Raw genomic sequence first — 455,915 nt, 5'->3', positions numbered from 1 at the left:
ACGCGGAACGGCCGACGCTCGCCGTGCCCGGCCGGTCCGGGTACGCCAGCCGCCAGGATTGTGCCGACGACCTGCCCGCCTGGTACCGCGTCGCGACCTTCCGGCGCATCGGCACGCCGTTCTGGATCTCGGTGTACCCGCGCGCCGACGAGGCCAGCCGGCTCGTCGGCGAACTCGACCGCGCCCCGGACTTCCGCTACGTGTCCTGCCCCTGAAGTGTGGCGGAGCCGACCCGCGCGACCTACCGGCGAGAAACCTACGGTCCCGTAGCCTTGGTGCATGGCTGATTTCGTGTACCCGCCCGTCCTGGTCGCCGCGCGGCTGATGTTCCGGCTGCTCGACAACCGGCTCCGGGTGACCGGCGCCGAACACGTTCCCGCCCGCGGCGGCGCGGTGCTCGCCTGCACGCACGTCAGCTACCTGGACTTCATCTACTGCGGCCTCGGCGCCCGCCCGGCGAAGCGGCTGGTGCGGTTCATGGCCAAGCAGGAGATCTTCCGCAACCCGGTCGCCGGCCCGCTGATGCGCGGCATGCACCACATCCCGGTGGACCGCGCCGCCGGGCAGGCGTCCTACGACGAGGCCGTGGCACGGCTGCGCGCGGGCGAGGTCGTCGGCGTCTTCCCGGAGGCCACGATCAGCCAGTCGTTCACCGTGAAGGACATCAAGACCGGCGCGGTCCGGATGGCCGCCGAGGCGGGCGTGCCGGTGGTCCCGATGGCGCTGTGGGGCACGCAGCGGCTGTGGACGAAGGGCCGTCCGAGGGACCTCACCCGCAGGCACGTGCCGATTTCCGTGGTCATCGGCGAGCCGATGCGTCCCGGCCCGGAGGACTCGTGCGAAGCGCTGACCACGGACCTGCGCGCCCGGATGTCGGAGCTGCTCGAGAAGGCCCAGGCGGAGTACCCGGAGGCCCCGGAGAGCGACGCCGAACGCTGGTGGCTGCCCGCGCATCTCGGCGGCAGCGCGCCGACGCCCGAGGAAGCCGCCGCGCTCGACCGCCGCGAGTGAAAAGCGCCTAGAACCAGCGTTCCAGCACCTGCGCCACTCCGTCTTCCGCGGCCGGGCCGGTGACCTCGTCCGCCACCGCCAGCACCGTCGGGTGCCCGTTGGCCATCGCGACGCCGTGCCCGGCCCACTGCAGCATCTCGACGTCGTTCGGCATGTCGCCGAAGGCGATCACCGACGACTGAGGCACGTCGAAGCGCTCGGCGATGTCCGCGAGCCCGGTCGCCTTCGTCACGCCGTGCGCGGACAGTTCGATCAGCCCGCCCGAGGACGAGTACGTGACGTCCACCGCGCCGTCGAGCACCGCGCTCACCGCTTCGGCCATTTCCTCCGACGTCATCCCCCGGCGGCTGACCAGCAGCTTGATCGCGGTTTTCCCGAGCACCTCGGCGCGCGGCGCGGTCCGGCTCTCCTCGTCGCCCCACGGATTGTGGTACTCCGGCTCGATCACGAAATTGCGCAACTCGTGGTCCACCGATCCGGTGCTGATCCGTTCCGCCGCCAGCCGGCAGCCGGGCAGCGCCTTGTCGAGCGCCGAGGCCAGCTCGTGCAGCAGTTTCGGCTTGAGTTCGCCGTGCACCGCGACCACCGAATCGGTGCCGATGTCGAGCAGCACGGCTCCGTTGGCGCACACCGCGTAGCCGGTCAGCCCGAGCGGCCCGGCGATCGGCGCGATCCAGCGCGGCGGGCGGCCGGTGCACAGCACGAACGGCACGTCGTCGTCCAGCACCCGGCGCACGACCGACACCGTGCGCGGCGTCACTTGTTCGCTGGGGCCGAGCAGGGTTCCGTCGACATCGGACGCGATCAACCGGGGTTTCTCCACCCGTCCCATTCTCCCGGTCGCCGCCCGTTCGAGCGAATGTCAGTGCCGGACGTTACGGTCGGCGTCGTGCGAGCAGGCATCGTAATTCTTCCCGAGGACCGCTGGTGGGCGGCCGAGCCGAAGTGGCGCGCGGCCGAGGAGTACGGCTTCGACCACGCGTGGACCTACGACCATCTCGGCTGGCGATCGCTGGTCGACGGGCCGTGGTTCTCCGCCGTGCCCACCCTCACCGCGGCCGCCATGGTCACCTCCACGATCCGGCTGGGCACCTTCGTCGCCTCCCCGGTCGCGCGGCACCCGGTGCCGTTCGCGCGCGAGCTGATCACCCTGGACGACGTGTCCGACGGACGGTTCGTGCTGGGTGTCGGCGCGGGCGTGGACAGCGCGCGCTACGACGCGCGGGTGCTCGCCGCGCCGGAGCTGACCGCGCGGCAGCGGGCCGACCGCTTCACCGAGTTCGTCGAGGCTCTCGACGGGCTGCTGATGACCGACAACTTCGATTTCTCCGGCGAGTACTACACCGCGCGCGGCGCGCGGAACCTGCCCGGCACGGTGCAGCGCCCGCGGCTGCCGTTCCTGGTCGCGGCGAACGGTCCGCGCACCATGACGCTGGCCGCGCGGTTCGGGGCGGGCTGGGTCACCACCGGCCGCGGCGGGGACACCCTCGACGAATGGTGGACCGGCATCGAGGAGCTGGTGCGCACGTTCGACCAGCGGCTCGAAGCGGCCGGCCGCGAACCGGCGGGCATCCAGCGGCACCTGAGCCTGGACGCGGCCCCGGTGTTCTCGCTCAGCAGCGTCGCGGCGTTCCGGGAGGCCACCGAACGGGCCCGGGAGCTGGGCTTCACCGACGTCATCGCGCACTGGCCGCGTTCGAGCGGGCCGTACGAGGGGCACGAATCGGTGCTGGAGAAGGTCGTCGAAGAAGTGCTGCCGGGCCTCAAGGCCGAATAAGACCTCGGGACCGCGGCCGGGGAGGCCGCGGTCCCGAGGGTCACTTGACGATCGTGTAGATCTGCGCGCCGGGATTGCGGTAGACCAGCCGCAGGAAATCGCGGCCCGCCAGGTCGCGCAGGCCGGGGGAGAGCGGCGCGTCCTTGGCGATCGAACCGCTGCCCACCAGCACGTGGTGCACCTTCAGCCGCCGCACCGCCTCGCGGACGCGCAGGTCCAGGTCGTAATCGCGGAAGTGCAGGGCCAGGTACGCGGCGTCCGGCGAGATCGGGCCGCCGCCGTCGTAGTGGCCGGCCACCGGGTGCACGCCGGTCAGCGCGTACATCCACGCGGTGCCGTCCAGCCGGTCGTTGAGCACCTTCTCCTCGGCCGGGATGTTCATCCGGCCGAGGAAGTCCATCGCCGCGATCTCGTCCGGGCTGACCGGCGGCGTGACCTCGCCCTCCGGGCCGTTGTAGTACAGGAACGACACCGCGGTGGCGTTCGCGGTGCGGTAGAAGCCGCCGGTCAGGACCGCGGTCACGGCCACGACGACCGCCGCCGCCGCGACCCCGAGCCGCGACACCACCTTCGGCCGCGCCTGTGCCCAGCTGATCGAGCGGATCAGCTGCGCGGTCCAGCGCTGCAGTTCCGCCATGCCGTGCCCGGCGAGCAGGCACAGCGGGATCGCGGCCAGCGCCATCAGCCGGAACCGGTCGTTCCACCACGGCCGCGACAGCGAGATCACCAGCGGCGAGGCGCCGTAGGACGTGACCAGCACGAACAGCCCGGACAGCCCGATCGCGGAGATGATCAGCCAGCGCAGCCTGCCGAGCGCGCGGAAGCTCAGCACGCCGACCACGAGCAGCACGGTGAGCCAGAGCTGCGGTTTGTGCAGCACCTGCTGGAAGGTGGCGAGCATGTTCAGCGCCGACAGGACCGGCAGGTCCGAATTCCACGGCTGATACGGGTACGCGCCGTTGGTGAAGCCGATCGCGCCCAGGATCTGCAGCGCGGCGAGCGCGAGCGCGAACACCATGACCGGCACTGTGCGCACGATGTCGCCGCCGATCACGCGCAGCCCGCTGCGTCCCTCGGGCACACCGTCCACCCGAAGCCCGCGAAGCGAGCGGTACCAGCGCTGCAGCACCAGCGGAGCCGCGAAGAGCGTGCCGCCGAACAGTGCGCTCGAATGCGCGACGAGCAGGCCGTCCACCGTGAGCGCCAGCACCAGGCCGGTGTCGATGGCCGGGCGTACGAGGAAGCGCTGCAGCGAGACCACCATGAGCGGGGTCAGGACGACGCCCAGCGCGTACGGCAGCAGGCCACTCGACACCGACTCGTACGCACCCGTGGTGGCCGCAGCGGCGATGAGAGCGGCGCAGCCGGCGAAGACCGCACGGCCGCCCATCTGGCGGACCACCGCGACCATCGACAGCGCGAAGATGCCCGCGACCGGCATGGTGACGGCGTTGAGCGTGACTGGGATGGTCGTTCCGGAGATCTGGTACACCAGCGCGGCGACCAGGTGATAGCCGTTCGGGTAGAACGAGCCGTCCGGGTACCAGTTGATCTTGCTCATGCCGATGAGCGAGCCGTCGCCGGTGTCGGCGATGTAGCGGATGCCGTTCGCGTGGTAGACGGTGTCCCAGCGCTGGAAGACCGCCGTCGTCCCGCCGCGCGCGGACAGCACCACGGCGATCGACAGCGCGGTGGCCACCACGACGCACGCGGCGACCGACCAGTGCGCCCGCGTGCTCCAGACGACCGGGGGCTCCTCCGCGCCGGGGCTGATCCAGCCGCGGACGAGGCAGAGCCTGCGGACGCCCCACGCGACCCCCGCCAGCAGCACGGTGCAGGCCGCGGCGGTGAGCACGTTGTACGGGAGGCCGACGGCCGCCAGCCAGGGCCCGCCCAGACCGGTGACGGCGTAGCTGAGCAGCGGCGCCAGCCCGGCGAGGGCCCAGCCGCGCAGTCCCGCGGCCCTCCCGATGATGCCGCCCGGGACCACCAGCACGGCCAGGTAAGTGGCGACCGCGCCGAAATAAGTCCAGAAGGTGTCTGGTGCAGGCATGCTTCTCACTTGTGTAGTGCGGGTAAAACCCGGCGGGATGCCGAGGTCGGTTCGGGAGGCGGTCGCGCGACTGCGTACCCTGAGCGCCCGTGAGCGAGCACACGAACTCCGCCAAGATTACTGAAGACGACTTTCGCGGTTACGACCTCGTCGTCGTCGGGTCCGGTTTCTTCGGCCTGACCATCGCCGAACGGGCCGCGGCCGAGCTGGGCAAGAAGGTCCTGGTCCTCGAGCGCCGCCACCACCTCGGGGGCAACGCCTACTCCGAGATCGAGCCCGAAACGGGCATCGAGGTGCACCGCTACGGCGCGCACCTGTTCCACACGTCCAACAAGCGGGTGTGGGACTACGTCAACCGCTTCACCGAGTTCACCGGCTACCAGCACCGGGTCTTCGCGCGGGTGAAGGACCAGGTCTACTCGTTCCCGATGAACCTCGGCCTGATCAACCAGTTCTTCGGCAAGTCGCACACGCCGGACGAGGCGCGCGAACTGATCGCGAAGCAGGCCGCGGAGTTCCGGACCGAGGACGCGCAGAACCTCGAGGAGAAGGCGATCTCGCTGATCGGCCGCCCCCTCTACGAGGCGTTCATCCGCGGGTACACCGCGAAGCAGTGGGAGAACGACCCCAAGAACCTCGGCACGAACATCATCAACCGGCTGCCGGTCCGCTACACCTTCGACAACCGGTACTTCAACGACACCTACGAGGGTCTGCCGGTCAACGGCTACACCGCGTGGCTCGAGAAGATGGCCGAGCACGAGAACATCGAGATCCGGCTGAACGTCGACTACTTCGACGTCCGCGAGCACATCCCGGCGGGCACCCCGACGGTCTACACCGGGCCGCTCGACCGCTACTTCGACTACTCGGCGGGCCGGTTCACCTGGCGCACCGTCGACTTCGAGTCCGAGGTCGCGCAGACCGGCGACTTCCAGGGCACCTCGGTCGTGAACTACAACGACGAAGAGGTCCCCTACACCCGGATCATCGAGTTCCGCCACTTCCACCCGGAGCGGGACTACCCGAAGGACAAGACGGTCATCTTCCGCGAGTACTCGCGCTTCGCGAAGGAAGACGACGAGCCGTACTACCCGATCAACACCGCCGAGAACCGCGAGAAGCTGGAAAGCTACCGCGAGCTGGCGAAGGCCGAGGCGCGCGAGAAGAACGTGCTGTTCGGCGGGCGGCTCGGCACGTACAAGTACCTCGACATGCACATGGCGATCGGGTCGGCGCTCTCGATGTTCGACAACAAGATCGCACCGCATTTCACCGACGGTGCGCCCCTCGACGGGACGATCGATGCTTGAGAAAGACACCCCGCGCGGTGAAGTGGCCGTGCTCTCCAGCACGCAGAAGGTGCTGAAGAAGCCCGGCACGGTGCGGATCGCCCGGGGAATGTCGCTGTTCGGGGAGCACAGCGCGGGATGGTTCGCGCTGGGCTTGCTCGGAGCGGCGGTGGACCGCGACCGGCGCAAGGACTGGCTGGTCGCGGCGGCCGGAGTGGTGGGCGCGCACGCCGCGTCGATCGCCGTGAAGCGCGTCGTGCGGCGGCGCCGTCCGGACCATCCCAGCGTGGAGGTTCTGGTCGGCACGCCGAGCAAGCTGAGCTTCCCGTCGTCGCACGCGACGTCGACGACAGCGGCGGCGGTGCTCTACTCCGGATTGACCGGGCGTAACCTGGTCCCCGCCCTGGTACCGCCGATGCTCGCCTCGAGGCTGCTGCTCGGCGTTCACTATCCGACAGACGTTCTGGCCGGAGCTGCCCTGGGAGGCGCAGTCGGCGGTCTGATCCGACGGAAGCTGACCAAGAAGCGATGAGCGAAACGACCGACGAGCGAACCGAAAACGCGTCCGGTACGGCCGAATCCGCGGAAGCGAAGGAATCGGCTGCCGAGAAGACCGAGGTCGCCGAGGAAACCGAAAAGGCCGGGAAGACCGAACCCTCGGCCTCGGCCCCGGCGGCGGCCGCCAGCCCGAGTCCGGTGAGGCTCGTGCTCGGGGTGGTCAAGACCGCGCGGCCGAAGCAGTGGGTGAAGAACGTCCTCGTCTTCGCGGCGCCGTTCTTCGCGTTCTCGAAGGCGACGAACCGGACCGAGCTGGTCATCGACGCGCTGATCGCGTTCGTGGCCTTCTCGCTCACCGCCTCGTCGGTCTACCTGATCAACGACGCCGTCGACGTCGAGGCCGACCGGGCCCACCCGACGAAGCGCAACCGCCCGATCGCGGCGGGCATCGTCCCGGTCCCGGTGGCCTACGCCTCGGCGGTGGTGTTCTTCCTGGCCGGGCTCGCCGTGTCGTTCGCGGCGGACTGGCGGCTGGCGATCGTGCTGGCGGTCTACGAGGCCGTGCAGCTCGGCTACTGCTTCGGCCTGAAGCACCAGCCGGTGGTGGACCTGGCGATCGTCGGCTCGGGCTTCCTGATGCGCTCGGTGGCGGGCGGCGTCGCCGGCGGCATCGCGATGTCGCAGTGGTTCCTGCTGGTCACGGCGTTCGGCTCGCTGTTCATGGTGGCGGGCAAGCGGTACGCGGAGATCATGCTGTTCGAGCGGACCGGCGCGAAGATCCGGTCCTCGCTGAAGAAGTACTCGGCGAGCTACCTGCGCTTCGTGTGGGCGACGTCCGCGGCGATCCTGATCATGTCCTACTGCCTGTGGGCGTTCGAGATCCGCCAGGCGGAGCACAACTCGGTGTGGGCGGTCGTGTCGATGGTCCCGTTCGTGATCGCGGTGCTCCGCTACGCGGTCGACGTGGACGGCGGCAACGCCGGCGCGCCTGACGAGATCGCGCTGAAGGACCGCGTGCTGCAGGTGCTCGGCGCGACCTGGGTCGTGACCCTGTTCCTGTCGTTCTACCTGTGAACGGCACGCGGATTTAAACAGCTGGGATTCAGCTTCTCCACAGCATCGACGGTCACCCTCGGGGGTGGGAGCCGGGACACTCCGCCTCCCGCCCCGCTCAGCCCGGAGGACCGACGATGAACGACGACAAGAACCCCTCGCCTGGCGAGCCCGCCGGGCCGGAGCCTGCTGAGCAGTCCGGGGCCGCTTCCGGCGAGGGTGCGGCCGGCCCGCCGGGAGCCGAGGAGGCCACGCGGCCGAGCCAGCCGGTGCCGCCTGCCGAGCAGACCAGTCAGCTGGGCCAGTCCGCTTCGGCCGCGGAACAGCCTGGTCAGTCCGCTTCAGCCGCGGAACAGGGGGGTCAGTCAACTCCGGCCGCGGAACAGCCTGGTCAGCCCACTCCGGCTGCGGAGCAGGCGGGTCAGCAGCCGATTGGCCACTACGCTCACCCCGGCCCGTGGGGCATGCCCCTGAAACCGAAGCAGAGCGGCTTCCGCCGATTCGTCGCCCACCGGGCAACCCAGCTGGTCGCGGTGGGAGTACTGGGCTTGGTCGTGGGCGGAGGCATCGTCGGCGGCGTCATGGCCGCGACGCACCACCCCGGACGCCCCGGGATGAGCCAGCACCACGGCGGCCACCGCTTCGACGACGGCGGCCCCGGCCCGCGCCACCGCGTCCCGGACGGCGGCAACGAGCACAACGGCCCCGGTTTCGGCAACGGCGGCTGAGCGAGCAGCACGTTCGCCGGTCTCGAGCGCGACACCCAATCCGCAGTCCCCGGTCGCGGTGGGCTAAAGGGCGGCGAAGGTGTCGTTCAGGATTTTCACGATCGCGCGCGGGGTGCCGGAGATGAGTTCGGTTCGGCCCTCGGTCGTCTGGTAGGTGAGGATCCGGCCTGATTTCACGTCGGCGGCGAGGACGGGGCCGCCGGTGAGATGGCGGCCCTCGGTGCGGCGTGCCACGTACAGCTGGTGAGTGGCGTCGGCGGGCTGGTTCAGGGTCGCGGTGAGGTATTCGTGGCTGTTGGTCTCGTCGAATGGGTCCGGGGCCGCGTCGGACGCGGGCGTTACCGAGACTGAGCGCACGGGCGCGCCGGGGATTTGCGGGAGAGTATCGAAAAGCGTCGTGGCCAGGCGGGTCGGTGCGGCTGGCCGGATTTCGACCAGGCCGTCCTGTGCGGAGACCAGAATCGCGGTTTGTTCCCGCTGCGCGACGATAGCCGTTCGCTGGATTCCGCCGCGCAATGCGGACCAGGCGAAATACTCGCGTTCGGCAAAGGCGAGGACTTGCAGCGTGGCACGCAAGTGTGCGGACGGAGCGGCGTTTTCGGCAAGCCCGAGCTGGGCGAGCAGATTAATGGTGGCGTCGTGGAGTTCGCGGTGTGCGCCGGATTTGACCCAGACTCGTCCGGCGCGCAGCAGCGGATGCTGTTCGCCGAGGTCAAGCATGTCCCAGACGGCCGAAAGCGCTTCGACGGGCAGGGTTACGGTCTGCTCGACGTCCTCTCGCACCTGCGCCCCCCTCGGCCCTGGCTTTCGGCTGCCGTGAGCACGGTATCCGATTGATCACTCGCGTGGGGTTGGTGTCTGCAATTGAGAACAGGTAGCAGTGAGGAGAAAAGCAAACTCCGATAAGACGTAAAGACTATAGGCATCAATGCTCTGATCATTCCTGCTCTGGCCTTGGCGGCGGTAGACGTGTGTGATTAACCGACGATGGCCAAGCCTCCGCTCTCCGCCGCGACTCGCACCATTGGCGAGCGCGTGCGCGCGTTTCGCAACGACGCGGGGCTGAGCCAGGAACAGCTGGCCGAACTGGCCGGGGTGCACTGGACGTTCGTGAGCCAGGTCGAACGCGGCCTGCGCAACATCAATCTGCACAATCTGCTCAAATTCGCCGACGGTCTCGGCGTGAACCCGGCCCGGCTGGTGGACGGGCTGCGGCCGCCGTCCGGCGACTAGTCCACTGTGGACGGACGAAGGACCTGGCGCAGCGTGCCTTCCCGCAGCAAGAGAATCTGCGTGAGCACCTGCAGTCCGACGAAGAACGCGATCGACAGCCCGGCGTCGAGCGCGGGAACGTCGTCGACCGGCAGCCGGTAGGCCATCCCGATGCTCAGTCCACTGTGGACCAGACTGCCGACGCCCCACGCCACGGTGAGCCTGCGCCACACCCGGCGGAACGACGGCCGCTCCTCCCATGCCGCGTCCAGCCGGGAGCCGCGGCCGGGCAGCAGCGCGCGGGCCGCCTGATAGGTGGTCGGATACCGGCCGATGACCAGGCTGGCGAGCAGCCAGCCACCCGCCAGCGTGCTGAACCAGGCTCCGCGCACCAGCAGCAGCCGGGCATCGCCGGTCATCAGCGTGGTGGCCGAACCGACGGCCAGGAACATCAGGACGAGCAAGCCGATCCCGTCCACGCGACGCCGCGTGACCAGCTGGTACAGCACGCGCAAGGCGGGCGGCAGACCGCTCAGCAGCAGCGCCCACACCGGCGGGACCTCGAAGGCCCGGAGCAGGTAATAGCCGCCGACTGGCGCGCCGAGATCGAGCAGCAGCGCGGCCAGCGACGAGCGGAATTCGTTCCCCATGCCCCGAGTTTCGGCGCGGCGGCCGGCTCAGGGCATCGGCGAGCCGGTCAGCCCGGCATCCACCGAACGGTGGAGGCCGGGCCGGAAAACCTCAGACCGGCAGCTTGCGGAAGATCGGCCGCGGCACGTGCCGCAGGATCGACATCACCAGCCGGAACTCCGACGGCGACCACACGAGGTCCTTGCCCTTGCGCGCGGCCTCGACCGCGACGTCGGCGACCTGCTCGGCGGTCCGGGTCAGCGGGGCGTCCTTCATCCCGGCGGTCATCTTGGTCTTGACCTGGCCGGACCGGACGACGGTCACCTGCACGCCGTGCGGCGCGAGGGCCTCGCCGAGACCGAGGTAGAAGCCGTCGAAACCGGCCTTGCTCGAGCCGTACACGAAGTTCGACCGGCGGACCCGCTCGCCCGCGACCGACGACAGCGCGATGACCTTGCCGTGGCCCTGCGTCTTGAGCTTCTCCGACAGCGCCACGCCGGCCGACACCGCGGCGGTGTAGTTGACCGTCGCCAGCTCGACCGCCTTGCCGTGGTCCTGCCACAGCTCCTCGGCCTCGCCGAGCAGGCCGAACGCGACCACCGTGACGTCGATGTCGCCACCGGCGAACGCCTCGTCCAGCACCTTCGGGTGGGACGCGAGGTCCTTGGCGTCAAACGCCACAGTGGACACTTCGGCACCGCGATCCTTCAGGCGCTGCGCGGCTTCCTCCAGCCGCGGCGAAGGACGAGCGGCCAGCACGACCCGCAGCGGCTTCTCCGCGAGGTACTTCTCCGCGATCGCCAGCGCGATGTCGGACGTGCCGCCGAGCAGCAGCAGGGACTGGGGGTTACCGACCGCGTCGATCACAGTGCGAGCCTCCGGCTCATGTCAGAGGCGAAAACGCCTTCGGGGTCAACGGAAGCGCGCACCTTGCGCCACTCCTCCAGCCGCGGGTACATCTTCGCGAACGTCTCGGGCGAGGTGCGCGAGTCCTTCGCGGTGTAGAGGCGGCCGTTCGCGTCCAGGACCATCTCGTCCATTTCCTCGCAGAACCGGCTGAGCCCGTTCTTGATCGGGAAATCGACGCTCAGCATCCAGCCCGGCGCCGGCCAGGACATCGGAGCCGGGTTCGAGTCGCCCATCCGCTTGAACACGTTCAGGAACGAGTAGTGCCCGGACCGCGAGATGGCCCGGCAGATGCCCTTGAGCTGGTCTTCCGCGCCGAACGGCACGGAGAACTGGTACTGCAGGAAACCCTTGCTGCCGTACGCGCGGTTCCACTCGCTCAGCATGTCGAGGGGGTGGTAGAACTGCGTCAGGTTCTGGATCTTGCCGCGCGCGCCCTTCTTGGGCACCGTCTTCTGCCACAGCTCGTTGATCAAGCCGAAGGTGAGCTTGTTGCCGAGCCCGTTGGGGAACACGTCCGGCAGCGTCAGCAGCTGCGGCGCGTCGAACTTCAGCGGGTTGCTGCGCAGCTTCGGCGGCAGCTGGTCGAGCTTCGCGAGCGAACCGCGCGAGAACGTGGCGCGGCCGAGGCGGCTGTCGGACGAGATCAGGTCCGGCACCGACATCGAGTAGTCGTAGTTGAGGTCTGAACCATCGGTGAAGAGCCCGAGGGTCTCGTCGAGGTTCGAGGTGCGGTCGGCGTCCACGTAGAAGTACGCCGTTTCCGTCTTCTTCATCCGGATCGTCGCGCGGAGGATGATCCCGGTGAGCCCGATCCCGGCCACGGTCGCCCAGAACAGCTCCGAATCCGGGCCCTCCGGGGTGAGCGTGCGCACGTTCCCGTCGGCGGTGAGCAGGTCCATCGACACCACGTGGTTGCCGAAGCTGCCCGCCGAGTGGTGGTTCTTGCCGTGGATGTCGTTGGCGATCGCGCCGCCGATGGTCACCTGGCGGGTGCCCGGCAGGACCGGGACCCACAGGCCGTACGGCAGCGCCTCGCGCATCAGCTTGTCGAGGCTGACGCCCGCGTCGAGGTCGACGAGGCCGGAGTCCGGGTCGATCGAGTGGATGCGATCGAGCACGGTCATGTCGACGACCAGGCCGCCCGCGTTCTGCGCCGGGTCGCCGTAGGACCGGCCGAGCCCTCGGGCGATGACCCCGCGCGGGCCCGCGGCGGCGACGGCTCGGGCGATCGTGTCGACGTCGCGCGTGCTCAGCACGTCGGCGACGGTCCCGGCGGTGCGGCCCCAGCCGGTGAGCGTGCGGCGCTGTGTCTCGGGTGCTTGGGTCACACGACCAGGGTAGCCACGCCGAACACCGCCCGGAACGTGACCCTGAAGTGCTCGCTTCTACACTTTGCGCATCAAGGCACAAGCGTCCGAGCGTCGAAGTGGGTAATACGGACACTGACGCAATAGGCCGAGAAGGTAATCCAAGTGGTGGCTACAGAACCGCAGAGTGACCAAGCGCAGCCGGCTCCCGCGGGCCCCGGTCTGCTGGGCCAGCTGATCCGGTTCGGCGTGATCGGCGGCTTCTGCGCCCTGCTCGACCTGGGCACGTACTCGCTGCTGCGCGCGATCGGGATGGACGCCACCCCCTGGGTGGACCTCGCGCGCGCGATCAGTTTCATCGTGGGCACGACCACGGCGTTCTTCCTGAACCGGCGCTTCACGTTCGCCGACGGGCGGCGCGACGGGAACGCCCAGGTCGGCAGCTTCGTTCTGCTGTATGCCGTCACCTTCTTCGTCGCCGTCGGCGTGAACCAGCTCATGCTGCACGTGCTGCCGGAGTCGGGGTGGAAGGCCACGCTGGCCTGGGTGGTGTCCCAGGCAACGGCGACTGTGATCAATTTCGTGATGCTCAAGTGGGTCGTGTTCCGTGTACGGCCGGTAAAGGAGAACTGAGTTCGATGCCCGGTAAAGCAGCCCCGGTCGCGGAGGCGGCCCCCGCAGGCCAGACGCGGTTCGCCGAACACGCCCCCGAAGGCAGGCTCACGGCCCAGCGCGGGCTGTACGCCGGGCCGGCTCCGATCGTCAGCAAGGACATGTACGCCGAGGTCGAGCAGGGCAACGCCCAGCGCGAGCGCGGCAGCGTCACGCTCGAGCCGTCCGCGAAGGTCACCGGCAACACCTACTTCGGCCGCTTCCCGGCGAGCTACTGGCAGCGCTGGACCACCGCGACCGAGGTGAAGCTGGAAGCCGTCGTCACCGGCGACGGGCTGCTGTCGCTCGGCGCGTCCGACATGCTCGGCGACCCGCGCGTGGTCGACGCCCAGCAGGTGTCCGGCGCGAAGGGAGCCAAGGTCGAGCTGACCGGCAAGCTGGACAAGTTCCACGACGGCGGCGCGCTGTGGCTCGACCTCGAGACCGAGGGCGGCCAGACGCTGCGGGTCGAGCAGGTCCGCTGGACCGTCGACGCGCCGGAGTCGATCCGCCCGACCGCGGTCACCATCTGCACGATGAACCGCGCCGACGACTGCCTGAAGAACCTCCAGGCGCTCGCCGCGGACGTGTCCTCGCTCGACACGCTCGACGCCATCTACGTCGCCGACCAGGGCACCGACCTGGTCGAATCGCGCGAGGGCTTCGAGCAGGTCGCGAAGGACCTCGGCGAGAAGCTGCACTACATCAAGCAGCCGAACCTCGGCGGGGCGGGCGGCTTCACCCGCGGCCTGTACGAGGTGGCCGGGCACACCGAGACCGAGCACGCGAACGTGCTGTTCATGGACGACGACGTGCTGCTCGAGCCGGACCTCGTCGTGCGCATGACGGCGTTCTCCAACCGCGCGGCCAACCCGATCATCGTCGGCGGCCAGATGCTCAACCTGCTGCACCCGAACCAGCTGCACGTCGGAGCCGAGTACGCCCGGCTGAACACGCTGGAGCCGGGGCAGCCGGTGCAGCACTCGCTGTCGACGGCCGACCTGCTCGGCGTCGACGAGGACGGCAACCCGAACCGCCAGGAACGCCGCCTCGACGCCGGGTACAACGGCTGGTGGTCGTGCCTGATCCCGTACGAGGTCGTCAAGGCCATCGGCTACCCGCTGCCGTTCTTCTTCCAGTGGGACGACGCGGAGTACTCCTACCGGGCCCGCGAATACGGTTTCCCCACGGTGACCCTGCCGGGCGCGGGCGTGTGGCACGCGGACTTCCACTGGAAGGACTGGGACGAGTGGCACCGGTACTTCAACCTGCGCAACTCGATCATCACCGCCGCGCTGCACTCGCCGTTCAACCTGAACCTGCTCTCGCGCGTGCTGATGGCGCAGCTGGTTCGCTACCTGCTGGGCATGCAGTACGGCCTGTCCGCGACGCTGATCAAGGCGGTCGAGGACTTCCTGGAGGGCCCGGAGATCCTGCGCGACGGCGGCGTCGAGGCGATGAAGGAGATCCGCCGGATCCGCGACGCGTACCCGGAGACCAAGCGGCACAAGGCCACTGACGTGCCGGGCATCGCGTCCAACGACATCGGCATCATCAACAGCGCGCCGCGGCCGAGCATGCAGCGGCTCGTGCTGATCAAGCGGATCCTCGACAAGGTGCTCGGCCGCAGCCGGTTCGGGCTGGGCGCGGTGCCGGTCGACGAGGCGCACTGGTGGCACATCGCGCTGTTCGACACCGCCGTGGTCACCGACGCGTCGCAGGAAGGCGTGCGCGTCCGCAGCTACGACAAGGTCAAGATGTTCGACCTGGCCAAGCGCGGCGCGAAGGTGATCAACCGGCTGCGCAAGGAAGGCGCGAGCGTGCAGGAGCAGTACAAGCGCGCGATGCCGGAACTCACCTCGCGGGAGAACTGGAAGCGGCTGTACGAGCTGTGATTGCCTGAGCTGTCCGGGAAGGGCGTCTCGCGTTTCGGCGCGGGCGCCCTTTCTGTCTTTTTCGGTAGCTTTGAATTCATGGCCGACCTGGTTTCCCGCGCGCGAGCTCTTGCCGACGACCTGTTGTTTCCCGCGGCGGCCGAGGTGGACCGGCTGGGCGTGGTGCCGCGCTCGCATTTCGACGCGCTCGCCGAGGAGGGGTTCTACGGTCTCGCCGCACCGGATTCCGGGGTCGAACTGCCGCAGCTGGTCGGCGTGCTCGAAGCGCTGGCCGGCGGGTGCCTGAGCACCGCGTTCACCTGGCTGCAGCACCACGGGCTCGTCGCCGGGCTGGCCGCGACGGACCGGGAAGACCTGCGCGAGCGGTATCTGGCGGACCTGATCAGCGGGCGGCTGCGCGCGGGCGTCGCGTACGCGGGCGTGATCCCGACCCCGCCGCGGGTGCGGGTCCAGCGGGTGGACGGCGGTTACCGGTTCGACGGGGAAGCGCCGTTCGTGAGCGGCTGGGACGCGATCGACCTGCTCCAGCTGTCCGGGCGCGACGGCGACACGGTGGTCAACGCCCTGGTCTCGCCGATCGTCGGGCACAGCCTGGTCGCCGAGCCGTTGACGCTCATGGCCGCGCAGGGCACCGCGACCGTGCGGTTGAAGCTCGACAACCACTTCATTCCTGACGAATCGGTTTTCGCCAAGGTCAGCCACGACAAATTCGTGGCGGGCAATACGTTCGCGGCGCGGCTCAACGGATGCGCGCCGCTCGGTCTCGCCGAGCGCTGCGCTCGCTTGATCGAGGCGGCTGGCGAAGCGGAAACGGCAGCGGCGTTGCGGTCCGAACAGGACGAAATCCGCCGTCGCCTCGACGCCGGACTCGCTGATCCGGCGACGCTTCCGGCTGCCCGCGCCGCGGGTGCCGACCTGGCGTACCGGTCGGCGGGCGCGCTCGTCGCGGCGACGGGCAGCCGCGCGGTGCTGGCCGGGGCGCACGCTGGTCGGCTGGTGCGCGAGGCGACGTTCCTGTTGGTAGCCGCGAGCAGACCGGAGATCCGCGCCGGACTGCTGGCACTCGCCCGTCGTTAAACGGACAGGCCGAATTTGCCCTTTCGACTCAGATCGTCCACATAAGCGGCGGCCACGTGGACGAAATTCACCGAAACAGTGTTGCCGTCCCGGGTTTCCAGCGAGTGGACGCCGCCGTGTTTCAGAAGGTCCGGAAGCTTCTCCTCGACGGCTTCGGAACTGTCGGCGGTGAGCGGGAAGATCAGCGGTTCGCCGCCGGTAGCGAGGTGCAGGACGAGGGCTGGTTTGGGAGCTGTCATGAAGCCATGGCAGCAGCGGGTGATCAACGGGGGCAAGGGCGGTTCGCCGACAGCGGATCCGCTCACAGCGGATTCGCTCAGCCCGGAGCCGATAGCCTCGACGGTGCGCAGTGGACTACGGTTTCGCCGGGGAGAGACCGGATTTAGGGGTGGGTCGTGCCGTACACGTTGACGCTGTCACCGGCAGCGGTGGATCTCCTGCTGGCCGAACTCGGGCTCGGCCGCGCGCCAGTGCCGTTCGTGGTGCCGCACATCGGCATTACCGGCGAGGAACGCGCCGCGGTGCGCGACGCCGTTTTCCGCGATCTCGACAGCCGCGGCCTGCTGCGGCGGGGGACCATCGACGACGACGTCCAGATCGCGCTCGCCACGTTCGCCCAGCCCGGCCTCGCGATTTCCGCGGCGGCGAAGCTCGGCGACGAGCAGCTGTTCGCGCGCGTGGCGTCCAACGGCCAGTTCGCGGTGCTCGTCTGCCAGCGGGACGGGATGTTCGCCTTCGAGGAGGTCCGCCCGACCGGCATCGTCCCGGCGATCGTCGACCTGCTGCCGCTCACGCCGGCCGCACCGGGACAGTCGGTGACGGTCGCGCGGCCGTCGAAGCAGCCGGTGCGGGGCGACGCGTACGACCCGTTCGCCGGGGTCAGCGGGCCGCGGACGCACAATCCGCAGCTCCGGGCCGTCCAGCGGATCTTCGAGAAGCCGCGGCTGGCGGTCGGCCAGTTCACGCCGTACGTCCGCGACGGCGCTGGCCACGAGCGGGCTCTGCCGTCGCTCGCGTGGTTCGACACCGAACTCGGCCGCTACCTGCTGAGCACGCGCGATTCCAGCGACGGCAACCGCTGGCTCACCTACGCCCCGGCGGACAATGCCCGGCTGGCCCAACAACTGTTCACCCAGCTCGAAGGCTATTCGGCAAACGCCTGACCGGAGCGGCTCGCGTCGGTAAACTCCGGCGCATGAGCACTGATCCGCTGGCGGCAGGCGGGCTGAACGCCAAGGGCATCGCCGAAGCCGCGGCCGAAACGCACAAGCTGGCCGGCACCGCGAAAGCCGGCGGGTTCAGCATCGACGGCGACGCACTCGGTGACCTGCGCAAAGCGCTCACCGACATGGTCACCCGCCTCGAACGGCTCAAGCCGCAGACACAGGCGCTGACGACCGCGCCGAAGCTCGGCAGCCATCCGTACGGGCAGACCGTGGCCGAACACGACCGCAAGAGCGGAGCCGACGCACCCGGGTCGGCTCTCGACGTGCTGGACCAGTTCGGCCGGATCCTGCGGGAGGCCGACGAGGCCCTCGCGCGCGCCGGCGGGGTCTACACCGAGAACGAGAACCAGGCCATCGATTCCCATCGCACCGTGAAGGGCACCGAATGAGCACGCCGCAGCCGGGGCTCGCGCCGTCGGACGCCGACTACCTCGGGCACCCGCACCAGCAGCTGAAGTCGTTTGTCGAGGCGAATCTCGACGTGGAGCAGGTTTCCTCGGTGGCGCACGCGTACACCGAGGTGCAGAAAGCGTTCGAGGAGTTCGCCACGCAGCTGGGCGAGGCCGTGAAGAAGGCTTCGCACGCGTGGAGCGGCGAGGCGGCGGCCGGTGCGCAGGCGTATTTCGTGAGCCTCGCCGAATGGGCCGAGGCGAATAGCCAGAACGCGAAACTGGCCGCGCAGATCGTCGAGGAACAGGCGTCCGCCGCGCAGGTCGCGAAGCATTCGATGCCGGAAGCGGTGCCGTTCGACTGGTCCGAGGAATTCGACAAATGGTCGCACGCGAGCCCGCTCGAAATGGGCGACGCGATCGACGCGACGTTGAAGAAGCAGCAGGAGAGCCGTTCCGCGCACGAGCAGGCCGCGGAGACGATGTCGAAGTACGACGCTTCGCTGTACTCGTCGGGCTCGAAGCAGCCGACTTTCGCGCATCCGCCGAAGTTCGGGGTCGCCGCTGGCGGCGGTGCCGCGGTGGCGATGCCGACGGGTCCGGAGCATCACGACGCCGCTCCGGCTAACCCTGCTCCCGCTCCCACCCCAGCGCCTGCGGTGGCGGACGCCGGCTCGGCCTCGGCGGGCGCTGCCGCCGGTGGCGGGGGTGCGGTGGCTGGCCACGTGAGCGCCCCGACCGTCAGCGGCCCGAGCCAGTTCACCGGCGCCGTGCACCCCCCGATGCCGGACGCCGCGACCACCGCGGCGGGGTACGCCCCGCCAGCCGCCCCAGCCACCCCGAGCGGCGGCAACGCCGGGGCAGGCGGAATGGGCATGGGCGCGATGCCGATGGGCGGCATGATGGGCGGCGGCGGAGGCTTCGGCAGCGACGAGGAACACGAAAACAAGGTCGGCCGAGGCGGCAGCGGTTCGTTCGGCCCCGGCGACGGAGCCATGTCCCCCGGCGCGGCGGACGTAGCCGCGGGCGGAATGGGCGGCGCTCCCGCCCGCCCCGGCATGGGCTTCGGAGCCCGCCCGTACGACGACGGCAACGACCAGCCCGCGTTCGTGATGGAGATCGACGAAAACGAGGAATACGGCGGACACCGATCCGCGCCGCCGGTGATCGGGGAGTAGCTGCTGAATCCGTTGTGGACAGTGGGTTGTGCACTGTCCACAACGGACTCGTGCGGTTCAGTCCGCTATCGTGCCCCACCCGCGCATCATCCTGATCGCGCTGCTCACTGCCTTGACACCGTCTCGGAACCCGCGGATCGAGTTACGCAACGGTGCGCTCATGGCTTCCAGCGGCTTCATCTGAGTCAGAAACGTGCTCAGGACGGTTTCGGCTTCGGCCAACGGCGCGGTGACTTCCTCCACCGGCCCGATCGCCTGGCGTTCTTTTTCGAGCTGCTCCCGCAGGTCGTTCTCTTTGAGGAACGTGACGTAGGACCGCATGATCTGATCGGTTTCGAGAACCGTCGTCTCGAACTTCCGGGCCCGATTCTGGAAGTCGATCCCGAGCGGCTGCAGCTCGGCGGCGATTTCCAGCAGCAGCCGACGAGCCTCCGGCGGCGAGGCCTCGGTCACCGGCCGGGTAGACCGGTGTTCGTCCCTGGTCGGTGAACGCCATGTGTTTGAGCGACTGCGTAAACGGCTCGATGAAATCGAGCACGACATCGTCCGCTTGCGCGTAGCTGAGAAAGATCCGGATGGGAGGTTTGGGCGAAACCCGGCTCAATACCGGTAAAACTTCTCCGCCCGCCCCTGCCGAACCAGCTTCAGCCACTGCGCGAATGCCTTCGGATCCCGCTTCACGCCCACGAAATACAAGCCGAACCGCAGCACCTCGAGTGCCCCGATCTTCCGCATTCCCGGCTGCGACAGCAAATACCCGCGGTTGCGGTACGTGTAATACCGCTTGACCTCGTTCTCCGGGTCCTGCGCGTGGAATTTCCCGCCCAGCATCGGTTTAAACTCGTCCGAGCCGTCCGGGTGCAGGTAGGTCGTGCGCAGCGACGTGCCGAACGGCAGGCCGGACCGGACCAGGCGGCGGTGGAGTTCCACCTCGTCGCCGCGGAAGAACAGGCGCAGGTCCGGTACGCCGGTGACGTCCAAAGTGGACGCGCGGAACAGCGCGCCGTTCATCAAGGACGCGATGCCCGGCAGGAAATCCGTGCCCAGTTCGGCCGGCGAGCGTTTCCAGGTGAGGCCGCGGCGCAGCGGGAACGCGAGTTTCGCCGGGGCGTCGATGTTCGCCACCACTGGCGAGATCTCGGCGAGGCCGCGTTTTTCGGCTTCCTCCAGCAGGATCTCGAGCACGTGCTCGTCCGCGGGACGGCCGTCGTCGTCGGCGAGCCAGACCCAGTCCGCGCCGAGCGACAGCGCGTGCAGCATGCCGAGCGCGAAACCGCCCGCGCCGCCGAGGTTTCGGTGCGACGGGAGGTACGTGTACGGCAGCGGGAAGGACTCCACGACGTCCCGCGCGGATTTGTCCGGGCCGTTGTCGACCACGACGAGGTGGTCGACCGGCCGGGTCTGGGCGGCGATGATCTTCAGCGAGTCCGCGAGCAGCTCGCGCCGGTGCCGCGTGACCACCACGCCGACGACGGCGCCCTCGGGCAGCTCTCGCGTCTCGCCGGTCATCATTCCCCGCCGTTCGTCGTGGTCGCGGGCTCGATGCCGAGGCGCTCGAGACCTTCCTGGCTCATGTTCTCGAACGGGTCGCGGCCCTTGTACTCGGTGAGCACGTCGCGCAGCGAACCCTGCTTCTTGACGTGCCCCTCGTCCATCCAGATCGCGGTGTCGCACAGCTCCATCAGGAACTCGTCGGAGTGGTTCGCGAACACCAGGATGCCGGAGCGTTTGACCAGGTCCTTGAGCCGGTCGCGGGCCTTGTTGAGGAACGCCGCGTCGACCGCGCCGATGCCCTCGTCGAGGATCAGGATCTCCGGGTCGATCGAGGTCACCACGCCGAGCGCGAGCCGCACCCGCATGCCGGTGGAGTACGTCCGCAGCGGCATCTGCAGGTAGTCGCCGAGTTCGGTGAACTCCGCGATGTCGTCGACGCGCTTTTCCATCTCCTTGGCGCTCATGCCGAGGAACAGGCCGCGGATCAGGATGTTCTCCACGCCGGAGATCTCCGGGTCCATGCCGATGCCGAGGTCGAACACCGGCGCGATCCGGCCGACGATCCGCGACGAGCCGCGGGTCGGCTCGTAGATCCCGGCGAGCAGCCGCAGCAGCGTGGACTTGCCCGCGCCGTTGTGCCCGACGAGACCGACCCGGTCGCCCTCGCGGAGGCTGATCGACACGTCGTGCAGCGCCTCGATGATCGGCACCTTCTGGTCGGAGCTGATCTTGCCGCCGACCTTGCCGAGCACGCGCTTTTTCATCGAACGCGTTTTCGCGTCGAAAATCGGGAAGTCCACGTACGCGTTGTGGACGTCAATGCTGACCATCTGTCACACCCAATACGAGACGCGAGACCGGTAATTGCGCATGGCGACGAGCGCGAGCCCCCACCCGACGATGGTGATGCCGCCGACCACGACCCAGCTGGTCCAGGTCACCGCCTGTCCGATGAGCGGCGACCGCACCACCTGCATGTAGTGGTAGAGCGGGTTCAGCTTGATGATCGGCAGCGCCCACGACGCGCCGTCCCGCGCGCCGCCGGACAGCAGCTGGTCGACCGGCCACACGATCGGGGTGCCGTAGAACATCAGCTGGATCAGCGAATTGATCAGCTGCGGAATGTCGCGGAACCGGGTCGAGATGATGCCGAGCAGCAGCGCCGCCCAGCCCGCGGTGAGCGCGAGCAGCACGAAACCGGGAATGGCGAGGAAAATGTTCCAGCTCAACCCCGGGTGGCAGTACTTCTCGGGCAGGCACGCGCCGTCCGGCGACCCCAGCGAATACGGGGAATCGAGCGCCGAGAAGAAAATGATCAGCAGCACGACGTAGACGATCATGTTGTGCGCCAGCAGCAGCGTCTGCCGCCAGATCGTGCGCAGCACGTACACGCTGATCGGCGCGGGGACCTGTTTGATCAGGCCCTCGTTCGCGATGAACGTCTCCATGCCTTCGGTGAGGCAGCCCTGGATGAAGCCCCAGATGATGAAGCCGGTGGAGAGATAGGGCAGGAACACCTCGATCGGCGTCCGGAACAGCTGCGAGTACAGCAGGCCGAGACCGAGCGCGATGACACCCTGGCTGATGGTGATCCAGAACGGCCCGATGATGGACCTGCGGTAGCGCTGCTTGATGTCCTGCCAGCCGAGATGGGTCCAAAGCTCGCGGGCGGCGAAACCGGTCTTGATGTCGTCGATGGCACGCGCGAACGTCTTGCTGTCCGACGCCGGTGGAACCGGAGTCGAGACATCGGGTTCGGCTGCGTGAACCGTGCTGGTGGCATGCACGTGGACGAGGGTACCGATGGGACGAGGCGGGCTAGGCCCGACCCGTCGCGCGGCCGCCCCGATCGTTCTCACCCGTGCTGACCGGCGCAGTGTGCGCAACGTTACGATAAGCCAATGCCGGTCCCCGAAATCAGCACTTCGCACCCGGAGTCTGTTTCTTCCCGTGCGCAGTATCACCTGGTCGCACCTGTGGGCCACCCCAACTACGGCGACGAGCTCATCACCGCCGGCTGGCTGGGCTATCTCGCGGAGACCGCCCCGGACGCCGACGTGTGGGTCGACACGCACTCGCCGGGGCCGGCGAGCGTCCTGCTCGACGGCATTCATCCGCGGGCGAAGTTCACCGACACGTTGTGGCGGCTGTGCTGGGAGGCTCCGGACGAGGACCCGTGGCGCTCCGCCGCGTGGGTGCGCGACGCGGTGCACAACCCGGGCATGATGCCGCGGCTGCACCACAGCGTCGAGCTGCTGGCGAAGGCCGACGTGGTGCACGTCGTCGGCGGCGGGTACATCAACAAGCTGTGGCCCAAGCAGATCGGCTTGCTGGCGGGCGCGGTCGCCGCGGTCGAGCGTTCCGGCGGCCGGGCGGCGATGACCGGACAGGGCTTGCTGCCCGCCTGCGAAGGCTCGGTGCCGCTGGTGAAAGCGCTCGCGGACCGGTTCGAGGTGGTCGAGGTCCGCGACAGCGCGTCAGCGGATCTGCTGGGCCGCCCGATCGGCCTCGACGACGCCTTCCTCACCATCGGGCCGGACCGGTACGACCATTCCGAAGACCTGCCCGAAGTGATGCTGTGCCTGCAATCCGACCTGGTGGAGGTCGGCATCGGCGCGGTGGCGGGCGCGGTGCTTTCCATGCTGCGCGCCTGGAAGATCGATCCGGCGAAGATCGGCATTGTCGAGGGAGTGCCCCGAGTCGACCGCGAAGTCTTCGCGTTGCTCGAGCGCGAATTGCCGGGTGCTCGGTTTTATCCGTTTTCGCACATTTGGACGCACGGTCTTCCCGCCGGACCGGAACAAACCTGGATTTCCACCCGGTTCCACGTCCACATGCTCGCGGCCGCGGCCGGGGCCTCCGGCGTCGCGGTGAGCATCCACCCGGACTATTACGCCACGAAGCATCGTTCCCTGGCCGACCTCGGCTCGAACTGGACGCTGCTCGAAGACCTCTCGCAGGTTCCGGACCGCCCGAACGCGGGCGGCTACGCGGACCAGACGCTGGCGGACTTCAAGGAAAGCAAGCGGAAGATCGCCGAACAGGTTTACGCGCCCGTGATCCGCCCGGTCGAGGAGGAGCCGCAGCCGCAGCCGGAGCCGCCGGCGCCCGTGGAGCCGCCCGCCCAGCGGCGACGGTGGTCCCGGCGGATCCGGAACTGAACGGGACGGACGCCGTTACCGGGACGCGCCACTGAGCGATCCCGATTGAGGACTCGAACGGTCCGCAATCGCGCATAGCTTTCCGGCATGACCGACGATGTCACCCCGTTCCGCGTCCACGTCCCGCAGTCCGACCTGGACGACCTCAACCGCCGGCTCGCCAGCACCCGCTGGCCGGACCCCTTCGACGACCCGGCGTGGGAGCTGGGCATTCCGGTCCCCGAAGTCCAAGACCTCGCCGACTACTGGCGGCTGGGCTTCGACTGGCGGGCGCAGGAAGAACGCCTCAACGGCTTCCCCCAGTTCACCACCACCGTCGACGGCGCCAACATTCACTTCCTGCACCTGAAATCCCCTGAACCCGACGCTGTCCCGCTGCTGCTCACGCACGGCTGGCCCGGCTCGATCGTCGAATTCCTCGACCTCATCGGCCCCCTCGCCGACCCCCGGGCCTATGGCGGCGACCCGGACGTCGCGTTTCACGTGGTCGTTCCGTCCGTTCCCGGGTTCGCCTTTTCCGGGCCGACGCCGGACCGCGGGTGGGGTCCGGCGCGCACGGCGCGGGCGTGGGCGGAGTTGATGACCCGGCTCGGCTACCCGGAATTCGGCACGCACGGCGGCGACTGGGGCGCGTTGATCTCGCGCGAACTCGGCGTCCAGTTCCCCGACCGGATCATCGGGGCGCACGTGACGATGCTGCCGTCCGCGGTCGCGCGCAGCGAGGCCGACCTCGCCGGGCTCAGCGGCGCGGAGCTGGCGCAGGGACAGCGGTCGCTGGCGAAGTCACGGGCCTTCCAGCAGACCGGCCTCGGCTACGCGATGATCCAGTCCACCAAGCCGCACACGCTTGCCTACGGGCTCACCGACTCCCCGGCCGGCCAGCTGGCCTGGATCGCCGAGAAGTTCCGGGCCTTCTCGAACGCCGATCACGACCTGATCGACCGGGACGATCTGCTCGCCAATGTCTCGCTCTACTGGTTTACCCGCACCGCCGCGTCGTCCGCGCGGATCTACGCCGACCAGGACGGCCAGTGGGGCGCGCCGCCGCCGTCGTCGACCGTGCCGACGGCGGTCGCGGTGTTCCCGGACGACATCGGGCTCCCGCTGCGGCACCTGGCCGAGCGCACCGACCGGATCGTCCGGTGGACGGAATTCCCGCGCGGCGGGCACTTTCCGGCGCTCGAAGAACCCGATCTGCTGATCGGGGATCTCCGAGCGTTCTTCTCCGCGAAAAGCCAGAGGTAGCTAGAGGTACTGTCCGGTTCCGGTGATGCCGTGCCCGTGCCCCTCCCCGGGATGGCCGCCGGAGCCGGACGACCCCGCGGGCAGGCCGCGGCGCATCTGCTCCAGCTGCACCCGCGCGGCCATCTGCTGCGCGAACAGCGCGGTCTGGATGCCGTGGAACAACCCCTCCAGCCAGCCGACGAGCTGGGCCTGCGCGATCCGCAGCTCGGCGTCGGAGGGGGTCTCGTCCTCGGTGAACGGCCGCACCAGGCGTTCGAGTTCCTCGCGCAGTTCGGGTGCGAGAGCCTCTTCCAGCTCGCGCACCGACGTCTGGTGGATCTCCCGCACGCGGTTGCGGCTGGCGTCGTCCAGCGGCGCGGCGCGGACCTCCTCCAGCAGCTGCTTGATCATGGTCCCGATGCGCATCACCTTGGCCGGTTCCTCGACCAGGTCGCCGACGGACTCGTTCTCCTCGCCCTCGGATGCCGCCTGCGCGGTGCCGACCGGGACGCCGTCCGGCCCGACCACGACCACGCGCGGCGCCTCCGCGTCCCTGGCTGCGCCCGTTCCCCCGAAGTTCGGCTCGCTCATATGCTCCATCCCCGTCGGTCAGCGGTCCTGACCCGAGCCTAGCGGCCGTTCTGCCCAACCCCGCGGCAACCGCGAAACCGCACGTCCGTACGGTGTCCCCATGGCGTTCGACGTCGCTCGTATCCGTGGGCTCTTCCCCGCGCTTGGCGACGGCTGGATTCACTTCGACGGCGCCGCCGGAATGCTCGTGCCCGAACAGGTCGCTTCGGCCGTTTCGACAGCTATGCGGGCGCCGGTGTCCGGGCCGGGCGGAGCGTTTCCGGCCTCCCAGCGGGCGGAAAGCATCGTCACCGCGGCCCGCCGGGCCGTGGCTGATCTGGTCGGGGCGGACCCGGCTGCCGTCGTGCTCGGCCCGAGCGCGCCGGTCCTGTTGCGCCGTCTCGTCGACGCGCTCGCCGAACGCTGGACGATCGGCGACGAGATCGTCGTTTCGCGCCTCGACGAAGAGGCCAACATCGCGCCGTGGCGGCGCGCCGCGAAACGCGTCGGCGCGGTCGTGCGGTGGAGCGAGATCGACATCGAGACCTGCGAGCTGCCCGCGTGGCAGTACGAGAACCTCGTGTCCGCGCGGACGAAAGCGGTGTCGGTGACGCTGGCGTCCGGGTCCGTCGGGACCCGGCCGGACGTGCCGACGGTGATCGAATTCGCCAAGCGCGTCGGGGCGCTCGTCGTGGTCGACGCGACCTACGCGGCCCCGTTCGTACCGCTTGACCTGCAGGAACTCGGGGCCGACGTGATGGTCGTGTCCGCTCCCTCGTGGGGCGGCCCGTCGGTCGGCGCGCTCGTGTTCCGCGAGCCGGAGCTGCTGGAACGCATCGCGTCGGCGTCGCTCGACCCGGCCGCCACCGGTCCCGCGCGGCTCGAACTCGGCCCGCACGCGTACCCGCTGCTGGCCGGCCTCGTCGCGTCGATCGACTACCTCGCCGGACTCGACGACGCTGCCACCGGATCCCGGCGCGAACGCCTCGTGACGTCGCTCGGCTCGGCCAAGTCGTACCACGCGGGCCTGCTCGCGCAGCTGTCCACGGAACTGCGTTCGCTGCGGCACGTGATGGTGATCGGCGACGCGATGCGCCGGATCCCCGCGCTCGCGTTCGCCGTGGCCGGGGCGAAAGCGTCGCAGGTCGCCGAATACCTGGCGTCGCAGGGCTTGTGCGCGTTCGCCGACGACGGCACCAGCGGCGTGTTCGCGTCGCTGGGCGTCGGCGAGGTCGGCGGGGCGGTGCGGATCGGGCTCGCGCACTACTCCAACGTGTTCGAGATCAACCAGCTGGTGCGGGTGCTCGAAGAACTGCGCTGAGGCCCGCGTCAGGACTTCGCGGCGAGCAGGACCTTCCCGAAAATGCTGCCCTCCTCGAGCATCCGGTGCGCGGACGCGGCCTCGGCCATCGGCACCACGTCGCCGACGATCGGCCGCACCGAACCCTGTTCCACGAACGGCCACAACCGGTTCCGGACGTCCGCGACGATCGCCGCTTTCTGGTCGAGCGGACGGGACCGCAGCCCGGCCGCGAACACGCTCGCGCGTTTGCCCAGCAGCTTGCCGATGTTCAGCTCGCCCTTGACCCCGCCCTGCATGCCGATGATGACCAGACGGCCGTCCGCGGCGAGCGCGTCGATGTTGCGGTCCAGGTACTTCGCGCCCATGTTGTCGAGGATGACGTCGGCGCCGTTGGTCTCGGCGCGCAGCACCTCGACGAAATCCTGGTCCTTGTAGTTGATCGTGAGGTCCGCGCCGAGCTGGCGGCAGCGTTCGAGCCGCTCGGGCGAACCCGCGGTGACCGCGACGGTCGCGCCGAGCGCCTTGCCCACCTGGATCGCGTGCGTGCCGATGCCGCCCGCGCCGCCGTGCACCAGCAGGACCTCGCCCTCGGCGAGACCGGCGTGCATCACGACGTTCGCCCACACCGTGCAGGCCACCTCGGGCAGCCCGGCCGCGGCGACCGTTTCGACCTCGGCGGGCACCGGCAGCAGCTGCCCGGCCGGGACCGCGACGCGCTCGGCGTAACCGCCGCCGGCAAGCAGCGCGCACACCTCGTCGCCGACCTGCCAGCCCTCGACGCCCTCGCCGAGTTCGGCGATCGTGCCGGAGCATTCCAGGCCGAGGATGTCGCTCGCCCCGGGCGGCGGCGGATAGTTGCCTTGGCGCTGCAGCAGGTCCGCGCGGTTGACCGCGCTGGCCGTGACGTCCACCAGCACCTCGCCCGGACCGGGCTCCGGATCGGGCACCTCGGTCCATTCGAGCACGTCAGGGGCACCGGGTTCGCGGATCGTGATCGCGTGCATGCGCCCGACTGTATCCCGGGTCAGCCGAGGTCGTTGGTGCTGAAGGTGTTGCAGCTCGCGGGCTGTCCGGTGCGGTAGCCGGTGGTGAACCATTTCTCGCGCTGCGCCGAGGTGCCGTGCGAGAAGCTCGACTTGTCGACGTGGCCGTTGCCGAGGTTCTTCTGGATGTAGTCGTCGCCGATCCGGGACGCGGTGTCCAGCGCGCGCGAGATGTCGTCCTGCGTGACGTCCTGGACCAGCGGTTTGCCGGAGCTGGTCGGGGTTGTGCTGGCGTGGTTGGCCCAAACGCCCGCGTAGCAGTCGGCCTGCAGTTCCAGCCGGACCGAACCGGACGTCGGCCCGGTGCCGGTGCCGCGTTTGGACGTGCCGGTGAGGTTCTGCACGTGGTGGCCGTATTCGTGGGCCAGCACGTACGCCTCGGTGAACAGGCCGCCCTTCGCGCCGAAGCGGGTCTTCAGCTCGTTGAAGAACGACAGGTCGATGTACACGTACGAATCGGCCGGGCAGTAGAACGGGCCGGTGTCCGAGGTCGCGCCGCCGCAGCCGGTGCGCACGCCGCCGGTGAAGAACCGGGTGGTCGCCTTGCGGTAGGTCTGGCCGGAGCGGGAGAACTCCTGCGTCCAGTAGTCCTGGATGGAGTTGACGACCGCGACGATCGCGCAGTCGTGGTCGCGGTTCGCGTCCGCTCCGGTCTTGCACTTCTTCGCGAGCGTGCCGGCGTCCAGCTGCTGCCCGGACTGGACGTCGCTGAGCCCGAGCCCGCCGGCCGCGGGCGAGGTCCCGGTGCTGGGGACGCCGCCGAACTGGGAAAACAGGAAGTAGATGACCAGGCCGACGAGGCCAAGTCCGCCGCCGCCGAGGGCTACGCGGCCGCCGATGCCGCCGCCTCCGCCGCTGCCGCGCATGTCCTGGATTTCGGATGCGTCCAGATCCGCGTTGTCGTCGAATCGCACGCGGAAAGGGTAGCCGCAAACCCGGGAACAAGGCTGGGTGCGGCCCCTGCGCTGGGGCCGCACCCAGGTACTACCGAGGTTTCGTTGTCAGCGGTTGGCCACCGGCGGGCTCGACGTCCGGCGCTGCCTTCGCGGTGCCGAGGCCGCGAAGAGAAGCAGCGGCATAACGACGCCGGGTGCGCGTGGCCGATGCCGGAGCGCACGGGGTGCTCGTGCTGTTCGCAATCGCGACCGAACCGGAACGGGGCCGTGCCGATCGCGGGGACACAGCGGGCGGTCAACCGCGGGAACTACCTGCCATGCCACCACCTGGCCTTTCCCGGGGGGGAAACGCGGCCCGGCGTGCCCTTCGGCGCGCTCCGCGGATCCTCGTCGTCCCTCCGCTGCCTCCCGAGGATGCGCTTCTTCGCGCCGAGTCTCAACCTTTTCGTAACCCTCCATTGGGGGAAGTTCGGCCGGAAATTTCACGGCGGGCCGAAACGCCGGCGGCGAAACGGGCCTTCTACGCTTCCGGACATGAGCGATGACCAGGACGTGCGCTGGCTCGACCCGGCCGAACAGCACGCCTGGCGGGCCTACATCGTCGCGTCGCTGCGGCTGCGCCAGCGGCTGCACCGCGAACTGACCGAAACCCACGGCATCTCGCTCGCGGACTACGAGGTCCTGGTGTGCCTGAACCTCGCGCCGGACCGGTGCACGCGGATGACGGAACTGGCGGCGCAGCTGGGCTCGACGAAGAGCAGGCTGTCGCATCAGATCGGCAAACTGGAGGTCGCCGGGCTGGTCACGCGCCGTCCGGACCCGGAGGACAAACGCGGCGTGCTGACCGCGCTGACCGACGCGGGCCAGCGCGTATTGGACGAAGCCGCGCCGACGCACGTGCGCGGTGCCCGCGAGCACCTGATCGACCTGCTGACGCCGGACGAGCAGACCGCGGTGGCCACGGCGTTCACCCGGGTCCTCGAACACCTGGACGACGTCGAAGGACGGCGCGATACCCTGACCTAGAAGGAAGCGTGGCAGAGCGGCCGAATGCAGACGCCTTGAAAGCGTCCGTAGGGAAACCTACCGGGGGTTCAAATCCCTCCGCTTCCGCTTGACGCCTCGAGTGTCCGGCCCCGGATTCCGCGCCTGCCGCGGGAGACCGGGGCCGTTGTGCTTCGGGGCCGCGCGGTGACCGGTCGGTTCGATCGACTGGGTGAACGCTGAGGCGGCATTGGTCGCCCTTCCGCGGTGCCGGACCCGACGGCTGCGCGGGTACCCTGGCTGTGCTGTGCGCCGGGTTCCCGTGGAGTCTTCCGTCATTCGCGACGTCGGCTACGACGCCGCGAAGTCGGTGCTGGAAATCGGCTTCCGCGACGGCGGCGTGTACCGCTACCACCTCGTGCCCGAGCGGGTGCATCGCGAGCTGATGGCCGCCGACAGCATGGGGCGCTACCTCAACCAGGAGATCAAGCCGCGGTTCCCGGGACAGGCCGTGGAGTGATTGCGGGGTCAGGCTTTCTTGGCCTCGCGCTGCGCGATCCGCGCCTGGACTTCCGGGCGGCGCAGCGGCGGCACGGTCGCCGGCGGCTGGCGGCGCTGCGGGAGTTCTTCCAGCAGCCGAGCGGTGATCTGGGCGATTTCGGCGACCGCCGCCTCGAACGGTTCGCGCGTCGCGTCCGAAAGGGACTGCACCCCGGTCACCTTGCGCACGTACTGGCGCGCCGCGGCTTCGATCTCTTCGGTGGTGGCGGCGGGCTGCAGGCCGCGGAGCGTCGTGATGTTTCGGCACATGCGGTTCAGGGTACGTCTCTGCGGCTGACCGCATCACACTCTAGGGCCAACCTCGTTGACGGGGTCCGAGACAGCCCGGCAACCTTGATGAAGTGCCCCTCAGACCACGTTCTCCCCGGCTCAGCCGCCCCGTCCCGGAAGTTCCCGCCGACACCCCGATTCCCGAGCAGGCCTGGCTCCGCGTTCCCGTCGACGAACTGGTCACGCTCGTCTCCGTTGTCCTGATGGCACAAGGCTTTCCCGAAGAACGCGCGCGGCCCGCCGCGGAAGCGTTGTGCCACGGCGATCTCACCGGCGCGCCCGAAACCGGCGTCGGCGAATTGACGCGCGTGCATCTGCCCGCGATCGAGAACGGATTGGTCAGTCCGGCCGCGCAGCCACTGCTGATCGCGGACCGCGGGGCCGCGGCGCTTGTCGATTACCGCCGTGCGTCCGGGCTGTGGGCGGTGGGGGACGCGATGGATCGGGCGGTGCAGCGGGCTGGGCGGTTCGGGGTGGGGCTGCTGTCGGTGCGCGGGGTCGGGCCGTTCGGGCGGGTCGGGCATCACGCGGCGCGGGCCTTGCCGCACGGGATGATCGGGATGGTGATGGCGGCTGGAGGGTATGCCGATCAGCCGGTGCATCCGTTGGGGATGGCCGCTCCGGCTGGGGCTTATCCGGAGTTCGTGTTCGATGTCGATCTTGCTGATGCGGCTCGGGATCCTCGGTTCGCTGGGTTCGCGTTGATGGTGGACGTGCTGGCTGGGGTGTTGTCCGGGGTTGCCGATCATGAGCACGACACCGGGTTGCTGGTGTTGGCGATCGCGCCTACTACGTTGCGTAGTGCGGATGGGTTTTATCGGGCTGCCAGTGCGGTGTTCGGGAGCATGCTCGGGTGGGAGGGCGGGGCGCCCGTTCGGTATCCCGGGTGGCGGGAGGCTCAGTATCTGGAGCAGTGCCGGGCGTTGGGGGTGCCGTTGCCTGGGGCGGTGCGGAGGCAGTTGGATTCTTTGGCGTTGAAGGTTGGGTTGGCGCCGTTGACTACTGTGGGGTGAGTCGGCTCGTCGCCCTGGCGGGCGACATTGCGCCTCGTTGGTTGCGTGGGGCACCCCGAAGCCCCATTGTGCTGACGGTTCGGGGGTGCTTGTCAAGGCGGGAAAGATGCCTTGACAAGCACCCCCGAACCGCAGGGCGGCTTTGTATCGGGGTTGGGGGAGGGGCTGGGTGCCTCGCTCTTTGGGTGCACTGGCTGCGGTTTTGGGGCTGGGTGCCTCGCTGTTTGGGTGCACCGGTGCCTGTTTTTAGGGCTGTGAGGGGGCTCTGAGAGAATCTGAGGCTGTGAAGGTGGCCTCACGGGCCTGCTGGCGCAGGGGGGTCAGTGTTCTAGGGCGACGCGGGCCTTCTCGTTGCCTACCGCTACTACGTCGCCGTTTGCTAGTTGGCGGCCTCTGCGGGTTTCTACCTCGCCGTTTACGGTGACCTCTTCTGCGTCGATCAGGTCTTTCGCGTGTGAGCCGTTGTCCGCGAGGTCGGCCAGTTTCAGGAATTGGCCCAGCCGGATCGGTTCGCCGGTGATCGGGACGTCGCGCGTGCTCATCGCCGCATCATGTCACGGCATCGTGGTTGCTCGGTTGTACAGCTCGGCTACCTGGTCGTCGAAGTAGCTCGAGTACGAGACGTCGTCGGTGTAGCCGCCGCCCTCGTAGCCGCCGATCACGCCTACTACTGTGCCCGTTTTCGTGTCCGGCGACGGGTCCGCTACCAGCGGGCTGCCGCTCGTGCCGGTCGCGAAGCCGGGGCAGTCGACTCTTATCTGGTGTTCGTCTTGCTGCTGGGTGTGCGTTTCGCAGGTGGCCACCTCGTCCACGCCGTCCGGGTAGCCGGCCACGGTCACCGGGCGCGCGAAGGGGCCGTTCGTGCCCAGTTGGTTGGCTCCGGTCACCGCTTCCAGCGGTTCGGGCGAGCCGTCTTGGCGGGCGGTCGCGAAGCCGACATCCAGGTTGGGATCGGACGAATCTATCCAACCTTGGGCGACCAGTTCGTTCCCGACCTGCCAGTATCCGTAGGGCGCGACGCCGTCGTGGAAACCCGGGGCGAACGTGACATTGGCCAGGTAGCCGCCGCCTTCGCCGTCGTGGATGCAGTGTGCTGCGGTGAGCAGTTCGTCCCCGCGCGGGCTGTGCACGACGCTCGCGGTGCAGTAATGCGAGCCGTCGACGAACAGTGCGCCGATGGACGCGTGGATCGGCTTCGCCGGGGGCGACGTCGTGACCGTCGGTTCGTCCGCCGCGCGCTCAGCGCATGCCACGATGGTGCCGCTCGCACTCATTAGTGCGAACAGCCCGATCACCGTGCGCCGCATGCCACCTCCTGTACTGGTCCTCGTCACTAGTATCAGAGAACACGGTGAGACCAGGGTGGGGAGACGATGAAGGACTTCTCGAACAAAGTCGCAGTGATCACCGGAGCGGGCTCAGGCATCGGCCGGGCGCTGGCGCTCGAACTCGCGTTGCACGGTGCGCTCCTCGAACTGTCCGATGTCGACGCCGAAGGACTCGACGGCACCGTGCGCGAAGCCCGCGAACGCGGAGCCGAAGTGCGGGGCCATTCCCTCGACGTGGCGGACCGCGCCGCGGTTCTCGCCCACGCCGAGGACGTCGTTCAGGAGCACGGCCGGGTCAACCTCGTCGTCAACAACGCCGGGGTGGCGCTGGGCGCGACGGTCGAGGACATGACGTTTGAGGATTTCGACTGGCTGCTCGGCGTCAACCTCGGCGGGGTCGTCAACGGCACGAAGGCATTCCTGCCGCATCTCATCGCCTCCGGCGACGGCTACGTCGTCAATATCTCCAGCGTGTTCGGATTCGTCGGAGTGCCTACGCAGAGTGCCTACAACGCGGCGAAGTTCGCCGTTCGCGGATTCACCGAGTCGCTGCGCGAAGAAATGCTCGCGGCGCGGCATCCGGTCGGCGTCAGCTGCGTGCATCCGGGCGGGATCAAGACCAACATCGCCCGCAACGCCCGCGGCGGAGCGGGCGGCGACCAAGCCAAGGCAGCGGCCGGATTCGAGAAGATCGCCCTTACCACACCGAAGAAAGCGGCCGAGACGATCCTGCGCGGCGTGCGCAGGCGGTCCGCGCGGATCCTCATCGGACCGGACGCGTACGTGATCGACGCGATCCCCCGCGTGCTCGGTTCGGCCTACCAGCGTCCGCTCGCGGTTTTGGCGCGCCAGGGACTCAAACGCGTCGAGCGGAACGGATAACGCTTCGCGACTGTCCGCATTCTTGATCACTCGATAGAGTTGCATTTTCGCCGACGCGTGCGGAAATGCCGCAGAATGCTGCCAGTCCACTCGTGTGTCCGCACCCCGGAGGTAGCCCTCGATGCTGCGCCTTGCCGAGCGCCGATTGGCCGCGCCCGCTCACCGCGCCTCCGGGGAACTGGTCGACCGCACCGGCATCATCGCCGCGAGCCTGCCGCGCGAACCGCGCCCGCAGGACGAGGCCGCGCCGGAGACGAGCTGCGAATCGACCCAGCAGATCCCGGTCATCGCCGGATGCGCGCCGACCGAGGAACGCCCGCGCGCGGTGGCGTCCCGGCGGCGAGCCCGCGTGTGGGTGGGTGCCGGACTCGCGGTGCTCCTGGTCGGCCTCGGCTGGCTCGCCGGCGGTTTCTTCACCGGAACGCTTCCCGGCCAGCCCGCGGACGACGCCGTCGTGCAGGCCGAACAGCGCGTCCCGATCGCGGAGCAGCAGCTCCCGGCCCCGTCGTCGAGCACGCCCCCGGCGCCGCAGACCGCGCCGCCGGTCACGGTGTACGTCCCGGTGCCCTCGCGCCAAACCCCGGCGAAGCGACACAACCCGGCCCGCTCGACCGCCCCGCGCGCGACGGCCCCGGAACCCGCGGACCAGGCCGCCCCGCGCGCGGACCTCGAGACGCCCGCCCCGAGCAAGACCCCGGCGCGAACGGGCATCAGCGAGTTCCTCGACTGGAAACCCTGGCTCGACGCGGCACAGCGGATGGCTGGCGGACGCTGAGAAATCCTCCGGCGGGTGGCGGGCTGACTGCGGTTGGCTTGCTGGGGGTTCGCGGGGAGTTGGCCGGGTTTGGTCGGTGGTGGGTGGGTTGCGCTGACGGCTGGCGGACGCAGACAAATCCTCCGGCGGCTGGTGAGCTGACTGCGGTTAGCTCGCTGGGGAGTTGGCGGGGTTTGGTCGGTGGTGGGCGGGTTGTGGCTGTGGTGGGTGGGGTTCGCTGGTGGCTGGTGAGCGCTGCGAAATCCTTCGGCGGCTGGCGGGCTGACCGCTGTTGACTCGCTGGGGGTTCGCGGGAAGCTGGCCGAGTTCGGTCGGTGGCGAGCGAGTTATGGCTGTGGTGGGTGGAGTTCGCTGACGGCTGGCGGGTTCGCGGGCAACTAGCCGAATTCGGTCGGTGACGAGCGATTGCGGAGTTGCTGGGGCGCGGGAGTTTCGCCGGATCTATCCGGCAGCGAGCGGACTTTGGCTGTGATCGGCGAACTCGTGCATCCTGACGTCGGCCGAGCAGGACTGGGCTGGCCAACGCATCGCCGCCCGTCGGGGTCAGCCGATCCAGGCGTATTCGTGTTCTGGGCGTCCTGTCGCGCCGTAGCGGAGGCGCATTTCCACTGCTCCCGACTCTGCCAGCGCGGTCAGATAACGCTGCGCCGTGGCGCGGGCCATGCCGAGTTCGCGGGCTACTTCGGCGGCCGACAGCGGGGTCGGCGAATCTCGCAGTCGCTCCGAAACCAGGCGTGCCGTCGCGCTGGACTGGCCCTTTGGCGACGCCGCGCGGTCCTGGTCGTGCAGGGCGCGGAAGGCTCGGTCCACGTCGTCCTGGGACAGCGGGCGTTCGGTGCTGACCAGGCCGCGGTAGCGGGCGTACGACGTGAGCCGTTCCGACAACTGGCGCGTCGTGAACGGCTTGATCAAGTAGTTCAGCGCGCCCGCGCGGATCGCGGCGGAGATCGACGCGGCGTCGGTGGCGGCGGACAGCACGATGGTGTCCGTTTTCAGGTCGGGCAACACCGAAAGGCCGGGCTCGTCCGGCAGGTAGACGTCCAGCAGCACCAGGTCCGGGGCCAGTTCACGCACCCGGGCGCGGGCTTCGGCGGCGGTGTGCGCGACCCCGGCGACGGTGAATCCCGGTACTTCCGACACGAATCCCGCGTGCACGCCGGCGACGCGGAAGTCGTCGTCCACGATCAGGGTGCGGATCATGCGTCGGTCTCCTCGGGTCGGTCCAGCAGGCCGGGAAGTTTGGCGACGAACAACGCGCCGGTCGTCGTGCCGCCGGGGTCGGCGAGCCAGACGTCGCCGTCGCGGGCTCGGGCGGCTTGGCGGGCCAAGGCCAGTCCGAGGCCGTGGCCGGGACTGAGCTTTGTGGACACTCCCTCGTCGAAAAGCTTGTCCCGTAAGGCAGTGTCGACGCCTGGTCCACTGTCTACAACGGACACGTGCAAAGTGGACCCATCGGCCAGCAGCCCGACCTCGACCCACGCGGGTCGGCGCGGGCCCATGCGCGCGGCGTGCAATGCGTTGTCGACCAGGTTGCCGATCACGGTGCCCGCGGCGATCGGGTCGGTCACCGAGGCGGGGACCCAGGCGTCGTCGGCCAGCCGCAGTTCCATGCCTTTTTCTTGTGCCTGCTCGGTTTTCGCGACGAGAAGGGCTTGCAGGTACGGATCGGTGATCCGGTCGTCGAGCGGTTCTGCCCTCGAGGCGGTGGTTTCGGTGAGGGTTTGCAGGTATTCCTCGGCTTCGGCGTGGTGGCCGAGCTGCAGCAGGCCGGACAGCGTGTGCAGGCGGTTCGCGAACTCGTGCCGTTGCGCGCGCAGGCCGTCCGACAGCGAGCGGATGCCGTCGAGTTCCCGGGTGAGGGTGTCGAGGTCGGTGCGGTCGCGGAAGGTCAGCACGGTGCCCAGCGCGCGTTCCTCCCGTTGCACGGCACGGGAATTGATCACCAGGACCCGGTTCCCGGCTACCGCCAGGAGGTTGTCCACGGGACGTCCTTCGGCGACGGCTTTGTGCACTCGCGGGGACAGGTCCAGGTCCTCCAGCGGGGTGCCGACCGGGAGCGGGGTGCCGAGGAGACGTTCGGCTTCGTCGTTGCGGACGGTCACCCGGTGCTCCGCGTCGACGGCCAGGACGCCCTCGCCGATGCCGTGCAGGACAGCTTCGTGTTCGTACAGCAGCTCGGTCAGTTCGTGGGGTTCGAGGCCGTGCGTGACCCGGCGGAGACGGCGGTTGAGCAGGGCGGACGCACCCGCGCCGAGTGCCAGTGCCCCGCCGCCGAAGATCATCGTCAGGATCAGCAGCCGGTTGAACTCGCTGGTCAGCTCGCTGATCTCGTAGCCGACGCTCACCTCGCCGACGACGCGCGAGCCCTGCCGGATCGGGGTTTTGCTGCGGACCGACGGACCCAACGTGCCGGACCGGAACTCGCTCACCACATCGTTGCCCGCGATCACCTGTTCCCAGGGCGTGCTCACTTCCTGACCGACCAGATCCGGCTTCGGGTGCGCGAGTCGGATGCCGTGATCGTCGGTGATGACGACGAACAGCGCGTTGTTCTCCTTGGTCACTGCCTGCACCCGCTGCTGAAGCGTGGCACTGGGGTTGCGCGCGGCGGCGTCGGCGACGACCACCGGCTCGGTCGCCACCGACTTCGCGACCGCCAGCGCGCGTTCCCCGTACTGCTTCGACAGCGTCGAGCGCAGGAGCGAGCTGACCAGCGCGACGCCGAGGCCCACGACGAGGACCACCACGCCGATCTGCAACAGCAGCACCTGACGGGTGAACCGCATCCGCGGAAAGAGCGCCCACTTCGGCATGCCAGGGAACATACCCCCAGCTCAGCGCTGTGCGCTAAACGAGCAAAACGTGGAGAACGCGCAGAGCGCACGCAGAACGTCGACAAGCTTCTCCGTCACGACACCCGCTCTTAACCTGCCTCGAGCGAGTCCCCACCGTGACGAAGGAGTCACCTCGATGGCCCCACTCATCGAACTGATCGGCGCCACCAAAAGGTTCCCGAGCGGATCAGGTTCTGTCCACACCGCTGTCCGCGAGCTGACCATGACCGTCGAACCGGGGGAGTTCGTCGCCGTGGTCGGGCCGACCGGGTGCGGCAAATCCACCACGTTGTCCCTGGTCTCCGGGTTGCAGCCGCCGTCGGCGGGCCGGGTCGTCGTGCACGGCTCAGACGTGAAGTCCATTCCGGACGGCGTCGGCTACATGTTCCAGACCGACGCGGTGATGCCGTGGCGTTCGGTGCTGGACAACGTCGCGTCCGGGCCGCGGTTCCGCGGTGCGTCCAAAGAGGACGCCCGGAAGAAGGCGGCCGACTGGATCGCCCGCGTCGGTCTCGCCGGGTTCGAGAAGTACTATCCGCACCAGCTTTCCGGCGGCATGCGCAAGCGCGTCGCGCTGGCGCAGACGCTGGTCACCGAGCCGAAAATCCTGCTGATGGACGAGCCGTTCTCCGCGCTCGACGTCCAGACCCGCGCGCTGATGCAGGACGAGCTGCTCCGGCTGTGGTCCGGCACCGGCGCCGCGGTCATCTTCGTGACGCACGACCTCGACGAGGCGATCGCGCTGGCGGACAAGGTCGTCGTGCTGACCACGAGCCCGGCGACGGTCAAGGACGTCTTCGAGATCCCGCTGGAACGACCGCGCAAGGTGGAAGACCTGCGGCTCACCGAGGAATTCCGCAAGCTCTACTCCGACATCTGGGAATCGCTGCGCGGCGAGGTCGACAAGGCCCGCCAGAAGGGAGCGACCGGTGTCGCTTGAAATTCAGACCGCGCCGACGCCGGTCTTCGAAACCGAACAAGACATTCTTTCCCGCGCGAAGCGCTCCGCCGGACGGCACAAGCGCAACGTCTGGCTGCTGCGGCTGGCGATTCTCGTGGCCTGGCTGGGATTGTGGGAGCTGGCGGGCCGGTTCTGGATCGACCCGTTCTTCTATTCGATGCCGTCGAAGATCTGGCAACGGCTCACCGAATGGTTCACTACCGGAACCGACTTCGGGACCATTTGGTACCAGATCCTGGTCACCGTCGAGGAGGCCGTGATCGGCTTCGTGCTCGGCGCGGTCGCCGGCGTGATCTGCGGGGTCATCCTCGGCCGCAGCGCGTATCTCGCCGAGGTGCTGGCTCCGTTCATCAAGGCAGCCAACGCGATGCCGCGGATCGTGCTCGCCGCGTTGTTCGTGATCTGGTTCGGTCTCGGACTGTCCTCAAAGGTCGCGACGGTCTTCGTACTCGTGTTCTTCGCGGTGTTCTTCAACGCGTTCACCGGCGCTCGCGAAGTGGATCGCAACCTGATCGACAACGCTCGCATTCTCGGTGCGACGCGGTGGCAGGTGCTGCAGTCGATCGTTTTGCCCAGCGCGACTTCGTGGATTCTTTCGTCGCTGCACGTGGCGTTCGGCTTCGCGCTGATCGGTGCGGTCGTCGGCGAGTACACCGGCGCCAAGGCGGGCATGGGCTTCCTGATCGCCAACGCGCAGGGCACCTTCGACACCGCCGGGGTCTACGCCGGGATGCTGGTCATCATGGTCGTGGCGCTGTTCGCGGAATGGCTGATCGGTTCGGCCGAGCGCAAGCTGCTGCGCTGGCGTCCGCAGATGTCGGCCGACGACGGACGGCGGGACATCTGACATGCGGCTCAAAAGGACACTCGCGGTCGCGGCGGCCGCGCTGGTGACCGTGGCCGGGGTGAGTGCCTGCCGGGATTCCCGGGAGATCGACCTCGGCAACGGCGGGCGGCCGCACATCAAGATCATGGTCGGCGGACTGTCCAAAGTGATCTACCTGCCGGGGCAGCTCGCGAAGCAGCTGGGCGAGTACCAGAAGCAAGGACTGGACGTCGAACTGTTCGACCAGCCGTCCGGGGCCAACGCGGAAACCTCGCTGCTGGCCGGGGAAGTGCAGGGCGTGATCGGGTTCTACGACCACACGATCGACCTGCAGGCCAAGGACCAGTGCATCACCAGCGTGGTGCAGTTCGCGAATGTTCCCGGGGAAGCGGAAATGGTCGCGACCCCGAAGGCCGGGCACATCAAGTCCGGCGCGGATTTCCGCGGCAAGAATCTCGGCGTCACGTCGCTGGGTTCGTCGACGGATTTCCTCACCAAGGCGCTCGCCAGCCGCGGCGGGGTCGGCAGCAAGGATTACACGCCGGTGAAGGTCGGGGCCGGGCAGACGTTTATCTCCGCCCTGCAACAAGGTTCGATCGACGCGGGCATGACGACCGACCCGACGATCGCGCAGCTGACCAACACCGGACAGGCCAAGGTGCTCTACGACATGCGCACGCCGGAGGGCACGCGCGCGGCGCTGGGCGGACTGTATCCGGCGAGTTCGCTGTACATGAGCTGCGAAATCGTGAAACGTTATCCGGACGTCGTGCAGAAACTCGCCAATGCGTACGTGAATTCGCTGCAGTGGCTTTCCACGCACACCGCGGAAGAGGTGGCCGATCTGATGCCGCCGTCATTCGCGGGCGGGGACAAGGCGTTGTACGTCAAGTCGCTCAAGGACAGTCTGCCGATGTTCACCAAGGACGGCCGGATGGACCCGTCCGGCGCGCAGAACGTGCTGAAGGTGCTGGGCGCGTCGTCCAGCAACGTGAAGCCCAAAAAGGACAAGATCGATTTGTCCAAGACGTACACCACCCAGTTCGTGGACGCCGCGCACGCCCGTACGGCGCGGTAGTCCACTTCGGAAGGAGTCCGTGCCGGCCCGCCGCCTCCCCTGGCGGGCGGGCACGGACTTCCGGGTACGCAGAGGAGAATCAGGACATTTGGTGAAGATTTCCCGGGATGTGAATACCCTTCGAAAGTAGCTACCAGCCCGGGCGGGCGAAATTCAACACTGGTACGCGCAGGCACTCCCGTGACCAGATTGGACGCCCATGAGTTCACGATCTTTCCGTCGTCCCCTCGGATTGCTGGCGGCCGGCGCGTTCGCGGCCGCGACCCTCGTCGCCGGCGCGGGAGCCGGGCCCGTCGCCTTCGGCAAGCACTTCCACGGGAACCACTACTCCGGCGGAAACTGGGGCGGCTACGTCAGTTTCGGCAGTTTCACCACCGCGACCGCGGGCTGGACCGAACCGGCGGCGACCTGAAATTCCAGCAACGACCTGTTCGCGCCGTGGGTCGGCATCGACGGCGACGGATCGTCCACTGTGGAGCAGACCGGCGTCGCGACCGATTGTTCCAGCGGCAGCCCGCAATACCAGGCGTGGTACGAAATGTACCCGGCCGCGCCGGTGTACTACTCGGCGAGCGAGGCGCCGGTGAAGGCGGGCGACCACATCACCGCGACCGTCACGCGCAGCAGCAACAGCTACAAACTCGACCTGCGGAACGACACTCAGGGCTGGACCAAAACGACCACGCAGTCGTTGAACGCCAAGCACTCTTCGGCGGAGGCGATCATCGAATCGCCGACCGATTCGTACCCGGCGATCAACGGCGGCGTGAAATTCGACGGGGTCAAGTTCGACGGCAAGAACCTCGTCGACACGAGCCCGCAGGGCCTCAACGCGGACGACGGCGGCAGCGCGACCTGGGTCCCCGGTCCGATCGGCTCGGACGGTCAGAGCTTCTCGATGAACCGGCAGTAGCGGCGGAGCCCTGAGGGAAGTCCCTCAGGGCTCCCCTCACGGACGTTCGAACCGGTAAGCGCGTTCGACCCGGGAGACCTGGACGTCGAACGAGCGGTACCACTCGGCACGGCCCTGCTCGCGGGTTTCGGCGTGTTCCAAGTTGGTGCGCCATCCGGCGATGGAGTCTTCGTCCTGCCAGTACGACACGGTGATGCCGAGCCCGGACTCGTCGCGGACGGAGTTCATGCCGAGGTAGCCCGGCTGCTTCGCGGCGAGTTCGGCCAGATAGGCGGCGCGTTCGGCGTAGCCGCGGTCGCTGTCGGTGCGCCGGGACGTGAAGATCACCGCGTAGTAGGGCGGTTCGGGAAGCTCCATGCCCGGAGATATACCGGGCGGGCGCGGGCCGGGCCAGCGGGTTTCACCCCTGGAGTCCGTTGACTGCCCAGGCGAACACCATCAGCGCGAGCAGCAGCGAGATTCCGGCCTGGACCATCATGGTCATCTTCGCCCAGATCCGCAGCGGCATGACGTCGGTCGGGCTGAACGCGGTGGCGTTGGTGAACGACGTGTAGAGGTAGTCCAGGTACCGCGGTTCCCATTCGGCCTTGGCCATCGACGGGTCGCTCATCTGCGGGAACTGCAGGTCGGGGAAGTCCGCGTGGCCGGCCGCGCGCCGGGCCGGGCCGCCGCGGTCGAACTCCCAGTACCAGAGCGAGAAGACGACGATGTTGGTCCAGTAGATGACCACGCCGCTGATCAGCACTTGCACCGCGTGCCCGCGTTGCGCGCCCTGCGCGATCCCGATCACCAGCTGCACCGCGGAGGCGCCGTTGAGCACGCTGACGACGGCGAGCGCGGTCAGCGCCACCATGCGCTCGACGATGTTGAACTCGGTGACCCGGCCCGGATTCAGCAGCAGCAGCGCGACGATCAACACGGCGGTCAGCGACGGCAGCAGCCACCACGGGTGGAGCACCATCTCGTCGGGCAACGCGAGCTGCAGGGCGAGGGTTCCGATGACGACAGCCGCCGCGGGCCATCGGGTCTCGCCTTTGGTCGCCCGCCGCCAGGCAGGCACTGGTTCGTCAGCCACGTGGATACGGTAGGACGCGCTGCTGGTTATTGCGCGCTTTCAGCTGACGGCAGCTTCCTCGCGACGTCCGTGCGGCTTCGCGCGCCTAGCTTGCGAAGCACCTTCGCCACGTGCTGCTCCACCGTGCGCGGGGAGAGGAACAGACCGTCGGCAATCTGCCGGTTTGTCCGACCTTCCGCTAGCATCTCGGCGACTTCGCGCTCTCGCGGCGACAGTTCGCGACCGTAGCCGCGACGGCCGCGCTGTGACGGTGCCCAGGCACCGTGTTCGCGAAGCACGTGATGGCAGCGGCCAGCGTCGCGCGTGGCACCTAGCTGTACGTACGCAGCTGCGGCCTGGCGAAGCGCAGCGGTCGCGTCGTCTTGGCCGGCATCGAGCCGACAGCGCGCCGCGCGTTCACGCATACCGGCGGCCAGGTACGGCATCGGCAGTGCTGCGTACGCGTCGGCGGCGGTGTCGAAGAGCGTCGCAGCGGCTAGGTGTTTTGCGCGGGCGTTCGTCAGGACGGCGCGGCCAGCGTGCAGGGCTGCGCTGGCGAGAGGTGCGTCGCGGTCTTCGATGCCGCGCGCGAACTCTTCGACAAACGCGTCTGCGTCATGCCAACGGTCTGCGCGCGTGTACGCCTCCGCGGCGGCTGGGACGAGCGACGCTGCCCAAACCCACACGCCTTTACGACGTGCGGCGTCGACAGCTACATCGGCGGCTTCGCACGCTGCGGCGACGTCGTCGGTCGAGAGGTGGACACCGATCAACACCGAAGCCGCACACAACACAACGGGGATAGGGCCTTCGCCCGGACGGTGCGCCGAGGCGTCGGCCAAGTGTCTTCGTGCCGCGGCGAACTCACCGCGCACCGCAGCCAGCCCGCCCAGCACCAGCGACGTCTCCATCACGATCGCGCCCAGCGCCGGGTGCCGGGTACGGACGTCTTCGGTCGCTTCGGCCAGGCCGTCCCAGTTGCCGCGGAACCACGCGAGCCGGACTTCGGTGCCCTCGATCAGGCCCTTCGGGTACAGCGCACCGGCTTCGGAAGCCCGGCGGAGCCCCTCGGCGACCAGCTTTTCGGTCCGGTCGAGGTGACCGGCCCACGACTGCGCGTCCGCGAGGTTGCACCACAGCCGGGCCAGCTGCACGCGTTCGGCGACGCTCGGCGCGGTGTCCGGCATCGCCTGGAACTCCGCCCACGCCGAACCGTCGCCGATGTGCGAGGCGGTCGCGATCCGGTCGCCGGTGAGGGCCAGCCGCAGCTCGGGATCGGCCAGTCCGGAGTGGACTTCCCGGGCCCGGCGCATCCACTGCTCGTGCCAGGACAGCGGGGTGAGCCCGTCGAACGGCAGCGCGAGCAGGTTGATCCCGCGCGCGGCCAGCTCCGGCCGGTCCGACAGCTCGGCGACGGCGCGTTCCACCGCCGCGCGGCCCTGCTCCAGCCGGCCGGCGACCCGGACCAGCAGCATGCCCAGCGCGAGCCGGATCGTCCCGTGCACGGCCGGCGGCAGCGGCCGGTCCTCGAGCACCTTCTCCAGCGTCAGATGGACATCCGGCCGGAAGACGCGCAGCGCGACATCGCTGAGCTTCTTCGCCAGCCGGCCGACCGCGTCCTCGTCGGCCTTCGCGACAATCGCTTGCAGCAAGTCGATCGCGCGCGCGGTATCGCCGTGGGCAATCGCCTCGTCGGCCGCTTCTTCCGCGTAGCGCCGCCATTCTTCGACGCATCCGGCGGCATGGGCGTGTGCGGCGAGCAGGGACAGCGGTTGGCCGGGCAGGTGCATTGCCTTGGTATGAAACAGCTTTCGCTCGGACGCGCTGAGGCCATCGTACACCGCCTTGCGCGCGAACGGATGCCGGAAGCCGTAGCGATTGTCGTCGACCTCGTCCAGCAGACCGTCCGGTACCACGAATTCGTCCGCGGCCAACCCGGCCAGTTTGTTGAGCACCGACGGTTCGGCGGGAAGGCCCAGCACCGCGGCGGCTTTGGTGAGCTGCACTGCGCTCTCCGGCAGCGAGGACAGTTGCCTGGACACCGATTCGCGCAGCGCGGGCGGAACTTCCAGCCGGTCCAGCGCCGACTCGGTCAGTTCGACCCCCCGCAACGCGCGGAGAGTTTCCTCGGCGGCAAAAGGAATTCCGGCGGTGTACTCGTGCAGTTTCGCGGCGAACTCGGCGTTGATCCGGGCCAGTCCCAGCAGGTCGCGAGCCATCGCGGTGACCGCCGCGGCGTCCAGCGGCCCCAGCGTGACCTGTGCGCTGTGTACCTCAGGAGCCGTGCGGACGCTGGAGTTCCCGGTGCAGCAGGTGGCGACCACGCCCAGGCCCGGCGGCCAGTCGACGGCGAGAAAGCGCAGCAGGTCGCCGGTTCCCGGGTCGGCGCGATGCAGATCGTCGATGAGCAGGACGGTCGGACCGCAGGCGATCAGCAGTTCCCGGAACGCGCGGAACACGCGATGTCGTTGCGCACCGGCGTCCGGAAGCGGGTCCGGCGCGGGCGGCAGCACGTCGGCCAGCTCCGGCAGAAGCGGGCGCAGCGCACCGGCGACCGGGCTCAACGGCCCGAGCCGGTCCCCGGCCGAGCGCAACGCTTCCAGTATCGGACCGTAGGGAAAGGGTTCGGCCAGCTGCGGGCACGCGCCGCGCAGCACGCGGAGCCGGGAAAACTCCGGCCGCGCGGCGAGTTCGGAAAGCAGCCGGGTTTTGCCCATTCCGAGCGCGCCCTCGACCAGCACCGCGGCGGGCCGGTGCCCGAGAACCTCAGCGACGGCGGCGAGTTCGCGGTCCCGTCCGGCGAATGCCGCCGGGCGCGGACGCACGGATACCAACGTCGGAACGGCCGGCCACATCACGACCTCCCCAGCGAGCATCTTGTCCGTTTCGCCCGGAGCTTAAGCAGTGCGCGGGGCGGGGTAAACCGACTCCCGGCGGGGCGGCGGGCACGCTGCTCACACGTCTGCCTCCGTACGGTGACCAAATGGCAGAAGAAATCCCGGCGCACGGTCACGAAGAGTGCGAAACCTCGTGGAGTTCGCCGGTTCAGCGGAACAACCCGCGGACGACCGTTCCGGCGGCCAACGCTCGGTAGTCGCGCAAGTCCCTACTTAAGGACTGCTCCGCTACCTATTCTCGGACCCCCTTATTGCAGTGGATTGGACCACCGCCGCACGCTTCGAGGCCGGGGGGAACCGAACGCGAGGGAGAAGCATGAAAGCCATCAGATTCCTCGGTGCCGCAACCGCCGCCGCGGCGGTGACGGCGATCTTCGCCGGAGTCCCGGCCGCGAGCGCCGCCCCGCTCAACCCCGACATGGTCCCGGCGATGCAGCGCGACCTCGGCCTCACCCACAGCCAGGCACTCGCCCGGCTCGCGAACGAAGAGGCCGCGAGCAAGGTCGGCGCGGCACTGGAGAAGTCTCTCGGCGAACGCTTCAGCGGCACGAGCTTCAACGCGGCGACCGGCAAGGCCGTCGTCTCGGTGACCGACGCGGCGCTCGTCGACCAGGTGCGCGCGGCCGGCGCCGAGGCCCAGGTCGTCCGGTTCAGCGCCCGGCAGCTCGACTCGACCGTGCAGGCACTGAACGCGCACGAGAAGGCCGCGCCGAAGTCGGTCACCGGCTGGGGCATCGACACCGCGAGCAACCGGATCAGCCTGACTGTCCTCAAGGGACAGCGCGGCGCGGCCGAGCAGTTCGTCCGGCAGTCCGGTGTGGACAGTTCGGCGGTGACCGTGACGGAGACCTCGGCGGTGCCCAAGACGCACTACAACGTGCTCGGCGGGGACGCGTACTACATCGGCAGCTCGTCCCGCTGCTCCGTCGGATTCTCGGTGAGCGGCGGCTTCCTGACCGCGGGCCACTGCGCGGCACTCACCGGCGGCGGCGCGCTGTCCGGCTACAACCGGGTCGCGATGGGCCAGTTCTCCACCTACCGGTTCCCGGGCGCGGACTACGCGGCCGCGCGGGTCAACAGCAACTGGACCCCGGTCGGCCAGATCAACAACGGCACTCGGGTCGCCGGTTCCACCGAGGCGGCGGTCGGCGCTTCGGTGTGCAAGTCCGGCTCCACCACCGGCTGGACCTGCGGCACGATCCGCGCCAAGAACCAGACCGTGCGCTACCAGGAAGGCACTGTGACCGGCATGGTGCTCACCAACGCCCGGTCCGACCACGGCGACTCCGGCGGTTCGTTCATCAGCGGCAACCAGGCGCAGGGCATGGTTTCCGGCGGCGACACCGTCAACAGCTACTACTACCCGGTGAACGTCGCGCTGTCGGCGACGGGCACCACGCTCGTTCGCGGCTGAGCTCGGCCCCGAGGGAGTGCCCGCGCCGGTGCGGGCACTCCCTCGCGGGGTGTCCACAAGCGACAAAGGCGGCTCGAGTGCCTCCAGCGCACTCGAACCGCCCCTGTCGCATTCGCCGCGGGATCGGCAGGTCTTCTCACACGTTGCTGATCTCCTCGATCAGCCCGTCGATGTCGAAGTGCTCGCTCTCGGCTCCGAGCGGCACCAGCTCGTAGGAAGATTCGAGGAACGCCTCGAGGTCGGCGCGCTCCAGCTCGAACGACGCGTAGCCGTCGGGCGATTCGATTTCCAGCGTCAGCAAGGCCTCGTCCTGCGACAGGTCCGGCCGGATCCGCACGTCGCCGATCCCGGACGGTTCGTCCAGCCCGGTCACGAGCAGGTCGCGGGCGAACGTCCACTCGATCCACCGGCCGCGTTCGGTCCGGAACGCCACGGTGACCGCGTATGGCTCCGACACGTGGAAGGAGAGACGGGACAGCACCGGCGTAGTGCTCTCGTTCAGCAGTACGAACTGGGTCTGGTGTACGGCGTCGGTGGTGTGCACGGCTGCTCCTGGAGTCCTCCGGTCGTTCGCGCCTCGCGAACTGGTCGGCAGGGAGATGATCGGCCCGGGAGCACATGACGGCGTTCTGCCGACGTTCACGCGATCGGTTGCATCGGGCCGGAGGTGCGTAACGCCGGACACAGAACCCTTGCGGTTTCGGCCGGGTCAGGAAAGCGGCAGCGTGAGGCCCACTTTGACCCGGTCCATCGCCACGCTCGTGGTGAAGTGCCGGACGTTCGGGTTGTCGAAGAACATCCGCCGCGCGAAAGTCTCGAACGCCGCCATGTCCGGGCAGGTGACCACGAGCACGAAGTCCGCGGTGCCGGTGACGTAGTAGCACTGCTGCACGCAGTCGTCGGCCAGCACCTGGGCGCGGAAGCCGTCGAGCACCGCCAGGCTCTCGCGCTCCATCTCGACCATGACGACGAACGTCATGTCCAGCCCGAGCGCGGCCGGGGACAGCACCGCGACCTCCTTCTCGATCACTCCGGCTTCGCGCAGCCGCTTGATCCGCCGCTGCACGGCCGCGGCGGACAGGCCGACTTTGGACCCGATGACCTCGGCGATCGTGCGGGCGTCGGTCTGCAGGCAGGAGAGGATGGCGAGGTCGAGCTGGTCGAGGTCGGGAGTGCGCACACTTCAGGCTAACCGGGCGGACCGACAAAAAGCCTCGGGTTTACCACGCCGCCTGGCCGCCGAACGCAATACCTCCTATTGAGCGAATGTGGAAGAGGTCTCTTAGTGACGTGGAACACAACTGACCGGTCTACCCAGGGGTAGGCCATACAAGGGAGGCAACCGGCGACGTCCGCCAACCAGCCGGTCTGGGAGGTCCCGCCATGAGTGCTGTCCGGTCGCGCCACCGCGCCGCCGTCGTCGCCGGAATCGGCGGCGCGCTGCCCGAGCACGTGGTGACGAACCACGAGATCGCGGCCCGCCTGGACACCAGCGACGAGTGGATCCGCACCCGCACCGGGATCCGGGAGCGCCGCCGCGTCGCGCCCGGCCAGTCCACTGTGGACCTCGCAGAGGAAGCCGGCCGGGCGGCGCTCGGCCCGGACGGGCGCGCGGACGCGGTCGTGCTCGCCACCTCCACCGCCGACCAGCTGTGCCCGGCCACCGCGCCGCAGGTGGCGGCCCGGCTCGGCCTGGGCACCGCGCTGGCGTTCGACGTCAACGCGGTGTGCAGCGGCTTCATCTACGCGCTCGCGACCGCCGCCGGGTTCATCGCGGGCGGGATGGCCGAGCGGGTGCTGGTGATCGGCGCGGACGTCTTCACCTCTCTGGTCGACCCGGACGACCGCACCACGGTGCCGATCTTCGGCGATGGCGGCGGCGCGGTGCTGCTGCGCGCCGGCGAGCCCGGCGAACGCGGCGCGCTCGGCCCGTTCGACCTGCACAGCGAGGGCGAACTGGCCAAGCTGCTGTGGGTCGAGGCGGGCGGCGCGGCGCAGCGGGTGCCGCAGAACCCGAAGGACCGGTTCATGGTCATGCAGGGCACGGCCGTGTTCCGGCAGGCGTGCGCGCGGATGGCGGAATCCTCGCGCGCGGTGCTGGAGCAGGCCGGCTGGATGGTCGGCGACGTCGACCGGTTCGTCGGGCACCAGGCGAACATCCGGATCCTGCAGGCGACCGCGAAACAGCTCGGCATGCCCGCGGACGCGGTGGTCTCGAACATCGACCGGGTCGGCAACACGAGCGCGGCGTCGATCCCTCTGGCGCTCGCGGACGCGGTCGCCGACGGGACGCTGACGCCCGGGCACCGAGTGCTGCTGACGGCGTTCGGGGCCGGGCTGACCTGGGGTTCCACGGTGCTGACCTGGCCTGAGCTGCCCTGATCGAGCGCGGGCCCTAGGTCGTCCAGGTCCGCGTCTCGCGGTGGCGGCCGCGGAGGTGGAGTTCGCCGTGCAGCCGCCAGTGCTCCCGTTCGCCGCCGAGTGCGGCCTTCACCGTCGTTTCGCTGGCGAGCACCCGCGAAGGGACGGCTTTCGCGTGTTCGGTGAGCCGCGCGGCCTCGTTCACCGCGTCGCCGATCACCGTGTACTCCAGCCGGCTCGACGCGCCGAGCTGTCCGGCGAATACCTGCCCGGTCGCGACGCCGATCCCCAGGTCCAGCTCGCCTTCCGACAGCACCGCGTCGCGGATCGCGCGGGCCGCGGCGAGCGCCATCGTCGGGCCGTCGGACAGCCGGGTCGGTGCGCCGAAAACGCACAGCGCGGCGTCGCCCTGGAACTTGTTGACCAGCCCGCCCCGAGCGTCCACCGCGGACACCACGCTCGCGAAAAACCGGTTCAGCTTCTCGACCAGCTCCTGCGGCGGAGTGCGCGACGCGAGCGCTGTCGAGTCCACGACGTCCACGAACAGCGCGGTGACCTCGCGGACGTCGCCGGAGAGGGACGCACCGTATTCGAGCGCGTGCCGGGCGACGTCGGTGCCGACGTGGCGGCCGAAGAGATCGCGCATCCGGTCCTGTTCGCGCAGGCCGGCGGCGAGGTCGTTGACCGACGTCTGCAGCATCCCGATCTCGCTGGAATCGTCCACGTCGACGTGCACGTCCTTGCGTCCGCGCGCGATCGCGTCCAGTGCGATCCGCAGCCGGTGCAGCGGCGCAGCGACGGCGCGGGACAGGAGCGCGGTGCCGATCGCGCCCGTCGTCAGGCCGGTCACGGACAGCACGATCAGGCTCGCCGTCGGGTTCCCGTGGCGGCCGAGATCGGGCGGCGTGGTGACCAGCAGCACGCCGATCAGCGGCACGCCGCTCGCCAGCACCCAGGTGACGACCAGCCGGGTCAGCACGGTGACCGGAAGCGAACCGCGCGGCGGCAGGACGTCGAGCGCCATCGTCATCACCGGCCGCGCGACCCATTCCGCGGCCAGATAGGTGAGGCCGACCGTGGTCAGCCCGCCGAGGCCGATGGTGAGCGCGATGCCCGCCGCGTCGCCGATCGAGCCGAGCACGCCGGCCAGAATGCCCAGCGCGAGCGCGCCGATCAGCCAGAGAGTGCCGCTCACCACCGCCATGTCGAACGGCAGCCGCAACGCGCGTTTCGCCTCGTCCGCGGACGGCGGGCGGCCGATCGTGAACCACACCACGGTGCGGCGCTGCAGGTAAGCGGTCCAGAGCGTGCCGACGACGAGGGCCACCGCGACCACCCCGGCCGCGGTGACGCCGAGCACCCAGCCGCGATCGTCGACGTCCTCCGGCAATCCCTGCAGGAGCAGCAGCAACGCGACGACGCCAGCCCCGGCGACACTCGACCCGACGCCGAGCGCGGCGAAGCCCAGACTGGTGCGCAGAACCAGCCGGAACCTCCCCGCGATCATCGTGCGCACCAGCAGATCGTATGGGGTGGCGGGTCCGGGAGCGAAAAAGCTGTCGCTGTCCGGGTTCGCCGATGGTTAGCGTGGTCGCATGCAACCGCTCGACCCCGCCGAAATCCGCGCCTCGTTCGTCAACTGTTCCCGCGGGGAAGCCAAGTCCGTCACGCTGCCGGCGGACATCCCGTGGGAAAAGCGCGACTTCCTCGGCTGGCGCGACGTGAAGGCGCCCGGCCGGGCATACCTCGTCGTGCCGCACGGCGACGAGCTGATCGGCCTGTCCCTGCGCGCCGCGCCGCCGCCGAAATCGCGGCTGCGCAGCAACATCTGCGCGTTCTGCACCACGACGCATCCGCTCGCCGACATCGCGCTGTTCACCGCCCGCCTTGCCGGAAAACCCGGTCGCGACGGCAACACGGTGGGCACGTATTTGTGCGCTGACCTGGCGTGCAGCGCATACCTGCGTGGCGAGCTCAAGCCAGCGGTGCCACAGCCGAAGGAGTCGCTCTCGGAGGAGGAACGGGTCGAGCGGATGAACGAGAAGATCGGCCGGTTCGTGGCACGGGTGCTGGAAACCCGGTAACCGCGGTGCGGGTGCTGGTGACCGGGATGTCCGGAGCGGGCAAGACCAGCCTGCTCGCCGAACTTTCCCGGCGCGGGTACCGCACGGTCGACACCGATTACGGCGGCTACACCCGCGACGGGCTCTGGCGGGAAGACCGGATCGCCGCGCTGTTGTCGACGCCGGGTCCGTTGTTCGTCTCCGGCACGGTCTCGAACCAGGTGCGGTTCTATCCGCGCTTCACCGACATCGTGTTGCTCAGCGCGCCGCGCGAGGTGCTGATCGAGCGGCTGGCGACGCGAACCGGCAATCCGTACGGCAAGCATCCGGACGAACTGGCCGAGACGTTGCGCTATCTGGACGAGGTGGAGCCGCTGCTGCGCTCGTCGGCGACGTTCGAGGTGGCGACCACGGTGCCGGTGGCAGAGGTCGCCGACGCGGTGCTGCGCCGGGTCGGTTAGGGATTCAGAAATCCCACTCGCCGATCCGGCCCATCTTGCGGATCGCCGGGAACAGCGCTGAGGCCCGCAACGCCAGCCGCGAGGCGACGGGGATTTTCTCCAGTGTCTCGTCGCTCGCCCAGTCGGTCGCGTCCAAACAGGACACCAGGCGGAGGCCGTAGCGTTCGAGTTCGTGCGGATCGTCGATGCCCCAATGCAAAGTCGCGCCCGCACGGCGGACCACCGGGTTGATCGTCTGCGCCTTGATGCCGAGCGAGCTGAAGAAGTCGGCCACGATCCGGCCGGACGGGAACTTGCCGACGAGCCTGCGGACCAGTTCGGTGCCGGACTCCGCGGTGAGGTACATGGTGAGCCCCTCGGCCACGATCAGCGCCTCGCGGTCGCCGGGGACCTGGTCGAGCCAGCCGAAATCGGTGACCGACGAGCCGATCGCCGAATATCCGGGCCGCTCCGGGTAAATCCGGCCGCGGACGTCGACGACCTCGGGATAGTCCACGTCGAACCAGGCGACCGACGGCGGCGGGTCGAGCCGGTACACGCGGGTGTCCATGCCGCAGCCGAGGTGCACGACGATCGCGTCCGGGTGCCCGGCCAGCCACTTGGCGGCCATCTCGTCGATCGCGCGCGCCCGGATCGCGACGGAGACGGCGGAGTTCTCGTTCACGCCGAGCCTGCGGAAGTCGTAGTCGATCTTCTTGACCGCCTCGTCGGCGGCGGTGTCGCCGAGGATCGGGTCTTTCCGGCGGGCGTCGAGCGCGCGGCCGTACAGCGTGCCGAGGTTGGTCGCTTTTTCCTCGGTGAAGTGCACTTTCTCCACGACGGGACCCCCTGGTTGTCAAAGTTTTCACAAACTTGTGAAGACTGTAGCGCTGATTGCCGGGGGAGGCATCCCTCGTTGTTCAGGAAGACGCGTAGTCGTGGGCGTAGGTTTTCGCGTCCAGCAGGTGTTTGAGGGTGATCTCGCGGGCCGCCGCCGCGTCCGAACGGCTGATGGCGTCGAGGATCGCGCGATGCTCGGCCACCGCCTTCCGGATCTGCCCCGGCAGCCGCAGCGCGGCCCGGCGTTCTTCGCCGACCAGGGCGAGGACCGAACGGAGCAGGTCGGCGACGTCGTCATTGCCCGCGTTGCTCGCGATCACCCGATGGAATTCGGCGTCGGTCGCGATCACGCGCAGCATGTCCCCGGCCGCGGCGGCCTCCTCCATCTCCGCGACGTTGTCCGCGAGCCGTTGCACGACGCGGGGCGTGTGTTGCCGCGCGAGCCGCTCGGCGAGAGTCGGCTCGACGGTCGCGCGCAGGTCGAACAGCTTCTCGACCAGCTGCTCGTGCTCGGAAAACCAGCTGCTCAGCGGGCTGTCGGTGGTGCCTTGCTCGCGGACGTAGGTGCCCGACCCGGCGCGGATCTGGACGTACCCGATCGAATCCAGGACCCGCAACGCCTGCCGCAACGACCCGCGGCTGATGCCGAGCTGCTCGCACAGCGCGCGTTCCGCGGGCAGGCGCGAGCCCGGCGGAAGCTCGCCCGAGTCGATCATCGTGCGCAGATGGTCGACCGTGGCGCTCCAGACCTGCTCGGATTCGTGGGCCACGCCGCCCATCCTGGCAGCTGCCGCCCCGAGCCGCCGGAAATTGTCGGTGGCGGGTGTCACCATCTTCGGCAGCGGCTTCGGCAGCGGCTTCGGCAGGGAAAGGGAGGGAGCATGCCCGCGAAGTTCAAGGACCTGGCGTTGGACGCGCTCGATCATCAGGCACAGGCCGACTGGTGGTGCTCGGCACTCGGCTACGTCCGGCGCGGCCCGCCGGGGGAGCGCCCGCCGGACTGGCCGGTCGCGATCGTCGACCCGGCTGGCGAGGGTCCGCTGCTCTGGCTGAACCTGGTGCCGGAGAGGAAGACGGTGAAGAACCGGATGCACCTGGACGTATGGGGCGACCCAGCGGAACTCGCCGCGGCCGGGGCACGGATGGTGACCGAGCGAGGAGAGGACCGGGAGTGGCACGTGATGGCGGATCCGGAGGGGAATGAGTTTTGCGTCTTTGAGCGGTGAGGTGCCCGGCGGCGGTTGAGGCGTGGGTGAGGCGTGCGGATCGCTGACGCGGTGTTGCGGGTGGCGGCGGTTGAGGCGTGGGCGAGGCGTCGGTGAGCGGCGCGGGCGGATCGCCGACGCGGGTGTTGCGGGTAGTGGGCGGACGGAGTGAGGACGGAGGGAGCGGTTATCGGAAGGAGCTGCTGGCGGAATAGCGGGTATGGGAGGCGGTGCGGTCGGAGCGCGGGCGTCACTGCCGAGCTGATGCGCGTCGGCGCGTGCAGGAGGCGCAGACGGACGGAAGGAGCGGTTATTGGAAGGAACGTTGGCGGAGGGAGCAGCTGGCGAGGAGCGGTGAGGGTGTAGCGGTTGCGGGAGAGCAGTGCGGCCGAAGTGCGGGTGCCGCTGTCGAACCGGAGCGCGCTGGCGGACAGGTCAGTTCGCGGAGGATCCGTCGGGGGCGCACGACGGCCCGCCGGTGAGCTGAAGCCGCGACCGTCGGCAGGCAGGCAGGCAGGCAGGCAAGCAAGCTCAGCCGTGCCCGGGTCGATGCCGTCAAGTGTCTGACCGGACACATCGCGTCGCCGAGAGTCGGGGGTCCTGCTTAGGGTCAGCGGGTGAGTGCTTTATGACCTGGTGGCATGCCGTCGTCATCTTCATCGCCGGGGTGTGGGCCGGGACGATCAACACCGTCGTCGGTTCCGGGACGCTCGTGACCTTCCCGGTGCTGGTCGCGCTGGGGTATCCGCCGGTGACTGCCACGACGTCGAACGCGGTCGGGCTCGCGCCGGGCACGATCAGCGGCGCGTATGGCTACCGGCACGAGCTTGCCGGGTACTGGCCGCAGGTGGTGCGGTTCGCGGTCGCCTCGTTCTTCGGGGCGATCGGCGGCACCATTCTTCTCCTGACGCTGCCCAAGGACGCCTTCGAGAAGATCGTGCCGGTGCTCGTCGGGCTCGCCGTCGTGCTGGTGATCGTTCAGCCCAAGGTGTCGAAGTGGGTGCAGAAACGCCGCGAGGCCAACGGGCGCGAGCACCGCGCCGGGCCGTTGCTGTTCGGGCTGCTCTTCGTCATCGGCATCTACGGCGGTTACTTCACCGCCGCTCAGGGCGTGATGTTGATGGCCGTCATGGGCATGCTGCTGTCCGAACCGCTGCAGCGGCTCAACGGCGTCAAAAACGTGCTGTCCGCGGTCGTGAACATCGTCGCCGGCGCGATTTACGCGTTCGTCGCGCCGGTGAGCTGGCCGGTGATCGGGCTGCTCGCGCTCGGGTCCACGATCGGCGGACAGCTCGGGGCCAAGATCGGCCGCAAGCTGCCGCCTGCCGTGCTGCGCGGCGTGATCGTCGTGATCGGGCTCGCCGCGGTCGTGCAGCTGGTGCTCAAATAGCCTGGAATTCCTTGGCCGCGGCCAGCATCAGGTCGTTCTCCTCCGGCGTCCCGATCGTCACGCGCGCGCCCTCGCCGGGGAACGGGCGCACGATCAGCTTCCGGTCCAGCATGTGCTCAGCGAAAGCCGCAGTGCGTTCGCCGAGCGGGAACCACACGAAGTTCGCCTGGGTCGACGGGATCTCGTAGCCCATCGCCAGCAGCGCGTCCCGCACGCGGGTGCGCTCGGAGATGATTTCCTGGCACCGGGCGAGCAGTTCGTCCTCCGCGTCGAGCGACGCGATCGCGGCCACCTGCGCGATGCTGTTCACCGAGAACGCCACGTACACCTGCTGCAGCGCCTGCGCGATCGGCTCCGGAGCCACTGCGTACCCGACCCGCAGCCCGGCGAGCCCGTACGCCTTCGAGAACGTGCGCAGCACCGCGACGTTGCCGTGCGTCCGCGTGAAGTCGACGCCGTCCGGCACCTCGGGGTCGGTGACGAACTCCTTGTACGCCTCGTCCAGCACCACGAGCACGTGCGGCGGGACCGCTTCGAGGAACCGCTCGATCTCGTCCCGGTGCAGCACGGTGCCGGTCGGGTTGTTGGGGTTGCAGAGGAACACCAGCTTGGTGCGGTCGGTGATCCGCGCCAGCATCGCGTCGAGGTCCAGCCCGTGCTCCGGCGTCAGCGGCACCTTCACGCCCGTCGCGAGCGCCACCTGGACCACGATCGGGTAGGCCTCGAACGACCGCCAGCCGAACAGCACCTCGTCGCCGGGACCGCACAGCGCCTGGATCATCTGCTGGCACAGCGAGACCGAGCCGCAGCCGATCGCGAGCTGCTGCGCGGGCACGTCCAGCCGCCGCGAAAGCCGCTCGCGCAAGGCCTGGGATCCGTTGTCCGGGTACCGGTTCACTCCGGTTACCGCAGCCGTGATCGCCGCCTGCACGCTCGGCAGCGGACCGCCGGGCACCTCATTGCTCGCGAGCTTGACGGCCCCTTCGATCGTTCGGCCAGGAACGTACTTCGGCAACGAATCGAGGTCAGGGCGGGGGGCGAGGGACGGCATCGTCGGAACTCCTCGGTTTTCACGGGACGACGGGGTCACCGTATCTCGCCCCGGCGGATCCGGAAAGGTTCCCAATGTTCACCCAGAGGTGATTGCATGAGGCGATGACGTCGACGACCACCGTGGACCACCAGCGTACCGACGGCAGCACCCTGCGCCTCACCTTCGCCGAACCCGACGGCGCGCTTCGGGGCGGCCTGGTGGTCCTGCACGAGGGCAATGGAGTCACCGACGGCGTTTTGCTGCTGGTCAAAAGCCTTGCCGGCGAAGGCTGGCTCACCGTCACCCCGCACATCGAATCCGGCGAGCAGCTCACTCAGCGCGACTTGCTCGACGCCACCGACCGCACGCTCGAATGGCTCACCGACCGCGGCGTCGACGCCGATCTGCGCGGTGTCGTCGGCTTCGATCTCGGAGGCACGGCGGCGCTGGTGGTCGCGTCGCACCGCAAGCTCGGCGCGGCGGTGAGCGTCGGCGGCCAAGGGGTCGCGGAGCTGCCGAAACTGCTGGAAATCGCCGGTCGCCTGACCAGCCCGTGGCTCGGCATGTACGGCGACTCCGGGGACGAGGCGGGCGAGGCCGCGGTGGAGCGCCTGCGCGAGGCGGCGGCCTCGGCGAAAGTCGCGACGAACGTCGTGCGCTATCCGGGCGCGAACCACCGCTTCGACGCCGACCCCAGCGCGGCCGAAGAGGCCTGGCACCGCACCCTCGACTGGTTCGACGCGCACCTCCGCTGATCTCGCGGAAGCGACGGCGGGCGCCGCTCTTGTGTCCTTTGTGGAGGGAGGCCGGGCCCGGATGGGACGAGGTCGAAACGGACTTCCGGGGTTAGCATCGGCGAGTGACCGAGAACGCCGCTGTTCCCGAGGTGCTTTGGCGACCCGACCCGAACCGGGTCGCTGACTCGAAGATCGAAGCCTTCCGCCGCTGGCTGCGCGAGCAACGCGGCGTCGACCTCGCCGATTACGCCGACCTGTGGCAGTACTCGGTCGAGCACGTTCCGGAGTTCTGGACCGCGGTCGCGGAGTTCTTCGGCGTGCGCTGGCACGAGAAGCCGCGGGAAGTCCTGTCCGGCGCGATGCCGGACGCGAAATGGTTCGACGGCGGCACGCTCAACTACGCCGAACATTCACTGCGTCCGGGCACCGGCGGTGCCCCGAAGGCCGACGACGAACTCGCGGTGATTTTCCACCGCGAGGACGGGCTCGCCGAGCAACTCACCTACGGCGACCTCCGCGCGCACGTCGCCGCCGCGCGCGCCGCGTTGCGTGCTTTCGGGGTCGGCAAAGGCGATCGCGTCGTCGCGCTCGCGCCGAACTGCCCGCAGACGCTCATCGCCTTCCTCGCCGCCGCCAGCCTCGGCGCGATCTGGTCGTCGTGTTCCCCGGACTTCGGGATCCGCGCGATCGCCGACCGGTTCGCCCAGATCGAGCCGAAGGTGCTCATCGCGGTGAACGGATACGCTTACCACGGCCGGAAATTCGACATCCGCGACAACGTCCAGCGGCTGCGGGAACAGATTCCGTCGCTGGAAGCCACTGTTTTGGTGAAATACCTGGGAAACGAGACCCTCGACGGCGTCCTCGACTGGAACGCGGTGCTCGCCGAACACGCCGGCGGCGAGCTGGCGTACGAGCCGGTGGACTTCGCGCATCCGTTGTGGATCCTGTATTCCTCGGGCACGACCGGGCTCCCGAAGGGCATCGTGCAGGGCCACGGCGGCATCGTCGTCGAACACTTCAAAGCGCTGGGGCTGCAGAGCGACCTCGGACCGGGCGACCGGTTCTTCTGGTTCACCACCACCGGCTGGATGATGTGGAACTTCATCTCCTCCGCGCTCCTCGTCGGCGCCACGATCGTGCTGTACGACGGCAGTCCCGGCCATCCGGACCTGAACGCGCTGTGGCATCTGGCCGAGCAGCACCGCGTCACCTACTTCGGCACCTCCGCGCCGTTCATCCAAAGCTGCCTGAAAGCGGGCCTCGCCCCGGCCGAGCGCTACGACCTCAGCGCGCTGCGCGTGGTCGGCTCGACCGGTGCGCCGCTGTCTTCCGAGGGCTTCCGCTGGATCGCCGACGCGATCGGCCGGGACGTGCAGATCTGCGCGGTCTCCGGCGGCACCGACCTGTGCGCGGCGATCGTCACGTCCGCGCCGGACGTGCCGGTGTGGCTCGGCGAACTGTCCTGCCGCGTGCTCGGGGTGGCCGCGGCGGCGTTCGACGACCGCGGCGAGCCGGTGGTCGAGGAGGTCGGCGAACTGGTGATCACCGAGCCGATGCCGTCGATGCCGGTCTCGTTCTGGAACGACCCGGACGGTTCCCGGCTGCGCGAGGCGTACTTCGAGATGTTCCCGGGTATCTGGAGGCATGGCGACTGGGTCAAGATCACCCGCCGCGGCTCGGCGGTGGTCTACGGCCGCAGCGATTCGACGCTCAACCGCGGCGGCGTCCGGATGGGCACCGCCGAGTTCTACCGGGTCGCGGAAGGCTTCGCCGAGGTCGCCGACTCGCTGGTCATCGACACGTCGGCGGCGGGCAACGAGAACGGGCAGCTGCTGTGTTTTCTCGTACTCACGGCGGGCGCGAAACTCGAGGAAGTCGAGCCTGACCTGCGAAAAGAGCTTCGCGTCGCGCTGTCGCCACGACACGTACCCGATCGGTTCATCGTCGTTTCCGAGATACCCCGTACGTTGAACGGTAAGAAGTGCGAAGTACCAGTGAAGCGGATCCTCTCCGGAGTCGCGCCGGAGAGGGCGGTGAGCAGGGACGCGCTGGCCAATCCGGCCGCGCTGGCCCCCTTCGTGGAGCTCGCCGCGGACTGAACGCGCAAGCGGGGGGAAGCATGGCAGGGCCGTGCGTGTTGCACGCGTGGTGACGGGGACACGCGCGCAGCACACTTGGCAGGCGGCCGGCGTCACGTCGGTCGTCGCGATCACGTGGGTGACCAGGCTGGCCGGGCTGCTGGCGATCGTGTCCACGGTCGTCCCGGTGGGCCGCGACGTGCGCGGGCACGTGGCGAAATGGCTGGAGCTGCCGAGCGAAGCGACCACCGCGGCGGCCGCTGTGGCGCTGGTCACCGGTGTGTTGCTGATCATGCTCGCCGCCGGGCTCCGCCGCCGCAAACGCCGTGCTTGGCAGCTGGCGGTCGGTTTCGCGGCGCTGCTGGCGTTGTCGCACCTCGGGCTGCGGCACGTGTTCGGCGCGGGCGTGGTGTCGATGGTGCTGCTCGCCGGGCTCATCGGCACCCGGAGGTACTTCATCGCCCGGCCGGACCCGACCGTCGGCCGCTGGCGGGCCCTGCGGGTGCTGCTGCAGCTGGTGCTGGCCGGGTTCGTGCTCAACTTCGCGCTGCTGTCGGTCGCCCCCGCCCGGATGCTCGACCCGCTGAGCTTCGCCGACCGCCTGTCCCAGTCCGCGCTCGCGCTCACCGGGGTCAGCGGGCCCGCGGTGTTCCACGAGATGTGGTTCGAGGACCTGTCCGCGTCGATCGGGCTGCTCTTCAGCATCACCGGGGTGCTGGTGTCGGCGTACTTCCTGCTGCGCTCGGCCGAACCCGCGCCGGAGCTGTCCGACGACGAACTCGCGCGGCTGCACGAGTTGCTGAAGCAGCACGGGGAACGGGACTCGCTGGGCTACTTCGCGCTGCGCCGCGACAAGTTCGCGGTGTTCTCCAAGACCGGCAAGGCGGCCGTCACGTTCCGGGTGATCGCGGGGGTCGCGCTGACGTCCGCCGACCCGCTCGGCGACCACGAGGCCTGGCCGGGCGCGATCGAGGAGTACCTGGACATCTGCCAGCGCAACGCCTGGGTGCCCGCCGCGATGGGCGCGTCCGAACTGGGCGCGACGGTGTGGGCCAGGTTCGGCCTGGAGGTGCTGGAAATCGGCGACGAGGCGGTCGTCGACACCAAGACGTTCACGCTGGAAGGCCGCGTGATGCGCGGCGTGCGGCAGGCGGCGTCGCGGACGAAGCGGGCCGGCTACAAGGTCCTGGTGCGCCGGGCGGAGGACTTGCGTCCCGGGGAGCTGCCCGAGCTGGTGCACCTGGCCGCCACCTGGCGCGGCACCGAAACCGAACGCGGCTTCTCGATGGCGCTGGGCCGCATGGGCGACCCCGGTTCGGTGCTCGTCACCGCCGAACAGGGAGGCCGCGTCCGAGGCGTGCTGCAATTCGTGCCGTGGGGCGAGCGGGGACTGTCGCTGGACGTGATGCGGCGGGACCGCACCGCCGACAACGGCGTGAACGAGCTGATGATCTCGGAACTGCTGCTGTATTCGCGCGAACACGGCATCGACCACGTGTCGCTGAACTTCGCCGCCTTCCGTGCCCTGATGGAACAAGGCCAACGCATCGGCGCGGGCCCGGTCGCCCGGCTTTCGGCGAAGGTCCTGCACTTCTTCTCGCGCTGGATCCAGATCGAAAGCCTCTACCGGTTCAACGCCAAGTTCCAGCCCCGCTGGGTCCCGCGGTACCTCGTCTATCCGGGCGTCGGGTCGCTCCCGCGCGTCGGCATCGCGACCTTCGAAGCCGAGGGACTAGGCGGCCGTTCCCCCTGGTTGCGGCGGTTGCTGCAGCGTTGAGGGGGGTGCCTTCCGGAGGGGCTGGAGGGGTGTGTAACCTATCTGAGCAGTGGTCGTTAGGACCCAGGAGGCTTCGCCTAGTCTGGTCTATGGCGCCGCACTGCTAATGCGGTTGGGGGTAACCCCCCCTCCCGGGTTCAAATCCCGGAGCCTCCGCTGGTGCCTGTTTCGGCAGGTGCTAGGTTAACAACTGAACACGCGCCCGTAGCTCAGCTGGATAGAGCATCTGACTACGGATCAGAAGGTCAGGGGTTCGAATCCCTTCGGGCGCACTGTCTGGTCGAGACAGTAAGTCCAGGTCAGGGGCCTTGTTTCCAGTTATGGGAGCGAGGCCTCTGCCTGCGTCTAGAAGCAGAACGTCTCACAATTTATCACAGGCTGCTTGATCAGGCGGCTGCTTGCATGTCCTCGTAGACCTCGGTGCCTTGGCGAAGGTCTTCTGGGCGTGCCTCGACGTACCGCTTGTAGGTGAAGCTGGAGTCGTGGTGCCCGGCCCACTTCGACATGATGCTCACTGGGACTCCCGCGTGTTCCCCGGCAGTTCGCGAAAAGCGTTGTCCGACTTCGGATCCTTCTCGACCACCCTGTTGTTGGCGAGGACGCGTGCGACGGTGATGGAGATGGTCGTCAACTCGTAGTCGTCGCCGACCCCGTAGCAAGGCCCGCACCACCGGTGGCCGTGCTGGTCGCACGGCGTCGAGCAGTGGAACGGCATCACCTTCGGGCAGTTGTGGCGCGGCCTGCGCACCCAGCCCCACTGGCCCGACAGCGCCGTACCTGAGGTCGACGGTGCCGTGGAGGCTCGCAACCATCTCGCACACCACTTCCTGCGCGAGTACTTTCTGGTCGCGCCATCAGAAGCGCACCGTGAGGACGCCATCGATATGCTCGCCAGGATCGCTAACCGGCTCGACGAGTACAGCCGCACCCTCGGCGTGCCCCACGTCGAGGATCTGGACGATCAGATCCGCCAGGAGATAGAAACCCTGCGGCCGACGACCTGGTTCACGGACGCCACCGATCAGTACTGAATCGGTTGCTCCTGGCCGCCGTCGAATACGCGTCGTTCGAATACGAGACCCTGCCAGTAGCCCCGGATGCAACGCTGTCGAGGCGACCGGGGACAGGGGGTTGTGACGACAGTTTCGGATCAGGGGCGGGGGTGGGGGATGCCGGCCGAGCACGGTGCCGCCGTCCCGGACGTCCCCGGCGGCGACCAGGAGCTGTGGGCGCGAGCCGCGGCGGGCGACGTCGCGGCGTTCGGGGAGTTGTTCGACCGGCATGCCGGCGCGGTGTGGAACTACGCCTACCGGTTGACGGGTTCCTGGGCCACCGCCGAGGACCTGGCCTCGCTGACCTTCCTGACCGCGTGGCGGCGGCTCGGCGAGGTGACCCTGGTGAACGACAGCGCCCGGCCGTGGCTGTACACCGTGACCGCCAATCTGGCCCGTCGGGAGCAGCGTCGGCTCGGGCGGTTCGCGGCGGTGCTGACCCGGTTGCCGCGCACCAACGTCGTGCGCGATCACGCGGAGGACGTGGCCGGGCAGATCGACGCGGACCGGCGGCTGGAGGTCGTGCTGGGCGCGGTCGCGAAGCTGCCTCGGGCCGAACGGCGGGCTGTCGAGCTTTGTCTGCTGGGCGGTTTGTCGACCGCGGAGGCGTCCGCGGTGCTCGGGATCGCGGAACCGAGCGTGCGGGCGCGGATTTCCCGGGCCCGCGGCCGGTTGCGCGAGCTGCTGCGAGACACCGACGCACGTGTTGGAGAGGAGTTCTGATGTCCGACGAGCTCAACCTGCCTCCCGACCGGCCGATGCCTGATCTGCTGAAGGAAGCCATGTGGAACCGGCTCGTTCCGGAACTGCGCGGCCAGCGGCACCGGAAGCCGGGCCTGCCGCTGGCGGTCGCCGCGGGAGTCGGCGCGCTGGCCTTGGGCGCGACGCTGGTGTTCTCGCCGGTGCACGACACCAGTCCGGACGTGACCCGGTTTCCGGCCGGTGCCAAGCCGGACGCCGGGGACGCGCGACTGTTCAAGTCCTGTCTCGACAGCGCTCCTTCTTTCGGAGTCGAGTTGCCTGATCGGGAGAGTTGGCGCGCGACGTTCAAGGTCGATCAGGACGCGCGGCGCGGTTACCTCGTCCTCCGCAACGCCTCGCTCGCGGCGGTCTGCGTTCTCTATCGCAGCCAGGATTCCGGCGATTACGACCGCAATTACGGCCTGATGGTCACCGACGCCAGGAACTGGACCCACGGGCGAGAGAGCTACGCCTACCTCAGCGCCACCCGCCCGATCTGTGGTTTCACCAGCAGCGTCAATCCCGGCCAACCGAGCGTCGTGTTCGGGGTCGCCAGCCCCGACGTGGCGAAAGTCGAGCTGCACGGGCCGGGCGGTTCGATGACTCCCGCTTCGCTGAACGACGGCACTTTCGTCGTGAAATTCGTGGCGGGCACTTTTCCGCAGGACGATTACAGCCGAACATTCCGGGTGACCATGCGCGACGGGCAAGTTCACGACTTTCCGGGGAGATAGTACCGGACCGATCTGCTGCTGGGGGAAAGGCAATAATGACACTGGGTTTGACGACGCCTCGAGCAGGCCGGGAACACCTCGTTTCCGGCCGAAGACGGGTGGATTGGCTGTTGCTCGGAGCGGCGGCCGCGTCGGCATTGTTCTTTGTGCTGGCGCATGGACATCTGATCGACGATACTTACATCACGTTGAGCTACGCGCGCAATCTCGCGTTCCATGGAAATTGGGGATTGCTAGCCGACAGCACCTCGAATACGGCGACCTCGCCGTTGAACGTGCTTTCCCTGGCGGCGCTGACATTCGTGCTGCGGGACGCGGTACTCGCCGCGGGCGTGTTGTACGTGGTCTGCCAGGCGCTGCTGGTATTGGCGCTGCGGAGGGTGGGCGCGGCCGCCGGGCTTCCTCGCTGGTTCCCGGTTCTCGCGATCGCCGCGTTGACGGTGAACCCGCTGCTGGTGTCGTCGATCGGCATGGAAGTCGAACTCGGCGCGGCCGGACTTGCCTGGCTGCTGGTGTTTTCGGTGGAACGGCGGCCGTTCGCGTTCGGGTTGGCAGCCGGTGCGCTGACCTTGGTCCGGGTCGATCTGGCGCTCTTCGCGGCAGTGATTTTCCTTGTGCGCCGGCGGTTCTGGGTCGACGGCCTGCGCAGTGTGCAAGGCGCGGCGCTGGTCGCGGTGCCGTGGTTCGCGTTCAGCTGGGTCGTCTTGGGAGCCGCGGTTCCGGACACTCTCGTCATCAAAACTTTGCAGGGCGCGCGACAGGCTTGGGGGAAGTGGGAATTCGGCAACGGCGTCGGACTGTATTGGCAAAACATGCCAGGGCAAACGGTGCTCGCGTTCTTGTGCGTCGGTTTGGCGGCATTGGCCGGATTGCGCTGGCTGGTCCTGGTGTTGCGCGGCAACGCGGCCTGCCGCAGGCTGCTCCCGTTCGCGGCACTCGCGGTGGCCGGAGCAGTGCACAGCCTGGCGTACGTTCAGCTGAAAGTGCCGCCGTACCACTGGTATTACGGCCCCGGAATCGTCGCGGCGACGCTGTTCGTCTGCGCGGCAGCGGCCGGTTCCGCCCGCCGGGTCGAGCGCGCGGCTGGGACGGTTGTCGTGGTGGCTTTGGTCGGTGCCAGCGTGCTCGGCTACGCCGGGGACGGTTTGCCGCGCGCTTTCGCCCCGTTCACGTCGAACTACACCACGAGCGCGCAGTACGCCGAAATCGGCCGGGAAGCAGGCAGGCTGGCGGCCGGAAGAACGGTGGCCAGCGCCGACGAGATCGGCGTGCTGGCCTACACCTGCGACTGCGCGATCATCGACGTCTTCTCCGACCGCGGCCGCATGCCCGAGGCGATCGACGAACTGGAGGCACGGGCGGGACATCTGCCACGTGGCTTGCTCCGGGTGAACTTCGCGTTCTTCGACGACACCGTGCGGCCGCGCAAACTTGACCTCGCGTTGCGCCGGGTGTGGGGACCGCCGCCGCCGGATTACCTTGCCCACTGGACGATTTCCGCGCCGCTCTCCGGGCGGGCGGAGTTGTACCTGGTCGAGGCGCGGTAAACTCCGGCCGTGGCTTCCTTGCGCGGTGAACGGCTCGACGGGTCCGCGCTGGAAGCCGGCGCGGTGCGAGGCGAGGTTTTCGACCTCGAATGGCCGGAACCGCACCGGAAATGGATCGCGTCGGCCGAGGACACCTCGGCGGGCGGGTGTTATTGGCTGGGGCACCGGACGGACGCGGGCGATCGCGCAGTGCTCCTCGGGAGGACCGCGGGCGATCTCGACGGCCCGCTCGGAAAGTTGATGAACATCGTCGAGCCGGTCGGCACGATGCCGGACCGCGGCCGGGTCGGGGCGGCGGTGCGGCGGTACCTCGGGGAACAAGCCAAGCGGACGCGGGACTGGCCGCGAGTGCGGTGGACGGTGCGGGAGGCCGCGGTTGACGCGGCGGTCCTGCACTTCGCCGGGGCGTGGCTCGCGGTGAGCGAGCAAGCGCGGCTCGTCGCGGTCGGGAGCGGGTTTTCCCCGGCGGGATTGCGGTTCACCGAAATCAGCGGCGAAGAGTACGGAGTGGACTTCACCGCACCGCTGACGGTCGCGCAGTTGCGTCGGTTGCCGGTGTGGCAGATGCCGCAGCCTGAGACAGTGCACGAGGACCTGCTGAGGTTGCTGGGTTAATGATGCTGTTCAACTGCGTGGGCTGGGAACCGTAGCGAAGTTCGATGAGGCGCGTTGGTCAGCCGCCGCCTGTTTCCGTACTAAGTCGGCATGCCCAGGCCCTTTCCACGCCGTTCCCGCAAGCTGTTCCCGGGTGACTCCCAGGTCGCGGGACGGCAGGTACAAACCGTTGCGAAGCAGCTTCCGCGCATGGCCGAGTTCAATATCCTCCACCAGAATGTGGGCACCGATGTGCTCGGCCGAGTTTTCCAGCCAGCCGAAACTGCGGCGATCCGGCCGCGGCTGCGACCACCAGGTAGAACACCGGGTGGGCTCCTTCCACAAGGGACCGGGGCGGGCCGGGCGGCCAACCCATCTCCTGGTAGACGCGGGAACTCGCGGAAGCGCGGGGAAACATCACACGGTTGTGTGGTGTGTCTTCCGTTGCCAGTTGTGGACGGGCATGCTGGCAGTTAGCGGTCGCGCTCTTGACGCTTCGCCAAGATTTCGCTCGTACCGGCTGGCCACCCCGGAGATCGGCCGTCGCTGAGACACCTCCCGTTCACCTGCCCTGCTTAAGGTCGGCCGCATGTTGCGCGACGTGCGGGAGTACATCGATCGGCTCGAGATCGACGGGCATTCGGTCGGCGAGGACCACGATGACGATCCCGTGCTGATCGACGCGTTCGGCAAGGCGGTCGACACCTGGCGGGAGAACTATCCCTATGCCGAGCGGATGCCGCGCGAGGAGTACGACGAGACCAAGTATCTGCTGCAGGTCGAACTGCTCAAGCTGCAGAACTGGATCACCGAGACCGGCAGCCGGCACGTCATTCTGTTCGAGGGGCGGGACGCCGCGGGCAAGGGCGGGACCATCAAGCGGTTCATGGAACACCTCAACCCGCGGCACGCCCGGACGGTCGCGCTGGCCAAGCCCAGCGACCGGGAAGCGCATCAGTGGTATTTCCAGCGCTACGTCCAGCATCTGCCGACCGCCGGCGAAATGGTGTTGTTCGACCGGTCCTGGTACAACCGCGCCGGGGTCGAGCAGGTGATGGGGTTTTGCTCGCCGGAGCAGTACGAGCAGTTCATGCGCCAGGTGCCGCTGTTCGAGGAAATGCTGGTGGAGAGCGGGATCACGGTCACGAAGTTCTGGTTCTCGGTGACCCAGGCCGAACAGCGCACCCGGTTCATCATCCGGCAGGTCGACCCGGTGCGGCAGTGGAAACTGTCCCCGATGGACCTGCGGTCGCTCGGCAAATGGGACGACTACACCGCGGCCAAGGAGGCGATGTTCCTCCGCACGGACAACGATCTCGCGCCGTGGATCACGATCAAGAGCAACGACAAGAAACGCGCCCGGATCAACGCGATGCGCTATTTCCTGTCGCGCTTCGCTTACGAGGGCAAGGACGAAAAGATCGTCGGGCGACCGGATCCGCTGATCGTGAAGCGCGGGCGGGACGCGGTCGGCGACTGACCCTCCACAAAGGACGGTCAGCCCTCGAGGAACTCCAGCCGGTTGCCGACCGGGTCGAAGGTGTGGAACCGCCGCCTGCCCGGGATTTCCGCGGGATCGGCCCACGTCACCGACCGGCCGGAGGCTTCGATCGCGGCGGCGACGGCGTCTACGTCGACCACGAACGCCGGGTGCGCCTTGCGTGCCGGACGGAAATCCGCCTCGACGCCGACGTGCAGTTCGCCGTCCGGGCCGCCGACGCCGGGCACCTGGAACCAGCAGCCGCCGCGGGCCGCCAGCAGGGGCGGTTTCGGCAGTTCGGGCCAGCCGAGCACGCCGGTGTAGAAGGCGCGTTCGTCGTCCTCGGCACCCGCTGGGCAGGCGACCTGCACGTGATGAAGCATGCCTCGAAACCTACGCCAGCTCGGCCGGTTCCGGCTCCGGGAAGGCGTAAAACCGCACGGCCAGATCACGCGCCTCCTCGGCCGGACCGGGTTTGCGGGCGGCGTAGCGGTGCACCAGTTCCAGGTACTCCGCTTCGAACTCCTTCAAGTCCTGGTAGCGCAGCCGGATTCCGGCGCGGCTCCCCGCGGTCCAGCCGTCGAAGGTGTCGCGGCGCTCGGCGGCCCAGGCCATCAAGCGCACCTCGTGGTCGTACTTCGCGTCCAGGTAGGCGGCCAGCTTCGGCCGGTCCTCCTCGGGGAAGTCCTCCGGCCTCGCCTCGTTGGTGCTCTGCGGGAGGGAGTGCCAGCGGCCGTCGCGGGTGCGGCGCGTGTATCCCGCGTGGGTCAGCGTCAGCAGCGCGGCCGGGACGTCGATCGGGACCTGCGCGCGCAGTTCGGCCGAGGTGGCGGGCATCAGCCGCAGCAACCGCTGGTAGTTCGGGTTCGTGCGCACGGCGATGTCGCTCATGGTCAGCGGCCGCGGCCGCGCGTTCCCGGCGAGCAGGGCGCGGGCCCGCCACAGCAGGAACAGCGCGATCGGCACTTCCGCGACCAGCGCGGTGCCGAGGCTGGCCCACTGGTCGGGACCGCCCCAGTCGAGGACGACGTCGAACCAGGCGTCGCAGCACAGCAGCGCGGCGGTCGCGGCCAGCATCGGCACCGAGGCGCGGCTGCGGCGCATCCCGAGCAGCACCGACGCGGCGAAACACAGCAGCAGGACGATGTCGAACCCGACCCAGGCGACTCGCCACTGGCTCGTGTCGAAGTGCTCGGGCAGGGTCAGCCCGAGGTAGACGGTCCACGGCACCAGGAACACCGCGATCCCGGCGAGGAGGGCGAGAAGCACGCGTCGGAACAACACTCGGCCGACGCTAGCCGCGCCGGCGCCGGGGAACATCCGGGATGATCCCGGAGATCGACCCCGAGACCCGGCCTAGAGTGTCTACTGTGGACGGTTGGTGGCGAGGGCCTGCCAGTGGTCGGCTTCGGCGGTCGCGCCGCGGGCGCGCAGCATCCGGGTCAGGCTCAGCATGCCCTGCACGTCGCCGGTTTCCGCGGCGATCCGGAAGCAGCGTTCGGCCTGGGCAAGGTCGCTGCGGGCTTCGGCGAGATGGCCCAGGTTGGTGAGCGCGGGAATGCTGCCGTGCTCGGCGGCCTTGCGGTACCAGGCCGCGGCCTCGCCGTCGTCGCGGCGATTGCGGGCGAGGACGCCGAGGTTGGTCATCGCGGCCGCGTCGCCCGCCTCGGCTGCTTCGAGGTACCAGTTCTCCGCCTCTTCGAGGTCGCCCCGGCGATGCAGCAGCAGCCCCAGCCGCACCTTCGCCTCGACGTGCCCGCCCTTCGCACCGCGCCGGAACCACCGCTCGGCGTCGCCTTCCCGGTTCGCCCGTTCCGCTTCCCGGCCCAGCAGGCAGGTCGCGGAGAGTTCGCCCGCGTCCACCGCGGCTCGCCACCAGTGCGCCATCTCGTCCGGCGCGCCGAGTTCGCGCAGGACCACGCCGAGGTCCAGCATCGCCGTCGCGCTGCCCTCCTCCGCGGCGGCGCGGCACCAACCCTCGGCTTCGGCGTACCGGCCGTCTTCGACGAGGAGGTGGCCCAGCAGTCCGGCGGCTTCGGTCGCGTCGGCTTGGTACGCGGCGGCGTACCAATGCTCCGCGTCGCCGAGGCGACCTTGGTTTTCGCAGGTGCGGGCGTATCCGAGCATGCCGTGCGGTTCGCCGGCCTGTGCGGCTTCGTGGTACCAGCGGGCGGCCTCGTCGTCGGCGCCGCGTTCGGCCAGCAGGTGGGCCAGCGCGGTCATGGCGATCCGGTCCCCGCCGGAGGCGGCCCGGCGGTACCACTCCTCGGCTTCTGCCGACTCGCCGCGTTCGCGCAGGTCAGCGGCGACGCGCGTCATCGCGACGATGTTGCCGCCCTCCGCCGCCTTCCGGCGCAGGTAGTCATCGACGCGTGTGTTCCACTTCCGCAGCCGCCCGGGCATCTCGCACCCGCTCCTTTCCGGCTCCCCACTGAAGACAGTCGTTTCAAGCGGCGCGGACGTGACACCTTCGCGAGCGTTATCCACCCCCGCTGAACTGGGCTTTTTCGTTGGCAGCCCACAACTGGCCCAACGTGGTCCTTGCCACGGCCGCGGTGCTGCCGAGAGTGTCTGCGCGATTACCGGCCCGTTGACAGGCATACTCCGGCTCCCCGAACTCCCCGCCCGAGAGGATCACGCGCACCATGGCCCGGCCGTTCCCCACCAAGCGCACCGTGCTGCTCGCGGTCGTGCTGCTCATCGCTGTCGTCGGGTTTTGGTACGGCCAGCGCGAAGTCGGCGACTCCCAGTCCGAGGCGGCTCCGGCGTCCGCCGCGGACGCGACGAAGCAGCTGTCCGAGCTGAAGATCGGCGCGCGCGGCACCATGACCGGCTATTCCCGCGACAAGTTCAAGCACTGGGACAGCCAAGGCGACAACTGCGACACCCGCGAGGCCGTCCTCAAGCGCGCGGGCAAGGACGTCAAAACGGGCAGCGACTGCAAGCCGACGTCGGGCACTTGGCTGAGCGTGTACGACGGCCAGACCTGGACCAAGCCGACCCAGCTCGACATCGACCACATGGTCCCGCTCGGCCAGGCTTGGGTCAGCGGCGCGCGCGACTGGACGCAGGAGAAGCGCGAGCAGTTCGCGAACGACCTCACGCGCCCGCAGCTGTTCGCCGTGACGGCGAGCGTGAACCGGCAGAAGAGCGACAAGGCTCCGGACGAGTGGAAGCCGCCGCTGGTTTCGTTCTGGTGCACCTACGCGACCGACTGGGTCACGGTGAAGCACTACTACGGGCTGACGATCACCGATATGGAGAAGAACGCCCTGCAGGACATGCTGAAGCGCTGCCCAGCGTCGTGAGTGTTTATCCCGGTTCTAACCGGCATGAACACTCACGAGCCATGACAAGCTAGGCGGCATGGCGACCTTCGCACTCATCCACGGGGGCGGCGGCAGCGGCTGGGACTGGCACCTGGTCGCCGCGCGGCTCGAAGCATCCGGCCACGAAGTCGTGGCCCCGGACCTGCCCAGCGAGGACCCGCGGGCCACGCTGGCCGACTTCACCGACACCGTCGTCGCGGCGATCGGCGATGCGCAGGACGTCGTCGTGGTCGGTCATTCCTACGGCGGATTCACCGCGCCGCTCGTCGCGGAGCGGGTCGGCGCGCGGCTGCTCGTGTTCGTCGCCGGGATGGTGCCGGCGCCGGGCGAGGCTCCAGGGGAGTGGTGGGGCAACGTCGGCTTCTCCTCGAACGAGGGGCTGAGCACCGTCGAAGAGTTCATGGCGGACGTTCCGGCGGAGCTGGCCGAGGAGAACGAGCGGCGCGGCCGGGGCCAGAACAGCGCCGAGTACAGCGTGCCGTGGCCGGGCGAGCGGCTGCCGGACGTGCCCACGAAGGTGTTGATCTTCCGCGACGACCGGTTCTTCTCCGCGGACCTGATGCGCCGGGTCGCGCGCGAGCGGCTCGGACTGGAAGCCGACGAGATGGCCGGTTCGCATCTTGCGTTGCTGAGCCGACCGGACGAACTGGCGGACCGCCTAATGGCCTATTACGCGACAGTGGCTGGCTAACCAGGCGCTGTCCCAGTTGCGACATGTCACAACCGCGACAGCGCGAGCTAGTGACGTGAACCCCGGCTCGCCCCGAATCTTGTGCGATGACGTGGAGATCACGAGCCATCACTCTCGGCTGCACGGGCGCACTGGTCGCGGCACTCGGCCACGCGGTGCCCGCGGCGGCCGAGCCCGCGAGCGGTTCCCCGGCGCCTGGTCCCGGTGAGCGGCACACGGTCACCTTGCTCACCGGTGACGTCGTGCGAGTCGAAAGCGTCCAGGGCGGCAGGCAGATCGCGACGGTCCAGCCGGGCAAGGGGCGGGAGAACATCCGCTTCAGCCAGTCCGAAGTGGACGGAAAACTGCTGGTCGTCCCTGCCGACGCGATGCCGCTCGTGACGAGCCGCCGCCTCGACAAAGCCCTGTTCAACGTCACCGACCTGATCGCGCAGGGGTATGCCGACGAGTCGAGCCCGACGGTGCCGATGATCGCGCACTACGCCAAGGGCGTCTCGATCGCGTCCGCGCCGGCGCTCGCCGCCACCACGCAGGGCGCTGAACTGCCCAGCGTGAACGGCCGCGCGGTGCGCGAGGACAAGAAGCGCGCCGGCGAGTTCTGGCAGTCCTTCACCGGTCCGCACGCGGCTTCCGGCGCGGTGGAACGGATTACGCTGGACCGCAAGGTGCACGCGTCGCTCGACCGCAGTGTCCCGCAGATCGGGGCACCGGAGGCATGGGCGGCCGGGTTCGACGGATCCGGCGTCGCGGTGGCCGTGCTCGACACCGGCTACGACCCCAACCACCCGGACCTCGCGGGCAAGGTCGCCAAGTCGGCCAACTTCTCGACCAGCCCGGATGTCGTCGACCGGTTCGGCCACGGCACGCACGTCGCGGCGACCATCGCGGGCACCGGCGCGGCGGCGGGCGGCACGCGCAAGGGCGCTGCTCCCGGCGCGAAGCTGTACGTCGGCAAGGTGCTCGGCGACGACGGCACGGCCTCGTCTTCCGAAGTCCTGCAAGGGATGGAGTGGGCCGCGGCGTCTGGAGCCAAGGTGATCAACATGAGCCTCGGCGGCGGCGCGACCGACGGCACCGATGATCTCAGCGTCGGCCTCAACGAACTCACCGCCCGCACTGGCGCGCTGTTCGTGGTCGCTGCGGGCAACGACGGCCAGAACGGCGCGTCGACCGTCGGCACGCCCGGAACCGCGGACGCCGCGCTGACCGTCGGCGCGGTGGACCGCAAGGACGAGCTGGCCCCGTTCTCCAGCATGGGTCCGCGGCAGGGCGACCAGGCCGTGAAGCCGGACATCACCGCGCCTGGCGTGGGAATTGTCGCGGCACGCGCGGCGGGCACCTCGCTCGGCGAAGTGGTGGACCAGTACTACACCGCCGCGTCCGGCACGTCGATGGCGACGCCGCATGTCGCTGGTGCGGCAGCGATTCTGGCGCAGCGGTATCCACAATGGACCGCGCAGCAGCTCAAGGACGGGTTGGCCAGTACGTCGAAGCCTTCGGCGGAGCTTAACGCCTTCCAGCAGGGCGGCGGCCGAGTGGACGTCGCCGCCGCGGCAGTGCGTCCCGGTGTCTTCGCGACCGGCACGCTCAACCTCGGCCCGGTCACCAACGACAGCGGTCCGGTGCGCAAGGAAATCACTTACACCAACACGACTTCCGCGCCGGTCACCCTCACTCCGAAGCTCGACTTGCGGCGCGGTGACGGGGCCACGCCGGGTGAAGCGGTGAAGCTCGATAAGTCCACTGTGGAGGTTCCGGCCAACGGGACCGCGACGGTGGCGATCAGCGTCGACTCGGCCGCTTTGGTACCCGGCAACTACACCGGCAGCGTGCTCGTCGGCGCGGTGCACACGACGGTCGGCTTGGTGAAGGAACCGCCGAAGCACAAGGTGACCGTCACCGGCGTCGGGCGCGACGGCAAGGCGCATCCGATGGATATCCAGATCTTCGGCGACGACATGCGCTACGACATCGTCGGCGACGTCGTGAGCGACCATCCGTTCGTCACCGAACTGCCGGAGGGCACCTACTACGCCCGCGCGATGTTCCACACCGGATGGGCTCCGGACGAGGAACTCGCAATCGTGCTCAAGCCCGAGTTCTCCCTCACCGGCGACCTGAACCTGGTGATGGACGCGCGGAACGCGGTGCCGGTCGAGATCAAAACGCCGCGGCCGGCCACGCTGGAAAACATCATCAGCAGCTACGCGCACCGCGAATTCGGCTCGCGCAAGATCACAAACTACGTGATGGAATTCCCCGGCGTCCGGCACATCTACGTGACGCCGACGCAGAAGGTCAAGAACGGGACGTTCGAATTCGGCACCCGGTGGCAGCTCACCGCGCCGATGCTGACCGCGACCACGTTGCCGTGGGTCGGAATCAAGACCGAACTGTTCTACTACGCGGCGTCCCCGGCGATTTCCGGGTTCAAGTGGCTCAGCGTCGTCCCGGTCGCCGCCGACAAGCCGGAGCAATACGCCAGGGCACGCGGGAAAATCGCGTTGGTGACGCCCGCGAAGGACGGCACCGATCCGGATGCCGCGGCGAAACAGGCCGCTGCCGCGGGCGCCGCGATGGTGATGGTCGTCAGCCTGCCCGAAGAACACACGTACGGGCACTGGCAGCCACGCGGCGATCGGCTGCCGATTCCCGCCGTGCTGATCACGAACGACCAAGGCATGAAGCTGGCCGACCGCGCCAAATTCGGCTTCACGAGCCTGTTCCTGCAGGGCACGCCGGTGAGCCCGTACCTGTACGACATCATGCAGGTGACGCACGACCAGATTCCGCAGAAGATCGTCCACCAGGTCAGCGAACGCAACAGCGCGACGGTCACCGCGAATTACCACGCGACCGGCAAGGACGAGTGGCTTTCCGAACAGCGGTTCGGCTGGCGGCCGTGGGAAAAGACCGCGATCAACCAGTATCAGCGGTACGCGCACACCGGAACGGCCCGCGAGGAAATCGTTTCGACCGACGAGACGATCTGGCAGCACCGGGTGAACAACAAGCTCAGCTGGGACACTTTCCAGCCGCTGGCGGTCGGCATGCTCGAACGGCCGCGCACGTTCAGCCCCGGGCAGCGGGCGACGGAAAACTGGTACGCGCCAGTGGTCCGCCCGGCGATCCCGCGCGGAGCCGGACTGGAAACCTCGCGCACCGGCGACACGTTCGCCTTCCGCATCCCCGAATTCGCCGATCCGGAAACCTCGCACTACGCGTTCTCCGAGTCGGCCTGGGAAGAGGTGCCGGACCAGGTGAGCGCGAAGCTGTACCAGGACGGAAAACTCGTCAAGGAAGGCCCGGCGGCGTGGGGCAAGTTCCCCGCGTCGGCGGACCCGGCGAAGTACCGGCTCGACCTGTCGCTGACCAAGTCCACTCCGGACTGGGCGTACGGCACGCACACCGAAACGTCGTGGACCTTCGGGTCGAAGCGGCCCGCCGAAGGCAAAACGGAGCTGCTTCCGTTGCTGCAGGTGGATTACGGCGTGCAGACCGACCTCGCGCAGAAGGCCCGCGCCGGGCGTTCGCTGCCGGTCGAGTTCACCGTCCGCAACCAGGACGGCCTTGCCGCGCCGAAGAATCCGCGGCTGACCGTCGAAGTGTCCTATGACGACGGTCGCACGTGGACGAACGTCAAGCGGGTGGACGGCATCGGCGACGGCCGGTTCCGTGCCGTGGTCGACCATCCGCGGCTGGACCGCACCAACGGATTCGTCGCGCTGCGCGTGCACGGCTCCGACGCGGACGGGAACGCAGTGCGGCAGACCGTGCTCCGCGCCTACGGGCTCTCCTGAGGAAGAGGCAGCCGGATAACCCCTCGCGGTTATCCGGCTGCCGCGGGCTCGTCGAGCCAGCCCTGCCTGCTGACCTCCCACGCCAGCTGCATCCGGGTCTGCACGTTCATCCGGGACATCAGGTCGTGGATCCGCCGCTGCACGGTCCGCTGGCTCACCGCGAGCCGCGTCGCGATCGCCTTGTCAGTCACTCCCGCGACCAGCAACGACAACAGGTGCCGCTCGTCCCGGTCCGGCCCGGCGGTGCCGGGAGTGTCCTGCGGAGTCCCGTCCGCGCGCAGCGGCCAAGCGCGTTCCCAATAGCTTTCGAACAACGCGATCAGCGCGGCCAGCAGGCTGCTCTCGCGGATCAACGCGGCGGTCGGTTCGCCGGAGCCGTCGAGATTCTGCACCAGCGGGCACAACGCGATGGTCCCGTCGGCGATCGCCAGCCGCACCGGAACCACGGTCGACGACCGCGCCTGTTCGCCGTGCCGGATCCCGTGCGCGACGTTCTCGATCATCCCGGGCTCTTCCAGCATCGCCCGCTCGTAGACGACCCGGTACCGCACGCCGCGGGCGAGCGCGTCGTACTCGTCGGCGTTCTCGCCGGACGCCATCGCGATGTGCCCGGCCCGGCAGAACCACAGCAACTCGTGCCGCGCGCCGACCTGGATGTTCGTCAGCTGCTGCCGGATCGCCGCGCTGCCGGTGATCACCTCGACCAGCTGCGTCGCGTCCCGCCGCCGCGCACCCCCTCGATACTCCTCGGCCATCCGGCTCACCGCCGCGCGCGCCCACTCCAGCGATTCCTGCCCGCGCATCAGCAACGGCCCGAACGCGACATCCGGCGGCGACGGCGCGTACCGCGGCTCGTCCCCGGCGACCAGGCTGACCAGCCCCTTGGCGTGCAGCGAACGCAGGATCGCCGACACCTGCGCCGCGCTCAGCCCCAGCTGCTCGGCCACCTGACGCGGTCCGGCGTCGAACATCCCGACGAGGAGCCGGTAGACCCGCTCCTCGTCCCCAGTCACCCCGATTGCGTCCAGCATTCGGCGAGCGTAAGGCACCGGCAACGGGAGCGAACGAGACAAAACCGGACAGCGCGCGGCGGGGACCAGTCCCGGGGAACCGGACTAGAACCGGGCCTCACATCCCGATCAGGAGGCCCGACGATGCCCGGCTATTCCCACGACGAGACGTCTCCCGGCCCGGATGACCAGGCCTTCCCGAGAAGATCAAGCACCCGGCGTCCGGCGTTGTGGACCGGGCTGGCGGCCGCGGCGGCGTTCGTCACCGGGATCGTGTTCTTCCTGCTTCCGGTGACAGCCATCTACTACCTCGACGACGCCGGAAACCCCACCCACGTCCGGACGATCTACGGAACGCGCAACGACCAGATGCTGGGACTACCCGCGAATATCCTCGGTCCGGGCGATCCGCCGGAGGGCACCTGGAGCGTCCGGATCGGCTGCGGCACCGCACTCGACACCCCGGCCAGCCGACTGGGTGCCGAGCAGCACGGAGCGGAAGGCTGTGCGGAGGCGGAACGGCCGCGCATGATCGTGGGCTGGCTCGGAGTCGGTGCGGGATTGCTCGGCGCGGTCGGCGTCCTGGTGCTTCGCCGCCGTCAGCTGAGGCCGAACGCCGCCCAAACGCACTTCCCGCCCTCGGCCGGGTCGTAACCCCAGCGGCGGGACAGCGCGCGCACCAGCTGAAGCCCCCGGCTGCGCGCCGCGGACGGGGCCACCGGTTCCTTCAGCTGCGGAATGGAGGCAGACGTGTCGAAGACCCGCACCATCAGCTCGCCGTGCTCGAGCCGGAGTTCGAGCCGGTCCGGGCGGTCGCCGTGCTCGAAGGCGTTGGTGACCAGTTCCGAGGTCGCCAGCAGCACGTCGTCGCGCACCTGGGCGGGAACGTCGAGCTGGGCGAGCGCGGCGCGGACCTGGGCCCGCGCGACGGCCGGCGCGGTGACGTCGTCCGGAAGCTCCAGGCGCACGGTGGCGGCGGCCGCCCCGGTGCTCCTGGTCGGCATCCTCGACGTCGTCATGGCTTCTGCACCTCCCGGCCGCTGTGCTCGCATATGGTGTTTACCCAACCGGGCCGAAAGCGAATCAGGTGCCCTCGGTGAGGTCGGTCTCGGCCAGTCCGGTACGGAGCTTTTTCAGCGTCGCCGCGAGCAGCCGCGACACCTGCATCTGCGAAACACCGACCCGGCGCGCGATGTCCGACTGGCTCATCCCGGACCCGAACCGCAACGCCACGATCTTGCGCTCCCGCTCGGGCAGACTGTCCAGCATCGGCCGCAGCGCCTCGCGCAGTTCGGCCTGGCCGAGGTTCGCGTCCGGCGCGCCGAAGCGCGTGTGCGCGGAGTTCTCCAGCAGATTGTCCAGCGAGGCCCCGTAACGGCCCTGTCCCGCCCGCAAGCCCTCGTAGACGTCCTCGATCGGCACGCCGAGATGACGGGCGATCTCACTCGGCTTCGGCGCGCGCGAAAGCCGGACGGTCAGTTCCTCGCGCGCGGCCGAGATCGTCGCGTTGAGTTCCTTGAGCCGCCTCGGCACCCGGACCGACCAGCTGTTGTCGCGGAAGTGGTGGCGCAGCTCGCCGGAGATCGTCGGCACCGCGAAGGCCAGGAAGTCAGTTCCCTGCGTCGGGTCGTACCGGTCCACCGCGTGGATCAGGCCGACCGTCGCGATCTGCACCAGGTCGTCCATCGCCTCGTCGCGGTTGCGGAACTTCCGGGCGAGGTTGCGCGCCAGCTCGAGGTGCTCGCGCACCAAGGTGTCCCGGATCTCCTCGCGGCGAGGCGAATGCTCGGGCAGCTGCGTCAGCTCGTGGAACAGTGCTGCCACGTCGGTGGGCTTGTCGCCGCCGGCGGGGTTCGTCACGAGCTGGCCGCCTCACTCTCCCGGACCAGCTGCACCCGGGAGAGGTACCGGCCGTCGGCCGGGGTCACAGTGCGCCGCGCCGACGTCGCGAGCGCGGTCAGCAGCTGCCAGGACAGACCAGTCTCGTCGCCGTGGTCGGCGCGGTCGGAGACCACCGACACGGTGACCTCGATCCGGCCGTCCAGCCAGGAGAACACGCAGGTCAGCTTGCCGTCGGCGGCCGAGGGCAGCAGCATCGAACAAGCCTCGTCCACGGCCATCCGCAGGTCCTCGACCGCGTCCAGGTCGAAGTCCTGGCGCATCGCGATGTCGGCCACGATGGTGCGCAGGGTGGGCACCACGTGCGGGATAGCCGCCGTCCGCACCTCGATGAGCTGTGCGTCCTCGCGCTCGAGCGGGGCGTTCTCCTCCACGTGCTGTTCCTCTCTCCGGCGTGCTTCGCCAGTCTTTCGTGCCCGGTCTGCCACATGCCCGGGGGGTGAGCAAACCAAACCCGCGTTTGACCGCCGCGACCGGCGGGCATGTAGCGGTCGAGTGCTGATCCCGGGAAAGGTGGGGACGACATGGCTGACGTGAGCCGACTGCCGAACGTGGTGGCCGAGGAGTGGGAGTGGCAGCTTCAAGGCTCGTGCCGCGGAGCGGACAGCAGCCTGTTCTTCCATACCGACAACGAGCGCGGCTCCGCGCGCGAGCGCCGCGAGTCCCGTGCCAAGGCGATTTGTCACACCTGCCCGGTGCTGGCCCAGTGCCGCAAGCACGCGATGACCGTCGAAGAGCCGTACGGCATCTGGGGCGGGCTCGGCGAGATCGAGCGCCGCGAGCTGTTCATGCGCGAACGGCGGGCCAAGCGCAAGGCCGTGTCCGCCTGAGCTGACCGCCCTCCCTGCCCGCGCGCCCACCTGCGGTGCGCGGGTGCTGTGCGTCGTCCGGCCGCCCGCGCGCCGAGGGGTAGCCGTGTGCCGACGCGGCGGCAGTCACCCGCTGGGTTAGGGTTGGGTCTCCAGATGCTTTGGGACCGTGACACGGTTGCCGCTTGAGACTACAGGCGCGTACCGGCGCAGGAGCAGCGCCTGACGAGGAGAAACTGCATGCCCGCAGCCGACCAGAACGCCACTCCGCCCGGATTCGGCATCACGCTGGACACCGCGGCCGCCGAGCCGAGGGTGGTGGTCACGGGTGAGCTCGATCTGCTCACCAGCCCGCAGCTGCAGGAAGCTCTTGCCGGGTTGATCGCGGACAAGAATTCCCGTCGCGTGGTGGCCGACCTCACCGGGGTGACCTTCTTCGACTCATCGGCGCTGAACGTCGTCCTGCACGCCCAGCGGCAGGCCGGGGAACAGAACGTCGAACTCGAGGTCGTGCCGAGCCCGGCGGTCAGCCGGGTGATCGAGCTCACCGGCGTGGCCGAACACCTGAGCGTGTCGGAGGAACCTCCGGCCTGATCTCCCGATACGGTCGCGCGGTCCGAATCTGGCCCGCGACCTGGGGGATAACCAAGATGATGGGGCGCACGCACGCCCTGACCGGCTGGTGTGCGGGGCTCGCCCTCGCGCCCGCGGTCGGCGTCGGCTCGGTGCATCAGGCGGTGGTCTTCGCGGCCACCACGGCCGGGTTCGCGCTGCTGCCGGACCTGGACCATCCCAGCGCCAGCGCGACCCGCCTGTTCGGCTGGCTGACCGGCGCGCTTTCGTGGCTGCTGCGCCGGGTGTCTGCAGCTGTATACGCCCTGACGAAGGGGCCGCGCGACGAAAAGGTGACCGGCACGCACCGGCACCTCTCGCACACCCTCTTGTTCGCTATCGCCCTCGGCGTGGCCACCTCCGCTGGCTGTACCGCGGGTGGGGCTTGGGCCGTGCTGGGCGTGCTGTTGTTCGGTCTGCTGCTCGCGGTCGCCGCGCTAGGCGACTGGCTGCTGCTGCCGTATGGCGGCGCGGTGGCCTGGTGGTACTTCACCGCGCCGGACGACCGGGTGGCCCAGCTGGCGGACATCTCCGGCTGGCTCGGCGTAGCGGTCGCGGCCGGGTGTTTCGTGCACTGCCTCGGGGATTCGCTGACCGAGTCCGGCTGCCCGTTCCTGTTCCCGCTGCCGATCGCGGGGGAGACCTGGTACGAACTCCGCCCGCCGAAGCCGCTGCGGCTGCACACCGGCAAGAAGGTCGAGACGCGGCTGGTCTTCCCGGTGTTCCTCCTGGTGGGAGTGCTGCTGATCCCGGGCGTGTGGGACTGGACGGTGGCCACGGTGGAGCATCTGTTCGCGCCCCCGGCTTCGCAGACCGCGACTCAGTAAGCCCAGCTCACCCCCGCAGGACCTCCTCCGCGACAGCCGACCCGGAGCGCACCGCGCCCTCCATGTAGCCGTTCCACTCCACCGCGTACTCCGCTCCGGCCCAGTGGATCCGGCCGACCGGGGAGCGCAGCACGTCGCCGTAGCTGGTCCACACTCCAGGGGCGAAATGCGCGCCGTAACAGCCGCGGGTGAATTCCTCGGCACTCCAGTCCTTCTCCACGTACGCCTGCGGCTCGGCGGCCTGCGGACCGAAGTACCGGACGAAGGAGTCGAGCACGGCTCGGCGCCGCCGGTCGCCGGGAAGCCGCTGCCAGCGCCGGGCCTCCCCGCCTTCGACAAAGCCAAGAAGGATGCCGATTTCGCCGCCTGGCGGGGAAACGTCGAAGGTCACCTTGACCGGTCCGGTGTCGGAGGCGACCTGACCGTTCAGCCCCTGCTCGCGCCAGAACGGCGTCGGGTACGCGGCGAAAGTCTTGGCGACAGTGCCCGCGGGCAGTTTCTGGGTGAGCTGATCGCGCCAGGCGGGCAGCACCGGGTCGTATCGCAGGCGTCCGGCGAGCGTCGGAGGGAGGGCGACGACAACCCGGTCGGCGGGAAAGGTCTGGCCGGTGCGGGTGGTGACGGTGACGCCGGTCTCGTCGTGGGCGACCGACGCGACCGGGGTGGACAGCCGGACGTCGAGGCCGTCGGCAAGTCGTTGCGCCACCAGCACGGAGCCGCCGACGACTCGGTCCTGCTGCGCACCGCGGTCGACGGCGAGGAGGGTTTCCAGGTCCGCGTTGCTGACCGCGTAGAAGAGTGCGTGCAGCAGGGAAAGGTCGCTCGCGTCGGCGGCGAAGACGGCCTCGGCCGCGACTCGGAAGTACGCCCGGCCGCTCGGGGTGCGCAGGTTGCGCCTGACCCAAGTCTCGAAGGTCTGGCTGTCGAGCGTGCGAGCCTTCGGGTGCGTCCACGGCTGGGCGGGGTCGACGCGGCGAGCGAGCCTGCCGAAGCGGGCCATGCCTTGCGCGAGGTCGGCGAGCGCGACCGGGTTGAGCCGCGGGACGGAGCCCTTCGCTCCGGCGACGAGGGCGCGCTTGCCGCCGAGCTGGACGAGCATCTTGCCTTCGTCGTTCCAGGTGCGGAACGTCGCCAGGCCGAGTTCCTCGACGAGCCCGAGCATCCGGGTGTGGCCCTCGCCGATCCAGGTGCCGCCGAGTTCGATCGGACAGCCCTCGATCTCGCCGCCTTCAGTGCGTCCGCCGACCCGGTCGCGGGCCTCGAGGACGACCGTCTCGGCTCCGGCCTTGCTGAGTTCGCGCGCGGCGGAAAGCCCCGCCAGTCCCGCGCCGACGACCACGATCCGCACGGCTTGCTCCTTCGCGTTCGGCAGATTCGGTCAAGTGACCGAGTTGGTGCAGCGTAAGGAGTGCCGTGCGGGTCTGGCAAGGGGTCGTGGCACTATTTCGGTCAACTGACCGAAGGGGGGGCGACATGCCGTACGTGGAGGCTGCGGTGCGCCGGTCGCAGTTCATCGCGGCCGCGCGCACCGCGCTGGCTGCTCACGGCGTCGCCAAGACGTCCCTGCGCGTCGTCGCCGCGCAGGCGGACGTTCCGCTGGCCACCATGCAGTATGTCTTCCCCTCCAAGGAGAAACTGCTGCGTGCGGTGATCGAGGACGTCGTCGACGAAATCGCCGGCGTTCTCCAGGACTCGGCCGTCACCGGTCAAGGCCTGGAGAACGCGATCCGCCAGGGGCTCGAGACGTTTTGGACCCGGCTCGTCCGAGGCGGGCGCGAGCTGCAGTTGCTGCAGTACGAACTCACCATGTACGCCCTGCGCACCCCGGGCAACGAAGACCTCGCCCGGCTGCAGTACCAGCGCTACGCCGACGTCGTTGCCCAGTGGTGCCGGCAGGCCGCGGAGCGAGCGGGCGAGACTGCCGCCGTTTCTTTCGAGCACCTCGCCCGCATGATCGTCGCCGGGGTGGACGGCTTGATCCTGCAGTACGTCTGCGACCCCGACGACGCGCGGGCTCGCGAGGGCCGCGAGGCATTGGCGAACATGACGATCGGGCTGGCAAGGGGCGGTCAGGCCGATTCCGCGAACACCGGCGGCCCGGAGTAGTCCCGGGAGTGCACGATCCGCCCGTCGCGCACCGTCAGCACCATCGCGTACGTCGACACATACGGCTTGCCCTCGTACTCCCCGTGCAGGTCGTACTCCGCCACCAGCACCTCCGGGTCGCCGGTTTCGTGCACCACCACCCGGTCCGCCTTGGTGCTCCGCCGCCGCTCCCCGGCCTGGTGGAAGCGTTTGCGCAACTCCTCGCGGTCGCGCGTCACCTTCGGCACCCCGGCCGGCGCGAACGGGATTTCGACCACGACGTCGTCGGAGTACAGGTCGGCGAGGTCGTCCCAGCGGTTGCCGACGGCCGCGTCGAGGAAGCGCTGGAAGACCTCCTTCGTCCCGTACAGCGTGGTCGCCGCGCCGTGGTTCGGGTAGTCGCGGTACCGGGTGACCTCGCCGTCCCGCACGGTCAGCAGTCCGGCCGACGACGGGAGCCGGTAGCTGTGCCCGGTGTGCGGATTGCGGCCCTCCGCGACGAGTTCGACGGCGAATCCGTCCGCGGTTTCCGTAGTGGTGACCTCGACTTTCTCCAGGCCGATCCGGGCCGCGACGGCGCTGCCCGCGCCGAGAGTGGCCAGTACGGCGTCCCGCCCGACCGAGCGGTGGCCGGTGAACGGGATTTCGTAGACGGCGTCCTCGGCGAGAACGTCCGCGAGCGGTGCGGCGTCGATCGCGCTCAGCGCGTTAGCGACGATCTCGGCTACTTCGGACCTGGTGCGGGGCATCGGAAACCTCATTCGGGAAGACGGGCGGATAATCGGAACGGGGCACCCGCTTACGACGATACGGAGTTTGCACTCCGTTTGTCAACGAAGACCTGGAGATCTGAGACACGGTCAGAAGCGGCGGGTCTCGTTCCAAGGAAGAATCGGACGACCGCACCACTTTTGAGAGCAGAGGAGAGAGCCGGTGGAGAAGCCTGCGCTCCGCGCGGACGCGCGCCGGAACCGCGCCCGCGTGCTGGCTGCCGCCGAAGCAGCGTTCGCCGTCGACGGGCTTTCGGTGCCCCTGGACGACATCGCCCGGCTGGCTGGCGTCGGCGCGGGCACGGTCTACCGGCATTTCCCCAGCAAGGAAGCGCTGTTCCAGGCGGTTGTCGTGGAACGGCTGGAGCAGTACGGCGTCGAGGCGCAGGAGTTGATCGACTCCGACGCGCCGGGCGAAGCGTTCTACGACTACTTCACGCGCGTCATCGAGCAGGCGTCGCGTAACCGTGCGATCTGCGAAGCGCTCGGCGAGACAAGCGGTTCTGCGTACAAGGCCGAAGCAGCGGAGCGGTTTCGCGTGAACCTCACCGCGCTTCTGGAACGCGCGCAGGCCGCGGGCGCTGTACGCACCGACATCGACGGTGAAGACCTGCGCGCGCTCATCGTCGGCGCGCTCGCGGTGGAGCGGTTTACGCCGGACAGTCGGCACCTCGTGCGCGTACTGCTCGACGGCCTGCGCAAGGTCTAGCGGCGGCCGGTACGCAGGTGGATGCGTTCGCCGGATTTGCTGAAGAGGCTGAGTATTTCGACGTCGCCCTTGCCCGCGGCGCCGAACCAGTGCGGGATGTGGCAGTCGAACTCGGCCGCTTCGCCGTGTCCCATGATGAAGTCGTGTTCGCTCAGGCGGACGCGTAGCCGCCCGCGAAGCACGTAGAGCCATTCGTACCCGTCGTGGCTGCGAAGGTGGGGCTCCTCGTCGTGCGCCGGGATGATCTGTTTGTAGGCGCGGGGTTCTCCCTGTTGCCGGGACAACGCGATCAGCACGCGCCCGTCCTTCTTCGCGGGCTGCTGGGGCACGCGCGGGTCGACGATCCGGGGCGCGGCGACGATCTCGTCGAACGGGATGCCCAGCGCGGCGGTGATCGGCAACAGCAGCTCGAGGCTCGGCTTGCGCTGCCCGGATTCCAGCCGGGACAGCGTGCTGGTCGAGATGCCGGTGGCCCGCGCGAGTTCGGCGAGGCTGACGCCCTGCTTGTCCCGCGCCCGCCGCAACCGGGGCGCGATCTGCTCGAGCACGCTGTCGACGGTGGGGTGGTCGCTCATGCGGCGCAGTCAACCAACGTGTCCCGGAAACGGCAACGTTTTTTGCCGCTTCCGGTCGAGGCTTCCGATCCTGGTGGGGAAGGTGCTGACCCAGGCGACGCGGATTGAGGGCGCTCGCCGACCACGGAGGTTGACCGTTCATGACCAGCGAGACCGTCGAAAAGCCCCGCCGCTCCACGCGCCTGCCCATCGGCGTGTACCTGCTCGCCTTCAGCCTGTTCGCGATGGGCAGCGCGGAATTCCTTCTCGCCGGTGTGCTGCCCGCCGTGGCCGACGACCTTCAGGTTTCGCTGTCCTCGGCCGGGTTTCTCATCACTGCGTTCGCGCTCGGTGTCGTCGTCGGCGGGCCGCCGTTCGCCGTGTTCAGCCTGCGCTGGCCCCGCCGCACCGCGTTGCTGGTCACGCAGGGAGTGTTCGCGGTCAGCGTCGCCGCCGGGCTGCTGGGCACCTACCCGGTCTTGCTGGTGAGCCGGGTCGTCGCGGGGGTCGCCTACGCCGGGTTCTTCGCCGTCGCGTCCGTGACCGCGATCAGCCTGGTCACTCCGGATCGCAACGCCCGCGCCTCCGGAGTCGTGGTCAGCGGCCTGAGCGTGGCCATGGTCGCGGGAGGACCGGCGGGCACCCTGCTCAGTCATTTCACCCAGTGGCGCGGCGGATTCTGGGCGGTGGTCGCGCTGACGCTCGCCGGGGTCGTCGCCTGCTCGCTCGGGATCCCCGCGACGACCCGGCCGATGGCCCGGCCGAGCGGGGCGCGGGAGTTCGCCACGATCCGCACCCCGCGGCTCTGGGGCATTTACGGCATCACGATCCTGACCACGGCGGCGTACATGATCACGTTCAACTACCTCTCCGCGATGCTCGCCGAAATCACCGGCGTCCCCACGGTATGGATTCCCGCGGTTCTCGCGCTGTTCGGAATCGGCGCTTTCGTCGGCCTGTCCATCGGCGGCCGCATTTCCGACCGGCGGCCCCACACCGCGCTCCTCACCGGGGCCGGCGCGATCGTGGTCCTTTCGGTCGTCCTGGTCCTGGCGATCCACAGTTCGTGGGCGGTGCTTCCGACGGTGTTCCTGCTCGGAATCGCCGCTTTCGTGCTGAACCCCGCGATCTACGGCCGGGTCTTCGCCATCGCCGCCGACGCCCCGACGCTCGCCGGGGCCACCACGGTTTCGGCTTTCCAGCTGGGAATCAGCGCTACTCCCGTGCTGGCGGCAGCCGTGCTCACCCAAGCCCTCACCTGGGTCAGCCTCGTCGGAGCTGTCCTAGCCGCGCTCGCGATTCCGCTAATCGTTCGCGACCGCACCCTCGGCTAGCGGCAGATCACGCATCTTGCGAAGCGGTGAAGCAACGAGAATCGCCGACGCCGCAAGGATTCCGACGCCGCACACGTACAGCGTGACCCGGGTTGTGGTGAGTTCGGCGATGAAGCCGCCGAGCAGACTGCCGAGCGGAGCGATGCCGAAAACGACCGTCTGCGACACCGAAGAGACCCGTCCCAGCAGTTCGTGCGGGGTGATGGCCTGCTGGAAGCTGACGGTGAACACGCCGAGCACGATGATCCCGAAGCTCGACGCGATCCCGCCCGCGACGTACCAGGCAAGGCCCCACCCCGGCGTCGCGAAAGCGTTGGGCAGGAACGAAACGCTGTACACGGCACCGCCGATGAACAGCGCCCGCGCCGCGCCGAAGCGGGCGCCGAGCCGCCGGGCGACCGCGCTGGCCAGCAAGGCCCCGGTCAGCGAAACCGTGTTGACCAGGCCGATCATGAACGGTTCGAGGTGCAGGTCGCGGACCGAGAACACCACCGCGACCGCCATGAACATCGACTGGAACAGGCTGGAAACGGCGCTGTGGAGGGTGATCGCCCGCAGGATCGGATGGCGCAGCACGGTCTGCAGGCCTTCGCCGATTTCGCGGCGGAGATTCCGCTCGGCGGGTTCGGGCCGCGCATCCGGCGTGCGAATGCGGTGCAGCCAGGCGGCGGACCACAGGTAGGTCAGCGCGTCGACGGCCATCGCGCCCGCACCGCCGATGAACTGCACGATCAGCCCGCCGAGGCCCGGTCCGGCGATCGCGGCGACGGACAGGTTCGTCTGCAGCCGGGCGTTCGCGTCGGGCAGTTCGCCGCGTTCGACGAGGTTCGGCAGGTAGGTCTGGTGCGCGACGTTGAAGAAGACCGTGAACACGCCGGCCAGCAACACCACGGCGTACAGGTGGCCCAGCGACAGCGACCCGAACAGCGCGGCGAGCGGCACCGAGCCGATCAGCACCGCGCGGGCGAGGTCGGCGGTGATCAGCACCGGCCGGTTGCGCATCCGGTCGCACCACGCGCCGACCTGCAGCCCGAGCAGCAGGTACGGGAGCGTGCTGAGCGTCCGCAGCAGCGAAACCTCGGCCACGGACGCGGCGAGCGCCGTGGTGGCCAGCAGCGGGATCACCAGGAAGTCGATGCGGTTGCCGACCTGGCTGAGGCCGTCGGCGAGCCAGAGCCGCCGGAAATCCGGCGAGCGAAGATCCCCCTCATAGGGGTAGTGTTATATAAGTTGAGTCGGTAGATATCAAGTTGCACACTGCGTAACGACGCCTATGATCAACGCGACGAAACCCTCGTAGCCGAGTGACCGCGCGGCGAGGAGGTGCCGGATGACGGACACCGCTCCCACCTGGGGTTATGTCGTCGTGACCGGTCTCGCCGGGCTTGCCGGCGGGCTGCTCGTCGCCGCGCTGCTGGTCGCCGGTCGCACTCCGCGTCCGGCCGGAGAGTCGGTGCCGTCCACCCCGCCGCCCGTGCAGCAGGTGACGGTCACGGTGACCGGCCTCCCTCTGCCGCCGATCACCGTGACCCAGCGCCCGCCCGCGCCCCCGGCCCCGCCGCCGCGGACCACCACGGCCACGGTGTCGGTCACCCCGACCGGGTCGAGCCCGCCGGCGCCCCCGCCGACCACGCTGCGCCCGACCAGCGGGTTCGTCCGCGACGAACGCTGACGTCAGCCGACGTCGCGCCGCCGCCAGCCGGCCATCCCCGCGGCCAGCACGACCGCCGAAACGGCCAGCAGCACCACCAGCGGCACCGCGGTGAACACCTCGCCGGGCACCTTCGGCGGATGCTGGAACGGCGAGACGTCCAGCAGCGCCTGCGGCGCGTTGACGACCGGCCCGAACATGCTGATCAGCAACGCCAGCGCCGCCACGCCCCAAGCGGCGGTCGCCAGCTTCGGCAGCAGTCCGAAGATCAGCGCGGCCACCGCGACGATCACCCACGCCGCGGGCACCTGCACCGCCACGGCCGCGACCATGTTCCCGACCGAACGGCCGACGTCGCCGCCGCGCAGCCCGTTCGACAGACCGAGCAGCACGCCCCCGACGAGCACGAGCAACGCGCTGCCGAGGAACGCGAACACGAGGTGGCTCGCGGCCCAGCGCAACCGTCCCACCCGGGTGGCCAGCAGCGGTTCGAGCCGGAGCGAGGTCTCCTCGGTGCGCATCCGCAGCGTCGCCTGCACCCCGTAGAGGGAAGCGAGCATCGCGAACAGGCTCACCATGGTCGCGAGGAACGCGTCGACCAGTCCGTGCGAACCGCCGAGCCGTTCGAAGATCTGCCTGCTCTGCTCGGTGCCGCCGACCAGTCCGGAAATGCCCTGCGCGATCGTCCCGAACAACGCGCCGCCGACCGCGAGCCCGATCAGCCAGCCGAGCAGCGGACCTCGTTGCAGCCGCCACGCCAGCGAGAACGGCGACCGCAGCGACGGAGCCGCTTCGCTCGGGCCGAGCCGCGGCGGAAGCAGGCCGACACCGACGTCACGGCGCGGCAGCAGCGCGTAGGCCACGGCAACCAGCACGAGCGTGGTCGCGATGGGCAGAATCAGTACCCACCAACGTTCTTCGGCGAACGGCCGAATCTGCTGCGCCCACCCGAGCGGCGACAACCACGACAGCCAGTGCGCGTCGGTGGTCGAATCACCCGCGCCACGCAATAGAAACGCGACGCCAAGCACGGCCGTACCGATGCCGTTCGCGGTGCGCGAGTACTCGCCGAGCTGCACGGCCACTGCGGCGACGCCGGTGAAGACCAGGCCAGTGAGCGCGGTGCTCGCGCCGAGCGCGACAGAACCCGCCGCGGGAACCTTGGCCGCCAGCGTGACCGCTTGCAGCAGACCGATCAGCACGCTCGCCCCGCCGGTCACCGCGAGCGCGGCGGTGAGCGGTGCGTACCGACCGACCACAGTGGACGCCAGCAGTTCCGCGCGACCGGTGTCCTCCTCCGCGCGGGTGTGCCGGGTGAGCGTGAAGACCGCCATCAGACCGGTCAGCAGCGCCAGGAACCCGCCCATCCGCCAGGCGATGAAGCCGCCCGCCGTGCCGAGGTTGAACGCCGGGCCGTAGAGCAGCGCGAACGACGGGTTCGCGGCGGCCGACGCGATGAGCCCGGCCCGGCTTTCGGCGGTCGGATAGAACTGGTCGTAGCTGCTGATCGTGCCTACCGGGACGACGCTGAGCAGGACGATCCAGATCGGCAGGATGACCCGGTCGCGGCGCAGCGCCAGGCGGATCAGCGGCCCGGTGCCGGTGAGCGCGGTCATTTCCCGGCCTCGAGTTCGTCCGCGTAGTGGCGCAGGAAAAGCTCCTCGAGCGTCGGCGGACGGCTCTCCAGGCTGCGCACGCCGATCTGGGTCAGCTGGCGCAGCGCGTCCTCGAGCGAACGGGTTTCCACGTCGAAGCGGACGCGGTTGCCGTCCGTCTTGAGGTCGTGCACGTCGGCGAGCCTGGCGAGGCCGTTCGGCGGTCCGGCCAGCTCCGCGGTGATCGACGTGCGGGTGAGGTGGCGCAGTTCGGCGAGCGTGCCGGACTCGACGGTGCGGCCGTTCCGGATGATGCTCACCTTGTCGCACAAGGCTTCCACCTCGGCGAGGATGTGACTGGACAGCAGCACGGTGCGGCCCTGCGCGCGTTCTTCCTGGATGACCTCCTGGAAAGTGGCCTCCATCAACGGATCGAGGCCCGAGGTCGGCTCGTCGAGCAGCAGCAGGTCCACAGTGGACGCGAGCGCGGCGACGATGGCGACCTTCTGCCGGTTGCCCTTCGAGTACGTGCGGCCCTTCTTGCGCGGGTCGAGGTCGAAGCGCTCGACGAGTTCCGCGCGGCGCTTCTGGTCGAGGCCGCCGCGCAGCCTGCCGAGGAGGTCGATGACCTCGCCGCCGGAAAGGTTGGGCCAGAGGTTGACGTCGCCGGGCACGTAGGCGAGCCGGTGGTGCAGGCTCGCCGCGTCGCGCCACGGATCGCCGCCGAGCAGCCGGACCTCGCCGGCGTCGGCGCGCAGCAGTCCGAGCAGGACCCGGATCGTGGTGGATTTCCCGGCGCCGTTCGGACCGAGGAATCCGTGTACTTCCCCCGCGGGAACCTGAAGATCAAGGCCGTCGAGGGCCTTCACCCGGCCGAATGCCTTGCGCAGGCCGGAGATCGCGATGGCGTTTCCCATGATTCGGAAGCTACACTCTTTTCATGAAGTTGTGAAGTTAAGAAAACATCAGGACCGAGTGATCCCCTGGACGCTCGTGGGAGAGGATGGACGGATGACGACGCCTGAGACGAAGAGAGACGAGGACGCCGTCCGCCGATACGTCGAAAGCCTGGGCCTCGTGATGGCTCAGATCGGCATGCAGCGCATGTCAGCGCGGGTCTTCGCGGCGCTGATGACGACCGACTCGGGACGGCTGACTGCCGCCGAACTGGCGGAGCAGCTGTCGGTGAGCCCGGCCGCGATCTCCGGCGCGGTGCGGTACCTGGACCAGGTCGGCCTCGTGCGCAAGGTGCGCGAACCCGGCGAGCGCCGCGACCACTACCAGCTCTACGACGACCTCTGGTACGCCACCTTCCTCAAACGCGACCGTTTCCTGATCATGTGGCGCGACGCGGCCACCGACGGCATCGAGGCGCTCGGCGCGGACACCCCCGCCGGGAAACGGCTGGCGGAGATGCGGGACTTCCTGGCGTTCATGCTGGTCGAGGTCAACAACCTGTACGACCGCTGGCACGAGCTGCGGAAAAACCGGGACTAGCCGAGGTTTTCCAGTGTCGCGGCCAGCCGGAGGGCGAGGTCCGGCCGCGGCGGGCGTTCCTCGAAGGATGCGAGGAACGCCTCCTGGAAACACGCGCCGAGCAGCAGCCGGGCCGCGGCGTCGACGTCGAGATCGCCGCGCAGCCTGCCCAGTTCGACCTCGGCGGCGAGGTAGCCGGCGACGTGCTGGATCGGCAGGTCGGGGCCGTTTTCGAGAGTGTCCCGATGGGTGCGGAGCAGGTCTCGCGAGGAGAAGATCGAGACGGAGATCGGGAAGCTCGCGCAGTAAAAGGCCAGTGCCGTGGTGGTCAGCTCGGCGAGATTGTCGCCGAGTGCTGCCTTCTCGGGCTGCTCGGTGAGCCTCGCCGCCGTGGCGACGAGGTCGGGCAGTTCTTCTTTCAGCACTGCCAGGAAGAGTGCGGTCTTGTCGCGGAAGTGCTTGTACAGCAAGGCTTCCGAGTAACCCGCGGCCTGCGCGATCGCCTTGGTCGTGGCGTGCGCGTATCCCTGCTCCCGCATGACCGTCGCGGCTGCGGCGACGATCTCTTCGCGGCTTCCCATGCGTGCTCCCTGAGGGCCTTCTCAGTGTGGTGAGTGTTCACTTACCCTAGCTGGTAAGTGAACACTCACCCCTGCATGGAGGCCTCTCATGAAGATCACCGTCCTGGGCGCGAGCGGCCGGATCGGCGGCCTGGCGGTGCGGGAAGCGCTGGCGCGCGGATGGCACGTAACCGCCGTGGTTCGCGACCCCGCGCGGTTGACCGTCCCCGCGCACCCCCGATTGGATGTCGCGGTTCACTCGTTGACCGATCCCGGCTTGGCCGATGCGGTGACCGGCCGTGACGCGGTCGTCCTGGCCCTCGGCCCCACGGATCTCAAGCCGACGACGGTCAACTCCGACGGCACTCGCTCGGTGGTTGCCGCGCTGCGCGGTTCCCGGACGCGATTCGTGGTGGTGAGCGCGTCCGGCCTGCCCGCCGAGGGAGACAGCCTGTTCGCGCGACTGTTGTTGAAGCCGGTGCTGGGTGCGGTGCTCCGGAACGGATACGCCGACCTGCGGCGGATGGAGTCGATCCTGCACGAGGCTCCCGAGGTGCGGTGGACGATCGTGCGGCCGACGCGGCTGACCGACAAGCCCGCGCGGGACCGGGTGCTCAGCGAGGTCGGGCGGGATGTGCGGGGGAGTTTCCAGATCCCGCGGGCGAACGTGGCGCGGTACCTGCTGGACGCGGTGGAGGACGAGGCGCTGGTGGGCAAGACGGTGTCTATCGCTCAGGGGTGAGGCTGTCTGCGGTTGCGGACACCTCGCGGCTGGATTCCCTGTAGGTACTGAGATCGAGGGGGGAATCTGTCGGCCGTCGAAGACAGGTTTCCCCAACTTGTCCCCAGGGTTGTCCACAACTCGCATCGCCTGTGGACAACTCCCTCCGCGAGGCCGGATTTGTCGGAGCCCCTCGTTACTGTCGGAGGCATGGCAGTTCTTCGGCTGTTCCTCCTTTTCCTGATCGCACCCGTACTGGTCGCGCAGGCGGTTCGGGTGCGTCGGGCGACTCCGCGGCTTCCCGGCGCCACGGGGCCGATCGAGGGCACTCTCGGCGCCGGGCGACCGCTGCGGCTCACCGTCCTCGGCGAATCGACGGTGGACGGCGTCGGCGCGCTCACCCACGCCGACGCGCTCACCGGGCAGCTCGCGATGGGGCTCGCCCGCGCGTACCCGGACCGGGCGGTGCGGTGGCATGCGCTGGGCCGCACCGGCGCGTCGGCGAGGGTGGTCCTGGAGGAGCTGGTTCCGCGCGTGCGGGAGGCGGACGTCGTGGTGGTCGTCCTGGGCGTGAACGACACGCTGGAGCTGCATTCGGCCGCGCGGTACCGGCGGGATCTACTGGCGATCATCGTCGAGGTGCGGCGGCGGGTCGGCGACGTCCCGGTCGTTCTCGCCGGCGTGCCGCCGCTGGCGAGCTTCCCGTCCCTGCCCCGGCCGCTCCGGGACGTGCTCGGCGCGCGGTCCGTCGCGCTCGACCGGGCGGCGCGCACGCTGACCCGGCTGCCCGGGGTCACGCACCTCCCGTTGGCGCCGGGTCTGCTCCGTCCGGGAATGTTCGCCGCCGACCGCTTTCATCCCGGCCCGGAGGGTTACCGCGCCTGGGCCGCCGCGCTCTCGAAGGGGTTACCGATCGTCACTGACGGTTGGCATTCGGGGGAGGTGACGCCTCCGTCCTGACCGGCAGGTTCACAAAAACCTCAAAAACTTTGGCGCTCCGTGTATCTAGGCGCACCCTGGATGCGTCTTATGGGGCGAACCAAGGAAATGGAGGGCCACATGCCTGCGGATCAGAAGGACGAGCGGCAGCCGGGAACCACCGTTCCGCCCGTCAAGACGAGCCCCGCGCCTGGGGCGAACCGGGGAGTGCAGCCGGACGGCAACCACGAGCCGCTCGACGACACCGGTACTGCCAAGTAGCCAGACGGGCGGCGGCCGGGAGCCGAGGGGGCTGCCGGACGTCGTCAGCCGGAGAGAGTTCGGGGAGGAACTCTCCTCCGGCGGAGCCCGAAAGGGGAGCGGGCTCCCCTGGGGGCGGGGAGCACCGGTCGGCGAGGCTGAACAGCTCACGCCGACCGGTGCGCACCCGCACGAACGCACCGCGCCGACGCCCTGCTCGGCACAAGGGGGCGAGCAGGCCGCCGGCTGGTGCGAAGCGAGAGACGAAGGTGCCGACAGGACTGGCCATCCCGCCATTCCCGCCAACCCCGCCGGCCCGCCTCCGCTCGGCCCGGGTCTGGGGGACCTGGTCCCGGCCGGACGGGTTCGGAGGGGACCCGCCTGGCCGCTGAGCGGTTGGACGGCGGGGACGGCCAGACCTCGCGGATCAGCCCGCAGGCTGGCGCGGTTGGACAGGTTCGGGGAGGGGCCTGTTCGGTTGGCGGGTTGCGCGGGCTGGTTCGGCGGGACTGGCGGGTCGGCTTGCGGGCTGGCGCGGTTGGACAGGTTCGGGGAGGGGCCTGTTCGGTTGGTGGGTTGCGCGGGCTGGTTCGGCGGGACTGTCGGGTTGGCTTGCGGGCTGGCGCGGTTGGACGGATCCGGGGGAGGGATCGGTTCGGCTGGCGGGTTTCGCAGGCCGGTTTCGGCGGACCGAGGGTCGGCTTCGGAGCTGGCGCGGTTGGACCGATCCGGGGGGATCTGTCCGGCTGGCTGGCTTCGCGCGCTGGTTCGGCGGGACTGGCGGGCTGGCGCGGTTGGACAGCTTCGGGGAGGGGTCTGTTCGGCTGGCGGGTTCGCGGGCTGGTCGGCACGCGGGTCCGCTTGCGGACCGGCGCGGCTGAGCGGACCTCGGGGAGGGATTCGCGGAGCCGCGGGTTGCGCGGGCTGGTCCCGCGGGACTGGCGGGTCGGCTTCGGAGCTGGCGCGGTTGGACCGATCCGGGGGAGGGATCGGTCCGGCTGGCGGGCTTCGCGAGTCGAGCCGCGGGACTCGCGGGTCAGCTGGCCAGCCGGTCCGGCTGAGTGGACTTCGGGGAGGAGTCCGCGAAGTCGGCAGGTGCGCGCTAGCCGGGCTGAAAGGGTCGGCTTCCGGTCCGGTTCGGCGAGGCGGGTTCGGGGAGGAATCCGCCTGGCCAGACCGGGCCGGTGAGCTGCCCTGACGTGGTCGGCCGGGTGGTGCGCAAAGGCAGGCGAAGCCGGTCAGCCGGGAAGGGGCGGCGAACCCGGCTCGCAGCTTCCGGCCAGGCAAGGGCGGGCGGATTCGGGGGAGGGATCCGTCCGGCCGAGCCGGGTCGGCGGGGTGCGATGGGTCGTTGGGGGACTCATCGCGTCCGACGGAGCTGCCGGGACACGGCCGTGCTGGAGGGGGAGCCCAGCCGGTCGTGTCCCGGCAACCCCACCCGAAAGGGGCACGAACTGCCCAAACACCGGAAAACCACCGCAGCCAAGCCGCCCAGCCGGCTCCCAGGAAAAAACTCACCCGAAAAAAGTCAGAGATTGATGTATCCCAGAGCCAGTTGTTCGCTCCTCAACCAAGAGCCCACCCACCGGGCACACACCGTGCCCCTGGACACCATCCGCATCACCGGCACCACTGAAAGAGCGCGCACAATTCACGATCGATCCGTTACCCGACCGGAGAGGCGACCCGCGACGGGCCCGGCCGTGCCGACACGACCGGAGGCTTGCTCGCCCAGGGCGGCCCACCTCCGGAGTGAGGCAGCTACGGTGACCGACGTGCACACCACCGAGGTAGACCCGCCCTGGGAAGGCCTGACCGGCGCCGACTTGCACGCTGCTTGCATGGAAGCGGCGCGGGGCGGGGACCGGCGCGCCATGGCGAAACTCGTCGACGAGCTGACGCCGCTCGTGTGGCACGTCGCGCGCGCCAACGGGCTCGACCGGCAAGTGGCCGAGGACGTGGTGCAGACCGTGTGGCTCGCTCTGTTCAGCCAGCTGGAGAAGCTGCGCGACCCCCGCGCGCTCGCCGCCTGGCTGATCACCACGACTCGCCGGGAGGCGACCCGGCCCTACGGCAGGCGGGCACAGCCCGTGCCGCTGTCGGACGAGGTCGCCGCGACGCTCGAAAGCGATCATCCCGCGCCTGAGGAGGAAGCCGTCCGCGCCGACCGGGACCGCCGGGTCTGGCGCGCCTTCCTCCGGCTGCCCGCACGCTGCCAGGAGCTGCTGCGGCTGACCGTTCTCGCCGGCCGCGCCGAGTACCGGGCGGTGGCCGAGGCTATGCAGATGCCGCGCGGCAGCGTCGGGCCCACCAGGGGCCGCTGCCTCGACTCGATGCGCGATCTGCTCGCAGGAGAAGGGGGTGCCCGGTGAGCGACAACATCGGCAGGCCGGGACACGGCCACGCGGTTCCGGACGACGAGGCCATCCTGGCCGACATCGGCCGGTTTCTCGACGAGATAGACCCGCCGCCGGACGATCTGGTGCAGCGGGTCCAGTTCGCGCTCGAACTCGAGAACCTCGACGTCGAGGTCGCGCGCTGGGAACGGCTCGACGAACTGGCCGGCGTGCGCAGCACGGCGACCGGCACCATCACGTTCACCGTCAGCGACCTCACCGTGATGATCAACCTGACCAAAATCGGGAAGGTGCACCGGATCGACGGCTGGCTCGCGCCCGCGGGCGAGTACGACGTGGAGGTCCGGGTCGCCGATCACGGCACGTTCGCGACGGCGACCGACGAGGGCGGCCGGTTCGTGCTCGAAGGCGTCCCCTGCGGAACCACGCAGATCCTCGTGCACCTCGGCGCCGGCCCGCACCGCCGCACCGTCGTCACGCCGACCGTCGTGCTCTGAGAAACCCGGACGGGCGTTATGGAGAGTGGCGGAGGTGTGCTCCCATAGAGTCCGTGTCCGCGCCCGTCCATGATCGAACGATCGCGGCGGCGTCCGATCTGTACGCGCGCGGCCGGGCCGCCGCGTCCGACCAGCGGCCCGGCGTCGCGGTGCGGTTGTTCCGCAGCGCGCTCACGCGGCTGGCGCGCGTTGCCGAACCGCTGCCCGAGCACCGGGAACTGCAGGTCCGCGTCCTGGTGAGCCTCGGCGCGGCCGAGGCCGAGGTCTCCTCCACCGACGCCGGTCTCGTGCACCTGGAGACCGCGCGGCAGCTGCGCGACCAGCTCCCGGAGAGCAAGGTCGCGCGCGAACTGGGCTTGCTGGTCACCGGCCAACGAGCGGTGGTGCTGATGCGCGGCGGCCGGTTCAGCGAATCGCTCGCGGTCTACGACGCCGTCCTGCCCGGGATCGAGGCCGAATTCGACGACGGCCGCCGCACCCTGGTGATCATGCTGATGAACCGCGCCCTCGTGCAGATGGCGCTGAACCAGCCGAACGCCGCGCAAGCCGACCTGCAGCGCGCGCTCGAGTTCGCCCGCGAAAACGGGCACACCCGGCTCGAGGGCAAAATCCGGCAAAACCTCGGCGACCACGCGCAGCTCGTCGGCGACGTCCCGCAGGCGCTGTCCAGTTACGAACAGGCCGCGCGGATCCTGGTCACCGAATCGCCCGGTTCGATCCCGCTGATCCGGCTCGACCAGGCCCGCGCGCTGCTCACGGCGGGCCTCGCCGACGAGGCGGCCAGGCACCTCGACGAAGCGCTGCCGGAGTTGCGCGCCAACGGATCCGGCCAGCACATCGCCGAAGCCGAGGTCGCCCGGGCCGCGGCCGCGTTGCTGGAGGGTGATTTCGCGTTGGCGCGAAAGTCCGCCTCGGACGCACGCCGCCGATTTCTTCGCCGGGGCAACCGGACGTGGGCCGAGATCGCCGGTCTGGCGCGGTATCGGGCGGAGGCGCAGCAGGTGCTGTCGGACCGGGAGGCACGCTCGACCTCGCGATTGCCCGCCGAACTCGTCTCGATCGCCGAACGGCTGGCCGCGCTCGGACTGCGCGACGAGGCGGCGGTCGCGCGGCTCTTCGCGGTGCGCTTGCTGATCCGCCGCAGGGAAATCGCCGAAGCGTCGCTCGTGCTGAAACACGTGCCCGCCCCGCGCGCGACGTCGCCGGTCGACCACCGGATGCTGTTCCGGTTGTGCCGCGCGGAGCTGGCCGTCGCGGAGAACCGGCCGCGCGCGGCGCTCGCGCAGGCCCGTGCCGGACTGCGCGAACTCGGCACGATCCGCGATCGGATGGGCGGGCTCGATCTGCTGTGCGGCACGGCCGTGCACGGCGAGGAACTGGGCAGGCTGGCGATGCGGCTCGTGCTGCGGCGCGCCCGGCGGAACGCGGCGGGCGCCCGGCGGATGTTCGCCTGGCTCGAACGCACCCGGGCGCAGGTGTACCGGTACGAACCGCTGCCGGTGATCGAGGATCCGGTGCTGGCCAAGCACATCAACGAAATGCGGCACGTCCAGCGCACCATCCAGCGCGCCCGGCTGGCGGGCGAGCCGGTGAAGGCGCTGGAGCAGCGGTACGCCGAACTGCAGCGCGAGGCGAGCAGGCTCGGCTGGTACACGAGCCAGTGGGGCCGGCCGCGGCCGGTCGCGACGCCGGACGAGGTCGTCGCCGCGCTCGGCGACCGGGTGCTGGTGAGTTTGGTGCCCTACAACAACCAGCTGTACTCGGTGGTCGTCGACCGCGGGACGTTCCGGCTGCTCAAACTGGGTCCGCTGGACGACATCGTGGAGACCGCGACCCAGCTGCACGCCGACCTCGACGCGCTCGCGCCGGACCACCTGTCGCCGCTGATGGCCGAGACGGTGTCCGCGTCCGCGCGCCGCCGGGCGGAGAAGCTCGACGCGCTGATTTCCGCGTCGCTGGTCAAAACTCTCGACGATCGCGAGCTGGTGATCGTCCCGATCGGACAGTTGTACGCGATGCCGTGGGGCGCGTTGCCGTCGCTGCGCGGGCATCCGGTGTCGATCGCGCCGTCGGCGACCGCGTGGATCACCGCGAAACGCCCGGCCGAGGACGGTCCAGTGCTGCTGGCGGGCGGTCCCGGCGTGCCGGGCGCGGTCGGCGAGGTGAGCAAACTGCGCTCGGTGTACCCGGACGCGCACCTGGTCGAGGGCGACGACGCGACGAGTTCCACGGTGCTGACCGCCTTGGACGGAACCCGCTTGGCGCACCTGGTCGCCCACGGCGCGCACGAGCCGGCGAACGCGCTGTTCTCCCGCGTCGAACTCGTGGACGGCCCGCTGTTCGCCCACGAGACGACCCGGCTCGCCAACCCGCCGGAACGGGTGGTGCTGGCCGCGTGCGAGCTGGCGATGAGCCACATCCGGCCGGGCGAGGAAGCGCTGGGCTTCGCCGGAACCCTGCTGGCGAGCGGTTCGCGAACGGTCATCGGCGCGGTAGCCCGCGTCGGCGACCGAGCGGCGGCGGACACGATGGCCGACCTGCACCGGCGGCTCGCGGAGGGGACTTCCCCCGCGCTCGCCCTGGCCGAGGCTGTGGCGGTGGACCCGATGCGGCGGCCGTTCGTGTGTCTTGGGGCTGGCTGAGCACATCCGGCGGCTGCAGTCGGGCTTGTGCGCACGCACGGCGGATGGCGAAGCAGTTGCGGCGGCCGTTCGTGTGCCTTGGGGGCTGGCTGAGCGCACCGGCGGCTGCAGTCGGGCTTGTGCGCGCATCCAAGGCGGATGGCGGATGGCGAAGCAGCAAGTTCGCGGTGCGCGGCGATGTCGGGGAGCGGCTGGCCTGGCCTCGCCGATCGCGCGAGGGGAGGTGCGGTGGGGCTCGTGAGTGTTGGTGTCGATGAGAACTGGGTTTGCCGCGCACGAATGGGGCGGGCTTCGTGGGTGATTGGGCTCGGCCTCGCCGTTCGCGCGGGGTGGTTGTGCGGTGAGGCTCGTGAGCGGTCCCGCCGCTGAGAACCGGCACAGCCGCGCACGAGGATCGCCGCGGAGGTCAGCCCAGGAAGTCGGCCAGCGGGACCGGCGTCAAGCCGTCCTTTTTGGCCTGTGCCAGGAAGGCTTCGTAGTCTTCCTTGAAGGTCTTGCGGAAGTGCATCAGCACGATGTCGCCCGGCCGGAGTTTGTCGCCGGACTGGAACTGGACGACTCCGTCGTTGACCGAGGCGGTCCACAGGACCGTCGCGCGCATGCCGCACATCGCGGCGGCCTTCAGGGTGTTCTGGTCGTAGATGCCGAACGGCGGGCGGAACAGCGTCGGGCGCACGCCGAGGGACTTCTGGAAGTCGTCGGCGTCGTCGCAGATTTCCTTTTTCTGGAAGTCCAGCGGTTTGCCCTTGAGGTTCGGGTGGTTGACCGTGTGGTCGCCGAGCACCGCGCCGGTCGAGTCCAAAATGGCCTTGAAGTACGCCTCGTGGCCCTTCACGTACCGGTTGTTCAGGAACAGCACCGGATGCCCGCCGGACTGCTGGATCAGGCTTTGCGCCGCCGGGTCTTTCACCGCGCCGTCGTCCATGGTGATGAAGACGTACGGTTTGTCCGTCTGAATGCGGCGGACCACGGCGGCCTTGCCGTCCTGAATGGCCGGTGCCTTCTGCTGCACGGTGCCGAACGGGTACGGACCGGGCGGCGGACCCGGGGTCTGGGCGCCCGGCGCGGGGTTCGCCTGTTCCGGGGATTGCCCCGAGTCCGGGCTCGAGCATGCCGAAAGCATCAGCACACCGGCCAATGCCGCTGCCAGCCACCGCTTCGCCATGCCGCTTCCTTTCCCTCGGGGTCACCCGAGGGGATGACGTCTGTGCTCCAGCGTTCGTTGATCGTTGTGGTGCAACGCACCCCGGTCAGGCAGCACGATTGCCCGCTTTCGCCAGCCGGGTGGCCAGAAATACGATCACGCCGCGCAACGCTGCCCGGGCTGCCGGCCCCGTTCCGGGGATGCGTTCGGTAAACGACCCCGACCACCTGAGGTCCGTGCCGCCGCTGGCGTTGGGAGTGAAGGCCACTTCCGCACGATAGTCGCGGACCGGGCTGAAACCGTCGAACGTGTAGATGTGCCGCCGATCCGGTACGTATTCGAGAGTCCGTTCGCGCGCCAGAACCGGCCACAAGCCGACTTCCCGGACAGCGCCGACCCGGCCGTCGTCGCCGAGCGCCGCCCAGCGGGACTGCCATACGAGCGGGCGCGCCCAGGACGACCACAGCGTCCCGTCGCTTTCCAGCCGGAACAGCACGGACGGCGGCGCGGCGCTCACCCGGTTCACCTCGTACGAGTACCTGCGACCCGGCATGGAAGCTCCCTGAACACGTTGTTGACCGAGCGACAAATCAATCCCGGACGGCCCCGGTAGGTCAAGATGGACCGGTGAGCCGCCCCGACTTCGCCGCGCCGCACTGGCTGACGCAGCTTTTGCGTTCCAAACCGGTTCCCATCCCGTGGAACATGGTCGCTCGCGCGGTGGTTGCGCTGGCGACTCCGCTGGCGGTCGCGTACGCGGCGGGCGACATCGCGGTGGGCGCGCTGATCTCCACCGGCGCGCTGCCGACCGTGCTGTCCGAGGCGGCCGGGGCCTACCGCTACCGCGCCCGGCGGCTGGGCGGGGCGACGTTCGCGGCCGGGATGGGGTACCTCGTCGGGCTGCTAACCGGCGGCATGCCCGCCTGGTCGATTCCGGCGATCGTGGTCGTCGCGGCGATTTCCGCGCTCATCAGTGCAGCGGGCAGCAACGCTTCGGTGGCCGGGCTGCAGATGTTCGTCTTCTGCGTGCTCGGCACTGCACAGCACGCGACCGGCGTACGCACCGAAGTGCTCTTCGGCTACTTCTGCGCGGGCGCTGGCTGGGGGCTGCTGGTCGCGCTCGGCACCTGGACGCTCCGCGCGACGAGCCCGGAACGCACCGCCGTCGCGCAGGTCTACATCGAACTCGCGGCGATGCTCTCCGCTGAGGACGAACCGACGTCGCGGGTCGCGCGCCATCAGCTGACCACCGCGATGAGCACCGCGTACGACCGATTGCTGGTAGCGCGCTCGTGGCTATCCGGCCGGGACGCGGCGTATCGGCGTCTGCTGAACCGGCTGTCCGCGACGACGCCCGCGGTCGAGGCATCAGTGGCGATGGTCAACGCCGGACAGCGTGCGCCGGACGAGGTCATCGACTACCTGACCCGCGTCGCTGCCTCAGTGCTGGCGAACCAGCCGCTGCCGCCCGCGCCCGAACTGCGGGACGAGAACGCCGACGCACTGGTCAGCGCGCTTTACGCCGGGCTGGCGCGAATCGGGAAGCTCGACGACCGCAAGCGCCGCAAGAAGGTCTCGCTGCTGCGTCGCTTGCGGCAGTGGGCGAGCGGCCTCTCCGGACCGCTGACCTGGCTGGCGACGCTGCGGCTCACGGTGTGTGTCGCGGTGGCCGAAGTGGTGGCGCTGCTGGTGCCGTTCGAGCGGTCGTACTGGATCACGCTCACCGTCGGTGTGGTGCTGAAACCGGACTTCGGCTCGGTCTTCGGCCGCGCGGTGCTGCGCGGGATGGGCACTGTCGCGGGCGTCGGGATCGGTGCGGTGGTGCTCGCGTTCGGCGCGCGCGGCTGGGTGCTCGTGGCGCTGATCGCGGTGTTCGCCGGCGGGGCCGCGGTGGGGAAGGTGCGCAACTACGGGATGCTCGGCACGTTCGTGACGCCGCTGATCATCCTGCAGATGGACCTCGCCAACACCGGCAGCTGGACCGTGGTGCTGGCGCGGCTGGTCGACACCGTGATCGGCTGCGTGATCGTGCTCGTCTTCGGCTACCTGCTGTGGCCGGGTTCGCGGCGGCCGACCGTCGGCGGACGGCTGGCGGACAGCTTCGACACGGTCGCCGAGTACGTCCGCGCCGCGATGGTGCTGAACTCGACCGCCGAATCGCGGCTCGCCCGGTCGCGGGCCCGGCGCGCGGCGTACCGCGCGCTCGCGGACCTGCGGACGGCGTTTCAGCAGGTGATCGTGGAACCGTCGCCAGCGGGGCGGCAGGCGGTGGCGTGGTGGCCGGTGATCGCGGGGCTGGAGCGGGTGACCGACGCGGTGACCGAGGTCGGCGTGACCATCGGCGAGGGCGCGCCGGCTCCGTCGCCGGCGGACATCGAGCTGCTCACGGACGCGCTGGCGGAGCTGGCTTCCGCGGTCCGCGAGCAGCGGGACCCGGATTCGGTGCCGATGCCGGACAACCCGCGCCTCGCCGGGGTGGTGGACCAGCTCGGCTCGACGTTCGACGCGGTGCGCGGCCCGGACCTGGTGGAACGGTCGCCGCTGCGGCTGGTGCGCCGGTTCCTGCCGTACCACCGGCGCACCTGAGCCGCGTCCCGCGCCGAGAGCGGCGGTGCGCGGCGGATTCGCTGGAGCGGAAGTCCGTGAGGGGAACCCCGAGGGAATCAGATTCGCTCAGGGCGGCCCTCACGGACCTCGGCGGGTGCGGATGCGACCCGGGCCCAACCTGGAGGCGGAGGGTTACTGCTGTCCGCCGGGCTGGCCGCCCTCGGGCTTCTCGCCGCCTTCATCGCGGTTGCCGGTGACCTTGCCGAGCAGGTCCTTTGCCTTGTCGACGCCGCCGTCGATCTGCGAATCGTGGCCGCTGACCTTGGACTTCGCGAATTCGGCCGCCTTCTCGAGACCCTGCTCGAGCTTGCCGCTGTTCTCGCGCAGCGCCTCGGCCGCCTTGTTCTTGAGCTCGTCGAAGTTGATGCCCATCGAATGCCTCCCCGGGGTTGGGATTGAGAGGCTTCAATCGTCACACACCAGGCGTTCCAGGCAAGTCAAGACACTTCGCCGAGCGCGACGGACCCGTCCAGTCCGGTGATCCGGCCGCCGCGTTCGCCGAGTGCGACGAGTCCTTCGCGGGCGTCGGGGGCGGTGAGGTCGATGCGGACGCCGGACAGCGCCGCGTCACGGGCCGCTTCCAGGGCGAGTGCGCCTTCGTGACCTGCGTTGATGGTCGCGGCGAGGCCGCCGGTGGACGCGAGCGAACCGCGGGCCGCGCCGAGCCGGCCGAGTGCGTCGTCGACGATCGGGAGCAGGGCGTCGCGGTTGCCTTCGGTCATCGCGCGCACCAGGTCCGGCGACGAGCCGGCGACGCGGGTGCCGTCGCGGAACGACCCGGCGGCCAGCGACATCGCGAGCGGGCCGCCCTGTGCGCCGACCGAGGCGAGGATCGCGGCGAACAGATGCGGCAGGTGCGAGATCCGGGCGACCGTCTCGTCGTGCGAATCGGCGGGCAGCGGCACGGCGTGCGCGCCGACGTCCAGGACGAGCCGGGTGACCTCGGCCCACGCCGTGAGGTCGGTTTCCTCCTCGACGCCGACGACCCAGGCCGCGTCGCGGAAGAGCATGGTGTCGCCGGCGAGCCAGCCCGAGCGCGACGTGCCCGCCATTGGGTGGCCGCCGACGTAGCGCGTGTACGGCGTGCGGCGGCGGACTGCGTCGAGCATCGGGCCCTTCACGCTGACCACGTCGGTGAGGATGCAGTGCGACGCGTGTTGCGCGACTTGGCGCAGCAGGTTCTCGATCGCGGGCAGCGGCACCGCGAGGACCACGATCGCGTCCGCGGCCGCGGCTCGCTGCAGTGCGGCTTCGGCGTCGGTGGTGACGTCGTAGCCGCCGCGGCTCGCCGCGTCAGCGTCCACTTCGGACACTGTGGTTCCCCAGACCGTCCTGCCGCTCGCCGCGGCCGCTCGCAGCAGGGAACCGCCGATGAGCCCGAGCCCGATTACGCATACGTCTCGCACGGGGCCATCCTGCCAGTGCGCGCAAGCGGCTACAGGACGGCGGCCAGCCGGGTGCCCTGGTCGATCGCCCGTTTGGCGTCCAGTTCCCGTGCTTCGTCCGCCCCGCCGACGAGATGCACCGGCACGTCGCCGAGCGCGCCGGCGAGTTCCCGGACAGATTCCTGGCCAGCGCAGACCACCACGGTGTCGACCTCCAGCAGCCGCGGTTTCCCGTCGACGGTGAGGTGCAGACCGGCGTCGTCGATCCGTTCGTAGGAGACGCCGCTGATCTTTTCCACGCCCTTCGCGCGCAGGGCCGCGCGGTGCACCCAGCCGGACGTCTTGCCGAGCCCGGCCCCGATCGGCGACTTCTTGCGCTGCAGCAGGTAGACCTGCCGCGGCGACGGTTCCGGCTTCGGCTTCGTCAGTCCGCCGGGCGCGAGCGCGGGGTCGGTGACGCCCCATTCGGCCATCCAGGCGGCGCGATCCAACGCGGGCGACGAGCTGTGCGTGAGGAATTCGCTGACGTCCACGCCGATCCCGCCCGCGCCGATCACCGCCACGCGCTCGCCGACCGGTTTGCCGTGCCGTACGACGTCGACGTACGAGAGCACCTTCGGATGGTCGATCCCGGGCAGCGCCGGGACCCGCGGCGTGACGCCGGTGGCCAGCACGACCTCGTCGAAACCGGTCAGGTCCGCGGCGGTCGCCCGGGTGCCGAGGTGCACCTTCACGCCGGTGACCTCCAGCCGGCGGGTGTAGTACCGGATGGTCTCGGCGAATTCCTCCTTGCCCGGAATCCGCCGCGCGATCCCGAACTGGCCGCCGATTTCGTCGTCGGCCTCGAACAGTTCGACGTCGTGGCCGCGTTCGCCGAGCGCGGTCGCGGTGGCGAGCCCGGCCGGTCCGGCCCCGACGACGGCGATCCGCTTGGCCCGCCGGGCGGGCAGCAGGTTCAGCGTCGTTTCGTGCCCGGCCCGCGGATTCACCAGGCAGGACACCGGTTTCCGGCTGAACGCGTGGTCGAGGCAGGCCTGGTTGCAGGCGATGCAGGTGTTGATCTCGTCCGTGCGGCCGGTTTCGGCCTTGCGGATCCAGTCCGGGTCGGCGAGCAGCGGCCGGGCCATCGAGACCAGGTCCGCGTCGCCGTCGGCGAGGGCTTGTTCCGCGACGTGCGGCAGGTTGATCCGGTTGGAGGTCACCACCGGCACCGAAACGTGCGGCTTCAGCTTGCCGGTGACCCAGGTGAACGCGCCGCGCGGCACCGACGTGACGATCGTCGGCACGCGGGCCTCGTGCCAGCCGATGCCGGTGTTGATGATCGTCGCCCCGGCGGCTTCGACTTCGCGGGCCAACGCGACGACGTCGTCCCAGCTCTGTCCGCCTTCGACGAGGTCGAGCATGGACAGCCGGTAGATGATGATGAAGTCCGGCCCGACCTTTTCCCTGGTGCGCCGGACGATCTCGACGGCGAACCGGCGGCGCTTCTCCGCGGTGCCGCCCCACGCGTCGGTGCGCCGGTTGGTGCGCTCGGCGAGGAACTGGTTGATCAGGTAGCCCTCGGAACCCATGATCTCGACGCCGTCGTACCCGGCGTCGCGGGCCAGCGCGGCGCAATCGGCGAACGCGCGAATGGTGCGGTGCACGCCGTACGAGGTGAGCGCGCGCGGGCGGAACGGGTTGATCGGCGCTTTGCGGCTCGACGCGGAAACGCTCAGCGGGTGGTAGGCGTAGCGGCCGGCGTGCAGGATCTGCAGCGCGATCTTGCCGCCCTCGGCGTGCACCGCTCCGGTGAGCAACTGGTGCTGCTTCGCCTCGGCGGGCGTCGACAGCTTCGAGGCCAACGGCAACAGCCAGCCGGTGCGGTTCGGCGCGAACCCGCCGGTGACGATCAGGCCGACGCCGCCGCGTGCGCGTTCGGCGTAGTACTCGGCCAGCCGCGGGAAGCGGGACGCGCGGTCCTCCAGGCCGGTGTGCATCGAGCCCATCAGGACGCGGTTGCGCAGCGTCGTGAAGCCGAGATCGAGCGGGGACAGCAGGTTCGGGTACTCGGTCATGTCAGTCCTTCTCGTCGGCCTTGTCGGCCCGCAATGCGGTCAGGATTTCTTCCAGCCACTCGACCTGGCCCTCTTCGACCCGGATCCCGCCGCGCAGCACGAGGTACTGGTGCAGCGGACGGCCGCGGAGCCGGTCCGGGGCGGGGAAGTCGCGCTTCTCGATCTGCCGGTAAAGGTCGAGCCGTTCGGCGTGCGCGTCGCGGTGCCGGGCGATCTCGGCCGCGACCGCTTCCGGGTCGCCGAACGACGCCCCGCGCACCTTCACCGCCAGCTCCTGCGGCCCGGCCTGCGGTGCCGGTTCGGCGAGCCACCGGCGCAGCTCGGCCCGGCCCGGTTCGGCGACGGTGTAGACCTTCTTGTCCGGCCGCCCGTCCTGGGCCACCACGTCGACGGCGACCTGGCCGGCCTCCTCCATCCGCTTCAGCACGCGGTAAATCTGCTGGTGAGAGGCGCTCCAGAACAGCCCGATGGACTTCTCGAACCGGCGTGCCAGCTCGTAGCCCGAGCCGGAGCGTTCCGAGAGCGAGACGAGGATCGCGTGCTCCAGTGCCATGCCGGACAGTGTCATATGCAACTAGGTGCAGTGCAACTGGGTGCAACCCACGTCACCCGCGGAGGGGGCAAAACGGGTCGATCGGTGCGCCGGAAAGGATCAAGATGGAGAGGTGCACCCGGTTCTGGAACTGCTCGCCGCGCGGATCGCCGAAGGAAGCGTGCCGGGGCGGCGGACGGACGGGCGCCGGCTCGCGCTCGCGGTCGAGGGCGGCAGCAGCCGCGGCACGTATTCGAGCGGGATGGTGCTCGCGCTCGACGAACTCGGGGCCACGCAGGCGTTCGACGACGTCTACGGCGCCTCCGCCGGCGCGCTCAACGCGGCGTGGCTGCTGTGCGGGCGCTCGCGCACCGGCGTGCGGACCTGGTGGAATCCGGCGGTCATGCGGCGGATCATCAACCCGCTGCACACCCTGCGCGGCCGGGCGGTGATCGATCTCGAGTACCTCGTGCACCAGGTCTACTCGGTGCTCGAACCGATGGATTTCCCGGCCATCCTGGCGAATCCGGTCGGCTTCCACCCGCTCGCGACCGACGCCGACACCGGCGAGTCGACCGATCTGCGCCCGTTCGTCGAGGACGTCGACGGGATCAAAACGGCGCTCGCCGCGTCGTCGTGCATGCCGGTGCTGGCCGGGCCGCCGATCGCGATGGGCGGGCGGAGGTTCGTGGACGCGGGGATCGCGGAGCCGTTGCCGTTCCGTACCGCGCTCAGCCAGGGCGCGACGGACGTGCTCGTGCTGCGGACCCGGCGCGAGGACGAACCTCCGGTGCCGCCGCCGCGCGTGCAGGACGTGGTCGTGCCGCGGTTTCTCCGCCGTCACGCGCCGGGCACCATCGACGCCTGGCGGACGCAGTACCGCCGGGATCTGGAGGACGAACGCCAATTGCGGGAAGATCCGCGGCTGGCGAGCGTTCGGCCGCCAGCCGGTGCTCCGGATGTCGTGGTGCTGGAACGGGATCCGGCCGTGCTGCGGCGTGCGGTGGAGCTGGGCCGGGAGGCGGTTTACGCGGCGTTGGACGGGCTGCGCAGGGCGTCGTGAGCGCGGCCTCGCACCGTGAGCCGTTGGGCGGCAAGGGAAACCGCGAGATACGGCAGGATTGCCGCACCGCCGACGCTGCGCACCGCGTCGATGGCGTAGTCAAGTCCTAAGTGGACGGAGGGCCCAGTGTCCGGACCGTCCCGCGTCTCCACCCGAGCCGGGTGGGAAACCCGCCTCAGGCCTCGGGTTTGCGGGCGACGCCGCCGATCACGCGCGACTCCGAGGGCGCCTTCGCGAACACCGTGTCGGCGTCCGGATGCCACGCCGGCGCGTACACCAGGCCCGGTTCGAGCAGCGGCCAGCCGCCGAAGAAGCGCTCGAACTCCGCTTTCGTGCGCAGGATGCCCGGGTTGGTGGTGGACTCGTAGTACTTGATGATGTCGACCAGCGCCTGGCGTTCGTTTTCGTCGACCGGGTTTTCGTTGGTCATCTGGGAAAGGATGAGCAGCGAGCCCGGCGCGAGCTGCTTGCGATAGAACTCGAGGATGCCGTCCGGGTCCTGTTCGTCCTTGATGAAGTGCAGCACCGCGTTGACGATCAGCGCCACCGGCTTCCGGACGTCGATCACGTCCGAATCGGCGACCCGGTCCCACAATTCGGCGGGCTGCAGGAGGTCGGCGGCCATCGCCTGGTGCCGCTCCTCGTCCGCGGTGTCGGCGAGCAGCACCTGCGAATGCGCGAGCGCCACCGGCTCGTTGTCCAGGTACAGCACGGAAGTGTCGTGCTCCGGGCGTTCGTCGTCGGCCACCTCGTGCACGTTGCCCGCGGTGGGAAGGCCGGAGCCGATGTCGACGAACTGCCGGATGCCCTCGCGCACGCTCTGGCGCACCGCTCGGCCGAGGAACTGCCTGCTGGTGCGGCAGTACTCGCCCATCAGCGGCAGCCGTTCGCGCACCTTCTCGGCGAAAACGCGGTCGATCGCGTAGTTGGTGGTGCCGCCGATGAAGTAGTCGTAGACGCGGGCCGCCGACGGCCGGTCCAGGCTGGCTTCCACCGCGCGCAGTGCTTCGTCCTGTGTGCTCATCGCCGTCCTCACGCTCGCCCTCGCGCTCATGCTAACCATGGCGCCGCGGTCAGCTCGGCCGGTAGGACTCGCGGTAGGCGTTGACCGAAGCCGTCAGCTGATCCATCGCGGCCCGCATCCGGGCCAGTTCGGCGTTGTCCAGGTTCATCGCGGCCCCGACGTGCGGCGGAATCCGTTCCGCCTTGGCGCGCAAGGCGGTTCCCTCGTCGGTCAGCCGGATGCGGACCGAACGCTCGTCGTCGGATTGGCGTTCGCGCTTGATCAGCCCGGCCTTCTCCAGCCGCTTCAGCAGCGGCGACAGGGTGCCGGAGTCGAGGTTCAGCGCGGCGCCGAGTTCCTTGACCTGCTGCTCGTCCTGCTGCCACAGCGCGAGCATCACCAGGTACTGCGGATACGTCAGGTCGAGCGGTTCGAGCAGGGCGCGGTAGAGCGCGGTGACTGCCCGGGACGCCGAGTACAAGCCGAAGCACAGCTGGTCGTCGAGCAGCAGCGAGCCGGTTTCTCCGGTGTCTGGGCTGGTCATCGGTGGCCTCCCGGATGGTTCTTCCGCCAGCTCTCCATCTTCTCTCGGCTGGGCGGGAAGGGCAACTCAAGTGCTCTATATCTCATTGAGGACACTTTAATTGTGCACAACTAAGTTGCGAGCTATGTTCATCAGGTCCGATCCGCTACCGGAGGAAGCCATGACCGCGAACCCGCAGAACCTCGTCCTCGAACCGGCCGCCCAGACGTTCGCTGAGGCCACCGACCAGCCTCCGTACCTTTTCCAGCTCCCGCCCGCCGAGGGCCGCAAGGCGGTCGACGGCGTCCAGGACGGCGCCGTCGAGCTCGCTCCCGCCGACATCGAGACGCTGACCGTCCCGGGTGGACCGAACGGCGACGTCGAGGTCCGGATCGTGAAGCCGGAGGGCGTTGCCGGGCCGCTGCCGGTGCTCGTCTATATCCACGGCGCCGGCTGGGTCTTCGGCGATTTCCACACCCACGAGCGGCTCGTCCGCGAACTCGCCGCCGGAGCCGGTGCGGCAGTGGTGTTCCCGGAATACAGCCGTTCGCCGGAGGCTCGTTACCCCGTCGCGATCGAAGAGAACTACGCCGCCGTGAAGTGGGTTGTCCAGCACGGTGCGGAGAAGGGGCTCGACACCACGCGAATCGCGATCGCGGGCGACTCCGTCGGCGGAAACATGACTGCGGCGCTGACGCTGCTGGCGAAGGAGCGCGGGGACGTGAAGTTCCTGCAGCAGGTGCTGTTCTACCCGGTCACCGACGCTTCCTTCGACACCGAGTCGTACACGAAGTTCGCCGAGGGCTACTTCCTCAGCCGCGAAGGCATGAAGTGGTTCTGGGACCAGTACACGACTGATGAGGCACAGCGCGCCGAGATCACCGCTTCGCCGCTTCGCGCCACTGTGGAGCAGCTCGCCGGACTGCCGCCGGCGCTCGTGATCACCGGCGAGGCGGACGTGCTTCGCGACGAAGGCGAGGCGTACGCCGCGAAGCTGCGTCAGGCGGGCGTGCCGGTGACGGCGGTCCGGTACCAGGGCGTGATCCACGACTTCGTGATGGTGAACGCGCTCCGGGAAACGCATGCGGCCGAAGCGGCGATTACCCAAGCGATCACGGTGTTGCGGGGCGCATTCGGCAACTGATCAGGAACGAACGGGCAATCCTGAGATTCCGCTGAGTTCGCCGGGGCCATTCCGGCGTGATCGACGTCACGTGATCACAACGAGGATGGCCCCTCGAACGTATCTAGAGCAGCGGGTCCCGCCTTCCGGGCGCGCGATCGGTCCTGGAGGTTCCCGTGCACCTGAGCGAAATCAGGCTGGATTCACCCGTCACGCTCACGGTGGTCGGCGTGCTCGCGTTCCTCGCCGTCGTCTCGGTTCCGTGGTTCTGGGACAAATGGCGCAAGCGCAAGCAGATTGGCCGCAGTGCCACCGTGCTGGTCGCGCTGTGTCTCGTGATCGTCACCCTTGGCTTGACCGGCAACATGATCGGCGGATTCTTCCCCACGCTCGGCTCGCTGCTCGGGACCGGCGCGTTCGCCGCCGAGGGGATCGACGTGGAGGGCGGCGACAACGGCGTCGACCTCGGCCGGGCGCGCGACCTCGGGGTGGCGCACGCGCGGGTCGGCAAGGGGACCATCGCGCACGTGACGGTGACCGGACGGCGCACCGGCCTGACCCGCGACGTCACGGTTTACCTTCCGCCGCAATACTTCCAGCATCCGTACAAGGCGATGCGGTTCCCGGCGATCGTCTGGATCCCGAACTACCCGTCCGGCCCGGAGGTCACCACCGCCCCGGTCGGGTACCACCTTCCCGAACAGCTCGACTCGGCGATCTCGAAGCACCTGCTGCCGCCGGTGATCGTGCTGATCCCGGACCCGACCGGAACGCCGAAGATCGGCCACGACACCGAATGCGTCGACGAGGTCAACGGAAGCCCCAACGACACCTACCTCTCCGCGGACGTCCGCGAATGGGGAATCCAGCGCCTCGGCCTCAATCCGGACCGGCGCGCGTGGACGATCGCGGGCTGGTCGTCCGGCGGCTACTGCGCGCTGAATCTCGTGACGCGGCATCCGCAGTGGTATGCGCAGGCGGCGAGCGTGAGCGGCTACGAAAAGGCACAGGTGGACGGCGAAACCGAGAACCTTTTCCGCGGCCGCAAGGACATCGAGGACGCGAACAACGTCAAGCTCAACGTCCGGCTGCACCCGGCCCCGCTGGAACTCCTCGCGATCTCCGGGGAGAAGGAACAGAACGAAAGCCGTGCGGTCGACCAGATGCGGGCCGCCGCGCAGCCGCCGGTGCAGTTCACGACGTGGCGGATTCCGGACGCGGGGCACAACATGAACACGTTCAAGGCGCAGCTGCCGGACGTCCTGACGTGGATCGGGCAGCGGATCCCGGGTCCGTCGGCTCCCGGGCCGCGGGCCGACGTGACCGGCGGGGTGAAGCCGTGGCCGCTGCCGAGCACGGGCGCGCGGGGCGGGCTGACCGCGGCGGAGCAGTGACGCTCAGCGGATCCCGGGCAGGTGCTTGACCACCTCGGTGACCTGGGCTTTGGCGGTGTCGTAGCTGACCGAGCGGGGATTCTCGGTGAGGACGGTGACGAGGTACCGGTTGTCCTTGACCAGGCCCGACGTGTGCAGGATGCGTCCGGGGTTGCAGCAGGACCAACCCTGTTTGACCGCCCAGGAAACGTCGCCGAGCGCGTCCGGGATGCCGAAGTACTGACGGAATCCGTCGGCACCGTTTTCGGTGGTGTCGCCCAGTGCCTGGAGAATCGTCGCGCGGTGCTGGGCCGGGGCCTGGTCCATCAGGTAGCGGTAGACGCGCGTGATGTCGGCGGCGGTGATTTCCGTGTCGCCCCACCGTCCCGGGTTGTCCGGCGGGGTGGTTTCGGCGAGGCCCAGTTCGGTCACCGCGTCCCGGACGATCTTCGTTCCGCCGCCCGCGACCCACAACCGGCTGGCGGTGTCGTCGTCGCTGCGGGACAGCATTTCCCGCACGGTGGCCGGATTCGTGCCGCGATCGAGGGCGTCGAAGGCGATGAGGAGCTTCACGAGCGACGCCGAGGTGTAGTGCCGGTGCGCGTCGACGGAAACCGGAGTCGTCCCTTTGGTGCGGTCGTAAACGACCACGCTGACGTGTCCTTGCGGGACGAGCGCGGGAAGTTCGGTGCTGAGTTCGATGCCCCGCTGGGGTGCCGAACTGCTCGGGCTGGGGGCACTCGAGTCGGTGGCCGGGGAGAGGCCGCCCGCCCCGGACGTCGGCGCGGCCGCGGTGACCACCTGCCGGTACGGCTCCGCCTCGGTGGCCAGGAACGCGAGAACCGCACCGAGAACGAGGCCGAGCAAAAGGAACGTGTTCGCCCTGCGCATGCCCCGACTTCCCCGATCACCTGATCAGGGTTCGCCGGATGGGGCGGGTTTGTGGGATGGCTCTCGGTACCGGCCAGTACGCGTGACGCTCGGGAGGGCTGCGGGCAAGCAGCGGCGGATCAGACCACGACGAGGCGTTCCACGAGCAGTTCGATCCGCTGCTCGGCGAGCTCGCGCGGCAGCCGTCCCGCCCGGGTCAGGGTCGCGATCCCGTGCAGGGACGCCCAGAACAACTCGGTGAACAGGCCCGGTTCGACCCCGTCCCCGGCGACCTCGCCGAGGGTTTCCAGCAGGGCGGCGAAGGCGTCCTTCAGCGGTTCGGGCGTGTCGTCCTGGGCGAACGCGAGGCCGCCGTCGAGCTGGAAAATGGCGTCGTAGACCGCTGGGTGGCTCTCGGCGAAGTCGAGATACGCGCGGGCGAGTGCGGTGACCCGGGCGCGCGCTCCGTCGACGTCGCGGGTCGCGGCGCGCACCGCCGCCGCCAATTCGGCGGCTCCGTCGAGAGCGACCGCGCCGATGATCTCGCGCTTGCCGCGGAAATGGCTGTAGAGAACGGGTTGGCTGTACTCGATGCGCTCAGCCAGCCGGCGCGTGGTGACCGCGTCCCAGCCCTGTTGTTCGGCGAGTTCGCGGGCGGTGGCCACGATGAGGCGCTCGCGCTCCGCCTGTTCGCGCTGCTTGCGGGCAAGTACCGACATGAGCCAAGCCTAGCACTGCTAGACAACCGAGCGGCAGCAATGTTAGCGTCGCTCCATCAGCTAGCACTGCTAGATTTTGGGAAGGTCATCATGCTCAGCGCACTCGCGGTCTGCACCATCGTGGTGGTCGGCGTGATGGTGGGGGTCGAGTTCTCGGTCGCCTTCGTCATCAACCCGATCCTCAACGGGCTCCCCGACGACAGCAATCAGCAGGGCCGCGCGCACGGCGGCCGGATGCTCGGCGCGCTCATGCCGTTCTGGTACTTCGGCTCGCTCGCGTTGAGCGCGCTCTGGGCGATCCTCGCGTGGGACCGGCCCGGCTCCGGCCTGGTGGTGCTCGGCGCCGGGCTGCTGGTGGCGAGCGTGGTGATGTCGATTCTGCTGCTCGTCCCGATCAACAACCGCGGCAAGACGTGGACGCCGGAGAACCGGCCCGCGGACTGGAAGGAGCAGATGAGCCGCTGGGACCGCTACCACTACGCGCGGGTCGCGGTGATCGTCGCCGCTTTCGCGTTGCTGGTCGCCGCGCTGGTCTGAGCCCGGGCGCGCGGTGCCTCACTCGGCCCTCGTCCGGCTCAGCAGCCTCAGCAGCCCCAGCCGGCGTTCGCCGGACGGCCGGATTCGGGTTTCGGCCCGGTTTGACCGGGGGTATTCCGTCAGGGTTGACCCACCGTCATGTCGGTACGGGAAGGACTGGAGTCATGGTTCGTGCGCATCGAGCCCGCGTTCGGGTGGAAGGGGTGCAGCCTGCTCAGGTGCTCGCCGTTCTGCTCGGGGTCTTGTTTCTCGCTTACGGCATCATCGGGCTCGTGAAGTCCGGGTTCGGGGATTTCACCGGACACGGTGTCACTTTGTGGCGGTTTTCCGCCAATCCGCTGAACAACGTCGTCCACGTGGTGACCGGCGTGATCGGCCTGCTGCTGGCGCTGGGTTCCGGCCGCGCGCGGACGTTCGGCTGGCTGCTCTTCATCGGGTACGGCGCGCTGTTCGTCTGGGGCCTGATGCTCGCCGGGACGATCTCGGTCAATCCGGTGTCCGGCCTCGGCAACCCGCTCAACCTCGCCGACGCGGACAACTGGCTGCACCTCGGCATCGCGGTTCTCGGCCTGCTGACCGCGGTTCTGCCGGCCCGGCACGGGGTTCTGCTTCCGGAGGACGAGGAACCCGTCGAGGTCGATCCGGCGGTTCCGCCGCGTCGTCCCGAAACCGGCGGGCACGGCTTGGCCCACTAACTGGTCCACAATGGAGTGATCGCGCAGCGGGATCGCTTGCCGGAGCCCCGGCAGCGGTCCCGCTCGTGCTTATTCCGCGGTGTCTTCCAATGCCCGGTCCACCAATTGTGCGGCCGCGCCGACGTACTGCGCAGAGTCGAGGAGTTCGGCCAGCGTGGCGGCGTCGACCGGGAGTTCCGGGGTGTCCGCCAAGATTTCCGCCAGCGGACGGTTTTCCTCGATCGCGCGCCGAGAAACGGTGCTGAGCAATTCTTTCGCGCGGGCCTTGCCGACCATCGGCGCCAACGCCGCCGACAGCCGTTCCGAGACAATCAACCCGTTGGTCAGCGCGAGATTCTCCCGCATGCGATTCGCGTGAACGTCCAGTCCCTTTGCCAAATCCACCGCCGTGTGCGTGGCACCGCCGGTCAGCCGCAGACATTCGCGCAACAGCTGCCACTCGGCCTGCCAGACCCCAGCCGAGCGTTCGTCTTCCGCCAACCCGGACTGCGTAACCCCCGCCGCCAGCACCGGCACCTGCAACGCCGCCGAGCGAATCAACGCGGACCGCACCGGATTTTGCTTGTGCGGCATCGCCGAAGACCCGCCGCCGCTCGCTTCGGTTGCTTCGCCGATCTCCGTGCGAGCCAGGACCTGAACGTCGACCGCGATTTTGCCCAACGCGGTCGTCACCCCAGCCAACGCGGAAACCAATTCGGCGACCGGCGCGCGATCCGCGTGCCACGGCAGAATCGGCGCGGTCAAACCGGTTTCCTCGGCGAAGGCGGCGACTAACCGTTCCGCGTAGTCGTCGGTGCCGTCGCCGTACTGGACGTACGCGGCCAATGTCCCGGCCGCACCGCCGAGCGACACCGGCAGCCGCAGCCGAGCGATCCGGCGGGCCGACTCCAGTACCCCTTGCCGCCAGACTGCTGCCTTCAGGCCGAAAGTCGTCGGAACCGCATGCGCGGTAAGGGTCCGCCCAGGCATGACCGTGCCGCGATGGGCACGCGCCAACGCGGCAAGGGCGTGCGCGATCGCCGTGAGGTCCGCGCTGACGAGCCGCAGCACGTCCCGCGCGACGAGCATCATCGCCGTGTCGACAATGTCCTGACTGGTCGAGCCACGGTGCACGTAATCAGCGACGTCCGGCACCTTGGCGGACAGCGCGCGCACCAAGCTGACCACCGGATTCCCGGTCGCACGCGCGTCGCGGGCCAGCTCGACGACGTCGAGTTCGCCCTCACCCAGCGACCGCGCCGCAGCGGTGATGCGCCCGGCCGCCTCGGCGGGGACCGTGCCAAGCCGCGCCTGCGCCCGCGCGAGTGCACCCTCCGCTTCCAGCATCGCGGCGACGAACGCCCGGTCCCCGGTTACCGCTTCGGCCGGGGTCCCGGCACGTACCGGGGAGAGCAAGCCGGAGTCAGGATCGGCGATCATGCCGTCCAGCATCGCACGCCGGGTGCTCGGCGAGGGGGTCGCTGAGCGCTCGGTGCCGTGAGCGGGGTGGTCTGGCTGGGGCACGGGCTACGCTGACCGGCTGCGACGGGCAGGATGGTGCCTCGCACCGCTGCCGGGGTGCGCTTGGCTGCCGACGCACGCATGGCTGGCGAGGCGCGCTTGGCTGCCGACGCACGCATGGTTGCCGAGGCGCGCTTGGCTGCCGGGGTGCGTGGCTGCCGAGTGCGCGTGGCCGGTGAGAGGTGCGTATGGCCGGTGCGGCGTGCGCTCGGCTGGACCCGACTGGACCCGGCTCATGGAAGCAATCGTCGCGCGCCGATCGCTTCAGCTGAACCGTGGCCGAACGCCGAACGCCGAGCGCCGAGCGTCGAGCACCGAGCACCGAGCACCGAGCACCGGGCGCCGGGCACCGAGGACCGGGCACCGGGCGCCGGGCACCGAGGACCGGGCACCGGGCGCCGGGCACCGAGGACCGGGCGCCGGGCACCGGGCACCGGGCACCGGGCGCCGAACGCCGAGCACCGAACGCTGAGCGAGTAGCCGCGCGCCGAGCATCCTCATCCCAGCCCAGGATTCACCGGCACCACGTCGCCTGACCCCGGATTCTCCACCGCATCACCTCGCCTCCACTTCCTCCGCTTCCCGCCAGCAGCTGCCCGTCCGCAGCCAAGCCCGTCACTCAAGCCCCGCCACCGAGCCCCACCACTCAAGCCCCACCACCGAGGCCGCCGCTCGTCTCACCGTCCGGTAGCCCCGTCCGTCACCTCCCTCAGCAGGTCTGCGTGTCCGTTGTGCCGGGCGTACTCCGTGGTCATCGACAGCAGCATCCACCGCAGCGAGAACGGCTCTCCCGTGGTCTTTCCGACCCCCTGTGCGTCCAGCGACGAAGCCGCCGCCACGATCTCCCGGCTTCGGGCGCACTCCGAGCGCCACAAAGCCAGTGCCTCGCCGAAATCTCCGTCCAGGCGGTCGAAGTCCTGGTCCGGGTCGTCGTCCGAATAGTGCAGCAGCGGGACGTCCTCGCCGGCGAACTGGATGCGGAACCACCATCGTTCGACGCCCGCCAAGTGCCGGACCAGGCCGTGCAGCGACATTGTGGACGGCGGGATCACCCGCGCCGACGCGGCTTCCTGGCTCAAGTCCGCGCACTTCAGCGCGAGGGTTTCCCGGTGCCACTCGAGGTAGGCGAGGAGCGTCTCGCGTTCGTCGGCGACGCGGGGGATCGGCGGGCGGTCGCTCTCGGCGACTTTGGACAGATGCTTCGGGATCTGGGTCATGAGACGAGCGTCTCACCCGCCACCGACAATTTTCGGCGCCGAGCCGTCGCATCGGGTGCACGGGACACCGGCCGCGCGCAGCAGTGGGCTAGACCACATGGCGGGGCCGGGTAGCCGCAGAATCCGTTTCTGTCGATGCGGAATTCAGGTGAATTCCGGTGTTGATCAGCACACTCAGGCACGGTTCCCGCAGCGTGTTGTCGCTCCGTCAGAGGTATCGTGATCGGCATTCCGGGGATTAATCTTCTCGGCGGCCCGGGAGCGCCCGCTCCGCCGAACGGCGGATGCTTCCCGGGGCCGGACGCACGAATGAAACGGTGAATACAGCGCCATGGTCGGAGCGAGTGTGCCGATGGTCGAGTTGTCGATGTACAGCCACGCCGGTGGGCAACTCGACCGGCTGTGCCGGGCAGTGGGATTCGATCCGGAAGAACGCCGGCACCTGGAACTTCTCCGGTTGTTGCTCGGCGAGTCCGGGGAATTGACCGTCGACGCTCCGGCGCAGTTCCCGTGCAATGTGGCGGACGACACCACGCCGGTGGAATTCTCGGTCGCATTCGACGCCAATGGCGATTGTGTGGTACGGGTTCTCGGCGAGACCGTCGGGGCCCCGGACCCGCGCTCGTTCCTCGCTCAGGTGGCCGAGGAGTACGGCCTGGTCACCGACCGGCTCGACGCGGTGGCCGACCTCTTCCTCCCGCACGAGGAGCGCCGCGGGCCGTTCACGCTGTGGTACTCGCTGATCTTCCGCAACGGCTCCGCACCGAAGATCAAGGTGTACCTGAACCCCCAGATCGGCGGCCCGACCATGGCGGATTCGCTGGTCAGCGAGGGGTTCCGGCGGCTGAACCTCAGCGAGGCGTTCGACCCGGTGGTCGAGCACGCGCTGCGCCGCGGCGAGCGCGACAACTTCACCTTCTTCGCGCTCGACCTCGACGACGATCCGCTGTCCCGGGTCAAGGTGTACGTCTCGCACGACGCCGCCGAGGCCGAGGACGCGGTGCGCGCGGCCGAGCTGGTGCCGGGGGCCGACCCGATGCTGATCCGCGAGTTCCTCGCCGTGCTGGGCGGCGGAAAAGGCCCCTTCGAAGGCCGTCCGCTGATTTCCAGTTATTCGTTCGTCGAAGGGATGGGCGGCACTCCCGGAAACTACAGTATTTATCTCCCGATCCGCAGTTATGTGCCGGACGACGAAGTGGCCCGGGCTCGCGTGCACGCCATTCTCGCGCAGTACGACTTCGACCCGACAAAACTGGACAAAGCGCTGGCAGCGGTTTCGAACCGGCCGCTGCGCGACGGTGTCGGACTGATCGCGCACGTGTCGTTGCGCATGGGCGAATTCGGTTCCGGAATCACGGTGTATCTGTCCTCCGAGGCTTATGCGGTAGCGCCGCCGAGAAAGCGGCCGGTGCTCGGCCGAATGACCTGACGCGGTAGTTTTCGGCTGTCACCCACAACTGGAGGAAACACCCTGATGCGGACCTTCCCGCCGTACCGTTCCCAAGTCGTCGCCGAAATCCCGGTCACCACTCGTGCCGAGCGGGAACAAGCACTCGCCGCGGCGGGCTACAACGCCTTCAACCTGCCCGCGAACAAGGTCAGCATCGACCTGCTCACCGACTCCGGCACCGGCGCGGTCTCCACCGCACAGGAGGCCGCCGCGGCCGCCGCGGACCGTTCCTACGCCGGGTCGGATTCGTTCTACCGCTTCCGGGACGCACTGGCCGACCTCACCGGATACCCGCACCTCCTGCCGGTGCACCAGGGCCGCGCGGCCGAGCGCGTGCTGTTCTCCAGCGTGCTCGAAAGCGGCCGGATCTCGGTCAGCAACACGCATTTCGACACCACCCGCGCGAACGTCGAACTGCTCGGCGCCCAGGCGATCGACCTGCCCTGCGCGGAGTTCGGCGACCTCGACAGCCTCGAACCGTTCAAGGGCAACATCGACCTCGACGCGCTCGAACGCCTGCTGTCCGGACCGGACGGTGCTCGCGTCGGCCAGGTGCTGCTCACCATCACCAACAACGGCGGCGGCGGACAGCCGGTCTCGATGGCCAACCTGGCCGCGGCGGCGAAGCTCGCGCGGGCGCACGGCGTGCCGGTTTTCCTTGACGCCGCGAGGTTCGCGGAAAACGCGTGGCTGGTCATCCAGCGTGAGCCGGGCTACGCGGACAAGACGCCGCGCGAGGTCGCGCGAGAGGCGTTCAGCCTGGTCGACGGCTGTGTCGCGAGCCTGAAGAAGGACGGCATCTCGCCGATGGGCGCGTTCATCGGCCTGACCGACCCGGAACTCGCCCAGGCCTGCGAAACCAACCTGATCGCCACCGAGGGCTTCCGCACCTACGGCGGCCTCGCCGCGCACGACCTCGACCGCGTCGCGAAGGGACTGCAGGAAGTTGTCGATCCGCACTACCTCGCCGCGCGCGCGGGCGAGGCGGCCCGGCTCGCGAAGCAGGCCAACGACGCCGGGGTGGACATCGTGCAGCCGCCGGGCATCCACGCGCTCTACCTCAACGCGGGTCGCCTGCTGCCGCATCTGTCGGCATCCCGGTTCCCCGGCCATTCGCTGGCCTGCGAGCTGTACCTGGAGGGCGGAATCCGTTGCGTGGAACTGGGTTCGCTCTACCTCGGCACCCTCGACGACCAGAACGAGCTGATCACCCCGGCCCCGTTCGAGCTGGTCCGGATGGCGCTGCCGCGGCGCGTGTACACCCAGGGCCACTACGACTACGTGGCCGAAATCCTGCGCGACATCGCGAAAAACCCGGAGCGGGTGCCCGGCTACCGGATCGTGGAAGCGCCGAAGATCCTGCGGCACTTCAATCTCCGGATGGCCCCGGTCCACTGAGGAAAGCGAACGAGGGGGCTCCCCGCGCCGGGAACCCCCTCGCTGGTCCGAAATCCCCGGCTCAGGCGGGCTGCGGGACCACCGTCATCGCGTGCTTCACCAGCCGGATCAGCGCGATCTTGCTCGAATCCCGCTGCCGCGCGTCGCACATCACGATCGGCACGCCGTCGGGCACCACGAGCGCCTCGCGGATCTCGTCGGGGGTGTAGCGGGGCGCGTTGTCGAAGCAGTTCACCGCGACGACGAACGGGATCTTCCGCCGCTCGAAGAAGTCGACGGCCGCGAAGCTGGTCTCCAGCCGGCGCGTGTCGACCAGCACGACGGTGCCGATCGCGCCGCGCGCCAGGTCGTCCCACATGAACCAGAACCGCTCCTGGCCCGGGGTGCCGAACAGGTACAGCACGTGCCGCGGCGAGATGGTGATCCGGCCGAAGTCGAGCGCGACCGTGGTGGTCTTCTTGTGCTCCACGCCGGAAAGGTCGTCGACGCCGGTGCTCGCCTCGGTGAGCACCTCCTCGGTGGACAGCGGCGGGATTTCGCTGACCGAGGCGACCATCGTGGTCTTCCCGGCGCCGAACCCGCCGGCGACGATGATCTTGACCGGGGTCGGCACCGACGCCGCGGCGTCTTCAGAGCTTGATGAGGCCATCGAGAACCGCCTGGAGAGTTTCGTGGTCCGGCACCTGGGCCGGCTGACGGGACGGGGCGCGGGTGATGACGAGGCCGCGGTCGATCAGGTCCCCGCACAGCACGCGCACGACGCCGAGCGGCAGCTTGACGTAGACCGCGATCTCGGCCACCGACAAGGGTCTGCGGCACAGCTGCGTGATCGCCAAGTGCTCCGGGCCGAGCCCGACCGGGTCCGATCCCTGCTGCAGCGTCATCACCTGGGTGGAGAGGTCGAGCTGGTGTTCGGACGGCGTCCGCCCGCTGGTGATGGTGTAGGGCCGGACCAGCGGCCCGGCGGCCTCGTCGTACCAGCCGTCGTCGCTCATGTCGCCTCCCGCAGCAGGTTCGCGGCCTCGCGCGGGGCCGACGCCAGGTAGTCGCCGACGCGCTTGACCAATCGGTTCATCTCGTACGCGATCATTTCGACGTCGATGTCCGCGCCGGCGAGCACGGCGAGGCACGCGCCCTGCCCGGCCGCCGAGACGAAGAGGTACCCGCGTTCCATCTCGATCATGTTCTGCAGCACCGGCCCGCGGTTGAACTGCCTGCTCACCCCTTTGGCGAGGCTCTGCAGGCTCGAGGCGATGGCCGAGAGCTGGTCCGAGTCGTCCTTGCTCATCCCGGACGACTTGCCGAGCAGCAGGCCGTCGGCGGACAGCACGATGGCGTTCTGCGCGCCGACGACACGGTTGACGACGTCGTCGAGCAGCCAGTTGAGATCAGGGGTGGAGTTCCCGTACTCGTTCATGCGGACAGACCCTGACTTTCGGTGTGGTGAGGTGTTCGGTCGTTATGAGTCATTTTGCCCGCCTCGCGCCCGGCGGGTGCCCTTGTGGAACGCCATCAGCGTCCGTGCGGTCGTCTCGCCCGCGTTGGTCACGTCGATGTCCTCGGCGGTCGGATCGTCCTGCAGCTGAGCGACCAGGTTCTGCTGCGGCTGGCGGCGCGGGAGCCGCGGCCGGTCGTCGCCCTGCAGCCCGCTGAGGTCGGGCTCCTCGGCGACCGGTACGCGCGGTGCCGCCGGGACGTCCGGGATCTGGCCCGCGGACGGCGGATACGGCTCCGGGGTGCGCGGGTTCGGCGTCGGAAGCGGACGGGCGGGGTACGGCCGCGGCGCCGGCTGCGCTGCCTCCGGGGCCGGTCGCTGCGCGGCGCTTTCCTGCGCGGGCGCGCCGACCTGGGCGAGCGCCGGGGCCTCGTCCGCGGTTTCGGGCGCGTTCGCGTCGGCCAGGTGGTTCGACGGGATCAGCACGGTCGCCCGGGTGCCGCCGTAACGCGACGGGTCGAAGGTGACCGTGATGCCCAGCCGGGAAGCCAGCCGCGCGACCACGAACAGGCCGAGGCTGGAGTCCGCGCGCAGGGCCATCGCGTCGAATTCGGGCGCGTCGGCCATCATCGCGTTGGCCCACTCGCGCACGCCCTCCTTCATGCCCAGCCCCTGGTCGGACACGTCGACCACGACGCCGCGCGCGACCATCCGGCTGGTCACCTCGACCTGCGAACCGGGCGGGGAGAACGACGTCGCGTTGTCGACCAGCTCGGCGATGAGGTGAATGGTGTCCGCGACCGCGGTGCCGACGATCGCGACGTCCGGCACCTGCTCGACCTGCACCCGCGAGTACTGCTCGGTTTCCGAGACGGCCGCGCGCAGCACCTCCATCAGCGAAACCGGTTTGCGCCAGCGCCGGCCCGGCTGCTTGCCGCCGAGGATGATCAGGTTCTCGGTGGTCCGCCGGGCGCGCGCGGCGAGGTGGTCGAGCTGGAACAGCGACGCCAGCTGGGTCGAGTTCTCTTCGCGGCTTTCCATTTCGTCCAGGATCTGCAGCTGCCGGTGCACCAGCACCTGGTTGCGGTGGGCGATGCCGAGGAACACGTTGTGCACGCCGCTGCGCGCCTTCGCCTCGCTCGCCGCCGCGTTGACCGCGGTCAGCTGCGCGGTGTTGAACGCTTCGGCCACCTGGCCGATCTCGTCCCGGCCGTGGTCCAGCTTCGGCAGCTCGGCCTCGATGTCCACCGGATCGCCGCTCTTGAGCCTGCGGACGATGTTCGGCAGCCGGTTGCGCGCCAGGTCGAGCGAGTCGTTGCGCAGCCGCTCGAGGCGCGTCATCAGGGTCCGGTCGACGAGCGAACGGGACACCCGCACCGCGACGATGATCGCGGCCAGCGAGGCGAGCAGGGCCACGATGCTGCCGATGATGGCGTTGCGCAGCTGCGCGTTACCGGAGTCGATCGCGGCGGCGGAAACCTGGTCGGCCTGTTCGATGGTGAGCTGGTTCAGACCTTGCGCGACCTGCGCGGTCAGCGCGTGCCAGTCGCCCGCCGAAACCGGGACGCTGTTCTGGTCGCTGCTGGTCCACGGACCGTGCTTGATCAGCGAGTCCTCGGCCGCGTTGAGCCGCTTCCACGCGTCGCTCGTCGAGAGCTGCTGATAGTGCTGGCGCACCGCCGGTTCGAGGAACGGCGAGATCTGCGCCAGCTGCGTGCGGTAGTAGCCGACCAGCTGGGAGAACTGGACGAAGTCGTCGGGGGCGAAGGCGCCGCCGGAGAACGCGGCCGACACCAGCGACGTCTCGCGCGACATCAGGTCGCCCGCCCGGAACAGCGAGGTCGCCGAGATCGCGCCCTGCACCGCGGTCGCGTCGGGGACGATGCGCGCCTGGGTGTCGAACAGCGTCGCCGCGGAGTCGAGGACGCCGTTGTAGTAGGCGTTGACCTGTGCGCGGTTGATGCTGCGGAAGTTGACCTGCGAGCGCAGCACCGGCAGCTGGTCGAGCTGCGCCTTGAGCGCGGTGACCTTGCCGGCGATCTCGTCCGGCGCGCTGGAAATGGTGGCCGCGAAGGCGTCCTGCAGCCCCTTCAGCTTGCCGTCGCTGTCCTGCTCCTGCTGCTGCAGCTGCTGCGGGCCGGAGCTGGGGCTGTCGAGGTACTGCAGGGCGAGCTGGCGTTCCTGCTGCAGCGACGACAGCGCGGTGAGCGCGGGGATCGAAACGTCCCGCACCGAGCCCGCGACGAGCCGCACGTACAAGCCGTTGATGAAGAAGGCCGTCGCCAGCACCGCCCACAGCACGAGCAGGGTGATGCTCGGGATCAGGACCGTCCGGGTCAGCCTCTTCCGGATCGACTTGTCGTACGCCTTGCCGGGATCGTCCTTGTTCTCCACGATGATTCACGAACTCCTGGGTCACCCTCGGCGAGAGTGCGGACACGGCCGGGGAAGCGGACACGCCAGTGGGTGCGAGTGGTCCTCGTCACGGAAATCTCGGATACACCCTTCGTAGGCCCACCGAACGGAACAGCCCCGGTTTCTATCACGAACGAGGGCCTCGTGGTTCCGCTGAACGAGCAGCCGAACGCCGTCTTGACGGCGGCTACCGACCGTAGCGGCGAGTTACCCCGGCGTTTTTCGAGGCCCCGGGCCTGGTTGCGGTTTTCGGACCAGCGGGCTGGGCTGAATGAGTGATTCAAAAAGTGTCCGGACACTCAGCCGAGGTTCCGCGTGGTGGAACTGTCGGCGAATTGACATGTCGACAACTACCGTCCACAGTGGACTAGTGCGGGATCCGCGGCGTGGGGCCGAGGAATGGGAGCAATTCGGTGCCGTCCTGAAGCGCGGCGAGAGTGCGCAGGACTCCGGCGCCGCCGGTGGCGACGTCGGCGGACAGTCGTAGCAGGCGGGTGCCGGGGAAGGCAAGGCCGCCGCGGAACGGGACCGCGTACCAGGAAAGCCGCGTCAGGTGCCGTTCGATCGCGTCCTGGGTGCGCCGGTCCGGGGCGCTGCTGAAGGCCAGTCCGGCGGCGAGCCCGCAGCGGCCGTTCAACAAGCCCGGATGGAGTGCGAACTCCCCGCGGCACGCGACGCGAAGCGCGGGCAGGCTGCGCGCGGCCTTCGCGTCGAAGCGGTAGCGCGCCAGTTGTTCGGTGACGATCAGGATCCCGGCGCTGCCGATTCCCGCCCCGCGCCGCGAACCCCGGTTGCCGTCGCGGACCGGCAGCGAGCCGTCCAGCGCCGGGACGCATTCCTCCAGATCGCGTTCGAGCGCCTGGTCGGCGAACGACAGCCAGGCCGGTTCGCCGGTGCGTTCGTAGAGGCGCAGGAACAGCAGCGCCGGGCCGGACCAGCCGTACAGCAGCCCGGCCTGCGCGGAAGCGCCCGGCGGTTCCGCGGTGTCGAGCGCCTCGGCGAGCCGGATGCCGATGTTCAGCGCCTGCCTGCCGAATTCGTTGTCGCCGCGGGTCGCGGCGAAGTGCAGCCGGGTCAGGCCGATGCCGGCCAGCCCGCTCGCGAGGTCGTGGCCGACGGTCTGGTCGACCAGCGCGCGCGAGGCGGCGAGGAGGGCGGCCGCGGCCTTGCGGTAGCCGAATTCCTCCAGCACGTAAGCGATTCCGTGGCTGCCGTCGTAGAAACCCGCGCGGCTGGGCTGGTGTCCTTCGACCGCGTCGAGGAGCCACTGCTCGTGCTCGGGGAAGCGGCCGGCTCCCGCGACGTGCAGCGAGTGCAGCACGCCCGCCGCACCGGTGCCGAAGGTCGCGCCGCCGACGCGGAACTGCTCGATGTCGCCGGGGAACAGGCGATCCGCGCGCTCCGGGGTCGCGCACGCCAGCAGGGCTTCGGCGATCTGCTTGCGCACCAGGCTCCAATCGGGACGGGGTTCGTCGAGTTCGGTGTGCGGGGGTTCGGTGCGCGGCGCGATGCGGTCGGCGTATCCGGCGGGCAGCGAAAACCGGCGTTCGGTGAGCTCGGCGGCCCAGCGGAGGCGGTCCGGCACCAGGTGGTAGAGCGGGGCCAGCGGAAGGAAGAGACGCAGCCGGAGGGCGGTTTCGTCGCGGTCGAAGCCGGTCAGCGACACCGTGCCGGAGCTGTCGACCAGGATGCTGTGCGGGTTTTCGAGGACGACACCGCGTTCGGCGGCTTCGGCGACAATGCGGTCGACCTGCGCCAGCACGGACAGCGCCTGTTTGCGGTAGGCGGCGAGGTCGGTTTCGGGGCAGTCGCGGCGGGTGAGCGGGTAATGCCGGGTGAGCCAGACGTCCAGCGGCAGGCCGGGGCGGTATTCCCGGACCAGGTAGTGGCGCTGCCCGGCGAGGTACGCGTGGGTTTTCGGGATGCCGGGGATGCCGGCGAGCCGCTTGAAGAGGTCGTGCTTGCGTTCCAGCCGCGCGACCGCGTCGACGCCGTCCGCGTCCAGTCCGGTGTAGGGCCAGGCTTCCTCCACGAGCACCCGCTCGCCGCCGCGTTCGGCCAGGTAGACGGCCGTGCCGTGGGCTCGGCGGAGCACCTCGACGACCGGGTGCGGCGGCACTGGAGCCTCGGTGTACTCGGCGACGCAGTCGGGAATCCGGACCCAGCTGGGCACGGAGAAGTCCGGGCCCTGGGGCGCCGGTTCGAGCGCGCTGCTCGGCCTGCGCAGAGCGGGCACGCGGGCGCCGCCGTGCTCGGTCCACAGGTGCACGAATCCGGCGTAATGCACGTGAACCGGGCATTCTCCGCAGCGGAGCGCGCCGTCGATATCCGGGCCGGGCTCGCCGGCGAGGAGTTCGGAAAGATCGTCGAGGATCCGTTCCAGCGCGTTATTGTCGGGAGGATAAATAGTGGCCAGCGCACCGGTTCCGCCGGTCGTCGGATATTCGGCATTGCGGTCGAGGAAAATCGAGCGGGAACGCAGGTGCCGGTGATGCAGGCGACGGTCCCGGCAGTACTCGCGGACGCGGTCCAGTACCCGGTCGACGTTGCCCGGTGCGGCGGAAATCTCCACGGCCCAGCCCTGTTCGGGCAATCCGGCGCCGACGGGGCGGAGGTAGCGCCAGTGCTCGCACTGCTCTACCGTCCATTGTGGACTGTACGGGGCGGCTGCCAGGTCATCGGCGGATACTTCCCGTCGGCGGTCGAAGAACCACGGATCGGCGAGGCAGAATGCCTCGTGCCGGACGTTCATAAAAGTGGATCCTTCCACGTGTGCGCTTCTCCGGTGCTCCGGCGACGGAAACCATTCCCGCACAGCTTCGCCGTCGCGCCAATCCGCCATTTCAGCGTTCGGCGGACCCAGGCGGGGCGAGGATAATTGCGGCGGTGGCGAACCGAGGGTGATTCCTTGTCGCCCGGTCGGGCGGGATTTCCGTGGCATTCGGGAATTGACGGAATGCCAGCGACCCGTTCCGGTGAAAGTGGCGCCGGCCACGCCGTCGGCCCCTCGCCCGTCCGGGCCCGCGGGCGAGGCGGGTACGTTGAGGCCGGCGGGCAAAAGGAGGAACGGGTGATCGTCGGGTTCGCGATAGCGGTCGCTGGATGCGCGGCGCTCGTCGCGCTGTGGAGTTTCGTCCAGGCCGCGCGCAAGAAGCTCCCGGACACCCCGCTGCTCGTCGCGCTCGCGGTGATCGAGGTGCTGCTGGTCGTCCAACTGGTGATCGGGATCGTGCTGCTCGCCGGCGGGCACCATCCGGGCAGCCTCGCGACCTACCTGGCTTACCTGATCGGCTGCCTCGTCGTGCTGCCGGTCGGCGCGGCGTGGGCGCTGGCCGAGCAGAGCCGGTCGAGCACGGTCGTGCTCGGCATCGCCTGCCTGGCCATTCCGGTGATGGTGCTGCGACTGAACGAGGTGTGGAGTGGAGCAAGCGCGTAAGACGGCTACCGGCCCCGGCCGGATCCTGGTCGCGGTGTACGCCATCTTCGCGCTCGCCGCGACGTCGCGGGCGGGCGTCCAGATCGGCACGAAGTTCCACGAGGCACCGCTGGCGTACGTGCTGTCGGCCTTCGCCGCGGTCGTCTACATCCTGGCCACGATCGCGCTCGCCCGCGGCGGCCGGACGTGGTGGCGGATCGCGCTCGCCGCGTGCACGGTCGAACTGCTGGGCGTGCTGACGGTCGGCACCCTGAGCATCTTCGACCGGCAGGCGTTCCCGGACGCCACGGTGTGGTCGGTGTACGGGCAGGGGTACCTGTTCATCCCGCTGGTGCTTCCGGTGATCGGCCTGTACTGGCTGCGCCGGACCCGCGTAACCGGCTGAGGAACAGTACGCGGAACTGTCCGTAGCGGCGGTCGCGGCAGAAGAACAGGTGGTCCCCGGCTACTTTCGCCGGTTCTGGTTCCTGGGCGCGGCCTCGATGATCGAGGCCCCGTCCCCACCGGAACCGCGGCGACGAAGCCGCAGAAACGAGAGACCATGCGTTTGCGCACCTGTTTGCTCGTGCTCGCTACCGCGCTTGGCCTAGCCGGATTCGCCGGTCAAGCCGCTGCGTCCAGCGGGCCGTCCTCGACCCCGGCGATCATCGGCGGCGGTTACGCCTCGAACGCACCGTGGGCCGCGCGGCTGTTCGTGAACGGGCAGCAGAACTGCACCGCCACGATCATCGCGCCGCAGTACATCCTCACCGCGAAGCACTGCGTCGCCTCCAGCGGGACCTACACCTTCCGCATCGGCAGCCTCGACCAGAGCAGCGGCGGCACGATGGCTACCGGGGCCGCGATCACGCGCTACCCCGGTGCCGCTGACCTGGCGATCGTCCGGTTGTCCACCTCGGTGAACGCGACGTACTCGCCGCTCGGCACGTCGACCGACGTCCGCGCCGGGCAGACCGTGCAGGTGTACGGCTGGGGCGCGACGAGCCGCTGCGGTTCGGAGATCAACTGCCAGTCGCGGTACCTGAAGGTGGCCAACGTGCGGGTCACGACGCCGTCGTGCAGCGACTACGAAGGCGGCGTCGCGGTGTGCGCGACCCGGATCGACGGCATCACCGCGGGCGGCGACTCGGGCGGCCCGATGTTCGCGTCCGGACGGCAGGTCGGCGTCGCCTCGACCAGTGACCGGCAGAGCAGCACCGCCTACACCAACATCACGCGGTACCGGAGCTGGATTTCGCAGGTCGCGGGCGTCTGAGCTGGTTGCCGTCTGAATTTGTCGGTGGTCCGGCCTAGGGTTGGCAGTGCGCACCGCTTCCGTTGCGCGGAGGAGGAGAACCATGCCCGACAAGCTGATCCCGGGGCCGGACCACCCGATCACCGTTGAGCCCAACCCCGCGCGGGTGGTGGTCAAGGCAGGCGAGAGGACCGTCGCCGACACCACCCGCGCGCAGGTGCTGCGAGAGGCGAACTACCCGCCGGTGCAGTACATCCCGCTGGAGGACGTCGACCTGGCGATGCTGGCGCCCACCGAGCACCGCACCCACTGCCCGTACAAGGGCGACGCTTCGTACTACAGCCTCACCGCGGTGCCGGACGGCGAGAACGCGGTGTGGGTGTACGAGGCCCCGTACGACGCGGTGGCTCCGATCAAGGGGCACGTCGCGTTCTATCCGGACCGGGTGGAGATCGAGGAGGTCGGCTGAGGGGTTCTTGGCGGGCTTTCGGGCGGTTGCTGGGCGCGGTTTTGGTCTGCCGGGTGGATCGGCGGGTTGGAGCTGCGGGTTAGGGCTGCGGGGTGGAGCTGCGGGGTGGAGCTGCGGGGTTGGAGCTGCGGATTGGCTGGGCTGACGGCAGGGTTTGGGTGAGTGCCGTTCGCTTTTGCCGCTCTGGTTCCGGTCGTCTCCGTCGCGGTGGCTTGCGGTTGGTGTCGCCGCCGTGGCTTCCGGTCGTTGTCGCCGCCGCCGTCGTCGCCCTCGGTTGCCGGGCGGGAATCGGGAGCGGTTCTTCGGTTGGCCCATGGCTGATCCGGGTTCGGTGCCGATCTAGTTCGCCGCTGCTTCGGGTTGTCGCTGCTCGGGGTCGGATGGTGGTCCGCTCTGTTGCCGTTACGGATTCGGTGGTGACCTAGTTCGCTGCCGCTGCGGGTTGCTGCTGCGCCGGGGTTGGGTGGCGCTCCGCTTTGCTGTTGTTGCAGGTCGGGTGCTGTCCCGGTTCGCTGCCGCTGCGGGTTGTTGCCGCGCCGGGGTTGGGTGGCGCTTAGCCCTGCTGCTGTTGCAGGTTCGGTGGTGACCTAGTTCGTTGCTGCTGTGGGGTGTTGCTGCGGCGGGGTTGGGTGGTGCTCTGCTCTGCTGCTGTTGCAAATTCGGTGCTGACCCGGTTCGCTGCCGCTGCGGGTTGCTGCCGCGCCGGGTTCGATGGTGCTCAGCTCTGCCGCCGTTCCGGGGTCGGTGCTGTTCCGTCTTCGGTGGTGCTGCGGTTCGCGCTGTTCCGGCTTTGCGGCGGTTCCGGGTTGCCACTGCTCCGGGTTCGGTAGTGCTCCGGTTCGCCGCGGTTCCAGATTTGTCGCTGCGTCGGGTGCGGAGGCGATCGCGGTGTGGTGCTGAGCAGTGCTGCGGTGCGGTTCAGCGATCGTCCTCGAGCCAGGACGCCTCCCCGGCCTGTTGCAGCGCGTTCCACAGCAGGTTGAGCGGATGGCTGTCCGGGTACGAGGACCGTTCGCCGCGCCGGGCGAACACGCCGACGAGCAGTTCGAGTTTCGGCTCGATGTCGTCGACGAGCCCGATGGTGCGCAATCCGGAGGCGGCGTGCAGACGGTTTTCGCCCGCGGCCTCGCCGAGCCCTTGGGTGACGAGCATGCAGCCGCGGATCAAACCCGAACGGAGCAGTTCGAATCCGTATTGTGCGGAGTCGATCTCGGCTACGATGTCGAGCCGGTTGCGGTAGTCCGAGCCGAACCAGCCGCGCATAAAGTCGTTGATCACACCGCCGCTGGGCACGACGAGCGGAAGCGTCGGCAATTGGCTGGTGGCAACGGTCTCGCCGGGTTTCGGAGTGTCCATATTGGTCACGATGCCGAGCCCGCTGCGCCGCCATTCGAGCACGTCGACGGAGTCGAGCGCGCTGGTCGTGACGACGCTGCCGCAGACCAGGTCCACGTCCTTGGCCAGCAGCCGGTCGATCAGGTCTTTGGTGCGCACGTGCACCACGTTCAGCTCGATGTCGCGGGCGCGGAACTGCTCGGCCACGAGATCGCCGGCGTGGGCCAGGCTGCCGAGGGTGTAGCGAGTCGCGCCGACGGTGAGCGTTCCGCCGAGTTCGCGACGGCATTCGTGAATAGTGTCCAGCCATTCGGTGAGAGTACGGCGAGCTTGTTGTGCGACGGCGCGTCCGGTGTCGGTAAAAAGAACGTCGCGACCGCGCCCTTGGCGGTGCAACAATGGTTCTCCGCACAATTCGGAAAAATTGCGGTTGAGAGTGTCGAGTTGTTTTTGCACACTGGACTGGTCGCGGCCGAGCGTGCGGGCGGCGGCGAGGGCGGTTCCGGTTTCCGCGACCGTGATCAGCGTGCGCAACTGGTCGAACGTCGTGTCGAGCAGTGCAGGCGAGGAGCGAAGGAGCCTGCTGAGCACGTTGAACGACGGCGACCGGAACGGGCTGGGTGCGGACATCTGGCAGGACTCGCCTTCTGCGTTCGCTTCTCGGACGACGGAGAGCCTAACCTGGCCTTCCTGATCTCGCGGCCAGTTAAAAAAATCTGCAGATAATATCGGCGAACCAGTGGACGGCGCAAGCAGTCGGCGGGAAACTCCGTGACGCTTGATTCGATTGCTGATCCAAGGAGTTCGACAGAAGTGAGTTCGTTCAGTTCCCCCGGCGCGCGGCGCTCCCGCACCCTGACCATCGGCGGGGGGCTGGGATTGGTCGGCGCGCTCAGCGGACTGCTGTGGGGTGCGATGGTGCTGGTGCGAGGCGAGGGCTTGATCCGCCCAGCCGTGCAGGAATACCTGCAGGCCGAAGGAAGGGACCTGGCCAAGAGCGGCCTGCTGACGGTCGACGATCTGACCGGAATCGCCATGCCGTCGTTCAACAGCCGCGCGGCGATCTGGCTGGTCATCGGCCTGGTGACCCTGGTGTCGGCGGCGATGGTGCTCGCCGCGCACAACTGGGCCAGGGTGGTGCTGACGGTATTCGCGGTCTTCGGCATCGGCCTGGGCCTGCGTGATCTCATCGACCTGAACCCGGCGCTGTTGAACGCCTTCGACACCCTCGCAGTGCTGACCTTGCTCGCGGTACTGGTGGTGCAGTGGCTGCCCGGAGCCAACCGAGCGGTACGGGCACGAAAGAACGCGGCTTTCGCCCGGAAAGCCGCAGCGCTCGCGGTCTGATGTTCTCTTTCAGGGGACGCGGTGTTTTGCGGGCGGCACGTCTGAGGGGTCGTGCCGCTCGGAAGCCCGCATGCCGAACCGCGCCGGAGGACGACTGTGTTGGGGCAGTCCCGGAGGGCGGCGCGGCAGTGTGGTGAGGGGTGTTTGTCTGCGAGGCGTTGCGGGAGGGGCGGCGTCTCGGAGGTGATCAGTTCGACGGACGGCTGCCTTGGCCGACGTTCTTCCGGGGACGTCCGCGGGTGCTTGATCTGGGCTTGCTGCATGGCGGATGACGGCTGATGTCCTTGAGGGATGGCTGCCTTGAGTGAGGGTGTCCGGGGGAGGGTCGGGTTGGCCGAGGTTCTTGCCGGGACGCGCGTGCGTGAATCGGCCCGTTCGAGGGGGGCGGGTGGGTGAAGCCGTGGAGGGGCGGCTGCCTTGGGCGAGGGTGTTCGTGTGTGGGTGGGGTTGGCCGAGGTTCTTGCTGGGACGTGCGTGGGTGGATCGGCCCGTTCGAGGGGCGCGGGTTGGTGATGGCCGAGGCCCTTGAGGGGCGCTTGCCGTGAGCGATGGTGCTTGAGGGGGGGCGAGCGTGGGGTGTTAGCCGACGTTCCTTCAGGGACGCCCGCGCGTGCGGAACCGGCCGTTCGAGGAGCGGGGGGGATGGCCGGTGGCGTTGAGGGTGGCTGCCTTGGGCGGTAGTGCTTGAGGGGGGGCGAGGGTGGGGTGTTGGCCAACGTTCCTCCGGGGACGCCCGTGCGTGCGGGAACCGGTCGTTCGAGGAGCGGGGATGGCCGGTGGCTGCCTTGGGCGATGGTGCTTGAGGTGGGGTGCTGGTCAACGCTGCGTCAGGGGCGTGCTTGGGCCGGGTTCGGTTGAGGGGAGCGGGTCTCAGTGATGGCCAACGTCCTTGCGGCGACGGTCGATCGAGCGATGGCGTCTTGCTCCAGATCCGTTTGAGGGGACGGATGCTGACAAGCGCTAACGCTCCTGAGCGGTCGGTCGCATGATTCGACCGGGCTTGTCGGGGAATGTCGCCGGAGGGGCGGCGTTCGAGGGGGCAGGCCGTGAAGGCAGCGCTTGAGGGGAGCGTTGCCGCAGGGGTGTTTCCACGCGAGGGGGAGTTCCGCCTCGCCGCTTGATCGGCGGCGAGGCGGGACCGGGACACCGGGTCACGGAGTCCCCGGGGGCGCGCGGCAGCCGACCAGGCACCATGCGCGTCGCACGCCGGTGAGCGCTGAGAGAGGTGGTCCGGCCGCAGATTCGGAGTTACGCTCCGAGCGTCGGCGGCGTCGGACGCATGCCGGTTTCCGGGTCGACGGCGGTGCCATCATCGGCGAAGAGATCTACATCTAAAACGTACTTCCGTTCATGCTCTTCGTCTTCTTCATTCTTGCCACGTTGCCCTCCGGGCGCTGCGGCTCCGGGCAAGCCCTTCCCGCCGGGGGCACCACGTTCCGCGGTGGTTCGGGAAGCCGGGCCTTCGCTGGTGCCTGCTCCGGAGCGAGGGCCTGCCTCGCCGCCGAGTCGGCCGGAACTGCCGCCGGGTTTGCCGGAGCCGGAGCCGGAGCCGGAGCGTCCGGAACCGCCTTCGGTGCCTGAGCGTCCGCTGCCTGGTTGTCCGGTGCTGATGCGTCCGGGACCGCCGCCGAGGCGTTCTGAGATGCTGCCTGGGCGTCCGTCGAGGGGGCTCGTGATCGGTGTGATGCCGAATTCGTTCAGCGGGCCGGGCGCGGAGGGGGTCCTCGTTCCACCGTGCCACGGAGGGGCCACGTTTGGTCCCGGGGCGGGTGGAGTGTAGCCGGAGGTGCTCGTGTGGTCGCTTCCGTTGCCAGGCAGGGTGTTCGGGGTTGAGGACGGGGTGCCAGGCGGGGTGTTCGGGGCCGATGCGGGGGTGTTCTGGTGGACAGTGCCCGGAGTGAAGGTCGAGCCGGTCCCGTCCGGTGAATGGTGCTGGTCGCTGGGAGCGGCCGGTCCGGGGTCGGCGGAGGGATGCTGCTGAATGGTCACGTCGCCGCCGTCGTAAGCGCCGATTTTGCCGTAGTCGACCTTCAGCTGTTGCGTGTTACCCTGACTGTCTGAGGTAAACTTTTCGTACGTATCAAGGTTTTTCTGCTGCGCGCTGTCGTGCTCGATGAGCTGGGACATGACGTCCGCGTTCATCAGGCCGATCGCCGGCGTCGGGCTGCCCGTGGGCGCGGGTGGGATCGGCGTGAGCTGATTCCGCAGGTTCTCGTGCAGGGCGATGCCGGTGGCGTGGGTGTTTTCGTTGGCCGCGAAGGCTTGGTGTGCGTCGATCGCCGAAGCGCGCACCGTGCGCAGCCGTTCGGCGACGAGGTCTGCGCCTTGGCCGGTCCAGGAAGACTCGAGTTTCGTCAGCGTTCCGGAGAGGTCCTGGCTCAGTGCTTCTTGCTCGGTGGCCAGTTCGCGGGCCATGGTCGCGCCTTCGCGCCAGCCGCTGGGTTCCGCGGCCTGCACCTGCTTGACGATGTCCTCGATCGGCACCGTCAGTTCCTGATGCTGGTCCAGGTACTGCTTGATCGGCTCCCAGAACTTCATGTCACCGCCCGGCCTTCTGCTTCAGCGTGGTGAGGACGTCGTTGGCGACGTCGGCCGCGAGCGGGCACGGGTCGACGGTCCCGAATTTGCTGGAGCCCGGGGTGACCTCGACGGCGAAGGACAGCCGATCGGTGACACCGACGTTGACGTCGCAGGTTTGGGAATTCGGGCCGGGCTGCGTGCTGTAGGCGACGGCGGGGAAGCCTTGGATCGGCTTGAGCACTTCGAAGCGCTTCATCTGCGGGCGGACGTTCACGTAGACATTGCTGAGGCCGTCGTTGTTCTTGTCGAAGAACGACAGGCCGATGAATCCGTGGGTGCCGGGGCTGGTCCAGTCGCAGGCGCGGACGGGGGAGGTGTCGGGCTTCCCGGGCACCGCGGAACCGAGCTGGCTGGTCAGTTGCTGCGGGGTGAGCGCCTGGCACGGATCGCCGGACAGCACGTCGTCCGGCAGCGGGTTTTCGACCTTCGGCGCGCCGCCGTAGGGCAGGCTCTGGGTCGACGGCGCGGAAGGCGTCGGGGTGCCGTCCTTGGGGGTGGAACAGCCGACGGCGAGGACAGCGACGCCGAGCACCGCGACTGTCGTGCGCAGTTTCATCCGATTTTTCCTGCAGAGTGAGCGCCGGGGTCGACGTTCTGGACGGTCTTGGTCTGGTCCTGTTCGTTCTGGTTGATCGCGGCGAGTGCTTTCTGGATCCGGTCGGCGAGCTCCTTGACGTAGCGCAATTGCAAGTCGATATGCCCGCCTCCGTAGGAGAACGCGCCTTCCTTCCCGTTGCCGTCGCCGACCATCGCGACGTGCATCGCCGTGGTCGACGGGTCCTTCGACGGCGGCTTCATCGCGCACAGTGCGGTGACTTTGCGCTTCATGGAAAGGAGCCGGTCCTGGTACTCCAGCAGATCCCGGAGGATCTCCTTGGCCGCACCGGCATCCAGGGAGAATCCGCTCTGGCGGGGCTGGGATTCCCAAGGGTGCAAGATCGAGAACTCGACGTCCTCCCACACGCGAAGCCCTCCCCATGTTCGGTGTCGGCAAATGCAGACAGCTAACAAAGTAGCTGATCACTCACTGCCTGTGTGACGTTCTCTAAAATGCGGAAGCCGACTAGACATTAATGCTCTAGTCGCAATTTCTATGCCAATCCGAAAATGCGCAGTTCAGGCCGACAAATGCCGGACCGCGGCCCGGTGGAGGTCGGGCAGCAGGGGGACGGAGCTGGCGGTCAACGGCACCGCGTCACAGCTCTAGGAAAGCGCCCGCTTCCACACTTCGGCAGCACAACGGCACAGCTCGGCCGGCTCCACTGCCGCTGGATCGAGCAGGCACTGCAGGGCGATGCCGCGGAGTTGTCCGACGATGGCCACGGCGATTTGCTCCGGGTCGACGTCGGCGCGGATGGTGCCCTCGGTGATGCCCGCGCGGATCTCCTCGCGCAAGTCGTCTCGGAAGGACTGGTCGCGTTCGCGGAAGATCGGGGCCAGTTCCGGGGCTGTCATCGATTCCGCCCACAGCACCAGGAAAGCCCGGCTTCGCACGTCCGGTTCGCTGAGCTGGGCGAGGTAGCCGTCGATCAGCCGCAGCAGCCGGTCCAGGCCGGGTGGCAGGTCGGCCAGGCCGGGGACAAAACCGGTCTGCGTAGTGCGGGCGAGTTGTTCCAGCAGTGCCTTTTTCCCGCCGAAGTGGTGGGTGACCAGGCCGCGGCTGTACCCGGCCCGCTCGCCGACGCGCGCCAGGGTCACGGCGCGCACGCCTTCCTCGACGACCAGCTCGGCGGCGGCTTCGAGCAGCGCGGCCGACGCCTGGTCGCGGCGTTCCTGTTGCGTGCGGCGGGGACTGGTCACGGGCAGAAACCCTACAACATACTTGCCAGCCGACAAGCAAGTATGCGTAGAGTTGGGTGCGACGAGAGGGAGGAAGCCCGATGACCGCAGTGTTCGTCCACGGCAATCCGGAAACCGCTGCCGTGTGGGAGCGGCTGCTCGCCGAGCTGGGCGACCGGTCGGCCAGCTGCCTGTCGCCGCCCGGATTCGGGGCGCCGCTGCCGGAGGGGTTCGGCGCGACGGCGCTCGAGTACCGCGACTGGCTGATCGCCGAGCTGGAGAAGTTCCCCGAACCGGTCGACCTGGTCGGCCACGACTGGGGCGGCGCGCACGTGCTCAACGCCGTCATGGCCCGCCCGGAGCTGGTGCGCAGCTGGGTCAGCGACACCGCGGGCGCGTTCCACCCGGATTACGTCTGGCACGACCTCGCGCAGGGATGGCAGAAACCGGGCGTCGGCGAGGAATCCGTCGCGGCGATGTTCGGCGCGCCGGTGGAAAAACGGGCTGAACGCCTGGTGCTCGGCGGAATGCACGAGTCGGTGGCCGCCAAGGTCGCCGAGGGGATGAACGACGACATGGCCCGCGCGGTGCTCCCGCTCTACCGGTCCGCGGCGCAGCCGGCGATCGCGGAGTTCGGCCGGGATCTCGAACGCGCGGCGGAGCGGCCAGGGCTCGTCGTGCTGGCGACCGAGGACCATTTCGTCGGAACGGACGAGCAGCGCCGCCGTTCGGCGGAGCGGGCCGGCGCGAAGGTCGCGGTGCTGGAGGGCCTCGGGCACTGGTGGATGACGCAGGATCCGGTCCAGGGCGCGCGGATCCTCACGGAATTCTGGTCCGAATAGGACAGTTCAGGCCCGCGCGACGAGACGGAACACCCGGCTGAGCCGCCGGTACGGATCTCGTCGCGCGGCCTCCGTCAGCGCGTCGATCATCGGCACACGTACATCAGCACCGCGTCGAATTTCGGTCTCCATGCCGTTCATGGTGCGCCCGAACCGATAGTGACGCGCGTCACATAACCCCCATGTCCAGAACCCGCCCGCTCCTCCGACCACTCCCCGAAAGACCCGAAACTGCGAGGAGCAAGACGATGAAGTTCCTGATCAGCCTGCACATCAACCAGTCCGTCCTCGACGCGCTCACCGGCGAGGAGAAGGAAGCCCTCGGCAACGGCGTCAGCGCGTTCATGGAGTCGACGAAGAAGTCCGGCGAGCTGGTCGCCGCGCAGGCGCTCGCCGATCCGTCGCAGGCCGCGGTGGTGTCGGTGCGCAATGGGCAGCCGGTGGTGACCGACGGGCCGTTCCTCGAGGCCAAGGAGTTCCTCGGCGGCTACTACCTGCTCGACGTCGAGAGCAAGGAGCGTGCGATCGAGCTGGCCGCGCAGGTCCCGGACGCCGCGATCGAGGGGCTCGGCGTCGAGGTGCGCCAGGTGATGTTCTCGGAAGGGCAACTGGACGCGTGACCGCCCGCTCCGTCGAGGACCTGCTGCGCGAACTCGTGCCGCAGGTTCTCGGCGTGCTGGTGCGCCGGTACGGCCAGTTCGAGGGCTGCGAGGACGCGGTGCAGGAAGCAGTCCTCGCGGCTTCTCAGCAATGGCCGATCGAAGGCGTGCCGGACAATCCGCGCGGCTGGCTGTCGACGGTCGCGTCCCGCCGCTATGTCGACCAGGTGCGCAGCGATCAGGCGCGCCGCGAGCGGGAGCTGGCGAACGCCACCGAGTCCGCGCCCGACGTGCCGGACACCGACGACACGCTGCTCCTGCTCTTCCTGTGCTGCCATCCGGCCTTGACCCCGGCGTCGCAGACCGCGTTGACCCTGCGTGCGGTCGGCGGTCTGACCACGGCGGAGATCGCGCGCGCGTTTTTGGTGCCGGAGGGCACGATGGTTGCCCGCATCAGCCGGGCCAAGCAGCGGATCAAGGCGGCGGGCAGTTCGTTCCCGGGTTCGGCCGGACCGGAGCGGCTGGGTGTCGTGCTGCAGGTGCTGTACCTGATTTTCAACGAGGGCTACACCGCGTCGTCCGGCAGCGATTTGCATCGCGCCGACCTCGCGTACGAGGCGATTCGCCTGGCCAGAATGGTGCACGCGCGGCTGCCGGACGACAGCGAGGTGACCGGCCTGCTCGCCTTGATGCTGCTGACGCACGCTCGCCGAACGGCCCGCACGACACCGTCTGGTGACCTGGTTCCGCTGGCGGATCAGGACCGTTCGACGTGGGACCGCGCGATGCTCGACGAGGGCACTGAGCTGGCGAAAGCCTCGCTGGGCGGTTCGAAGCTGGGTCCGTATCAGCTGCAGGCCGCGATCGCCGCGACGCACGCCGACGCGGCGACCGCGGACGAGACCAACTGGCGGCAGGTGCACGCGCTTTACTTGATCCTGGAACGGATCGCGCCCAATCCGATGGTCACGCTGAACCGCGCGATCGCGCTCGCCGAGACCGACGGGCCGCGCGCCGGGCTCGCGCTGTTGTCCACATTGGACAGCGAGGAGCGGATGGCGCGGCATCACCGGTTGCTGTCGGTGCGGGCGCATTTGCTGGAGAAAGCCGGGGATTTGGCTGGCGCGTACGAGAACTACCGGCTCGCCGCCAAGGCGACGGCGAGTATCGCGGAGCGGCGTTTCCTGACGGCCCGGGCCAGCCGGGTGAGGCCGCGTCCGTAACGGCTTCCTTGGCGCCCCGCGGAAAGTCAGAGTTCGGTGAGCTGATCTGTCGCGTGCTGATAGGCATCGGCGGCCCGGGCGAAGTAGTCGAACAGGACCGCCACCTCCTCCGGCCGGTAACCGCGCAGGATCTCGCCGATGCTGTCGCGAGCCGGGGCGAGCGCCTTGTCCAAGCCTTCGGGCTGGTGAAGCGGCTGGACGACGACCTTGCGCCGGTCGCCGGGGTCCGGAGCGCGGCGGACGTAGCCGCCCTCTTCGAGGCGGTCGACCAGGCGGGTGGTCGGGCCGGTGGTCAGACCGGCCAGGCGGCCCAGCTCGCTCGGGGTCATCGCGCCGTGCAGCTCCAGGATGTTCAGTGCGTACAGGTCGGTCGCTCCCAGTCCCACGGCCCGCGCGCTGGCCTGGGCATGCAGCAGCACCGCGCTCAGGTAGCGCCGGTAGACCGCCGACGGATCCTCGGCTGTTGACATCCCGCCTCCCTTCCCATAATCTCTTCCTCAACGAAGAGAAATCTCCAGAGCAGTTACTTCTCTGGAGAAGATACCATGGGGAGACATCATGAACGCACTGGACACCGACGTCGCTGCCATCACCGCCGTGCTGGATCGGCTGGTCGCCGCCTGGGATAGCGGGGACGGCGCCGCGTACGCCGCGGAGTTCACGTCCGACGCCACCTACATCACCTATGTCGGCACCCTCTACCAGGGCGCGGACGAGATCGGCCGCGCGCACCAAGCGCTCTTCGACAGCTTCCTCAAGGGCACGCGGCTGTTTCACGAGGTGCAGAGCATTCGCCACGTCGGATCCGATTCGGCGCTCGTCGTCACCCGGGGCGCGACCGGCAAGGGATCGAAGCCCGCTCAGCTGGACAAGGTCCAGACCTACAGCCTGGTCCGCACCGAGGCCGGGTGGAAGGTCGCTGCCTTCCAGAACACGAAGCGCAAGCCGTTGCTGGAGGCGGTGTCTTTCAAGTTCCAGCCGGCGAGCAAGCCGGCCGCCGGCTGATCTGCGGGAGTGTCATGTCTTCGCTTGCTGTCGTCGCCGCGACCGGGCGCACCGGCCGGCTCGTGGTCGAACGCGCGTTGGCCGCCGGGCACGAGGTGACCGCCATCGCCCGCGAGCCGGGGAACCTCGGCCTCGAGCATCCGCGGCTCACCCGCCGCGCCGCCGACGCACTCGATCCGGAGTCGCTGCGCGGGGCACTGGCCGGGCACGAGGCGGTGGTTTCCGCGCTCGGCTCGACCGGCCGCGGTCCCACCACCGTCTACTCCGCCGGGACCGCCAGCATCGTCTCGGCGTTGCCGCCAGGCGCGGCTGGTGGCGATCTCCTCCGCCGGTCTCGCGACGCCGCCGGACGCCGGGCCGGGCGCGCGGGCGGTCAGCCGGATTCTGCGCTGGGTGCTGCGGCATCCGTACGCGGACATGGCGCGGATGGAGAAGTTGCTGGCTCACTCCGGGCTCGCGTGGACCGCGGTGCGGCCGAGCGGATTGACCGATCGGCCGGGAACGGGCCGTCCCCGTGTTTCCGTCGGCTCCGCCGAACGCCTCGGCCCGCGCACGGCTCGGGCCGATTTGGCCGCCTACGTGGTGGATCGCCTCGCCGATCCGCGGATTTTCGGCCGGGTGGTCGCGATCTCGTCGTAGCGGGTAGCTTCGCGGGGTGTCCCGTACGGTGCCTGCCGAGGTCATGCGCGTCTCGATCGTGGACCGGCTCTTCGCCCGCGCCGGCGACGAACGGCCGTTGTTCACCCAGCAAGACCACCAGCGCGGCGTCGAGCACACCCTCACGTGGGCGGAGTTCGCCGCCAAAGTCCGGACCGTGGCCGGGCAATTGCGCCGGATCGCCGAGCCAGGCGAGCGTGTCGCGATCCTCGCGGGACAGGAACTTGCTTACCCGCTGGCGTTTTTCGGCGCCCTCGCCGCCGGGATGATCGCCGTTCCGCTGATGCTGCCGGGCAACCGCGCGCAGGCCGACCGGCTCGATGGGGTCCTCGCCGACTCCGGCGCGCGGGTGTGGGCGACGTCGTCCGCTGTCGCGGCGAAGGTGCGCGAGTTCGGCGATCCCGGCGACCTCGTGGTGGTCGACGAGTTGTCCGGACCAGGCATCGATCCGATTCGCGTGGATCCGGAAAGCCCGGCTTACCTGCAGTACACGTCGGGGTCGACGCGCGAACCGGCGGGCGCGGTGATCCCGCACCGGGCGATCGTCGCGTCCTGCTGGCAGGCCAGCCAGGCCTACGCCTCCGACGAGCAGACCACCTGCGCGGGCTGGATTCCGTTCTTCCACGACATGGGCCTGATCCAGCTGCTGTGCCTGCCGGTTTACGTCGGCGGCCGGTCGGTGTTCATGTCGCCGGCGGAGTTCGTGCACCGGCCGCGGCGCTGGCTGCGCCAGCTCTCGGACTATCCGGCCGTCTTCACCGCGGCCCCGAATTTCGCCTACGACCTCGCCGCCGACGTCGGCGGCGAGGAGGGCCTCGACCTCTCGGACGTCCGGGTCGCGCTCAACGGAGCCGAGCCCGTCCGGCCACGCACGGTCGAGCGGTTCCACGAGGTGTTCGGCCGGTACGGATTTCGCGCGGAGGCGCATCGGCCGTCGTACGGGCTGGCCGAGGCCACCGTGTACGTCGCGAGCGCCGGAGAAGAAGGGCCGCGCGGCGCGGTGCTCGACCGGGAAGCCCTTGCCCAGGGCCGTGCCGTCGAAACGCCGGACGGACAGCCGGTCATGTCGGTGGGACGGCCGGTCGGGCAGCTCGTCCGGATCGTCCACGACGGACGCGAGCAGCCCGAGGGTGAGGTCGGCGAGATCTGGGTGCACGGGCCGAACGTCGCGTCCGGCTACTGGGGACGCGGCGACGCGGAAGCGTTCGGCGGAGTCCTCGACGGGCTCGAAGGCTGGCTGCGCACCGGCGACCTCGGGGTTTTCCACCGCGGCGACCTTTACGTCACCGGCAGGCTCAAGGACCTGATCGTCGTCGACGGCCGCAACTTCCATCCGCAGGACCTCGAGGCGGCGGCGGGCGAGGCGCATCCGGCGATCCGCCGCGACCGGGTCGCCGCGTTCGGCGTCGCCGACGAACGGGGCGAGGGCGCGATGGTGGTCGCGGAATGGGCCCGCGGCGCGGAAGCCGAGGTCAAGGACGTGACCCGGGCGGTCCTGCGAGCGGTGTCGAGGGAGCACGACCTCACGCTGCGCGCGGTACACCTGGTCCCTTCTGGCGGACTTCCGCGCACTTCCAGCGGAAAGGTCGCCCGGTCGGCCGCCAAGGCGCGTTACGGTGGCGTGCGTGGGTGATCACTGCGCCGAGGTCACGAAGGTCGTCAGCGACACCTTCCGGCTCGACCCGGCCCTCGTCGTGCCCGACGCTCCGCTGGAGGAGCTCGGCATCGACTCGAAGGGCCGGATCCGGCTTCTCGCGGCGCTGGAGATCTACTACGACGTGTCGATCGATCTGGACGAGCTCGATCGGTTCACCGACGTGGAATCCGTGGCGGACGTGCTCGCGGAGGCCCTGGCAACAAGCCGAGCTGAGGAGAAGCACTGAAATGAGCGGTGGGGGCGGGTACACCGCGACAACCCAGGCGTTGTCGAACGCGGCGAAGAACATCGGTGACCTGGCGGAGAAACTGCTTGACGACAATCCCGACCTGGAGAACTCCGAGCTGACCAAGGAGAAATTCGGCCGGGTGCACCAGGCGCACGCCGACAAGTACCTCGAGGGAACCAAACAGCTCTGGGGCGCGCTTTCCGGCTACAGCAAGGCCCTCGAAGCGTTCGGCACGAACATCGGCACCGCCGGATCGGCCTACGGCACGAACGAGGACAACCAGGCCGGCACCATCACCAAGACCGGCAACGGCGTCGACGGGATTCTCTGATGGCGGACGAAAACCAGCCGAAGACGTGGCCGGATGTCAAGAAACTGCTCGACGACTCGGCGGTGCCGCCGGCGTTGAAGGACGGCCTGCTTCGGGCGTGGGTCAACGAGCATCCGAACCCGGGCGGCGAAGAGGGCGACGAAGTCGCCAAGTACATCAAGTCCTACGGGCGGACGTTCATCCTGATTCCGAACGACCCGTTCGCGGCGCCGGGCGGGGCCCCGAAGCTCGAGGAGATCTACGAGGAAGCCCGGCGGAAGGGCCAGCAGAACAGCTACAACCAGGACGCGAAGCGCAAAGAGGTCGACAAGGGCAAGGACGAGCTCGGCAAGAAGCAGCCGCCCGCTCCCGGCGAGGGCAAGGACGCCGGGGCCACCGGCACGAAGACGTCCGACGAAATCTTCGACACCGCGGCCCCCGCGCTGCGAGTGTTCGAGACCTTCGGCGGGCTGCTCGAGAAGATCCCGGACGACTGCAAGGGGTCCACTCGCAAGCTCGACCTCGACAAGGACATCCGCGGCCCGTTCGACGAGCAGCGCGGGATCAGCTTCGAGGGCTTCGTCAACGACGCCATGCATTTCAAGCACGGCTCGGAAACCGTGAAGTCGACGCTGACCGAGACCGGAACCGAACTGGGCACCCTGTTCGGGACCTGGACCGGAGCCGGCGCCGACGCGGCCGCGGACCGGTACAACGAAAGCATCCAGAAGAAGGCCGCGAAGCTGGGGGACGACCTCAGCCACGCCAGCGAAGCGGTGCTGCACACCACGAAAACGCTGTTCGACCTGTGCAAGGGGAAGGCCGACCAGGTCATCGCGCTGTACCGCGACCAGGTCGGCAAGGCGGACTACACGATGGCGCAGAAGGTCATCGCGGTCGCCAACGGCGAGCACGGCAGCATCGAGGACCTGGCCCAGATCGCCGGCTGGATGGACTACAACTTCGGCACCAACCTGGTCGACACCCTCAACGACCAGGGCTGCTGCAACGACGACGAGATCCAGAGCCACGGCAAGGACCTCGCCAAGCAGTGGATCATGAACCAGTTCAACCCCGACATGTGGGACACCATCTACCAGGGGTTCGAGAAGGCCTGCAAGGACGCGAAGGACCTCGTCGACAAGGCCTACGACGCCCTCGACAAGGAGATGGGCAAGCTCAAGAACAAGTTCGAGGGCGCCGAGGACGGCGGGGCTGGCGGCGCTGGCGGTTCCGGCGGTCCTGGCGGCGGTGGGCAGGGGCCTGGCGGTGGCGGTCCCGGCGGAGGCGGCCAGAGCGGCGGGCAGGGGTCCGGCGGTCCGGGGTCTGGCGGTCAGGGCGGCTACGGAGGCGGTCCGGGTGGCGGCTTCGGCGGTGGATCCGGCGGTCCGGGGTCTGGCGGTCAGGGCGGCTACGGAGGCGGTCCGGGTGGCGGCTTCGGCGGTGGATCCGGCGGTGGAACTGGCGGCGGGTCCGGTTCGGACATTCCGCAGGGTGACCATTCCGGCGGGACCGGGGGCGGTTTCGGCGGCGGCACGGGAGGCGGCACCGGCGGCGGATCCGGTTCGGGAGGCGGGTCTGGCAGCGGCTCCGGCGGGGGCGGCGCGAAGGTTCCCGAACTCGATGTTCCGTCCGATGCGCCGGGCGGCGGTCCCCTCGGTGGGGGTCCGGGTGGCGGGACTGGCGGTGGCGGTCCGGTGGACGGTCCGCCGATCAAGACCGACTCCGGCGGCGGGTCCGGTTCCGGAGGGCCCGGCTCGGGCGGTTCCGGCGGCGGGCAGGACCACGGCCAGTCCGAGGAAGAGGCCCGGCAGCGGGCCGAGCAAGAGGCGAAGCAGAAGGCTCAGGCCGAGGCGAAGCAAAAGGCCGAGGCCGCGATGGAGTCGTTGAAGAAGGACGCGCTGGGCAGCCACGGCGGCGCTCCCCTCGGCGGGCCGGGCGGCGGCGAGCCCGGTTCGACTGGCGGGGACGGCAAGGGCCCCGACGGCAAAGGCCCGGACGGAAAGGGCCCTGACGACAAGGTTCCCGGCGACGACAAGGCTCCCGGCGAAAAGGGCGGCGGCGGTTCCCCCGGCGGTGGTCCGGTGGACGGTCCGCCGATCAAGACCGACCCCGCCGACGGCGGGGTCGGCGGCGAGGACGGAAAGCCCGGCGACGACAAGGACCACGACGGCAAACCGGACGACGGCAAGCCGGATGCCGACAAGAACCACGACGGCAAGCCCGACGAAGACGGCCGCGATGTCCTGAAGGTCAAGCAGGGCGACAAAACCTTCGAGATGTCCGAGCCGGACGCGGACGGCAAGATGGACATCAAGATCGGCGAGGGTTCCGGGCCGGTCAAGGACTTCAAGATCGACTGGTCCGACGACAAGTCCGCGTCCGACGGCGGCCAGCCCGACGTCCACCACCCCGGTCCGGACGGCAAGATCCACCTCCGCGACGGCGACACGAAGATCACCGCCGAGCGGCCGGACGGGCCGAACGGGCCGACCGTCGTCACGGTCGACGACGGCAAGGGCAACCCGACGACGTACACGCTCGGCGAGGAGGACAAGCGTCCGGTCGACCACGGTCCGGAGACACCCGGCGACAGCACCGGCCGCCACCACGCGGGCGACGATCCCGGCCAGCATCCCGGCGACCACAAGGGACCCGAGGCCAACGGGCACGGCGGCGCCTCGCCCAGCAGCAGCCACCCGGTGCCTCCGATGGGCGGTCCGGGTCCGGAAATCTCGCACATCGGCGACCCGTCCGGCGGGCACCCGGTGTACCCGGCGGGAGACGGTCCCGCCCAGGGGGCCTCGCACACCGGCGACCCGTCCGGCGGGCACGCGGTGCATCCGGCGGGAGACGGTCCCGCCCAGGGGACCTCGCACGGCGGCGGCCACCTCGCGGGAGCACCCGTCCAGCCGCTGCACCACGGGGTTCCGAGCGGAGCGCCGGGGCATCCGATCGAGGGCGGGCCGGGTCCGGAGGTCTCGCACACCGGCGGTCCGGGCGTGCCCGCTGGCGCGCCGAGCGCTCCGCTGCACGGCGGGCCGGTGGTCGGGGTCGACCACACTCCGGTGTCCGGCACCCACTCCGGCGGCGGTTTCCCGGCCCCGGCGAGCGACCATTCCGGCCAGCCGGGTCAGTCCGGCGGCGCCGGGATGCCCGGCATGGGTCCGATGGGCGGCGGGCACGGCGGCGGTGGCGGCGGTGGCGAGACCGAGCGGCGCGCGGCGTACCGCGTGGAGGGCGCGGTCTTCGACAACCTCGCCGAACCCGCCAGCCGGATCACTGGTTCACTCGACGATGACGACGACGCGCCGATCATCCGGACCAGGTAGGGGAGGGACGCATGAGCGAAACCGCCGCGATGAAGGCCGAACTGGACGCGCTGGTCCGGGAGCAGGCCGACCGGAGGGCGCTGCGCGAGCAGAAGGCCGAGGAGATCAAGGCGCGGTCCCAGGAGTACATGACCAAACAGGTGCAGGCGGCCGAACGGTACGTCCAGCACCGGCGGGAGCTGGGGAAGCGCAAGACCAAGTCCGGGTGGAGCACGGACCGGCCGAGCACCGATCCGCCCTCGGCGTTCGATTCCGACGAGTTCGGCAACGAGCCCGGTTCGGCGTCCCCGTTCGCGGTGACCCCGAATCAGCCCGCCCTGCGGAGCGAGCCGCCGCGGCGTCCGGCGCGTCGCCCGCGTCCAGTGGAAGACGATGAGGACGACGACGCCTTCCTCAACAACCGTTGGCGCGATTGAGGTTCTGCCTCGGGAGGGGGCTCGCCTGCCCCCTCCCGGAGGTCAGATCCGCACCAGCATTTTCCCGACGTTCTCCCCGCGCAGCATCCCGATGAACGCGTCCACGATGCTGGAAAACCCTTCTGCCATGGTCTCGTCGACCAGCACCTTGCCGCTGCGGACGTGCGGGATCAGGAATTCCTCGAACTCCTCGCGCGCGTCGAGGTGATTGCGCACCAGAAACCCTTCGATGCGAAGGCTTTTCCCGACCACGTCGTACAGATTGTGCGGCGCGCTCGGCGGCGTGCGCAGGCTGTTGTACTGCGCGACTGAACCGCACCAGGCGACGCGGCCGTAGTCGCGCAGGGCGTCGATCGCGGCGGCCAGGTGGTCCCCGCCGACGTTGTCGAAGTACACGTCGATGCCGTCCGGAGCCGCTTTCGCGAGCAGGTCGGTGACCGGGCCGTCGTGGTAGTTGAAGGCGGCGTCGAAACCGAGGTCGCGGGTCAGGTGCTCGACCTTCGCCGCGGATCCGGCGCTGCCGACGATGCGTCCCGCGCCGAGCAACCGCGCGAGCTGCCCGGCCGCGCTGCCGACCGCACCGGCAGCGGCGGAGATGAATACGTCATCGCCGGGGCGGACCTGTGCGACCCGGGTCAGGCCGACGTACGCGGTGAGCCCGGTCCCGCCGAGAACGCCGAGGTAAGCGCTCAGCGGAACGCCGTCCGCCGGGACGATCGTCCGGACGTCGGCGCTGGTGAGGACCGCGTGGGTCGCCCAGCCGTGCCGGTGGAACACCGTCGTGCCGACCGGCAGCGCCGGCTCCTTCGACTCGACCACCTCGCCGATCGAACGGCCCTCCAGCCCCGCGCCGAGTTCCCAGCCGCCCCATTCCATGAACTCGCGCATGTACGGATCGACGGACAGGTAACGGTTTTCGACCAGCACCTGTCCGGCAGCGAGGTCCGGCAGCGGCTGGGTGACGAACTCGAAGTCGGCGGCACTCGGCGCGCCCTCGGGGCGGCGGACCTGGCGGACGGCGGTCAGGGACACGGGATCTCCTTAAGGAAGGGCTCTGACCAGCAAACTTAGGCAGCTCGGCGGCGTCCCGGCAGAGGTCCGGATCGATGGACCGGGCCAATCCATGAATCCTGTTCATGGCTGCGGCTAGGCTGGTCGCATGGATGCTGTCGACCTCACGCCGGGCGAGCTGCGCCTGCTGCTCGCGGTGGAGCGCACCGGCAGCTTCACCGCCGCGGCCGCCGAGCTGAGCCTCACCCAGTCCGCGGTCTCGCACGCCGTACGGACCTGCGAACGCAAGGTCGGCGCCATCCTCTTCGACCGCGGCCGAACGGGCGCCCGCCCGACCGCCGCCGGGGCCCGCGCACTCGTGCACGCCCGGCTGATCCTGCGCCAACTCGACGTTCTCCGCGCCGAAGCCCGCGGCGCGGCAGCGGGAACCCTCACCGGACCCCTGCGGATCGCCGCTTTCCGCAGCGCTGCCGCACACCTCCTGCCCGCAGCCCTGGAACGCTTGACCGCCAAGCATTCCGGCCTGCACCCGCAGGTCCTGATCGTCCCCGAAATAGGCCGCGGCACCGCGGGCGAGGTCGCCGACGGCCGCGCGGACGTCGCCATCGCCACCCTCAGCGAAGAAGAAGCCCCGCCGGCCGGATTGGTCGCCGGAGAACTGTTCCGCGAGCCGTACTTCCTGGTCAACCCGGCCAGCCGCGCCGAATCGCGCAGCCTGCCGTTGCTCGACTGGCCGGAAAACTGCTCCTCGTACACGCGGTCCTGGTGGGCCCGGCAAGACTGGCTGCCCTCGGCGAAAATGGAGGTCGCCGACGACGGAGTGGTCCTTTCCATGGTGGCGCAAGGAATCGGCATGGCGATCCTGCCGAAACTCACCCTCGCCGCCATCCCGCCGGGAGTCGCGGTCACGCCGATCGCCGACCCGCCCACCCGGAGAATCGGGTACGTGGCCACCTACGCGGGCGCGCAATCCCTTGCGGTGCGCGAATTGGTCCGGGAATTGCGCGCGGTCGCCGAAGCGGAGTTCCCCGGCGCGGCTTGATCCTCGACAAAGACCATCGTCCCCGGGAATTTGACCCCTCCCGCGCGCCCGAACGGAGGTTGTGCCTCCCCTCGCGGCGGTCAGACTTGAGGCACGCGGGCAATGGCCCGCAGCCGGGCATTGGCCGAGCCCATGCCGGTAACCGCCTGTTCGGTGCGTGCTGCTCGTCGTTCGTTCGGCCTCCCCGGCCAGGCGGGAGCGAAGGAGGACGGATGAGATTCGCCGGAAAGGCACCCGCGGTCTTGGCCGCTGTCGTGGGGGTGGTGCTGTCGCTGGCCGGATCGGCGGCGGTGGCCACCAAAGCGGGCGCGCCAGCTTGTTCGCCCGGCACCACCGTGACTACCGACGACGGACCGGTGTGCGGTATCGCGGGTGCGGAGATCAAGTCGTGGCAAGGGATTCGGTATGCCGCACCGCCAGTGGGCGAGTTGCGTTGGGCGGCACCGCAGCGGCCCGCGCACTGGACTGAGCCGTTCGCTGCTACCGAGGAGGGCACCGAGTGTCCGCAGCCGCCCGGTACCGGTCCCGGGTCGGCCAACGAGGATTGCCTCAACCTGACCGTGCGCGTCCCGGCCAACGCGGGTCCCGGTCCGCTTCCGGTGATGGTGCAGATCCACGGCGGCGGATTCCTGCTGTGGAAGCCGACGGACGCGAGTCGTCTCGTGACCGCGGGGCACGTCATCAGCGTGGAGTTCAATTACCGGCTTGGGATTTTCGGTTTCCTGGCGCACGAATCGTTCGGTGCGCACGCGGGCAACTACGGCCTTCAGGATCAGCAGGCCGCGCTTCGCTGGGTGCAACGCAACATCGCGAAGTTCGGTGGCGATCCGCACAATGTCACGATCTACGGCGATTCCGCGGGCGGTTCGAGCGTCTGCGCCCACACCGCTTCGCCGGCCTCGGCCGGGCTGTTCAAGCGCGGGATCAGCCAAAGCGGGGAGTACAACTCGCTGCTCGGCGTCGACATCATCTGGCAAACACAGGACTGCAAAGCACAATTGCCCACTGAGAAACAAGCGCGGGAAAAGGGTGCCCGGTTCGCCGCGGCGCTGGGCTGTTCCACCGCCGCCTGCCTGCGTGCGCTGCCCGCGGAGACGGTGCTCAAACAGGCCGACCACGGAAGAAATCCCGACAATGGAACGGTCGCGCCGATCGTCGACGGCAAGACTCTGCCGATGTCACCCGCCGAGGCTTTCGCCACCGGGCGAGTCAATCACGTAGCGCTGATGCACGGCGTCGACCGCGACGAAACTCAACTCCCATACGCCGCCACCGAAGCCGATTACGAGAAATTCATCAAGGAACAGTACGGAAAGCACGCCGATGAGGTCCGCGAGACGTATCCGCTCAAGCGGTATCCCGCGCCAGCCCCGTATCTCGCCTACCGGACCGCCGTCGCCGACTCCAACTCGGTGTGTCCCGCGCTGCTCAACGACGAGCGGCTCTCGCGGCACCTCCCGGTCTTCGCCTACCAGGTCGACGACACCGATATCCCGCCGCAGTTCTTCGTCGACCCCGCCAAACCGAACGGTGCCTACCACGTCGCCGAATGGCTGCTGATGTTCCCGAACGGCGTCCAGCTCACCCCCAACCAGCAGGTGCTCGCCGACCAGATTCTGACGCAGTGGGCCGGTTTCGCCCGCACCGGAAACCCCACTGTGGACGGTGCGCCGCAGTGGGATCCTTACACCAAGGACAATCCCGTGGTCCTGGCGCTCAACGCCGCGGGAGACAGTCAGCTCACCACGGAGATCCCGAGGCAGCATCACTGCGCGGAACTCTGGAACCCGTTGACTCCCTTCGCACACCACCGATAGGGCTCCGATAACCAGCTGTGCGGGAAGGCAAAAGCTGCCCGCACAGTCGCGATCCCGGCTTCTCGCAACGTTTTCCGAACTCGGCTGACAGCGTGGACCCCGCCGACTACCGTGGAAGGTCCGTCGGGGGGACACGCTGGCCAGTCAGGGTGGAGGGGACGGCATGGGGCAGCGCATTGGGCACGGCTGAAACCGATCTCGCGGACAGATCGGCGCGTTCTTTCCGTGGAGCGGTCTCGCTGTCGCGGTGGAATCTGTGGAACCAGCGGCCCAGTTTGATCGCCTACTGTCTCCTGATCGAAGCCGTCGCGGCAGTAGCGACCGTGACCGCTGCCCGCGCAGAACACTTCTCCGGCCGGGACCTGCTCGTCTTCGGCCTGCTGAGCGGATGCGGTCTGCTGCAGGCCGAACTGGGCCGCGAGGTCGAACGGCTCCGGCTCAGATCCGGCACCCCGCACATCAACTTGACCTCGGTGTGGAGCTTCGCCGGCGTGCTCTTGCTTCCGTCGGCCCTGGTCACTGGACTCGTCGCGATCCTCTACCTCTATCTGGCCACCCGAAGCCCGTACCGCGTCCGCCGCGTCTCGGCCTTTCGCGTCGTGTTCAACGCCGCCTTGGTCGTCGTCACCTGCCAGGCCGCCGCGGCCGTCCTCTCCTGGACCGCGACTCCGAGCCTCAAGTCCGTTCTGCACGCGGGCTGGTCTGGTTTCGGCGACCTCTTTCTCGCGACCGCCGCCTACTTCGTCGTCGCCGCCCTGATCACCGTCCCCGGGCTCAACGCGCCGGACCGGTCGCTGCGCACCCTCTTCGGCGGCTGGGGAGACAACCTGCTCGAAGCCGCGACCCTCTGCCTCGGCATTCTGACCGCGCTCGCCGTGACGACCATGGCTGAGCTGGCCCTGTGCGTCCTGCCGCCGCTGCTCGTCATCCACCGCGCGGTTCTCGTGAAGCAGCTGGAAATCGCCGCGACCACCGACGAGAAGACCGGCCTGCTCAACACCACTGGCTGGCACGCCCTCGCCGCCCGCGAACTCGGCCGGGCGCAGCGAACCGACTCCAGTTTCGGCGTGCTGATGGTGGATCTCGACCGCTTCAAACGGATCAACGACGAACACGGCCACCTCAGCGGCGACGCCGTCTTGCGTGCCGTCGCCGCCGCGATCACCGGCGCGGTGCGCGAGTACGACTCGGTCGGCCGGTTCGGCGGCGAGGAATTCGTGGTTCTGCTGCCCGGCCTCCGCCAACCCGGCATCCGGGTGGTCGCCGAACGGGTCCGCGAAGCCATCGCGCGGCTCGTCGTCGAGGTGCCCGCCGCGAACGGCCCGAAGACGATCGACGGGCTCTCCGCGTCGATCGGCCTCGCGACCTATCCGGAGTCCGGAACTGCGCTCGAACGCCTGGTCCACGCGGCCGACCAGGCGCTCTACCGGGCGAAGAACACCGGCCGCAACAAGGTCGTCAGCAGCGCCGACCTCGGCTGAGCGGTATTGCCCCGGCCCTCGAAATGACATACGGTTCCGCCACTGACACGCGATTCCGCAGAGGTGGTCGATGACCCGACGCGCACTGGTCCTCGGTTGTGGCGGCACGCTCGGCTTCGCCTGGACCGCCGCCGCCCTCGCCGCGGTCGAGGACCAGCTGGGATGGGACGCGCGCGACGCGGACGTCCTGGTGGGCACCTCGGCGGGCGCGGAGATGGCAGCGTTTCTCGGCTCCGGAATCGGGGTCGGCGAGATCATGGCCGCGCTCGGCGGAGAACCCGCCGACGAACGCCTCCGGCGGCATCTCGCACAGCATCCGGGCAAACTGCCGCCGTGGCCGGCACCGGTTTGGCCTGGCCTCGGCCTCACCGCCGCGGCGCTGCGCGGCCGGGCCGACCTGCTGGCCGGACTGGCCGGTGTGCTGCCCAAGGGCCGCGGCGACGCTGGGTGGCTGCGTGCCCTCGGGACCGCGCTGGCCACTGCCGACGGCTGGGTCGAGCACCCGCGGACCTGGCTCGTCGCGGCCGATCTCCGCACCGGCGAGCGGGTCGCGTTCGGGAATGCGCAGCGGACCGAGCTCGGCACCGCGATCGCCGCGTCCTGGGCCATTCCGGGATGGTTCCCGCCGGTCGCCGTCGACGGCCGCGAGTACGTCGACGGCGGCACCGTCTCGCCGACCTCGGCGGATCTCGTTCTGGAGACCGGCGTCGAGGAGGTCGTGCTCATCCCGCCGATGTCCACCTCCGGCGGCGCGCCCGGCCGCGGTTTCGCCCGCGTCGAACGGCTCGCCCGGCACGCGATGACCCGGCGCGTCGATGCCGAGGTCACGCAACTCCGCGCCGCCGGTATCCGCGTGCTCCGCATCGAGCCGGGTCCGGCCGAACTGGACGTCATGGGCCCGAATTTCATGGACCTCCGCCGCCGCGCCGACGTGCTTCGCGCCTGCCGCGCCCTGACCCCGCCGCGCGTGCGCGCCGCCATCGAGCAAGGAGCGACCCCGTGACCTACCCCAAGATCGACCTCGCCGGCGCGTCCGTCGCGATCACCGGCGGAGGCGCCGGAATCGGCCGGGCAGTCGCGAAGTTGTTCGCCGGCAAGGGAGCCCGCGTCGCGATCGGCGACCTGAACCAGGCGGCCGCCGGGGAAACCGCCGAACGGGCCGGCGGCACCGCCCACCACCTCGACGTCGCCGACCGCGACTCGTTCGCGTCCTTCCTCGCCGCGGCCGAGAAGGCTCACGGACCGCTGCGGGTGCTGGTGAACAACGCCGGGCTCATGCCGAACGGCGGATTCCTCGAACTCGCCGACGCCACCGACCGGCTGCAGATCGACGTCAACCTCGGCGGGGTCCTCAATGGACTGAAGCTGGCGCTGCCCGGCATGGTCGAACGCGGTTCCGGCCACGTCGTGAACGTCGCCTCGCTGGCGGGCAAATTCCCGGTCAAGGGGCTGGCCGTCTACAACGCGACCAAATTCGCCGTGGTGGGGCTGACCGCCGCGACCCGCCTGGAGTTCGCGGACGCGGGCGTCAGCATCAGCGCCGTGCTGCCCTCGGCGGTGGACACCGCGCTCGCCTCCGGCCTGGACATGCGGCCGATCCCGAAGGTGCGGCCGGAAGACGTCGCCAAGGCGGTCGTCGATTCGGTGCGCCACCGCCGCGGCGAAATCGCCGTCCCCGGCTACGTCGGCCTGCTCGCCGCGGCTGCCGGAGTCACTCCCGAGCCGGTCCTCAACCGCATCCGGCGGCTGGTTCGCGACGATCGCGCACTGCACGCCGACCGCCCGGAACGAGCGGAGTACCGGGCGGGTCTCGAAGCGCAGCAAGGAACCCGCCGGTAGCCGGTTCGTTTTCCGGATAGCCCGGGAGTTCGGTTACGCGGCTAGACCGTTTCCGCCACACGCTGCACGGTGGAGTAAAGCCCACCTTCCGGCGCGGAGAGGCCGGGAACCGAGCAGTGAGATTCAGCGGTGTCTTCGGGAGCAGATTCCCCTTGCGGCGTTGGCCACAGACGACAGGGAGAACTCCGCTGATGTCCGAGACAACCGAACGGGCGCTGCGCCCTGGCGACCTGGCGATCCGATGCGGGGCCGTCGGCTCCCTGGTACTGGTGAGACTGCGCGGCGCGCTGGACCTGGCCACCGCGGGCGAACTGGCCGAAGTGCTGGCCACGCAGCTGCGGACCGGCCGCGACATCGTGCTCGACTGCACCGGCCTGGACTTCATGGCCGTCGTCGGGATGTCGCTGATGATCGACACCCACCGCGCCGCTCACGTCCGCAAGCAGAAGCTGATCGTGGTCACCGGCGGCAACCGGGCCGTGCTGCGCCCGCTGCGCGTCGCCCGGGTCGATGTCATGCTCCGTCTCGCCGGCACCATCGACGACGCGTGCGCCCAGCTGGGGTACGCCGGGGGTGGTTTGGCGCTCGGCGCAAGCGGGTAACCGGGGGGTCCTTGTACGGTGCCGGCCGTTGGGAGCCGGCGTGGACGAAGGGCCGCCGACGTATGTCCGCTCCTGGGCGCGTGGTGTTCGACAGCGACGACCTGGAGCGCACCGAAGCTTTCCTCAGCAGCTCCTACGCCCCGATGCGAATCGGCAGCGGCAGCCGCGACGCAGGCGCCCACATCACCCGCGTGGCCTCGGACACCGTGAGCGCCGACAAGCTCGACCTGCACTTCGACATGAGCTACGACGTCGACCCGCTAGGCCGGATCTGCCTCTGCGACATCGAAGCCGGCACCATCGAGGACCACCAGGTCGCCGGATGGGCCGAACCCGCCGATTTCGCCCCCGGCGACCTGTTCTCCTTCGCCCCGCCCGACCGCCCGTACTCCGGCCGGATCTGCCGGGCGCGCTACACCATCACCATGCTCGACCCGGACCTGCTGACCCGCGTCGCCGGGACTCAGCAGCCAGTACGATTGCTGGACCACAAACCGATTTCCCCCGCGGGCGCCCAGCACCTCCGGGCCGCCACCACCTACCTGCGGGACCAGGTCCTGGCCGCCCCGGACATTGCCGAGCACCCGCTGCTGGCCAGCACCGCGAGCCAGCACCTCGCGGCCGCCGTGCTCGCGGCTTTCCCCACCACCGCACTGGACGAACGCGCCGGCACCGACCTCGACGCCCACCCGCAGGCCTTGCGCCGCGCCATCGCGTACCTCGAAGCCAACCCGGACCGCGACCTCACGGCGACCGAACTGGCCCAAGCAGCGGGAGTCTCGGCACGTGCGGTGCAGCTGGCGTTTAGACGGCACCTCGACACGACGCCGATGGCTTACCTGCGACGCGTGCGTCTCGACCATGCGCGGGCTGAACTGCGCGCGGCCGCGCCCGGTTCAACGACGGTGACTCAAGTCGCGGCGCGATGGGGGTATACGCGGCCCAGTGCGTTTACGGCGCATTACCGGGCTGCTTATGGGGAGCTTCCTTCGCAGGCTCTGCAAGGGGATGCGTGACCGCGAGGGATAGTCGGTCCGGCAGCTGGCCGGGCGAATCCGGGGACAACAAGCTCCGGTAAATGCCGGAGAGTGTCCGCCGGGATCAGTTGACGCAGAGGGCGGGCACATTTGCGGTTATTCCGGGCACCTCGGCCGTGTCGTCCCGCGATGGAGAAGGCGCTGCGGGACGTCGTGAAGTGCCGCTGGCAGCCCTGTGCCGGGTTCGCGGATTAGTTCAGGCTGGACGCGAGGGGGCTGCTTTGTCGCGCCCGTCGGTCGCGGCCCGTGCCGCACGCCCCGCGCGCGGCCTCATCTTCCCGAGACTCTCGCTATCCGCCCTGCGAGGGGAAGGGCCTGACGTCGGGGCCGGGACTCGCCGTCGGGCGGTGGGTTCGCATTGTTTCACTCAGGTGTGTTCCGAGAATCCGCTATTTCTTCCTTGCTGGTAACTAGGTCGGGTGAATTGCTGACAGGTGGCGCTATTTGTGCATGGCAGCGGCAGTGCGCGTGGCACCGTGGTGTCGGGGAATATTCCTTCGACCGGTTTTGCCTGGTCAGCGCGGAAAACGCGGGTATTGCCAGGGTCGAATCGGTCCGCGCAATAGCGATAAAGCGCAAGGAGTGTGCGCGGCGGTAAGCGCCAGGTGTGGTTATATGTTGCCGCATCAGCAGGGTTCCGGTGCGGGTATTGCACCGGCCGAGCGGGAACGTTCGTCGGCTGGACAAAGGATCGGCGAGATCCGGGGCGGTGAAGAGAGTGCGGAAGCAAGCACGGCACACCACGGGTGTCAGTCGCTTCTTGCTGCGCGCGCTCGTCGTCGTCGGTGGCGCGGTCGCGGCCACGGCGGTGGCATGGGCGGTCGCCGGCGGCACGGCCGGTGCGGACACCCTGCTGCCGCCTGGCCTGATCGGGCCGGATACTGCCGGTGCGCCGGCGGCCGCGGTGCTGTCCGCGGTCGACCCGGGTCCGGTTGAGGGCGAGCTCGGTCGGCTCGACGAGGTGGTCCACGACGTCGCCCGGCCGGTGCGCCGCTTGCTCACCGCCGCGGCGCGGGTTCAGCGTTCCCAGGCCGCACACGATGTTCCCGGCCAGGCTCTTTCCGTCACCAGCGGCGTGCTGAAGGCGACCGCCAAGGGTTTGCTGGGCGACGAAACCGAGTCGATGCCCCGGCGTGCCGCGCAAACCATGTCGGCTCCGGTCGAACCGGTGTCCACTGTGGACCGTCCTGCGGTGCGCGGCGACGGTGCAGCGGTCGCGGCACCGGACATTGTCGAGGGCGCCACCATGGTCGGCACGGCCATTCCTGAGCGCTCCGCGTCCGAGGTCAGCCCTGTCGACCGGGGTGACGTTCGGTCACCCGCGGAAGTCGAGCGCGAAACCGGCGCGCGGCACGGACAGCTGCCCCTGCCGCTGCCTCTGCCGCCGTCTCCGAGCGCCGGTTCGACCGCCACGGTGACGGCTGCGCACGGCGGTAATGACGGTTGCGGCGCGACTCTGTCGGGCAACCCGGCGCGCCACCAGTCTCGAGCTGAAATCCGCCGCCCCGCGGCCCATCGCTCGGTGGCGAATACTGCCTGCCAGCCTGGCGTAACGCCAGACTGAAGCGCGCTTTCCGCACCGGGACGGCGATTCGGCGGATCAGCCCGTGCTCTCCTGGTTTGCCGGCCAGATGCCCCTTGATTCCCTTTTCGCGCCGCGTGGACTCTTGCCGCGCGTTGTGCAAGTGCCTTTTTACTGAAGATTCCACTGATTTCTAAGGAGTATTTCTCATGCGTAATTGGACGAAGCTCGGTCTGCGGGCGGCCCTCGTCGCCGGCGGCCTGCTGATGCTCGGGACCGGGATCGCGTCGGCGGACGAAAACGTCAACCCCGACCTCCCCGCCTCGCCGCTGGATCTGCACGCCGACCCGGCCGCGGTCGCCAGCCTGGCCGAGCGGCTTCAGCAGCTGGCTCCCGCGCACCTCGACAAGGCCGCCTCGGTGCCTTCCGCGGTGCGCGAGGTGGTGCCGAAGGTCCAGGCCATGTCCAACGGGGTGCTGACCCCGCAGTCCGCCTCGTCGGTGTTCACCGTGCCGGCGCAGCTGCTGCGGTCCTCGCCGGCGGCCAGCGCGAGTTTCGACGAGCCGGAAATCAACGCCCCGGTCGGGAACGAACTGAAGGTCACCGATCTGCCCACCCTTCCGCTGCTCACCGAACTGCAGAACTCGGTGCCGCGGCCGGCGGGCGGCACGATCACCCCCGTCAACGGTGATCTCCCGGCCCTGCCGCTGCCCCTGCACGGAGGGGTGAGCACCACGCCCGACGCTCCCGGCGAGGGGCACCTGGCGAATGTCCCCAACGTCCCCAACGTACCCGTCGCTTCGGCTGCTCCGGTCGCGCCGGTGCGGCCAGTGACCCCCCAGACGCCGCAGCTGCCCCGGACCCCGGTGATGTCCCCGATGCCGGGCATCCCCTCGGCCGCGGTTCCCGGCCGCGGGGACCGGGCGGACGTTCCGAACCAGGGTTCGCCGCTGGCCGGTATTCCGTTGCTGGGACAACTGCCGCTCACTGACTCGGTGCTGCCCACGCGGCTGCTGAACCGGCCGGACAGCGTGAAGCTGCCGCTGGTGCCGCAGCTGCAGCGAATGCCGCTCGACGGGGGCACTTCCCCCTTTTCCGGCGACGAGGTGACCCCTCAGTCGGCAGTGCAGAAACTCGCGGCTCGGCTGAGTGGGCTCGTCCGCAAATGACCGCCCGTTGACGCCCGGGAAGGGGTCGGAGAACCGTTGCTTCCGACCCCTTCCCGAGCGGTGCGATTACCTCGGAATTCGAACCGCCCTGACCCACAGGGCTTTTTGGCATGGGCTTCTTCCCGTGCGGCCGGGGAATCCCGATTTCCAAATTTCAGTTAACACGATAGTGGAACCAAGTGGAAATTGCTGCCGGGCAACGATAAATTACTTATTGCGCGCAGCGTTCCGGAACGCTCTGGTGAGAAAGAATCACCATTCCTTGCCAATCTCTCAGTCTCCAGGAGTAACCTCATGTTGAAGAAAATCGGTTTCCTGACCACCGCGATGGCCGCCGGCGCCCTGCTCTTCGGCGGGATCGCCTCGGCCGGCACCCCGGACGAGCACCACCACCACCACGGCCGGGACGGCCAGGTCGGCTTGGTGAACCTGAGCAACACCGACGTGCTGCACAACGTCAACGGCACCCTCGGCGTCTGCGGCAACGACGTCAACGTTCTCGGCGTGCAGGTCCCGATCCGCGACTCGCTGGACGGCATCGGCGTGCCGGTCCTTTCGCCGGGCGAGAACTCCGCGCAGGGCATCTCTCCGTACAACTGCGCGTCGGGCAGCACGGTCGACGGCGGCAGCATCCAGCACGGCTGAGCCCGCGCGCCCGGCCGGGCCGTGGTGGGCGGACCGGCCGGAGCCTGGGATTCAGCGGTGCAGGTGCTTCGGCGGCTCGGAACCGGGCCAAGGCTCGGCTGCCCGAGCCGTCCGAGCCTGCCGGACAGTCACGACCGCGTCGACGCGGGTGGGGTTGGTGCGCCAGTGTTGGGTGCGCCAACCCCGCCCGGCGCGACCGGGCACGCGGCCGGAGCCCCCGTCCGTGCCGTGCGTTCGCTTGTGCCGATGGCCGCGTCGAACGCAAAGACAATCCACTGTGGACAAAGCTTGCGCGGTGCGGCAATCGCCAAGGAGCGGGTCGGGGGACTGGATTCCGCGCGGTTGCCGTTTTCCGTGCTTGAGCGAAGCAGCATCCTGATCTGGTGTGCACAGTCTCGCGAAGGCAGTCCGGTTCTCAACGCACGACCAGAAACCTTCGCTCGAGCGTGACACCCGTTTCCTCTTCCCGGAATGTGCTTCTCGGCATCGCGGCGACCGGTCACCTCCGGTCAGGCGGTATGCGGATAAGGAGTCATGCGTAGTGGGTTATCAGATACTGGTGGCCGCTGCCGTGCTGTACGCGGTGGGAATCGTCGCGCAAAGCGTCGCGGCCCGCCGTGCCGGCGGTTCGTCCGGAGCCGGTGTCGGACTGCTCGCCCGGTTGGCGACCGATCCGCTCTACCTCGCAGGCTTCGCCGGTCAGGCCGGCGGCTTCGCGCTCGCTTTCTTCGCCCGCGCCTCGCTGCCGCTCTACCTGGTGCAGACCGCTTCGTCCTCGGCGATCGGCCTGGCCACCGTCTTCGGGGTGCTGGTTCTCGGATGGCGGATCCGGACCGCGGAAGTGCTGACGCTGGTGCTGCTCGCCGCGGGATTGGTTCTGCTGGCCGGGGTTTCGGCGCCCTCGACAGCCGGGGACCTCGGTCTGGGCGGGATCATCGTCGTGGCCGGGACTGTCGTGGGCATCGGGTTGGCGATGATCCCGGCGGGCCGGACCGCGACGTTCACGGCGCCGGCGGTCCTGTCCGGATTGTCGTTCGCTGTCGTGGCGGTGGCGAGCCGCACGCTGGCCCATCGGGATCTGTTGTCGTTGCCCACGAATCCGCTCACCTGGCTGGTGCTCGCGGGGGCGGTCCTCGGCCAGGCGTCGATGGCCGTCGCGCTTCAACGCGGCCCGGCCGCGGCGGTGGTGGCCACGGCGGACGCGACCACGATCGTGCTGTCCGCCGTCACCGGCATCGCCGTGCTGGGCGATCGGGTGGTCGACGGCGGCGGTCCCTGGGTCGCTCTCGGTCTCGTCGTCGTGGTGGCCGGGGTGCTGCTGCTGGGTTCGCAAAGCCGGGCCGCCGCGCGGACCGGGCGCGTCGCCGGGGAAACCGCATGACCGGCCGGCCGCTGGCGACCGTTTCGGTGGATCTGGACAACCTGTGGGCGTACCTCAAGACCCACGGTGATCCTGGTTGGCGGGACTACCCCAGTTTTCTTCCGGCGGCTGTGCCCCGGCTGCTCGACGTCCTCGGCGAGCAGCACCTGAAGGCGACGGTGTTCGTGGTGGGCGCCGACGCCGTCCGCGAAGACGGGGCCAAGGCGGTCAACGAGTTCGCCGCGGCCGGACATGAGATCGCCAACCATTCCTTCGGCCACGAGCCCTGGCTGCACCGGTACTCCCGCGACCGGCTCGCCGACGAGCTGAGCCGGGCCGAGGACGCGATCGTGTCGGCAGGCGCGCCGAAACCCTCCGGCTTCCGCGGGCCCGGTTACAGCGTCACCCGCGACCTCGTCGAGCTGCTGATCGAGCGCGGCTATTCCTACGACGCCAGCACGCTGCCGACCTGGATCGGCCCGCTGGCCCGCGCTTACCACAACCGCGGCGTGCCCGCGGCGGCCCGGGACGACGGCCGCGGCGAGCTGTTCGGCGGGTTCTCGCGGGTGCTCGCGCCGGTGCACCCGTATCGCTGGCGAACGGCCGAAGGCAACGCGCTGGTCGAGCTTCCGGTGACGACCATGCCCTTGCTGCGCACCCCGATCCACGGTTCCTATCTCGTCCAGCTCCACGAGGTCTCCCCGCGGCTGGCTCGCGGGTATTTCCGCACCGCGCTGCGGCTCTGTCTCGCCCGTGGGGTCACCCCGTCCCTGCTGCTGCATCCGACGGATGTCCTCGAGGGCAAAGAGGCACCCGGGATGGAGTTCTTTCCCGGAATGGCGGGGGGAAGCCGGAAGACCGCCCTGGTGCGCTGGGCGCTGCGTACGATGCGCGAACAGTTCGAGGTCGTCGGCACCGGTGCGTACGTCCGCCGAAGCGTGGTGCGGCGCGAGCGTTCGACCGCCCGGCTGGACCGGGGAAGATGAACGCGTTCACCGTCGTCCTGCCTGCCGAGCGCGACCCGCTCGCAGCAGCGCTTCGGGTGGTCGCGTACGCGACCATGGCGCTGGCGCCGGTCGAGGGTTACCTGGCGGCCGTGCATCCGCAGGTGGGCAAGGTCGCTCCCGCGTTGCTGATCGTCGGGTGGCTGGTGTTCCGGATCCGGCACCGGACGCTTCCCCGGCTGACGCCGCTGCAGGTGGTGCTCGCCCTGCTCGGTGCGGTCGTGGCGACCACCGCGGCGGTCCACTCGGCGGAGGTGTTCACCGTCGAGTACGCCGTGCGCTGGTTTCCGTTCCTCCTGGTCACCGCGGTGCTGGCGGATATCGGCGGGCGCGAGGTCCCCATTCGCGGGCTGCTGCTCGCGATGGCCGCGGGGGCGACCGTGGCGGGTGCCGGCGCGTTGTACAGCCTGATCGTGGAGGGGAATACGCGAGCCAGCGGCCCGCAACCCGACCCGAACGATCTGGCCTATTTCCTCGTGGCCGCGGTTCCTCTGCTCTTTCTGACCCCGCGCGTTTCGCGTTCCCGCTTTTTCGTGAGCACGCTCGCCGGGACCGTTCTGGTGGGCGGTGCGGTCGCGACTTTCTCCCGGGGCGGCGCCCTTGCCTTGGCTGCCGCGCTGGCCTGGTTGCTGGTGCGCCGCGTGCTTCCGTGGCGAGTGCTCGCCGCGGCCGCCGGTTCGGTCGTCGTGCTGGGCCTGGGCGCACTGCTGCTCGCCGGCCCGCAGCTGGAGCGGGCCGTGCAGGAGAAGACGTTCATCGCCGCGACCAATGTGGACACTCGGGAGCTGCGCTGGCAGGCCGCGGCCCGGATGGTGGCGGCGCATCCGGTGCTGGGCGTCGGCCCGGGTTCCTTCCGCACGCAGTACGCCGCCGCCTCGCACAACGCCGAGATCGACGAGCAGACCCCGGTGGCGCACAACATGTATCTCGAGGTGGCGGCCGAACTCGGCCTGCCCGGGTTCGCGTTGTTCGCCGGGGTGATCGGCGTCGCCGTGCTTGGCAGCGAGCGGGCGGTCCGGTGCGCCGAGCGCCCGAGCCCCGCGCGGACGGAGGCGATCGTGCTCCAGGCCGCCCTGCTCGCCGTGCTGGTGGCTTCCGCGTTTCTGTCCGAGCAGTACTACCTGCCGTTGTGGTCGCTCGCCGCGCTCGGCGTCGCGGCCGGAATCCGAACCGGAAAGGCTGGTGCCGATGCGTGTCCTGCACGTGATCAGTGAGATGGGAGCCGGCGGGGCCGAGACACTCGTCGCGGGCATGGCGGTCCGCGGCCAGGAGTACGGCTGGGTGTCGGCGGTCGCCAGCGGCGGCGGCTTCCGGGCCGACGGCCTGGCCGTGGCCGGTGTGGAGACGTTCCCGGTTCCGCTCGCGCGCCGCAGCAAGCTCGGTGTGCTGCGGGCTGCCGCCGCGGTGCGCACGGCGTCGGCCCGGTTCCGGCCGGACCTCGTGCTGGCCCACAACGTCGGGGCGAGCCTGGTTTCCCGCTTGGCACTGCTGCCCAAGCGAGCGCCGTTGCTGACCGTGTTCCACGGCGTCGCCGACAAGGATTTCCCTGCGGCCGCCCGTATTCTGCGGTACACCTCCGACCGGGTAGTCGCCGTTTCCCCGGCCACGGCTGCCCGGCTCGCCGAAGCAGGCGTGGACACCCCGGTGGAAATCCGCAACGCGGTCTTCGCGCAGCCTCCGGTCTTCGGGCGGGCGGAGACGCGGGCGGCGCTGGGGGTCGCCGACGACGTGCCGGTCGCGCTCTGCCTCGCCCGGCTGGAACCGCAGAAACGCCATGACGTGCTGCTCGATTCCTGGGCGCGACTCGACGGCGACGCGGTTCTGTGGCTGGCCGGCGACGGGAGCCTGCGCGCCGAACTCGAGCGCCGCGCCGAGGCGTTCGACGGCCGGGTCCGGTTTCTCGGCACTCGCCAAGACGTGGCCGATCTGCTCGCGGCCGCCGATCTCACGGTGCTGACCAGCGACTGGGAAGGCCTGCCGCTGGCCGTCCTCGAATCGATGGCCGCCGCGCGACCGGTCGTCGCGACCGACGTCGGCGGCGTCCGCGGCGTGCTTTCCGGCGGAGGCGGGCGGGTGGTCCCGCCCGACGACCCGGTTGCTGTCGCCGAGGCGCTCAACGAGCTGTTGTTCGATCCCGCCGCCCGGGCGCTCGCCGCCGCCGAGGCACTGCGCACCATCGAGCGCGAGTACGACCCGCACCCGTTCATGAAAGCCTACGACGAACTGCTGCGCACCTCCCTCGGAGGCACGCGGTGACGAAGTTTTCCCGCTCGACGGCGGTGGCGGTCGCGGGCGCGCTCATCGTGGGGTTGGCAGTCTTGCTTGTCGGCCTGCTGCGCGGCGGCACCTATCAGGGCCGGGTAAGCCTGCTGGCCGAACCAGTGGACCAGACCAGCGGGCAGTACGGCGAAGTCGTTTCCCTGGCGATGCCCGCGGTGGTCGAACTCGCGCGAAGTCCTTCGGTGCTGCGGTCGGTCGCGCCGGGTTCCGGGTACTCCCCGGACGAGCTCGGTCCCCGGATCTCGGTCGAGCTGGTGCCGGCGTCCGGATTGGCGCGGGTGTCGGTCCGGGCGCCCTTGGCGGAGCAAGCGAGCACCATCGCGGAGGCGCTGGGCAAAGCGATGGTCGACGCCAACCTGCTCGCGCCCGTGGCCCGCTTGCGCATGCTGGATCCGCGGCCCGAGGTGCTCGCGGTGGACGCGGACGTGCCGCTGGTGACCGGGCTGGCCTTGGTCGCCGCCGTCGCGACAGGGGTCGCGATCGTCGTCGCCGGTCGGCTGAGAGCGGCGCAGCCGCGCGGCGGCCCGGCTTCCGTGCGCCGCGCGCTCGCCGCGGCCGGTGTCCATCGCCCGGTCGCGGTGCTGCGCGGCAGCGATCCGGCCACGCCTGATCAGCTGGCCATGCTCGGTCGCGCGGCCGGACTGCCGCTGCGCGTGGTTCCGGTCGCGCCGGAACTCGCCGAAACGGCGGCCAAGCTCGCGGCCGCGCTCCCGGAGGACCAGACGGACGAAGGCAGCGCTGCGGTGGTGGCGGTCGCGGACAGCCAGCGGCACACGGAACTCACGGCGACGCTCGGCGTCCTGCCGGCCGGCGCGGTCCTCGTAGCGGTGGTGGTGGCATGCAACTGAGGCGCAGCACCGAACTCGCGGACGGCGCGGCGGAGGGGAAGCCGCGGTTCGGCCTTCCCGGCCGCGACCGGGCCGCCACCCTGAGCGTGGCGCACCGAGCCATCCTGATCGTCGCCGTCGCGGTCGGCTCGGTCAGTGCCTGGCACGCCCTCGCGCCGTCGTGGCGGGTTCCGCTGCCGACCTCGGCGAACCGGGCCGAGGAACGGCTCCAGGATTTCCGCGACGCGCTCTACTTCCCCATCCGCGAGTTCCTCGCCGGTGGCAATCCCTACGACCCCGCCACGATGTTCGCGCACTGGCCAGTACGCCAGGACTTCAACCTCTACCAGCCATACCACCTTCTGCTGCACGCGCCGTTCGCGCTGGCCGGGTACCGGACCGGCGCGGTGGCCTTCACCGTGCTCAACTTGCTGCTGCTGTGCGCGCTCGCGGCCGTGGCCGCGCACGCCGTCCGGCGGTTCGTCCCCGTTCCGTTCGCGACCACGGCGATCGTCGTCGCCGCCTTGCTGGTGACCAGCCAGGTCGGCAAAGCACAGCTCTATGTCGGCCAGATCAATCCGCTCGTCGCGCTCGGTGCGGCAGGCGCGCTCGTGGCACGGAAAGACTCCCCGGGCTGGGCGAGCGCCGCCCTCGCGTTCGCGTGGCTGAAACCGCAGTACGGCTTCCCGCTGGCGGTTCTGCTGTTCGCGCGAGGCTCTCGGCGGGTGGCTGTAGCCGGCACCGCGGCGGCAGCGCTGGCGAGCCTGCCGGTGGTGCTCCTGCTGGTCGTCCGCGGCGGGGGCATCGGCCCGTTTCTCGATGTCGTCCTGCGAAATCTCACCCATGCACAGGCGACCGACTACGGCGCGGTGGATTCCCTTACCTCGCAACGGATCGACGTGGCCGCTGTGGTGTTCCGTCTCACCGGCTGGGCGCCGTCCGGCGGAGAACTGGTCGTGCTGGCCGGGGTGCTGGTGCTCAGCGCGGTGCTCGTGCGCCGGCTCGACCGCGCCGGTGCGGTCCCCGTGGCCGACCTGCTCACCTGCCTCGCGGTCGTGGTATGTGTGGTGCATCAGCCCGGCGACGTCCTGATCGCCGTGCCCGCGATGGTGGCCGTGGCCGCGCGGCGACGGCCGCATCGGGACGCTGTTCTGCTCGGGGTCCTGGCGCTGGCGGTGCCGTTCGCGCATCTGCATTTCGTGGATTCGGCAGTGGCGGCCGCGCTCGGTGCCCGGGCCGCGGTCACCCTCGACGGCGTCGCCGTGGTCGCGGCCTGGTGCCTGGTGGCCTTCGCCGCTGTCCGCCTGACGCGCGCGCGGGTTCCAGCCGGAGGCACCGGATGAGCAGTGGGCTCGGAACCCGGGCGGTGCGGGGTTCGCTGTGGCTCGGCGCGGCGAACCTGGTCAGCAAGAGCAGCCAGATGCTGGTCACCCTGGTGCTGGCCGCGGTGCTGGCCGAAGCGCAGCTCGGTGCGATCGCCTTGGCGGTGTCGCTGGTCAACCTCGGTCAGGTGGTGCAGTCGATCGGCGTCTACGACGTGATCAGCCGGACCGGGCGGGATCCCCGGCGGATGGCCGGGACCATGCTGACGATGAGCGCGGCGGCCGGGGTGCTGCTGGCCGCCGCGCTCGTGGCCGCCGCGGGACCGATCACCGCGTTGCTCGGGACCCCGGGGGCCGCCGGGCTGGTCCGGCTGGCCGCGGTCGGGCTGCCGTTCTCGGCCGTCGGCGGTGTCCAAATGGGACTGATGCACCGCGAGCTGGACTTCCGCCGGCGGCTGCTGCCCGACGGCGGCAGCGCGGTGCTGGGCGCGGTGGTCACGATCGCCCTCGCCCTCAGCGGCGTCGGTCCGGCCGCGCTGGTGATCGGCCTGGTGTGCACGGCGGTGGCGCAACCGCTGCTGGGCGCGCTGGCCGGCGGTGCCGTACGGCCGCGCTGGGACGCTGCGGCGGCCGCGGAAGCCGTGCGCTGGATCGCGGTCGTGGGACCCGCGGCCGTCGTCGGGGCGTTGCTCGTCAACCTGGACTACCTGGCGGTCGGGCACGTGCTCGGCCCGGCCGCCGTGGGGGTCTACTCACTCGCTTACCGGCTGGCTTGGGTGCCCTACATCATGGTGGCGGTCGTGCTGGGGGCGGTGGCCTTTCCGCTGCTGGCCAGGTTGTGGCGGGAAGGTGCTCCGCTGGCCGAAACCGTCACGCGGTTCACCCGCGCGGTGCTCGTGGTCACCGGCGGCCTGTATCTCGCGCTGGCCGTCCTTTCCGACCGGATCGTGCTGCTGGGCGCGCGCTGGAGCGATTCGGCCGGCCCGCTTCTGCTGCTGGCCGGCTACGGAATGGGCTTGTGCCTGCTGCAGATCTGGTACCAAGCGGTGAAAGCCACGGGAAACGCCCGGCGGTACCTGGCACTGGAAAGCACCCACCTGGCACTGCTCACGGTGGGCCTGGCGCTGTTTGTCCACAAGGGAATCGACGCCGTTGCGGCGGTCCAGTTCGGCGCGGTCTGGCTGGTCGTCCCGCTTGCCTGGGCCGCAATGCGGAACCACGGGGTCGCGCCGTCCTCGGCCGAACTGGCGGGAATGGTCCTCCGGGTGCTGGCCGCGGGGGCGGTCAGCGCGGTGCCCATGCTGGCGCTGGACCACGCCGGGGTCTTCGGAGCTGGGGACTCGCTGACCGGTGCCGTCGCCGAAGCCGTGCTGCTGGTCGCTGGCTACGCCGGGGCGACGCTGCTCCTCCAGCGCGGTGAACTGGCCGCACTGCGCCGAGGCGGGTACCGGTGAAGGTGGTACACGTTTCCCAGCCGGTATCCGCCGGGGTCGCCGTGGTCGTGCTGGAACTCGCTGTGGCGCAACGGGATCGCGGCTGGTCGGTGACGGTGGTATGTCCCTCTTCGGGCTGGCTCGCCGAGCGCGCTCGCGACCTCGGGATCGAAGTCTGTGCCTGGACCGCGACTCGTTCTCCCGGGCCGGGCGTGCTCGCCGAAACGCTGCGGTTGCACCGGCTCCTGGCCGGCCTGGCACCCGACGTGGTGCACCTGCACAGCTCGAAAGCCGGGCTGGCGGGCCGGCTCGCCCTGCGCGGCAGCCGTCCGACGGTGTTCCAGCCGCATCTGTGGTCTTTCGAGACCGCCCGGGGACCGCTTCGGCGGATGTCCGCGGCGTGGGAGCGGCTCTCCTCCCGCTGGACCGATCTCGTCGTGTGCGTCAGCGACGACGAACTCGCGGCCGGACAGCGCGCGGGCATCACCGCCAACGCCGAAGTCGTCTGCAACGGCGTCGACACGGTCTGGTTCGCCCCCGGCGATCGCGTCGCCGCCCGGCGCGAGCTCAACCTGCCCCAGCACACCCCGATCGCCGTCTGTCTCGGCAGGCTCGCCGAGCTGAAAGGGCAGGACCAGCTGCTGTCGGCCTGGCCGGAGGTGCTCCGGCGGGTGCCGGACGCGAAGCTCGTCCTCGTCGGCGACGGACCGATGGGTCCGGTCTGGCGGGAACAGCACCCGGTCGCCGCCCACGAATCAGTGCGGTGGATGGGCCACACCGACGACCCGGCGGCGTTCTACACGGCCGGCGACGTGGTCGTTCTTCCCTCTCGCGCCGAAGGCATGGCCCTGGTGCCGTTGGAAGCGATGGCGTGCGCCCGGCCGGTGGTCGCCTTCGACGTCGGCGGAATGCGCCAGAGCATCGCCGACGCGGGAGCCGTGCTGCCGCCCGGCGACCTCGCCCTGCTGGCCGATGCCGTGGCCACCCGGCTCGCCGATCCGGAACTGGCCCGGCGGGAAGGCCGGCGCGCACGGCGGCGCGCGGAGCTTTCCTTCGACCGCCACCGGATGACCGACCAGATCACCGCGCTCGTCGACAAACTCACCCCCGCGGAGCGAACCCGATGACCCGCATCGCCTATCTGCTGACCCAGGACCGGGGCGGCCCGGTCGACCTCACCGTCCGGCTCGCCGCGGCCTTGCTCGCCCAGAATGCCGACGTGCGGGTATTCGGCCCGGTTCCGGCCCGCGGAGCCGAGTCGCTCGGAGCGCACCACGAGCCGATTGTCGTGGCGGACAAGGAAAATCTCGCCGCCGCGGCGCGGGCACGTAGGGCGGTCCGGGAGTGGGAGCCCGACATCGTGCACGCGCAGGACCGGCGCGCGGGACTCGTGCTCGCCGGTCTGCGCCGGGCTCGCCGGCGGCCGATTCTCCTGCAGACCTACCACGGCGTCCCCGACGACGTGACCGAACCGTGGTTCCGTGGTGTGCGGGGTGCGGCTGGACCCTCCGCGTACACCCGAGCGGTGCTCGCCGGCGACGCGGCTGTCGCCCGAATGCTCGATCGCACGATCGTGCCCGCCGAGACGATGGGACAGTTCCTGCGCCGCCGGTTGCGGGTGCCGGCCGGACGCCTGGCCCGGATCGGCAACTGCGTCGAACCAGCCGAGCCGAGCCCGCCGGCCGGGCCGGTGCGGCAGCTGATTTTCGTGGGCCTGCTCGTGCCTCGCAAGGGAATCCTCGACCTGCTCGCCGCGCTCGCTGTGCCCGGAGTGCTGCCCGCGGGAGCGCGGCTGACCGTCGTGGGCGACGGCCCGCAGCGCACGGAGGCCGAACGAGCCGCGCAGGCGCCTCCGTTGCGCGGCCGGGTCGCCTTTCTGGGCTTTCGCCCGGACGTCCCGACGTTGCTGGCGAACGCGGACGCGCTGGTGCTTCCGTCCACTATGGAGCAACAGCCGCTGGTGGTGGCGGAGGCGATGGCTGCCGGGAAGCCCGTGGTGGCCACCGACACCGGCGGTGTCGCCGACCTGCTCGGGCCGGACGGCTGCCGCTATCTCGTCCCGCCGGGCAACGTATCCGCTCTCGCGGAACGCCTCCGCGCGCTGTTCGCCGATCCGGCACCGGGCCGGATCGGCGCTGCGCTCGCGGCTCGAGCCCAGGAACGGCACACCCCGGACGCGTGCGCGCGCCGCCACCTGGAGCTGTACGCGGGGCTGGCCGCCCGATCGGGCGTTATTTCGGTTTGACCAACACCAATCCGTCGGCGGCCGCGAGCCGCACCGGAGCGGGCGGAGCCGATGAGGTCGGCGAAGCGGACGGCGTCGCTTGCCGCTGCTCGCCCGCGGCGACGAGCCCGGGGGGAGGAGTGACGGTCTGGGTGGCCGAGGTCGGGTTCACCGCGACCCAGCCGTTGGTGAACGTCCGGGTCCAGACTCCGTTGGCCAATCGCCCGGCGGCGTCCACGGCTTCGCCGAGACCGCTGTTTTGCAGAGGGGACCACTCGGGGTTGCGGTAGTCGTCGGTCGTGGCCGGCGTCCAGCACGTCCGGGGACCCGCGAGCAAGGCCGCGCTGGCGTATCCCGCGCGGTCCTGTTGCTCGGATCGCGTCCGGGTGACCAGGAGCAGCCGCGACTCGCCGAGCGCGGCCTGTGCTCGCATCTCCTGGAACTCGTTGCCCCGGAAGGTGAGCAGGCCGCCGCTCCCGGCGTCCTCGCGGAAACCGAAGTTCTCTTCCATCGCACCGCCGAACCGGGAGTGCGCGGTCCACCGGCCCGGGGTCAGGTGTGTCTCCGACACGTTCGGGACGAACTCCTTGCCCGCTTTTTGGAAGGCGTCTCCCACCAGGGAGAGAAAAGCGTCGAGGCCGTCGCGCAGCTTCCGGTCGGTTTCGCTCGCGCTCGAAGTTCCGGCGAGGACCGCGGCGGAGTAGTGGCTCAGCGAGTTGAAGTCGTTGTCCGCCAGCACTCCGTCCCATCCCTGCTGCTGCACCTCGGAGACGACCGCGGAACTCCAGGCCTGCTGATAAGCCGGGTCCCAGACGGTCATCTGCCAGTGCCGGGGATAGCCCTGCCATTCGATCCGGTTGCCGTGGTTGTCGGTCGCGAACCATTCGGGATGCTGCTGTTGTGCTGCGACGTAACCGATGCCGGTCGGCAGGAACTGCGCGTCCTTCCCGTCGACCACCGCTCCGGGGTAGTTGCGGGTGCTGGAAAGATCCTTGTACACGAGGACCTTGATCTGAGGGTTGAGTTCGTGCAGCTTGCGCATCGCCGCGCCCTGGTCCGCGTTGAGCACCACCACTTCGTAGCGTTGCGCGGCCAGCTTCAGCGCGTTTTGCGAGGGCGGCTGGCCGATGCCGTACCACCACGCGCAGGGCGCCAGCGGCTCCGGCGGGGGCGCCGAGGTCACCTGCGCCGCGCTTTCGGCGCATCCGGCCAGACCTCCCGCGGCCAGCACGAGCACGGCCGCCAAGATCGCCCTCCGGCGATGCGCACGGGTCAGCATTGCCTTCGGCACAACAGTTCTCCTACGGTGAGGACGACGATCTTGAGGTCCAGCCAGAGGGACCAGTTGGCGATGTAGTAGTTGTCGTAGCGGGCTCGTTCCGCGATCGACGTGTCCCCGCGCAGGCCGTGGACCTGCGCGAGACCGGTCAGCCCGGTCGGTACCCGGTGCCGCGCCCAGTATAGGTCGTAAATCGTGGAAAACTCGTCCACGAACACCGGCCGCTCCGGGCGCGGCCCGATCAGCGCCATATCGCCGCGCACGACGTTCCACAGCTGCGGCAGTTCGTCCAGCGAGGTCCGGCGCAGCAGCCTGCCGACCGGACCGACCCGCCGATCGCCGGCCACCGACCAGCGCGTCGCCGAATCGTCGACGTCGGCCGTGCGTACGCTGCGGAGCTTGTAGAGCACGAAGGTCCGGCCGTCGACCCCGACCCTGGTCTGCCGGAAAACGACCGGGAATCCGCTCTCCAGCGCGACGGCGAGCCCGCACAGGGCGATGACCGGAGCCAGGACGACGAGCGCGAGGGCGGCCACCGCGGTTTCGAGCACCCGCTTGATCCGCCAGCTGAACCGACGGGTCGGGGCGCCCGCCAGCCACACCAGCGGATAGCCGCGGAGCCGGTCCGTGCCGGTGCCGTCCGGCACGAGCGGGAACAGCCGGGGCAGCACCAGGATGACGCATCCGAGCCGCTGCGCGGTGATGGCCGCTTCGACGACGGCGTTGTCGCTGGCAGGGGAGTGCGCGAGCACGACGGTGCCGACGCCCAGCCGGGTGATGGCCTCGGCGAGATCGTCGCCGATCCGTTCGACCGGAATCTCCCCGTGGCCGGTTTCCGGATCAGAGGAGGCGAATCCGACCGGCAGCAGGCCGAACTCCGGATGCCGGAGCATGGTGCTGATGAGGTCGCTGCTGCAATGGGGCGCGCCCACCACGATGGCCCGGTCGCAGCGCCGCAACCGGCGGCGGCCCCACCGCCCGAATGCGAACACCCAGGGCCGCGCGCATTCGCTGACAACGGCGAAGACCAGCACCAGCGACGGCGCCGCGGCCATCTCCGGCCCGCGGTGGCCCGCCACCAGCGTGATCCCGGTGAGAAGTGCGAACGCCGCCCCCGAGGCGGCCGCTGACCGCGGAAAATCCTGCAGCCAGGACAGCCACAGGCGACGGCGGTGCACCCGCGCCGCGGTCCGCGCTCCCCACAGCGTCAGGCCGGCCGCCACTACATCCAGGACACCGGCATCGGTGAGCATGATCGCCAGCAAAAGCGCGCCGAGATCAACCGCGACCAGCAACACCGCGACGGCGTTGACGCGGGACAGCAACGGACGGCTCCCGGCCGCGCCGGACGTCCGGCCCGCCGGTCTGCCGCGGCGCTGGAACGGGATGCGCGCCAGCACCGGCGTCTTCAGTTCCGTCACCAGCGTCGCCCTTCTTCGCGTTCGCGAAATTGTTTCATCGCCATCGCGTTTCCCTCTCTGCTAAACCCGTCAGTCAGGGGTGCATTCGGTTCCATCGAGTGGATCTTGCGGGGAAAACCCGCTAAACCACTCGATTGAGGGGTACGGTAAACCCCATTCCGGTGAGGGCCTGAAACAGCGTGTACATCGATCGGTGGCTCCTTTCCCGGCGCATTTCGCGGGCCCCTCAAGAAAGCAACCAAGATAGCCGAATATGAGCTGGCGGCCGAACGAAGGCGGACGGCCGGTATCGCGCCGAGAACCGGATAGGGGTTTTGTGAGAGCGGAAGACACGAGCCTGGTCACGAGGACGAAGACGGAACAGGCCACGGGACGGACAGCGGGGCGGGCACACGTCGTTCTGCCCGCCTTCAACGAAGAAGCATCCTTGCCGCCGCTGCTGCGCCGGCTTTCCGACGTGGCGCTCGCCGAGCAGCTCACTGTCTGGGTCGTCGACGACGGTTCGGCGGACAACACGGCAGCCGCGGCCGAGGCCGGTTTCGGCGAGTTGGACGTGCGGATCGTGCGGCACCTGGTCAATCTCGGGCTGGGCCGCGCGGTGCTGTCCGGTCTCCGCGCTGCGCTGGAGGTGGCGGGCCCGGACGACATCGTCGTCGTGATGGACGCCGACGACACGCACGATCCGGGACTGATCCGCCTGCTGTGGAACGAAATCGCCGCCGGCTCGGACGTCGCTATCTGCTCCCGGTTCGTGCCCGGCGGCGACGACCGGACCGCCCCGCTCGGACGGCGCCTGCTTTCCCGCGGCGCGGCTCAGCTTTTCCACCGGGCTCTCGCCGTCGAGGGGGTCCGGGATTTCACCAGCGGATACCGTGCCTACCGGGCCAGCCTGCTCGCGCGGGCGTCGGCGCACTGGGGGGAGCGGCTCATCGAAGAGCAGGGTTTCGCCTGCATGGTCGAGCTCTTGCTCAAGCTGCGCCATTGCCGGCCGGTGATCACCGAAGTTCCGCTGGCCCTGCGGTACGACCGCAAACAGGGACCGAGCAAACTGAAGCTCCGACGGACGATCGCGCAATACCTGAAGCTGCTGGCCCGCGACCGGCTCAGCCCGGCGCCGTACCGAAAGTTGTGACCCGCCGGTGACGACCACCCCCGCTCTGTCCCACGTCGCGGTGATCGGCGGCGGAATCTGCGGCCTCACCGCCGCCCACCGCCTCGCCCGCCGGGGCGTCCGCGTGACCCTGATCGAGGGGAGCGCCCAGCTCGGCGGCCTCGGCACCTTCTTCCGGCACGGGAACCGCTGGGTCGAACGCTTCTACCACTGCGTCATGCCCTCCGACGCCGCGCTGCTCCAGCTGCTGGACGAGCTGGGCCTGAAGGACTCGGTGCGGTGGCGGAAAACGACGATGGGGATGCTCGTCGACGGGGAACGGCACCGGTTCAACTCGGCCCTCGACCTCCTGCGGTTCACCCCGCTCCGGTTTTTCGACCGGTTGCGCTTCGGCGTCGTCTCGCTTCTGCTGCGGCGGCTCGGGCGCGGGCGGGACCTCGACACGCTTCGGACCGAGGACTGGCTTCGCGGTCTCTACGGCCGGCGCGTGTGGGAGGACCTGTTCGCCCCGATGTTCGGCTCGAAGTTCGGTCCGGCCTTCGGCGACGTTCCCGCGCTGTACCTGTGGCAGCGTCTGGGCCGGGAACGCAACGTCGCCACGCGCGGTTACCCCGACGGCGGCTACAAGACGATCATCGACGCGTTGCGCGAGTCGATCGAGAGCGCGGGCGGGACAATTCGCTTGTCCAGCCCCGTTCACCGGCTGTGCCACACCGCGGAAGGCTGCTCGCTGACTTTCACCGACGGCGAATCGCTCGCCGTCGACCGGGTCGTCTCGACCGTACCGCTGCCGCTGCTGCGCCGGCTTGCCGACAACGACCTCGCGACCCGGCTGCCCGGGACCACGCTGGCATACCAGGGGGTCGTCACCGCGGCGTTGTTCCTTCGCCGCCCGCTCACCGGCCACTACTGGACCCCGGTGCTGCGCTCCGGCACCGATTTCGACGGCGTGGTCGAGATGTCCGCGCTCGCGGGCAGCTACGAGAGCGCACACCTCGTTTATCTCATGCACTACACCGACCGCGAGTCGAATCTCTACCGCGAGCCCGACGATGCCATCGCGGCACGGTGGACGGCTCAGCTTCTCCGGGTGCACCCCGGTTTGCGGGCGGCCGACATCGAGGACGTGCGGGTGTTCAAGGCACCGTTCGTCGAACCGGTGTACCCGCGGGGATACCTCGCCCAGCGGCCGCCCGTAGTGGTCGACGGCACGAACGTGCTGCTGGCGACCACCGCGCACGTCTACCCGGACGTGACGAGCTGGAATTCCAGCGTCGCGCTCGCGAACGAAGTGACGGACCTGATCGCTGGCCTCGAACGGCAGAAGGTCGGGGAACCGGCCTGAGGAAGGGCGGGCTCACCCCGCTTGGATCAGCTTCTCGATCGCCTCGGCGGTCCGCCGGCTGGCCGCGCCGTCCCCGTACGGCGAGGGCAGATCGCGAAGGCGCTCACGATGGCCGGCGACATCGTCGAGCCACGCCGCGGCTTCCGTGCTGATCCGCGGCCCCGGGACGACCAGCGCGCCGAAGGTGCCGAAAATCTCCGGCCGCTCGGTACTCCGGCGGACCACCACCACCGGTCGCTTGAGCACACTCGCTTCTTCCTGGATGCCACCGGAATCCGAAATGATCAGCGCGGCGGCGGCGGCCAGCGCGAGGAACGTCGGATACGGCTCGGGTTCGAGCACGCGAAGCGGCCGCAGGAGCGGGGTCAGGCCGAACCGTTCGAGGCTCCGTTTTGTTCGCGGGTGCAGCGGCAGCACGACCGGCAACGGCAGCCGGGCGAGTTCCCGCAGGACCGTGGTCAGCCGGTGTGGATCGTCGACGTTTTCCGGCCGGTGAATGGTGGCGAGCACGTACTTGTCCTCGGCAAGTCCCCGGGCAGCCAGGATCGCGGCCCGGTCCGCCGCGCACGGCAGTGCGGCCCGAAGTGCTTCCACCACCGTGTTTCCGGTGACGGCGATCCGTTGCGGGGCAACGTTTTCCTTCAGCAGGTTCTGCCGGTTGAGGCCGGTCGGCGCACAGCAGAGGTCGGCGAGGTGGTCGATCAGGACGCGGTTGTGCTCCTCGGGCATCGTCCGGTCGTGGCTGCGCAGCCCGGCCTCGACGTGAACCAGCGGCAGGCCCTGCGCGTTCGCCGCCAGAGCGCCGGCAAGAGCGGAGGTGGTGTCACCCTGCACCAGCACCACCCGATCAGGGTGTGCGGCAAGTGCTTCGTCCACCGCGCTGATCGCCCGACCGAGTTGAATTCCGCGCCGCGCACTGCCGATTTCCAGTTCGTGAAACCGGTGTGAAGCCGGAAAACCCGCGTCCAAAAGCGTGCAGAGAGATGGATCGTAGTGCTGTCCGGTGTAGACGACCGCGCAGTTCTCGCCGTACCACCGCACCAACGGCGCCAGCTTGATGAGTTCCGGCCGGGTCCCGCACACCAGCACGACTCCGAAACCGGTTCGCTCCGGCGAGGAGACGGCCAGGCGCGTACTTTCTCCTCTGGCAGAGCGTGTTTGCGCGTCGGTCGACATACGGCGAGTTCCCCTTTCCCCGGCAAGTCGCCCGCACGCTACCGCGAAAGCTCGCGGGGGAGCGGCCAATCAGCCCATCGAGTACATCTTCCGCGTGGCTGCCCAACGGGTCCGCTGGGTCCATTTAGGATTCCAGTTGGATAGCGGCCGACAGAAACGAGTACCGCTTTGTTCACGAAATCTGCGATCCTGGCGGCGGTGTTGCTGCTCACCGCGGCCACCACGGCTGCCCCGCGCGTGGACGCGGCGCAGGGCGTGCTCCTTCCGGACCTCCGCCAAGCACCTCCAGGGTGTCCAGGCGGATACGCGGGCGATCCCGTGCAGTGCGGTGATTGGGACGTGTGCCCAGTCGTCGATCCCAGCGCTCCCAACGGCCGTTGTGTCGGCGAGACCGCCGCCAAGGCAGTGCGGCTCCGGTTCACCAGCTCGGAGGAAAACATCGGTGACGGGCCACTGCTGCTGTACGGCAACCGAAGCAGTACCGAAAACAGCAGAATGTCCGTCCGCCAAGCACTCCGCGCGGCTGACGGCTCGATCCCGCCCGACTACGCCTCGGCTCAGCAGGCCACCCGCGGGTACACCTACTACGAACCGGCGATGGCACACCAGCACTGGCACCTGATGAACTTCGAACACTTCGCCCTGATCTCGAAAACCGGTGCGACGATCGTCACCGACCGCAAGAACGGCTTCTGCCTCGGCGATCGCTATGCCTTGCCGGACGTCAGCGATCTCGAGCACGTACCCGGCGAAACCGGAGCGGACGCCGAACTGGCCGAACGGTTGCGGGCCAACAACTGCCGCCACCAAGAACCAAACGCGCTCGACGTGGTCGAAGGCATCTCCGTCGGCTCCGGAGACGACTACACCTACCAAGTCGACTTCCAGTGGCTCGACATCACGCACGTGCCCTCGGGAACCTACGACCTGGTGAACACCGTGAACGACGACCGGACCCTGGCCGAGAAGAACTACGACAACAACTCGTCGTCGGTAAGCCTGTCCATCGAATGGCCGCGGGGAATGTCGGCGGAAGGCCAATCGATCCGGCAGGCACCGGTGGTCCGGTTTCTTCGCAGCTGTCCGGGACAGGCCCGCTGCTCCTGACCAGTTCTGTGCCCGGGTCGATTGGGCACTCCGCCGGGCAGTCCGCGGAAGCGGCCGCGACGACGTTCAAGCCTTGAAGGAAAGGTACCCGCCAGCGGATTCCACGTGGCGACCCGGTGGGCCCGCTGCGGTGGCGGGTGTGCGGTCGATCTTGCAAGCAGTAGCAGCGGGTGTTGGCTTGGCGTTCGGTCGAGGGCTGCCCAGCAGATCGGACAGCTCTTGTGGGTCGCGTTGTAGGTCCGGCTGGCAACAACACTTCCATCGCCGACACTTCCCAAGACGCCCAGTCCGACACCCGGTGCTTCAGCTGCGACTACCTGCAGCGCCTGAACGAGGCATTTGCCCCCGATTCCGGCAGTTGTGCTAATACCCCCAGCGCCACGGGACTGGGCGGAGCGGCGCACTACTGGACCTACGACACCACTGGCAACCGGCTTACCCAGACCTCACGCGATCCAGGCACTGGACACCACCGGCCCCAATGGCAGCAGCCACTCCGCCTACACCTACGACCCCTCCGGCCGCACCCTCACCCAAGGACCCGCGGGCGCAGGACAGACCTTCACTTACGACGCCGACGGCAACCTCCTGCTCACCAAGGGCCCGACCGGCACCACCCTGAAACTCAACGACCTGGAACTGTTCCGCGGCACCGGAACTTCCACCACCGTCGGAACCCGGTTCTACACGTTCAACGGCGCACCCATCGCCGAACGCGACGCCAACGCCGGCCTGACGTGGTCGATGACCGACACCCAGAACACCGCCTACGCCACCGTCAAAGCCGACACCCTCGCCGTCACCCAACGCTGGCAAGACCCCTACGGCGTCCCCCGCGGCCCGGCCCCCTCCCTCTGGCCGGACAAACACGGCTACCTGGGCGGATACCGCAACACCACCGGCCTGACCCACCTCGGCGCCCGCGAGTACGACCCGGCGCTCGGCCGCTTCACCACCGTCGACCCGGTGCTCAAGACCGACGACCCGCAGCAGATGAACGGCTACTCCTACGCCAACGACAACCCGATCGGACTGACCGACCCGTCCGGCCTGTGCCCCGGCGTCCCCGACGGCGCGTGCCGCCGACCCGACGGCTCGATCGGCGGCGGCGACGCCTGCCGAAACGGCGGCTGGAGCTGCGACAGGCCAGACAACCCCAGCTGCGGTTGCCGGGCGGCCCAGCAGCACCCTGCCAACCACGGCGCTCCCGCGTCGTCCGGCGGGCACGGCCAGGCAGCGCCGAAGAAGCACGCGGCATCCGGCGGCGGTGGGTCCGACGGCGGTGGTGAGAAGAAGAGCAGCGGGAACTGGTTCCTGAATGCATTGAGTGACATCGGGGAGGGCCTTTACGAGGTCTCCGGGTTGCAAGACGTCGTGGACGGCTGTTTCCGCGATCCCGCAGTCGTCGGGTGCATTAAGGGCGTGCTCGAGGTCGGGGTGTGGTTCGTCCCCGGCGGCGCCGCGGCCAGAGGCACTGAACTCGCCGTCTCCGGCGGTGCTCACCTCATCGAAGGCGAGGTCGGCGCGGAAGGACGTGCCGTTGCCGAAGATCTCGCGGCAAGTTGCAAGCTCAACAGCTTCGCCGGCGACACGCCGGTACTCATGGCCGACGGGACGATGAAACCGATCGAGCAGGTCAAGGTCGGCGACAAGGTCCGCAACGCCGAGCCCGACAACACCAGCACCGAGATCCACACCGTCACGGCTCTGCACATCACCGACACCGACCGAGATTTCGTCGACGTCACCATCGCCACTCCCAACGGCCCCAAGAAGATCACCAGCACCGCCCACCACCGCTGGTGGGACGTCACCACCCACAGTTGGACCGACGCCGCCGATCTCCGGCCCAGCGATCTTCTCGACACACCCGGCGACGGCCACGCTGCTGTCCAGACCCTAAGCCGTTACGCCACTAGCATCCGTACCTACAACCTCACTGTCGACACCACCCACACGTACTATGTGGCGGCGGGCGCGACCCCCGTACTCGTTCACAACTGCAATGAAAGGGATCCTGTCCATGGTGGTCTTGAGGACGCCGCCTATGACCGAATAGATAATGCGTACGGCCCAGACATAGCCGATGGTGTCGATTACCAGGTAAAGAGGATGCATGACGGCTCCGCCGCTTCTGCGGATCATGATCTTCCTGGCATCGGGCATGACCCCGATGCGTTGGCCGCTTACTTTGCGTCGTGGCGAGGCAAGATGACGCATAAGGATACTAAGACCGGATCGAGCGTGGCATACGACTCCAGGCTAGGCGTACTAATTGTGACGACTGGCCGTAATATTCACGGCTACAGGTACGCTCAGGGTGCTTTTGAAAGTGGGAGGTATGTGACCCCATGAGGACAAAAGTCGCTGCCACGGCGACTCACGGCGGATTTCTTCTGCGGTTGACGGAGGTGCAAAAAGAGTTGATCTGCGAGGCGCTCAGATTCCACGCAGATCGCCCTGACGGGGACCGCCTATCGGTTGTGCGCATCGGTGCCGATCGCGCGAGCACTGTTCGGATAATGAAAAAAGTAGCCGACTCGAATTCGAAGCTCCAGATAGATGAAATTCATGTGCTGTTTGCGGCATTGGTCTCCGCTCCGGTCTTGATTCCTTCCGAGGAAGCGTTCTATGAGAGAATCGGGTTCTTTAGAGAGCAGGCATTTGAATTGGCTGGCGGGTTGGCAAGTGCCTTTGGGTGACGCTTGACCGGACCGAAGATTCTTCCGGCCGCGCTTGACGAGGCGACACGTGTCCAGTTGGTGGTGCATACACGCCGTATTTCTCAGCCATTGCCTCGACTTCGACGTTCTCCGGGACCGCGTCGTGAGCGCTCGGCGAGTACGCTTCGATAAGAGTCGGCTTGCTCTCGCATTAGGTCGAGAGGGGACGTTGCCCGCGTGGACGAGCAACGGGTTCACATGCGGGACGACGGTTGCGCTCGACACGATGTTCTCGAGGTCCTCCCGCGGGTGCGCCAGGCACTGCGGTTGTCTTCGGCGTAGCCGCCACGGAAGTCGGGTGCGTGTCGGCCGCGCTGCGGAGCGAGAGGGCTGCGTCCCAGGCGCGCTGAGGCGCAATCGCTCTCCTTTCGGTGGCTGGCCTATCGCAGAGCAGGCGAGAGTCGCTCGGCATCCAGGTCCGGATACTCAGCATCCAGCGGCCGGAAGCAGGGCCGCATTGGGTATAAGGGAGATCTGCGGCCTGTCGTAGTTCGTGTAACCGGACGGCAGGTTCGGCAGCCGAGACAGGAGTGTGCAGCGAGGTGCCCGGATGTCGTTCGCGATGCCGGGTTACCGCTATGGAGCAGCTGCACATATTGCGCCGACGCACTAGCAGCCGTACCTCTTGAGGGCGGTCTGTGCGTTGACGTCGTAGTCGCCGACGCACAGGTCGACCGCGTTGTACTCCTTCTCCATCGCGTCAGCGGTCTGCTGCAGGTTGAATCCTTGTTCGCGGAACTTGAAGTAGCCGGTGAACCCTGCGGAGATGCTGACGCTCGCGGCGAGGGCGACGCCGGACCACTGGAACGCCGGATTGCCCAGTCCGGCGCTGGTGAGACTGGTGCCGCTGACCTGGAAGTTTGAGTGGGCCGCCTGGGGCTCGAACCCAGAACCTACGGAGACAAAGGCCAGGTCAGTGGCTATTTCTCGTCATCTGCTGATCTTGGCCCTCACCTGCGTGGGGGCGCTCCGAGGGTGATCATGCTCGGTCGCCGGTTCTCGTCGTTTTCGATCGTTTTCCGGGGGAAAACCGGGGAGTTGATCATGCTCTCTGACGGTGCCTGACGCTCGCCCGCTTAGCCCGCAGCTTACCCATCCACACTTCCCCCTCACCCCGATACGAAGCTCACACGCGGTCGGTAGGGCCGGGTCAAGGCACGCTTTCCAGCCTTGACGCGGTGCTACCGACCGTTGTCACGATCAGGCTTCGGGGTGGCTCTAGGCGATGCTTCTGCGTAACAGGTCGAGGATCATCGGCGACTGTTTCCGCATGGGTGGGATGTCCGGTTCTGGCGCGAGGGCCATACGTGCTGTTGGCGGGCGGCGTTGGGGTCCGGCACCGCTGGCGGCCGCGCGGCCCGGCCGGTGGGCGGAGCGGAGCGGGAGCCCGCCGTGCCGGGATCGCGGCGGCTGCCCAGGCGAGGGGCTACGGACCGCAGCAGGCGCGCCGCCCGGCGGCGGGCCCTTGATCCCGTAGAGCCAAGTTCGGCAACGTCTCACAACTTTGCAGAAGGCCGTCTTCGACGGTTACCACGTCTCGTATAGAAGCTGTTTCTAGTCATACAGACCTAGGGAGTAAGAGTGCGATTAGTATCGTTGGATATTGTCAACCTGCGCAGCATCGAAGCTCAACGCCTGGATGAGTGCGGCAATTTCAATGTGCTAATCGGAAAGAATAATTCCGGCAAATCAAATCTCTTGTCCGCGGTAGCGTCATTCTTTTCATTCCTTTCCGGCGGGAATCTCGCGGAGAAGGATCCCATCTTCGGAAAGAGCGCAGACTTTTTCAATAAGGACGATGCAAGGCCTATCGGATTACGAGGCAAAATTCAAGTTGGTTCCGAAGTTCTTTCCGGCGTGTATGAGCGGATTGCCGAAGAGTTTCCGCAGGTAAAGCAAGCCATTCCCGCGGTCGGCGAGTGTGATGTGCTGTGTATTGATATTGAGTATCTAACCAAGCCTTTCCGTACCGGATACATCAAAACCATATCTCATCAGCCTTGCGAAAAGGACGGGAGCCCATCCGGCGAGCCGATAAGTCTTGTGAGTGTCCCTTTTGTCACAGCGAAGGATTTGGCATCCAGAATAATCCAAATCAAAACGATGTCTGACGACGCTAGCGTGCTCGAAAACCGTCCTATGGACAACGACGAGTGGGTCATGTTTAAGAGAGGGCGTTCCTTACCCTCGTACTCGTATGGAAACCTAAGCAAGGAGACTCTTGATGAGGTAACTTCGATGGCGCTTCGATCTGATGACCTTATTGAATTTTCTAGGCAGGTCCAATCATATGTTATTCAGCTGCGTGCTCGAGTTAGCGATCTCGAATCGAAAAAGTTAGAAAACGCCGTCGATGCATTCGCGGGAGAAATTGACTCCGTTCCTAACTATGTAAAATATCTGGTCGCCAAGCTTGCCGAGATCCGTGTTCTTCACCTTGCGGATCGCAGAGAACCGATTGGATCAATTGAAGCGGGTCAACTCCTGCGACTCAAGATGAGTAGGGGAGGGGGGCAAACGCTACGAAATATTCAGGAGACGGTTTCGAGTCTGCTCGGTGTGGAAATAGACGCATTTGCGAGCGATACACCACGGCGGCCGCGTCCCATGGGATCGCGAAGGATAGCTAATTTGCCAGATGCGGAGTTGGACGTTGACGACTTTCTTGTGCAGGCAAATGGTTCCGGGATTCGAGAGGCGTTGCGGCTTGTTCTAGACCTGGAATTCCAGCAGCCAGACTTGTTGCTAGTTGAGGAGCCTGAAGTTCATCTACATCCGGCCCTCGAAGTTGCTATGATGCGTTACCTCAAGGGCGTGAGCTATTCAACGCAAGTGTTCTTGACTACACACTCGACTAACTTTCTTGATACAGGGGATTTACGCAATATCTACATGGTCCAAAAAGGCGTCAATACGCAGGTTAAACGTTTGAATGTGGACGATGTTGACATCGAGGTGTCAAAAGAGCTTGGAATCCGCCTTAGCTCAGTTTTTATGTTTGATCGTCTCATCTTTGTTGAGGGTGTATCGGACGAACTTGTGCTGCGAGCTTTTGCTCATACGCTTGGCATCAACCTGGGGCAAGCTAACGTTGGCTTTGTGGTTATGGGAGGAGCGAGGAACTTCACTCACTACGCTGCCCAGGCAACCTTGTCTTTCCTCGGTAAGCGACAGGTCAAATCATTCTTTGTTATTGATCGCGATGAGAAGCAAGAGGTGCAGATTGATAGATTGGTGGCGCAACTAGAAGGACAAGCAGAATTGCACGTGTTGACTAGGCGGGAAATTGAGAACTACCTGCTTGTGCCGGGTTCTATTGCATCTTTCATAAAGGAAAAATCTTGGCGGTCCGCAAAGCGTGAAATTTTGGTCGACCCAAGCACGGTATTGCAAAGGCTGCCCGAAGTGGCGGACGGCCTCCAGAGTACTAGTATTTTGAAGCGCCTCGCATCGCAGCTATGTCAAGTTTATAGAATAGATCGAAACAGGCTGTTCGAAGAATCAAGTGAATCAAGCTTGGCTGACGCGGCGCAATTAGTAGTCAAGGATCTCGAAGCGGCGATCTCTGATCTTCGCCGGGAAATCCCTGAACTTGTGTCTCGGGCGCAAGATGAGGTGACCTCAAATTGGGACGGTTTGAAGTTGGAAATGGCACCAGGGCACGAAATACTCGACGAGCTTATGAAGGATCACGGCTTACGGTTTAATAAAGATCGAGACTCTGGTCACTTGGCGGCACTTGTGCCAGTCGAAGAAGTTGCGAGCGAGATTGAGTCGCTTCTGCGTAAGGTTACTCAGTAGCTGTTCAGCTGCCGATTCCTATGGTTTCGTAGAGTTAAAAGCTTTCGGAAATCTAGGTAAAGTATGGAGGCCGGTGCAGGTTCAGTGCATGCTGGAGGCGCAAGCTGATCGATTCGTGAATTCTTAGTTCCTTCAGGTCGCGAGGTTTTACCCAGCAGACTTCTTTGCTCTCACTGCTGGTTTTTAAGTCGCCACCTAGCATCGTTGCTCTGAAGCAAATTGAGAATTCCTGTCTAATCTCACCGTTCTCATATGAAATAATGTGGTTCGGATTGGAGTATATGCCGACGAGGTTGGTTACCTCGCACTCGATACCAGTTTCTTCGCGGACCTCGCGGACGGCAGCTTGGGTGAGGGTTTCTCCTAGCTCCAGCTGTCCGCCGGGGATTGCGTAGAGGTCGTTGTCCGTCCGTCGGATCATCAAAAATCCGTCTCGCGTCGTCCTGGATGAACACGGAAACCGCGACGGCGATGCTGTTGGCTTTGGGGGCGTTCGGGTCGTTGTAGTAGTCGACGCGTGCCATGTGGTGCCTCCTAGATGGTGGCGGGCTTGGCGAGGTTCCAGACGGTCTCGAAGGACGGTCGGCCACTGGCAAGTCCGGTGTTCGCCAGCACGGTCGGCGGACTGCGCGACCCGAACAACGTCCTGCGGGTGATCCGGGAGATCCGCGGTGGCGACGACTTCATCTGGCTGACGTCGCACAACTTCCGGAAGACGACGGCGACCGCGCTGGACGACGCGGGCATCCCGACCCGGCTGATCGCGGACCACCTCGGCCACTCACGGGTGTCGATGACGCAGGACAACTACCTGGAGCGGAAGGCCGTCAACCCGGTCACGGCGTTGGCCCTGGAAGGCCTGCTGGATAATCCGTCCCAGCCCAAAACCGGGGATAAACCGGGGAGCCGATCTTGAGCGCAGGTCCGAAACAAGCCGCTGACCTGGAAGTTTGAGTGGGCCGCCTGGGGCTCGAACCCAGAACCTACGGATTAAAAGTCCGCAGCTCTACCAATTGAGCTAACGGCCCGCGCGCTCAGTCTAGCGGGCTGTGCCCGGCCCCTTGCCGGGGCCCGGCACCTCCTGTGGCTACCGGAGCTTCGCCACGAACCGGGCGAGGTCTGCTGCGTACGCCTCTGGCTGGTCCATCGCGATGAAGTGGTGCCCCGCCGGATTGTCGACCGGCCAGTGGACGATGTCCGACTCTCGCTCAGCCAGCCGGCGGATCCCCGGCACTCCGCTGTACACCCCGGTCGGTGCGGTCTTCTGTCCCCGCGGCCAGGCGAACCCGGTGCTTGAGTAGAACGACCACGACGACGTCCCGAACGTCTCCGTGAACCAGTACACGCTCAGGTTCGTCAGGAACGCGTCCAGCATCTCGTCCAGTCCTCGCCCGCCGGCGTTGAACTCGTGGAACTTCTGCGCCATCCACGCCAACGCGGCCGCGGGCGAGTCGTTCCAGCCGTACGCGAACGTTTGCGGGGCGGTCCGCAGCAGGGCGTGGTGGTCGACGCCGTTCATCCAGTCCTGGGACATCATCTCGGTGAACGCCAGGCGCTCCGCCGAGTCCAGATCGGGCAGGTCGGCGTCAGTGGGAATTCCCAGGCCAGCGGTGAGGTAGACGCCGAGCACCGGACCGACCTGGGCGACTTCCGGGGCCACGTATGCGCCGTAGTCGCCGCCTTGGACGACGTAGTCGCGGTATCCCAGGCGGTCCATCAACGCGGCCCACGCGCGGCCTACCCGGGCGGCATCCCAGCCGGGGCCGGGGGCGGAGGAGAAGCCGAAGCCGGGCAGGGACGGGACGACGACGTGGAAGTCCGACAGGTGCTCGAGCAAGGCCGCGAACTCGACGAACGAGTTCGGCCAGCCGTGCGTCAGCAGGACCGGCGTGGCGTCCGGTGCGGCCGACGGGACGTGCAGGAAGTGCAGGTCGACGCTGTCGATTTCGGTGTGGAACTGGGGGAATTCGTTCAACCGGGCCTCGTGCGCGCGCCAGTCGTAGCCGGTGGCCCAGTAGGCCGCGACCTCGCGCAGCCAGTCGACGGGGACGCCGCGGTCCCAGCCATCGCCGGGCAGCTGGGCCGGCCAGCGGGTTTGGGTGAGCCGGGCGCGCAGGTCGGCGAGGGCGGCGTCGGAGATGTCGATGCGGAACGGGCGAATGGTCATGGCCAAGACGCTAGAGGCCATGTAGGTCAGCTATGGTCCTAGATCATGAGTGCGGCGCGGTTGTTGCAGTTGCTGTCGTTGCTGCAGACCCCGCGGCAGTGGCCGGGCAGCGAGCTGGCGCAGCGGCTGAACGTCGAGGGGCGCACGGTTCGCCGGGACATCGAGCGGCTGCGGGAGCTGGGGTATCCGGTCGAGGCGACGATGGGCGCGGAAGGCGGATATCGCCTGGTCGCGGGCAGTGCGATGCCGCCGTTGCTGCTTGACGACGAGGAGGCGGTGGCGATCGCGGTCGGGTTGCGGATGGCGTCCGGACACGCGGTGACCGGGATTGACGAGGCCTCGGTGCGTGCGCTGACGAAGCTGGAGCGGGTCTTGCCGTCCCGGCTGCGGCGCCGGGTGAGCGTGGTGAGCGGCGCGACCGTGCCGCTGCCGCTGAACGACGGGCCGCGGGTGGATCCGGAAGCGCTCACGGCCTTGGCCACCGTGATCGCCAACCGCGAGCGGCTGCGGTTCGGCTATCTCGCCAACGACGGCAAGGCGACGAAACGGCTGGTCGAACCGCATCATCTGGTGTCGTCCGGCCGGCGCTGGTACCTGCTGGCCTTCGACCTCGACCGGGACGACTGGCGGGTCTTCCGCGTCGATCGGATCGAAAACCCGCAGGCCATCGGGATCCGGTTCACCGCCCGAGACCTGCCCGCCAAGGACCCGGCGGAGTACGTGACCAGGAAATTGCACACCTCCCGCCCGACGCATCGTGCGGTCGTCACCGTGCACGCGCCGGCCGACGAGGTGGCGCGGAGGTGGGGCGCGGCAAGCGAAGTGACCGCGGTGGACGCGCGCACCTGCCGGGTCGTCAGCCCGGCCGACACGCTCGAGTGGCTGGCGTTCCGGCTGACCAGCCTCGGCCGCGAGTTCGAGGTGCACGAACCCCCGGAGCTGGCGGAGCACCTGCGCGAACTCGGCGGCAGGGCGCTGCGGGCGGCCGGGACCGCGTGATCACACCGCCAGTTCCGCCAGCGATTCCCGCAGCTTCCCGGTCACTTCCACCGGCCGCCGCGATTCGCGGTCCACGAATACGTGCACGAAATTCCCCTCCGCCACCAAGGTTTCCGAGGCGGTGTACATCCCGATCTCGTACCGCACGCTCGACCGGCCGAGATGCGCCACTCGCAACCCGATCCGCAGCGTGTCCGGGAAAGAAACCGAGGCGTGGTAAGCACAACGCGATTCCACGCACAGCCCGATCACCGGTCCGGACTCGATGTCGAGACCGCCGCGTTCGATCAGCCAGGTGTTGATGACGGTGTCCATCAGCGAGTAATGCACGACGTTGTTCACATGGCCGTAGACGTCGTTGTCCTTCCAGCGCAACGGAACCGTCTGCCAGTACGGGTAGCTCACCACAGCTCCACCGAATCCCGCAGAATCCCCGCCAGGTCCTCTTCGGACGGAGTGCGCGGCGCGGTGGCCAGCAACCGTTGCTGCTTCAGCGTTCCCGCCACCAGAGAGTCCACATCGGACTCCGTATAGCCGACCGCGCCGATCCCGGCGGGCAGGCCGATCTCGTTCATCAGCGAGGTCAGCACGGCGGGCAGGTGGTCGGCGAAGTCGCCGGACCATTCGAAGTCCGGGGCCAGCAGCCGGGCGACGCGCTGGTGCCGTTCCGGGTTCGCGGCGTAGGTGAACCGGAACGCGGCGGGCGCGGTGAGCGAGACGGCCATGCCGTGCGGCACCATCGCTTCGTCGCCGGGGTAGCCGTCGGGGTGGAAATCCCGGACCTGCCCGGCGATCGGGTAGGCGTTGGCGTGCGGGATGTGCACGCCGGCGTTGCCGAAGCCGAGCCCGGCGAACGTCGCGGCCAGCGCCATCGCCTCGCGCGCGGCCAGGTTCTCGCCGTCGCGGACCGCGGCGGGCAGCGCCCACGACAGCAGCTGCAGCGACTTCTCCGCGAACATGTCCGCCAGCGGGTTCGCCCCGCAGTACGGCACCCGCTCCTCCGGCCGTTTCCGGTCGAACTCGGTGTAGGGCTTGGCGGTGTAGCTCTCCGCGGCGTGGCACAGGATGTCCATCCCGCTCGCCGCGGTGACCCCGGCCGGCTGGCTGACCGTGAGCCGCGGGTCCACGACCGCCAGCGCCGGGCGCAGCCGCAGGTGACTGATCCCGCTCTTCACCCGCAGCGACAGCACGTCCAGCACGCACACCGTGGTGCTTTCCGACCCGGTTCCGGTCGTCGTCGGCACCGCGACCAGCGGCTTCAGCGGGTTCGCCGGCGCTCGGCCGCCGCCGACCGGCGCGTTGACGTAATCCATCAGCTCGCCGTCGTTGCTGGTCAGGAGGTTGGCGGCCTTCGCGGTGTCGATGCTGGAGCCGCCGCCGACCGCCACGAACGCGTCGTACGGGCCGGTGCCGCGGGCGAAATCGACGGCCTTCTGCATGCTGACGTCGGTGGGCTCGACGTGCACGCCGTCGAAAGTCTCGGCCGCGATCCCGTAGCCGCGGATGCCCTCGGCGATCCGCTCCGGCCAGCCGGTCGCCGCGACGACCGGGTCGGTCACCACCAGCACGCGGCGCGCGCCGAACTGGCTCAGATCGTATCCGATCTCGTCGCTCGACCCGCTTCCGTATTTGAGCGCCGGAGCCCCATAAGTGAAAACAGTCTCATGTTCGGCGGGTGTCACGACGGCGTCCTCCCAACTGGTGGGCGGCCCGATCCGGCAATCGGCACAATCCGGCGGCGAGTTGCTCAAGATCACTTGACGCCGGTTCACGGTGCCGCCCTAAGCTCTCCTCATTAGATACCAAGTGGGAACCACCGTCGCGCAAACGGCCGTACGCGTCTTGAACGAGGCCCGGGTCCGCCGGGTGTACGCGGTCGTCGGTGAGTCGTTCCTGGAATTGCTCGACGCGCTTCGCCGCGAGCGCGACGTCACGCTCGTTTCGGCCCGCCATGATTCGGGCGCGGCCTTCATGGCGGAGGCCGAGGGCAAGCTCACCGAACGTCCCGCCGTGCTGCTCGCCAGCCGCGGTCCGAGTGCTGCCGCGCTGGTCATGGGCGTGCAGACGGCGTACCAGGACGAGACGCCGATGGTGGTGCTGCTCGAAACCCCCGCGCTCGACCCGGTGCTCACCGGCGAGGTCCCGGCGTCCGATTCGACCGGGATGTTCGAATCGATCGCCAAATGGTGCGTCCGCGCGGACGATCCCGACGACGTGCCGCATCTGCTCGCCGAAGGCCTCGCCCGGTGTCGCGAGGGTCGGCCGGGCCCGGTCGTGATCGGGGTGCCGAGCGACGCGTGGGGCGTCCCGTACGACTCGGCCAAACCGGTGGCGAAGGTTCGCCCGCCGGCCACCGGAACGCTGGGCCGTTCGGCGGAAGCGGTGGCCGGGCTGGTGGACGAAGCGCGCTACCCGGTGGTCATCGTCGGCGGGCGCGCGCGGTCGGCGCGCGACGAGCTGATCGCGGTGGCGGACGAACTGGCGCTCCCGGTCTACAACGCTTTCCGCCGCCAGGACGCGTTCCCGGAGAACCATGCGCGCTACGCCGGACACCTCGGCCTCGGCATCCCGGCGCGTCAGCTTGACGCGCTCGAACGGGCCGACCTCGTGCTCGCGCTCGGCACACAGCTCGACGAAGTCACGACGCAGGGCTTCCGCTACCCGACTCCACAGCAGACGCTTGTCCTTGTCGGCACTGGCATCGACGAACAGCGCCGTCGCGGCCTCACGTTCCGCGTGGACACTGAGGTCGAGCCGTTCCTGAAGGAGCTGCGCGCGATCGCTTCGCCGCGTACGCGCAGAGCGTCGGCCGCGAACGCTGCCGTGCACACCTTCATGACACCGCCGAACACAAGCAACAACACGCGCGTACATCCGGTCGATGTCGTGCGCGCGCTGCGAAAGCTCGCGCCCGAGGACACCATCGTCACGAGCGACGCTGGCAACTTCGCGCAGTTCATGCACCGCTACTGGTGCTTCACCGCTCCGCGTAGCCAGCTCGGTCCGAGCAACGCCGCGATGGGGTACGCGGTGCCTGCGGCGGTAGCGGCCAAGCTCGCCGAACCGCGGCGCGCTGTGGTCGCGATGGTCGGCGACGCGGGCACTCTGATGACAGGGCAAGAGATCGAGACCGCTGTGCGTTACCGCGCGCCGGTGATGGTGGTGGTGTTCCAGAACGGCTTGCACGGTCCACTCGCGATGCATCAGGCGCGTACGCATGGACGGCTGTCCGGAGTAACAATCCCGCTGACGGACTTCGCGTCGTGGGCGCGCGGGCTCGGCGCGGCGGGGTACACGGTGGACGATCGCGAGCGGCTCGAACCGATCATCGCGAGCGCGCTCGTCCGGCAGCGGCCGTGTGTGATCGATGTCCGGACCGACCCGGATGTGGTGACCCCCGACGTGCGGCTGAGCACGCTTCTCGGAGCCCCGCGTCCTTCCGGGACCTGAAATCTTCCTGAGAACACAAGGAAACGCCGGGAATGTTCGGTAGCTGGCGGGGGTTGGCTCAGGTAACCTGAGGGCGTTCCCGGGGTTCGGCATCCGGACCCGGTTCGCCCGGCGAGGTTCGCCGGCGTTCGGTTGGGGAAATTCCCGGGTGGACACGTTTCCCGGCTCGGTTCGCGGCCGTTCGGCGCGTTTCAGGGGTGGGGACAACCGGTTTCGGCCGGATTTTGTCGGTGCCGGATGGCACCATCGCGGTCATCCCCCGCTCGGGGCGGGGAAGGAACGAGGGGAGTTCGTCATGGCCGACGAAAAGGACGGGAAATCCCGTACCGCGGGGACCGCTGCTCGCGGCCGCGCCCGGTCCGGCGCGCTGGTGTCGGTAGTGCGCGAGGAGCCGGAACAGGGCCAATCCGTCGAGGTGCCCGCGCAGACCCGGTCCGGAGTGGTCCCGGTGCTGTTCAGCGCCAGCGCGGAGGCCCACGACGTAGCCGTGGTCGCGCCCGACCAGGGCGCTGACTGGCGTTCGCCGTTCGGCGCGCCGCTCCGCCACGCCAGCGGGGAGTGACCCGGTCTCGCGAACTGGGGTGAGTCGGCTTGTCCGCGCCCGCTCCGCTGTGCTTTACTTTAGTTGGTCTCGATTTTTGTGTTCGTGGTTTAGCACGCTCGCAGAACTCAGCGGGCGTGGGCTTCCTCTCCGGAGAACGCATCTCGCCCGTGTCTGGGCCCAGGACGTCGGTCGGCTTCCTGTTTTGGTGTTATGTATGGAGATTGTTTAGATGACTGAGGGCACCGTGAAGTGGTTCAACTCCGAGAAGGGGTTCGGCTTCATCACTCCCGACAACGGCGGCGGCGACGTCTTCGTGCACTACAGCGAGATCCAGGGCAACGGTTTCCGTACCCTTGAGGAGAACGCTCGCGTGCAGTTCGAGATCGGCCAGGGCCAGAAGGGCCCGCAGGCCACGTCGGTCAGCCTGATCTGACCTGCGTCTCATCGCTAAGTCGCCACCACTCCCGGTCGCGGGGGTGGTGGCTTCTTTCGTCTCTGCCGCCGGAGCGCCGCCGATGCCGTCTCACGATGCGGATTGTGTTGCGCGGCAAGGCTTTCTGTGCCTGACCGGCCATTGTGGATCACCCGATCGTGGCGCGCCCGGGTGGTCGTACGCTCCGCGGACATGAGCGAAAACACTTATCTCGTCACCGGGATGTCCTGCGGCCACTGCGCACAGTCGGTCACCGAAGAACTGACCGAGCTGCCCGGGGTCGAGAACGTCTCCGTCGACGTCGAGACCGGACACGTGACGGTCCGCAGCGCCGAAACCCTCGACGAGACCGCTGTCCGCGCCGCGGTCGAAGAAGCCGGCTACACCTACGAAGGGCTTGCTTCCCTCGTTTGAACGATAGGTAGCCACGCCGGAACCCAGGGTAGGCTCTGGCCGGCGTGGAGGCACGGCCGATGCAACGTCCGTGCAACCCTTTCCTCCGCGCGGCCGGACGCGTGTGCTGGTCCCCTGGCGGCAGCGGACTTGGGGGGATGCTCGATGGGGGAAGTCGTTGCGGGAATCGTGGCGAACCCGGCGTCCGGACAGGACATCCGAAGACTCGTCACGCAGGCGTCGGCCGTGCCCGTCGAGGAGAAGGCCAACCTGGTGCGCCGGCTGCTGTCGGCGTTCGCGGTGACCGGCGTCGACCGCGCGCTGCTGTCCTCCGACCTCGGCGGCATCTCCGCCGCGGTGCTGCGCGACCTCGGCCGCGATCCGTTGCCCGAGGTCGACTTCTGCGACGAGGACACCCTCACCGGCACCGCGCAGGACACCATCAACGCGGTGCGCCAGATGGTCGACGCGGGAGCCGGCGTGATCGTGTGCCTCGGGGGCGACGGCACGGCCCGGGTCGCCGCCAAGGCCTGCGGTGACGTGCCGCTGCTCGCGCTGCCGACTGGTACCAACAACGCGTTCCCGCAGGCCGGGGAGGCCACCGTGGCCGGGCTCGCCGCCGGGATGGTCGCGAGCGGCCAGGTCGACGCCGACCTCGTGACTCAGCGGGTCAGCATGCTTGAAGTCGTCACCAAGAACCGCCGTGAGATCGCGCTGGTGGACGTCGCGGTGTCGATGAACAAACACGTCGGCGCGAAGGCGCTCTGGGATCCGACCGCGCTCACTGAGCTGTATTGCACCTTCGCCGAGCCGGACGGCATTGGCTTGTCGAGCATCGCCGGACAGCTGTGTCCCAGCTCTCGCTCCAGCGCGGACGGTGTGGCGCTTCAGCTCGGTCCGGTCGACAGTTCCGCGTACGTGGTGCACGCCGCGATCGCGCCCGGTGTCGTGCGTCCAGTCGGCGTACGCGGTTGGGGAGTGCTGCGTCCCGGCGTACGCGTGGACCTTGCCGCAGGTGGCGGCGTTATCGCGGTTGACGGAGAACGCGAACTGGAGCTGAAGAACGGCGAAGGTGCGTACGTGGAACTGCGCGCCGACGGCCCGTGGTGCGTCGACGTACGCGCGGCAATGGCCGAAGCGGCAACCCAGGGGTTGCTACGCAGTGCTGCTACGAGCAGAACCGGCGAGAAAGGCCGAAGCCACGGTCGGTGCGCTGGCTGAGATCACGTGCAGGTGACACCTTCCGGGTGTCGTGTGCTGCGGCTTGCCCGACCGGCTACCTTCTGCGAGTGGCACACGGGGAGGATCGGGGATGAGCAGCACTGCGACGCGGCCGGAAACGACTGCCGAGCCCCCACCGGAGGAATTTCGGGGCCGCAGCGGAATCGCCGGCCTGCTGGACCTGCCCGGCCAGGCGGTGCGCGCGGTCGTCAGATCCACGACGACCACGCCCGGCAAGCTTTCGCTGATCGCGGTCGCGCTGGTGCTGCTTTCGCTGGTGGCCGGACTCGTCGGCGTGTTGTCCGTGAAAGACAAGGACAACACGATCAACGGCCTGATCGAGCACCGGGAACCTCTCGCCTCGGCCGCGCAACAGGTGTTCCGCTCGCTGTCGGACGCGGACGCGACCGCGGCCAGCGCCTTCCTTTCCGTCGGCACCGAACCGCCCGCGCTGCGGAAGCGGTACGAGCAGGACATCGCCGAAGCGGGATCCGCGCTCGCCCGCGCGGCGTCCGACACCGCCGAGGTCGGCGACGCCGCCCACCAGGTGGACATCCTGAACCAGAAGGTCCCGGTCTACACCGGGATCGTCGAGACCGCGCGCGCGAACAACCGGCAGGGTTTCCCGTCCGGCGCTTCGTATCTGCGCGAGGCTTCGCAGCTGATGCGCACGACGATCCTGCCCGCCGCGGACGCGCTCTACCACGCGCACACCCAGAAGCTTTCCGACGAGCAGGACAGCAGCAGCGACGTGCCGTGGGCGGCGGTCGCGCTGGTCGTCGCGCTCCTCGCGGCGCTGGTGGCCGCGCAGATCTACTTGACCCGGCGGACGAACCGGGTGCTGAACATCGGGCTGCTCGTGGCCACCGGCTGCATCGTGCTGTCGCTGCTGTGGGGCGCGGTCGCGCTCGTCGTGCAGGGCAGTCTCGTCGCGACCGGGCGCACCGACGGCACGTCGCAGGTCGACATCCTGGTGCGGGCCCGCATCTACGCGCTGCAGGCCCGTGCGGACGAAACCCTGACGCTGGTCGCGCGCGGCGACGGCGGCGCGTACGAGCAGCAGTTCATCAAGCTGGCCGAGAAGCTCGTCGGCGCCGACGGCAAGGGCGGTCTGCTCGGCGAGGCGCGCGGCCTCGCGTCCGGCACCACGGGGGAGCAGAAGATCGAAGCGGCGGAGCAGGCCGCGCGCGAATGGTCCCTTGCCCACCTTCAGGTCCGCCGCCTCGACGACGGCGGCCAGTACCAGGAGGCGGTCGACTTCGCGACGAGCGTCAGCCCGAACAGCGCCGCCGCCGCGTTCGCCCGGCTCGACACGAACCTGCAGGCCGCGATCGACGTCTGCCGCCAGGAATTCCTCGACAGCACCAGATCCGGCGACAACGCGCTCACCGCACTCGCGGCGGGGGTCGGCGTGCTGGCGGTGCTCGCGGCGGGCGGTGTCACAGTCGGCGTGCGAGAGAGACTGAGGGAGTACCGGTGATCCGGTCGCGGCACTTCATCCGGACTGCCGTGCTCGCGGTGGTCGCGATTCTCGCCGCCGCCTGCGGGACGGCGGCCCAGCCGATGGAGGCCGCGCCAGTCACCGACGCGGCCTGGCCCACCCCGGCGGGCGTCGGCGGGCCGGACGCCGCGGCCGGAGGCGATTCCGACACCAGCTGCAATCCGCTGGCCAGCCTCGCGCCGAATGGCCTGGACACCTCCGGACCGAGCCTGCAGAAGATCAAGCAACGCGGGAAGCTCATCGCCGGCGTCGACCAGACGACCTACCTGTTCGGCTTCCGGAATCCGAAGACCGGCCAGCTCGAGGGCTTCGACATCGACCTGGTCAACGAGATCGCCAAGCAGATCTTCGGGTCCGACGGGCACGTGCAGTACCGGGCGATCACGTCGTCGCAGCGGGAAACCGTGCTGAAGGAACACCAGGTCGACGTGGTGGTCCGGACCTACAGCATCACCTGCGCCCGCCGCAAGCAGGTGCAGTTCTCGTCGGTGTACTACGTGGCCGGGCAGAAGATCCTGGTGCCGAAGTCGTCGAACGCGCAGTCGCTGACCGACCTGGCCGGGAAACGCGTGTGCGCGGCGGCGAAGTCGACCTCGCTCGCGAAGATCGCCACCGACCCGGCCAAACCGGTCGCGGTGTCGGTGCCGAACTGGTCGGATTGCCTGGTGATGCTGCAGCAGGGCCAGGTCGACGCGGTGTCCACGGACGACACGATCCTGGCCGGCATGGCCGCGCAGGACCCGACGGTGAAGGTCGCGGGCGAGAAGATGACGCAGGAGAATTACGGCGTCGGGATCCCGAAGGACGAGGAGGACCTGGTCCGCTTCGTGAACGCGGTGCTCGAGAAGATCCGCGGCGACGGCACCTGGGCGAACAGTTACCAGAACTGGGTCGGCGCGCGGCTGGGACCGGCGAGCCCGCCGTCCCCGCAATACGGGTGACCAGGCCGGTCTCGCGGCGCGAGTTGTACGTTTTGAGCGGCAGGTTTGCCGCGGGGAGCTCGGGAGGTAGTTGTGTCGGAGGAGGCGCGCCGTCCTCGGCACGCAGCACCGGAGGGGGACGGCGACGAGGCGAAGGCCGCGGACCAGCCGTCCGGGCGGGGCGAGGCCGAGTGGACCCCGCCGCCGCCGGTGCGCTGGGACACCCCGGAACCGTCGGTGTCCGGACGGCTGAACCCGCAGGCGGATCCCGACGCGGAGACGTTGATCAGCGCTCCGGTTCAGCGTCCGCAGGGTGCTCCGGCCGGGCAACCCGGGCAGCAGGCTCAGCGGGGCGCTCAGCCAGGTGCTCAACCGGGCCAGGCCCAGCAGCCGAACCAGCCCGGACAGCCAGGCGCGGCCGGACAGCCCGGTCAGCCCGGACCGGCCGGTCAGCAGCCGCGGACGCAGGGCCGTCCGGCTCCGCGCGCTGGCCAGCCGATGCCGCAAGGCCGTCCGCAGGGCCAGCCGCCGTCGCAGAGCCAGCCGTATCCCGGTCAGCCCGCGCCGCCGTCGCAGGGCCAGCCGTACCCGCCGCAGTCGCGCACCGGGCAACGGCCAGTGCCGCCGAACCGCCCGCAGCAGACGCAGGGCAACCGGCCGTCCCGGCCGCCGGAGAACCGCGCCACCGGCCCGAACTCCGGTCCGATCCCGATGGGCGCCGCGGCTCAGGGCAAGCCGCCGGCTGACGGCGGGGACGCCCCGACGCGTCCGCCGGGCGACCTCGCGCCGGTGATCCTGCCGCAGTCGAACCAGCCAGTCGCTCCGGTCGACCCGGCCGCGCCGATGCCGACCAGCGTGCTGGCCAGCCCGACGCCGCACACCCAGAGCATCATGCCGCCGACCCCGCGGGTGGCCCCCGCCGACGGCGGCCCGCTGCCCGACCACGGCACGGACAGCGTCCTGCCCTCCGGAGGCAGTGAGGGCCACGGCACCGGCACGCACGGTTCTCAGGGCTCGCAAGGCACCGGCACGGGCACCGGGACCGGTTCGTTCCCCGGCACCTCGCGGCGCACCGGCTCTCGCGGCACCCGCCGCTCCCGGCGCGGACGGCTCGGCGCGGGTCTCATCGACGTGCCTCCGGTGCCGTACCGCGATCCGTCGACCGCGGTGCTGGCGAACCCGGTCGTAGCCGAGGACAAGCGGTTCTGCGGCAACTGCAGCGCGAAGGTCGGCCGCGGCAAGGACGGGCAGCCGGGCGAACCCGAGGGCACCTGCGAAAAGTGCGGCACGCCGTTCTCGTTCGTCGCGAAGCTGAAGCCGCACGAGCTGGTCGGCGGCCAGTACGAGGTGCTCGGCGCGCTCGCCTACGGCGGTCTCGGCTGGATTTACCTGGCCAAGGACCACAACGTGTCCGACCGCTGGGTCGTGCTGAAGGGCTTGATCGACACCGGCGACTCCACCGCGATGGCCGCCGCGGCGAACGAGCAGCGGTTCCTCGCCGAGGTCGAGCACCCGAACATCGTCAAGATCCACAACTTCGTGCAGCATCCGGACCCGCAGACCGGCAACACCGTCGGCTACATCGTGATGGAGTACGTCGGCGGCCAGTCGCTGCGCCAGCTCGCGCTGCAGCACCACCGGGAGAGCAACCGGCCGGAGCCGCTGCCGATCGGCCAGGTCATCGCATACGGCCTGGAGATCCTGCCCGCGCTCGGCTACCTGCACAGCCAGGGCCTGCTGTACTGCGACCTCAAGCCGGACAACGTCATCCAGACCCGCGAGCAGCTCAAGCTGATCGACCTCGGCGCGGTGCGGCGGATCGACGACTACGAGAGCCCGCTGTTCTTCACCACCGGCTACAGCGCGCCCGAGCTGGCCTCGCAGGGCGCGTCGGTGTCCTCGGACCTGTACACGGTCGGCCGGACGCTGGCCGTGCTGAGCTTCGAGTTCGCCGGGTACACCCGCGAGTACAAGAACACGCTGCCCGGGCCGGACCAGGTGCCGTTGTTCGCGCTTTTCGGGTCGTACTACCGGTTCCTGAAGCGGGCCACGCACGCTGATCCGGATCGGCGGTTCATCGCCGCGGACGACATGGCGGACCAGCTGACCGGGGTCTTGCGCGAGATCATGGCGCTCGGGACCGGGCAGCCTCGGCCTGCCGCGTCGACGGTGTTCGGGCCGGAGAGCCGGACGTTCGGCGTTCATCTGGTGGTGCCCGAGCAGGGGGAGCGGGTCCCGTTGCCGGATGCGGCCGAGGTGGTTGCCGGGCTGCCGATTCCGCAGGTCGACACGGACGACCCGGCCGCTGGTGTGCTCGCGACGACGACCGCGCTGGATCCGCATGAGGCGATCGAGGCGTTGGCCACCGCGCCGCGGGAGTCGATTGAGGTGCGGTTGCGGATCGTGCGGGCTCGGATCGAGCTGGGCGAGTTCGTAGAGGCTCAGCGGCAGCTGCAGGCTGCGCAGTATTTGGCGATCCGGCATGGGTTTCCGCATGACTGGCGGATCGACTGGTATCGCGGGCTGATCGAGCTTGCCGGTGGGCGGCCGCGGGTGGCGCACGTGGCGTTCGACGCGGTTTACGACGACCTGCCCGGCGAGATCGCGCCCAAGCTGGCGTTGGCGGTCAGTGCTGAAGGGGTGGGGGATTACTTTGGCGCGGCTCGGTTTTACGAGCTGGTGTGGCGGACTGACCGGACTTATGTGAGTGCGGCGTTCGGGCTTGCGCGGGTGTATCTGGCGCAGGGGGCGCGGGAGAGTGCGGTGGAGGTGCTGGAGGGGGTTCCGGCTACTTCTACGCATTACGTGGATGCGCAGGTCGCTGCGATCAAGATCAAGACTCGGGCTCAGGGAGTCGGTACCGGCGAGCATCCGACTGTCACGGAGGGCGACCTGGTCGACGCTTCGGGGCGGTTGCAGCGGCTCAACCTCGACGCCGAGCGGCACACGCGGCTCAGCGCGGAGGTGCTTGAGGCGGCTTACGACTGGTTGAAGGTGCCTGGGCAGGTTAAGTCCGGGGCTTCGAAGGTGCTGGGGTGCGAGTTGGAGGAGCGGGACGTTCGGTTCGGGCTGGAGCGGTGTTACCGGTCGTTGGCTCGGTTGACGGACAACGCTAGTGATCGGATTGCGTTGGTGGATCGGGCTAATGCGATTCGGCCTCGGACGTTGACCTGAGTTGGCTCGTCGCCTGGCGGCGACATTGCGCCCGGGTGGTTGCGTGGGGCACCCCGAAGCCCAATTGTGCTGACGGTTCGGGGGTGCTTGTCAAGGCGGGAAAGATGCCTTGACAAGCACCCCCGAACCGCAGGGAGGCTTCGTATCGGGGTGCGGGGGAGGGGCTGGGTGCCTCGCTCTTTGGGTGCATCGGCTGCGGCTTTAGGGCTGGGTGCCTGTTGTCTGGGTGCACCGGCTGCGGGTTACGGGTTGATGTCCCACTCGCGTTTGTTGCGGCGGTGCTGTTCCGCCAGCTTTTCCAGTGCTTGCGGGTCGCCGTGGGTGCTGAAGTGTTCGAAGCCCACCGCGATGAACACCGCCCTGGCGTTGACCGCCACTGGGCCGTCGGGTGCGTCTAGGTGGCCGTCTGCGCTCACGTAGATCTTTCGGCCTGCGATGCCGTCCAGGCGGGCTTCGATGTACAGCGTCGACCCGACCGGCACCGGGCGGCGGAAGTCTGTCTCCAGCTTTCCCGTCACCGCGGGGCGGTGCAGCAGGTTGCCTACCGTGGAGCCGAGCGCCTCGTCGAAGGCGCAGGCCAGCAGGCCGCCGTGGGCTAGGCCGGGGGCGCCCTGGTGGGCGGAGGTCACGGTGAACTTCGAGTGCACCGTGTAGCCCTCGCCGATGGCTGAGCGCAGGTGCAGGCCGTCGTCCACCTCGTCGCCGCAGCCGAAGCATTCGGCGAAGTGGGCGCCTAGTTCGGTGCCGGGCGCGGGGGCTTTCGGGTGGATCTCCGGCGGCTCCACCGGCACCGGCGGCCACGGGCCGGAAACAGGACTCATGCGACGACGTTAACCCGGCGGAAGGACCCGCCGGCACCCGCCCTGACCGGCTCGTCTGTCTTTCTTCAGCGCAGGGTAGTCGGAAAATTCCGCACGGTAGAAATTTCGCGACTCATCCTGCCAGCTTGGTTCAACGGGTCAAGACTGGGGAAATGTGCTCCTACGGATGGACCGGGACGTGTGCAGGAGGAGGTCACCGCCGGGATGAGTGAGCCAAAGACGGGGAAACCCGAGGTCGATCAGAGAACAGTCAAACGCGCGGTGATCGCGTCCGCGATGGGTAACGCGACCGAGTGGTACGACTACGGCGTCTTCACCTCAGGGGCGATCGCGACCAGTATCGGAACACTGTTCTTCCCCGGCGAGGGCAACGCGGTGCTGAAATCGCTCGCCCTGCTGGCCGTCGGCTTCATCGTGCGACCGTTCGGCGGAGCGTTCTTCGGCCCGTTGGGGGACAAGCTCGGCAGGCAGAAGGTCCTCGCGCTCACCATCCTGCTGATGTCCGGCTGCACCTTCCTGGTCGGCGTGCTGCCGACGTATTCGGGCGGATACAGCATGGGCATCGCGGCCCCGATCGCGATCTTGCTGCTGCGGCTCGTCCAGGGTTTCTCGACCGGCGGCGAGTACGGCGGCGCGGCGACGTTCATCGCCGAATACGCGCCCACCAAACGGCGCGGTTTCTTCGGTTCGTTCCTGGAGATGGGCACGCTGGCCGGCTACGTGCTCGGCAACTCGGTCGTGCTGATCACCTACCTGTCGCTGTCGACCGAGCAGTTCGACTCGTGGGGCTGGCGGATCCCGTTCTTCATCGCGCTTCCGATCGGCGCCATCGGGCTCTACCTGCGGTCGAAGCTCGAGGACACGCCGGAGTTCCGCCGGCTCGAGGCGGCGGGCGAGAAGGCGAAGAAGGCTCCGCTCAAGGAGACCATCCAGCGCAACTGGCGGATGATCCTGAACCTGATCGGGATCGTGCTGCTGCTGAACATCGCCGACTACATGCTGCTGACGACCATGCCGACGTACTTCACGTCGACCCTGCACATCGGCGACACCGAATCCAGCCTGATCATCATCGGCGTGGAAATCGTGCAGTTCGCGCTGCTGATCCCGCTCGGCGCGCTGTCCGACCGGATCGGCCGGAAACCCTTGCTGCTCACCGCGGCCATCGGGTTCATCGTGCTGAGCTGGCCGAGCATCAAGCTGATGCAGAGCGGCAGCCTGCTGTGGCTGATCGTCGGCTTCCTGGTCGTGGCGATCCTGCTGGCGCTGATGCTCGCGGTCATCGGCTCGACGTTCCCGGCGATGTTCCCGACGCGCGTGCGCTACGGCTCGTTCGCCATCGGCTACAACATCTCGACGTCGCTGTTCGGCGGCACCTGCGGCGTGATCGTCACGGCGTTGATCGACGGCACCGGCAACGCGGACTGGCCGGCGTACTACCTGATCATCGCCGCCCTCATCGCGCTCGTCCCGATCATCAAGATCCCGGAGACGGCCCGGGTGCCGATCGAGCAGATCGACACCGCGGACACCGGCGGCAAGCTCGCCGGAGCCAGCAAGTGAGCAGCTGAGCCAACGCGAAACCGCCCTCCGTCCATTAAGGACAGAGGGCGGTTTTCGTTTCGAAGTCAGCTGTTCTGCGTCGCCTCGACCGCCTGCGGAGCGAAGCGCTTGCGGGCCCAAGCTGCCAGGCCACCGGCGACCACGACGGCAACAACGGTTTCGATCATCAGTGCGACGAGCACCATGGTGCTTCCTCCTCAGGTTCTCGGGCCGGCCAATGGCGTGCCGGCTGAGCGACTGGTTCGACGACCGCTCCGGCCGCCACTGAGAACATCGCCCCGAAAGCCCGGGATATTTCGTCGAAAACCCACTGAATCCGGTGACGTCCGCCACTCTTGCCGCGAATGCGTTTCAGCCGGAGGTCGAGCTGGGTAACGAGGTGCTTCCCGCAGGTGAACGCAGGGACCCGGGGGCCTGTGCGGTCGTGGTCGGATGCGCCCGCGGCGGTTCCGGCACCCGGGACGCACCCGCCCGCGAACCGGTCGGCTCCGTCGGCGGTTCCTTGCCCGGCGAGCCAGGGCTCACCTTCGGACCGGGCGTCGGGAGCTGTACCGGACCCGGCGGAACCTTCATCGGCGCGACCGGACTGGACGGGGCGGGCGAGACGGTGGCGAGTCCCGGTCCGGCCGGCATGACCGGAGGCTGCTCGGCCCCGCGGTTGCCGACCGCTAGACCGGCCACCACGAGCACCGCGACCGTCGCGGCGGAGCTGCCCGCGACCGCCCAGCGCTTGCGTTTGCGGCGGACGGCGGCGCCGCGCACGATCACGTCCGCCGCGTCGAGTCGCATCGGCGGGCCGTCCGGCGTCCGCGCGAACAAGGCGCGCACGTCGTCGGCGTCTCTGTCGTCGGGGACCATCTCGTTCACCTCCCTCCCGGGACGGGCAGTGCCTCGAAATGCGGGCCCAACCGGGTCCGCAGGGTGGCCAGACCGCGCGCGGCCTGGCTCTTCACCGTTCCGGTCCGGCAGCCGAGAGCCGCGGCGGTCTCTTCGACCGACAGGTCCTCGAAGTACCGCAGCACCAGCACCGCGCGCTGGCGCGGGGCCAGCGCGGCGAGTGCCTGCTGGATCAGCTGGTCGTGTTCGGTCTCGGCGGCCGGAGCCGGAACGTCGGGTGGTGCGTCGGTGAGCCGCTCCCGTTTCCAGCGGCTGCGGCGGTTTTCCGCGAGGAAAGTGCGCAGCACGATTTTGCGCGCGTAAGCGTCGAGCGCGTCGTGCCGGGCCAGCCGCGGCCAGGCGAGGTACAGCTTGAGCAGCGCCGCCTGCGCGAGATCTTCGGCCCGGTGCCAGTCCCCGCAAAGCAGGTAGGCGGTAGACCGCAGGCTGTGCGCGCGCTCGCCGAAGTACCGGGCGAACTCACCGTCCCACGGTGAGCTCTGCCCGGACGCCGGACGGGAGCGGGAGGGCACCGGGCGATCAGCCCCAGACCGAGGGCAGGTGCAGGTCGCCGGTCGGGCCCGCGGGCACCGCGGTCGGGACGCGCTTGGACTTCGCCGGCTGACCCGGCGCGGCGACCTTCGGCGCGGCCGTCGAGCGCTGTGCCGGAGCCGGGGCTGCGGTGGGAGCGCCGGGCGAGACTGCCGGGGCTCCGGTCTTCTGCGGGGCCGGCTGCGAGACCGACGGCGGAGCGTCCGCGGCGAAAGCGACCGCGCCGCCGGTCAGCGCGCCTCCGGCGAGCAGCAGCGAACCGATGGCGAGAGCGAAGCGAACACGCACGAGTTTCCTCCTGGTTCAGGCGAGCGCCGGGTGGCGCTCCTCTGCTCTAGTCATGCGGTCGGCCCTCGCCGGGGTTGCATCGGATTTTTTCCGGCCGGGACAGCCGAACGGCCGGGAGCGTTGGAGAGCTCCCGGCCGTCCGGTTGGTGCTGGTTCGCCTGCGCTCAGGCGGCCAGCGCCGACAGCTTGGTCCACGCCGCCCAGTCGTAGGTCCAGTCGCTGTAGTCGCCGTCCTTCGCGCCCAGCTGCTGGGTGCTGCCGGAGATCTCCACCGGATCGCCGGGAAGCACGCTGTCGTAGTAGGTTTTCGCGTTCGCCGGCGACAGGTTGAGGCAGCCGTGCGAGATGTTCTTCTTGCCCTGCGCCCAGATCGACGCCGCGAGGCCGTGGATGAACTCGCCGTTGTTGGAGATCCGGACCGCCCACGGCACGTTGACGTCGGTGTAGTTGTAGCGCGGGTTGCTCATCGAGTACGTCGCGTGCTTCGACATCACCACGTGCGTGCCGCTGTGCGTGACCCGGCCCGGGTCGGAGTCGAGGCCGTAGCTCACCGGGAAGTCCATGACCTGCTGGCCGTCGCGGATGACCTGCATGGTGTGTTCCTGGGTGTTGCCCTTGACGATCTGCGAGCGGCCGATGGTGAAGCTCGCGGAGACGTCCTGCTTGCCGTAGACGCCGTCGCCCATCGAAACGCCGTAGATGTTGGCCGAGACGACGACCTTCGTGTTCGGCTTGAAGTACTCCTTCGGCCGCCAGTGCACCGAAGTGTCGCCGTTGAGCCACGCCCACGCGCCCTCGGTCTTCGGCGTGGTCTCCACCGACAGCGCGCGCTCGACGGAGGCCTTGTCCTTGACCGCGCTCGGGAACGTGAGCGCGATCGGCATCGCGATGCCGTAGGTCTGGCCGTCGCCCACGTTCAGGCTGCCCTGCATCTGCCTGCGCGGCTTGACCGTGGTGAACGAGCCGTTGATCTGGACCTGCTTGCCGTCCTCGCCGGTGGCCTGGCCGGACCAGGTGTAGGTCTTGCCGTAGCCGAGGTCTTCGGTGCTGCTCCAGCTCTTCTTGTCCGGGGACTGCTGCCCCTGCACCTGTTTGCCCTCGGCGTTGGTGAGCGTGACCGCCCCGAGGGTGCCGCCCGTGACGGTCACCTTCGCCGGTGCGCCCGGTGCCACGTCGCCCGCCCCGGAAGCCGGCGTGAGCGCCACGGCCGCCGGTTTCGCGGGCGAGGCAGGCGCCTCGGTAGGTCCGCCGCCAGCGGTCCCGCCCGCGTTCACGCTCGACCCGCCGCTGCTGCACGCCCCGAGCGTGAGCGCGGCGATCAAGCCCAGCACCGCGACGCCGGCCCGGCGGCGTGCGAAGTGTCGGATTGTCACACCGATCCCCAATCTCCCCTTGGTACCCCGAACACCAAGACGTCCCGGCCTGCCATCGCGTTCACCGGATAAGGGGTGACCAGCATCACACTGCGCCGAGTAATCATCACGGAGGCGGTTCGATCGACCGCGCACTGTGCATCCTCGAAGTGTGCTGGGGGTACTGGATCAGACTAGCCAGGCGGCCGACCGCGCTGCGTAAACGGCGATACGACGTTCCGGTGATGCGCGCACGACGGAACCGATCCTTGCGATCAACGGGGTTCAGATTTGGTGAGATCCCGGTAGGCTGCTGACCAGGCCGTCGTTTTGCGTGTTCGTGGCTTCACACTCGCGGAACTTCTGACGCGAGCCGTGGGGCCGAAAAGCTCTTCGCTCGTCTCGTTGGAACCGCCCGGGACGGCCTGGGTGCCGCTTCGGTGGCATTCGAAGCGGATCTGTTACGAGGAGTACAGCGGTGGCGCAAGGCACTGTGAAGTGGTTCAACGCGGAGAAGGGCTTCGGCTTCATCGCGCAGGACGGCGGCGAAGGCGACGTTTTCGTGCACTACTCGGAGATCGAGGGACGCGGCTTCCGCACCCTCGAGGAGAACCAGCGAGTGGAGTTCGAGGTCGGCCAGGGGCAGAAGGGCCCGCAGGCCCAGAAGGTCCGCGCGATCTGAGTCAGGCCCGCGCGTTTTCTCAGGCCTGAATGAAGGGCCCCGACGGGATTTCCCGTCGGGGCCTTTTTTCATTGCGGGTTCCGTTGTGGGGAATGGTTGGAACGACGGTTGCCGCGGTTAGGGCTGGGCGGGGTGGGGTGCGGCGCGGCTTGCTCGGGGCCGGGTTGGTTCGCCGGGCGGGTAGGCCGGGTGCGTGGGGTCTTGGGGTCGGCGGCTGGATGGCGCGCGGGGCCGAGCACGTACGGGCGACGCCGGATCGGTTGGTTGCTCGACTGTGAGTGGGTACGCGAAGCCGACCCGATCGGGTGGTGCGGGCCGCTGTGGTGGGTGGGTTGGCACTCGCTGGCCGGGCTGGTGGGCGCAACTGAGTTGCCCGCCCGGGCTTGCGGCCGCGGTTGAGCTGGCTGCCGGGGCTGGCGGCTGCGGCGGAGTTGGCCGTCCGGATTGGCGGCTGCGGTTGAGGTGGCGGCCGGGGCTGGCGGCTGCGGCGGAGTTGGCCGTCCGGGCTGGCGGCTGCGGTTGAGGTGGCGGCCGGAGCTGGCAGTCGCGGCTGAGTTGCCCTCCCGCGCTTGCGGCTGCGGTTGAGCTGGCTACCGGAGCTGGTGGCCGTGGCTGAGGTGGCCGGGCGGGCTGGCGGCTGCGGTTGAGCTGGGTACTGGAGCTGGCGGCTCCGGCTGAATTGGCTGGCGGTCGCGGCGGAGTTGGCCGTCCGGGTTGGCGGATGCGGTTGAGCTGGCTGCCGGAGCTGGTGGCCGTGGCTGAGTTGGCTGGCCGGGCGGGCGGCTGCGGCGGAGTTGGTTTGGCGGAGTTGGCGGCTGCGGTGGGAGTTGGCCGCCTGAGTTGGTGGTTGCGGCGGAGTCGGTTGGCGGGGTTGGCGGCTGCGGCGGAGTTGTTTGCCTGAGCCGACGGCCGCGGTTGAGGCGGCCGCCGGAGCGCTCGATGTCCGCCTGCCGCGGCCCGTCCCGCCGCACCGCCCGGTCCCCGCCCGAGGCCGGCCAGCCCGTCAGCGGAATCGTGGACCGTCCCACTCATCGGGAAGCCAGCCGTCGTCCGACCCTGGAAAAGGGAAAACCCCCGGCCGTCGGGGGAAGCCGGGGGTTTTCGTTCAGGGGGCGGGGTCAGCGTCCGACGAGGGGCTGGTCGAACGTGCCCGCCGGGATGTGGAACTCGTCGGTCATCGCGTCGGAGTGGCGGCGTTCCTGGGCGGAGGCGGCCTGGCCCTCCCACGAGAGGCGCTCCAGGATCCATTCCTGCGCCAGTGCCTGCGGGGTCAGGTTCCGGGCGACGGCGAGGTCCTTGAGCTGCTGGCTGGCGATGAGGTTCATGCGCAGCTGGTAGACCTGCGCGTCGCCGAAGCGGCTGCCGGTTCCGGTGCTCTCCGGGTCGGAGTCCGGGGCGAGCGCGGCGAGGTAGCTGGTGAGCTCCTTGTCCTCGACGACTTCGTCGCCGGCGGCCTTGGCGGCATTGCGATGCCGCCCGCTCGAGACGGCTTTGAGATTCGTGCGGCTGCTGAGGCGGCCGAGGGAGGGAAGAGGCACGCGGACACGATAACGGTTGGGTCTCGGCAAAGAAACCACTGTGAGCCACGACACACGCATTTCCGTGCCCGGCAAGCCTAATTCGATCACCTGTTCAGCCCAGTCGGTAAACACATTTCGCGACTGTCTGTCGATCTCGGTACCGAGAGCAGATCCGCAGGTCAGCGCCGGGTGCGGAAATGGAGAGACCCCCGCGCCAGGGGGAGGAACGCGGGGGTCGGAGGGGATCTCCACAGGCGCTGACCGGGGGTGTGTCAGCAACACCGATTGTTGCACGAGTTCCGGGGATCGGCGAGGGGAAGCCGGGAGAAATCGTTCTGCGCGATCTTGGAATGCGTTACCAGGGAAGCTTCGGAGAGTGTTCGCAGGTTCACTCTCCGGGGGGCTGCCGGTGCTGCTCGCCGCTGGTTAGCCTCGCGGCCAGTTGTTGCGAACCGCATGGAGGGGCCATGAGCGGATCGGTCGAAGTTCGTCAGTTCCTCCTTCGGTACGAAGGTGCCGACGGGGGGAGCACGTCACTGTCCGGCGGCGTGCCGGCGCAGCGCGGGTCGTCGGAAGGGCAACGAGTCTCCGACGACCAGGTCCGCCGGGCCCGGCTCGCCGTCGCGGCCGGTGCGCTCGACGTGGAGGACTGCGCGCAGTTGCTGGAGATGCTCGGGCTAAGTCCGGGCGACGACGGCCAGGCGCCGGTGCAGCGCTGAACCGGGCTGTCGTCGCGTGAGCTGAGGCCGGCTCGACCCGGGGAGAGCGGTCGGTTGGTGAATATTTGCCTCGAAGTCGTGTCTCGATGGCCGGGAAGCACGGGCTGGACCGGCCTGGATTCCCGGCGGGCCGGGCCGTCTCCGGCGTAGAGTGGCGTGGCGCACACCGATCGGCTGGCTCGGCTCCGTGGCGGGCGATCGGCGGGCAGCGGCGCGGTCGGGTCGCCAGCCTGGGCGTTACCGCAGGTCGGAGGCTTGTCGATCGCTTAAGGAACCCCCCGTGCACGGCCCCCGGAACGTGCCCTATGCTTGTAATCGCTCCCAGGGGAACACCTGAGAGCGCGGTCGGTCGGTCCTCCGAAACCGGTCGGGCTCCCATCGTTCAGCGGCCTAGGACTCCGCCCTTTCAAGGCGGCAACGCGGGTTCGAATCCCGTTGGGAGTACGCAGTACCAGTAAGGCCCTGTGGCGCAGTTGGTTAGCGCGTCGCCCTGTCACGGCGAAGGTCGCGGGTTCGAGTCCCGTCAGGGTCGCAAGATCGTTCGGCTCCTAGCCGGCGTTCCCGGCCAGGTAGCTCAGTTGGTACGAGCGTCCGCCTGAAAAGCGGAAGGTCGCCGGTTCGACCCCGGCCCTGGCCACAGCGAATTTCGGTGAAGCAGCCCCCATCCCGCCGGATGGGGGCTTTTTCGTCGCCGGGCCGCGGTACGGGCGGCGGGCGTGGAGCTGGCGGAGAGTCACCGTCGGGCAGCGGTTTCGCCATTCGGAAGCAGTCTTGCCAACCTTCCGGCTCGCTCCCTAGCCTCGATGACATCTCAAAGGTCTGGACCACTGGAGGTCGAGAATGCCGGGAGAGATGGGGCGGCGCGGTTTCCTGGCCGGGTCCGCGGCGGTGGGGGTCGGAGTGATGAGTCCGTTCGGGGCTGAGGCTATCGAAGCGCAGCCGGGGGTGGCGGTTTACGCGAACAACGTCGGGTACGCGCCCGGCGCGCCCAAGCGGGCGGTGCTGGCGGCCGAGTCGTCGCGGGCCATTCCGAGGTTCACCGTCGTGGACGTCGCCACCGGGAAGGCCGTCTTCACCGGGAGCCCGCGACCGGCGGCTCAGGTGCCGGGATGGGACGACCGGCATTACTGGACCGCGGACTTCTCCGCGCTGAAGACCGAAGGCGAGTACGTCGTGCTCGCCGCGGACGGGCGGTCTCAGCCGTTTCGCGTCGGCCCGCTCGTGCTGGAGCGCTACACGCTCTCCCATGTCGTGCACTACTTCAAGGGCACCCGCAGCTCGGACCGGTTCGACCGCCAGGACCGGCAAGCGCCGATCGGCCCCAAGGGCACGCAGGTCATGGACGCCCACGGCGGCTGGTACGACGCGACCGGCGACTTCGGCAAGCACTTCACTCAACTGTCGGACCGCAGCTACTTCAACACCCTGCAGATCCCGCTCACCGCCTGGGTGCTGGCCAAGGCGTACCAGCGGCTCACCGCGCGCGGCGACACCAACTTCACCCAACTGCGGACCTGGCTGGCCGACGAGGCGCTGTTCGGCGCCGACTACCTGCGCCGGGTCAAGCTCGCGGACGGCACGTTCGTCATGTCGGTTATCCAGCCTGGTCCGCCGAAGGACCCGAAGCTGCGATACGTCCTGGCGAACAGCGACGGCGAACCCGTCCAGGTGAATTACCGCGAGGGCGGCGGGGTCGCGATCGCGGCGCTGGCTGCGGCGACCACGCTGGACGCGTCGGGCGACTACTCGCACGAGGAGTATCTGGCGGCGGCGGAGGCTGCCTTCGACTTCCTGGAGCAGCGCAACGTCGAGATGACCAATGACGGCAAGGAAAACATCCAGGACGACTACGGTGCGCTGCTGGCTGCGGTCGAGTTATACCAGGTGACCAAGAAACCAGTATACCGCGAGGCGGCGGATCGCCGGGCGCGGAATTTGGTGCGGCGCTTGGTTTCCTGGAAGTCCTACCGGGACTACTGGCGTGCGGACGACGGCGACCGGCCGTACTTCCATCCCTCGGACGCCGGCCTCCCGGTGCTCAGCCTGCTCGCATACGCCGAGATCGCCGACGCGGCAACGGTTTCCGAGGTGCTGAACGTGGTGCGGCGGTCGCTGGAGTTCGAACTCGCGGTGACTGCCGAGGTGCCTAACCCGTTTGGGTATGCACGGAATCTTGTGCAAGATGGGGAGGGTAAGAGGTATAGCTCGTTTTTCTTCCCGCACAACGTCACTCCGCGCGCGAAAGACCAGTGGTGGCAGGGCGAGAACGCACGGATCGCGTCGCTGGCGACCGCCGCTCGCCTTGCCGCGCAACGGTTTTCCGGCGACTTCGCGGCACGCCTGCGCTCGTACGCGGCTGACCAGCTGAACTGGATCTGCGGCAGCAACCCGTACGGCGTGTGCATGCTCGACGGCAACGGCCACGGCAACCCGCAGTACAGCTGGCTCGGGTCGTGGCAGTTCCTGCCGACGGCGGGCGGGATTGTCAACGGCATCACCGGCTTGAACGAGGACGGCAGCGGAATAGCGTGGGACCGCGGTTACGTGGTCACCGGAAAGGACGACGATTGGCGATGGGATGAACAATGGCTGCCACACTCGACGTGGTACCTGTACGCGGTCGCGGTGGGTGACTGAGCTGGGTCGGCTATGCCTGTTTTTTGGTGACCTGGAGATGTGCGGAGGTTTCGCTGGTTCTCGTCACGAAGGGTGAGATTCGCGGAGCGGGGTCTTGCTCGGGGTGAGCTGCATCGTGCCGGATGGTGCCTGGATTTGCTCGCGGTGGAAGGCGATCTAGGCCGTCGGATGGTGGGTTGCATCTGCCTGCGAGCCAGTGGCCGGTGCGGGTTAGTTGGCTGCGCTGGCACGGTGATGCCGGGCTTCTCGCGGGAGTGTGCCGCATTCGCGGACCACGAGCCGTGCCCTGGCGTGGGTTTCGTCGTGCAGGGACGAGACCGATCGTGCGGCCCGGCGGGATCTCGGTGGCGAGCGTGCACGGGTAAGCCGTGGGCGTTGGTTCAGCGGCCATGGCATTGACCGTGCCCGGGACGAATCGTGCAGGTCGCCGTGGGCTCGCGGTCGTTGGTTCGGCGGGCTGCGGAGTTTGGTCGTGCCCGGTAGGAAGCTGGCTCGTCTGCCGATGGTGGGTTCAGCGAGTTACCGGGGTGGTCGTGCCCGGTACGGGTTCACGCCCCGGCGCGGTTCGTCGTGCGTGCGGCTTTGGCGAGTCGGCACGAGCTGGCAATGGTGGCTGGCTTGCTGCTGGTGTTTGCGGGAGTGGTGCCAGCGTTCCGCCGGGGTGGTCGTGCCCGGTAGGGGTTCGGACCCGGCGCGGTTCGTCGTGGGGGCGGCTTCGGCGAGGCTGCACGAACTGGTAACGGTGGTTGGCTTGCCGGGTGCCGGGTGCCGGGTGCCGATGGGCGTGGGGTCAGCGGTTCGCCGGGGTGGTCGTGTCCGGTACGGGTTCGAGCCCCGGCGCGGTTCGTCATGGGTGCGGCTTTGGCGAGTCGGCACGAGCTGGCAACGGTGGCTGGCTTGCCGCGGGTGTTTGCGGTCGTGGTGTCAGTGGTTCGCCGGGGTGGGAGTGCCCAGTTTGGATTGCGCCATGGCCCGCTCGTCACTGGTGCCCGCGGCGGCTCCGGCGCGTTGCCGAGTTTGGTCGGGCCGGGGCGGGTTGGTTGCCGCGTGCGCTCGTGGTTGTGGCTTGAGCGGGTGGGCGCGCCCTGGGCGGAGTTGCCGCCGTGGTGCGCGTGGCGTGTGCTCGCGGGCGTGGCTTCACCGGCTCGCCGAGCTAGTCATCCCCGGCGCAAGCCTGCCCTCGGCCCGCCGCGTGAGCCCGCCGACGGCAGAAGCGGGAGGCGCAGAGATCGTGCCCGGCACGGAACTGAATCGTGCCGGGCACGGACATCGTCGTCAGATCAACGGGCCGCGGAACTTGGTCGTCCCCGGCACGAGCTGCACAGTCCCCAACCCGCCGTGAGCATTCGCGTACTCCAGCTCCCGCGACAGGTCGCCGACGCCGTTCGTGGCGGGCTGTGGCAGCAGGTTCAGTGTGCTCAGCACCCCGAGGGCGTTGCCGTCGCGGTCGAGGAAACCGCTGCCGGAGTCGCCGGGGATGCCGGGGGTTACCGTGAAGACCGTGTGGCTCCAGCCGTTGCCGGTGTCGCCCAGGCTGGTGCCCTGTTTGGGGGACAGCTGGGTGATTCCGCCGCGGAGTTCGGAGTTGCCGTAGCTGAGCACGGTGGCCAGTTGCTTCGTTCCGGTGGTGTTGACGCCGGTCGGGCCGCCCCAGAACGGCAGGCTCGGGTTCACCTTTGCCACGTCCGAGGGATCGATCTTCACGAGCGCGAGATCGTTGTACTGGCAGGTGTTCGCGTCCGCCTCGTGGCGGGACTGCATGGTCAGCCACGAGTTGTAGACGAGCGTTCCGGGCTTGCTCGCCCCGGCGATCTCGACCGGGGTGCCGAGCGGGAGCGAACCGGCCGAGCAACCGTTTGTTTCGGTCGAACCGCCGGTGCCGGAGCAGTGCGCCGCCTGTCCGAGAAACACGTCGGTTCCGTTGCTGTACACGAAGTTCGAGGTGCATTGCGCCCCGTTGGTGTGCGTCTGCACCCCGGGGTGCACGGCGGCGGTGTCCGCGGGGGCCCAGGTCGGGGTCGCGGCCCACGCCGTCGCGGGCAGCAGTGCGGCGGCGGTCGCCAGTGCCGTCACCGCACTGGCCCGGGCCAGTGGTCGAGGGGTCTTCATCGGGCTCCCTTCGAAAAGGCCAGCACTCACTCGGACGTGTGCTACTGACTGGTAGGCATCGCCGATACATCACACCAGAGAGTGGTGCCAGTCACAACCGTTGTGACCCTGGGTGACTGTTGACCTAGAGCTAGCTGGAGGTTGCAGACTGTCCGGCATGGCTGCGGAATGGAACATCGAGGCAGTGGACGTCGACGCCTATCTCGCGCGCGTGGGACAGCGCCGGGAGAAACCGTCCATAGCGGCGTTGGAGCGGCTGGCGCGGGCGCACGTCGAGGCGATTCCGTTCGAGAACGTCGACGTGGTGATCGGCCGGCATCGCGGGATCGATCTGGACGTCGTGAGCGAGAAGATCGTCGGACGGCGTCGGGGCGGGTACTGCTACGAGCAGGCCGGGTTGTTCGCGGCTGTCGCCGAGCAATTGGGGTACGAGGTACAGCGCACCGTCGCCCGCGTGCAGCCGCATAAAGACGGGCCGTACACGCACATGACGCTGCTGATTACCGTTGAGGGGCAACAGTTTCTCGTCGACGTCGGGTTCGGCGACGGAATTCTCGTGCCGCTGCCGTTGATCGACGGGGCGGTAGTCGACCAAGCCGGGTGGCCGCACCGGATGTCCCTGCGCGACGGCTGGTGGGTGCTGCAGCGGCAGGACGGCGACGGGTGGGAGGACCTGCACGAGGTGCTTCCCCTGGTGCACAGCCGGCCGCTCGACTACCGGGTGTTCCACCACTACACGTCCACCCACCCGAAGTCGCCGTTCACCGGCCGGATCGTGGTGATGCGGCTCGCGCCCGGACGGCTTCGCCGGCTGCTCGGCCGCGAATACCAGGAGAAGCACCCGGACGGCACGGTCGAGAAGCGCACGATCGAACCGGTCGATCTCGGCAAGACGCTGGAGGACCTCGACGTCTTCCTCACCGAGGACGAACTGGCGGCGCTGCTCGAGACCTACTGAAACAGCTCCGCCGCAGCCAGCGGCCGTCCCAGGTGATAGCCCTGCGCTTGGTCGCAGCCCAGTTCCCGCAGCAGCGCCAGTTCTTCCGCCGTCTCAACACCTTCCGCGACCACCGTCAGATCCACCGCGTGCGCCATCGCGATGATGCTCGTGACGATCGCGGCGGCGTCGCGGGAATCGGCGATTCCGGTGATGAACGAGCGGTCGATCTTGAGGGTGTCCAGCGTCAGCCGGCGCAGCTGGGCCAGCGACGAATAACCCGTGCCGAAATCGTCGATCGCCAGCAGGACACCGAGAGAACGCAAGGCGGACAACACTTCCGCGGCCGCCGACGTGTCCCGCATCAGCGCGCTTTCGGTGACCTCCAGCGTCAGCGAGCCGGGCGGCAGGCCGGTGGTGGCCAGTGCGTCGCGGACCGCGGGCACCAGGTTGGGGTCGTCCAGCTGGCGCACCGAGAGGTTGACCTTCAAACTCAGATCGAGGCCGCGGCCGGTGCGCAGGGCGGCCAGCTCGCGGGTCGTGTCGCGCAGGACGTACTTGCCCAGCACGTTGATCAGTTCGCTTTCCTCGGCCAGCGGGATGAACTCCGCGGGCGAGATCGCGCCGTGTTTCGGGTGGGTCCAGCGCAGCAGCGCCTCGACGCCGACCATTTCGCCGGTGCGCAGGTCGACCACCGGCTGGTAGGCGGGCCATAGCTGTCCACTGTGGACAGCGTCGCGAAGGTCCTGTTCCATGCGCAGCCGGCGCTGCATGCGCTCGCGCAGGGCGACGTCGAAGAATTCGAACCGGCCGCGGCCGCGGGCTTTCGCTTGGTACATCGCGACATCCGCGTCGCGCAGCAGATCCTCGGCGCTGCGGCGGTCGTCCGGTTCGACGAGGACGATGCCCATGCTCGCGTCGAGATGCAGCTGCCGGCCGTGCACGGAAACCGGCTCCGCGAGAACGGATCGCAGGTGCGCGGCGAACACCCCGACCTGCGCCTTGCCGGTCGTCGCGGACGTGACCACCACGAACTCGTCGCCGCCCAGCCTGCCGACGACGTCGTCGGGGCCGGTGGCTCGGCGAAGGCGTTCGCCGGCGATGCGCAGGACCTGGTCGCCGACCGGATGGCCGAGGGAATCGTTGATCAGCTTGAATTTGTCCAGGTCGAGGAACAGCACGGCGGCCGGCGCCGCGCCGTCGCGGCGGTCGAGCCGGTCCAGGACCAGGGTGCGGTTGGCGAGCCGGGTCAGCGGGTCGTGGGTGGCCTCGTGGGCCAGCCGGGCGCTGATCGCGCGCCGTTCGGTGATGTCGGTGAAGGACGTGACCACCGTGACGCCCTTCGGGTCGTCCGGGTCGAGCAGCCGCGAGGTCAGCGACACCCACACGTCGCGGCCGTCGGGACGGCGCAGGCGCACGACCAGGCCGTTGTGCGTGATCCCAGTGCGGCGCGTGTGCATCGACGGCAGTTCGTCGTCCGGGATCCGGTTGCCGTCCTCGTCGAACAGCACGAGCGTCGTGCACGGCACGCCGAGCAGCTCCGCCTCCGGGACGCCGAGAATGCGGCAGGCCGACGGGTTCGCCGACTGGATCAACCCGGTCGGGCCGATCACCAGCACGCCCTCGTCCAGCGCGGCGACGACCGTCGCGTAGTGGTGTTCGACGCGCCGGCGTGCGGTTTCGTCGGTGCAGACCAGCAGGAATCCGTCGACGGTTTCGGTCGCGGACACCCGGACCTGACGCGGCGAGCCGTCCCGGCCGCGGTGGGTTTGCTCGACGACGCCGTCGCGGATGGCGGCCGGGTCCGGGTCGATGCCGAGCACCTCGTGCACCCGCCTGCCGAGCGCCTCGGCGGAGGGCCAGCCGTAGACGGTCTCCGCGGCCGGGTTCCAACCGGTGACGATGCCGTCGGCGGTGATCGTGACGATGGCGTCGCTGACGTGCGTGACCAGCGCTTCCTGTGCGCGGACGGCGGCCGCGGCGGCGTGTTTGACGGTGCTGTCGCGGATCACCACTTGGAACGACGGCGGGTTCGAGTCGCTGGTGCGCACCGAAACGGTTTCCGCCACGAATTTGCTCCCGTCCAACCGTCTCAGCACTGCTTCGCGCGGTTCCGCGCTGGGATCCTCCAGCAGCTGCGCGGATTCGGCGGCCACGAAGTCCGCGAACTCGCGGCTCACGACCTCGTGCGCCGCTCGCGCCGCGAACAGGTCGAGCGCGGCCTGGTTGGCGTAGGTGACGACGCCGCCCGAATGCACGCAGATCGCGTCCGGGCTCTGCTCCATCAGCAGCTGGTAGCGGTCGGACAGCTCCGCGAGCTCGGACTTCTCCGGCGCGGTTTCCGCGACCGCCGAGGCGACGCCGAGCAGGCCGGTCGTGTGGTCCCGTTCGCCGACGGTCCGCGCGTGCAACCGGATGCGGCGCGGGGTCCCGTCGGGGCCGTCTTGCGGTTGTTCGAGTTCGAAATCGCGGCCGGGCGGGGTGCGGCGGAGGTTCGCGGTGAGCGGCCGGAGCAGCTCGGTGAGCCGGTCGCACAGCTCCTTGCCGGTCGCGCCGGGGAGGCCGAGCACCGCGTCGAGGCCGGGCAGCCACGTGAGGGTCGCCGGTTCGGAGGCGTGCAGGGAGAACAGGACCCCCGCGCCGGCGTCCGGCCGCAGGCCCGCGAGCTGGGCGCGCCGGGTGATTCCACCCGGTTCACCGGCCAGGGCGTCAGCCTCCATGGTGCTTCCGATCCCCCTTGTCGGCGTATGGCCCGTCGATTACACCACCGAGTGAAGCCTGTGTATATCCGCACGGGGAGCCGCTTGCATCACTCGTCTGGACGCCGACGGGGGGTGCTATCGGGCGACGCGGGGCACGCTGCGCAGTCGCGGACCCCATACGAGCAGGCCGAAGTGGGCCGCGCAGGCATGGCCGAGGACGGTCACGACGGAGGCGAGCGTGGCCGGATCGTCGGTCACGTAGACGCCGATAACGAATAGCTCAAGAGCGGCGATCCCGGCGATCCGGGCCCGTCCGCGCAACAGCGCGACGAGCACGCCGGCGGTGGTGAGGAAGCCGTAGCTGACCCCGATGTCGAGCCAGCGGCCCGCGGAACGCGGCAGGACGTCGGTGTGGATCAAGGCCATGACCGGGAGTTCGGTGGCGATCGTGGCGAGCACGTGCCCGCTGAAGAAGACCAGAGCCGTCCGGAACCCGCCGAATCGCCGCTCGAACGGCGCGACGGCGATCGCGAAGATCACCGCGTACGGCAGCCAGCCGCCGTCGGCGATCCAGAACGCGCTGGTCAGGAGTGCGGTGAGCGGGTGGCGCGCCATGTTGTGCGCGTCCGTGCTGGAAACCGCGAGGAGTTTGCCGGTGAGCTTGGGGCTGCCGAACCGGATGAGCAGCGAGGTGCCGAGGAGGAGGACGAGGTAGCCGAAGGTGAACGGCGTGGACCGCGGGCTGGGGACGAAGCTGAGCCAGGCGCGCTTCGGTCGCCAGCTGGCGGGGACGGCGGCCAGGAACGCGGGCTGGACGAGGTCGAGCGGGTCGTTCTTCGTCAGCAGGGCGGTGGTCGCCGGGGAGCCGAGGACGTCGGCCGAATGGGTTCCGCCCGTGCGGGTCGCGGCTGGTTCGAGGACCTCGGCGGACGCTGCCGCCGGGCCGGGGCCCGGTTCGGCCGGAGCCTGCCTGCGCGGCCACGGCAGAGATCGCCACTTCCGGGGAGTTCCGGTGGTGGCAGCACTGCGTGCCGGGCGGGGTGCCGGGTCCGGCTCGCGCAGCGACATGCGTCCAGGGTGGCTGGGCATGCTGGGATTTTGGCCAAGAGCAGCTGTGAATGCGCTGTGATTCACACCCGCTAGAGTGAGCACTCTGGGTAGAAGGTTTCCCTCTTTGTCACCCGCTCAGTGGCCTCATCCGGTAGGAATAGGCCACTCCTGGTGAAAGGTCTCGCTGGTGAACGACGAGGTTTCGGTCGCCGAGCTGCTGGTGCGCGAAGGACACGAGCGACGGATTCCGCCGCCGTCCCGGTCCCGGTGGCGCATGGTGTCGGTGATGCTCGCGGTGATCGTCGGCTGTGGTGCGGCGGCGATGCTCGTCTCGTACGGGACCACGGCGAACGACGGGGCCGCCCGGATCACCGAGATGCGCGTGATCGAAATGCCGGACCGCACTGGCGGCGCCGGCGGCGTCGATGAGACCAACCCGCCCACGCCCACCGGCGAGGAGACCGAAGAGGGCACTGCCGGCGTCGGGGACGCGCCTTCGACCAAGGCGAACGTCAATCCGTTCGGCGAGCACAGCACCCCGGACCATCCGGCCGATTCCGCGCCGGCGCATCCGTCGTCCAGCGAACGGCCGGAGACCACCAGCCCGACCGGGCCGACGCAGCCGTCGTCCAGCTCGGCGAGTCCGCCGAGTTCAAGCCACCCGTCGACGCCGAGCAGCCATGAGCCGCCGTGCGTGCTGAACCTCATTTGCCTGTGACCCTGAGCGCGCGCTGAGCTTGGTCCGCGCGATACCGCGGAACCCGGCATGATCGGCCGCGTGCCGAATACAAAGCTGCGCTCCTGGCTCCTCGAAGGCGAGCACAAGCGCGCCCAGCAGATGACCGGTGGCAAGCGGGAGACCAAAAAGGCCGAACAGCCGTGGTGGAAGGTCATGTGCCTTACCGGCGTCGACTACTTCTCCACGCTCGGCTACCAGCCGGGGATTGCCGCGCTCGCGGCCGGAGTGCTGTCACCGCTGGCCACTGTGGTGCTGGTGGTGCTCACGCTCGCGGGTGCGCTGCCGATCTATCGCCGGGTCGCGCGGGAGAGTCCGCATGGCCAGGGGTCGATCGCGATGCTGGAGAAGCTGCTGTCCCGGTGGGGCGGCAAGCTGTTGGTGCTTGCGTTGCTGGGGTTTGCCGCTACGGACTTCGTCATCACGGTCACGCTGTCCGCGGCGGATGCGACTGCGCACGTGATCGAGAATCCGTTTGTTCCGGCTGCGCTGCATGGTGGGCAGGTCTGGATCACGTTGGTGCTCATCGCGTTGCTGGGGGCGGTGTTTCTCAAGGGGTTCGCTGAGGCGATCGGGGTCGCGGTCGTTCTCGTCGGGGTTTATCTGGCGTTGAACGTCGTGGTGGTGGTTACCGCGTTGGCGCACGTGTTCGGGGCGCCGCAGTTGATTGTGGACTGGCAGAATTTGCTGATCAGCGAGCATCCCAATCCGTGGTTGATGGTCGGGGTGGCGCTGGTGGTGTTTCCCAAGCTCGCGCTGGGGTTGTCCGGGTTCGAGACCGGGGTTTCGGTGATGCCGCTGGTTCGCGGGGACAGCGGGGACACTGAGGCGGATCCGGTCGGGCGGGTTCGGAATACGCGGCGGTTGCTGCTTACCGCGGCGTTGATCATGAGCGCGTTTTTGATTACGTCCAGCTTCGCTACTGCGGTGTTGATTCCGCAGCAGGAGTTTCAGGCTGGGGGGAAGGCTAACGGGCGGGCGCTCGCCTATCTGGCGCATAGTTATCTCGGTGATGGGTTTGGCACGGTTTACGATGTCAGCACTATCGCGATTCTGTGGTTTGCTGGGGCGTCGGCGATGGCGGGGTTGCTGAATATCGTTCCTCGGTATCTGCCGCGGTATGGGATGGCTCCGGATTGGGCTCGGGCTACTCGGCCGTTGGTGATCGTGGTTTCGGTGATCGCGTTCGTGATCACGTTGATTTTTGACGCTGATGTCGAGGCGCAGGGCGGGGCGTACGCGACTGGGGTGTTGGTGTTGATCTCGTCCGCGTCCGTTGCGGTCGCGTTGTCTGCTCGGCGGCTCAAGCAGCGGGCGTTTTGGGGTTATCTCGTTATTACGCTGGTGTTTTTGTATACGACGATCGCCAATATCGTGGAGCGGCCGGAGGGGGTGAAGATCGCTGCGTTCTTTATTGGGGCGATTGTGGTTACCTCATTGGTCTCTCGGGCTACTCGGTCGTTGGAGTTGCGGGTTGAGAAGGTTGAGTTCGACGCGGCTGCGCAGCGGATCTTGGACAAGGCGGTGCGGTCCGGGGCGGTTCGGATCATTGCCAATGAGCCGGATGCCCGGGACGAGGCGGAGTATCGGGAGAAGGAGCGGGAGGCCCGGGAGGACAACCATATTCCTCGGGACAGTGCGTTGTTCTTTCTCGAGGTGACTATCTCGGATGCTTCGGATTTTGAGACTACGTTGCGGGTGCATGGGGAGAAGCGGGCCGGGTATCGGATTTTGCGGATGAAGAGTCCGTCTATTGCCAACGCTATTGCTGCGGTGTTGTTGCATGTTCGGGACGAGACTGGGGTGCAGCCGCATATTTACTTTGCTTGGACGGAGGGGAATCCGTTCAAGTTTTTGGTTCGGTATTTGTTTTTTGGGGATGGGGATGTGCCTCCGGTTACCCGGGAGGTGTTGCGGAGGGCGGAGCCGGATCCGCAGCGGAGGCCGTTGGTGCATGTGGGGTGAGGGGTCGGCTCGTCGCCTGGCGGCGACATTGCTGTTGATGGGTTGCGTGGGGCACCCCGAAGCCCAATTGTGCTGACGGGCGGTGGGTGCTTGTCAAGGCGGGAAAGATGCCTTGACAAGCACCCACCGCCCGCAGGGAGGCTTCGTATCGGGGTGCGGGGGAGGGGCTGGGTGCCTCGCTGTTTGGGTGCAGCGGTTGCGGTTTTGTGTGCTGCTTACGGCAGTAGGTCTTTCTCGCGTTTTTGGCCTAGGTGGTTGAAGAGCAGGTTTAGTGCGAAGGCCAGTATTGCTGCGACGGTGATTGGGCTCCCGCAGATTGTTCGCAGCCAGGCTGGGAAGTGTTGGAAGAACACCGAGTTGCCGAAGCGGTCTAGGCCGAAGGCGGGCAGCAAACCGACGCCGATCGCCACGGAGGCCACGAAACCGTTGTGGTTGCCGGAAAACTCGACCTTCTTGAGTGTCTGCACGCCGACCACCGCGACCATCGCGAACATCACTACCGCGACGCCGCCTACGACTGGTTCCGGGATCGCGGCGATGAACGCGCCGATCTTCGGCACCAGGCCCATCACGATCAGCATGCCGCCGGTCGTCGCGACCACCCAGCGGCTGCGTACGCCGGTCATTTGCACCAGGCCGACATTCTGTGCGAACGCGGTGTCCGGGAAGGAGTTCATGAAGCCGCCGAAGATGGCTGACAAGCCGTCGGTCGCCAGGCCGCGGGAGAGGTCCGCAGGGGTGACCGGGCGGCCGGTGATCTCGCCGACCGCGATCAGGTCCGCGGTGGTTTCGGTGAACGACACCAGCATTACCACGCACATCGACACGACCGCGGCGACCGGGAACGTCGGTGCTCCGAAGTGGAATGGCGAGGCCAGGCCGAACCAGCTCGCGTCGCCGACGCCGGAGAAGTGCGTGCGGCCCAGGGGAATCGCGATCAAGACACCGGCGATGAGGGCGACTAGCGGGCCGATCTGGCCCAGGAAGCCGCGCAGGACACGGGTGAACAGGACGACCAGTGCGATCACGCCGAAGGCCAGTCCGAGGTTCGCCGGATCGCCGTAGGACGGGTCGCCGGTGTCGTGGCCGCCGATCATCGCCGTGCCGGGGCCGAGCAGGGAGATGCCGATGACCAGCAGCAAGCTCCCGGAGACCAGCGGCGGGAAGAACCGGATCAGCGCGGCGAACGGCCGGGCGATCAGCAAGCCGAAGACGCCCGAGGCGATCATCGCGCCGTACACCGCGGTGAGACCGTACTGCGCGGCGATCAGGATCATCGGGTTGACCACGGTGAACGTCGCGCCCGCGACCACCGGCAAGCGGACGCCGAACAAGCGTCCGATGCCGACCGACTGGACCACAGTGGCCAGTCCGGCGACGAACAGGTCGGCGTTCACCAGCAGCGCGATCGACGCGTTGTCCAGGTGCAGCGCGCTGCCGATGACCAGCGGCACGGCGATGCAGCCGGTGTACATGATCGCCATGTGCTGCAGTCCGAGCAGGAGCAGCCGTCCGGCGGGAAGGCTCCGGTCGACCGGGTGCGCGGCGTGGGTCATGAGCGGCTCCTTCTGTGTGGTCCCGCCGGATTATCGCTGCACATACCGCCGGTTTGTGTGTGACCATGCCAGCATGACTGCACGACCTCCGTTCCGTGCCGATCATGTCGGGAGCCTGCTGCGGCCGCCGGTGCTGCGCGAAGCGCGGCGCGACCACGCGGCGGGGGAGATCTCCGCCGAACAACTGCGAGCCGTCGAGGACGACGCGATCCGCGACGTCGTGAAGATGCAGAAGGCGGCCGGTCTGCGCTCCGCGACCGACGGAGAGTTCCGCCGGGCCTCCTGGCACATGGACTTCATCTACCAGCTCGGCGGCGTTTCGCGCAGCGACGAGCGGCTGCACGTGAAATTCCACAATCTGGCAGGCGACCTCGAGTTCAGCCCGCCGGGCCTGCAGGTCGACGGCAAGGTGCGGCTGGACAAGCCGATCTTCGCCGACCACTTCGAGTTCCTGAAGGCGCACACCGACCCGGGCATCACCCCGAAGCTGACCATCCCGTCGCCGAGCATGGTCTATTACCGCGGCGGCCGGGCGGCGGTGAGCGAGACCGTGTACCCGGAGCTGGACGAGTTCTTCACCGACCTCAGCGCGGCGTACGCGGAGCAACTGCGGGCGATGAGTGGGCTGGGCTGCACGTATCTGCAGCTGGACGACACGAGCCTGGCGTATCTCAACGACCCGAAGCAGCGCGAACTCGTCGCCCGCATGGGCAGCGACCCGGACACCATGCACCTGCGCAACATTTCGACGATCAACGCCGCGCTCGCCGGAAAACCGGACGACCTGACCGTGACGACGCACCTGTGCCGCGGCAATTTCCGCTCGTCGTGGGTGGCTTCCGGGAGCTACGAGTTCGTCGCCGAGGCGTTGTTCGGCGACCTGGCGGTGGACGGTTTCTTCCTGGAGTACGACGACGAACGCTCCGGCGGCTTCGAGCCGTTGCGGTTCGTGCCGAAGGGAAAGCGGGTCGTGCTCGGGCTCGTCACCACCAAACGGCCGGAGCTGGAAGACCCGGACGCGCTGGTGCGGCGGATCGAGGAAGCGTCGCGGTACGTGGACGTGGACCAGCTGTGCTTGTCGCCGCAATGCGGGTTTTCGTCCACTGAGGAGGGAAACGACCTGACCGCCAGTGAACAGCTCCGGAAGCTGGAGCTGATCGTTTCGACGGCGGAGCGGGTCTGGGGCCGCTCGTGAAGGGAACCTTCACGGACGTTCGGTGAGGTAGCGCGACAGCTGGGCGGCCCCGTCCAGCATCGCGTGCGCCCGAGCAGCGAGCCGGGAACGCCAGGTACGCAAGGCTTCTTCCAACGGCCCGACCCCGCCCGCGTGCCGGACCTGCTCCAGCACCGCGGCGATCCGGGCGAGCGGGTAGCCGCCGCGGCGCAGTTGATGTGCGAGGCGGGCGTCGCGCACCGCGGCCGGTGGGTAGCGGCGGTTTCCGGCTCGGTCTCGCTCCGGGTGGACGATCCCGGCGGCCTCCCATTTGCGCAGCGTGGCGGGATGCACGGACAGCTGGTGCGCGAGCGCGCCGATCGACGGCACGGTCTGGCGTACGTCCGGTTCCTGGCTCAGGTTTCGCAGCGCGTGCTCCACTTCGGTCAGCGTGTGGCGGTCGCGCAGCAGTTCGGCGTGGCCCTCGTCGATCAGCTGGAACGCGGTGTCTTCCGAACGCTCGTTGACCGCGCGGAGGATCGCTGCCGCGCGGGCGTGACCGAAGCCGGGGCGCAGGGCGAGGAAGGCGCGCAACGCTTGCGCGTGGTGTTCGGTGTACGTCCGGTAGCCCTGCGGTCCGCGTTCGGCGGGAGGGAGGATGCCGTCCTCCTCGTAGTTGCGGACGGCCTGGGTCGACAAGCCGTGCTCGCGAGCGAGGTGCTTCGGCCGCATGTCACCTCCGGTTTGAGGGTTTCCCGCCATTCAACCAGGTGATTCGCAGCAAAGTGCCAACGGAGAGTTCAACGATACGGTCAAAGCAATGCAGACCTTTGACGATTTCCTCGCCCGCCGTTCGCCGACCCTGCTCGGGCTGGGAGAGCCCACGCACTGGGCCGAGGCCTTCCCGTTGTTCCGCAACGAAATCTTCCAGCACCTCGTCCTCGAACACGGCTACCGCTCGATCGCGCTGGAGAGCGACTGCCTGGCCGGACGCCTGGTCGACCGCTACGTGACCACCGGCGAAGGCGACCTCAACCAGGTGCTCGCCACCGGGTTCAGCCACGGCTTCGGAGCGTTCCCTGCGAACCGGGCGCTGGTCGAATGGCTGCGCGACCACAACGCCGGCCGCGAGCCCGAGGACCAGGTCCGCTTCCACGGTTTCGACGCTCCGCTGGAGATGGCCAGCGCGCCCAGCCCGCGCGCGGTGCTCACCGAACTGCACGGTTTCCTGTCCCAGCACCTTGACGCCGTGCCGCACGACGTCGCGACCATCGAGCGGCTGGCTGGCGACGACGCGGCCTGGGCGGACGAAGCGGCGATGTGGGACGGGGCGAAGTCCATCGGGGACAGTCCAGAAGCGCGGGAGCTGCGGTTGATCGCCGACGATCTCGCCGGCTTCTTCGAACGCTCTCGCCCGGCGTTGCCCGACGGCGGAGACCTGCTCGCCCGGACCGCGGTCGGGCTCTGCCGCTACCACTCGCTGATGGCCGATACCTCGTCGGAACGATTCAGTCGGCTGGGGGCGCAGCGCGACGCGATGATGGCGGACAACCTGCTCGCGCTGCCGGGCACCTTCGTCTCCGCGCACAACCAGCACCTGCAGCGGCGCGCGGCCTCGATGATGGGTGCGCAGTGGTGGAGCGCGGGCGCGCAGGTCGCGCACCGGCTCGGGGACCGGTACGTGTTCATTGCCACCGATTTCGGCTCCTCCGATGCGGTAGGGGACCCCGCGCCGGGAACGCTGCAGGCGTATCTCGCCGCGACGGTGCGGGACCGTGAACTGGTCGAAACCGCCGGAATCGACCCCGGGCTGCCCGCGCGGCCGGGCGACGGACGCGGGTATCTGCCGTTCGACGCGGTCGAGGCGGCGGACGCGATCGCGTTCCTGCACCGGGTGTGACGGCCGCTCCTCGACGGCCTCGGCCGAGGTGTGCTCAGATGGAGCCGAGATGTCGGGAGGAGCGAGATGAGCACCGAGACCGTTCTCGTCGTCGGCGGTGGGCAAAGCGGATTCCAGGCCGCGGCGTCCTTGCGGGACAAGGGGTTCGCCGGCCGCGTGGTCCTGATCGGCGACGAGCCGGGGGTGCCGTATCAGCGGCCGCCGCTGTCGAAGGCGTACCTGGCCGGCAGCGCCGGCGTCGAGCAGCTGGTGCTGCGGCCGGAGGACTACTTCGCCGAGAAGGACATCGAGCTGGTCCGCGGCCGGGTCGCCGCGATCGAACGGGACGCGGCGAAAGTCCGGCTCGAGGACGGCACGGAGCTGGGTTACGACCATTTGGTGCTGGCCACCGGCGCGCGCAACCGCGCGTTGCCGGTGCCCGGCGCCGACCTCGAAGGCGTCCTGACGCTGCGCACCCGCGCGGACGCCGACCGGCTGCGGGCTTCGCTGGACGCGGCGGGCGACGTCGTGGTGATCGGCGGCGGGTTCATCGGACTGGAGTTCGCCTCGCACGCCGGTCGCCCGGTCACCGTGGTGGAGGCGCAGGACCGGCTGCTGGCGCGGGTCGCGTCGCCGGAGATCTCGGAGTTTTTCGCCGAACACCACCGGGCGGCCGGGCACACGGTGGTGCTGGGCGTCGGGGTGACCGCGCTGCACGGGTCCGGCCATGTGGAGTCGGTCGAGCTTTCGGACGGGCGGCGGCTGCCTGCGGACCTCGTGGTCGTCGCGGTCGGCGTGCTGCCGGAGACGGCGCTGGCCGAGGCAGCCGGGCTCGAGGTGCGCAACGGCGTGGTCGTGGACGAACACCTCCGCACCGCGGACCCGAAGATCTTCGCGATCGGCGACTGCGCGTGCTTCCCGTGTGTGCAGGCCGGTGCCGCGACCCGGTTGGAATCCGTGCAGAACGCCGTGGACCAGGCCCGTTCGGTGGCCGCGGCGATCACCGGGGAACCGGCGCGGTACGACAGCCTGCCGTGGTTCTGGACCGACCAGACCGGCGCGAAACTGCAGATCGCGGGCATCCTCGCGGCCGCGGACCGGACCGTGGTGACCGGTGATCGGTCCGCCGGGAAGTTCTCCGTGCTGTCCTTCCGCGACGACGTGCTGATCGCCGTCGAATCGGTCAACCGAGCCCCGGACCACATCGCCGCGCGCCGGTTGTTCGCCGCGGAACCACGTCCGGCGTACGCGGATCTGGAGGCCAGCTCGTTCGATCTGAAAGCACACCTGAAGTCGCGCACCGCGGCTTGATCGGAGGTTCCGTTGCGCACGCAGGTCGCCGTGATCGGCGCTGGCCCGGCTGGGTTGCTGCTGTCGTATTTGCTGCACCAGGCGGGTGTCGAAGCGGTCGTGCTCGAAGCCCGCGACCGCGAGTACGTGCGGCAACGCGTGCGCGCCGGGGTGTGCGAACAACCGACGGTCGACCTGCTGACCGAGATCGGCCTCGGCGGCCGGTTGGCCGCGGAAGGCTTGCCGCACGAGGGTTTCTCGCTCCGGTTCGACGGTGCTGACCACCGCATCGCGCTCACCGAGCTGACCGGAAAGTCGATCACGGTGTACGGGCAGCAGGAGATCGTGAAAGACCTCGTGGACGCGCACGAGGCCGCGGATCTGCCGCTGCACTTCGAAGTTTCGGACGTTTCTCTGTCCTCATTGGACACTTCGCGTCCGGTGGTGCGTTACCGGGATGCGTCCGGGGTGGAGCAAACCCTGGAATGCGACGCGGTGGCAGGCTGCGATGGCTTCCACGGCGTCTCGCGTCCGTCCATTCCGGACGGTGTGCTGACGACGTTTGAACGGGAGTACCCCTTCGCGTGGCTGGGGGTGCTGGCGCAGACCCCGCCGTCGCACGAGGAGCTGATCTACACGCATCATCCGCGGGGATTCGCCTTGCACAGCATGCGTTCCCCGGACGTCACGCGGCTGTACCTGCAGGTTGCTCCCGGAGAGGACCTGGCGGCGTGGTCGGACGACCGGATCTGGACGGAGCTGTCGACCCGCCTGGCGGTCGAGGGCGAGTTCACCCTGCAGGAGGGGCCGATCCTGGACAAGGGCATCACGCCGATGCGAAGCTTCGTAACCGAACCCATGCGCCACGGCCGGTTGTTCCTGGCCGGGGATGCCGCGCATATCGTCCCGCCGACCGGAGCCAAGGGAATGAACCTGGCGGTGGCGGACGTCGTGGTGCTTTCGCGGGCCCTGGTTGCTTTGCTGCAGGGGGATTCGACGCTGGCGGAGTCCTATTCGGACACTTGCCTGCGGAGGGTGTGGCGGGCGGAGCATTTCTCGTGGTTCATGACGACGATGCTGCACGTGGACCCGGATGCGGACGCGTTCGCCCGGCGGCTGCAGCTGTCGCAGCTGAGGTACACGGCCTCGTCTAGGGCGGCGGCGACGAGTTTGGCCGAGAACTACGTGGGGTTGCCGTTCGCCTGAGCACGCCAACCTGGTCAACCCAAGGTTGACGCCCGTCAATCGTCAACCTACAGTTGACGGCATGACCGACTCCGTGAAACTCGACGACCTCATCAGCGCCATCAAGGCCAACAACGAAAAAGACGCCCTCGCCCAGCTCACCGACGCCGTGTACGTCGGTCAGCATCTCGGCGAGGTCGCGGACCACCTGATCGGCCACTTTGTCGACCAGGCCCGCCGCAGCGGGGCTTCCTGGACCGACATCGGGGCCAGCATGGGCGTGTCCAAACAAGCCGCCCAGAAGAGATTCGTGCCGAAGAGCGACGATTCCTCCGGCGGGATCCAACGGACGTTCGGGCGCTACACCGACCGGGCGCGGCACGTCATCGTGGCTGCTCAGCAGGCGGCGATCGAGGGCAAGAGCGCCGAAATCGACACCGTGCACCTGGTGCTCGGCCTGCTTTCCGAACCCGACGCACTGGCCGCGGGCGCGATCGTCGCCCAAGGCGTGACGTTGGAGGCGGTGAAGGAAGCCGCGGAGGCGAAGCTGCCGGAACCGGTCGACGACGCGCCGGATCCGGTGCCGTTCGCTCCGGCCGGCAAGAAGGCGCTGGAACTGACCCTGCGCGAGAGCTTGCGGCTCGGGCACAACTACATCGGCACCGAGCACATTCTTCTCGCCTTGCTGGAACAGGGCGAGGGCGCGGGGTACGAAATCCTTGCCGCACTGGGGGTCGACAAGGGCAAGGCCGAAACGAAGATCAAGGAATTTCTCGCGGAAATCCTCGGCACCTTGGGGAAATGACCGCCATCGCGCTCGCGGTGCTGTTCGTGCTGACCCTCCTCTAGCAAAGAAGGGCTCTCCCCAGACCGGGGAGAGCCCTTCCGCAGCACCAAAATCAGGCTTCGACCTCGGACTGGTCCCCAGCCCACAGCGTGTGGAACGAGCCAGGGCGGTCCACCCGCCGGTAGGTGTGCGCGCCGAAGAAATCGCGCTGTCCCTGCACCAGCGCAGCCGGCAGCCGGTCCGCGCGCAGCCCGTCGTAGTAGGCCAGGGCGGTCGAGAAGCCGGGCGTCGGGATGCCAAGGCGGACCGCCGTCGAGATGACCGAACGCCACGAGTCCTGCGCGTTTTCGACCGCGGTCCGGAAGCCGCCGGACGTCAGCAGCGTCTCCAGCCCCGGCTCCGCGGCATAAGCGGACGTGATGTCGTTCAGGAACTTCGCCCGGATGATGCAGCCGCCGCGCCAGATCGCGGCGACGCGGCCCAGGTCGATGTCCCAGCCGTACTCCGCGGCACCCGCCTGGATCTGGTTGAAGCCCTGCGCGTACGCGACCACCTTCGACGCGTACAGCGCCTGCTCGACGTCGTCCGCGAAGGTCTCCAACGCAGAGCCGATGAGCGGCGTGCGCGTCGGGCCGCCCAGCCCGCGGGCCGCCGAACGCAACCCCGTGGACCCGGACAGCGACCGGGCGAACACGGCCTCCGCGATGCCGCTGATCGGCACGCCGAGGTCGAGCCCGATCTGCACGGTCCAGCGGCCGGTGCCCTTCTGCTCCGCCGCGTCCTCGACCACGTCGACGAACGGCTTGCCGGACGCGCCGTCGACGTGCTTGAGCACCTGGGCGGTGATCTCGATCAGGTACGAGTCGAGCCGTCCGGTGTTCCAGGCGCCGAACACGTCGGCGATCTCCGCCGGGGAGTAGCCGGCCGCGCCGCGCAGCAGGTCGAACGACTCGGCGATCAGCTGCATGTCGGCGTACTCGATGCCGTTGTGCACCATTTTGACGAAATGCCCGGCCCCGTCCGCGCCGACGTGCGTGCAGCACGGTTCGCCGTCGACCTTCGCCGAGATGTCCTCGAACAGCGGGCCGAGCGACTCGTAGGACTCCTTCGACCCGCCGGGCATGATGCTCGGCCCGTGCAGCGCGCCTTCCTCGCCGCCGGACACGCCGGTGCCGACGAAGTGCAGGCCGCGTTCGCGCAGCGCCTGCTCCCGGCGGCGGGTGTCCGCGAAGTGCGCGTTGCCCGCGTCCACGATCACGTCGCCCGGCTCCAGCAGCGGCGCGAACTCCTCGATGACGGCGTCGGTCGGGCCGCCCGCCTTCACCATGATCACGATCTGCCGCGGCCGCTCCAGCGCGTCGACGAACTCCTGCGCGGAGTACGCCGGGATGAAGTCGCCTTCGTCGCCGAACTGCTCGACGAGCGAGCGGGTCCGCTCCTCGGAGCGGTTGTGCAGGGCGACCGTGTGCCCGTGCCGGGCCAGGTTCCGCGCCAGGTTGCGGCCCATGACCGCGAGGCCGGTGACCCCGATGCTCGCCTTCTTGCTCATCCGAAACCTTTCCGAAAACCTCTGCCGGATTCCGAGCCTAGTCAACCCTCGTGAGTGGCAGTCCCGGTTAGAACCGTGATTGACACTCACGAGAAGCAGCGGATCGGGCCCCCGTTCCAGGCCAGCATGTCCTTCAGCGGAGCCACGAGATCGAGTGGCGCACCCCACCCTGCGCCGTCGAGTTCGGCGTACGCCCGGTGCAGGTTCCCGGCGAGGCGCTCCTGCTCGGTCAGCTCGGCGAACCGGCCGAGGTCGGTCGCCTTCGCCTGTTCCAGCGGCGAGCGCCCGGCCGCCTTGCCGGTTTCCGCCGCGCGCTGGACCAGCTCCAGGTAGTCGTCCACCGCGTCCACCGTCTCGAGCCCGCACACCGGGCCGTGTCCGGGCAGGATGACCGCCGGGTCGAGTTCGCGGATCACGTTCAGCGCGGCCCGCCAGCCCGCCACCGACCCCATCAGCGCGAACGGGCTGCCGCCGTTGAACACCAGGTCGCCCGCGTACAGCAGGCGCTGCTCGGGCAGCCAGGCCAGCACGTCGTTGGTGGTGTGCGCGGCGTGCCCGGGGTGGATGAGGTCGATCCGCGTCTGCCCGGCGTAGAGGGTGACCGTGTCGTCGAAGACCAGGTCGGGCACGCGCAGTTCGAGCGTGCCCCAGTCGCTTTCGGTGAAGACGCCCTCGTACCGCTGGATCCCGTCGGCCAGCAGCGTCTCGCGGGTCTTGCGGTGGCCGACGACGGTCGCGCCGCCGACCAGATAGTTGCCGTTGGTGTGGTCGCCGTGGTGATGCGTGTTGACAAGCGTTGTGACCGGGCCGACGGTGTCGCCGACGGCCGAAAGCAGCGCGCGCGTCCGCCGTTCGGTCGCGCATGTGTCGATAAGCACAGCGTGCCCGTCGGCGTCGACGAAGCCGCAGTTGTTGATGAACCAGGAACCGTCGGGCTGGACGTAGCCGAACGCGCCGTCTGCCAGCTGTTTGACGCTCGCCGCGTCAGGGGATCGATCGATCACGCGCACACTATGCCGCCCGCGCCGCCGCTGCGGGGCGTCGGCGGCTCAGCTGTGCCCGGAAGTCTCCTCTTAGTCCGAATGGAGTAGCCGAGATGTCCGCGGCGCCCGGAACTCGCTGCTCCGGCAGGGTGACCTGCCGGGTGACTGGCGTTCTCGCGCATTTCCTGAAACGCTGCCGGATGTCATCATCGAACTCCGTTGGGTCGCAGTGGCCTGGGTGGTTCGTAGTTCGCGGTCCGGCGGAGAGCCCGTCGGCAGGAGTGGTCCAGGAGAGCAAGGGGAGATGGCGAGCACCGTCACCTCGCGCCGCAAGCAGCTCGGCAATGAGCTCAGGCATGCTCGAAACGCCGCGAAGATGACGCAGCAGCAAGTCGCCGAGGTACTCGGCTGCACCCAGGGCAAGGTCAACAAGATCGAATCCGGTGCGGTGGGGGTCAAGCTCGGAGATGTGCGGACCATGCTGAACGCGTTCGGGATCAACGGCGAAGAAGCCGACACTCTGATGAACCTGGCCCGGGCCGCGGCCGGGCAGCGCGGCCACTGGTCGGGCTACCGGTCGGTGGTGCCGCACTGGTTCCGCACCTTCACCGACCTCGAGCCGGCCGCCGCGGAGATCCTCACCTGGCACGGCGAGCGCGTGCCGGGGCCGCTGCAGTCCGAGCACTACATGCTCAAGCAGTTCACCGAGGCGGGAGCCACCGACGTCACGTCGCTCGTGCGCAACCGGCTCGACCGCAAGGCGGTGTTCGACCAGCAGCAGCCGCCGTACTACCGGTTCATCATCAGCGAGGGCGCGCTGCGCCGCGCGCCCGGCGGGTTCGCGCCCGCGGTGATGCTGGACCAGGTCGAGCACCTGCTCGCACTCGACCGGCACCCGCGCGTGTACGTGCACGTGCTGCCGTTCAGCGCGAAGCTCGCCGCGGTGCCCAACGACTTCACGATCATGCGGTTCCCGGACCGCACCCGCGACTTCGTCTACATCGAACACTCCGCGGGCGGGCTGTACCTCGACGACGTGAAGGACTTCAACATCTTCGTGGACTCGTGGGACCGGCTGCGCGGTGCCGCTCTGGAGCGGGGCGAGACGCGGCAGTTCCTCAAGGAGCTGGCGGAAAGTTACCGCGCGCAGATGACGTGACCAGTGCTTCGAGCACGGGCACGGTGTCTTCGGCGGCGGGGAGCGCGTTGATCTCTGCTTGGACGCGGCGTGCGGCTTCGCGGTAGCTGGGGTCGGCGAGGATCTCCGCGGCGGCTTGGCGGATTTCGTCCGGAGTGGACGTTTCCGGGTCGAGCGCGCGGCCGACGTGCAGCTCGGCGCAGCGCCGGGCGTTGCCGGGCTGGTCGGCGCCCATCGGGAAGAGCAGCGACGGCAGACCGTGCGAGAGCGCTCCGATCACGCTGCCGGACCCGGCGTGCGAGATCATCAAATCGAGGCGGGGCAACAGTTCGGCCTGCGGCACGAACCGTTCCACGCGGACGTGCGGCGGTTGCGGTCCGAACTCGGCGGGGTCGATCTGGGTGCCGACGGTGGCGGTCACGTCGGCGTCCAGCTGGCCCAACCCGGCGAGAGTGCGCTCGATGAGGTCGCCGGACTCCAGGTTGAAGTTGGTGCCGAGCGTGAAGTAGACGTGCGGCCTCTTGGCGGGCGGGCGGGGCGCGACCGGATCTCCTTGGCGGAACGAGAAAGTGCCGGGCGGCAGCGGCGAGCCGGGGTCGCGAAAGGACGGCGGGAGCGGCGAAAGCACCTGGCCGCGGGTCAGCAGGTTCAGCTCCGGATCGTCCGGCAGGCCGTGCGCGGCGCGGGCCTCGGCGAGCGGTTCGGCGAGAAGTTCCTTGCGTAGCAACGTTCCCGCGGCGAGCACCAGCACGGTGGCGCACGGCAGGCCAAGCACCTCGGCGGCGATCGCGGCGGAGAAGTCCACCTCGTCCCGGACGATCAGGTCCGGCCGCCATTCCCGGGCCAGCTCCAGCAGCACCGGCACGTGTTCGCGCGTCGCGCGGCGGGCGAACAGCTCGCGGATTTCCCAGTCGTCGCGCGCCGGATCGACCGGCGGCATCGGTTGACGCGTCGCCTCGATCTCGCGAGGTTCGTTGACCGCGAAGGTCGTGAACCCGGCCTTGGCGAGCGCGGGTACGTGCGAACCGCCGCCGGCGACGGCTACCGTGTGGCCGCGCGCGAGGAGCGCTCGCGCGACCGGAGCCATCGGATCGAAGTGGCCGCGACCGCCGACGAACGAGAAGAGGATGCGCATCCACCGCAACCTAGTAGCCCGGACGTACCAAGGTCGTGGCATTTTCGGGCGGTTGCCGGGGGCGGCGGCGCGCGGCCGCGGCGAGTCGGCACACTGGTATCCGCACGGAAGGGGAAGCTGATGACTCAGGCACCGGATCCGGAAGCCCCGGAGGGCGTCGACCTCGATCGGCCGAACGCGGCGCGGATTTACGACTGGTTCCTCGGCGGCACCGCGAACTGGGCGATCGACCGCGAGTTCGGCGAACGCGCGGTCCAGACCTTTCCGATGATCAAGACCATCGCCAGGGCCGGCCGCGAGTTCCTCGGCCGCGGCGTGCGGTACATGGCGCAGCAGGGCATCGACCAGTTCCTCGACATCGGCTCCGGCGTGCCCACGGTCGGCAACGTGCACGAGATCGCCACGTCGGTGAACCCGAACGCGCGCTGTGTCTATATCGACAACGAACCGGTGGCCGTCGCGCATTCGCAGATCCTGCTGGAACGCGAGGGCGTCGCCGACCGGCACGCGGTGCTCCAGGGCGACCTGCGCGACCCGGCCGACATCTGGCCGCGGGCGCTCGACACCGGCGTCCTCGACCCGAAGCGCCCGATCGGGCTGATCATGGTCGGAGTGCTGTACTTCATCAGCCGCGACGAGCCGGCGCTGGAGATCGTGCGGAAATACCTGTCGCTGCTGCCTTCCGGCTCGTACTTCCTGTCCTCGCACCTGACCGACGACGGCGTGCCGACGAGCGACGGCGAAAGCCGCGAGGCGATCCACAAGCAGTACCAGCAGTCGAGCACGCCGTTCCACTTCCGCTCGCGGGCGGAGTTCGCGGAGTTCTTCTCCGGACTGGAGCTGGTGGAGCCGGGCATCGCGTGGGTGTCGGACTGGCATCCGGAGGCGGGCGAATCGAGCGCCGGCGACCGGATGGCGGACGATCCCTCGTTCAGCGGCGGGATTTGCGCTCTGGGCCGCAAGCCCTGACTCTCGCTCGCCGGCTCCCGGGCCGCTCGACCCGTGGTCTGGACCGCCGGAGGTGGTCTGGACCTGCCAGCGGTTCAGGGTGCGGATACGAAAACGCTCCCCGGCAACGGACTTCCGGGGAGCGTGGACGATGCGGATTGCGGCTCAGCCGAGCCCGTGAAGCAGCGGTACTCGTGTCTCGCGACGGTGGCGGGTGCTGTGGACGGCGTCCGCTTGGCGCGGAGCCGGTACTTCGATCTCGGTGTCCACAACCATCGGGCTGCGCAGCGGGGCCTGGATCAGGCTGAACCCGAACCGGTTGCGCAATTCGTGATTGATCCCACGCCGGCCGCGAGTGTGTTCGTCCTCACGGCGGAAAAGCGTGGTGAGCCGTACGGCCATGGGATCACACCCCCAGTTCGGATAACGGGAACCGGCGCGGGTCGGCGCCGGCCGGATCGGGGTGGTTCGCGCTCGGCGGGTCAACGCCGGGCACCAGGGAAACCGCTCCGTTGCGGCGTCTCCACAGGGTCGTCACAGCACCTGGACCAGCGCCGATTCCGGCGAGGCTGGCGGATGGGCTCGCCGGTTCGAACGGGTCGGCTCGCATCCGCACTCCTCCCCGTTGTCTCGCGGCTGTTCCGCCGCCCGGGCCGGGTGCCCGGGCCGGTGCTGCCGGTGTTGGGCTGAATGTCGCAAGCCATTCACCCACCACTGACGCCCCGATCGCTGCGATTAATCCTACTCCTGGAATAATCTTCATGTCGAGATCGGGTCGAGTTGATCACCCGCTTGGCCCTGCGGTTTGCTCCGTAGTGACGCAAAGAAGCCGGGGACGTGCACCAGAACGCACGCCCTGCACAAGGCTCGGAGGTGGACGACCCATGGCGGATTATCCGTCGCCCCAGGATTACGACCCGGACACGGCGGAGTCGCTGTTCGCGGCCGCGGCCTGGGCGAAGTCGTTCGCCAGCGAACCCAACGGCGGCAACTGCGTCGAGGTCAACCTCTCCCGTCCCGGCCTGATCGGCGTGCGCGACACGAAGCTCGCGGCGAGCCCCGTGCTGGTCTTCGACCGCGGCGAGTGGGACGCCTTCCTCGTCGCGGTCAAGGCCGGCCAGTTCGACCTGCCGCCGAGCGACTAGTCCACCACGACGAGGTCTCGGCGGAGAGCGATTCGCAAACAGTCACTCGATCGGGTGGACTGCGGATTCGCTCTGATCACCGTGGGTGCCGGGGGTTGTGGGCGCAATGTCGGTTTGGCGAGGGTCGCCAGCTGAGTAGGTTGGGCGGCCCGACCCCACGGAGCGAGCCATGACCCCACTCCACTACCTCTCCGCCGGCGAAGCACTGCACCTTTTCCGGACCCGGCAGCTGTCGCCAGTAGAGGTGATGCGCGCGGTGGTGGAACGGGCGGAGCGGGTCGAGCCGGACGTCAACGCGTTCGCCGAGCGGATGTTCGAGCAGGCGCTGCGGGCGGCGGCCGGCGCGGAGAAGCAGTACGGCCCCGGCGGCCAGCCGAGGCCGCTCGAAGGACTGCCGATCGCGGCGAAGGAAGAACAGCCCCTGGCCGGGCATCCAGTCACCGAAGGCACCCTGCTGCGTCCGCCTCGGACGGCACGGGAGACCGCGATCGGCCTCGGCCGGATCCAGGCAGCCGGCGGCATTCTGCACGCTCGCACGACGACGTCCGAGTTCTGCTGCATGCCGTTGTCCCACACGCGTCGCTGGGGAATCACGCGCAATCCGTGGAACCTCGAGACCGCGGCGGGCGGCTCGTCCGGTGGTTCGGGCGTGGCGCTGGCGGCCGGAACCGCTTTCCTGGCCACCGGATCGGACATCGGTGGCTCGCTCCGCGCGCCCGCGTCCTTCACCGGCGTGGTCGGGTTCAAACCGCCGCACGGCCGCAACCCGGTGCTCCCGCCCGCCGGACTGGACACCTACTACCACCACGGCCCGATGGCCCGGACCGTCGCCGATTGCGCGCTCCTGCAGAACGTCATGGCGGGCGAGGACCCGCGTGATCCGCACTCGCGGCTTCCCGCGGCGCGGATCGAATTCGGCGACGTGCGCGGGCTTCGCGTCGCGTGCTGCCCGGTGCCCGGCGATTTTCCGGTGGACTTGGAGGTCGCCGCCAATACCCGTGCCGTCGCGCAGGCGCTGGAGTCGGCCGGTGCGGTGGTGACCGAGATCGAGCTCGACTGGACGCTCGACCTGGTTAAACAGGCTCTGTGGGCGCACTTCGGGACCGGTTTGGCCGCCGAGGTGCTCGAACTGGACCGGCAGAACCCGGGCGTCATCACCCCGTACTGCCAGGCTTTCGCGCGCAAGGGCGTCGAGAACATTGTGGACGCTGAGACTGGCCGCGCCGTCGAAGCGGCGATCCGCGAACGCCTTGACGCGGTGTTCGCGCGCTTCGACGCACTCGTCGTGCCGACCCTTGGTGCCACTGCTTTCGAGGCTGGCGAGGATTACCTTTCCGCGCAGGTTGTGGTGAATGGTGTTGCGCTGGAACACTTTTCGGACGCTTCGCTCACTCCGGCGTTCAACGTGTGCAGCGAACATCCGGTGCTCGCCGTGCCTTCCGGTTGGGCGAGCAACGGCGTGCCGACCGGGGTCCAGGTCGTCGCGGGCAAGTACGAGGACGGCACGGCTTTCCGCGTCGGCGCGGCGATCGAGCAGACTGTCGGTGCGGGTTTCGCGCGGATTCCGTTAACCGGCCAGGAATTCCCGCAGATGCGCTACGACCTGTGAGGGTTGTTCCTCGGGCAGGAAGTGTCCGCATTCTTCGAGACCGATTCCGGTGACGTCGTCCGCGTAGTCGCGCCAGATTTCGTGCGTGGGCAGGCTGCCGAGCAGACCGGCCTTGCCCCACATCGCCAGCACTGGCTGGGTGAGGCGTTTTCCGGCGGCGTAATCGGCGTCGTCCAGTTCGGCGTCGTCGGGGAACGAAGCGCGGTAGTCGTCGAAACCGGCTCGGAGTGCGCCGGGGGCTTCGAAGGCGCGTACGTACTCGGCGACGTCTTCGGCGGGCAGCCCGTGCCGTTGGAAGGTCCAGCGCTCGAAGAAGTATCCGAGGTAGGCGGCGATGTTCTGGCCCGCCAGCAGTTCCGGCAGGTCTGGCTGGAGGTGGAAAAGCCAGTGCCAGTAAGCCTTCCCGAGGTCCTTGTCGAGGCGGCGCCACATCTCCCGGGTCGGCGCGATGTCCAGCACGGCAAGCCGTTCGACCTGGTCCGGACGGTCGAGTGCCCACCGGTGCGCGACCCGTCCGCCGCGATCGTGCCCCGCGACGGCGACCCGGTCGAACCCGAGCTGCTCGGCCAGCTTCGCGACGTCGGCGGCCATCGTGCGCTTGTCGTAACCGGCGCGGGGTTTGTCGGTGCGCCCGTATCCGCGCAGGTCGGGAGCGATCACGGTATGCGTCTCGGTCAACGGCCCGGCCACGCGGCGCCAGCAGTGCGACGTCTGCGGCCAGCCGTGCAGGAGGAAGAGCGGCGGACCGTCGCCGCCGCGGAGGTAGTGCATGCGCAGGTCGCCCACCTGGGCCATCGCTGATTCTAACCGGCTCATGGGGTTAGACGGTAGCGCGGGTTCTCACCGGTTTCAATGGTTAGAATGAGCGACATGGAGTGGGTGTTCGACGCCGGACGGCCGTGTCTGCACCTGGTGAACACGGTGCGCTCCCGGCATCTCCCGGAGGGCATCGAGCTGCTCACCGGCCCGGACGCGCTCGCGGAATGGCTCGACCTCGCCGGGTTCGGCAGCCTGCCGGTGACCGCCGCCCAGGTGGCTTCGGCGAAGGAATTGCGCGAGGCGGTGAACCGGCTGCTGACCGCCAAACCGCTGGCCGCCGACGTTCGCCTGATCAACGACGCGCTCGCGGCCGCCCCGAAACCCGACCGGCTGCTGCTGAAAGACGGCGTGCTGCAGCGAGAAGCGCAGGTGCCGACAGATCCGGTGGCGACGGCGTTCGCCGTGCTAGCCGCGGACGCGGTCGACCTCGCGACCGGAGCGGAGGACGTCCGGATCTGCGCAGCGGATGACTGTGGCTTGCGATTTGTCGACACCTCGCCCCGCCGGACGCGCCAGTGGTGCTCGATGTCCCGCTGCGGGAACCGGGCGAAGGCGCGGGCGCATTACGAACGGACGAAGAACCGGTAAGCCCGCGGGTGTTCGCGCAGCCGCGGCGGCGTACCCGCAGGGATCGCCAAAGCCGGACACCGCAAAATCACCGCGATCGCGAAAGCCCACGCGCCCCGCATGGGCGAACGGCTGGTTGAGGCGATCTTGCCGCGCTGGCCGAGCAGACCGTCACCGTCCCGGGCACCGCGGACACCGTCCTGCCCAGACTGGACGACAGTCTGAAAACCGTTCTGCAGCAAAGCAAACTGGTCGCCGAACAGGTCGAGGGGATACTCGATGCGCACCCTCTTGCCGGGGTCCTGACCTCGACGCCCGGCATCGGAGTCAGGACCACCGCCCGCATCCTCCTCGAAATCGGCGACGCCTCCAACTTCGCCAGCTCCGCACACCTCGCCGCCTACGCCGGCATCGCTCCGGTCACCCGCATCTCCGGCGCCAGCATCAAGGGCGAACACCCGCCAAGAAGCGGCAACCGCACACTCAAACGCGCGTTCTTCCTCGCCGCCCTCTCCGACCCCACCAGCAAGACCTACTACGAGCGCAAACGCCCCGAAGGCAAGATCTGCCTCGCCCGACGCCGCTGCGACGTCCTCTGCGCCACCGAACCAGCCCCCGCTGCGGCTTGACAAACCACATAGGAACCCCCGGAGGAGGGTGGGGCTGCGCTGGCGGGGCGAAGGGGAACGTCCCGGGTGCGGATCAGGAACAGCTGCCGGTCGAGCTTCGACCAGCGGAGGTTCGACATACTGGAGAACGGTTTCCGGACGGTTTCGATGGTCTCGAACAACGTGCTGATCGTCTCGTTCGGACCGAACCCGGCGATCATCGCGCGGTAATAGCGTTCGAATTCCGGCCAGGTCGGCGGCAGATCCCGTTCTCGCGCGCCGAGGATCCGGCCAATGCCGCATATTTGCGCGGTGCCTGCCACCCTCGCGGTCGGGAGATCGCCGTCCGGGAGATGCGCGCCGAGTGCGGGTTCGTAGCGCAGAGCACCGCGCTGCTGGCTGAACAGGTGCATCGGGGGGATCCAGCCGCCGGAGGCCCTGAGCGCGTAGTACTCGTCAAGCTCCGAAGTGGACATTGGTCGGCCGAAGAACCGTTGTGCGCCAACGGGGACCATGACCAGCGTAGCGTGCACCGTACGCGCCAGGATTGAACGAGCGGTGCGGTTTCCGCAACGCTCGGCCTCCGCTTGCGCGCCCTTTGTCATCCCGCACCCCGGCCGCCACCACCGGATGCGCGACATGCGGCACGAGTACCTGCCCGGCGAGCAGCAGGTCGCCGAAGTAACGCCACGTCGCCCTGCCGCGGACGACCGGCGGGGCCGTCTTAGCCGCGCGCGCCATGCAGCAGCATCATCAACGGCTCAGCAGCCGGAACGTCCGTGCCGGTCGCGAGCCGTCGCAACTGCAGTCCGGCGATCAGTGCGACCACCGGTCCGGCCACTCGCTGCGGGTCCGGCAGGCCTAGCGCGGTGAGAATGGTGATGGCCAATTCGTCATACGCCGCAAAGCATTTCGCGGAAGCCTCGTGCAATCCGGGGTCTCGCGCGGCTTGCAGGTACAGCTCGTGCGGCGCGAGTTCGTCCGTGCCGAACGGCAGTTGTTTGATCACGTGCTCGACGACGGTCGCGGCTTGTTCGAGGCTCAGCCCCTGCTCGCGGTACGTCTCGACAATCCCCGCCAGTTTCGCCGTTTCCTCCTCGGCGAACAGCAGCATCGCCTCGCGCAGCAGCTCGGTCTGGCTCGGGAAGTGATACGTGAGCGTGCCGAGCGAAACCCCGGCCGCGGCGACGATGCGCCGGTTGGTGAGTCCGCCGACGCCCTGCTCGCCGACCACTTTCAGGGTGGCGCGGAGGATCGCGTCGCGAGTGGTCACCACCCCGGCGCGGGGCGTCGGTCCGGCCATCGCAGCACCTCTTCCAGTTGCGCGGCAACGGAAACGAGCCGCTCCTCGGAATGCGACGGGCCGAGCAGCTGGGCGCCGAGCGGCAACCCGTCCGCGGTCAGTCCGGCGGGCACGTTCACCCCGGGCCAGCCCAGCACGTTCCACGGCCAAGCGTACGGGCACGCGGCGATCATCGTCTGATCGGTCTGCCAGCCGGAAAGCCCGTCGAACGACCCGATCGCGGGCGGCGGGGTGGCGGTGGTCGGCGTGAGCAGGACGTCGATGTCGCCGAACACTCCGCCGATCCGGCGGCGCAGCACCGGTTCGAGCGAGCGGGCGAGTTTCAGCGCGGGTCCGGCGAGCAGGCCGCCTTGCTGGGCGTTGCTGCGCGTGCGCGGGTCGAGCGCGGACGGTTCCGGCACGCGCCGGGCCCAATCCCGCACGCCGGTGAGCGACCGCGGCAGGAAGGTGAGGCCGATCAGGCCGTATCCGGGTTCGACCGGCACGATCTCGTGCCCCAGCCCGGCGAGCGTTTCGGCGGTCTGCCGCACCGCCGCCTCGACTACTGGGTCGAGCCTGGTTTTGGTGGCGGTGAAGGGAATCCGGGTGGAGAGACCGATGCGCAGCCGTCCGGGTTCGCGCCGCGCGGCGCGTTGGAACGACGTGCCGGTGCCCGCGGTGACGTCGAGCAGCGCGGCCGCGTCGGCGACCGTCCGGGCGAGCGGGCCGAGCACGGTGAGGCCGTGGAACAGTTCGCCGTCGGTCGGGATCCGGCCGCGCTGGGTCTTGATCCCGACGAGCCCGGTCCACGCCGCCGGGATGCGCACCGAACCGGCCCCGTCCGACCCGAGCGCGGCGGCCACGATCCCGGCCGCCACCGCCGCGGCCGACCCGCCCGACGACCCGCCCGGCGTGTGCGCGGGCTGCCACGGATTGCGCGTCGCGCCGAAGGCCTGCCCCTCGGTGAACGGCCATTGCCCCAGCTCAGGCGTGTTGGTCTTGCCGATGATGACCGCGCCGGCCTGCTTGAGCCGCGCGACCGCGGGCGCGTCCGCCGTCGCCGCCGGAAACTCGCCCGGACAGCCGAACGCGGTCGGCAGCCCGATGAGGTCGACGTCGTCCTTGATCGCGACCGGCATCCCGAGCAACGGCGCGCGATCGCCCTCGGCCCGACGCTGATCAGCCGCGGCGGCCTCGGCGAGCGCGGCTTCGTCGCGCAGCACCCGGAACGCGTTGAGCACCGGCTGGCTGGCGTGCGCCCGCGCGAGCGCGAGTTCGGTGAGCTGCACGGCCGTGACGTCGCCGGACTCGAGCGCGGCGGCCTGGTCGGCAAAGGTCGTGAACTCTGTCGTCGCGGAAGGCATCGGCGGCTCCCCGTTCTCTCGTTCGCTCGAACGAACGTAGCACGACGACGGCTGGGAGGCACCCCTGACGACGGCCGCTCGCGGTGGTGCTCGATGAGTGCCGGGGAAGCTATTCGCCGCCCGCTGGGGTCGACCGGGCAGCCAAAGCCGCGAACCCGGCCACCGCCGGGTAGAGCCACCTAAACTGCACGTCACCAGCCCGGCCAGCGTACGGAGGATCGATGACGTTCGACTTCGCCCGGTTCCCCTCCCTCGACGGCTTTCCCCGCGCCGGTCTGCACCACGGGCCGACGCCGCTGGTCCCGGCGCCGCGGCTTGGCGAAGCGCTCGGCATTCCTCGGCTGCTGCTCAAGCGCGACGACGTCCATCCGCTCGGCGTCGGCGGCAACAAGCTGCGCAAACTCGACTTCCACCTCGGCGCGGCGCTCGCCGACGGGGCCGACACCGTGCTCACCTTCGGCGCGGTGCAGACCAACCACGGCCGCCAGACCGCCGCAGCGTGCGCGAAGCTCGGGTTGCGTTGCGAGCTGGTGCTGACCGCCGAGGTGCCGCGTTCCGGCGATGCGTACGAGCGGTCCGGGAACGTCCCGCTCGACCATCTCTTCGGCGCGCGGGTGCACATCTGTGCGTCCGGCACGGAAGCGGCCGCGACCTACGAACGATTGCTCGCCGAAGCTGCGGACGAGGGCCGGAAAACCAGGACGGTCCCAGTCGGTGGGTCCGACCCACTCGGCGTTCTCGGCTATGTGGATGCCGCTCGCGAGCTGGCGGTCCAGCTGGCCGACCTCGGCCTGGACCGTGCCCGAATCGTCGGTCCACATGCCAGCGGGGCCACGGCGGCCGGACTCGCGCTCGGTACGGAGCTGCTCGGTTCGCTGGACCTGGACATCGCCTGCGTCAGCCACCCGCTCAACGAGGCTGTGGACAACTTGACCCACCTCACCGCCGGCGCCGCGCAGTTGCTTGGGTTCGACCCACCGAAGCTGGAGCACGTCTGGCTCAACGACACGACGGTCGGCGAGGGGTACGGCATTCCGGCGTCCGGGACCTGGGAAGCGATCCGGTTGTTCGGCCGCACGGAAGGCGTGGTGCTCGACCCGGTCTACACCGGAAAAGCCGCCGCCGCCCTGGTGGAATGGGCGGCGGCGGGACGGTATTCGCCCGAGGAGACCGTGGTGTTCGTCCACACGGGAGGGCTTCCCGGATTGTTCGGCTACGCGCCCGAATTCATGACCGAGGCGCAGAAGTAACGAGCACCGCGGCGCGGGCGGTTTCGGTCCGCACCGCGATGCGGAGCAGGACCAGCAGCAGCGCGACGTTCGCGATCAGCGTGAGCCGCTGCGTCGCGCCGACCGGCAGCACCTCGGTGAGCACGTGGAACGGCTGCACCCCGGCTTCGTCGAGGCGGACGAACAGGAAGCTCAGCGCGAACAGCCCGACCGCGGCGAGGCCGAACTTCAGCCAGCGCACCACGAACACGCGCTCCGCCGTGCCGCGCAACGGTTCCAGCATCGTGATCGCCGCGCTGGGCAGGCTCGCGAACGCGATCAGGCACGAGTACAGGTGGATGTCACCGCTGAGCGGATTCGGGCTTTGCGGGTAGCTGGCCGGAAAAATCGCGGCGACCGCCAGTCCGAGCGCCCACAGCATGAGCAAAGCCTTGGTGCTGAACGTCATCGGCACGCCGCCGGCGATCAGCGCGCCGAGCACCGCGAGAGAACCCACGGCCACCGACAGCACGCTCGCCCCCAGCATGCCCTCCCCGCGGTCGGTGATCGTGTAGCTCGAAAGCGTGTCGTAGATCGGATCGTGCGAGCTGATGATGTGCAGCACAATGATCGTGAACAGCCCCCAGGCGATCGCAGCGAGTGCGGTCAGGCGCCATCCCCGGACGCCTCGTGAGTTCACCATGTAGCCAGATTGGCGGTTCCGCGGCGTTTCGTGATCAGGGAAAACCCCTGATTCAGCCCCTACCCGGTGAAATCGGCGAGGACGAGCACCTGGTCGTCGTGCCGTTTGGCGCGCGGCCAGCGGACCGCGTGCGGGTCGCCGTTTTCCGCGGCGCGTACTGCGTCGAGCACTGCTTCGGGGCCCTTGTTTTTGGCTAGCTGCAGGACTTCTTGCCAGGTGAAGAGTCCGTATTCGTCAACTCCGATCGCGACGCCGTCGGTGGCGATGAGGACTGCGTCGACGTCATCGCGGGGCCAGCTGCGGCGGACTGCTTGGTGGGCGGCGGAGGGGTCGGCTTCGGCTACCCAGAAGCCGTCTTCGGCGTTGCGTCGGCGGCGGACGTCTTTGCCGGTTTGCAGGAGGCCGTTGGTGCGCAGGGAGAGCAGCCGGTCGTCGGAGACCACGTCGGTGCCGAAGTGTCCAAACGCGACTATCGGGCTGTCGGCGAGGACCAAGGCTTCGATCGTGGTGTCGTTCCAGCGGAGGATGGAGACAGTGCTGGAGGGGGAGTTGCCTGGGGTCAGGGCGTGGGTTTTTGCTACGGCGGTGATCGCGGTTGCCAGGGCTTGGCTTAGGTCTTGGGTCGGGTGGGTGGTGAGTTCTTCGGCCAGTCGGTCGCGGAGGAGGTGGGCGTACCAGCCGCCTGGGGGGAGAGCTGGGGTGGGGGAGGTGGCTCCGTCCAGGACCAGGATGGAGTGGTCCAGGAGGGCGATGTGGTCTTCGGTGGGGCGGGGGTGGCCGTCGGAACCGACACCGGCTCGCTCGGCGGTCGAAATCTCGGGCACTGGTCGACTGTAGCTCGGGGGGTGGTCTCGGGCGGCTCGTCGCCCTGGGGGCGACCTTGCCGATGAGTGGTTGCGTGGGGCACCCCGAAGCTTGATTGTGCTGACGGTTCGGGGGTGCTTGTCAAGGCGGGAAAGATGCCTTGACAAGCACCCCCGAACCGCAGGGAGGCTTCGTATCGGGGTGCGGGGGAGGGGCTGGGTGCCTCGCTGTTTGGGTGCGCTGGCTGCGGTTGACGGGTGGGGCTTGCGCCCCAATGCGGCCTTGAGGTGCATGCGGGGCGGTGTGGTGGGTCGTGAGGGGAACCGTGGGGCTCGCGGGCGGTGGCGTCAACTTGGGTTGACAATAGCCGGATGTCAACCTATGTTGACACTATGACGGAAGCGACGGATTTGGCCGCTCGCGCTGGTGACCGGGATCCCCGGGTGGGGCTTCGGGCGGTGGCTGCGCTTAGGCGGTTGCTTGAGCAACTGGAGGCGGTGCAGGTGCGCAGTGCTCGGATGCACGGCTGGTCTTGGCAGGACATCGCGGCCGAGCTGGGGGTCAGTCGGCAGGCCGTGCACAAGAAATACGGGAGGCATTGATGTTCGAGAAGTTCACTCATGACGCCCGGAGAGCGGTTGTCGAGGCGCAGGCCGCTGCGCAGGAGGCGGGGGCGCGCGAGATTTCCGCGGAGGCTGTTTTCGCTGGGCTCGCGCGGATCGAGAACGGCGAGGCCGTGCGGTTGCTGCAAGCCCTCGGGGTCTCGCGCGAGGACGTCTTCGCTGAGCTTGCCCGGGTGCGCCGCCGGGGTGGGATCAGTGACGCCGATGCCGAGGCGCTCATCGAGTTGGGTATCGACGTTGATCAGATTGTCGAGCGGGTCGAGCAGACGCACGGGCCGGGCGCGCTCGCGCAGGCCAGTCGGCCTGCGAAGCGCACTCATTTACCTTTCACCGAGGACGCGAAGAACGCGTTGCAGATGAGCGTGCGCGAGGCGCATGATCTCGGCGACAAGCATCTCGGGCAGGAGCATTTGCTGCTCGCGCTGGTGAAACAGCGCGGTCCAGTCGCCGATTTCCTCGCCGCGCGCGGGATCGATTATCCGGCGGTCCGGCAGGCCGTCGGCAAGCGTTAATGCTGTTTTCGCTCGTGTGCCCCGGTGCGCCACGTGACCAGGGGGAGCAGGGCCTGGGTCAGCGGGCCGATGCTGAGGGCGTACAGGACGGTTCCCACGCCGACCGTGCCGCCGAGCAGCCAGCCCGCTGCCAGGACCAGCACCTCGATGCCGGTCCGGACCAGGCGGACGGACCAGCCGGTCCGGGCGTGCAGGCCGGTCATCAGGCCGTCTCGCGGGCCGGGGCCAAGGCGGGTGCCGACGTACACCGCGGTCGCCAGTGCGTTCAGTACTACGCCGCCCACCAGCATCAGGATCTGCCAGACCAGTACGTGCCGGTCCGGCAGCACGGCACGCACCGCGTCGACGGTCACCGCGATCACCACCACGTTCGCGACCGTGCCGATGCCGGGGCGCTGCCGTAGCGGGATCCACAGCAGCAGCACGAACACCGAGGCGATCGCGGTGACCGTGCCGAAGCTCAGGCCGGTGATCTTGGTGAGGCCCTCGTGCAGCACGTCCCACGGGTCGAGGCCCAGGTGGGCGCGGGTGAGCATGGCCATGCTCGCGCCGTAGAGCGCGAGGCCGGCAATCAGCTGGACACCCCGGCGCGCGGGGGCTCGGCGAAGACTGAGGGGACTGAGGTCGGTAACTGCCACTTCTCCACTATTGGCCACAACTGGCCTGATCAACCATGGCCAATACGCGATAATTGGCCTTATGGAACCTCTCGGTGGACGCATTTCGGGACGGCGATTGGCCACCTTGCTGGGGGAATGGCGGCAGCGTGGCTCCCGCCAAGGTGCGTCCGACCTCGCCGCGGCGGTCGAGTTGCACGTGCTCGACGGGCAGCTGCCGATCGGGACCCGGCTGCCCGCCGAGCGCGAACTCGCCGACGCGCTCGGCGTCAGCCGTACGCTCATCGGCGCGGCGCTCGACCGGCTGCGGGCGGACGGGCTCGTCGCCAGCCGGCGCGGAGCTGGGTCGTGGGTGGCTGGCGTCGGGCACCGCGACGAGGCCGACGCGGTTCGCGACGACCTTCTCGACCTCGCGCGAGCCGCTCCGCCCGCGGTGCCCGGGCTGATGGCCGCGTTCGACACCGCGCGCCGGGATCTGGCCGAGTACGTCAGCGGCAACGGATATCTCACCGGTGGCCTGCCTCGGCTGCGTGAGCGGATCGCCGAGCGCTACACCGCGCGCGGCCTGCCGACCTCGCCGGACCAGGTGCTGGTGACGTCCGGCGCGTACTCCGCTTTCGTGCTCTGCCTGCGGATGCTGGCCGGGCCCGGCGACCGCGTGCTGCTCGAACAGCCGACGTATCCGAACGCCATCGACGCCGTCCGCGCGACGCACGCGCTGCCGGTGCCGGTCGCGCTCGATCCGGTGCACGGCTGGGATTTGCCCGGGATCGAGGCCGCGCTGCGCCAGGCCGCACCCCGGTTCGGCTACCTCGTGGTGGACTTCCAGAACCCGACCGGTCTCCGCCTCGACGCGGCGGGCCGGGAACGGCTCGGCGGCCTGCTCGCCCGGACCCGGACGCCGGTCGTGGTCGACGAATCGTTGGTGGAACTGGATTACGAGGGCGATCCGGTCGACGGCCCGCCGCCGCTGGCCGCGTTCGGCGGGGATCTGGTGCTGAGCGTCGGATCGGCGGCGAAATCGCAGTGGGGCGGGTTGCGGCTGGGCTGGATCCGGGCCTCGACGGACCTGCTGGACCGGTTGCAGTCGTCGCGGTTCGCGGTCGATCTCGGCGCGCCGGTGTTCGACCAGCTCGTGCTGGCGGCGCTGCTGGAACCGGAGGGCTACGAGGTGCTCGCCCGGCGCCGTGCGGAATTCCGGGAGCAGCGGGACATCACGGTCGCGGCACTGCGCAAGTACTGTCCAGAGTGGACATTCGAGGTGCCGTCCGGCGGCTTGTCGGTGTGGTGCCGGTTGCCGGAGCCGATGAGCACGCGGCTGGCGGTGTCGGCGGCGAACCACGGGGTGCAGCTGGCGCCCGGGTCGAGGTTCGGGGTGCACGGCGGAATGGAGCGCTGGCTGCGGCTGCCGTTCGGGCTGCCGCGCGAGCAGCTGCCGGAGGCGGTGCGGCGGGTGAGCGCGGCGGCGGCTTCGGTGCGCGGCTGCGCGGATGTGCCCGCGGAGCGGATTCCGGTGACGTAGCGCGGTTTTCTTCCCGAAAAGTGAACAGCCGGTGCACCGGATGGGATCCAGCCACTCCAGGGAGGGTGGCGGTCACCTGTCCGGCGCACCGGCCGATCGTCCGAGGCGCTTCCCGGCACAGCCCCTCGAAGTGCCGGGAAGCGCCCTCGGTTCAGGCGGGCTTCGGTTGGCGCAGGCCCTCGCTCGGCGCGGTGAGCGAAAGCCTCCGGAGCACGCCCGTGGTGGGTCCCGGCGCCGCGGGGGCAGCGCGGCGCCGGGACCAGGACCCGATCCGGCCGGGCGCGGTCGGCCGGTCGGGAAGTGCGGTCATGGTTCAGCCCCTGGATTCGGTGTGGACTACTGCGAAGGGGTGAGCCCGGCGCGGCGAACGGGCGCGCGCGATCAAGAAGTTGATCTTGAGGTGGACGGAGCTCTCCCCGGGTAACCGGTCGGGCGGTCAGTCCGGAGAGGTGGTCGGCAGGGCGGCTTCCCTGCCCGCGCCGTCGACCTCGTGGTCGCGGCTGACGCCGATGAGCTTGAGCTGAGTGACGGTGTCGCCGTCGCCGGACAGCGCGGACAGCTGGCGCAGGCCACCGTGCCCGTCGTGTCCTGGTGAGACAGTCGACGCGGGCGCGGCAGGCGCGGCCGGTGCCGCGGGCAGGCCTTCGCCGCCGCTGCTGCCGCCTCCGGCCTGACTGCGTTGCTTGACCGGTGCCGCGGGCTGAGTCTCCTGCTTGGCGGCAGGTTCCTGCGCGAAGAGGACGCGGGTGGCCACGGCGTGCGCGACCGGGGCCGGCTTGCTGACCTTCACCGCGACCGGTGCTTCCGGCTCTTTCGCCAGCTTGGCCGCCGGGACGGAGGCAATGACCGATCCGCTTGCCGGCGGAGCCGGAGCGACCGGGGCGACCGGCGGCTCGACGACTCGTACCGGCGCGGTGTCGAGCACGGTGTCGACCGAGGTGGCGGTGGTGTGCAGGGTCGTGTCGACGGTTCCGAGGATGCCGTCCAGCAGTCCGGGCTGGACGGGTTCCGGGCTGCCGAGGAGTCCGTTCAGGAGGCCCGGGCCGGATCCGCCGAGCAGGCCGTCGAGGAGGCCTTGCTGCGGTTCGCGGCTGTACTGTTCGCTGCTTGAACTGCTTGAACTGCTTGGACTGATTGCACTGCTGATGCTGCTGAGCAGGCCGGGCTGCGTGGTGGCTTCGGGCGCGGGGGCGCTGGCCGGAGCGTGGTGCTTCGGTGTGGCCGGGCTCGCCGGTTTGGCGGGCTTGGTGGCTGGCCGGGGCGCCGCGGCGCTCGGGCTCTCCGGTTCGCTTGCGGCCACGGTGGTCGGCCGGAAGCTCACGTCCGGCCGGGAGGCGTGGGCGGAGGCCTCGAACCGGTGGAGGCGGTTGTGCTTCGCGCCGGTCGCCGTGCCGGGCATGGCCCAGGTGAGCGTGCCGGACGTGGCTGTTCCGGCGTAGTGCTGCTCCGGTTCGGTTTCGTGGGCTTCGGGGGCTTCGTGCGCCGAAACGATCGGACGGTCCGCCGGATCGTCCGTCGTCGCGTTCGCCTGCGACAACGCCGCCCCGAGCAGCCAGCCGGCCAGGGTGAGCCCGCCGGCGACGGCGATCCGGGCGGCAGGGCGGGCGAGCGGAGCCGCCCAAGCGCGGGGCCGCCGTCGCGCGCCCGCGCGCGTGAAGGACGAGCCGGGCCTGGCGCGGTCGGCCATCCCGAGCAGCGCGGAACCCGCGGTCCCGAGCGGACTGGACGCGGACGTCGCGGAAGGTGCGAGGCCGCACGGAGTCGCCATGCCGGTCACGCCACCACCACCGTCCGCGCCTGAAGCTCGTGCCACCGCACGAGACTGATCTTGCTGGGGCTCTCTTCCGGCCAGGTCGCAGGTCCCCCGGGGCTGCCCTCTTTCTAGCACCGGACGCGAGTCTTTCATCTCTCCCGCGCTCGATCCACCCCGTAAGGCGGAACGTCCGCACCGGCTCTGGTGTCCGATCTGCCCTAGTCGATCACCCTGCGTCGCGTCAACCGGGCCGGATGCGGCCATCCGGGCGGCCGGTTCGCGGAGCGAAATCGGGCGTCGACCCGACGTTTCCGCCGCCAGGACACTCTGGGTACCCCCGTTCCCGCAGTGGCCACGAGCGGCCGCGCGGCAGTCGTCAGACGAGTTTCCGCAGGCGTTCGACGGCTTCGTCGATCACCTCATTGCGCTTGCAGAACGCGAACCTCAGCAAATGTTTCCACTCGTCCGGGTGATCCGTGAACACCTTGACGGGTACCGCGGCGACTCCGGCGCGTTCCGGCAGCGTCCAAGCGAGTTCGGCGGCGTCGGCGAAGCCGAGCGGACGCACGTCCGCCGTCACGAAGTACGTCCCCGCACTCGGCCGGACGGCGAATCCCGCATCGGCCAGACCAGCGGACAGCCGATCACGCTTCTCCTGCAGGCTCGCGCGCAGGTTTTCGACCCACTCAAGCTCGTTGTCGAGCGCGTACGCGACAGCTGGCTGCAGCGGTCCGCCGGAGACGAAGGTGATGAACTGCTTCGCCGCCTTCACCGCGGCCACCAGCTCCGGCGTCGAACAGATCCAGCCGATCTTCCAGCCGGTGCAGTTGAACGTCTTGCCCGCGCTCGAAATCGCGACGGTCCGCTCGCGCATTCCGGGGAAGGACGCGAGCGGAAGGTGCTCGGCGTCGTCGAAGACGAGGTGTTCGTAGACCTCGTCGGTGACCGCGATGAGGTCGTGCTCGACGCACAACCGCGCGACTTCCTCCAGCTGCGCGCGCGAAAACACGGTGCCGGTGGGGTTGTGCGGCGAATTCAGCAGCACCGCGCGGGTTTTCGGCGTGATCGCGTCGCGGAGGGCGTCGAGGTCGAGTTCGAGCTGGCCGTTCTCGGTCTCGACCAGGCCGATCACGCGCCGCTGCGCACCGGACATCGCGACCGCCGCGGCGTAGGAGTCGTAGTACGGCTCGACCACGATCACCTCGTCGCCGGCCTCGGTCAGCGCGATCAGCGACGCCGCGATCGCCTCGGTCGCACCCGCGGTGACCAGGATCTCGGTGTCCGGGTCGTAAGTGGATCCGTAGCGCTGGCGGTGCCGGCTGATCGCGGCGCGCAGCTCCGGGCGGCCCGGTCCCGGCGGGTACTGGTTGTCGCCGCCGAACAGCGAGTTCTTCGCCGTTTCGAGCATTCCGGCGGGCCCGTCGGTGTCCGGAAAGCCCTGGCCGAGGTTGACCGCGTCGTGCCGGACGGCGAGCGCGGTCATCTCCGCGAAAACCGTCGAGGCAAACGGGCGGAGGCGGGGGACGAGAGCTGGTTCACGCACGAGAACGCATCCTCACGGACAATGGCGGGGTGGAGCAACTCACCCCTGCCAAGGTCACGCCCGCGGATCCGCCCGGCGGCGCCGCCGGCGAAGAGGCGAAACGGCGCGGCCTGCGCAAGATGAAGCTGGTCGCGCTGTCCTTCCTGCTCGGCGCGACGATCGTGTTCCTGCTGACGAGCTGGGCGGAGTCGGCGGGCTGGCCGGGCTGGGTCGGCTACGTGCGCGCCGCGGCCGAGGCGGGCATGGTCGGCGCGCTCGCGGACTGGTTCGCGGTGACCGCGCTGTTCCGGCATCCGCTCGGACTGCGCATTCCGCACACCGCGATCATCCCGAACAAGAAGGACCAGCTAGGCAACAGCCTCGGCGAGTTCGTCGGCTCGAACTTCCTGTCTCCCGATGTCATCCGCGACAAGCTCCGCCGCGTCGAGGTCGCCAGCAGGCTCGGCAGCTGGCTGTCGCAGCGCGACAACGCGGAACGCGTGACGTCGGAACTGGCGACAGTCGTGCGCGGAGCGGTGACGGTGCTCCGCGACGAGGACGTGCAGGCGATCATGGAACAGGCCGTGGTCAAGCGCGTGATCGACAAGCCGTGGGGCCCGCCGCTCGGCAAAATCCTGGCGGGCGTCTTCGAGGACGGCGCGCACCACAAGCTGGTGGATTTGATGTGCGACCGCGCCTATGAATGGGTCCGGGACAACCACCAGACTATGCTGCGAGTGGTCTCGGACCGCGCGCCGAGCTGGTCGCCGAAGTTCGTCGACGAGATGCTGGCGGACAAGGTGTACGGCGAGGTCCTGACCTTCGCCTGGGCCGTGAAAACGGACGTCAACCACCCGATGCGCCTCGCGCTGGACAAGTTCCTCGGCGAGTTCGCGCAGGACCTGCAGACCGACCCGAAGACCATGGAGCGGGCCGAGCAGGTCAAGGGCCAGATCGTGAACCACGGCGAAGTGCAGAAACTGATCGGCAACGCCTGGGCGACGGCCAAGGAAATGCTGCTGAACGCCGCGGAGGACCCGTCGAGCGAACTGCGCCAGCGCGTCCGCGGCGGCCTGGAATCGCTGGGCAAACGCCTGGTGGACGACCCGACGATGACCTCGAAGGTGGACGGCTGGGTCGAGGGCGCGGCGGTCTACCTGGTGACCCACTACTCCCGCGAGATCACGACGATCATCACGGACACGGTGGAACGATGGGACGCCGAGGAGACCTCGCGGAAGATCGAACTGCAGGTCGGGAGGGACCTGCAGTTCATCCGGATCAACGGGACCGTGGTGGGTGCGCTGGCCGGGCTGGTGATTTACGCGGTGGCGCAGTTGCTGTTCTGACGGTGCTGGTCGTCGCGGGGTAGCCGGGGGACGGGTGGTTGGGCCGGTTCGGGGTAGGCGTCCTGGCGCTCTGCGGAAGTCGGTCGCGGGCTCGCCATTTCGGTCCGGATGGAGGACGTGTGGGGGAGATGTTTGGCGGCTGCTTGCATGCCCGCCGGTTCGTTCTGCGCCAGGCGGGTGATGGGTTTTCGGCGGCTGCTCGCACGCTTGCCGTTTCGTTCTGCGCCAGGCGGGTGAGGGGGTCTTCGGCGACTGCTCGCATGCTTGCCGGTTCGTTCTGGTCTGAGGCGTGTGAGGGAGATCTTTAGCGACTGCTCGCACGCTTGCCGCTTCGTTCTGCGCCAGGCGGGTCAAGGGTTCTTCGGCGACCGCCCGCACGTTCGCCGCTTCGCTTCGGGTGGAGGAGCGCGGGGAGATGTTCGGCGGCCGTCCCTTGCCTCATGTGGAGGCCGCAGGGAAGTGCGGCACATGTCAAAACCGAATGGCGTGGGATGGGCCGCTCGCGGTCAGCACTCGTCGGTCGGTGGCCGGCTGTGCTGGCCAAGCCCGGTGCGATTCGGGACGGCTGCCGCATCCCCGCTGGCGATCGAGGTGGATTTCGTTGTGGTTGAGCGGGATTCCCCACCGCGTCCGCGCTCGCTTGCTTGTCGGTGACGCCAGCGGAGCGCTGCCCGAAAGCACGCGTGCCCCGGCGCTTCAGCGGTGGTGCCGAGCGTGGGTCCCCAGCTGCGAGCGGGTGCGGCGGGTGCCCGGACGAATGCGCGCAGTCCTATACCACAGCGGCGGCCCGCTCAAACCAGTTGTCCACAGGAAGCTGAGTTATCCCCGGGGTTATCCACAGGAATTCACGGTGATGGCCTAATCCCTGTCCACAACTTGTGGGGATCCGGGGCATCTGCACGTGCACATGTGGTGTGTGTGTGGACAAGTTGTCCACAGGGGCTTAGTTGTGCACAGCCGCCGTGCGGGCGCGCCACGAGCGGGCTTTTTCGCGGTTTCCGCAGACTCGCATCGAGCACCAGGTGCGGGAGCGGTTGCGGGATTCGTCGAAGAAGGCCCACAGGCAGTCGTCGGCGGGGCAGATCTTCAGGCGGACCCAGTCGCCGCGGATGGCCAGGCGGGTGGTCGCGGCCAGGGTCGCGGTGACGGCGTCCGGGGTGAACAAGGCCGGGCCGGTTTCGGTGAGGGTGAAGCGGAGCGGGACGTCCAGCGTGGTCGCGGGCAGCCGCGGATCGCCGACCGCGGCGCGCAGGCTGTCTCGTACGGCGCGGGCTTCGGCGGGATCGTTCGGTGTCACGTCGCGGTCCGCGGCCCACTGCCGCCAGAGCTCCGGATCGTCCAGCAGGTCGTCGCCCCGTTCGATGTCGACGGTGTTGAGAAAGGCGACCACCAGGGAAGCGTCGGTGTGCACCTGCCCAGTGTACGGGCGAAAGCTATTGCGACCTGGCTCCCTAACCGACATACTCGCTTTACTGGTTACGAGACGACGAGAGGATGGGGCACACGATGGGTGCGATTCCGACTTTTGGCGGCGTTGCGATCGACTGTCCGGACCCGGGGGCGCTCGCCGGCTTCTATCGTTCCCTGCTTGAGTGGGACGAACCCAAGATCGCTCCGGACAACCACTGGGCCACGCTCGTCGACCCGCGCGGCGGCGTCCGGCTGGAATTCCAGCGGGTGGCCGATTACCGCGCGCCCGAATGGCCGGGGCAGGACCAGCCGCAGCAGGCGCATCTCGACCTCGACGTTCCCGACCTCGAGGCCGCTCACCAGCGCATTCTCGGCCTGGGTGCGAAGCTGCTCGACGATTCCCCGGAGACGTTCCGCGTGTACGCCGACCCGGTCGGCCACCCGTTCTGCCTCTGCGCCTGCTGACACGGCGCGGCGAATCCGCGTAGGGTCGGATGCGTGATTTGTCCGAAGTGTCAGAACGTGATGCGCACGGTCGACAAGAACGGCGTCCACATCGAGCAGTGCGACGGCTGCCGCGGGATCTTCCTCGACCGCGGCGAGCTGGAGCAGATCGCCGGTGCGGAGAGCGCTTTCTACCGGCAGCAGCCACCGCCGTACGGCCGTCCCGATTCGCCGCGTCCTTATCAAGGCGGGTACTCGGATTCGCCCCGGCCGTATCGGGGCGGGCATTCCGATTCGCCGCGCCCGTACCGAGGCGGGCACGCGGACTCGCCGCGCCCGTACCGCGGCGGCTACGGCGATTCGCCGCGGCCGTACGGCGGACGCCGCAAGCGCAGCTTCCTCGAGAACCTCTTCGACTGAGTTGTCCACCGTTCCGGTAGCGCTCGACCTGCGGATCTGTCCGGCCTGTGGCGATCGGGCGAGTTGTCCACAGGCCGACGGAAACCTCCTGCGGTGCGCGGAATGCGGGCATCGGTGGCCGTTCCGGCGGCTGCCGTTGTTCGCGTTGACCGGGCCGAGTGCGGGCGGCAAATCGACAGTCGGGCCGAAGCTGGCGCAGCGGTTGGCGGGCGAGGCCATCGTGCTGGAGCAGGACGTCCTGTGGACCGGCGCGCTGCGTGACGACGTCCCGGGAAATCCGGCGTTTCGCGGTGCCTGGCTGCGGATGGCGGCGATGCTGCATCAAAACGGCTGGCCGGTCGTGCTGTGCGGGACGGTCGCGCCGCAGGAGCTGGAACCGTTGCCAGAGCGCGTTTTTTTCTCGGACGTGCACTATCTCGCGCTGGTCGCGGACAACGAGACTCTCCGGTGCCGATTGCGCGCCCGGCCGGCGTGGCGGGAGTGGGACGAGCCGCGGATCGAGGAAATGCTCGAGTTCAACCTGTGGATACGCGGGCAGGTCGAGTCCATCGACACCACCGAAGCCCGGCTCGACGACGTCGTGACCGCGGTGGAGAAGTGGGTCCGGGCCAGAATTGGGTCGGACCTAGGAATTAGGGCAGAAGCGGGAAGTGCCTAGGTTCGACCTAGGCACCCTTCACGACTCTTCCGCGCGGACCCGCTCGTCGTAACTCCGTAGGCAGTCGCGGATTCCCGCGCTGTGCTCGACGGTCCAGTCGCAGAGTCGGCAAAACGGCTCACGAAGTGCGGCGGAAGCGCTGATTCGCGGAGGACTGGCGCGGGGTGCGCAGACGCGGGCCGGCGAGCGCGACCTGGAGGGGCTGCTGCGCGGGCTGGCGGGTTGAATCGGCGGCGATCAGCCGCAGGGCCAACGGTTCTCGGATTGCGGATCGTCCAGCCAGAAAGTCTGTTCCTCGCTGGTCACCGTGAGACCGAAGCGCGATCGGCCAGGGCGGCCCAGTGATTCCCAGCGGCGATGAGCGTCCTCGGCCAGATCCCACAACGCGCGCGGACCTCCTTGCGCTACCTCGAAACCGGAGTCCGTGCGGCGGGTGCGGGCCCACGAACCGTCCGGATGGGACAGTGCGAAAGCGCCGTCCACGCCGACGTGCACCGGGCGTACCTCCGGCAGTTCGAGCGACGCGAAGAACTCGAAATGTCGTTGTGGTTTAAGCACCTCTGACATCGACAGCTCGGTCGGCCGCCATTGTGTGTCGTCCGCGGGCGGCAATTCCGCGAGCGGCGGCAGGCGATGGGCGCGCAGGGGCATGAAGCGGCCGTCGCGGGCCAGGACCTGGCCTTCGGCGGTCGTGCCTTCGCCGGCGGTGAGGCGGACGAGTCCGCCGCCGAGCGGGCGGTTCAGCGTGGTGACGATATGTCCGCCGGGGATGGTTTGCTCCAGCCAGGCAAGGGGAATCCGGGTTACCGACGCGGTGCACAGGACCCGGTCGAAAAGCACTCCGGCCGGGAAACCGAGCGCCCCGTCGCCGATGGCGCATGCGGGGGCGTAGCCGCAGGAGGCAAGGCGTTCCCGCGCGGCGGCTGCGATGACCGGATCGATGTCTACTGTGGACACTTGGCCGGAACCGCAGCGGTGGCACAGCAAACCCGCGTTGTACCCGGTTCCGGTGCCGATCTCCAGTACCCGATCGCCGTCGCGAACCAGGAGTTCTTCCAGCATGATCGCCATGATCGCGGGCATGCTGGACGAACTGGTCGGCGTGCCGGGGACCGGCCCGTGCGCGCGGGCGCGGTCCCAGAGCGCCGGGTCGTCGTCGAGCTGGGTGACGAGGACGTCGCGCGAATAGACGCGGTCCAGCCAGTCCGGATCGCCGCGGTCGACCGCCGCCCAGCGGTTGCCCGCGGGCACGAAAAACCGCGGCAGGAAGGCGTGCCGGGGGACCGTGGCGAAGGCTTCCGTCCAGGCCGGATCGTGCAGCACGTCCTCTTCGACGAGGTGCCGGACCAGCCGTCGGCGCAACCGTTGAGCCCGCATAAGCCCAGGGTAACGGGGTGAGCGGAAGCACACCCGATGGTTGCAAGCAGGGTGCTTGCAATAGCTAGCACGCGAGCGTACTGTCGAGTAGGTCGCGAGGAGGTGACCGGATGACAGAACCCGGCGGAGCACAGCGCCCGATGGACAAGGTCGCGGACATCGCCTCCGACATCGGCGAGTACATCCGCCAGCAGCGCAGCTCCGCGAAGATTTCGCTGCGCCAGCTGTCGAAACTCGCCGGAGTGTCCAATCCGTACCTGAGCCAGATCGAGCGCGGGGTCCGCAAACCCAGCGCGGAGATCCTGCAGCAGATCGCGAAAGGGCTGCGGATCTCGGCCGAAGCGTTGTACGTGCAGGCCGGGATTCTCGACCTGCCGACCGGCGGCCCGGTCGGCGACGCGATCCGCGCCGACGCCGAGCTGACCGAACGGCAGAAGCAGGTCCTGCTCGACGTCTACGAGTCCTTCCGGCGCGAAAACGCCGCCGCGAACACCGCACCTAAGACCACCCAAGAGACCACTGAGGAGTCGGCATGACCACGCCCAAGACCGAGGATGTCCGCAAGGCCGTCAGCACCGCGCTCGACCAGGTCCGCACCCCGCTGCTCGCCGCGCTCGGCGCGGGCAACCTGGCCAGCCAGGCCGTGACCGACGCGGTCGCCAAGGCCCGCGCCAACGTCACCAAGAACACCGAGGCCGCCCGCAAGGGCCTCGAGGAGCTGCCGACCGACGTCGAGAGCCTCCGCGAGAAGCTCGACCCGGCCGAGCTGCGCAAGGCCATCGACGAGTACACCGAGGCCGCGCTGAAGCTGTACAACAAGCTGGCCGAGTCCGGCGAGCAGGCGTGGGACAAGATCGCCGCGCAGCCGCAGGTCAAGAAGGCCCTTGAGCAGCTGGAAGACGCGCTGACCGCCGCGCAGGAGCGCGTCGAGGACCTGACCGAGGAGACCCGCGAGCGCGTCGACGGCGTGCTGGCGAAGGTCACCAAGCGCACCCGCTCGGCCGGCGAGAAGGCCGCCCGCAAGGTGACCGAGGTGGCTGGTGAGACCGCGGACGCCGTCGAGGAAATCGGCGAGAACGTCGCGCACGAGACCCGGTCGGTGGCCCGCAAGGCCGCGAACCGCACCGCGCCGAAGACCGCTTCCCCGGCTCGTCGCACGACCACGAGCACTAGCGCGACGGCCAACGCGAAGAAGCCGGCCGCGCCGAAGACGGAGAAGTGACGGAGAAGCACTGACTGCGGTTTTGGGCGCTTCGGTGCCCTGATCGTGGGGGCGGCTCGGTTCGCGACGGGGTCGCCGAGGGCGAGAATTGAAAATCGAGGGGTCGTACGGCGGCCGGGTCGAGGTTTGACCCGGCCGCCGTGTGCTGTTTGGGAGGGTTCGGCGCGGGGGTTTCGGGGCCGGGGGGTGCCGGGCTGCTCGGGCGGCCAGGGATGGGCGGCGGGAGAAGTTGGGGCGGGCCTAGCTCGGGCCGGGTGTCGTTGGGTTCGGCCTAGCCCGGGAGGTGCGTTGGTGGGTCCGACCTAGCTTGGGTCGGGCGTTGTTGGGTTCGGCCCAGCTTGGGCCGGGCGTTGTTGGGTTCGGCCTAGCTCGGGCCGGGTGTCGTTGGGTTCGGCCTAGCCCGGGAGGTGCGTTGGTGGGTCCGACCTAGCTTGGGCCGGGTGTTGGTGGGTTCGGCCGAGCTCGGGGCGGGTGTTGGTGGGTCCGACCTAGATCGGGCGAGCGTCGTTGGGCCGGGCCTAGCTTTGGTGGCGTGTTGGTGGGTTCGGCCCAACTTGGTGGCGCGTTATTGGGCCGGGACTAACTTGGCGGTCCTCCTAACTTGGCGGGGCATCGTTGGGCTGGACCTAGCTTGGGGCGAGTGTCGGTGGGTCCGGCCTAGATCGGGGGAGTGTCGTTGGGCTCGGCCTAGCTGGGGCGAGGCATTGGTGGGCTCGGCCTAGCTTGCGGGAGCCGTCATTGGGTCGGACCTAAGCTCGCGGTGAAACGGTGGGTCCGACCTAAGTCGAGCAAGGCTCAGGCTCGACCCGGTCGCCAGGACCCCGCCAGGCGCCCGGCGGCTGTCGAAGTGGTCCTCCGGAGTGACCGTTGTCACCCGATTCCCGCGGCGGGATCAACCGCAGCCGACCCCGCTCAACCTGACCCTGACCAGCAGTCACGTCGCGTTGCCGGGTTTGGGGGAGCGGGCGGCGTGGGCGGTTTGCCGTAAGCTGGGCGTCGTGCTGGTTGCCGAATGGATCCTCGAGGTCATCCACTGGGGCAGCGCCTTGGTCGGGCTCTTCGCCTTCGTTCACGCGCTGCTGCAGCGGGCTGACGCGTACTCGGCGGCCGACCGCAAGACCAAGCCGATCTGGATGCTGATCACCGGCGGGGCCACGCTCGCCCTGGTGCTGTTCCAGATCCAGGGGCCCGGGTTCATCTTCTGGGTGCCCGCGATGGCGGCGGCGCTCGTCTACATCGTCGACGTGCGGCCGAAGCTCATCGAGGTGCAGCGGGGCCACCGCAACTGGTGATCGTCGGGCCGGGCGGATTACATTCGGGCCGGTGACCACCTGGACTATCGCTGGAAGCCTCACTGTCGTCCCCGCCCCGACTCGTCCTGACCTGCTCGCCGAGCCCGTCGCCAAGGCGCTCGCCGCGATGCCCGCGCCGGACGAACTCGGCGTTACCGAGATCGATCCGGAACTCGCTGACACCGCCGCGTTCTGCGAGGCGTACGGGTCGCCGTTGGCCGCGTCCGCGAACTGTGTCGTCGTCGCCGGCAAGCGGGCCGGGGAGGTTCGGTTCGCCGCGGCGCTCGTGCTCGCGACGACTCGCGCCGACGTCAACGGCGTCATCAAGCGTCGGCTCGACGTGCGCAAGGCGTCTTTCGCGCCGATGGACGAGGCCGTTTCCCTCACCGGCATGGAGTACGGCGGCATCACGCCCGTCGGGCTGCCCGCGGACTGGCCGATCCTCATCGACCAGGCCGTCGCGGACGCGCCGGAGCTGGTGATCGGCAGCGGGATCCGCGGCAGCAAGCTCCTGATCTCCGGCGCGGCGCTCGCGGGGCTGCCGAACGCGGAGGTCATCGACGGGCTCGCGCGCTGAACTGTCCATAGTGGACGAATCAAGTCCGGCCGAGAGCGAGATGGCCGCGCAGAATGCTGAAGCGCCAATCGGGGGCAGCCCGGCTGTTCTCGAGGTGCGCAGGCAGGAGTGCGAGACGGCCGTGCAGAACGCTGAAGCGCCGGTCGAGGTCGGTCCGGCTGTTCTCGAGTGGCGTAGGCAGGAGCGCGAGACGGCCGCGCAGAACGCTGAAGCGCCGGTCGAGATCAGCCCGGCTGTTCTCGAGGTGCTCAAGAAGGAGCGCGAGACGGCCGCGCTGGATGCCGAAGCGCCGATCAAGGTCAGCCCCGCCGTTCTCGAAGTGCTCAAGCAGCAGCGCGAGGCGATGCTGTCCGCACTGGACGAAGACCGTCCGGTCTACGGCGTCAACACCGGTATGGGGCGGCTCTCGGGCACCCGGCTCACCGCTGAGCAACAGAGCCGTCATCAGTGGAATCTGCTGGTCGGCCGGGCGGTCGGTGGCAAGCCGTGGTTGTCGGCGGAGTTGACTCGGGCGTTGCTGCGGATGCGGTTGCGCGGGTTTCTCCGCGGGGACGCGGCGGTCAGTCCCGAGCTGGTCGTCTTCCTCGCGGACCGGATCAACGACGGGTTTCTTCCCGCCGTCCCCAGGGACAGCCTTGGCAGTGCGGGCGAGATCATCCCGCTCGCGCACGCGTTCCAGACCTTCGTCGGGCTCGGCACGGTCCTCGAAGAAGGCGCCGAGATCCCGGCGGCGGAAGCGTTACGTCGGCGCGGAGTCAGGCCGTTCGTGCTTGGTCCCAAGGAAGGGGCGAGTCTGATCCAAGGCTCGCCGCTGGCCGAGGCGTACGCGTGGGTCTGCGGCAAAAAGCTACCGCGGCTGATCGATTGGCAGACGCTCTGCGCGGCGATCACCGTGGACGTTCTTGGTGCGCCGCAAGCGATTTACCGCGGCACCCGTATCGAGAGGCTCATCGAAGGAGGTGCCACGAGACCAGGAGTCGTGCAGGCGCCGATCTCGGTGCGCGTCGGGCCGAAGGTGCTCGAATACGTCAGCCAGACCGTCGCGGAACTGCGGGAAACTCTCCACGAATCTTGGGAGACACCGGCGGACTCACCGGGTTTCGTGAACGGCGAGTTCGTCCCGACGACTGGCTACCACGCGGCGGCGCTCGGGCTTCGGATGGACGCGGTCAAGGCAGCGCTCGTGCACGCGGCGGAGGTCTCGGTACAGCGCCTTCATCGCCTGCTCGACCCGCAGTTCAGCGGTCTGCCGCCGCAGCTCGCGGTGGATCCGGGGCCGCAGGCCGGGCTTACGCCGTTGCACAAACGCGCGGCTGGCGAGTTGCACGCGATGCGTCGGCTGGCTGCTCCGGCGACGCTTGGGTCGCTCGACACTTCCGCTGGTCAGGAGGATGTGCAAGCGTTTGCCAGCCAGGCTGGGGCCGAACTCGAGACCGTCATCGGACACTTCTTCGCCATCACCGCGTGCGAGCTGATCGCCGGACGGCAGGCGCGGTATCTCCTCGAAACCCCAGGCGCGCCGAAGCTCGGCGACACGTACGCCTGGCTTGCGGCGAGGATCGAGCCGGTGGTGGTCGACCGGTCGCTGGGGCCGGAAATCGACAAGCTCGCCGAGGTGTGTCGTGAGTGGCGATCACGGTTAGAACCGGGATCGCCACTCACGAGTCCCGACGGGCCTGCTGGAGCGCCAAACCACGAGGCGTAGCCAGCTTGGTCAGCAGCGCGAACAACCCCTCGCACACCAACGCCAGGAGCACCACCGCCAGGCCGCCGCCGAAGATTTCGCCGTGGCCCTGCTCGCCGAGGGCGAAACCGTCCACGATGTACCGGCCCAGGCCGCCGCCGTCGTTGACGATCGCGCCGATCGCGACCGTCGCGACCAGTTGCAGGAACGCGACTCGCGCGGCGGCCACGATCACCGGCGACGCCAGCGGCAGTTCCACCCGCAGCATGATCTGCCATTCGCGATATCCGGTGCCGCGCGCCGCGTCGACCACGTCCTGCTCCACCTGCACCACGCCGGCGTAGGTGTTGGTGAACAGCGGCGGCAGCGCCAGCGCGACCAGCGCGAGCAGCAGCGGCCAGAAGTCCGTGTTCGCGCCCCAGCGGCTGGCCAGGAACCAGAACAGGATGATCAGCCCGAAGCTCGGGATCGCGCGCCCGATGTTCACCGCGCTGCTGGCCAGGAACTGGCCGCGCCGGTAGTGCCCGAGGACCAGCGCGAGCGGGACGGTCAGGATGATCGAAAGCACGAGCGCCAGCGCGGAAAACCACAGATGCTGCACCGTCCGGAACGGAATCCCGGCCGGATCGGTCCAGCTCCAGCGGTTCGGGTCGGCGAGCCAGTGGCTCAGCTGCTCGAAAAAGCTCATCGCACGGACCTCCGCGCCCACGGGGCCAGCGCGCGTTCGCTCAGCCACAGCAGCAAATCGACCAGCACGGCGAGCGCGATCGACAACACGACGCCGACGATGATCGGGCTCGGATTCGGGACCGTCGTCTGGATGCCGGCCCGGATGAAGTAGCCGAGCCCGCCCTTGCCGAGCAGCGACGTGACGGTGACCAGGCCGATCGTCGTCACCGCGGCCACCCGCAGCCCGGCGATCACGACCGGCAGCGCCAGCGGCAGCTCCACCTGCCACAACAGCCGCCGCGGCGTGAAGCCCATGCCGACCGCGGCTTCGCGCACTTCGGTCGGCACCTGCTGCACGCCGGTCACGATGTTGCGGATCAGGATCAGCAGCGTGTACGTCGCGAGCGGGATGACCGAGGTGGCGAAGGAGAACCCGAGCAATGGAACCAGCAGCGCGAACGCGCCCAGGCTCGGGATGACGTAGAGCGCGCCCGCCACGCCGACCACGAACGGATAGAACCAGCGGTAGCGCAGGCACAGCGTGGCCAGCGCGAGCGAGAGCACGAGGCCGACGCCGAGCGCGGTCGCGGTGAGGGCGATGTGCTCGCCGAGCCGCTGAAGAATCGCGTCAGCGTTGCGTTCCACCCACCGCCATTCGAAGAGGGGACGGCTGCTGTTGGCCAGCAGCGGGGTCACGGACGCGTGCACGGCGCGACCTTACCCCGATCGAGCGACATTATTCCGCCTCGTGAGATTCCGTGGCGAGGATTCCTCACCAGTGGTTTCTGTCGGGGGTCGAGGTTAGGGTCCATTCCCACTAACGAGTGAACTGAGGAGTGTGGGGACACGTGCGCTGGACCCGGAATATCCGAGTGGCCGCGCTGTTGGCGACGGCAGCGCTCGGTTTGACCGCGTGCGGTGGGGGAAGCGACCAGCCGGCCGCGCCGAGCAAGGGCGGCGCTCCGATCGTCGTCGCCTCGTTCAACTTCACCGACAGCCAGATCCTGGCCGAGATCTACGCGGGCGCGCTGGAGGCCAAGGGCTATCCGGTCACCCGGAAGCTGAACCTCGGCTCGCGGGAGCTGGTCTACCCGTCGCTGAAATCCGGCGAACTGCAGTTCCTGCCGGAGTACCAGGGCGCGGCGATCACGACCGGCTTCGGCAAGGAAGCGACCAAGGACGCCAAGTCCGAGCACGAACAGCTGGAGAAGCTTTTCGCGCCGGAGGGCGTCGGGCTGCTGAACTACGCGGCGGCCGAGGACAAGAACACCTACCTCGTGAAGGCCGACCTGGCGAAGTCGAAGGGCATCGCGTCGATCAGCGACCTGAAGAAGCTCGACAAGGTCGTGATGGCCGGTGCGCCGGAGTGCGAGAAGCGGCTGCCCTGCTTCAAGGGCTTCAAGGACGTCTACCAGCTGACGAACATCACCTTCCAGACCGTGCAGGAGGCCGGGCCGCGCGTGCAGCAGCTCAACTCCGGCGCGGTCACGGTGATCCCGGTCGACTCGGTCAGCCCGCTGGTCGGCGACCCGCAGTACGTCGCGCTCAAGGACGACCTCGCCATCGTGCCCACCGAGAACGTGGTGCCCGCGGTGAACAAGAAGGTGCTCGACGAGCGCGGTGCGGACTTCGCGAACGTCGTCAACGCGGTCAGCGCGAAGCTCACCACCGACGGCATGCGCGAGCTGAACAAGCGCGTCGACGCGGACGGCGAGCCGGCCGCGGACGTGGCGAAGGACTGGCTGAAGCAGCAGGGGCTGGGCTGAGTCGTCGTGAGCGGCGATCACGGTAAGAACCGGGATCGCCGCTCACCACCCCCATGTGCGAAGGTGGCCTCGGCGGAACCCCGAGGAGGAAACGACATGGGCAAGGTCACGGCCACCGCGGAGCGCACGATCGACGCGCCGGTGGAACGCGTGCGTGAGCTGGTCGCGGACTACGCCGAGACCCGGCCGAAGCTGCTCACCGAGCACTACCGCGACTACGAGGTCACCGAAGGCGGCGTCGGCGCCGGCACGAAGGCCCGCTGGAAGCTGCAGGCCACGTCCAAGCGCGTGCGCGACGTCGCGGCCACGGTGACCGAGCCGTCGCCGGGCACCTTCGTCGAGACCGATGCGAACTCCAGCATGGTCACCACCTGGACTGTCACCCGGTCCGGCGCGGGTTCGCTGGTCCGCATCCAGACCAGCTGGGACGGCGCGGGCGGCATCGGCGGGTTCTTCGAGAAGACGTTCGCGCCGGGCGGGCTGAAGAAGATCTACGACGGCGTGCTCGGCAAGCTCGCGGAGATCGTGTAGCGCTTGCCACAACTCCGGGGACAATCGGAATGCGCGCCCCGGTTTCTCCGTTGGCCGGATAGCCGGGGCGCGCGCCCCGCTTCAGTCCAGCTTGAACGAAACGGAGTTCGACGGTGAACGCACCCGCAACGCCCGCCAAGGCGACCGAGATCCGGCTCGCGGCCCGTCCGCACGGCGTCCCGACCATGGACAATTTCGACATCGTCGAGACCGAGGTGCCTAAGCCGGGTCCCGGGCAGATCCTGGTGCGCAACCTGGTGATGAGCGTCGACCCGGCGATGCGCGGGCGGATGAACGACGTGAAGTCCTACTCGCCGCCGTTCGTGGTGGGCGAGGCCATGCAGGGCGGCGCGGTCGGCGAGGTCATCGAGTCCACAGTGGACGACTTCGCGGTCGGCGACCACGTGCTGCACCAGGCGGGCTGGCGCACGCACGCGGTGCTCGACGCCAAGCGAGCGGTCAAAGTGGACGATTCCGTCGCGCCGCTTTCGACCTACCTCGGCGTGCTCGGCATGCCGGGCCTGACCGCGTACGCCGGCCTGCTGGTGAGCGCGGAATTCAAGCCCGGCGACACGGTTTTCGTCTCCGGCGCGGCCGGTGCGGTCGGCTCGCTCGTCGGCCAGCTGGCGCGGCTCAAGGGCGCCAAGCGCGTGATCGGCAGCGCGGGTTCGGCGGAGAAGGTCCGCCACCTCACCGAAGACCTCGGCTTCGACGCCGCTTTCAACTACAAGGACGGGCCGGTCGCCGAGCAGCTCGCCGCGGCCGCTCCGGAAGGCATCGACGTCTACTTCGACAACGTCGGCGGCGAGCACCTGGAAGCCGCGATCGCGTCGATGAACCTGCACGGCCGGATCGCCATCTGCGGCATGATCTCGCAGTACAACGCCACCGAGCCGACCCCGGCTCCGCGCAACCTGGTGCAGCTCATCGCGAAGCGGATCACCATGCGCGGCCTGCTCGTGCTGGACCACTGGCACCTGATGCAGGAGTTCGTGGCCGAGGTCGCGCCGCTCGTCGCGTCCGGGGAGATCAAGTACTCGGAGACCTTTGTGGACGGTATCCGCAACGCGCCGGAGGCCTTCCTCGGTCTGCTCAGCGGGGCGAACACCGGAAAGATGCTGGTGCGCCTCAGCTCCTGACGATCGCGTCGGCCAGCTCGGGCAGCGTCGCCGCGGTGCAGGTCGCGGCGGGCAACCCGGGCAGCGGATGGACTCCGGGACGCGCGAGCAGCGCGGTCCGGAGTCCCGCTGCTTGCGCCCCGGCGATGTCCCAGCCGTGTGCGGCGATCAGCACCGCCTGGCCGGGTTCCGCGCCGAAGGCGCGCAGCACCTGAAGGTACGGCTCGGGCGCGGGCTTGAGCCTGCTGACTTGCTGCGCGGAGAAGATTCGGTCGAATTTCGTTGCCAGGCCAGCGTTTTGAAGCTGCGCTTCTGCGGTCGCGAGCGGCGAATTCGTGAGGGCGACGACCTGGTGCCCGGCCTGGCGCAAACGGTCAAGGCCGGGCACGACGTCGGCGTGCGCGGGCAGCGCGCGCAGGCCGTCGCCGACCTTCACCAGTTCGAGGTCGGTCAGCTCGTGCCCGTGCCGGGCGCACACGGCGGCCGCGGCCTCTCCGGCGATCTGCGCGAAATCGCGGTACTGGCCGGTCGCGGTCACCGTGAGCACGGTGTGAATCGCGAGGGTGAACCATTCCTGGCGGGCTTCCGGGTTCCCGGTGAGCTTGGTGAACAGCGGGTCGAGCGCCTTCAGGTCGAGCAGGGTCTCGTTGACGTCGAACACGCACAGCATCGCGCCTCCTGCCGGTGAACCGCTCGCGTACCAGGGTCCTCCGCCGGGCGCGGGCTAGGCAAGCGCGGTGATCAGTTCAGCCAGAACTCCCTGCCAATGGCGGCGCTGCTGCTCCCGTTCGGCGGCGTTGGCGAGCCGTTCCTGGTGGATGCGCAGCATCGCCTTGTCCGGGCCGCTGGCGCGGACGGCCAGCTGCAGCGTCGTCTCGTGCGACCAGCCGGCCGGCTGCCAGGTGAGCCGGATCCGGTCCAGCTCGCGGAAACTTCGCGTCTCGCCGCGGATTCCGTCGGCGGTCTCGTAGCCGACACCCGGTTCGGCTTGGACGGTCACCCCCTCACCGAGCCAGATCGCCACGCCCGCGGGCGAGGTGATGAAGTCCCAGACGTCCTCGGCGGAGCGGCCGATCGTCTTCGAGACGCCGATCTGCCAGCCCGCGTCCTTGGTCAGCCCGACGCTCATCGGGGCACCGCCGCGATTGCGCTGACCTCGACGAGCGCGCCCGGTACGGCGAGCCCCGCGACCCGCTGGGCGGTCACCGGCGGCGTCGCACCCGCCAGCGCCGCGGCGGCGACGGGATAAGCCTTGGCGAGATCGACGTCCGCGACCAGCAGGATGTTCAGCAGCACCACATCCTGAACGGTCGCGCCCCCGGCCGCCAAGGCGGTTTTCAGGTTGGCCATCACCCGCTCGACCTGCGCGGCGACGTCGGAGCCGCCGACAAGCTTCCCGCTGGCGTCTACCGCGTTCTGGCCGCCGACGTAGATCGTGGTCGCGCCCGGCGGGACGACGGCGACGTGGGTGAAGGCGGGGGACTGGACGAGCCCTTCGGGGCGGAGCAGCTGAGTCATGAGAACGAGTATGACCGGGTACCCGGTCGGATTCTGTCCTAGTTTGCGCGAGAATCGAGACCATGACCACGACGAGCCGTCGCCTGGAGACGCTGGCCCTGCTGCAGGCGCGTCCGGGCATCTCCGCCACCGACCTCGCGGCCCGGCTCGGCGTTACCGAGCGCACCACCCGGCGCGACATCGCCCAGCTGCGCGAACTCGGCTACCGCATCGACGGCGAACCGGGCCGGGCCGGCGGTTACCGGCTCGCGCACGGCACCGCGATGCCGCCGCTGCTGCTGGACGCCGACGAGGTCGCCGCGGTTTCGCTCGGCCTGCAGGCCGCGGTGGCGGTCGACGGGCTGGAAACCGCCACGGTGACCGCGCTGGCCAAGCTGACCCAGGTGGTGCCGACGCGCTGGCAGGGCAGGCTGGCCGCGCTCGCGAACGTGGAATCGTTGCCGGGCAAGCCATTCCGGAAATCCGCGCGCGACATTCTGGTGCCGCTCGCGTTGGCCTGCCGGGCGGGCGAAGCGGTCCGGATCCGGCATCGGGCCTTGGCCGCGCCGACGGCGAAACCCGTTGACGTTCAGCCAGATCGGCTCCTGACGATGCGGCGGCAGTGGTATCTCGTCGCTTGTCCACGCGGGACAAGCGAGTGGAAAACCTTTGCGGTGGACCGGATCGAAGCAGTGCAGCCGCTCGGGATCAAGCTGCCCGCGCCGGAGCCACTGTCCACTGTGGCCGATCTGCTCGCCGACGCTGGGTGGCGGCATCGCGTCCGGGTCCGGGTGCACACTTCAGCCGAGCTGGTCCGGGAGCTTGTCGACCCCAGCGTGGCCACCGTGGTCGAGGACGGCGACGAATGCGAACTCCGGTTCGGCACCGACGATCTCGACTGGGCCGCCCGCTGGCTGGCTTTCCTGGACGTGGATTTCGACGTCGTCGAACCGGCCGCGCTCACCGATCGGTTGCACGCCTTCGGTTCCTGGCTGGCCGCCCGCTACGTCACCACTCCGCCGGACTGATCGCCGGATTGCCCGCGCGGTAAGCCTCGATCACGATCCGCGCCGCCCGCCGCGACTTGGCCACGACCTGCTCCGTCGGGTAGCCAAGCCATTGGTAGACGCCGTTGAGGTAGAAATCGCCGTAGCCGTAAGCCTGGGTGTGGAGCTGCTCCATCAGTTCCAGCGCGGTCGCCGGGTCCGGCGCGATCGCGAGACAGCGCAGCAGCGACGCGTCGACCAGTTCGCGGCGGGCCTCGTGCAGTTCGACGTACTGCACGTCGGCCAACTCCGAGGCGAAGAAGACATGCAAGCCGATCCGGGTGTCGATCAGGTACTTGGTGTGCGCGGCTGCGACGGCGGCCAGCGCGGCACCGTCGTCGGTCTCGGCAGCCGCTGCCTCCTCGGCGAGTTCGCGAAGCTGGCGCGCGGCGACCGTGCCGACCGCGGCCAGCAACGCCGCTCGGTCCGGGAAATGCCGGTACGGCGCGGCGGCGGAGACCTTCGCCCGCCGCGCGGCTTCGGCGACCGAGAACCCGGCGATCCCGTTCTCCGCGATCAGTTCGAGCGAGACGCGCACGAGCTCGGCGCGCAGATTGCGATGGTGGTACTGCGCCGCCATGTCGTGCGTCACACCCGATCGTGCTCGTGTCGAGGAATAAGCCGACGCCCACGCTAGTCGATGTAAGAGGGTTCTTACATCGATTTACGTCCCGCACCGGACGGGACGCCCAGGAGGGATTCATGACCACGACCACCTCCGCCATCGCCGCCGCGGCGCCGGGCGGACCGCTCGCCCCCACGACGATCGAGCGCCGTGACCTGCGGCCCGACGACGTGCTCATCGACATCGCCTACGCCGGCATCTGCCACAGCGACCTGCACCAGGTCCACCAGGACTGGGGGACCGCGATCTTCCCGATGGTGCCCGGCCACGAGATCGCCGGCGTGGTCGCCGCGGTCGGCTCGGACGTCACGAAGTACCAGGTCGGCGACCGGGTCGGGGTCGGCTGCATGGTCGATTCCTGCGGGGAGTGCGAGTACTGCCGCGCCGGGTCCGAGCAGTTCTGCGTCAAGGGCAACGTGCAGACCTACAACGGCGTCGGCTTCGACGGCGAGAACACCTACGGCGGATACAGCCGGCAGATCGTCGTGAAGGACGCGTTCGTCTGCCGGATTCCGGAAGGCATCTCCCTCGACGTCGCCGCGCCGCTGCTGTGCGCGGGCATCACCACGTACTCGCCGCTGCGCCGCTGGGGTGCGGGACCGGGCAAGAAGGTCGCCGTCGTCGGGCTTGGCGGGCTCGGGCACATGGCGGTCAAGCTGGCCGTCGCGATGGGCGCGGAAGTCACCGTGCTCAGCCAGAGCCTGAAGAAGCAGGAAGACGGCCTCCGGCTCGGCGCGAAGGACTACTACGCGACCAGCGACGAGTCGACCTTCGAGACGCTCGCCGGGCGGTTCGACGTCATCCTCAACACCGTCTCGGCGAAGCTGCCGGTCGACGCTTACCTCAGCCTGCTGCGCGTCGGCGGCGCGATGGTGAACGTCGGCGCGCCGGGGGAACCGTTGGAGTACAACGTCTTCTCCCTGCTCGGCGGCAACCGCGTGCTGGCCGGTTCGATGATCGGCGGCATCGCGGAAACGCAGGAGATGCTGGACTTCTGCGCGGAGCACGGCGTCGGCGCGGAGATCGAGACGATCAGCGCGGACCAGGTGAACGAGGCGTACGCGCGGGTCGAGAACAGCGACGTGCGGTACCGCTTCGTGATCGACGCCTCGACGATCGGCGCGTGAGCCTCGGGGCCGTGGTTCCGGGGCGGACCCGGAACCACGGCTTCAGGCCGCTTTGCGGCGGTCGCGCAGCTCGAACACGCCATAGGCGGCGTAGCCGAGCACGCCCAGCCCGCCGATGGCGATGCCGATCCAGTTCCGGCCGTTGTTTTCCGATTCCTGGTCCTCGCGGCCGCGATTGACGCCGCGGGACACGCAGGTGTCCCCGGCGCGCATGGTCTCCCCGCCGCACGTGACGTCGGTTTGGTTCAGCGAGACCAGGCTCAAGACCAGCAGCCCGGCGAAAACGACCAGCAGTCCCCAGAATTTCACCCATGACCAGAGCACTACATGACCATAGTCCGGTTGCCGTGCACCAGAACACGTCCTTCCAGGTGCCAGCGCAGGCCGCGGGCGAGCGTGATCTTCTCGATGTCCCGGCCCTTGCGCACCAGGTCCTGCACCGAATCGCCGTGGTCGACGCGGATCACGTCCTGTTCGATGATCGGACCGGCGTCGAGGTCGGCGGTGACGTAGTGGCAGGTCGCGCCGACGAGCTTCACGCCGCGGGTGTGCGCCTGGTGGTACGGCTTCGCGCCGACGAACGACGGCAGGAAGCTGTGGTGGATGTTCAGCGCGCGCCCGGCCCACGCCGCGCACAGTTCCGCGGGCAGCACCTGCATGAACCGCGCCAGTACGATCGCGTGCGGGTCGTGTGCGTCGACCAGTTCGCGGACCTTGGCGAACGCGGCCGCCTTGCCCTCCGGGTCGCCGGCCGGGAACGGCACGTGGTGGAACGGGATCCCGTGCGCGCGGGTGATGTCGGCGAGCGAATCGTGGTTGCCGATCACCGCGGCGATGTCGACCTCCAGCTCGCCGGAGGCGACCCGGCCGAGCAGGTCGTACAGGCAGTGCCCGGCCTTCGAAACCAGCACCACCGCGCGCGGGCGTTCGCCGGTGTCGCGCACCTGCCAGCTCGACTCCGCGGACAGCTCGCCGGCCACCTCGCCGAACCGCTCGCGCAGTCCCGCGGCGTCGAACGGCAGCGAGTCGGCACGCACGACCTGGCGGGTGAAGAACCAGCCCGAGTCGGGGTCGGTGTGGTACGCCGCCTCGACGATCATTCCGCCGTGGTCGGCGAGGAAGCCCGAGATGCGGGCGATGATGCCGGTGCGGTCGGGGCAGCCGAAGGTGAGCACGTAACGCTGGGGATCTGACACCCGCCCATTCTCTCCGGCCGCTGGTCAGGGCGCTGCGAGGGGCTCCAGAAGGGTGGCGTCGCCGACTTTCCCGGCGTGGTTCGGACGGCCCCACAGCGCGCGGTAGACGTCGTCGGCCGGGCCGGTGAGTGTGACGTCCGGGACGCCTTCGCCCAGCGTCGGCGGCTGATCCGGGTGCAGCAGCACGGTCCACGTCCGCGTGTCGGTGGAGACCTGGACGATCCCGCTCCGCCCGCTCGGCCGGCCGCGGCGCGGGGTCAGGAAGGCGAGGAACTCGTCGATGCCGTCCTCGGCGAATTCGGTGCGGTACCGGGTGACCGGCGGCGTGGGCAGTGCGCTTTCCGCGTCGAGCCGGTGGATGGCGAACTCGTGCGCGAGCCGGCGCGTCCAGTCTCCGACGGTGACCGGCTCGCCGTGCGGGAACGGCGAGCGCAGCGGGGTGTCCGCCGGACGGCGCAGCGCTTCGCGGACGGCCATCCTTTCGCCGTCCCAGCAGCCGAGGGTGTCCTCCCAGGTGCTCGCGCGCGGCGGCTCAGCATTCCGGTCGGTGATCGCCGCGACCGTGTACGAGAGCACCGCCGTCAGGTGGGTCACCAGGTCCCGCACTGTCCACTCCGGACAGTTCCGGACCGGCGCGGCCGGACCAGCGGCGAGCGCCGCGGTCTTGATCCGGTCGGCGTGGATGTCGATCGCTTCCAGCAGACGTGGCGCGTCCATGCCTTGACCGTAGCCTGCGCGCCCGCACTCGTCGGCCGAATTCGATCAGCGCGACCAGCAGCAGCCCGAGCAGCAACGACAACAGCAGGCCGTAGACCGGGCGGTCGGCGAACGCGGCGCCTCCGGCGAGCCCGATCAACGCGCTGTACCCCGACCACAGCGCCGCGCCCGCGGCGTCGAGCGGCACGAACCGGCGCAGCGGGTAGCCGAGGCTGCCGTTGGCCAGCGCGCTCGCGACGCGGCCGCCGGGCAGGTAGCGCGCGGCGACGATCAGCAGCGGCGCTTGCCTGCGGACTTGGTCGCGAGCCCATTCGTAGCGTTGCCGCCCGGACGGCCCGCGCTGCAGCCAGGCGACCGCGCGCGGTCCGGCGGCGCGGCCCACGGCGTAGCCGAGACAGTCGCCCGCCCACGCACCGGCGGCGGAGACGACGACGAGCAGCGCGAGCCTGCCGAGGTCCGGTCCGATCAGGACGGCGACGGTCACCACGGTGGTCTCGCTCGGCATGAACGGGAGCAGCGCGTCCAGTCCGGCGATCGCGAACACGAGCACCCACAGCCAGGGCGAGCCGAGCGCGCCCCGGATCAGCTCGGTGACGTGTTCCAGCAGTTCCACCCGCTCATCGTCAGCACTGAAGGTCACCACGGGATGACCCAGCGGGGTGCGGGTGGTGAACAGGTGGGTTCAGCGCGGCGCGACGCTCTCCCAGGCCACGGTCAGCTCGCCGAGCCGGCGGCGGTCCGGATTGCCGAGCACCGGCCAGCCGCGGTCGGCGAGCATGGCGACGGTGGTGGTCCAGCGGGCGCGCACGCCGAACGACCGGTGCGGCGCGGCGGCCGCCCAGCATTCGTCCAAAGTGGACATCAGGGCGTGCACGCGTTCGCCGGGAACGTTGCGGTGGATGAGGATCTTCGGCAGCCGTTCGGCCACTGTGGACGGACGGTCGAGTCCGGCGAGGCGCAGCGACAGGGTCAGCGTGCGCGGGCCGTCCGCCCCGACCAGGACCCAGGCGACCAGCCTGCCGATCTCGTCGCAGGTGCCCTCGACGAGCAGGCCGTCCGGCGGCATCGCGTCGAGCATCAGCTGCCACGCGCCGGGCACCTCGTCCTCGGCGTACTGGCGGAGCACGTTGAACGCGCGCACCAGGACCGGCCGCGTCCCGGCCAGCTCGAAGCCGCCGCGCCGGAAGTCGAGCCGCGGCGGATCGGCGGCGGGCAGGGCGGCGGCGACGCGCTCCGGGTCGAGTTCGAGCCCGAGCACCCGGACGTCCGGCCGCACGCGCGCCAGCCAGCGGGCCAGTTCGACGGTGGTGACCGGCGACGCTCCGTAGCCGAGGTCGACGACAAGGGGACTTTCGCCCCGGCGCAGCAGCCGCGTGACGGCCGGGTCGCCCGCGAGCCAGCGGTCGACCCGGCGCAACCGGTTGGGATTGGTGGTGCCCCTGGTCGGGGCTCCCACCGGGGTCAGGCGTGCTCGGCCAGCCACTGCGCGGTGAACTCGTCCTCGTGCCGCAGCAGGTTGACGACCTGCTCGGAGACGAACTCCTCGATCCGGCCGCCGAACAGCGGGATCCGCACGACGACCTCGCCGGTGGTGCGGAGCAGGACCTTGCCGCCCTTCGGGGAGAGGTACGTCGAGGCGCTGATCTCGCCAGGCACGCCGCCGACGCTGACTTCGGACCGGCCGGTGTACTCGTCGCCGGACCGCTTCCAGGTCTGGGTGCGGTTGACGATGATGTCGCCCTTGTGCAGGGCGCGGACGGCCTGGGGGAGTTTGGCCGCCTTGATGCCGTGCTGGAGTTCGTAGCGCACGGAGCCGCCTTCGGCGGTGTAGGCGAGGAGTTTGGCGTCGTCGCCGCCGAGGGCGGCGAGGCGGGCGCGGAGTGCTTCCTCTCCGGCTACAGCGGTGAAGACGGTTTCGAGCGAACCATCGAATTCGCCGCGGTGCTCGATGCGGGATCCCATGCAGCGGACAGTACCGGGCGGATGCGGCGGTCAGCTGCGGTAGCGCTCTCTTGGCGCTGAATAGCGGGCGCCGTCCGCCCCGCCGAGAATTCTCGGTAGCGTCAGTCACCGTGGACATCGCTGAAACGCCTGGTCTGACCCGTCTCGCCGAGTACACGACCCTCCGTCTCGGCGGGCCGGTGCGCCGGTTCGTCACCGCGACCTCCCCGGCCGAGCTTGTCGCTGCCGTGCGGGAGGCGGACGAGTCCGGCGAGCCAGTCCTGCTGCTCGGCGGTGGGTCGAATCTCGTCGTCGGCGATGAAGGCTTCGCGGGGACCCTCGTGCGGATCGCCAATACCGGCTGGACTCGCGACGGCGACCTCGTCGAGGCAGCCGCCGGGCAGGAGTGGGACGCGTTCGTCTCCGCGCTGGTCGAGAGCGGTCTTGGCGGGCTCGAGTGTCTCTCCGGGATCCCCGGGTCGGTCGGGGCGACGCCGATCCAGAACGTCGGGGCGTACGGCGGCGAGGTGGCCGAGTCGATCGTCTCCGTCGAGTTGTACGACCGGGCCGCGAAGGAGGTGCGGACGGTCAAGGCCGAAGAACTCGGCTTCGCCTATCGCACCAGCGTGCTCAAGGGCACCGACCGCGGCGTGGTGCTCAGCGTGCGGTTCCGGATCGACCCGAGCGGGCAGTCCGCGCCCATCCGGTACGCGGAGCTGGCGCGCACGCTGGGTGTCGAAATCGATGCGAAAGTCCCCGCCGCGCAAGCCCGCGAAGCGGTGCTCGGGCTGCGGCGCGGCAAGGGCATGGTGCTCGACCCGGCCGATCACGACACCTGGAGCGCGGGCTCGTTCTTCACCAACCCGATCGTTCCCGAAGCGGAAGCGGCGAAGGTGCTCGCGAGGATCGCGGAGTCGACCGAGGGCAGGATTCCGCAGTACCCGGCCAGCGGCGGGGTGAAGCTGTCCGCCGCGTGGCTGATCGAGCGGGCTGGGTTCGGCAAGGGTTACCCCGGACCGGGCGGGCGCGTCTCGCTGTCTACCAAGCACACTCTGGCGCTGACCAACCGCGGCCAGGCCAGCACGGAGGACCTGCTCGCGTTGGCTCGCGAGGTCCGCGACGGCGTCGAAGCCCGGTTCGGGGTGCGGCTGTATCCGGAACCACTGCTGATCAACTGTTCGCTCTGAGGACTCCCGGGGTAACCCGGGCGAGCCAATCGAGAAGCAAACCGGCAGCAACCGGGCGCCGGGTGAAACGTCTTGCGGGATGGAGAGGAATTTCCGCTTCGCAGGTAACGTCGAATCGCTTACCGGCGCTGAGGTGCGTGGGAGATGCCGGTGCGGGGGACAAGTGGAGGTAAGACCGTGATCGAGCGCCGTACGGTGTTCAAGGCCGTTCTCGCGACCGGCGCGGCGGCGCTGGCCGCCGCGTGCTCGGGCGGAAGCAACGACGGAACCGCGTCGCCGCAGGGCGGCAGCGGCGACAACGGCGGCAAGCCGGCCGCCCCGGTGGCGAAGCTCACCGCGACGCCTGCCGCCGGGGCCAAGGACGCGAGCGTGCGCGAGCCGGTGGTGGTGAAGGTCACCGAAGGCAAGCTGACCGAGGTCAAGCTGACCAACGAGGGCGGCGACGAGATCAAGGGCGAACTCGCCCCGGACGGCCTGTCCTGGACCAGTTCCGAACCGCTCGGCTACGGCAAGACCTACACCTACTCGGCCAAGGCGACCGGCACCGACCAGCGGCCCGCCGAGCTGAAGGGGTCGTTCGCCACGGTCAGCCCGGCCAAGACGGTGCGCGCCACGCTGAACCCGGGCGACGACGCCGAGGTGGGCGTCGCGATGCCGATCAGCGTGAAGTTCAACGGCGGCGCGCCGAAGGACCGGGCCGCGGTCGAGAAGGCGCTCAAGGTCAAGACCAGCAAGAACGTCGAGGGCTCGTGGGCCTGGCTGTCGCCGAACCAGGTGGACTGGCGGCCCAAGGAGTACTGGCCTGCCAACACGACCGTCGAGGTCGAGGCCAACCTGTACGGGGTGGACCTCGGCGGGGGCGTCTACGTGAAATCGGACGTCAGCACCAAGTTCAAGATCGGCCGCAACCAGGTGGTCAAGATCCACACGCCGGACCATGTGATGAAGGTCTACCGCGGCGGCGCGGAGAGCGCGAGCTACCCGTGCTCCAACGGGCTCGACTCGGACGTCCAGCGCAACACCCCGAACGGCACCTTCATCATCATGTCGAAGGAGCCGCACGCGGTGTTCGACAACGCCCGCTACGGCTACACCAACGTCAACAAGAAGTGGGCCTGCCGGTTCTCCAACCACGGCGAGTTCATCCACGAGAACCAGGACAACGCGGCCGCGATCGGCAAGACCAACAACTCGCACGGCTGCGTCAACCTGCTCGAGGCGGACGCCAAGGCCTACTTCGACTCGGCGATGATCGGCGACCCGGTCGAGGTCACCGGCTCGCGGCTGGGCAGCCCGACCAACTCCGACGTCAAGGACTGGTTCTACGACTGGCCGACCTGGAAGTCGATGTCGGCCGCGAAGTGATCCGCTAGCGGTCTGCTAACAAGTAGAAGTGAACACTGAGGTGACCGGGGCCGGCGGCGTGCGGATCGCACTGCGCGCCGAAGGCCCGGAGAACGCGCGTCCGATCGTCTTCGTGCACGGCTGGGCCCAGTCCGCCGCTGCCTGGTCCGCTCAGCTGGCCGATCCGGCGCTGAACGAGCGGTTCCGGCTCGTCGCGATGGACCTGCGCGGCCACGGCGGCTCCGCCGTCCCCGCGTCCGGCTACGACGATCCGGCGCAGTGGGCCGGCGACCTCGCCGCGGTGCTCGACTTCGCCGGTCCGGGCGCGATCGTCGTCGGCTGGTCCTACGGCGGGCTGGTGATCGCCGACTACCTGCGCGAGCACGGCACCGCACGGCTCGGCGGCATCGTGCTCGTGGGCGCGATCACCGAGATCGGCCGCAAGCGCGAGGGCGGCGCGACCGGGCCGGTCATGCGGGCCGCGCTTCCCGCCGCGCTGTCCGAAGACGCCGAGGTGGCGATCCCCGCGCTGGTCGAGTTCACCCGTGCCCAGGCCAGCCCGAAGGTGCCGGGCGCGTACGCGCAGGCGATGCTCGGCAGTTCGCTTTCGGTGCCGCCCGCGGTGCGCGGCGCGCTGTTCCGGCGGGACATCGGCAGTGGTGACGTGCTCGCCGCCGTCGACAAGCCGGCGCTCGTGGTGCACGGTTCGGCGGATGAGGTGGTGGATCCTTCGGCGGCAGAGTATTCGGCCGGGAAGATTCCGGGGGCGGTCCTGCGTTGGTTCGTTGAGGCCGGGCATCTGCCGTTCGTCGAGGAGCCGGAGGACTTCAACTCCGTGCTGCGGCGGTTCGCCGGGGACGCAGCCGAATAGCAGGAGTGACCAGGTGACCCTCAAGGGATTCATCGCTGAGCCGCGCCGGATCGCGGTCTTGTCCGTGCACACCTCCCCGCTCGAGCAGCCGGGCACCGGCGACGCCGGGGGGATGAACGTGTACGTCAGCCAGACCGCGCAGGAGATGGCGCGGCGCGGCATCGAGGTCGAGGTGTTCACGAGGGCGACCTCGTCGGAGCAGCCGCCGCTGGCCGAACTGGCTCCCGGCGTCACGGTGCGGCACGTGCCGGCCGGGCCGTTCGAGCCGCTGGCGCGCGACGAGCTGCCCGCGCAGCTGTGCGCGTTCACCTCGGGCGTGCTGCGCGCGGAGGCGTTTCACGAACCGGGCTACTACGACCTGATCCACTCGCACTACTGGCTGTCCGGACAGGTCGGCTGGCTCGCCAGGGACCGCTGGGGCGTGCCGCTCGTGCACACCGCGCACACGCTGGCCAAGGTCAAGAACGCGCTGCTCGCCGATGGCGACAAACCCGAGCCGCGGACGCGGGTGATGGGCGAGGAGCAGGTGGTCGCCGAGGCGGACTGCCTGGTCGCGAACACCCAGGTCGAGGCTCGGCAGCTGGTCGACCTCTACGGGGCCTCGCCGCACGCGGTGCACGCGGTGCCGCCGGGAGTCGACCTCGAACGGTTCACGCCCGGGTCGCAGCTGGAAGCGCGCCGCGAGCTGAACTTGTCGCCGGACGCGGTCGTGCTCGCCTTCGCCGGCCGGATCCAGCCGCTCAAGGCGCCGGACGTGCTGGTGCATGCGGCCGCGGAAATGCTGCGGCAGCGGCCGGAACTGGCTTCGCGGCTGGTGGTTCTGGTGGTCGGCGGACCGTCCGGCACCGGACTGGAGCAGCCGCAGGCGTTGCGGGAATTGGCGGTGTCGCTGGGCATCGCCGAGCAGGTGCGGTTCCTGCCGCCGCAGAGCGGATCGAAGCTGCGCACGGTGTTTCGCGCGGCCGACGTCGTCGCGGTGCCGAGCTACAACGAATCCTTCGGTTTGGTCGCGCTCGAAGCGCAGGCCTGCGGTACGCCGGTGGTGGCGGCGGAGGTCGGCGGATTGCCGGTCGCGGTGCCGCACGGGGTGTCCGGGCTGCTGGTTCCGTCGCACGGCGCGGCGGACTGGGCCGACGCGCTCGCCGCGGTCGCGCTGCGGCCGGACCGGCGGGCGGAGCTGGCGTCCAACGCGGTGCGGCACGCGCAGCGGTTTTCCTGGCGGCGCACCACGGATTCCTTGCTCGACATCTATGCTCAGGCGACCAGAGCGTTCCGGCAGGCGCTGGAACTGCGGGCGGAGGTGGCAGTGTGAGCCTTGACGCGACTATCAAGTCCACTTTGGACTCAAGTGGGCTCAAATACGACCGTCGCGGCGAAGGCCGTTATTTCGTGACGTTGCCGGGAACCAAGAAGCTGCAGACCAACTGCTGGCTCGTGGACGGCGACCACGCGTTCTCGGTGGAGGCGTTCGTCTGCCGCCGCCCGGACGAGCGGCACGAGGACGTGTACCGGTTCCTGTTGCAGCGCAACGCCCGGCTCTACGGCGTGCACTACACAGTGGACAGTCTCGGCGACATCTACCTGGTCGGCCGCTTCGGCAAGGAGACGGTGACCGAGTCCGAACTGGACAAGATCCTCGGCCAGGTGCTCGAGGCCGCCGACGGCGATTTCAACATTCTGCTGGAAATCGGCTTCGCCACGTCGATCAAGCGCGAATGGGACTGGCGGGTCTCGCGCGGGGAATCGCTGGCGAACCTGCAGGCGTTCAAACACCTCGCCGAACCCGCCGGAGGGCACGAACCGGGGTTGACCGAGTCGTAACCGATTCCGTGCAACGGGTCCGCCCGCCCGGCCCGTCTCACCGCCAACGACTGGAGGGAGACGGGAATGCGGACTCGATGGAGATGCGTGCTCGCGGGCGCCGCGCTGGTGCTGCTGGCCGGATGCAGCGGCACCAGCACGGATTCGGCGAGGTCGGCTGTCGCGCCCGCGCAGCGGCAGGAGCAGGGGGCGGCGCCGAAGCAGGGCAACGCGCAGGCGTCGGTGCCCGAGCCCGGCGCGACTGATCGCAAGCTGGCGCGCAGCGCGCGGCTGGAGCTGACCACGCCGAAGACCGACGACGTCGTCTCGCGCGCCAAGGCGATCGCGACCGGAGCGGGCGGCTACCCCGGGCAGGAGAGCGCGACGGAGGATTCCGCGTCGCTGACCCTGTCGGTGCCCGCGGAGAAACTCGACGGCGTGCTCGACCAACTCGGCGGGCTCGGCCAGGTGAAGCGGCGGGAAATCAGCGCACAGGACGTGACCGCGCAGGTGGTCGACGTGGACGCGCGGCTGGCGACTCAGCGCGCGAGCGTCGAGCGGATCCGCGCACTGCTGGCGAAGGCGCAGTCGGTGTCCGAGATCGCGTCCGTCGAAAGCGAGCTGACCAGCAGGCAGTCCACGCTCGAGTCGCTGGAGCGGCAGCAGGCGTCGCTGGCCGGCCGGGTCGCGATGGCGACCGTGTCACTGTCGGTGACGCGGCAGGAGGCTCCGGCGGCGGCCGAGTCGAGCGGTTTCCTTGCCGGACTGGCCGGGGGATGGGACGCGTTCGTCGCCTTCTGCAGCGGGCTCGTGCGGGTGCTGGGCGCGCTGCTGCCGTTCTTGCTCGCGTTCGGGATCCCGGCGGGCGCGGTGTTCTGGTGGCTGCGGCGGCGGCGCAAGGCCAGGCCAGCGGAGTGAGGGCTGGCGGAACGGCTCGAGGGAGGGGGGAGTCGCGATCTCGAGCCGTCCCGCTGCAGGTCCCGCCTTGCTGGACCCGGTGACGAGGGGGATGCCAACGGGGCCGGCGGGCCGCGGCTCGGCAGGGGGGAGACGAGCCGCGGTCACTGCCCGTGATCAGCCGGGAGTGCGTGGAATCCGGCTGAGCGGGACATGCCCAACCTGTCAGATGTCGACCAGTAATCACAAGACTACTGGTTACTCCGTTCGAGTGAACTTTACTGACGGGGATAACAGTGTGCAGCGCCTTGCACCCTTTGGCCTGCTTGTCGGCAACCCGGCTGCGTGCCGGGTGAAGGTGTTACTATCGGGTAACACACTCTGGGTAGAGGGGTGGACGCACTACTGGCAGCGCCGGCCCGCTCTGGCAGGCTGGTGGCCATGGCCGAACTTGGGACCCTGGTGCTGCTGCGGCACGGACAGAGCACGTGGAACGCGGAAAACCTGTTCACCGGCTGGGTGGACGTGCCCCTTTCGGAGACCGGCGAGCGCGAAGCCCGGCAAGGCGGGCAGCTGCTCGCCGAGGCGGGGCTGCTGCCGGACGTGGTGCACACGTCGCTGCTGCGCCGGGCGATCAGCACGGCGAACATCGCCCTCGACGCCGCCGACCGGCACTGGATCCCGGTCAAGCGCGACTGGCGGCTCAACGAGCGGCACTACGGCGCGCTGCAGGGCAAGAACAAGAAGCAGACGCTGGACGAGTTCGGCGAGGCGCAGTTCATGCTCTGGCGCCGTTCGTACGACACGCCGCCGCCCGCCATCGACCCCAAGGACGAGTTCAGCCAGACCGGCGACGCCCGGTACGCCGACCTCGGCGACCAGGCCCCGCTGACGGAATGCCTGAAGGACGTCGTGGCCCGGCTGCTGCCGTACTGGGAGTCGGCGATCGTCCCCGACCTGCGGGCGGGCCGCACCGTGCTGGTGGCCGCGCACGGCAACTCGCTGCGCGCACTGGTGAAGCACCTCGACGGAATCTCCGACGACGCCATCGCCGCGCTGAACATCCCGACCGGCATCCCGCTGCGCTACGACCTGACCGAGGACCTGAAGCCGGTCAAGGCAGGCGGCGAGTACCTGGACCCGGAGGCGGCGAAGGAAGCCGCCGCCGCGGTGGCGAACCAGGGCCGCTGAGGCCGATTGTGCTGTCGTGAGCGGCGTTGCCGGTGAGAACCGGCAACGCCGCTCACGAGCCGTCGCCGGAGATCGCCCTCATCCCGGACACCTTCCACTCGGTGCCCTGCCGGACGAGGTCGAGGTGGACCGGCAGCCGGTTTTCGCCGGAATTCTGGCCGCCGGTCGTCGTCACCAGTGCGGACAGCACGGCCGACGCCTTTGTCCCGTCCGGGCTGAGCTCGGTCAGCGCGGCCGTCGAATCCGGGCCGTAGGCCGCCTTCTTCCCCGTCTTCCGGATGCTGGCCACCGTCTCCTGGCGGCTCGCCCGGAATTGCGACAGCAGCGGCTCAGCGGAGACCTTTTCCCAGCTCTCGTAGTTGCCGTCGATGTTCTGCGGGTCGATGGTCATCAGGATCCCGCCGTCCCGGACGGCGGCGTCGACCGCGGCGTCGCGGGTCGCGGCCAGGCCTTTCGCCGCGCTCGGGGCGGCGGTGAGCTGCCCGCGCGGGTCGAAGTTCAAATCCCGCAGCTGCCAGTGCCCGTTCGCCTTGCCCGCGGTGACCAGGATGAGCGCGACGCTCTGGTTTTTGGCTCCGTCGGGGCGCTTGCTGTGCTGCGCGGCCACCACCAGCATCCGCGCGTGCTCCGGCGTCAGCTCGGCCAGCCCGGTTTCGAGCACCTGCGTCCGCGTGGTCACCGGTTCGGTGCGGACCTCGGCGAAGGTTTTGTCGAACTGCGCACGGGCCGCGCCGGCGAGGTACTCCTGCTCGGTTTTCGCGACCTCGTCCGGCTTCGTGGAGTCGTAGCTGAACGCCGTTTCCACGGCCTTTTTGACTCCGGCCACCGCGTCGCTGGTCGCGTTGGCGTCCACATAGGCCGCATTCGCCGGTGCGGGAGCAGGAGAAGGCGCGGGTTGCGGGGACGCGGCGCATCCCGCGGCGAGCAAGGCCGCGGCGAGAACAGCGCGCCTCACAGCAGACCCGCCTCCCGCGCGAGAGCACCCGCTTGGAACCGCGACGTCGCACCCAGTACATCCATCAATTCGGCCACTCGCCGACGGTACGTCCGCAGCCCGACGCCCATCGCCCGGCCGCCTTTTCGTCGGTGGAACCGGAAGACAGCAGTTCCAGCAGCTGCGGCGTGTACTGCCGCAATTCGGCGAACCGCGTCTCGTACGCCTCCATCGCGGTCGACGAACGCCAAGCGGCCTCGAACAGCGACGAAATCCCGCGCACCAGATCCGGCGCGGTGACGACGCGGTAGCCGGGACCGGCGGCGAGGATGGCGATGCGGCCGTCGAGCAGGATCGTCTCGTTGATCTCGTGCGCGCTGATCCGGACTTCCGCGCCGAAGCGGCGCAGCGCACGCAGGTGTTCGGAGCCGGCCGGGTCGAGCAGCACGCGCGACAGGTAGACCTTGCGGACCCGCAGCTTCGGCCGCGCGGGCAGCTCCCGGGCGAATTTCTGCATCGCGGAAAAGGTGTGCGGATCGTTCGCGGCGCAGGCGAACTCGTCGGCTCCGGCGAGCAGGTGTCCGGCTCGTTCGACCAGTTCCCGCTCGTCGCGCACGTTCGCGATTTCCTCGGCTCGGGGCACGCCGACCAGTGTTCCCGCGTTGGCAGCTTGCTGCCAAACCCACTGCGGGCGGCGGCCGGAAAGCACGCTGAAGACATGACCGGAACGACCCTTCCCGCCGCTGCCGCGGGCACCTGGCAGCTCGGCTCCCGCACCGTCAACCGGCTGGGCTTCGGCTCGATGCGGCTCGGCGGTTCGCTCGACCCGAACGCGCCGATCGACGCCGACCGCGCGATTTCCGTGCTGCGCCGGGCCGTGGAGCTGGGTGTGAACCACTTCGACACCGCCGCGTTCTACTTCGGAACCACCTGGTCGGCGAACGCGTTGATCAAGGCCGCCCTCGCGCCGTACGACGATGACCTCGTGCTGACCACCAAGGTCGGCCCGTCGCGCGACGAGTCCGGCCAGTTCCGGCCGTTCGCCCGTCCCGACGAACTGCGCGGCCAGGTCGAGCAGAACCTCCGCGAACTCGGCCGCGACCGGATCGACGTCGTGAACCTGCGCATCGGCACCGGCCTCGAGCGCGGCACCGGCTCGCTCGCCGAGCACTTCGGCGCGCTGGCCGACCTGCGCGCCGAGGGGCTGATCGGCGAGCTGGGGATTTCCAACGTCAGCGCCGAACATCTCGCCGAGGCGCAGGCGATCGCGCCGGTGGTCTGCGTGCAGAACCAGTACGGGCTGTCCGCCCGCCGCGAGGACGACGAACTGCTGCGGCTGTGCGGCGAACAGGGCGTGGCTTTCGTGCCGTTCTTCGCGGTCGCGAGTGGACAGTCCGACGAACGGGTCGCCGAGGTCGCGCGCCGGCACGGCGTGACGGACGCGCAGGTGCGGCTGGCGTGGACGCTCGCGCAAGGTCCGCACGTGCTGGCGATCCCGGGCACCAGTGACCCCGCCCACCTGGAGCAGAACGTCGCCGCGGCGGCGCTGAAGCTGTCCGACGAGGACCTCGAAACCCTCGAAGCGAACTGAACGCGGACCCGATCGTTTTGGCCGAAACATCTCGATCGGGTGAACGGGGTCTGACCCCGAGGCGAATATGTACCCCTCAGGTGTCACTCGCCTCACGACAGGGCTTCCAGGACTAGGCCGGAAGGCTACCGGGATGCTTACGATTCCCCCGTGACCACGCCTGTTGTCCTGCTGACGGCCATCGGCGCTCTTGTCGTCGGCGCGGTCGCCGGGTTCCTCGCGGCCAAGGTGCGGGCCCGGCGCGAGGCGGCCCGGCCCACCGGCCCGACCGTCGCGGAGCTGCTGGAACGGCTGATCCGCTCCTCGAACAACGGCGTCATCGTGCTCAACCGGTTCGGCGACCTGGTGCTGCACAACCCGCGGGCGTACGAACTCGGTCTCGTCCGGGTGAACCAGGCCGATCCGCGGGCGCGCAAGGCCGCGGAGCAGGTGGTCGAGACCGACGAGCCGATGGAGGTCGACCTCTCGCCGCTGGAAAGCCGCGGCCGCCGCCAGCCGGAGGCGGTGCTCGGCGAGGTCCGGCCGCTGGGCGACGGATTCACCGTCGTCGAGGCCGTCGACCACTCCGAGGCCATCCGGCTGGAGGCGGTCCGCCGCGACTTCGTCGCGAACGTCAGCCACGAGCTGAAGACCCCGGTCGGCGCGATCGCGCTGCTCACCGAGGCCGTGCTGGACGCCGCGGAGGACGTCGAGGAGGTCCGCCGCTTCGGCGGCAAGATCCTGCGCGAGTCCACCCGGCTCGGCCAGCTGGTCACCGAACTGATCGCGCTGTCTCGCCTCCAAGGCGCCGAACGGCTGCCCGACCTCAACGTGGTCGAGGTCGACGCCGTCGTGCGCGAGGCGCTCGGGCGCACCACGCTGTCCGCGGAGTCCGCCGACATCACCATCACCACCGACGCGCCGAGCGGCCTGCTCATCGAGGGCGACCGGACGCTGCTGGTCACCGCGCTGTCGAACCTGCTGGAGAACGCCGTCGCGTACTCGTCGGCGGGCAGCCCGGTGTCGATCTCGCGCCGGCTCGCCGACGGCATGGTCGAAATCGCGGTGACCGACCGCGGCATCGGCATCGCCGAGGACGAGCAGCAGCGCGTGTTCGAGCGCTTCTACCGCGCGGACAAGGCGCGGTCGCGCGCCACCGGCGGCACCGGACTCGGACTGGCGATCGTGAAGCACGTCGCGGCCAACCACGGCGGTTCGGTCGGCCTGTGGAGCCGTCCGGGCACCGGGTCGACGTTCACCCTGCGCATCCCCGCGCACGTGCGCACCGAACCCGCCGACACCGCACGCAAGGCCGCGCCCGCGCGGCCGGACAAGACCCCCGAGCGGACACCCCGGCTCGTGGCAACCGGGCAGGAAATCTCCAGCCCAGACCATGGAGGAAACCTGTGACGAGGGTTCTCATAGTCGAGGACGAAGAGTCCTTCGCCGACCCGCTCGCCTTCTTGCTGCGCAAGGAGGGCTTCACCGCGGCGGTCGCGGTGACCGGCCAGCAGGCGCTGGAGGAGTTCGACCGCAACGGCGCCGACATCGTGCTGCTCGACCTGATGCTGCCCGGGATGAGCGGCACCGACGTGTGCAAGCAGCTGCGGCAGCGTTCCGCGGTGCCGGTGATCATGGTGACCGCGCGCGACAGCGAGATCGACAAGGTCGTCGGGCTGGAACTCGGCGCCGACGACTACGTGACCAAGCCCTACTCCGCCCGCGAGCTGATCGCCCGGGTGCGCGCGGTGCTGCGCCGCGGCGGCGAGCCGGGCAGCGACGGCGAACTCGCGCCGCTGGTGCTGTCGGCCGGACCGGTGCGGATGGACGTCGAACGGCACGTGGTGACTGTGGACGGCGGCGAGGTTTCGTTGCCGCTCAAGGAGTTCGACCTGCTGGAGTACCTGCTGCGCAACGTCGGCCGGGTGCTCACCCGCGGCCAGCTGATCGACCGGGTGTGGGGCGCGGACTACGTCGGCGACACCAAGACCCTCGACGTCCACGTGAAGCGGCTCCGCTCGAAGATCGAGCCGGACCCGGGTTCGCCGCGGCACCTGGTGACCGTGCGCGGGCTCGGCTACAAGTTCGAGACCTGAGCAGCGGTTCGGTCCGGGAAGGACTCCTTGCGGGAAGCTGACGCCCGCGAGGAGTCCTTCCCGGCTTTTGTCCGGGTTTCAGCGCACACCGTGCCGGTTCGCGCACGCTGAGTCGATGTGGATCCGAGTGGAGTTGGTTACAGTTTCGAGACCTGGCACTGGGACCGGTACGCTGAATCCTCGTGCGCCTAGGGGTACTCGACGTCGGTTCCAACACCGTCCACTTGCTCGTGGTCGACGCCCACCGTGGCGCCCACCCGACCCCGATGCACTCCGAGAAGACGATGCTGCGGCTGGCCGAACAGCTCACCGGGTCCGGCGAACTGAGCCGCCCCGGCGAGGACGGCCTGGTCCGGGCGGTCGAATCGGCCAAGGCCGCGGCCGCGCGGCTCGGCTGCGAGGACGTGCTGGCGTTCGCGACGTCCGCGGTGCGCGAGGCGAAGAACTCGGCGAAGGTGCTCGCCAGGGTGAGCGCCGAGACCGGCGTCGACCTGCGCGTGCTGTCCGGGGAGGACGAGGCGCGGCTCACCTTCCTCGCGGTGCGCCGGTGGTACGGCTGGTCGGCCGGGAAACTGCTGGTGCTGGACATCGGCGGCGGGTCGTTCGAGGTCGCGATGGGCCGCGACGAGGAACCCGAACTCGCCGAATCGCTTCCGCTCGGAGCCGGGCGCACCACCCGCACCCGCTTCCGCCACGACCCGCCGACGCGGTCCGAGGTCGTCGCGACGTCGGCCTGGCTCGAGGACCAGCTCGCCGGGCTCGCGAAGAAGGTCGCCGCGCAGGGGCTGCCGGACCGGGTCGTGGCCACGTCCAAGACGTTCCGCTCGCTCGCCCGGCTGACCGGGGCGGCCCCCTCGGCGGCGGGCCCGCGCGTGCGCCGTACGCTCACCGACACCGCCCTTCGCCAGCTCATCGCCTTCATTTCGCGGATGACCGCCGCGGATCTGGCCCAGCTGGAAGGCGTCAGCGCGAGCCGGTCGCATCAGCTCGTGGCGGGCGCGCTGGTGGCGCAGGCCGCGATGCGGGCACTCTCCCTCACGGAGTTGGAGATTTGCCCCTGGGCGCTGCGAGAGGGTGTCATCCTGCGGCGGTTGGACCACGCCAACGGTGCGGACGAAGCCGGAACCGCGGTCGCTGGCGTTTCGGCGAGTGGGGAGGACCGGTGACAGCAGCGGACTGGACTTGCCCGACGAAGACCAGGCACGGTGAAGAGGTGACGGACATGCACTGCACGGTGTCGATCGCGCGCGGCTCCGGAGGCAGGTGTGCCCGAGTGACCACAACCAACCCCGAGCGCGCTTTGGACAGCACGGTATGACGGACCAGACCGGCGGCGACCAGCCCCAGAAGACCGTGGCCGAACTGCTCGCCCAGCACGGGCAGCAGGTCGACGGCGGACGGCGACGCAGGCGCAGGGCGGCCGATGACGAAGACGAGGCCGCCCCGCGGCGCTCGGGCCTCACCGACACCGGGCCACAGGCGATCATCGACCGCGTGGCGTCCGAGGGCGGCACCCCGCCGCCGCCTTCGCGACCGCCGGGCGGCCGCCGTCGTCCGGACGCGGGCCCGCGTCCCGCCCCGCAGGAATCGGGCCAGTACCCGCGTCCGGGGCAGCAGCCGTCGGGGCAGTACCCGGCGCCGCAGGAGACCGGGCCGCCGCCGGTGAACGGCCAGCCGTCCGGGCAGTACCCGGTGAACGGCCAGCAGGACTCGGCGTACGTGCGCCCGCCTGCTCCGCCGCAGGAATCCGGGCAGTACCCGCGCCCGGCCAACGGACAGCAGGATTCGGCCTACGTGCGTCCGCCGGCGCCGCCGCAGGAATCGGGCCAGTTCGCCCGTCCCGCGCCGCCCGCGGCCGGTCCGCAGGGCACCGGCTACCTGCGTCCCGCCGCGCCGCAGGAATCCGGGCAGTACCCGCGCCCGGCCAACGGCCAGCAGGATTCGGCCTACGTGCGCCCGCCCGCCCCGCCGCAGGAATCCGGGCAGATGCCGGTGCCGCCGCGCGGCCGTCCGCCGCGTCCGCAGGCCGCCGACGAGGAGACCCGCGGCGCGGTGCCGCCGGTCCGCCGCCGTCCGGCCCCGCAGGCTCCGCCGCCCCCGCCCGAAGGCGGTTTGGCGGCCCGGCTCGACGGTCTCGACGGCGACGCCCCGGAACCGCCCGCGACGCCGATGGCGAGCGGCGCGTTCCCGGCTCCCGGAGCCCCGGCCGCTCCTCCCGGCCGGCCGCGGCGTGCTCCGGCCCGCCGTCCGGCCCCGAAGCAGGAGCCGCACACCGAGCAGTTCGACGCGATCGACGGCCCGCCCGCCGAGCCCGTCGCCGAGGACGCGCCGCCCGCGGGGCTGGCCGGCTGGCGGAAGCGGCGGCAGGCGGAGCAGCTGGAGGACACCGAGGTCGGCATGATGCCGGCCGTCCCGCCCGCCGGCGCGGAACCCGCGCCGGCTGAGGATTACGTCGAAGACGACTACGTCGACGACGGTTACGAGGACGAATACCCGCCCGCCGCCGCGGATTACGACGCGGGCCCGCCGACCGCGGGCTACCCGGCCCCGATGCCGTTCGCGCCGGGCGGCAAAGAGCCGGTCGAGGACGATCTCGCCGAGTACGAGCGCGAGTTCGCCGAGCCGTCCGGCTACCCCGAGAGCCAGCCGGACTTCGAGGGCGACGACGGCTACGGGTACGAGCAGGCCGAAGGCTACGAGCACGCCGAGGGCTACGCCGAAGGCGACGAGTACGACGACTACCCCGAGGAAGCCGTCGCCGAGGACGCTCCGGAGGCCGAAGCCGAGCCGGAACCCGCGGTGTCCGCGGGCAAGCAGTGGCTGACCCTGGCCGGGCAGCTGGCGCTGGGCGTCGTCGGCGGCGCCGCCGTGTGGCTCGGCTTCAACTGGCTGTGGGTCAACCTCGCGCCCGCCGCGCTCGTGGGAGCGCTGCTGGTGATCGTCGCGCTGGTCTGGATCGTGCGGAAGATCCGCCGCGCCGAGGACCTGCAGACGACGCTGCTGGCGATTCTCGTCGGCCTGGTGGTGACGGTGTCGCCCGCGGCGCTGTTGCTGGTGGCCAAGTAGCGGGTCGCCGAGGACGCTGGGGCAGGATGGGCGCGTGAGTGAGAGCGCGCCCGTCCCCGTGGGCCTGAGCACCGCCTCGGTGTGGCCGCTGCGCGCGGGCGCGGCGTTCGAGCTGGCCGCGGATCTCGGCTACGACGGCGTCGAGGTCATGGTGTGGGCCGACCCGATCAGCCAGGACGTCTCGGCGATCCGGCGCTGGTCGCGGCGCACCGGGATGCCGGTGCTGTCGATCCATTCGCCCTCGCTGCTGATCACGCAGCGGATCTGGTCGCCGGACCCGGAGGTGCGGCTGCGCCGGTCCGTGGACGCCGCGCTGGAACTCGGCGCGCGCACGGTCGTGGTGCATCCGCCGTTTCGCTGGCAGCGCCGCTACGGCGACGCGTTCGGCGATCTGGTGGAGGAGCTGGAGGACGCCAGCGGGATCCACGTGGCGGTGGAGAACATGTTCAAGGTCCGCCCGCCCGGCGGTTCGCGGGACGCGCGGGTGTCGGCGTTCCGGCCGTCGATCGACCCCACCGACGTCGGATTCCGGCACTACACCTTGGATCTGTCGCATTCGGCCGCGGCGAGGATGGACGCGCTGGCGCTGGCCGACCGGATGGGGGCGGGGTTGAGCCACGTCCATTTGGCGGACGGGACGGGGATTCCGAAGGACGAGCACTTGATTCCGGGGCATGGCGGGCAGCCGTGCGCGGAGTTGCTGGAGAAGCTGGTCAGCGACGGCTTTTCCGGGCAGGTGGTGCTGGAGGTGAACACCCGGCACGCGCCGGGTGCGGCGGCGCGGGCGCGGGCGCTGGCGGAGGCGTTGCTGTTCGCCCGGTTGCACCTGGGGCAGTGATCCGCGGGTGATCTTGCTCGGCTGTCCGGGCGGTCCCTGCCCGGCTCGGCTCGCAAAGGCGGCCGCGCACCGTAAAGTGCGGGCGTGACCTCGTTGCCATCGCCGTCTGCAGATTTCGCCGGACCCGGTTCCACGCGCCGTATCGCCGTGGCCGGTTGTCCGTGAGCGCGGCCGACGACACCGCGACCGCCTTCGACGCGGCCACCGCAGTCCGGTCGCTCGGGGATGGCACGTTCACCGCGACGTTGCGCGCGGAATGGGCGATCGGGGTCCATCCGCACGGCGGGTTTCTGGTGGCGCTGCTGGCGAAAACCGCCGCCGCCGCGTTGCACGAACGCGGGGACGCGACGGTCGATCCGCTCGCGGTGAGCACCGAATTCCTGCACGCGCCCGCGCTTGGGCCAGTGTTGCTGCGCGCCGATGTGCGCAAGGTCGGCCGCCGGGTTTCGGTGGTGGCGGTGTCGCTCGAACAGCGCGGGCGGGCTTGCGTCGAGGCGAGGGTCACGGTCGGCCGGTTGCCGATGCGCCGTTCCGAATGGACGGACCTGCCGCAGATGCCCGCCGAACCGCCGCCGAGCGCGCCGCAGCTCGGCAAGGACACTCCGGAAGGCCCGTTCCACCTGTCCGCCGCCTGCGACGTGCGGCTGGACCCGGCGACCGCGGGATTCCTGTCCGGACGCACCGGCGACCCGCCCCGGCTGCGGATGTGGGCGCGTCCGCGCACCGGCCAGCCCGACGTGTACTTCGCGCTGCTGGCCGGCGACCTCAACCCGCCGGTGGTGGCGAACCTCGGCAGGCACGGCTGGGCCCCGACCGTCCAGCTGACCTCGCTGCTGCGCACCCGCCCGGCCCCGGGCTGGCTGCGGATCCTCGTCGAATCGCGCTCGGTGCACGAGCCGTGGTTCGACTCGGACGCGACCGTCGTGGACGCACAGGGCCGCCTCGTCGCGCAGGTGCGGCAGCTGGCGCTCGCCCCGGCACCGGGCGGCTGAGCCGGGTTTGGCACGCTGAAGCACATGAGTGTGATCGCGGTGCTGGGTGCGGGAAAGATCGGCGAAGCCCTGCTGTCGGGCCTGCTCAACGGCGGCCACGAGCCAGGCGACCTGCTCTTCACCGAACGGTACGAAGAGCGGGCGCGCGAGCTGGAGACGCGCTACCCGGGCATGAAAGCGGCGACTGTCGCGGACGCGGCCCGGCGGGCGGACATCCTCGTGGTCGCGGTGAAGCCGCAGGACATCGAGCCGGTGCTGGACGAGCTGGCCCCGCTGCTCGGCACGGGGTCGCTGGTCGTCTCGCTGTGCGCGGGACTGCCGACGACGCTGTACGAACGCCGGCTCGCCGAGGGCGTCCCGGTCGTCCGCGTGATGCCGAACACCCCGATGCTGGTCGGCGAGGCGATGAGTGCGATCTCACCCGGCAAGCACGCGACCGCGGAGCATCTCGCGACGGTCAGGGAGCTGCTGTCGCACGTCGGACAGGTCGTCGAGGTGCCGGAGCGGCAGCAGGACGCGGTCACCGCGCTGTCCGGATCCGGTCCGGCGTACTTCTTCTACCTGGTCGAGGCCATGATCGACGCGGGCATCCTGCTCGGGCTGCCGCGGGCGCTGGCCGGGCAGCTGATCATCCAGTCGGCGGTCGGCGCGGCGAAGATGCTGGCCGAGGGCCAGGACCACCCGGTGCTGCTGCGCGAGGCGGTCACGTCCCCGGCCGGGACGACGATCAACGCGATCCGCGAGCTGGAGAAGCACGGCGTCCGCGCGGCGCTGCTCGACGCGATCGAGGCCGCCCGCGACCGTTCGGAGGAGCTGGGCCGAGCCCACGAGAACTGAGCGCTCGGCGGGCCGATTCCGGCAAACCGGACTCTGCTGGGCCGTCTGGGCTACGTGAAGCCCCAGGTGAGGGCCCATCCTGGTGACAGGCGTCGCACGAGTCCCACCTGTCCCGCTACCCTCGGAAGAGCACGTGCGTGTCGATACCACAGGTGGGGAAGCCTCGTGGCGCGACACGTGTCGAAGGACGCGGTAAACATGTCGCCGAACAAGAGGGAGGATTTGCCCGCCGTAGGGCAGGTCCAGTTTTTGACAGTCGCCGAAGTGGCCACGCTGATGCGGGTCTCGAAGATGACCGTGTACCGCCTGGTGCATTCGGGGGAACTTCCCGCGGTCAGAGTCGGGAAGTCCTTCCGGGTGCCGGAAAAAGCGGTGCACGAGTATCTGCAGGGTGCTTACTTCGACGTCGGGTGAGGGCTCCGCGCGGCTCCGCCGCTCCGGTGAGAGCGGTGGCGGGGCGGGGCCCGGGAGGTCGCCGGGCATGCGTCAAACCATGCCCGCCGACCGGCCCGCGCCGGGACGCTAGTAGCCTGGTAAACCGCTCGTGCCTGTGCGCTCCACCCGTTGGACGCTGCGCCGGGCAGCGTGACCGACGACCATAGAGGAGCGCCCATGGGTTCCGTGATCAAGAAGCGCCGCAAGCGCATGTCGAAGAAGAAGCACCGCAAGCTGCTGCGTCGCACGCGAGTGCAGCGGCGCAAGGCCGGCAAGTGAGCCGTCCGCGCGGTTGAGGTTTCGTGGCCCGTCCAGTCTCTGGACGGGCCACACTCATGTTCGGCCTTTTCTACGCCCGATCGAGTGAGGCGCGGATCGCAATCCGGGCACCGCTGTTAAAACCAGGTAAGCCCTGGTCAGAAGCCCGCTCTCGGCCGGTAACATGGCAGGCGCATCAGCGCGATGCTTCCAGCGAGTGCAGGTTCGCGCACCCCGAGTGATCACTCCGTCTTGCACACTGCTGCCGATCAGGGAGTTCCATGGCCTCGAACATCGTGCTCGTCACCGGGGTCGCCGGCGACCTTGGCGGGAAGCTGCTCGCCAGGCTCGGCGCGCATCCGGATCTCGAGCGGGTGATCGGCGTCGACACCGCCCCGCCCGCCAAGGACATCCAGAAGCGGATGGGCCGCGCCGAGTTCGTCCGCGCCGACATCCGCAATCCGCTCATCGCGAAGGTGATCAGCAGCGCCGAGGTGGACACCGTCGTGCACACCTCGTGCACCGCGCATCCGGCCGGGCCGAGCCGGCGCGCGGCGGTCAAGGAAGTCAACGTCATCGGCACCATGCGGCTGCTCGCCGCGTGCCAGCGCGCGCCGAAGGTGCGCAAGCTCGTCGTGAAGTCCAGCGCCGCGGTGTACGGCGCGGGCGCGCGGTCGCAGGCGGTGTTCACCGAGGATTCGGAGCTGATCCCGCCGTCGTCCAGCGGCTACGCGAAGGACGCGGTCGAGATGGAGGGCTACGTGCGCGGCCTCGCCCGCCGCCGCCCGGACCTGACGATCACCCTGCTGCGGTTCGCGAACATCATCGGCCCCGAGGTCGACACCGTGCTGGCCCGGTACTTCTCGCTGCCGGTCGTGCCGACGGTTTTCGGGTACGACTCCCGGCTGCAGCTGCTGCACGGCTCAGACGCGCTGTCGGTGCTCGAAATGGCCACGCTGGAAGACCGGCCGGGCGTGTTCAACGTCGCCTCCGAGGGCGTGCTCACGCTGTCGCAGGCGATCCGCCGGGCGGGCCGGGTCGGGCTGCCGATGCCGCGTGCGGTGGTGCCGTCGGTCGGCAAGCTGCTGCGCGGCGCGCGGGTGGTCGATTTCTCGCCCGACCAGGTGCGGCTGCTGAACTTCGGCCGCGCGGTCGACATCACGAAGCTCAAGAAGGAATTCGGGTACACGCCCCGCTGGACCACCCGCGAGGCGTTCGACGATTACGTGGCCGGCGCAGGTCTGCGTCCGGTGCTCGACGGCGGCGCGCTGGCCGGGCTGGCCGGCAAGGTGCTCGAGGCCGCCGCCACCGGGCAGGCGCGCCGATGAGCCACGCGACGAGGGTCGGAAGCGAGGCGAATCCCGTGAACACCGCTGCTGAGGCACAGGTCATTCCGCTGCACGGACCCGGCCGGGAGAAACCCGCGGAGACGCCGGAGCGGACCGAGGAGCGCGTGGACGCGCCGGTCGTCGAGTTCCCGGCGCAGCCGTCCGGTCCGGTGCGCGAGCCCGCGCCCGATCCGCTGTCGGAGTCGGTGCGCGGCGCGCTCACCTTCCTGCGCCATCGGCTCACCGGCGACTACGAGGTGGACGAGTTCGGCTTCGACGCCGAACTCACCGAGACGCTGGTGCTGCCGCCGCTGCGCGCGCTGTACGAGAAGTGGTTCCGCGTCGACACGTTCGGCGTCGAGAACCTGCCCAGGGCGGGCGGCGCGCTGCTGGTGTCCAACCACTCCGGCACCTTGCCGCTCGACGCGCTGATGACCGCGGTCGCGGTGCACGACGAGACCGGCGGACGGCACCTGCGCGGCCTCGGCGCGGACCTGGTGTTCAAGCTGCCGCTGGTGGGGTCGTTTGCCCGCAAGTCCGGGCAGACGCTGGCCTGCAACGCCGACGCCGAACGGCTGCTGGCCAACGGCGAGCTGGTCGGCGTGTGGCCGGAAGGGTTCAAGGGCGTCGGGAAGCCGTTCTCCGCGCGGTACAAGCTGCAGCGCTTCGGCCGCGGCGGGTTCGTGTCCGCGGCGATGCGCGCGGGCGTGCCGATCATCCCGGTGTCGGTGGTCGGGGCCGAGGAGACGTACCCGAAGATCGGCGAGCTGAAGGTGCTGGCGCGGCTGTTCGGGCTGCCGTACTTCCCGGTCACGCCGTTCTTCCCGCTGCTGGGCCCGCTCGGCGCGGTGCCGCTGCCGACGAAGTGGTCCATCGAGTTCGGCGAGCCGATCCGCACCGACGACTACGGCCCGGACGCGGTCGACGATCCGATGCTGGTCTTCACGCTCACCGACCAGGTGCGCGAGTCGATCCAGCACTCGCTGTACCGGCGGCTTTCCCAGCGGCGCAGCGTTTTCCGCGGCTGAGTTTCCGCCGGGCAGGTGCTGGACTGTTCCGCCTTCAGCGGCGGCGGTACGCCATCCCCGCGGCGACCGCCCCCGCGACCGCGCCCGCGCCGAGCACCGACGGGACTCCGATGCGGGCGGCTTTGCGGCCGGTGCGGAAGTCGCGGATTTCCCAGCCGCGGGCGCGGGCGACGTCGCGCAGGCCGCTGTCCGGGTTGACCGCGACCGCGGTGCCGACGACCGACAGCATCGGGACGTCGTTCTGCGAATCCGAATAAGCCGTGCAGCGCTTGAGGTTCAGGCCTTCCCGCGAGGCGAGCGCGCGGACCGCGTGTGCCTTCGCGCGGCCGTGCAGCATGTCGCCGACCAACCGTCCGGTGTAGACGCCGTCCTTGGTTTCCGCGACCGTGCCGAGCGCGCCGGTGAGGCCGAGGCGACGCGAGATGATCGCGGCGAGTTCGATCGGCGTCGCGGTGACGAGCCACACCCGCTGGCCCGCGTCGAGGTGCATCTGCGCGAGCGCGCGGGTGCCGGACCAGATCTTGTCCGCCATCAGCTCGTCGTAGATTTCCTCGCTCATCGTGGTGAGCTCCTCGACCGTGCGACCGGCCACAAAGGACAGCGCGCGCTCGCGGTGGGTCTTGATGTCGGCCTTGTTCTCGCGCCCGCCGATGCGGAACTTCACCTGGTCCCACACGAAACCGGCGAGGTCGGCCGAGGTGAAGAACTTGCGCGCGGCGAGCCCGCGGGCGAAGTAGAAGATCGAGGCGCCCATCATCATCGTGTTGTCCACGTCGAAGAAGGCGCCCGCGGTGAGGTCCGGCGGCGCGGGCGGAACCGTCGTCGCCAGCTGCGCCGAGGAGGACGCGGCCTCCGCCGACGCTTCTCCGGCGAGCGTGGCGAGCCGCTCGAGTTCCTGACTCTTATCCTTGCCACGCCAAGCTGACACGCACACCGCCTCCAGGTTCGGGCACGTCCCGGCGGACGACGCCGACCGGGTCCTGCAGGACAGGGTAGCGACCGGGCGACTCACCCGTTGGAGATGTGGCCCGCGCCTCGGATAGGGGTTGCCGGGTTGTGCTGATCATGGCCCGGGACAGTGGCGAAGGTCGCGTCAGCCGACGACGACCGGCGGGAGTCCGGGCAGCAGCGGCGGGATCGAAACGACCGGCGGCGGCGCGGGCCGCGTCGGGATCCGGGGTGCGGTGGGGGCGGTGATCGGCGGCGGGACGCTCGGCGGGGCCGGAGGGTGCGGGACCTCGGCTGTCGTCGGGGTCGGGGTCGGCGTGCTCGAGTTGCTGACGGTCGGCGACGAGACCGAGCGCACCGGCAGCGGGGAGTCCGACGGCGGAACGCTCGACTCGGGAGCCGCCGGTGGCGGGCTGCTCGGCGTGGAGCCGCCGGGCGACAGCGGCTGCTGCGTGCACGCGCCGTGCGCGGGGAGCAGGCCGAGTTCGTCGGTGGTGCCGGTGGTGATCTGGTAGCAGCTCAGTCGCGAGCCGAGCGCGGAAGTGCGCTGCTGGACCCGGTCGAGCAACAGGCGGGCCTGCTGGAACTCCTCGCGGGCGGACGCCGGGATGCCGGTCTGCTCCGCTTCCAGCTGCCGCGCCTGGCTCTGCGCCCACGATTCCAGCGACGTCAGCCGAGTGCGGTTGCCGCTCGTCGTGGCCAGTTCGGTGAGTTCGGCCACGCCCGCGCGGACGTCGCTGCCGAAATCGTGCAGCGCGGTTTCGTAGGCCGCCGGGCTGGCGTCGTTCATCCGGCTCAGTTCGGTGACGCGGTTCGCGGCGAACTTCAGGTGTTTCTCGGCTTTGGCCTCGTCGTCGAAGGTCAAACCGAGCGACGTGACCTCGCCGGCTCGCTTCACGCTGTACAGCGCGTCTCCGGGCAGGGCGTCTCGCGAAAGCAGCAGGGTGAGCCCGCCGAGGCCGAGGATCAGCGCGAGGCCCGCGGCGGCGAGGTCGGCCATTCGCGGCCGCCACCGGCGGCGGGGAAGCGGTTCGCCGATGCGGCCTTCGATCTCGGCGCGGATCCGGGCCCGCGTGGCGGGGTCGGGGGCGCCGGCCTGGCCCAGTTCGCGCAGTGCGCCGACGAGGGCCAGCTCTTCGGCGAACTCGCCGGCCCGCTGCCGGGGGGAAGCATTGATCGCGTCGTCGAACCGCTCGCTCTCGGTCCGACCACGCGAAAACCACCCGGGCACGCCCACGGTGCTGCTCCGTCTCCACCCAACGCCCGGCCCTGACCGCCGGTCTGGGTGAGAAACGATTAAGAAAGCGGAAAAGTTACGGTTGTTCGTTGAACGATCAACGCAGGCCGGTCGGCAGCAGCTGCGCGAGCCGCCGGACCGCCCGGTGCTGCAGTGCCTTCACCGCGCCCTCGTTGCGGTCCATGATCTGCGCGGTCTCGGCGACCGACAGCCCCTGCAGGAACCGCAGCACGATGCATTCGCGCTGGTCCTCGCCCAGTTCGGCGACACAGCGCAGCAGCTCGGCCCGGGTCGCGCCGGCGATCGCCTGCTGTTCGGGGCCGGCCTGGGCGGCCGGGCCGACCGGTCCGCCGGGCACGCCGCCCGGTTCGGCGACCTCGTCGGTGACGACCTCGAGCCGGAACCGGCTGGACTTCACGTGGTCGAGGATCAGGTTGCGGGCGATGGTGACGAACCACGCGCCGACGTCGCGGCCCTGGTAGCTGACCGACGTGATCCGGCGCAGCGCGCGCAGGAAGGTCTCGCTGGTGACGTCCTCGGCCAGGTCGCGGTCGCCGAGGCGGAAGAGCGCGTAGCGGTAGACGACGTCGACATACCGGTCATAGAGCTGGCCGAACGCGGAGGAGTCGCCCGCCTGCGCGGCCCGCACCAGTTCCCACGCCTCGGCCTTCGCGACCTCGGCGGCGTCCGGTTCGGGGCCGGTCTTGGGCAGCGGCACGGCGGCCGCGGACGAGCCGAACACGCGGTCGGCGAACATCGAGACCGGGCCGCGGTGCGCGGCGGACAGGGTGATCGGACGGGTCATCGGGCGGCACCTCCGGCTGTCCCTGGTGCGGCCGGGCGCGTTCCCGAGCGCGCGAAGGCAGGCCGCGGCGCGTGTCCCACACCCTCGTGGACCGGCAGCTTCGGCACGACGACTCCCTTGCTCGGGTCACCCGGTAGTGATCAACGCCACCCGGCGACGCAGTGCAGCATACGTGTTGTTACCGCGAAGTAGGTAGTGTCCGGGTCAGGCAGAGGTGCGACGATCGCGCGGCATCCCCATTACGGGTGACAAGATGACGAATCCGCAACGGAACGAGAGGGGTGGGGGTGGACCGGATCAGCACCGCCCACGGCGTCGCCGGCCTGCTCGCCGATGCGGCCAGCCGCTGGCCGGAACGCACGGCGATCACCGAGACGGGCACGGGCAGCACGCTGACCTGGCGAGAGCTCGACGAAGCGGCGCACGCGCAAGCACGCCGGCTGGTCTCCTCCGGCGTCGCGCCGGGCGAACCGGTGGTGCTGCGGCTCCCGACTTCGGCTGACTTCGCGGTCGCCCTGTTCGCCGTGCTGCGCGCGGGCGGAATCGCGGTGCCGCTCTCGCCGCAGGCGCCCGTGCCCGAACTGGAGCGCTTGCTGGAGCACTGCGGCGCGAAACGCGTCGTGCAACGCGACAACGCGGAACTGCCCGAGGGCGTCACCAGCTTGCCGCCGCGCAGCGACGAGCCGGGCGACCCGGTCGATCTCGGCCGTTCCGGCGAGGACATCGCGGTCATTTCGTACACCTCCGGCACGACCGGCCCGCCGCGCGGAGTGCTGCTGTCGCACCGCGCCTTGCTGGCCAACCTCGACCAGCTGTCCCAAGTGGACGGGGTGACCGAGCACGACGACCGGGTGCTGGTCTCGATCCCGCTCTTCCACGTCTACGGCCTCGGCCCGGGGCTGCTCATGGCGACCGCGGTCGGCGCGACGCTCGTGCTGTCCGAACGCTTCGAAGCCCGGCGGACGCTCCAGGACTGCGCCGAGCACCGCGTCACAGCGATCACCGGCGTGCCCGCGATGTACAACGAATTCGCCGCTCTCGAGCCGGAAGAACTCGCCCGCGGGCTGGCGACGGTGAAGCGGCTGACCTCCGGTGCCGCGCCGTTGCATCCGAAGGTGCTCGCGGCGATCCGCGAGGCCGCCGGGCTCGACGTGTACGAGGGCTACGGGCTCACCGAATGCGCGCCGGTGGTGACGTCGACGCTGGTCACCGGCTATCCGAAGCCCGGCTCGGTCGGGCGGCCGCTGCCCGGGATCGAGCTGCGGCTGGTGGATTCCGACGGATCGGCCGACGACCTGCCGCTCGACCCGGAGGAACCGGACGACGTGTTCGAGGCCGGCGGCAGCACCGGGCTGGTGTCGGTGCGCGGGGCGAACCTGTTCTCCGGGTACTGGCCGGACGGCGCGCACGGGCCGGACGCGGAGGGCTGGTTCCGGACCGGCGACGTCGGCTACCTCGATTCCGACGGCGACCTGCATCTGGTCGACCGGGCCAACGACTTGATCATCGTGAACGGCTTCAACGTTTTCCCGCACGAGGTCGAGGAAGTGATCGCGCAGCTGCCCGGGGTGGTCGAGGCCGCCGTCGTGGGCGTGGTGGACGAGCGAAGCGGCGAAGCGGTGAAGGCGGTCGTGGTGCCCGCCGAAGGTGCGGCGTTGTCGGAGCAGCAGGTGGTGGACCAATGCGCCGCGCATCTCGCCGGGTACAAGGTGCCGCACACCGTCGAGTTCGCCGAGACGCTGCCGCATTCGGCGACCGGGAAGCTGCGGCGGCTGAAGCTACGCTGAGTCTGTGCACAAAGTGACCGTGATGAGCCGCGAAGGGTGCCACCTGTGCGAGGTGGCCGAGGCGGACGTCGCGCGGATCTGCGGCGAGCTGGGCGTGCCGTGGGAGACCGCGGACGTCGACAGCGACCCGGAATGGCGGGCCGAATACGGCGACCAGGTGCCGGTGATCCTGATCGACGGGGTCGAGCACGGGTACTGGCGCGTCGAGGAAGAACGGCTGCGCGCGGCGTTGCGGTAAGCAACCCGTAAGCGGTTCGAACGGGCTCGCGAGGGCCCGACCCGCCGAAGATGGTGGGGTGAGTGCCTTGAAAGAAGCCCCGCCGACCGCCCGGCCGCGCCTGTCGCTGGGCCTCGCGACGTTCCTCGGGCTGGTTTCGCTGGCCGTCGCGCTGGGTGTGGGACATCTGGTCGCCGGTTTCGTCGGGTACAACGCGTCGCCGTTCGTCGCGGTCGCGGACTTCGTGATCGCGCACAGCCCGCACGCCGTCGTGGTGTGGGCGGAGCAGACGATCGGGACCGCCGACAAGACCGTGCTCAAGATCGGCCTGGCCGTGGTGCTGCTGGGCTTCGCGGTGCTCGCCGGACAGCTTTCGCGCCGTCGTCCGCTGCCGGGCCAGTTGCTGGTGGTCGTGGTCGGCGCGTTCGGCATTTACGCGGTGTTCGAGCGCACGGACGTCGGGCAGCTCGCGTTGCTGGCTCCGGTGCTGGCGCTGGGCGCTGCGCTGCTGGTGTTCACCTGGCTGCATCGCCGGGCCTTGCCGGCGGAAACCGAACCGCGGCAAGGACTCAGCCGCCGCCAGGTGCTGCGGCGCGGCGCGGGAATCGCGGCTGGCGCGGGCGTCGCGGCGATCGTCGGCGAGGTCGTGTCCACCACCAGCAGCGCGACCGGCTCGCGGGCGTCGATCGGGCCGCTGGTCGCTGCCCGGAAGGCCCCGCCGCTGCCGCCGGACGCGGATTTCCACCGGCTCGGGTCGCCGCCGTTCATCACGCCGAACGGGAGTTTCTACCGGATCGACACCGCGTTCGTCGTGCCGCAGGTGCGGGCCGAGGACTGGACCCTGAAGATCCACGGCATGGTCGACCGCGAGGTGAGCTTCTCCTACGCGGACATCCGGAACCGCCCGCTGGTGGAGCGGACCGTGACGCTCACCTGCGTCTCCAACGAGGTCGGCGGCGACCTGATCTCCACCGCGAACTTCATCGGCGTGGACCTGGCCGACCTGCTGGCCGAGGCGGGCGTGCAGGCGGGCGCGCAGCAGATGTACGCGACCAGTGTCGACGGCTTCACCTGCGGCACCCCGGCCAACGTCGCGCTCGACCCGGCGCGCGGCGCGATGCTGGCGATCGGCATGAACGGCGAGCCGCTCCCGGTCGAGCACGGCTTCCCGGCGCGGATCGTGATCCCCGGGCTGTACGGGTACGTGTCGGCCACCAAATGGGTCACCGACCTGGAGTTCACCACCTGGGACGCGCGGCAGGCGTACTGGCTTCAGCGGGGCTGGGCGGAACAGGCCCCGATCAAGACCGAATCGCGGATCGACGCACCGGCCAGCGGGACGTCGGTGCGCGCGGGCAAGGTCCGGGTGGCGGGGACGGCGTGGGCGCAGCACGTCGGGATCGCGAAGGTCGAGGTGCGGGTCGACCAGGGCGGGTGGCTTCCGGCGACGCTTTCGGCCGAGGTCAACAAGGACACCTGGCGGATGTGGTGGGCCGAGGTGCCGGTGCCGCCGGGCAGCCACACGGTGACGGTGCGGGCGACCGACCAGTCCGGCTACACCCAGACCGACCACCCCGCGGACCCGGTTCCGGACGGCGCGACCGGGTGGCACACGGTGCCCTTCACCGCCGCCTGAGCGAGCGTGGTTGTGCTTCTGGTCATGCGGATGACCAGTGACTTTGTGCATGCGTTCACAAGTGGACTACCGTAGGAACCCGTCCCCGCGAGGGCCGGTATCGAACCGGACGGAAGCCGTGGGGTCAAGGGTTGGTTTTCCACTGCCGGTCGAGGCAGCTGGGGGACAGCGCGGGCACGAAGCCGGATTGAGGAGAAGTCAGCGTGGTGACACAGCGGGGCGGGCGCAGCGGTGCCGAACCGCCGGCCACGCCTCCCCGCGACGAATCCGATTCGGCCGAACCCGCCCCGCCAGCCGCGCGCCGGTCCGGCGGACGGCACGCCGCGGGCAGCCGCCGTCGCGCGACGGTGACCGAGAACGGGTTGGCGCGCAACGGAAACTCGGCGGGCCCGGAGAACGGGAACGAGCAGGTCGCCGGTGGCGGCGCGCACGCCGCGGGCAACGGCCGGGCCGCCGCGTCCGGCAACGGCAACGGCCGCACCAGCCGCGCCGCCGCCCGAGCCGCCGCCGAAGCCCAGGCCGAAACCGCCGCGGAGACCGACGCCACCGGCCGCACCCGCCGTCCGGCCCGGGCAGCGCGCACCGCTCCGGACGCCGACAACGCCCCGACCGCCGAGATGCCCGCCGTCTCCGACCCCGAAGACACCGCGGTCCGGGCGAAGCAGATCCCGGAGGCCGCCGTCGCCCGGCTGGCCGTTTACCTGCGGATCCTCTCCGGATTGGCCGAGCAGGGCGCGACCACCGTCTCCAGCGAGGAACTCTCCGCGGCAGCCGGCGTGAACTCCGCCAAACTGCGCAAAGACCTCTCCTACCTGGGCTCCTACGGCACCCGCGGCGTCGGCTACGAGGTGCAGGTGCTCGTCAGCCAGATCGAGCGGATCCTCGGCCTCACCCGGCAGCACCGGGTCGCCGTGGTCGGGATCGGCAACCTCGGCCACGCGCTCGCCAACTACGGCGGCTTCCCCGGCCGCGGCTTCCCGGTCGAGGCGCTCTTCGACCTCGACCCCGATCTGATCGGCGTTCCCGTAGGGGGACTGCCGGTCTCGCACATGGACGACATTCCTCGCGTCTGCTCCGAACGGGAGATTTCCGTGGGGATCATCGCCACACCTCCTACCGCCGCGCAGTCGGTGTGCGACAGGCTGGTAGCGGGCGGCGTCCAGTGCATCCTCAACTTCGCGCCGGTAGTGCTCCAGGTGCCGGCACACGTCGAGGTCCGCAAGGTCGACCTGGCCGTCGAGCTGCAGATCCTCTCGTTCCACGTGGCTCGGCGCGCCGACAGCGCGGCCGGTGCGGCCGGGGAAAACCAGGGGAATACCGGGTTACCCGGCACCGGCCTGCCCGCCGACAATGGCAGCGGACGAAACGGCGCCGGCACGGACGGCGGTCTCGGAATGGTGGTGCGCTGATGAGCGTGTTGGCGGTCGGGCTCTCCCATCGCAGTGCGGATCTCGGCACGCTCGAGCGTGCGGCGATCCCGGCGGACGAGCTGACCAAGGTCCTGCACGACCTGCAGCAGGCGGAGCACATCAGCGAGGTCATGCTCGTCTCGACGTGCAACCGCATCGAGGTCTACGCCGTGGTCGAGACGTTCCACGGCGGCGTCAACGACGTCTCGGAGGTGCTCTCCCGCAAGGCCGGGATGGAGCCCGCCGAGCTGTACGACAGCCTGTACGTGCACTACGCGGGCGCGGCCGTCGAGCACCTGTTCTCCGTCGCTTCGGGCCTCGACTCGATGGTGGTCGGCGAGACGCAGATCCTCGGTCAGGTCCGCTCCGCGTACGCGACCGCGCGCGACGCCGGCACGGTCGGCCGCACGCTGCACGAGCTGATCCAGACCACGCTGCGCGTCGGCAAGCGCGTGCACTCCGAGACCGGGCTCGACCAGCTCGGCGCGTCCGTCGTGTCCGAGGCGCTCGCCGCCGCGGGGGACATCGCGGGCAAGCACGCGCTGATCGTCGGGGCCGGTTCGATGGGCGCGCTCACCGCTTCGCAGCTGCGCAAGGCCGGGATCGCCGAGATCACCGTGGCCAACCGCACCGAAGCCAACGCCGTCCGGCTGGCCGAGAAGATCGTCGCGGAGGGGATTCCGGCCCGTTCGGTGCCGTTGACCTCGCTTGCCGAGGCGGTCGAGCTGGCCGACCTCGTCGTGGCGTGCACCGGGGCGCAGGACGCGGTCTTCCTCGCCGGGCACGTGCCCGCGCGCGTCGGCCGTCCGCTGGTCGTCTGCGACCTCGGGCTGCCCAAGGACGTCGACCCCGCGGTCGCCGAACTCGCCGACGTCACCGTGGTCGACCTGGAGACGATCCAGCGCCGCATGCGCGACGCGGGAGCCCCGACCACCGAACGGCAGACCGCCAAAGCCAACGGCATCGTGCTCGACGAGGTGCGCGAGTACCTCGCCGGACAGCGCAGTGCCGAGGTCACGCCCACGGTCACCGCGCTGCGCAGGCGCGCGGCCGAGGTGGTGGACGCGGAACTGCTCCGCCTGGACAACCGGCTGCCGGAACTCGACAGCCAGGTTCGCGAAGAGGTCGGCCGCACGGTTCGCCGGGTGGTCGACAAGCTGCTGCACGCGCCGACGGTGCGGGTCAAGCAGCTGGCCGCCGAGACGGCCGACACCGACTACGCCAACGCGTTGCGGGAACTGTTCTGCCTCGACCCGCAGGCTCCTGCGGCCGTGGCGAGCCCGTCAGCGCCGGAATCCGAGAAGAAGCGGTAAGTGACCAGAGTCATTCGCATCGGCACGCGGGGCAGCAAGCTCGCCCTCGCGCAGACCGGCATCGTCGCCGACACCATCCGCGCCACCGGGGCGGAGGTGGAGATCGTCACCGTCACCACGCCCGGCGACCTCTCCAGCGCCCCGATCTCGCAGATCGGGGTCGGCGTGTTCACCTCGGCGCTGCGGGAAGCGTTGCTGCGCAATGAGATCGACGTCGCCGTGCACTCCTACAAGGACCTGCCCACCGCGCCCGAGGACGGCCTCGTGCTGGCCGCGGTGCCGCCGCGCGAGGACCCGCGCGACGCGCTGATCGCCCGCGACGGCCTCACCCTCGGCGAGCTTCCGCCGGGCGCGAAGGTCGGCACCGGCGCGGCGCGGCGGATGGCCCAGCTGCGCGCGCTGGGCCTCGGTTTGGAAATCGTGCCGATCCGAGGCAATATCGATACCCGCATGCGCAAGGTGACCGACGGCGAGCTGGATGCCGTGGTGCTCGCGCGTGCCGGACTGGCCAGGGTCGGCCGGGTGGACGAGATCACCGAAACCCTCGACCCGATCCAGATGCTGCCCGCCCCCGCGCAGGGGGCGCTGGCGCTGGAGTGCCGGGCCGCCGACGTGGACATCGAGCACCTGCTCGCGTCCGCGGTGGACGACGAGAGCACGCGGGTCGCGGTGACGGCCGAACGGGCTCTGCTCGCCGCGCTCGAAGCAGGGTGCAGCGCGCCGGTGGGTGCGCTCGCCGAGATCGTCGAGGACCTCGACGACGAGGGCGCGGTGGTGGAACGGATCTCGCTGCGCGGCACCGCTGCCGTCGAAGGCGAGAACGGCGGCGTCGACATGGTGCGGGCTTCCGCGATCGCCGGGATCGGCGAGGCGGAGAAGCTCGGCCGGGAACTGGCCGCCGAACTGCTTGACCTGGGAGCCGGGGCGCTGCTCGGCCCCGCGCTGTGACGCCAGCCGTCACCGACCCGCACGACCTGCCCGACACCAGCGGCCGGAGCGCCGGCCGCCCAAGAGGAGAAGAACACCAACGATGACCCCTGCTCGCAAGACCGCCGGGCGCGTCGCCTTCGTGGGCTCGGGCCCCGGGGACGCCGGGCTGCTCACCGTCCGCGCCCAGGAACTCCTGGCCAAGGCCGAGGTCGTGGTGACCGACCCGGACGTGCCCGCCAGCGTGCTCGCCTTCGCCGCCCCCGGAGCCGAGGTCCGCCCCGCCGTCGGCGAACCGTCCGACGTGGCGAAGGACCTGACCGCCGAGGCCAAGGCCGGCCGGCTCGCGCTGCGGCTGGTCTCCGGCGACCCGCTGACCAGCCCGGCCGTCGTGGCCGAGGTCCAGGCCGTGGCTCGCACCTCGGCCGTGTTCGACGTCATCCCCGGCGTCGCGCCGGGCACCGCGGTCCCGGCGTACGCGGGGGTCGCGCTCGGCGGCACCTACACCGAGGCCGACGTCCGCGGCGAGGTCGACTGGGGCGCGCTCGCCGCGTCCCCCGGCCCGATCGTGCTGCACGCCACCTCGGCGCACCTGGCCGAGGCGGCGAGCCAGCTCACCGAGAAGGGGCTGCCGCCGACCACCCCGGTCGCGGTCACCGCGAACGGCACCATCAACACCCAGCGCACGCTGGACACCACGCTGGCCTCGGTCGCGAACGACGCGGGCGAACTGGTCGGCCCGCTGGTCGTGACGGTCGGGCAGGCCGCAGGGCAGCGGTCGAAGCTGTCCTGGTGGGAGTCGCGGGCGCTGTACGGCTGGAAGGTCCTGGTGCCGCGCACCAAGGAGCAGGCGGGCGAGATGGCCGAGCGGCTGCGCGGCCACGGCGCGACCTCGCACGAGGTGCCGACGATCTCGGTCGAGCCGCCGCGCAGCCCGGCGCAGATGGAGCGGTCGGTCAAGGGCCTGGTCGACGGCCGGTACCAGTGGATCGTCTTCACCTCCACCAACGCGGTGCGCGCGGTGTGGGAGAAGTTCGAGGAGTTCGGCCTGGACGCGCGCGCGTTCTCCGGCGTGAAGATCGCCTGCGTCGGCGAATCGACCGCGGCGAAGGTGCGGTCGTTCGGGATCATCCCGGAGCTGGTGCCGACGGGCGAGCAGTCGTCCGAGGGGCTGCTGGCCGAGTTCCCGCCTTATGACGACGTGCTGGATCCGGTGAACCGGGTTCTGCTGCCGCGGGCGGATATCGCCACCGAGATCCTGTCGGCTGGTCTGGTCGAGCGTGGTTGGGAAGTCGACGACGTCACGGCTTACCGGACTGTGCGGGCCGCTCCGCCGCCCGCCGAGACTCGCGAGATGATCAAGACCGGCGGGTTCGACGCGGTCTGTTTCACCTCGTCGTCGACCGTGCGGAACCTGGTCGGTATTGCCGGGAAGCCGCACACGCGCACGCTGGTGGCGTGCATCGGGCCGAAGACCGCCGAGACCGCGGTGGAGTTCGGGCTGCGGGTGGACGTCCAGCCGGAGAAGGCCGACGTGCCGCACCTGGTGGACGCGCTCGCCGAGCACGCCGCCCGGCTTCGTGCGGAGGGCGCGTTGCCGCCGCCGCGCAAGGCCAAGCGGACTCGGCGCAGCTGAGTCGGCTCGTCGCCTGGCGGCGACATTGCGCCTCGATGGTGAGGCGGGGCACCCCGATTTTTTAGCGTGACTACGGCGCGGGGGTGCTTGTCAAGGCGGGAAAGATGCCTTGACAAGCACCCCCGCGCCGTGTTTTTGGCTTTGTATCGGGGGCGGGGGAGGTGTGGGTGCCTCGCTTGGCGGGTGCATCGGCTGCGGGGGAGGTGGGGCCTCGTTGTTGGGTGCATCGGATGCGGGGTGAGGGTGAGCACCGCCTGCCGGGCGGATTTGTCGCGGAGTACCTTGGAGTTGTGTTCCCTGAGCAGCGACCCCGCAGGCTTCGTTCCACTCCGGCAATGCGCAGGTTGGTCAGTGAGACCACGTTGCGGCCACGGCAGCTGATCCTGCCGATGTTCGTCGCTGAAGGTCTTGACGCGCCTCGGCCGATCGCCAGCATGCCCGGCGTCGTTCAGCACACTCGCGACACCTTGCGCAAGGCCGCGGTCGAGGCGGTCAACGCGGGAGTCGGCGGGCTGATGCTCTTCGGCATTCCGGAGAAGCGGGACGCCCAGGGATCCGGCGCGGTCGACGAGAACGGCATTCTCAACGTCGCGCTGCGGGATCTGCGCAGCGAACTCGGCGACTCCACCGTGCTGATGGCCGACACCTGCCTGGACGAGTTCACCGACCACGGGCACTGCGGGGTTCTCGACGCGGACGGGCTGGTCGACAACGACGCCACGCTTCGGTTGTACGCCGACATGGGCGTCGCGCAGGCGGAAGCCGGTGCGCACGTGCTCGGGCCCAGCGGGATGATGGACGGGCAGGTCGGCGTGATCCGCCGGGCGCTGGACGAGGTCGGGCACAGCGAGACCGCGATTCTCGCCTACACCGTCAAGTACGCCAGTGCCTTCTTCGGGCCGTTCCGCGAGGCCGTCGACTCGCAGCTCAAGGGCGATCGCAAGACTTACCAGCAGGACTTCGGCAACGCCCGCGAGGCGCTGCGCGAGATCGAGCTGGACCTCGCCGAGGGCGCGGACATGATCATGGTCAAGCCTGGTCTGTCCTATTTGGACATCGTGAAGGCGGCCGCCGACATTTCGCCGGTTCCCGTCGCGGCGTACAACATCTCCGGCGAGTACGCGATGGTCGAGGCGGCCGCGGCGAACGGCTGGATCGACCGGGAGAGCACCGTGCTCGAGGTGCTCACCTCGTTCCGGCGCGCGGGGGCGGACCTGATCCTGACCTACTGGGCGGCCGAGGCCGCGGCCTGGCTGGACTGAGCCCGGGTAGGGTCTTCCGGGTGGCCGAGAAGGACAAGAACACCCCGAAGCCAGCCGAGGTGACCCCGGACGATCTTTCCGGGCTCACCGACGACGAGCGCCGCAAGCGCGGGCGCGCGCCGGATCCGGTGCTGCCGGGGCAGGCCGCGCCGAAGGCCAAGCCGCCGACGCCGGTGCACGTCGCGTTCGTGCTCGCCATCGTGGCCGCGGTGATCGTGGTGGCCGGTCAGGTGGTCACCGTCTTGCTCAAGCAGCAGCTGGTCGACCGCGCGATCGAGCAGGTTCGGCAGAGCGGTCAGAAGGTCGACGTCGCTCAGGTGCAGGCCAACGCCACCACCCTCGTGTGGGCCATGCTGATCGGCGCGCTGTGCTTCGGCGGGCTGCTCGTGCTGTTCGCCTGGAAGGCCCGCGAGGGCACGCGGTCGGCGCGCAGCATCGCGACGCTGCTGGCGGTGCTCGGCATCGTGTTCGAACTCGGGGTGATCCGCAGCATTTTCGCGCTCGCCTCGTCGCTGGCGCTGGTCGTCATGCTGATCCTGCTGTACCTGCCGAAGGTCGCGGACTACTTCCCGAAGGTCGGCAAGAAGCTGTAATGGCGGCCAGGACCCTGTACTCCGAGGCCGGTGTCGGCTGGTCGGCGCTGGTCTGGGGCCCGTTGTTCGCGTTGCTCGGCGCGCTCGCGGAACTGACCACCGGCGGGCCGGCGCACGTCGTCGGCTGGGTGCTGATCGGGCTCGCCTTGTTCGGGCTGACGCTGCCGTGGGTGTACGCGCGGCGGCGGTTCCTTTCGCTCGAGGTCACCACCGAGGGGCTGCGGCAGGGGCGGGAAACGCTGGCTGCCGAGCGGATCGCCTCGGTGACCGACGTCGGCGCGCCGGTCGGGGCGCGGGTGCTCGGCGGTGGCTGGTCGGCGCCGCGGAAGTACGACGAGGTGCCGGTCGAGCTGGACGACGGCACGGTGGTGCTCGCCTGGGCCCGCGACGGCGAAGCGCTGAAGACCGCGCTCGCGGAGCTGGCGGCGAAGAACCGACCCGAGGAACAGGCCGATGACTCCCGGAACTGAACCCCCACGAGGGACGCGGAACGGCGGCGAACCTGAAAGGCTGGACCCCGTGATCGACCTACCCCAGCCGACCGGAGCCGGGCTTTGGCCGCCGGAGGAACCCCAGCCGCAGGCGAAACTCAACCAGCCGTGGCGCGCGTTCGTCGCGCTCGGCGAGGTCGTGGTGGCCGGATTGGTGCTGTGGGCGGCGTTCGCGCTGTGGCACGCCGGGGTCGTCCCGGTCGTCACCACGGCGGGCGACGGCACGCCGCTGACGTCGCATCGGTACTTCGGCGGGCACATCGCCGGCGCGCTCGGGCTCGGCACGCTGTCCGCGATCCTGGTGGTGGACGCGGTCCGGCAATTGCTGCTCGCGGTGCGGGCGCGGCACAAAAAGAAGAAGGACTGATTACACAGCTGTCCCACAGGGAACCAACAGCTGACTGCTAAGCAGGCCCCGCAGTCTTGCCGCCATGACGCGGCTGCGCAACCGAACCTGGGTGGTCAACGGAGTCCTTGTCGTGCTGCTCGGCGGCGCGGGTTTCGGGATTTACCAGGCCTTTTCCCCGAGCAGTTCGACCGCGCAGGCGCAAACCCGGACGACGCCGGTCCGGCGCGCGAACGTCTCCCAGACCGTGTCGGCGGCGGGCACGATCGCGAGTACCTACACCGGCGTCGCGAACTTCACCGCGTCCGGCAAGGTGACGAGCATCGACGTGAAGGTCGGCGACGTCGTGAGCGCCGGGCAGAAGCTCGCGACGATCGACTCTTCCCAGGCGAGCAAACAACTTCAGGTGGCCAAGGCCAACCTCGCGGTCGCCGAGGACAACCTCGCCACGGCGCAGGCGCAGAGCAGTACTACGGCGCTTCAGGCCAAAGTGGATCAAGCGCAGCTGGACGTCGACAACGCCGAATCGGCGCTCGCCGCGACGACGTTGACCGCGCCGGGGGCGGGGACTGTCACCGCGATTAACGGGACTGTCGGGCAGCAAACGGGCAGTGGCTCCGGCAACAGTTCCGCGGCGGCGTCGTCTGGTTCCACCGGGCAACAGTCGTCCAGCAGCAGTAGCAGCACTGGCTTTATCGACATCACCGACCTGGGCAGTCTCGTCGTCAATACCTCGGTGGCGGAAATTGACGTGAGCAAGGTGAAAACTGGGCAGAAAGCCACGGTCACGTTGAACGCGACGCCGGATCAACCGTTGCCGGCGACCGTTTCCAGTATCGATCTGACGCCGACCACGAGCAGCAATGTCGTCAGTTACGGCGCGAAGCTGACGTTGTCGAATCCGCCGTCGGGTTTGCGGCCCGGACAGTCGGCGAGCGTCGTGATCACCGTCGCGGAAGCCGATGGCGTGCTGAGCGTTCCGGCCGCCGCGGTGCGGACCAGCGGGACGACGAGCGTGGTCACGGTGGAGCGGAACGGGCAGCCGGTTTCGCGGCAGGTCGAGGTCGGGGTGCGCGGAGAGTCCACTGTGGAGATCAAGTCCGGGCTCGAGGAGGGCGACCAGGTGGTGTTGACGGCCGCGTCGCCGACCACGTCGAGCGGCTCCGGGCAGCAACGCACGGGCGGCACGGGCGGTCTCGGCGGCTTCGGCGGCGGACGCCAAGGCGGCGTCGGCGGTCTCGGCGGCGGGGGCCGGGGATGAAGCCGGTGATCGCGGTCTCCGGACTGCGCAAGACCTACGGCAGCGGAGAAACGGCGGTGCACGCGCTGCGCGGCGTGGATCTGCGGGTGTGGCCGGGCGAGTACGTGGCGATCATGGGCGCGTCCGGGTCCGGAAAATCGACGCTGCTGAACATGCTCGGCTGTCTCGACACGCCGAGCTCGGGCCGGTACCTGCTGGACGGCTTCTCGGTCGCCGACCTCAACGAACGGCAGCTTGCCTTGCTGCGCAACCGAAAGATCGGCTTCATCTTCCAATCCTTCAACCTCGTGCCGCGCACCAGCGCGTTGTCCAATGTGGAATTGCCAATGGTCTACAGTGGACTCAAGCGCGGGGAACGGCGCCGCCGGGCACTCGCCGCGCTGGAGCTGGTCGGGCTGACCGACCGGGCCAAGCATCTGCCGAACGAACTGTCCGGCGGACAGCAGCAGCGGGTCGCGGTGGCGCGGGCGCTCGTCGGCGGACCGGCGTTGCTGCTCGCCGACGAACCGACCGGAAACCTCGACCACGCAAGCACTGTCGACGTCCTCGGTGTCTTCGACCGGCTCAACGCGCTCGGCCGCACGGTCGTGGTGATCACGCACGAGGACGAGGTCGCGCAGCACGCGCACCGGGTCGTGCGAGTCAGTGACGGGCGGATCGTGTCCGACGAGGCCCGCGCCGGGGTGGTCGCGTGAACTTCGTCGAGATCATGCGGTTCGCGGTGCGCGGGCTCGCGTCGAACAAACTGCGTTCGGTGCTCACCACGCTCGGCATCACCATCGGGGTGGCGTCGGTGATCTTGTTGGTAGCAGTGGGAAACGGGGCTTCGGCGGCGATCACCGCGAGCATCCAGGGGCTGGGCACGGACGTGGTCAACGTGTCCCCGGTGCGCGGCGGCGGGCAGGCCAGCCAGGTCCGGCCGCTCACCGTGCAGGACGCGCACGCGCTGGTCGACCCGGTGGGCGCGCCGGACGTCAAGGCGGCGGCTCCAGTGGTGAACACCAGCGCGACCGCGACGTACGGGCAGACTTCCTATGACCTGTCGAGCGTCGTCGGCACCGAACCCAGCTACTTCACCACCACGAACCGCCAGATCGCCGACGGTCAGCTGTTCAGCGCCGAGGACGTGACTCAGGCGCGCAAGGTCGTCGTGCTCGGACCGACGACCGCGCAATCGATCTTCGGCGCGGGCGAACCGGTCGGCAAGAACGTGTTGCTCAACAGCATCCAGTTCACCGTGATCGGCGTCTTGCAAACGAAGGGCAGCACCGGGCTGCAGAACGCCGACGACGTCGCGATCGCCCCGATCAGCGCGGTGCAGAACTCGCTCGCCGGCTACGGCGGGCTGAACCAGATCGCGGTGCAGGCGGCCACCGCCGACTCGATCGGGCTGGCCCAGGCCGAGGTCACCGCGATCCTCGACGCCCGGCACGGCATCCAGACCACGGCGAATCCGGACTTCCAGATCCAGAACTCCGCGCAGCTGCTGCAGACCCGCACGTCGGCGATCGAGACGTTCACCGTGCTGCTCGGCGCGGTCGCGGCGATCTCCCTGCTGGTCGGCGGGATCGGCGTCACGAACATCATGCTCGTCACGGTCACCGAGCGGATCCGCGAGATCGGCATCCGCAAGGCGATCGGCGCGCCGCGCTCGGCGATCCTCGGCCAGTTTCTCGCCGAGGCGACCATGCTGAGTCTTTTTGGCGGACTGCTCGGCGTGCTGATCGGCGTGGTCGGCAGCCGGTTCAGCATCGCGGGCATCCAGCCGGTGGTGGTGCCGTCGTCGATCGCGCTGGCGTTCGCGGTATCCGCGCTGATCGGGCTTTTCTTCGGCAGTTTCCCGGCGAACCGGGCTTCGCGGCTGCGGCCGATCGACGCCCTCCGGCACGAGTAGGAGCGTCATGTCCGCGTCGACCACCCAGCCCGTCCCGACTCCGCCGGAGGAGCCCGCCCGTCCGGAAGACCTGATCGCCGAACCCGCCGTCCAAGGCGATCTCACCGCGGAGCTGAAGCAGGTCGCGCGGCCGTTCGGCAAGCCGACGCTCGTGCTCGCCGGGCTGCTCGTGCTGGCCCTCGCGTTCGCTGGCGGCGCGTGGACGCACGCGGCGTTCGGTCCGTCGAGCACTGCTTCCACCGCCCGTCCTGACCCGGCAGCGGGACAACCGGGCGGACGCACGGCGGGCGGTCGCGGCACGGTCGGCACCGTGGAGAAGGTCGACGGCAGCACGGTCACGCTGAAGACCGGGCAGGGCAGCGAAGTCACAGTGTCCACTTCGGACAAGACGACGGTCGGGGTGACTCAGCCGGGCAAGCTCAGCGACCTCAAACCGGGACAGACGGTGACCGTGCAGGGCCGCACCGGATCCGACGGTTCGGTGACCGCACAGGCGATCGTGGCGCAGCCGGGCCGTTAGGGAACGTCGTTGAGCGCGATGATCGCGACGTTCAGCGCGGTCGTGTAGAGCAGCCACGCCAGATACGGCACGAGCAGCAGCGCGGCGACGCGGGACCGGCGGTAGAACAGCGCGATCGTCACTATCACGGTGAAATCGAGCAGCACGATGTCGACGCACGCGATTTGCGTGGAGCCGCCGGCGAAGAACAGCGAGATCCACATCAGGTTGAACAGCAGCCCGATGCCGTACGCGGCGAAGCCCTGGTTCTCGCCGTCAGTGCGCCAATAAGTCCAGCCGGCGACGGCGAGCACGAGGTACAGGACCGTCCACACCGGACTGAACAGGGACGAGGGCGGGGCCCAGTCCGGCAGCACGTACCGGTTGTAGGCGTCCGGCGCGGAGGTCGCGGCCAGCGCACCGACCAGCGCGATGACGCCGACCAGCCCGACGAACACCGCGAGCATCAGCCACGGATTCCGGCGATGTGTGGGCGCCGTCACGTTTCCTCCATGGCTCGCCCCGTCCATGCGCGCTCATCTTAGGAGGGGTGCGGCCGGTGTGCCGGGTGGCAAACGGGTGGCAGCTTGGGCGCCGCCGACACCCGAACGGAGGATTTGCAAGACTGGGACGGTGAGCACTGGCACCGAGCAGTCCAAAGCATGGTTCGCACGCGCCAAGGCGGCCGTTCCGGGCGGGGTGAACTCGCCGGTGCGCGCCTTCAACTCGGTCGGCGGCACGCCGCGGTTCATGGTCCGCGGCGAGGGCCCGTATCTGTGGGACGCCGACGGCAACCGCTACGTCGACCTCGTCTCCTCGTGGGGCCCGATGATCCTCGGGCACGCACACCCCAAGGTGGTGGCCGCCGCCCGCGCGGCCGCGGAACACGGGCTGTCCTTCGGCACGCCGACGATCGGCGAGGTCGAACTGGCCGAGGAGATCATCGGCCGGGTCGGTCCGGTCGAGCAGGTGCGGCTGGTCAACTCCGGCACCGAAGCCACGATGAGCGCCATCCGGCTGGCTCGCGGTTTCACCGGCCGGGCCAAGATCGTCAAGTTCGCCGGGTGCTACCACGGCCACGTCGACGCGCTGCTCGCCGAAGCCGGTTCCGGTGTCGCGACGCTCGGCCTGCCGACTTCTCCGGGCGTCACCGGCGCGCAGGCCGCGGACACGATTGTCTTGCCGTACAACGACCTTGCCGCGCTGCGGAAGTCTTTCGCGGAGAACGAGGGCCAGATCGCCGCGGTGATCACCGAAGCGGCCGCGGGCAACATGGGCGCGGTGCCGCCGGATCCCGGTTTCAACGCAGCACTGCGTGACCTCGCGCACGAAAACGGCGCGCTGCTGATCATGGACGAGGTGATGACCGGCTTCCGCGTTTCGCGCGCCGGCTGGTTCGGCCTCGAAGGCGTGGCCGGCGACCTCTACACGTTCGGCAAGGTGATGTCCGGCGGGCTGCCCGCCGCGGCGTTCGGCGGCCGCGCGGACATCATGGCGAAGCTCGCGCCCGGCGGTCCCGTCTATCAAGCGGGCACGTTGTCCGGTAACCCGGTGGCGGTCGCTGCGGGTCTCACCGCGCTGCGCGAAGCCGACGACGCTGTGTACGCGAAGCTCGACGCCAACGCGAAGCGGCTCGGTGGGCTTTTCGACAAGGCGCTCAGCGAAGCGGGCGTCACGCACACTGTGCAGTTCGCGGGCAACCTGGTGAGCGTCTTCTTCACCGACCAGCCCGTACGCAACTACGCGGACGCGCAGGCCACCGAGACATGGCGCTTCCCGGCGTTCTTCCACGCGCTGCTCGAAGCAGGCGTGTATCCGCCGCCGAGCCCGTACGAGGCATGGTTCGTGAACGCCGCGATGGACGACGAAGCGTTCGCGGTCATCGAAGCCGCGTTGCCCGCTGCGGCGCGCGCGGCGGCTGAGGCGGTTCGCCCATGACCACCGTCGTGCACATGCTGCGGCACGGTGAAGTCCACAACCCGGAGCAGATCCTCTACGGGCGGCTGCCGAACTTCCGGCTGTCGGAGCGCGGACAGCGTCAGGCGCTCACCGTCGCGGAGTCGCTGGCTGGGCACGACCTCGCGTACGTCGTCGCTTCGCCGCTTCAGCGCGCGCAGGAGACAGCGGCACCCATCGCGGGCGCGCACCGGCTCGACATCGCGACTGACGAAGGTCTCATCGAAGCGGCGAACGTCTTCGAGGGCCAGCGCGTGGCCGTGGGCGACGGAGCGTTGCGGCAGCCGAAAGCGTGGCCGCACCTGGTGAATCCGTTCAAGCCGTCGTGGGGCGAGCCGTACGTCGAGATCGCCCACCGCATGCTCGGCGCGGTGCACCGTGCCCGCGTAAAGGCCGAAGGGCGCGAAGCGCTGTGCGTGTCGCACCAGCTGCCGATCTGGACGCTTCGCCGGTTCCTCGAGGCGAAGCGGCTGTGGCACGACCCGCGGCAGCGGCAGTGCTCGCTCGCGTCGCTCACCAGCCTGGTGTTCGACGGCGAACAGCTGCTGGAGATCGTCTACAGCGAGCCCGCGGGCACCACCGACCCCAAGGTGACCGGCGCATGAAACGGCGGCTGCTCGGGATGCTGCTGGCCGCCGCGCTCGTCGTGACGGGCTGCTCGACCGGCAAGGACGCGGTCGTTTCGGGCGGCACCTTCACCTTCGTCTCGCCCGGCGGCAAGGTCGACATCACGTACCCGGTGAACGAGCGCCAGAAGGCCCCGGCGCTGGCCGGCGACGACCTGATGCACGAGGGCAAACAGCTCTCGATCGAGGACTTCCCCGGCAAGCCGCTGGTGATCAACCTATGGGGCCAGTGGTGCGGCCCGTGCCGCGCCGAAGCGCCCGAGCTGGAGACCGCGAGCAAGCAGATCGCCCCGCTCGGCGCCCAGGTGATCGGCCTCGACGTGCGCGACCCGGCCCGCCAGGTGGCCCAGGACTTCGTGCGCGACCGCGGCCTGACCTACCCGTCGATCTGGGACCCGTCCGGCCGCGTGCTGCTGCAGCTGGCCGGATACCCGCGCAACATCATCCCGTCGACGCTGGTGCTCGACAAACAGCACCGGGTAGCGGCGGTCTTCCTGCGGCAGGTGCTGGCTTCCGACCTGGTCCCGGTGGTGCAGCGGCTCAGCGCGGAGAAATAGCCTCGTGAGTGTTTATCGCGGTTAGAACCGCGATAAACACTCACCAGCCCCAAGCCCCGCCCTAGCCGCACGCGCAGGCCCCGCGAGGCGAGGCACCCGTGCGCAGGTCCCGGCCTGGGCTCGTCGTGAGCGGCTATCCCGGTTAGAACCGGCAACGCCGCTCACGAGACGCTCACGAGGCAGGACGAAGGTCCCGGCCCCGTTGTGGCGTAGGTCCTGTGAGCGGGCCCCGCCCGCCTCACGTCCAGCTCACTGCCTACTCTCAAGTGCGTGAACTCCGTGTCCGAGCTGGCGCTCTCCGGGCCGCTGCTGCTCGCCGCGGGTGTCGCGCTGGTGGCCGGGGCCATCTCGTTCGCGTCGCCGTGCGTGGTGCCGCTCGTGCCCGGGTACCTCGCCTACCTCGCGGCTCTCGTCGGCGCAGACGCCCCGGCGGTGCGCGACGGCGAGGAACGCAAGAAGGGCCGCTACGCCGTCCTCGGCGCGGCGGCGCTGTTCGTGCTCGGGTTCACCGTGGTGTTCGTCGCGACCATGGGCACGCTGGTCTGGCTCGCGAACACCTTGCTGGTCAACGAGGATCTGCTGCAGCGCATCGGCGGCATCCTCACCATCCTGATGAGCCTGGTCTTCCTCGGCTGGATCCCCGGGCTGCAGCGCGAGGTCCGCTCGCACCACGTGCCCGGCGGCGGGCTGTGGGGCGCGCCGGTGCTGGGCGCGGTCTTCGGGCTCGGCTGGACGCCGTGCATCGGGCCGACGCTCTCGGCCGTCACCAGTCTCGCCAGCGCCACCGGCGGGGCCGCGGTCCGCGGGTACGTGCTGGTGCTCGTCTACTGCCTCGGCCTCGGCGTCCCGTTCCTGCTGATCGCGCTCGGCGCCCGCTGGGCCGTGCGCGCCACCGACTGGCTCCGCCGCAACGGCCGCCGCGTGCAGATCTTCGGCGGGGCGCTGCTGATGGTGGTCGGCATCCTGCTGGTCACCGGGCTGTGGGGAGACGTCATGGGCTGGCTCCGCAACTCCGTCGCCTCCGATCTCGAGCTGCCGTTGTGACCACTACCGAAGCGCCCCCGAAGAACCCGAAGCCGTACCGGCCGTCCGCGGCCAAGCAGTTCCTCGCGTTCCTGCGCAACACCTGGCGCGGCCTGACCTCGATGCGCACCGCCCTGGTGCTGCTGTTCCTGCTGGCGCTCGCCGCGCTGCCCGGCGCGTTGCTGCCGCAGCGGCGGCTGAACGCGCCGAAGGTCGACGAATACATCAGCGCGCACGGCTGGTGGGGTTCGCTGCTCGACAAGCTGGAGTTCTACGACGTCTACTCCAGCGTCTGGTTCTCCGCGATTTACCTGCTGTTGATGATCTCGCTGGTCGGCTGCCTGACGCCGCGCAGCTTCGAATACCTCAAGCAGATGCGGGCGAAGCCGGTGCTGACGCCGCGCAATCTCGCGCGCATGCCGCACCACCGGATCGCCCGCACCGCGCGTACGCCGGAGACGATCCGCGAGGACGTGCGCAAGCAGCTGTCCGGCTGGCGGCGCGTCGAGCGCGAGGAGGACGGCGGCGGGTTCAGCGTGTCGGCCGAACGCGGCTACCTGCGCGAGACCGGCAACCTGCTCTTCCACTTCGGCATGCTCGGCCTGATCGTCTTCTTCGCCCTCGGCAAGCTCTACAGCTACGAGGGCCAGGTCATCGTGCAGGCCAACGGCGGCCAGTTCTGCAACTCGGGCATCTACAACTACGACTCCTTCGAGGCCGGCCTGCGCGTCGACGGCACCGACCTCGACCCGTTCTGCGTGAAGGTAAACGACTTCACCGCCCGCTACACCGCCACGAACCAGGCCGACTACTACCACTCGCACATCGAGTACCAGTCCGGCGAGGACCTGCAGACCGGCGCGTGGAAGCCCTACGACCTCGAGGTCAACGAGCCGCTGCGCACCGCGGGCGACCGGGTTTACCTGCTGGGCAACGGTTATTCGCCGCAGTTCACGGTGACCTTCCCGAACGGCGAGAAGCGCACCCAGAACACCCAGTGGATGTACAGCAACCCGGCGACGATGCTGTCCGAGGGCGCGACGAAGTTCGACCAGCCCGGCATCACCGACGAGATCCAGCGGCGCACCAAGCAGCTCGCGATCACCGGGCTTTTCGCGCCGTCGTCGTTCATCCACGGCGGCGTGCTCACCTCGACCGCGCCGCAGCTGAACAACCCGATGGTCGCGGTCGACGTGCTGCGCGGCGACCTCGGGCTCGACGCGGGCCGCGGCCAGTCGGTGTTCTCGGTCGACCAGTCCCGCGTCCAGGACGGCCGGCTCAAGCGGGTCGCCCGCAAGAACCTCGCGGTCGGCCAGGAACTGACGCTCGACGACGGCACGAAGGTGCGGTTCGACGGCGTCAACAAATGGGTCAACCTGCAGATCTCACACGATCCGACGCAGGGCTACGTGCTCGGCTTCGCGATCGTGATGTTCGCCGGACTCGGGGCATCGCTGCTGGTCAAGCGGCGTCGCGTCTGGGTGCGGGTGCGGCCGGGCAAGGACGGCGGCGCGAGTACCGTGATCGAGGTCGCGGGGCTCGCGCGCACGGATCAAGCCGGATACGGCGAGGAATTCCAGCGGATCAGCGAACGGCTGGTCACGGGCCGGAAGGGCAGCTGAGGCATGGAAATCAACGAGACTCTCTCGCAGTACAGCGACCTGCTGTACACGACGACAGTGGCGATTTACGTGCTGGCGCTGCTGTTCACGCTCTTCGAGCAGGCGTTCGGGGCCAAGGGCCGGCTCGCCGCCGAGCGCAGCCGCCAGCGCGTGCTGGTCGGCGCGGGCGGACCGGACTCCGACGACGCCGCCGACTCCGCGATCGAGGACGGCGACGCACCGGTCGAGCCGGAAGCCCCGCGCGCGGTCGGCCGCGCCGAGCGGATCGGCCGGATGGGCGCGGCGCTGCTCGTGCTGGGCGCGCTGCTGCAGCTGTCGGCGATCGTGCTGCGCGGACTCGCGGTGCACCGCGCGCCGTGGGGCAACATGTACGAGTACGGCATGGCGGTCACCTTCATCACCGTCGTCGCCTGGCTCGTGGTGATCAAGAAGTTCCCGGTCCGCCACCTCACCGGTTTCCTGCTGCTGCCCGTCGTGATCCTGATGTTCGTCAACGGCACGATGCTGTACACGGTGGCCGCGCCGGTCGTGCCCGCGCTGCAGTCGTACTGGCTCGTGATCCACGTGTCCGCGGCGATCATCGGCTCCGGCGTGTTCCTGGTGCCCGGCGTGGCGAGCGTGCTGTACCTCTTCCGCACCGCGCACGACCGCGACCCGGCGAAGTTCGCCAAGTTCGGCCCGAAGCTGCCCGCCGCCGACGTGCTCGACCGGATCGCCTACCGGGCCACGATCGTGGCGTTCCCGATCTTTACTTTCGGCGTGCTGTGCGGCGCGGTGTGGGCCGAGGCGGCGTGGGGCCGGTTCTGGGGCTGGGACCCGAAGGAGACCGTCGCGTTCATCGCGTGGGTCATCTACGCGGCATACCTGCACTCCCGGGCCACCGCGGGCTGGCGCGGCACCCGCGCGGCGGTGATCAACATCGTCGGGTTCGCCGCGACGATCTTCAACCTGTTCTTCGTCAACCTGGTGACCGTCGGACTGCATTCCTACGCCGGAGTGAGCTGAGCCGGGGGTCCGCCACCCGGACCGGGCCCCGGGCGACTACCGTCGTCGTCAGGGGCCCTTCGACGTACCCGGGAGGTTGGCAACGGTGACCGGACCCAGTGAAGAGACTGCCGGCGAACAGCAGTCCGAGCAGGCCCAGGAACCGGCTGCCATGTTCTCCGAGGAACGCACCGATTCGACGCCGCACCCCGGCACCGGGCCGTACGACGCGCAGCCGACGCAGGTCGTCGATCCGCCGCCGCAGGGCGGCTACCAGCCGCTGCCGCAGCCGGGCGGCTACCAGCCGCACTACGACCAGAACCTGCCGCCGCTGCAGCCTCCCGTGCAGCAGCCACAGCACGCCGTGCCGCCGGGGTACCAGCAGCCCGCCGCTCCGGCAGGCACGCCGGTTCCCGCTCCGGGCGCGGTGCCGATGCCGGGCGCTCCCGCCGCCGCGCAGGGGCTGCCGCAACCCGCGTCCAGCGCGGACGAACTGGCCACCGCGCACCTGGTGAAGCAGCAGAAGCGCACGCCGCAGTCCGGCTGGCGCAAGGCGGTGTACCTGGGCAGCGGCAAGCTGATCAACCCGGGCGAGAGTCCCGCGGACACGCGCCGGCGCGAGCTGATCGCGCGGGTCAACCAGCCGCTGCGCGGGTGCTACAAGATCGCGATGCTGAGCCTCAAGGGCGGCGTCGGCAAGACCACGACCACGACCACGCTCGGCGCGACGTTCGCGTCCCTGCGCGGCGACCGGGTCGTGGCGGTGGACGCGAACCCGGACCGCGGGACGCTGTCGCAGAAGATCGCCATCGAGACCACCGCGACCGTCCGCCACCTGCTGCGGGACGCGGACAAGATCACGCGCTACAGCGACGTCCGGTCGTACACGTCGCAGGGCTCGAGCCGCTTGGAAATCCTGGCCAGCGAACAGGACCCGGCGGTGTCGGAGGCGTTCTCCGAGACCGACTACCGGCGCACGGTGAACCTGCTCGAGCACTTCTACAACATCGTGCTGACCGACTGCGGCACCGGTTTGATGCACTCGGCGATGAAGGGCGTCCTCGACGTCGCCGATTCGCTGGTAGTGGTGTCCTCAGGTTCGGTCGACGGCGCCCGCAGCGCCTCGGCGACCCTGGACTGGCTGGAGGCGCACGGCTACGGCGACCTGGTGAAACGCTCGGTCGTGGTGATCAACTCGGTGCGCCCGAAGGGCAGTTCCGTCGACCTGGACAAGCTGGCCGCGCACTTCGGCGCGAAGGTGCGCTCGGTGTGCCGGATCCCGTTCGACGCGCATCTGGAAGAGGGCGCGGAGATCGAGCTGGAGCGCCTGGGCGGGGACACCCGGCTGGCGCTGCTGGAACTGGCCGCGACGGTCGCGGACGGCTTCAGCGGACGGGTTTGATCGCGGGGCTAACCCCCTGGCAGGGTTTGATCGCCCGCTCAGGCTCCGCACCCAAGACCCGAGATCGCGCTGGTTTCTGGACTGAGCGATTCGACCGGCCCCCAGGCCGGGCGAATCGGGAGGGAAGAAACCAGCTCCCCGGCGATCTCGGCGCCCCGGCGGAGCCGGGGCAATCAGATTCAGTCGGTCTCGTCTCGGCGGTTGCGCTGCTGCTCGGAGAGCTTGCGCAGGAATTCGGGATCGTCGTCGGGAGCGACGGCCGGGCGGCGCTGCGGCACGCTGATCCGCTGCGCGCCGAGTGCCCGCCACAACAGAACGGCGATGGTGATCGCGCCCACCGCTGCGAGCAAAGGAATCATGCCCCGGGGTCCTTCCGTCGTGCTGGCCCCCCACATTAGCCGCAATCCAGGTTCAGGGAAGTTCTCCGCGGCCACGCCGCGAGATCGCGCCGGTTTCTGGACTGAGCGATTCGACCGGCCCCCAGGCCGGGCGGATCGGGAGGGAAGAAACCGGCTCCCCGGCGATCTCGCCGCGACGACGGAGTCGGCGCGATCAAACACAGAAGGGTCGTGACCGGCAAGCGATGCGGGAGGCACCCCTTGCCAGTCACGACCCTTCGGCGTACTGCGAGACCCGCGGGTCAGATCTAGCGGGTCAGATCTTGCGGGTCGGCTCGCTGGCGTCCGTGGTGAGTTCGGCCAGCAGGTCGTTCACCTCGGACTCGCGGAACCTGCGGTGTCCGCCCGGCGTCCGGATCGAGCCGATGCGGCCCGCGGTGGCCCAGCGGGTCACGGTCTTCGGGTCGACCCGGAACAGAGCGGCCACCTCACCCGGGGTGAGCAACCGTCCGCCCATGGTTGCGGTCATTTTCCGCCTCCTTAACGCCCAACTTGCTATACCGGGGGCATCGGGCGATTTCGCCCGTCGCGCCCGGGTGGCCAACGCGGCAATCGTGGCACTTCACCCGTCGGGTACTCGAACGGTTGTCCTTGGGTAAAGAGCCCTTAAAGTGCAAAAGGGACATAACTCAGCAGATTCTCAGGATTGCTCCGGGCCCGTTCGCGCCCCGCTGACCAGGCATTTTCCGACCAACCGCAGCGCGATCCGGGTAAAGACCAAGCAAAGGCCGGGTCTTGGCGGCTTCCGGCGCTGAGGTTGCTGTGACGCAGGAGACAATCCGGGGCCTACCGGGATGCGCCTCCCGCGCGGGCGCGCCGCATAATGAGCCGGTGGATCAGCTGGACCGGAAGATCATCGCCGAGCTGCGGGCCAACGGCCGGGCTACCTACGCCGACCTCGGCCGGACGGTGGGGCTCTCCGCGTCGTCGGTGCACGAACGCGTCGGGAAGCTCGAGGCGGCGGGCGTGATCACCGGGTACCACGCGATGGTCGACCCGAACACGGTCGGCCTCGGCGTCACCGCGCTGGTCGGCATCCATCCCACCGACACCGCCACGGACGAGGACGTCGCCGCCGCGCTCGGCGAACTGCCCGAGGTGGAGAGCTGTTACGCGGTCGCGGGCGACGAGGCCTTCGTCGTCAAGGTGCGTGTTTCCACGGTGGACGAGCTGGAACTCACCCTCGGCAGGCTCCGCCGCATCCCGGGCGTCGGCCGCACCAATACGACAGTGGTGCTCTCCACCCGGTTCGAGGGCCGCCCCAACAACGCGGGCCTGGACGAAGACCCGGCGAGCGGGGCGTAGCCTGTTTCGGTGTGAGCGAGACACCGGACAATCTGCCCCGTGACCTGACGGTGTACTTGATCGCGCGGTTCGCGCTCGTCGCGGTGGTCGCGGTCGTGCTTTCGCTGGTCGGCGTGCCGCTGCTGGTCGCGTTGCTGATCGGGCTCGTCGTCGGCCTTCCGCTCGGCCTGCTGCTCCTGCGCGGCCTGAACCAGCGCGTGACGGCCGGGCTGGCCAAGCGCAACGAATCCCGCGCGCGTGCTCGGGCCCAGCTGCGGTCGCAGCTGCGCGGCGAGACCCCGGCCGACGACTCCGCGGCATGAGCAAACCGCACAGCCGCGCCTGGGTCCGCGAAGCCGTCCGGATCATCGAGGCCGACGCCAACCGCAGCGCCGACACTCACCTGCATGTTTTCCCGCTGCCTCCGGAATGGGGCATCGACCTTTACCTGAAGGACGAGTCGGTGCATCCGACCGGCTCGCTCAAGCACCGGCTGGCGCGCTCGCTGATCCTGTACGGCCTGGTCAACGGCCAGATCGGGCCGGACACCGTGCTGGTCGAGGCGTCCAGCGGCTCGACCGCGGTGTCCGAGGCGTACTTCGCGCGGATGCTCGGCCTGCGGTTCGTGACCGTCGTGCCGCGGCGGACGAGCAAGGAAAAGATCGCGCTCATCGAGTTCTACGGCGGCGAATGCCACTACGTCGACGCGGCGCCGGCGATGTATCCGGAGGCCGAGCGGCTGGCCGCCGAGTGCAACGGGCATTACCTCGACCAGTTCACCTATGCCGAGCGCGCGACGGACTGGCGCGGCAACAACAACATCGCCGAATCGGTGTTCGCGCAGATGCGCGCCGAACGCCATCCGGTGCCGTCGTGGATCGTCGTCGGAGCGGGTACCGGCGGGACGAGCGCGACGTTCGGCCGCTACGTCCGGTACAAGCGGCACACCACGAAGATTTGCGTGGTGGACCCGGAAAACTCGTCGTTCTACGGGGCTTGGGAAACCGGTGCGCTGGACTACGCGACCGGGATGCCGTCGCGGATCGAGGGCATCGGACGGCCGCGCTGCGAACCGTCGTTCGTGCCCGGCGTGATCGACGAGATGTTCCAGGTGCCCGACGCCGGTTCCCTGGCCGCGATCCGGTTGCTGCGCGAGCGCACCGGGCACTGGGCGGGCGGTTCGACCGGGACCAACCTGTACGGCGCGTTCAAGCTGATCTCGCGGATGCTGGCGGAAGGTCAGGCGGGTTCGGTGGTGACGCTGCTGTGCGACGGCGGCGAGAGGTACGCGAACACGTACTACTCCGACGAATGGCTCGCCGAGCAGGGGATCGACCTCGCGCCGTACCGGGCGCGGTTCGACGAGTTCCTGCTCACTGGCCGGTTCGACGCCTAGCCTCCTGGTAGCCCAGCGTCAGCACGACTATCAAGCGGCGCAACCGGTCTTCGAAGTCGAGACGGGACCCGGCAAGACGCGGGTCCTTGATGGCTTCTCGGACGGCTTCGTTCGGGTGCGCCAGCGGCCACATTCCCGCGGTGAACATGAAGATCGCGGACGACAGTTCCTGCGCGGTCTCCGCGGAAAGGCCGGGCAGCGCGGCGTGCAGCAGGTCGGCGGTGCGGGCATTGTGCTTCGCCGACCGCAGCTTGTAATCCCGCGCGATCTCCGTCGAGACGTTGCGCTCCAGCACGTTCGCCAGCACGCTGATCAGTTCGCACAGCATCGGTCGCGTCGCGAGTGAACGGGCGAGGGTCGCGGCGACCTCCGACAGATCGCCGTCGAGGGTGAGCGAGTCGAGCCACGCGCCGCGGGCACGGTCGAGCACCTCCAGGTAGACCGCCTCGCGGGTAGGGAAGTAGCGCGCGACGTTCGACGCCGACAGTCCTACTCGGCGGGCCAGTTCGCGCATGCTGACCTCGCTGACGGACGACTCCGTCATCAGCTCTTCGGCCGCGTCGAGGATCGCCTCGCGGCGGGCTTCCACCTGCTCGGGACTGCGGGCGCGCTGGAAGTCGGACACGTCCCGGAGTGTAACAGAACACTGCTCTCTTGATAAAAGAACAGTGTTCTGTTAGCTTCGAGAACAAGAGAGCAGTGTTCCGTTAACCTCGGCAGGAGGTCCCGATGCGCACCTATGACCAGCTTTTCCTCGGCGGCCGCTGGACCGAACCCGCGACGACCGGCGCCTTCGAAATCCGTTCGCCGCACGACCGCTCGCTGGTGGGGCGTGCTCCGAAAGCCGCGACCGCGGACGTCGACCGTGCGGTGGCGGCGGCTCGGCGGGCGGTCGAACCGTGGGGGAGAACTCCGCTAGCCGAGCGGTTGCGGCTGGTCGAGCGGTTCAACGAACTTCACGCCGCTCGCGCGGACGAGCTCGCCGAGCTGATCACCGCGGAAAATGGCTCGCCGAGCTGGTTCACCGGCTGGACGCAGCACAACCTCCCGGAACGCACGGCCGCGTGGCTCGAGATCGCGCGCGAGTTCTCCTGGGAGGAGACGCTGATCGACGAGGCGGGCAACCGGACGCTCGTGCGGGCCGCGCCGGTCGGCGTGGTGGCGGCGGTGATCCCGTGGAACTCGCCGCATTCGGCCGCGCTGGTGAAGCTCGTCCCGGCGTTGTTGGCGGGCAATCCGGTGCTGCTGAAGGCGGCGCCGGAAACCGCGCTCGACGCGATGGTGCTGGCGGAGATCTTCGAGCAGGCCGGGTTCCCCGAGGGGGTGGTGAGCGTGTTCGCGGCGGACCGCGACGTGAGCGAGCACCTGGTGACGCACCCCGGCGTGGACAAGATCGCGTTCACCGGTTCGACGGCGGCCGGGCGGCGGATCGCGTCGCTCGCCGGCCAGCAGCTCAAGCGGGTCGGGCTGGAACTCGGCGGCAAGTCCGCGGCGATCGTGCTCGCGGACGCGGACCCGAAAACCGTCGCCGAAGGCATCCGGAGCGCGACGTTCGCCAACAACGGCGAGATGTGCGTGGCGCACACGCGGATCTTGGCGGCCCGCGAGCGGTACGCCGAGATCGTGGCCGCGCTCGCGGACATGGCGAACGGGCTCGTGGTCGGCGACCCGGCGAAACCGGACACGTTCGTCGGGCCGATCGTGCGGCAGGACCAGTACGAGCGCGTGCTGTCCTACCTGCGGCTAGGCGTCGAAGAGGGCGCGCGGATCGCGGCCGGCGGACCCGAGCCGCTCGCGGATCCCGAGCTGGCGAACGGGTTTTACGTGCGTCCGACGGTGTTCGCCGACGTCACGAACGACATGCGGATCGCGCGTGAAGAGATCTTCGGGCCGGTGCTCGTGGTGATCCCGTTCGACACCGAAGAGGAGGCGATCCGGCTCGCGAACGACTCCGACTACGGCCTCAGCGGCGGCGTGTGGACGGCGGACGCGGAACACGGGGTCGAGATCGCGCGTGCGGTCCGCACGGGAACGTTCCACGTCAACGGCGCGCCGCGGCACGGGAGCGCGCCGTTCGGCGGGTTCAAGGCGAGCGGGGTCGGTCGCGAGTACGGCTCGCACGGGCTGGCGGAGTTCGTGGAGTGGCAGGCGATCGCGGTGGGCCGCTAGCAGCGGCCCTGACCGGCTTCGGAGGAACGGCTCGGCGAGCAGGGGATCGACCAGCCGGGCGCGGTTCGACGAGTTCCTGCTCACCGGCCGGTTCGAGGGTTAGCCGTTCAGCAGTTTCGCGACGGCTTCCGGGTCGTCGTACATCGCGTTGTGGCCGGTCGGGAGGACGTGGACCAGCCACTGCGGGTCGGCTTCGAGCCGATTCCGGAGTCCGGTGAAGGGCGTGCCTTCCCAGCCGGAGCAGTAAACGAACTCGCGCCGGGGAACCTTGGCGAACTCCCCGGTGAGCCGAACCGTCTGGAGCAGCGAAGCGAGCGGATGAGGACGGCGGCGCGGATCCCGGCCGTCGCGTTCGGGCGGGCGGACGGCGTAGCCGGTGTCCACGGCACCGGCTACGAACGCCTGCCGGTACGCCTCGCTGGTCGATGACCAGCACGAGTCGCCGTCGCTGGGCACGTAGCCGTCGAGGTGCACGACCCGGGAAACCCGGCCGCCGGCTCGGTCGGCCGCGGCGGCGATCACCAGCCCGCCGTAGCTGTGGCCGACGAGTGTCGCGTCGGCAACGCCGGTGCGGTCGAGGAGGGCGAGGACGTCGTCGGCGTGGGTGTCGAGGTTGGCGCTCGCGACTGTCGCGGCGTCGTCGTCCGGCCGCAGACCGGTCAGAGTCAAGGCGTGCACGGTGTGCCCGGAACGCTCCAGAAACGGCGTCACCGGGTCGAACACCCAGCCGCCGTGCCACGCACCTGGCACGAGAACGAACGTCGACATGCATTTCTCCCTTGGACCGCAACGATTTCTTCGAGAGAAAGCTTTTCAAGGACTCCGGATGGCTCGGTAACGCTAGAATGCCAACCGATGCCCGTTCCCCGCCAAACCACTTCGTACCTGTGGCCCTCTGGCGGCAGACACCTCTGGCCGTCCGGTGAAACGAGCGAGCTGCAGTCACACGAGCGGGGACACCTCGTCTACGCGGCCCGCGGCGTTCTCGTCGTGCAGACCGAGTACGGCACGTCGCTCGCCCCCGCCAACCGGGTCGCCTGGACGCCCGCCGGGTTCCCGCATTTCCACCGCGCCCACGGCGACACCGACATCCGGATCGTCTTTCTCGCGCCGTCCTTGGCGCGGCTGGTCTCGGACCGCCCGGCCGTGTTCCGGACCTCCGGCCTGGCCCGGGAGGTCCTGCTCGCGCTGACCGGCCCCCGCAATTACGAGGGCTCCGGCTACCGCGGCTCCGCCCTCGCCCGCCTCCACCGGGTCCTCGTCGACGAACTCCGCGAAGCACCCGACCCGCCGCTGCAGCTGCCCGCGCCCCGGGACGACCGGCTGCGGGCGATCGCCGAGAGGCTGCACGAGAATCCGGCGGACAACGCCACGCTGGCCGAACTCGGGAAGTCGGTCGGAGCCAGCGCACGCACCCTCAGCAGGCTGTTCCATGACGAACTCGGCATGACCTTCTACGAGTGGCGTACCCAGCTGCGGATTTACCACGCGCTGGTGCTGCTCGCCGACGGGCACGACACCGTCCGCACTGCTTACGCTTGCGGCTGGGCCAATCCCAGCGGCTTCATCGCGGCGTTCACCGCCGTCATCGGGACAACGCCGGGGCGTTATCGGAGCGGCCGCTAGAGCGCCAGCGCGACCGCGCTCAGCACCGCCCAGGCCAGCATCGCCATGCCGGTGTCGCGCAGGGCCGGGATCAGCTCCCGGCCCTTGCCGCCCCCGCCGACGGCCTTGACCGGCTTCAGCAGCAGCGGCGCGGTGACGAAGGTGATGAACAGCAGCGGGTGCCAGATGCCCATCAGCACGGTGAGCGCGTACGGCACCGTCACGAGGGTCAGATAGAGCTTTCGCGTGCCGCCGTCGCCCATGCGCGTCGCGAGGGTGCGCTTGCCGGACTCGATGTCGGTGGGGATGTCGCGCAGGTTGTTCGCCACCAGCACCGCCATCGAGAACGAGCCGACGGCCACCGCGCAGCCCAGTGCGTCCCAGCTGACCCGGCCGGCCTGCACGTAGACCGTGCCGAGGACCCCGGCCAGGCCGAAGAACACGAAAACCGCGAGTTCGCCCAAACCGTAGTAGCCGTAAGGCTTTTTGCCGCCGGTGTAGAACCACGCGCCGAGGATGCACAGCGCGCCCATCGCGAGCAGCCACCAGTAACCGCTCAGCGCGACGAGCGTCAGGCCGAGCACCCCGGCCAGTCCCAGTGAAGTCAACGCGGCGCGCAGCACGGCTTTCGGGTTCGCCGCGCCGGAGCCGACCAGACGCAGCGGGCCGACGCGGTGTTCGTCGGTGCCGCGGATGCCGTCGGAGTAGTCGTTGGCGAAGTTCACGCCGATGATCAGCGACAGCGCGACCAGCAGAGCGAGCAGCGAACGCCACCAGGAGAACGCGTCGAGCGCGATGGCCGCTCCGACGCCCGCCACGACCGGCGCGATCGCGTTCGGCAGCGTCCTCGGCCGAGCGCCTTCGATCCACTCACTGACTGTCGCCATGGGTCCATTCAACGCCATGCGATCTTCACCCGTTCGGTGAACCCGCTGAGTGCGTTCGGAGGGCGGCGACCACGGCCTGCCGGTCGATCTTTCCCGGGCCGCGCAAGGGGAGCGCGTCGGTGAACTCGATGCGTTTCGGGGTGGCGGCGGCACCTAGCTCAGCACGGACGGCGGCTCGCAACGCGTCCGCCGAGGACGACGCCACCACCATCGCGACCACCGCCTCGCCCCACTGCGGATCGGGAACGCCGACGACACACGCGTCTCGCACCCCGGGCTGCGCGCCGAGCAGCCGTTCGACCGAGGCGGCGGACACCTTGACCCCGCCGGTGTTGATGACGTCGTCCGCGCGCCCGAGCACCTCGACGCGTCCGTCGGGCAGCAGCCGACCGCGGTCGGAGGTGCGGAAAGAGCCGTCCCGGAACGACTCCGCGGTCAGTTCCGGGGCGAGCCGGTAACCGTGCGAGAGGACCGGGCCGGAGATCCACAGCCGCTCATCGGCATCGGGCGCCACGTGCACACCGTCGAGCGGGACGCCGTCGTAGACGCACCCGCTGGCGGTCTCGCTCATCCCGTACGAGGGGATGATCCGCACACCCTCCTCAGCTGCCTGTGCGCGCAGCTTCGGGGACGTGGCGGCGGCACCCAGGATGATGCCGTCGAACGCCTTCGCGGCGGCCAGGCCAGCGCCGCCGTCATCGAGCAGCCGGACTAGCTGGGTCGGCACCAGCGCGGTGTAGCGCGGCCCGTTCTCCGCCAGCACCGGCGCGGCCGCGGCGGCGAATTCGTCCGGACGGAAGCCGGTGCCGGTGAGGAAGGCCGGTTTCGTGCCCGCCAGCCGCGCGCGGATCAGGACCTGCAGGCCGCCGATGTAGTGCGCGGGCGTGGCGAGCAGCCAGTGTCCGGGACCGCCGAGCCGGGCGTGCGTGGCCGTCGCGGACGCGGTGAGCGCGCGCGGCGACAGCAGCACCCCCTTCGGCGCTCCGGTGGACCCGGACGTGGCGATCACCACGGCGGTGTCCGGCTCGACCGGCTGCTCCGGGGCCATCGCTTCGAGCAACGCCGGGGCCGCCGGATCCGCCGAGTTCAACGGCAGCACGGCGGGGCCGCCGTCGAGGGCGGACGCGAGGGCCGCGTCGAGGGCGGTGAGGGCGGCGGCGCTGCCGTCTAGCCAGGAAAGGTGCACCGGGGCCTCCGCGGGGGTCGTGAGTGTTTATCCCGGTTAGAACCGGGATGAACACTCACCAGGTCAGTAGTAGTACGGGTAGTCGGACCAGTCCGGATCGCGCTTCTCCAGGAACGCGTCACGGCCTTCGACGGCCTCGTCCTGCATGTACGCCAGCCGGGTGGTTTCGCCGGCGAACAGCTGCTGTCCGACGAGCCCGTCGTCGATCGCGTTGAACGCGTACTTCAGCATCCGCTGCGCGGTCGGCGACTTGCCGATGATCGTCCAGCCCCATTCGAGCGCGACCCGTTCCAGCTCGGCGTGCGGGACGACCTCGTTGACCGCGCCCATCCGGTGCATTTGCTCGGCGGTGTAGTCGCGGCCGAGGAAGAAGATCTCCCGGGCGAATTTCTGCCCGACCTGCCGGGCGAGGCCCGCCGAGCCGTAGCCCGCGTCGAACGAGCCGACGTCGGCGTCGGTCTGCTTGAACCGCGCGTGCTCGGCCGAGGCGAGGGTGAGATCGCACACGACGTGCAGCGAATGCCCGCCGCCCGCCGCCCAGCCCGGAACCACGGCGACCACGGGTTTCGGCATGAACCGGATCAGGCGCTGGACCTCGAGGATGTGCAGCCGGCCCGCCCGCGCCGGGTCCACCGTGTCCGAGGTCTCCCCGCTCGCGTACTGATACCCGGAGCGTCCGCGAATACGCTGGTCACCGCCGGAGCAGAACGCCCAGCCGCCGTCCTTCGGCGACGGGCCGTTGCCGGTGAGCAGGACGCACCCGACGTCCGCGCTCATCCGGGCGTGGTCGAGCGCCCGGTAGAGCTCGTCGACGGTGTGCGGACGGAAGGCGTTGCGGACCTCCGGACGGTCGAAAGCGATCCGGACCACCCGTTTGCCGGAGCGGGCGTCTCGCGAACGGTGGTAGGTGATGTCGGTGAAGGAGAACCCTTCGACCTCGGACCAGGCGGCGGGGTCGAACAGCTCGGAAACTCGGGCGTCATCCACGTTTGGGAGAATAGGACCTGTGGACATGATCGCTGTGCCTGACGCCGCCCCCGGGGAGAGCCCGTCGGACGGCGCCCTACCAGGGGCCTGCCGGTGAACCCGTCCACCGCGCAGGCCAGGGTCATCGTCGACGAACTCGTCCGCAACACCGTCTCGCACGTCGTGTTGTGTCCAGGATCTCGCAACGCGCCGCTGTCCATCGCGCTCTACGACGCCGCCGCGTCCGGACGGCTGCAGCTGCACGTCCGCATCGACGAGCGCGGCGCGGCGTTCCTCGCGCTCGGCATCGCGGCGCGCACCGGCCGTCCGGCGGCGGTGGTCTGCACCTCCGGCACCGCGGCGGCGAACTTCCACCCGGCCGTGCTGGAGGCGGACCGGGCTGGCGTGCCGCTGATCGTGCTCACCGCCGACCGTCCGCCGGAGCTGCGTTCCGCGGGCGCGAGCCAGGTGATCAACCAGTACGAGCTGTACGGCGACGCGGTCCGTTACTTTGACGAGCTGGCCGTGGCCGAACGCCGGGCCGGGCAGAACTCCTACTGGCGCAGCCAGATCTGCCGCGCGTGGAACGCCGCGTACGGCGAGTGGCGCTGCGGGCCGGTCCACTTGAACATCCCGTTCCGCGAACCGCTCGTTCCGGATCTAGACGATGACGGCGAGTGGTACGAATCGCTCGAAGGCCGCCCGGACGGCGAACGCTGGACCGAGCTGCCCGACTTCGGCGCGCTGCCCTCGTTCGTGGTGCCCTCGGCGCGGCACGGCCTGGTGATCGCGTGCGACACCGGCGCGCAGGCGGCCAGCGAATGGGCCGAGCAGCACGGCTGGCCGGTGGTGTCGGAGACCGGCGGGCTCGGCCTGTCCGGCGCGACCGCGATGTCGTCCGGCGCCTGGCTGCTGGGCGTCGAGGAGTTCATCTCGCGGCACCGTCCCGAGCAGGTGCTGTGCCTCGGCCGGCCGACAGTCTTCCGGCAGGTCCAGAAGGTGCTGTCGGACCCCGAGGTCGAGGTGCTGCTGGTGCGGCCGGATTCGGACTGGCCCGCGCCCGCGCACAACGTCCGCCAGGTCGGCCAGTGGTTCGCCGAACCGACGAAGCCCGCCGACCCGGAGTGGCTGGCGAGCTGGCAGCGCGCGGACGCCGCGGCCAGCCAGGCGGTTTCGACGGCGCTGGCGGCCGAGCCGTGGCCGAGCGGCGTACGGGTGGCGACCGAGCTGGTCGACGCGCTGCCGGAAGGCGCACTGCTGGTGGTCGGCTCCTCGAACCCGACGCGGGATGTCGCGCTGGCTGGCCGGCTGCGGCCGGACGTCCTGGTGCACCGCAACCGCGGCGTCGCCGGGATCGACGGCACGGTGTCGACGGCGATCGGCGCGGCCACCGTGCATCGCGCGCCGTCGTACGCGCTGCTTGGCGACCTGACCTTCCTGCACGACGCGTCCGGGCTGCTCACCGGGCCCGCGGAGCACCTGCCGGACCTGACGATCGTGGTGCTGAACGACGACGGCGGCGGCATTTTCTCGCTGCTGGAGCAGGGCGCGCCGGAACACTCGGCGAGCTTCGAGCGGGTCTTCGGCACCCCGCACGGCGCGGATTTGGGTGCGCTGTGCGCGGGCTACCGGGTGCCGCACGTGGTGGCTGAGACGGTGGAAGAGTTCCGTGCCGCGTTGCGGCCCGCGCCGGGTCTGCGGGTGGTCGAGGTCCGGGTGGACCGGGCGCAGCACCGGAATCTCCACGCGCGGCTGAAATCCGCGGTCGCGGAAGCGGTGGGGACGGTTTAACCCGGCGGGGGCCGGTGAACAATGGGGGATTTCGTGCACGAGGCGGACCTGCGCCCGCGAGGCCGGTGGGCCTGGTTCAACGCGGCGGTGGCGGCACTGGCCCTGCTCGGGCTGGTCTGCTCGTATTTCTCGTCGTTTCTGGTGATGGCCAGCGACAACTGCTTCGCCGGGGACAGCCGGGCGATCTGCAGCGCGGCCGGGCAGCAGGCGGTCGCGTCGCTGCCGTGGGTCGGCTGGTTCGCGGCGATCGGCGGGTCGTTCGCGATGGCCGGGCTGGCCGTGCGGCGCGGCTGGGGACCGTGGCCGGGGCTGTACGCGGGCCCGATCCTGTACGGCATTCCGATCGCCATCGCGTGGTGGATCGCCGAATCCGGGTGATCTTCCCAGTGGGTAAGAACCCGTCGTTCGGACGTACCTGTGGGGTTCTCGCGTGGATACGTTCGGTCGCATTGGCCACCTTGGAGGAACCATGCGATCGAGAACTCGGGCCGGAATCGGGGCGGTTGCGGCTGGAGTCGCGACGGTGCTGCTGGCGGGCACCGCTTCGGCGGTGCCGGCACCGGGCGCGCCCGGCGTCGGCGACCCGTACTACCCGAACGCCGGCAACGGCGGCACCGACGTGCAGCACTACGACATCCGCGTGAGCTACCAGCCGGAAACCGACGTCTTGTCGGGCACCACGACGCTGCTGCTCACCGCCACGCAGGACCTGTCGCGGTTCGACCTGGACTTCGCGCTCAAGGCGTCGAAGGTCCTGGTGAACAACCGGCCCGCGCAGTTCACGAACTCCAACGGCGACGGCGAGCTGGTGATCACCCCGGCGCAGCCGCTGCTCAAGGGCCAGTCCGCGACGGTCGTCGTGAGCTATTCCGACAGCCCGTCGACGGAGAAGGTCGGCGGACTGAACACCTGGAAGAAGGGCGCTTTCGGCGCGCTCGGCATCGACGAGCCGCAGAGCTCGCAGTGGTGGTTCCCCGCCAACGACCACCCGACCGACAAAGCGACCTACGACGTGTCGATCGAGGCTCCGGACGGGCTCGCCGCCATTTCGAACGGCACGCTGGTGAAGAAAACCAAGAAGCGTCCCGGCTGGACCCGGTGGAACTGGCGCAGCACCAAACCGCAGGCGACTTATCTGACGTCGTTCATCGTCGGCAAGTACGACGTGGTCCAGTCCACCACCCCGGACGGCAAACCGTTCGTCACCGCCTACGGCGCGGACCTCGGCGATTCGCTCGACGCGGCCAAGGCGAGCGTGGAGCGGACGCCGGAGGTCGACGAGTTCCTGGCGACGCAGTTCGGGCCGTATCCGTTCGAGGCCGAGGGCGGCGTCGTGACCAGCGGGATCACCTTCTCGCTGGAAAACCAGACCCGGCCGACCTACGGCGCGCGCAACTTCGCCGCCGGCTCCAACACCACGCTGATCGCGCACGAGAACGCACACCAGTGGTTCGGCGACAACGTCTCGCTGGGCAAGTGGAGCGACATCTGGCTGAACGAGGGCTTCGCGTCCTACGCCGAATACCTGTGGTCCGAGCACCAGGGCGAGGGCACCGCCGCGGAACTCGCGCAGTACGCGTACGACTCCTACGCCGCCGACAACCCGTTCTGGCAGGTCCTGCCGGGCGACCCGGGCGAGCCGAAGCAGTTCGACCGCGCGGTGTACGACCGGGGCGCGATGGCCGTGCAGGCGCTGCGCACCAAGGTCGGCGACCAGGCGTTCTTCTCCATCCTCCAGCAGTGGCAGGCGGCCAAGAGCGGCAAGGACGCGGTGATCCCGGAGTTCGTGGCGCTCGCCGAGAAGGTGTCCGGCAAGCCGTTGCAGGAGCTGTTCCAGACCTGGCTGTTCACGAAGGGCAAGCCCGCGGTCGGTCCTAATGGGACGGTCGCGGCGGCCAAGTCGTTCGCGGCGGTTCCGGCGAAGCCGAAGGCGTGGGACCAGATCCAGGCGAACCACCGGGCGCTGGCGGAGGCCGGGCAGCACTGAAATTCGCATGCCGGGCCGCGGGATCCTGGAGAGTTCCGCTCTCCTGAGGAGGATTCGGTGGCGTTGAAAGTGCGGGCGCAGCTCCGTCACGCTCGGCTCGACGGCCGGGAGTGGCGGGTGCTGCGCCCGGATCCCGCTCTGGATACCGCTGCGCTGTACGAAAACGACCCGTGGCCGAGGCTGCGGGCGGCACCCGGCCCGGCCGCACCCGGTGCGGGTCCTGGGAGCGGAAACGGCGCACCACGCGTGCACGGAGCTGTACGGGTCGGCGGGGAGAGCTGGTGAACACCGACTGCCTGCATGTGCTGTACCGGGCGCACTGGCTGCCGCGTGCCCGGCTGGTCGGCGTACCCGACTAAACTCTCGGTGTGGCAGCCAGGAGTGTGCAGGCACGGCGGATCGCGTGGTTCGCCGTGTTGGGCGTAGCTGTGCTGCTCACCGTGATGTGCGGGAGCCTGGTTTTCGCCGCGTTCCGCAACGACAGCGCGATCGAAGCACACCTGGGCACCGCGAACGCGACGGTCGAGTCGGTGGCCTTCGACCGCACGATCATCCAGTACCAGACCCCGGACGGCATCGTGCACAGTCCGCCGACCGGGGTGCTGTATCCGTCCGGTCTCGCCGCCGGTCAGCTGGTGGCGATCGAGTACGACGCGACCAACCCGGAACTGACCCGGGTCGCCGGCCGGACCGCGACGTTGACTCTGCTGCCGGTCGGGATGACGGTGCTGATCACGTGGCTGGTCGCGGGCCCGCTGCTGTGGTGGCTGCGCCGGCTGCTCAAGCGGGACCGGTCCGCTCCTGCTCCGGTCCCCGCGAAGGTCTGAGTTCGGGCACCTCAGCTACCGACGATCGCCGTCTCCTGCCACCAGCCCAGTACCTCGTCGGCGACCCCAGGCGCGGCGACCAGCAGCCCGTCCGTGGGCAGCGCCGCGTCCTCGCCGCGCTTGTCCAGCACGACCGCGCCTGCCTCGATCGCCATCGCGACTGAGCCCGCGACGTCCCATTCGTGGTAGCTGTGCAACACCGCCGCGGCCGCGTGGCCCAGTGCGACCTGGGCGATCGACAGCGCGGCCGACCCCAGCACCCGTACCCCGGCGTGGGCGGCCGCCGCTCGTTCGATGAACTCGCCCATTCCCGGCCACGGGCCCTTGCGCGCCAGTTCGGTGCAGACGATGGCTCCGGCGGTGCCCGCGCGGTCGACCAGCTTCAGCGGTTTCCCGTTCGCCCGGGCGCCGCGGCCGCGGGCGGCGGCGTAGATCTGTGCCCGGTACGGGTCGGCGACCACGCCCACGACCGGGCCGCTCGCGTCGACCAGGGCGAGGCTGTACGCGCACCACGGCACTCCGGCGACGTAGTTCGCGGTGCCGTCCACCGAGTCGACCACCCAGCGGTACTCCGCGACGTCCGCGCCGTGGTCGGCGCCGAATTCGTGGCCTACCACCGGGATTCCGGGGAACTCCGCGGTCAGCACGCGGCGGGTGTGCCGTTCCAGGATCCGATCGGTGTCGGTGACCCAGTCGAACGGCGAATCCAGCGTCGCCGGGTGCGCGCCGCGGCCCGCGGTCGCGGTGATCACGTCGGTGGCGTCGTTCGCCAGCCGCCCCGCGATCTCGAGCGCTCGGGAGAGCAGCCCGGGTTCGACGGGCCGCGACGGCCTGGAGGACAAGAGGGTCATGCCTGCTTAGTCTGGGCGTTCCTGGTGTCCGGGACGCGACCGGAAGATGACATGTCGTGGCGAATTCTTCACCGGTCGGCGCCCGCGCGCGGACGCCGCGGAGTGTTTCGCCACCGTTGGCCGGTCGGTTACGCGGGATTGGCCCGCCCTGCCTGCGGTTTTGCGACAGTGACGCCGTGCGAGTCGCCATAGTCACCGAAAGTTTCCTGCCCCAGGTGAACGGCGTGACGAATTCCGTGCTGCGGGTCGTCGAGCACCTGGTCGAATCCGCGCACGACGTGCTGGTCGTCGCGCCGGGGCCGGGCCCGGCGAGTTACCGCGGCGCACCGGTCGTCCGCATCCCGGCGCTGGACTTCCCCGGCGTGAACTCGCTGCCGATCGGCCTGCCGACGCGCACCGTGCTGACCGCGCTGGCCGATTTCGGCCCGGACGTCGTGCACCTGGCCTCGCCGTTCGTCGTCGGCGCGCGCGGGCTCGCCGCGGCCAGACGGCTGCGCGTGCCGTCGATCGCCGTCTACCAGACCGACATCGCCGGGTTCGCCACGTCGTACGGCTTCGGCATCGGCGCGCGGGCGGCTTGGCGCTGGGTGCGCCGCCTGCATTCGCGAGCCGACCGGACGCTCGCGCCGTCGTCGGACTCGATCGAACAGCTGAAGCTGCACGGGGTTCCGCGCGTGCACCGCTGGGCGCGCGGCGTGGACATCAGCCGGTTTTCCCCGGCGCACGCGGACCCGGCGCTGCGCGCGGAACTCGCGCCGAACGGTGAGCTGCTGGTCGGATTCGTCGGACGGCTCGCTCCGGAGAAGGAGGTCGACCGGCTGACCGTGCTGGCCGGGATGCCGGGCGTGCGCGTGGTCGTCGTCGGCGACGGACCGGAGCTGCCGGCGTTGCGGGAACGGTTGCCTGGCGCGGCTTTCCTCGGCGCGAAGTACGGCGACGAGCTGTCGGTCGCGTACGCGAGCCTCGACGTTTTCGTGCACACCGGGCCGCACGAGACGTTCTGTCAGGCGGTCCAGGAGGCGATGGCGTCCGGGCTGCCGGTGCTCGCGCCGGACGCGGGCGGCCCGAAGGATCTCGTCCTGCCAGGCCGGACCGGTTATCTGCTGCCCGCGGACCGGGAGTCGTTCGGCCCCGCGCTGGTTTCCAAAGTCGAGGACCTGCGGGACGCGGCGTTGCGGGCCCGGCTGGGCGAGAAAGCGCGGAAAGTGGTCTTGGGCCGGACGTGGCCCGCGGTGTGCCGGGAGCTGGTCGGGCACTACGAAGCGGTACAGGGCCGAGTCGCGCGTGCGGCTTGAGCCATGCACATCGTCCAGCTGGCGAACTTCTACGGACCGCGGTCCGGCGGATTGCGGACCGCGCTGAACCACCTCGGCGCGGGGTACGTCGCGAGCGGGCACCGGGTGACGCTGGTGGTGCCGGGACCGCGCTACGCGGTGGAAACCTTGCCGACTGGGGTGTGCCGGTATTCGTTGCCTGCCTTGCGGATTCCCGGCACCGGCGGATATCGCGCGGTGGATCCGCAGCGGGTCCGTTCGGTGCTGCGGCGGCTGGAACCGGATCGGCTGGAGGTGTCCGACCGGCTGACGTTGCGCGGGATGGGCGTCTGGGCGCGGCGGAACGGGGTGCCCAGCACGGTGATCTCGCACGAGCGGTTGGACCGGTTGCTGGAGCAGTTTCTGCTGCCCGGTGCGATGGCCCGGCACGTCGCGGATGTCGCCAACCGGCGGATGGCGGCGTCGTACGACACGGTGGTCTGTACTACCGCTTTCGCGCACGCGGAGTTCGAGCGGATTGCCGCGTCCAATGTCCGGCGGGTGCCGTTGGGGGTGGATCTGGCGACGTTCGCGCCGTCGATGCGGGATTCCGGGTGGCGGTCGGCGTTGGCTGAGGGCGCGGACGCGTTGATTGTCCATTGTGGGCGGTTGTCGCCGGAGAAACACGTTGAGCGGAGCGTGGATACGGTCGCCGAGCTGACCGAATCCGGCGCGAGCGTGCGGTTGGTGATCGCCGGGGACGGACCACGGCGGCGGGCGCTGGAGCGGCGGGCTCGTGGATTGCCGGTGACGTTCCTGGGTTTTCTGTCCGGGCGCGGAGAAGTGGCTCGATTGCTGGCCAGCGCGGATGTTTCGCTGGCACCGGGTCCACATGAGACGTTCGGGTTGGCGGCGTTGGAGGCGCTCGCTTCGGGGACACCGGTGGTGGTGTCGGCATCCTCGGCGTTGCGGGAGATCGTGCGACCCGGGTGCGGGGCGGCCGTCGACGATCACGCGCCCGCGTTCGCCAGCGCGGTGACCGGGTTGCTGGACAGCCCGGAGGAGCTTCGGCGGGCGGCTGCGCGGGCGCGGGCGGAGGAATTCGCCTGGCCGAACTCGGTGCGCGGGATGCTGGCCGCGCTCGGCTGACGACCAGCGGGTCAGGTGCGGTAGCCGGGGTGGATGCCGGGCGTGAGGCCGCGGTCGGCGGCGATCCGGGCCAGCAGGTCGCGCAGGGTCGAGCGTTCCTCTGTGGACAGTGCGGAAGTCAGCTCGTTTTCGTGCGCCGCGGCGGCTTTTGCCAGTGCGGCCATCGTTTCCTGGCCTTTGTCGCTGAGGAAGACCGCGTAGAGACGCCGGTCCTGTGGATTGCGGCGGCGTTCGATCAGGCCCTGCTGCTCCAGACCGTCGACTAGCGCGACCAGCCGGGTCGGCGGCGTGCCCAGTTCCGCGGCCAGCACCTGCTGGCTCTCCCCGGGACGCCGCGCGATCGCCCGGAGCAGTCCGGTCTGCGGCGGGGTCAGGCCCAGGTCCGCGACGCGTTCGGCGAAGCGCTGGGTCGCGTGCGCGCCCAGCTGGGCCAGCAGGAAGGCGCTGCCGAACTGCGGAGGTCCTTGCATGCCCTGAACCGTATCGTTTGACAATCCATTACACCAGTGTAATCGTTCTAGCAGTGAAACTAATTGACCTGGAGGTTTGCCATGACGACCATGACTCGACCGCCGAGCGGCCCGCCGTTGCTGGCCCCGGCGCTGGCGCTCGGGGTGCTGACCGTCGCGTCGGCGGTGCTGGGAGCGGCGGGGACGCGGCCGGATTCGAGCGCGGCTGAGGTCGCCGCGTATCTCGGCGGCAACCAGGGCGTCGTGCGGTTGCTCGCGTTCGCGGTGTTCGGCGCGTCGGTGCCGTTGGCGATCTGGGCGGCGACGGTCTACCGCAGACAGCGGCGGCTCGGGGTCGCGGCGCCGGGCGCGGTGATCGGGCTGGCCGGCGGCGTGCTGTCCGCGGCGGCGCTCGCGATGAGCGGGCTGATCACCTGGACCGCCGCGCAGGCCAGCGAGACCCCCGCGGTGGCAAGGGCGTTGACCAGCCTCGCGTTCGCCGCCGGCGGGCCGGGTTTCGTGGTGCCGCTGGCGTTGCTGATCGCCGGGCTCGCGGTGCCCGCGTTGTTCCTGAATCTGTTGCCGCGCTGGATGTCGATCGCCGGGCTGGTGGTCGCCGCGGCCGCGGTGCTGGCCTCGCTGTCGTTGCTGACTCCGGCGCTGTACCCGCTGATCCCGGTCGGCCGCTTCGGCGGGCTCGTCTGGCTGGTCGCCGTCAGCGTCCTGCTCCCGCGCGACCGCGCGGCACGGACGGACTAATCTCGGACCCATGCCCCGAGCGAGCCTGGACAAGGATCCGCATGAAGTCGCCGCGATGTTCGACGGCGTCGCGTCCGGTTACGACCGGGCGAACTCGTTCATGACGTTCGGGTTCGACCGGCGCTGGCGCACCACCACGGCGCGCGTGCTGGACGCCAAACCGGGGGAGAAGGTGCTCGACCTGGCGGCGGGCACCGGGGTGTCCACCGTCGAGTACGCGCGCGGCGGAGCCTGGTGCCTCGCCGCCGATTTCTCCGTCGGGATGCTCAAGGCGGGGCTGCACCGGAAGGTGCCGATGGTCGCCGCGGACGCGATGTGCCTGCCGTTCGCCGACAACAGCTTCGACGCGGTCACCATCTCGCTCGCGCTGCGGAACTTCGTCGACACCAAGGGCGCGCTCGCCGAGATCCTGCGGGTGGTCAAACCGGGCGGCCGGCTGGTGATCTGCGAGGTCTCGACGCCCACCTTCGCCCCGATCCGGTTCGTCTACCGGCGGTTCATCCTCAAGCTGCTGACCTGGGTCGGCAGCCGGTCCTCGACCAACCCCGAGGCCTACTCCTACCTGGCCGAATCGATGCTCGCCTGGCCCGATCAGCGTGGGCTCGGCGAGATCATCGCGAGCGCGGGATGGACCGAGGTGGAATGGCTGAACCTCACCTTCGGCGTCGTCGCGATCCACCGCGCGCGCAAGCCTGCCTGACTCCGCCTTCCTCCCCTCCACCGCCCTCAATGGAGTGGCCGCGCCACGCTGTATTTTCGAATGTATGACGACTTCGCGCCGCCGCAGCCCAGACCACGACGCCGAAGTGATCGTGGTCGGGGCCGGACCGGCTGGTTCGACCGCGGCCACCTACCTCGCCCGGGCCGGGGTGGACGTGCTGCTGCTGGAGAAGACCGTCTTCCCGCGCGAGAAGGTGTGCGGCGACGGGCTCACGCCGCGGGGTGTGAAGCAGCTGATCGATCTCGGGCTGGATACCAGCGAAGAGGCTGGGTGGGTGCGCAGCCGGGGGCTGCGGATTCTGACCGGGGATCTGACGCTGGAGTTCGATTGGCCGGATCTCACTGATTATCCGCCGTACGGGGTGTCTCGTACGCGGCATGATTTTGACGATTTGCTGGCCAAGACCGCGGTGAAGGCTGGGGCGCGGTTGTATGAGCGGACCACGGTTACTGGGGCGATTACCAACGCGTCCGGCCGGGTTGTCGGGGTCGAGGCGAAGGTGGGGCCGGAGAAGACGCCCGTCAGTTATCGGGCGCCGTTGGTGTTGGCTTGCGATGGGGTTTCGGCTCGGCTGGCGTTGAGCGTCGGGATCGACAAGAACGAGAAGCGGCCGATGGGGGTCGCGGTTCGGCGGTATTACAAGAGTCCCAAGCATGATGATCCGTTTATCGAGGGTCATCTTGAGTTGTGGGACCGGTCTGATCCCCGGAATCCCAAGTTGCTGCCCGGGTATGGGTGGGCGTTCCCGCTCGGCGACGGGACGGTCAACGTCGGGCTCGGAATGCTGTCGACGTCGGCATCGTTCCGGAATACCGATTACCGGGCGTTGTTGCGGCAGTGGCTGGACGGGACTCCTGAGGAATGGGGGTATCGCGAGGAGAACGCCATCGGCAAGGTCGGCGGGGCTGGGTTGCCGATGGGGTTCAACCGGACTCCGCATTACCGGGATGGGCTGCTGTTGCTCGGCGACGCCGGCGGGATGGTCAGTCCGTTCAACGGCGAGGGGATTTCCGCGGCGATGGAGTCGGCGCAGCTCGCGGCGGAGGCTGTGGTGCAGGCGTTGGCTCGGCCGGAGGGGCCGTCTCGGGAGCGGGCGTTGGAGGGGTATCCGCGGGCTGTCGCCGAGTTGATGGGCGGGTATTACCGGCTCGGGAATGTGTTCGCCAAGTTGATCGGGAAGCCCAAGATCATGCACGCGGCTACCAAGTACGGGTTGCGGGTCAACAAGATCCTTCCCTTGGTGTACAAGGGGCTTTCCGGGTGTTATGACGCTCGGGGCGGGGACGGGGTGGATCGGTTGATCTCGGCGTTGGCTCGGGTTACGCCTAGTCCTCGGTGAATCTTCTGGGCGGCTCGTCGCCCTGGCGGGCGACATTGCCGGGTTTAGTGGTTGCGTGGGCCCCCCGATTTTTTAGTGTGACTACGGCGCTGGGGTGCTTGTCAAGGCGGGAAAGATGCCTTGACAAGCACCCCAGCGCCGTGTTTTTGGCTGTGTATCGGGGGCGGGGGAGGGGTGTGGGTGCCTCGCTCGTGGGTGCACCGGCTGCGGGTGGGGTTGTGGTGTTACCCGGGTGGAGCAATGGTTGTCCGGCCGGTCAGTGTGATACGTCACAAGATCGAGTCGCCTTGGTGGGCTGGCGCGGTTGTTCAAGGGGGCTTTACCGCTGGTCTCGCTGGTGCGCGCAGGGGTGGGCCTGGGGAAGGGGGCGGTCAAGTTAGGTGGGCCTTAGTCCGCAACCCCTCGGGACAAGAGTGTGACTCACGTCCTACACTCCCCCCATGCTTTGTGAATCGCTTCACAACCGCGACGTGTCGCTTGTGAACTATTTCACAAGCGTGCGATGGTCCGGACACGGGCCGTAAGGGCGCCCTGACCCTCGGCGGTGTGACCCAGCTCCCTTAGGGTCGCCACCGAGGACTCGGACCACCACCCGAGAACAACCCGCAGCGGCGCGGAAAGGATGGCGAAGACCCCGTGCTGATGGTGCCCGTGCTGGCGCAGGCCGATCCCGGACCGGCGGCGCCCGGACTGAACGTGTATCTGCCGCTCGTCCTGCTGTTCGTGCTCGCGGCGGCGTTCGCCGTGTTCTCCGTGCTGCTGGGGCCGCTCGTCGGGCCGAAGCGGTACAACCGCGCGAAGACCGCGGCCTACGAATGCGGCATCGAACCGTCGCCGCAGCCGCTCGTCGGCGGCGGCCGGATGCCGGTGGCCTACTACATCACGGCCATGCTCTTCATCCTGTTCGACATCGAGATGGTGTTCCTCTACCCGTTCGCGGTGAACGCCAACGCGCTCGGTGTCTTCGGCCTGGTGGAGATCGTGCTGTTCATCGTGACGGTCGGGTTCGCGTACGCCTACGTGTGGCGGCGCGGCGGCCTGGATTGGAACTGAACCCATGGGCCTGGAAGAAAAACTCCCCAACGGCATCCTGCTGGCCAGCCTCGAGGGACTGGTCAACTGGGCACGCAAGAACTCCCTGTGGCCGGCGACCTTCGGGCTCGCCTGCTGCGCGTTCGAGATGATGTCGGTCGGCGGTTCGCGCTACGACATCGCGCGGTTCGGCATGGAGCGGTTCTCCGCCACGCCGCGGCAGGCCGACCTGATGATCGTGGCCGGCCGGGTGACCCAGAAGATGGCCCCGGTCCTGCGCCAGATCTACGACCAGATGGCCGAGCCCAAGTGGGTCCTCTCGATGGGCGTCTGCGCCTCGTCCGGCGGCATGTTCAACAACTACGCCGTGGTGCAGGGCGTCGACCACATCGTCCCGGTCGACATGTACCTGCCCGGCTGCCCGCCGCGGCCGGAAATGCTGCTCGACGCGATCCTCAAGCTGCACGCCAAGATCCAGGACGAGCCGATCAACGCCCGCCGCGCCGCGATCCGCGCGGCCAGCGGGGCCCGTACCGAGCTGATCCCGTCCTCGATCAAGTACGCGAAGAAGTGAGCACCGGTGCCTGAGAACCCCGAAGAGAACCCGCGGACCGGCGGCCCGCAGTCCAGCGCGGAACGGCCCGAAGCCGGGCTCGAACCCCAGGGCACGCGGCCCGCCGAACCAGTCGTCGCCGGCCGCGAGCGCAAGGGCATGTTCGGCGTCCGCGGCAGCGGGGACACCTCCGGTTACGGCGGCCTGCGGCTACCCGCCTACAGCCCGCCGCCCGCGGAGCGCCCGTACGGCGGCTGGTTCGACGAGTTCGCCGACGAGTTCATGGCCGCCTTGGCGGACAACAAGATCCCGCCTTCGGCGATCCTCCAGACCACCGTCGACCGCGGCGAGATCACCTTCTACGTCAGCCGCGAGCACCTCGTCGACATCGCCAGGGTGCTGCGCAACGACCCGGGCCTGCGCTTCGAAATGCTGATCGCGGTCACCGGCGTCGACTACGGCGTGGACGTCCCGCAGCGGATGCACACGGTCTACGACTTCCTGTCGATGACCTACCGCCGCCGGATCCGGCTCGAAATCACCATGGACATGGACGACCTGCACGTCCCGTCGCTGGTTCCGGTCTACGCGACCGCGGACTGGCACGAGCGCGAGGCCTACGACATGTTCGGCATCGTCTTCGACGGCCACCCCGGGCTGACCCGCATCTTCATGCCGGACGACTGGGACGGCCACCCCCAGCGCAAGGACTACCCGCTCGGCGGGATCCCGGTCGAATACAAGGGCGCGGAAATCCCGCCGCCAGACCAGCGGAGGTCGTACTCGTGACCAGCACCAACGAAACGACGGAAGCCGAGTACGCGGAAGTCCGGGAGACCACCGAAGGCCCGGTCTACCACGTGTCCGGCGGCGACTGGGACGAGGTTCTCGGCGACGCCCAGCACGACGACCGGATGGTCATCAACATGGGCCCGCAGCACCCGTCGACGCACGGCGTGCTCCGGCTCGTGCTGGAACTGGAAGGCGAGACGATCACGCAGCTGCGCGCGGTCGTCGGCTACCTGCACACCGGCATCGAGAAGAGCGCGGAATTCCGCAACTGGACCCAGGGCGTCACCTTCGTGACGCGGGCGGACTACCTCGCCCCGCTGTCCAACGAGATGTGCTACTGCCTCGGCGTCGAGAAGCTGCTGGGCGTCAAGGCCCCGCCGCGCGCGGAGCTGCTGCGCGTGCTTCTCCTGGAACTCAACCGGATCACCTCGCACCTGGTGTTCATCGCGACCGGCGGCATGGACCTCGGCGCCACCACCGCGATGACGCTCGGCTTCCGCGAGCGCGAAGAAGCGATGCACCTGCTGGAGTACCTGACCGGCCTGCGGATGAACCACGCGTTCATCCGGCCCGGCGGGCTCGCCCAGGACTTCCCCGAGGACTGGGCGGAGAAGGTCCTCGACTTCTGCAAGCTCATGGACAAGCGGCTTCCGTTGTACGACAAGATGTTCACCGGCCAGCCGATCTGGCGCAACCGGCTCAAGGACGTCGGCGTGCTGCCGCTCGACGCGTGCCTCGAACTCGGCGTCACCGGCCCGGTGCTGCGCGCCGCCGGCCTGCCGTGGGACTTGCGCAAGACCGAGCCGTACTCGCGCTACGACGAACTCGAGTTCGACGTGCCGACCTCGACCGACGCGGACAGCTGGGCGCGGTACCTGCTGCGGCTGGAGGAAATCCACCAGAGCCTGCGGATCATGAAGCAGGTCGCGAAGATGGCCGAGCCCGGCCCGGTCATGGTGGAGGACAAGAAGATCGCCTGGCCCGCGCAGCTGTCCATCGGCAGCGACGGCATGGGCAACTCGCTCGCCCACGTCAAGAAGATCATGGGCCAGTCGATGGAATCCCTGATCCACCACTTCAAGCTCGTCACCGAGGGCTTCCACGTGCCGCCGGGCCAGGTCTACGCGGCCGTCGAATCGCCGCGCGGCGAGATCGGCGCGCACCTGGTGTCCGACGGCGGCACCCGTCCGCTGCGCGTGCACCTGCGGGAGCCGAGTTTCGTGAACATGCAGGCGATGCCCGCGATGGCCGAGGGCGGCCTGGTGGCCGACCTCGTCGTCGTGATCGCCTCGATCGACCCGGTTCTGGGGGGAGTTGACCGATGACGAACCCGACCGCAGTCCCGGAGCCGGGACCGCACGACGCGACGAAGACCTACGCCGCCGCGGCAGCCGACACCGATGTCGCGGCGATCGCGCCCGACCCGGCCGTCGCCGAGGGAATCCTCGCCGACACGCCGGCGGCGGACGTGTTCGACGCCGACACGCACCGCGAGGCGAAGGAAATCATCGCCCGCTACCCGATGTCGCGGTCGGCGCTGCTGCCGATGCTGCACCTCGTGCAGTCGGTGCAGGGCTACGTGAGCCAGGAGGGCATCGCCTTCTGCGCGCGGCATCTCGACCTGACCGACGCCGAGGTCAGCGCGGTCGCGACGTTCTACACGATGTACAAGCGCCGTCCGTGCGGCGAGCACTTGGTGAGCGTCTGCACCAACACGCTGTGCGCGGCGCTGGGCGGCGACGACATCTACAAGAAGCTCCAGACGCACCTCGGGTCTCCGGAAAAGCCGCTGGGGCACGAGGAAACCGCCGGCACGCCGGGCGAGCCGGGCTCGATCACCCTGGAGCACGCGGAATGTCTCGCCGCCTGCGACCTCGGTCCGGTCATCCAGGTGAACTACGAGTACTTCGACAACCAGACGCCGGAGCAGGCGGTCGCGCTCGTGGACGCGTTGCAGGCAGGCAAGAAGCCCGCCCCGACGCGCGGTGCGGCGCTGACCGACTTCAAGGGCGCGGAGCGGCAGCTCGCCGGGTTCTGGCCGGAGGACGAGGCCGCTTACCGCAGTGCGGTGGACGGCCCGTCGCAGGCGGCCGAGACCCTGCGCGGCGCGCAGCTGGCCGCCGACCGCGGCTGGTCCGCCCCGGGCATGCAGGATGTTCCGCTTCCTGAAGTGGAGAAGAAGTAAATGGCTGATCCCATCACTCCGGTCCTCACGAAGCGCTGGCTGTCCCCGGAATCCTGGCGCATCGAGACCTACGAGGCGCTCGAGGGCTACACCGCGGCGCGCAAGGCGCTGGCCGCCACGCCCGAGCAGCTCGTGCAGGTGGTCAAGGACTCCGGCCTGCGCGGCCGCGGCGGCGCGGGGTTCCCGGCGGGCGTGAAGTGGTCGTTCATGCCGCCCAACGAGGACAAGCCGCACTACCTGGTGATCAACGCCGACGAGGGCGAACCCGGTACCTGCAAGGACATTCCGCTGATGATGGCGGACCCGCATTCGCTGATCGAGGGCTGCATCATCGCCTCGTACGCGATGCGGTCGCACCACTGCTTCATCTACGTCCGGGGCGAGGCGCTGCACTGCATCCGCCGGCTCAACGCGGCCGCGCGTGAGGCGTACGCGAAGGGCTACCTGGGCAAGAACATCTTCGGCAGCGGCTGGGACCTCGAGCTGACCGTGCACGCCGGGGCCGGCGCGTACATCTGCGGCGAGGAAACGGCGTTGCTGGACTCGCTCGAAGGCCGCCGCGGCCAGCCCCGGCTCAAGCCGCCGTTCCCCGCGGCCGCCGGGCTGTACGCCGCGCCGACGACGGTGAACAACGTCGAGACCATCGCGAGCGCGCCGTACATCGTCAACGCCGGTTCGTCGTGGTTCCGCGAGATGGGCCGGGAGAAGTCGCCCGGTCCGAAGATCTACTCGATCTCCGGCCACGTCGAGAAGCCCGGCCAGTACGAATGCCCGCTCGGCACCACGCTGCGCGAGCTGCTGGAGCTGGCCGGCGGCATGAAGGACGGCATCCCGCTGAAGTTCTGGACCCCGGGCGGATCGTCGACGCCGATGTTCACCGCCGAGCACCTCGACGTCCCGCTCGACTTCGAGGGCGCGGCCGAGGCCGGTTCGATGCTCGGCACCACCGCGGTGCAGGTCTTCAACGAGACCGTTTCGGTGCCGTGGGCGGTCATGAAGTGGACGCAGTTCTACGAGCACGAATCCTGCGGCAAGTGCACGCCGTGCCGCGAGGGCACGTACTGGCTGGCGCAGATCCTGGAGCGGATGGTCGAAGGCCACGGCACCGAGGAGGACATCGACACCCTCCTCGACGTGTGCGACAACATCTTCGGCCGCTCGTTCTGCGCGCTCGGCGACGGCGCGGTGTCGCCGATCCAGAGCGGCATCAAGTACTTCCGAGACGAGTTCCTGGCCTTGTGTGAGAGCAACAAGCGCGAGTTGGTGGGAGCGCAGGCATCATGACGATCGCGCCCGACAAGCCCGAAACGGCTGAAACCCCGGTCCCCGAGGGCTATGTCAAGCTGACCATCGACGGCGAAGAGGTCATCGCGCCCAAGGGCGAACTGCTGATCCGCACCGCCGAGCGGCTCGGCACGAGCATCCCCCGGTTCTGCGACCACCCGCTGCTCGACCCGGCGGGCGCGTGCCGCCAGTGCCTGGTCGAGGTCGAAATGGGCGGCCGTCCGATGCCGAAGCCGCAGGCCTCGTGCACGATGACGGTCGCCGACGGCATGGTGGTCAAGACCCAGCTGACCTCGCCGGTCGCGGACAAGGCGCAGCAGGGCGTGATGGAGCTGCTGCTCATCAACCACCCGCTGGACTGCCCGATCTGCGACAAGGGCGGCGAATGCCCGCTGCAGAACCAGGCGCTCGCGCACGGCCGCGCCGAATCGCGGTTCGTCGACACGAAGCGCACGTTCCCCAAGCCGCTGCCGATCTCGTCGCAGGTGCTGCTGGACCGCGAACGCTGCGTGCTGTGCCAGCGCTGCACCCGGTTCTCCGACCAGATCGCCGGCGATCCGTTCATCGCGCTGCTCGAACGCGGCGCGCACCAGCAGATCGGCACCGCGGAAACCGCGGACGTGCTCGACCTCGCCTCGCGCACCACCGGCGGCGAGCCGTTCCAGAGCTACTTCTCCGGCAACGTGATCCAGATCTGCCCGGTCGGCGCGCTCACCAGCGCGGCGTACCGGTTCCGGTCGCGGCCGTTCGACCTGGTGTCGGCGCCGAGCGTGTGCGAGCACTGCTCGTCCGGCTGCGCCGAGCGCACCGACTTCCGGCGCGGCAAGGTCCAGCGCAAGCTGGCCGGCGACGACCCGGAGGTGAACGAGGAATGGCTGTGCGACAAGGGCCGGTTCGCGTTCCGCTACGTGCAGGCCGGTGACCGGATCCGCCGTCCGCTCGTCCGCAACGCCAGCGGCGAGCTGGAAGAGGCGTCCTGGACCGACGCGCTCCGGACCGCCGCGGAAGGGTTGCTCAAGGCCCGCGAGGGCAAGGGCGGCGCGGTGCTCACCGGCGGCCGGCTGACTGTCGAGGACGCCTACGCGTACTCGAAGTTCGCCCGGGTCGCCTTGCGCACCAACGACATCGACTTCCGCACGCGCGCGCATTCGGACGAGGAGCTGGCGTTCCTCGGCTCGACGGTCGTGGGCACCACGCCGGAGACCGGGGTGACGTTCGCCGAGATCGAGAACGCCCGCACCGTGCTGTGCGTGGCGTTCGAACCCGAGGACGAAGCGCCGATCGTGTTCCTGCGGCTGCGCAAGGCGGCCCGCAAGAACCGCACCCGCGTTGTCCACTTGGGACAGTGGACGACCTCCTCGGTGCGCAAGACCTTCGGCGAACTGCTGGCCTGCGTTCCCGGCGGCGAGGCGGCCGCGGTGGACGGCATCGCGCAGCACGCGGCCGACGTCGACGCGGCGCTCAGCGGCGAGGGCGCGGTGATCCTGGTCGGCGAGCGGGCGGCGGAAATCCCCGGCCTGTTCTCCGCGCTGCTGCGGCTCACCGAGCGCACCGGAGCCCGGCTGGCGTGGATCCCGCGCCGCGCGGGCGACCGGGGCGCGCTCGAAACCGGTTGTGTGCCAACGCTTCTGCCCGGCGGCCGCTCGGTCACCGACGCGGCGGCCCGTGCCGAGGTCGAAAAGCAGTGGGGCGTCGAGCTTCCGGCCGAACCGGGACGCGACGTCACCGGCATCCTCCAGGCCGCTTCGGGCGGGCAGCTGGATGCGCTGGTGGTCGGCGGCGTCGACCCGAACGACCTGCCGGACCCGGACCTGGCCCGGCGCGCGCTCGACCACGTCGGGTTCGTGGTCAGCCTCGAACTGCGGGCGAGCGAGGTCACCGAACGGGCCGACGTGGTCCTGCCGATCGCCCCGGCGGTCGAGAAGGCGGGCAGCTACCTCAACTGGGAGGGCCGCCGCCGCGAATTCGACATCACGCTGGAGGGCACGGGTTCCCTTTCCGACGGCCGGGTGCTCGACACGCTGGCCGTCGAAATGGACGCCGACCTGTTCACCCAGACCCCGGCCGCCGCCGCGGGCGACTTCGCGAAGCTCGCGCCGGTCGCCCCCTCGGTGGCCGCGCCGTCGCTCACCGCCCCGGCTGCTCCGGTCCCGAACGGCAAGGCAGTGCTCGCCACCTGGCGGCAGCTGATCGACAACGGCTCGCTGCAGGACGACGAACCGCACCTCAAGGGCACCCAGCGGCCGCCGGTAGCGCGGCTTTCGGCGAAGACCGCCGAAGGTCTCGGCGGAACCGTCCGGGTGTCGAACGAGCGCGGGTCGATCACCCTGCCGGTCGAGGTCGCCGACCTGCCGGACGGCGTCGTGTGGCTGCCCGGCAACTCCGACGGCTCGGCCGTCCGCGCCGCACTCGCCGCCGGACACGGCGCGCTCGTGCAGATCTCCGGAGGTGACCAGTGAGCCCGCAGCTCACGCAGTTCCTCGCCGAGTACCCGGACGCGGCCGAACGCGCCCGGCTGCTCGCCGACGACCCGTGGTGGCTCGTCCTGCTCAAGGCGGTCGTGGTCCTGCTGATCGGGCCGGTCCTGACGATCTTCCTGATCGTGTGGGAGCGCAAGGCGATCGGCCGGATGCAGAACCGGCCCGGCCCCAACCGGGTCGGCCCCGGCGGCTACCTGCAGTCGCTCGCCGACGCGATCAAGCTCCCGTTCAAGGAGCAGATCATCCCGGACACCGCCGACCGCAAGGTGTACTTCCTCGCCCCGGTGCTGTCCGCGGTCCCGGCGCTGATCGCGTTGTCGGCCATCCCGTTCGGCCCGGTGGTCTCGATCTTCGGGCACCGCACGGTGCTGCAGCTGATGGACCTCCCGGTCGGCGTGCTGGTGATCCTCGCCTGCTCGTCGGTCGGCGTGTACGGCATCGTGCTGGCCGGCTGGTCGTCCGGTTCGCCGTATCCGCTGTTCGGCGGCATGCGCTCGGCGGCGCAGGTGATCTCCTACGAGATCGCGATGGGGCTGTCGATCGTCGCGGTGATCCTGTACTCCGGTTCGCTGCAGACGTCGGAAATCGTGCAGGCGCAATCGCACGGCTGGTACTTCTACATGCTCATCCCGAGCTTCGTGATCTACGTGATCTCGATGGTCGGCGAGACGAACCGCGCGCCGTTCGACCTCCCGGAGGCCGAATCCGAGCTGGTCGGCGGGTTCCACACCGAGTACAGCTCGATGAAGTTCGCGATGTTCTTCCTCGCCGAGTACGTCAACATGGTGATCGTCTCGGCGTTCTGCACCACGCTGTTCCTCGGCGGCTGGCGGTTCCCGTTCGTCGGCGACGATTCGGCGCTGAACCAGAACTGGTGGCCGATCCTCTGGTTCTTCGCCAAGACCTTCATCCTGCTGTTCGGCTTCATCTGGCTGCGCGGCACGCTGCCCCGGCTTCGCTACGACCAGTTCATGCGGCTGGGCTGGAAGGTGCTGGTCCCGGTCAACCTGGTGTGGATCGTGGTCGTGGTCGCGATCAAGACGATCCAGTGGAGCTGGCCGCAGATCCTCATCGGCGTCGGCGTCGTGCTGGTGGTGCTCGTGCTGCTGAGCCTCGCCTTGCCGGACAAGAAGCTGCCCGAATCGGACTACGTGGACCTGGCCGGAAGCGGCTACCCGCTGCCGCCGCTGGACCTGCGGGTCCCGGACGCGACGCCGCGGCAGAAGGCGCTGGCCAAGGCGGAGGCGAAGGCCGCGCGGCGCAAGCCGGCCAGCGTCGCCGCGGCGGCCGCACAGGAAGGAACGGAAGATGGCGGCAACTGACTTCCTCAATCCCATCAAGGGATTCGGCGTCACCTTCGGGATGATGTTCAAGAAGGTCGCGACCGAGGAGTACCCCGAGGCCGGTGCCCCGGCCGCACCGCGCTACCACGGCCGCCACCAGCTCAACCGGCATCCGGACGGGCTGGAGAAGTGCGTCGGCTGCGAGCTGTGCGCGTGGGCGTGCCCGGCGGACGCGATCTTCGTCGAAGGCGGCGACAACACCGAAGAGGCGCGGTACTCGCCGGGCGAGCGCTACGGCAAGGACTACCAGATCAACTACCTGCGCTGCATCGGCTGCGGCCTGTGCATCGAGGCGTGCCCGACCCGGTCGCTCACCATGACCAACTTCTACGAGCTGGCCGACGACGACCGGCAGCGGCTCATCTACACCAAGGAAGACCTGCTCGCCCCGCTGCTGCCGGGCATGGAGCAGCCGCCGCACCCGATGCGGCTCGGCGACAACGAGCAGGACTACTACGTGAACGGCCCCGAACTGGCCGCGGGTGTCGTGAGCGGCGATCACGGTTCTAACCGTGATCAGCACTCACGAGGCGCAACGGAGGCCCACCAGTGACTGCCGCCTCTCTCTTGCCCCTTCTCGCGCAGGCCCCGGCGGCCAGCGTCGACGCGTCCGTGACGACCGGCGAGGCCATCGCGTTCTGGATCCTCGGCCCGCTCTCGCTGCTGGGCGCGCTCGGGATGATCTTCTCCCGCAACGCCGTGCACTCGGCGCTGTGGCTGGTGCTCACGATGCTGACGCTCGGCGCGCTGTACATGACGCAGTCCGCGCCGTTCCTCGGGTTCACCCAGATCATCGTCTACACCGGCGCGATCATGATGCTGTTCCTGTTCGTGCTGATGCTGGTCGGCCGGGACAGCTCGGACTCGGTGGTCGAGGTGCTGCGCGGGCAGCGGCTCGCCGCCGGGGTGCTCGGCATCGGGCTCGCCGCGCTGATCGCCGCGGGCGTGTTCCGCGCGATGGTGAACGTGACCCCGGCCCAGCCGCTCGACCCCTACCAGCAGACCGGCGGCGGCCCCGGCGGTCTCGGCAGGCTGATCTTCACCCAGTACCTGTTCCCGTTCGAGCTGACCTCGGCGCTGCTGATCACCGCCGCGCTCGGCGCGATGGTGCTCGCCTTCACCGGACGCAGCAGCAAGAGCAAGCTCTCCCAGCGCGAACTGGTCAAGCTGCGCTTCCAAGGCAAACACGACCGCCCGTCGCCGCTGCCCGGGCCCGGCGTGTTCGCCACCGCCAGCTCGGTCTCGACCCCGGCGCTGCTGCCGGACGGTTCGGTCGCGCCGGAATCGCTGTCGGAGATCATCGAATCCACCTCGGCGATCCGGCTCATGCGCGAGCGCAAGCTCATCGCGGACGAGGGCCCCAAGCCCGACGCGCACGCACTGGTCGGCGGTTCCGAAAAGGCCGCGCCGGCCGAGGAAGAAGAAGGGGAAGGAAAGTGACCCCGAGCTACTACCTGCTGCTGTCCGCGCTGCTGTTCTGCATCGGCGCGGTGGGCGTGCTGGTCCGCCGCAACGCGATCGTCGTGTTCATGTGCATCGAGCTGATGCTGAACGCGGTGAACCTGACCCTGGTCACCTTCGCCCGCATCAACGGCGGGCTGCACGGCCAGGTGATGGCGTTCTTCGTGATGGTGGTCGCGGCCGCCGAGGTCGTGGTCGGACTGGCGATCATCATGGCCATCTTCCGCACCCGCCGTTCGGCCTCGGTCGACGACACGAACCTGCTGAAGTACTGAGGGAGACGACCGAGTGACCGCATCATCGTGGCTGCTGGTGGCCCTTCCCGCCCTCGGCGCCCTCGTTCTGCTGCTCTCCGGCAAACGCGCGAAAGCGTGGGGGCACCTGCTCGGCTGTGCCACCGTCACGCTCGCCTTCGTGTACGCCGTGATCCTGTTCTTCTCCACCGACAGCCACACGGTCACCGACACCAAGGTCTACTCGTGGATCCCGGTGACCCAGTTGCAAGTGGACTTCGGGCTGCGCATCGACGCGCTGTCGCTGACGTTCGTGCTGCTGATCACCGGCGTCGGCATGCTGATCCACTTCTATTCGATCGGCTACATGGCCGACGACGAGGGCCGGTACCGGTTCTTCGCGTACCTGAACCTGTTCGTCGCCTCGATGCTGATCCTGGTGCTGGGCAACAGCTTCGTGACGCTGTACCTCGGCTGGGAGGGCGTGGGTCTCGCCTCGTACCTGCTGATCGGCTGGTATCAGAACCGCCCGTCCGCGGCCACCGCGGCGAAGAAGGCGTTCCTGATGAACCGCGTCGGCGACGTCGGGCTGGCGCTGGCGATCTTCCTGATGTTCAAGTACGTCGGGTCGACCGGCTACGCGCAGGTCTTCGAGGGCGTGGCGCAGGGCAAGATCCCGCCGGGCGCGGTCACCGCCATCGCGATCCTGCTGCTGCTGGGCGCCTGCGGTAAGTCCGGCCAGTTCCCGCTGCAGGCGTGGCTCCCGGACGCGATGGAGGGCCCGACCCCGGTGTCGGCGCTCATCCACGCGGCGACGATGGTCACCGCGGGCGTGTACCTGGTGGCCCGCTCCAACGTCATCTTCACCGCGACGCCGGACGGACGGCTGGTCGTCACCCTGGTCGGCGCGGTCACGCTGCTGCTCGGGTGCATCGTCGGCTGTGCCTACGACGACATCAAGAAGGTGCTCGCGTACTCGACGGTCAGCCAGATCGGCTACATGATGCTGGCGGTCGGTCTCGGGCCGGGCATTTACGCGCTCGGCATCATGCACCTGGTGGCGCACGGCTTCTTCAAGGCCGGGCTGTTCCTCGGGGCCGGTTCGGTCATGCACGGCATGAACGACGAGGTCGACATGCGCAAGTTCGGCGGCCTCGCCAAGAAGATGCCGATCACCTTCGTCACCTTCGGCCTCGGCTACCTGGCGATCATCGGCTTCCCGTTCCTCACCGGGTACTACACGAAGGACGCGATCATCGAGGCGGCGTTCGGCCAGGAAGGCTGGCGCGGCTGGGCTTTCGGCCTCGCCACGGTGCTCGGCGCCGGGCTCACCGCGTTCTACATGACGCGGCTGATGATGATGACCTTCTTCGGCAAACAGCGCTGGAAGGACATCAAGAGCAGCGACGGACGCGACTTCCACCCGCACGAGTCCAAGCCCATCATGTGGGTCCCGATGGCGATCCTGGCGGTCGGTTCGGTCGGCGCGGGCGCGTTCTTCGCCATCGGCCACCGGTTCGTGGACTGGCTGGCCCCGGTGGTCGGCCAGTTCGAGGAGGCCGAGCACACCCCGATCCCGTCGTGGACGGTCCCGGCGGCGACGCTGGTGCTGGCCGCGCTCGGCGTGCTGCTGGCGGTCTGGCTTTTCCGTCCCTCGCGCGACGTTCCGCTCGAGAAGCCCGAGCGGGTGGCCTGGCCGGTCCGCGCGGCGCGCAAGGACCTGTACGGCAACGCGCTCAACGAAACCCTGGTCGCCCGTCCGGGCACCTGGCTGGCGCGGGCCCTGGTGTACGTGGACAACCGCGGCGTCGACGGCGCGGTGAACGGCCTCGCCGCGGCACTCGGCGGCGGGTCCGGGCGGCTGCGCCGGACGCAGACCGGATTCGTGCGGTCGTACGCACTGTCCATGCTCGGCGGCACGTTCCTGCTTCTCGCGGCCCTTCTGCTGGTGAGGTTCTCCTGACATGACTTGGCTTCTGGCGCTCATCCTGCTGCCGCTGGCCGGCTCGCTGGTGCTGGCGTTCCTCAAGGGGAACGACCGGGCCGCGGTCGCCACGGCGCTCGCCGTGTCCATTGTGGAGTTCCTGCTGGTCATCCCGTTCTGGGCGAGCTACTCGCCCTCGGGCGAGCGCATCCAGCAGGCCACCACGATGGACTGGATCCCGAGCTTCGGCATCCACATCTCGTTCGGCACCGACGGCATCTCGCTGATCATGATCGCGGTGATCGCGCTGCTGGTGCCGATCGTCGTGGGCGCGCTCGGGCTCACCGACAAACTGCCCGCGGGCCGCAGCGCGGGCGGGTTCCTGTCGCTGATCCTGCTGCAGGAGGCGATCACGATCGGCGTCTTCGCGGCGACCGACGTGTTCCTCTTCTACGTGCTGTTCGAGATCATGCTGATCCCGATGTACTTCCTGATCGGCGGCTACGGCGGCGCGAACCGGCAGTACGCGGCGGTGAAGTTCTTCCTGTACTCGTTCCTCGGCGGCCTGATCATGCTGGCCTCGGCGATCGGGGCGTACTCGCTGGCCTCGGACAAGATCGGCAAGGGCACGTTCGACTGGGCCACGCTGGTGACGGTGGTGCGCGACGCGCCGACCGGCACGCAGATCTGGCTGTTCCTCGGTTTCTTCCTCGCGTTCGCGATCAAGGCTCCGCTGGTCCCGTTCCACACCTGGCTGCCGGACGCCGCGGGCGAAGCCCCGATCGGCGTCGCGGTGCTGCTGGTCGGCGTGCTGGACAAGGTCGGCACGTTCGGTTTCCTGCGGTACTGCCTGCCGATGTTCCCCGACGGCAGCAAGGCGCTCGCGCCGCTGGTGCTGATCCTGTCGGTGATCGGCGTGCTGTACGGCTCGATCCTCGCCGCCGGGCAGCAGGACATGAAGCGGTTCATCGCCTACGTGTCGATCGCCCACTTCGGGTTCATCGCGCTGGGCATCTTCACCTTCAACGAGCAGGCGATGGTCGGCTCGGTGTCGTACATGCTGAACCACAGCCTCTCGACCGGGATGCTGATCGTGGTGATCGGCCTGATCGTGATGCGCGGCGGGTCGAGCCGGATCTCGGACTACGGCGGCATGGCGAAGGTGACCCCGCTGCTGGCCGGAATGCTGTTGCTGGCCGGGCTTTCCGCGCTGTCGCTGCCCGGGACCAACTCGTTCGTCAGCGAGTTCCTCGTGCTGCTGGGGTCCTTTGTGGACCAGCCGGTGTACACGATCCTGGCGACCGTGGGCATGGTGCTCGCCGCGGCGTACGTGCTGTGGCTGTACCAGCGGATCATGCAAGGCCCGGTTCGCGGCGACGCACTGGTCGGCGTCGGAGGAGGACCGGGCACCGCGATCGCGCCGGAACTCGGCGCGCGCAAGGCCATTACCGACCTGGGCACACGCGAGATCGCGATCCTCGCGCCCCTGGTCATCCTGATCATCGGACTGGGCTTCTACCCCAAGCCGATGCTCGACACGATCACCCCGTCGGTGCAGGCGACGCTGTCTGCCGTGCAGGGAGGCAAGTAAACCGTGCTCGACATGTTCCTGGCGCAGGCGCCGGCAGCGCCGCTCGAAGTGCCTTCGGTCGATTACGCGGCCGTGCTGCCGATGCTGATCGTCTTCGGCGTCGCGTGCATCGGCGTGCTGGTGGAGGCGTTCGCGCCGAAGTCCATGCGGTGGGGGATCCAGGTCACGATCTCCCTGGGCGCGATCCTCGCTTCCGGGGTTTCGCTGATCCTGTACGCGACTGGTTCCACGGCCACGAAGGCCGGCACGACGACGTTCTCCGGGTCGATTTCGGTGGACCGGCCGTCGTTGTTCCTGTGGGGCACGTTGCTGCTGCTCGGCCTTGGCGCGGTGTTCCTGATCGCGGACCGGAAGGTCGAGCCTGGCGGCGCGTTCGTGGCGCAGGCGGCGATCCGGCCGGGGACGGTGCAGGATCGGGCACAGGCGGCTACTACGTCGCAGACTGAGGTTTTTCCGCTGACGCTATTCGCGCTCGGCGGGATGATGACGTTCTGCGCGGCCAACGATCTTTTGACGATGTTCATCGCGTTGGAAGTGCTTTCGCTGCCGTTGTATCTGATGTGCGGTCTTGCTCGCCGTCGGCGGCTGATTTCGCAGGAAGCCGCGGTCAAGTACTTCCTGCTGGGCGCGTTCTCTTCGGCGTTCTTCCTGTACGGGCTCGCGCTGCTGTACGGCTACGCGGACTCGGTGAAGCTGGCCGACATCGCCCACGCGGCGGCTGGGTCGGACCGGTCGGACACGTTGTTGTTCGCGGGTCTCGGTCTGCTGGTGGTGGGCCTGCTGTTCAAGGGTTCTGTTGGCCCGTTCCACACCTGGACGCCGGACGTCTACCAGGGTGCGCCCACGCCGGTTACCGGATTTATGGCCGCCTGCACGAAGGTTGCTGCCTTCGGCGCGATTCTGCGGGTGCTCAGCGTCGGGTTTTCCTCGACGAGCTGGGAGTGGCGCGGGGTCATGTGGGCGGTGGCCATTATTTCGATGGCGCTCGGAGCGATTCTCGGCCTGACGCAGACTGACGTGAAGCGGATGATCGCGTATTCGTCGGTGGCGCACGCTGGGTTCTTGCTTGTCGGGGCGATCGCGATGACCGAGGACGGATTGTCCAGCACGCTGTTCTATCTGCTGGCTTATGGGTTTACTACTCTGGCTGCGTTTGGCGTGGTTAGTTTGGTGCGGGATTCCAGTGGGGAGGCTACGCATCTTTCCGCTTGGGCTGGGCTTGCCAAGCGGTCGCCGTTGTTGGCCGGGGTGTTCACGTTCCTGTTGCTGGCGTTGGCTGGGATTCCGTTGACCAGCGGGTTTGTCGGGAAGTTCGTGGTGTTTTCGGCGGCGTTGTCGGATGGGATGGCGCCGTTGGTGGTTATCGCGCTGGTGTTCAGTGCGGTGGCTGCGTTCTTCTATCTGCGGGTCATTGTGTTGATGTACTTCTCGGAGCCTGCCGCCGATGGGCCTACGGTGACTGTGCCGGGTGGGTTTACTACGGCGGCTATTGCTTTGGGGGTTGTGGTTACGTTGGTGCTTGGGGTTCTTCCGGCGTTTGCGTTGGACTGGGCTGGGGCTGGAGGGTTCGCTTCGTAAGATGGGTTTCGCGAAAGGGCCGTCACAGTGTGTTGCTGTGACGGCCCTTTCGATTGGGGGGAGAGGAAATGAGCGGAGAGATATCCGAAAGCTGGCGCATCTCGCGGGACGCGGTGAACCGGGTGCGCACCCTGATCGAGAGTCAGGGACAAGTGATGGCGGAAATCCCGGGGCACGCGGACTTCGGCGAGGACTTCCACGTCATGCTCGTGGAGAACCAGCGGAGGACCGGCGAGGTCTTCGCGCTCCAGGTCAAGGGCGGGAAGTCCTATCGCCGCGCCGGCGGTTACCAGGTGAGCGTGGGAAAACACGGCGATTTCTGGCGTAAGACCACGGTGCCGGTCATCTGTGTGGTGCACGATCCGGAACTGGACAAGCTGTTCTGGGTCAATGCCAGCGCGGTCCTTCGCCGGCAGCCCACGACGACCACTCTGCATCTTCAGCCGGACCAGGTGCTCGATGCTGAGTCATTTCCGGCATTCATCGAGTCTGTGCGCGCCGACGTATCTCCGCGCAACGAGTTCCTGCGTGCGCTGTCCCGGCTCTCCGGTGCTGAGCTGCAGCAGCAGGACTACGTCGGCTACTTCCAGAACGAGTCGGGCGAGCCGATGGTCTTCAGGCAACGCCGAGGTGAACCGTTCGGGAGTGTCTTCCACTCGGACGTCGACTGGGAGGAGGTGCGGACTTCGGCTGTGCCCTCAGAGGTGGCCGATACGGTCTCGAAGCTCGTCACCGAAGCCGAGATGTCTGCTGGATTCGAGGCCGGGGAAATAAGCAGCCAACTTTCTCCAAGCCACCTCAACTTGTTCGAGAACCTGGTGCTGTCCGGCGGCGGCCTCATCACTGATAACGCCGAAGGGCACTGGCTCCGGAGTTGTCTCTCGGCAAGCTGCTACCTCCGAGACCTCCCACCGGCAAAGATATGAAAGCGGCCCGCGTCAGCAAGATGCGGGGCCGCTTTCAGGCACGACTGTCAGGGGGTTGGGGAGCAGGCGGTGTGGCCGACCGTGACCGAACCCGTTGCGCCGGACGCTGGGGCGAAGTCGATGCGGAGCATCGTCAGGGTCATGCTTCCGTCTCCGGGCAGGGTTTGGAGGTTGAAGACCGCATTCGCCAGCAGCGTTCCGTCCGACTTCGTCAGGGGCTTCGTGTAGTTCGCGGGGATCGGCGAGGGGAGGCCGGTGATTCCGGTGAGGCCGCTCAGGGTCCAGTTCGCGTTGGTGCCGGTTTGGGTTGCCTTGCAGGTCACCGTGTACGACGAGATGCGGATGCGTTTTCCGCCTGCGCTCACCAGTGCCGACAGTTCGAAGTTGTTCCCTGTCGCGGTCGACGTCGTGGTGGTGACGTCGTTGCCTGGGTCGGTGACTTCCGTGGTGCACGAGGACGTGCCGCCGCCGAAGGTGACTCCTGGTTTGGACACCAGCGGTGCGGTGGCGCTTGTCGGGCCTTCTACCGCGCACGGGGCCTGGGCCGGGATGGAGATCGTGGCGCCGGCCTTTGTGAAGTTCGCGTTGCCCAGGTCGGCGACGCCGGCCGGGGTGTCCGCGGCGGCGGTCCCGGCAGCGGCGAGCAAACCGGTGGCGGCCAGTGCCGCGGCGGCCAGTGCGGTGCGCTTGATGATCATGTTCGTCTCCTCGCTGCTGTTGCTGCTTCCAGCACTATCCGCAGGTCCGAATCGCCCGTTGCGCCCTTGGCTGGCGATCACCCGTCCGGGAGCGTGGATCAACCCGTTCGTGGGCTGCCGGGAGGCTGCGGCGGCAGTGTCGCGTTCGTCACCGTTTCCGCAGGACAGCGGGTAAAGGCAGGCCGCGGGGCAACCACTACCCTGAAGGGGGTAACCGACTGGCGAAGAGCGCCACGAGAGAGCGGAGCCGACGTGTCTGTGTCTTCACCACCTCCGGGGGCGGCCCGGGATGGCGCTGTCGAGGACCTGCGCGCGACCGTCGGGCTGCAGATCCAGGACGAGCCGCTGCTGCGCGCTATCGCGGGCGGGCTCGCGGACGTCGAGACGATGCTGCGGGACGTCGTGAAGAGCGACGTGCCGGCGGTGCACGACGCGGCGTTGCACCTGGTCGAGGCCGGGGGCAAACGTTTTCGTCCGCTGTTTACGCTGCTGTCCGCGCAGTTCGGGCCCAAACAGGGCGAGCAGGTGCTGATCGCGGCCGCCGCGGTCGAGCTGGTGCACCTGGCGACGCTGTACCACGACGACGTGATGGACGAGGCGACCATGCGCCGCGGCGCGGAGAGCGTCAACTCGCGCTGGGACAACACCGTCGCCATCCTCACCGGCGACTACCTCTTCGCGCACGCCTCCCGGCTCGTCGCCGACCTCGGCACGGACGCCGCGCGGATCATCGCCGAGACGTTCGGCGAGCTGGTCAGCGGGCAGATGCGGGAGACCGTCGGGCCCGGTCCCGGCGACGATCCGGTCGAGCACTACCTCACCGTCATCGCGCAGAAGACCGGTTCGCTGATCGCGACGTCCGGGCGCTTCGGCGGCATGATGTCCGGCGCGGCCGAGGAGCACATCCAGGCGCTGCGCCGCTTCGGCGACATCATCGGTGCGGCCTTCCAGATCTCCGACGACGTCATCGACATCGCCTCGCCGTCGGTCGAGCTGGGCAAGGCGCAGGGCACTGACCTGCGAGAAGGCGTCCGCACGCTGCCGATGCTGTACGCGCTGGCCGATCCGGACACCGACCCGCGGCTCGTGGAGCTGCTCGCCGGCCCGATCACCGACGACGCTCTGGTGGCCGAGGCGCTCGAGCTGCTGCGCCGTTCCAGCGGCCTCGAACGCGCGCGGGAAACCCTTTCCGACTACGCTTCCCGAGCACGTGCCGAGCTCGCCTCGCTGCCCGCTTCCCCCGCGCGCGACGCTTGCGAGTCGGTCGCCGACTACCTGGTCGCGCGAACGTTCTAAAAGGGGCGTAGAAATGTCCATTTTCGGGCAGGTGTGGCTCTGGAGCCTGCTGGCCTTCATTGTCGGCGCGGTGCTCGCCTGGCTGGTGCTGGCGCGTCCGGCGCGCAAGCGGGTACACGAACTGGAAACGGAACTGGCGAGCGCGCACGCCGACACGGCCCGCGCCGCGGCCAGCACGCCCGCGCGCACCGCGGTGCTGCCGCCCGCGGAGGACTGGACCAGAGACCGCCGCGAGCACGCTCCGACGGAAGTCATCCAGGCGACGAGCGCGTTCGAGCCGGAGGCCGAGTACGACGCGGAGTACCGCACGGCTCCGGAACCAGCTGCCGCCGGGAAGCCCGCGGACTCGGCGGAGGACGACGTCGACGAGGCGTTCGCGCAGGCCGAGGCCCGCGAACAGCAGAATGGTCTTTTCGACAGCGCACCGGCCGAGACCGCTCCGGAAGACTCCGGTTCGGCCTACCGCGCCGCGGCCACCGAGTACCTGCAGCCGGCCGACACCGGTTCGCACCGCGTCGCCGAACCGGCCGAGGAACACGACAGCGGCTACCACCGGGTCGCGGAACCGGCGGACGAGCACGACAGCGGCTATCACCGGGTCGCCGAACCGGCGGAGGAGCACGACAGCGGCTACCACCGGGCTCCGGAACCGGCCGAGGTTCCCGCGGCGGACTACTCCGAGCCGGAGCGTCCCGATGAGCAGGAACAGAGCCATTCCCTGACCGGGCCCGCCGACGGATTGTCCTCTTTGGAGCGACGGCTGGACCCGGCTCCGGTGGACGGCGCCGCCGCGGAATCCGAGCCGGTCTCGCTGTTCCGCCCGGGCCCGGGCCGAGCGGCCGAGCCGGAGCCGGACTGGTTCAGCCAGCCGGACGGGGCGCAGCGATCGCCGTTCGAGGAACCCGCCGAGCCGGCCGTGGGCCACCTCGAAGAGGATTCGACGACCGACCACCTGATCCCGAACGCCGAACCGCCCGCCGAGTCCACAGAGGACACCGCGGAAAGCAGCCAGGGCCTGCCGAAACGGCAGCGCCGCGAATCTCCGCGCGGAGGCTTCGACCCGCCGCGGCCGATCCAGCCGTCGATGCGCCCGGTGGAGCGCCGCGAACCGGATCTGGCAGGCGGGCACAGCGGTTCGCTGTTCGAGCCGTCCGTGCAGCCGAACCAGGCCGCGATGGCCGCCCCGGAACCGCCGCCCGCGCGGCAGACCGCGGATGACGCGGTGCCGCCGGGACCGTTCGGCCCGGGTTCGGCGATGCCGCGGCCGGGTGGCGGCCGTCCGGCGGAGGGGTTCACGGTGAAGGCGAGTGTGACGGCGTTGCGGTATTGCGGGGAGGATTCGCCGCAGTTTCCGAAGATGGTGGCTGAGGTGTGGTTCCGCAGTGCCGCCGATGCTGAGCGGGTCGGGTTCCGGCCCTTGCACTGAGTCCACATAAGACAGAGGCCGCCCTCCCTAATCCGGGAGTGGCGGCCTCTGTCGTAAGTGGACTAAAACCTACGCGACAGTCCAGGTGTCCTTGCCCCGCAACAATCCCTGCAGGTCCGGTTTCCGCGCCGCACGCGCCTGCTCCACCTGGGCTCGCGCCGCGTCGTCGTAGGTGGGGCGTTCTACCTGGCGCAGGATGCCCGTCGGGACGTGGTTCAGGTTCTGGTCGCCCAGGCGGGAAAGCGCGAAGGCGTACGACGTGTCGGCGATCGACGGATCGTGCACCACCAGGTTTTCCTCGCCGATTTCCGCGACCTTGCCGACATCCAGGCCGCCCCAGTCGCCGCGGCGGACGCCGAATTCGCCTTCCGGGCCGAAGCGGATCGGTTCGCCCGCGCGGAGCGGGATCAGCCGGGACGCGGCTTCGTCCTTGTCCTTCAGCACATCGAACGCGCCGTCGTTGAAGATCGGGCAGTTCTGGTAGATCTCCACCAGCGCCGAACCGCGGTGTTTCGCCGCCGCTTCAAGAACTTCGGTCAAGCCCTTGCGGTCGGAGTCCAGCGCGCGGCCCACGAACGACGCTTCCGCGCCGATCGCCAGCGACAGCGGGTTGAACGGCGTGTCCAGCGAACCCATCGGCGTCGACTTGGTGACCATGCCCTGGCCGGACGTCGGCGAGTACTGGCCCTTGGTCAGCCCGTAGATCCGGTTGTTGAACAGCAGGATCTTGATGTTCACGTTGCGCCGCAACGCGTGGATCAGGTGGTTGCCGCCGATGGACAGCGCGTCGCCGTCGCCCGTCACGACCCACACCGACAGGTCCGGGCGCGTCGTGGCGAGCCCGGTCGCGATCGACGGCGCGCGGCCGTGGATCGAGTGCATGCCGTAGGTGTTGAGGTAGTACGGGAACCGCGACGAGCAGCCGATGCCGGAGATGAAGACGATGTTCTCGCGCTTGAGCCCGAGCGTCGGCAGGAACGACTGCACGGCGTTGAGCACCACGTAGTCGCCGCAGCCGGGGCACCAGCGCACTTCCTGGTCGGACTTGTAGTCCTTGGCCTTCTGCGGTTCGTCGGTGGTCGGCACCAGGTCGATGCCGCCGAGCTGCGGCAGCCCGAGATCGATGGCGGTCACTTGACGCCCTCCGGAACGAGGTTGGCGATGATGTCGGCGAACACGTTCTGCAGTTCCTCGGCCTTGAACGGCAAGCCGGCGACCTTGGTGTGCGAATGCACGTCCACCAGGTACTTCGCCCGCAGCAGCAGCGAGAGCTGACCGAGGTTCATCTCCGGGACCACGACCCGGTCGTAGCGGGCGAGCACCTCGCCGAGATTCTTCGGCAACGGGTTGAGGTGGCGCAGATGCGCCTGCGCGATCGGCATCCCGAGCTTGCGCACCCGGCGGCAGGCCGCGCCGATCGGGCCGTAGGACGAACCCCAGCCCAGCGCCAGCACGCGCGCCTCTCCGGACGGGTCGTCGACCTCGAGGTCCGGCACGTCGATGCCGTCGATTTTCGCCTGGCGCAGCCGCACCATCTTGTCGTGGTTGTCCGGGTCGTAGGAGATGTGGCCGGTGCCGTCGGCCTTCTCCAGCCCGCCGATGCGGTGCTGCAGCCCGGGGGTGCCCGGGATCGCCCACGCCCGCGCGAGCGTCTCCGGATCGCGCACGTACGGCCAGAACTCGCCGGATCCGTTGTCCGAGTTGGGTTCCGCCGCGAATTCCACCCGCAGGTCCGGCAGGTCCTCGACATTCGGGACCAGCCACGGTTCGGAGCCGTTGGCGATCGCGCCGTCGGACAGCAGCAGCACCGGCGTGCGGTACTTCAGCGCGATCCGGGTGGCCTCGATCGCCGCGTCGAAGCAGTCGGCGGGCGAGAGCGGCGCGACGATCGGCACCGGCGATTCGCCGTTGCGGCCGAACATCGCCTGCAGCAGGTCGGCCTGCTCGGTCTTGGTCGGCAGGCCGGTGGACGGCCCGCCGCGCTGCACGTCGATGATCACCAGCGGCAGTTCGGTCATCACGCCGAGGCCGATGGTCTCCGACTTCAGCGCCACGCCCGGACCGGACGTGGACGTGATGCCCAGCGCCCCGCCGTAGGACGCGCCGAGCGCGGCCCCGATGCCGGCGATCTCGTCCTCGGCCTGGAAGGTGATGATGCCGTAGTTCTTGTGCTTGGACAGCTCGTGCAGCACGTCCGAGGCCGGGGTGATCGGGTACGTGCCGAGCAGGATCTGCAGCCCGGACTGCTGTCCGGCGGCCACGATCCCGTATGCCAGCGCGGTGTTGCCGGTGATCTGCCGGTAGGTGCCCTTGTCCAGCTTCGCGGGCGCGACCTCGAAGGTGGTCGCGAACGATTCGGTGGTCTCGCCGTAGTTCCAGCCTGCCCGGAAGGCAAGGATGTTGGCCTCGGCGATGTCCGGCTTCTTCGCGAACTTCTCGCGCAGGAAGCGTTCGGTGCCCTCGGTCGGCCGGTGGTACATCCACGACAGCAGGCCCAGCGCGAACATGTTCTTGCAGCGTTCGGCGTCCTTCTTGCCGAGGCCGGTGTCGGCGAGCGCGCCCTGGGTCAGCGTCGACATGGCGACCCGGTGCACCTGGAACGGCGACAGCGAATCGTCGTCGAGCGGGTCGGTCTCGTAGCCGACCTTCACCAGGTTCCGCTTGGTGAACTCGTCGGTGTTGAGGATGATCGTCCCGCCGTGCGGCACGTCGCGCACGTTCGCCTTGAGCGCGGCGGGGTTCATCGCGACGAGCACGTCCGGCCGGTCGCCGGGGGTGAGGATGTCGTAGTCGGCGAAGTGCACCTGAAAGGACGAGACGCCGGGGATGGTGCCCTGCGGCGCCCGGATTTCGGCCGGGAAGTTCGGCATGGTCGACAGGTCGTTCCCGAACGCCGCGGCCTCCGAGGTGAACCGGTCGCCGGTCAGCTGCATCCCGTCGCCCGAGTCGCCGGCAAACCGGATGACCACCCGGTCCAGCTTGTTCACCTCGGTGGACCGGGACGCGGTCAGCGCGCCGTTCCCGGCCGCGCTGCCGTTCGCACTGGTGCTCATGGGTCAGGGAATCCCTCTCTCCCGGCGTGCTGCGGGCCCGGGTCGGCTCCCCGGGGAGCCCGCCGAGGCCTGCTTCCGAGGTTACTCGCCGCGCCCTGGCCTCGGCCCGAGTCCGGCTCAAGTGTGGGGTGTGCAGACCGAATGCCAGCCGGGGTGCCCTCGATCGTAGGGCGTCTGGCGCCGCGGTCCGGAGTGACGCGCGTCTCGTGCCGCCGGCGCGGCACTGACCAGCAGTTTGCTCCAGGTTGAGGGTTCCCGGAATGTGGGAATTTGTGCGCGGCCCGGCTCAGCGGCCGCTGATGCGGGCCTTCATCGCCGCCAGCCGCTCCGCGAATGCCGGTGCGGCCAGCGATTCCAACTGTGGACCGAGTTCGGCGTCGACCGCCGCGGCGTGGTCGGTCAGGCCGCTCGTCTGCCGCATAGTCCGCTTGGTGGACACCACGACCTCGCGCGGAGCGGCGGCCGCCGGGGCGGCGAGGTCGCGGGCGGCCTGGACCAATGCGTCGTGGTCGCCGTCCACCAAGCGCAGCGCGAACCCTGCCCGGACCGCGGATTCCGCGGTAAGGGTTTCGCCGAACAACGCCATCGCGGACGCCTGCTGCGGGCCGAGGATTCGTTGCGACATCCAGGTCATGCCTCCACCGGGATGCAAGCCGAGTTCGAGGAACCGAGGGATGAACTTGGCGTGCGGTCCCACAAGGCGGACGTCGGCGGCCAGCGCGAGGTTCAGACCAGCGCCGACGGCGGCCCCGCCGACCGCGGCGATCGTCGGCAGGCTGCAGCCGGCCACGGCGAGGAAGCCCGCGTACACCGAACGCAGCCCTTCCGCGTCGGCCTTGCCGAGCGCGGTGAGGTCGGCACCCGCGCAGAACGCCGGCGGGGCGCCGGTGACGATCACGGCGTGCACGCTCTCGTCGGCCTCGGCGCGCGCGACCGCGGCGGCCAGCTCGGCGGAGAGGTCGAGGGTGAGCGCGTTGCGGCTCTTCGGGGCGTCGACGGTGAGCAGCGCGACGCCCTGGTCGTGCTCGCTGTGGATGCGGTCGGTCATGCCGGTCAGCATCGCATCGTCGTGAGTGGCGATCACGGTTAGAACCGCGATCGCCACTCACGACGGGGTCGGCGGCCTCTCCAGCAGCCGAGACAGCACCACGGTCGACACCGTCCGGTCGATGATCTCCAGCCCGCGCAGCCGCTCGAGTGCGGTCTCCAGGTGGTGGATGTCGGCGGCGCGCAGGTGGACGATCGCGTCCGCCGCGCCGGACACCGTGTAGGCGGCGACGACCTCGGTCAGCGGTTCCAGCCGGGCCCGGATGCGGCCGGGCGTGACGTTGCCCTGGCAGTGCACCTCGACGAACGCCTCGGTGCCCCAGCCGAGCGCCTCCGGGTCGACCACCGCGGTGAAGCCGCGCAGCACGCCGGTTTCCAGCAGCCGGTCGACGCGTCGTTTCACCGCCGGGGCGGACAGCCCGACCACTTTGCCGATCTCCGCGTAGCTGGAGCGGGCGTTGGCCACCAGGCAGGAAACGATTCGCTGGTCGATGGTGTTCACACGCAATGTTTAGCACGCAGGTGCGCAGTGAACAGCGATTGATTGCGAGATTAGGTCCACCTTAGCCTGGTTGCATGCAGGGAGAGGTTGTGCCGCCGCGGGTGCCCACGCCCCGCCGTTACCTGATGTGCCCGCCGCGTTATTTCGCCGTCGACTACGCGATCAACCCCTGGATGGACCCCTCGAAGCCGGTCAGCGCGGACGTCGCCGTCGCGCAGTGGACCGAGCTGCGCGACACCTATCGCCGCCTCGGCCACACCGTCGAGGAAATCGACCCGCAACCCGGCCTTCCGGACATGGTGTTCGCGGCCAACTCGGGCACCGTCGTGGACGGGCGCGTGCTCGGTTCGCGGTTCCGCGCCCCGCAGCGCGCCGCCGAGGCGGAGCACTTCCGCCGCTGGTTCCTCGAACACGGCTACCGCGACCTGACGATGCCGGAGAAGATCAACGAGGCCGAGGGCGATTTCGCCTGGACCGGCAAGCTGCTGCTGGCCGGCACCGGCTTCCGCACCGACCCGGCCGCGCACGCCGAGGCGCAGGAGGTGCTCGGCGTCCCGGTCGTGTCGCTGCGGCTGATCGACCCGCGCTACTACCACCTGGACACCGCGCTGTTCGTGCTCGCCGAGGCGACGGACACGACGACCGCGCAGATCGTCTACTACCCGGACGCGTTCTCGCCGGGCTCGCAGCGCGTGCTGCGCCGGATGTTCCCGGACGCGGTGCTCGCCACCGCGGCCGACGCCGAGTGCTTCGGGCTGAACGGGGTGTCCGACGGCCGCAACGTCGTGTTGCCAGTGGAGGCGACCGACCTGGGAGCGCGGCTCGCCGAGCGGGGTTACGAGCCGGTGTACGTGGACATCTCGGAGCTGCGGAAGGCCGGCGGCGGGCCGAAGTGCTGCACGCTGGAGATCCGCAAGTAGGTCAGTGCGGGTACTCCGCCGGGTCGATCGCGCTCTGCTCCGGGAACGGCCCGGAGGGGAGCGCGGCCGGGTCGATCTTGCGCACGGTGAGCTCCAGGTTGGTGTGGGTGTACCCGTTTTCGTCGAGCTGGGCGGGAACGCCGAACTTCGAGAACGAGCAGTCGCGGGTGAAGCGGCCGGTCGCGGCGTCCCAGTCGGAGCCGCCGGTGCTGTAGGCGGTGTAGTGGCCGTTCGCGATGCCGCCCGCCGAGGCGGTGGCTCCGGCCTTGACGTACACGGTGAACACCGGGCGCGAGCCGTCCGCCAGCGTCACGGCCTGGTCGGTGCCGGAGAGGTTCTTGACGGAGATGGTGTTCTTGCCGCCGCCCGCGCCGGTGACGACCGTTTCGTTCGCGAGGCCGCGGTTCGGTTCCGGCTGGGGGCCGGGGAACAACGGGCCGAGACGGTAGGGGTGGGCCGGGTCGGCGGTGGCCAGTTTCGCGAGGCTTTCGCGCAGGCCCGCGACGGCTTCGTCGCGGCTCAGCACCGACATCGCGGAAGGGCCGCCGCACAGCTTGTTGTCGAAGGTCGGCGCGATGACCTTCGGGAGCGCGCTGGCGCTGACCACGTTGAGGTCGGTGCGCAGCTCCCGGTGGGCGGCGCGGACGGCGTCCGGGGGCGCGGCGGCGTCGAGCTGGCGGACGGCCTGGTTGAGCGCGTCGCTGAGCGCCGTGCCCGCGTCCCGGAGCGCGGCGGCGGTGGTCGCCCGTCCGAGCCGCTCGACGGCCGGGGTGATCGACGCGCCGAGGTCGGTGAGGAGCTTCTGGTAGCCGGCCGGGTCGAGCGGGGCCGAGGAGGCGGTGCTGCTCGGCGGGAGAGAGGTCGTGGGGCTGAGGCTCGCGGGAGCGCTGCTCGGCGCGGGTTCGGCAACCGGGTCGTCGTCCGAGCGGGTCGTCAGGTGGATCACCAGCGCAGTGCCGAAGACGACGACCACGATGGCCGCGGCGATCGGCCGGGGGGACAACTGCAGGCGGGAAAAGCTGGGCACTGGCCGATTTTTCCGGGCGGGACGGAGGTGCCGGGTCGGTAGTTTTGCCGAGTCCGGCTGCTTCGGCGCCCGGCCGGGGAAGCCGCGCAGGCAGCCCGCCCGGATGGCGGCGGACGCGGTGCTGGGCGGGGCACTAGCACCGCAATCATTGAATCTTCACCCAAACGTGTGAAGATGGCAGCTGTCTACAAGTGTGGACGTATTCCGATTTTCCTGCGTAAGTGTTTCCCCTGTGCTGGAAGTGTGCTGTTGACCATGGGATCGGCGCCGGTAACTACTCCGTTTGCGAATCCGATTAATCGGGTACGGTACGACGGACGGGAGGCGGCGCGATGATCACCTTTGCGGTGCACGGCATTGGCAAACCCCAGCGGTCGCTCGATCCGGGCGAGGACGAGCGGTGGATCACCGTCGAGCAGTTCGACACGCTGCTGGGCGTCGTCTCCGGGACGGGTGCGCGGCTCACTTTCGACGACGGCAACTCCTCCGACGTCGAGATCGCGCTGCCCCGGCTGGTCGAGCGCGGGTTGTATGCCGAGTTCTTCCCGTTGGCCGGGCGGGTCGGCGAGCGTGGCTATGTCGACCGCGACGGCCTGCGGCAGCTCGTGGACGCGGGGATGCACGTCGGGTCGCACGGCTGGGACCGGCTGGATTGGCGGAGGTTGGACGGTTCGTTCGCGGTGCGCCGGGAGCTGGACGAGGCGCCGCGGTTGCTGGAGGAATTGAGCGGTACTCCGGTGCGGCGGTTTTCGCTGCCGGAGGGCCGGTTCGACCGGCGGGTGCTGACGCATTTGCGCGAGGCCGGTGCGACGCGGGTGTACGCGAATGTCGGCGGGGTGCGCGGGGCGGCGCTGGTGCGGCCCCGGACGGAGATCCGGTCGGACCTGAACTCCAGCTGGGCCGAGGCGGTGAGCCGCCGTCCGCGTCGGTTCCCCGGGCGCTGGGCTTCCCGGCCCGGGCGGTAGTGCGGCCAAGGCAGGCGAGGTTTTCCGGGCTGGTCGGTTCGGCGGGAAAAAACACCCTCTTTCGGCGGGTTGTGACCGCATCCGTTCGGCGGCATCCTGAGCGCGCGCCGCCGTAAGGAAAGTTTCCTAATAAACAGGGAGCGTCGATGCGGAAACTCGTCCTGCTCGCGATTCTGGCGATAGCCGCCGCTGTCCTGCCCGCCGCGCTCGCCTCCGCGGCGACCCCCGCCCCGGAAGCGGTTCAGGCAGGCCCCACCGCGGACCAGATCCTCGCCAAGGTGGCCTCCTGCAAGCAGATCTCCAACGGCAAATACAAGACCGACGAAGACTCCGGCAGCGCGACCGTCCCGGTCTGCGACGCGGGCAAGGCAGTCTTCTGGAAAGCCGATATGGACATCGACTGCGACGGCCAGCGCACCACCCAGTGCAACGAGAACACCGACTGCTGCTTCTACCCCGACACCGCCTTCCCGCAGTCCGACGGGAAACCGCTCAACGCCGCCAAGCTCCCGTACATCGTCGTTCCCAGTTCGAGCGGCATCTGGAATTACGCCAACTCCGGCCTCCGCGGCGGCGGGTCTTGCGCGGTGATCTACAACGGCAAGGTCGAGTACGCGGTCATCGGAGACACCGGGCCGAACAAGATCATCGGCGAGGCGTCGTACGCGACGGCCAAGGATCTGGGCATCAATCCGGACCCGAAGAACGGCGGGGTCGACTCCGGCGTGACCTACGTGTGCTTCAAGAACTCGACGGTGAACCCGATCGAAGAGCACGCCGCGGCCACGAGTACGGGACAAAAGCTGGCTTCCGCGTTCGTCGGCGGAAACTGAATTTTTCGAAGCTTCGGAAGGCAATCACTGCCCTTTCCGGACAACCGTGGGCAAATTCCCCTGCCGGTACGGCCGGATGGGGTAACCGCCGGACCGGTGGGCGGGTCAAGGCGGGAATCCGTGCGGCGACACGGGTTCCCGCCTTGTTTCGCGGAACCGGTAACGAAGCCCGTCCGCGCTCCGACCAATGAGCAGCGAGCGGTCGGGCGGAGGTTCCGTTGTGAAGATCAGCGTCTTCGGGCTGGGATACGTGGGGTGCGTATCCGCGGCTTGCCTGGCGGGAGAAGGACACGAGGTCGTCGGGGTAGACGTCAATCCGGCGAAGGTGGATCTCGTGCGGGCCGGCAAGGCACCGGTGGTCGAGGAACGGATCGGGGAATTGACCGCGGAGGTGGTCGAGTCCGGGGCGTTGCGCGCGACCACGGAGGTGGCCGAAGCGATCCTCGAGACCGACGTTTCCCTGGTGTGCGTCGGCACGCCGTCCGCGCCCAACGGGAGTCTTTCCACCGAGTATCTGCAACGCGTCGCCGAGGAGATCGGGGTCGCGTTGAAAGAACGAAAAGCATTGGGGCGCACTGAGATCCGGCATACCGTCGTGTTCCGGAGCACGATGCTGCCGGGCACCTGTCTCGGGTTGCTCGTGCCGATCTTGGAAAAGCACAGCGGCGGTACCGCGGGGGTCGACTTCGGGGTCGCGGTGAACCCGGAATTCCTCCGCGAGGGCACCAGCGTGCGCGACTTCTTCCAGCCGCCGAAAACGGTGATCGGCGAGTTCGATCCGGCCAGCGGCGACGTCGTGGCGAAGCTGTACGACGGGTTGCCCGGCGACGTGTTCCGGGTGCCGATCCCGGTCGCGGAGATGACGAAGTACGCGGACAACGCTTTCCACGGCGTGAAAATCGGTTTCGCGAACGAACTCGGCGCGATCTGCCGGGCGCTCGGGCTGGATTCGCATCAGGTGATGGACGTGTTCCTGGCCGATCGCAAGCTCAACATCAGCCCGGCGTACCTGCGGCCCGGATTCGCTTTCGGCGGCTCCTGCCTGCCGAAGGACCTGCGCGGGCTGGTCTACGCCGCGCGGCAGGCGGACGTCTCGGTGCCGTTGCTCGCCCACGTGCTGCCGTCGAACGCCGAACATCTCCACCGCGCGTTCGAATTGGTCGCGCGGACCGGGAAACGCAAGGTCGGGCTGTTCGGCTTGTCCTTCAAACCGGGCACCGACGATCTGCGCGAGAGCCCGCTGGTCGAACTCGCGGAACGCTTGCTCGGCAAGGGATACGACCTCAAGATCCACGACGCCAACGTCAGCCTTTCTCGGCTGATGGGGGCCAACCGCGAGTACATCGAAAGCCGGCTGCCGCATCTCGGGCAGCTGCTCGCCGGGTCGGTGCGGGAGGTGCTCGACCACGCCGAGGTGTGCTTGATCGGCACCTCGGACCCGGAGGTGCTGGCCGCTCTGCCGCACGGGAGCGGGCCGCTGCTGGTCGATCTGGTCCGCGTCCCGGACGCCGCCGCGCGCCGGGCGGAAGAGGGGTACGTCGGCCTTGCCTGGTGAGGGCTTTTCCGAAAACGAAATCCTGCGGAACCGGGTCGCGCTGATTCTCGTGGAGAATCTGTCCGTGCCGTTCGACCGGCGGGTGTGGCAGGAATGCCAGACCCTGCGCGACGCCGGGATGACGGTGCACGTGATCTGCCCGCGGGGCACGAAACGGGACACCGAGGCCGAGATCGTCCTCGACGGCGTGCACATTCACCGGTATCCGCTCCAGGCGGCGACCGGCGGGCCCGCCGGGTACGCACGCGAGTACGGATCCGCGCTCTGGCACACGTTCCGGCTCGCGCGCAAGATCGGCCGGGTCGACGTCGTGCACGCCTGCAACCCGCCGGATCTGCTCTTTCTCGTCGCCCGGATGCTGCGAAGACGGGGCGCGAAGTTCATTTTCGATCAGCACGACCTGGTGCCGGAACTGTATTTGTCTCGGTTCGACCGCGGGCAGGATTTCCTTTACCGCGGCGTTTGTGCGTTGGAACGCGCCACTTATCGCGCGGCCGACGTCGTGCTGGCGACCAACGAGAGCTATCGGCAGGTCGCCCGGATCCGCGGCGGCAAGCGTCCCGAGGACGTGTTCGTGGTCCGCAGCGCGCCGGTCGTGGAGCGGTTCCACGAGGTTCCGGTGGAGCCGGAACTCAAGCGCGGCAAGCCGAATCTGCTGTGCTACCTCGGCGTGATGGGCCCGCAGGACGGCGTGGACTACGCCCTGCGCGCGCTCGCTTCCCTGCGCGACGAGGTGGGACGCGACGACTGGCACGCGGTGTTCGTCGGGGCGGGCGACACGTTCGACGAGATGGTCGCGTTGTCGCGTGAGCTGGGTTTGTCCGGGCAGGTGGAATTCACCGGCCGGGTGTCGGACGAGGATCTGCTGCGGTATTTGTCGGCGGCGGACGTGTGCCTTTCGCCGGATCCGCTCAACCCGCTCAACGACGTGTCGACCATGAACAAGGTCATGGAGTACATGGCCATGGGCAAACCGATGGTGTCGTTCGCATTGCGCGAGGCGCGGGTGTCGGCGGGCGAGGCCGCGCTTTACGCGCCGGCCAACGACATCGCGGAGTTCGCGAAGCTCGTCTCCGTGCTCCTGGACGACCCGGAGCAGCGGGAACGGATGGGGAAGCTCGGCAGGGAACGCGTGCGCGGACCGCTCGCCTGGGGAAATTCGCAGGCGGCGTTGATCAAGGCGTACGAGCGTGCGCTGGGTTGAGCTGGGTCGCGTTTCGAACAAGGTTCGGCCGGATGGTGTAACCAACCGGTGCGGTGCCGCGACGGGGTCAATGACCCGTGCGTCGGCCCGTGAGGGGAGACCTGGTTTTGAGTGACGAAACAATACGCCTCTCCGTCGTGGGGAAGGTGGTGCGCCGGCGCTGGCGAGCATTGCTGTTGCTCGCGGTAGTCGGCGCGGGTGTCGGGGCCGGGGCGTCCACCGTGCTTTCCCCGGGCTACGAGGCGCAAGCCAGTGTGCTGCTGCAGGGGCCGCGGCAGCCGGACGAACTGCTGACCGAAGCGCAGGTGGCGACCAGTTCGGTGGTGCTCGACCGGGCGTCCGCGGCGCTGGGGCTCGGGATTCGCGGCACGGATCTGCAGAAGTCGGTCGCCGCGTCCGTCGCGCAGGGCAATGTCGTGACGATCACCGCGAAAGGCTCCAGCCCGGAACGCTCGCAGCAGCTGGCTGACCAGGTCGCGGGCGAATTCGTGAAGTATTCGACGCAATTGCTCGGAAATTCCGCCGACCAGGCCGCGCAGCTCGCGCAACAGCAGAAGGAAGCGCTGCGGCAGCAGATCACCCAGACCAACCAGCGGATCCTCGACCTGTCGAAGGCCGTGGCGAACGGCGATTCCGTCGAGGGCGTGCAGGCCCGCACCACATTGCAGGGCTTGCGGACGGCGCTGGAACAGGCGGTCAACAACCTCAACGCGGCGGACGCGGCGACCGGCGCGGGCAACATGGTCGTGCTCGGCCCGTCCGAACGGCCGTCTTCGCCGTCCGCGCCGACGCTCCCGCAGTTGACGGCCGGCGGCGCGGTGCTGTTCTTCGTGCTCGGAGTTCTGGCCTACCTGTTCGGGGCGCGGACGGATCGGAGACCGCGCAGCGAAGGCGAAATCGGGGCCGCGCTGGGTGCGCCGGTGCTGGCGAGCATCGACATCCCGGCGGCTTCGGACGCACCGGTGAAGTGGTGGCGGAAGGCGGTCGGAAACGCCCAGCCGTGGAATCTGCCCGAGGTGCCGGCGTCGGCGGACGAAGCGGCGCGCGAGGTGCGGTACCGCCGCGTGCTCGCGCGGCTGGGCGCGGACCGCGACGGAGTGTTGCGGCTGCTGATCCTTGTTCCGCGCGGGGACGCCTCGGCGCGGAAGGTCGCGGAGCAGTTCGCGGACACCGCGCGCGGCGACCGCCTTCGCGTCGAGGTGGCGGTAACGGAAATCGAAGTGGTACCCGGGGCGCAGCCGATCGTGCCGGACGGAACGGCAGGGGTGCTCGTGGTGGTGTCGCTCGGTTCGCACAACGCGTGGGAATTGGTTTCGATTTCGGAGGCTTGCTCGGACGCCGGGCACGAAATTCTCGGTGCCGTGCTGGCCCGGGAGGTTCACCTGGCCGGCGGGCCGAAGCCGGCCGCGAAGCAGCGCACCGGCGAGCTGGCGGGTGCGCGATGAGCGCGGGACAGGTCCAGCCGCTGGTCGACCTCCAGCGGCTGGTGGTCGCGCTGCGGCGCAAGCGGCGGTTCTGGCTGACGACCGCGCTGGCCGGGTTGGTCCTCGGCTGCGCGGTGGCGATTCTGCTGCCCGCGCCGCCCACCGCGGTCACGAAGATCATGGTGATCCACCCGGACGATTCGCCGACCGACAGCGGCACGCTGATGCGTACCGACGTCGCCGTGCTTTCGACGGCGAACATGGCGGCGGACGCGCTGAAACGGATCAACAGCACCGAATCGCCGTCGGATTTCCTGAAGGATTACGCCGGGCTCGGTCTCACCAACAACGTCTTGCAGGTGACGGTCAAGGCGAAGACCAAGGACGACGCGGTCGCGAAGGCGAAAGCGCTCGCGGACGCGTTCATCGCCAATCACACCCAGCGCACGCAAGCAGCCGCGACTGGCCGCTCGAAAGCGTTGCTGCAGCAGCGGGATCAGGCGCAGGCGCAGCTGGCGGACATCGACAACCAGGCGGCGACGGAGGTGGCGAAGGGACGCAACTCCAACGCGGGCGCGCTGGAGCAGCTGTACACCCAGCGCGCGAACCTGGTGTCGAAGATCGCCGATCTGCAGAACCAGGCGCAGCAGGCCGGGATCGGATCGCCGGAGGTTATCGCCGGGACGCAGATCGTGGACGCGCCGGCGATTCAGCCGGTCTCGAAGCTGAAGGCTTACGGCACGCCCGCCGGGGTCGGGCTGGCGCTTGGCCTCGCGCTCGGTCTCGCGTTCGCCGCGGTGACCGCGCTGGTCCGGGACCGGCCGGTCTTGCGCCGCGAAATTTCGCAGCACCTCGGGGCTTCGGTGATCGCGCAGGTCGGCGTGAAACCGATCGGCCCGGCGAAGCTGTGGCGGCGGTCGAAGGCGGTCACCGACACCAGCCGGGTCGCGCTCACGCTCGCGCGGGCGGCTCGGGAGGACCGGGCTTCGCTGTCGCTGCTGGAAATCGGCGCGGCCGCGACCGCGGCGGAGCTGGCGGTGGAACTCGGCCGGTCGCTGGCCGAGGACGGTCCGGTGGTGCTCGTGGACGACCTGCCGGGCAAGGACGTGTCGAAGCTGCCGGTGGAGGGGAACGTCCAGGTCGTCGAGGCCGGCGACCCCGCGGTGGCGCGGGCGGTGCGCCGGGTCGGGGTCGGCACGGCCGCTCCGGGCACGGCGTGGACCGATCTGTCGGCGCTCGGCGCGGAGACCGTGCTGGTGGTGCGTGCCGGGTTCGCGAACACGCAGTGGCTGCACACCGTCGCGCGGCAGCTCGCCGACTGCGGCGTGCCGATCCTCGGCGTGGTGCTGGTCGATCCGGATCCGAAGGACCGCACTGACGGCACCCTCTGGGATGGGCTGCACACCGCGTTGCGCGGGCGGGCCGCGGTGGTCGCGAAGAAACGGCGCGAGGTGGTCGAGCTGGAACTGCGCGACGAGACCAGGCCGATCGAATGGCCGACGAAGCGGGACACCGAGCGCAGGCTCCGCCCGGTCACCCGGATGGACGTGGATCCGGACGCACCGACGAGGCGGCTCAAACCCGTCCAGGAAAGCTAGGGGGAACCACACGCATGTGCGGCATCGCGGGCGCGTACAGCTGGCCGGACGGCGGCCCGCTCACCGACCGGCTCACCCAGTGCCTCGCGCACCGGGGCCCGGACGGCGACGGCCGCTACGACCACCGGGAAGTCCACTTAGGACACCGACGGCTGTCCATCGTGGACCTGTCGGAAACGGGCGCGCAGCCGATGACCGCCGAGGGGCTGGCCCTGACCTACAACGGCGAGCTGTACAACTCCCCCGAGCTGCGCGCCGAACTCGAAGCCGCCGGGGTCCGGTTTCGCGGCACCTCCGACACCGAGGTCCTGCTGCGGGCCTGGCGGGAATGGGGCACGGACTGCCTGCCGCGGCTGCGCGGGATGTTCGCCTTCGCGGTGTACGACGAACGCACCGGCGAGCTGGTGCTCGCGCGGGACCAGCTGGGCATCAAGCCGCTGTTCTTCGTGCGCCGCGGAGGCGGGGTCGTGTTCGCGTCGGAGCTGAAAGCGCTGGCTCGCGAACTCGGGGACACGCTGAACGTGGACCAGGCGGCGATGATCGCGTCGCTGCTGTACTACTGGGTGCCCGACAGCCGGTGCGCTTACCGGGAGGCGGAGAAACTGCCGCCGGGGACCTGGCTGCGGTTCCGGCCGGACGGCAGCACGGACACCGGGACTTACTGGTCGCTCCGCCAGGTCGCCGAGGAGGGCGCGGAGTATCGCGGCGAGGTCGACCTGCATGCGGTCGTCGAGGATTCCACCCGCAAGCATCTGCTGTCCGACGTCCCGGTGGCGACCTTCCTTTCCGGCGGTCTGGACTCCAGTTACCTCACCGCGCTGGCCGCGCGCGAGCAGCCGGGGATTTCGGCTTACACCATCGGTTTCCGTCCCGAGGACGCGAAATTCGAGGCGATGCCGGACGACCTGCGGTACGCGCGGATCGTCGCCCGGCGGTTCGGCGTGGACCTGCACGAGATCGAGATCGCGCCGGACGTGCAGGACCTGCTGCCGCGGATGACGCACCACCTGGACGAGCCGATCGGCGACCCGGCGGCGATCAACTCGTACCTGATCTGCTCGGCGGCGCGCGAGGCCGGGGTCAAGGTGCTGTTGTCGGGGATGGGCGCGGACGAGCTGTTCGCCGGGTACCGCAAGCATTTGGCGAACCTGCTGGCGCTGCGGTACCGGCGGGTGCCCGGGGTGGCGCGCCGGGCGATCGGGGCGGCGGTGGACCGGTTGCCGGTCGCGTCGGCCACGCGCGGTTACCGGTCGGTGCGGTTCGCGAAGCGGTTTCTGTCCTTTGCGGACCTTCCGGAGGAAACGGCGTTCCGGCGCAGCTACACCATGTACGACCGGACGGAGCTGCTCGAGCTGGTGTCGCCGGATCTCCAGTCCGAAGTGGACGATGTGCTCGCCGAGCACGCCGACATCTACTACGACACGACGCTGACCGACCGGGTCAACCGGATGTGCCTCGCCGACGCGCGAATGTTCTTGCCGGGCTTGAATCTCGCCTACACCGATCGGTCCACTATGGCCGCTTCCACCGAGGTGCGAACGCCCTTTGTGGACATCGAAGTGGTCCGGGCGGCGTTCCGGGTGCCGGGCCGGGAGAAGATCACCCGCCGGCAAGGCAAGGTGGCGTTGAAGAAAGCGGCCACGGCGATCCTGCCGGACGAAATCGTGTACCGGCCGAAGGGCCTGTTCAGCGCGCCGCTGCGGGCGTGGATGAGCCGGGACCTCGCGCCGCTGGTGCGGGAGGTCATCGAGGACGGCGTCCTGGTCGAGTCCGGATTCCTGCGACGCGATGCCCTGCGCAAGCTGGTGGCCGAGGACGCCGCCGGGCGCGAGGACCGCGCGAAACACCTTTGGCACGTGCTGACCCTCGAGTACTGGTACCGCGGTGCCCTCCGCGGAGAGCGGCTAGGAGTCCAGTGAAACAGGTAGTGCAGAACTACAAGAGCGGCGAGCTGGCCCTGCTCGACGTCCCGGTGCCGGCGTGCAAACCGGGCGGCGTGCTGGTGCGCAGCCAGTACTCGCTGATCTCGACCGGCACCGAGATGATGAAGGTGTCCGAGGCGGGAATGTCGTTGCTGGGCAAGGCCCGTTCGCGGCCGGACCAGGTCGCGAAGGTGATGCAGAGCGTCGCGACGAATGGGCTCGCCGCGACGTATCGCAAGGTGTCCGGAAAACTCGATTCCTATACGCCGCTGGGTTATTCGCTGTGCGGCGTGGTCGAGCAGGTCGGCGAGGGCGTGGACGACGTCGTGGTCGGCGACCTCGTGGCGTGCGCCGGGAACGAGCACGCGCTGCACAGCGAGCTGAACTGGGTGCCGAAGAATCTGTACGCGAAGGTGCCGGCCGGGCTTTCGCCGCGGCAGGCGGCGTTCGCGACGGTCGGCGCGATCGCGATGCAGGGCGTCCGGCGGGGCGAACCGCAGCTCGGCGACCTCGCGCTGGTGATCGGGCTCGGCCTGATCGGGCAGCTGGTGGTGCAGTTGCTGGTGGCGAGCGGGGCGCGCGTGGTCGGCGTGGACCCGGACGCGCAGCGCTGCGAACTCGCCCGGAAACTGGGCGCGCTCGCCTGCGGGCATCCGGCGTCCGGCGAGATCGACCAGGCGGTGGCCGAACTGTCCGGCGGACACGGCGTCGACCAGGTGTATCTCGCCGCGGGAGGGGCGTCGAACGATCCGGTGGAGCTGGCCGCGCGGCTCGCGCGCGACCGCGGCCGGGTGGTGGACATCGGCAAGATCTCGCTGAACCTGCCGTGGAACGCCTACTACGAAAAGGAACTCGACGTCCGGTTCTCCCGCTCCTACGGGCCCGGCCGCTACGACCCGGCCTACGAGCTGGAGGGCCGCGACTATCCGATCGGCTACGTGCGCTGGACGGAACGGCGCAACCTCGAATGCTTCCTCGACCTGGCCGCACGGGGCAAGCTCGACGTGTCGCCGCTGATCAGCCACACCGCGGACTTCGCGGAAGCCGTCGAGACCTACCGGGCGCTCAACGAGGGTTCGCTGAAGGCGGTCGCGGTGTTGTTCCGCTACCCGGACGCGCCGCCCGCGGAGGCCGAAAGCGTGGTGTCCGCGGTTCCGGTGGCTCCGGTCGTCGACCAACGGACGGATCCGTTGCAGTGGCTGCGGATCGGGTTCATCGGCGCGGGCAACTACGCGTCGTCGATGATCCTGCCGCATCTGGCCGGGGACGAGCGCGTGCTGCTCACCGACGTGGTCACGACCTCGGCACTGTCCGGGGCCAACGCGAAACGCAAGTTCGGCTTCGTCGCGGCGAGCACCGACGTGGACGCGCTGCTGGAGGACGACGAGGTCAGCACGGTCTTCGTGGTGACCCGGCACAGTTCGCACGCCGAGCTGACCCGGCGGGCGCTGCTGGCGGGCAAGGCGGTCTTCGTGGAGAAGCCGCTCGCGTTGTCGGAGAAGGAATTGCGCGGCGTCGTGGACGCGGTGGCGGAATCGGGCAACAACCGGTTGCAGGTCGGGTTCAACCGCCGGTTCGCGCCGCTGCTGGTCGAGGCGAAGAACCAGTTCGGCCCGCGGGTCGGCCCGGCTTCGGTGCGGTACCTGGTCAACGCGGGACGGCTGGACGCGAACAGCTGGTACAACCAGGCCGATTCCGAGGGCAGCCGGTTCGTCGGCGAGGGCGGGCACTTCATCGACACGATCAGCTGGTTCCTCGGCAGCGACCCGGTTTCGGTCTACGCCGCCGGCACTCCGGGCAACCACGACCTGCAGGTGCTGCTGCGCTACGCCGACGGCTCGACCGCGACGATCAGCTACCTCACCAGCGGCAGCACCGCGTTCCCCAAGGAAACGCTGGAGGTGCTCGCGGACGGCAAGGTGCTGAAATTCGACGATTTCGTCCGCGCCTCGGTGTACGGGCGCAAGCGCTGGACCAGTTCGCGGCTGCCGAAGGCGCGCGACAAGGGCCAGCAGGCCGAACTCGACGCGTTCATCACCGCGTTGAAGACCGGCGTCGCGATGCCGATCAGCCTCGACTCGCTCGTGTCCACGACGCTGGCGACCCTCGCCGTGCACCGCAGCCTCGAAACCGGCGCGCCGGTGCGGTTGGAGCGGTGATGGACCCGTCCTGGTACCTGCGCCGGCTGTCCGCTATGGGACCGGCGGAGATCGTCGGCCGCGTCGGCGACGTCGTGCGCAAACAGCGGTGGCGCGGCGAACCCCGGCGGCGGCCGGCCTGGTCGGCGACCCGGACGTTCCCGGCTTGGCCCGCCGAGCCGCGGCTGCCGGCGACCGGACGGGACCGGCTGGTCGCGGCGGCGGACCGGCTGATGGACGGGCACGCGGAGTACTTCGGCGTCGCGCGGGACGACCTCGTCGCACCGGACTGGGCGTTCGATCCGAAGACCGGCCGCCGCGCGCCGGGGGACCGGTACTCCTTCGAGATCCCGTACCGGGACGAGAACGCGATCGGCGACATCAAGCAGATCTGGGAACCGTCGCGGCACCAGCATCTGACCGTGCTGGCCGCGGCGTACCGGGCGACCGGCGACGACCGATACGCGCACCGGGTGGCCGATCACCTGAAGTCGTGGTGGGCGGCCAACCCGCCGATGCGCGGCGTGCACTGGCTGAGCGGGATCGAACTGGGCATCCGGCTGCTGTCGTGGGTGTGGGTGCGCCGGTTGCTCGACGGCTGGTCCGGCGCGCCCGGGCTGTTCGAGGACAATCCCGAGGCGCTGCGGCAGATCTGGCACCACCAGCGGTGGCTGGCGGCGTTCCCGAGCCGGGGCACCTCAGCCAACAACCACGTGCTGGCCGAGGCGGCGGGACAGCTGGCGGCGTCGTGCGCGTTCGACTGGTACCCGGAATCCGCGCGCTGGAGGTCCGCCGCGATCCGCTCGCTGGACTTTCACTTGCGGGCCAACACCTTCACGTCCGGGTTGAACCGCGAGCTGGCGACCGAGTACCACGGGCTCGTGCTGGAGCTGGGCCTCGCCGCCGCGTTGGAAGCGGGTCCGCGGCTGCCGCGTTCGACCTGGCTGGAACTGCGGGCGATGTGCGACGCGCTCGCGGCCATGGTGGACTGTGCCGGGCGACCGCCGCGCCAAGGCGACGCCGACGACGGCTACGGCCTGATCGTGGACGGACCGGGTTCGGACCGTTGGCATTCGCTGCTGGCCACCGGCGACGCGCTGTTCGGCCGGGCGGAGTGGTGGCCGAAGATGCCCGCTGACGACGTGCGCACCGCGTTGTTCTCGGCGCTGCGTTCTCGGGTGCCGCAACTCGACAACGCCCGCCAGCGCCCGGTTTTCTCGGACGCGGGCATGACCATCCTGCGCAGCGACAACGGTCCGGAGATCTGGTGCCGCTGCGACAGCGGGCCGCACGGCTTCCTCGCCATCGCCGCGCACGCACACGCCGACGCGTTGTCCATTGAGGTCCGGCACGACGGCGTCGACATCCTCGCCGACCCGGGAACGTATTGCTACCACGGCGAACCCGAATGGCGCGCATACTTCCGCTCCACGCTCGGCCACAACACGCTGCAGCTCGGCGGAGTCGACCAATCGGCTTCCGGTGGCCCGTTCCTGTGGACCCGCCACGCGAACTCGCGCACCCTCGCCGCGACGCCCACGCAATGGCAGGCCGAACACGACGGGTACGCCCCGGCGCTGCACCGCCGCACCGTGGAGCTGTCCGGCCGGACGCTGACCGTGGTCGACGAGGTGACCGGCGGGGGGTCCGGCAAACTCGCCTTCCACCTCGGCCCGCTGCTGGCCGTCGAGCTGGAGGGCAGCACCGCCCGGCTCACCTGGCCCGGCCGCACCGCGACGATGGAGCTTCCGCCGCAGCTCGCCTGGACCGCGCACCGCGGCGAGACGAATCCGCCGCTGGGCTGGTACTCGCCCGGCTTCGGCCGCCGCGAACCCGCCACCGCGCTCGTCGGTTCCGGTCCGGTCACCGGACCGCTGACCACCGTGCTCCGCCTGCCCTGATCTGGAGAGGATCCACCGTGCGAAGGACATTGCTGCTGCTGGGAGCGTTGCTCCCGCTCACGCTGGCTTCGTGCAGCTCGTCCGGAGCCGCGCCCGCTCCGGTCGCCGGATCGACTTCGCCGCAGGGTCCGGTCGCCGCGGTCTGCGACCACGTGCCGCCGGGTCCGGCGACCGCGCCCGCCGGAGCTGTCGCGGTGGATCCGGCCGTGGTGGACGACTTGTCGACAAAGACGAAGAACTCCCCGGCGGGCACCACGTTCTGGCTCGCTCCCGGCACGCACCGGCTCACCGACGACGAGTACGCCCAGGTGCAGCCCAAGGACGGGGACGTCTACCTCGGCGCGCCCGGCGCGGTGTTCGACGGGCGCAAGAAGAACCGGTACGCCTTCGCGGGCGCGGCCAAGGACGTCCGGCTCGAATCGTTCACCGTGCAGGGCTTCACCGCGCCGCGCGACGAGGGCGTGGTCAACCACGATTCGGCCCCCGGATGGGTCATCCGGCGCCTGACGGTGCAGGACAACGACGGGGCCGGGCTGATGGCCGGGCCGAAGCAGCAGATCCTCGACAGCTGCCTGCGGCGCAACGGCCAGTACGGGCTGAACGCCTACTCCGGCACCGCCGCGGTGACCGGGCTGGTGCTGCGCGGCACCGAGGTCACCGGCAACAACACCGCGAACTGGGAAGCCAAGGTTCCCGAGTGCGGCTGCACCGGCGGCATGAAGTTCTGGGCGGTGGACGGCGCGGACGTCGTCGGCAACTGGATCCATGACAACCGCGGCACCGGGCTGTGGGCGGACACGAACAACAACGATTTCCTGATCGAGGGCAACCTGATCGAGAACAACGACAGCGCCGCGATCATTTATGAAACCAGCTACAACGCGATCATCCGCAACAACACGTTCCGGCGCAACAACCTGCCCGACGGCCGCGCGCACGCCGATCGCGGCGACCCGTTCCCGTCCGCGACAATCTACCTTTCCGAATCCGGCGGCGAACCCCGGCTGAAGGCCCGCACGAGCGAGCTGGAAGTTTCCGGGAATCTGCTGCAGGACAACTGGAACGGCGTCATCCTGTGGGAGAACGCCGACCGGTTCTGCAATAGCCCGGCCAACACCTCCAGCGGCTCGTGCACGAAACTCGTACCGAATGTCAGTACCTGTTCCGCCCCGGCGATCTCGCAGAAACCGCTGTACAGCGACTGCCGGTGGAAGACTCAGCGGGTCGTGGTGCAGCACAACCAGTTCACGCTCAACTCGAAGGCGCTCGGCTGCGAGGAGATCTGCGGCCGGATGGGCGTGTTGTCGAATTTCGGCAGCTATCCCACCTGGTCGCCGTACCAGGGCGCGGTGATCCAGCAAGCGATCACGTTCCAGCAGGGCAATTCCTGGCACGACAACGCTTATGCCGGTCCGTGGACCTTCGTCGCCCGGGAGATGAGCAACATCATCGGCATCGGCGAATGGCAGAGCGCGCCGTACCACCAGGACGCGAATTCGAGTTACCAGCCGAACGGGGGTGGCTGACGTGGCTGAATTGACCGCCGCCCTGCCGGCGAAAACAGTGCCGAAGGCGGTAAGCGCGGCCTGGGCGTTGCTCATTCTCAACACGCTCGGCTCGACCGGCGCGCAGACGGTGATTCCCTTGCCGCGCACGGTGATCCAGCTGGTCACCATGGGCGCGCTGATGACCGCGTTCCTGCTCGCGCTGGTGCTGAACCTGCGGATCAAGATCCGGCCGAGCGCGTACCTGATGCTGCTGTCCTTCCTGCTGCTCACCGCCATTGTGGCCAGCGTGCACCTGGAATCCGGCTTCGGCGCGCTGTTCCGGTGCTTCCGGTTCACGGTGTTCGTCGCGACGCTCTGGCTGCTCAGCGGCTGGTGGGACGGGACGTTCACGTTCGTGCGCGCGCACATCCGGATGTTCGGCGCGGTGCTGCTGTCGGTCGTGCTCGGCTTGGCGATCGCGCCGGGCAAGGCGATGCCGGACCTCTACGGCGGCCGGCTTTCCGGCGCGGTCTGGCCGCTGACGCCGCCGCAGGTCGGCCAGTACGCGGCGGTCATTGCGGGTCTCGCGGTGCTGATGTGGCTCGGCAAACGGACGGACGCCAAGAGCGCGTTGCTCGTCGTCGTGCCGTCGCTCGGGGTACTGCTGCTCACGCACACCCGCACCGCGACGCTCGGCCTCGTCGCCGGGCTGGTCGTCGCGCTGCTGTCGCTAGGCCTGGTCAGCGCGCGGGCGCGGAAGGTGTTCGCCGGGATCGTGCTGGTCGCCGGGTTCGCCGCGGTGGTGCTGGGCGGCCTGCTGCAGGCGTGGTTCCTGCGCGGGCAGAGCACCGACGATTTCTCCAGCCTGACCGGCCGCGCGAAGGTGTGGGACGCGTTGCTGTCCGCGCCGCGGAGCGGATTCGAGTACCTCTTCGGCGTCGGCCTCACCGACAAGTCCTACGACGGCCTGCCGATCGACAACAGCTGGCTGGCGATCTACCACGAGGAGGGCTTGGTCGGGATCGGGATCGTCGCCGCGTTCCTGCTGGTGCTGATCGCGATCGCGGTGCTGCGCCCGCCGTCGCTGGCAAGGGCGTGCGCGATTTTCCTGATCGCGTACTGCGTTTCCGCGTCCTACACCGAAGCCGGGCTCGGCGACGCGTCGCCGTATCTGCTGCATCTGGCGGTCGCCGCGTCGTTGCTGGCCACCGGCGAGGCTCCAGCGAGGGAGAAGCTGGCGTGAAGGTTCTGGTGGTGCACAACCGCTATCGGTCGGAGCAGCCGAGCGGCGAGAACAACGTGGTCGACGCCGAGGTCGCGCTGCTGGCCTCGGCCGGGATCGACGTGCGGCGGTTCGAGCGGCACAGCGACGACATCGCGTCGATGCCGGTGGCGCGCAAGGCCTTGGTGCCGCTGCAGGTGCCGTGGAACCGCGCGTCGCGGACGGCGTTGCTGGCCCAGCTTCGCCGAGAGCGACCCGATGTCGTGCACGTTCACAACACCTTCCCGCTGCTGTCGCCGTCGGTGCTGGCCGCATGCGCCGAGGCGCGCGTGCCGGTGGTCGCGACCCTGCACAACTACGGCCTCGTCTGCCCGCCCGGCACGCTCTACCGCGACGGCCGGATCTGCACCGACTGCGTCGGCGGCCTGCCGATCCCCGCGGTGCGGCACGGCTGCTACCGCGGGTCAACCGCGGCGACCGTGCCGATGGCGGTAAACCTGCTGGTCAACCGGGATCGCTGGCGAACCGGCGTGACCCGGTTCTTCTGCATCTCCGACGCCCAGCGCCGCCTGCTGGTCGACGCGGGCCTGCCGTCCGCGCGGATGCGGGTGAAGCACAACTTCGTCCCGGACCAGGGCCGCCGGCGAGTCGGCGACGGCGAGCACCTTCTGTTCCTGGGCCGGCTCACCGAGGAGAAAGGCATCCCGCTGCTCCAAGCGGCGTGGGAGCGGTACACGGGCAAGCTGCCGTTGCTGATCGCCGGGACCGGGCCGCTGTCCGACAACGTCGCGGCCTGGGCGGCGGGACGGGAGAACGTGTCGTACGTCGGCCTGCAGGACCGGGCTTCGTGCCAGGAACTGATCGCGCGCGCGGCCGCGGTGGTGGTGCCGTCGACGTGGCTGGAGGCGTTCGGTCTCGTGGTGGTGGAGGCAATGGCCGCCGGGGTGCCGACGGTCGCGCCCGCGCACGGTGCCTTCGAAGAGCTGATCACCGACGGCGTCACCGGCTTGCTGCACACCCCCGGCGACGCGGCCGCGCTCGCTGGCTCGCTGCTCGAGGTCGCCGAGCGGAACCAGGAGATGGGCGAGGCCGCGCGGCGGCGGTACGAGGCGGATTTCACCCCGGAGGTGGGGCTGAAGCGGTTGCTCGAAGGCTACGAGGAAGCGATTTCCACGGTATGAAGGAAGGCGTGCGCGACCGACTGAAGACCTCGCCCCCGGCGCTTCCGGTCGTTCTGCGCACGCCGTCGATGGTCTTGGCCGTGCTCGGCTTCCTGACGCTGATCGCGCTGGGCCTGCGGTTCGCCGGACACTCGGTGCCGAGCGCGTTCGACGCCCCGCTCCTGCCCGGCCCAGACCTCATCGGCGACCCGTGGTGGTACTTCGCGACGGCGATCGACTTCTGCGGCGAACCGTTGGGCGCGACGCTGATCCTGGCCTTGGTGCTCGGCGGTTGCCTGCTGACAAACCGGCTCCGGACAGCGGTGCTGACGGTGGTCGGCTGCGGGTTGACGGTCGTGGTGACTTCGGTGCTGAAGCCATTGACCGGGCGGACGATCCACGGCAGCTACCTGTCGTTCCCCAGCGGCCACACCGCTTTCGCGACCGCTTTGGCGGTGATCGGGGCTTACGTGCTGGCCGGGCGGTCTGGCCGGAGCGCGGCAGTGGCGTGGACGGTGGGGCTGGCTGTGGTGTCCGGGTTCCTGATGGCGTGGGCGGAGGTCGGGCTGGGCGCGCACTATCCGACCGACACGATCGGCGGTTTCGCGGTGGCGTTGGCGATCGTGCCGGTTACCGGGTATTGGGTGGACCGGCTCGCGGACGGGAAAGGGCGAGTCAGGACTTCCGGCGAAAAACCGGCCTGACCGCCCGCCCTCCCAGCCACGGTGACGGGTCCCCCGCCTCCAGCGCCTTCCGGTACACCACGCAAGCCGAAGCGACCACCTCCACCGTCCGGTCGATGTCCCGCTCCGTCATCGCCGCACTGACCACAAAGGACGGTGCCAGCACCCCGTTCTCCAACAGGCACCGCAGGAACAACGTCCGATACTCCTGCGAAGGCCGGCCATCCGCGTCGAGAGTCGCGAAGACCAGGTTGCTGTCCCGTCCGCGCACCAAGACCCGTTCGCCGACCCCATGTGCGGCCGCCACCTCGGTCACCCCGGCGGCCAACCGGGCACCCAGAGCGTGCAGGCGGGCCGTCACATCCTCTGCCGCGTAGGCGTCGATTACCGCCATCGCCGCGGCCAGCGCTGGGGTTTCCGCGCCGTGCGTCGTGGACAGCAGGAAAACCCGGTCTCGCGAATCCCGAAGCCCGCCTAGCTCCATCAAGTCTCGCCGACCCGCCAAAGCAGCGACCGCGAAGCCGTTGCCGAGCGCTTTGCCGAACGTCGAGAGATCCGGTGTCACTCCATACAAGCCTTGCGCGCCGTGCTCGGAGTACCGGAATCCGGTGATCATCTCGTCGAAAATCACCAACGCGCCATGCCGATGCGCGAGTTCCCGCAGCCCGGCCAGATAACCGTCCGGCGGGGCGACGTCCTTGGTCGGTTCCAGGATCAGGCACGCCACCTGACCGTGGTACTGGCGCAGCATCTGCTCGGTCGCCGGGAGATCGCCGTAGGGGAACGGCACGGTCATCGCCATTGTCGCGGCGGGGATTCCGGCGGACATCGGGGTCGTGCCGATGAACCAGTCGTCGGTGGAGAAAAACGCGTGGTCAGCGCAATAGGCGACCAGCGGCCGTCCGGTGGCGGCGCGGGCGAGCCGGACGGCGGCGGTCGTCGCGTCGGAGCCGTTCTTCGCGAACTTCACCATGTCCGCGGTCGGCACCGTTTCCAGGAACTGCTCCGCCGCTTCAAGCTCCACAATGGACGGACGGACGAAGTTGTTGCCCCGTTCCAGCACGTCGCGGACGGCCGAGGTCACCCGCGGATGCACGTGACCCAGGCTGACCGCCCGCAGGCCGGAACCGTATTCGAGGTACTGGTTGCCGTCGACGTCCCAGACGTATGCGCCGCGGCCGTGCGAGATGACCGGTGCGAGATGTTCCGGGTATTGGTCCTCGCCTTTGGCGTAGGTGTGCGCACCGCCGGGGATGGCGCGGTGCAGGCGTTCGTTCGCGATCCGGGAGAGTGGCAGGTCCATGACGGGTCACCTCAAGGCATCGGCCAGCGAAGGGGCCGACGCGTCGCGTTCGGACAGCAATGCCGCGGGCAGCGGCCACGGGATGGCGAGCTCCGGGTCGTCATGCGCGATGGCGACGTCCTCGGACGGGTCGTGCGCGCGGTCGATCCGGTACGACACGTCGGCGATGTCGCTCAGCGCCTGGAAACCGTGTGCGCATCCGGCCGGGAGATAGATGCTTTCCTGAGTGTCGCCGGAGAGGCGAAACGTTTCCCGGCGAAGGAAGGTCGGCGAATCCGGCCGCAGGTCGACCACCACGTCGAACACCTCGCCGAACGAGCACCGCACCAGTTTCGCCTCGCCGGCCCCGGACCGCAGGTGCATCCCGCGCACCACGCCGCGCACCGAGCGGGACACGCTGTCCTGCACGAACGCGTCCGGATCGATGCCGACCGACCGGGCGACGTCGGCGTCGAAGGTCCGCGAGAAGAAGCCGCGCTCGTCACGGTGCGGCGTCGGCTGAAAGAGCCACAGGCCGGAAATCGACGGCACGGGAACGGCTTTCACGACACCTCCGCGGGAATGAGCGACCTCGACAACAGGGCGAACTGATCCTTCAACTGCTGATTGCAGGCTTCGTTGCGAGCGGCGAGTTCCGCCTTCAATTCCGGAGCCCGCCGCTGCAATTCCTCGAACTGCCCGATCAGCCGCGGCACATCGACCGCCCGGGCCTCCTGGCAGAACTCGCCGAGCCCCATTTCGGCCATCAGCACGTCGTTCTTCTTAGCGTATCCGATCGCGACCGTTGGCCTCCCGACCTTCAACGCGCACAACACATTGTGGTACCGAGTAGCCACCACCGTGCCGACCTCGGCCATCGAGCGCATCAGCTCGCCGAGCGTGCCCGGGACGGCCGCGGAGAGCAGCGGAGAATCGACCGTTTCGACGATCTCGTCCACCACCTCGCGATCGATCCGGTCACCGATGAAAAGCCGGACCGGCCGCTCTTGGCTGACGAGATACCGTACGAATTCCGTCATCGCGTCCACGTACGCCCGGTAAATCTCCTCGCCGCGCGCCCGGTCGTCATTCCCGCCGTAGTAAGCCATCACCCCGACGCCCACCGCACGCGGATCCTCGACGGCGGCAGGAGTCGGCAGCGCGAAGGCGAGATCGGGATACACCCGGTCGTCAGCCACCCGAACCCCCATGTCGGCCATCGCCGACCGCGACAGTTCGTCGCGGAAGGACCGATACGCCGCCAGCTGGGACGCATACCGCACCAGAAACCGCGTCGCGGGCACCTGAATCCGATCGGCGCCCACGCTGACCAGCGCGACCTTCGTCCGCCCCAGCCGCCCGCACAACGAGAGCAGAAAGAGCGCGTACGGAAACCCCCACGGCCGCAACGGAAGCGTCGCCTCCAGCACGCCCATGCCGGGAACGATCACCACGTTCTGCCGCCGGACCCACCACGCCGTGCGGAAAACGTCGACGACCTTGCCGAGCGCTTTCGTCACGATCGACCGCAGTCCGGAAGCGTGCCGGTACTCGCCGCTGTACCAGTTCAACCGCACCGCTGGGATCCCGTACCGCGCCTGGATGGTGTCCGCCCCACCGCAGAACGCGGACACCTTCGCATACGGATGTTCGGAGCGCAGGAAGCCGAGCACCGCCTCCAGCGAGCCGTCATTGCCGAGGTTGCCTGAACCGAGCAGTCCGAAGACTCCGACTCGAACAGTCACGGCACCCGCCGTTCGCGCCCGGCGACCACGCGGTCGACAGTGAGGTTGAGCTCGGCCGCGTGCACCGGAGCACGGTCCTCGACGCGTTCCCCGCCCCCACCGGGTCGCGCCCGGCTGGCAAACCATTCGACCAGCGCGAGGTAGCAGGCGCGACGTTCGCCCGACGACAGCGGCGCGGAGCGGATTCCGTGCACGAAACCCCAGACGTACTCGGCGAGCAGCCGCGCGGTCGGGTTCAGCAACGCGTTGCCGCGCTTCGGATCGAGGTTCGCGCACCGGGAGCGTTTGCTCGGGTTCGCTCGCTCGGCCCGGTCCGGATGGTCGCGGCGGAAGTACAGCAGCTCCGGCACCTGGTAGAACGGCCCGTGCAGCGCCAGTTCGGCCACGTAGGTGCGGTCAGCGTGGTGGTAGCTGTCCATCGGGGTGACCCGACGCAGCACCGCCGTGCGCATCACGCCGTAGAAATCGTCGCCGCCGGGCTCGAACAGCAGGCTCTTGAACCGCACCGACGGCCGGGGCGCGTCCGTCTTGTGCCGGTAGTCCAGCGGTACGGTCACCGCGCCGTTCTCGTCGATGATCGCCTGGTGCGAATGCGCGAGGATCGTCTCCGGCCGCGCGTCGAGCGCTTCGACGCACTTCGCCAGCAGCTCCCGGCCGTAAAGATCGTCGTGCGAAGCCCATTTGAACAGTTCGCCGCGCGCCTGCTCGAGCAGGATGTTGTGGTTCGGGGTCGCGCCGATGTTGCGCGGCTGGCGCAGATACCGGATCCGCGAATCCTCCTGCGCGTACTTCCGGGCGATCTCCTCCGTGCCGTCCTGCGACGCGTTGTCGGAAATGATCAGCTCGAAATCCTCGTAGGTCTGCCCGAGCAGCGCGTCGAGTGCTTCGCTGAGGAATTCCTCTCCGTTGTAGACGGGCAGACCGATGGTCAGCCGGGGCACCGTGCTCATGCCGGTTTCATCTCCTCGGAAGCCGAATGGAGTTCTGCTTGGCTGAAGGAACCTGACGCGGCGGGAAACTCGGTCGCCGCCGCGAAGTGGTCGCGGAGCGCGCTGCGCAGCTGCCACCACCACACGGCCGAACCGGTGAGCGTGGCGGCCGCGACGCCCCACTCCGAGCCGCCCGCCCCGCCGAGCACGGCCCCGATCAGGCCGAACACGACGTAGCACGCGGACGCGATCAGCTGCGACCGCAAGCTCCGCCGCGCCATCCCGAGCGCGCGCAGCCCGGCCGTCGCGCCGGTGGTGAAGCTCGCGCCGACGACCGCCATCGTGACCGCGGGGACCAGCGGCGACGAGCTGTCCCAGAGCGAACCGAGCACGAACCGGCCGGCGTCCTCGGGGACGAAGAACCACAGTCCGAGTCCCCAGATCAGAGCAGCCGCCGCCTGTGCCGCACCGAGCACCACGCAGAAGTGCCACAGCCGATGCGGCGATTGCCGGAGCACCCGCGCTCCCTCGGCGACAGTGACGAGGGAAAGTCCCATGAGCAGCGCGAGAAACGGGCCGAGCAGCTGTTCCGCCCCGCGTACCGTGCCGACCGCCGCCAGGCCGGAAATCGCACCCAGTCCGTACGCCCGCAGCTGCGACGAACCGCTGTTGCTGACGTTCTCCACGAGATAGCGCACACCGAGGTCGCGATGGTCCCGCAGCCATCCGCGCACCCCGCCGAGCCGCGGCAACACGCTCGTCTGCACCCAGCCGAACGCGGCCGCGACCCCGGCCGAACAACCCCAGGCCAGCAGAAACGCGACCACAGTGTCGTAGCGCGCGGCCAATACCAGCGCGGGGAACAACGCGACGGCCTGGATCCCGTCGTTGACGAACGCCTTGTGTCCGGTGCCCTGCGCGAAGAACCCGAACCGCCACGCGTCCTGGACCAGCAGGAACGGCAGCACCGCACCGAGCGCCACGAACGCGGCGCCGAGCGCCCCGCCGACCGCGAGTCCAAAAAGGACACTTACCAGCCCGCTCGCGATGCCCACCACAAAAGCGGTCCCGACGGCCTGGCCCACCGCGGTCCGCCAGCTCGCCCTGGTGACACCGGAGAAGCGGACCATCAGCGGGTCGGTGGCGAGGCCGCGCGAGACGTTGAGAATGACGCCGTAGGTCACCCACGCGATGCTGAACAGGCCGAACGCCGTCGCGCCGAGCGAGCGCGCGACGTACAGGCCGACCACGAAGTTGGTCAGGCTCGAAACAGCCTGGTCGCCGAGGCCCCAGCTGAGCCGTCCCGCCATCGCGCGGACGGCTCGCGAACGCAGGATCGACGGCATGGCCTCACTCCTTCAGCAGTCCGGCGGCCTGAAGGGCATCGGCCGCCGCGGCTACGGCGCCGAACGGCAGGTCCGCCCGTTCGGCGATGTCGAGGAGGCTGTGGTCGCCGTCGGAGAGGCTGAGCACCCACAGCATGGCCAGCTGCGCTTGTTTCGCGTCGCTGCGCCCGCCGAGCGAGTCGTACAGTCCGCGCTTGCCGAGCTGCGGCTCGCCGTACGGGCTGAGGTTCACGTAGCGCCGGTTGCGGTCCAGGACGGAAAACGCCGTCCGCAAGGTGTCGAGGGTGTCGGCCATCGCGTCTGGGTCGACGAAGGACGGGTTGTCCGCCGAGGTGTGGTACTCCGGGTAGCCCGCGTACGGCGTGCGCGTGAGCGAGCCGACGCCGAGGTTGAACCCGGGGGAGCAGAACTGGCGCTCGTCGTACCCGTACGGCGAGAAATCGCGGATCTCGTGCGGTTTGTCCTTGAGGACGTGCGTGAAGACGCGGTCGATGTCGGCGTCCCCGCGGCGGCTGCGCTTGTACGTGAGCGAGCCCCGGTCCCCGGCGCAGGCCAGCACCACGCCGTGCTTGACCTGCTCGATGCGCTCGAAATTGCGCGCCAGCCAGGTGATCGCGCCGATCGTGCCGGGCATGAACAGAAACCGGTAGGTGTAGTACGGCTTTTCCTCGGCCAGCGCCCGCGCGAGCGCGACGGCGACCGCGATGCCGGCGAGGTTGTCGTTGGCCAGCGACGGATGACAGACGTGGCACGAGACGAGCACTTCGTCGCACACCTCGCCCGGCACGACGTGCTCGGCGTAGGTGAGGTGGCCGTCAGCGAGCGTCGAATCGATTTTGACGTGGTAGTCGCCGTCCGGCAGCGTGTCCAGAACCTCCTGCGCGAGGCAGAAACCCCAGGTGGGGGAGTAGTAACTGGTGCGGTACGGGATCAACGACGGCTGCTCGGGCAGCGTGTGCAGGTGCGTGCGCAGTTCGGTGAGGCTGACGACCCGGTCGACCGGGACGCTGTAGCCGACCACGTGCAGGTTCGACTTCCGGAAGTCGATCACCCGCCGTCCGGAGGAATCCGCGACGAAGGCGTCGCGGATGTTCCACTCCGGCGGCACGGTCCAGTCCAGCACCTCGGTGCCGCTGGGCACCTCGTACCGGTCGAGCGGGAGGTGCTCGCCGACGACGGCCAGCGTCTGCCGCACGCCGTCGCCGGTGATGCTCCGGCAGAACGGGTACAGCCGTTCCACCAGGGCGTGCATCTCGGGCCCGGTGCGCATCAGGCGTGCCGCAGGGTGGCGTCGACCGCGCCGGCGGCCTGCCGGTCGCTCAGCCAGTTCAGCCGGGTGAAGCGGTGCTGGAACTGGGCTTGGGTGAGGCTGTGGCGGCGGTAGGCGTCGAACAGTTGCAGCGCGCCGTCTTTCACGCCCCACTTGCAGTCGAAGGCCGGGACCGCGTCGCGGAACCGGGAGAAATCGACGCGGTACGAGCGCGGGTCGGCCCCGGCTTCGCCGGTGATCCGCAGCTTGGCACCGGGCACCGCCGCGACCACCTCTTCGGCGATCTCGGCGACCGTCACGTTGTTGCGTTCGGTGCCGATGTTGAACGCCTTGTTGTGCACGGCTTCGCGCGGTGCTTCGAGGGCTGCGGTGAAGGCGTGGGCGATGTCGTCGGCGTGCACCAGCGGCCGCCACGGCGTGCCGTCGGAGAGCACGAGGACCTCGCCGGACAGGTAAGCGTGGCCGACCAGGTTGTTCAGCACGATGTCGGCGCGCAGCCGCGGGGAGAAGCCGAACGCGGTGGCATTGCGCATATACACCGGGGTGAAGTCGTCGTCGGCGAGTTCGGAAACCTCGGCTTCCACGCGGACCTTCGACTCGGCGTACGGCGTGACCGGCCGCAGCGGTGCGTCCTCGTCGACCAGGCCGCTGCCGCCGGAAGCACCGTAGACGGAACAGGTCGAGGCGTAGAGGAACCGCGAAACCCCGGCGGCCTTCGCGAGTTTCGCGAGCTTGACCGACGCGTGGTGGTTGATGTCGTAGGTCAGTTCGGGGGCGAGCGAGCCGAGCGGGTCGTTCGACAGCGCGGCGAGGTGGATCACCGCGTCGAAGCCCTGGAGATGCTCGGCTTTCACGTCCCGCAGGTCGACGGCCAGCCCGACCGGATCGCGCGGGGCCGGGCCGAGCACACAAGCGGCGAACAAGCCCGAGTCGAGGCCGACGACCTCGTGCCCCGCCGCGGCGAGCACCGGCGCCATCACCGTGCCCAGATATCCCGTGTGCCCCGTGAGCAGCACGCGCATGCCTTCAGCCCCTTAGGTCGATGACGAGTTTGTTCGCCTCGAACGCCTCGGCATAGCGTTCTTGGCATTCGATTCCGCGAATCCGCGCGAGGCCGAGGAACGCCTCGCGGTCGTACCACGGCCGGTGCTGCTGCGAGCCGTAATGCTGGTGCAGCAGTTCGATCTTGCGCTGCATGACCTCGTCCGACATCGGCGCGTACGCGGGCAGCCGGCCGAGGTCCCCGTCCCACTTGACGATTTCGTAGCCCAGCGTCAAATGCCCGCGGAACACCGTGGGCACGAGCTGGGCGAGCCCGCGGTGATCCTGGTGGGCGTCGATGGTGCGGGGCGCGAACACGACGTCCGGATCGGTGCGGCGGCGGAGGTCCTCCAGCGCGTTCTTGGCTTCCTCCCAATGCGAGGGGAGACGGCCGTCCGGCAGCTTCAGCACGGTGACGGTCAGCTTGGCACCCGGGCAGAACGCGGCCAGCGCGGCGCGTTCCTCAGTCTCCCGGTCGGTGCCGCCGCCGGACAGCACCAGCGCGTCGACCTGAAGCCCGGGACGCTGTCCGCAGATCTCCAGCAGCGTGCCACCCGCCCCGATGGCGATGTCGTCGCAATGCGCGCCGAGCGCGACGATGCTTTTCAGCTCGGCACCGAGGCGGATCACGCTCCCACCTTCTCGCGTTCCCACAACGCCCACGGCCGGTCGCCATGCGCGTACGCGGCGTCGAGTGCGTAGCGTTCCTTGACCGTGTCGGTCGGCTTCCAGAACCCGCGGTAGGGGTACGCGAGCAGCCGGCCGCGCTTCGCGAGTTCGCCGCACCCGTCGGCGACCAGATCGCCGTTCTCCGGGATGTGGTCGAAAATCTCCTGCCGCAGCACGAAATAGCCGCCGTTCTCCCACAGCGGGAGTTCGCTGACCGGGGTGATCGCACCGATCCGGCCGCCCTCGTCCATCTCGACGCAGTGGAACGACGACTGCGGCGGCACGACGAGCATCGACGCGCCCGCGTCGCTGTTGCTAAAGCGTTCGACGATGTGGTCCAGCGGCGCGTCGGTGAGGACGTCGGCGTAGTTGGCGAGGAACATTTCGTCGCCGTCGAGGTGGTCGCGCACGCGGCGGAGCCGTTCGCCGATCGGCGATTCGATGCCCGTCTGCACGAAGGAGATCGTCCAGTCGGCGATGTCGGTGGACAGCAGTTCCGGTTTTCCGCCGCGCAGCACGAAATCGTTGGACGTCGTTTCCTCGTAGTGCAGGAAGAAGTCCTTGATGTGGTGCGCGCCGTAGCCGAGGCACAGCACGAACTCGGTGTGCCCGAAATGCGCGTAATAGCGCATCACGTGCCAGATCAGCGGGCGCGGCCCGACCATCGCCATCGGCTTGGGCACGTCGGACGCCTCGCTGCTGCGCATCCGCATGCCGTAACCGCCGCAGAACAGAACGACCTTCACTTCACTTCCACCTCGACGATTTCCAGGCGCGGAATCGGGAAGACGAGCTTGCCGCCCCAAGCGCCGACGTAGGACAGCTGTTCGGTCAGTTCGTCCCGCAGGTTCCAGGGCAGGACGAGCACGTAGTCCGGCCGGTCGGCGGCGATCCGGTCCGGCTCCACGACCGGGATCCGGGTGCCCGGCGTGAACCGGCCGTGCTTGTACGGATTGCGGTCCACCGTGTAGGCGAGCAGGTCCGGCCGGATGCCGCAGTGGTTGAGCAGGGTGTTGCCCTTGCCGGGCGCGCCGTACCCGACGGTCGTTTTCCCGGCTTTCCGCGCGGCGAGGAGAAATTCGAGCAATTCCAGCCGCACGCGGGTGACCCGGTCGGCGAATTCGGTGTACCCGGACAGTTCGTGCAGCCCGGCGGCTTTCTCCCGCGCCAGCACGTCGGTCATTCGCGTGCTCGGCTCCCCGGCGACCGCGGCGGGCCGCGCCCAGAGCCGGATCGAGCCGCCGTGCGTCGGCAGGAGTTCGACGTCGACCACGGTCAGTCCGCCGCCCGCCAGCGCTCGCCGCGCGGATTCGACGGTGTAGTACTGGAAATGCTCGTGGTAAATCGTGTCGTACTGGTTCTTTTCGATCAGCGTGAGCAGATGCTGCACCTCGATCGACACCCAGCAGTCGTCCGCGACGAGCGCGCGCAGCCCGCGGGTGAACCCGCGGATGTCCGGAATGTGGGCGTAGACGTTGTTCGCCACGACCAGGTCGGCCGGACCGTGTTCGGCACGCACCTGCAGGCCGGTCTCCTCGGAGAGGAACGCGGTGTGCGTCGGCACCCCAGCCTCACGCGCGGCCTGCCCGACGTTCACCGAAGGTTCCACGCCAAGACAACGGATTCCGCGTTCCACGACGTGCTTCAGGAGGTATCCGTCGTTGCTGGCGACCTCGACGACGAAAGACTGGTCGGTCAGCCCGAGCCGCTCGACGGCGGCGTCGGTGAACCGTTTCGCGTGTTCGACCCACGAGGTGGAAAAAGACGAGAAATACGCGTAATCGGTGAAAGTGTCGGCCGGGTCGAGCAACGGCGGGAGCTGCGCGAGCCAGCATTCCGTGCACACTTCGAGATGCAGCGGGAAAGTCGGTTCGGGTTCGGCCAGCTGGGCGGCGGTCAGGAACCGTTCGCACGGCGGGGTCGCGCCGAGGTCGACCACGCTGGCGGTTCTTTCCGAACCGCAGAGTCGACATGTGGTCATGTACCAGGCTCCTCCGGTCGCGAACGCGAGCTGCGTAGGGCAGGTCGATCCGCGCCCGGCCGTCGTTACAACGGGCCGGGAAGCTCACCGGAGTCGATTCGGAACCGAGACAATGACGGCGGCGGAATGCCGCGAGCTGCTGCGACGAACGGGTGGGCGGCCGGTGCCGGATGGCGCAGCCGCCACCCGTTCGTCAGCGGATCACAGCTTTTCCGCCGCCGGGATGACCTCGGTGGCGAACCGTTCGAGCACCGCCGGGTCCGGCACGCCGTGCGCCCAGCCGGTCGCGACGCTGAACCCGAGTTCCGCCAACCGGCCCAGTTCATCCAGCAGTTGCCCGGTTTTCTCGCCCTTTTCACCGGTGTCGAGCCGCAGCGAAGCGGTTTTCGTGATCTCCGCGTAGTCGCGGCCGACGTCCTCGCAATGCTGCTTCAGGACCTCCAGCTTGCGCGGAAGATCCGGTCCGGGCAGCAAATTGCAGATGTCGCCGTATTGCGCGACGAACCGCAGAGTCTTCTTCTCGCCGCTGCCCCCGATCAGGATCGGCGGGTGCGGACGCTGGATCGGCTGCGGGCTGTTGAGCAACCGCTCACCGCTGACGTGCGTGCCGGTAAAGGGTTCGTCGCCCTCGGCCCACATCTGGTGGACGTACCGGAGCGCGTCCTCGAGCTGTTCGAACCGTTCCTTCATCGGCGGGAACCGGAACCCGAGCGCACGGGACTCCTCCTCGTTCCACCCCGCGCCGATGCCGAGGATCGCCCGCCCGCCGGACAGCACGTCGAGCGTCGTCGCGGTCTTCGCGAGCAGCCCCGGGTGCCGGTAAATGACGCCGGAGACGAGCGTGAGCAGTTTGACGCGCTCGGTGTGCGCGGCGAGGAAGCCGAGCGTGGTCCAGCCTTCCAGCATTTCGTGCTCCGGCGGGCCGTAGCTGGAAATCTGGAAGAAATGGTCCATCACCGAGAGATATTCGAACCCGGCCTGGTCCGCGGTCCGGGCCACCCGCGCCAGGTCCGCGCCGAGCGCCGCCGGGCCGTTCGGCCAGGTCTGCTGAGCCAGGTGCAACCCGAGTTTCATGCCAACTCCTTAACCGCCGGAATGATGTCGTGCGCGAATATCCCGATCCGGTCCTGGTCGAGCCCGCCGGGCAGCGGACCGATCATCGCCTGGACGCCGAGCCGGTGCAGCCTGCGCGCCTCGGCGAGAAATTCGCCGGTTTTCTCCCCGGACGGGCCGATGTCCAGGTAGTGGTAAACCGTCTTGGTGATCTCGGCGTAGTCGCGCCCCTCGGTTTCGCAATGCCGCTTGAGCACGTCGAGCTTGCGTTCGAGATCCGGGCCGTTGCCGATGTTGCAGCAGTCGCCGTATTTCGCGACCAGCCGCAGAGTCTTCTTCTCCCCGCCCCCGCCGACCATGATCGCCGGGCGGTGCGGCGGCTGCGGGCTGTTGAGCAGTCTGGCGGCGGTGAAATGCTTGCCGGAGAACGGTTTGTCGTCCTCGTCCCACATCTGCCGGACGTACCGCAGGTTTTCCTCGAGCAGTTCGAATCGTTCCGAGACGGACGGAAACGGGAACCCGAGCCCGCGGGCTTCCTCCTCGTTCCACCCGGCTCCGATGCCGAGCATGGCCCGCCCGCCGGACAGCACGTCGAGCGTGGTGACTGCCTTCGCGAGCAGACCGGGATGCCGGTAAATCGCGCCGGTGACGTAGGTGAGCAATTGCGCGCGCTGGGTGTGCCCGGCGAAGTAGCCGAGCGTGGTGTACGCCTCGAGCATCGCGCGGTCGCTCGGGCCGACGCTGGGAATCTGGAAGAAGTGATCCATCACCGCGAGATAGGCGAACCCGGCGTCGTCCGCCGCCCGTACCGCCTCGGCCAGTTTCGCCCCGAGCGCGGCGGTCCCTCCCGGCAACGTGAAGTCGGGGACCTGGAGACCAATTTCCATACCCGACACCGTATACCTGGAGTAACTTCATGCGAGCGGTCAGAAATCGCGCACGATGTTGATGGTGCCGTGCAGCGGATCGGTCACGTACACCGTGCGCGTGCGCTGATCCACCGCGACGTCGCCCGGATTCACCCCCAGGCTCAGCTCGCCGGTCAGGGCTTCCGTTCGACCGTCCACCCGCGACAGTCCATTTTGCCCGCCGTTGGTGTACACGACCTCGCTGCCCTGATGCACCGCGAGCGACGACGCCTCGCTCCGCAGCAGCACGGTATTGACCTGAGCCCGCGCCGATCCGTCCACAATAGACAGATGGTGGATCGCCGAATTCGCCACGAACACCAGGCCGCTTCGTTCGTGGACGCCGATTCCGGTCGGAGCGGCGCCCACCGGAACGCTCGCGGTGAACGTTCCCGAATCGAGGTCGCAGATCTCGACCGAGTTCGTGGTCGGGCTGGTGCAGTAGGCGCGCCGCCGGCCGCGGTCGAGCGCGATTCCGGCTAGACCTGGCTTCGGCGCGGGCAGCAGGTCCCGCAGGGTGAGACTAATGCTGTCGAGCACCGCGAACGTGCCGGTCTCGCCGCTCACCGCGTACACGAGGTTGGCCTGCGGATCGGACGCGAGCGCCGACGCGCCCGCCCCCGCGCTGACCACGCTCAGCAACCGGTGCGTCTGACTGTCGAAGGCGAGCACCGTGCCGCCGGGCGGGTTGGCGACGTAGATCCGGTCGGTGTCCACCGCCACGTCGCTCGGCTCCCCGCCCACCGCCAGCGCGGACACGACCCGTCCCGCGTCCGGATCGAGGACCAGAACCGCGCCGGAGGCCTGGTCGGCCACGTAGACGAGCCCGGTGACCGGACTCACCGCGAGCGCCGAAAGCGTCCCGCCGACCTGCACGCTGGTGACTCGCTCGGCCGCCGCCGCGCTACCGCCGACCAGTGCCGCCGCACCAGCGCTGACCAGGCCGAACAGCCCTCGCCGGGAGAACTGGGAACCGCGCATCGCTCACCTGCCCCGGTCGGTTGGCTTGCTCGCCGACCCTAACTCGGACAAGGATCGGGCGAAGGAACTTCGCGTCCCCCGATCGCGTTGTTTCCAGTGAGTAACCCACCTTGCGGCACCTGCCAGAGCGGACGGAGGCGAGCGCGCGTGCACAAGCATCACAACGGGCTGAAGACGGCGATGCTGCTCGGTCTGCTCTCGGCGATCATCATCGGGATCAGCGGGCTGTTCGGCCGAACAGCCCTGCTCATCGGCCTGGTCGTGGCGCTCGGGATGAACGCCTACGCCTACTTCAACTCCGAGAAAATGGCCCTGCGCGCGATGCACGCGCGGCCGGTGTCGGAGGTCGAGCAGCCGGCGATGTACCGGATCGTGCGGGAGCTGGCGACGTCCGCGCGGCAGCCGATGCCGTCGCTGTACGTGAGCCCGACCGCGGCGCCGAACGCCTTCGCGACCGGACGCAACCCGCAGCACGCGGCGGTGTGCTGCACCACCGGGATCCTGGAGCTGCTCGACGAGCGCGAGCTGCGTGCGGTGCTCGGGCACGAGCTGTCCCACGTGTACAACCGGGACATTCTCATTTCGTGCATTGCCGGTGCGCTGGCGAGCGTGGTCAGCGTGCTGGCGAATATCGCGTTCTTCTTCGGCGGGAACGACCGCGAGGGCAACCCGTTCATGTCGCTGCTGCTGGTCTTGATCGGGCCGATCGCGGCCGGGGTGGTGAAGATGGCGGTGAGCCGGTCGCGGGAGTATCAGGCGGATGCTTCGGGGGCTGAGCTGACCGGGGATCCGCTGGCGTTGGCCTCGGCGTTGCGGAAGCTGGAGCGGGGGACCCGGGCCGCTCCGCTGGTGCCGGAGCCGGCGGTGGTGTCGCAGTCGCATTTGATGATCGCGAATCCGTTCCGGCCGGGGGCGGGGCTGAGCCGGATGTTTTCCACGCATCCGCCTATCGAGGATCGGATCCGGCGGCTCGAGGAGATGGCTCGGGGGGTCTGAGGCCGGGCCGCGAAGGTCCCGTCACTCCCACGCCGCGGTGTCCGGGTCGACTCCGTGCGCGGCCGCATTGGCGAAGATCGCATCTCGCAGCCAGGTGGCCAAGCCGGGCGCAAGCGCGTTGTAGTACTCGGTGTACCCGGGCTCTTCCACGAACTTCCGGGCGATGCACACCTGCATCGAATGGGAGCAGTCGAAGTACTTCGACAACGTCGCGCGATGGCGCTCGGCGAGAGCGTTCGCCTCGGCTGAACCCGGCTCGACGCCAGCCTTTCGCGCGGCAGCAAGGTCGGCGTGGAGAGTCTCGTGTTCGGCCGCGGCCTCTCGCCAGTCTTGCGGGGTCAGGTCAGTGGTCCGCTCGCGGTATTCCGCCCACTGTTTGGTGTCGCCCCATTGCTCAGCGGCCTCGTCGACCCACTCCGGATTCCAGTCGGCACCGAAGATTTCGACCTGCTCCTCAGCGGTCAGCTGCATCCCGCCCCGGGTCGCCGCTGCCATCCGGTCCACTGCGGACACCATGTGCTCGAGCCGCGCGATCCGGTCGCGCAGTTCGCGCCGCTGCCGGGTCAGGTGGGTGTGCGCGTCCACTGCCGGGTCGTCCAGCAGCCGGCCGATCTCCGACAGGGGGAAGCCCAGTTCGCGGTACACGAGCACGCGATGCAGCCGCGCGATGTCCTCGGCGGAGTACACGCGGTAGCCGGACCTGGTGCGCCCGCTCGGGCGCACCAGGCCGACCGCGTCCCAGTGATGCAGGGTTTTGACGCTCACGCCGACCAGCGTCGCCGTGCGTCCGACAGTGAGGCCGTCTTGCTCAGGCACGACCCCAGTGTCGCAGGTCACGGCCGCGGAACGTCGATCCCCACGGCGCGCATCCGCTCCGCGACGGGGCCGTCCGGATCGATCGGCACCGCCGCGGTCATCACGACGTTCGTGCCCTCCGGCGTGACGACCGTCAGCTCGCGCGAGTTCCACGGCATCAACTCCGGTCCGCTGGTGCACCCCGGCGTGATCTCCTCACACCGCTTGGCGATCTCGTCGAGTTCGCTGAGCACACAGGAGAAACTGATGCGCACCTCGCTCGGACCGGCCGGAGTGCCCGGCCGGAGCAGCACGTCCTGAAACGCCCACCGGCGAAGGTGCACGATCTCGCCGGGAAGGGTGAACAGGTTGTCGAAGCCGAGCCCGCGAAGCCAGAAGTCCGTGGAAACGTCGAGGTCGGCGGTGGGCACGATGGGGAACATCGGCATCCCGTAGAAGCCGAGGTAGTTGCCCGGGGAAACCGCGTCGTAGGCGGGAGTCGGAACCGGGCCGCGAAATTCGTTCATGCCGACGAGCGTGCAGCCTCCTGTCGCAGGAGGGTCAAGTCCGACGGTCAGGCGAGTCCGCTGAGCGTGCGGTCATCAGTAGGGGACTGGCGTCGGGAGGAAGTTGCATCCTTGGTGCTGGGTATCACGGCTGACCGAAGCGAGAACACAGATTTCGCGCCAGCGAAGACTTCTAGCGGTTGATTTTATGGCTCAGTGGGGGTGGGCCGACGCGCGTGGCGAAGTGCCTGGGCGACGCCTCCGTCTGCGGCCACTGTGGGGCGGACAGCCGGAACCGGCTGCACACAACCGCACAACACAAAACCACCCCCGTGACCGGTTCGTGCTGGTCACGGGGGTGATGTGGCTGGTGTGGCAGGTGAGGGATTCGAACCCCCGAAGGCTGAGCCGTCTGATTTACAGTCAGATCCCTTTGGCCGCTTGGGTAACCTGCCATGGCCGGGCGAACCGGCCGGGAAGAAGGATACCCAACGGTCCGGACGGCCGGTCAACCGGGATCCCCCGGCGCTACGCTGGGGGTCCCTGACGAGCTGAGACAAGGTGTGAGGACACGTGGCGGATCCCTCTTTCGACGTGGTGAGCAAGGTCGACCGCCAGGAGGTGGACAACGCGCTCAACCAGGCCAGCAAGGAACTGGGCACGCGGTTCGACTTCCGCGGCACCGGAACCGGCATCAGCTGGTCCGGCGAGGAAGCCATCGCGATCGAGTCGGAGACCGAAGAGCGCGCCCTCGCGGCGGTAGAGGTCTTCAAGGAGAAGCTGATCAAGCGGAACATCTCGCTGAAGGCCTTCGAAGCTGGCGAGCCCGCGATTTCCGGCAAGATTTACAAGATCAACGGCAAGATCCTGCAGGGCATCGCGTCGGACAAGGCGAAGCAGATCGCGAAGTTCATCCGCGACGAGGGCCCGAAGGGCGTGCAGGCCCAGATCCAGGGCGACCAGCTTCGGGTGTCGGGCAAGAAGAAGGACCAGCTGCAGGAGGTGATCTCCCTGCTGAAGGGCAAGGACTTCGAGATCGCTCTGCAGTTCACCAACTACCGGTGACCCGCCGGCGCTGCGGATGCCCGAGGCGTCCGCAGCGCCTTACGAGGCCGTGAAGGTCCAATCCCCGTCGTAAGCCTCCACCGCGACAAACGCCTGTCCGTGCAGCGGAAACTCCCCGTCGTACGGAATGAGCTGGTTCACCACCAGGTCGAGCCGTCCGTCGCACAAGGTCCAGACCCCGGTGTGGCCTCGCGAGTTCGTCGTGAACTTCCCGCGCGTCATGCCCGGCGGGATCGCCAGCACCGCGTCTCCGTGGGCGCTGTGCGGTTTGCCCGGCTCGACGCTCGGCAGGCCGCGGTAGTCGGTGATCGTCGCGGTCCAGGCGGCGTCCGCGGTGATGTCCAGTTTGTGCACCCACTTGCCGCCGAGCGAGACGTTGAACCAGGCCGTCCCGTGGTAGGGATCACTGGCGTTGACCAGCAGGCTTTCGGTCCCGTCCGTCTTCACGGCGAGGTGCCCGTCGCACTTCGGGCAGTCGAACTTCAGGAAGCCCGCGACTCCGGAAGGCCAGGTCAGCGGCACTGTCGCGTTCCCCTTGCCCTGATGGGTTTCGGTGGGGGCCTCGGCGAACCGCGGCTCCTCCAGTTCCGGCGGCGGGAGCACGGGGGCGGGCGCGTGGCTGGGTGCGGCGGGCCGCGGGCGCACGATCGCGCCGATGCCGGTCGGCTGCAGCGAGCACGACGCGGTGAGCGCCACCGCCGCGCAGACGGCGGCCAGGCGAGTGCGGCGCATGATTCCCCCTACCGTGCCCCGGCGGGGCCTCCCGATGATCTTTCGTCACGCTCCGCCCGGTCGTTACGCGGCGGGTGGCCCTGAACAGCCCAGCGTTCCCCTCGAAGGAGTGGAATCACGCGGGTGACCAGGGAAGATCGCAGGTTGCGAGCCGAACACGTGGTGTAATCGCCCGTCCGGTCGTGAGAGGAGTTTCTGGATGCGCCGCTGGACTCCCGTGCTTGCCTTCTTCACCTCGCTGGCGGTCCTCGTGACCGCGCTCGCGCCCGTCGCGCAAGCCGCCGAGAAGAAGCTGCTCGTGCCGGGCTTCGGCTCGTACCCGCGGCTGATCCGGCTGGAGTACTCGCCCTTCGGGCGCGGGCACATCATCGCGTCGCTGACCAGCGAGGACGGCAACGGCCGGTTCGCGCCGATCCTCGAGAGCACCGACGAGGGCGCGAGCTTCCACCAGATCAGCGAGATCCGCGACCCCGACGCCAGGTTCGGCCAATGCTGCGGAACCCTCTACGAGCTGCCGCAGCGGGTCGGCCGGATGCGCGCGGGCACGCTGCTCTGGGCGGCGACCTACCGGCAGGACTCCGGCCCGCAGCGCCGGATGGGGATCAAGGTGTGGGCCAGCCGCGACGGCGGCCGCAACTGGCGGTACCTGTCCGAGGCCGCGCTCTCGCACAACCACGACGGCATCTGGGAGCCGGAGTTCACTGTGGACGCCGGCGGCACGCTCTGGCTGCACTACGCCGACGAGACGCAGGCCCCGAAGTACGGCCAGGTGCTCAACCGCGTCGCCTCGACCGACGGGATCACCTGGGGCACCAAGCAGCTCACGATGGCCATCGGGCCGTCCCGGGTGCGGCCGGGGATGCCGATCATCCGCAGGCTGCCCGACGGCCGGTACTGGTTCGGCTACGAGATCTGCAACTACCGCGACCGCTACTGCGATCCGTATTACAAAATCTCCGCCGACGGCGCGAACTGGGGCGACCCGGCCGACCCCGGCACCCGCGTGAACACCGCGAGCGGCAACTACTTCCAGCACGCCCAGACCACCACGCTGTTCCCCGGCGGCCCGAACGGCGTGCGGCTGGTGATGGTCGGCCAGATCTACACGACCGCCGACGGCACCCCGGTGTCCGGAAACGGGCAAACACTGCTGGCCAACGACAATTTCGGAGCCGGGAACTGGTACGAACTCCCCGCGCCGGTCCACATCACCGGCATCTACAACAACTACTGCCCCAACTATTCGTCCACTGTGCTGCCGGTCGACGACGGGAAGAACGTGCTGGAGATCGCCACCGAGTACGCGCACGGCTGCCAGGCGTTTTTCGGCAAGGGCCCGGCGTTCTGAGTTGAGGGAAGCCCCAGCCGGCCTCCGAGCTCACTCGGTACGGTGAACACCACCACCGCACGTGAGGAGGGGCTGTGAAGGGCATCGTGCTCGCCGGGGGCAGCGGAACCCGTCTGCATCCGATCACGCAGGCCGTGTCGAAGCAGCTGCTGCCGGTCTACGACAAACCGATGATCTACTACCCGATCTCGGTGCTGATGCTGGCCGGGATCCGGGAGATCCTGATCATCTCGACGCCGGCCGACCTGCCGAACTTCCGCCGCCTGCTCGGCGACGGCAGCCAGTTCGGGCTGTCCTTCTCGTTCGCGGAACAGCCGAGCCCGAACGGCCTCGCCGAGGCGTTCGTGATCGGCGCGGACTTCGTCGGCGACGATTCGGTCGCGCTGGTCCTCGGCGACAACATCTTCTACGGCCAAGGCTTCTCCACGACCCTGCGCACCGCCGCGACCGACCTCGACGGCTGCGTCCTGTTCGGTTACCAGGTGAAAGACCCGGAGCGGTACGGCGTCGGCGAGATCGACGAGAACGGCAACCTGCTGTCCATTGAGGAAAAGCCCGAAAAACCGCGCTCGAACAACGCGATCACCGGGCTGTATTTCTACGACAACGAGGTCGTCGACATCTCCCGCAACCTGAAGCCCTCCGCGCGCGGCGAGTTGGAGATCACCGACGTCAACCTCTCCTACCTGCGCCGCGACCGCGCCAAGCTGATCGAACTGAGCCGCGGCTTCGCCTGGCTCGACACCGGCACGCACGATTCGCTGCTGGAGGCGGGCCAGTTCGTGCAGGTGCTGGAACACCGGACCGGGGTGCGGATCGCGTGTCTGGAGGAGGTGGCGCTGAAGATGGGCTTCATCAGTCCGGACGAGTGCTATGCGCTGGGCGCCAAGCTGGCCAAGTCGGGGTATGGGGAGTACGTGATGAACGTGGCCACCCTCGCCGGGGCGCAGAGCTGATTCTTTCCGCAGGGGCACGGTATCGCGCACCACCGACAGAACCGCGGAACAACGGCAAGGCCCCGCCCCTCCCAACCCCGGGAAGGACGAAGCCCTGCCTCAACCACGGATCAAGCCGCCTGCGGAACCTCCGAAGAAGCCGGCGTCAAAGCCAACTCCAGCACCTCCCGCACGTTGGCCACCGCGTGTACGTCCAGCTGCGACAACACCTCCGCCGGCACGTCGTCCAGATCCGGCTCGTTTCGCTGCGGGATGATCACCGTCTTCATCCCCGCCCGGTGCGCGGCCAGCAGTTTCTGCTTGACCCCGCCGATCGGCAGCATTCGGCCGGTCAGCGACACCTCACCGGTCATCGCCACATCCGCCCGGACCACCCGGCCCGACAGCAGCGACGCCAGTGCGGTCGTCATCGTGATGCCCGCGGACGGACCGTCCTTCGGCACCGCGCCCGCCGGGACGTGCACGTGGATTCCCCGCTCTCGCAGGTCTCCCACCGGCAGTTCCAGCTCCGCGCCATGCGAGCGCAGGTACGACAGCGCGATCTGCACCGACTCCTTCATCACGTCACCCAGCTGCCCGGTCAGCTGCAGGCCCGAAGCCCCGCTTTCCGGATCGGCCAGCGACGCCTCGATGTACAGCACGTCGCCGCCAGCGCCGGTGACTGCCAAACCCGTTGCCACGCCTGGCAAAGACGTCCGCTGAGTCGCCGTCGGCAGTGACGATTCCGGTACGTGCCGCGGGCGGCCGAGGTAGGTTTCCAGGTCCGAAGCGGACACCGTCAGCGGCAGCGAGACCGAACCCAACGCCACCTTCGTCGCGATCTTCCGCAGCACCTTCGCGATCGTCCGGTTCGCGTCGCGCACCCCGGCCTCGCGGGTGTACTCCGCGGCGATCCGGCTGAACGCGTCGTCGGTCAGCACCACGTCTCCCGACGCCAGACCGGCCCGTTCGAGTTCGCGGGGGAGCAGGTGATCCCGCGCGATGGTGACCTTCTCGTGCTCGGTGTAGCCGTCCAGCGTCACCAGTTCCATCCGGTCCAGCAGCGGGCCGGGGATGGTCTCCAGCGCGTTGGCCGTCGCCAGGAAGACCACATCGGACAGATCCAGTTCCACCTCGAGGTAGTGGTCGCGGAACGTGTGGTTTTGTTCCGGGTCAAGCACTTCGAGCAGCGCGGCCGTCGGGTCGCCGCGGTAGTCGGCACCGACCTTGTCGATCTCGTCGAGCAGCACCACCGGGTTCATCGAGCCGGCTTCCTTGATGGCCCGCACGATCCGGCCGGGCAGCGCGCCGACGTACGTGCGCCGGTGGCCGCGGATCTCCGCCTCGTCCCGGATGCCGCCCAGTGCGACCCGCACGAACTTGCGTCCCATCGCCTTCGCGACCGATTCGCCGAGCGACGTCTTGCCGACCCCGGGAGGACCGGCGAGAGCCAGCACCGCACCGGAACGCCGACCGCCGACCGGGCCGAGGCCCGATTCCGCGCGCCGCTTGCGCACGGCCAGGTACTCGATGATCCGTTCCTTGACGTCGTCCAGACCGGCGTGGTCCGCGTCGAGCACGGCCCGCGCGGCGGCGATGTCGTAGACGTCCTCGGTCCGCTCATTCCACGGCAGCTCCAGCACCGTGTCGAGCCAGGTCCGGATCCAGCCGCCCTCCGGCGACTGCTCGGACGTCCGCTCCAGCTTGTCGACCTCGGCCAGCGCGGCCTTGCGGACGGCGTCCGGCAGGTCGGCGGCTTCCACGCGGGCGCGGTAGTCGTCGTCGGCCGCGGTGCCGTCGAGTTCGCCCAGCTCCTTGCGGATCGCTTCGAGCTGGCGGCGCAGCAGGAATTCCTTCTGCTGCTTCTCCATCCCGTCCGCGACGTCCTTGCGGATGGTCTCGGTGACCTCCAGCTCGGCCAGGTACTCCCGGCTCCACTCGAGGGCCTTCTCCAGCCGGACGCTGACGTCGAGCGCGCTCAGCAGCTCCAGCTTCTGGTCGGTGGACAGGTACGGCGCGTTGCCGGCCAGGTCGGCGATCGCGGACGGCTTCTCGACCTGCTGGACGGCGTCGATCATCTGCCAGCCGCCGCGTTGCTGCAGCACCGAGATGACCACGGCCTTGTACTCCGCGGCGAGCTGCGCGGTGCGGTCGTCGGAAGTCTCTTCGGCGGCGTCGGCGTGCACCCAGCGGGCCGCGCCGGGGCCGTCGGCGATCCGGCCGACGACGGCGCGCGCGGTGCCGCGCAGCAGCACGGCGGACTTGCCGCCGGGGACGCGGCCGATCCGTTCGACGGTCGCGACGGTGCCCAGTTCGGCGTACTCGCCGTGCACGCGCGGCACGATCAGGACTTCGGCCTTGCTCGCCGCGCCCGACCGGATCCCGGGGAACGACGCGGTCGCGGGGGTTTTGGCTTGTGCGGACTCCACTGCGGCCCGGGTCTCTGCGTCGCCGAGGTCGAGCGGGACCACCATGCCCGGCAGCACGACGTCGTCATCGAGCGGGAGGACGGGCAGGAGGCGGGGGTCGGACATGTGCACTCCTCGAATAAGTTGAGTCTAAGGTGCTCAACTCTCCGAGGGGTGGGTTTGTTTCCCAGGGAGTGTTCGCTGGGAGAGAAGTCAGGGCTTGACCGCGACGGCGCCCCAGGCGAACGGCCGGACCTCCGCGGCGAGCTCCGAAACCGGTTCGTCCGGCCGCCAGTCCGGCAGCGCGCTCATCCCCGGCTCCAGCAGCGGCCAGCCGCCGAACCACGGCCGGATCTCGTCGTCCGAGCGCAGGTACGCCGGGTTCGACGTGTCCTTGTACGCGTCCACGAACCGGCGCACCTCGGCGGCCCGGTCCGGCGGCGCGTCGTCCCGGCAGGTGGCGTGCGTGACGGCCAGCCACGAGCCGGACGCGAGCTGATCGCGATAGGCGGCGACCAGTTCGTCCGGCCGGTCGCCGGGGCCGAGGAAGTGCAGCACGGTGATCATCAGCAGGCAGACCGGCTGCGACCAGTCGATCAGCTCCTGGGTGACCTCGTCGGAGAAGATCGCTTCCGGATCGCGGATGTCGCGCTCCACGATGCCGGCCCATTCGGTCGCGTTCTCGTCTTCCAGGATCACCCGGGAATGCGCCGCCGCGACCGGTTCGTAGTCGACGTACACGACCCTCGCGGGCAGGTGGTCGCGCACGATCTCGTGCACGTTGCCCGCCGTCGGCACGCCCGAGCCGAGGTCGACGAACTGCCGGATCCCGGCGTCGAGCGCGGCCCGCACGACCCGGTTCATGAACGCCCTGTTCTCCCGCGACATCGGCCGGATCAGCGGCCACACCTTCTCGACGCGGCGGCCGAATTCCCGGTCCACCGCCCAGTTCTGGGTGCCGCCGAGGTACCAGTCGTAAATCCGCGCGGCGGACGGCTTGTCGACGTCCACGCCCTGCGGTGCGTCCGGCGCGGTCATGGCTTGCGCGCCACTGCGCACCAGGCGAACGGGCGGGCCTCCGCCTCGACGGCGTTCAGCTCGCGCTCCGGCCGCCAGTCCGGCAGATGCGTGATCCCCGGCTCCAGCAACGGCCAGCCGCCGAAGAACGGTTCGATTTCTTCGCGGTCGCGCAGCCACATCGGATTGCTCGTCTTGCGGTACTGCTCGACGAACCAGCGCAGCCCCTCCAGCGCCGGACCGCTGCCGTCGCCCTCGCTCATCTGCGAGATCGCCAGCCAGCTGCCGGACACGAGCTTGTCGCGGTAGGCGCGCACGATGGCGTCCGGATCGTCGTCCGGGCCGACGAAATGCAGCACCGCCATCAGCATCACGCACACCGGCTGGCTGAAATCGATCAGCTCGCGGGTGCGCGGGTGGTCCAGCACCGCCCGCGGGTCGCGCAGGTCGGCCTGCACGATCCCGGCCCAGTCGGTGGCCGCCTCGTCCTCGAGGATCAGCGTCGCGTGCGCCACGGCCACCGGCTCGTAGTCGACGTACACCACGGTGGCCTGGTCGTCGTCGCCGAGCGCGGCCTCGACCACCTCGTGCACGTTGCCCGCGGTCGGCACGCCGGAGCCCAGGTCGAGGAACTGGCGGATGCCCGCGTCCAGCGCGGCCCGCACGACCCGGTTCATGAACTCGCGGTTCTGCTTCGCGCCGGGCCGGGCGAGCGACCACATCTTTTCGATCTTGCGGCCGAACTCGCGGTCCACCGCCCAGTTCTGCTTGCCGCCCAGGTACCAGTCGTACACCCGCGCGGCCGAGGGTTTCTCGACGTCGACGCCTTCCGGCGCTTTCGGTGCGGCGTCGGGCTTTTCGGTCACTGGGACTCCCCTCGGAACGGCCTGGCAACCGCCAGACTAGCGAGAACGCACGGCGGGCCGGCGTTGCCAGCCGGTCCACAGCGGCCGGTAGCCCTGCGCGTACCAGAACGGCGTCGACCGCGGGTTGGCCACGGCGTGGTGCAGCAGCACGACATCCGCGCCAGCCTCGTCGAAGACCTGGTGCGCGTGCGCGGCCAGCGCGGTGCCGACACCGGACGAGCGGGCCGCCTCGGAAACCGCCAGCGACGACAGGTAACCCACCCGGGAGGCGGCGACCCGGTGCCGGATCCAGCCGGTCTCGTCGGGCATCTGCAGCACGACCATGCCGAGCGGCCGGCCGTACAGCTCCGCGATCCACACCTGCGGCTCCGGCCGTTCGAGGTGGCGCAGCAGCTCCTTGGCGATCAGCTCCTCTACGCCGGGACGGAGCGTGACCCGGCCGAACTGCGCGTCGTACCGCTGCAGTTCGAGCTGCAGGGCGACCGCGGTGGAGAGGTCGTCCGGAGTCGCGTGCCGGATGCAGACGCCCGGCGTCGCGTCGGGTCCGGCGGCCAGCCGCTGCGCCGGGCGGACGGCGAGCACGCCGACCGGGGCGAAGCCGTGCCGGAGAAGTTCGGTGGCCCCGGCGGTGTCGCGGCTGGGCCGGGAGAGCACCGCGGCGCACTCCGTATCCCCCACTCGGGCGAGGGACCGCAGGTGTTCATCCCATCGAGTGAGCAGGGCGTCGAGTCCGGCGGCCGGATCGGGACCGGCGAGCTGAACCTCCAGCCGGTGCTCGACCAGCGCCCGCCACATCGAGCGCGGGCTGTCCGGGCCGAGTCCGGTGCAGGTGCTCAGTCCCGCCGCGGTGGTGTCGCCGACCTCGGCGGAAAGCAGGGCGGAATCCCCTCCGACCTCGAAGGGGAGCGGCGCGGGAAGCAGCGCGTCCACCGTGGCGATGCGCGCCGCATGGCCGGTGGCTGTCACGTCGTTGTGCATGCCGCCATTGTCCGCCGGTCCGGCCGGAAAAGAGCCCCAGAACACTCGCCGGCCCGGGGGTTCCGGGGTGAACCGGGAGTTTCACTCCTTGGTCCACGCAGGTCAGAGAAGAACGCCCATTGTTAACCCTGGGGTGATCTCCTACTGTCTCGAAAGGGACGCCGGTACGCCCTACGGGGTAAGGTGGCGCCCTCGCCCACACCTGACGTCACGGACGAGCGCGACCGGGCAGCCGGGAAGGAAGGTCGGATGCCGGACAGCAACGCCCATCCCGGTGCCGCGCCGGAGGCGATGGGCTCGGGAGGTGCTGGCTCCGCACCGGCCGAAGGCCGCACGGACGAGAGCCGCTTTCGCGTTTACACCTTCTTCGTGCTGGGCCTCGGCCTGCTCGCGGCCCTCGCCGTCGGCACCTGGCTGCCGTTCCACGGTTCGGCCAAGCTCTGGTGGATCGGCCCGGTGCTCGCCGTCGCGTTCCTGCTCGCCGAACAGCTCGGCATCAACGTCGACGTCCGCAGCGGCATTTCGTGGACCATCTCGTTCACCGAGATCCCGCTGGTAATCGGTTTCTTCGTCGCCCCGTTCGAAGTGGTGCTCGCCGCGCATCTCGTGGCGGGCATCGGCACGCTGCTGGCCCGCAAGGTCGCCGGCCGGGTCCTCTACAACGCGGGCGCGTTCCTGCTCGAAATCACCGGCGCGTTCGCCGTCGCCGGGCTCGTGCACCTGGCCATGGGCGGCGGGCCGACCATGCCGTGGGTCGCCGCGCTCGCCGGAACGCTCACCGCGCCGCTGGTCAGCACGCTGCTCGCGCTGGCCGCCGTGCGCGTGCTGCGCCGCCGGATGCGCGTGAGCACCGCGATCCGGCTGACCGGCCGCATCCTCGTGGTCGGCTTCGTCAACGCTTCGGTCGGCCTCACCGGCTACCTCGTCATCGCGAGCACCCCGCAGGCCTGGCCGCTGGTGCTGGCGGTGTTCCTCGGACTGACCGCGCTGTACTGGGCGTATTCCGACCTGCTCCGCGAACAGCGGGACATGGAAGCGCTGTCCGACGTCAGCCTGATGGTCGCCCGGTCCGGCCAGCAGGCCGCCGCTCGGCCGGCGAGCCGCGGCGAGGAACTGGTCGGCGGGGTCGACGTGCGCGAATGGGCCACGATCGCCGAGCGGATCAAGGACCAGCTGGCCGCCGGACGCGTCGTGCTGCGGCTGCGCCTGGAGGCCGACGACCCGATGCGCGTCGTGGTCGCGGGCAACGAACTGCCGCCCGCCGACCCGGCCCACGACGACCCGCTGCTGCGCCTTCCCGGTGCGCACGTCCGGCACTTCCGGATCACCGAGGCCAATCCGGACGTCCGCGCGGCGCTGCTGGAACGCAGTGCGCAGGAAGCGCTCGTGGTGCCGTTGCGCAGCGCGAACCAGCTGCTCGGCGTCGTCGAAGCGCACGACCGGCTCTCGCGCTGGCGCGGTTTCGGCAAGTACGACGTCCAGCTGCTCGGCACGATGGCCAGCCACCTCGCGACGTCGCTCGACAACCGGCGGCTGCTCGCCACGCTCCGCCACGACGCCTACCACGACCCGCTCACCGGGCACCTGAACCGGCCGGGATTCCAGCAGGTCTCGCGGGATCCGCTGCGCGAATCGGCGGAGGTCGTGGTGCTGCGGATCGACCTCGACGTCTTCTCCACGGTCAGCGACGCGCTCGGCTACTCGTGGGCGGACCGGATGGTCATCGCCGCGGGCACGCGCATCCGCGGCGCGCTCGGCCCGGACGTCCCGCTCGCCCGGCTCGAAGGCGCGTCCTTCGCCGCGCTGCTCGTGGACTGCTCGATCGAAGACGCCCATCGCGCCGCCGAACGGCTTCGGGTCCAGCTGTCCGAGCCGTATCCGGTGGACCGGCTTTCCGTCGAAGCCAACGCGATGATCGGCTACGCCAGCTCCGCGGACGACGCCGGCGAGGTCGACGTCGACGGCCTGCTGCAGCGCGCCGACGTCGCCGTCCGCGCCACCCGCGGCGGCGAGGAAGTCCGCGGCTACGTGCCGAGCATGGGACAGATCTTCCTGCGCCGGTTCCAGATGGTCACGCAGTTCCGGCAGTCGCTGGAAGACGGCCACGTCTCCGTGCACTACCAGCCGAAGGTGACGCTGCCGAACCGGCAGGTGCAGGGCGTCGAGGCGCTCGTGCGCTGGGTGCACCCGGAATTCGGCAGGCTCGGCCCGGACGAATTCGTGCCCGCGATCGAGGCGGCCGGCCTGATCGGCGTGCTGACGTCGTTCGTGCTGGAACAATCGCTGAAGCGCGTGCGCAAGTGGCTCGACGAGGGCCTGCGGATCTCCGCGGCGGTCAACCTCTCGGTGCGGAACCTCTCCGACGACGACTTCCCGGCGAAGGTCCAGCGCGAACTGGAACGCTTCGACGTGCCGCCGGAACTGCTGACGTTCGAACTGACCGAGTCCGGCGTGATGTCCGACCCGCAGAAGGCGCTGCCGATCCTGCGCGAACTGCATTCGCTGGGCATCGTGCTCGCGGTGGACGACTTCGGCACCGGCTATTCGTCGCTCGCGTACCTGCGCCAGCTGCCGGTGGACCAGGTCAAGATCGACAAGAGCTTCGTGCTCGGCATGGGAACCGATCTCGGCGACCTCGCGGTGGTGCGGTCGATCGTCGAACTCGGCCACTCGCTGGGCCTGACGGTGGTCGCGGAAGGCGTCGAGGAGGACGTGGCGCGCGATCAGCTCGAGGCGATGGGATGTGACGTGGCCCAGGGCTACCTGATCTCGCGGCCGCTGCCGGAGGACCGGCTGGAGGCGTGGCTGCAGGCCCGCACGGCACGTTCGCCGGGACGGCATTCGGAGACCGTGCTGACCCTGCTGACCTGAGGTTTTGCGGTTAACCGACCCCGGTTGCACGGGTACTCCGGACGGGTTGCTAATCTTTCCAAGTCCTCGCGAGAGGCAAGGCCCCTTTAGCTCAGTCGGCAGAGCGTCTCCATGGTAAGGAGAAGGTCTACGGTTCGATTCCGTAAAGGGGCTCGCGAGTAGGCGAGCTATGTCCGCGGAAAGCGCGGGCCTGGCTCGCTTCGCGGCGTCCATCTGGGGGTCGAACCCCCAGACCCCCGCCAGGGGGGCTTGCCCCCCTGGACCCCCCGGCTGGGTCACCTTGGCTTGGCGGGTTGGGTCAGGTGGGGTGGGTGTCACGTAGGGCGGTGTAGCTCAGTTGGCAGAGCAAGCGGCTCATAATCGCTGTGTCGCCGGTTCAAGTCCGGCCACCGCTACGCGGTAACGACGGGGCTGGCCCCCGGATCTGAGAGAGAAGGAAACGCTGTGGCTGCCACCGACGTGCGACCCAAGATCACGCTGGCGTGCGAGGAGTGCAAGCACCGCAACTACATCACCAAGAAGAACCGGCGCAACAACCCGGATCGCCTGGAGATGAAGAAGTTCTGCCCGAACTGCGGTACGCACCGGACTCACAAAGAGACCCGCTGACGCAGGCGGTCTTACCAGCTTCGACAAGCCGTCCCGGCACTCGCCGGGGCGGCTTTTCGCTGTCTACTGGCCAGTTCTGGCACCCGCGCGGGGGCGCGCCCGGGTTCGGTTAGCCTCTTCGCGTGCCTTTGGACCAGTCGTTCACCGGGCGGGAGTACCCGTCGGACAGCAAGTACTTCGTGAGCCGGGAGAAGATCCGCGAGTTCGCCGACGCGATCGAGGACCCGAACCCGGTGTACCGGGACCCGGAGGCGGCCCGCGCGGCTGGCCACCCGGACGTGCTCGCGCCGCCCACCTTCCTCACCATCCTGAACCTGCCGAAGATCAACGGCATCGTGTCCGACCCCGCGCTCGGGCTCGACTACTCCCGGATGGTCCACGGCGACCAGGGCTTCCGCTACGAACGCCCGGTGCACGCCGGCGACGAGCTGGAAATCTCGGCCACGATCGAGTCGATCATGGCGAGGGCGGGCAACGACTTCATCAACCTCCGCGCGGAAATCACCGACGCGGACGGCAAACTCGTGTGCACGACGCGGGCGCAGCTCGTGGTTCGGGGGGCGGAAGCGTGAACGTCGGCGACGAACTGCCTCCGCTGGAGGTCCGCATCACCCGCGCGCAGCTGGTCCGCTACGCCGGCGCCTCGCTCGATTTCAACCCGATCCACTGGAACGAGAACTTCGCGACCAAGGTCGGCCTCCCGGACGTGATCGCGCACGGCATGCTCACGATGGCCGTGTCCGGCCGCATCGTCACCGACTGGCTCGGCGACCCGGCCCGCCTGGTGGACTTCAGCACGCGCTTCACCCGCCCCGTCGTGGTCCCGGACAACGACGAGGGCGCGCTGGTCGAGGTGACCGGCAAGGTCGGCGCCCTGACCGACGAGGGGCTCGCGCGGATCGACCTGACGGTGAAGTTCGAGGGCAAGACCGTGCTGGGCAAACCGCAGGCTCTCGTCCGCCCCTGACCCGGCAAAAGTCCGTGAGGGCCACCGTGAGGGAATCAGATTCCCTCACGGACCTCGGCCCGCGCGCTCTCCGGAGACAGGGCGGGAATCCCCGCGCGGCACCCGCCGGGCCGCCTCAGTGCACCCCGAGCACCGACTCCACCACGCCAGCCATCCCGGCCTCGCCCCGCGCGTTCGGGTGCAGGGCCGCGGCCGAGGACGTCGGGACGACTCCTTCAACCCACTTGACGTCCGAATTCGCGCAGACGTCGTGGCCCTTGCTCGGCTCCGCGGTGTCCGCGAACCCGGCGTCGTGCGATTTGGCCTGATCGGACAGGGCGTCGTTGAGCTTGCCGAGCGCGTCTCGCAGATACGCCACGTCGCCGGAGCCCAGCGGCAGAACCGGCCAGCAGCCGTCGCCGTCCGGGAGGACCGTCGGATAGCCGACGACCACGACCCGCGCCTTCGGGGCCTTCTTGTGGATCTGCTCGAGCGCGGTGCCGACCTTCTTCGCGGTCTCGCTGATCCGGTCGGCCAGTTCGTCCTTGCCGCCCGCGGTGAGCCGGTCCTTGCACGGCGAGGCGTTCTGGTGGGCGGTCACACAGGTCTGCGCCAGTGCGATGAATCCCACATCGTTGCCGCCGATGCCCAAGGTGACGAGCGTCGTGTCCGCGGTGACCGAGTCGAACTGCGGCGGATTCGAGCCGTTGCGCGTCGACTGCGAGTCGGTCAGGTCGTCGGTCGTCGCGCCGCTGCAGCTGACGTCCACGAACTTCGCCGGCTTCAGCTTCGCCGACACCAGGTGCGGATAGTTGTTGTCCGACCGCGCGCAGCCGGCCGGCGAGCCCGCCTGCTTCCCGGTGCGCGGAGCCGACGTGTACGAGTCGCCGAGCGCGACGTACCGGCCGCTGCCGCCGCCGGTGTCCGCGCCCGAGGGCGGGGCGATCGACGAGTCGTGCTTCGACTTGTAGTAGCCGACGGCCAGCAGCGCCCCCACGACCACGAGGACGAGCAACCCGCATCCACCGCTTTTGTTTGCCCCCACCCGACCGTTCTACCGGTCCAGCCCCTCGCCGACGACCCGCTTACGGGTGATCACGCAAAGACAGCGGCGTGGAGTTCGCCCGCCAGCTCCAGCGCGTGCGGGACGGTTTCGGCCACATAGTGCAGATCGACCAGCGCTTCGGTGATGCCGTCGGCCTCGGCGGCCTTCAGCAGGGCCGCGACGTCCTCGACGGTCGAGGTCTTCGAGCCAGGCGTCGGGTTGATCCGCAGCACGCGGCGCAGCGATTCCGGGTCCCGACCGGCCTTCTCCGCGGACTCGACCACCACCGCCCACTTCTGCCGCAGCAGCGGGAGCGGGAGCCCGGCGGGCAGCCAGCCGTCGGCGATCCGGCCGACGCGCCGCAGCGCCGCGTCCGACGCCCCGCCCAGCAGCACCGGCGGGCCGGGCTGCTGCAGCGGACGCAGGCCGATCAGGGAGTCCGGGATGTCCCAGCGCTCGCTCCGGTGCCCGGCCGGGTCCTCGGTCCAGAGCGTCCGCAGCACCTTGACCAGTTCGGCCAGCCGCGCGCCGCGATGCTCCCACGGCACGCCGGCGGCGGTGTACTCGTCGCGGAGCCAGCTGAGCCCGAGTCCCACGTCGAGCCTGCCGCCGGACAGCAGATCCAGTGACGTCAGGGACCGCGCCAGGAGCACCGGCGAGTAGAGCGGGCCGTTGAGGGTGCTCGACCCCAGCCGCGCGGTCTCGGTCGAATTCGCCGCGATGGTGAGCGCGAGCAGGGGGTCGACGAAGCGGACGAACTCCGGCGGGTACGGCTGTTCGGGGGTACCGGACGGGTAATAGGTCTTGGGGGCGACCGGGGTCAGCACCCGGTCCCCGACCCACAGCGAGGCGAAGCCCAGCCGCTCGGCTTCGGCGGCGAAGCCGGCGATGGCGGAGGGGTCGGCGAGCTTGCCGTACTGCGGCAGAGCGAGCCCGAGCCGGAATGTGGTCACCGAGTCTCCTTGATCAGAGTTTCGCTTGCGGGTCAACGAAGATCATCTCGCCGGGAGCTGATCTTGGCTTCCGGGCGGGGAAAATCGCCAGGGCGGAAGCGATTTCCCTTGCCGTGCCCAGTGATCCGGAGCGGTCGCGAAGCCGGGCGGGGCGGCGGTCGCCGGCGGCTTTACGATTAATCGGATAACGGGGCACGGGCCTATGTTCGCACGATCGGGTGATCTTCGCCGCGCATTCCGGGATGCTGTCCGGAGGCCCCGGAGGGACCCCCGCCGAGCCGCCGCGGCGCCGTCGAGGGGGCTGGGTTGCAAGGCTTCATCCGGCTTGCCGTAGACTTCGGAACTCGGAACGCACTACGGTCATCCCCGCCGGATGGTGGGGACGATGGAATGCGTCCTCCGGAGCCAGGGTGACCGGGCTCCACAGGGGTGTAGCTCAATTGGCAGAGCAGCGGTCTCCAAAACCGCAGGTTGCAGGTTCAAGTCCTGTCACCCCTGCGTACGGGAACTGGTGGAGCGGAGGAGTGGTCGTGAGCGACAGCGACGCCAGCGGCGAGCACGAGCAGGACGATTCGGGCAAGCGGCCCGGAGTCGAATCCCGCCCGGTGTCCGCCGCGGCTCGGCGCGAACGCCGCGCTTCCGCTCGGCCGGCAGGCAAGTCCGAGGCACGGCCGGGCTCGACCCGTCCGTCCGGCAAGGCGGGCGACAAGGTCGCGAAGCCCGCCGACGCCAAGGGCGCGCCCACCCCCAAACGGGACCGGAAGCCCAAGAAGGCCTCGGTGTTCGCCCGGTTCACGCGGTTCATCCGCGAGGTCTGGGCCGAACTGCGCAAGGTCATCTGGCCCAACCGCAAGCAGATGGTCACCTACACCGCGGTCGTGCTGGTGTTCGTGGTGTTCATGGTGGCCCTCGTGAGCGGCCTCGATCTCGGCTTCAAGGAGCTGGTCGGGCTGGTCTTCGGCTGACGCCCGCAGGGCGCGCCACCGCGCTGGCCGGGCCCCGGTCCGGCCCGGCAAGCGATCAACTGAGAGGACGGAACGTGACCTCCGACAACGGCACCGAAGCCGGTCGCGACCTGACCGAGCTTTCCGACGAGCAGGCGCAGGCGGCGCCCGGCGACGAGGAGTCTGCCGAGCCCGTCGAGGTGCCCGTCGCCGAGGACGAGGTCGCCGCCGAAGAAGCCTCCGCCGACGAGGCGGACGACACCGACGACGCCGCCGAAGCCGACGTGACCGAGCCCGCCCCCGAGGCGGACGACCCGGTCGCCGCGCTGCGCGCCGAGCTCAAGGCCGCGCCGGGCGAGTGGTACGTCGTGCACTCGTACGCCGGTTACGAGAACAAGGTCAAGACCAACCTCGAGACGCGTACCCAGACCCTGGACGTCGAGGACTACATCTTCCAGATCGAGGTCCCGACCGAAGAGGTCACCGAGATCAAGAACGGCCAGCGCAAGCAGGTGCAGCGCAAGGTGCTGCCCGGCTACATCCTGGTCCGGATGGACCTCAACGACCAGTCGTGGAGCGCGGTCCGCAACACCCCGGGCGTCACCGGGTTCGTCGGGGCCACCTCGCGGCCGTCGCCGCTGACCGTGGACGAGGTGCTGAAGTTCCTCGCCCCGCAGGTGGAGAAGGAAGCCCCGGCCAAGGCGGCCAAGGGCGGCGAATCCGCCGCGGCCGCGCCGTCCGGTGCGCCCGCCGTCGAGGTCGACTTCGAGGTCGGCGAGTCGGTCACCGTCATGGACGGCCCGTTCGCCACGCTGCCCGCCACGATCTCCGAGGTCAACGTCGACGGGCAGAAGCTGAAGGTCCTGGTGTCGATCTTCGGCCGGGAGACCCCGGTCGAGCTCTCGTTCAGCCAGGTCTCCAAGATCTGACGGCCGGGCCATCCCGGTCGGCAGTCCCCGCGTACTGGCAGGTGTGCGGGGGACTCACGTCAGTTGAGAAGGACACAAGGTAATGCCACCCAAGAAGAAGAAGCTTGCGGCGATCATCAAGCTGCAGATCAAGGCGGGTGCGGCCAACCCCGCGCCGCCGGTCGGCCCGGCGCTGGGCCAGCACGGCGTCAACATCATGGAGTTCTGCAAGGCCTACAACGCCGCGACCGAGTCGCAGCGCGGGGACGTCGTCCCGGTCGAGATCTCCGTGTACGAGGACCGGTCGTTCGACTTCAAGCTGAAGACGCCGCCGGCCGCCAAGCTGCTGCTCAAGGCCGCGGGCGTGGAGAAGGGCTCCGGCGAGCCGCACAAGACCAAGGTCGCCAAGGTCACCTGGGACCAGGTCCGCGAGATCGCGAAGACCAAGGAGACCGACCTCAACGCGCACGACATCGACCAGGCCGCGAAGATCATCGCCGGCACTGCCCGCTCGATGGGCATCACCGTCGAGTAATTGCCCCGACTCCGTCGAGGCGGCGTGATTTCGCGCCAGCACGAGTGGGAGGGCTGATGTGCTGCCCGTACCACTACTGATCCGCTGACTTACTAAGGACAGAAGCATGACCAAGCACAGCAAGGCCTACCGCCAGGCCGCGGAGCTGATCGACAAGACGCGTCTCTACGCGCCGCTCGAGGCCGTGAAGCTGGCGAAGGAGACCTCCAAGACGAAGATGGACGCGACCGTCGAGGTCGCGATGCGTCTCGGGGTCGACCCGCGCAAGGCCGACCAGATGGTCCGCGGCACCGTGAACCTGCCGCACGGCACCGGTAAGACCGCCCGCGTCATCGTTTTCGCCGTCGGCGACAAGGCCGCCGAGGCCGAAGCCGCCGGCGCGGACGCGGTCGGCACCGACGAACTGATCGAGCGCATCCAGGGTGGCTGGCTCGACTTCGACGCCGCGATCGCGACGCCGGACCAGATGGCCAAGGTGGGCCGCATCGCCCGCATCCTCGGCCCGCGCGGCCTCATGCCGAACCCGAAGACCGGCACGGTGACCCCCGCGGTCGAGAAGGCCGTGAAGGACATCAAGGGCGGCAAGATCAACTTCCGCGTCGACAAGCAGGCGAACCTGCACCTGGTGATCGGCAAGGCGTCGTTCGACACCGAGAAGCTGGTGGAGAACTACGCGGCCGCGCTGGACGAGATCCTGCGCGCCAAGCCGTCGTCGGCGAAGGGCCGCTACGTCAAGAAGGTCACCTTCACCACGACGATGGGCCCGGGCATCCCGGTCGACCCGGCGCGGACCCGCAACCTCCTCTCCGAGGAAGCCGCGGTCTGAGTCGCACATCACGCGAAAGGGTGGTCACGCTTCGTGCGTGACCACCCTTTTTTCGTGTCTCATGGACGTATGCCAACGACGTTCCTCGCCCCCGACGGGCTCCAGCTGAGCTACACGGTCTGGGAGGGGGACGGACGGCACCGGCGGCCGGTCGTGCTGCACCACGGTTTCGCCGCCGATTCCCAGGTGAACTGGGTCAACCCCGGGGTCGTGGACGCGCTGGTCAAGGCCGGGTTCACGGTGATCGCGCTGGACGCGCGCGGGCACGGCGCGTCGGAGAAACCGCACGACCCGGCGGCCTACGGCGAGGACATCATGGCCGCGGACCTGACCGCGCTGTTCGACGAACTCGGCCTGGACGAGGTGTGCCTGGCGGGCTATTCGATGGGCGCGATCGTGTCGCTGCTGGTGGCTACGCGTGACCGCCGAGTCCGCTGCCTCGCGGTCGGCGGGGTCGGCGCGGGAATCGTGGACTTCGGCGGGGTGGACGCCCGGGTGATCAACCGGAGCCAGATCGCCGCCGGACTGCTGGCCGAAGACCGCTCGCAGGTGCCCCCGGCGGCGCGCCCGTTCCGTCGGCTGGCCCGCCGGGCAGGCGCGGACGTCGAAGCACTGGCCGCGGTCATGCACGCGACCCCGCACGGCCCGATGCGCCTGACGAACCTGTCGGCGGCGACGCTGATCCTGGCGGGGGAGTCGGACGAACTGGCCACGCAGCCGGAACGCCTCGCCGCGGGGATCGCCGGTGCGCGCCTGGTGCGGGTGCCGGGAAACCACATGGAAGCGGTGGCACACCCGGCCTTCGCGGCGGCGCTGGTGGACTTCTTCGCGTACTCGGACACCGGGGAGACCCGGTTGCCGATCAGCTCTCCTGCGTGAGGGTCAGCTCGGGGTGGAGGTCGCCGTCGGCGGAGGGCATTTCTCCGGGCCGGACGAATGACCGGTGATCAGCCACTGTCCTTTGTCCACTTTGGTCACCTCGAACACGCCCAGCGCCGGACCGCCGCTCACGGTGAACGAACAGGAATCGATCTTGACCACCGGCGGCGGAGTCGGACCCGAGACGTAGGACGGGAGCGATTCGGCGTAGTCGTTGACGTTCTTCACTTGCGCGTGGAGCTTCTCGACCGCGACCTTGCAATCCGGCTGGCCGGTGGTGTCTTTGGCGAACTTGTCCTGGATGTCCTCGCGGAAGCGCCCGCAGGCGTCGTCGACCCGGCCCTGGGCGATGTTGTGGTAGACGAACCGCACCGCCTCGTTCGGGTTGGTCGAGAAGATGTGGTTCGTGTGGTAGGTCCCGCCGCCCTCGGCGGCGATCTGGGCCGAGGTTTTGCCGTCGTCGCTGGGAAAGATCTGGTGATAGCCCCAGTTGACCAGGATGCCCAGGATGACCAAGGCGATCACCCAGCCCAGGATTTTCCCGCCCAGCCGCTTCACCCAGCGCGGCACCGGGCGGCGGTTGCGCGGCGGTTCCTGGTACTCGGTCAGCGCACCTGGCTGATGCGGCGGGGCAGGCGGCTGCCCACCGGCGAGCGGCTGGCGGTTTCCGGCCGGGACCAGACCAGCGTCGGGAGCCGGGGCCGGTTCGGCACCCTGTTGGGCCTGGGTGAACCGCAAGTACTCCTGGAACCTCTGGAATTCCTGGAACTGGCGCAGCTGCTCCGGATCCAGCTGCGGCGCGGCCGATCCGCTCGGCTGCGGAAGGTTCGGCGCAGCCTGCTGCGGCTCGTTCGCAGCTGGCTGAGCGGGAGGGCGCGGCGCGACCTCGCCCCCGCCGGGTTGCGGCAGTGCGGGCGGTTGCGCCGAGGACCCACCCGGGCCGGGAGAGGGGAGGTCTTCCGGCTTTCCGTGATCACGCTGTTCCGCCACGTCACCAATGATGCCCGCTCCGCCGCGATTTCCCGAGACTGCCCCGGTTCTCGCAGCTCAGCGAGGGGGCGCCGGACAACCCCGGGAACCCCTGCCGTATGCTGGTCGACGGTTCTACCAAAGACCGCTGGTTCTCTCCGGATTCCCGGGGAGCGAAGGCTCCGCAGTTTGGCGGACGGCCCGCGCAGGAGGAACGAGGCCCTAACCCTAGCCGTCCTGGCTGGGCAACGCCCCGCGTCTTGCTGCGCGTGGGCGTTTTGTCGTTCGGGGGCGCCTCCGCCGAAGCCAGTGGTGACACTAGCCAAGAGAGGAGGCGACCATGGCGAAGCCCGACAAGGTGGCGGCCGTCGCCGAGATCGCGGAGAGCTTCCGCAGCAGCTCGGCCACCGTCGTTACCGAGTACACCGGCCTCTCCGTGACTCAGCTGTCCCAGCTGCGCCGCGCTCTCGGCACCAGTGCCAAGTACCGGGTCGCGAAGAACACCCTCGTCAAGCGTGCCGCTGAGGACGCCGGTCTCGAGGGCATCGAGGACCTGTTCGTCGGCCCGACCGCGATCGCTTTTGTGCACGGCGAGGCAGTCGACGCCGCGAAGGCGCTTCGCGACTTCGCGAAGGAAAACAACGCGCTTGTCATCAAGGGCGGCTACATGGACGGCAAGTCGCTGTCCGTGGACGAGATCACCAAGATCGCCGATCTCGACAGCCGCGAGGTGCTGCTTTCCAAGGCGGCGGGCGCGTTCAAGGCGAAGCTTTCCCAGGCCGCCGCGCTGTTCCAGGCGCCGGCGTCCCAGGTTGCCCGCCTGGCTGCCGCGCTGGAGGAGAAGCAGCGCAACGCCACCGGTACCGAAGCAGCCGAAGCACCCGCCGAGAGCTGAACCACCCCACCCCGAACGTCTCGTTCGTTTTTCTGAGAGGAAGCCATCATGGCGAAGCTGAGCACCGCCGAGCTGATCGACGCCTTCAAGGAGCTGACCCTTCTTGAGCTGTCCGAGTTCGTGAAGGAATTCGAAGAGGTCTTCGACGTCACCGCCGCCGCCCCGGCCGCCGTCGTGGCCGCCGCCCCGGGTGCCGCCGCCGGTGGCGCCGAGGCCGCTGCCGAGCAGGACGAGTTCGACGTCATCCTCGACTCGGCCGGCGACAAGAAGATCCAGGTCATCAAGGTCGTCCGCGAGGTCGTCTCCGGTCTGGGCCTGAAGGAGGCCAAGGAGCTGGTCGAGGCCGCTCCCAAGGCGCTCCTGGAGAAGGTCGACAAGGAGGCCGCCGACGCCGCCAAGGAGAAGCTCGAGGCCGCCGGCGCCAAGATCACCATCAAGTGATCCCGGGCGCGCAAGCGCCTGCAGCACCACCTCGAAAGGGGCGGACACCCGACACGGGCGTCCGCCCCTTTTGCTGTCCGAGACAAAAAAGACGCACAGTCGCCACCTCGGCCCTGGGCACCCTCGTTCAGGCGAATCAACCGGGCGCTGGCCGGTCCCGGGTCACCCCCTGTTTGTCGCGTTTCCGCCGGTTAACCCGTCAGGGTGAGCGGCAGGCGGCCATCTGGCTCTGCGCCCGAACGTGACGTGCACTACCGTGCTGCCAGCGGTCGCCGTACTGGATCCCCGGCGCGTGAGACGTGCACGGGGGCTGGCCAGAGAACAAAACTGGTGAGTAACCTGTTCGCGCTCAGCTCGTTGCACCTGGTTGAAGCGGAGTTCGCCGCGCGAGCTCCGCCGCTGCCAGCGGGTGACGGGGCGGCGGTGCGCGACGACGCGGAACAGCTCCTGGAGGTGCGATGGGTGCCGAGGTGGTCATCGAAGGTCTGACGAAGTCCTTCGGAAAGCAGACCATCTGGCGGGACGTGACGCTGACCCTGCCTCCCGGCGAGGTCTCGGCGATGCTCGGCCCGTCCGGAACCGGCAAGTCCGTGTTCCTGAAGTCGATGATCGGCCTGCTCAAGCCGGATCGCGGGCGCTGTGTCATCAACGGCGTCGACATCGTCACCTGCTCCGAGCACAAGCTGTACGAGATCCGGAAGCTCTTCGGCGTCCTGTTCCAGGACGGCGCGCTGTTCGGCTCGATGAACCTCTTCGACAACGTGGCCTTCCCGCTGCGGGAGCACACGAAGAAGTCCGAGACCGAGATCCGCCGGATCGTGCTCGAGAAGCTCGAGATCACCGGTCTGGCCGGCGCGGACAAGAAGCTCCCCGGCGAGATCTCCGGCGGGATGCGCAAGCGCGCCGGCCTCGCCCGCGCGCTCGTGCTCGACCCGGAGATCATCCTGGTCGACGAGCCGGACTCCGGTCTCGACCCGGTCCGCACGACCTACATCTCCCAGCTCTTCCTGGACGTCAACGCCCAGATCGACGCGACGTTCCTGATCGTGTCGCACAACATCAACCTCGCCCGCACGGTGCCGGACAACCTCGGCATGCTGTTCCGCAAGGAACTCGTCATGTTCGGCCCGCGCGAGGTGCTGCTGACCAGCGACGAACCGGTGGTCGAGCAGTTCCTCAACGGCCGCAAGCTCGGCCCGATCGGCATGTCCGAGGAGAAGGACAGCGCCCAGATGGCCCGCGAGCAGGCCGAGGCCGCCGCCGGGCACGGCGACGTGCTCAACGAGGACGTGCGCGGCGTCGTGCCGCAGATGCAGGTCAGCCCGGGCGTTCCGGAGCGGGCCGGGGCGAAGCGGCGGATGGACCGCGTCATGCGGATCCTGCACACGCTCCCGCCGAGCGCGCAGGAGGGGATCATCGAATCCCTGACGCCGGAGCAGCAGCGGTACTACAACGTGCGGCCCAACCCCGGCGCGTTCCACCACCAGCACGGTCCCGAGGCCACCCAGCAGCTGCCCCCGGTCAGCGGCCCGGGTCCGGTGCCCAACCAGCACCAGGGACAGCTTCCCGCCGACCAGGTCGCGCGCATTCCGGGCGCGGACCGCCGGTCGCCCCGGCACGGGCAGGGTGGCGCGTGACCACCAGCACGGCCAAGATCCCCGGCTACGGAATGCTGCGGGAGACCGGGAACCTGTTCGCGCTCGGCCTCGACATCGTCCGCGGCATCTTCCAGCGCCCGTTCCAGTTCCGCGAGTTCATCCAGCAGGCCTGGTTCGTCGCGAGCGTGACGATCCTGCCGACCGCGCTCGTCGCGATCCCGTTCGGCGCGGTCATCTCGCTGCAGTTCGGCGCGCTCGCCCGCCAGCTCGGCGCGCAGTCCTACACCGGTGCCGGTTCGGTGCTGGCGACCGTGCAGCAGGCCAGTCCGCTGGTCACCGCGCTGCTGGTGGCCGGCGCGGGCGGCAGCGCGGTCTGCGCGGACATCGGCGCGCGGACCATCCGCGAGGAGATCGACGCGATGGAGGTGCTGGGCGTCTCCGCGGTCCAGCGCCTGATCGTGCCCCGCACGCTCGCCATGATGCTCGTCGCGCTCCTGCTCAACGGCATGGTCAGCGTCATCGGCGTGCTCGGCGGCTACTTCTTCAACGTCGTGCTCCAGGGCGGCACCCCGGGTGCGTACCTGTCCAGCTTCTCCGCGCTCGCGCAGCTGCCCGACCTCTGGGTCGGCGAGATCAAGGCGCTGATCTTCGGCTTCATCGCCGCGGTCGTGGCGGCTTATCGCGGCCTGCACCCGAGCGGCGGCCCGAAGGGCGTCGGCGACGCGGTGAACCAGTCGGTGGTCATCACGTTCCTGCTGCTCTTCGTCGTGAACTTCGTGATCACGCTGATCTACCTGCAGCTCGTGCCCGGAAAGCTGGACTGACCATGACGTTCCTCGCGGGGGCGAAGCGGATCGCCAACCGGCCGCTGGAGACCCTGGACACGCTCGGCGACCAGATGTCGTTCTACGGCCGGGCTCTGCTGTGGACGCCGCGCACGCTGCGCCGCTACACCAAGGAAGTGCTGCGGCTGCTGGCCGAGGTGAGCTTCGGCTCCGGCTCGCTCGCGGTCATCGGCGGCACGGTCGGCGTGATGGTCGGCCTGACGCTGTTCACCGGTGTTCTCGTCGGCCTGCAGGGCTACTCGGCGCTGAACTCGATCGGCACCTCGGCCTTCACCGGCTTCCTCACCGCGTTCTTCAACACCCGCGAGATCGCGCCGCTGGTCGCCGGGCTGGCGCTGTCGGCGACGGTCGGCGCGGGCTTCACCGCGCAGCTCGGCGCGATGCGGATCTCCGAGGAGATCGACGCGCTCGAGGTGATGGGCGTGCCGAGCCTTCCGTACCTGGTGACCACGCGGATCATCGCCGGGTTCGTGGCCGTGATCCCGCTGTACGTGATCGGCCTGCTGAGCTCGTACCTCGCCTCGCGGCTGGTCGTTATCTATATCTACGGACAATCCGCGGGTACCTACGACCATTACTTCGATCTGTTCCTACCACCGCAAGACGTGCTCTATTCGTTCATCAAGGTGCTGATCTTCAGCGTTTTGATCATTCTTTCGCACTGCTACTTCGGGTACCGGGCCAGTGGCGGACCGGCCGGGGTCGGCGTGGCCGTCGGCCGCGCGGTGCGGCTTTCCATCGTCACGGTTTCGGTCGTGAATTTCTTCATCGGTTTCGCGATTTGGGGAACCGACGTCACGGTGAGGATTGCGGGATGACCACACTACGGCGCAGGTTGCTCGGCCTGCTGCTGGTGGCGGTGCTCGTCGGCGGGATCGCGCTCAGCATCGCGATGTACGACAAGGCGTTCAGCAAGTTCGTCACCGTGAAGCTCGACGCCGGCCACATCGGCAACCAGCTGCTCAAGCAGTCGGACGTGAAGGTCCGCGGGTTGATCGTCGGTTCGGTGCAGGACATCAAAGCGACCGCGGACGGCGCGGAACTGACGCTGGCGATGGATCCGGAATCGGTGAAGCTGATTCCGCGGAACGTGTCCGCGCGATTCCTTCCGAAGACGTTGTTCGGCGAACGCTATGTGTCGCTGGAGATTCCGAAGGACCCGTCGGCCAAGACGCTTTCCCAGGGCGACGTGATCACCCAGGACCGCACCTCGAGCGCGATCGAGCTGGAGCAGGCGCTCGAACACCTGATGCCGGTGCTGCAGGCGGTGCAGCCGCAGAAGCTGTCCAGCACCCTCACCGCGATCTCGACCGCGCTGCAGGGCCGCGGCAAACCGCTCGGCGAAACGCTTTCGCAGCTCGGCCAGTACCTCGGCGACCTGAACCCGCACGAGCCGGAACTGCAGCACAACCTGAAGGCGCTCGCGGAGTTCTCCGGCCACCTGAGCAACGCGACGCCGGATCTGGTGCAGAGCCTGGACAACCTGAGCACGACCACGCGCACCGTGGTCGCCGAGCAGGCGAACCTCTCGAGCCTCTACGGCAACCTCACCACCGCTTCGCAGGACCTGCAGTCGTTCCTGGAAGCCAACTCGCAGAACCTGATCAGCCTCGCCCGCACCGCGCGCCCGACCGCCGAATTGCTCGCCAAGTACTCGCCGGAGTACCCGTGCGTGCTGAAGCAGATGGCGAAGGTCGTGCCGGTCGCGGACGCGGCGCTGGGCAAGTACAACGGCAAGCCGGGGCTCAACGCGACCATCGAGGTCGTCGTCAACCGCGGGCCGTACAAGCCCGGCGAGGAGCCGCGGTTCGAGGACAAGCGCGGTCCGCGCTGCTACGACCTCAACCCCGCGCCGGACCCGTTCCCGCAGCAGCCGCCGGACGGCCCGTTCAAGGACGGCACCAAACAGGGCGCGGCGCCCAGGACCGTCGGCGAGGGCCTGAACCCGGCCAACTTCAAGGGCGACGCGGCGGGCCTCAACGGCGGCGGGGCGGCCGGCGGCAACCCGGTCAACACCGCGGCCGAGAACAACTTCCTCGCCGCGCTGGTCAGCCCGGAGATGGGGATTTCGCAGGACCAGTTCCCGGGCTGGGGCTCGCTGCTCGTCGGCCCGCTCTACCGGGGCACGGAGGTGACGGTCAAGTGAGGGGACTCGCCGCACCGCTGATCAAGCTGTCGATCTTCGTGGTCGTCACGGTGCTGTTCACGACCGTGCTGGGCATCAGCATCGCGAACATCAACACCACCAGCACCAGCGCCTACTCCGCGCGGTTCACCGACGCCACGCTCCTGCTGCCGAACGACGACGTGCGCATCGCCGGCGTCCGGGTCGGCCAGGTGAAGGACGTGAAGATCGTCGACAAGCGCCAGGCGCAGGTGGACTTCGAGGTCGACGCCGGGCGCAAGCTCCCGGCGGGCGTCACCGCGCAGATCAAGTTCCGCAACCTGGTCGGCCAGCGCTACGTCTCGCTCGGCGAGGGCGACGACACCAGCGGCGCGACGCTCAAGCCGGGCGACACCATCCCGCTCGAGCGCACCACGCCCGCGCTGGACCTGACCGAGCTGTTCAACGGCTTCAAGCCGCTGTTCACCGCGCTGAACCCGGCCGACGTGAACAAGCTGTCGTACGAGGTCATCCAGGTTCTGCAGGGCGAGGGCGGCACGGTCGAAAGCCTGCTGTCGCACACCGCCTCGCTGGCCACCACGATCGCCAACAAGGACCAGGTGATCGGCCAGGTGATCGACAACCTCAACTCGGTGCTCGACACGGTCAACCAGCACACCCCGCAGCTCAACGACCTGATCGTGAAGCTGCAGCAGCTGGTGTCCGGCCTCGCCGCGGACCGCAAGCCGATCGGCGACGCGATCGAGGGGCTGGGCAACCTGGCCACCACGACGGCCGGCCTGCTCACCGACGCGCGGCAGCCGTTGAAGGACGACATCGCCGCGCTGGGCAAGCTCACCACGAACCTGAACCAGAACGAACCGCTCGTCGAGCACTTCATCCAGTTCATGCCGAAGAAGGTCAGCGCGCTCACCCGCACCGCCGACTACGGCTCGTGGTTCAACTTCTACTCCTGCGAGATGACCGGGACGGTCGGCGTGCCGGGGCTGCTGCCGCCGACCGACTTCACGCTCGCACCGGTGAACCGGGACAGGTGCAAGCCATGAAGTCCTTCCAGAAACGCAATCCGATCCCGATCGCTCTGGTCGGCATCGCGGTGATCGTGCTCGGCCTGGTCGCCGCGATGAACTCCGAGGACCTGCCGGTGATCGGCGGCGGCACCACCTACAGCGCGGACTTCTCCGAGGCGGCCGGGCTGCAGAAGGACAACGACGTGCGGATCGCCGGCGTGAAGGTCGGCAAGGTGTCCGACATCAAGCTGGACGGCGCGAGCGTCAAGGTGTCGTTCAAGGTCAAGGACGCCTGGATGGGCGACAAGACCACGGCGGCGATCAAGATCAAGACGCTGCTCGGCCAGAAGTACCTCGCGCTCGACCCGCAGGGCAACGGCACGCTCGACCCGGGCAGCCCGATCCCGCGCGACCGCACGATGTCGCCGTACGACGTGCTCGACGCCTTCCGCGGCCTGTCGCAGACGGTCGACGCGATCGACACGAACCAGCTGTCGAAGAGCTTCGAGGCGATCACCCAGACGTTCTCGAACACCCCGCAGGACGTGAAGGGCGCGCTGTCTGGCCTTTCGAAGCTGTCGGACACGATCGCCAAGCGCGATTCGCAGCTGGCGAACCTGCTGGCCAACACGCGCCAGGTGTCGCAGACGCTGGTCGACCGCGACGCCGAGGTGCAGAAGCTGATCACCGACGGCAACCAGCTGCTGGACGAGATCGGCAAGCGCGAGCAGGCGATCAAGACGCTGCTGGACGGCTCGAAGCAGCTGTCGGCGCAGCTGCAGGGCCTGGTCGACGACAACGACGGCCAGCTGAACCCGGTGCTCACCCAGCTCGACCAGCTCACGTCGATGCTGCAGCGCAACCAGGATTCGCTCGCGCAGGGCATCCAGAAGTTCGCGCCGTTCATCCGGGTCTTCAACAACACGATCGGCACCGGGCACTGGTTCGACAACTACATCTGCGGCCTGGTGCTTCCCTCGGTCGGCCCGCTCAATCCGGAGGGGTGCAACTCCCAATGACCGACACCCGCTTCGGCCAGTCGCTCACCCGCGGCTTCACGATCGCGATCGTGCTCGCGCTCGTGGTCGCGGGCGCGCTTTGGTGGACCCTCAAGGACGCCGGCCGCAACCACCTGACCGCGTACTTCGCCGGCGCTGTCGGCCTTTACGAGGGCAACAGCGTCCGGATGCTCGGCGTGGACATGGGCACGGTGACCAAGATCCAGCCGATGGGCAACCAGGTCCGGGTCGACCTCGAATACGACCGCTCGGTCGCGGTGCCCGCCGACGCGAAGGCGCTGATCGTGGCCCCGTCGCTGGTCAGCGACCGCTACATCCAGCTCGCCCCGGCCTACACCGGCGGCCCGCGCATTTCCGACGGCGCGACGATCGGCCTCGACCGCACCGAGGTGCCGCTGGAGGTCGACCAGCTCGCCGCCAGCCTCGCCAAGGTCAGCGAGACGCTCGGGCCGAACGGGGCCAACAAGAACGGTTCGCTCTCGGACCTGCTGAACACCGCGGCGAACAACCTCGACGGCAACGGCAAGGCGCTGCACGACACGATCACCAAGCTCGGGCAGGCGTCCGGCACGCTGGCCGGCAACAAGGACGACCTCTTCCAGACGGTGCAGAACCTCGGCAAGTTCTCCCAGTCGCTGGCCAACAGCGACGGCCAGGTGCGCCAGTTCGAGAGCCAGCTCGCCGACGTGAGCGGATTCCTCGCCGGGGAGAAGGACAATCTCGCCCAGACCGTCCAGCAGCTCGGCACCACGCTGCAGTCGGTGCAGGGCTTCATCGAACGCAACCGCGGCCGGTTGAAGTCCAATGTGGACAAACTGGCCAGCGTGACCAAGGTGCTCGTGGACCAGCGCAGCTCGCTCGCCGAGATCCTCGACGTCGCGCCGGTCGCGCTGTCCAACATCGTCGGCGTCTACAACGGCTCGTCCGGCACGCTCGACGCGCGGCCGAACCTCAACGAGCTGACCGCCCCGCCGCTGGTGATGGTCTGCAGGCTGCTCAAGCAGACCTCGGTGACCAAGCAGCTGCTCGGCAACGCCTGCGACGGCATCGCCAAGGTGGTCGACGGCGTGGTTCCGCTGCCGTCCGCCGCGCAGGTCGTCCAGGCGATGCAGAACGGCCAGCTGCCGCCGCTGCCGCTCCCGCTGCAGGGCCAGGTCTACGGGACGCAGGGGAGCTGACGTGAAGCGACTGACGAAGTTCGCCGCGGGCGGGGCGCTCGCCACGGCGGCCGCGCTCGTGCTGAGCGGCTGCGCGTTCAACGGCGTCTACGACGTCCCGCTTCCCGGCGGGGCCGACCTCGGCAGCCATCCGTACACGCTGAAGATCCAGTTCAAGGACGTGCTCGACCTGGTCCCGCAGTCCGGGGTGAAGGTCAACGAGGTGCCGGTCGGGCAGGTCAAGTCGATCGGGCTGACGCCGGACGGCTGGCACGCCGAGGTGACCGTCGAGGTCAACGGCGACGTCAAGCTGCCCGCCAACGCGATGGCCAACGTGAAGCAGTCGAGCCTGCTCGGCGAGAAGTACGTGGAACTGGCCTCGCCGGGCGGAAACGAGGCGACCGGGGAACTCGCGAACGGGGCGACCATCCCGCTCGCGCGCACCGGCCGTGACGTCCAGGTCGAGGAGGTGCTCGGCGCGCTGTCCCTGCTGCTCAACGGCGGCGGCGTGGAGCAGCTCAACACGATCACCAAGGAACTCAACAACGCCACCGCCGGCCGCGAGCCGGACATCAAGGCGCTGCTGGCCAACGCGAACGAGCTGGTCACGAACCTCGACAACCAGTCGGCCAACATCACCCGCGCGCTGGACGGCCTCAACCGGCTGTCCATGACGCTGCGGGACCAGAAGGACAAGCTGGTCGGCGCGGTCGACAACCTGGGTCCCGGCCTCGGCGTGCTGGAGCAGCAGCGCGGCCAGCTGGTGACGATGCTGAACGCGCTCAACAACCTCTCCGGCGTCGCGACCGACACGGTCAACAAGAGCAAGGCGGACCTGGTCGCCGACCTCAAGGCGCTCACGCCGACGCTGCGGAAGCTCGGCGAGGCGGGCAGCGACCTGCCGAAGGCGCTGGAAATCCTGCTCACCTATCCGTTCACCGACCAGGCCTACAACGACGTCAAGGGCGACTACTTCAACCTGTTCGCCAAGGTCGACCTGAACCTCAAGGACGTCATCGACAACCTCGGCCGCAGCAGGCAGAACGGGCTGAACGGGCTCCTTCCCGCGCCGGGGCTGACCGGCGGCGTCGAGGGCACGCCGGCGAACCAGCCGCCGCCGCTGTCGTTCCCGGGCAGCCAGCCCGCGCAGCAGCACCAGCAGGCTCCGTCCTCGACCGGCGGCCAGGGCGGCGGGCAGCCGGCGCAGAGCGGGTTGTCCGGCCTGTTCGGGGTGCTTTCCGGAGGTGCTGGCTGATGTTGCTGCGCAGGACGAAAATCCAGCTGGTGGTCTTCGCGATCATCTCCGTGGTGGCCATCGTGTACGCGCTGATCCGGTTCGCCGGCCTCGGCACGGTGTTCGGCGGCAGCGGGTACACGGTCAAGCTGCAGCTCAACGAGTCCGGCGGGATCTTCACCAACGCCGAGGTCACCTACCGCGGCTTCAACGTCGGGCGCGTCGGGCAGCTGCGGCTGACCCAGACCGGGCTCGAGGCCGACCTGAACATCGACCCGTCCGCCCCGCGCGTGCCCGCCGACCTCGACGCGGTCGTCGCCAACCGGTCCGCGGTCGGCGAGCAGTACGTCGACCTGCGGCCGAAGAACGACCAGGGCCCGTACCTGGCGAGCGGTTCGGTGATCCCGGCCGCGCGCACGACCACCCCGGTCAGCACCGACCGGCTGCTCGGCGACCTCGACTCGCTGTCGGCCTCGGTGCCCACCGACGCGCTGCGGAAGGTCGTCGACGAGTCCTACGACGCGTTCCGCGGCACCGGCGGCGATCTGCAGAAGCTGATGGACACCGCGCGCAGCTTCACCGCCACCGCGCAGCAGTACCTGCCGCAGACCGTGCAGCTGCTGCAGGCCGGCGGCAAGGTGCTGGACACGCAGAACGACGAGGCGTCGAACTTCGCGTCGTTCTCCAGGAGCCTCAATCAGCTCAGCGGCACGCTCAAGAACTCCGACGGCGACCTGCGCAAGCTGATCGGCGTCACCCCGCAGGTGGCGACCCAGATCAGCCAGGTGGTCAAGGAGACCGGGCCCGGTCTCGGCGCGCTGACCGCGAACCTGCTGACCACGGCCAACCTGACGGTGACCCGGCTGGACGGTCTCGAACAGGGCCTGGTGACCTATCCGGCACTGGCGGCCGCCGCGCCGTCGGTGGCCCCCGGCGACGGGACCGCGCACCTCGGCCTGGTGCTGAACCTGTTCAACCCGCCGTCGTGCACGAAGGGCTATCTGCCCTACAGCCAGTACCGGCCGGGTTCGGACACCTCGGTCCGGCCCGCGGACGACAAGGCCTACTGCGCCGAGCCGAAGGGCAGCCCGATCAACGTCCGCGGTTCCCAGAACGCGCCGTACAACGGCGTGCCGGTGCAGCCGTCGCAGCAGGACATCGCGGCCAACCGGAACCGGCCCGCGCAGCAGCTGCAGGAGCAGCGCGACGCCCAGGTGCCCGGCGTCGTCGGCAGTCCCGGTGTCTCGCTCAACAGCCTCGGCGCGCTGCTCGGGGTCGGCTGACCGGGATTTGATGACAGTTACCTACTCTGGAGTGTTATGAGTGCCGAGCACGCGGTCGCCGAGGAAGAGGCGACCGCTGACACGCCCGAACCGGCAACGGAGGCGGCGAAGGAAAAGTGGACGCTCCCCGGATCGCCGCGCGTCTGGCTGCTCGGGTCCGGGGCGTTCGCTCTCGCCGCGCTGGTGGTGGCGATCGTGTTCGGGATCATGTGGCTGGTCGCGGAGATGGACGGCGACCGGGACCTCGCTTCGGCCCGCGACGACGTGCTCAAGGACGGCACCGCCGCGGTGCTGGCCTACACCCAGGTCGACTACCAGAACCTGGACGCGTACTTCCAGAAGCAGAAGGACGTCTCCAGCGACGACATGGCCAAGCAGATCCAGCAGGCCCAGCCGAACTACTCGAAGGCGCTGACCGACCAGAAGGTCAAGGTCACCACCACGATCCAGGACATCGCGGTCGAGGAGCTCAACGACCACGACGGCAAGGCCAGCTTCCTGGCCGCGATCAGCACGGACACCTCCGCGGGCGGCAAGCAGGCCACCAAGGCGCTGCGGCTCGAGGTCCAGATGACCCGGGTCGACGGCAAGTGGAAGCTGTCCGGGATCGACCAAGTGCCGCTCGTCGCCGCCGGCCAGTAGCTTCACCCGCAGATCGGAGTTCCGCAGTGCCCCCCTCCCGTCGCCAGCCACCGCGCAGCAGCACGCCACCGGCCCGCCGGCCGAAGGTCGCCGGGCTGCGCAAGCCGTCGGACCCGGCGGCGCCGGCGGCCTCGCCCAAGCCGCGCCCCCGGCCGCGGCCGCTCCCCGACGCGGACCCGGCCGAGGCGACCCAGGAGCTGCGGATTCCCCGCGGCGGACTGGCGCGCCCGGAGAAGACCGAGCCGGAGAAGACCGAGGTCGCGGAGACCTCCGTCGAGGAAGACGCCGTCGCCGAACCCGAGGTCTCCGGCGGTGCCGGCGAAGCCCCGGCCGACGAGGTCGACGCGCTCACCGGCGAAACCGTCGAGGACGAGAAACCGGCCCGCCCGAGCCCGCGGCGCAAGAAGCGGGACACCGGCTCGGAGAAGCCCTCGGACGTCGAGCAAGCCGAGACCAAGGCCCGGGCCGACGAGGACGCGCCCGCCTCGGTGCCGGCGCAGCGGTCCGCGGTCAGCCGCAACACCGTGCGGGTCGCGCTGCTGCTGGTGGCCGGACTGGCGCTGGTCGCCGCGGCGGTCATCTTCCAGGTGAAAGGCTCGGACGCGGCCGATTCGACGAGCAACCGCGCGGTGCTCGACGTGGCGAAGACCGCGCAGGTCAAGGACCAGGTGTCGAAGGCGATCGAGACGCTGTTCTCCTACGACTTCAACAACATCAAGAAGACCGAGGACGCGGCCAACCAGCTGCTCGCGACCGACCAGGTCAAGGCGAGCTACAACGCGCTGATGGGCCAGGTCAAGAAGCTCGCGCCGGAGCAGAAGGTGGTCGTGACCTGCAAGGTCACCCGCAGCGCGGTGATCCGGCTGAACGGCGACCTCGCCCGGGTGATGCTGTTCATCGACCAGACGTCGACGCGCGCGGACACGAAGCAGACCGCCGCCGGGACGGCGCAGATGCACGTGGACGCCCAGCTGCAGGGCAACACGTGGAAGATCACCGACATGGACACCTACAAGGCCGCCGGACCGGCCGCGGGCGCGCCCGCGCCGTCCGCGCCCGCTTCGGCTCCGCCGTCGAAGTAAGGGGTCTTAGCCAGCGGTCACGGCCCGTTCCCGGAAGCTCCGGGGGCGGGCCGTTGCCGGGTCAGCGTCCGGAACGCCGTCCGAAGCGGCTCCTGCTTCAGCTCGTCCGGGGTTTCCGGCACCGCCAAGGGTTCCGGGCCGGTCGCGGCCAGCCGGTCCAGGAGAGCGACCGTGAGACCGTCCAATTCGGCCCGGAGCACGGACAGGTCGGGGCCCCCGCCGGGCCGGTCGCCGGGACGCGCGGTCCAGTGCGCGAAGAGCCGGTGCTGGACCTGCTTGCTCGCGGCGATCTGGTCGGAGAGGAATCCGGCGGCGAAACCCGGGTCGAGACCCCTTTCTCGGGCGAGCACCCGGACGCGGGCCAGCTCGCGCTGTTCGCGGACCGGATCGTCGACCGGCCGTCCGGCCCCGAACTTCGCGGCGGCGACCTGCTCGCTGATCGCCAGCCTGCGCAAGACCAGTTCGGGAAGCGACGCGGCGGGTTCCGGCATCGGGCGCACCTCCGGGAAGTTCGGGCCCCGCCCAGTTGATCACCGGCACGCGGGCGCCGCCAACCGCCGCGCGAACCCCTGCCCGGGAGCCCGGAATCCGGGTCCGAGCTACCGGGCGATCCCCTATTCGACTATGCCGCTCGGCGCACGGCCGCTCGCGGAATGTGATCCATCCCGCGCCCGCCGCGCCGCCGCGGAATCCGCCGCCGCACCCGCGCTCAGCCCGCTCACCTGCACCGCCGCCCGGCCGACCTGCGCGGCTATTCCGGAGTACCCGGCGGTAACCGCGAGGCTCGCCCCGGCGGTCACCCTGCGCTGTCCGGGTTCAACGCTGCGCCAACCGGCGGGAGAGCCGCGCGGCATCTTGACTCCAAAGCCGCGTGGGTTCACGCTTACTGCCAACGGTCACGGCCGGGGAACGCGAACCTTGCGGGAGGGGCGCGAAAACCCGGTGCGAACCGGGAGCCGAGGACGCAGTGAGGCTCAGGGAGACGCACTGCCCGAAGGTGACGCGATGCAGGCTGGGCCCCGTCTGGAGTGCCCCCTGGACAGACCGCGCCATCCGGGCTAGACTGCTTCTTTGCGCTGCCCTCTTTCAGGCTGCCCGGAGCCGGTAGTTAGGATAGTGGGCACACGGCACCCCTGACAGTCCGCGACAGCTGTTGCCATCGCGGCTGCTCACCGCTCATTGTCCCCGGAAGGACGCATCTTGGCAGTCTCTCCCGCGAACCAGGCCACTGCTGCGACCACCTCGGCTGAATCCCGCGCGCAGGCCACGGGAATCCCCGGAGCGCCCAAGCGGGTCTCCTTCGCGAAGATCCGCGAGCCACTTTCCACCCCGAACCTGCTTGACGTCCAGATCCAGTCGTTCCAGTGGTTCACCGGCGACGAGGCGTGGTTCGAGCGCCGCGTCAACGAAGGCGAAGAGAACCCGGTCGGCGGTCTGGAAGAGGTCCTCAACGAGATCTCGCCGATCGAGGACTTCTCGGGCTCGATGTCCCTGTCCTTCTCCGCTCCGCGCTTCGACGAGGTCAAGGCCTCGATCGAGGAGTGCAAGGACAAGGACATGACGTACGCGGCCCCGCTGTTCGTCACCGCCGAGTTCGTCAACAACAACACCGGCGAGATCAAGAGCCAGACGGTCTTCCTGGGCGACTTCCCGGTGATGACCGACAAGGGCACCTTCATCATCAACGGGACCGAGCGGGTCGTCGTGTCCCAGCTGGTGCGTTCTCCGGGCGTGTACTTCGACAGCAGTGTCGACAAGACGACCGACAAGGACGTCTTCAGCGTGCGCGTGATCCCGAGCCGCGGCGCGTGGCTCGAGTTCGACGTGGACAAGCGCGACACCGTCGGCGTCCGCATCGACCGCAAGCGCCGCCAGCCGGTCACCGTGCTGCTGAAGGCGCTGGGCTGGACCACCGAGGCGATCCGCGAGCGCTTCTCGTTCTCCGAGACGCTGCTGGCCACCCTCGAGAAGGACCACACCGCAGGCACCGACGAGGCGCTGCTCGACATCTACCGCAAGCTGCGCCCGGGCGAGCCGCCCACGAAGGAGAGCGCGCAGACGCTGCTGGAGAACCTGTTCTTCAAGCCGAAGCGCTACGACCTGGCCAAGGTCGGCCGCTACAAGGTCAACAAGAAGCTGGGCCTCGACACCCCGTACGAGACCGGCACGCTGACCGAAGAGGACATCGTCTCGGCCATCGAGTACCTGGTCCGGCTGCACGCCGGCGAGGACAAGATGACCAGCTCCGCCGGCGTCGAGGTGCCGGTCGAGACCGACGACATCGACCACTTCGGCAACCGCCGCCTGCGCACCGTCGGCGAGCTGATCCAGAACCAGATCCGGGTCGGCCTCTCCCGCACCGAGCGCGTGGTGCGGGAGCGCATGACCACCCAGGACGTCGAGGCGATCACGCCGCAGACCCTGATCAACATCCGCCCGATCGGCGCGGCGATCAAGGAGTTCTTCGGCACCTCGCAGCTGTCGCAGTTCATGGACCAGAACAACCCGCTGTCGGGCCTGACGCACAAGCGGCGTCTTTCGGCGCTCGGCCCGGGCGGTCTGTCCCGTGAGCGCGCCGGCATGGAGGTCCGCGACGTCCACCCGTCGCACTACGGCCGGATGTGCCCGATCGAGACGCCGGAAGGCCCGAACATCGGCCTGATCGGCTCGCTGTGCTCCTACGCGCGGGTCAACCCGTTCGGCTTCATCGAGACGCCGTACCGCAAGGTCGTCGAGGGCCAGGTCACCGACCAGGTCGACTACCTGACCGCGGACGAGGAGGACCGTTACGTCAAGGCGCAGGCGAACGCGCCGCTGACCGAGGACGGCCACTTCGTCGAGGAGAAGGTCCTCGGCCGGCGCAAGGGCGGCGAGGTCGAGCTGATCGACCCGCTCGAGATCGACTACATGGACGTGTCGCCGCGGCAGATGGTCTCCGTCGCCACCGCGATGATCCCGTTCCTGGAGCACGACGACGCGAACCGCGCGCTGATGGGCGCGAACATGCAGCGCCAGGCCGTTCCGCTGCTGCGCAACCAGGCTCCGTACGTGGGCACCGGCGTGGAGCTGCGCGCCGCGGTCGACGCCGGGGACGTCCTGGTCGCCGAGCAGGCGGGCGTGGTCGAGGAGCTGTCCGCGGACATCATCACGATCATGCACGACGACGGCACGCGGAAGAGCTACGGACTGTACAAGTTCCGCCGCTCCAACCACGGCACGTGCTTCAACCACCGGCCGATCGTCAACGAGGGGGACCGGGTCGAAAAGGGCCAGGTCATCGCCGACGGCCCGTCCACCGAGAACGGTGAGATGGCGCTCGGCAAGAACCTCCTCGTCGCGGTCATGCCGTGGGAGGGCCACAACTACGAGGACGCGATCATCCTCTCCGAGCGCCTGGTGCAGGACGACGTGCTGACGTCGATCCACATCGAGGAGCACGAGATCGACGCCCGCGACACCAAGCTGGGCGCCGAGGAGATCACCCGGGACATCCCGAACGTCTCCGAGGAGGTGCTGGCCGACCTCGACGAGCGCGGCATCATCCGGATCGGTGCCGAGGTCCGCGACGGCGACATCCTGGTCGGCAAGGTCACGCCGAAGGGCGAGACCGAGCTGACCCCGGAGGAGCGGCTGCTCCGCGCGATCTTCGGCGAGAAGGCGCGCGAGGTCCGCGACACCTCGCTGAAGGTGCCGCACGGCGAGACCGGCAAGGTCATCGGCATCCGGGTGTTCTCCCGCGAGGACGACGACGAGCTGCCCCCGGGCGTCAACGAGCTGGTCCGCGTCTACGTGGCGCAGAAGCGCAAGATCCAGCCGGGCGACAAGCTCGCCGGCCGGCACGGCAACAAGGGTGTCATCGGCAAGATCCTGCCGGTCGAGGACATGCCGTTCATGGAGGACGGCACCCCGGTCGACATCATCCTGAACACCCACGGTGTTCCGCGACGGATGAACATCGGCCAGATCCTCGAACTGCACCTCGGCTGGCTGGCCTCCCAGGGCTGGACGATCGAGGGCAACCCGGACTGGGCGAAGAACCTGTCGCCGGAGCTCTACGACGTCGCGCCCGGCACGAACACCGCCACCCCGGTGTTCGACGGCGCGAAGGAGGAGGAGCTCACCGGGCTGCTCGGGGCGACCAAGCCGAACCGCGACGGCGAGCGCATGGTCAAGGAGAACGGCAAGGCCACGCTGTTCGACGGCCGCTCCGGCGAGCCGTACCCGTACCCGGTGTCGGTCGGCTACATGTACATCCTGAAGCTGCACCACCTGGTCGACGACAAGATCCACGCCCGCTCCACCGGCCCGTACTCGATGATCACCCAGCAGCCGCTGGGCGGTAAGGCGCAGTTCGGCGGCCAGCGCTTCGGCGAGATGGAGTGCTGGGCGATGCAGGCCTACGGCGCGGCGTACACGCTGCAGGAACTGCTCACGATCAAGTCGGACGACGTGGTCGGCCGCGTCAAGGTGTACGAGGCGATCGTGAAGGGGGAGAACATCCCCGAGCCGGGCATCCCGGAGTCGTTCAAGGTGCTCCTGAAGGAGCTCCAGTCGCTGTGCCTCAACGTCGAGGTGCTCTCCAGCGACGGCGCGGCGATCGAGATGCGCGACTCCGACGACGAGGACCTCGAGCGCGCCGCGGCGAACCTCGGCATCAACCTGTCCCGCAACGAGTCGCCCTCGGTGGACGACGTCGTGCACTGATTCGGTGTCGAGCGGGAACCTGCCTCCCGCGGGTTCCCGCTCCACCGCCGACCCCTCCTCTAGCCGAATCAACCCCAAGGGGATCTAGACGTGCTGGACGTCAACTTTTTCGATGAGCTCCGGATTGGCCTCGCCACCGCCGACGACATCCGTCAGTGGTCCTTCGGCGAGGTCAAGAAGCCGGAGACCATCAACTACCGGACCCTCAAGCCGGAGAAGGACGGGCTCTTCTGCGAGAAGATCTTCGGTCCGACCCGGGACTGGGAGTGCTACTGCGGCAAGTACAAGCGCGTCCGGTTCAAGGGCATCATCTGCGAGCGCTGCGGCGTCGAGGTCACTCGCGCCAAGGTGCGCCGTGAGCGGATGGGCCACATCGAGCTGGCCGCGCCGGTCACCCACATCTGGTACTTCAAGGGCGTTCCGTCGCGCCTTGGCTACCTGCTGGACCTGGCGCCCAAGGACCTCGAGAAGATCATCTACTTCGCGGCCTACGTGATCACCGGCGTGAACACCGAGCTGCGGCACAACGACCTGCCGACGCTCGAGAACGAGATCGGCGTCGAGCGCAAGAACCTCGAGACGAAGCGCGACGCCGACATCGAGGCCCGCGCGCAGAAGCTGGAAGCCGACCTGGCCGAGCTGGAGGCGGAGGGCGCGAAGTCCGACGTGCGCCGCAAGGTCAAGGAGGGCGGCGAGCGCGAGATGCGCCAGATCCGCGACCGCGCCGGTCGCGAGCTGGACCGTCTCGAGGAGGTCTGGACGACCTTCACCAAGCTCGAGCCGCGGCAGCTGATCGCCGACGAGCTGCTCTACCGCGAGCTGATCGACCGGTACGGCGAGTACTTCACCGGCGGCATGGGCGCGGAGGCGATCCAGAAGCTGGCGACCGAGTTCGACGTCGCCGCGGAGGCCGAGAGCCTGCGCGACACCATCCGCAACGGCAAGGGGCAGAAGAAGCTCCGCGCGCTGAAGCGGCTCAAGGTCGTCGCCGCGTTCCAGGCGACCGGCAACGACCCGCGCGGCATGGTGCTCGACGCCGTCCCGGTCATCCCGCCGGACCTGCGCCCGATGGTGCAGCTCGACGGCGGCCGGTTCGCCACGTCGGACCTGAACGACCTGTACCGCCGCGTGATCAACCGGAACAACCGGCTCAAGCGGCTGATCGACCTCGGCGCGCCCGAGATCATCGTCAACAACGAGAAGCGGATGCTGCAGGAGGCCGTCGACGCGCTGTTCGACAACGGCCGCCGCGGCCGTCCGGTCACCGGTCCGGGCAACCGGCCGCTGAAGTCGCTGTCCGACCTGCTGAAGGGCAAGCAGGGCCGGTTCCGCCAGAACCTGCTGGGCAAGCGGGTCGACTACTCGGGCCGTTCGGTCATCATCGTCGGTCCGCAGCTGAAGCTGCACCAGTGCGGTCTGCCGAAGGACATGGCGCTCGAGCTGTTCAAGCCGTTCGTCATGAAGCGGCTGGTCGACCTGAACCACGCGCAGAACATCAAGTCCGCCAAGCGGATGGTGGAGCGGTCGCGGCCGCAGGTGTGGGACGTGCTCGAAGAGGTCATCACCGGCCACCCGGTGATGCTGAACCGCGCGCCGACCCTGCACCGGCTGGGCATCCAGGCCTTCGAACCGCAGCTGGTCGAGGGCAAGGCGATCCAGCTGCACCCGCTGGTCTGCGAAGCGTTCAACGCGGACTTCGACGGCGACCAGATGGCGGTGCACCTGCCGCTGTCGGCCGAGGCGCAGGCCGAGGCCCGGATCCTGATGCTGTCGGCGAACAACATCCTGTCGCCGGCGTCGGGCCGTCCGCTCGCCATGCCGCGACTGGACATGGTCACCGGCCTGTTCCACCTGACCCGGCTGAACGAGAACGCCGAGGGCGCGGGCAACGCGTACTCCTCGCCCGCCGAGGCGATCATGGCGTACGACCGCAAGGCGCTGAGCCTGCACGCCCCGGTCAAGATCCGGATCACCGACCGGCAGCCGGCGAAGGCCGACGAGGCGGCGCTCGCGGAAAAGGGCTGGGAACCGGGCAAGCCGTGGCTGGCCGAGACGACCCTGGGCCGCGTCCTGTTCAACGACCTGCTGCCGGCGGACTACCCGTTCATCAACGAGCCGATGCCGAAGAAGCGGCAGGCGGCCATCGTGAACGACCTCGCCGAGCGGTACTCGATGACGCAGGTCGCGCAGACGCTGGACAAGCTCAAGGACGCCGGTTTCTACTGGGCGACCCGCTCGGGCGTCACGGTCGCGATCTCGGACGTGCTGACCCCGGTCGGCAAGAAGGCCATTCTCGACGAGTACGAGGGCAAGGCCGACCAGGTCGAGAAGCGGTACCAGCGCGGTCAGCTGTCCCACGCCGAGCGCAACAACGAGCTCGTCAAGGTGTGGACGCAGGCGACCGAAGAGGTCCACAAGATCATGGAGACGGCGCTGCCGGACGACAACCCGATCGCCATGATCGTGAAGTCGGGCGCCGCCGGCAACATGACGCAGGTCCGTTCGCTGGCCGGGATGCGTGGCCTGGTGTCGAACCCGAAGGGCGAGTACATCCCGCGCCCGATCAAGGCGAACTTCCGCGAGGGCCTGTCGGTGGCGGAGTACTTCATCGCCACGCACGGCGCCCGGAAGGGTCTGGCGGACACCGCGCTCCGTACCGCGGACTCGGGTTACCTGACCCGTCGTCTGGTGGACGTTTCGCAGGACGTCATCGTCCGCGAGATCGACTGCGGCACCACGCGCGGCATCATGATGCCGATCGGCGAGGACCTCGGCGACGGCAAGATCGTGCGGGACCAGCACGTCGAGACCTCCGTGTACGCGCGGAACCTCGCGACGGACGCGGTGGACGCCAAGGGCAACGTCGTGCTGAACGCGGGCGACGACATCGGCGACCCGGCCATCGAGAAGCTGCTCTCCAGCGGCATCACGAAGGTCAAGGTCCGTTCGGTGCTGACCTGCGAGTCGGCGGTCGGGGTCTGCGCGACCTGCTACGGCCGTTCGATGGCGACGGGCCAGCTCGTCGACGTCGGCGAGGCGGTCGGCATCGTCGCCGCCCAGTCGATCGGCGAGCCGGGCACGCAGCTGACGATGCGTACGTTCCACCAGGGTGGTGTCGCCGGTGACGACATCACGACCGGTCTGCCCCGTGTCACCGAGCTTTTCGAGGCCCGGGTGCCGAAGGGCAAGGCTCCGATCGCGGACGTCGACGGCCGCGTGCGGATCGAGGAGAGCGAGCGGTTCTGGAAGATCACCCTGATCCCGGACGACGGGTCGGAGGAGATCGTCTTCGACAAGCTGTCCAAGCGGCAGCGGCTCGCGAACACCCCGAACGGCCCGCTGGGCGACGGCGACCACGTGCACGTCGGCCAGCAGCTGCTCGAGGGCACGCCGGACCCGCACGAGGTCCTGCGCGTCATGGGCCCGCGCGAAGCGCAGATGCACCTCACGGACGAGGTCCAGAAGGTGTACCGGGCGCAGGGTGTGTCGATCCACGACAAGCACATCGAGGTCATCGTGCGGCAGATGCTGCGCCGCGTGACGATCATCGACTCCGGCGCCACGGACTTCCTGCCGGGCGAACTGCCCGAGCGGACGAAGTTCGAGGCGACGAACCGGGCCGCGGTCGCCGAGGGCGGCGAGCCGGCTTCGGGCCGTCCGGTGCTGATGGGGATCACGAAGGCGTCGCTGACCACGGACTCGTGGCTGTCGGCGGCCTCGTTCCAGGAGACCACGCGAGTCCTGACCGACGCGGCGATCAACGGCCGCTCGGACAAGCTCGTGGGCCTCAAGGAGAACGTCATCATCGGTAAGCTCATCCCGGCCGGTACGGGCATCAACAAGTACCGGAACATCCAGGTGCAGCCGACCGAGGAGGCCCGGGTCGCGGCGTACGCGATCCCGTCCTACGACGACGGTTACTACACCCCGGACGTGTTCGGTTCGGGCACCGGCGCCGCGGTTCCGCTGGACGACTACGACTTCGGTCGCGACTTCCGCTGAACCTCGCGTAGCTGAACGAAAAAGCCCCCGGTCCTCGTGGCCGGGGGCTTTTTCGTCGCGGTGGGTAGCAGGTCCGGAGACGGTACTTGTACGGTCGCGGCCCGTTTCCGGCTGGCATACCTTCGCGCGCGTGGCTGATGTCGTGCCCTTCACGGACAACTTCTCCGATCTCTCCAACGCCCAGGGCTACCAGTTCGAGTTCCGTTGCGAGCGCTGCGGGAACGGATACCGCTCGGCGTTCCAGCGGGACGCGATGGAGACCGGGCGCAGCATGTTGCGCGCGGTGGGTTCGTTCTTCGGCGGGACGCTGCAGCAGTTGAGCAGCTCCGCGGACCAGTGGAAATACGACCGGGCGACGAATTCGTCGGCGAAGGACCGCGCGCTGACCGCGGCCGTCGAGGAGATCACCCCGCGCTTTCGGCAGTGCCGGGGCTGCAGTGACTGGATGTGCGCGGATCAGTGCTGGAACGAGGAAATCGGCCAGTGCCTGCGGTGTTCGCCGAGCGTGGCGGAGGAGATTTCGCGAGCACAGGCGGCGGCGCAGCGGGATCAGATCTGGGACAAGGCGCGCGAGAAGAACTGGACCGGTGAGCTGGATCTGGACACTCGCGCGAAGCTCACCTGCCCCGGCTGCGGGCTGAAGGCGGACGGCGGGAAGTTCTGCACGGGGTGCGGGAGTTCGCTGACCCCGACTGTCCACTGTGGAGAGTGCGGCAAGGAAGCCAAGGCGGGCGCGGTGTTCTGCGCGGATTGCGGGCACCGGCTCTGACCGGCGCGGGCGCGGCCGAGGGGACCCGGCCGCGCCCGTTTCCTCACATGTCCAGGTTTTCCTTGGTTTCCTTCGTCGTGTGGTCCCCGGCCTCGTCGCTCGCGCCCTGGGACTTCGTGATGTCGCGGGTGTTGCTGATCGTCTTGTCGACGAAGTCGAAGGCGCCCTTGCCGACGTAGGACGAGCCCTTGCTGAGGTCGGTCGGGTTCACGCCGATGACCTGCTTGACGGCCTCGCCCGGCGCGTTCTTCAGCGCGTCGACCGCGGCGGTGCCGAAGGCGCTTCCCTTCGTCCCGGTGGCGTTGGCGACCGCGCCGGCGAGCGCCTTTTCCGTGCCGGGGGTGATCCGGGCTCCGGACGGGGTGAGCTTCGAGCCCTGCTTGACCATCTCGTCGGCCCACTTGGCGAGGAACGTCAGGAACTTCTCGATCAGCTGGCCGAGTTTGCCGAGGTGGCTGGTGACCCGGCTGACCGTGCTGGCCACGCGGGCGACCGACGCCGTCATGGCCGCCGCGACGGACGAGCCGAGGCTGACGACGGAGGCGGCGAGCGCGGGCAGCCACAGGTAGATCAGCCAGCTGACCAGTTCCGAGATCAGCGCCTTGACGACTTCCTCGATGACGGTCATCACCATCGACCACATCTGCAGCGTCTCGGCGACCGCGCCCGCGCTGGAGCCGATGCCCTTGATGCCCTCGGAGAACTGGGCCAGCGCCTTCTTCGCGGCGGCGCCGCCCTCGCCCTGCCAGTCCTTGAGCGCCTCGTCGCCTTCCTTGACGAAGTTGTCGGCCAGGGTGACGAAGCCCTTGCCGATCTCGACGAAGTTGCCGGACGCTTCCTTGAGAGCAGGACCGTCGCCGGTCACGAAGTGCAGGGCGTCCTGCAGCGGCTGGATCAGCTCGATCAGCATGTTGAGGCCGTTGCTGACCAGCCAGCCGACCGGGTCGAGCGCGAAGCTCGCCAGGTCCACCGCCGCGCCCGCGACGAAGCCGGCGCCGTCCTGCACCAGCTGCCCGCTGGCCGAGGCGAAGTCGCCGAAGCTCTTGGCGTCGCCGTAGTTCTCGATGGCGCCGGAGATCGTGTTGACGCCCTTGCCGACGAACGGCGTCTTCTTGGCCGCTTCGAGCGCGTCGTGGCCGAACCCGTCTTCGTGCTTGATCTTTACGCCGTCGGCGACGCTGTCCTGTCCCATGAGTTCCCCTTGCTCAGAGCGGTCCGTCGATCTTCGCGTCGAACTTGCCGAAGGTCATGACGGTGTCCTTCTCGTGCCCGTCGTAGATCTCCGCGGCTTTGCCGAGCTTTTCCTGAAACACCTCGACGCCGCTCTTCATGGCCTCGAGCAATTGCTTGAGCTCTTCGAGCTTGCCGGTGTAGGTCTGCTTGGCGACCAGCCCGATCAGGCCCCACGATTTGTCGCCGACGTCGGCCTGTCCCACGAGGTTGCCGAACTTGCCCGCCTCGCTCTTGTAGTGGTCGAGGCCGGTCGAGTACTTCGTGATGGCGGTCGTGACGACGCTGTGGGTCATCGGTGGTCCTCCTCGTCGTTGAACAAGTTCTTGAGGAACTGGTCGCCCGCCGAAGCGGGAGGCGGCGGCGGGGGCGCCTGCGCCGGCCGCTGGTCGGTGCGAAGCAGGTTGTTGTTCGCGAAGTCCTCCTCGTCGCGAATCGGCGTCGCCGGCCGCTGCGGCTGCGCCTCCGGGAGGTTGGACTCCAATTCCTCCACGGTGGTTCCCAACCCGGCCGCTTGGGCTTCGAGAACCTGCTCGGACACGTTCAGCCCGAAGGCCGTGCCCACGTGCTCGTCGACGATGTTCGCCTGCTTGCGCGCGGATTCGGCGACGGCCTGGTGCAGCGTCGCCAGGATCGTCGCCGCCAGCTGGTCGGGCTGCTGGCGCAGCGCGTCCGGGGAGAGCCGGAGGTCCTTGACCGAACCGCTCGGGCCCGCGACCACGGTGACCGCCCGGTCCGGCGACATCACCTGCGCTTCGAGCGCGTTCAGTTCCTCCTGCATGTCGCCGACCTTCGCGAACTGCGCCTCGGCCTGCTTGAGCTTCGTCTGGAACTTCTCGAACTCCGCGACGAGTCGGTCCATCTCTTCGGACACGGCGGTCACACCTTCCCTGCACCTCGCTGATGTGCGGGATTATGCCGCTTCTGTCGCCTTCGTGCTTCAAGAGTGCGGAATCCGGACCGGGTGATCACCGCAGGTCAGCAAACCGGCTGGCTACGACGGCGATTCGACCGGCCGGGATTCCTGGAGCCGGCGCAGGAGGCGGACCCGGCGCGGGGCGCGCGGGCGGAAGATCGTTTTGAAGAAGAGGAGCCCGAGCGCGACCGGGACCAACCCGGCCAGGATCGTCAACGCGACGGCGTCGTTGTTCTGGAACACCGTGTTCCACCAGATCGGGCCGATCCGCACCGGGACGACGTCGCCGCGCTCCGGCAGCTGGCCGAGGTGCCAGGTGGTGACGACCTCGCGGGTCTGGGCGCCGGCTGGGTAGGTGCCGCGAACCGCGGGGGACTGGCTGTCGCAGATCTGGGTGCGGTTGAGCCCGCAGGAGCGGCCGCGATCGCCTGCGGTGGAGTCGGTGACGGTGAGCTGGACTTCGCTGGCGAGACCGGCGGCCGCGGCGATGCCGTTGGCGATCGGCAACAGGCCGAGCACCACCATGGCCGCGGCGAGCAGGGAGCGCGTGAGCACAGTCGTCGGCGAGAGCGGTTGGCGGTCCATCGTTTCGCGGTACCGGTTCACGCGGTTCCGCACGAAGCCCCGGCTGTCTCCGAACCACCGGTCGTAGCTGGTTTCGGCACGGCTGAACTCGGTGCTGGGCCAGAGGTTCGGCGCCACGGCCGCGGCGAAAACGGCCAATCGGCGGGCGTTGCCGAGCAGCCGTTCTTCGTTGAGACCGTCCGCTTCGGCGGTCCACAGCGCGTCGCGCTCGAACACGACCTCGTGGACCCGGAACCACAGGTCGCTCAGGAGCAGTGCGCGGACTTCCGGGGTGAGCACCCGGGCGGCGAACTCCGGATCCTCGGCGGTGACCTCGAACCTCCGGTCGAACTCCGGGTCCACCGCGAACTTTTCCAGCTCTGCGGTCGTTTTCGGAGTGCCGGCCTGGATCCGGGTGATCCGGGCGTCCTCGAACGGGGTGGCGTGGTCCGGTTCGAACGCTCCGGTGCGCGGGGTGATCCGCAGGACCGGGCTGTGCGGGATCCGCAGTTCGGTCATCGTGTAGATGCCGCCGAGGCGATCGGCGACCCGGTCGGCCGCGGAACCGTGACTGCTGAGCGGGTATTCGACGCCGAGCAGCCGATGTCCTTGGTGCTCGAGTTCGACCACCCGGCGCAGGGACAGGCTGTCTTGCTGGTCGAAGGCCACGGTGCGGCCGCTCTGAGGCAGGACTCCGAACGTCGCTTGAGCGGTGGCGCCGAGGCGACGCAGCCGCCCGCGCTGTCGGACGGATTGCCAGACCACGAAGGCGACGAACGCCACCGGCAGCGCGATCCACACGGCCAACGGCGCGTGCACGTCCATGCTCACCGCGAACCAGGTCATCGTCGTGCCGAAGAAGACCAGGCCGGTCGCGATGTTGCTGAGTGCGGAGGTGACGGTGCCGCCGCCCTCGACCCGGCCCGCTGTCCACAGCAGGAGGAATCCGGCGAGGTAGCCGACGGCGATGTACCAGGGGAACGGGTCTGCCATTGGCCGGATTATGCCGTTTCGGTCCGGTTCCCGCGCTCGAACCGCAGCTCAGTCGGCTCGCCGGGACCAAGAGTTCCCGGGATTCGATCACGAAACGGTAACGAACATATCCGGCGAACAGCCCTCGCTCCGGCGGCCGAAGCGGCGAACCTGCTTTGGGCCGAACGGAGCATCGCAGGTCAGCGCCGTCGCCTCGGCCGGGCGGACGACGCGGGGCGGGCAAGTCGGCCCAGTTCGTGGGATATTCACCCCTTCGGTCGATGTTCCCACGATTGATCACCGCATTGACAGTGCGTGCGGTTCGCCAGAGTATTTCGCGCATGTCCTTTCCGGTTGCCCTGGTGTGGCGTCTGCACGTGGATCTGCGCCAGCAGGCCAGTGCGCTGTGTAGGGATTCCTGACCTCTTCTCCCGGCCGCGTCCGGCTGGCTGATTTCTCTTGCCCCGCAACGGGTTCGTCTACCCGAGGGGAATAAACGCTTTCTCTGTTCCGGGTGCGTTTCACGCTGCCCGAAGAACGGGGAAAGAAGTGCCTTCGCGGGCGCTTCACGGGAACACAAACAGGGAGACACAATGCGATTCAGCTCCTCATCGGGCGCCCCGCCCCGATGGCGGAAAGCGCTGACCGTCGCCGGTGCGGCCGCGCTCGCGATCGGTGCGGTGACCTACACCGGGTCCGCCACCAGCGCCTACGCCGACGTCCAGGTGGTCACCGACGCCAAGACCGCGTCCGACGGCAAGCAGTACTGGGTGCAGAACCACCTGGTGGGCAAGGACCTCGCCGCGCAGGCGCGGTCCGCGGACGGCACGCCGAAGAAGTGGCTGCTGGTCTGGGCAGGCGACGAGAACATCGCCGACACCGCGGTGAAGGACGTCAAAAACCTGCCGGGTTCGCTCGGCGGCGGTCTCGGGAAAATCAAGAATGCCTTGCCTGGCCCCGATTTCCTCGCGGTGATCGACGCGACGCAAGGCTCGCCGACGTACGGCAAGGTGGTGAACACCGCGACCGTCGGCCCGCTCGTCGAAAACGAGCCGCACCACATGCAATACGTGTGGCACAAGGGCGACACGATTTACGCCGGTGCGTTGTTCGCCGCGGCGACGTACGCGTTCGACGTCAGTGCGTTGCCCCAGTTGAAACTCAAGGGCATCAGCCTGCCGACGCAGACGCTCGGCGGTTCCGTGCCCGACGCGTACTGGGTGCTGAAGGACGGCACCGCGTACGGCACGTACATGGGCGGTCCGGTCGTGCCCGGCCCGTACGCCTACCAGGACGGCTCCACGCAGATCGGCAACGGTTTCGCGGGCAGCCCGGGCGAGGTCGTGCGCTTCGACAAGAACGCACAGGTGCTGTCGCAGAGTCCGGCGGCTACCCCGCAGGGCGACAACGCGAAGCTGTGCGACAACCTGCCGCAGCTGGGCAAACCGTCCTGCGCGAACCCGCACGGCATCCAGGCGCGCGAGGACCTCAACACCCTCGTCACCAGTGACTACGCCGAACCGCGCAACATCATTCTCGACCCGGTGAAGCAGCCGTCGCCGTATCTGCGCCGTCCGACGATCCGCACCTGGGACATCTCCGACCGCAACCACCCGAAGCTGAAGGCGGTGTCCTACCTGCAGGACGGGCCCCGGGCGAATCCGGCGGACCCGCTGCACTCGGAAAGCCGCGCGGTCATGGAGACCACGGTGACGAACCTGCCCGGCCACAAGGGCGCGTTCGCCGAGACGATGCAGGGCGGCGCGATCTTCTACACGCCGGACATCACGGCGAAGGAGCCGCACTGGATCGAGGTGTTCGACGACGGCACCGCGGGCAAGCCGATCTACTCGCAGAACGATTCCAACGGCGCCAGCTCCAACGGCGGCTGGCTGCAGACCAGCCCGGACGACCGGTTCCTGTACCACGCGGTGCAGGGCAGGCAGAAGGGCGCGCTCGGCCCGGACGACCCCGGCACCACCGGCGGCGTGTACGTGCTCGACATCCAGAAGCTGGTCGCGGCGGGCGACAAGGTCGAGGACATCAAGGGCCGCGTCGACACCAAGGAGAAGGCGCAGCAGGGCGGCGGGGGAGACCTGCCGACCGTCGTCGGCTCCGCGCCGATCAACCCGGGCGTGCCCGGGGCGGGCCCGCACTGGGGCGCGTACGACAACTTCGCGCTCGGCCAGGACGGTTTCTACCACGAAACCCAGCAGCCGCAGCACATCGCGATGTCGAACTACTTCGTCGCCCGGTCCGGTTTGGACGGTGACCACAAGGTCAACCTGCTGAACCTGTCGCCGGACGGGAAGGTCGCGGTCGATCAGAACTTCCGCGACGAGTTCACCGGCCAGGTCGGCATCAACTTCAACCGGAAGTCGTGGCCGCACGGGGACTTCGGCAACGCCAAGCCGCACTCCGAGCTGTTCGTGGTCGCCGACCAGAACGTGAAGTAACTCCCTTCCCGGCGCGCGGGCGCCCGTCCGCGCGCCGGGATTCTCCCCGAAGAAGGTCTCCATGGATCACCACGTCACTCCGGCGCCCACCGGATCGTCCGGTGTGGACAGTGCCGCGCTGGTGCTGCGGCTGATACTGCTGCTGGCGACGGCTTTCCTCGCCGGCACCGGGATTCTGCGTCCGCTCGTCGGCCCGCTGCCGCGCAAGCTGTGGCTCACCACCGGCGCGCTGGGCGTCGGCTCGGCGGTGCTGGCCGGGGTGTCGGCGGCGACGGTCGACGTCAACCTCATCGCGCTGATCGTGCACATCGTGCTCGCGCTGGCGGTGCCGGTGCTGCTTCGGTGGCCCTCGGCGGGTCGGTGGGCTTCGCTCGCGCTGGTCGTGCTCGTGGTGCTGGAAACCTCTGTCGACGGCACAGGCATCTCCTTCGCCATCGACACCGTGTACGTCGCTGCGGCCGCGCTGTGGTTCGGCGTGACCCTGTTGTCCGCGTGGGTGCCGGTGGAGGAGTGGCGCTCGACGCCGTTGCGCGTCGGTCCGCTGTCGGTCAGCCTCGCCGGACTGTTGACGCTCGCGGGCGTCGTGCAGCTCGGCGTCTCCGGAGTCGCCTTCGACCGGCGGCTGTACGAAACGCTCTTCGGCCTCTCGCTGATCGTGGTGGTCCTGCTGCCCGCAGCAGTCACCGTGGTGTCGGCGATCTTGTTGTCCCGCAACGCTTCCCTTCGCGGCTACCGCTACGGCGTCGCCGGGGTCGCACTCGGCTTCGTCGCGTGGAGTGCGCTCGCCGCGGTGCCGCAGCCAGCGCCGCTGCCCGTGCCCGGGGTACCGCTGCTGGCGGACGCGAAAGTCGGCGGCGCGACCGTGCCGGTGCTGGTCAGCCCGCAACGGCCAGGTCGCAACCTCGTGCACTTCCCGGCGAGCGCGGGCCCGGACCTGTCCGCTGGCGTCGAAGGCGGGATCGTCACCACCGCGGCGGCGCGTGCCGGTGCGGAAGGCAGCTGGGCCGAGGTCGAACTGCCGCCCGGACGCAGCACTCTCGTGGTGCACAAGGGCGACGCGACCACGACGATCGACGTCGACGCGGGTACCGAGGCCGGCCCGACGGTCTCGGACGCCGACGCGCCGGAATGCGCGGAAGCCGCGCTCGGCGGTCTGGTGGCGGAGAAACGCGACGTGCTGACCAGCTGCCCCTCGGACGCGTTGTCGCCGGAGGACCGCGGTTCGCTGGTGAAACTGGTCGAATTCCTCGCCTCGCGGAAGCCGTCGGCGATCACCTTGGTCGAGGACCGGTCGCCGCGTGGCGTACAGGCCGCGCAGCTCGTCCGCGACACCGCTGCCCGTGTCGGTCTGCCGGTGCGCCCGGACGCGGCGGCCGACACCGCGCTGGTGGTCGTCTCCGGCTGGAGCGACGGGTACCTCGCGATGAGCCGCGCCGCCGAATCGCAGCGGCTCAAACCGACCCACCAATTCGGCCTGTACCTCGCGCCGTGGCTGCTCAACGGACCCATCGTGAACACCGTGGCCAGCGCCGCCATGCCGCTGCGCTTCGACCCGCGCGACCAGCTCGCGGTGAGCTACGCGGTGGCCGTCGGCAACAGCTTCGGCGGGGAAAGCCCGTCGCTCGGCGGGTTCCGGACCTGGCTCGGTCCACAGTGGACCGCGGTGAACGGCGAGGTGCAGCTGTTCGCGGCGGCGCAGGTCAACGCGATGCCGATGTATCCCAACGAACCGCACGCGCCCGGCATGCAGGCCGCGCGCGACTACGCCGGGCAATGGATCCCCGACGGAACCATCGTCCCGATCAGCGGCGCGCTCCGCTGACCCCGCAGTTCCCCGAAGAAAGGAAACCCCTGATGAAACGCACTGCCGCCCGGATCCTGCTGCCGCTCGCCGCGGCCGGGGCGTTCGCCGGATTCGCCGGGGGAGTGGCCAGCGCCGCCACTCCCGCCGCCCCCGCTGCCCCCGGCACGCCCGCCGCGGGACTGCCCTCGCTGCCGACCGGGAGCCTTCCGTCGCTGCCGACGGGCGGCCTCCCCTCGCTGCCGACGGGTGGCCTTCCGTCGCTGCCGACGGGTGGCCTTCCGTCCCTGCCGACCGGTGGCCTGCCCTCCCTGCCGGGCCTGCCCGGCCTCCCCGGCGCGCCGACCGGCGGCGGCCCGTCGGTCTGGGTCGTTCCCGGCCTCGACGCGGGCAGCGTCCTCGGCCCGACCACGCAAGCCCCGGCCCAGCTCCTCGCGCCGGTGTTCAACCTCGTCACCGCCGTTTCCTGAGCACAGAAGGAGAAAAGCCATGAAGAAGACTGTCGTCCGAGCCGTCGCCGCCACCGCGCTCGCCGGAGCCGCCGTGCTCGGCGCCGCCGCGCCCGCGCTGGCCGCCGCTCAGGACCAGCCCGGCGTCACCGTCGTCGACGAGCCGGACACGTCGAATCTGAACAACATCTGGACGTTCGCGCCGCTGGGCGTGCCCGTGCTGGGCCTGATCCAGTCGCTGAACGGCGTCCCCGGCCGGATCCTGCCCGGCTGACCCGGCTCCGCCGGTGGTTCCCCTCGTCCCCGGGAACCACCGGCGGCCCGGGCGGGGCCTGGCGAAAGAAGGAACATGGACAGACAGCTGATCGGCCGGCTCGCGATCGCCGGCATCACGGTGGCCGCCGTCGCCGCGACCGTAGTGATCCTCGGCGCTGGCGACGACTCCGCGCCCGCTCCGGCCGCCGTGGCCGCGCCGGCCGCCGAAGCGCCGCAGCGCGCCCCGGACCGCACCGTCACCCGCACCCTGGCCCCGACGACGTCGACCGCCCCGGCCGCACCCGTTCCGTCCAGCTGGCAGATCACCTACGAACTCACCGGCTCCGGCACCGCCACCGTGGTTTACGACGACAACGGCCTCGGCCTGGTGCACCAAGAGCTGTCCGTGCCGTTGCCCTGGAGCAAGACGCTGACCTGGCCGAAGACGGCCGTCGCGCCGACCGTGCAGCTGATGGGCCAGTCGAGCGGACCGGTCGAATGCCGGGTCTCGGTGAACGGCGTGCTGGCGCGGTCCGCGAAAGCCGCCGACGGCGAGGTCGCCACCTGCGCGGGACGGCTCAGCTGAGGTCCTTGGAGAACCAGTGCTCGGCGTACCGGTCGTCGTTGAACGCCTCGACCTCCGCGTAGCCCATCGACGCGTACAGCGCGCGTGCTTCGACCAGATCGTCCCGGGTGTCGAGCCGCATCCGGGACGAGCCCAGCCGCCTCGCCGCCTCTTCGGCCGCCGCGACGATCAGCTTTCCGCCGCCGTGCCCGCGGTGCTCCGGGCGGATGTAGACCTTCGTCAACGCGCTCAGCCCCGGCTCGACCATCCGGACCCCGACGCAGCCGGCGGGCTTCCCGTCCCGGTAGGCCATCAGGAACGCCCCGGTCGGCGCGACGAGGTCGGCGCTGGGCTCGTCGGCCAGCGCCTCGTCCACCTCGGCGGGGGTGGCCGGGCGGCCGTAATACCGCGACGCGACGTCGTCCAGGTACTCGCGCAGGATCGCCGCGGCCTCGGGGTGTCCGGGCGCGATTTCGCTGATCTTCCAGTCCACGTCCCTCATCTTGGGGAGGCCGTCCACCGATTTGCCCGGCAGGTACCGTGCAGAACGGCAGGGGAACCGAACGAGGAGGCGACATGGACGGCAGCGAGAACGTCGACCAGCCGGGGGACAAGAAGACCGGCGGCAGCCATGCCGCGCCGGAGGGGGCTGGAGTGCACCCGCTGATCGATCTGTCGCGCGACCCCAATCCGGGCAAGCCCGACCACGCGAAGCCGGACGAGGACTGACCCGCGGCCCGGCCCGGCGGGGGCCCGCCGCCGGGCCGGGTTTCGCGCTCTGTCCCGGTGCGGCGATCGTCGCCTCGGGACCGCTCCATTGTGGAGCGCCCAGCGGCGCTTCTCCTTGCCGCTGACGAATTTCTCTCGCGTTCTTAACGCCGCACGCGCACCGCGGATAAACCCCGATGAGGACTTCGCGGGATCCCGACTCGGCCCGCGCGCTCCCCTCGCCGGGTGAGTTCGCCGCAGCCGCTCTCGCACGCGACGCGCAGCGTTCTTCGCGGACCTCGGCATCCCGCCGCCGGATCCAGTGCGGCAGGTCACTCGGGTTGCTGAGAACCCCGGCTCCTCTGCCGCACTCAATGCGGCGCCGGGGCGCGGGCTCGGAAGCGGGTCCATCCAGTGGTCGCCCCGTCCCGGCATCCGAGCCGGAGTGCGCTCTGACCGCGGCAACTCCCCCGGGAATAGCGTCCCGCCGCACGGCGTTCTGCATCCCGGGAAGTCCCGCGCGGCGCCGTCCCAAGGCCCCGATCTGGGGTTACGATGACCGGTCGGCGACCGTAGCGACCCCCCGCCCGGACCGCTCCGCGAGTGGACGGGTATCTTTGGAGACCGTGCCCGGCAGGCGTCGGGCCGCTCCGCGTGCCGTTGGGCATGAGCGGGGTGCTTTTGCACCCGGTTCACCGGCCTCGCCACGTGGGGTTCCGACGGAAAATCCCTCCGGGAAGTTACCGGTCGCGAGACCGTGACGCGGGCCGACACGCCCGACCGCGGGGACCGGTGAAGACACGAAGAAGCAAGATCACGACAGGAAGCTGGTCCATTGCCCACGATCCAGCAGCTGGTCCGCAAGGGCCGCCAGGACAAGGCTGCCAAGCAGAAGACCGCGGCCCTCAAGGGGAGCCCGCAGCGTCGTGGCGTGTGCACCCGCGTGTACACCACGACCCCGAAGAAGCCGAACTCGGCCCTGCGCAAGGTTGCTCGTGTGAAGCTGACCAGCGGCATCGAGGTCACCGCATACATCCCCGGTGAGGGTCACAACCTCCAGGAGCACTCGATGGTGCTCGTGCGCGGCGGTCGTGTGAAGGACCTGCCGGGTGTTCGGTACAAGATCATCCGCGGTTCGCTCGACACCCAGGGTGTGAAGAACCGGAAGCAGGCGCGCAGCCGTTACGGCGCGAAGAAGGAGAAGAGCTAATGCCTCGCAAGGGTCCGGCGCCGAAGCGGCCGCTGATCTCCGACCCCGTCTACGCCTCCCCGCTGGTCACCCAGCTGGTGAACAAGGTGCTGAAGGACGGCAAGCGGTCCCTGGCCGAGCGCATCGTCTACGGCGCGCTGGAAGGCGCTCGCGAGAAGACCGGCACCGACCCGGTCGTCACGCTGAAGCGCGCGCTCGACAACGTGAAGCCCACCATCGAGGTGAAGAGCCGTCGCGTCGGCGGCGCCACCTACCAGGTGCCGATCGAGGTCAAGCCCGGCCGCTCCACCACGCTGGCCCTGCGCTGGCTGGTCTCCTTCTCGCAGCAGCGCCGCGAGAAGACGATGATCGAGCGGCTGCAGAACGAGCTGCTGGACGCGAGCAACGGCCTTGGCGCCAGCGTCAAGCGCCGCGAAGACACGCACAAGATGGCCGAGTCCAACAAGGCCTTCGCGCACTACCGCTGGTGATGACCGCCCGGCTGCCGATAGAAGCCATGCCGGGCCCCACGTTCGAGACAGGGGAACATTCTCGTGGCACGTGAAGTGCTGACCGACCTCAACAAGGTCCGCAACATCGGCATCATGGCGCACATCGACGCCGGTAAGACCACCACCACCGAGCGGATCCTGTTCTACACCGGGATCAACTACAAGCTCGGCGAAGTCCACGACGGCGCCGCCACGATGGACTGGATGGAGGAGGAGCAGAAGCGGGGCATCACCATCACCTCGGCTGCGACCACCACCTTCTGGAACGACTACCAGATCAACCTGATCGACACCCCCGGGCACGTCGACTTCACCGTCGAGGTGGAGCGCAACCTGCGGGTGCTCGACGGCGCGGTCGCCGTCTTCGACGGCAAGGAAGGCGTCGAGCCGCAGTCCGAGCAGGTCTGGCGGCAGGCGGACAAGTACGACGTCCCGCGCATCTGCTTCGTCAACAAGATGGACAAGCTGGGCGCGGACTTCTACTACACCCTGAAGACCATCGAGGACCGTCTCGGCGTCCGGCCGCTGGCCATCCAGCTGCCGATCGGCGCGGAGAACGACTTCGAGGGCGTCATCGACCTGGTCCGGATGAAGGCTCTGGTCTGGCGCGGCGAGGTCAAGAAGGGCGAGGACTACGCCGTCGAGGACATCCCGGCCGAGCTGGCCGACCGCGCGGCCGAGTACCGCGAGAAGCTGATCGAGGCCGTCTCGGAGACCGACGACGCGCTGATGGAGAAGTTCCTCGAGGGCGAAGAGCTGTCGCAGGACGAGATCAAGAACGGCATCCGCCACCTCGTCGTCACCCGCGAGGCGTTCCCGGTCCTGGCCGGCTCCGCGTTCAAGAACAAGGGCGTGCAGCCGATGCTGGACGCGGTCATCGACTACCTGCCGTCCCCGCTGGACGTGCCGCCGGTCGAGGGCCTGCTGCCGGACGGCGAGACCCCGGTCACCCGCCACGCGACGACCGAGGAGCCGTTCTCCGCGCTCGCGTTCAAGATCGCCGCGCACCCGTTCTTCGGCAAGCTGACCTACATCCGGGTCTACTCGGGCAAGGTCGCCGCCGGAGCGCAGGTCGTCAACGCGACCAAGGAGCGCAAGGAGCGCATCGGGAAGATCTTCCAGATGCACTCCAACAAGGAGAACCCGGTCGACGAGGCCCTGGCCGGCCACATCTACGCGGTCATCGGCCTGAAGGACACCACCACCGGGGACACCCTGGCGGACCCGCAGAACCCGGTCGTCCTCGAGTCGATGACCTTCCCGGACCCGGTCATCAAGGTGGCCATCGAGCCGAAGACGAAGGCCGACCAGGAGAAGCTCTCCCTGGCGATCCAGAAGCTCGCCGAGGAGGACCCCACGTTCCAGGTCAACCTGGACGAGGAGACCGGTCAGACGATCATCGCCGGCATGGGCGAGCTCCACCTCGAGGTGCTCGTCAACCGGATGAAGTCCGACTACAAGGTCGAGGCGAACATCGGCAAGCCGCAGGTCGCCTACCGCGAGACCATCAAGAAGACCGTGGACAAGCTCGACTACGTCCACAAGAAGCAGACCGGTGGTTCCGGCCAGTTCGCGAAGGTCATCGTGAAGCTGGAGCCGCTCGAGCGCACCGACGGTGCTCTCTACGAGTTCGACAACAAGGTGACCGGTGGCCGCGTGCCGCGGGAGTACATCCCGTCGGTCGACGCGGGCGCCCAGGACGCGATGCAGTACGGCGTGCTGGCCGGCTACC

At 69.2% G+C, this 455,915-nt stretch carries 438 protein-coding genes, 11 tRNA genes and 6 pseudogenes (2 of these 455 cut by a window edge); 288 read left to right on the top strand and 167 right to left on the bottom strand.

What is annotated here, in order from left to right:
• Together F9C11_RS05790 and F9C11_RS05785 are read left to right on the top strand one after the other, a co-directional pair.
• Positions 1-215 carry the final stretch of a hypothetical protein gene (locus F9C11_RS05790; RefSeq protein ID WP_409183870.1) on the top strand. 1,303 nt of this gene lie to the left of the window's left edge, so only the last 215 of its 1,518 coding nucleotides appear in the window; the start codon falls outside the window, past its left edge; the stop codon is at positions 213-215.
• Positions 216-279: 64 nt separating this feature from the next.
• Positions 280-1,011 carry a lysophospholipid acyltransferase family protein gene (locus F9C11_RS05785; RefSeq protein WP_409183869.1) on the top strand — a complete coding sequence of 244 codons (732 nt, stop codon included), beginning with the start codon at positions 280-282 and terminating at the stop codon, positions 1,009-1,011.
• A 7-nt stretch (positions 1,012-1,018) separates the two neighbouring features.
• Here the strand turns inward: F9C11_RS05785 and F9C11_RS05780 are convergent, their stop codons facing one another.
• On the bottom strand, positions 1,019-1,843 hold the full coding sequence (locus F9C11_RS05780; RefSeq protein WP_409183868.1) for an HAD family hydrolase: 825 nt from the start codon (positions 1,841-1,843) through the stop codon (positions 1,019-1,021).
• Positions 1,844-1,900: 57 nt separating this feature from the next.
• Between F9C11_RS05780 and F9C11_RS05775 the strand changes: the two genes are divergently transcribed.
• Positions 1,901-2,788 (top strand): LLM class flavin-dependent oxidoreductase, encoded by an 888-nt coding sequence (locus F9C11_RS05775; protein WP_409183867.1) that lies wholly within the window; start codon positions 1,901-1,903, stop codon positions 2,786-2,788.
• Positions 2,789-2,828: 40 nt separating this feature from the next.
• Here the strand turns inward: F9C11_RS05775 and F9C11_RS05770 are convergent, their stop codons facing one another.
• Positions 2,829-4,841, bottom strand: coding sequence for a DUF6541 family protein (locus F9C11_RS05770; RefSeq protein ID WP_409183866.1), 2,013 nt, complete (start codon positions 4,839-4,841; stop codon positions 2,829-2,831).
• 89 nt (positions 4,842-4,930) lie between these two features.
• Here F9C11_RS05770 and glf point away from each other — a divergent pair, with 89 nt between their 5' ends.
• The 4 genes from glf to F9C11_RS05750 all read left to right on the top strand — a co-directional run bounded on the left by glf (position 4,931) and on the right by F9C11_RS05750 (position 8,412).
• Positions 4,931-6,154, top strand: a complete 1,224-nt coding sequence (glf, locus tag F9C11_RS05765; RefSeq protein ID WP_409183865.1) for a UDP-galactopyranose mutase — start codon at positions 4,931-4,933, stop codon at positions 6,152-6,154.
• Positions 6,147-6,665: a phosphatase PAP2 family protein gene (locus F9C11_RS05760; protein WP_409183864.1), complete on the top strand. Its 519-nt coding sequence runs from the start codon at positions 6,147-6,149 to the stop codon at positions 6,663-6,665. The genes glf and F9C11_RS05760 overlap by 8 nt, the downstream gene beginning before the upstream one ends.
• Positions 6,662-7,705 (top strand): decaprenyl-phosphate phosphoribosyltransferase, encoded by a 1,044-nt coding sequence (locus F9C11_RS05755; RefSeq protein WP_409183863.1) that lies wholly within the window; start codon positions 6,662-6,664, stop codon positions 7,703-7,705. Before F9C11_RS05760 ends, F9C11_RS05755 begins: the two co-directional genes overlap by 4 nt.
• Before the next feature lie 116 nt (positions 7,706-7,821).
• The gene (locus F9C11_RS05750; protein ID WP_409183862.1) at positions 7,822-8,412 is read left to right on the top strand and encodes a hypothetical protein; all 591 of its coding nucleotides are present in this window, start codon (positions 7,822-7,824) and stop codon (positions 8,410-8,412) included.
• A 63-nt stretch (positions 8,413-8,475) separates the two neighbouring features.
• Here F9C11_RS05750 and F9C11_RS05745 read toward each other — a convergent pair whose 3' ends face one another.
• Complete coding sequence (locus F9C11_RS05745) at positions 8,476-9,195, bottom strand: ESX secretion-associated protein EspG (RefSeq protein WP_409183861.1); 720 nt, start codon at positions 9,193-9,195, stop codon at positions 8,476-8,478.
• Between the two features lie 204 nt (positions 9,196-9,399).
• On the opposite strand from F9C11_RS05745, the gene F9C11_RS05740 reads away from it, so the two are divergent.
• The gene (locus F9C11_RS05740) at positions 9,400-9,645 is read left to right on the top strand and encodes a helix-turn-helix domain-containing protein (RefSeq protein ID WP_409183860.1); all 246 of its coding nucleotides are present in this window, start codon (positions 9,400-9,402) and stop codon (positions 9,643-9,645) included.
• Here F9C11_RS05740 and F9C11_RS05735 read toward each other — a convergent pair.
• From F9C11_RS05735 to F9C11_RS05725, 3 genes are all read right to left on the bottom strand, one after another.
• A complete protein-coding gene (locus F9C11_RS05735; RefSeq protein ID WP_409183859.1) occupies positions 9,642-10,274 on the bottom strand; it encodes a VC0807 family protein in 633 nt (210 codons plus the stop codon). The two genes, F9C11_RS05740 and F9C11_RS05735, sit on opposite strands and share 4 nt — an antisense overlap.
• A 91-nt stretch (positions 10,275-10,365) precedes the next feature.
• Positions 10,366-11,121: a decaprenylphospho-beta-D-erythro-pentofuranosid-2-ulose 2-reductase gene (locus F9C11_RS05730; protein ID WP_409183858.1), complete on the bottom strand. Its 756-nt coding sequence runs from the start codon at positions 11,119-11,121 to the stop codon at positions 10,366-10,368.
• Positions 11,118-12,491: an FAD-binding protein gene (locus F9C11_RS05725; protein WP_409183857.1), complete on the bottom strand. Its 1,374-nt coding sequence runs from the start codon at positions 12,489-12,491 to the stop codon at positions 11,118-11,120. The genes F9C11_RS05730 and F9C11_RS05725 overlap by 4 nt, the downstream gene beginning before the upstream one ends.
• A gap of 144 nt (positions 12,492-12,635) precedes the next feature.
• Here F9C11_RS05725 and F9C11_RS05720 point away from each other — a divergent pair, with 144 nt between their 5' ends.
• From F9C11_RS05720 to F9C11_RS05710, 3 genes are all read left to right on the top strand, one after another.
• Positions 12,636-13,103 carry a GtrA family protein gene (locus tag F9C11_RS05720; RefSeq protein WP_409183856.1) on the top strand — a complete coding sequence of 156 codons (468 nt, stop codon included), beginning with the start codon at positions 12,636-12,638 and terminating at the stop codon, positions 13,101-13,103.
• 5 nt (positions 13,104-13,108) lie between these two features.
• Positions 13,109-15,016, top strand: a complete 1,908-nt coding sequence (locus F9C11_RS05715; RefSeq protein WP_409183855.1) for a glycosyltransferase — start codon at positions 13,109-13,111, stop codon at positions 15,014-15,016.
• 78 nt (positions 15,017-15,094) lie between these two features.
• Positions 15,095-16,093 (top strand): acyl-CoA dehydrogenase family protein, encoded by a 999-nt coding sequence (locus F9C11_RS05710; RefSeq protein ID WP_409183854.1) that lies wholly within the window; start codon positions 15,095-15,097, stop codon positions 16,091-16,093.
• On the opposite strand, the gene F9C11_RS05705 is transcribed toward F9C11_RS05710, so the two are convergent.
• The gene (locus F9C11_RS05705; protein WP_409183853.1) at positions 16,090-16,332 is read right to left on the bottom strand and encodes a hypothetical protein; all 243 of its coding nucleotides are present in this window, start codon (positions 16,330-16,332) and stop codon (positions 16,090-16,092) included. The two genes, F9C11_RS05710 and F9C11_RS05705, sit on opposite strands and share 4 nt — an antisense overlap.
• Positions 16,333-16,488: 156 nt before the next feature.
• Between F9C11_RS05705 and F9C11_RS05700 the strand changes: the two genes are divergently transcribed.
• The 3 genes from F9C11_RS05700 to F9C11_RS05690 are packed head-to-tail and all read left to right on the top strand — an operon-like array spanning position 16,489 to position 18,886.
• On the top strand, positions 16,489-17,256 hold the full coding sequence (locus tag F9C11_RS05700) for an ESX secretion-associated protein EspG (protein ID WP_409183852.1): 768 nt from the start codon (positions 16,489-16,491) through the stop codon (positions 17,254-17,256).
• A gap of 32 nt (positions 17,257-17,288) precedes the next feature.
• Positions 17,289-17,708 (top strand): hypothetical protein, encoded by a 420-nt coding sequence (locus F9C11_RS05695; protein ID WP_409183851.1) that lies wholly within the window; start codon positions 17,289-17,291, stop codon positions 17,706-17,708.
• Positions 17,705-18,886 carry a hypothetical protein gene (locus F9C11_RS05690; protein WP_409183850.1) on the top strand — a complete coding sequence of 394 codons (1,182 nt, stop codon included), beginning with the start codon at positions 17,705-17,707 and terminating at the stop codon, positions 18,884-18,886. The genes F9C11_RS05695 and F9C11_RS05690 overlap by 4 nt, the downstream gene beginning before the upstream one ends.
• 57 nt (positions 18,887-18,943) lie before the next feature.
• Here the strand turns inward: F9C11_RS05690 and F9C11_RS05685 are convergent, their stop codons facing one another.
• From F9C11_RS05685 to F9C11_RS05670, 4 genes are all read right to left on the bottom strand, one after another.
• Positions 18,944-19,339, bottom strand: coding sequence for a hypothetical protein (locus F9C11_RS05685; protein ID WP_409183849.1), 396 nt, complete (start codon positions 19,337-19,339; stop codon positions 18,944-18,946).
• 147 nt (positions 19,340-19,486) lie between these two features.
• Positions 19,487-20,395 carry a glycosyltransferase gene (locus tag F9C11_RS05680; protein WP_409183848.1) on the bottom strand — a complete coding sequence of 303 codons (909 nt, stop codon included), beginning with the start codon at positions 20,393-20,395 and terminating at the stop codon, positions 19,487-19,489.
• Positions 20,395-21,210, bottom strand: a complete 816-nt coding sequence (locus F9C11_RS05675; protein WP_409183847.1) for an ABC transporter ATP-binding protein — start codon at positions 21,208-21,210, stop codon at positions 20,395-20,397. The genes F9C11_RS05680 and F9C11_RS05675 overlap by 1 nt, the downstream gene beginning before the upstream one ends.
• 3 nt (positions 21,211-21,213) lie before the next feature.
• Entirely contained in the window at positions 21,214-22,167 is a 954-nt protein-coding gene (locus F9C11_RS05670) for an ABC transporter permease (protein ID WP_409183846.1), read from the bottom strand.
• Between the two features lie 114 nt (positions 22,168-22,281).
• Here F9C11_RS05670 and F9C11_RS05665 point away from each other — a divergent pair, with 114 nt between their 5' ends.
• Together F9C11_RS05665 and F9C11_RS05660 are read left to right on the top strand one after the other, a co-directional pair.
• Positions 22,282-23,541: a polysaccharide pyruvyl transferase family protein gene (locus tag F9C11_RS05665; RefSeq protein ID WP_409183845.1), complete on the top strand. Its 1,260-nt coding sequence runs from the start codon at positions 22,282-22,284 to the stop codon at positions 23,539-23,541.
• Between the two features lie 87 nt (positions 23,542-23,628).
• Complete coding sequence (locus tag F9C11_RS05660; RefSeq protein ID WP_409183844.1) at positions 23,629-24,786, top strand: epoxide hydrolase family protein; 1,158 nt, start codon at positions 23,629-23,631, stop codon at positions 24,784-24,786.
• On the opposite strand, the gene F9C11_RS05655 is transcribed toward F9C11_RS05660, so the two are convergent.
• Positions 24,787-25,365 (bottom strand): bacterial proteasome activator family protein, encoded by a 579-nt coding sequence (locus tag F9C11_RS05655; RefSeq protein ID WP_409183843.1) that lies wholly within the window; start codon positions 25,363-25,365, stop codon positions 24,787-24,789. It abuts the gene before it with no gap.
• A gap of 91 nt (positions 25,366-25,456) precedes the next feature.
• Between F9C11_RS05655 and F9C11_RS05650 the strand changes: the two genes are divergently transcribed.
• On the top strand, positions 25,457-26,656 hold the full coding sequence (locus F9C11_RS05650; protein WP_409183842.1) for a cysteine desulfurase-like protein: 1,200 nt from the start codon (positions 25,457-25,459) through the stop codon (positions 26,654-26,656).
• An 8-nt stretch (positions 26,657-26,664) separates the two neighbouring features.
• On the opposite strand, the gene F9C11_RS05645 is transcribed toward F9C11_RS05650, so the two are convergent.
• Positions 26,665-27,642, bottom strand: coding sequence for an NAD(P)H-quinone oxidoreductase (locus F9C11_RS05645; RefSeq protein ID WP_409183841.1), 978 nt, complete (start codon positions 27,640-27,642; stop codon positions 26,665-26,667).
• A 20-nt stretch (positions 27,643-27,662) separates the two neighbouring features.
• On the bottom strand, positions 27,663-28,595 hold the full coding sequence (locus F9C11_RS05640; protein ID WP_409183840.1) for a neutral zinc metallopeptidase: 933 nt from the start codon (positions 28,593-28,595) through the stop codon (positions 27,663-27,665).
• Positions 28,596-29,111: 516 nt separating this feature from the next.
• Between F9C11_RS05640 and F9C11_RS05635 the strand changes: the two genes are divergently transcribed.
• The 3 genes from F9C11_RS05635 to F9C11_RS05625 all read left to right on the top strand — a co-directional run bounded on the left by F9C11_RS05635 (position 29,112) and on the right by F9C11_RS05625 (position 30,081).
• On the top strand, positions 29,112-29,603 hold the full coding sequence (locus tag F9C11_RS05635) for a MarR family winged helix-turn-helix transcriptional regulator (protein ID WP_409183839.1): 492 nt from the start codon (positions 29,112-29,114) through the stop codon (positions 29,601-29,603).
• A gap of 2 nt (positions 29,604-29,605) precedes the next feature.
• Positions 29,606-29,690 (top strand) — tRNA-Ser (locus F9C11_RS05630).
• Positions 29,691-29,883: 193 nt separating this feature from the next.
• Entirely contained in the window at positions 29,884-30,081 is a 198-nt protein-coding gene (locus F9C11_RS05625; protein WP_409183838.1) for a KTSC domain-containing protein, read from the top strand.
• Positions 30,082-30,089: 8 nt separating this feature from the next.
• On the opposite strand, the gene F9C11_RS05620 is transcribed toward F9C11_RS05625, so the two are convergent.
• Positions 30,090-30,371: a DUF2277 domain-containing protein gene (locus tag F9C11_RS05620; protein WP_409183837.1), complete on the bottom strand. Its 282-nt coding sequence runs from the start codon at positions 30,369-30,371 to the stop codon at positions 30,090-30,092.
• Positions 30,372-30,463: 92 nt separating this feature from the next.
• On the opposite strand from F9C11_RS05620, the gene F9C11_RS05615 reads away from it, so the two are divergent.
• On the top strand, positions 30,464-31,405 hold the full coding sequence (locus tag F9C11_RS05615; RefSeq protein ID WP_409183836.1) for an Ldh family oxidoreductase: 942 nt from the start codon (positions 30,464-30,466) through the stop codon (positions 31,403-31,405).
• Positions 31,406-31,725: 320 nt separating this feature from the next.
• Here F9C11_RS05615 and F9C11_RS05610 read toward each other — a convergent pair whose 3' ends face one another.
• Positions 31,726-31,947, bottom strand: a complete 222-nt coding sequence (locus F9C11_RS05610; protein ID WP_409183835.1) for an RNA-binding S4 domain-containing protein — start codon at positions 31,945-31,947, stop codon at positions 31,726-31,728.
• A gap of 12 nt (positions 31,948-31,959) precedes the next feature.
• Complete coding sequence (locus F9C11_RS05605) at positions 31,960-32,712, bottom strand: trypsin-like peptidase domain-containing protein (RefSeq protein ID WP_409183834.1); 753 nt, start codon at positions 32,710-32,712, stop codon at positions 31,960-31,962.
• A 66-nt stretch (positions 32,713-32,778) separates the two neighbouring features.
• On the opposite strand from F9C11_RS05605, the gene F9C11_RS05600 reads away from it, so the two are divergent.
• Positions 32,779-33,615, top strand: coding sequence for an SDR family NAD(P)-dependent oxidoreductase (locus F9C11_RS05600; RefSeq protein WP_409183833.1), 837 nt, complete (start codon positions 32,779-32,781; stop codon positions 33,613-33,615).
• A 121-nt stretch (positions 33,616-33,736) separates the two neighbouring features.
• Positions 33,737-34,390 carry a hypothetical protein gene (locus F9C11_RS05595; RefSeq protein WP_409183832.1) on the top strand — a complete coding sequence of 218 codons (654 nt, stop codon included), beginning with the start codon at positions 33,737-33,739 and terminating at the stop codon, positions 34,388-34,390.
• 543 nt (positions 34,391-34,933) lie between these two features.
• Here the strand turns inward: F9C11_RS05595 and F9C11_RS05590 are convergent.
• Complete coding sequence (locus F9C11_RS05590) at positions 34,934-35,590, bottom strand: response regulator (RefSeq protein ID WP_409183831.1); 657 nt, start codon at positions 35,588-35,590, stop codon at positions 34,934-34,936.
• Positions 35,587-37,203: an ATP-binding protein gene (locus tag F9C11_RS05585; RefSeq protein WP_409183830.1), complete on the bottom strand. Its 1,617-nt coding sequence runs from the start codon at positions 37,201-37,203 to the stop codon at positions 35,587-35,589. The genes F9C11_RS05590 and F9C11_RS05585 overlap by 4 nt, the downstream gene beginning before the upstream one ends.
• 157 nt (positions 37,204-37,360) lie before the next feature.
• On the opposite strand from F9C11_RS05585, the gene F9C11_RS05580 reads away from it, so the two are divergent.
• From F9C11_RS05580 to F9C11_RS05560, 5 genes are all read left to right on the top strand, one after another.
• The gene (locus tag F9C11_RS05580) at positions 37,361-38,164 is read left to right on the top strand and encodes an ABC transporter ATP-binding protein (protein ID WP_409183829.1); all 804 of its coding nucleotides are present in this window, start codon (positions 37,361-37,363) and stop codon (positions 38,162-38,164) included.
• Entirely contained in the window at positions 38,154-39,032 is an 879-nt protein-coding gene (locus F9C11_RS05575) for an ABC transporter permease (protein ID WP_409183828.1), read from the top strand. Before F9C11_RS05580 ends, F9C11_RS05575 begins: the two co-directional genes overlap by 11 nt.
• Position 39,033: 1 nt before the next feature.
• On the top strand, positions 39,034-40,089 hold the full coding sequence (locus tag F9C11_RS05570) for an ABC transporter substrate-binding protein (protein ID WP_409183827.1): 1,056 nt from the start codon (positions 39,034-39,036) through the stop codon (positions 40,087-40,089).
• A gap of 199 nt (positions 40,090-40,288) precedes the next feature.
• A complete protein-coding gene (locus F9C11_RS05565; RefSeq protein WP_409183826.1) occupies positions 40,289-40,501 on the top strand; it encodes a hypothetical protein in 213 nt (70 codons plus the stop codon).
• A gap of 15 nt (positions 40,502-40,516) precedes the next feature.
• Complete coding sequence (locus F9C11_RS05560; RefSeq protein WP_409186823.1) at positions 40,517-41,002, top strand: G1 family glutamic endopeptidase; 486 nt, start codon at positions 40,517-40,519, stop codon at positions 41,000-41,002.
• A 36-nt stretch (positions 41,003-41,038) separates the two neighbouring features.
• Here the strand turns inward: F9C11_RS05560 and F9C11_RS05555 are convergent, their stop codons facing one another.
• From F9C11_RS05555 to F9C11_RS05545, 3 genes are read right to left on the bottom strand one after another with little or no spacing between them, the layout of a single operon-like run.
• Positions 41,039-41,359 carry an antibiotic biosynthesis monooxygenase family protein gene (locus F9C11_RS05555; protein ID WP_409183825.1) on the bottom strand — a complete coding sequence of 107 codons (321 nt, stop codon included), beginning with the start codon at positions 41,357-41,359 and terminating at the stop codon, positions 41,039-41,041.
• A gap of 43 nt (positions 41,360-41,402) precedes the next feature.
• The gene (locus F9C11_RS05550) at positions 41,403-42,077 is read right to left on the bottom strand and encodes a hypothetical protein (protein ID WP_409183824.1); all 675 of its coding nucleotides are present in this window, start codon (positions 42,075-42,077) and stop codon (positions 41,403-41,405) included.
• Between the two features lie 26 nt (positions 42,078-42,103).
• Positions 42,104-44,881, bottom strand: a complete 2,778-nt coding sequence (locus F9C11_RS05545; RefSeq protein WP_409183823.1) for an ATP-binding protein — start codon at positions 44,879-44,881, stop codon at positions 42,104-42,106.
• A gap of 388 nt (positions 44,882-45,269) precedes the next feature.
• Between F9C11_RS05545 and F9C11_RS05540 the strand changes: the two genes are divergently transcribed.
• Positions 45,270-46,367 carry a S1 family peptidase gene (locus F9C11_RS05540; RefSeq protein WP_409183822.1) on the top strand — a complete coding sequence of 366 codons (1,098 nt, stop codon included), beginning with the start codon at positions 45,270-45,272 and terminating at the stop codon, positions 46,365-46,367.
• 136 nt (positions 46,368-46,503) lie between these two features.
• Here F9C11_RS05540 and F9C11_RS05535 read toward each other — a convergent pair whose 3' ends face one another.
• Positions 46,504-46,911, bottom strand: coding sequence for an SsgA family sporulation/cell division regulator (locus F9C11_RS05535; RefSeq protein ID WP_409183821.1), 408 nt, complete (start codon positions 46,909-46,911; stop codon positions 46,504-46,506).
• Between the two features lie 165 nt (positions 46,912-47,076).
• Positions 47,077-47,547 carry an Lrp/AsnC family transcriptional regulator gene (locus F9C11_RS05530; RefSeq protein WP_409183820.1) on the bottom strand — a complete coding sequence of 157 codons (471 nt, stop codon included), beginning with the start codon at positions 47,545-47,547 and terminating at the stop codon, positions 47,077-47,079.
• Between the two features lie 203 nt (positions 47,548-47,750).
• Between F9C11_RS05530 and F9C11_RS05525 the strand changes: the two genes are divergently transcribed.
• Complete coding sequence (locus tag F9C11_RS05525; RefSeq protein WP_409183819.1) at positions 47,751-48,749, top strand: beta-ketoacyl-ACP synthase III; 999 nt, start codon at positions 47,751-47,753, stop codon at positions 48,747-48,749.
• A 13-nt stretch (positions 48,750-48,762) separates the two neighbouring features.
• On the opposite strand, the gene F9C11_RS05520 is transcribed toward F9C11_RS05525, so the two are convergent.
• Positions 48,763-50,235 carry an adenylate/guanylate cyclase domain-containing protein gene (locus tag F9C11_RS05520; RefSeq protein WP_409186822.1) on the bottom strand — a complete coding sequence of 491 codons (1,473 nt, stop codon included), beginning with the start codon at positions 50,233-50,235 and terminating at the stop codon, positions 48,763-48,765.
• A gap of 88 nt (positions 50,236-50,323) precedes the next feature.
• Here F9C11_RS05520 and F9C11_RS05515 point away from each other — a divergent pair, with 88 nt between their 5' ends.
• Both F9C11_RS05515 and F9C11_RS05510 read left to right on the top strand, forming a co-directional pair.
• Positions 50,324-50,812, top strand: a complete 489-nt coding sequence (locus F9C11_RS05515; RefSeq protein ID WP_409183818.1) for an FBP domain-containing protein — start codon at positions 50,324-50,326, stop codon at positions 50,810-50,812.
• A 5-nt stretch (positions 50,813-50,817) separates the two neighbouring features.
• Positions 50,818-51,252: an AAA family ATPase gene (locus F9C11_RS05510; RefSeq protein ID WP_409183817.1), complete on the top strand. Its 435-nt coding sequence runs from the start codon at positions 50,818-50,820 to the stop codon at positions 51,250-51,252.
• 4 nt (positions 51,253-51,256) lie between these two features.
• Here the strand turns inward: F9C11_RS05510 and F9C11_RS05505 are convergent, their stop codons facing one another.
• Together F9C11_RS05505 and F9C11_RS05500 are read right to left on the bottom strand one after the other, a co-directional pair.
• On the bottom strand, positions 51,257-52,069 hold the full coding sequence (locus F9C11_RS05505) for a class I SAM-dependent methyltransferase (RefSeq protein WP_409183816.1): 813 nt from the start codon (positions 52,067-52,069) through the stop codon (positions 51,257-51,259).
• Between the two features lie 82 nt (positions 52,070-52,151).
• Positions 52,152-52,850 (bottom strand): FadR/GntR family transcriptional regulator, encoded by a 699-nt coding sequence (locus tag F9C11_RS05500; protein ID WP_409186821.1) that lies wholly within the window; start codon positions 52,848-52,850, stop codon positions 52,152-52,154.
• A gap of 102 nt (positions 52,851-52,952) precedes the next feature.
• Here F9C11_RS05500 and F9C11_RS05495 point away from each other — a divergent pair, with 102 nt between their 5' ends.
• Both F9C11_RS05495 and F9C11_RS05490 read left to right on the top strand, forming a co-directional pair.
• A complete protein-coding gene (locus F9C11_RS05495) occupies positions 52,953-53,297 on the top strand; it encodes a VOC family protein (RefSeq protein ID WP_409183815.1) in 345 nt (114 codons plus the stop codon).
• Between the two features lie 607 nt (positions 53,298-53,904).
• Positions 53,905-54,666, top strand: coding sequence for a sulfite exporter TauE/SafE family protein (locus tag F9C11_RS05490; RefSeq protein WP_409183814.1), 762 nt, complete (start codon positions 53,905-53,907; stop codon positions 54,664-54,666).
• Here F9C11_RS05490 and hisC read toward each other — a convergent pair.
• Positions 54,659-55,717, bottom strand: coding sequence for a histidinol-phosphate transaminase (gene hisC, locus F9C11_RS05485; protein WP_409183813.1), 1,059 nt, complete (start codon positions 55,715-55,717; stop codon positions 54,659-54,661). The genes F9C11_RS05490 and hisC overlap by 8 nt on opposite strands.
• A 104-nt stretch (positions 55,718-55,821) precedes the next feature.
• On the opposite strand from hisC, the gene F9C11_RS05480 reads away from it, so the two are divergent.
• The 5 genes from F9C11_RS05480 (at position 55,822) to F9C11_RS05460 (ending at position 60,566) form a co-directional block, all read left to right on the top strand.
• Positions 55,822-56,454: a dienelactone hydrolase family protein gene (locus tag F9C11_RS05480; RefSeq protein ID WP_409183812.1), complete on the top strand. Its 633-nt coding sequence runs from the start codon at positions 55,822-55,824 to the stop codon at positions 56,452-56,454.
• A gap of 104 nt (positions 56,455-56,558) precedes the next feature.
• Positions 56,559-58,538, top strand: a complete 1,980-nt coding sequence (locus F9C11_RS05475) for an acetoacetate--CoA ligase (protein ID WP_409183811.1) — start codon at positions 56,559-56,561, stop codon at positions 58,536-58,538.
• A 46-nt stretch (positions 58,539-58,584) separates the two neighbouring features.
• A complete protein-coding gene (locus tag F9C11_RS05470) occupies positions 58,585-60,294 on the top strand; it encodes a phosphatidylglycerol lysyltransferase domain-containing protein (RefSeq protein ID WP_409186820.1) in 1,710 nt (569 codons plus the stop codon).
• Positions 60,295-60,360: 66 nt separating this feature from the next.
• Positions 60,361-60,450, top strand: a tRNA-Ser gene (locus F9C11_RS05465).
• A gap of 42 nt (positions 60,451-60,492) precedes the next feature.
• Positions 60,493-60,566 (top strand) — tRNA-Arg (locus F9C11_RS05460).
• Positions 60,567-60,680: 114 nt separating this feature from the next.
• Here the strand turns inward: F9C11_RS05460 and F9C11_RS05455 are convergent.
• Positions 60,681-60,809 (bottom strand): hypothetical protein, encoded by a 129-nt coding sequence (locus tag F9C11_RS05455; RefSeq protein WP_409183810.1) that lies wholly within the window; start codon positions 60,807-60,809, stop codon positions 60,681-60,683.
• Entirely contained in the window at positions 60,806-61,009 is a 204-nt protein-coding gene (locus F9C11_RS05450; RefSeq protein WP_409183809.1) for a hypothetical protein, read from the bottom strand. Before F9C11_RS05450 ends, F9C11_RS05455 begins: the two co-directional genes overlap by 4 nt.
• Positions 61,010-61,022: 13 nt before the next feature.
• Here F9C11_RS05450 and F9C11_RS05445 point away from each other — a divergent pair, with 13 nt between their 5' ends.
• The 6 genes from F9C11_RS05445 (at position 61,023) to ppk2 (ending at position 66,442) form a co-directional block, all read left to right on the top strand.
• Complete coding sequence (locus F9C11_RS05445) at positions 61,023-61,325, top strand: hypothetical protein (RefSeq protein WP_409183808.1); 303 nt, start codon at positions 61,023-61,025, stop codon at positions 61,323-61,325.
• A gap of 138 nt (positions 61,326-61,463) precedes the next feature.
• Entirely contained in the window at positions 61,464-62,069 is a 606-nt protein-coding gene (locus tag F9C11_RS05440) for an RNA polymerase sigma factor (protein WP_409183807.1), read from the top strand.
• Positions 62,069-62,821 (top strand): hypothetical protein, encoded by a 753-nt coding sequence (locus F9C11_RS05435; protein WP_409183806.1) that lies wholly within the window; start codon positions 62,069-62,071, stop codon positions 62,819-62,821. Before F9C11_RS05440 ends, F9C11_RS05435 begins: the two co-directional genes overlap by 1 nt.
• Before the next feature lie 35 nt (positions 62,822-62,856).
• Positions 62,857-64,368 (top strand): hypothetical protein, encoded by a 1,512-nt coding sequence (locus F9C11_RS05430; RefSeq protein ID WP_409183805.1) that lies wholly within the window; start codon positions 62,857-62,859, stop codon positions 64,366-64,368.
• 9 nt (positions 64,369-64,377) lie between these two features.
• Positions 64,378-64,983 carry a hypothetical protein gene (locus F9C11_RS05425; protein WP_409183804.1) on the top strand — a complete coding sequence of 202 codons (606 nt, stop codon included), beginning with the start codon at positions 64,378-64,380 and terminating at the stop codon, positions 64,981-64,983.
• A 568-nt stretch (positions 64,984-65,551) separates the two neighbouring features.
• Positions 65,552-66,442, top strand: a complete 891-nt coding sequence (gene ppk2, locus F9C11_RS05420) for a polyphosphate kinase 2 (protein ID WP_409183803.1) — start codon at positions 65,552-65,554, stop codon at positions 66,440-66,442.
• A 17-nt stretch (positions 66,443-66,459) separates the two neighbouring features.
• On the opposite strand, the gene F9C11_RS05415 is transcribed toward ppk2, so the two are convergent.
• The 3 genes from F9C11_RS05415 to F9C11_RS05405 all read right to left on the bottom strand — a co-directional run bounded on the left by F9C11_RS05415 (position 66,460) and on the right by F9C11_RS05405 (position 68,845).
• Positions 66,460-66,825: a glyoxalase gene (locus F9C11_RS05415; RefSeq protein WP_409183802.1), complete on the bottom strand. Its 366-nt coding sequence runs from the start codon at positions 66,823-66,825 to the stop codon at positions 66,460-66,462.
• A gap of 10 nt (positions 66,826-66,835) precedes the next feature.
• Positions 66,836-67,726 (bottom strand): hypothetical protein, encoded by an 891-nt coding sequence (locus tag F9C11_RS05410; RefSeq protein ID WP_409183801.1) that lies wholly within the window; start codon positions 67,724-67,726, stop codon positions 66,836-66,838.
• Between the two features lie 81 nt (positions 67,727-67,807).
• Complete coding sequence (locus F9C11_RS05405) at positions 67,808-68,845, bottom strand: tetratricopeptide repeat protein (protein WP_409183800.1); 1,038 nt, start codon at positions 68,843-68,845, stop codon at positions 67,808-67,810.
• A gap of 242 nt (positions 68,846-69,087) precedes the next feature.
• On the opposite strand from F9C11_RS05405, the gene F9C11_RS05400 reads away from it, so the two are divergent.
• The 3 genes from F9C11_RS05400 (at position 69,088) to F9C11_RS05390 (ending at position 74,262) form a co-directional block, all read left to right on the top strand.
• A complete protein-coding gene (locus F9C11_RS05400) occupies positions 69,088-69,750 on the top strand; it encodes an HNH endonuclease family protein (RefSeq protein WP_409183799.1) in 663 nt (220 codons plus the stop codon).
• A 58-nt stretch (positions 69,751-69,808) separates the two neighbouring features.
• Positions 69,809-70,462: an alpha/beta fold hydrolase gene (locus tag F9C11_RS05395; RefSeq protein ID WP_409183798.1), complete on the top strand. Its 654-nt coding sequence runs from the start codon at positions 69,809-69,811 to the stop codon at positions 70,460-70,462.
• 86 nt (positions 70,463-70,548) lie between these two features.
• A complete protein-coding gene (locus F9C11_RS05390) occupies positions 70,549-74,262 on the top strand; it encodes a S8 family peptidase (RefSeq protein WP_409183797.1) in 3,714 nt (1,237 codons plus the stop codon).
• A gap of 29 nt (positions 74,263-74,291) precedes the next feature.
• Here the strand turns inward: F9C11_RS05390 and F9C11_RS05385 are convergent, their stop codons facing one another.
• Positions 74,292-75,293, bottom strand: coding sequence for a helix-turn-helix domain-containing protein (locus tag F9C11_RS05385; protein ID WP_409183796.1), 1,002 nt, complete (start codon positions 75,291-75,293; stop codon positions 74,292-74,294).
• A 123-nt stretch (positions 75,294-75,416) separates the two neighbouring features.
• Here F9C11_RS05385 and F9C11_RS05380 point away from each other — a divergent pair, with 123 nt between their 5' ends.
• Positions 75,417-75,926 carry a hypothetical protein gene (locus tag F9C11_RS05380; protein WP_409183795.1) on the top strand — a complete coding sequence of 170 codons (510 nt, stop codon included), beginning with the start codon at positions 75,417-75,419 and terminating at the stop codon, positions 75,924-75,926.
• Here the strand turns inward: F9C11_RS05380 and F9C11_RS05375 are convergent.
• The 3 genes from F9C11_RS05375 to F9C11_RS05365 all read right to left on the bottom strand — a co-directional run bounded on the left by F9C11_RS05375 (position 75,872) and on the right by F9C11_RS05365 (position 77,545).
• Positions 75,872-76,291 carry an ATP-binding protein gene (locus tag F9C11_RS05375; RefSeq protein WP_409183794.1) on the bottom strand — a complete coding sequence of 140 codons (420 nt, stop codon included), beginning with the start codon at positions 76,289-76,291 and terminating at the stop codon, positions 75,872-75,874. The genes F9C11_RS05380 and F9C11_RS05375 overlap by 55 nt on opposite strands.
• A 64-nt stretch (positions 76,292-76,355) precedes the next feature.
• Positions 76,356-77,132 (bottom strand): SigB/SigF/SigG family RNA polymerase sigma factor, encoded by a 777-nt coding sequence (locus F9C11_RS05370; RefSeq protein ID WP_409183793.1) that lies wholly within the window; start codon positions 77,130-77,132, stop codon positions 76,356-76,358.
• Complete coding sequence (locus tag F9C11_RS05365) at positions 77,129-77,545, bottom strand: anti-sigma factor (protein WP_409183792.1); 417 nt, start codon at positions 77,543-77,545, stop codon at positions 77,129-77,131. Before F9C11_RS05365 ends, F9C11_RS05370 begins: the two co-directional genes overlap by 4 nt.
• A 150-nt stretch (positions 77,546-77,695) precedes the next feature.
• Here F9C11_RS05365 and F9C11_RS05360 point away from each other — a divergent pair, with 150 nt between their 5' ends.
• From F9C11_RS05360 to F9C11_RS05350, 3 genes are all read left to right on the top strand, one after another.
• Positions 77,696-78,001: a WhiB family transcriptional regulator gene (locus F9C11_RS05360; RefSeq protein WP_409183791.1), complete on the top strand. Its 306-nt coding sequence runs from the start codon at positions 77,696-77,698 to the stop codon at positions 77,999-78,001.
• 219 nt (positions 78,002-78,220) lie between these two features.
• Positions 78,221-78,574, top strand: coding sequence for an STAS domain-containing protein (locus tag F9C11_RS05355; protein WP_344287754.1), 354 nt, complete (start codon positions 78,221-78,223; stop codon positions 78,572-78,574).
• Between the two features lie 59 nt (positions 78,575-78,633).
• On the top strand, positions 78,634-79,419 hold the full coding sequence (locus tag F9C11_RS05350; RefSeq protein ID WP_409186819.1) for a metal-dependent hydrolase: 786 nt from the start codon (positions 78,634-78,636) through the stop codon (positions 79,417-79,419).
• 7 nt (positions 79,420-79,426) lie between these two features.
• On the opposite strand, the gene F9C11_RS05345 is transcribed toward F9C11_RS05350, so the two are convergent.
• Positions 79,427-80,767 (bottom strand): flavin monoamine oxidase family protein, encoded by a 1,341-nt coding sequence (locus F9C11_RS05345; protein ID WP_409183790.1) that lies wholly within the window; start codon positions 80,765-80,767, stop codon positions 79,427-79,429.
• A gap of 125 nt (positions 80,768-80,892) precedes the next feature.
• On the opposite strand from F9C11_RS05345, the gene F9C11_RS05340 reads away from it, so the two are divergent.
• The gene (locus tag F9C11_RS05340; RefSeq protein WP_409183789.1) at positions 80,893-81,525 is read left to right on the top strand and encodes a TetR/AcrR family transcriptional regulator; all 633 of its coding nucleotides are present in this window, start codon (positions 80,893-80,895) and stop codon (positions 81,523-81,525) included.
• Here F9C11_RS05340 and F9C11_RS05335 read toward each other — a convergent pair.
• Entirely contained in the window at positions 81,489-82,253 is a 765-nt protein-coding gene (locus F9C11_RS05335; protein ID WP_409183788.1) for a nuclear transport factor 2 family protein, read from the bottom strand. The two genes, F9C11_RS05340 and F9C11_RS05335, sit on opposite strands and share 37 nt — an antisense overlap.
• A gap of 184 nt (positions 82,254-82,437) precedes the next feature.
• On the opposite strand from F9C11_RS05335, the gene F9C11_RS05330 reads away from it, so the two are divergent.
• On the top strand, positions 82,438-82,983 hold the full coding sequence (locus F9C11_RS05330) for a TetR/AcrR family transcriptional regulator (protein WP_037807285.1): 546 nt from the start codon (positions 82,438-82,440) through the stop codon (positions 82,981-82,983).
• Here F9C11_RS05330 and F9C11_RS05325 read toward each other — a convergent pair.
• Positions 82,980-83,558, bottom strand: a complete 579-nt coding sequence (locus F9C11_RS05325; RefSeq protein ID WP_409183787.1) for a helix-turn-helix domain-containing protein — start codon at positions 83,556-83,558, stop codon at positions 82,980-82,982. The genes F9C11_RS05330 and F9C11_RS05325 overlap by 4 nt on opposite strands.
• A 140-nt stretch (positions 83,559-83,698) precedes the next feature.
• Here F9C11_RS05325 and F9C11_RS05320 point away from each other — a divergent pair, with 140 nt between their 5' ends.
• Complete coding sequence (locus F9C11_RS05320) at positions 83,699-84,871, top strand: MFS transporter (protein WP_409183786.1); 1,173 nt, start codon at positions 83,699-83,701, stop codon at positions 84,869-84,871.
• Here the strand turns inward: F9C11_RS05320 and F9C11_RS05315 are convergent.
• Positions 84,842-86,059, bottom strand: a pseudogene (locus F9C11_RS05315) (MFS transporter); the annotation flags it as partial. The gene F9C11_RS05320 and the pseudogene F9C11_RS05315 overlap by 30 nt on opposite strands.
• 142 nt (positions 86,060-86,201) lie before the next feature.
• Between F9C11_RS05315 and F9C11_RS05310 the strand changes: the two are divergent.
• A complete protein-coding gene (locus tag F9C11_RS05310; protein WP_409183785.1) occupies positions 86,202-86,543 on the top strand; it encodes a hypothetical protein in 342 nt (113 codons plus the stop codon).
• Between the two features lie 2 nt (positions 86,544-86,545).
• On the opposite strand, the gene F9C11_RS05305 is transcribed toward F9C11_RS05310, so the two are convergent.
• Both F9C11_RS05305 and F9C11_RS05300 read right to left on the bottom strand, forming a co-directional pair.
• Positions 86,546-88,138, bottom strand: a complete 1,593-nt coding sequence (locus F9C11_RS05305) for an ABC transporter permease (protein ID WP_409183784.1) — start codon at positions 88,136-88,138, stop codon at positions 86,546-86,548.
• Positions 88,135-89,034, bottom strand: coding sequence for an ATP-binding cassette domain-containing protein (locus F9C11_RS05300; RefSeq protein ID WP_409183783.1), 900 nt, complete (start codon positions 89,032-89,034; stop codon positions 88,135-88,137). The genes F9C11_RS05305 and F9C11_RS05300 overlap by 4 nt, the downstream gene beginning before the upstream one ends.
• A gap of 94 nt (positions 89,035-89,128) precedes the next feature.
• Here F9C11_RS05300 and F9C11_RS05295 point away from each other — a divergent pair, with 94 nt between their 5' ends.
• Positions 89,129-89,614: a GbsR/MarR family transcriptional regulator gene (locus tag F9C11_RS05295; protein ID WP_409183782.1), complete on the top strand. Its 486-nt coding sequence runs from the start codon at positions 89,129-89,131 to the stop codon at positions 89,612-89,614.
• Here F9C11_RS05295 and F9C11_RS05290 read toward each other — a convergent pair.
• Positions 89,611-90,174, bottom strand: coding sequence for a TetR/AcrR family transcriptional regulator (locus tag F9C11_RS05290; RefSeq protein WP_409183781.1), 564 nt, complete (start codon positions 90,172-90,174; stop codon positions 89,611-89,613). The two genes, F9C11_RS05295 and F9C11_RS05290, sit on opposite strands and share 4 nt — an antisense overlap.
• Positions 90,175-90,262: 88 nt before the next feature.
• Between F9C11_RS05290 and F9C11_RS05285 the strand changes: the two genes are divergently transcribed.
• From F9C11_RS05285 to F9C11_RS05260, 6 genes are all read left to right on the top strand, one after another.
• The gene (locus F9C11_RS05285; protein ID WP_409183780.1) at positions 90,263-90,895 is read left to right on the top strand and encodes an NAD(P)-dependent oxidoreductase; all 633 of its coding nucleotides are present in this window, start codon (positions 90,263-90,265) and stop codon (positions 90,893-90,895) included.
• Positions 90,896-91,084: 189 nt separating this feature from the next.
• Positions 91,085-91,834, top strand: a complete 750-nt coding sequence (locus F9C11_RS05280; protein ID WP_409183779.1) for an SGNH/GDSL hydrolase family protein — start codon at positions 91,085-91,087, stop codon at positions 91,832-91,834.
• Positions 91,835-91,933: 99 nt separating this feature from the next.
• On the top strand, positions 91,934-92,074 hold the full coding sequence (locus tag F9C11_RS05275; RefSeq protein WP_158242475.1) for a hypothetical protein: 141 nt from the start codon (positions 91,934-91,936) through the stop codon (positions 92,072-92,074).
• Between the two features lie 1,745 nt (positions 92,075-93,819).
• Positions 93,820-94,425 (top strand): RNA polymerase sigma factor, encoded by a 606-nt coding sequence (locus F9C11_RS05270; protein WP_409183778.1) that lies wholly within the window; start codon positions 93,820-93,822, stop codon positions 94,423-94,425.
• Entirely contained in the window at positions 94,422-94,907 is a 486-nt protein-coding gene (locus F9C11_RS05265; protein ID WP_409183777.1) for a carboxypeptidase regulatory-like domain-containing protein, read from the top strand. The genes F9C11_RS05270 and F9C11_RS05265 overlap by 4 nt, the downstream gene beginning before the upstream one ends.
• Positions 94,908-94,960: 53 nt before the next feature.
• A complete protein-coding gene (locus tag F9C11_RS05260; RefSeq protein ID WP_409183776.1) occupies positions 94,961-97,549 on the top strand; it encodes a CHAT domain-containing protein in 2,589 nt (862 codons plus the stop codon).
• Between the two features lie 406 nt (positions 97,550-97,955).
• Here F9C11_RS05260 and F9C11_RS05255 read toward each other — a convergent pair whose 3' ends face one another.
• Both F9C11_RS05255 and F9C11_RS05250 read right to left on the bottom strand, forming a co-directional pair.
• Entirely contained in the window at positions 97,956-98,714 is a 759-nt protein-coding gene (locus F9C11_RS05255; protein WP_409183775.1) for a polysaccharide deacetylase family protein, read from the bottom strand.
• Between the two features lie 85 nt (positions 98,715-98,799).
• Positions 98,800-99,246, bottom strand: coding sequence for an SRPBCC family protein (locus F9C11_RS05250; RefSeq protein WP_409183774.1), 447 nt, complete (start codon positions 99,244-99,246; stop codon positions 98,800-98,802).
• Positions 99,247-99,320: 74 nt separating this feature from the next.
• On the opposite strand from F9C11_RS05250, the gene F9C11_RS05245 reads away from it, so the two are divergent.
• Complete coding sequence (locus F9C11_RS05245) at positions 99,321-101,279, top strand: FUSC family protein (RefSeq protein WP_409183773.1); 1,959 nt, start codon at positions 99,321-99,323, stop codon at positions 101,277-101,279.
• 153 nt (positions 101,280-101,432) lie between these two features.
• Here the strand turns inward: F9C11_RS05245 and F9C11_RS05240 are convergent, their stop codons facing one another.
• The 4 genes from F9C11_RS05240 to F9C11_RS05225 form a co-directional block, all read right to left on the bottom strand.
• Entirely contained in the window at positions 101,433-101,672 is a 240-nt protein-coding gene (locus F9C11_RS05240) for an antitoxin (RefSeq protein WP_409183772.1), read from the bottom strand.
• A gap of 65 nt (positions 101,673-101,737) precedes the next feature.
• Positions 101,738-102,706: a prephenate dehydrogenase gene (locus tag F9C11_RS05235; protein ID WP_409183771.1), complete on the bottom strand. Its 969-nt coding sequence runs from the start codon at positions 102,704-102,706 to the stop codon at positions 101,738-101,740.
• A 29-nt stretch (positions 102,707-102,735) separates the two neighbouring features.
• Entirely contained in the window at positions 102,736-104,742 is a 2,007-nt protein-coding gene (locus F9C11_RS05230; RefSeq protein ID WP_409183770.1) for an FAD-dependent oxidoreductase, read from the bottom strand.
• Position 104,743: 1 nt separating this feature from the next.
• Positions 104,744-105,295: a PadR family transcriptional regulator gene (locus tag F9C11_RS05225; RefSeq protein ID WP_409183769.1), complete on the bottom strand. Its 552-nt coding sequence runs from the start codon at positions 105,293-105,295 to the stop codon at positions 104,744-104,746.
• Positions 105,296-105,407: 112 nt separating this feature from the next.
• On the opposite strand from F9C11_RS05225, the gene F9C11_RS05220 reads away from it, so the two are divergent.
• Positions 105,408-106,337 (top strand): patatin family protein, encoded by a 930-nt coding sequence (locus tag F9C11_RS05220; protein WP_409183768.1) that lies wholly within the window; start codon positions 105,408-105,410, stop codon positions 106,335-106,337.
• Positions 106,338-106,512: 175 nt separating this feature from the next.
• On the opposite strand, the gene F9C11_RS05215 is transcribed toward F9C11_RS05220, so the two are convergent.
• Together F9C11_RS05215 and F9C11_RS05210 are read right to left on the bottom strand one after the other, a co-directional pair.
• A complete protein-coding gene (locus F9C11_RS05215) occupies positions 106,513-107,361 on the bottom strand; it encodes an SAM-dependent methyltransferase (RefSeq protein ID WP_409183767.1) in 849 nt (282 codons plus the stop codon).
• Positions 107,362-107,410: 49 nt separating this feature from the next.
• Positions 107,411-107,884: a MarR family winged helix-turn-helix transcriptional regulator gene (locus F9C11_RS05210; protein ID WP_409183766.1), complete on the bottom strand. Its 474-nt coding sequence runs from the start codon at positions 107,882-107,884 to the stop codon at positions 107,411-107,413.
• A 160-nt stretch (positions 107,885-108,044) separates the two neighbouring features.
• Between F9C11_RS05210 and F9C11_RS05205 the strand changes: the two genes are divergently transcribed.
• Both F9C11_RS05205 and F9C11_RS05200 read left to right on the top strand, forming a co-directional pair.
• Entirely contained in the window at positions 108,045-109,007 is a 963-nt protein-coding gene (locus F9C11_RS05205; RefSeq protein WP_409183765.1) for an alpha/beta hydrolase, read from the top strand.
• A gap of 155 nt (positions 109,008-109,162) precedes the next feature.
• Positions 109,163-110,380: an alpha/beta hydrolase gene (locus F9C11_RS05200; protein ID WP_409183764.1), complete on the top strand. Its 1,218-nt coding sequence runs from the start codon at positions 109,163-109,165 to the stop codon at positions 110,378-110,380.
• A 3-nt stretch (positions 110,381-110,383) separates the two neighbouring features.
• Here F9C11_RS05200 and F9C11_RS05195 read toward each other — a convergent pair whose 3' ends face one another.
• Positions 110,384-111,250: a hypothetical protein gene (locus F9C11_RS05195; RefSeq protein ID WP_409183763.1), complete on the bottom strand. Its 867-nt coding sequence runs from the start codon at positions 111,248-111,250 to the stop codon at positions 110,384-110,386.
• 119 nt (positions 111,251-111,369) lie between these two features.
• Complete coding sequence (locus F9C11_RS05190; protein WP_409183762.1) at positions 111,370-111,948, bottom strand: TetR/AcrR family transcriptional regulator; 579 nt, start codon at positions 111,946-111,948, stop codon at positions 111,370-111,372.
• Positions 111,949-112,038: 90 nt separating this feature from the next.
• On the opposite strand from F9C11_RS05190, the gene F9C11_RS05185 reads away from it, so the two are divergent.
• Positions 112,039-112,485 carry an anthrone oxygenase family protein gene (locus F9C11_RS05185; RefSeq protein ID WP_409183761.1) on the top strand — a complete coding sequence of 149 codons (447 nt, stop codon included), beginning with the start codon at positions 112,039-112,041 and terminating at the stop codon, positions 112,483-112,485.
• A gap of 218 nt (positions 112,486-112,703) precedes the next feature.
• Complete coding sequence (locus tag F9C11_RS05180; protein WP_409183760.1) at positions 112,704-113,180, top strand: DUF4383 domain-containing protein; 477 nt, start codon at positions 112,704-112,706, stop codon at positions 113,178-113,180.
• Positions 113,181-113,249: 69 nt separating this feature from the next.
• Here F9C11_RS05180 and pcaB read toward each other — a convergent pair whose 3' ends face one another.
• Both pcaB and F9C11_RS05170 read right to left on the bottom strand, forming a co-directional pair.
• Positions 113,250-114,599: a 3-carboxy-cis,cis-muconate cycloisomerase gene (pcaB, locus tag F9C11_RS05175; RefSeq protein ID WP_409183759.1), complete on the bottom strand. Its 1,350-nt coding sequence runs from the start codon at positions 114,597-114,599 to the stop codon at positions 113,250-113,252.
• Between the two features lie 758 nt (positions 114,600-115,357).
• Positions 115,358-115,897, bottom strand: coding sequence for a DinB family protein (locus F9C11_RS05170; RefSeq protein WP_409183758.1), 540 nt, complete (start codon positions 115,895-115,897; stop codon positions 115,358-115,360).
• Between the two features lie 331 nt (positions 115,898-116,228).
• Here F9C11_RS05170 and F9C11_RS05165 point away from each other — a divergent pair, with 331 nt between their 5' ends.
• Together F9C11_RS05165 and F9C11_RS05160 are read left to right on the top strand one after the other, a co-directional pair.
• Positions 116,229-117,326 carry a tryptophan dimethylallyltransferase family protein gene (locus F9C11_RS05165; protein ID WP_409183757.1) on the top strand — a complete coding sequence of 366 codons (1,098 nt, stop codon included), beginning with the start codon at positions 116,229-116,231 and terminating at the stop codon, positions 117,324-117,326.
• A 45-nt stretch (positions 117,327-117,371) separates the two neighbouring features.
• Positions 117,372-118,745: a tryptophanase gene (locus tag F9C11_RS05160; RefSeq protein WP_409183756.1), complete on the top strand. Its 1,374-nt coding sequence runs from the start codon at positions 117,372-117,374 to the stop codon at positions 118,743-118,745.
• A gap of 61 nt (positions 118,746-118,806) precedes the next feature.
• Here F9C11_RS05160 and F9C11_RS05155 read toward each other — a convergent pair whose 3' ends face one another.
• The 5 genes from F9C11_RS05155 to F9C11_RS05135 all read right to left on the bottom strand — a co-directional run bounded on the left by F9C11_RS05155 (position 118,807) and on the right by F9C11_RS05135 (position 125,347).
• Positions 118,807-119,394 carry an ATP/GTP-binding protein gene (locus F9C11_RS05155; protein ID WP_101436420.1) on the bottom strand — a complete coding sequence of 196 codons (588 nt, stop codon included), beginning with the start codon at positions 119,392-119,394 and terminating at the stop codon, positions 118,807-118,809.
• Complete coding sequence (locus F9C11_RS05150; protein ID WP_037807351.1) at positions 119,375-119,740, bottom strand: DUF742 domain-containing protein; 366 nt, start codon at positions 119,738-119,740, stop codon at positions 119,375-119,377. The genes F9C11_RS05155 and F9C11_RS05150 overlap by 20 nt, the downstream gene beginning before the upstream one ends.
• Positions 119,737-120,162, bottom strand: a complete 426-nt coding sequence (locus F9C11_RS05145) for a roadblock/LC7 domain-containing protein (protein ID WP_009071597.1) — start codon at positions 120,160-120,162, stop codon at positions 119,737-119,739. Before F9C11_RS05145 ends, F9C11_RS05150 begins: the two co-directional genes overlap by 4 nt.
• A gap of 42 nt (positions 120,163-120,204) precedes the next feature.
• Positions 120,205-122,574, bottom strand: coding sequence for a nitrate- and nitrite sensing domain-containing protein (locus F9C11_RS05140; RefSeq protein ID WP_409183755.1), 2,370 nt, complete (start codon positions 122,572-122,574; stop codon positions 120,205-120,207).
• Positions 122,575-122,962: 388 nt separating this feature from the next.
• On the bottom strand, positions 122,963-125,347 hold the full coding sequence (locus F9C11_RS05135) for a serine/threonine protein kinase (RefSeq protein WP_409183754.1): 2,385 nt from the start codon (positions 125,345-125,347) through the stop codon (positions 122,963-122,965).
• A 318-nt stretch (positions 125,348-125,665) separates the two neighbouring features.
• Here F9C11_RS05135 and F9C11_RS05130 point away from each other — a divergent pair, with 318 nt between their 5' ends.
• The 4 genes from F9C11_RS05130 (at position 125,666) to F9C11_RS05115 (ending at position 127,734) form a co-directional block, all read left to right on the top strand.
• Positions 125,666-126,031, top strand: a complete 366-nt coding sequence (locus F9C11_RS05130; RefSeq protein WP_037368907.1) for a hypothetical protein — start codon at positions 125,666-125,668, stop codon at positions 126,029-126,031.
• Between the two features lie 22 nt (positions 126,032-126,053).
• Entirely contained in the window at positions 126,054-126,416 is a 363-nt protein-coding gene (locus F9C11_RS05125) for a hypothetical protein (RefSeq protein WP_409186818.1), read from the top strand.
• 156 nt (positions 126,417-126,572) lie between these two features.
• Positions 126,573-127,286, top strand: a complete 714-nt coding sequence (locus F9C11_RS05120) for a S1 family peptidase (protein ID WP_409183753.1) — start codon at positions 126,573-126,575, stop codon at positions 127,284-127,286.
• A gap of 82 nt (positions 127,287-127,368) precedes the next feature.
• Positions 127,369-127,734, top strand: a complete 366-nt coding sequence (locus F9C11_RS05115; RefSeq protein WP_409183752.1) for a DUF427 domain-containing protein — start codon at positions 127,369-127,371, stop codon at positions 127,732-127,734.
• Between the two features lie 918 nt (positions 127,735-128,652).
• On the opposite strand, the gene F9C11_RS05110 is transcribed toward F9C11_RS05115, so the two are convergent.
• Positions 128,653-129,699, bottom strand: a complete 1,047-nt coding sequence (locus F9C11_RS05110) for a LysR family transcriptional regulator (protein ID WP_409183751.1) — start codon at positions 129,697-129,699, stop codon at positions 128,653-128,655.
• A 183-nt stretch (positions 129,700-129,882) separates the two neighbouring features.
• Between F9C11_RS05110 and F9C11_RS05105 the strand changes: the two genes are divergently transcribed.
• Complete coding sequence (locus tag F9C11_RS05105) at positions 129,883-130,416, top strand: hypothetical protein (protein WP_409183750.1); 534 nt, start codon at positions 129,883-129,885, stop codon at positions 130,414-130,416.
• A gap of 1,248 nt (positions 130,417-131,664) precedes the next feature.
• On the opposite strand, the gene F9C11_RS05100 is transcribed toward F9C11_RS05105, so the two are convergent.
• The 4 genes from F9C11_RS05100 to F9C11_RS05085 all read right to left on the bottom strand — a co-directional run bounded on the left by F9C11_RS05100 (position 131,665) and on the right by F9C11_RS05085 (position 134,796).
• A complete protein-coding gene (locus F9C11_RS05100) occupies positions 131,665-132,954 on the bottom strand; it encodes a hypothetical protein (protein WP_409183749.1) in 1,290 nt (429 codons plus the stop codon).
• A gap of 1 nt (position 132,955) precedes the next feature.
• Positions 132,956-133,552, bottom strand: coding sequence for a DUF3558 domain-containing protein (locus tag F9C11_RS05095; protein WP_409183748.1), 597 nt, complete (start codon positions 133,550-133,552; stop codon positions 132,956-132,958).
• On the bottom strand, positions 133,549-133,959 hold the full coding sequence (locus tag F9C11_RS05090) for a hypothetical protein (RefSeq protein ID WP_409183747.1): 411 nt from the start codon (positions 133,957-133,959) through the stop codon (positions 133,549-133,551). Before F9C11_RS05090 ends, F9C11_RS05095 begins: the two co-directional genes overlap by 4 nt.
• 240 nt (positions 133,960-134,199) lie before the next feature.
• Positions 134,200-134,796 (bottom strand): TetR/AcrR family transcriptional regulator, encoded by a 597-nt coding sequence (locus F9C11_RS05085; protein ID WP_409183746.1) that lies wholly within the window; start codon positions 134,794-134,796, stop codon positions 134,200-134,202.
• A gap of 80 nt (positions 134,797-134,876) precedes the next feature.
• Between F9C11_RS05085 and F9C11_RS05080 the strand changes: the two genes are divergently transcribed.
• Positions 134,877-135,617, top strand: a complete 741-nt coding sequence (locus tag F9C11_RS05080; RefSeq protein WP_409183745.1) for an alpha/beta fold hydrolase — start codon at positions 134,877-134,879, stop codon at positions 135,615-135,617.
• Positions 135,618-135,623: 6 nt separating this feature from the next.
• On the opposite strand, the gene F9C11_RS05075 is transcribed toward F9C11_RS05080, so the two are convergent.
• Complete coding sequence (locus tag F9C11_RS05075; RefSeq protein WP_409183744.1) at positions 135,624-135,749, bottom strand: hypothetical protein; 126 nt, start codon at positions 135,747-135,749, stop codon at positions 135,624-135,626.
• A gap of 116 nt (positions 135,750-135,865) precedes the next feature.
• On the opposite strand from F9C11_RS05075, the gene F9C11_RS05070 reads away from it, so the two are divergent.
• Positions 135,866-136,237: a YciI family protein gene (locus F9C11_RS05070; RefSeq protein ID WP_409183743.1), complete on the top strand. Its 372-nt coding sequence runs from the start codon at positions 135,866-135,868 to the stop codon at positions 136,235-136,237.
• Complete coding sequence (locus tag F9C11_RS05065; protein WP_409183742.1) at positions 136,234-137,439, top strand: RNA polymerase sigma factor; 1,206 nt, start codon at positions 136,234-136,236, stop codon at positions 137,437-137,439. Before F9C11_RS05070 ends, F9C11_RS05065 begins: the two co-directional genes overlap by 4 nt.
• A 26-nt stretch (positions 137,440-137,465) precedes the next feature.
• Here F9C11_RS05065 and F9C11_RS05060 read toward each other — a convergent pair whose 3' ends face one another.
• Positions 137,466-137,909, bottom strand: a complete 444-nt coding sequence (locus tag F9C11_RS05060) for a MarR family winged helix-turn-helix transcriptional regulator (protein ID WP_409183741.1) — start codon at positions 137,907-137,909, stop codon at positions 137,466-137,468.
• 88 nt (positions 137,910-137,997) lie between these two features.
• Between F9C11_RS05060 and F9C11_RS05055 the strand changes: the two genes are divergently transcribed.
• The 8 genes and pseudogenes from F9C11_RS05055 to F9C11_RS05020 all read left to right on the top strand — a co-directional run bounded on the left by F9C11_RS05055 (position 137,998) and on the right by F9C11_RS05020 (position 145,045).
• Complete coding sequence (locus F9C11_RS05055) at positions 137,998-138,444, top strand: SgcJ/EcaC family oxidoreductase (protein ID WP_409183740.1); 447 nt, start codon at positions 137,998-138,000, stop codon at positions 138,442-138,444.
• Positions 138,445-138,458: 14 nt separating this feature from the next.
• Positions 138,459-138,725, top strand: a pseudogene (locus F9C11_RS05050) (NAD(P)-dependent oxidoreductase); the annotation flags it as partial.
• A gap of 31 nt (positions 138,726-138,756) precedes the next feature.
• Positions 138,757-139,083 carry an NAD(P)H-binding protein gene (locus F9C11_RS05045; protein ID WP_409183739.1) on the top strand — a complete coding sequence of 109 codons (327 nt, stop codon included), beginning with the start codon at positions 138,757-138,759 and terminating at the stop codon, positions 139,081-139,083.
• 43 nt (positions 139,084-139,126) lie between these two features.
• Complete coding sequence (locus F9C11_RS05040; RefSeq protein ID WP_409186817.1) at positions 139,127-140,734, top strand: fatty acyl-AMP ligase; 1,608 nt, start codon at positions 139,127-139,129, stop codon at positions 140,732-140,734.
• Complete coding sequence (locus tag F9C11_RS05035; protein WP_344287866.1) at positions 140,727-140,984, top strand: acyl carrier protein; 258 nt, start codon at positions 140,727-140,729, stop codon at positions 140,982-140,984. The genes F9C11_RS05040 and F9C11_RS05035 overlap by 8 nt, the downstream gene beginning before the upstream one ends.
• Before the next feature lies 1 nt (position 140,985).
• Positions 140,986-141,318 (top strand): hypothetical protein, encoded by a 333-nt coding sequence (locus F9C11_RS05030; protein ID WP_409183738.1) that lies wholly within the window; start codon positions 140,986-140,988, stop codon positions 141,316-141,318.
• Positions 141,318-144,629 (top strand): hypothetical protein, encoded by a 3,312-nt coding sequence (locus tag F9C11_RS05025; protein ID WP_409183737.1) that lies wholly within the window; start codon positions 141,318-141,320, stop codon positions 144,627-144,629. The genes F9C11_RS05030 and F9C11_RS05025 overlap by 1 nt, the downstream gene beginning before the upstream one ends.
• Before the next feature lie 11 nt (positions 144,630-144,640).
• Positions 144,641-145,045 (top strand): hypothetical protein, encoded by a 405-nt coding sequence (locus tag F9C11_RS05020; RefSeq protein WP_409183736.1) that lies wholly within the window; start codon positions 144,641-144,643, stop codon positions 145,043-145,045.
• A 42-nt stretch (positions 145,046-145,087) separates the two neighbouring features.
• Here the strand turns inward: F9C11_RS05020 and F9C11_RS05015 are convergent, their stop codons facing one another.
• A complete protein-coding gene (locus F9C11_RS05015; RefSeq protein WP_409183735.1) occupies positions 145,088-146,077 on the bottom strand; it encodes an NADP-dependent oxidoreductase in 990 nt (329 codons plus the stop codon).
• 127 nt (positions 146,078-146,204) lie between these two features.
• Here F9C11_RS05015 and F9C11_RS05010 point away from each other — a divergent pair, with 127 nt between their 5' ends.
• The 19 genes from F9C11_RS05010 to F9C11_RS04920 all read left to right on the top strand — a co-directional run bounded on the left by F9C11_RS05010 (position 146,205) and on the right by F9C11_RS04920 (position 167,681).
• Entirely contained in the window at positions 146,205-147,098 is an 894-nt protein-coding gene (locus tag F9C11_RS05010) for a LysR family transcriptional regulator (protein WP_409183734.1), read from the top strand.
• A gap of 212 nt (positions 147,099-147,310) precedes the next feature.
• Positions 147,311-148,915 (top strand): carboxylesterase/lipase family protein, encoded by a 1,605-nt coding sequence (locus F9C11_RS05005; RefSeq protein WP_409183733.1) that lies wholly within the window; start codon positions 147,311-147,313, stop codon positions 148,913-148,915.
• Between the two features lie 323 nt (positions 148,916-149,238).
• Positions 149,239-150,396 (top strand): GGDEF domain-containing protein, encoded by a 1,158-nt coding sequence (locus tag F9C11_RS05000; protein ID WP_409183732.1) that lies wholly within the window; start codon positions 149,239-149,241, stop codon positions 150,394-150,396.
• Positions 150,397-150,466: 70 nt separating this feature from the next.
• Complete coding sequence (locus tag F9C11_RS04995; protein WP_409183731.1) at positions 150,467-151,399, top strand: patatin-like phospholipase family protein; 933 nt, start codon at positions 150,467-150,469, stop codon at positions 151,397-151,399.
• On the top strand, positions 151,396-152,235 hold the full coding sequence (locus F9C11_RS04990; RefSeq protein WP_409183730.1) for an SDR family oxidoreductase: 840 nt from the start codon (positions 151,396-151,398) through the stop codon (positions 152,233-152,235). The genes F9C11_RS04995 and F9C11_RS04990 overlap by 4 nt, the downstream gene beginning before the upstream one ends.
• A 191-nt stretch (positions 152,236-152,426) precedes the next feature.
• Positions 152,427-152,837 (top strand): STAS domain-containing protein, encoded by a 411-nt coding sequence (locus tag F9C11_RS04985; protein ID WP_409183729.1) that lies wholly within the window; start codon positions 152,427-152,429, stop codon positions 152,835-152,837.
• Between the two features lie 62 nt (positions 152,838-152,899).
• Positions 152,900-153,853 (top strand): helix-turn-helix transcriptional regulator, encoded by a 954-nt coding sequence (locus F9C11_RS04980; protein ID WP_409183728.1) that lies wholly within the window; start codon positions 152,900-152,902, stop codon positions 153,851-153,853.
• Between the two features lie 739 nt (positions 153,854-154,592).
• On the top strand, positions 154,593-155,438 hold the full coding sequence (locus tag F9C11_RS04975; RefSeq protein ID WP_409183727.1) for a hypothetical protein: 846 nt from the start codon (positions 154,593-154,595) through the stop codon (positions 155,436-155,438).
• 167 nt (positions 155,439-155,605) lie between these two features.
• Positions 155,606-156,565: a hypothetical protein gene (locus tag F9C11_RS04970; RefSeq protein WP_409187104.1), complete on the top strand. Its 960-nt coding sequence runs from the start codon at positions 155,606-155,608 to the stop codon at positions 156,563-156,565.
• A 294-nt stretch (positions 156,566-156,859) separates the two neighbouring features.
• A complete protein-coding gene (locus tag F9C11_RS04965) occupies positions 156,860-157,210 on the top strand; it encodes a hypothetical protein (RefSeq protein WP_409183726.1) in 351 nt (116 codons plus the stop codon).
• A gap of 541 nt (positions 157,211-157,751) precedes the next feature.
• Complete coding sequence (locus tag F9C11_RS04960) at positions 157,752-158,591, top strand: hypothetical protein (protein ID WP_409183725.1); 840 nt, start codon at positions 157,752-157,754, stop codon at positions 158,589-158,591.
• Positions 158,588-159,556: a polysaccharide deacetylase family protein gene (locus tag F9C11_RS04955; RefSeq protein WP_409183724.1), complete on the top strand. Its 969-nt coding sequence runs from the start codon at positions 158,588-158,590 to the stop codon at positions 159,554-159,556. Before F9C11_RS04960 ends, F9C11_RS04955 begins: the two co-directional genes overlap by 4 nt.
• Positions 159,553-160,788 carry an O-antigen ligase family protein gene (locus F9C11_RS04950; protein ID WP_409183723.1) on the top strand — a complete coding sequence of 412 codons (1,236 nt, stop codon included), beginning with the start codon at positions 159,553-159,555 and terminating at the stop codon, positions 160,786-160,788. Before F9C11_RS04955 ends, F9C11_RS04950 begins: the two co-directional genes overlap by 4 nt.
• Positions 160,763-161,830, top strand: coding sequence for a glycosyltransferase (locus F9C11_RS04945; RefSeq protein ID WP_409183722.1), 1,068 nt, complete (start codon positions 160,763-160,765; stop codon positions 161,828-161,830). Before F9C11_RS04950 ends, F9C11_RS04945 begins: the two co-directional genes overlap by 26 nt.
• Positions 161,827-162,702, top strand: coding sequence for a hypothetical protein (locus tag F9C11_RS04940; protein ID WP_409183721.1), 876 nt, complete (start codon positions 161,827-161,829; stop codon positions 162,700-162,702). Before F9C11_RS04945 ends, F9C11_RS04940 begins: the two co-directional genes overlap by 4 nt.
• On the top strand, positions 162,693-164,024 hold the full coding sequence (locus F9C11_RS04935) for a glycosyltransferase 87 family protein (protein ID WP_409183720.1): 1,332 nt from the start codon (positions 162,693-162,695) through the stop codon (positions 164,022-164,024). Before F9C11_RS04940 ends, F9C11_RS04935 begins: the two co-directional genes overlap by 10 nt.
• Positions 164,021-165,457, top strand: coding sequence for an oligosaccharide flippase family protein (locus tag F9C11_RS04930; protein ID WP_409183719.1), 1,437 nt, complete (start codon positions 164,021-164,023; stop codon positions 165,455-165,457). Before F9C11_RS04935 ends, F9C11_RS04930 begins: the two co-directional genes overlap by 4 nt.
• Positions 165,454-166,563, top strand: coding sequence for a glycosyltransferase (locus F9C11_RS04925; protein WP_409183718.1), 1,110 nt, complete (start codon positions 165,454-165,456; stop codon positions 166,561-166,563). Before F9C11_RS04930 ends, F9C11_RS04925 begins: the two co-directional genes overlap by 4 nt.
• Positions 166,560-167,681, top strand: a complete 1,122-nt coding sequence (locus tag F9C11_RS04920) for a glycosyltransferase family 4 protein (protein WP_409183717.1) — start codon at positions 166,560-166,562, stop codon at positions 167,679-167,681. The genes F9C11_RS04925 and F9C11_RS04920 overlap by 4 nt, the downstream gene beginning before the upstream one ends.
• Here the strand turns inward: F9C11_RS04920 and F9C11_RS04915 are convergent.
• Positions 167,668-168,951 carry a putative glycoside hydrolase family 15 protein gene (locus F9C11_RS04915; protein ID WP_409183716.1) on the bottom strand — a complete coding sequence of 428 codons (1,284 nt, stop codon included), beginning with the start codon at positions 168,949-168,951 and terminating at the stop codon, positions 167,668-167,670. The two genes, F9C11_RS04920 and F9C11_RS04915, sit on opposite strands and share 14 nt — an antisense overlap.
• Positions 168,933-170,360, bottom strand: a complete 1,428-nt coding sequence (locus F9C11_RS04910; RefSeq protein ID WP_409183715.1) for an exopolysaccharide biosynthesis polyprenyl glycosylphosphotransferase — start codon at positions 170,358-170,360, stop codon at positions 168,933-168,935. Before F9C11_RS04910 ends, F9C11_RS04915 begins: the two co-directional genes overlap by 19 nt.
• Before the next feature lie 316 nt (positions 170,361-170,676).
• Here F9C11_RS04910 and F9C11_RS04905 point away from each other — a divergent pair, with 316 nt between their 5' ends.
• Positions 170,677-171,492 (top strand): glycosyltransferase, encoded by an 816-nt coding sequence (locus tag F9C11_RS04905; protein ID WP_409183714.1) that lies wholly within the window; start codon positions 170,677-170,679, stop codon positions 171,490-171,492.
• Positions 171,493-171,499: 7 nt separating this feature from the next.
• Entirely contained in the window at positions 171,500-172,816 is a 1,317-nt protein-coding gene (locus tag F9C11_RS04900; protein WP_409183713.1) for an NAD(P)/FAD-dependent oxidoreductase, read from the top strand.
• Between the two features lie 12 nt (positions 172,817-172,828).
• Here F9C11_RS04900 and wecB read toward each other — a convergent pair whose 3' ends face one another.
• Positions 172,829-173,899 carry a non-hydrolyzing UDP-N-acetylglucosamine 2-epimerase gene (gene wecB, locus F9C11_RS04895; protein WP_409183712.1) on the bottom strand — a complete coding sequence of 357 codons (1,071 nt, stop codon included), beginning with the start codon at positions 173,897-173,899 and terminating at the stop codon, positions 172,829-172,831.
• 261 nt (positions 173,900-174,160) lie between these two features.
• On the opposite strand from wecB, the gene F9C11_RS04890 reads away from it, so the two are divergent.
• From F9C11_RS04890 to F9C11_RS04875, 4 genes are all read left to right on the top strand, one after another.
• Positions 174,161-175,099, top strand: a complete 939-nt coding sequence (locus F9C11_RS04890; RefSeq protein WP_409183711.1) for a lysyl oxidase family protein — start codon at positions 174,161-174,163, stop codon at positions 175,097-175,099.
• A gap of 339 nt (positions 175,100-175,438) precedes the next feature.
• A complete protein-coding gene (locus F9C11_RS04885) occupies positions 175,439-177,454 on the top strand; it encodes an RHS repeat-associated core domain-containing protein (protein WP_409183710.1) in 2,016 nt (671 codons plus the stop codon).
• Positions 177,451-177,801, top strand: coding sequence for a hypothetical protein (locus F9C11_RS04880; RefSeq protein ID WP_409183709.1), 351 nt, complete (start codon positions 177,451-177,453; stop codon positions 177,799-177,801). The genes F9C11_RS04885 and F9C11_RS04880 overlap by 4 nt, the downstream gene beginning before the upstream one ends.
• Before the next feature lie 1,602 nt (positions 177,802-179,403).
• Positions 179,404-181,623: an AAA family ATPase gene (locus F9C11_RS04875; RefSeq protein WP_409183708.1), complete on the top strand. Its 2,220-nt coding sequence runs from the start codon at positions 179,404-179,406 to the stop codon at positions 181,621-181,623.
• A 52-nt stretch (positions 181,624-181,675) separates the two neighbouring features.
• Here the strand turns inward: F9C11_RS04875 and F9C11_RS04870 are convergent.
• A pseudogene (locus F9C11_RS04870) lies at positions 181,676-182,147 on the bottom strand (NUDIX hydrolase).
• Positions 182,148-182,173: 26 nt separating this feature from the next.
• Here F9C11_RS04870 and F9C11_RS04865 point away from each other — a divergent pair.
• Entirely contained in the window at positions 182,174-182,539 is a 366-nt protein-coding gene (locus F9C11_RS04865) for a tyrosine-type recombinase/integrase (RefSeq protein ID WP_409183707.1), read from the top strand.
• A gap of 39 nt (positions 182,540-182,578) precedes the next feature.
• On the opposite strand, the gene F9C11_RS04860 is transcribed toward F9C11_RS04865, so the two are convergent.
• Both F9C11_RS04860 and F9C11_RS04855 read right to left on the bottom strand, forming a co-directional pair.
• Positions 182,579-182,651 (bottom strand) — tRNA-Lys (locus F9C11_RS04860).
• Between the two features lie 59 nt (positions 182,652-182,710).
• Complete coding sequence (locus F9C11_RS04855; protein ID WP_409183706.1) at positions 182,711-183,790, bottom strand: epoxide hydrolase family protein; 1,080 nt, start codon at positions 183,788-183,790, stop codon at positions 182,711-182,713.
• Between the two features lie 45 nt (positions 183,791-183,835).
• Between F9C11_RS04855 and F9C11_RS04850 the strand changes: the two genes are divergently transcribed.
• Positions 183,836-184,789, top strand: coding sequence for a helix-turn-helix transcriptional regulator (locus F9C11_RS04850; protein ID WP_409183705.1), 954 nt, complete (start codon positions 183,836-183,838; stop codon positions 184,787-184,789).
• Here F9C11_RS04850 and F9C11_RS04845 read toward each other — a convergent pair whose 3' ends face one another.
• Together F9C11_RS04845 and F9C11_RS04840 are read right to left on the bottom strand one after the other, a co-directional pair.
• Entirely contained in the window at positions 184,790-185,197 is a 408-nt protein-coding gene (locus F9C11_RS04845) for an acyl-CoA thioesterase (RefSeq protein ID WP_409183704.1), read from the bottom strand.
• The gene (locus F9C11_RS04840) at positions 185,191-186,471 is read right to left on the bottom strand and encodes a hydroxyacid-oxoacid transhydrogenase (RefSeq protein WP_409183703.1); all 1,281 of its coding nucleotides are present in this window, start codon (positions 186,469-186,471) and stop codon (positions 185,191-185,193) included. Before F9C11_RS04840 ends, F9C11_RS04845 begins: the two co-directional genes overlap by 7 nt.
• A gap of 124 nt (positions 186,472-186,595) precedes the next feature.
• Here F9C11_RS04840 and F9C11_RS04835 point away from each other — a divergent pair, with 124 nt between their 5' ends.
• The 8 genes from F9C11_RS04835 to F9C11_RS04800 all read left to right on the top strand — a co-directional run bounded on the left by F9C11_RS04835 (position 186,596) and on the right by F9C11_RS04800 (position 196,425).
• On the top strand, positions 186,596-188,239 hold the full coding sequence (locus F9C11_RS04835; protein WP_409183702.1) for a thiamine pyrophosphate-binding protein: 1,644 nt from the start codon (positions 186,596-186,598) through the stop codon (positions 188,237-188,239).
• A 295-nt stretch (positions 188,240-188,534) separates the two neighbouring features.
• A complete protein-coding gene (locus F9C11_RS04830; RefSeq protein WP_409183701.1) occupies positions 188,535-188,801 on the top strand; it encodes a hypothetical protein in 267 nt (88 codons plus the stop codon).
• A gap of 211 nt (positions 188,802-189,012) precedes the next feature.
• A complete protein-coding gene (locus tag F9C11_RS04825) occupies positions 189,013-189,216 on the top strand; it encodes a cold-shock protein (protein WP_009071749.1) in 204 nt (67 codons plus the stop codon).
• A gap of 192 nt (positions 189,217-189,408) precedes the next feature.
• Entirely contained in the window at positions 189,409-189,630 is a 222-nt protein-coding gene (locus tag F9C11_RS04820) for a heavy-metal-associated domain-containing protein (RefSeq protein WP_409183700.1), read from the top strand.
• 144 nt (positions 189,631-189,774) lie between these two features.
• Positions 189,775-190,830 carry an ATP-NAD kinase family protein gene (locus F9C11_RS04815; RefSeq protein WP_409183699.1) on the top strand — a complete coding sequence of 352 codons (1,056 nt, stop codon included), beginning with the start codon at positions 189,775-189,777 and terminating at the stop codon, positions 190,828-190,830.
• Positions 190,831-190,921: 91 nt separating this feature from the next.
• Positions 190,922-192,310 carry a hypothetical protein gene (locus tag F9C11_RS04810; RefSeq protein WP_409183698.1) on the top strand — a complete coding sequence of 463 codons (1,389 nt, stop codon included), beginning with the start codon at positions 190,922-190,924 and terminating at the stop codon, positions 192,308-192,310.
• Positions 192,311-192,339: 29 nt separating this feature from the next.
• Positions 192,340-193,272, top strand: a complete 933-nt coding sequence (locus F9C11_RS04805; protein ID WP_409186816.1) for a glutamate ABC transporter substrate-binding protein — start codon at positions 192,340-192,342, stop codon at positions 193,270-193,272.
• A 690-nt stretch (positions 193,273-193,962) separates the two neighbouring features.
• Positions 193,963-196,425, top strand: a complete 2,463-nt coding sequence (locus F9C11_RS04800) for a tetratricopeptide repeat protein (protein ID WP_409186815.1) — start codon at positions 193,963-193,965, stop codon at positions 196,423-196,425.
• 242 nt (positions 196,426-196,667) lie between these two features.
• Here the strand turns inward: F9C11_RS04800 and F9C11_RS04795 are convergent, their stop codons facing one another.
• On the bottom strand, positions 196,668-197,246 hold the full coding sequence (locus tag F9C11_RS04795; protein ID WP_409183697.1) for a PaaI family thioesterase: 579 nt from the start codon (positions 197,244-197,246) through the stop codon (positions 196,668-196,670).
• A 204-nt stretch (positions 197,247-197,450) separates the two neighbouring features.
• Here F9C11_RS04795 and F9C11_RS04790 point away from each other — a divergent pair, with 204 nt between their 5' ends.
• Positions 197,451-198,809: an MFS transporter gene (locus F9C11_RS04790; RefSeq protein ID WP_409183696.1), complete on the top strand. Its 1,359-nt coding sequence runs from the start codon at positions 197,451-197,453 to the stop codon at positions 198,807-198,809.
• A 351-nt stretch (positions 198,810-199,160) separates the two neighbouring features.
• Here the strand turns inward: F9C11_RS04790 and F9C11_RS04785 are convergent, their stop codons facing one another.
• The 4 genes from F9C11_RS04785 to F9C11_RS04770 form a co-directional block, all read right to left on the bottom strand.
• The gene (locus tag F9C11_RS04785) at positions 199,161-199,667 is read right to left on the bottom strand and encodes a hypothetical protein (RefSeq protein WP_409183695.1); all 507 of its coding nucleotides are present in this window, start codon (positions 199,665-199,667) and stop codon (positions 199,161-199,163) included.
• Positions 199,668-199,672: 5 nt separating this feature from the next.
• On the bottom strand, positions 199,673-200,218 hold the full coding sequence (locus F9C11_RS04780; protein ID WP_037807444.1) for a SigE family RNA polymerase sigma factor: 546 nt from the start codon (positions 200,216-200,218) through the stop codon (positions 199,673-199,675).
• Between the two features lie 7 nt (positions 200,219-200,225).
• Complete coding sequence (locus F9C11_RS04775; RefSeq protein ID WP_409183694.1) at positions 200,226-200,525, bottom strand: hypothetical protein; 300 nt, start codon at positions 200,523-200,525, stop codon at positions 200,226-200,228.
• Positions 200,526-200,689: 164 nt separating this feature from the next.
• Entirely contained in the window at positions 200,690-201,898 is a 1,209-nt protein-coding gene (locus tag F9C11_RS04770) for an Ig-like domain-containing protein (RefSeq protein ID WP_409183693.1), read from the bottom strand.
• 457 nt (positions 201,899-202,355) lie between these two features.
• Between F9C11_RS04770 and F9C11_RS04765 the strand changes: the two genes are divergently transcribed.
• Complete coding sequence (locus F9C11_RS04765) at positions 202,356-202,559, top strand: cold-shock protein (RefSeq protein WP_003097368.1); 204 nt, start codon at positions 202,356-202,358, stop codon at positions 202,557-202,559.
• Positions 202,560-203,677: 1,118 nt separating this feature from the next.
• Here F9C11_RS04765 and F9C11_RS04760 read toward each other — a convergent pair.
• On the bottom strand, positions 203,678-204,097 hold the full coding sequence (locus F9C11_RS04760; protein ID WP_409183692.1) for a hypothetical protein: 420 nt from the start codon (positions 204,095-204,097) through the stop codon (positions 203,678-203,680).
• A 449-nt stretch (positions 204,098-204,546) separates the two neighbouring features.
• On the opposite strand from F9C11_RS04760, the gene F9C11_RS04755 reads away from it, so the two are divergent.
• From F9C11_RS04755 to F9C11_RS04735, 5 genes are all read left to right on the top strand, one after another.
• Positions 204,547-204,798, top strand: coding sequence for a hypothetical protein (locus tag F9C11_RS04755; protein WP_037807458.1), 252 nt, complete (start codon positions 204,547-204,549; stop codon positions 204,796-204,798).
• Between the two features lie 371 nt (positions 204,799-205,169).
• Positions 205,170-205,242 (top strand) — tRNA-Glu (locus F9C11_RS04750).
• Positions 205,243-205,256: 14 nt separating this feature from the next.
• A tRNA-Asp gene (locus F9C11_RS04745) sits at positions 205,257-205,330 on the top strand.
• A 31-nt stretch (positions 205,331-205,361) separates the two neighbouring features.
• Positions 205,362-205,435, top strand: a tRNA-Phe gene (locus F9C11_RS04740).
• A 203-nt stretch (positions 205,436-205,638) separates the two neighbouring features.
• Positions 205,639-207,435 carry a glycoside hydrolase family 9 protein gene (locus F9C11_RS04735; RefSeq protein WP_409183691.1) on the top strand — a complete coding sequence of 599 codons (1,797 nt, stop codon included), beginning with the start codon at positions 205,639-205,641 and terminating at the stop codon, positions 207,433-207,435.
• Between the two features lie 1,275 nt (positions 207,436-208,710).
• On the opposite strand, the gene F9C11_RS04730 is transcribed toward F9C11_RS04735, so the two are convergent.
• Entirely contained in the window at positions 208,711-209,544 is an 834-nt protein-coding gene (locus F9C11_RS04730; protein ID WP_409183690.1) for a serine protease, read from the bottom strand.
• Between the two features lie 157 nt (positions 209,545-209,701).
• On the opposite strand from F9C11_RS04730, the gene F9C11_RS04725 reads away from it, so the two are divergent.
• Positions 209,702-210,502, top strand: a complete 801-nt coding sequence (locus F9C11_RS04725) for an arylamine N-acetyltransferase family protein (protein WP_409183689.1) — start codon at positions 209,702-209,704, stop codon at positions 210,500-210,502.
• On the opposite strand, the gene F9C11_RS04720 is transcribed toward F9C11_RS04725, so the two are convergent.
• Both F9C11_RS04720 and F9C11_RS04715 read right to left on the bottom strand, forming a co-directional pair.
• Positions 210,496-213,201 (bottom strand): EAL domain-containing protein, encoded by a 2,706-nt coding sequence (locus tag F9C11_RS04720; RefSeq protein ID WP_409183688.1) that lies wholly within the window; start codon positions 213,199-213,201, stop codon positions 210,496-210,498. The genes F9C11_RS04725 and F9C11_RS04720 overlap by 7 nt on opposite strands.
• A 117-nt stretch (positions 213,202-213,318) precedes the next feature.
• Positions 213,319-214,272 carry a rhomboid-like protein gene (locus F9C11_RS04715; protein ID WP_409183687.1) on the bottom strand — a complete coding sequence of 318 codons (954 nt, stop codon included), beginning with the start codon at positions 214,270-214,272 and terminating at the stop codon, positions 213,319-213,321.
• A gap of 148 nt (positions 214,273-214,420) precedes the next feature.
• Here F9C11_RS04715 and F9C11_RS04710 point away from each other — a divergent pair, with 148 nt between their 5' ends.
• Together F9C11_RS04710 and F9C11_RS04705 are read left to right on the top strand one after the other, a co-directional pair.
• Positions 214,421-214,951 (top strand): hypothetical protein, encoded by a 531-nt coding sequence (locus F9C11_RS04710; RefSeq protein WP_409183686.1) that lies wholly within the window; start codon positions 214,421-214,423, stop codon positions 214,949-214,951.
• Positions 214,952-214,999: 48 nt separating this feature from the next.
• Positions 215,000-216,934 (top strand): APC family permease, encoded by a 1,935-nt coding sequence (locus tag F9C11_RS04705; protein WP_409183685.1) that lies wholly within the window; start codon positions 215,000-215,002, stop codon positions 216,932-216,934.
• 215 nt (positions 216,935-217,149) lie between these two features.
• Here the strand turns inward: F9C11_RS04705 and F9C11_RS04700 are convergent, their stop codons facing one another.
• Complete coding sequence (locus tag F9C11_RS04700) at positions 217,150-218,490, bottom strand: nucleobase:cation symporter-2 family protein (RefSeq protein WP_409183684.1); 1,341 nt, start codon at positions 218,488-218,490, stop codon at positions 217,150-217,152.
• A 73-nt stretch (positions 218,491-218,563) separates the two neighbouring features.
• Here F9C11_RS04700 and F9C11_RS04695 point away from each other — a divergent pair, with 73 nt between their 5' ends.
• A complete protein-coding gene (locus tag F9C11_RS04695; RefSeq protein WP_409183683.1) occupies positions 218,564-219,685 on the top strand; it encodes a 5-methyltetrahydropteroyltriglutamate--homocysteine S-methyltransferase in 1,122 nt (373 codons plus the stop codon).
• A gap of 9 nt (positions 219,686-219,694) precedes the next feature.
• Here the strand turns inward: F9C11_RS04695 and F9C11_RS04690 are convergent, their stop codons facing one another.
• Positions 219,695-220,375, bottom strand: a complete 681-nt coding sequence (locus tag F9C11_RS04690) for a MerR family transcriptional regulator (protein WP_409183682.1) — start codon at positions 220,373-220,375, stop codon at positions 219,695-219,697.
• A gap of 88 nt (positions 220,376-220,463) precedes the next feature.
• On the opposite strand from F9C11_RS04690, the gene F9C11_RS04685 reads away from it, so the two are divergent.
• The 4 genes from F9C11_RS04685 to F9C11_RS04670 all read left to right on the top strand — a co-directional run bounded on the left by F9C11_RS04685 (position 220,464) and on the right by F9C11_RS04670 (position 224,802).
• Positions 220,464-221,543 (top strand): erythromycin esterase family protein, encoded by a 1,080-nt coding sequence (locus F9C11_RS04685; protein ID WP_409183681.1) that lies wholly within the window; start codon positions 220,464-220,466, stop codon positions 221,541-221,543.
• A 66-nt stretch (positions 221,544-221,609) separates the two neighbouring features.
• Positions 221,610-222,833, top strand: a complete 1,224-nt coding sequence (locus tag F9C11_RS04680) for an NAD(P)/FAD-dependent oxidoreductase (protein WP_409183680.1) — start codon at positions 221,610-221,612, stop codon at positions 222,831-222,833.
• Between the two features lie 12 nt (positions 222,834-222,845).
• A complete protein-coding gene (locus tag F9C11_RS04675; RefSeq protein ID WP_409183679.1) occupies positions 222,846-224,018 on the top strand; it encodes a 4-hydroxybenzoate 3-monooxygenase in 1,173 nt (390 codons plus the stop codon).
• Between the two features lie 61 nt (positions 224,019-224,079).
• Positions 224,080-224,802: a Clp protease N-terminal domain-containing protein gene (locus F9C11_RS04670; protein WP_409183678.1), complete on the top strand. Its 723-nt coding sequence runs from the start codon at positions 224,080-224,082 to the stop codon at positions 224,800-224,802.
• Between the two features lie 94 nt (positions 224,803-224,896).
• On the opposite strand, the gene gndA is transcribed toward F9C11_RS04670, so the two are convergent.
• On the bottom strand, positions 224,897-226,333 hold the full coding sequence (gene gndA, locus F9C11_RS04665) for an NADP-dependent phosphogluconate dehydrogenase (protein WP_409183677.1): 1,437 nt from the start codon (positions 226,331-226,333) through the stop codon (positions 224,897-224,899).
• Positions 226,334-226,419: 86 nt separating this feature from the next.
• Complete coding sequence (locus tag F9C11_RS04660) at positions 226,420-227,337, bottom strand: MBL fold metallo-hydrolase (RefSeq protein WP_409183676.1); 918 nt, start codon at positions 227,335-227,337, stop codon at positions 226,420-226,422.
• A 283-nt stretch (positions 227,338-227,620) separates the two neighbouring features.
• On the opposite strand from F9C11_RS04660, the gene F9C11_RS04655 reads away from it, so the two are divergent.
• Entirely contained in the window at positions 227,621-228,475 is an 855-nt protein-coding gene (locus F9C11_RS04655) for a helix-turn-helix domain-containing protein (protein ID WP_409183675.1), read from the top strand.
• Here the strand turns inward: F9C11_RS04655 and F9C11_RS04650 are convergent.
• Positions 228,435-229,589, bottom strand: coding sequence for a glycosyltransferase (locus F9C11_RS04650; protein ID WP_409183674.1), 1,155 nt, complete (start codon positions 229,587-229,589; stop codon positions 228,435-228,437). The two genes, F9C11_RS04655 and F9C11_RS04650, sit on opposite strands and share 41 nt — an antisense overlap.
• A gap of 120 nt (positions 229,590-229,709) precedes the next feature.
• Between F9C11_RS04650 and F9C11_RS04645 the strand changes: the two genes are divergently transcribed.
• Positions 229,710-230,558: an SAM-dependent methyltransferase gene (locus tag F9C11_RS04645; RefSeq protein ID WP_409183673.1), complete on the top strand. Its 849-nt coding sequence runs from the start codon at positions 229,710-229,712 to the stop codon at positions 230,556-230,558.
• Between the two features lie 144 nt (positions 230,559-230,702).
• On the opposite strand, the gene F9C11_RS04640 is transcribed toward F9C11_RS04645, so the two are convergent.
• Complete coding sequence (locus tag F9C11_RS04640) at positions 230,703-230,939, bottom strand: hypothetical protein (protein WP_409183672.1); 237 nt, start codon at positions 230,937-230,939, stop codon at positions 230,703-230,705.
• A 482-nt stretch (positions 230,940-231,421) separates the two neighbouring features.
• On the opposite strand from F9C11_RS04640, the gene F9C11_RS04635 reads away from it, so the two are divergent.
• Together F9C11_RS04635 and F9C11_RS04630 are read left to right on the top strand one after the other, a co-directional pair.
• Positions 231,422-231,682 carry a DUF397 domain-containing protein gene (locus F9C11_RS04635; protein ID WP_409183671.1) on the top strand — a complete coding sequence of 87 codons (261 nt, stop codon included), beginning with the start codon at positions 231,422-231,424 and terminating at the stop codon, positions 231,680-231,682.
• A gap of 169 nt (positions 231,683-231,851) precedes the next feature.
• On the top strand, positions 231,852-233,291 hold the full coding sequence (locus F9C11_RS04630; RefSeq protein WP_409183670.1) for an amidase: 1,440 nt from the start codon (positions 231,852-231,854) through the stop codon (positions 233,289-233,291).
• Here F9C11_RS04630 and F9C11_RS04625 read toward each other — a convergent pair.
• Positions 233,250-234,107: an alpha/beta fold hydrolase gene (locus F9C11_RS04625; RefSeq protein ID WP_409183669.1), complete on the bottom strand. Its 858-nt coding sequence runs from the start codon at positions 234,105-234,107 to the stop codon at positions 233,250-233,252. The two genes, F9C11_RS04630 and F9C11_RS04625, sit on opposite strands and share 42 nt — an antisense overlap.
• Positions 234,108-234,152: 45 nt before the next feature.
• Here F9C11_RS04625 and F9C11_RS04620 point away from each other — a divergent pair, with 45 nt between their 5' ends.
• Both F9C11_RS04620 and F9C11_RS04615 read left to right on the top strand, forming a co-directional pair.
• Entirely contained in the window at positions 234,153-234,698 is a 546-nt protein-coding gene (locus F9C11_RS04620) for a CGNR zinc finger domain-containing protein (RefSeq protein ID WP_409183668.1), read from the top strand.
• Between the two features lie 18 nt (positions 234,699-234,716).
• Positions 234,717-235,306 (top strand): annotated as a pseudogene (locus tag F9C11_RS04615) (transposase); the annotation flags it as partial.
• Here F9C11_RS04615 and F9C11_RS04610 read toward each other — a convergent pair.
• The 4 genes and pseudogenes from F9C11_RS04610 to F9C11_RS04595 all read right to left on the bottom strand — a co-directional run bounded on the left by F9C11_RS04610 (position 235,213) and on the right by F9C11_RS04595 (position 237,931).
• A complete protein-coding gene (locus F9C11_RS04610; protein ID WP_409186814.1) occupies positions 235,213-235,698 on the bottom strand; it encodes an oxygenase MpaB family protein in 486 nt (161 codons plus the stop codon). The pseudogene F9C11_RS04615 and the gene F9C11_RS04610 sit on opposite strands and share 94 nt — an antisense overlap.
• Positions 235,699-235,731: 33 nt before the next feature.
• Positions 235,732-236,026 (bottom strand): annotated as a pseudogene (locus tag F9C11_RS04605) (DUF2236 domain-containing protein); the annotation flags it as partial.
• Positions 236,010-236,588 carry a TetR/AcrR family transcriptional regulator gene (locus tag F9C11_RS04600; RefSeq protein WP_409183667.1) on the bottom strand — a complete coding sequence of 193 codons (579 nt, stop codon included), beginning with the start codon at positions 236,586-236,588 and terminating at the stop codon, positions 236,010-236,012. The gene F9C11_RS04600 and the pseudogene F9C11_RS04605, both read right to left, overlap by 17 nt.
• Positions 236,555-237,931: an amidase gene (locus F9C11_RS04595; protein WP_409183666.1), complete on the bottom strand. Its 1,377-nt coding sequence runs from the start codon at positions 237,929-237,931 to the stop codon at positions 236,555-236,557. Before F9C11_RS04595 ends, F9C11_RS04600 begins: the two co-directional genes overlap by 34 nt.
• Before the next feature lie 221 nt (positions 237,932-238,152).
• Between F9C11_RS04595 and F9C11_RS04590 the strand changes: the two genes are divergently transcribed.
• Complete coding sequence (locus F9C11_RS04590) at positions 238,153-239,181, top strand: D-cysteine desulfhydrase family protein (protein ID WP_409183665.1); 1,029 nt, start codon at positions 238,153-238,155, stop codon at positions 239,179-239,181.
• Here F9C11_RS04590 and F9C11_RS04585 read toward each other — a convergent pair.
• Positions 239,159-239,842 (bottom strand): DUF998 domain-containing protein, encoded by a 684-nt coding sequence (locus F9C11_RS04585; protein ID WP_409183664.1) that lies wholly within the window; start codon positions 239,840-239,842, stop codon positions 239,159-239,161. The genes F9C11_RS04590 and F9C11_RS04585 overlap by 23 nt on opposite strands.
• Before the next feature lie 59 nt (positions 239,843-239,901).
• Positions 239,902-240,666 carry a hypothetical protein gene (locus tag F9C11_RS04580; RefSeq protein WP_409183663.1) on the bottom strand — a complete coding sequence of 255 codons (765 nt, stop codon included), beginning with the start codon at positions 240,664-240,666 and terminating at the stop codon, positions 239,902-239,904.
• A gap of 372 nt (positions 240,667-241,038) precedes the next feature.
• On the opposite strand from F9C11_RS04580, the gene F9C11_RS04575 reads away from it, so the two are divergent.
• Both F9C11_RS04575 and F9C11_RS04570 read left to right on the top strand, forming a co-directional pair.
• The gene (locus F9C11_RS04575) at positions 241,039-241,248 is read left to right on the top strand and encodes a hypothetical protein (protein ID WP_009071860.1); all 210 of its coding nucleotides are present in this window, start codon (positions 241,039-241,041) and stop codon (positions 241,246-241,248) included.
• Entirely contained in the window at positions 241,248-241,781 is a 534-nt protein-coding gene (locus F9C11_RS04570; protein WP_409183662.1) for a Clp protease N-terminal domain-containing protein, read from the top strand. Before F9C11_RS04575 ends, F9C11_RS04570 begins: the two co-directional genes overlap by 1 nt.
• Here F9C11_RS04570 and F9C11_RS04565 read toward each other — a convergent pair.
• The gene (locus tag F9C11_RS04565) at positions 241,778-242,323 is read right to left on the bottom strand and encodes a YczE/YyaS/YitT family protein (RefSeq protein WP_409183661.1); all 546 of its coding nucleotides are present in this window, start codon (positions 242,321-242,323) and stop codon (positions 241,778-241,780) included. The genes F9C11_RS04570 and F9C11_RS04565 overlap by 4 nt on opposite strands.
• 157 nt (positions 242,324-242,480) lie before the next feature.
• On the opposite strand from F9C11_RS04565, the gene F9C11_RS04560 reads away from it, so the two are divergent.
• Positions 242,481-243,920 (top strand): PLP-dependent aminotransferase family protein, encoded by a 1,440-nt coding sequence (locus tag F9C11_RS04560; RefSeq protein WP_409183660.1) that lies wholly within the window; start codon positions 242,481-242,483, stop codon positions 243,918-243,920.
• 436 nt (positions 243,921-244,356) lie between these two features.
• On the opposite strand, the gene F9C11_RS04555 is transcribed toward F9C11_RS04560, so the two are convergent.
• Both F9C11_RS04555 and F9C11_RS04550 read right to left on the bottom strand, forming a co-directional pair.
• The gene (locus F9C11_RS04555; RefSeq protein WP_409183659.1) at positions 244,357-245,688 is read right to left on the bottom strand and encodes a hypothetical protein; all 1,332 of its coding nucleotides are present in this window, start codon (positions 245,686-245,688) and stop codon (positions 244,357-244,359) included.
• Between the two features lie 361 nt (positions 245,689-246,049).
• Positions 246,050-247,216: a pyridoxal phosphate-dependent aminotransferase gene (locus F9C11_RS04550; protein ID WP_409183658.1), complete on the bottom strand. Its 1,167-nt coding sequence runs from the start codon at positions 247,214-247,216 to the stop codon at positions 246,050-246,052.
• Between the two features lie 29 nt (positions 247,217-247,245).
• On the opposite strand from F9C11_RS04550, the gene F9C11_RS04545 reads away from it, so the two are divergent.
• A complete protein-coding gene (locus F9C11_RS04545; protein ID WP_409183657.1) occupies positions 247,246-248,544 on the top strand; it encodes a DUF445 domain-containing protein in 1,299 nt (432 codons plus the stop codon).
• Positions 248,545-249,487: 943 nt separating this feature from the next.
• Here the strand turns inward: F9C11_RS04545 and F9C11_RS04540 are convergent.
• Positions 249,488-249,955, bottom strand: a complete 468-nt coding sequence (locus F9C11_RS04540) for a CGNR zinc finger domain-containing protein (RefSeq protein ID WP_409183656.1) — start codon at positions 249,953-249,955, stop codon at positions 249,488-249,490.
• Between the two features lie 95 nt (positions 249,956-250,050).
• Here F9C11_RS04540 and F9C11_RS04535 point away from each other — a divergent pair, with 95 nt between their 5' ends.
• From F9C11_RS04535 to F9C11_RS04525, 3 genes are read left to right on the top strand one after another with little or no spacing between them, the layout of a single operon-like run.
• Entirely contained in the window at positions 250,051-250,419 is a 369-nt protein-coding gene (locus F9C11_RS04535) for a VOC family protein (RefSeq protein ID WP_409183655.1), read from the top strand.
• Between the two features lie 33 nt (positions 250,420-250,452).
• Positions 250,453-250,818 carry a zf-TFIIB domain-containing protein gene (locus F9C11_RS04530; RefSeq protein WP_409183654.1) on the top strand — a complete coding sequence of 122 codons (366 nt, stop codon included), beginning with the start codon at positions 250,453-250,455 and terminating at the stop codon, positions 250,816-250,818.
• Between the two features lies 1 nt (position 250,819).
• Positions 250,820-251,476: an AAA family ATPase gene (locus F9C11_RS04525; RefSeq protein ID WP_409183653.1), complete on the top strand. Its 657-nt coding sequence runs from the start codon at positions 250,820-250,822 to the stop codon at positions 251,474-251,476.
• 237 nt (positions 251,477-251,713) lie between these two features.
• On the opposite strand, the gene tgmC is transcribed toward F9C11_RS04525, so the two are convergent.
• Complete coding sequence (gene tgmC, locus F9C11_RS04520) at positions 251,714-252,853, bottom strand: ATP-grasp peptide maturase system methyltransferase (protein ID WP_409183652.1); 1,140 nt, start codon at positions 252,851-252,853, stop codon at positions 251,714-251,716.
• 140 nt (positions 252,854-252,993) lie between these two features.
• Between tgmC and F9C11_RS04515 the strand changes: the two genes are divergently transcribed.
• From F9C11_RS04515 to F9C11_RS04495, 5 genes are all read left to right on the top strand, one after another.
• Positions 252,994-253,389 carry a helix-turn-helix domain-containing protein gene (locus F9C11_RS04515; RefSeq protein WP_037807545.1) on the top strand — a complete coding sequence of 132 codons (396 nt, stop codon included), beginning with the start codon at positions 252,994-252,996 and terminating at the stop codon, positions 253,387-253,389.
• The gene (locus tag F9C11_RS04510) at positions 253,386-254,075 is read left to right on the top strand and encodes a hypothetical protein (protein ID WP_409183651.1); all 690 of its coding nucleotides are present in this window, start codon (positions 253,386-253,388) and stop codon (positions 254,073-254,075) included. The genes F9C11_RS04515 and F9C11_RS04510 overlap by 4 nt, the downstream gene beginning before the upstream one ends.
• 998 nt (positions 254,076-255,073) lie before the next feature.
• Positions 255,074-255,367: a DUF2516 family protein gene (locus F9C11_RS04505; RefSeq protein WP_409186813.1), complete on the top strand. Its 294-nt coding sequence runs from the start codon at positions 255,074-255,076 to the stop codon at positions 255,365-255,367.
• Between the two features lie 31 nt (positions 255,368-255,398).
• Positions 255,399-255,944, top strand: coding sequence for a YbaK/EbsC family protein (locus F9C11_RS04500; protein ID WP_409183650.1), 546 nt, complete (start codon positions 255,399-255,401; stop codon positions 255,942-255,944).
• Between the two features lie 244 nt (positions 255,945-256,188).
• Positions 256,189-257,649: an aromatic amino acid lyase gene (locus F9C11_RS04495; RefSeq protein WP_409186812.1), complete on the top strand. Its 1,461-nt coding sequence runs from the start codon at positions 256,189-256,191 to the stop codon at positions 257,647-257,649.
• On the opposite strand, the gene F9C11_RS04490 is transcribed toward F9C11_RS04495, so the two are convergent.
• Both F9C11_RS04490 and F9C11_RS04485 read right to left on the bottom strand, forming a co-directional pair.
• Positions 257,603-258,316: an ABC transporter permease gene (locus tag F9C11_RS04490; RefSeq protein ID WP_409183649.1), complete on the bottom strand. Its 714-nt coding sequence runs from the start codon at positions 258,314-258,316 to the stop codon at positions 257,603-257,605. The genes F9C11_RS04495 and F9C11_RS04490 overlap by 47 nt on opposite strands.
• Positions 258,313-259,005: an ABC transporter permease gene (locus tag F9C11_RS04485; protein WP_409183648.1), complete on the bottom strand. Its 693-nt coding sequence runs from the start codon at positions 259,003-259,005 to the stop codon at positions 258,313-258,315. Before F9C11_RS04485 ends, F9C11_RS04490 begins: the two co-directional genes overlap by 4 nt.
• A gap of 140 nt (positions 259,006-259,145) precedes the next feature.
• Here F9C11_RS04485 and F9C11_RS04480 point away from each other — a divergent pair, with 140 nt between their 5' ends.
• From F9C11_RS04480 to F9C11_RS04470, 3 genes are all read left to right on the top strand, one after another.
• Entirely contained in the window at positions 259,146-260,063 is a 918-nt protein-coding gene (locus F9C11_RS04480) for an ABC transporter substrate-binding protein (RefSeq protein WP_409183647.1), read from the top strand.
• A gap of 96 nt (positions 260,064-260,159) precedes the next feature.
• Positions 260,160-260,594 (top strand): SRPBCC family protein, encoded by a 435-nt coding sequence (locus F9C11_RS04475; protein ID WP_409183646.1) that lies wholly within the window; start codon positions 260,160-260,162, stop codon positions 260,592-260,594.
• Between the two features lie 113 nt (positions 260,595-260,707).
• Complete coding sequence (locus F9C11_RS04470; RefSeq protein WP_409183645.1) at positions 260,708-261,733, top strand: NADP-dependent oxidoreductase; 1,026 nt, start codon at positions 260,708-260,710, stop codon at positions 261,731-261,733.
• Here the strand turns inward: F9C11_RS04470 and F9C11_RS04465 are convergent.
• Genes F9C11_RS04465 through F9C11_RS04455 form a run of 3 tightly spaced genes read right to left on the bottom strand, consistent with a single transcriptional unit; the run spans position 261,723 to position 263,230 of the window.
• A complete protein-coding gene (locus F9C11_RS04465; RefSeq protein WP_409183644.1) occupies positions 261,723-262,382 on the bottom strand; it encodes a haloacid dehalogenase type II in 660 nt (219 codons plus the stop codon). The two genes, F9C11_RS04470 and F9C11_RS04465, sit on opposite strands and share 11 nt — an antisense overlap.
• Positions 262,383-262,436: 54 nt before the next feature.
• On the bottom strand, positions 262,437-262,841 hold the full coding sequence (locus tag F9C11_RS04460) for an SRPBCC domain-containing protein (RefSeq protein WP_409183643.1): 405 nt from the start codon (positions 262,839-262,841) through the stop codon (positions 262,437-262,439).
• Positions 262,838-263,230, bottom strand: coding sequence for a RidA family protein (locus F9C11_RS04455; protein ID WP_409183642.1), 393 nt, complete (start codon positions 263,228-263,230; stop codon positions 262,838-262,840). The genes F9C11_RS04460 and F9C11_RS04455 overlap by 4 nt, the downstream gene beginning before the upstream one ends.
• Before the next feature lie 62 nt (positions 263,231-263,292).
• Between F9C11_RS04455 and F9C11_RS04450 the strand changes: the two genes are divergently transcribed.
• The gene (locus tag F9C11_RS04450; RefSeq protein WP_409183641.1) at positions 263,293-264,237 is read left to right on the top strand and encodes a helix-turn-helix transcriptional regulator; all 945 of its coding nucleotides are present in this window, start codon (positions 263,293-263,295) and stop codon (positions 264,235-264,237) included.
• On the opposite strand, the gene F9C11_RS04445 is transcribed toward F9C11_RS04450, so the two are convergent.
• Positions 264,218-264,835, bottom strand: a complete 618-nt coding sequence (locus tag F9C11_RS04445) for a TetR/AcrR family transcriptional regulator (protein WP_409186811.1) — start codon at positions 264,833-264,835, stop codon at positions 264,218-264,220. The two genes, F9C11_RS04450 and F9C11_RS04445, sit on opposite strands and share 20 nt — an antisense overlap.
• A gap of 122 nt (positions 264,836-264,957) precedes the next feature.
• Between F9C11_RS04445 and F9C11_RS04440 the strand changes: the two genes are divergently transcribed.
• Positions 264,958-266,007 (top strand): NAD(P)-dependent alcohol dehydrogenase, encoded by a 1,050-nt coding sequence (locus tag F9C11_RS04440; RefSeq protein WP_409183640.1) that lies wholly within the window; start codon positions 264,958-264,960, stop codon positions 266,005-266,007.
• Between the two features lie 42 nt (positions 266,008-266,049).
• Here F9C11_RS04440 and F9C11_RS04435 read toward each other — a convergent pair whose 3' ends face one another.
• The 6 genes and pseudogenes from F9C11_RS04435 to F9C11_RS04410 all read right to left on the bottom strand — a co-directional run bounded on the left by F9C11_RS04435 (position 266,050) and on the right by F9C11_RS04410 (position 269,882).
• Positions 266,050-266,331: a hypothetical protein gene (locus tag F9C11_RS04435; protein WP_409183639.1), complete on the bottom strand. Its 282-nt coding sequence runs from the start codon at positions 266,329-266,331 to the stop codon at positions 266,050-266,052.
• On the bottom strand, positions 266,331-267,182 hold the full coding sequence (gene purU, locus F9C11_RS04430) for a formyltetrahydrofolate deformylase (protein ID WP_409186810.1): 852 nt from the start codon (positions 267,180-267,182) through the stop codon (positions 266,331-266,333). Before purU ends, F9C11_RS04435 begins: the two co-directional genes overlap by 1 nt.
• Before the next feature lie 45 nt (positions 267,183-267,227).
• Positions 267,228-267,827: pseudogene (locus F9C11_RS04425) on the bottom strand (maleylpyruvate isomerase family mycothiol-dependent enzyme); the annotation flags it as partial.
• Positions 267,736-268,533 carry a DedA family protein gene (locus F9C11_RS04420; RefSeq protein ID WP_409183638.1) on the bottom strand — a complete coding sequence of 266 codons (798 nt, stop codon included), beginning with the start codon at positions 268,531-268,533 and terminating at the stop codon, positions 267,736-267,738. The pseudogene F9C11_RS04425 and the gene F9C11_RS04420, both read right to left, overlap by 92 nt.
• 69 nt (positions 268,534-268,602) lie before the next feature.
• Positions 268,603-269,403, bottom strand: a complete 801-nt coding sequence (locus F9C11_RS04415) for a class I SAM-dependent methyltransferase (protein WP_409183637.1) — start codon at positions 269,401-269,403, stop codon at positions 268,603-268,605.
• Positions 269,382-269,882: a DUF2505 domain-containing protein gene (locus F9C11_RS04410; RefSeq protein WP_409183636.1), complete on the bottom strand. Its 501-nt coding sequence runs from the start codon at positions 269,880-269,882 to the stop codon at positions 269,382-269,384. Before F9C11_RS04410 ends, F9C11_RS04415 begins: the two co-directional genes overlap by 22 nt.
• Positions 269,883-269,992: 110 nt before the next feature.
• Between F9C11_RS04410 and F9C11_RS04405 the strand changes: the two genes are divergently transcribed.
• From F9C11_RS04405 to F9C11_RS04375, 7 genes are all read left to right on the top strand, one after another.
• Positions 269,993-271,048 (top strand): UDP-N-acetylmuramate dehydrogenase, encoded by a 1,056-nt coding sequence (locus F9C11_RS04405; RefSeq protein ID WP_409183635.1) that lies wholly within the window; start codon positions 269,993-269,995, stop codon positions 271,046-271,048.
• Positions 271,049-271,225: 177 nt separating this feature from the next.
• Positions 271,226-272,413, top strand: coding sequence for an Ig-like domain-containing protein (locus tag F9C11_RS04400; protein ID WP_409183634.1), 1,188 nt, complete (start codon positions 271,226-271,228; stop codon positions 272,411-272,413).
• Between the two features lie 28 nt (positions 272,414-272,441).
• On the top strand, positions 272,442-273,263 hold the full coding sequence (locus F9C11_RS04395; protein WP_409183633.1) for an alpha/beta fold hydrolase: 822 nt from the start codon (positions 272,442-272,444) through the stop codon (positions 273,261-273,263).
• A 13-nt stretch (positions 273,264-273,276) separates the two neighbouring features.
• The gene (gene mshA / locus F9C11_RS04390) at positions 273,277-274,575 is read left to right on the top strand and encodes a D-inositol-3-phosphate glycosyltransferase (protein ID WP_409183632.1); all 1,299 of its coding nucleotides are present in this window, start codon (positions 273,277-273,279) and stop codon (positions 274,573-274,575) included.
• Positions 274,572-275,084 (top strand): YbjN domain-containing protein, encoded by a 513-nt coding sequence (locus F9C11_RS04385; RefSeq protein ID WP_009071931.1) that lies wholly within the window; start codon positions 274,572-274,574, stop codon positions 275,082-275,084. The genes mshA and F9C11_RS04385 overlap by 4 nt, the downstream gene beginning before the upstream one ends.
• A 66-nt stretch (positions 275,085-275,150) precedes the next feature.
• Positions 275,151-275,981, top strand: a complete 831-nt coding sequence (locus tag F9C11_RS04380; RefSeq protein WP_409183631.1) for a DUF4349 domain-containing protein — start codon at positions 275,151-275,153, stop codon at positions 275,979-275,981.
• 420 nt (positions 275,982-276,401) lie between these two features.
• Positions 276,402-277,151 (top strand): phosphoglyceromutase, encoded by a 750-nt coding sequence (locus tag F9C11_RS04375; protein ID WP_409183630.1) that lies wholly within the window; start codon positions 276,402-276,404, stop codon positions 277,149-277,151.
• Between the two features lie 52 nt (positions 277,152-277,203).
• On the opposite strand, the gene F9C11_RS04370 is transcribed toward F9C11_RS04375, so the two are convergent.
• Both F9C11_RS04370 and F9C11_RS04365 read right to left on the bottom strand, forming a co-directional pair.
• Positions 277,204-278,106 (bottom strand): hypothetical protein, encoded by a 903-nt coding sequence (locus F9C11_RS04370; RefSeq protein WP_409183629.1) that lies wholly within the window; start codon positions 278,104-278,106, stop codon positions 277,204-277,206.
• Positions 278,107-278,170: 64 nt separating this feature from the next.
• Entirely contained in the window at positions 278,171-278,728 is a 558-nt protein-coding gene (locus F9C11_RS04365) for a DNA-binding response regulator (RefSeq protein WP_409183628.1), read from the bottom strand.
• A 75-nt stretch (positions 278,729-278,803) separates the two neighbouring features.
• Here F9C11_RS04365 and F9C11_RS04360 point away from each other — a divergent pair, with 75 nt between their 5' ends.
• From F9C11_RS04360 to F9C11_RS04305, 12 genes are all read left to right on the top strand, one after another.
• Positions 278,804-279,676: an aldo/keto reductase gene (locus F9C11_RS04360; protein WP_409183627.1), complete on the top strand. Its 873-nt coding sequence runs from the start codon at positions 278,804-278,806 to the stop codon at positions 279,674-279,676.
• 150 nt (positions 279,677-279,826) lie between these two features.
• Entirely contained in the window at positions 279,827-281,065 is a 1,239-nt protein-coding gene (locus F9C11_RS04355; protein WP_409183626.1) for a sensor histidine kinase, read from the top strand.
• On the top strand, positions 281,062-281,751 hold the full coding sequence (locus F9C11_RS04350; protein WP_009071942.1) for a response regulator transcription factor: 690 nt from the start codon (positions 281,062-281,064) through the stop codon (positions 281,749-281,751). Before F9C11_RS04355 ends, F9C11_RS04350 begins: the two co-directional genes overlap by 4 nt.
• A 182-nt stretch (positions 281,752-281,933) precedes the next feature.
• On the top strand, positions 281,934-282,917 hold the full coding sequence (locus tag F9C11_RS04345; protein ID WP_409183625.1) for a hypothetical protein: 984 nt from the start codon (positions 281,934-281,936) through the stop codon (positions 282,915-282,917).
• A gap of 148 nt (positions 282,918-283,065) precedes the next feature.
• Complete coding sequence (locus F9C11_RS04340; RefSeq protein WP_409183624.1) at positions 283,066-284,817, top strand: hypothetical protein; 1,752 nt, start codon at positions 283,066-283,068, stop codon at positions 284,815-284,817.
• 34 nt (positions 284,818-284,851) lie between these two features.
• Positions 284,852-285,655 (top strand): sugar phosphate isomerase/epimerase family protein, encoded by an 804-nt coding sequence (locus F9C11_RS04335; protein ID WP_409183623.1) that lies wholly within the window; start codon positions 284,852-284,854, stop codon positions 285,653-285,655.
• 161 nt (positions 285,656-285,816) lie between these two features.
• Positions 285,817-286,647 carry a thioesterase family protein gene (locus tag F9C11_RS04330; protein WP_409183622.1) on the top strand — a complete coding sequence of 277 codons (831 nt, stop codon included), beginning with the start codon at positions 285,817-285,819 and terminating at the stop codon, positions 286,645-286,647.
• Positions 286,648-286,671: 24 nt separating this feature from the next.
• Positions 286,672-287,484, top strand: coding sequence for a pyrroline-5-carboxylate reductase (proC, locus tag F9C11_RS04325; protein ID WP_409183621.1), 813 nt, complete (start codon positions 286,672-286,674; stop codon positions 287,482-287,484).
• Positions 287,485-287,682: 198 nt separating this feature from the next.
• Complete coding sequence (locus tag F9C11_RS04320) at positions 287,683-287,898, top strand: helix-turn-helix domain-containing protein (RefSeq protein ID WP_033291067.1); 216 nt, start codon at positions 287,683-287,685, stop codon at positions 287,896-287,898.
• A 198-nt stretch (positions 287,899-288,096) separates the two neighbouring features.
• Positions 288,097-288,198, top strand: a complete 102-nt coding sequence (locus F9C11_RS04315; RefSeq protein ID WP_007030867.1) for a 30S ribosomal protein bS22 — start codon at positions 288,097-288,099, stop codon at positions 288,196-288,198.
• A gap of 260 nt (positions 288,199-288,458) precedes the next feature.
• Complete coding sequence (locus tag F9C11_RS04310; protein ID WP_409183620.1) at positions 288,459-289,505, top strand: NAD-dependent epimerase/dehydratase family protein; 1,047 nt, start codon at positions 288,459-288,461, stop codon at positions 289,503-289,505.
• Entirely contained in the window at positions 289,502-290,533 is a 1,032-nt protein-coding gene (locus tag F9C11_RS04305) for a lysophospholipid acyltransferase family protein (protein WP_409183619.1), read from the top strand. The genes F9C11_RS04310 and F9C11_RS04305 overlap by 4 nt, the downstream gene beginning before the upstream one ends.
• A gap of 34 nt (positions 290,534-290,567) precedes the next feature.
• On the opposite strand, the gene F9C11_RS04300 is transcribed toward F9C11_RS04305, so the two are convergent.
• The 3 genes from F9C11_RS04300 to F9C11_RS04290 all read right to left on the bottom strand — a co-directional run bounded on the left by F9C11_RS04300 (position 290,568) and on the right by F9C11_RS04290 (position 293,523).
• Entirely contained in the window at positions 290,568-291,476 is a 909-nt protein-coding gene (locus F9C11_RS04300; RefSeq protein WP_051729659.1) for an HAD family phosphatase, read from the bottom strand.
• A 150-nt stretch (positions 291,477-291,626) separates the two neighbouring features.
• A complete protein-coding gene (locus F9C11_RS04295) occupies positions 291,627-292,718 on the bottom strand; it encodes a DUF5667 domain-containing protein (protein ID WP_409183618.1) in 1,092 nt (363 codons plus the stop codon).
• A gap of 97 nt (positions 292,719-292,815) precedes the next feature.
• Positions 292,816-293,523, bottom strand: coding sequence for a sigma-70 family RNA polymerase sigma factor (locus tag F9C11_RS04290; RefSeq protein WP_409183617.1), 708 nt, complete (start codon positions 293,521-293,523; stop codon positions 292,816-292,818).
• A 281-nt stretch (positions 293,524-293,804) separates the two neighbouring features.
• Here F9C11_RS04290 and F9C11_RS04285 point away from each other — a divergent pair, with 281 nt between their 5' ends.
• The 15 genes from F9C11_RS04285 (at position 293,805) to F9C11_RS04215 (ending at position 308,815) form a co-directional block, all read left to right on the top strand.
• Positions 293,805-295,310, top strand: a complete 1,506-nt coding sequence (locus F9C11_RS04285; RefSeq protein ID WP_409183616.1) for an AMP-binding protein — start codon at positions 293,805-293,807, stop codon at positions 295,308-295,310.
• A gap of 22 nt (positions 295,311-295,332) precedes the next feature.
• Positions 295,333-295,548: a glutaredoxin family protein gene (locus F9C11_RS04280; RefSeq protein WP_409186809.1), complete on the top strand. Its 216-nt coding sequence runs from the start codon at positions 295,333-295,335 to the stop codon at positions 295,546-295,548.
• Between the two features lie 58 nt (positions 295,549-295,606).
• Positions 295,607-297,163, top strand: coding sequence for a molybdopterin-dependent oxidoreductase (locus tag F9C11_RS04275; RefSeq protein ID WP_409183615.1), 1,557 nt, complete (start codon positions 295,607-295,609; stop codon positions 297,161-297,163).
• A gap of 617 nt (positions 297,164-297,780) precedes the next feature.
• Complete coding sequence (locus F9C11_RS04270; RefSeq protein ID WP_409186808.1) at positions 297,781-298,572, top strand: redox-sensing transcriptional repressor Rex; 792 nt, start codon at positions 297,781-297,783, stop codon at positions 298,570-298,572.
• Positions 298,572-299,885, top strand: a complete 1,314-nt coding sequence (locus F9C11_RS04265) for a glutamyl-tRNA reductase (protein ID WP_409183614.1) — start codon at positions 298,572-298,574, stop codon at positions 299,883-299,885. The genes F9C11_RS04270 and F9C11_RS04265 overlap by 1 nt, the downstream gene beginning before the upstream one ends.
• Positions 299,886-300,833, top strand: a complete 948-nt coding sequence (hemC, locus tag F9C11_RS04260) for a hydroxymethylbilane synthase (RefSeq protein ID WP_037818841.1) — start codon at positions 299,886-299,888, stop codon at positions 300,831-300,833.
• A gap of 82 nt (positions 300,834-300,915) precedes the next feature.
• Positions 300,916-302,448, top strand: a complete 1,533-nt coding sequence (locus F9C11_RS04255) for a uroporphyrinogen-III synthase (protein ID WP_409183613.1) — start codon at positions 300,916-300,918, stop codon at positions 302,446-302,448.
• Positions 302,449-302,738: 290 nt separating this feature from the next.
• Positions 302,739-303,710 carry a porphobilinogen synthase gene (hemB, locus tag F9C11_RS04250; protein WP_409183612.1) on the top strand — a complete coding sequence of 324 codons (972 nt, stop codon included), beginning with the start codon at positions 302,739-302,741 and terminating at the stop codon, positions 303,708-303,710.
• A gap of 20 nt (positions 303,711-303,730) precedes the next feature.
• Positions 303,731-304,303 (top strand): hypothetical protein, encoded by a 573-nt coding sequence (locus tag F9C11_RS04245; protein ID WP_409183611.1) that lies wholly within the window; start codon positions 303,731-303,733, stop codon positions 304,301-304,303.
• Positions 304,303-304,773, top strand: coding sequence for a hypothetical protein (locus F9C11_RS04240; RefSeq protein WP_409183610.1), 471 nt, complete (start codon positions 304,303-304,305; stop codon positions 304,771-304,773). The genes F9C11_RS04245 and F9C11_RS04240 overlap by 1 nt, the downstream gene beginning before the upstream one ends.
• Positions 304,774-304,822: 49 nt before the next feature.
• Positions 304,823-305,161: a hypothetical protein gene (locus F9C11_RS04235; protein WP_409183609.1), complete on the top strand. Its 339-nt coding sequence runs from the start codon at positions 304,823-304,825 to the stop codon at positions 305,159-305,161.
• Positions 305,162-305,225: 64 nt separating this feature from the next.
• Complete coding sequence (locus tag F9C11_RS04230) at positions 305,226-306,401, top strand: efflux RND transporter periplasmic adaptor subunit (protein WP_409183608.1); 1,176 nt, start codon at positions 305,226-305,228, stop codon at positions 306,399-306,401.
• Positions 306,398-307,096, top strand: a complete 699-nt coding sequence (locus tag F9C11_RS04225) for an ABC transporter ATP-binding protein (RefSeq protein ID WP_409183607.1) — start codon at positions 306,398-306,400, stop codon at positions 307,094-307,096. Before F9C11_RS04230 ends, F9C11_RS04225 begins: the two co-directional genes overlap by 4 nt.
• Positions 307,093-308,295 carry an ABC transporter permease gene (locus F9C11_RS04220; protein WP_409183606.1) on the top strand — a complete coding sequence of 401 codons (1,203 nt, stop codon included), beginning with the start codon at positions 307,093-307,095 and terminating at the stop codon, positions 308,293-308,295. Before F9C11_RS04225 ends, F9C11_RS04220 begins: the two co-directional genes overlap by 4 nt.
• Before the next feature lie 7 nt (positions 308,296-308,302).
• Entirely contained in the window at positions 308,303-308,815 is a 513-nt protein-coding gene (locus F9C11_RS04215) for a DUF5666 domain-containing protein (protein ID WP_409183605.1), read from the top strand.
• On the opposite strand, the gene F9C11_RS04210 is transcribed toward F9C11_RS04215, so the two are convergent.
• Positions 308,812-309,324, bottom strand: a complete 513-nt coding sequence (locus F9C11_RS04210; protein ID WP_409183604.1) for a TspO/MBR family protein — start codon at positions 309,322-309,324, stop codon at positions 308,812-308,814. The genes F9C11_RS04215 and F9C11_RS04210 overlap by 4 nt on opposite strands.
• A 103-nt stretch (positions 309,325-309,427) precedes the next feature.
• Between F9C11_RS04210 and hemL the strand changes: the two genes are divergently transcribed.
• From hemL to F9C11_RS04175, 7 genes are all read left to right on the top strand, one after another.
• Complete coding sequence (gene hemL, locus F9C11_RS04205; protein WP_409183603.1) at positions 309,428-310,732, top strand: glutamate-1-semialdehyde 2,1-aminomutase; 1,305 nt, start codon at positions 309,428-309,430, stop codon at positions 310,730-310,732.
• Positions 310,729-311,355 (top strand): histidine phosphatase family protein, encoded by a 627-nt coding sequence (locus F9C11_RS04200; RefSeq protein WP_409183602.1) that lies wholly within the window; start codon positions 310,729-310,731, stop codon positions 311,353-311,355. Before hemL ends, F9C11_RS04200 begins: the two co-directional genes overlap by 4 nt.
• Entirely contained in the window at positions 311,352-311,933 is a 582-nt protein-coding gene (locus F9C11_RS04195; protein ID WP_409183601.1) for a TlpA family protein disulfide reductase, read from the top strand. Before F9C11_RS04200 ends, F9C11_RS04195 begins: the two co-directional genes overlap by 4 nt.
• A 270-nt stretch (positions 311,934-312,203) precedes the next feature.
• Entirely contained in the window at positions 312,204-312,977 is a 774-nt protein-coding gene (locus F9C11_RS04190; RefSeq protein ID WP_409183600.1) for a cytochrome c biogenesis CcdA family protein, read from the top strand.
• Positions 312,974-314,578, top strand: coding sequence for a cytochrome c biogenesis protein ResB (locus tag F9C11_RS04185; RefSeq protein ID WP_409183599.1), 1,605 nt, complete (start codon positions 312,974-312,976; stop codon positions 314,576-314,578). The genes F9C11_RS04190 and F9C11_RS04185 overlap by 4 nt, the downstream gene beginning before the upstream one ends.
• Positions 314,579-314,581: 3 nt before the next feature.
• Positions 314,582-315,583, top strand: coding sequence for a c-type cytochrome biogenesis protein CcsB (gene ccsB, locus F9C11_RS04180; RefSeq protein WP_409183598.1), 1,002 nt, complete (start codon positions 314,582-314,584; stop codon positions 315,581-315,583).
• A gap of 85 nt (positions 315,584-315,668) precedes the next feature.
• The gene (locus F9C11_RS04175) at positions 315,669-316,964 is read left to right on the top strand and encodes an AAA family ATPase (RefSeq protein ID WP_409183597.1); all 1,296 of its coding nucleotides are present in this window, start codon (positions 315,669-315,671) and stop codon (positions 316,962-316,964) included.
• A gap of 179 nt (positions 316,965-317,143) precedes the next feature.
• Here the strand turns inward: F9C11_RS04175 and F9C11_RS04170 are convergent, their stop codons facing one another.
• Both F9C11_RS04170 and F9C11_RS04165 read right to left on the bottom strand, forming a co-directional pair.
• On the bottom strand, positions 317,144-317,323 hold the full coding sequence (locus tag F9C11_RS04170) for a hypothetical protein (protein WP_409183596.1): 180 nt from the start codon (positions 317,321-317,323) through the stop codon (positions 317,144-317,146).
• 295 nt (positions 317,324-317,618) lie between these two features.
• Entirely contained in the window at positions 317,619-317,831 is a 213-nt protein-coding gene (locus F9C11_RS04165; RefSeq protein WP_009072010.1) for a BldC family transcriptional regulator, read from the bottom strand.
• 362 nt (positions 317,832-318,193) lie between these two features.
• On the opposite strand from F9C11_RS04165, the gene F9C11_RS04160 reads away from it, so the two are divergent.
• From F9C11_RS04160 to F9C11_RS04150, 3 genes are read left to right on the top strand one after another with little or no spacing between them, the layout of a single operon-like run.
• Positions 318,194-318,667 (top strand): Lrp/AsnC family transcriptional regulator, encoded by a 474-nt coding sequence (locus F9C11_RS04160; protein WP_409183595.1) that lies wholly within the window; start codon positions 318,194-318,196, stop codon positions 318,665-318,667.
• 11 nt (positions 318,668-318,678) lie between these two features.
• Positions 318,679-318,969, top strand: coding sequence for a DUF4229 domain-containing protein (locus tag F9C11_RS04155; RefSeq protein ID WP_409183594.1), 291 nt, complete (start codon positions 318,679-318,681; stop codon positions 318,967-318,969).
• Positions 318,966-320,042 (top strand): PLP-dependent cysteine synthase family protein, encoded by a 1,077-nt coding sequence (locus F9C11_RS04150; protein ID WP_409183593.1) that lies wholly within the window; start codon positions 318,966-318,968, stop codon positions 320,040-320,042. The genes F9C11_RS04155 and F9C11_RS04150 overlap by 4 nt, the downstream gene beginning before the upstream one ends.
• On the opposite strand, the gene F9C11_RS04145 is transcribed toward F9C11_RS04150, so the two are convergent.
• A complete protein-coding gene (locus F9C11_RS04145) occupies positions 320,020-320,667 on the bottom strand; it encodes a TetR family transcriptional regulator (RefSeq protein ID WP_409183592.1) in 648 nt (215 codons plus the stop codon). The two genes, F9C11_RS04150 and F9C11_RS04145, sit on opposite strands and share 23 nt — an antisense overlap.
• Before the next feature lie 104 nt (positions 320,668-320,771).
• Between F9C11_RS04145 and F9C11_RS04140 the strand changes: the two genes are divergently transcribed.
• Entirely contained in the window at positions 320,772-322,211 is a 1,440-nt protein-coding gene (locus tag F9C11_RS04140) for an aldehyde dehydrogenase (RefSeq protein WP_409183591.1), read from the top strand.
• A 99-nt stretch (positions 322,212-322,310) separates the two neighbouring features.
• Here the strand turns inward: F9C11_RS04140 and F9C11_RS04135 are convergent, their stop codons facing one another.
• Positions 322,311-322,979: an alpha/beta fold hydrolase gene (locus F9C11_RS04135; RefSeq protein ID WP_409183590.1), complete on the bottom strand. Its 669-nt coding sequence runs from the start codon at positions 322,977-322,979 to the stop codon at positions 322,311-322,313.
• 87 nt (positions 322,980-323,066) lie between these two features.
• Here F9C11_RS04135 and F9C11_RS04130 point away from each other — a divergent pair, with 87 nt between their 5' ends.
• Positions 323,067-323,837 (top strand): AraC family transcriptional regulator, encoded by a 771-nt coding sequence (locus F9C11_RS04130; protein ID WP_409183589.1) that lies wholly within the window; start codon positions 323,067-323,069, stop codon positions 323,835-323,837.
• Here the strand turns inward: F9C11_RS04130 and F9C11_RS04125 are convergent.
• The 3 genes from F9C11_RS04125 to F9C11_RS04115 form a co-directional block, all read right to left on the bottom strand.
• Entirely contained in the window at positions 323,834-324,703 is an 870-nt protein-coding gene (locus F9C11_RS04125; protein WP_409183588.1) for a 1,4-dihydroxy-2-naphthoate polyprenyltransferase, read from the bottom strand. The genes F9C11_RS04130 and F9C11_RS04125 overlap by 4 nt on opposite strands.
• A gap of 25 nt (positions 324,704-324,728) precedes the next feature.
• Positions 324,729-325,889, bottom strand: a complete 1,161-nt coding sequence (menE, locus tag F9C11_RS04120) for an o-succinylbenzoate--CoA ligase (RefSeq protein ID WP_409183587.1) — start codon at positions 325,887-325,889, stop codon at positions 324,729-324,731.
• 63 nt (positions 325,890-325,952) lie between these two features.
• Positions 325,953-326,876 (bottom strand): 1,4-dihydroxy-2-naphthoyl-CoA synthase, encoded by a 924-nt coding sequence (locus F9C11_RS04115; protein ID WP_009072022.1) that lies wholly within the window; start codon positions 326,874-326,876, stop codon positions 325,953-325,955.
• 93 nt (positions 326,877-326,969) lie between these two features.
• Here F9C11_RS04115 and menD point away from each other — a divergent pair, with 93 nt between their 5' ends.
• From menD to F9C11_RS04095, 4 genes are all read left to right on the top strand, one after another.
• Complete coding sequence (menD, locus tag F9C11_RS04110) at positions 326,970-328,646, top strand: 2-succinyl-5-enolpyruvyl-6-hydroxy-3-cyclohexene-1-carboxylic-acid synthase (RefSeq protein WP_409183586.1); 1,677 nt, start codon at positions 326,970-326,972, stop codon at positions 328,644-328,646.
• A 21-nt stretch (positions 328,647-328,667) separates the two neighbouring features.
• Positions 328,668-329,024 (top strand): hypothetical protein, encoded by a 357-nt coding sequence (locus tag F9C11_RS04105; RefSeq protein WP_409183585.1) that lies wholly within the window; start codon positions 328,668-328,670, stop codon positions 329,022-329,024.
• A 91-nt stretch (positions 329,025-329,115) separates the two neighbouring features.
• Positions 329,116-330,633 carry a M1 family metallopeptidase gene (locus F9C11_RS04100; protein WP_409183584.1) on the top strand — a complete coding sequence of 506 codons (1,518 nt, stop codon included), beginning with the start codon at positions 329,116-329,118 and terminating at the stop codon, positions 330,631-330,633.
• Positions 330,634-331,001: 368 nt separating this feature from the next.
• Positions 331,002-331,460 carry a DUF3592 domain-containing protein gene (locus tag F9C11_RS04095; RefSeq protein ID WP_409183583.1) on the top strand — a complete coding sequence of 153 codons (459 nt, stop codon included), beginning with the start codon at positions 331,002-331,004 and terminating at the stop codon, positions 331,458-331,460.
• A gap of 11 nt (positions 331,461-331,471) precedes the next feature.
• On the opposite strand, the gene F9C11_RS04090 is transcribed toward F9C11_RS04095, so the two are convergent.
• Entirely contained in the window at positions 331,472-332,311 is an 840-nt protein-coding gene (locus tag F9C11_RS04090; RefSeq protein ID WP_409183582.1) for an inositol monophosphatase family protein, read from the bottom strand.
• Between the two features lie 224 nt (positions 332,312-332,535).
• On the opposite strand from F9C11_RS04090, the gene F9C11_RS04085 reads away from it, so the two are divergent.
• Positions 332,536-333,606, top strand: a complete 1,071-nt coding sequence (locus F9C11_RS04085) for a glycosyltransferase family 4 protein (RefSeq protein WP_409183581.1) — start codon at positions 332,536-332,538, stop codon at positions 333,604-333,606.
• Between the two features lie 3 nt (positions 333,607-333,609).
• Positions 333,610-334,713, top strand: coding sequence for a glycosyltransferase (locus tag F9C11_RS04080; protein WP_409183580.1), 1,104 nt, complete (start codon positions 333,610-333,612; stop codon positions 334,711-334,713).
• Positions 334,714-334,724: 11 nt separating this feature from the next.
• Here F9C11_RS04080 and F9C11_RS04075 read toward each other — a convergent pair whose 3' ends face one another.
• Positions 334,725-335,183 carry a MarR family winged helix-turn-helix transcriptional regulator gene (locus F9C11_RS04075; RefSeq protein WP_409183579.1) on the bottom strand — a complete coding sequence of 153 codons (459 nt, stop codon included), beginning with the start codon at positions 335,181-335,183 and terminating at the stop codon, positions 334,725-334,727.
• A gap of 81 nt (positions 335,184-335,264) precedes the next feature.
• Here F9C11_RS04075 and F9C11_RS04070 point away from each other — a divergent pair, with 81 nt between their 5' ends.
• The 18 genes from F9C11_RS04070 (at position 335,265) to F9C11_RS03985 (ending at position 355,363) form a co-directional block, all read left to right on the top strand.
• Positions 335,265-335,921: a DUF4386 domain-containing protein gene (locus tag F9C11_RS04070; protein WP_409183578.1), complete on the top strand. Its 657-nt coding sequence runs from the start codon at positions 335,265-335,267 to the stop codon at positions 335,919-335,921.
• A gap of 10 nt (positions 335,922-335,931) precedes the next feature.
• Positions 335,932-336,621 (top strand): demethylmenaquinone methyltransferase, encoded by a 690-nt coding sequence (locus tag F9C11_RS04065; protein ID WP_409183577.1) that lies wholly within the window; start codon positions 335,932-335,934, stop codon positions 336,619-336,621.
• A 64-nt stretch (positions 336,622-336,685) separates the two neighbouring features.
• Positions 336,686-337,981, top strand: a complete 1,296-nt coding sequence (locus F9C11_RS04060) for a geranylgeranyl reductase family protein (RefSeq protein WP_409183576.1) — start codon at positions 336,686-336,688, stop codon at positions 337,979-337,981.
• Positions 337,982-338,623: 642 nt separating this feature from the next.
• Positions 338,624-339,034 (top strand): NADH-quinone oxidoreductase subunit A, encoded by a 411-nt coding sequence (locus tag F9C11_RS04055; RefSeq protein WP_409186807.1) that lies wholly within the window; start codon positions 338,624-338,626, stop codon positions 339,032-339,034.
• Between the two features lie 4 nt (positions 339,035-339,038).
• Positions 339,039-339,587 carry an NADH-quinone oxidoreductase subunit B family protein gene (locus F9C11_RS04050; protein WP_009072052.1) on the top strand — a complete coding sequence of 183 codons (549 nt, stop codon included), beginning with the start codon at positions 339,039-339,041 and terminating at the stop codon, positions 339,585-339,587.
• A gap of 6 nt (positions 339,588-339,593) precedes the next feature.
• Positions 339,594-340,355 (top strand): NADH-quinone oxidoreductase subunit C, encoded by a 762-nt coding sequence (locus F9C11_RS04045; protein WP_409183575.1) that lies wholly within the window; start codon positions 339,594-339,596, stop codon positions 340,353-340,355.
• A complete protein-coding gene (locus tag F9C11_RS04040; RefSeq protein ID WP_409183574.1) occupies positions 340,352-341,683 on the top strand; it encodes an NADH-quinone oxidoreductase subunit D in 1,332 nt (443 codons plus the stop codon). Before F9C11_RS04045 ends, F9C11_RS04040 begins: the two co-directional genes overlap by 4 nt.
• Positions 341,680-342,543, top strand: coding sequence for an NADH-quinone oxidoreductase subunit NuoE (nuoE, locus tag F9C11_RS04035; RefSeq protein WP_409183573.1), 864 nt, complete (start codon positions 341,680-341,682; stop codon positions 342,541-342,543). The genes F9C11_RS04040 and nuoE overlap by 4 nt, the downstream gene beginning before the upstream one ends.
• Positions 342,544-343,827 (top strand): NADH-quinone oxidoreductase subunit NuoF, encoded by a 1,284-nt coding sequence (gene nuoF / locus F9C11_RS04030; RefSeq protein ID WP_409183572.1) that lies wholly within the window; start codon positions 342,544-342,546, stop codon positions 343,825-343,827.
• A complete protein-coding gene (locus tag F9C11_RS04025; protein ID WP_409183571.1) occupies positions 343,824-346,286 on the top strand; it encodes an NADH-quinone oxidoreductase subunit G in 2,463 nt (820 codons plus the stop codon). The genes nuoF and F9C11_RS04025 overlap by 4 nt, the downstream gene beginning before the upstream one ends.
• Positions 346,283-347,629: an NADH-quinone oxidoreductase subunit NuoH gene (nuoH, locus tag F9C11_RS04020; protein ID WP_409183570.1), complete on the top strand. Its 1,347-nt coding sequence runs from the start codon at positions 346,283-346,285 to the stop codon at positions 347,627-347,629. The genes F9C11_RS04025 and nuoH overlap by 4 nt, the downstream gene beginning before the upstream one ends.
• Entirely contained in the window at positions 347,616-348,203 is a 588-nt protein-coding gene (nuoI, locus tag F9C11_RS04015) for an NADH-quinone oxidoreductase subunit NuoI (RefSeq protein WP_409183569.1), read from the top strand. Before nuoH ends, nuoI begins: the two co-directional genes overlap by 14 nt.
• The gene (locus F9C11_RS04010; RefSeq protein ID WP_409183568.1) at positions 348,200-349,090 is read left to right on the top strand and encodes an NADH-quinone oxidoreductase subunit J; all 891 of its coding nucleotides are present in this window, start codon (positions 348,200-348,202) and stop codon (positions 349,088-349,090) included. Before nuoI ends, F9C11_RS04010 begins: the two co-directional genes overlap by 4 nt.
• Positions 349,087-349,386, top strand: a complete 300-nt coding sequence (nuoK, locus tag F9C11_RS04005) for an NADH-quinone oxidoreductase subunit NuoK (RefSeq protein WP_033291119.1) — start codon at positions 349,087-349,089, stop codon at positions 349,384-349,386. The genes F9C11_RS04010 and nuoK overlap by 4 nt, the downstream gene beginning before the upstream one ends.
• Positions 349,387-349,399: 13 nt before the next feature.
• Positions 349,400-351,307, top strand: a complete 1,908-nt coding sequence (nuoL, locus tag F9C11_RS04000) for an NADH-quinone oxidoreductase subunit L (protein WP_409183567.1) — start codon at positions 349,400-349,402, stop codon at positions 351,305-351,307.
• Between the two features lies 1 nt (position 351,308).
• Positions 351,309-352,859 (top strand): NADH-quinone oxidoreductase subunit M, encoded by a 1,551-nt coding sequence (locus F9C11_RS03995; protein WP_409183566.1) that lies wholly within the window; start codon positions 351,309-351,311, stop codon positions 352,857-352,859.
• A 12-nt stretch (positions 352,860-352,871) separates the two neighbouring features.
• Positions 352,872-354,437, top strand: a complete 1,566-nt coding sequence (gene nuoN / locus F9C11_RS03990; RefSeq protein ID WP_409186806.1) for an NADH-quinone oxidoreductase subunit NuoN — start codon at positions 352,872-352,874, stop codon at positions 354,435-354,437.
• 68 nt (positions 354,438-354,505) lie between these two features.
• A complete protein-coding gene (locus F9C11_RS03985; RefSeq protein WP_409183565.1) occupies positions 354,506-355,363 on the top strand; it encodes a DUF4365 domain-containing protein in 858 nt (285 codons plus the stop codon).
• A 47-nt stretch (positions 355,364-355,410) separates the two neighbouring features.
• On the opposite strand, the gene F9C11_RS03980 is transcribed toward F9C11_RS03985, so the two are convergent.
• Complete coding sequence (locus F9C11_RS03980) at positions 355,411-356,061, bottom strand: hypothetical protein (RefSeq protein ID WP_409183564.1); 651 nt, start codon at positions 356,059-356,061, stop codon at positions 355,411-355,413.
• Positions 356,062-356,319: 258 nt separating this feature from the next.
• Between F9C11_RS03980 and F9C11_RS03975 the strand changes: the two genes are divergently transcribed.
• Positions 356,320-357,357: a polyprenyl synthetase family protein gene (locus F9C11_RS03975; protein WP_409183563.1), complete on the top strand. Its 1,038-nt coding sequence runs from the start codon at positions 356,320-356,322 to the stop codon at positions 357,355-357,357.
• 13 nt (positions 357,358-357,370) lie between these two features.
• Positions 357,371-358,783 carry a hypothetical protein gene (locus F9C11_RS03970; protein ID WP_409183562.1) on the top strand — a complete coding sequence of 471 codons (1,413 nt, stop codon included), beginning with the start codon at positions 357,371-357,373 and terminating at the stop codon, positions 358,781-358,783.
• Between the two features lie 69 nt (positions 358,784-358,852).
• On the opposite strand, the gene F9C11_RS03965 is transcribed toward F9C11_RS03970, so the two are convergent.
• The 4 genes from F9C11_RS03965 to F9C11_RS03950 all read right to left on the bottom strand — a co-directional run bounded on the left by F9C11_RS03965 (position 358,853) and on the right by F9C11_RS03950 (position 363,385).
• Positions 358,853-359,917: a 2-oxoacid:ferredoxin oxidoreductase subunit beta gene (locus F9C11_RS03965; protein WP_409183561.1), complete on the bottom strand. Its 1,065-nt coding sequence runs from the start codon at positions 359,915-359,917 to the stop codon at positions 358,853-358,855.
• The gene (locus tag F9C11_RS03960) at positions 359,914-361,836 is read right to left on the bottom strand and encodes a 2-oxoacid:acceptor oxidoreductase subunit alpha (protein WP_409183560.1); all 1,923 of its coding nucleotides are present in this window, start codon (positions 361,834-361,836) and stop codon (positions 359,914-359,916) included. Before F9C11_RS03960 ends, F9C11_RS03965 begins: the two co-directional genes overlap by 4 nt.
• A 286-nt stretch (positions 361,837-362,122) precedes the next feature.
• The gene (locus F9C11_RS03955) at positions 362,123-362,884 is read right to left on the bottom strand and encodes an enoyl-CoA hydratase (protein WP_409183559.1); all 762 of its coding nucleotides are present in this window, start codon (positions 362,882-362,884) and stop codon (positions 362,123-362,125) included.
• Between the two features lie 57 nt (positions 362,885-362,941).
• The gene (locus F9C11_RS03950; RefSeq protein WP_037712217.1) at positions 362,942-363,385 is read right to left on the bottom strand and encodes an Lrp/AsnC family transcriptional regulator; all 444 of its coding nucleotides are present in this window, start codon (positions 363,383-363,385) and stop codon (positions 362,942-362,944) included.
• A gap of 74 nt (positions 363,386-363,459) precedes the next feature.
• On the opposite strand from F9C11_RS03950, the gene ddaH reads away from it, so the two are divergent.
• Positions 363,460-364,305: a dimethylargininase gene (gene ddaH / locus F9C11_RS03945; protein WP_409183558.1), complete on the top strand. Its 846-nt coding sequence runs from the start codon at positions 363,460-363,462 to the stop codon at positions 364,303-364,305.
• A 1-nt stretch (position 364,306) separates the two neighbouring features.
• Here ddaH and F9C11_RS03940 read toward each other — a convergent pair whose 3' ends face one another.
• Entirely contained in the window at positions 364,307-365,332 is a 1,026-nt protein-coding gene (locus F9C11_RS03940; RefSeq protein ID WP_409183557.1) for a hypothetical protein, read from the bottom strand.
• A gap of 332 nt (positions 365,333-365,664) precedes the next feature.
• On the opposite strand from F9C11_RS03940, the gene F9C11_RS03935 reads away from it, so the two are divergent.
• From F9C11_RS03935 to F9C11_RS03875, 13 genes are all read left to right on the top strand, one after another.
• Positions 365,665-366,297: a polysaccharide deacetylase family protein gene (locus F9C11_RS03935; RefSeq protein WP_409183556.1), complete on the top strand. Its 633-nt coding sequence runs from the start codon at positions 365,665-365,667 to the stop codon at positions 366,295-366,297.
• Between the two features lie 146 nt (positions 366,298-366,443).
• Positions 366,444-367,130, top strand: coding sequence for a glycoside hydrolase family 75 protein (locus tag F9C11_RS03930; protein ID WP_409183555.1), 687 nt, complete (start codon positions 366,444-366,446; stop codon positions 367,128-367,130).
• Between the two features lie 220 nt (positions 367,131-367,350).
• Positions 367,351-368,685: a nucleotide sugar dehydrogenase gene (locus F9C11_RS03925; protein ID WP_409183554.1), complete on the top strand. Its 1,335-nt coding sequence runs from the start codon at positions 367,351-367,353 to the stop codon at positions 368,683-368,685.
• Positions 368,686-368,815: 130 nt separating this feature from the next.
• Positions 368,816-369,889: a glycosyltransferase family 4 protein gene (locus F9C11_RS03920; protein WP_409186805.1), complete on the top strand. Its 1,074-nt coding sequence runs from the start codon at positions 368,816-368,818 to the stop codon at positions 369,887-369,889.
• Positions 369,890-369,996: 107 nt separating this feature from the next.
• A complete protein-coding gene (locus F9C11_RS03915; RefSeq protein ID WP_409183553.1) occupies positions 369,997-371,334 on the top strand; it encodes an exopolysaccharide biosynthesis protein in 1,338 nt (445 codons plus the stop codon).
• A complete protein-coding gene (locus tag F9C11_RS03910; protein WP_409183552.1) occupies positions 371,331-372,911 on the top strand; it encodes a Wzz/FepE/Etk N-terminal domain-containing protein in 1,581 nt (526 codons plus the stop codon). The genes F9C11_RS03915 and F9C11_RS03910 overlap by 4 nt, the downstream gene beginning before the upstream one ends.
• Before the next feature lie 14 nt (positions 372,912-372,925).
• The gene (gene asnB / locus F9C11_RS03905; protein WP_409183551.1) at positions 372,926-374,830 is read left to right on the top strand and encodes an asparagine synthase (glutamine-hydrolyzing); all 1,905 of its coding nucleotides are present in this window, start codon (positions 372,926-372,928) and stop codon (positions 374,828-374,830) included.
• Complete coding sequence (locus F9C11_RS03900; RefSeq protein ID WP_409183550.1) at positions 374,827-376,992, top strand: bi-domain-containing oxidoreductase; 2,166 nt, start codon at positions 374,827-374,829, stop codon at positions 376,990-376,992. The genes asnB and F9C11_RS03900 overlap by 4 nt, the downstream gene beginning before the upstream one ends.
• Positions 376,992-378,872, top strand: a complete 1,881-nt coding sequence (locus F9C11_RS03895; RefSeq protein ID WP_409183549.1) for an alginate lyase family protein — start codon at positions 376,992-376,994, stop codon at positions 378,870-378,872. The genes F9C11_RS03900 and F9C11_RS03895 overlap by 1 nt, the downstream gene beginning before the upstream one ends.
• The gene (locus F9C11_RS03890; protein ID WP_409186804.1) at positions 378,869-380,398 is read left to right on the top strand and encodes a right-handed parallel beta-helix repeat-containing protein; all 1,530 of its coding nucleotides are present in this window, start codon (positions 378,869-378,871) and stop codon (positions 380,396-380,398) included. Before F9C11_RS03895 ends, F9C11_RS03890 begins: the two co-directional genes overlap by 4 nt.
• Position 380,399: 1 nt before the next feature.
• Entirely contained in the window at positions 380,400-381,602 is a 1,203-nt protein-coding gene (locus F9C11_RS03885) for an O-antigen ligase domain-containing protein (protein WP_409183548.1), read from the top strand.
• A complete protein-coding gene (locus F9C11_RS03880) occupies positions 381,599-382,762 on the top strand; it encodes a glycosyltransferase family 4 protein (protein ID WP_409183547.1) in 1,164 nt (387 codons plus the stop codon). Before F9C11_RS03885 ends, F9C11_RS03880 begins: the two co-directional genes overlap by 4 nt.
• Positions 382,763-382,770: 8 nt before the next feature.
• On the top strand, positions 382,771-383,445 hold the full coding sequence (locus F9C11_RS03875; protein ID WP_409183546.1) for a phosphatase PAP2 family protein: 675 nt from the start codon (positions 382,771-382,773) through the stop codon (positions 383,443-383,445).
• Here the strand turns inward: F9C11_RS03875 and F9C11_RS03870 are convergent.
• From F9C11_RS03870 to F9C11_RS03810, 13 genes are all read right to left on the bottom strand, one after another.
• Entirely contained in the window at positions 383,417-384,727 is a 1,311-nt protein-coding gene (locus F9C11_RS03870) for a glutamate-1-semialdehyde 2,1-aminomutase (protein ID WP_409183545.1), read from the bottom strand. The two genes, F9C11_RS03875 and F9C11_RS03870, sit on opposite strands and share 29 nt — an antisense overlap.
• A 6-nt stretch (positions 384,728-384,733) precedes the next feature.
• Positions 384,734-385,273: a dTDP-4-dehydrorhamnose 3,5-epimerase family protein gene (locus tag F9C11_RS03865; protein WP_409183544.1), complete on the bottom strand. Its 540-nt coding sequence runs from the start codon at positions 385,271-385,273 to the stop codon at positions 384,734-384,736.
• Positions 385,270-386,451, bottom strand: coding sequence for a polysaccharide pyruvyl transferase family protein (locus F9C11_RS03860; RefSeq protein ID WP_409183543.1), 1,182 nt, complete (start codon positions 386,449-386,451; stop codon positions 385,270-385,272). Before F9C11_RS03860 ends, F9C11_RS03865 begins: the two co-directional genes overlap by 4 nt.
• Positions 386,448-387,401: a glycosyltransferase family 2 protein gene (locus F9C11_RS03855; protein ID WP_409183542.1), complete on the bottom strand. Its 954-nt coding sequence runs from the start codon at positions 387,399-387,401 to the stop codon at positions 386,448-386,450. The genes F9C11_RS03860 and F9C11_RS03855 overlap by 4 nt, the downstream gene beginning before the upstream one ends.
• Complete coding sequence (locus F9C11_RS03850) at positions 387,398-388,726, bottom strand: hypothetical protein (RefSeq protein ID WP_409183541.1); 1,329 nt, start codon at positions 388,724-388,726, stop codon at positions 387,398-387,400. The genes F9C11_RS03855 and F9C11_RS03850 overlap by 4 nt, the downstream gene beginning before the upstream one ends.
• Positions 388,727-388,730: 4 nt before the next feature.
• Positions 388,731-389,996, bottom strand: a complete 1,266-nt coding sequence (locus F9C11_RS03845) for a DUF4910 domain-containing protein (RefSeq protein ID WP_409183540.1) — start codon at positions 389,994-389,996, stop codon at positions 388,731-388,733.
• Complete coding sequence (locus F9C11_RS03840; protein WP_409183539.1) at positions 389,996-391,018, bottom strand: NAD-dependent epimerase/dehydratase family protein; 1,023 nt, start codon at positions 391,016-391,018, stop codon at positions 389,996-389,998. The genes F9C11_RS03845 and F9C11_RS03840 overlap by 1 nt, the downstream gene beginning before the upstream one ends.
• Before the next feature lie 4 nt (positions 391,019-391,022).
• Positions 391,023-391,667 carry a PIG-L deacetylase family protein gene (locus F9C11_RS03835; protein ID WP_409183538.1) on the bottom strand — a complete coding sequence of 215 codons (645 nt, stop codon included), beginning with the start codon at positions 391,665-391,667 and terminating at the stop codon, positions 391,023-391,025.
• Positions 391,664-392,452 (bottom strand): glucose-1-phosphate cytidylyltransferase, encoded by a 789-nt coding sequence (locus F9C11_RS03830; RefSeq protein WP_409183537.1) that lies wholly within the window; start codon positions 392,450-392,452, stop codon positions 391,664-391,666. Before F9C11_RS03830 ends, F9C11_RS03835 begins: the two co-directional genes overlap by 4 nt.
• Positions 392,449-393,687, bottom strand: coding sequence for a class I SAM-dependent methyltransferase (locus tag F9C11_RS03825; protein ID WP_409183536.1), 1,239 nt, complete (start codon positions 393,685-393,687; stop codon positions 392,449-392,451). Before F9C11_RS03825 ends, F9C11_RS03830 begins: the two co-directional genes overlap by 4 nt.
• A 201-nt stretch (positions 393,688-393,888) precedes the next feature.
• Entirely contained in the window at positions 393,889-394,761 is an 873-nt protein-coding gene (locus F9C11_RS03820; protein ID WP_409183535.1) for an LLM class F420-dependent oxidoreductase, read from the bottom strand.
• Complete coding sequence (locus tag F9C11_RS03815) at positions 394,758-395,627, bottom strand: LLM class F420-dependent oxidoreductase (protein WP_409183534.1); 870 nt, start codon at positions 395,625-395,627, stop codon at positions 394,758-394,760. Before F9C11_RS03815 ends, F9C11_RS03820 begins: the two co-directional genes overlap by 4 nt.
• 39 nt (positions 395,628-395,666) lie before the next feature.
• Complete coding sequence (locus F9C11_RS03810) at positions 395,667-396,629, bottom strand: YncE family protein (protein ID WP_409183533.1); 963 nt, start codon at positions 396,627-396,629, stop codon at positions 395,667-395,669.
• A gap of 147 nt (positions 396,630-396,776) precedes the next feature.
• Between F9C11_RS03810 and htpX the strand changes: the two genes are divergently transcribed.
• Positions 396,777-397,625: a zinc metalloprotease HtpX gene (htpX, locus tag F9C11_RS03805; RefSeq protein WP_409183532.1), complete on the top strand. Its 849-nt coding sequence runs from the start codon at positions 396,777-396,779 to the stop codon at positions 397,623-397,625.
• A 21-nt stretch (positions 397,626-397,646) separates the two neighbouring features.
• Here htpX and F9C11_RS03800 read toward each other — a convergent pair whose 3' ends face one another.
• The 3 genes from F9C11_RS03800 to F9C11_RS03790 form a co-directional block, all read right to left on the bottom strand.
• A complete protein-coding gene (locus F9C11_RS03800) occupies positions 397,647-398,441 on the bottom strand; it encodes a MerR family transcriptional regulator (RefSeq protein ID WP_409183531.1) in 795 nt (264 codons plus the stop codon).
• 17 nt (positions 398,442-398,458) lie between these two features.
• On the bottom strand, positions 398,459-398,947 hold the full coding sequence (locus F9C11_RS03795; RefSeq protein ID WP_409183530.1) for a VOC family protein: 489 nt from the start codon (positions 398,945-398,947) through the stop codon (positions 398,459-398,461).
• 352 nt (positions 398,948-399,299) lie between these two features.
• Positions 399,300-399,381, bottom strand: a tRNA-Tyr gene (locus F9C11_RS03790).
• Positions 399,382-399,499: 118 nt separating this feature from the next.
• On the opposite strand from F9C11_RS03790, the gene F9C11_RS03785 reads away from it, so the two are divergent.
• A complete protein-coding gene (locus tag F9C11_RS03785; RefSeq protein WP_409183529.1) occupies positions 399,500-399,991 on the top strand; it encodes a YajQ family cyclic di-GMP-binding protein in 492 nt (163 codons plus the stop codon).
• A 39-nt stretch (positions 399,992-400,030) separates the two neighbouring features.
• Here F9C11_RS03785 and F9C11_RS03780 read toward each other — a convergent pair whose 3' ends face one another.
• Entirely contained in the window at positions 400,031-400,723 is a 693-nt protein-coding gene (locus F9C11_RS03780; protein WP_409183528.1) for a hypothetical protein, read from the bottom strand.
• Positions 400,724-400,922: 199 nt separating this feature from the next.
• Between F9C11_RS03780 and F9C11_RS03775 the strand changes: the two genes are divergently transcribed.
• Positions 400,923-402,071 (top strand): exo-alpha-sialidase, encoded by a 1,149-nt coding sequence (locus F9C11_RS03775; protein ID WP_409183527.1) that lies wholly within the window; start codon positions 400,923-400,925, stop codon positions 402,069-402,071.
• 74 nt (positions 402,072-402,145) lie between these two features.
• Positions 402,146-403,027, top strand: coding sequence for a glucose-1-phosphate thymidylyltransferase RfbA (gene rfbA, locus F9C11_RS03770; protein ID WP_409183526.1), 882 nt, complete (start codon positions 402,146-402,148; stop codon positions 403,025-403,027).
• A gap of 110 nt (positions 403,028-403,137) precedes the next feature.
• Here rfbA and lon read toward each other — a convergent pair whose 3' ends face one another.
• The 4 genes from lon to F9C11_RS03750 form a co-directional block, all read right to left on the bottom strand.
• Positions 403,138-405,540, bottom strand: a complete 2,403-nt coding sequence (lon, locus tag F9C11_RS03765) for an endopeptidase La (protein WP_409183525.1) — start codon at positions 405,538-405,540, stop codon at positions 403,138-403,140.
• A gap of 87 nt (positions 405,541-405,627) precedes the next feature.
• Positions 405,628-406,452: an SAM-dependent methyltransferase gene (locus F9C11_RS03760; RefSeq protein ID WP_409183524.1), complete on the bottom strand. Its 825-nt coding sequence runs from the start codon at positions 406,450-406,452 to the stop codon at positions 405,628-405,630.
• Positions 406,449-407,297: an SAM-dependent methyltransferase gene (locus tag F9C11_RS03755; RefSeq protein WP_409183523.1), complete on the bottom strand. Its 849-nt coding sequence runs from the start codon at positions 407,295-407,297 to the stop codon at positions 406,449-406,451. The genes F9C11_RS03760 and F9C11_RS03755 overlap by 4 nt, the downstream gene beginning before the upstream one ends.
• Before the next feature lie 36 nt (positions 407,298-407,333).
• The gene (locus F9C11_RS03750; protein ID WP_409183522.1) at positions 407,334-408,275 is read right to left on the bottom strand and encodes a GNAT family N-acetyltransferase; all 942 of its coding nucleotides are present in this window, start codon (positions 408,273-408,275) and stop codon (positions 407,334-407,336) included.
• 249 nt (positions 408,276-408,524) lie between these two features.
• Here F9C11_RS03750 and F9C11_RS03745 point away from each other — a divergent pair, with 249 nt between their 5' ends.
• The 6 genes from F9C11_RS03745 (at position 408,525) to F9C11_RS03720 (ending at position 412,722) form a co-directional block, all read left to right on the top strand.
• Positions 408,525-411,146, top strand: a complete 2,622-nt coding sequence (locus F9C11_RS03745; protein WP_409183521.1) for a putative bifunctional diguanylate cyclase/phosphodiesterase — start codon at positions 408,525-408,527, stop codon at positions 411,144-411,146.
• 80 nt (positions 411,147-411,226) lie between these two features.
• Positions 411,227-411,299, top strand: a tRNA-Thr gene (locus tag F9C11_RS03740).
• A gap of 169 nt (positions 411,300-411,468) precedes the next feature.
• Positions 411,469-411,541, top strand: a tRNA-Met gene (locus tag F9C11_RS03735).
• A gap of 49 nt (positions 411,542-411,590) precedes the next feature.
• Entirely contained in the window at positions 411,591-411,755 is a 165-nt protein-coding gene (gene rpmG, locus F9C11_RS03730; RefSeq protein WP_005152047.1) for a 50S ribosomal protein L33, read from the top strand.
• A 122-nt stretch (positions 411,756-411,877) separates the two neighbouring features.
• On the top strand, positions 411,878-412,327 hold the full coding sequence (locus tag F9C11_RS03725; protein ID WP_409183520.1) for a MaoC family dehydratase N-terminal domain-containing protein: 450 nt from the start codon (positions 411,878-411,880) through the stop codon (positions 412,325-412,327).
• A complete protein-coding gene (locus F9C11_RS03720) occupies positions 412,324-412,722 on the top strand; it encodes a MaoC family dehydratase (RefSeq protein WP_409183519.1) in 399 nt (132 codons plus the stop codon). The genes F9C11_RS03725 and F9C11_RS03720 overlap by 4 nt, the downstream gene beginning before the upstream one ends.
• 115 nt (positions 412,723-412,837) lie before the next feature.
• Here the strand turns inward: F9C11_RS03720 and F9C11_RS03715 are convergent, their stop codons facing one another.
• Together F9C11_RS03715 and F9C11_RS03710 are read right to left on the bottom strand one after the other, a co-directional pair.
• Entirely contained in the window at positions 412,838-413,746 is a 909-nt protein-coding gene (locus F9C11_RS03715) for an SGNH/GDSL hydrolase family protein (protein ID WP_409183518.1), read from the bottom strand.
• Between the two features lie 50 nt (positions 413,747-413,796).
• Positions 413,797-414,699: a TIGR03619 family F420-dependent LLM class oxidoreductase gene (locus F9C11_RS03710; RefSeq protein ID WP_409183517.1), complete on the bottom strand. Its 903-nt coding sequence runs from the start codon at positions 414,697-414,699 to the stop codon at positions 413,797-413,799.
• A 425-nt stretch (positions 414,700-415,124) separates the two neighbouring features.
• On the opposite strand from F9C11_RS03710, the gene F9C11_RS03705 reads away from it, so the two are divergent.
• The 6 genes from F9C11_RS03705 to F9C11_RS03680 all read left to right on the top strand — a co-directional run bounded on the left by F9C11_RS03705 (position 415,125) and on the right by F9C11_RS03680 (position 418,791).
• Positions 415,125-415,197 (top strand) — tRNA-Trp (locus tag F9C11_RS03705).
• Positions 415,198-415,229: 32 nt separating this feature from the next.
• Positions 415,230-415,664: a preprotein translocase subunit SecE gene (gene secE, locus F9C11_RS03700; RefSeq protein ID WP_409183516.1), complete on the top strand. Its 435-nt coding sequence runs from the start codon at positions 415,230-415,232 to the stop codon at positions 415,662-415,664.
• A gap of 74 nt (positions 415,665-415,738) precedes the next feature.
• Positions 415,739-416,572, top strand: a complete 834-nt coding sequence (nusG, locus tag F9C11_RS03695) for a transcription termination/antitermination protein NusG (protein WP_409183515.1) — start codon at positions 415,739-415,741, stop codon at positions 416,570-416,572.
• An 82-nt stretch (positions 416,573-416,654) separates the two neighbouring features.
• A complete protein-coding gene (gene rplK, locus F9C11_RS03690) occupies positions 416,655-417,086 on the top strand; it encodes a 50S ribosomal protein L11 (protein WP_037360170.1) in 432 nt (143 codons plus the stop codon).
• 106 nt (positions 417,087-417,192) lie between these two features.
• A complete protein-coding gene (gene rplA / locus F9C11_RS03685; protein WP_409183514.1) occupies positions 417,193-417,912 on the top strand; it encodes a 50S ribosomal protein L1 in 720 nt (239 codons plus the stop codon).
• A gap of 69 nt (positions 417,913-417,981) precedes the next feature.
• Positions 417,982-418,791, top strand: coding sequence for an alpha/beta fold hydrolase (locus F9C11_RS03680; RefSeq protein ID WP_409183513.1), 810 nt, complete (start codon positions 417,982-417,984; stop codon positions 418,789-418,791).
• A gap of 3 nt (positions 418,792-418,794) precedes the next feature.
• Here the strand turns inward: F9C11_RS03680 and F9C11_RS03675 are convergent, their stop codons facing one another.
• Complete coding sequence (locus tag F9C11_RS03675) at positions 418,795-419,781, bottom strand: hypothetical protein (protein WP_409183512.1); 987 nt, start codon at positions 419,779-419,781, stop codon at positions 418,795-418,797.
• 319 nt (positions 419,782-420,100) lie between these two features.
• Here F9C11_RS03675 and rplJ point away from each other — a divergent pair, with 319 nt between their 5' ends.
• The 13 genes from rplJ (at position 420,101) to F9C11_RS03610 (ending at position 433,091) form a co-directional block, all read left to right on the top strand.
• Positions 420,101-420,655: a 50S ribosomal protein L10 gene (gene rplJ / locus F9C11_RS03670; RefSeq protein WP_037816297.1), complete on the top strand. Its 555-nt coding sequence runs from the start codon at positions 420,101-420,103 to the stop codon at positions 420,653-420,655.
• A gap of 48 nt (positions 420,656-420,703) precedes the next feature.
• Positions 420,704-421,096, top strand: coding sequence for a 50S ribosomal protein L7/L12 (gene rplL / locus F9C11_RS03665; protein WP_009072216.1), 393 nt, complete (start codon positions 420,704-420,706; stop codon positions 421,094-421,096).
• A gap of 458 nt (positions 421,097-421,554) precedes the next feature.
• Positions 421,555-422,733, top strand: a complete 1,179-nt coding sequence (locus F9C11_RS03660; protein WP_409183511.1) for an ABC transporter ATP-binding protein — start codon at positions 421,555-421,557, stop codon at positions 422,731-422,733.
• A gap of 32 nt (positions 422,734-422,765) precedes the next feature.
• Positions 422,766-423,518, top strand: a complete 753-nt coding sequence (locus tag F9C11_RS03655; RefSeq protein ID WP_050788377.1) for an ABC transporter permease — start codon at positions 422,766-422,768, stop codon at positions 423,516-423,518.
• Between the two features lie 2 nt (positions 423,519-423,520).
• Positions 423,521-424,357, top strand: coding sequence for an ABC transporter permease (locus tag F9C11_RS03650; RefSeq protein ID WP_009072224.1), 837 nt, complete (start codon positions 423,521-423,523; stop codon positions 424,355-424,357).
• Entirely contained in the window at positions 424,354-425,685 is a 1,332-nt protein-coding gene (locus F9C11_RS03645) for an MCE family protein (protein WP_409183510.1), read from the top strand. Before F9C11_RS03650 ends, F9C11_RS03645 begins: the two co-directional genes overlap by 4 nt.
• On the top strand, positions 425,682-426,710 hold the full coding sequence (locus F9C11_RS03640; protein ID WP_409183509.1) for an MCE family protein: 1,029 nt from the start codon (positions 425,682-425,684) through the stop codon (positions 426,708-426,710). The genes F9C11_RS03645 and F9C11_RS03640 overlap by 4 nt, the downstream gene beginning before the upstream one ends.
• Positions 426,707-427,693, top strand: coding sequence for an MCE family protein (locus F9C11_RS03635; RefSeq protein ID WP_409183508.1), 987 nt, complete (start codon positions 426,707-426,709; stop codon positions 427,691-427,693). Before F9C11_RS03640 ends, F9C11_RS03635 begins: the two co-directional genes overlap by 4 nt.
• Positions 427,690-428,871: an MCE family protein gene (locus F9C11_RS03630; RefSeq protein ID WP_409183507.1), complete on the top strand. Its 1,182-nt coding sequence runs from the start codon at positions 427,690-427,692 to the stop codon at positions 428,869-428,871. The genes F9C11_RS03635 and F9C11_RS03630 overlap by 4 nt, the downstream gene beginning before the upstream one ends.
• 10 nt (positions 428,872-428,881) lie before the next feature.
• Complete coding sequence (locus F9C11_RS03625) at positions 428,882-430,105, top strand: MCE family protein (protein WP_409186803.1); 1,224 nt, start codon at positions 428,882-428,884, stop codon at positions 430,103-430,105.
• Positions 430,105-431,367, top strand: a complete 1,263-nt coding sequence (locus F9C11_RS03620) for an MCE family protein (RefSeq protein WP_409183506.1) — start codon at positions 430,105-430,107, stop codon at positions 431,365-431,367. The genes F9C11_RS03625 and F9C11_RS03620 overlap by 1 nt, the downstream gene beginning before the upstream one ends.
• Positions 431,368-431,403: 36 nt before the next feature.
• Positions 431,404-432,009 carry a hypothetical protein gene (locus F9C11_RS03615; RefSeq protein ID WP_409183505.1) on the top strand — a complete coding sequence of 202 codons (606 nt, stop codon included), beginning with the start codon at positions 431,404-431,406 and terminating at the stop codon, positions 432,007-432,009.
• A 26-nt stretch (positions 432,010-432,035) separates the two neighbouring features.
• Positions 432,036-433,091: a hypothetical protein gene (locus tag F9C11_RS03610; protein ID WP_409183504.1), complete on the top strand. Its 1,056-nt coding sequence runs from the start codon at positions 432,036-432,038 to the stop codon at positions 433,089-433,091.
• A gap of 17 nt (positions 433,092-433,108) precedes the next feature.
• Here F9C11_RS03610 and aroQ read toward each other — a convergent pair whose 3' ends face one another.
• Entirely contained in the window at positions 433,109-433,582 is a 474-nt protein-coding gene (aroQ, locus tag F9C11_RS03605) for a gamma subclass chorismate mutase AroQ (RefSeq protein ID WP_409183503.1), read from the bottom strand.
• 709 nt (positions 433,583-434,291) lie between these two features.
• Between aroQ and F9C11_RS03600 the strand changes: the two genes are divergently transcribed.
• The 3 genes from F9C11_RS03600 (at position 434,292) to F9C11_RS03590 (ending at position 442,566) form a co-directional block, all read left to right on the top strand.
• A complete protein-coding gene (locus F9C11_RS03600; RefSeq protein WP_409183502.1) occupies positions 434,292-437,795 on the top strand; it encodes a DNA-directed RNA polymerase subunit beta in 3,504 nt (1,167 codons plus the stop codon).
• 90 nt (positions 437,796-437,885) lie between these two features.
• Positions 437,886-441,797, top strand: a complete 3,912-nt coding sequence (locus tag F9C11_RS03595; protein ID WP_409183501.1) for a DNA-directed RNA polymerase subunit beta' — start codon at positions 437,886-437,888, stop codon at positions 441,795-441,797.
• Between the two features lie 130 nt (positions 441,798-441,927).
• The gene (locus tag F9C11_RS03590; RefSeq protein WP_409183500.1) at positions 441,928-442,566 is read left to right on the top strand and encodes a zinc ribbon domain-containing protein; all 639 of its coding nucleotides are present in this window, start codon (positions 441,928-441,930) and stop codon (positions 442,564-442,566) included.
• Between the two features lie 43 nt (positions 442,567-442,609).
• On the opposite strand, the gene F9C11_RS03585 is transcribed toward F9C11_RS03590, so the two are convergent.
• The 4 genes from F9C11_RS03585 to F9C11_RS03570 all read right to left on the bottom strand — a co-directional run bounded on the left by F9C11_RS03585 (position 442,610) and on the right by F9C11_RS03570 (position 446,269).
• Entirely contained in the window at positions 442,610-443,758 is a 1,149-nt protein-coding gene (locus F9C11_RS03585; protein ID WP_409183499.1) for a hypothetical protein, read from the bottom strand.
• A 13-nt stretch (positions 443,759-443,771) separates the two neighbouring features.
• Positions 443,772-444,092, bottom strand: coding sequence for a hypothetical protein (locus F9C11_RS03580; RefSeq protein WP_409183498.1), 321 nt, complete (start codon positions 444,090-444,092; stop codon positions 443,772-443,774).
• Positions 444,089-444,670, bottom strand: a complete 582-nt coding sequence (locus tag F9C11_RS03575; RefSeq protein ID WP_409183497.1) for a YbaB/EbfC family nucleoid-associated protein — start codon at positions 444,668-444,670, stop codon at positions 444,089-444,091. Before F9C11_RS03575 ends, F9C11_RS03580 begins: the two co-directional genes overlap by 4 nt.
• 120 nt (positions 444,671-444,790) lie before the next feature.
• Positions 444,791-446,269, bottom strand: coding sequence for a hypothetical protein (locus F9C11_RS03570; protein ID WP_409183496.1), 1,479 nt, complete (start codon positions 446,267-446,269; stop codon positions 444,791-444,793).
• Between the two features lie 572 nt (positions 446,270-446,841).
• On the opposite strand from F9C11_RS03570, the gene F9C11_RS03565 reads away from it, so the two are divergent.
• From F9C11_RS03565 to F9C11_RS03545, 5 genes are all read left to right on the top strand, one after another.
• A complete protein-coding gene (locus F9C11_RS03565) occupies positions 446,842-448,704 on the top strand; it encodes a hypothetical protein (RefSeq protein ID WP_409183495.1) in 1,863 nt (620 codons plus the stop codon).
• A gap of 61 nt (positions 448,705-448,765) precedes the next feature.
• Positions 448,766-450,526: a hypothetical protein gene (locus F9C11_RS03560; protein ID WP_409183494.1), complete on the top strand. Its 1,761-nt coding sequence runs from the start codon at positions 448,766-448,768 to the stop codon at positions 450,524-450,526.
• A gap of 32 nt (positions 450,527-450,558) precedes the next feature.
• Positions 450,559-450,975 (top strand): hypothetical protein, encoded by a 417-nt coding sequence (locus tag F9C11_RS03555; RefSeq protein ID WP_409183493.1) that lies wholly within the window; start codon positions 450,559-450,561, stop codon positions 450,973-450,975.
• A gap of 19 nt (positions 450,976-450,994) precedes the next feature.
• The gene (locus tag F9C11_RS03550) at positions 450,995-451,228 is read left to right on the top strand and encodes a hypothetical protein (RefSeq protein ID WP_409183492.1); all 234 of its coding nucleotides are present in this window, start codon (positions 450,995-450,997) and stop codon (positions 451,226-451,228) included.
• 75 nt (positions 451,229-451,303) lie between these two features.
• Positions 451,304-451,795, top strand: coding sequence for an MmpS family transport accessory protein (locus F9C11_RS03545; RefSeq protein ID WP_409183491.1), 492 nt, complete (start codon positions 451,304-451,306; stop codon positions 451,793-451,795).
• Here F9C11_RS03545 and F9C11_RS03540 read toward each other — a convergent pair.
• Complete coding sequence (locus F9C11_RS03540; protein ID WP_409183490.1) at positions 451,788-452,267, bottom strand: GNAT family N-acetyltransferase; 480 nt, start codon at positions 452,265-452,267, stop codon at positions 451,788-451,790. The two genes, F9C11_RS03545 and F9C11_RS03540, sit on opposite strands and share 8 nt — an antisense overlap.
• Before the next feature lie 83 nt (positions 452,268-452,350).
• Between F9C11_RS03540 and F9C11_RS03535 the strand changes: the two genes are divergently transcribed.
• From F9C11_RS03535 to fusA, 4 genes are all read left to right on the top strand, one after another.
• Positions 452,351-452,503 (top strand): hypothetical protein, encoded by a 153-nt coding sequence (locus tag F9C11_RS03535; RefSeq protein WP_101436018.1) that lies wholly within the window; start codon positions 452,351-452,353, stop codon positions 452,501-452,503.
• Positions 452,504-453,317: 814 nt separating this feature from the next.
• Positions 453,318-453,692, top strand: a complete 375-nt coding sequence (gene rpsL, locus F9C11_RS03530) for a 30S ribosomal protein S12 (RefSeq protein ID WP_003102113.1) — start codon at positions 453,318-453,320, stop codon at positions 453,690-453,692.
• Positions 453,692-454,162, top strand: a complete 471-nt coding sequence (gene rpsG / locus F9C11_RS03525; protein WP_009072291.1) for a 30S ribosomal protein S7 — start codon at positions 453,692-453,694, stop codon at positions 454,160-454,162. Before rpsL ends, rpsG begins: the two co-directional genes overlap by 1 nt.
• A 63-nt stretch (positions 454,163-454,225) precedes the next feature.
• Positions 454,226-455,915: the 5' portion of an elongation factor G gene (gene fusA, locus F9C11_RS03520; protein WP_101436017.1), read on the top strand. The gene runs 410 nt beyond the window's last position; only the first 1,690 of its 2,100 coding nucleotides appear in the window; its start codon is at positions 454,226-454,228; the stop codon falls past the right edge of the window.

Origin of the sequence: Amycolatopsis sp. VS8301801F10, from assembly GCF_046195355.1 — a bacterium.
Classification (GTDB): Bacteria; Actinomycetota; Actinomycetes; order Mycobacteriales; family Pseudonocardiaceae; genus Amycolatopsis.
This window is presented reverse-complemented; position numbering and strand designations above follow the sequence as displayed.

Coding starts and splice junctions, on each gene's coding strand:
- F9C11_RS05785 (WP_409183869.1), top strand. CDS start 280: ATGGCTGATTTCGTGTACCCGCCCGTCCTGGTCGCCGCGCGGCTGATG.
- F9C11_RS05780 (WP_409183868.1), bottom strand. CDS start 1,843: ATGGGACGGGTGGAGAAACCCCGGTTGATCGCGTCCGATGTCGACGGA.
- F9C11_RS05770 (WP_409183866.1), bottom strand. CDS start 4,841: ATGCCTGCACCAGACACCTTCTGGACTTATTTCGGCGCGGTCGCCACT.
- F9C11_RS05760 (WP_409183864.1), top strand. CDS start 6,147: ATGCTTGAGAAAGACACCCCGCGCGGTGAAGTGGCCGTGCTCTCCAGC.
- F9C11_RS05755 (WP_409183863.1), top strand. CDS start 6,662: ATGAGCGAAACGACCGACGAGCGAACCGAAAACGCGTCCGGTACGGCC.
- F9C11_RS05750 (WP_409183862.1), top strand. CDS start 7,822: ATGAACGACGACAAGAACCCCTCGCCTGGCGAGCCCGCCGGGCCGGAG.
- F9C11_RS05740 (WP_409183860.1), top strand. CDS start 9,400: ATGGCCAAGCCTCCGCTCTCCGCCGCGACTCGCACCATTGGCGAGCGC.
- F9C11_RS05735 (WP_409183859.1), bottom strand. CDS start 10,274: ATGGGGAACGAATTCCGCTCGTCGCTGGCCGCGCTGCTGCTCGATCTC.
- F9C11_RS05715 (WP_409183855.1), top strand. CDS start 13,109: ATGCCCGGTAAAGCAGCCCCGGTCGCGGAGGCGGCCCCCGCAGGCCAG.
- F9C11_RS05710 (WP_409183854.1), top strand. CDS start 15,095: ATGGCCGACCTGGTTTCCCGCGCGCGAGCTCTTGCCGACGACCTGTTG.
- F9C11_RS05705 (WP_409183853.1), bottom strand. CDS start 16,332: ATGACAGCTCCCAAACCAGCCCTCGTCCTGCACCTCGCTACCGGCGGC.
- F9C11_RS05695 (WP_409183851.1), top strand. CDS start 17,289: ATGAGCACTGATCCGCTGGCGGCAGGCGGGCTGAACGCCAAGGGCATC.
- F9C11_RS05690 (WP_409183850.1), top strand. CDS start 17,705: ATGAGCACGCCGCAGCCGGGGCTCGCGCCGTCGGACGCCGACTACCTC.
- F9C11_RS05680 (WP_409183848.1), bottom strand. CDS start 20,395: ATGACCGGCGAGACGCGAGAGCTGCCCGAGGGCGCCGTCGTCGGCGTG.
- F9C11_RS05675 (WP_409183847.1), bottom strand. CDS start 21,210: ATGGTCAGCATTGACGTCCACAACGCGTACGTGGACTTCCCGATTTTC.
- F9C11_RS05665 (WP_409183845.1), top strand. CDS start 22,282: ATGCCGGTCCCCGAAATCAGCACTTCGCACCCGGAGTCTGTTTCTTCC.
- F9C11_RS05660 (WP_409183844.1), top strand. CDS start 23,629: ATGACCGACGATGTCACCCCGTTCCGCGTCCACGTCCCGCAGTCCGAC.
- F9C11_RS05655 (WP_409183843.1), bottom strand. CDS start 25,365: ATGGAGCATATGAGCGAGCCGAACTTCGGGGGAACGGGCGCAGCCAGG.
- F9C11_RS05650 (WP_409183842.1), top strand. CDS start 25,457: ATGGCGTTCGACGTCGCTCGTATCCGTGGGCTCTTCCCCGCGCTTGGC.
- F9C11_RS05645 (WP_409183841.1), bottom strand. CDS start 27,642: ATGCACGCGATCACGATCCGCGAACCCGGTGCCCCTGACGTGCTCGAA.
- F9C11_RS05635 (WP_409183839.1), top strand. CDS start 29,112: ATGAGCGATGACCAGGACGTGCGCTGGCTCGACCCGGCCGAACAGCAC.
- F9C11_RS05620 (WP_409183837.1), bottom strand. CDS start 30,371: ATGTGCCGAAACATCACGACGCTCCGCGGCCTGCAGCCCGCCGCCACC.
- F9C11_RS05610 (WP_409183835.1), bottom strand. CDS start 31,947: ATGAGCACGCGCGACGTCCCGATCACCGGCGAACCGATCCGGCTGGGC.
- F9C11_RS05605 (WP_409183834.1), bottom strand. CDS start 32,712: ATGCGGCGCACGGTGATCGGGCTGTTCGCACTAATGAGTGCGAGCGGC.
- F9C11_RS05600 (WP_409183833.1), top strand. CDS start 32,779: ATGAAGGACTTCTCGAACAAAGTCGCAGTGATCACCGGAGCGGGCTCA.
- F9C11_RS05595 (WP_409183832.1), top strand. CDS start 33,737: ATGCTGCGCCTTGCCGAGCGCCGATTGGCCGCGCCCGCTCACCGCGCC.
- F9C11_RS05590 (WP_409183831.1), bottom strand. CDS start 35,590: ATGATCCGCACCCTGATCGTGGACGACGACTTCCGCGTCGCCGGCGTG.
- F9C11_RS05585 (WP_409183830.1), bottom strand. CDS start 37,203: ATGCCGAAGTGGGCGCTCTTTCCGCGGATGCGGTTCACCCGTCAGGTG.
- F9C11_RS05580 (WP_409183829.1), top strand. CDS start 37,361: ATGGCCCCACTCATCGAACTGATCGGCGCCACCAAAAGGTTCCCGAGC.
- F9C11_RS05570 (WP_409183827.1), top strand. CDS start 39,034: ATGCGGCTCAAAAGGACACTCGCGGTCGCGGCGGCCGCGCTGGTGACC.
- F9C11_RS05565 (WP_409183826.1), top strand. CDS start 40,289: ATGAGTTCACGATCTTTCCGTCGTCCCCTCGGATTGCTGGCGGCCGGC.
- F9C11_RS05555 (WP_409183825.1), bottom strand. CDS start 41,359: ATGGAGCTTCCCGAACCGCCCTACTACGCGGTGATCTTCACGTCCCGG.
- F9C11_RS05540 (WP_409183822.1), top strand. CDS start 45,270: ATGAAAGCCATCAGATTCCTCGGTGCCGCAACCGCCGCCGCGGCGGTG.
- F9C11_RS05525 (WP_409183819.1), top strand. CDS start 47,751: ATGAGTGCTGTCCGGTCGCGCCACCGCGCCGCCGTCGTCGCCGGAATC.
- F9C11_RS05520 (WP_409186822.1), bottom strand. CDS start 50,235: ATGATCGCGGGGAGGTTCCGGCTGGTTCTGCGCACCAGTCTGGGCTTC.
- F9C11_RS05515 (WP_409183818.1), top strand. CDS start 50,324: ATGCAACCGCTCGACCCCGCCGAAATCCGCGCCTCGTTCGTCAACTGT.
- F9C11_RS05500 (WP_409186821.1), bottom strand. CDS start 52,850: ATGGGCGGCGTGGCCCACGAATCCGAGCAGGTCTGGAGCGCCACGGTC.
- F9C11_RS05495 (WP_409183815.1), top strand. CDS start 52,953: ATGCCCGCGAAGTTCAAGGACCTGGCGTTGGACGCGCTCGATCATCAG.
- F9C11_RS05490 (WP_409183814.1), top strand. CDS start 53,905: ATGACCTGGTGGCATGCCGTCGTCATCTTCATCGCCGGGGTGTGGGCC.
- hisC (WP_409183813.1), bottom strand. CDS start 55,717: ATGCCGTCCCTCGCCCCCCGCCCTGACCTCGATTCGTTGCCGAAGTAC.
- F9C11_RS05480 (WP_409183812.1), top strand. CDS start 55,822: ATGACGTCGACGACCACCGTGGACCACCAGCGTACCGACGGCAGCACC.
- F9C11_RS05450 (WP_409183809.1), bottom strand. CDS start 61,009: ATGCCGTTCCACTGCTCGACGCCGTGCGACCAGCACGGCCACCGGTGG.
- F9C11_RS05440 (WP_409183807.1), top strand. CDS start 61,464: ATGCCGGCCGAGCACGGTGCCGCCGTCCCGGACGTCCCCGGCGGCGAC.
- F9C11_RS05435 (WP_409183806.1), top strand. CDS start 62,069: ATGTCCGACGAGCTCAACCTGCCTCCCGACCGGCCGATGCCTGATCTG.
- F9C11_RS05430 (WP_409183805.1), top strand. CDS start 62,857: ATGACACTGGGTTTGACGACGCCTCGAGCAGGCCGGGAACACCTCGTT.
- ppk2 (WP_409183803.1), top strand. CDS start 65,552: ATGTTGCGCGACGTGCGGGAGTACATCGATCGGCTCGAGATCGACGGG.
- F9C11_RS05415 (WP_409183802.1), bottom strand. CDS start 66,825: ATGCTTCATCACGTGCAGGTCGCCTGCCCAGCGGGTGCCGAGGACGAC.
- F9C11_RS05405 (WP_409183800.1), bottom strand. CDS start 68,845: ATGCCCGGGCGGCTGCGGAAGTGGAACACACGCGTCGATGACTACCTG.
- F9C11_RS05400 (WP_409183799.1), top strand. CDS start 69,088: ATGGCCCGGCCGTTCCCCACCAAGCGCACCGTGCTGCTCGCGGTCGTG.
- F9C11_RS05395 (WP_409183798.1), top strand. CDS start 69,809: ATGGCGACCTTCGCACTCATCCACGGGGGCGGCGGCAGCGGCTGGGAC.
- F9C11_RS05390 (WP_409183797.1), top strand. CDS start 70,549: ATGACGTGGAGATCACGAGCCATCACTCTCGGCTGCACGGGCGCACTG.
- F9C11_RS05385 (WP_409183796.1), bottom strand. CDS start 75,293: ATGCTGGACGCAATCGGGGTGACTGGGGACGAGGAGCGGGTCTACCGG.
- F9C11_RS05380 (WP_409183795.1), top strand. CDS start 75,417: ATGCCCGGCTATTCCCACGACGAGACGTCTCCCGGCCCGGATGACCAG.
- F9C11_RS05375 (WP_409183794.1), bottom strand. CDS start 76,291: ATGACGACGTCGAGGATGCCGACCAGGAGCACCGGGGCGGCCGCCGCC.
- F9C11_RS05360 (WP_409183791.1), top strand. CDS start 77,696: ATGGCTGACGTGAGCCGACTGCCGAACGTGGTGGCCGAGGAGTGGGAG.
- F9C11_RS05355 (WP_344287754.1), top strand. CDS start 78,221: ATGCCCGCAGCCGACCAGAACGCCACTCCGCCCGGATTCGGCATCACG.
- F9C11_RS05350 (WP_409186819.1), top strand. CDS start 78,634: ATGGGGCGCACGCACGCCCTGACCGGCTGGTGTGCGGGGCTCGCCCTC.
- F9C11_RS05340 (WP_409183789.1), top strand. CDS start 80,893: ATGCCGTACGTGGAGGCTGCGGTGCGCCGGTCGCAGTTCATCGCGGCC.
- F9C11_RS05335 (WP_409183788.1), bottom strand. CDS start 82,253: ATGCCCCGCACCAGGTCCGAAGTAGCCGAGATCGTCGCTAACGCGCTG.
- F9C11_RS05325 (WP_409183787.1), bottom strand. CDS start 83,558: ATGAGCGACCACCCCACCGTCGACAGCGTGCTCGAGCAGATCGCGCCC.
- F9C11_RS05320 (WP_409183786.1), top strand. CDS start 83,699: ATGACCAGCGAGACCGTCGAAAAGCCCCGCCGCTCCACGCGCCTGCCC.
- F9C11_RS05310 (WP_409183785.1), top strand. CDS start 86,202: ATGACGGACACCGCTCCCACCTGGGGTTATGTCGTCGTGACCGGTCTC.
- F9C11_RS05305 (WP_409183784.1), bottom strand. CDS start 88,138: ATGACCGCGCTCACCGGCACCGGGCCGCTGATCCGCCTGGCGCTGCGC.
- F9C11_RS05300 (WP_409183783.1), bottom strand. CDS start 89,034: ATGGGAAACGCCATCGCGATCTCCGGCCTGCGCAAGGCATTCGGCCGG.
- F9C11_RS05295 (WP_409183782.1), top strand. CDS start 89,129: ATGACGACGCCTGAGACGAAGAGAGACGAGGACGCCGTCCGCCGATAC.
- F9C11_RS05290 (WP_409183781.1), bottom strand. CDS start 90,174: ATGGGAAGCCGCGAAGAGATCGTCGCCGCAGCCGCGACGGTCATGCGG.
- F9C11_RS05285 (WP_409183780.1), top strand. CDS start 90,263: ATGAAGATCACCGTCCTGGGCGCGAGCGGCCGGATCGGCGGCCTGGCG.
- F9C11_RS05280 (WP_409183779.1), top strand. CDS start 91,085: ATGGCAGTTCTTCGGCTGTTCCTCCTTTTCCTGATCGCACCCGTACTG.
- F9C11_RS05275 (WP_158242475.1), top strand. CDS start 91,934: ATGCCTGCGGATCAGAAGGACGAGCGGCAGCCGGGAACCACCGTTCCG.
- F9C11_RS05255 (WP_409183775.1), bottom strand. CDS start 98,714: ATGGCGAAGCGGTGGCTGGCAGCGGCATTGGCCGGTGTGCTGATGCTT.
- F9C11_RS05250 (WP_409183774.1), bottom strand. CDS start 99,246: ATGCCGGGTCGCAGGTACTCGTACGAGGTGAACCGGGTGAGCGCCGCG.
- F9C11_RS05240 (WP_409183772.1), bottom strand. CDS start 101,672: ATGGGCATCAACTTCGACGAGCTCAAGAACAAGGCGGCCGAGGCGCTG.
- F9C11_RS05230 (WP_409183770.1), bottom strand. CDS start 104,742: ATGACCGAGTACCCGAACCTGCTGTCCCCGCTCGATCTCGGCTTCACG.
- F9C11_RS05225 (WP_409183769.1), bottom strand. CDS start 105,295: ATGGCACTGGAGCACGCGATCCTCGTCTCGCTCTCGGAACGCTCCGGC.
- F9C11_RS05215 (WP_409183767.1), bottom strand. CDS start 107,361: ATGAGCACACAGGACGAAGCACTGCGCGCGGTGGAAGCCAGCCTGGAC.
- F9C11_RS05210 (WP_409183766.1), bottom strand. CDS start 107,884: ATGACCAGCCCAGACACCGGAGAAACCGGCTCGCTGCTGCTCGACGAC.
- F9C11_RS05205 (WP_409183765.1), top strand. CDS start 108,045: ATGACCGCGAACCCGCAGAACCTCGTCCTCGAACCGGCCGCCCAGACG.
- F9C11_RS05195 (WP_409183763.1), bottom strand. CDS start 111,250: ATGCGCAGGGCGAACACGTTCCTTTTGCTCGGCCTCGTTCTCGGTGCG.
- F9C11_RS05190 (WP_409183762.1), bottom strand. CDS start 111,948: ATGTCGGTACTTGCCCGCAAGCAGCGCGAACAGGCGGAGCGCGAGCGC.
- F9C11_RS05185 (WP_409183761.1), top strand. CDS start 112,039: ATGCTCAGCGCACTCGCGGTCTGCACCATCGTGGTGGTCGGCGTGATG.
- pcaB (WP_409183759.1), bottom strand. CDS start 114,599: ATGATCGCCGATCCTGACTCCGGCTTGCTCTCCCCGGTACGTGCCGGG.
- F9C11_RS05170 (WP_409183758.1), bottom strand. CDS start 115,897: ATGACCCAGATCCCGAAGCATCTGTCCAAAGTCGCCGAGAGCGACCGC.
- F9C11_RS05165 (WP_409183757.1), top strand. CDS start 116,229: ATGGTCGGAGCGAGTGTGCCGATGGTCGAGTTGTCGATGTACAGCCAC.
- F9C11_RS05160 (WP_409183756.1), top strand. CDS start 117,372: ATGCGGACCTTCCCGCCGTACCGTTCCCAAGTCGTCGCCGAAATCCCG.
- F9C11_RS05155 (WP_101436420.1), bottom strand. CDS start 119,394: ATGGCCTCATCAAGCTCTGAAGACGCCGCGGCGTCGGTGCCGACCCCG.
- F9C11_RS05150 (WP_037807351.1), bottom strand. CDS start 119,740: ATGAGCGACGACGGCTGGTACGACGAGGCCGCCGGGCCGCTGGTCCGG.
- F9C11_RS05145 (WP_009071597.1), bottom strand. CDS start 120,162: ATGAACGAGTACGGGAACTCCACCCCTGATCTCAACTGGCTGCTCGAC.
- F9C11_RS05135 (WP_409183754.1), bottom strand. CDS start 125,347: ATGAACGTCCGGCACGAGGCATTCTGCCTCGCCGATCCGTGGTTCTTC.
- F9C11_RS05120 (WP_409183753.1), top strand. CDS start 126,573: ATGCGTTTGCGCACCTGTTTGCTCGTGCTCGCTACCGCGCTTGGCCTA.
- F9C11_RS05115 (WP_409183752.1), top strand. CDS start 127,369: ATGCCCGACAAGCTGATCCCGGGGCCGGACCACCCGATCACCGTTGAG.
- F9C11_RS05110 (WP_409183751.1), bottom strand. CDS start 129,699: ATGTCCGCACCCAGCCCGTTCCGGTCGCCGTCGTTCAACGTGCTCAGC.
- F9C11_RS05100 (WP_409183749.1), bottom strand. CDS start 132,954: ATGAAGTTCTGGGAGCCGATCAAGCAGTACCTGGACCAGCATCAGGAA.
- F9C11_RS05095 (WP_409183748.1), bottom strand. CDS start 133,552: ATGAAACTGCGCACGACAGTCGCGGTGCTCGGCGTCGCTGTCCTCGCC.
- F9C11_RS05080 (WP_409183745.1), top strand. CDS start 134,877: ATGACCGCAGTGTTCGTCCACGGCAATCCGGAAACCGCTGCCGTGTGG.
- F9C11_RS05075 (WP_409183744.1), bottom strand. CDS start 135,749: ATGGAGACCGAAATTCGACGCGGTGCTGATGTACGTGTGCCGATGATC.
- F9C11_RS05070 (WP_409183743.1), top strand. CDS start 135,866: ATGAAGTTCCTGATCAGCCTGCACATCAACCAGTCCGTCCTCGACGCG.
- F9C11_RS05060 (WP_409183741.1), bottom strand. CDS start 137,909: ATGTCAACAGCCGAGGATCCGTCGGCGGTCTACCGGCGCTACCTGAGC.
- F9C11_RS05055 (WP_409183740.1), top strand. CDS start 137,998: ATGAACGCACTGGACACCGACGTCGCTGCCATCACCGCCGTGCTGGAT.
- F9C11_RS05040 (WP_409186817.1), top strand. CDS start 139,127: ATGCGCGTCTCGATCGTGGACCGGCTCTTCGCCCGCGCCGGCGACGAA.
- F9C11_RS05030 (WP_409183738.1), top strand. CDS start 140,986: ATGAGCGGTGGGGGCGGGTACACCGCGACAACCCAGGCGTTGTCGAAC.
- F9C11_RS05025 (WP_409183737.1), top strand. CDS start 141,318: ATGGCGGACGAAAACCAGCCGAAGACGTGGCCGGATGTCAAGAAACTG.
- F9C11_RS05020 (WP_409183736.1), top strand. CDS start 144,641: ATGAGCGAAACCGCCGCGATGAAGGCCGAACTGGACGCGCTGGTCCGG.
- F9C11_RS05010 (WP_409183734.1), top strand. CDS start 146,205: ATGGATGCTGTCGACCTCACGCCGGGCGAGCTGCGCCTGCTGCTCGCG.
- F9C11_RS05005 (WP_409183733.1), top strand. CDS start 147,311: ATGAGATTCGCCGGAAAGGCACCCGCGGTCTTGGCCGCTGTCGTGGGG.
- F9C11_RS04995 (WP_409183731.1), top strand. CDS start 150,467: ATGACCCGACGCGCACTGGTCCTCGGTTGTGGCGGCACGCTCGGCTTC.
- F9C11_RS04985 (WP_409183729.1), top strand. CDS start 152,427: ATGTCCGAGACAACCGAACGGGCGCTGCGCCCTGGCGACCTGGCGATC.
- F9C11_RS04980 (WP_409183728.1), top strand. CDS start 152,900: ATGTCCGCTCCTGGGCGCGTGGTGTTCGACAGCGACGACCTGGAGCGC.
- F9C11_RS04970 (WP_409187104.1), top strand. CDS start 155,606: ATGCGTAATTGGACGAAGCTCGGTCTGCGGGCGGCCCTCGTCGCCGGC.
- F9C11_RS04965 (WP_409183726.1), top strand. CDS start 156,860: ATGTTGAAGAAAATCGGTTTCCTGACCACCGCGATGGCCGCCGGCGCC.
- F9C11_RS04955 (WP_409183724.1), top strand. CDS start 158,588: ATGACCGGCCGGCCGCTGGCGACCGTTTCGGTGGATCTGGACAACCTG.
- F9C11_RS04950 (WP_409183723.1), top strand. CDS start 159,553: ATGAACGCGTTCACCGTCGTCCTGCCTGCCGAGCGCGACCCGCTCGCA.
- F9C11_RS04945 (WP_409183722.1), top strand. CDS start 160,763: ATGCGTGTCCTGCACGTGATCAGTGAGATGGGAGCCGGCGGGGCCGAG.
- F9C11_RS04935 (WP_409183720.1), top strand. CDS start 162,693: ATGCAACTGAGGCGCAGCACCGAACTCGCGGACGGCGCGGCGGAGGGG.
- F9C11_RS04930 (WP_409183719.1), top strand. CDS start 164,021: ATGAGCAGTGGGCTCGGAACCCGGGCGGTGCGGGGTTCGCTGTGGCTC.
- F9C11_RS04920 (WP_409183717.1), top strand. CDS start 166,560: ATGACCCGCATCGCCTATCTGCTGACCCAGGACCGGGGCGGCCCGGTC.
- F9C11_RS04880 (WP_409183709.1), top strand. CDS start 177,451: ATGAGGACAAAAGTCGCTGCCACGGCGACTCACGGCGGATTTCTTCTG.
- F9C11_RS04855 (WP_409183706.1), bottom strand. CDS start 183,790: ATGACCATTCGCCCGTTCCGCATCGACATCTCCGACGCCGCCCTCGCC.
- F9C11_RS04850 (WP_409183705.1), top strand. CDS start 183,836: ATGAGTGCGGCGCGGTTGTTGCAGTTGCTGTCGTTGCTGCAGACCCCG.
- F9C11_RS04830 (WP_409183701.1), top strand. CDS start 188,535: ATGGCCGACGAAAAGGACGGGAAATCCCGTACCGCGGGGACCGCTGCT.
- F9C11_RS04825 (WP_009071749.1), top strand. CDS start 189,013: ATGACTGAGGGCACCGTGAAGTGGTTCAACTCCGAGAAGGGGTTCGGC.
- F9C11_RS04820 (WP_409183700.1), top strand. CDS start 189,409: ATGAGCGAAAACACTTATCTCGTCACCGGGATGTCCTGCGGCCACTGC.
- F9C11_RS04815 (WP_409183699.1), top strand. CDS start 189,775: ATGGGGGAAGTCGTTGCGGGAATCGTGGCGAACCCGGCGTCCGGACAG.
- F9C11_RS04810 (WP_409183698.1), top strand. CDS start 190,922: ATGAGCAGCACTGCGACGCGGCCGGAAACGACTGCCGAGCCCCCACCG.
- F9C11_RS04800 (WP_409186815.1), top strand. CDS start 193,963: ATGGGCGCCGCGGCTCAGGGCAAGCCGCCGGCTGACGGCGGGGACGCC.
- F9C11_RS04795 (WP_409183697.1), bottom strand. CDS start 197,246: ATGAGTCCTGTTTCCGGCCCGTGGCCGCCGGTGCCGGTGGAGCCGCCG.
- F9C11_RS04790 (WP_409183696.1), top strand. CDS start 197,451: ATGAGTGAGCCAAAGACGGGGAAACCCGAGGTCGATCAGAGAACAGTC.
- F9C11_RS04785 (WP_409183695.1), bottom strand. CDS start 199,667: ATGGTCCCCGACGACAGAGACGCCGACGACGTGCGCGCCTTGTTCGCG.
- F9C11_RS04755 (WP_037807458.1), top strand. CDS start 204,547: ATGAGCGGATCGGTCGAAGTTCGTCAGTTCCTCCTTCGGTACGAAGGT.
- F9C11_RS04735 (WP_409183691.1), top strand. CDS start 205,639: ATGCCGGGAGAGATGGGGCGGCGCGGTTTCCTGGCCGGGTCCGCGGCG.
- F9C11_RS04730 (WP_409183690.1), bottom strand. CDS start 209,544: ATGAAGACCCCTCGACCACTGGCCCGGGCCAGTGCGGTGACGGCACTG.
- F9C11_RS04725 (WP_409183689.1), top strand. CDS start 209,702: ATGGCTGCGGAATGGAACATCGAGGCAGTGGACGTCGACGCCTATCTC.
- F9C11_RS04720 (WP_409183688.1), bottom strand. CDS start 213,201: ATGGAGGCTGACGCCCTGGCCGGTGAACCGGGTGGAATCACCCGGCGC.
- F9C11_RS04715 (WP_409183687.1), bottom strand. CDS start 214,272: ATGCCCAGCCACCCTGGACGCATGTCGCTGCGCGAGCCGGACCCGGCA.
- F9C11_RS04705 (WP_409183685.1), top strand. CDS start 215,000: ATGATCGGCCGCGTGCCGAATACAAAGCTGCGCTCCTGGCTCCTCGAA.
- F9C11_RS04700 (WP_409183684.1), bottom strand. CDS start 218,490: ATGACCCACGCCGCGCACCCGGTCGACCGGAGCCTTCCCGCCGGACGG.
- F9C11_RS04695 (WP_409183683.1), top strand. CDS start 218,564: ATGACTGCACGACCTCCGTTCCGTGCCGATCATGTCGGGAGCCTGCTG.
- F9C11_RS04690 (WP_409183682.1), bottom strand. CDS start 220,375: ATGCGGCCGAAGCACCTCGCTCGCGAGCACGGCTTGTCGACCCAGGCC.
- F9C11_RS04685 (WP_409183681.1), top strand. CDS start 220,464: ATGCAGACCTTTGACGATTTCCTCGCCCGCCGTTCGCCGACCCTGCTC.
- F9C11_RS04680 (WP_409183680.1), top strand. CDS start 221,610: ATGAGCACCGAGACCGTTCTCGTCGTCGGCGGTGGGCAAAGCGGATTC.
- F9C11_RS04670 (WP_409183678.1), top strand. CDS start 224,080: ATGACCGACTCCGTGAAACTCGACGACCTCATCAGCGCCATCAAGGCC.
- gndA (WP_409183677.1), bottom strand. CDS start 226,333: ATGAGCAAGAAGGCGAGCATCGGGGTCACCGGCCTCGCGGTCATGGGC.
- F9C11_RS04655 (WP_409183675.1), top strand. CDS start 227,621: ATGGCGAGCACCGTCACCTCGCGCCGCAAGCAGCTCGGCAATGAGCTC.
- F9C11_RS04650 (WP_409183674.1), bottom strand. CDS start 229,589: ATGCGCATCCTCTTCTCGTTCGTCGGCGGTCGCGGCCACTTCGATCCG.
- F9C11_RS04645 (WP_409183673.1), top strand. CDS start 229,710: ATGACTCAGGCACCGGATCCGGAAGCCCCGGAGGGCGTCGACCTCGAT.
- F9C11_RS04640 (WP_409183672.1), bottom strand. CDS start 230,939: ATGGCCGTACGGCTCACCACGCTTTTCCGCCGTGAGGACGAACACACT.
- F9C11_RS04635 (WP_409183671.1), top strand. CDS start 231,422: ATGGCGGATTATCCGTCGCCCCAGGATTACGACCCGGACACGGCGGAG.
- F9C11_RS04630 (WP_409183670.1), top strand. CDS start 231,852: ATGACCCCACTCCACTACCTCTCCGCCGGCGAAGCACTGCACCTTTTC.
- F9C11_RS04625 (WP_409183669.1), bottom strand. CDS start 234,107: ATGAGCCGGTTAGAATCAGCGATGGCCCAGGTGGGCGACCTGCGCATG.
- F9C11_RS04620 (WP_409183668.1), top strand. CDS start 234,153: ATGAGCGACATGGAGTGGGTGTTCGACGCCGGACGGCCGTGTCTGCAC.
- F9C11_RS04610 (WP_409186814.1), bottom strand. CDS start 235,698: ATGCACCTGTTCAGCCAGCAGCGCGGTGCTCTGCGCTACGAACCCGCA.
- F9C11_RS04600 (WP_409183667.1), bottom strand. CDS start 236,588: ATGGCCGGACCGACGCCCCGCGCCGGGGTGGTGACCACTCGCGACGCG.
- F9C11_RS04595 (WP_409183666.1), bottom strand. CDS start 237,931: ATGCCTTCCGCGACGACAGAGTTCACGACCTTTGCCGACCAGGCCGCC.
- F9C11_RS04590 (WP_409183665.1), top strand. CDS start 238,153: ATGACGTTCGACTTCGCCCGGTTCCCCTCCCTCGACGGCTTTCCCCGC.
- F9C11_RS04585 (WP_409183664.1), bottom strand. CDS start 239,842: ATGGTGAACTCACGAGGCGTCCGGGGATGGCGCCTGACCGCACTCGCT.
- F9C11_RS04575 (WP_009071860.1), top strand. CDS start 241,039: ATGACGGAAGCGACGGATTTGGCCGCTCGCGCTGGTGACCGGGATCCC.
- F9C11_RS04570 (WP_409183662.1), top strand. CDS start 241,248: ATGTTCGAGAAGTTCACTCATGACGCCCGGAGAGCGGTTGTCGAGGCG.
- F9C11_RS04565 (WP_409183661.1), bottom strand. CDS start 242,323: ATGGCCATGCTCACCCGCGCCCACCTGGGCCTCGACCCGTGGGACGTG.
- F9C11_RS04560 (WP_409183660.1), top strand. CDS start 242,481: ATGGAACCTCTCGGTGGACGCATTTCGGGACGGCGATTGGCCACCTTG.
- F9C11_RS04555 (WP_409183659.1), bottom strand. CDS start 245,688: ATGGCGACTCCGTGCGGCCTCGCACCTTCCGCGACGTCCGCGTCCAGT.
- F9C11_RS04535 (WP_409183655.1), top strand. CDS start 250,051: ATGGGTGCGATTCCGACTTTTGGCGGCGTTGCGATCGACTGTCCGGAC.
- tgmC (WP_409183652.1), bottom strand. CDS start 252,853: ATGCGGGCTCAACGGTTGCGCCGACGGCTGGTCCGGCACCTCGTCGAA.
- F9C11_RS04515 (WP_037807545.1), top strand. CDS start 252,994: ATGGACAAGGTCGCGGACATCGCCTCCGACATCGGCGAGTACATCCGC.
- F9C11_RS04510 (WP_409183651.1), top strand. CDS start 253,386: ATGACCACGCCCAAGACCGAGGATGTCCGCAAGGCCGTCAGCACCGCG.
- F9C11_RS04490 (WP_409183649.1), bottom strand. CDS start 258,316: ATGAGCTTTTTCGAGCAGCTGAGCCACTGGCTCGCCGACCCGAACCGC.
- F9C11_RS04475 (WP_409183646.1), top strand. CDS start 260,160: ATGGGCAAGGTCACGGCCACCGCGGAGCGCACGATCGACGCGCCGGTG.
- F9C11_RS04465 (WP_409183644.1), bottom strand. CDS start 262,382: ATGCTGTGCGTGTTCGACGTCAACGAGACCCTGCTCGACCTGAAGGCG.
- F9C11_RS04460 (WP_409183643.1), bottom strand. CDS start 262,841: ATGAGCGTCGGGCTGACCAAGGACGCGGGCTGGCAGATCGGCGTCTCG.
- F9C11_RS04455 (WP_409183642.1), bottom strand. CDS start 263,230: ATGACTCAGCTGCTCCGCCCCGAAGGGCTCGTCCAGTCCCCCGCCTTC.
- F9C11_RS04450 (WP_409183641.1), top strand. CDS start 263,293: ATGACCACGACGAGCCGTCGCCTGGAGACGCTGGCCCTGCTGCAGGCG.
- F9C11_RS04445 (WP_409186811.1), bottom strand. CDS start 264,835: ATGGCGGCGCAGTACCACCATCGCAATCTGCGCGCCGAGCTCGTGCGC.
- F9C11_RS04440 (WP_409183640.1), top strand. CDS start 264,958: ATGACCACGACCACCTCCGCCATCGCCGCCGCGGCGCCGGGCGGACCG.
- F9C11_RS04410 (WP_409183636.1), bottom strand. CDS start 269,882: ATGGGATCCCGCATCGAGCACCGCGGCGAATTCGATGGTTCGCTCGAA.
- F9C11_RS04380 (WP_409183631.1), top strand. CDS start 275,151: ATGCGGACTCGATGGAGATGCGTGCTCGCGGGCGCCGCGCTGGTGCTG.
- F9C11_RS04375 (WP_409183630.1), top strand. CDS start 276,402: ATGGCCGAACTTGGGACCCTGGTGCTGCTGCGGCACGGACAGAGCACG.
- F9C11_RS04360 (WP_409183627.1), top strand. CDS start 278,804: ATGACCGGAACGACCCTTCCCGCCGCTGCCGCGGGCACCTGGCAGCTC.
- F9C11_RS04340 (WP_409183624.1), top strand. CDS start 283,066: ATGACGGACCAGACCGGCGGCGACCAGCCCCAGAAGACCGTGGCCGAA.
- proC (WP_409183621.1), top strand. CDS start 286,672: ATGAGTGTGATCGCGGTGCTGGGTGCGGGAAAGATCGGCGAAGCCCTG.
- F9C11_RS04320 (WP_033291067.1), top strand. CDS start 287,683: ATGTCGCCGAACAAGAGGGAGGATTTGCCCGCCGTAGGGCAGGTCCAG.
- F9C11_RS04315 (WP_007030867.1), top strand. CDS start 288,097: ATGGGTTCCGTGATCAAGAAGCGCCGCAAGCGCATGTCGAAGAAGAAG.
- F9C11_RS04310 (WP_409183620.1), top strand. CDS start 288,459: ATGGCCTCGAACATCGTGCTCGTCACCGGGGTCGCCGGCGACCTTGGC.
- F9C11_RS04305 (WP_409183619.1), top strand. CDS start 289,502: ATGAGCCACGCGACGAGGGTCGGAAGCGAGGCGAATCCCGTGAACACC.
- F9C11_RS04290 (WP_409183617.1), bottom strand. CDS start 293,523: ATGACCCGTCCGATCACCCTGTCCGCCGCGCACCGCGGCCCGGTCTCG.
- F9C11_RS04280 (WP_409186809.1), top strand. CDS start 295,333: ATGAGCCGCGAAGGGTGCCACCTGTGCGAGGTGGCCGAGGCGGACGTC.
- F9C11_RS04270 (WP_409186808.1), top strand. CDS start 297,781: ATGCCCGCCGTCTCCGACCCCGAAGACACCGCGGTCCGGGCGAAGCAG.
- F9C11_RS04265 (WP_409183614.1), top strand. CDS start 298,572: ATGAGCGTGTTGGCGGTCGGGCTCTCCCATCGCAGTGCGGATCTCGGC.
- F9C11_RS04255 (WP_409183613.1), top strand. CDS start 300,916: ATGACCCCTGCTCGCAAGACCGCCGGGCGCGTCGCCTTCGTGGGCTCG.
- F9C11_RS04240 (WP_409183610.1), top strand. CDS start 304,303: ATGGCGGCCAGGACCCTGTACTCCGAGGCCGGTGTCGGCTGGTCGGCG.
- F9C11_RS04230 (WP_409183608.1), top strand. CDS start 305,226: ATGACGCGGCTGCGCAACCGAACCTGGGTGGTCAACGGAGTCCTTGTC.
- F9C11_RS04225 (WP_409183607.1), top strand. CDS start 306,398: ATGAAGCCGGTGATCGCGGTCTCCGGACTGCGCAAGACCTACGGCAGC.
- F9C11_RS04215 (WP_409183605.1), top strand. CDS start 308,303: ATGTCCGCGTCGACCACCCAGCCCGTCCCGACTCCGCCGGAGGAGCCC.
- F9C11_RS04210 (WP_409183604.1), bottom strand. CDS start 309,324: ATGGACGGGGCGAGCCATGGAGGAAACGTGACGGCGCCCACACATCGC.
- F9C11_RS04200 (WP_409183602.1), top strand. CDS start 310,729: ATGACCACCGTCGTGCACATGCTGCGGCACGGTGAAGTCCACAACCCG.
- F9C11_RS04195 (WP_409183601.1), top strand. CDS start 311,352: ATGAAACGGCGGCTGCTCGGGATGCTGCTGGCCGCCGCGCTCGTCGTG.
- ccsB (WP_409183598.1), top strand. CDS start 314,582: ATGGAAATCAACGAGACTCTCTCGCAGTACAGCGACCTGCTGTACACG.
- F9C11_RS04170 (WP_409183596.1), bottom strand. CDS start 317,323: ATGATTCCTTTGCTCGCAGCGGTGGGCGCGATCACCATCGCCGTTCTG.
- F9C11_RS04165 (WP_009072010.1), bottom strand. CDS start 317,831: ATGACCGCAACCATGGGCGGACGGTTGCTCACCCCGGGTGAGGTGGCC.
- F9C11_RS04150 (WP_409183593.1), top strand. CDS start 318,966: ATGAGCAAACCGCACAGCCGCGCCTGGGTCCGCGAAGCCGTCCGGATC.
- F9C11_RS04140 (WP_409183591.1), top strand. CDS start 320,772: ATGCGCACCTATGACCAGCTTTTCCTCGGCGGCCGCTGGACCGAACCC.
- F9C11_RS04135 (WP_409183590.1), bottom strand. CDS start 322,979: ATGTCGACGTTCGTTCTCGTGCCAGGTGCGTGGCACGGCGGCTGGGTG.
- F9C11_RS04130 (WP_409183589.1), top strand. CDS start 323,067: ATGCCCGTTCCCCGCCAAACCACTTCGTACCTGTGGCCCTCTGGCGGC.
- F9C11_RS04125 (WP_409183588.1), bottom strand. CDS start 324,703: ATGGCGACAGTCAGTGAGTGGATCGAAGGCGCTCGGCCGAGGACGCTG.
- F9C11_RS04105 (WP_409183585.1), top strand. CDS start 328,668: ATGGGGGATTTCGTGCACGAGGCGGACCTGCGCCCGCGAGGCCGGTGG.
- F9C11_RS04100 (WP_409183584.1), top strand. CDS start 329,116: ATGCGATCGAGAACTCGGGCCGGAATCGGGGCGGTTGCGGCTGGAGTC.
- F9C11_RS04090 (WP_409183582.1), bottom strand. CDS start 332,311: ATGACCCTCTTGTCCTCCAGGCCGTCGCGGCCCGTCGAACCCGGGCTG.
- F9C11_RS04080 (WP_409183580.1), top strand. CDS start 333,610: ATGCACATCGTCCAGCTGGCGAACTTCTACGGACCGCGGTCCGGCGGA.
- F9C11_RS04075 (WP_409183579.1), bottom strand. CDS start 335,183: ATGCAAGGACCTCCGCAGTTCGGCAGCGCCTTCCTGCTGGCCCAGCTG.
- F9C11_RS04070 (WP_409183578.1), top strand. CDS start 335,265: ATGACGACCATGACTCGACCGCCGAGCGGCCCGCCGTTGCTGGCCCCG.
- F9C11_RS04065 (WP_409183577.1), top strand. CDS start 335,932: ATGCCCCGAGCGAGCCTGGACAAGGATCCGCATGAAGTCGCCGCGATG.
- F9C11_RS04060 (WP_409183576.1), top strand. CDS start 336,686: ATGACGACTTCGCGCCGCCGCAGCCCAGACCACGACGCCGAAGTGATC.
- F9C11_RS04055 (WP_409186807.1), top strand. CDS start 338,624: ATGGTGCCCGTGCTGGCGCAGGCCGATCCCGGACCGGCGGCGCCCGGA.
- F9C11_RS04050 (WP_009072052.1), top strand. CDS start 339,039: ATGGGCCTGGAAGAAAAACTCCCCAACGGCATCCTGCTGGCCAGCCTC.
- nuoE (WP_409183573.1), top strand. CDS start 341,680: ATGACGAACCCGACCGCAGTCCCGGAGCCGGGACCGCACGACGCGACG.
- nuoF (WP_409183572.1), top strand. CDS start 342,544: ATGGCTGATCCCATCACTCCGGTCCTCACGAAGCGCTGGCTGTCCCCG.
- F9C11_RS04025 (WP_409183571.1), top strand. CDS start 343,824: ATGACGATCGCGCCCGACAAGCCCGAAACGGCTGAAACCCCGGTCCCC.
- nuoI (WP_409183569.1), top strand. CDS start 347,616: ATGGCGGCAACTGACTTCCTCAATCCCATCAAGGGATTCGGCGTCACC.
- F9C11_RS03995 (WP_409183566.1), top strand. CDS start 351,309: ATGACTTGGCTTCTGGCGCTCATCCTGCTGCCGCTGGCCGGCTCGCTG.
- nuoN (WP_409186806.1), top strand. CDS start 352,872: ATGTTCCTGGCGCAGGCGCCGGCAGCGCCGCTCGAAGTGCCTTCGGTC.
- F9C11_RS03985 (WP_409183565.1), top strand. CDS start 354,506: ATGAGCGGAGAGATATCCGAAAGCTGGCGCATCTCGCGGGACGCGGTG.
- F9C11_RS03980 (WP_409183564.1), bottom strand. CDS start 356,061: ATGATCATCAAGCGCACCGCACTGGCCGCCGCGGCACTGGCCGCCACC.
- F9C11_RS03970 (WP_409183562.1), top strand. CDS start 357,371: ATGTCCATTTTCGGGCAGGTGTGGCTCTGGAGCCTGCTGGCCTTCATT.
- F9C11_RS03960 (WP_409183560.1), bottom strand. CDS start 361,836: ATGAGCACCAGTGCGAACGGCAGCGCGGCCGGGAACGGCGCGCTGACC.
- F9C11_RS03955 (WP_409183559.1), bottom strand. CDS start 362,884: ATGACCGACCGCATCCACAGCGAGCACGACCAGGGCGTCGCGCTGCTC.
- ddaH (WP_409183558.1), top strand. CDS start 363,460: ATGCAGGGAGAGGTTGTGCCGCCGCGGGTGCCCACGCCCCGCCGTTAC.
- F9C11_RS03935 (WP_409183556.1), top strand. CDS start 365,665: ATGATCACCTTTGCGGTGCACGGCATTGGCAAACCCCAGCGGTCGCTC.
- F9C11_RS03930 (WP_409183555.1), top strand. CDS start 366,444: ATGCGGAAACTCGTCCTGCTCGCGATTCTGGCGATAGCCGCCGCTGTC.
- F9C11_RS03910 (WP_409183552.1), top strand. CDS start 371,331: ATGAGCGCGGGACAGGTCCAGCCGCTGGTCGACCTCCAGCGGCTGGTG.
- asnB (WP_409183551.1), top strand. CDS start 372,926: ATGTGCGGCATCGCGGGCGCGTACAGCTGGCCGGACGGCGGCCCGCTC.
- F9C11_RS03895 (WP_409183549.1), top strand. CDS start 376,992: ATGGACCCGTCCTGGTACCTGCGCCGGCTGTCCGCTATGGGACCGGCG.
- F9C11_RS03870 (WP_409183545.1), bottom strand. CDS start 384,727: ATGGACCTGCCACTCTCCCGGATCGCGAACGAACGCCTGCACCGCGCC.
- F9C11_RS03855 (WP_409183542.1), bottom strand. CDS start 387,401: ATGAGCACGGTGCCCCGGCTGACCATCGGTCTGCCCGTCTACAACGGA.
- F9C11_RS03850 (WP_409183541.1), bottom strand. CDS start 388,726: ATGCCGTCGATCCTGCGTTCGCGAGCCGTCCGCGCGATGGCGGGACGG.
- F9C11_RS03845 (WP_409183540.1), bottom strand. CDS start 389,996: ATGCGCACCGGGCCCGAGATGCACGCCCTGGTGGAACGGCTGTACCCG.
- F9C11_RS03840 (WP_409183539.1), bottom strand. CDS start 391,018: ATGCGCGTGCTGCTCACGGGGCACACGGGATATCTGGGCACGGTGATG.
- F9C11_RS03825 (WP_409183536.1), bottom strand. CDS start 393,687: ATGACCACATGTCGACTCTGCGGTTCGGAAAGAACCGCCAGCGTGGTC.
- F9C11_RS03820 (WP_409183535.1), bottom strand. CDS start 394,761: ATGAAACTCGGGTTGCACCTGGCTCAGCAGACCTGGCCGAACGGCCCG.
- F9C11_RS03815 (WP_409183534.1), bottom strand. CDS start 395,627: ATGGAAATTGGTCTCCAGGTCCCCGACTTCACGTTGCCGGGAGGGACC.
- F9C11_RS03810 (WP_409183533.1), bottom strand. CDS start 396,629: ATGCGCGGTTCCCAGTTCTCCCGGCGAGGGCTGTTCGGCCTGGTCAGC.
- F9C11_RS03795 (WP_409183530.1), bottom strand. CDS start 398,947: ATGAACGAATTTCGCGGCCCGGTTCCGACTCCCGCCTACGACGCGGTT.
- F9C11_RS03780 (WP_409183528.1), bottom strand. CDS start 400,723: ATGCGCCGCACTCGCCTGGCCGCCGTCTGCGCGGCGGTGGCGCTCACC.
- F9C11_RS03775 (WP_409183527.1), top strand. CDS start 400,923: ATGCGCCGCTGGACTCCCGTGCTTGCCTTCTTCACCTCGCTGGCGGTC.
- lon (WP_409183525.1), bottom strand. CDS start 405,540: ATGTCCGACCCCCGCCTCCTGCCCGTCCTCCCGCTCGATGACGACGTC.
- F9C11_RS03760 (WP_409183524.1), bottom strand. CDS start 406,452: ATGACCGCGCCGGACGCACCGCAGGGCGTGGACGTCGACAAGCCGTCC.
- F9C11_RS03750 (WP_409183522.1), bottom strand. CDS start 408,275: ATGCACAACGACGTGACAGCCACCGGCCATGCGGCGCGCATCGCCACG.
- F9C11_RS03745 (WP_409183521.1), top strand. CDS start 408,525: ATGCCGGACAGCAACGCCCATCCCGGTGCCGCGCCGGAGGCGATGGGC.
- rplK (WP_037360170.1), top strand. CDS start 416,655: ATGCCACCCAAGAAGAAGAAGCTTGCGGCGATCATCAAGCTGCAGATC.
- rplA (WP_409183514.1), top strand. CDS start 417,193: ATGACCAAGCACAGCAAGGCCTACCGCCAGGCCGCGGAGCTGATCGAC.
- F9C11_RS03680 (WP_409183513.1), top strand. CDS start 417,982: ATGCCAACGACGTTCCTCGCCCCCGACGGGCTCCAGCTGAGCTACACG.
- rplJ (WP_037816297.1), top strand. CDS start 420,101: ATGGCGAAGCCCGACAAGGTGGCGGCCGTCGCCGAGATCGCGGAGAGC.
- rplL (WP_009072216.1), top strand. CDS start 420,704: ATGGCGAAGCTGAGCACCGCCGAGCTGATCGACGCCTTCAAGGAGCTG.
- F9C11_RS03660 (WP_409183511.1), top strand. CDS start 421,555: ATGGGTGCCGAGGTGGTCATCGAAGGTCTGACGAAGTCCTTCGGAAAG.
- F9C11_RS03655 (WP_050788377.1), top strand. CDS start 422,766: ATGCTGCGGGAGACCGGGAACCTGTTCGCGCTCGGCCTCGACATCGTC.
- F9C11_RS03650 (WP_009072224.1), top strand. CDS start 423,521: ATGACGTTCCTCGCGGGGGCGAAGCGGATCGCCAACCGGCCGCTGGAG.
- F9C11_RS03645 (WP_409183510.1), top strand. CDS start 424,354: ATGACCACACTACGGCGCAGGTTGCTCGGCCTGCTGCTGGTGGCGGTG.
- F9C11_RS03635 (WP_409183508.1), top strand. CDS start 426,707: ATGAAGTCCTTCCAGAAACGCAATCCGATCCCGATCGCTCTGGTCGGC.
- F9C11_RS03630 (WP_409183507.1), top strand. CDS start 427,690: ATGACCGACACCCGCTTCGGCCAGTCGCTCACCCGCGGCTTCACGATC.
- F9C11_RS03620 (WP_409183506.1), top strand. CDS start 430,105: ATGTTGCTGCGCAGGACGAAAATCCAGCTGGTGGTCTTCGCGATCATC.
- F9C11_RS03615 (WP_409183505.1), top strand. CDS start 431,404: ATGAGTGCCGAGCACGCGGTCGCCGAGGAAGAGGCGACCGCTGACACG.
- aroQ (WP_409183503.1), bottom strand. CDS start 433,582: ATGCCGGAACCCGCCGCGTCGCTTCCCGAACTGGTCTTGCGCAGGCTG.
- F9C11_RS03585 (WP_409183499.1), bottom strand. CDS start 443,758: ATGGGACAGGACAGCGTCGCCGACGGCGTAAAGATCAAGCACGAAGAC.
- F9C11_RS03580 (WP_409183498.1), bottom strand. CDS start 444,092: ATGACCCACAGCGTCGTCACGACCGCCATCACGAAGTACTCGACCGGC.
- F9C11_RS03570 (WP_409183496.1), bottom strand. CDS start 446,269: ATGGCAGACCCGTTCCCCTGGTACATCGCCGTCGGCTACCTCGCCGGA.
- F9C11_RS03565 (WP_409183495.1), top strand. CDS start 446,842: ATGCGATTCAGCTCCTCATCGGGCGCCCCGCCCCGATGGCGGAAAGCG.
- F9C11_RS03560 (WP_409183494.1), top strand. CDS start 448,766: ATGGATCACCACGTCACTCCGGCGCCCACCGGATCGTCCGGTGTGGAC.
- F9C11_RS03555 (WP_409183493.1), top strand. CDS start 450,559: ATGAAACGCACTGCCGCCCGGATCCTGCTGCCGCTCGCCGCGGCCGGG.
- F9C11_RS03550 (WP_409183492.1), top strand. CDS start 450,995: ATGAAGAAGACTGTCGTCCGAGCCGTCGCCGCCACCGCGCTCGCCGGA.
- F9C11_RS03545 (WP_409183491.1), top strand. CDS start 451,304: ATGGACAGACAGCTGATCGGCCGGCTCGCGATCGCCGGCATCACGGTG.
- F9C11_RS03535 (WP_101436018.1), top strand. CDS start 452,351: ATGGACGGCAGCGAGAACGTCGACCAGCCGGGGGACAAGAAGACCGGC.
- rpsG (WP_009072291.1), top strand. CDS start 453,692: ATGCCTCGCAAGGGTCCGGCGCCGAAGCGGCCGCTGATCTCCGACCCC.